The organism is Profundibacter sp. (genome assembly GCF_965277155.1).
Classification (GTDB): domain Bacteria; phylum Pseudomonadota; class Alphaproteobacteria; order Rhodobacterales; family Rhodobacteraceae; genus Profundibacter.
The window spans coordinates 1-461373 of the sequence record NZ_CBDIBV010000010.1; the positions used below are offsets into that span (position 1 = coordinate 1).

At 57.5% G+C, this 461373-nt stretch carries 423 protein-coding genes, 3 tRNA genes and 33 pseudogenes (1 of these 459 only partly in view); 222 read left to right on the plus strand and 237 right to left on the minus strand.

Annotated elements, in window-relative coordinates:
* From ACQY4M_RS07870 to ACQY4M_RS07885, 4 genes are all read right to left on the minus strand, one after another.
* On the minus strand, positions 1-912 hold a 912-nt coding region (locus tag ACQY4M_RS07870; protein ID WP_428542903.1), incomplete at its 3' end, for an IS256 family transposase.
* A 63-nt stretch (positions 913-975) separates the two neighbouring features.
* Entirely contained in the window at positions 976-1149 is a 174-nt protein-coding gene (locus ACQY4M_RS07875; protein WP_428542906.1) for a hypothetical protein, read from the minus strand.
* 71 nt (positions 1150-1220) lie between these two features.
* Complete coding sequence (locus ACQY4M_RS07880; RefSeq protein WP_428539582.1) at positions 1221-2447, minus strand: IS256 family transposase; 1227 nt, start codon at positions 2445-2447, stop codon at positions 1221-1223.
* Between the two features lie 94 nt (positions 2448-2541).
* Positions 2542-3102: a lamin tail domain-containing protein gene (locus ACQY4M_RS07885; RefSeq protein WP_428542909.1), complete on the minus strand. Its 561-nt coding sequence runs from the start codon at positions 3100-3102 to the stop codon at positions 2542-2544.
* Positions 3103-3435: 333 nt separating this feature from the next.
* Between ACQY4M_RS07885 and ACQY4M_RS07890 the strand changes: the two genes are divergently transcribed.
* From ACQY4M_RS07890 to ACQY4M_RS07925, 8 genes are all read left to right on the plus strand, one after another.
* The gene (locus ACQY4M_RS07890; protein ID WP_428542912.1) at positions 3436-3981 is read left to right on the plus strand and encodes a YeeE/YedE thiosulfate transporter family protein; all 546 of its coding nucleotides are present in this window, start codon (positions 3436-3438) and stop codon (positions 3979-3981) included.
* Positions 3982-3984: 3 nt separating this feature from the next.
* The gene (locus ACQY4M_RS07895) at positions 3985-4578 is read left to right on the plus strand and encodes a DUF6691 family protein (protein WP_428542915.1); all 594 of its coding nucleotides are present in this window, start codon (positions 3985-3987) and stop codon (positions 4576-4578) included.
* A 138-nt stretch (positions 4579-4716) separates the two neighbouring features.
* Entirely contained in the window at positions 4717-5184 is a 468-nt protein-coding gene (locus ACQY4M_RS07900; protein WP_428542918.1) for a DUF1203 domain-containing protein, read from the plus strand.
* Positions 5181-6149, plus strand: coding sequence for an XdhC family protein (locus ACQY4M_RS07905; RefSeq protein WP_428542921.1), 969 nt, complete (start codon positions 5181-5183; stop codon positions 6147-6149). Before ACQY4M_RS07900 ends, ACQY4M_RS07905 begins: the two co-directional genes overlap by 4 nt.
* Positions 6150-6236: 87 nt before the next feature.
* Entirely contained in the window at positions 6237-6722 is a 486-nt protein-coding gene (locus ACQY4M_RS07910; protein WP_428542924.1) for a (2Fe-2S)-binding protein, read from the plus strand.
* Positions 6723-6774: 52 nt separating this feature from the next.
* On the plus strand, positions 6775-9138 hold the full coding sequence (locus ACQY4M_RS07915) for a xanthine dehydrogenase family protein molybdopterin-binding subunit (RefSeq protein WP_428542927.1): 2364 nt from the start codon (positions 6775-6777) through the stop codon (positions 9136-9138).
* Between the two features lie 14 nt (positions 9139-9152).
* Positions 9153-9935 (plus strand): FAD binding domain-containing protein, encoded by a 783-nt coding sequence (locus ACQY4M_RS07920; protein WP_428542930.1) that lies wholly within the window; start codon positions 9153-9155, stop codon positions 9933-9935.
* Positions 9936-10115: 180 nt separating this feature from the next.
* Positions 10116-10436 (plus strand): hypothetical protein, encoded by a 321-nt coding sequence (locus ACQY4M_RS07925; protein ID WP_428542933.1) that lies wholly within the window; start codon positions 10116-10118, stop codon positions 10434-10436.
* A gap of 49 nt (positions 10437-10485) precedes the next feature.
* Here the strand turns inward: ACQY4M_RS07925 and infC are convergent, their stop codons facing one another.
* Positions 10486-11040, minus strand: a complete 555-nt coding sequence (gene infC / locus ACQY4M_RS07930; RefSeq protein WP_428544434.1) for a translation initiation factor IF-3 — start codon at positions 11038-11040, stop codon at positions 10486-10488.
* Positions 11041-11230: 190 nt separating this feature from the next.
* Between infC and ACQY4M_RS07935 the strand changes: the two genes are divergently transcribed.
* From ACQY4M_RS07935 to ACQY4M_RS07950, 4 genes and pseudogenes are all read left to right on the plus strand, one after another.
* Positions 11231-12055 carry a hypothetical protein gene (locus tag ACQY4M_RS07935; RefSeq protein ID WP_428542936.1) on the plus strand — a complete coding sequence of 275 codons (825 nt, stop codon included), beginning with the start codon at positions 11231-11233 and terminating at the stop codon, positions 12053-12055.
* A gap of 175 nt (positions 12056-12230) precedes the next feature.
* Positions 12231-12698: pseudogene (locus tag ACQY4M_RS07940) on the plus strand (ABC transporter substrate-binding protein); the annotation flags it as partial.
* The gene (locus tag ACQY4M_RS07945; protein ID WP_428542939.1) at positions 12699-12956 is read left to right on the plus strand and encodes a hypothetical protein; all 258 of its coding nucleotides are present in this window, start codon (positions 12699-12701) and stop codon (positions 12954-12956) included.
* Positions 12957-13019: 63 nt separating this feature from the next.
* A complete protein-coding gene (locus ACQY4M_RS07950; RefSeq protein ID WP_428539221.1) occupies positions 13020-14063 on the plus strand; it encodes an IS5 family transposase in 1044 nt (347 codons plus the stop codon).
* A 147-nt stretch (positions 14064-14210) separates the two neighbouring features.
* Here the strand turns inward: ACQY4M_RS07950 and ACQY4M_RS07955 are convergent, their stop codons facing one another.
* Positions 14211-14600 (minus strand): MAPEG family protein, encoded by a 390-nt coding sequence (locus tag ACQY4M_RS07955; RefSeq protein WP_428542942.1) that lies wholly within the window; start codon positions 14598-14600, stop codon positions 14211-14213.
* A gap of 149 nt (positions 14601-14749) precedes the next feature.
* On the opposite strand from ACQY4M_RS07955, the gene purL reads away from it, so the two are divergent.
* From purL to grxD, 4 genes are all read left to right on the plus strand, one after another.
* A complete protein-coding gene (gene purL / locus ACQY4M_RS07960; protein ID WP_428542945.1) occupies positions 14750-16909 on the plus strand; it encodes a phosphoribosylformylglycinamidine synthase subunit PurL in 2160 nt (719 codons plus the stop codon).
* 115 nt (positions 16910-17024) lie between these two features.
* Positions 17025-17261, plus strand: a complete 237-nt coding sequence (locus ACQY4M_RS07965; RefSeq protein WP_428542948.1) for a BolA/IbaG family iron-sulfur metabolism protein — start codon at positions 17025-17027, stop codon at positions 17259-17261.
* A 27-nt stretch (positions 17262-17288) separates the two neighbouring features.
* The gene (locus tag ACQY4M_RS07970; RefSeq protein ID WP_428542951.1) at positions 17289-17510 is read left to right on the plus strand and encodes a hypothetical protein; all 222 of its coding nucleotides are present in this window, start codon (positions 17289-17291) and stop codon (positions 17508-17510) included.
* 77 nt (positions 17511-17587) lie between these two features.
* A complete protein-coding gene (grxD, locus tag ACQY4M_RS07975) occupies positions 17588-17950 on the plus strand; it encodes a Grx4 family monothiol glutaredoxin (RefSeq protein WP_428542954.1) in 363 nt (120 codons plus the stop codon).
* On the opposite strand, the gene ACQY4M_RS07980 is transcribed toward grxD, so the two are convergent.
* On the minus strand, positions 17947-18654 hold the full coding sequence (locus ACQY4M_RS07980; protein ID WP_428542957.1) for a hypothetical protein: 708 nt from the start codon (positions 18652-18654) through the stop codon (positions 17947-17949). The genes grxD and ACQY4M_RS07980 overlap by 4 nt on opposite strands.
* Positions 18655-18754: 100 nt before the next feature.
* On the opposite strand from ACQY4M_RS07980, the gene ACQY4M_RS07985 reads away from it, so the two are divergent.
* Positions 18755-19798, plus strand: coding sequence for an IS5 family transposase (locus ACQY4M_RS07985; RefSeq protein WP_428539221.1), 1044 nt, complete (start codon positions 18755-18757; stop codon positions 19796-19798).
* Positions 19799-20160: 362 nt separating this feature from the next.
* Here ACQY4M_RS07985 and ACQY4M_RS07990 read toward each other — a convergent pair.
* The 3 genes and pseudogenes from ACQY4M_RS07990 to ACQY4M_RS08000 form a co-directional block, all read right to left on the minus strand.
* A pseudogene (locus ACQY4M_RS07990) lies at positions 20161-20445 on the minus strand (PAS domain-containing protein); the annotation flags it as partial.
* Between the two features lie 88 nt (positions 20446-20533).
* Positions 20534-20932, minus strand: a complete 399-nt coding sequence (locus ACQY4M_RS07995; RefSeq protein ID WP_428542960.1) for a cell division protein ZapA — start codon at positions 20930-20932, stop codon at positions 20534-20536.
* Entirely contained in the window at positions 20932-21402 is a 471-nt protein-coding gene (locus ACQY4M_RS08000; RefSeq protein ID WP_428542963.1) for a hypothetical protein, read from the minus strand. The genes ACQY4M_RS07995 and ACQY4M_RS08000 overlap by 1 nt, the downstream gene beginning before the upstream one ends.
* Before the next feature lie 234 nt (positions 21403-21636).
* Here ACQY4M_RS08000 and tkt point away from each other — a divergent pair, with 234 nt between their 5' ends.
* The 4 genes from tkt (at position 21637) to gap (ACQY4M_RS08020) (ending at position 26101) form a co-directional block, all read left to right on the plus strand.
* Positions 21637-23610 (plus strand): transketolase, encoded by a 1974-nt coding sequence (tkt, locus tag ACQY4M_RS08005; protein ID WP_428544437.1) that lies wholly within the window; start codon positions 21637-21639, stop codon positions 23608-23610.
* Between the two features lie 211 nt (positions 23611-23821).
* Positions 23822-24826, plus strand: coding sequence for a type I glyceraldehyde-3-phosphate dehydrogenase (gene gap, locus ACQY4M_RS08010; protein WP_428542966.1), 1005 nt, complete (start codon positions 23822-23824; stop codon positions 24824-24826).
* Between the two features lie 32 nt (positions 24827-24858).
* Positions 24859-25002 carry a hypothetical protein gene (locus ACQY4M_RS08015; RefSeq protein WP_428542969.1) on the plus strand — a complete coding sequence of 48 codons (144 nt, stop codon included), beginning with the start codon at positions 24859-24861 and terminating at the stop codon, positions 25000-25002.
* 97 nt (positions 25003-25099) lie between these two features.
* A complete protein-coding gene (gap, locus tag ACQY4M_RS08020) occupies positions 25100-26101 on the plus strand; it encodes a type I glyceraldehyde-3-phosphate dehydrogenase (RefSeq protein WP_428542972.1) in 1002 nt (333 codons plus the stop codon).
* A gap of 47 nt (positions 26102-26148) precedes the next feature.
* Here the strand turns inward: gap (ACQY4M_RS08020) and coaD are convergent, their stop codons facing one another.
* The 3 genes from coaD to ACQY4M_RS08035 all read right to left on the minus strand — a co-directional run bounded on the left by coaD (position 26149) and on the right by ACQY4M_RS08035 (position 28208).
* Positions 26149-26640, minus strand: a complete 492-nt coding sequence (coaD, locus tag ACQY4M_RS08025; protein WP_428542975.1) for a pantetheine-phosphate adenylyltransferase — start codon at positions 26638-26640, stop codon at positions 26149-26151.
* 166 nt (positions 26641-26806) lie between these two features.
* The gene (locus ACQY4M_RS08030) at positions 26807-27241 is read right to left on the minus strand and encodes a CBS domain-containing protein (RefSeq protein ID WP_428542978.1); all 435 of its coding nucleotides are present in this window, start codon (positions 27239-27241) and stop codon (positions 26807-26809) included.
* A 58-nt stretch (positions 27242-27299) separates the two neighbouring features.
* On the minus strand, positions 27300-28208 hold the full coding sequence (locus ACQY4M_RS08035) for a LysR family transcriptional regulator (RefSeq protein WP_428542981.1): 909 nt from the start codon (positions 28206-28208) through the stop codon (positions 27300-27302).
* Between the two features lie 114 nt (positions 28209-28322).
* Here ACQY4M_RS08035 and ACQY4M_RS08040 point away from each other — a divergent pair, with 114 nt between their 5' ends.
* The 8 genes from ACQY4M_RS08040 to ACQY4M_RS08075 all read left to right on the plus strand — a co-directional run bounded on the left by ACQY4M_RS08040 (position 28323) and on the right by ACQY4M_RS08075 (position 36640).
* A complete protein-coding gene (locus ACQY4M_RS08040; RefSeq protein WP_428542984.1) occupies positions 28323-29822 on the plus strand; it encodes a CoA-acylating methylmalonate-semialdehyde dehydrogenase in 1500 nt (499 codons plus the stop codon).
* 286 nt (positions 29823-30108) lie between these two features.
* Positions 30109-30468, plus strand: a complete 360-nt coding sequence (locus ACQY4M_RS08045; protein ID WP_428542987.1) for a hypothetical protein — start codon at positions 30109-30111, stop codon at positions 30466-30468.
* 61 nt (positions 30469-30529) lie between these two features.
* Positions 30530-31663 (plus strand): carboxylate-amine ligase, encoded by a 1134-nt coding sequence (locus tag ACQY4M_RS08050; RefSeq protein WP_428542990.1) that lies wholly within the window; start codon positions 30530-30532, stop codon positions 31661-31663.
* Positions 31664-31736: 73 nt separating this feature from the next.
* Positions 31737-32882: an acyl-CoA dehydrogenase family protein gene (locus ACQY4M_RS08055; protein ID WP_428542993.1), complete on the plus strand. Its 1146-nt coding sequence runs from the start codon at positions 31737-31739 to the stop codon at positions 32880-32882.
* On the plus strand, positions 32883-33911 hold the full coding sequence (locus tag ACQY4M_RS08060; RefSeq protein ID WP_428542996.1) for an enoyl-CoA hydratase/isomerase family protein: 1029 nt from the start codon (positions 32883-32885) through the stop codon (positions 33909-33911).
* A 12-nt stretch (positions 33912-33923) separates the two neighbouring features.
* A complete protein-coding gene (mmsB, locus tag ACQY4M_RS08065) occupies positions 33924-34796 on the plus strand; it encodes a 3-hydroxyisobutyrate dehydrogenase (RefSeq protein WP_428543000.1) in 873 nt (290 codons plus the stop codon).
* A 314-nt stretch (positions 34797-35110) separates the two neighbouring features.
* The gene (locus ACQY4M_RS08070) at positions 35111-36337 is read left to right on the plus strand and encodes an IS256 family transposase (RefSeq protein ID WP_428539582.1); all 1227 of its coding nucleotides are present in this window, start codon (positions 35111-35113) and stop codon (positions 36335-36337) included.
* Positions 36338-36430: 93 nt separating this feature from the next.
* On the plus strand, positions 36431-36640 hold the full coding sequence (locus tag ACQY4M_RS08075; RefSeq protein WP_428543003.1) for a YgaP family membrane protein: 210 nt from the start codon (positions 36431-36433) through the stop codon (positions 36638-36640).
* Positions 36641-36718: 78 nt separating this feature from the next.
* Here ACQY4M_RS08075 and uvrA read toward each other — a convergent pair whose 3' ends face one another.
* Positions 36719-39547: an excinuclease ABC subunit UvrA gene (gene uvrA, locus ACQY4M_RS08080; RefSeq protein WP_428543006.1), complete on the minus strand. Its 2829-nt coding sequence runs from the start codon at positions 39545-39547 to the stop codon at positions 36719-36721.
* Positions 39548-39718: 171 nt separating this feature from the next.
* Between uvrA and ACQY4M_RS08085 the strand changes: the two genes are divergently transcribed.
* Positions 39719-43060 carry a VWA domain-containing protein gene (locus tag ACQY4M_RS08085; protein WP_428543009.1) on the plus strand — a complete coding sequence of 1114 codons (3342 nt, stop codon included), beginning with the start codon at positions 39719-39721 and terminating at the stop codon, positions 43058-43060.
* A gap of 51 nt (positions 43061-43111) precedes the next feature.
* On the opposite strand, the gene ACQY4M_RS08090 is transcribed toward ACQY4M_RS08085, so the two are convergent.
* Positions 43112-43768: an IS1595 family transposase gene (locus tag ACQY4M_RS08090; protein ID WP_428539609.1), complete on the minus strand. Its 657-nt coding sequence runs from the start codon at positions 43766-43768 to the stop codon at positions 43112-43114.
* Between the two features lie 167 nt (positions 43769-43935).
* On the opposite strand from ACQY4M_RS08090, the gene ACQY4M_RS08095 reads away from it, so the two are divergent.
* Positions 43936-44256 (plus strand): rhodanese-like domain-containing protein, encoded by a 321-nt coding sequence (locus ACQY4M_RS08095; protein WP_428543012.1) that lies wholly within the window; start codon positions 43936-43938, stop codon positions 44254-44256.
* 50 nt (positions 44257-44306) lie between these two features.
* Here ACQY4M_RS08095 and lpdA read toward each other — a convergent pair whose 3' ends face one another.
* The 5 genes from lpdA to ACQY4M_RS08120 form a co-directional block, all read right to left on the minus strand.
* Positions 44307-45713, minus strand: a complete 1407-nt coding sequence (gene lpdA, locus ACQY4M_RS08100) for a dihydrolipoyl dehydrogenase (RefSeq protein WP_428544440.1) — start codon at positions 45711-45713, stop codon at positions 44307-44309.
* A gap of 119 nt (positions 45714-45832) precedes the next feature.
* Complete coding sequence (locus ACQY4M_RS08105; protein WP_428543015.1) at positions 45833-46405, minus strand: DUF924 family protein; 573 nt, start codon at positions 46403-46405, stop codon at positions 45833-45835.
* A 77-nt stretch (positions 46406-46482) separates the two neighbouring features.
* Complete coding sequence (locus ACQY4M_RS08110) at positions 46483-47751, minus strand: MFS transporter (RefSeq protein ID WP_428543018.1); 1269 nt, start codon at positions 47749-47751, stop codon at positions 46483-46485.
* Between the two features lie 75 nt (positions 47752-47826).
* On the minus strand, positions 47827-48894 hold the full coding sequence (gene queA, locus ACQY4M_RS08115; protein ID WP_428543021.1) for a tRNA preQ1(34) S-adenosylmethionine ribosyltransferase-isomerase QueA: 1068 nt from the start codon (positions 48892-48894) through the stop codon (positions 47827-47829).
* On the minus strand, positions 48894-52235 hold the full coding sequence (locus ACQY4M_RS08120) for a DUF3971 domain-containing protein (protein ID WP_428543024.1): 3342 nt from the start codon (positions 52233-52235) through the stop codon (positions 48894-48896). The genes queA and ACQY4M_RS08120 overlap by 1 nt, the downstream gene beginning before the upstream one ends.
* Before the next feature lie 318 nt (positions 52236-52553).
* Between ACQY4M_RS08120 and ACQY4M_RS08125 the strand changes: the two genes are divergently transcribed.
* Genes ACQY4M_RS08125 through ACQY4M_RS08135 form a run of 3 tightly spaced genes read left to right on the plus strand, consistent with a single transcriptional unit; the run spans position 52554 to position 55179 of the window.
* The gene (locus tag ACQY4M_RS08125) at positions 52554-53204 is read left to right on the plus strand and encodes a rhodanese-like domain-containing protein (protein WP_428543027.1); all 651 of its coding nucleotides are present in this window, start codon (positions 52554-52556) and stop codon (positions 53202-53204) included.
* A 47-nt stretch (positions 53205-53251) separates the two neighbouring features.
* Complete coding sequence (locus ACQY4M_RS08130) at positions 53252-53956, plus strand: IS1595 family transposase (protein WP_428544443.1); 705 nt, start codon at positions 53252-53254, stop codon at positions 53954-53956.
* A complete protein-coding gene (locus tag ACQY4M_RS08135; protein WP_428539582.1) occupies positions 53953-55179 on the plus strand; it encodes an IS256 family transposase in 1227 nt (408 codons plus the stop codon). The genes ACQY4M_RS08130 and ACQY4M_RS08135 overlap by 4 nt, the downstream gene beginning before the upstream one ends.
* Here ACQY4M_RS08135 and ACQY4M_RS08140 read toward each other — a convergent pair.
* From ACQY4M_RS08140 to istA (ACQY4M_RS08170), 7 genes are all read right to left on the minus strand, one after another.
* Positions 55140-56195, minus strand: a complete 1056-nt coding sequence (locus ACQY4M_RS08140; protein WP_428543030.1) for a malonyl-CoA decarboxylase domain-containing protein — start codon at positions 56193-56195, stop codon at positions 55140-55142. The two genes, ACQY4M_RS08135 and ACQY4M_RS08140, sit on opposite strands and share 40 nt — an antisense overlap.
* A gap of 93 nt (positions 56196-56288) precedes the next feature.
* A protein-coding gene (locus tag ACQY4M_RS08145) for an IS3 family transposase (protein WP_428544446.1) occupies positions 56289-57439 on the minus strand; the annotation gives its coding sequence in 2 pieces (ribosomal slippage) (positions 56289-57169 and positions 57169-57439; 1152 coding nt in all).
* Positions 57440-57462: 23 nt separating this feature from the next.
* A protein-coding gene (locus ACQY4M_RS08150) for an IS3 family transposase (RefSeq protein WP_428539245.1) occupies positions 57463-58595 on the minus strand; the annotation gives its coding sequence in 2 pieces (ribosomal slippage) (positions 57463-58343 and positions 58343-58595; 1134 coding nt in all).
* A gap of 249 nt (positions 58596-58844) precedes the next feature.
* Positions 58845-60071: an IS256 family transposase gene (locus ACQY4M_RS08155; RefSeq protein ID WP_428539582.1), complete on the minus strand. Its 1227-nt coding sequence runs from the start codon at positions 60069-60071 to the stop codon at positions 58845-58847.
* Positions 60072-60165: 94 nt separating this feature from the next.
* Positions 60166-60369, minus strand: a complete 204-nt coding sequence (locus ACQY4M_RS08160; RefSeq protein ID WP_428543033.1) for an IclR family transcriptional regulator domain-containing protein — start codon at positions 60367-60369, stop codon at positions 60166-60168.
* Positions 60370-60512: 143 nt separating this feature from the next.
* Positions 60513-61244 carry an IS21-like element helper ATPase IstB gene (istB, locus tag ACQY4M_RS08165; protein WP_428539322.1) on the minus strand — a complete coding sequence of 244 codons (732 nt, stop codon included), beginning with the start codon at positions 61242-61244 and terminating at the stop codon, positions 60513-60515.
* Positions 61241-62740, minus strand: coding sequence for an IS21 family transposase (gene istA, locus ACQY4M_RS08170; protein ID WP_428539289.1), 1500 nt, complete (start codon positions 62738-62740; stop codon positions 61241-61243). Before istA (ACQY4M_RS08170) ends, istB (ACQY4M_RS08165) begins: the two co-directional genes overlap by 4 nt.
* A 273-nt stretch (positions 62741-63013) precedes the next feature.
* Between istA (ACQY4M_RS08170) and ACQY4M_RS08175 the strand changes: the two genes are divergently transcribed.
* A protein-coding gene (locus ACQY4M_RS08175; RefSeq protein WP_428539245.1) for an IS3 family transposase occupies positions 63014-64146 on the plus strand; the annotation gives its coding sequence in 2 pieces (ribosomal slippage) (positions 63014-63266 and positions 63266-64146; 1134 coding nt in all).
* A gap of 60 nt (positions 64147-64206) precedes the next feature.
* Here ACQY4M_RS08175 and ACQY4M_RS08180 read toward each other — a convergent pair.
* A pseudogene (locus tag ACQY4M_RS08180) lies at positions 64207-64680 on the minus strand (transposase); the annotation flags it as partial.
* 118 nt (positions 64681-64798) lie between these two features.
* Complete coding sequence (locus ACQY4M_RS08185; protein ID WP_428543036.1) at positions 64799-65584, minus strand: alpha/beta hydrolase; 786 nt, start codon at positions 65582-65584, stop codon at positions 64799-64801.
* Positions 65585-65915: 331 nt separating this feature from the next.
* Here ACQY4M_RS08185 and ACQY4M_RS08190 point away from each other — a divergent pair, with 331 nt between their 5' ends.
* From ACQY4M_RS08190 to ACQY4M_RS08200, 3 genes are all read left to right on the plus strand, one after another.
* Positions 65916-66098 carry a hypothetical protein gene (locus ACQY4M_RS08190; RefSeq protein WP_428543039.1) on the plus strand — a complete coding sequence of 61 codons (183 nt, stop codon included), beginning with the start codon at positions 65916-65918 and terminating at the stop codon, positions 66096-66098.
* Positions 66099-66169: 71 nt separating this feature from the next.
* Positions 66170-67420: an IS256 family transposase gene (locus ACQY4M_RS08195; RefSeq protein ID WP_428539230.1), complete on the plus strand. Its 1251-nt coding sequence runs from the start codon at positions 66170-66172 to the stop codon at positions 67418-67420.
* A gap of 18 nt (positions 67421-67438) precedes the next feature.
* Complete coding sequence (locus ACQY4M_RS08200) at positions 67439-67738, plus strand: host attachment protein (RefSeq protein WP_428543042.1); 300 nt, start codon at positions 67439-67441, stop codon at positions 67736-67738.
* A gap of 59 nt (positions 67739-67797) precedes the next feature.
* Here the strand turns inward: ACQY4M_RS08200 and ACQY4M_RS08205 are convergent, their stop codons facing one another.
* The gene (locus tag ACQY4M_RS08205; protein WP_428543045.1) at positions 67798-68571 is read right to left on the minus strand and encodes an HpcH/HpaI aldolase family protein; all 774 of its coding nucleotides are present in this window, start codon (positions 68569-68571) and stop codon (positions 67798-67800) included.
* Positions 68572-68693: 122 nt separating this feature from the next.
* On the opposite strand from ACQY4M_RS08205, the gene ACQY4M_RS08210 reads away from it, so the two are divergent.
* Entirely contained in the window at positions 68694-69704 is a 1011-nt protein-coding gene (locus ACQY4M_RS08210; RefSeq protein WP_428543048.1) for a C4-dicarboxylate TRAP transporter substrate-binding protein, read from the plus strand.
* Between the two features lie 481 nt (positions 69705-70185).
* Positions 70186-70515, plus strand: a pseudogene (locus tag ACQY4M_RS08215) (transposase); the annotation flags it as partial.
* A 60-nt stretch (positions 70516-70575) separates the two neighbouring features.
* On the opposite strand, the gene ACQY4M_RS08220 reads toward ACQY4M_RS08215, so the two are convergent.
* Positions 70576-71708, minus strand: a protein-coding gene (locus tag ACQY4M_RS08220) for an IS3 family transposase (RefSeq protein ID WP_428539245.1) whose coding sequence is annotated in 2 segments (ribosomal slippage) — positions 70576-71456 and positions 71456-71708 — 1134 coding nt in all. Because the reading frame shifts where the segments join, the coding sequence is not laid out codon by codon here.
* Here ACQY4M_RS08220 and ACQY4M_RS08225 point away from each other — a divergent pair.
* Together ACQY4M_RS08225 and ACQY4M_RS08230 are read left to right on the plus strand one after the other, a co-directional pair.
* Positions 71674-72375, plus strand: a complete 702-nt coding sequence (locus ACQY4M_RS08225) for an IS110 family transposase (RefSeq protein WP_428543051.1) — start codon at positions 71674-71676, stop codon at positions 72373-72375. The two genes, ACQY4M_RS08220 and ACQY4M_RS08225, sit on opposite strands and share 35 nt — an antisense overlap.
* A gap of 445 nt (positions 72376-72820) precedes the next feature.
* Positions 72821-73864, plus strand: a complete 1044-nt coding sequence (locus tag ACQY4M_RS08230) for an IS5 family transposase (protein WP_428539227.1) — start codon at positions 72821-72823, stop codon at positions 73862-73864.
* Between the two features lie 63 nt (positions 73865-73927).
* Here the strand turns inward: ACQY4M_RS08230 and ACQY4M_RS08235 are convergent, their stop codons facing one another.
* The 6 genes from ACQY4M_RS08235 to ACQY4M_RS08260 form a co-directional block, all read right to left on the minus strand.
* Positions 73928-74446 (minus strand): 3-hydroxyacyl-CoA dehydrogenase NAD-binding domain-containing protein, encoded by a 519-nt coding sequence (locus ACQY4M_RS08235; RefSeq protein ID WP_428543054.1) that lies wholly within the window; start codon positions 74444-74446, stop codon positions 73928-73930.
* Position 74447: 1 nt separating this feature from the next.
* On the minus strand, positions 74448-74813 hold the full coding sequence (locus ACQY4M_RS08240) for a hypothetical protein (protein WP_428543057.1): 366 nt from the start codon (positions 74811-74813) through the stop codon (positions 74448-74450).
* Between the two features lie 13 nt (positions 74814-74826).
* Positions 74827-75303, minus strand: coding sequence for a lipocalin family protein (locus tag ACQY4M_RS08245; RefSeq protein WP_428543060.1), 477 nt, complete (start codon positions 75301-75303; stop codon positions 74827-74829).
* A complete protein-coding gene (locus ACQY4M_RS08250; protein ID WP_428543063.1) occupies positions 75291-75614 on the minus strand; it encodes a hypothetical protein in 324 nt (107 codons plus the stop codon). The genes ACQY4M_RS08245 and ACQY4M_RS08250 overlap by 13 nt, the downstream gene beginning before the upstream one ends.
* 62 nt (positions 75615-75676) lie before the next feature.
* On the minus strand, positions 75677-76720 hold the full coding sequence (locus ACQY4M_RS08255; RefSeq protein WP_428543066.1) for an aldo/keto reductase: 1044 nt from the start codon (positions 76718-76720) through the stop codon (positions 75677-75679).
* A gap of 74 nt (positions 76721-76794) precedes the next feature.
* Complete coding sequence (locus tag ACQY4M_RS08260) at positions 76795-77229, minus strand: hypothetical protein (protein WP_428543069.1); 435 nt, start codon at positions 77227-77229, stop codon at positions 76795-76797.
* A 118-nt stretch (positions 77230-77347) separates the two neighbouring features.
* Between ACQY4M_RS08260 and ACQY4M_RS08265 the strand changes: the two genes are divergently transcribed.
* Together ACQY4M_RS08265 and ACQY4M_RS08270 are read left to right on the plus strand one after the other, a co-directional pair.
* A complete protein-coding gene (locus ACQY4M_RS08265) occupies positions 77348-77917 on the plus strand; it encodes a YceI family protein (RefSeq protein ID WP_428543072.1) in 570 nt (189 codons plus the stop codon).
* Between the two features lie 95 nt (positions 77918-78012).
* A complete protein-coding gene (locus ACQY4M_RS08270; protein WP_428543075.1) occupies positions 78013-79236 on the plus strand; it encodes an MFS transporter in 1224 nt (407 codons plus the stop codon).
* A gap of 153 nt (positions 79237-79389) precedes the next feature.
* Here the strand turns inward: ACQY4M_RS08270 and ACQY4M_RS08275 are convergent, their stop codons facing one another.
* The 3 genes from ACQY4M_RS08275 to ACQY4M_RS08285 form a co-directional block, all read right to left on the minus strand.
* Complete coding sequence (locus ACQY4M_RS08275; RefSeq protein ID WP_428539221.1) at positions 79390-80433, minus strand: IS5 family transposase; 1044 nt, start codon at positions 80431-80433, stop codon at positions 79390-79392.
* 207 nt (positions 80434-80640) lie between these two features.
* On the minus strand, positions 80641-82749 hold the full coding sequence (locus tag ACQY4M_RS08280) for a heavy metal translocating P-type ATPase (protein WP_428543078.1): 2109 nt from the start codon (positions 82747-82749) through the stop codon (positions 80641-80643).
* A gap of 84 nt (positions 82750-82833) precedes the next feature.
* Positions 82834-83283, minus strand: a complete 450-nt coding sequence (locus ACQY4M_RS08285; protein WP_428543081.1) for a DUF1810 domain-containing protein — start codon at positions 83281-83283, stop codon at positions 82834-82836.
* Between the two features lie 114 nt (positions 83284-83397).
* Here ACQY4M_RS08285 and metG point away from each other — a divergent pair, with 114 nt between their 5' ends.
* Together metG and ACQY4M_RS08295 are read left to right on the plus strand one after the other, a co-directional pair.
* On the plus strand, positions 83398-85116 hold the full coding sequence (gene metG / locus ACQY4M_RS08290; RefSeq protein ID WP_428543084.1) for a methionine--tRNA ligase: 1719 nt from the start codon (positions 83398-83400) through the stop codon (positions 85114-85116).
* 45 nt (positions 85117-85161) lie between these two features.
* The gene (locus ACQY4M_RS08295) at positions 85162-86196 is read left to right on the plus strand and encodes a glycoside hydrolase family 26 protein (RefSeq protein ID WP_428543088.1); all 1035 of its coding nucleotides are present in this window, start codon (positions 85162-85164) and stop codon (positions 86194-86196) included.
* 85 nt (positions 86197-86281) lie between these two features.
* On the opposite strand, the gene ACQY4M_RS08300 is transcribed toward ACQY4M_RS08295, so the two are convergent.
* On the minus strand, positions 86282-87922 hold the full coding sequence (locus ACQY4M_RS08300) for a hypothetical protein (protein WP_428543090.1): 1641 nt from the start codon (positions 87920-87922) through the stop codon (positions 86282-86284).
* A 430-nt stretch (positions 87923-88352) separates the two neighbouring features.
* Between ACQY4M_RS08300 and parE the strand changes: the two genes are divergently transcribed.
* Positions 88353-90317, plus strand: a complete 1965-nt coding sequence (gene parE / locus ACQY4M_RS08305) for a DNA topoisomerase IV subunit B (protein ID WP_428543092.1) — start codon at positions 88353-88355, stop codon at positions 90315-90317.
* A gap of 319 nt (positions 90318-90636) precedes the next feature.
* On the opposite strand, the gene ACQY4M_RS08310 is transcribed toward parE, so the two are convergent.
* From ACQY4M_RS08310 to proS, 5 genes are all read right to left on the minus strand, one after another.
* Positions 90637-91425, minus strand: coding sequence for a DUF1194 domain-containing protein (locus tag ACQY4M_RS08310; protein WP_428543094.1), 789 nt, complete (start codon positions 91423-91425; stop codon positions 90637-90639).
* Complete coding sequence (locus ACQY4M_RS08315) at positions 91422-92099, minus strand: ABC transporter ATP-binding protein (RefSeq protein WP_428543096.1); 678 nt, start codon at positions 92097-92099, stop codon at positions 91422-91424. Before ACQY4M_RS08315 ends, ACQY4M_RS08310 begins: the two co-directional genes overlap by 4 nt.
* Complete coding sequence (locus ACQY4M_RS08320; RefSeq protein ID WP_428543098.1) at positions 92092-93381, minus strand: lipoprotein-releasing ABC transporter permease subunit; 1290 nt, start codon at positions 93379-93381, stop codon at positions 92092-92094. The genes ACQY4M_RS08315 and ACQY4M_RS08320 overlap by 8 nt, the downstream gene beginning before the upstream one ends.
* Before the next feature lie 89 nt (positions 93382-93470).
* Complete coding sequence (locus ACQY4M_RS08325) at positions 93471-93962, minus strand: DUF2937 family protein (protein ID WP_428543100.1); 492 nt, start codon at positions 93960-93962, stop codon at positions 93471-93473.
* 103 nt (positions 93963-94065) lie between these two features.
* Positions 94066-95403 (minus strand): proline--tRNA ligase, encoded by a 1338-nt coding sequence (proS, locus tag ACQY4M_RS08330; protein ID WP_428544449.1) that lies wholly within the window; start codon positions 95401-95403, stop codon positions 94066-94068.
* Between the two features lie 143 nt (positions 95404-95546).
* Here proS and ACQY4M_RS08335 point away from each other — a divergent pair.
* From ACQY4M_RS08335 to ACQY4M_RS08365, 7 genes and pseudogenes are all read left to right on the plus strand, one after another.
* Positions 95547-96212: pseudogene (locus ACQY4M_RS08335) on the plus strand (AI-2E family transporter); the annotation flags it as partial.
* Positions 96213-96298: 86 nt separating this feature from the next.
* Positions 96299-97342, plus strand: coding sequence for an IS5 family transposase (locus ACQY4M_RS08340; RefSeq protein ID WP_428539227.1), 1044 nt, complete (start codon positions 96299-96301; stop codon positions 97340-97342).
* 138 nt (positions 97343-97480) lie between these two features.
* Positions 97481-97939: pseudogene (locus ACQY4M_RS08345) on the plus strand (AI-2E family transporter); the annotation flags it as partial.
* Positions 97940-97942: 3 nt separating this feature from the next.
* Positions 97943-98614, plus strand: coding sequence for a chromosomal replication initiator DnaA (locus tag ACQY4M_RS08350; protein WP_428543102.1), 672 nt, complete (start codon positions 97943-97945; stop codon positions 98612-98614).
* Between the two features lie 48 nt (positions 98615-98662).
* A complete protein-coding gene (locus ACQY4M_RS08355; RefSeq protein ID WP_428543104.1) occupies positions 98663-100837 on the plus strand; it encodes an RNA degradosome polyphosphate kinase in 2175 nt (724 codons plus the stop codon).
* A gap of 52 nt (positions 100838-100889) precedes the next feature.
* A complete protein-coding gene (locus tag ACQY4M_RS08360) occupies positions 100890-102422 on the plus strand; it encodes a Ppx/GppA family phosphatase (protein WP_428543106.1) in 1533 nt (510 codons plus the stop codon).
* Complete coding sequence (locus ACQY4M_RS08365) at positions 102419-103285, plus strand: alpha/beta hydrolase family protein (RefSeq protein ID WP_428543108.1); 867 nt, start codon at positions 102419-102421, stop codon at positions 103283-103285. Before ACQY4M_RS08360 ends, ACQY4M_RS08365 begins: the two co-directional genes overlap by 4 nt.
* A 41-nt stretch (positions 103286-103326) precedes the next feature.
* Here ACQY4M_RS08365 and ACQY4M_RS08370 read toward each other — a convergent pair whose 3' ends face one another.
* The 4 genes from ACQY4M_RS08370 to ACQY4M_RS08385 form a co-directional block, all read right to left on the minus strand.
* Positions 103327-103668, minus strand: coding sequence for a hypothetical protein (locus tag ACQY4M_RS08370; protein ID WP_428543110.1), 342 nt, complete (start codon positions 103666-103668; stop codon positions 103327-103329).
* Between the two features lie 37 nt (positions 103669-103705).
* Positions 103706-104731, minus strand: a complete 1026-nt coding sequence (locus ACQY4M_RS08375) for an endonuclease/exonuclease/phosphatase family protein (protein ID WP_428543112.1) — start codon at positions 104729-104731, stop codon at positions 103706-103708.
* Complete coding sequence (locus tag ACQY4M_RS08380) at positions 104731-105411, minus strand: TerB family tellurite resistance protein (RefSeq protein WP_428543114.1); 681 nt, start codon at positions 105409-105411, stop codon at positions 104731-104733. The genes ACQY4M_RS08375 and ACQY4M_RS08380 overlap by 1 nt, the downstream gene beginning before the upstream one ends.
* Before the next feature lie 76 nt (positions 105412-105487).
* Positions 105488-106099, minus strand: coding sequence for a VOC family protein (locus tag ACQY4M_RS08385; RefSeq protein WP_428543116.1), 612 nt, complete (start codon positions 106097-106099; stop codon positions 105488-105490).
* A gap of 123 nt (positions 106100-106222) precedes the next feature.
* Between ACQY4M_RS08385 and nhaA the strand changes: the two genes are divergently transcribed.
* Positions 106223-107404, plus strand: a complete 1182-nt coding sequence (nhaA, locus tag ACQY4M_RS08390; RefSeq protein WP_428543118.1) for a Na+/H+ antiporter NhaA — start codon at positions 106223-106225, stop codon at positions 107402-107404.
* Here nhaA and scpA read toward each other — a convergent pair.
* Entirely contained in the window at positions 107401-109533 is a 2133-nt protein-coding gene (scpA, locus tag ACQY4M_RS08395; protein ID WP_428543120.1) for a methylmalonyl-CoA mutase, read from the minus strand. The two genes, nhaA and scpA, sit on opposite strands and share 4 nt — an antisense overlap.
* Complete coding sequence (locus ACQY4M_RS08400) at positions 109505-110455, minus strand: hypothetical protein (RefSeq protein ID WP_428543122.1); 951 nt, start codon at positions 110453-110455, stop codon at positions 109505-109507. The genes scpA and ACQY4M_RS08400 overlap by 29 nt, the downstream gene beginning before the upstream one ends.
* Before the next feature lie 157 nt (positions 110456-110612).
* Here ACQY4M_RS08400 and ACQY4M_RS08405 point away from each other — a divergent pair, with 157 nt between their 5' ends.
* Positions 110613-111065, plus strand: a complete 453-nt coding sequence (locus tag ACQY4M_RS08405) for a DUF4174 domain-containing protein (protein WP_428543124.1) — start codon at positions 110613-110615, stop codon at positions 111063-111065.
* A 25-nt stretch (positions 111066-111090) separates the two neighbouring features.
* On the opposite strand, the gene ACQY4M_RS08410 is transcribed toward ACQY4M_RS08405, so the two are convergent.
* The 3 genes from ACQY4M_RS08410 to katG form a co-directional block, all read right to left on the minus strand.
* The gene (locus ACQY4M_RS08410) at positions 111091-111444 is read right to left on the minus strand and encodes a hypothetical protein (protein ID WP_428543126.1); all 354 of its coding nucleotides are present in this window, start codon (positions 111442-111444) and stop codon (positions 111091-111093) included.
* 100 nt (positions 111445-111544) lie between these two features.
* A protein-coding gene (locus tag ACQY4M_RS08415; protein ID WP_428539245.1) for an IS3 family transposase occupies positions 111545-112677 on the minus strand; the annotation gives its coding sequence in 2 pieces (ribosomal slippage) (positions 111545-112425 and positions 112425-112677; 1134 coding nt in all).
* Complete coding sequence (gene katG / locus ACQY4M_RS08420; protein WP_428543128.1) at positions 112625-114811, minus strand: catalase/peroxidase HPI; 2187 nt, start codon at positions 114809-114811, stop codon at positions 112625-112627. Before katG ends, ACQY4M_RS08415 begins: the two co-directional genes overlap by 53 nt.
* Positions 114812-115021: 210 nt before the next feature.
* Here katG and ACQY4M_RS08425 point away from each other — a divergent pair, with 210 nt between their 5' ends.
* A complete protein-coding gene (locus ACQY4M_RS08425; protein WP_428543130.1) occupies positions 115022-116458 on the plus strand; it encodes a protein adenylyltransferase SelO in 1437 nt (478 codons plus the stop codon).
* 36 nt (positions 116459-116494) lie between these two features.
* Here the strand turns inward: ACQY4M_RS08425 and ACQY4M_RS08430 are convergent, their stop codons facing one another.
* Positions 116495-116950: a GNAT family N-acetyltransferase gene (locus tag ACQY4M_RS08430; RefSeq protein ID WP_428543132.1), complete on the minus strand. Its 456-nt coding sequence runs from the start codon at positions 116948-116950 to the stop codon at positions 116495-116497.
* 11 nt (positions 116951-116961) lie between these two features.
* The gene (locus ACQY4M_RS08435) at positions 116962-117600 is read right to left on the minus strand and encodes a hypothetical protein (protein WP_428543134.1); all 639 of its coding nucleotides are present in this window, start codon (positions 117598-117600) and stop codon (positions 116962-116964) included.
* 64 nt (positions 117601-117664) lie between these two features.
* Here ACQY4M_RS08435 and ACQY4M_RS08440 point away from each other — a divergent pair, with 64 nt between their 5' ends.
* Positions 117665-118351 carry an endonuclease/exonuclease/phosphatase family protein gene (locus ACQY4M_RS08440; protein ID WP_428543136.1) on the plus strand — a complete coding sequence of 229 codons (687 nt, stop codon included), beginning with the start codon at positions 117665-117667 and terminating at the stop codon, positions 118349-118351.
* 26 nt (positions 118352-118377) lie between these two features.
* Here ACQY4M_RS08440 and ACQY4M_RS08445 read toward each other — a convergent pair whose 3' ends face one another.
* Positions 118378-119262, minus strand: a complete 885-nt coding sequence (locus tag ACQY4M_RS08445; RefSeq protein ID WP_428543138.1) for a DMT family transporter — start codon at positions 119260-119262, stop codon at positions 118378-118380.
* A 110-nt stretch (positions 119263-119372) separates the two neighbouring features.
* Between ACQY4M_RS08445 and ACQY4M_RS08450 the strand changes: the two genes are divergently transcribed.
* On the plus strand, positions 119373-120623 hold the full coding sequence (locus ACQY4M_RS08450) for a cation:proton antiporter (RefSeq protein ID WP_428543140.1): 1251 nt from the start codon (positions 119373-119375) through the stop codon (positions 120621-120623).
* Positions 120624-120728: 105 nt separating this feature from the next.
* Here the strand turns inward: ACQY4M_RS08450 and ACQY4M_RS08455 are convergent, their stop codons facing one another.
* Positions 120729-121067 (minus strand): TusE/DsrC/DsvC family sulfur relay protein, encoded by a 339-nt coding sequence (locus ACQY4M_RS08455; protein WP_428543142.1) that lies wholly within the window; start codon positions 121065-121067, stop codon positions 120729-120731.
* 181 nt (positions 121068-121248) lie between these two features.
* Between ACQY4M_RS08455 and ACQY4M_RS08460 the strand changes: the two genes are divergently transcribed.
* Both ACQY4M_RS08460 and ACQY4M_RS08465 read left to right on the plus strand, forming a co-directional pair.
* A complete protein-coding gene (locus ACQY4M_RS08460) occupies positions 121249-122166 on the plus strand; it encodes a tellurite resistance TerB family protein (protein WP_428543144.1) in 918 nt (305 codons plus the stop codon).
* Positions 122167-122299: 133 nt separating this feature from the next.
* Positions 122300-122710: a Fur family transcriptional regulator gene (locus ACQY4M_RS08465; RefSeq protein WP_428543146.1), complete on the plus strand. Its 411-nt coding sequence runs from the start codon at positions 122300-122302 to the stop codon at positions 122708-122710.
* Here the strand turns inward: ACQY4M_RS08465 and ACQY4M_RS08470 are convergent.
* Together ACQY4M_RS08470 and ACQY4M_RS08475 are read right to left on the minus strand one after the other, a co-directional pair.
* Positions 122700-122996, minus strand: a complete 297-nt coding sequence (locus ACQY4M_RS08470) for a hypothetical protein (RefSeq protein ID WP_428543148.1) — start codon at positions 122994-122996, stop codon at positions 122700-122702. The genes ACQY4M_RS08465 and ACQY4M_RS08470 overlap by 11 nt on opposite strands.
* 48 nt (positions 122997-123044) lie before the next feature.
* Positions 123045-124088 (minus strand): IS5 family transposase, encoded by a 1044-nt coding sequence (locus ACQY4M_RS08475; protein ID WP_428539221.1) that lies wholly within the window; start codon positions 124086-124088, stop codon positions 123045-123047.
* 88 nt (positions 124089-124176) lie between these two features.
* On the opposite strand from ACQY4M_RS08475, the gene ACQY4M_RS08480 reads away from it, so the two are divergent.
* From ACQY4M_RS08480 to ACQY4M_RS08495, 4 genes are all read left to right on the plus strand, one after another.
* Complete coding sequence (locus ACQY4M_RS08480) at positions 124177-124815, plus strand: DMT family transporter (RefSeq protein ID WP_428544452.1); 639 nt, start codon at positions 124177-124179, stop codon at positions 124813-124815.
* A 79-nt stretch (positions 124816-124894) separates the two neighbouring features.
* Positions 124895-126169, plus strand: coding sequence for a phosphopyruvate hydratase (gene eno, locus ACQY4M_RS08485; RefSeq protein ID WP_428543150.1), 1275 nt, complete (start codon positions 124895-124897; stop codon positions 126167-126169).
* A 178-nt stretch (positions 126170-126347) separates the two neighbouring features.
* The gene (locus ACQY4M_RS08490) at positions 126348-127163 is read left to right on the plus strand and encodes a DUF1353 domain-containing protein (protein ID WP_428543152.1); all 816 of its coding nucleotides are present in this window, start codon (positions 126348-126350) and stop codon (positions 127161-127163) included.
* A 9-nt stretch (positions 127164-127172) separates the two neighbouring features.
* Positions 127173-127604, plus strand: coding sequence for a cupin domain-containing protein (locus ACQY4M_RS08495; RefSeq protein ID WP_428543154.1), 432 nt, complete (start codon positions 127173-127175; stop codon positions 127602-127604).
* A gap of 191 nt (positions 127605-127795) precedes the next feature.
* On the opposite strand, the gene ACQY4M_RS08500 is transcribed toward ACQY4M_RS08495, so the two are convergent.
* Complete coding sequence (locus ACQY4M_RS08500; protein ID WP_428539582.1) at positions 127796-129022, minus strand: IS256 family transposase; 1227 nt, start codon at positions 129020-129022, stop codon at positions 127796-127798.
* Positions 129023-129485: 463 nt separating this feature from the next.
* The gene (locus ACQY4M_RS08505; protein WP_428543156.1) at positions 129486-130580 is read right to left on the minus strand and encodes an anhydro-N-acetylmuramic acid kinase; all 1095 of its coding nucleotides are present in this window, start codon (positions 130578-130580) and stop codon (positions 129486-129488) included.
* Positions 130581-130649: 69 nt separating this feature from the next.
* Here ACQY4M_RS08505 and tyrS point away from each other — a divergent pair, with 69 nt between their 5' ends.
* The gene (gene tyrS / locus ACQY4M_RS08510; RefSeq protein ID WP_428543158.1) at positions 130650-131903 is read left to right on the plus strand and encodes a tyrosine--tRNA ligase; all 1254 of its coding nucleotides are present in this window, start codon (positions 130650-130652) and stop codon (positions 131901-131903) included.
* Between the two features lie 146 nt (positions 131904-132049).
* On the opposite strand, the gene ACQY4M_RS08515 is transcribed toward tyrS, so the two are convergent.
* From ACQY4M_RS08515 to ACQY4M_RS08525, 3 genes are all read right to left on the minus strand, one after another.
* Positions 132050-133030, minus strand: a complete 981-nt coding sequence (locus ACQY4M_RS08515; RefSeq protein ID WP_428543160.1) for a DUF3179 domain-containing protein — start codon at positions 133028-133030, stop codon at positions 132050-132052.
* Between the two features lie 111 nt (positions 133031-133141).
* Positions 133142-133765: a peptidylprolyl isomerase gene (locus tag ACQY4M_RS08520; protein ID WP_428543162.1), complete on the minus strand. Its 624-nt coding sequence runs from the start codon at positions 133763-133765 to the stop codon at positions 133142-133144.
* Entirely contained in the window at positions 133758-134264 is a 507-nt protein-coding gene (locus ACQY4M_RS08525) for a peptidylprolyl isomerase (RefSeq protein ID WP_428543164.1), read from the minus strand. Before ACQY4M_RS08525 ends, ACQY4M_RS08520 begins: the two co-directional genes overlap by 8 nt.
* 153 nt (positions 134265-134417) lie before the next feature.
* Here ACQY4M_RS08525 and ACQY4M_RS08530 point away from each other — a divergent pair, with 153 nt between their 5' ends.
* On the plus strand, positions 134418-135350 hold the full coding sequence (locus ACQY4M_RS08530; protein WP_428543166.1) for a phosphoglycerate kinase: 933 nt from the start codon (positions 134418-134420) through the stop codon (positions 135348-135350).
* Between the two features lie 137 nt (positions 135351-135487).
* Here the strand turns inward: ACQY4M_RS08530 and ACQY4M_RS08535 are convergent, their stop codons facing one another.
* Positions 135488-136531 (minus strand): IS5 family transposase, encoded by a 1044-nt coding sequence (locus tag ACQY4M_RS08535; RefSeq protein WP_428539227.1) that lies wholly within the window; start codon positions 136529-136531, stop codon positions 135488-135490.
* Between the two features lie 90 nt (positions 136532-136621).
* On the opposite strand from ACQY4M_RS08535, the pseudogene pgk reads away from it, so the two are divergent.
* The 6 genes and pseudogenes from pgk to ACQY4M_RS08565 form a co-directional block, all read left to right on the plus strand.
* Positions 136622-136897 (plus strand): annotated as a pseudogene (gene pgk / locus ACQY4M_RS08540) (phosphoglycerate kinase); the annotation flags it as partial.
* A gap of 93 nt (positions 136898-136990) precedes the next feature.
* Entirely contained in the window at positions 136991-137920 is a 930-nt protein-coding gene (locus ACQY4M_RS08545; protein ID WP_428543168.1) for a class I fructose-bisphosphate aldolase, read from the plus strand.
* 209 nt (positions 137921-138129) lie between these two features.
* A complete protein-coding gene (locus ACQY4M_RS08550; RefSeq protein WP_428543170.1) occupies positions 138130-138432 on the plus strand; it encodes an FtsB family cell division protein in 303 nt (100 codons plus the stop codon).
* 84 nt (positions 138433-138516) lie between these two features.
* Complete coding sequence (gene pdhA / locus ACQY4M_RS08555) at positions 138517-139512, plus strand: pyruvate dehydrogenase (acetyl-transferring) E1 component subunit alpha (RefSeq protein WP_428543172.1); 996 nt, start codon at positions 138517-138519, stop codon at positions 139510-139512.
* Positions 139513-139539: 27 nt separating this feature from the next.
* Positions 139540-140904, plus strand: a complete 1365-nt coding sequence (locus ACQY4M_RS08560; protein WP_428543174.1) for a pyruvate dehydrogenase complex E1 component subunit beta — start codon at positions 139540-139542, stop codon at positions 140902-140904.
* Positions 140905-140916: 12 nt separating this feature from the next.
* The gene (locus ACQY4M_RS08565; RefSeq protein ID WP_428543176.1) at positions 140917-142182 is read left to right on the plus strand and encodes a pyruvate dehydrogenase complex dihydrolipoamide acetyltransferase; all 1266 of its coding nucleotides are present in this window, start codon (positions 140917-140919) and stop codon (positions 142180-142182) included.
* A gap of 60 nt (positions 142183-142242) precedes the next feature.
* Here the strand turns inward: ACQY4M_RS08565 and cysE are convergent, their stop codons facing one another.
* Positions 142243-143052 carry a serine O-acetyltransferase gene (gene cysE / locus ACQY4M_RS08570; RefSeq protein WP_428543178.1) on the minus strand — a complete coding sequence of 270 codons (810 nt, stop codon included), beginning with the start codon at positions 143050-143052 and terminating at the stop codon, positions 142243-142245.
* An 85-nt stretch (positions 143053-143137) separates the two neighbouring features.
* Between cysE and ACQY4M_RS08575 the strand changes: the two genes are divergently transcribed.
* The gene (locus ACQY4M_RS08575) at positions 143138-143476 is read left to right on the plus strand and encodes a TraR/DksA family transcriptional regulator (RefSeq protein WP_428543180.1); all 339 of its coding nucleotides are present in this window, start codon (positions 143138-143140) and stop codon (positions 143474-143476) included.
* Here ACQY4M_RS08575 and ACQY4M_RS08580 read toward each other — a convergent pair.
* From ACQY4M_RS08580 to cysK, 21 genes and pseudogenes are all read right to left on the minus strand, one after another.
* A complete protein-coding gene (locus ACQY4M_RS08580; RefSeq protein ID WP_428543182.1) occupies positions 143418-143768 on the minus strand; it encodes a hypothetical protein in 351 nt (116 codons plus the stop codon). The two genes, ACQY4M_RS08575 and ACQY4M_RS08580, sit on opposite strands and share 59 nt — an antisense overlap.
* 2 nt (positions 143769-143770) lie before the next feature.
* Positions 143771-147682, minus strand: coding sequence for a baseplate multidomain protein megatron (locus ACQY4M_RS08585; protein WP_428543184.1), 3912 nt, complete (start codon positions 147680-147682; stop codon positions 143771-143773).
* Positions 147682-148122, minus strand: coding sequence for an NlpC/P60 family protein (locus tag ACQY4M_RS08590; protein ID WP_428543186.1), 441 nt, complete (start codon positions 148120-148122; stop codon positions 147682-147684). The genes ACQY4M_RS08585 and ACQY4M_RS08590 overlap by 1 nt, the downstream gene beginning before the upstream one ends.
* Positions 148119-149006: a DUF2163 domain-containing protein gene (locus ACQY4M_RS08595; RefSeq protein WP_428543188.1), complete on the minus strand. Its 888-nt coding sequence runs from the start codon at positions 149004-149006 to the stop codon at positions 148119-148121. The genes ACQY4M_RS08590 and ACQY4M_RS08595 overlap by 4 nt, the downstream gene beginning before the upstream one ends.
* Positions 149006-149638, minus strand: a complete 633-nt coding sequence (locus ACQY4M_RS08600; protein ID WP_428543190.1) for a phage distal tail protein, Rcc01695 family — start codon at positions 149636-149638, stop codon at positions 149006-149008. Before ACQY4M_RS08600 ends, ACQY4M_RS08595 begins: the two co-directional genes overlap by 1 nt.
* A 10-nt stretch (positions 149639-149648) precedes the next feature.
* Positions 149649-150314, minus strand: coding sequence for a phage tail tape measure protein (locus ACQY4M_RS08605; RefSeq protein WP_428543192.1), 666 nt, complete (start codon positions 150312-150314; stop codon positions 149649-149651).
* A complete protein-coding gene (locus ACQY4M_RS08610; RefSeq protein WP_428544455.1) occupies positions 150311-150508 on the minus strand; it encodes a rcc01693 family protein in 198 nt (65 codons plus the stop codon). The genes ACQY4M_RS08605 and ACQY4M_RS08610 overlap by 4 nt, the downstream gene beginning before the upstream one ends.
* Before the next feature lie 9 nt (positions 150509-150517).
* Positions 150518-150829 (minus strand): annotated as a pseudogene (locus ACQY4M_RS08615) (gene transfer agent family protein); the annotation flags it as partial.
* Positions 150829-151245, minus strand: a complete 417-nt coding sequence (locus ACQY4M_RS08620) for a phage major tail protein, TP901-1 family (protein WP_428544458.1) — start codon at positions 151243-151245, stop codon at positions 150829-150831. The pseudogene ACQY4M_RS08615 and the gene ACQY4M_RS08620, both read right to left, overlap by 1 nt.
* Positions 151246-151353: 108 nt before the next feature.
* The gene (locus ACQY4M_RS08625) at positions 151354-151764 is read right to left on the minus strand and encodes a DUF3168 domain-containing protein (RefSeq protein WP_428543194.1); all 411 of its coding nucleotides are present in this window, start codon (positions 151762-151764) and stop codon (positions 151354-151356) included.
* Positions 151761-151931: pseudogene (locus tag ACQY4M_RS08630) on the minus strand (phage head completion protein); the annotation flags it as partial. The gene ACQY4M_RS08625 and the pseudogene ACQY4M_RS08630, both read right to left, overlap by 4 nt.
* 36 nt (positions 151932-151967) lie before the next feature.
* A pseudogene (locus tag ACQY4M_RS08635) lies at positions 151968-152474 on the minus strand (head-tail connector protein); the annotation flags it as partial.
* Between the two features lie 163 nt (positions 152475-152637).
* Positions 152638-153841, minus strand: a pseudogene (locus ACQY4M_RS08640) (phage major capsid protein).
* A 38-nt stretch (positions 153842-153879) separates the two neighbouring features.
* On the minus strand, positions 153880-154434 hold the full coding sequence (locus ACQY4M_RS08645; protein WP_428544461.1) for an HK97 family phage prohead protease: 555 nt from the start codon (positions 154432-154434) through the stop codon (positions 153880-153882).
* Between the two features lie 19 nt (positions 154435-154453).
* Complete coding sequence (locus tag ACQY4M_RS08650; protein ID WP_428543196.1) at positions 154454-154702, minus strand: GTA head formation protein, RCAP_rcc01685 family; 249 nt, start codon at positions 154700-154702, stop codon at positions 154454-154456.
* Entirely contained in the window at positions 154699-155871 is a 1173-nt protein-coding gene (locus ACQY4M_RS08655) for a phage portal protein (protein WP_428543198.1), read from the minus strand. Before ACQY4M_RS08655 ends, ACQY4M_RS08650 begins: the two co-directional genes overlap by 4 nt.
* Before the next feature lie 124 nt (positions 155872-155995).
* Positions 155996-157210 carry a DNA-packaging protein gene (locus ACQY4M_RS08660; protein ID WP_428543200.1) on the minus strand — a complete coding sequence of 405 codons (1215 nt, stop codon included), beginning with the start codon at positions 157208-157210 and terminating at the stop codon, positions 155996-155998.
* The gene (locus ACQY4M_RS08665) at positions 157125-157475 is read right to left on the minus strand and encodes a hypothetical protein (protein ID WP_428543202.1); all 351 of its coding nucleotides are present in this window, start codon (positions 157473-157475) and stop codon (positions 157125-157127) included. The genes ACQY4M_RS08660 and ACQY4M_RS08665 overlap by 86 nt, the downstream gene beginning before the upstream one ends.
* Positions 157476-157750: 275 nt before the next feature.
* Complete coding sequence (mltG, locus tag ACQY4M_RS08670) at positions 157751-158905, minus strand: endolytic transglycosylase MltG (protein ID WP_428543204.1); 1155 nt, start codon at positions 158903-158905, stop codon at positions 157751-157753.
* Entirely contained in the window at positions 158905-160167 is a 1263-nt protein-coding gene (gene fabF / locus ACQY4M_RS08675; protein WP_428543206.1) for a beta-ketoacyl-ACP synthase II, read from the minus strand. Before fabF ends, mltG begins: the two co-directional genes overlap by 1 nt.
* Before the next feature lie 122 nt (positions 160168-160289).
* The gene (gene cysK / locus ACQY4M_RS08680) at positions 160290-161234 is read right to left on the minus strand and encodes a cysteine synthase A (RefSeq protein WP_428543208.1); all 945 of its coding nucleotides are present in this window, start codon (positions 161232-161234) and stop codon (positions 160290-160292) included.
* A 228-nt stretch (positions 161235-161462) separates the two neighbouring features.
* Between cysK and ACQY4M_RS08685 the strand changes: the two are divergent.
* Positions 161463-162512, plus strand: a pseudogene (locus tag ACQY4M_RS08685) (IS5 family transposase).
* 172 nt (positions 162513-162684) lie between these two features.
* On the opposite strand, the gene ACQY4M_RS08690 reads toward ACQY4M_RS08685, so the two are convergent.
* Entirely contained in the window at positions 162685-163578 is an 894-nt protein-coding gene (locus ACQY4M_RS08690) for a LysR family transcriptional regulator (RefSeq protein ID WP_428543210.1), read from the minus strand.
* Between the two features lie 192 nt (positions 163579-163770).
* Positions 163771-164903 (minus strand): IS3 family transposase gene (locus ACQY4M_RS08695; RefSeq protein ID WP_428539245.1). Its coding sequence is split into 2 segments (ribosomal slippage): positions 163771-164651 and positions 164651-164903, totalling 1134 coding nucleotides; the frame shifts between segments, so codons are not numbered across the junction.
* 77 nt (positions 164904-164980) lie between these two features.
* Between ACQY4M_RS08695 and ACQY4M_RS08700 the strand changes: the two genes are divergently transcribed.
* Entirely contained in the window at positions 164981-165922 is a 942-nt protein-coding gene (locus ACQY4M_RS08700; protein ID WP_428543212.1) for a zinc-binding dehydrogenase, read from the plus strand.
* 67 nt (positions 165923-165989) lie between these two features.
* On the opposite strand, the gene ACQY4M_RS08705 is transcribed toward ACQY4M_RS08700, so the two are convergent.
* The 4 genes from ACQY4M_RS08705 to fabD form a co-directional block, all read right to left on the minus strand.
* Entirely contained in the window at positions 165990-166223 is a 234-nt protein-coding gene (locus tag ACQY4M_RS08705) for an acyl carrier protein (protein ID WP_118942245.1), read from the minus strand.
* 250 nt (positions 166224-166473) lie between these two features.
* On the minus strand, positions 166474-166806 hold the full coding sequence (locus tag ACQY4M_RS08710) for an NIPSNAP family protein (protein WP_428543214.1): 333 nt from the start codon (positions 166804-166806) through the stop codon (positions 166474-166476).
* Between the two features lie 25 nt (positions 166807-166831).
* Positions 166832-167569 carry a 3-oxoacyl-ACP reductase FabG gene (gene fabG / locus ACQY4M_RS08715; RefSeq protein ID WP_428543216.1) on the minus strand — a complete coding sequence of 246 codons (738 nt, stop codon included), beginning with the start codon at positions 167567-167569 and terminating at the stop codon, positions 166832-166834.
* A complete protein-coding gene (gene fabD, locus ACQY4M_RS08720) occupies positions 167570-168517 on the minus strand; it encodes an ACP S-malonyltransferase (protein WP_428543218.1) in 948 nt (315 codons plus the stop codon).
* Positions 168518-168752: 235 nt separating this feature from the next.
* On the opposite strand from fabD, the gene ACQY4M_RS08725 reads away from it, so the two are divergent.
* The gene (locus tag ACQY4M_RS08725; RefSeq protein WP_428543220.1) at positions 168753-169907 is read left to right on the plus strand and encodes a cytochrome b/b6 domain-containing protein; all 1155 of its coding nucleotides are present in this window, start codon (positions 168753-168755) and stop codon (positions 169905-169907) included.
* A gap of 58 nt (positions 169908-169965) precedes the next feature.
* Here the strand turns inward: ACQY4M_RS08725 and ACQY4M_RS08730 are convergent, their stop codons facing one another.
* Together ACQY4M_RS08730 and ACQY4M_RS08735 are read right to left on the minus strand one after the other, a co-directional pair.
* On the minus strand, positions 169966-170541 hold the full coding sequence (locus tag ACQY4M_RS08730) for a YceI family protein (protein ID WP_428543222.1): 576 nt from the start codon (positions 170539-170541) through the stop codon (positions 169966-169968).
* A 111-nt stretch (positions 170542-170652) separates the two neighbouring features.
* Positions 170653-171297, minus strand: a complete 645-nt coding sequence (locus ACQY4M_RS08735) for a hypothetical protein (protein WP_428543224.1) — start codon at positions 171295-171297, stop codon at positions 170653-170655.
* A 283-nt stretch (positions 171298-171580) separates the two neighbouring features.
* On the opposite strand from ACQY4M_RS08735, the gene rpsF reads away from it, so the two are divergent.
* From rpsF to ACQY4M_RS08760, 5 genes are all read left to right on the plus strand, one after another.
* Positions 171581-171934 carry a 30S ribosomal protein S6 gene (gene rpsF / locus ACQY4M_RS08740; protein ID WP_118942238.1) on the plus strand — a complete coding sequence of 118 codons (354 nt, stop codon included), beginning with the start codon at positions 171581-171583 and terminating at the stop codon, positions 171932-171934.
* Between the two features lie 26 nt (positions 171935-171960).
* Positions 171961-172188, plus strand: coding sequence for a 30S ribosomal protein S18 (gene rpsR / locus ACQY4M_RS08745; RefSeq protein ID WP_428543226.1), 228 nt, complete (start codon positions 171961-171963; stop codon positions 172186-172188).
* Positions 172189-172200: 12 nt separating this feature from the next.
* Positions 172201-172827 carry a 50S ribosomal protein L9 gene (gene rplI / locus ACQY4M_RS08750; protein ID WP_428543228.1) on the plus strand — a complete coding sequence of 209 codons (627 nt, stop codon included), beginning with the start codon at positions 172201-172203 and terminating at the stop codon, positions 172825-172827.
* Positions 172828-173086: 259 nt separating this feature from the next.
* Positions 173087-173734, plus strand: a complete 648-nt coding sequence (locus ACQY4M_RS08755) for a hypothetical protein (protein WP_428543230.1) — start codon at positions 173087-173089, stop codon at positions 173732-173734.
* Between the two features lie 92 nt (positions 173735-173826).
* Entirely contained in the window at positions 173827-175422 is a 1596-nt protein-coding gene (locus tag ACQY4M_RS08760) for a phytoene desaturase family protein (RefSeq protein WP_428543232.1), read from the plus strand.
* Positions 175423-175494: 72 nt separating this feature from the next.
* Here ACQY4M_RS08760 and tig read toward each other — a convergent pair whose 3' ends face one another.
* On the minus strand, positions 175495-176826 hold the full coding sequence (gene tig / locus ACQY4M_RS08765) for a trigger factor (RefSeq protein ID WP_428543234.1): 1332 nt from the start codon (positions 176824-176826) through the stop codon (positions 175495-175497).
* A gap of 274 nt (positions 176827-177100) precedes the next feature.
* A tRNA-Leu gene (locus tag ACQY4M_RS08770) sits at positions 177101-177185 on the minus strand.
* A 160-nt stretch (positions 177186-177345) separates the two neighbouring features.
* Between ACQY4M_RS08770 and ACQY4M_RS08775 the strand changes: the two genes are divergently transcribed.
* Positions 177346-177825 carry a Hint domain-containing protein gene (locus ACQY4M_RS08775; protein WP_428543236.1) on the plus strand — a complete coding sequence of 160 codons (480 nt, stop codon included), beginning with the start codon at positions 177346-177348 and terminating at the stop codon, positions 177823-177825.
* Here ACQY4M_RS08775 and ACQY4M_RS08780 read toward each other — a convergent pair.
* Complete coding sequence (locus tag ACQY4M_RS08780; protein WP_428543238.1) at positions 177822-179408, minus strand: NAD(P)H-hydrate dehydratase; 1587 nt, start codon at positions 179406-179408, stop codon at positions 177822-177824. The genes ACQY4M_RS08775 and ACQY4M_RS08780 overlap by 4 nt on opposite strands.
* Before the next feature lie 173 nt (positions 179409-179581).
* Here ACQY4M_RS08780 and ACQY4M_RS08785 point away from each other — a divergent pair, with 173 nt between their 5' ends.
* From ACQY4M_RS08785 to ACQY4M_RS08800, 4 genes are all read left to right on the plus strand, one after another.
* Positions 179582-179920: a P-II family nitrogen regulator gene (locus ACQY4M_RS08785; RefSeq protein ID WP_118942231.1), complete on the plus strand. Its 339-nt coding sequence runs from the start codon at positions 179582-179584 to the stop codon at positions 179918-179920.
* Between the two features lie 54 nt (positions 179921-179974).
* A complete protein-coding gene (glnA, locus tag ACQY4M_RS08790) occupies positions 179975-181381 on the plus strand; it encodes a type I glutamate--ammonia ligase (RefSeq protein ID WP_428543240.1) in 1407 nt (468 codons plus the stop codon).
* 124 nt (positions 181382-181505) lie between these two features.
* Positions 181506-182312 (plus strand): lytic murein transglycosylase, encoded by an 807-nt coding sequence (locus ACQY4M_RS08795; RefSeq protein WP_428543242.1) that lies wholly within the window; start codon positions 181506-181508, stop codon positions 182310-182312.
* A 226-nt stretch (positions 182313-182538) separates the two neighbouring features.
* Positions 182539-183069, plus strand: a complete 531-nt coding sequence (locus tag ACQY4M_RS08800; RefSeq protein ID WP_428543244.1) for a hypothetical protein — start codon at positions 182539-182541, stop codon at positions 183067-183069.
* On the opposite strand, the gene ACQY4M_RS08805 is transcribed toward ACQY4M_RS08800, so the two are convergent.
* Positions 183066-183656, minus strand: a complete 591-nt coding sequence (locus ACQY4M_RS08805) for a TetR/AcrR family transcriptional regulator (protein WP_428543246.1) — start codon at positions 183654-183656, stop codon at positions 183066-183068. The two genes, ACQY4M_RS08800 and ACQY4M_RS08805, sit on opposite strands and share 4 nt — an antisense overlap.
* A 79-nt stretch (positions 183657-183735) precedes the next feature.
* Between ACQY4M_RS08805 and ACQY4M_RS08810 the strand changes: the two genes are divergently transcribed.
* Positions 183736-184032, plus strand: coding sequence for a flavodoxin domain-containing protein (locus tag ACQY4M_RS08810; RefSeq protein ID WP_428543248.1), 297 nt, complete (start codon positions 183736-183738; stop codon positions 184030-184032).
* A 12-nt stretch (positions 184033-184044) separates the two neighbouring features.
* Here ACQY4M_RS08810 and ACQY4M_RS08815 read toward each other — a convergent pair whose 3' ends face one another.
* Positions 184045-185271: an IS256 family transposase gene (locus ACQY4M_RS08815; protein WP_428539582.1), complete on the minus strand. Its 1227-nt coding sequence runs from the start codon at positions 185269-185271 to the stop codon at positions 184045-184047.
* A gap of 207 nt (positions 185272-185478) precedes the next feature.
* On the opposite strand from ACQY4M_RS08815, the pseudogene tnpC reads away from it, so the two are divergent.
* The 5 genes and pseudogenes from tnpC to ACQY4M_RS08840 all read left to right on the plus strand — a co-directional run bounded on the left by tnpC (position 185479) and on the right by ACQY4M_RS08840 (position 190035).
* Positions 185479-187040: pseudogene (gene tnpC / locus ACQY4M_RS08820) on the plus strand (IS66 family transposase).
* Positions 187041-187059: 19 nt separating this feature from the next.
* Positions 187060-187626: a plasmid pRiA4b ORF-3 family protein gene (locus tag ACQY4M_RS08825; protein WP_428543250.1), complete on the plus strand. Its 567-nt coding sequence runs from the start codon at positions 187060-187062 to the stop codon at positions 187624-187626.
* 211 nt (positions 187627-187837) lie between these two features.
* Positions 187838-189064: an IS256 family transposase gene (locus ACQY4M_RS08830; protein WP_428539582.1), complete on the plus strand. Its 1227-nt coding sequence runs from the start codon at positions 187838-187840 to the stop codon at positions 189062-189064.
* Positions 189065-189254: 190 nt separating this feature from the next.
* On the plus strand, positions 189255-189662 hold the full coding sequence (locus ACQY4M_RS08835; RefSeq protein WP_428543252.1) for a nuclear transport factor 2 family protein: 408 nt from the start codon (positions 189255-189257) through the stop codon (positions 189660-189662).
* Complete coding sequence (locus tag ACQY4M_RS08840; RefSeq protein WP_428543254.1) at positions 189622-190035, plus strand: nuclear transport factor 2 family protein; 414 nt, start codon at positions 189622-189624, stop codon at positions 190033-190035. The genes ACQY4M_RS08835 and ACQY4M_RS08840 overlap by 41 nt, the downstream gene beginning before the upstream one ends.
* 96 nt (positions 190036-190131) lie before the next feature.
* Here ACQY4M_RS08840 and ACQY4M_RS08845 read toward each other — a convergent pair whose 3' ends face one another.
* The 3 genes from ACQY4M_RS08845 to ACQY4M_RS08855 are packed head-to-tail and all read right to left on the minus strand — an operon-like array spanning position 190132 to position 193196.
* Positions 190132-191445 (minus strand): TRAP transporter large permease, encoded by a 1314-nt coding sequence (locus tag ACQY4M_RS08845; RefSeq protein ID WP_428543256.1) that lies wholly within the window; start codon positions 191443-191445, stop codon positions 190132-190134.
* Positions 191442-192155, minus strand: coding sequence for a TRAP transporter small permease (locus tag ACQY4M_RS08850; RefSeq protein ID WP_428543258.1), 714 nt, complete (start codon positions 192153-192155; stop codon positions 191442-191444). The genes ACQY4M_RS08845 and ACQY4M_RS08850 overlap by 4 nt, the downstream gene beginning before the upstream one ends.
* A gap of 60 nt (positions 192156-192215) precedes the next feature.
* Entirely contained in the window at positions 192216-193196 is a 981-nt protein-coding gene (locus ACQY4M_RS08855; protein WP_428543260.1) for a TRAP transporter substrate-binding protein, read from the minus strand.
* Positions 193197-193826: 630 nt separating this feature from the next.
* Between ACQY4M_RS08855 and ACQY4M_RS08860 the strand changes: the two genes are divergently transcribed.
* The 8 genes and pseudogenes from ACQY4M_RS08860 (at position 193827) to ACQY4M_RS08895 (ending at position 200454) form a co-directional block, all read left to right on the plus strand.
* Positions 193827-195053, plus strand: a complete 1227-nt coding sequence (locus tag ACQY4M_RS08860; RefSeq protein ID WP_428539582.1) for an IS256 family transposase — start codon at positions 193827-193829, stop codon at positions 195051-195053.
* Positions 195037-195561, plus strand: a complete 525-nt coding sequence (locus tag ACQY4M_RS08865; RefSeq protein WP_428543262.1) for a lysophospholipid acyltransferase family protein — start codon at positions 195037-195039, stop codon at positions 195559-195561. Before ACQY4M_RS08860 ends, ACQY4M_RS08865 begins: the two co-directional genes overlap by 17 nt.
* A complete protein-coding gene (locus tag ACQY4M_RS08870) occupies positions 195554-196501 on the plus strand; it encodes a phosphatidate cytidylyltransferase (RefSeq protein WP_428543264.1) in 948 nt (315 codons plus the stop codon). Before ACQY4M_RS08865 ends, ACQY4M_RS08870 begins: the two co-directional genes overlap by 8 nt.
* A gap of 195 nt (positions 196502-196696) precedes the next feature.
* Positions 196697-197230, plus strand: a pseudogene (locus ACQY4M_RS08875) (IS1595 family transposase); the annotation flags it as partial.
* 50 nt (positions 197231-197280) lie between these two features.
* Positions 197281-198324 (plus strand): IS5 family transposase, encoded by a 1044-nt coding sequence (locus tag ACQY4M_RS08880; protein WP_428539221.1) that lies wholly within the window; start codon positions 197281-197283, stop codon positions 198322-198324.
* Positions 198325-198427: 103 nt separating this feature from the next.
* Positions 198428-198583: pseudogene (locus ACQY4M_RS08885) on the plus strand (IS1595 family transposase); the annotation flags it as partial.
* Between the two features lie 114 nt (positions 198584-198697).
* A complete protein-coding gene (locus tag ACQY4M_RS08890) occupies positions 198698-199741 on the plus strand; it encodes an IS5 family transposase (RefSeq protein ID WP_428539227.1) in 1044 nt (347 codons plus the stop codon).
* A 65-nt stretch (positions 199742-199806) separates the two neighbouring features.
* The gene (locus tag ACQY4M_RS08895) at positions 199807-200454 is read left to right on the plus strand and encodes an autoinducer binding domain-containing protein (protein ID WP_428543266.1); all 648 of its coding nucleotides are present in this window, start codon (positions 199807-199809) and stop codon (positions 200452-200454) included.
* A 171-nt stretch (positions 200455-200625) separates the two neighbouring features.
* Here the strand turns inward: ACQY4M_RS08895 and ACQY4M_RS08900 are convergent, their stop codons facing one another.
* From ACQY4M_RS08900 to fabI, 9 genes are all read right to left on the minus strand, one after another.
* Positions 200626-204309, minus strand: a complete 3684-nt coding sequence (locus tag ACQY4M_RS08900) for a vitamin B12-dependent ribonucleotide reductase (RefSeq protein ID WP_428543268.1) — start codon at positions 204307-204309, stop codon at positions 200626-200628.
* A gap of 473 nt (positions 204310-204782) precedes the next feature.
* Positions 204783-206009: an IS256 family transposase gene (locus ACQY4M_RS08905; RefSeq protein WP_428539582.1), complete on the minus strand. Its 1227-nt coding sequence runs from the start codon at positions 206007-206009 to the stop codon at positions 204783-204785.
* A gap of 194 nt (positions 206010-206203) precedes the next feature.
* On the minus strand, positions 206204-207712 hold the full coding sequence (trpE, locus tag ACQY4M_RS08910) for an anthranilate synthase component I (protein ID WP_428543270.1): 1509 nt from the start codon (positions 207710-207712) through the stop codon (positions 206204-206206).
* 18 nt (positions 207713-207730) lie between these two features.
* Positions 207731-209584 carry a SurA N-terminal domain-containing protein gene (locus ACQY4M_RS08915; protein ID WP_428543272.1) on the minus strand — a complete coding sequence of 618 codons (1854 nt, stop codon included), beginning with the start codon at positions 209582-209584 and terminating at the stop codon, positions 207731-207733.
* 84 nt (positions 209585-209668) lie between these two features.
* Positions 209669-210853 (minus strand): aminotransferase, encoded by a 1185-nt coding sequence (locus ACQY4M_RS08920; RefSeq protein WP_428543274.1) that lies wholly within the window; start codon positions 210851-210853, stop codon positions 209669-209671.
* Positions 210854-210862: 9 nt separating this feature from the next.
* Positions 210863-211330 (minus strand): xanthine phosphoribosyltransferase, encoded by a 468-nt coding sequence (gene gpt / locus ACQY4M_RS08925; protein WP_428544464.1) that lies wholly within the window; start codon positions 211328-211330, stop codon positions 210863-210865.
* A 151-nt stretch (positions 211331-211481) separates the two neighbouring features.
* Positions 211482-212525: an IS5 family transposase gene (locus ACQY4M_RS08930; protein ID WP_428539227.1), complete on the minus strand. Its 1044-nt coding sequence runs from the start codon at positions 212523-212525 to the stop codon at positions 211482-211484.
* Positions 212526-212672: 147 nt separating this feature from the next.
* Positions 212673-213287: a LysE family translocator gene (locus ACQY4M_RS08935; RefSeq protein ID WP_428543276.1), complete on the minus strand. Its 615-nt coding sequence runs from the start codon at positions 213285-213287 to the stop codon at positions 212673-212675.
* Positions 213284-214102 carry an enoyl-ACP reductase FabI gene (gene fabI, locus ACQY4M_RS08940; protein WP_428543278.1) on the minus strand — a complete coding sequence of 273 codons (819 nt, stop codon included), beginning with the start codon at positions 214100-214102 and terminating at the stop codon, positions 213284-213286. Before fabI ends, ACQY4M_RS08935 begins: the two co-directional genes overlap by 4 nt.
* Positions 214103-214257: 155 nt before the next feature.
* Here fabI and pdxH point away from each other — a divergent pair, with 155 nt between their 5' ends.
* The 5 genes from pdxH (at position 214258) to ACQY4M_RS08965 (ending at position 217630) form a co-directional block, all read left to right on the plus strand.
* The gene (gene pdxH, locus ACQY4M_RS08945; RefSeq protein ID WP_428543280.1) at positions 214258-214863 is read left to right on the plus strand and encodes a pyridoxamine 5'-phosphate oxidase; all 606 of its coding nucleotides are present in this window, start codon (positions 214258-214260) and stop codon (positions 214861-214863) included.
* A gap of 144 nt (positions 214864-215007) precedes the next feature.
* Entirely contained in the window at positions 215008-215514 is a 507-nt protein-coding gene (locus ACQY4M_RS08950; RefSeq protein WP_428543282.1) for a cold-shock protein, read from the plus strand.
* Positions 215515-215555: 41 nt separating this feature from the next.
* Entirely contained in the window at positions 215556-216017 is a 462-nt protein-coding gene (locus ACQY4M_RS08955) for a DUF192 domain-containing protein (RefSeq protein WP_428543284.1), read from the plus strand.
* Positions 216018-216097: 80 nt separating this feature from the next.
* Positions 216098-216174 (plus strand) — tRNA-Pro (locus tag ACQY4M_RS08960).
* Positions 216175-216403: 229 nt separating this feature from the next.
* Positions 216404-217630, plus strand: a complete 1227-nt coding sequence (locus ACQY4M_RS08965; RefSeq protein WP_428539582.1) for an IS256 family transposase — start codon at positions 216404-216406, stop codon at positions 217628-217630.
* A gap of 37 nt (positions 217631-217667) precedes the next feature.
* Here ACQY4M_RS08965 and ACQY4M_RS08970 read toward each other — a convergent pair whose 3' ends face one another.
* The 4 genes from ACQY4M_RS08970 to ACQY4M_RS08985 all read right to left on the minus strand — a co-directional run bounded on the left by ACQY4M_RS08970 (position 217668) and on the right by ACQY4M_RS08985 (position 221190).
* Positions 217668-218123 (minus strand): hypothetical protein, encoded by a 456-nt coding sequence (locus ACQY4M_RS08970; protein ID WP_428543286.1) that lies wholly within the window; start codon positions 218121-218123, stop codon positions 217668-217670.
* Positions 218124-218127: 4 nt separating this feature from the next.
* Complete coding sequence (locus tag ACQY4M_RS08975; RefSeq protein ID WP_428543288.1) at positions 218128-218307, minus strand: hypothetical protein; 180 nt, start codon at positions 218305-218307, stop codon at positions 218128-218130.
* 65 nt (positions 218308-218372) lie between these two features.
* Entirely contained in the window at positions 218373-219416 is a 1044-nt protein-coding gene (locus ACQY4M_RS08980; RefSeq protein ID WP_428539227.1) for an IS5 family transposase, read from the minus strand.
* A gap of 184 nt (positions 219417-219600) precedes the next feature.
* Entirely contained in the window at positions 219601-221190 is a 1590-nt protein-coding gene (locus ACQY4M_RS08985) for a divergent polysaccharide deacetylase family protein (protein ID WP_428543290.1), read from the minus strand.
* A gap of 140 nt (positions 221191-221330) precedes the next feature.
* Between ACQY4M_RS08985 and ACQY4M_RS08990 the strand changes: the two genes are divergently transcribed.
* Together ACQY4M_RS08990 and trpD are read left to right on the plus strand one after the other, a co-directional pair.
* The gene (locus tag ACQY4M_RS08990) at positions 221331-221927 is read left to right on the plus strand and encodes an anthranilate synthase component II (RefSeq protein ID WP_428543292.1); all 597 of its coding nucleotides are present in this window, start codon (positions 221331-221333) and stop codon (positions 221925-221927) included.
* The gene (trpD, locus tag ACQY4M_RS08995; RefSeq protein ID WP_428543294.1) at positions 221924-222937 is read left to right on the plus strand and encodes an anthranilate phosphoribosyltransferase; all 1014 of its coding nucleotides are present in this window, start codon (positions 221924-221926) and stop codon (positions 222935-222937) included. Before ACQY4M_RS08990 ends, trpD begins: the two co-directional genes overlap by 4 nt.
* Positions 222938-223222: 285 nt before the next feature.
* Here the strand turns inward: trpD and ACQY4M_RS09000 are convergent, their stop codons facing one another.
* The gene (locus tag ACQY4M_RS09000) at positions 223223-224266 is read right to left on the minus strand and encodes an IS5 family transposase (protein ID WP_428539221.1); all 1044 of its coding nucleotides are present in this window, start codon (positions 224264-224266) and stop codon (positions 223223-223225) included.
* Positions 224267-224474: 208 nt separating this feature from the next.
* Between ACQY4M_RS09000 and ACQY4M_RS09005 the strand changes: the two genes are divergently transcribed.
* The 6 genes from ACQY4M_RS09005 (at position 224475) to ACQY4M_RS09030 (ending at position 231281) form a co-directional block, all read left to right on the plus strand.
* Entirely contained in the window at positions 224475-225626 is a 1152-nt protein-coding gene (locus ACQY4M_RS09005) for a CaiB/BaiF CoA transferase family protein (protein WP_428543296.1), read from the plus strand.
* 284 nt (positions 225627-225910) lie between these two features.
* A complete protein-coding gene (locus ACQY4M_RS09010) occupies positions 225911-226567 on the plus strand; it encodes an IS1595 family transposase (protein WP_428539609.1) in 657 nt (218 codons plus the stop codon).
* Between the two features lie 55 nt (positions 226568-226622).
* On the plus strand, positions 226623-227303 hold the full coding sequence (locus ACQY4M_RS09015; protein WP_428543298.1) for a hypothetical protein: 681 nt from the start codon (positions 226623-226625) through the stop codon (positions 227301-227303).
* A gap of 86 nt (positions 227304-227389) precedes the next feature.
* Positions 227390-228433: an IS5 family transposase gene (locus ACQY4M_RS09020; RefSeq protein ID WP_428539227.1), complete on the plus strand. Its 1044-nt coding sequence runs from the start codon at positions 227390-227392 to the stop codon at positions 228431-228433.
* A 671-nt stretch (positions 228434-229104) separates the two neighbouring features.
* Complete coding sequence (locus tag ACQY4M_RS09025) at positions 229105-231147, plus strand: ASKHA domain-containing protein (protein WP_428543300.1); 2043 nt, start codon at positions 229105-229107, stop codon at positions 231145-231147.
* A 60-nt stretch (positions 231148-231207) separates the two neighbouring features.
* A tRNA-Gly gene (locus ACQY4M_RS09030) sits at positions 231208-231281 on the plus strand.
* A 45-nt stretch (positions 231282-231326) separates the two neighbouring features.
* Here ACQY4M_RS09030 and ACQY4M_RS09035 read toward each other — a convergent pair.
* From ACQY4M_RS09035 to ACQY4M_RS09055, 5 genes and pseudogenes are all read right to left on the minus strand, one after another.
* Positions 231327-231941: a TIR domain-containing protein gene (locus ACQY4M_RS09035; protein WP_428543302.1), complete on the minus strand. Its 615-nt coding sequence runs from the start codon at positions 231939-231941 to the stop codon at positions 231327-231329.
* A 1-nt stretch (position 231942) separates the two neighbouring features.
* A complete protein-coding gene (locus tag ACQY4M_RS09040; protein WP_428543304.1) occupies positions 231943-232332 on the minus strand; it encodes a hypothetical protein in 390 nt (129 codons plus the stop codon).
* A gap of 294 nt (positions 232333-232626) precedes the next feature.
* A complete protein-coding gene (pgi, locus tag ACQY4M_RS09045; protein ID WP_428543306.1) occupies positions 232627-234231 on the minus strand; it encodes a glucose-6-phosphate isomerase in 1605 nt (534 codons plus the stop codon).
* Positions 234228-234908: a 6-phosphogluconolactonase gene (gene pgl / locus ACQY4M_RS09050; RefSeq protein WP_428543308.1), complete on the minus strand. Its 681-nt coding sequence runs from the start codon at positions 234906-234908 to the stop codon at positions 234228-234230. Before pgl ends, pgi begins: the two co-directional genes overlap by 4 nt.
* Positions 234905-235681 (minus strand): annotated as a pseudogene (locus ACQY4M_RS09055) (glucose-6-phosphate dehydrogenase); the annotation flags it as partial. The pseudogene ACQY4M_RS09055 and the gene pgl, both read right to left, overlap by 4 nt.
* Positions 235682-235769: 88 nt before the next feature.
* Here ACQY4M_RS09055 and ACQY4M_RS09060 point away from each other — a divergent pair.
* The 6 genes from ACQY4M_RS09060 (at position 235770) to ACQY4M_RS09085 (ending at position 241620) form a co-directional block, all read left to right on the plus strand.
* Positions 235770-236813, plus strand: a complete 1044-nt coding sequence (locus tag ACQY4M_RS09060) for an IS5 family transposase (RefSeq protein ID WP_428539227.1) — start codon at positions 235770-235772, stop codon at positions 236811-236813.
* A gap of 65 nt (positions 236814-236878) precedes the next feature.
* Complete coding sequence (locus ACQY4M_RS09065; protein WP_428543310.1) at positions 236879-237073, plus strand: hypothetical protein; 195 nt, start codon at positions 236879-236881, stop codon at positions 237071-237073.
* Positions 237070-237726 (plus strand): glutathione S-transferase family protein, encoded by a 657-nt coding sequence (locus ACQY4M_RS09070; protein ID WP_428543312.1) that lies wholly within the window; start codon positions 237070-237072, stop codon positions 237724-237726. The genes ACQY4M_RS09065 and ACQY4M_RS09070 overlap by 4 nt, the downstream gene beginning before the upstream one ends.
* Positions 237723-238934 (plus strand): acetyl-CoA C-acetyltransferase, encoded by a 1212-nt coding sequence (locus tag ACQY4M_RS09075; protein ID WP_428543314.1) that lies wholly within the window; start codon positions 237723-237725, stop codon positions 238932-238934. Before ACQY4M_RS09070 ends, ACQY4M_RS09075 begins: the two co-directional genes overlap by 4 nt.
* Positions 238934-239419 carry a cupin domain-containing protein gene (locus tag ACQY4M_RS09080; RefSeq protein WP_428543316.1) on the plus strand — a complete coding sequence of 162 codons (486 nt, stop codon included), beginning with the start codon at positions 238934-238936 and terminating at the stop codon, positions 239417-239419. The genes ACQY4M_RS09075 and ACQY4M_RS09080 overlap by 1 nt, the downstream gene beginning before the upstream one ends.
* The gene (locus ACQY4M_RS09085; RefSeq protein ID WP_428543318.1) at positions 239416-241620 is read left to right on the plus strand and encodes a 3-hydroxyacyl-CoA dehydrogenase NAD-binding domain-containing protein; all 2205 of its coding nucleotides are present in this window, start codon (positions 239416-239418) and stop codon (positions 241618-241620) included. Before ACQY4M_RS09080 ends, ACQY4M_RS09085 begins: the two co-directional genes overlap by 4 nt.
* 148 nt (positions 241621-241768) lie before the next feature.
* Here ACQY4M_RS09085 and ACQY4M_RS09090 read toward each other — a convergent pair whose 3' ends face one another.
* The 4 genes from ACQY4M_RS09090 to ACQY4M_RS09105 all read right to left on the minus strand — a co-directional run bounded on the left by ACQY4M_RS09090 (position 241769) and on the right by ACQY4M_RS09105 (position 245123).
* Complete coding sequence (locus ACQY4M_RS09090) at positions 241769-242185, minus strand: VOC family protein (protein WP_428543320.1); 417 nt, start codon at positions 242183-242185, stop codon at positions 241769-241771.
* Positions 242186-242348: 163 nt separating this feature from the next.
* Entirely contained in the window at positions 242349-244082 is a 1734-nt protein-coding gene (locus ACQY4M_RS09095; RefSeq protein ID WP_428543322.1) for a DUF4166 domain-containing protein, read from the minus strand.
* Positions 243994-244395, minus strand: coding sequence for a thiol-disulfide oxidoreductase DCC family protein (locus ACQY4M_RS09100; RefSeq protein ID WP_428543324.1), 402 nt, complete (start codon positions 244393-244395; stop codon positions 243994-243996). The genes ACQY4M_RS09095 and ACQY4M_RS09100 overlap by 89 nt, the downstream gene beginning before the upstream one ends.
* An 80-nt stretch (positions 244396-244475) precedes the next feature.
* Positions 244476-245123 (minus strand): sulfotransferase family 2 domain-containing protein, encoded by a 648-nt coding sequence (locus tag ACQY4M_RS09105; protein ID WP_428543326.1) that lies wholly within the window; start codon positions 245121-245123, stop codon positions 244476-244478.
* A 126-nt stretch (positions 245124-245249) separates the two neighbouring features.
* On the opposite strand from ACQY4M_RS09105, the gene ACQY4M_RS09110 reads away from it, so the two are divergent.
* Both ACQY4M_RS09110 and ACQY4M_RS09115 read left to right on the plus strand, forming a co-directional pair.
* Entirely contained in the window at positions 245250-246878 is a 1629-nt protein-coding gene (locus ACQY4M_RS09110; protein ID WP_428544467.1) for an AMP-binding protein, read from the plus strand.
* Between the two features lie 153 nt (positions 246879-247031).
* Positions 247032-248051 carry a hypothetical protein gene (locus ACQY4M_RS09115; RefSeq protein ID WP_428543328.1) on the plus strand — a complete coding sequence of 340 codons (1020 nt, stop codon included), beginning with the start codon at positions 247032-247034 and terminating at the stop codon, positions 248049-248051.
* A 2-nt stretch (positions 248052-248053) separates the two neighbouring features.
* Here the strand turns inward: ACQY4M_RS09115 and upp are convergent, their stop codons facing one another.
* The 6 genes from upp to ACQY4M_RS09145 form a co-directional block, all read right to left on the minus strand.
* Positions 248054-248686 (minus strand): uracil phosphoribosyltransferase, encoded by a 633-nt coding sequence (gene upp / locus ACQY4M_RS09120; protein ID WP_428543330.1) that lies wholly within the window; start codon positions 248684-248686, stop codon positions 248054-248056.
* A 3-nt stretch (positions 248687-248689) separates the two neighbouring features.
* Positions 248690-249670 (minus strand): adenosine deaminase, encoded by a 981-nt coding sequence (locus ACQY4M_RS09125; RefSeq protein ID WP_428543332.1) that lies wholly within the window; start codon positions 249668-249670, stop codon positions 248690-248692.
* Entirely contained in the window at positions 249667-250878 is a 1212-nt protein-coding gene (locus ACQY4M_RS09130) for a phosphopentomutase (RefSeq protein ID WP_428543334.1), read from the minus strand. Before ACQY4M_RS09130 ends, ACQY4M_RS09125 begins: the two co-directional genes overlap by 4 nt.
* 1 nt (position 250879) lies before the next feature.
* On the minus strand, positions 250880-252187 hold the full coding sequence (locus ACQY4M_RS09135) for a thymidine phosphorylase (protein WP_428543336.1): 1308 nt from the start codon (positions 252185-252187) through the stop codon (positions 250880-250882).
* Entirely contained in the window at positions 252187-252582 is a 396-nt protein-coding gene (locus ACQY4M_RS09140; RefSeq protein ID WP_428543338.1) for a cytidine deaminase, read from the minus strand. The genes ACQY4M_RS09135 and ACQY4M_RS09140 overlap by 1 nt, the downstream gene beginning before the upstream one ends.
* Before the next feature lie 67 nt (positions 252583-252649).
* On the minus strand, positions 252650-253357 hold the full coding sequence (locus tag ACQY4M_RS09145; protein WP_428543340.1) for a DUF4336 domain-containing protein: 708 nt from the start codon (positions 253355-253357) through the stop codon (positions 252650-252652).
* A gap of 147 nt (positions 253358-253504) precedes the next feature.
* Here ACQY4M_RS09145 and ACQY4M_RS09150 point away from each other — a divergent pair, with 147 nt between their 5' ends.
* The 5 genes from ACQY4M_RS09150 (at position 253505) to ACQY4M_RS09170 (ending at position 262524) form a co-directional block, all read left to right on the plus strand.
* Entirely contained in the window at positions 253505-255784 is a 2280-nt protein-coding gene (locus tag ACQY4M_RS09150; protein WP_428543342.1) for an NADP-dependent malic enzyme, read from the plus strand.
* Positions 255785-255901: 117 nt separating this feature from the next.
* A complete protein-coding gene (locus tag ACQY4M_RS09155; RefSeq protein ID WP_428543344.1) occupies positions 255902-257797 on the plus strand; it encodes a propionyl-CoA synthetase in 1896 nt (631 codons plus the stop codon).
* Between the two features lie 157 nt (positions 257798-257954).
* Positions 257955-259181, plus strand: coding sequence for an IS256 family transposase (locus tag ACQY4M_RS09160; RefSeq protein WP_428539582.1), 1227 nt, complete (start codon positions 257955-257957; stop codon positions 259179-259181).
* A 434-nt stretch (positions 259182-259615) separates the two neighbouring features.
* The gene (locus ACQY4M_RS09165) at positions 259616-261142 is read left to right on the plus strand and encodes an ATP-binding protein (RefSeq protein WP_428543346.1); all 1527 of its coding nucleotides are present in this window, start codon (positions 259616-259618) and stop codon (positions 261140-261142) included.
* Entirely contained in the window at positions 261139-262524 is a 1386-nt protein-coding gene (locus ACQY4M_RS09170) for a sigma-54-dependent transcriptional regulator (protein ID WP_428543348.1), read from the plus strand. Before ACQY4M_RS09165 ends, ACQY4M_RS09170 begins: the two co-directional genes overlap by 4 nt.
* A 2-nt stretch (positions 262525-262526) precedes the next feature.
* On the opposite strand, the gene ACQY4M_RS09175 is transcribed toward ACQY4M_RS09170, so the two are convergent.
* The gene (locus ACQY4M_RS09175; protein ID WP_428543350.1) at positions 262527-263294 is read right to left on the minus strand and encodes an NAD kinase; all 768 of its coding nucleotides are present in this window, start codon (positions 263292-263294) and stop codon (positions 262527-262529) included.
* 176 nt (positions 263295-263470) lie between these two features.
* On the opposite strand from ACQY4M_RS09175, the gene glyA reads away from it, so the two are divergent.
* Positions 263471-264763, plus strand: coding sequence for a serine hydroxymethyltransferase (gene glyA / locus ACQY4M_RS09180; RefSeq protein ID WP_428543352.1), 1293 nt, complete (start codon positions 263471-263473; stop codon positions 264761-264763).
* A 53-nt stretch (positions 264764-264816) separates the two neighbouring features.
* Here the strand turns inward: glyA and ACQY4M_RS09185 are convergent, their stop codons facing one another.
* The 4 genes from ACQY4M_RS09185 to ACQY4M_RS09200 all read right to left on the minus strand — a co-directional run bounded on the left by ACQY4M_RS09185 (position 264817) and on the right by ACQY4M_RS09200 (position 266932).
* A complete protein-coding gene (locus tag ACQY4M_RS09185; RefSeq protein WP_428543354.1) occupies positions 264817-265104 on the minus strand; it encodes a hypothetical protein in 288 nt (95 codons plus the stop codon).
* A gap of 28 nt (positions 265105-265132) precedes the next feature.
* On the minus strand, positions 265133-265810 hold the full coding sequence (locus ACQY4M_RS09190; protein ID WP_428543356.1) for a PspA/IM30 family protein: 678 nt from the start codon (positions 265808-265810) through the stop codon (positions 265133-265135).
* A 92-nt stretch (positions 265811-265902) separates the two neighbouring features.
* The gene (locus tag ACQY4M_RS09195) at positions 265903-266499 is read right to left on the minus strand and encodes a TetR/AcrR family transcriptional regulator (RefSeq protein ID WP_428543358.1); all 597 of its coding nucleotides are present in this window, start codon (positions 266497-266499) and stop codon (positions 265903-265905) included.
* A 64-nt stretch (positions 266500-266563) separates the two neighbouring features.
* The gene (locus tag ACQY4M_RS09200; protein ID WP_428543360.1) at positions 266564-266932 is read right to left on the minus strand and encodes a hypothetical protein; all 369 of its coding nucleotides are present in this window, start codon (positions 266930-266932) and stop codon (positions 266564-266566) included.
* Positions 266933-267029: 97 nt separating this feature from the next.
* Here ACQY4M_RS09200 and ACQY4M_RS09205 point away from each other — a divergent pair, with 97 nt between their 5' ends.
* On the plus strand, positions 267030-267788 hold the full coding sequence (locus ACQY4M_RS09205; protein ID WP_428543362.1) for an alpha/beta fold hydrolase: 759 nt from the start codon (positions 267030-267032) through the stop codon (positions 267786-267788).
* 18 nt (positions 267789-267806) lie between these two features.
* Here the strand turns inward: ACQY4M_RS09205 and ACQY4M_RS09210 are convergent, their stop codons facing one another.
* The 23 genes and pseudogenes from ACQY4M_RS09210 to ACQY4M_RS09320 all read right to left on the minus strand — a co-directional run bounded on the left by ACQY4M_RS09210 (position 267807) and on the right by ACQY4M_RS09320 (position 290233).
* Positions 267807-268298: a cytochrome b gene (locus ACQY4M_RS09210; RefSeq protein ID WP_428543364.1), complete on the minus strand. Its 492-nt coding sequence runs from the start codon at positions 268296-268298 to the stop codon at positions 267807-267809.
* 95 nt (positions 268299-268393) lie between these two features.
* Complete coding sequence (locus ACQY4M_RS09215; RefSeq protein WP_428543366.1) at positions 268394-268579, minus strand: CTP synthetase; 186 nt, start codon at positions 268577-268579, stop codon at positions 268394-268396.
* Between the two features lie 75 nt (positions 268580-268654).
* Complete coding sequence (locus ACQY4M_RS09220; protein ID WP_428543368.1) at positions 268655-269425, minus strand: SLAC1 anion channel family protein; 771 nt, start codon at positions 269423-269425, stop codon at positions 268655-268657.
* Positions 269426-270529: 1104 nt separating this feature from the next.
* A complete protein-coding gene (locus tag ACQY4M_RS09225) occupies positions 270530-270850 on the minus strand; it encodes a GIY-YIG nuclease family protein (RefSeq protein ID WP_428543370.1) in 321 nt (106 codons plus the stop codon).
* A gap of 64 nt (positions 270851-270914) precedes the next feature.
* Complete coding sequence (locus ACQY4M_RS09230) at positions 270915-271958, minus strand: IS5 family transposase (protein WP_428539221.1); 1044 nt, start codon at positions 271956-271958, stop codon at positions 270915-270917.
* Between the two features lie 281 nt (positions 271959-272239).
* Positions 272240-274039: a translation elongation factor 4 gene (gene lepA / locus ACQY4M_RS09235; protein WP_428543372.1), complete on the minus strand. Its 1800-nt coding sequence runs from the start codon at positions 274037-274039 to the stop codon at positions 272240-272242.
* Positions 274040-274129: 90 nt separating this feature from the next.
* Positions 274130-274342: a hypothetical protein gene (locus ACQY4M_RS09240; protein ID WP_428543374.1), complete on the minus strand. Its 213-nt coding sequence runs from the start codon at positions 274340-274342 to the stop codon at positions 274130-274132.
* Complete coding sequence (locus ACQY4M_RS09245; protein WP_428543376.1) at positions 274315-275181, minus strand: sigma 54-interacting transcriptional regulator; 867 nt, start codon at positions 275179-275181, stop codon at positions 274315-274317. Before ACQY4M_RS09245 ends, ACQY4M_RS09240 begins: the two co-directional genes overlap by 28 nt.
* 83 nt (positions 275182-275264) lie before the next feature.
* Positions 275265-276436 (minus strand): annotated as a pseudogene (locus tag ACQY4M_RS09250) (IS3 family transposase); the annotation flags it as partial.
* Positions 276437-276561: 125 nt separating this feature from the next.
* The gene (gene istB, locus ACQY4M_RS09255) at positions 276562-277293 is read right to left on the minus strand and encodes an IS21-like element helper ATPase IstB (RefSeq protein WP_428539322.1); all 732 of its coding nucleotides are present in this window, start codon (positions 277291-277293) and stop codon (positions 276562-276564) included.
* On the minus strand, positions 277290-278789 hold the full coding sequence (gene istA, locus ACQY4M_RS09260) for an IS21 family transposase (RefSeq protein WP_428539289.1): 1500 nt from the start codon (positions 278787-278789) through the stop codon (positions 277290-277292). The genes istB (ACQY4M_RS09255) and istA (ACQY4M_RS09260) overlap by 4 nt, the downstream gene beginning before the upstream one ends.
* A 115-nt stretch (positions 278790-278904) precedes the next feature.
* A pseudogene (locus ACQY4M_RS09265) lies at positions 278905-279096 on the minus strand (transposase); the annotation flags it as partial.
* A 92-nt stretch (positions 279097-279188) separates the two neighbouring features.
* Positions 279189-279830 (minus strand): peptide chain release factor H, encoded by a 642-nt coding sequence (prfH, locus tag ACQY4M_RS09270; RefSeq protein ID WP_428543378.1) that lies wholly within the window; start codon positions 279828-279830, stop codon positions 279189-279191.
* Positions 279827-280936 (minus strand): RNA ligase RtcB family protein, encoded by a 1110-nt coding sequence (locus ACQY4M_RS09275; RefSeq protein WP_428543380.1) that lies wholly within the window; start codon positions 280934-280936, stop codon positions 279827-279829. The genes prfH and ACQY4M_RS09275 overlap by 4 nt, the downstream gene beginning before the upstream one ends.
* Before the next feature lie 367 nt (positions 280937-281303).
* The gene (gene argE / locus ACQY4M_RS09280) at positions 281304-282479 is read right to left on the minus strand and encodes an acetylornithine deacetylase (RefSeq protein WP_428543382.1); all 1176 of its coding nucleotides are present in this window, start codon (positions 282477-282479) and stop codon (positions 281304-281306) included.
* A complete protein-coding gene (locus ACQY4M_RS09285; RefSeq protein WP_428543384.1) occupies positions 282472-283146 on the minus strand; it encodes a DUF1028 domain-containing protein in 675 nt (224 codons plus the stop codon). The genes argE and ACQY4M_RS09285 overlap by 8 nt, the downstream gene beginning before the upstream one ends.
* 1 nt (position 283147) lies before the next feature.
* Entirely contained in the window at positions 283148-283567 is a 420-nt protein-coding gene (locus ACQY4M_RS09290) for a RidA family protein (protein WP_428543386.1), read from the minus strand.
* Positions 283568-283579: 12 nt separating this feature from the next.
* The gene (locus ACQY4M_RS09295; protein WP_428543388.1) at positions 283580-284836 is read right to left on the minus strand and encodes a flavin-containing monooxygenase; all 1257 of its coding nucleotides are present in this window, start codon (positions 284834-284836) and stop codon (positions 283580-283582) included.
* Between the two features lie 57 nt (positions 284837-284893).
* Positions 284894-286314, minus strand: a pseudogene (locus ACQY4M_RS09300) (aminotransferase class III-fold pyridoxal phosphate-dependent enzyme).
* A 56-nt stretch (positions 286315-286370) separates the two neighbouring features.
* Positions 286371-287405: an extracellular solute-binding protein gene (locus tag ACQY4M_RS09305; protein WP_428543390.1), complete on the minus strand. Its 1035-nt coding sequence runs from the start codon at positions 287403-287405 to the stop codon at positions 286371-286373.
* Between the two features lie 28 nt (positions 287406-287433).
* Positions 287434-288243 carry an ABC transporter permease gene (locus ACQY4M_RS09310; RefSeq protein WP_428543392.1) on the minus strand — a complete coding sequence of 270 codons (810 nt, stop codon included), beginning with the start codon at positions 288241-288243 and terminating at the stop codon, positions 287434-287436.
* Positions 288243-289166, minus strand: coding sequence for an ABC transporter permease (locus ACQY4M_RS09315; RefSeq protein WP_428543394.1), 924 nt, complete (start codon positions 289164-289166; stop codon positions 288243-288245). Before ACQY4M_RS09315 ends, ACQY4M_RS09310 begins: the two co-directional genes overlap by 1 nt.
* Positions 289166-290233 carry an ABC transporter ATP-binding protein gene (locus ACQY4M_RS09320; RefSeq protein ID WP_428543396.1) on the minus strand — a complete coding sequence of 356 codons (1068 nt, stop codon included), beginning with the start codon at positions 290231-290233 and terminating at the stop codon, positions 289166-289168. The genes ACQY4M_RS09315 and ACQY4M_RS09320 overlap by 1 nt, the downstream gene beginning before the upstream one ends.
* 199 nt (positions 290234-290432) lie before the next feature.
* Between ACQY4M_RS09320 and ACQY4M_RS09325 the strand changes: the two genes are divergently transcribed.
* The 3 genes from ACQY4M_RS09325 to ACQY4M_RS09335 all read left to right on the plus strand — a co-directional run bounded on the left by ACQY4M_RS09325 (position 290433) and on the right by ACQY4M_RS09335 (position 293274).
* A complete protein-coding gene (locus tag ACQY4M_RS09325; RefSeq protein ID WP_428539227.1) occupies positions 290433-291476 on the plus strand; it encodes an IS5 family transposase in 1044 nt (347 codons plus the stop codon).
* Positions 291477-291800: 324 nt separating this feature from the next.
* Positions 291801-292475 (plus strand): thiamine diphosphokinase, encoded by a 675-nt coding sequence (locus tag ACQY4M_RS09330; RefSeq protein ID WP_428544470.1) that lies wholly within the window; start codon positions 291801-291803, stop codon positions 292473-292475.
* Positions 292468-293274 (plus strand): class I SAM-dependent methyltransferase, encoded by an 807-nt coding sequence (locus tag ACQY4M_RS09335; RefSeq protein WP_428543398.1) that lies wholly within the window; start codon positions 292468-292470, stop codon positions 293272-293274. Before ACQY4M_RS09330 ends, ACQY4M_RS09335 begins: the two co-directional genes overlap by 8 nt.
* On the opposite strand, the gene ACQY4M_RS09340 is transcribed toward ACQY4M_RS09335, so the two are convergent.
* Both ACQY4M_RS09340 and ACQY4M_RS09345 read right to left on the minus strand, forming a co-directional pair.
* The gene (locus ACQY4M_RS09340) at positions 293271-294173 is read right to left on the minus strand and encodes a DMT family transporter (RefSeq protein ID WP_428543400.1); all 903 of its coding nucleotides are present in this window, start codon (positions 294171-294173) and stop codon (positions 293271-293273) included. The two genes, ACQY4M_RS09335 and ACQY4M_RS09340, sit on opposite strands and share 4 nt — an antisense overlap.
* Before the next feature lie 113 nt (positions 294174-294286).
* On the minus strand, positions 294287-295450 hold the full coding sequence (locus ACQY4M_RS09345) for an NAD(P)/FAD-dependent oxidoreductase (RefSeq protein WP_428543402.1): 1164 nt from the start codon (positions 295448-295450) through the stop codon (positions 294287-294289).
* 74 nt (positions 295451-295524) lie between these two features.
* Between ACQY4M_RS09345 and ACQY4M_RS09350 the strand changes: the two genes are divergently transcribed.
* Positions 295525-296712, plus strand: a complete 1188-nt coding sequence (locus tag ACQY4M_RS09350) for a winged helix-turn-helix domain-containing protein (protein ID WP_428543404.1) — start codon at positions 295525-295527, stop codon at positions 296710-296712.
* A gap of 62 nt (positions 296713-296774) precedes the next feature.
* On the opposite strand, the gene ACQY4M_RS09355 is transcribed toward ACQY4M_RS09350, so the two are convergent.
* Positions 296775-298151: an L-serine ammonia-lyase gene (locus ACQY4M_RS09355; RefSeq protein WP_428543406.1), complete on the minus strand. Its 1377-nt coding sequence runs from the start codon at positions 298149-298151 to the stop codon at positions 296775-296777.
* Positions 298152-298388: 237 nt separating this feature from the next.
* On the opposite strand from ACQY4M_RS09355, the gene ACQY4M_RS09360 reads away from it, so the two are divergent.
* The 3 genes from ACQY4M_RS09360 (at position 298389) to ACQY4M_RS09370 (ending at position 300243) form a co-directional block, all read left to right on the plus strand.
* Complete coding sequence (locus ACQY4M_RS09360) at positions 298389-298847, plus strand: hypothetical protein (protein ID WP_428543408.1); 459 nt, start codon at positions 298389-298391, stop codon at positions 298845-298847.
* 44 nt (positions 298848-298891) lie between these two features.
* Positions 298892-299935, plus strand: a complete 1044-nt coding sequence (locus ACQY4M_RS09365; protein ID WP_428539540.1) for an IS5 family transposase — start codon at positions 298892-298894, stop codon at positions 299933-299935.
* A 65-nt stretch (positions 299936-300000) separates the two neighbouring features.
* Positions 300001-300243, plus strand: coding sequence for a hypothetical protein (locus tag ACQY4M_RS09370; RefSeq protein ID WP_428543410.1), 243 nt, complete (start codon positions 300001-300003; stop codon positions 300241-300243).
* Positions 300244-300281: 38 nt separating this feature from the next.
* Here the strand turns inward: ACQY4M_RS09370 and ACQY4M_RS09375 are convergent, their stop codons facing one another.
* Positions 300282-302546 (minus strand): adenosylcobalamin-dependent ribonucleoside-diphosphate reductase, encoded by a 2265-nt coding sequence (locus ACQY4M_RS09375; protein ID WP_428543412.1) that lies wholly within the window; start codon positions 302544-302546, stop codon positions 300282-300284.
* A gap of 127 nt (positions 302547-302673) precedes the next feature.
* Between ACQY4M_RS09375 and ACQY4M_RS09380 the strand changes: the two genes are divergently transcribed.
* The gene (locus ACQY4M_RS09380; protein WP_428543414.1) at positions 302674-303108 is read left to right on the plus strand and encodes a DUF1489 family protein; all 435 of its coding nucleotides are present in this window, start codon (positions 302674-302676) and stop codon (positions 303106-303108) included.
* A gap of 38 nt (positions 303109-303146) precedes the next feature.
* On the opposite strand, the gene ACQY4M_RS09385 is transcribed toward ACQY4M_RS09380, so the two are convergent.
* The 4 genes from ACQY4M_RS09385 to hisS are packed head-to-tail and all read right to left on the minus strand — an operon-like array spanning position 303147 to position 307614.
* Positions 303147-304349, minus strand: coding sequence for a MalY/PatB family protein (locus ACQY4M_RS09385; protein WP_428543416.1), 1203 nt, complete (start codon positions 304347-304349; stop codon positions 303147-303149).
* A 14-nt stretch (positions 304350-304363) separates the two neighbouring features.
* A complete protein-coding gene (hisG, locus tag ACQY4M_RS09390) occupies positions 304364-305053 on the minus strand; it encodes an ATP phosphoribosyltransferase (protein WP_428543418.1) in 690 nt (229 codons plus the stop codon).
* Entirely contained in the window at positions 305050-306135 is a 1086-nt protein-coding gene (locus ACQY4M_RS09395) for an ATP phosphoribosyltransferase regulatory subunit (protein ID WP_428543420.1), read from the minus strand. The genes hisG and ACQY4M_RS09395 overlap by 4 nt, the downstream gene beginning before the upstream one ends.
* Positions 306136-307614, minus strand: coding sequence for a histidine--tRNA ligase (gene hisS / locus ACQY4M_RS09400; RefSeq protein ID WP_428543422.1), 1479 nt, complete (start codon positions 307612-307614; stop codon positions 306136-306138).
* A gap of 28 nt (positions 307615-307642) precedes the next feature.
* Here hisS and ACQY4M_RS09405 point away from each other — a divergent pair, with 28 nt between their 5' ends.
* On the plus strand, positions 307643-308458 hold the full coding sequence (locus ACQY4M_RS09405; protein WP_428543424.1) for a hypothetical protein: 816 nt from the start codon (positions 307643-307645) through the stop codon (positions 308456-308458).
* A 38-nt stretch (positions 308459-308496) separates the two neighbouring features.
* On the opposite strand, the gene ACQY4M_RS09410 is transcribed toward ACQY4M_RS09405, so the two are convergent.
* A protein-coding gene (locus tag ACQY4M_RS09410; protein ID WP_428539245.1) for an IS3 family transposase occupies positions 308497-309629 on the minus strand; the annotation gives its coding sequence in 2 pieces (ribosomal slippage) (positions 308497-309377 and positions 309377-309629; 1134 coding nt in all).
* 94 nt (positions 309630-309723) lie between these two features.
* On the opposite strand from ACQY4M_RS09410, the gene ACQY4M_RS09415 reads away from it, so the two are divergent.
* The 6 genes and pseudogenes from ACQY4M_RS09415 to ACQY4M_RS09440 all read left to right on the plus strand — a co-directional run bounded on the left by ACQY4M_RS09415 (position 309724) and on the right by ACQY4M_RS09440 (position 314535).
* Positions 309724-310851, plus strand: coding sequence for a HAMP domain-containing protein (locus ACQY4M_RS09415; protein ID WP_428543426.1), 1128 nt, complete (start codon positions 309724-309726; stop codon positions 310849-310851).
* Positions 310852-310922: 71 nt separating this feature from the next.
* Positions 310923-312173 (plus strand): IS256 family transposase, encoded by a 1251-nt coding sequence (locus ACQY4M_RS09420; RefSeq protein WP_428539230.1) that lies wholly within the window; start codon positions 310923-310925, stop codon positions 312171-312173.
* A 92-nt stretch (positions 312174-312265) separates the two neighbouring features.
* Positions 312266-312559, plus strand: a pseudogene (locus tag ACQY4M_RS09425) (methyl-accepting chemotaxis protein); the annotation flags it as partial.
* Between the two features lie 153 nt (positions 312560-312712).
* Positions 312713-313939 carry an IS256 family transposase gene (locus ACQY4M_RS09430; protein ID WP_428539582.1) on the plus strand — a complete coding sequence of 409 codons (1227 nt, stop codon included), beginning with the start codon at positions 312713-312715 and terminating at the stop codon, positions 313937-313939.
* A gap of 71 nt (positions 313940-314010) precedes the next feature.
* Entirely contained in the window at positions 314011-314259 is a 249-nt protein-coding gene (locus tag ACQY4M_RS09435; RefSeq protein WP_428543428.1) for a hypothetical protein, read from the plus strand.
* 66 nt (positions 314260-314325) lie between these two features.
* Positions 314326-314535, plus strand: a complete 210-nt coding sequence (locus ACQY4M_RS09440) for a SlyX family protein (RefSeq protein WP_428543430.1) — start codon at positions 314326-314328, stop codon at positions 314533-314535.
* Positions 314536-314541: 6 nt separating this feature from the next.
* On the opposite strand, the gene ACQY4M_RS09445 is transcribed toward ACQY4M_RS09440, so the two are convergent.
* From ACQY4M_RS09445 to ACQY4M_RS09455, 3 genes are read right to left on the minus strand one after another with little or no spacing between them, the layout of a single operon-like run.
* Entirely contained in the window at positions 314542-315636 is a 1095-nt protein-coding gene (locus ACQY4M_RS09445; protein ID WP_428543432.1) for a hypothetical protein, read from the minus strand.
* 3 nt (positions 315637-315639) lie between these two features.
* Complete coding sequence (gene dnaE, locus ACQY4M_RS09450; RefSeq protein ID WP_428543434.1) at positions 315640-319086, minus strand: DNA polymerase III subunit alpha; 3447 nt, start codon at positions 319084-319086, stop codon at positions 315640-315642.
* A 39-nt stretch (positions 319087-319125) separates the two neighbouring features.
* Positions 319126-319497, minus strand: coding sequence for a VOC family protein (locus ACQY4M_RS09455; RefSeq protein ID WP_428543436.1), 372 nt, complete (start codon positions 319495-319497; stop codon positions 319126-319128).
* A gap of 205 nt (positions 319498-319702) precedes the next feature.
* Here ACQY4M_RS09455 and xdhA point away from each other — a divergent pair, with 205 nt between their 5' ends.
* The 9 genes from xdhA (at position 319703) to ACQY4M_RS09500 (ending at position 330887) form a co-directional block, all read left to right on the plus strand.
* Positions 319703-321079: a xanthine dehydrogenase small subunit gene (xdhA, locus tag ACQY4M_RS09460; protein ID WP_428543438.1), complete on the plus strand. Its 1377-nt coding sequence runs from the start codon at positions 319703-319705 to the stop codon at positions 321077-321079.
* A complete protein-coding gene (gene xdhB / locus ACQY4M_RS09465) occupies positions 321076-323382 on the plus strand; it encodes a xanthine dehydrogenase molybdopterin binding subunit (RefSeq protein WP_428543440.1) in 2307 nt (768 codons plus the stop codon). Before xdhA ends, xdhB begins: the two co-directional genes overlap by 4 nt.
* A complete protein-coding gene (gene xdhC, locus ACQY4M_RS09470; RefSeq protein ID WP_428543442.1) occupies positions 323379-324338 on the plus strand; it encodes a xanthine dehydrogenase accessory protein XdhC in 960 nt (319 codons plus the stop codon). Before xdhB ends, xdhC begins: the two co-directional genes overlap by 4 nt.
* Positions 324335-325852 (plus strand): ABC transporter ATP-binding protein, encoded by a 1518-nt coding sequence (locus ACQY4M_RS09475; protein ID WP_428543444.1) that lies wholly within the window; start codon positions 324335-324337, stop codon positions 325850-325852. Before xdhC ends, ACQY4M_RS09475 begins: the two co-directional genes overlap by 4 nt.
* On the plus strand, positions 325845-326930 hold the full coding sequence (locus tag ACQY4M_RS09480) for an ABC transporter permease (protein ID WP_428543446.1): 1086 nt from the start codon (positions 325845-325847) through the stop codon (positions 326928-326930). The genes ACQY4M_RS09475 and ACQY4M_RS09480 overlap by 8 nt, the downstream gene beginning before the upstream one ends.
* Positions 326930-327862 (plus strand): ABC transporter permease, encoded by a 933-nt coding sequence (locus tag ACQY4M_RS09485; RefSeq protein WP_428543448.1) that lies wholly within the window; start codon positions 326930-326932, stop codon positions 327860-327862. Before ACQY4M_RS09480 ends, ACQY4M_RS09485 begins: the two co-directional genes overlap by 1 nt.
* 8 nt (positions 327863-327870) lie before the next feature.
* Positions 327871-328641 (plus strand): ion transporter, encoded by a 771-nt coding sequence (locus tag ACQY4M_RS09490; RefSeq protein ID WP_428543450.1) that lies wholly within the window; start codon positions 327871-327873, stop codon positions 328639-328641.
* Between the two features lies 1 nt (position 328642).
* Positions 328643-329716 (plus strand): BMP family ABC transporter substrate-binding protein, encoded by a 1074-nt coding sequence (locus tag ACQY4M_RS09495; RefSeq protein ID WP_428543452.1) that lies wholly within the window; start codon positions 328643-328645, stop codon positions 329714-329716.
* Between the two features lie 97 nt (positions 329717-329813).
* The gene (locus ACQY4M_RS09500) at positions 329814-330887 is read left to right on the plus strand and encodes an NAD(P)/FAD-dependent oxidoreductase (RefSeq protein ID WP_428543454.1); all 1074 of its coding nucleotides are present in this window, start codon (positions 329814-329816) and stop codon (positions 330885-330887) included.
* Here ACQY4M_RS09500 and ACQY4M_RS09505 read toward each other — a convergent pair.
* From ACQY4M_RS09505 to ACQY4M_RS09520, 4 genes and pseudogenes are all read right to left on the minus strand, one after another.
* On the minus strand, positions 330884-331315 hold the full coding sequence (locus ACQY4M_RS09505; protein WP_428543456.1) for a DUF6789 family protein: 432 nt from the start codon (positions 331313-331315) through the stop codon (positions 330884-330886). The genes ACQY4M_RS09500 and ACQY4M_RS09505 overlap by 4 nt on opposite strands.
* Positions 331316-331414: 99 nt before the next feature.
* Positions 331415-331627, minus strand: coding sequence for a hypothetical protein (locus ACQY4M_RS09510; protein ID WP_428543458.1), 213 nt, complete (start codon positions 331625-331627; stop codon positions 331415-331417).
* Positions 331628-331692: 65 nt separating this feature from the next.
* Positions 331693-332736, minus strand: coding sequence for an IS5 family transposase (locus ACQY4M_RS09515; protein WP_428539227.1), 1044 nt, complete (start codon positions 332734-332736; stop codon positions 331693-331695).
* Positions 332737-332845: 109 nt separating this feature from the next.
* Positions 332846-335336: pseudogene (locus ACQY4M_RS09520) on the minus strand (GcvT family protein).
* 177 nt (positions 335337-335513) lie between these two features.
* Here ACQY4M_RS09520 and ACQY4M_RS09525 point away from each other — a divergent pair.
* Together ACQY4M_RS09525 and ACQY4M_RS09530 are read left to right on the plus strand one after the other, a co-directional pair.
* Positions 335514-336458 carry a DnaJ C-terminal domain-containing protein gene (locus tag ACQY4M_RS09525; protein WP_428543460.1) on the plus strand — a complete coding sequence of 315 codons (945 nt, stop codon included), beginning with the start codon at positions 335514-335516 and terminating at the stop codon, positions 336456-336458.
* Positions 336455-336784: a hypothetical protein gene (locus ACQY4M_RS09530; protein ID WP_428543462.1), complete on the plus strand. Its 330-nt coding sequence runs from the start codon at positions 336455-336457 to the stop codon at positions 336782-336784. The genes ACQY4M_RS09525 and ACQY4M_RS09530 overlap by 4 nt, the downstream gene beginning before the upstream one ends.
* A 193-nt stretch (positions 336785-336977) precedes the next feature.
* Here the strand turns inward: ACQY4M_RS09530 and ACQY4M_RS09535 are convergent, their stop codons facing one another.
* Together ACQY4M_RS09535 and ACQY4M_RS09540 are read right to left on the minus strand one after the other, a co-directional pair.
* Positions 336978-337493 carry a hypothetical protein gene (locus ACQY4M_RS09535; RefSeq protein ID WP_428543464.1) on the minus strand — a complete coding sequence of 172 codons (516 nt, stop codon included), beginning with the start codon at positions 337491-337493 and terminating at the stop codon, positions 336978-336980.
* An 87-nt stretch (positions 337494-337580) separates the two neighbouring features.
* Positions 337581-338713, minus strand: a protein-coding gene (locus tag ACQY4M_RS09540; protein ID WP_428539245.1) for an IS3 family transposase whose coding sequence is annotated in 2 segments (ribosomal slippage) — positions 337581-338461 and positions 338461-338713 — 1134 coding nt in all. Because the reading frame shifts where the segments join, the coding sequence is not laid out codon by codon here.
* Between the two features lie 289 nt (positions 338714-339002).
* On the opposite strand from ACQY4M_RS09540, the gene ACQY4M_RS09545 reads away from it, so the two are divergent.
* From ACQY4M_RS09545 to ACQY4M_RS09565, 5 genes are all read left to right on the plus strand, one after another.
* Positions 339003-340286 (plus strand): ABC transporter substrate-binding protein, encoded by a 1284-nt coding sequence (locus ACQY4M_RS09545; protein ID WP_428543466.1) that lies wholly within the window; start codon positions 339003-339005, stop codon positions 340284-340286.
* A gap of 72 nt (positions 340287-340358) precedes the next feature.
* Positions 340359-341285 (plus strand): branched-chain amino acid ABC transporter permease, encoded by a 927-nt coding sequence (locus ACQY4M_RS09550; RefSeq protein ID WP_428543468.1) that lies wholly within the window; start codon positions 340359-340361, stop codon positions 341283-341285.
* On the plus strand, positions 341282-342217 hold the full coding sequence (locus ACQY4M_RS09555; RefSeq protein ID WP_428543470.1) for a branched-chain amino acid ABC transporter permease: 936 nt from the start codon (positions 341282-341284) through the stop codon (positions 342215-342217). Before ACQY4M_RS09550 ends, ACQY4M_RS09555 begins: the two co-directional genes overlap by 4 nt.
* Complete coding sequence (locus tag ACQY4M_RS09560; RefSeq protein WP_428544473.1) at positions 342214-342924, plus strand: ABC transporter ATP-binding protein; 711 nt, start codon at positions 342214-342216, stop codon at positions 342922-342924. The genes ACQY4M_RS09555 and ACQY4M_RS09560 overlap by 4 nt, the downstream gene beginning before the upstream one ends.
* Complete coding sequence (locus tag ACQY4M_RS09565) at positions 342924-343619, plus strand: ABC transporter ATP-binding protein (RefSeq protein WP_428543472.1); 696 nt, start codon at positions 342924-342926, stop codon at positions 343617-343619. The genes ACQY4M_RS09560 and ACQY4M_RS09565 overlap by 1 nt, the downstream gene beginning before the upstream one ends.
* A gap of 244 nt (positions 343620-343863) precedes the next feature.
* Here ACQY4M_RS09565 and ACQY4M_RS09570 read toward each other — a convergent pair whose 3' ends face one another.
* The gene (locus tag ACQY4M_RS09570; protein ID WP_428539221.1) at positions 343864-344907 is read right to left on the minus strand and encodes an IS5 family transposase; all 1044 of its coding nucleotides are present in this window, start codon (positions 344905-344907) and stop codon (positions 343864-343866) included.
* A gap of 111 nt (positions 344908-345018) precedes the next feature.
* Between ACQY4M_RS09570 and ACQY4M_RS09575 the strand changes: the two genes are divergently transcribed.
* From ACQY4M_RS09575 to ACQY4M_RS09585, 3 genes are all read left to right on the plus strand, one after another.
* Positions 345019-345984: a Bug family tripartite tricarboxylate transporter substrate binding protein gene (locus ACQY4M_RS09575; RefSeq protein ID WP_428543474.1), complete on the plus strand. Its 966-nt coding sequence runs from the start codon at positions 345019-345021 to the stop codon at positions 345982-345984.
* A gap of 132 nt (positions 345985-346116) precedes the next feature.
* Complete coding sequence (locus tag ACQY4M_RS09580; protein WP_428543476.1) at positions 346117-346425, plus strand: transposase; 309 nt, start codon at positions 346117-346119, stop codon at positions 346423-346425.
* Positions 346419-346727: an IS3 family transposase gene (locus ACQY4M_RS09585; RefSeq protein WP_428543478.1), complete on the plus strand. Its 309-nt coding sequence runs from the start codon at positions 346419-346421 to the stop codon at positions 346725-346727. Before ACQY4M_RS09580 ends, ACQY4M_RS09585 begins: the two co-directional genes overlap by 7 nt.
* Before the next feature lie 150 nt (positions 346728-346877).
* Here the strand turns inward: ACQY4M_RS09585 and ACQY4M_RS09590 are convergent, their stop codons facing one another.
* On the minus strand, positions 346878-347921 hold the full coding sequence (locus ACQY4M_RS09590) for an IS5 family transposase (RefSeq protein WP_428539227.1): 1044 nt from the start codon (positions 347919-347921) through the stop codon (positions 346878-346880).
* A gap of 86 nt (positions 347922-348007) precedes the next feature.
* On the opposite strand from ACQY4M_RS09590, the pseudogene ACQY4M_RS09595 reads away from it, so the two are divergent.
* From ACQY4M_RS09595 to ACQY4M_RS09620, 6 genes and pseudogenes are all read left to right on the plus strand, one after another.
* A pseudogene (locus ACQY4M_RS09595) lies at positions 348008-348535 on the plus strand (IS3 family transposase); the annotation flags it as partial.
* 75 nt (positions 348536-348610) lie between these two features.
* Complete coding sequence (locus ACQY4M_RS09600; RefSeq protein ID WP_428543480.1) at positions 348611-348979, plus strand: tripartite tricarboxylate transporter TctB family protein; 369 nt, start codon at positions 348611-348613, stop codon at positions 348977-348979.
* 14 nt (positions 348980-348993) lie between these two features.
* Positions 348994-350499 carry a tripartite tricarboxylate transporter permease gene (locus ACQY4M_RS09605; RefSeq protein WP_428543482.1) on the plus strand — a complete coding sequence of 502 codons (1506 nt, stop codon included), beginning with the start codon at positions 348994-348996 and terminating at the stop codon, positions 350497-350499.
* Between the two features lie 108 nt (positions 350500-350607).
* Positions 350608-351534, plus strand: coding sequence for a PHP domain-containing protein (locus tag ACQY4M_RS09610; RefSeq protein ID WP_428543484.1), 927 nt, complete (start codon positions 350608-350610; stop codon positions 351532-351534).
* A 104-nt stretch (positions 351535-351638) separates the two neighbouring features.
* A pseudogene (locus ACQY4M_RS09615) lies at positions 351639-353285 on the plus strand (sulfatase-like hydrolase/transferase).
* 3 nt (positions 353286-353288) lie between these two features.
* Complete coding sequence (locus ACQY4M_RS09620; protein WP_428543486.1) at positions 353289-354689, plus strand: FAD-binding oxidoreductase; 1401 nt, start codon at positions 353289-353291, stop codon at positions 354687-354689.
* 170 nt (positions 354690-354859) lie between these two features.
* On the opposite strand, the gene rpmB is transcribed toward ACQY4M_RS09620, so the two are convergent.
* From rpmB to ACQY4M_RS09640, 4 genes and pseudogenes are all read right to left on the minus strand, one after another.
* Positions 354860-355147, minus strand: a complete 288-nt coding sequence (gene rpmB, locus ACQY4M_RS09625; protein WP_428543488.1) for a 50S ribosomal protein L28 — start codon at positions 355145-355147, stop codon at positions 354860-354862.
* A gap of 171 nt (positions 355148-355318) precedes the next feature.
* Positions 355319-356464: pseudogene (locus tag ACQY4M_RS09630) on the minus strand (ABC transporter ATP-binding protein); the annotation flags it as partial.
* 68 nt (positions 356465-356532) lie between these two features.
* Positions 356533-357759: an IS256 family transposase gene (locus ACQY4M_RS09635; protein ID WP_428539582.1), complete on the minus strand. Its 1227-nt coding sequence runs from the start codon at positions 357757-357759 to the stop codon at positions 356533-356535.
* A 93-nt stretch (positions 357760-357852) separates the two neighbouring features.
* A pseudogene (locus tag ACQY4M_RS09640) lies at positions 357853-358551 on the minus strand (ABC transporter transmembrane domain-containing protein); the annotation flags it as partial.
* Between the two features lie 494 nt (positions 358552-359045).
* Here ACQY4M_RS09640 and ACQY4M_RS09645 point away from each other — a divergent pair.
* On the plus strand, positions 359046-359702 hold the full coding sequence (locus ACQY4M_RS09645; RefSeq protein ID WP_428544476.1) for an IS1595 family transposase: 657 nt from the start codon (positions 359046-359048) through the stop codon (positions 359700-359702).
* Positions 359703-359727: 25 nt separating this feature from the next.
* A complete protein-coding gene (locus ACQY4M_RS09650; RefSeq protein WP_428543490.1) occupies positions 359728-360387 on the plus strand; it encodes a DUF533 domain-containing protein in 660 nt (219 codons plus the stop codon).
* A gap of 18 nt (positions 360388-360405) precedes the next feature.
* Here the strand turns inward: ACQY4M_RS09650 and meaB are convergent, their stop codons facing one another.
* Positions 360406-361374 (minus strand): methylmalonyl Co-A mutase-associated GTPase MeaB, encoded by a 969-nt coding sequence (gene meaB, locus ACQY4M_RS09655; protein WP_428543492.1) that lies wholly within the window; start codon positions 361372-361374, stop codon positions 360406-360408.
* A 260-nt stretch (positions 361375-361634) separates the two neighbouring features.
* A complete protein-coding gene (locus tag ACQY4M_RS09660; RefSeq protein ID WP_428543494.1) occupies positions 361635-362249 on the minus strand; it encodes an SH3 domain-containing protein in 615 nt (204 codons plus the stop codon).
* Between the two features lie 459 nt (positions 362250-362708).
* Here ACQY4M_RS09660 and ACQY4M_RS09665 point away from each other — a divergent pair.
* Positions 362709-363746 (plus strand): annotated as a pseudogene (locus ACQY4M_RS09665) (IS256 family transposase); the annotation flags it as partial.
* A gap of 11 nt (positions 363747-363757) precedes the next feature.
* Here the strand turns inward: ACQY4M_RS09665 and ACQY4M_RS09670 are convergent.
* On the minus strand, positions 363758-364984 hold the full coding sequence (locus ACQY4M_RS09670) for an IS256 family transposase (RefSeq protein WP_428539582.1): 1227 nt from the start codon (positions 364982-364984) through the stop codon (positions 363758-363760).
* A 98-nt stretch (positions 364985-365082) separates the two neighbouring features.
* Here ACQY4M_RS09670 and ACQY4M_RS09675 point away from each other — a divergent pair.
* The 4 genes and pseudogenes from ACQY4M_RS09675 to ACQY4M_RS09690 form a co-directional block, all read left to right on the plus strand.
* Positions 365083-365358, plus strand: a pseudogene (locus ACQY4M_RS09675) (transposase); the annotation flags it as partial.
* A 226-nt stretch (positions 365359-365584) separates the two neighbouring features.
* Positions 365585-368014, plus strand: coding sequence for an ATP-dependent helicase HrpB (hrpB, locus tag ACQY4M_RS09680; protein WP_428544479.1), 2430 nt, complete (start codon positions 365585-365587; stop codon positions 368012-368014).
* Between the two features lie 4 nt (positions 368015-368018).
* Complete coding sequence (locus ACQY4M_RS09685; protein ID WP_428543496.1) at positions 368019-368414, plus strand: hypothetical protein; 396 nt, start codon at positions 368019-368021, stop codon at positions 368412-368414.
* Positions 368415-368429: 15 nt separating this feature from the next.
* Positions 368430-369562 (plus strand): IS3 family transposase gene (locus ACQY4M_RS09690; protein WP_428539245.1). Its coding sequence is split into 2 segments (ribosomal slippage): positions 368430-368682 and positions 368682-369562, totalling 1134 coding nucleotides; the frame shifts between segments, so codons are not numbered across the junction.
* A 137-nt stretch (positions 369563-369699) separates the two neighbouring features.
* Here ACQY4M_RS09690 and ACQY4M_RS09695 read toward each other — a convergent pair.
* On the minus strand, positions 369700-370005 hold the full coding sequence (locus ACQY4M_RS09695; protein ID WP_428543498.1) for a DUF4282 domain-containing protein: 306 nt from the start codon (positions 370003-370005) through the stop codon (positions 369700-369702).
* A 145-nt stretch (positions 370006-370150) separates the two neighbouring features.
* Between ACQY4M_RS09695 and ACQY4M_RS09700 the strand changes: the two genes are divergently transcribed.
* Positions 370151-370519, plus strand: a complete 369-nt coding sequence (locus tag ACQY4M_RS09700; RefSeq protein ID WP_428543500.1) for a TusE/DsrC/DsvC family sulfur relay protein — start codon at positions 370151-370153, stop codon at positions 370517-370519.
* 100 nt (positions 370520-370619) lie between these two features.
* On the opposite strand, the gene trxC is transcribed toward ACQY4M_RS09700, so the two are convergent.
* The 5 genes from trxC to ACQY4M_RS09725 all read right to left on the minus strand — a co-directional run bounded on the left by trxC (position 370620) and on the right by ACQY4M_RS09725 (position 373863).
* Complete coding sequence (gene trxC, locus ACQY4M_RS09705; protein WP_428543502.1) at positions 370620-371066, minus strand: thioredoxin TrxC; 447 nt, start codon at positions 371064-371066, stop codon at positions 370620-370622.
* Positions 371045-371995, minus strand: coding sequence for an IS110 family transposase (locus ACQY4M_RS09710; RefSeq protein ID WP_428543504.1), 951 nt, complete (start codon positions 371993-371995; stop codon positions 371045-371047). The genes trxC and ACQY4M_RS09710 overlap by 22 nt, the downstream gene beginning before the upstream one ends.
* 341 nt (positions 371996-372336) lie before the next feature.
* Positions 372337-373218, minus strand: a complete 882-nt coding sequence (locus ACQY4M_RS09715; RefSeq protein ID WP_428543506.1) for a PhzF family phenazine biosynthesis protein — start codon at positions 373216-373218, stop codon at positions 372337-372339.
* Positions 373218-373439, minus strand: coding sequence for a DUF1150 family protein (locus tag ACQY4M_RS09720; protein WP_428543508.1), 222 nt, complete (start codon positions 373437-373439; stop codon positions 373218-373220). Before ACQY4M_RS09720 ends, ACQY4M_RS09715 begins: the two co-directional genes overlap by 1 nt.
* Before the next feature lie 10 nt (positions 373440-373449).
* Positions 373450-373863, minus strand: a complete 414-nt coding sequence (locus ACQY4M_RS09725) for an Hsp20 family protein (protein WP_428543510.1) — start codon at positions 373861-373863, stop codon at positions 373450-373452.
* 174 nt (positions 373864-374037) lie between these two features.
* Here ACQY4M_RS09725 and ACQY4M_RS09730 point away from each other — a divergent pair, with 174 nt between their 5' ends.
* From ACQY4M_RS09730 to ACQY4M_RS09740, 3 genes are read left to right on the plus strand one after another with little or no spacing between them, the layout of a single operon-like run.
* The gene (locus tag ACQY4M_RS09730) at positions 374038-374256 is read left to right on the plus strand and encodes a YdcH family protein (protein ID WP_428543512.1); all 219 of its coding nucleotides are present in this window, start codon (positions 374038-374040) and stop codon (positions 374254-374256) included.
* Positions 374257-374303: 47 nt separating this feature from the next.
* Entirely contained in the window at positions 374304-374792 is a 489-nt protein-coding gene (purE, locus tag ACQY4M_RS09735) for a 5-(carboxyamino)imidazole ribonucleotide mutase (RefSeq protein ID WP_428543514.1), read from the plus strand.
* Positions 374785-375855, plus strand: a complete 1071-nt coding sequence (locus ACQY4M_RS09740) for a 5-(carboxyamino)imidazole ribonucleotide synthase (protein ID WP_428543516.1) — start codon at positions 374785-374787, stop codon at positions 375853-375855. The genes purE and ACQY4M_RS09740 overlap by 8 nt, the downstream gene beginning before the upstream one ends.
* Before the next feature lie 173 nt (positions 375856-376028).
* Here ACQY4M_RS09740 and ACQY4M_RS09745 read toward each other — a convergent pair whose 3' ends face one another.
* Positions 376029-377279, minus strand: a complete 1251-nt coding sequence (locus tag ACQY4M_RS09745) for an IS256 family transposase (RefSeq protein ID WP_428543518.1) — start codon at positions 377277-377279, stop codon at positions 376029-376031.
* Positions 377280-377339: 60 nt separating this feature from the next.
* Between ACQY4M_RS09745 and ACQY4M_RS09750 the strand changes: the two genes are divergently transcribed.
* Together ACQY4M_RS09750 and ACQY4M_RS09755 are read left to right on the plus strand one after the other, a co-directional pair.
* A complete protein-coding gene (locus ACQY4M_RS09750; RefSeq protein WP_428539221.1) occupies positions 377340-378383 on the plus strand; it encodes an IS5 family transposase in 1044 nt (347 codons plus the stop codon).
* A 232-nt stretch (positions 378384-378615) separates the two neighbouring features.
* Positions 378616-379842, plus strand: coding sequence for an IS256 family transposase (locus ACQY4M_RS09755; RefSeq protein WP_428539582.1), 1227 nt, complete (start codon positions 378616-378618; stop codon positions 379840-379842).
* Between the two features lie 156 nt (positions 379843-379998).
* On the opposite strand, the gene ACQY4M_RS09760 is transcribed toward ACQY4M_RS09755, so the two are convergent.
* The 6 genes from ACQY4M_RS09760 to ACQY4M_RS09785 form a co-directional block, all read right to left on the minus strand.
* Positions 379999-380646: an esterase/lipase family protein gene (locus ACQY4M_RS09760; RefSeq protein WP_428543520.1), complete on the minus strand. Its 648-nt coding sequence runs from the start codon at positions 380644-380646 to the stop codon at positions 379999-380001.
* Between the two features lie 57 nt (positions 380647-380703).
* A complete protein-coding gene (locus ACQY4M_RS09765; protein WP_428543522.1) occupies positions 380704-381537 on the minus strand; it encodes a DMT family transporter in 834 nt (277 codons plus the stop codon).
* Between the two features lie 199 nt (positions 381538-381736).
* Positions 381737-383374 carry a chaperonin GroEL gene (gene groL, locus ACQY4M_RS09770; RefSeq protein WP_428543524.1) on the minus strand — a complete coding sequence of 546 codons (1638 nt, stop codon included), beginning with the start codon at positions 383372-383374 and terminating at the stop codon, positions 381737-381739.
* Between the two features lie 45 nt (positions 383375-383419).
* Entirely contained in the window at positions 383420-383707 is a 288-nt protein-coding gene (locus ACQY4M_RS09775; protein ID WP_118943446.1) for a co-chaperone GroES, read from the minus strand.
* Positions 383708-383871: 164 nt separating this feature from the next.
* A complete protein-coding gene (locus ACQY4M_RS09780; RefSeq protein ID WP_428543526.1) occupies positions 383872-384939 on the minus strand; it encodes a formylglycine-generating enzyme family protein in 1068 nt (355 codons plus the stop codon).
* On the minus strand, positions 384920-385729 hold the full coding sequence (locus ACQY4M_RS09785; protein ID WP_428543528.1) for an alpha/beta fold hydrolase: 810 nt from the start codon (positions 385727-385729) through the stop codon (positions 384920-384922). Before ACQY4M_RS09785 ends, ACQY4M_RS09780 begins: the two co-directional genes overlap by 20 nt.
* A 201-nt stretch (positions 385730-385930) precedes the next feature.
* Between ACQY4M_RS09785 and ACQY4M_RS09790 the strand changes: the two genes are divergently transcribed.
* From ACQY4M_RS09790 to ACQY4M_RS09800, 3 genes are all read left to right on the plus strand, one after another.
* A complete protein-coding gene (locus ACQY4M_RS09790) occupies positions 385931-386413 on the plus strand; it encodes a YybH family protein (protein ID WP_428543530.1) in 483 nt (160 codons plus the stop codon).
* 152 nt (positions 386414-386565) lie between these two features.
* Positions 386566-387792 carry an IS256 family transposase gene (locus ACQY4M_RS09795; RefSeq protein WP_428539582.1) on the plus strand — a complete coding sequence of 409 codons (1227 nt, stop codon included), beginning with the start codon at positions 386566-386568 and terminating at the stop codon, positions 387790-387792.
* Between the two features lie 107 nt (positions 387793-387899).
* On the plus strand, positions 387900-388889 hold the full coding sequence (locus ACQY4M_RS09800) for a TraB/GumN family protein (RefSeq protein WP_428543532.1): 990 nt from the start codon (positions 387900-387902) through the stop codon (positions 388887-388889).
* Here ACQY4M_RS09800 and ACQY4M_RS09805 read toward each other — a convergent pair.
* Positions 388886-389548 (minus strand): DUF2161 domain-containing phosphodiesterase, encoded by a 663-nt coding sequence (locus tag ACQY4M_RS09805; protein WP_428543534.1) that lies wholly within the window; start codon positions 389546-389548, stop codon positions 388886-388888. The two genes, ACQY4M_RS09800 and ACQY4M_RS09805, sit on opposite strands and share 4 nt — an antisense overlap.
* 116 nt (positions 389549-389664) lie before the next feature.
* Here ACQY4M_RS09805 and ACQY4M_RS09810 point away from each other — a divergent pair, with 116 nt between their 5' ends.
* From ACQY4M_RS09810 to ACQY4M_RS09835, 6 genes are all read left to right on the plus strand, one after another.
* Positions 389665-390585, plus strand: coding sequence for a manganese-dependent inorganic pyrophosphatase (locus ACQY4M_RS09810; RefSeq protein WP_428543536.1), 921 nt, complete (start codon positions 389665-389667; stop codon positions 390583-390585).
* Between the two features lie 62 nt (positions 390586-390647).
* Positions 390648-391532 (plus strand): TIGR01459 family HAD-type hydrolase, encoded by an 885-nt coding sequence (locus ACQY4M_RS09815; RefSeq protein ID WP_428543538.1) that lies wholly within the window; start codon positions 390648-390650, stop codon positions 391530-391532.
* A 9-nt stretch (positions 391533-391541) separates the two neighbouring features.
* Positions 391542-391982 carry a MaoC family dehydratase gene (locus tag ACQY4M_RS09820; RefSeq protein WP_428543540.1) on the plus strand — a complete coding sequence of 147 codons (441 nt, stop codon included), beginning with the start codon at positions 391542-391544 and terminating at the stop codon, positions 391980-391982.
* Between the two features lie 7 nt (positions 391983-391989).
* Positions 391990-392931: a bifunctional riboflavin kinase/FAD synthetase gene (locus ACQY4M_RS09825; protein WP_428543542.1), complete on the plus strand. Its 942-nt coding sequence runs from the start codon at positions 391990-391992 to the stop codon at positions 392929-392931.
* Positions 392924-393394 carry a YcgN family cysteine cluster protein gene (locus ACQY4M_RS09830; protein WP_428543544.1) on the plus strand — a complete coding sequence of 157 codons (471 nt, stop codon included), beginning with the start codon at positions 392924-392926 and terminating at the stop codon, positions 393392-393394. Before ACQY4M_RS09825 ends, ACQY4M_RS09830 begins: the two co-directional genes overlap by 8 nt.
* Before the next feature lies 1 nt (position 393395).
* Positions 393396-394445: a threonine aldolase family protein gene (locus ACQY4M_RS09835; RefSeq protein WP_428543546.1), complete on the plus strand. Its 1050-nt coding sequence runs from the start codon at positions 393396-393398 to the stop codon at positions 394443-394445.
* On the opposite strand, the gene ACQY4M_RS09840 is transcribed toward ACQY4M_RS09835, so the two are convergent.
* Together ACQY4M_RS09840 and ACQY4M_RS09845 are read right to left on the minus strand one after the other, a co-directional pair.
* Positions 394435-395166 carry an alpha/beta fold hydrolase gene (locus tag ACQY4M_RS09840; protein WP_428543548.1) on the minus strand — a complete coding sequence of 244 codons (732 nt, stop codon included), beginning with the start codon at positions 395164-395166 and terminating at the stop codon, positions 394435-394437. The two genes, ACQY4M_RS09835 and ACQY4M_RS09840, sit on opposite strands and share 11 nt — an antisense overlap.
* Before the next feature lie 3 nt (positions 395167-395169).
* Positions 395170-395763, minus strand: coding sequence for a 2-hydroxychromene-2-carboxylate isomerase (locus ACQY4M_RS09845; RefSeq protein ID WP_428543550.1), 594 nt, complete (start codon positions 395761-395763; stop codon positions 395170-395172).
* Between the two features lie 109 nt (positions 395764-395872).
* On the opposite strand from ACQY4M_RS09845, the gene ACQY4M_RS09850 reads away from it, so the two are divergent.
* Positions 395873-396898, plus strand: coding sequence for a ribose-phosphate pyrophosphokinase (locus ACQY4M_RS09850; protein ID WP_428543552.1), 1026 nt, complete (start codon positions 395873-395875; stop codon positions 396896-396898).
* A gap of 3 nt (positions 396899-396901) precedes the next feature.
* Here ACQY4M_RS09850 and ACQY4M_RS09855 read toward each other — a convergent pair whose 3' ends face one another.
* From ACQY4M_RS09855 to ACQY4M_RS09885, 7 genes are all read right to left on the minus strand, one after another.
* Positions 396902-397252: an H-type lectin domain-containing protein gene (locus ACQY4M_RS09855; protein WP_428543554.1), complete on the minus strand. Its 351-nt coding sequence runs from the start codon at positions 397250-397252 to the stop codon at positions 396902-396904.
* Positions 397253-397385: 133 nt separating this feature from the next.
* The gene (locus tag ACQY4M_RS09860) at positions 397386-397781 is read right to left on the minus strand and encodes a F0F1 ATP synthase subunit epsilon (protein WP_428543556.1); all 396 of its coding nucleotides are present in this window, start codon (positions 397779-397781) and stop codon (positions 397386-397388) included.
* Positions 397782-397793: 12 nt separating this feature from the next.
* Positions 397794-399224, minus strand: a complete 1431-nt coding sequence (gene atpD, locus ACQY4M_RS09865) for a F0F1 ATP synthase subunit beta (RefSeq protein WP_428543558.1) — start codon at positions 399222-399224, stop codon at positions 397794-397796.
* 18 nt (positions 399225-399242) lie between these two features.
* The gene (locus tag ACQY4M_RS09870) at positions 399243-400112 is read right to left on the minus strand and encodes a F0F1 ATP synthase subunit gamma (RefSeq protein WP_428543560.1); all 870 of its coding nucleotides are present in this window, start codon (positions 400110-400112) and stop codon (positions 399243-399245) included.
* A 30-nt stretch (positions 400113-400142) separates the two neighbouring features.
* The gene (atpA, locus tag ACQY4M_RS09875; RefSeq protein WP_428543562.1) at positions 400143-401678 is read right to left on the minus strand and encodes a F0F1 ATP synthase subunit alpha; all 1536 of its coding nucleotides are present in this window, start codon (positions 401676-401678) and stop codon (positions 400143-400145) included.
* Entirely contained in the window at positions 401678-402238 is a 561-nt protein-coding gene (locus ACQY4M_RS09880) for a F0F1 ATP synthase subunit delta (RefSeq protein ID WP_428543564.1), read from the minus strand. The genes atpA and ACQY4M_RS09880 overlap by 1 nt, the downstream gene beginning before the upstream one ends.
* Before the next feature lie 722 nt (positions 402239-402960).
* A complete protein-coding gene (locus tag ACQY4M_RS09885; RefSeq protein ID WP_428542502.1) occupies positions 402961-403977 on the minus strand; it encodes an IS110 family transposase in 1017 nt (338 codons plus the stop codon).
* 233 nt (positions 403978-404210) lie between these two features.
* Here ACQY4M_RS09885 and ACQY4M_RS09890 point away from each other — a divergent pair, with 233 nt between their 5' ends.
* Positions 404211-405461, plus strand: a complete 1251-nt coding sequence (locus tag ACQY4M_RS09890; protein ID WP_428539230.1) for an IS256 family transposase — start codon at positions 404211-404213, stop codon at positions 405459-405461.
* 241 nt (positions 405462-405702) lie between these two features.
* The gene (locus tag ACQY4M_RS09895; RefSeq protein ID WP_428543566.1) at positions 405703-406995 is read left to right on the plus strand and encodes an O-acetylhomoserine aminocarboxypropyltransferase/cysteine synthase family protein; all 1293 of its coding nucleotides are present in this window, start codon (positions 405703-405705) and stop codon (positions 406993-406995) included.
* 45 nt (positions 406996-407040) lie between these two features.
* On the opposite strand, the gene ACQY4M_RS09900 is transcribed toward ACQY4M_RS09895, so the two are convergent.
* The gene (locus tag ACQY4M_RS09900; RefSeq protein WP_428543568.1) at positions 407041-407727 is read right to left on the minus strand and encodes an SIMPL domain-containing protein; all 687 of its coding nucleotides are present in this window, start codon (positions 407725-407727) and stop codon (positions 407041-407043) included.
* Positions 407728-407889: 162 nt separating this feature from the next.
* On the opposite strand from ACQY4M_RS09900, the gene ACQY4M_RS09905 reads away from it, so the two are divergent.
* Positions 407890-410514, plus strand: a complete 2625-nt coding sequence (locus ACQY4M_RS09905; protein WP_428543570.1) for a hypothetical protein — start codon at positions 407890-407892, stop codon at positions 410512-410514.
* 3 nt (positions 410515-410517) lie between these two features.
* Here ACQY4M_RS09905 and hppD read toward each other — a convergent pair whose 3' ends face one another.
* Entirely contained in the window at positions 410518-411612 is a 1095-nt protein-coding gene (gene hppD / locus ACQY4M_RS09910; RefSeq protein ID WP_428543572.1) for a 4-hydroxyphenylpyruvate dioxygenase, read from the minus strand.
* Positions 411613-411752: 140 nt separating this feature from the next.
* Between hppD and ACQY4M_RS09915 the strand changes: the two genes are divergently transcribed.
* Entirely contained in the window at positions 411753-412211 is a 459-nt protein-coding gene (locus ACQY4M_RS09915; protein WP_428543574.1) for an Lrp/AsnC family transcriptional regulator, read from the plus strand.
* Between the two features lie 42 nt (positions 412212-412253).
* On the opposite strand, the gene cobT is transcribed toward ACQY4M_RS09915, so the two are convergent.
* Positions 412254-413264, minus strand: a complete 1011-nt coding sequence (gene cobT, locus ACQY4M_RS09920; protein WP_428543576.1) for a nicotinate-nucleotide--dimethylbenzimidazole phosphoribosyltransferase — start codon at positions 413262-413264, stop codon at positions 412254-412256.
* A gap of 79 nt (positions 413265-413343) precedes the next feature.
* Here cobT and cobS point away from each other — a divergent pair, with 79 nt between their 5' ends.
* A complete protein-coding gene (gene cobS, locus ACQY4M_RS09925; protein WP_428543578.1) occupies positions 413344-414102 on the plus strand; it encodes an adenosylcobinamide-GDP ribazoletransferase in 759 nt (252 codons plus the stop codon).
* 117 nt (positions 414103-414219) lie between these two features.
* On the opposite strand, the gene ACQY4M_RS09930 is transcribed toward cobS, so the two are convergent.
* From ACQY4M_RS09930 to ACQY4M_RS09950, 5 genes are all read right to left on the minus strand, one after another.
* Positions 414220-414738: a CarD family transcriptional regulator gene (locus ACQY4M_RS09930; RefSeq protein ID WP_428543580.1), complete on the minus strand. Its 519-nt coding sequence runs from the start codon at positions 414736-414738 to the stop codon at positions 414220-414222.
* Positions 414739-414997: 259 nt separating this feature from the next.
* Complete coding sequence (gene fdxA / locus ACQY4M_RS09935) at positions 414998-415339, minus strand: ferredoxin FdxA (protein WP_428543582.1); 342 nt, start codon at positions 415337-415339, stop codon at positions 414998-415000.
* A 53-nt stretch (positions 415340-415392) separates the two neighbouring features.
* Positions 415393-415767 (minus strand): RNA-binding S4 domain-containing protein, encoded by a 375-nt coding sequence (locus ACQY4M_RS09940; protein ID WP_428543584.1) that lies wholly within the window; start codon positions 415765-415767, stop codon positions 415393-415395.
* Between the two features lie 3 nt (positions 415768-415770).
* Positions 415771-418560, minus strand: coding sequence for a helicase-related protein (locus ACQY4M_RS09945; protein WP_428543586.1), 2790 nt, complete (start codon positions 418558-418560; stop codon positions 415771-415773).
* A 23-nt stretch (positions 418561-418583) separates the two neighbouring features.
* Positions 418584-419132 (minus strand): tetratricopeptide repeat protein, encoded by a 549-nt coding sequence (locus ACQY4M_RS09950; RefSeq protein WP_428543588.1) that lies wholly within the window; start codon positions 419130-419132, stop codon positions 418584-418586.
* Positions 419133-419205: 73 nt separating this feature from the next.
* Here ACQY4M_RS09950 and ACQY4M_RS09955 point away from each other — a divergent pair, with 73 nt between their 5' ends.
* Complete coding sequence (locus ACQY4M_RS09955) at positions 419206-419493, plus strand: SCP2 sterol-binding domain-containing protein (protein ID WP_428543590.1); 288 nt, start codon at positions 419206-419208, stop codon at positions 419491-419493.
* A 3-nt stretch (positions 419494-419496) separates the two neighbouring features.
* Positions 419497-420429: an alpha/beta fold hydrolase gene (locus ACQY4M_RS09960; protein WP_428543592.1), complete on the plus strand. Its 933-nt coding sequence runs from the start codon at positions 419497-419499 to the stop codon at positions 420427-420429.
* 60 nt (positions 420430-420489) lie between these two features.
* Here ACQY4M_RS09960 and ribD read toward each other — a convergent pair.
* Both ribD and nrdR read right to left on the minus strand, forming a co-directional pair.
* A pseudogene (gene ribD, locus ACQY4M_RS09965) lies at positions 420490-421561 on the minus strand (bifunctional diaminohydroxyphosphoribosylaminopyrimidine deaminase/5-amino-6-(5-phosphoribosylamino)uracil reductase RibD).
* A gap of 26 nt (positions 421562-421587) precedes the next feature.
* Positions 421588-422055: a transcriptional regulator NrdR gene (nrdR, locus tag ACQY4M_RS09970; RefSeq protein ID WP_428543594.1), complete on the minus strand. Its 468-nt coding sequence runs from the start codon at positions 422053-422055 to the stop codon at positions 421588-421590.
* A 314-nt stretch (positions 422056-422369) separates the two neighbouring features.
* On the opposite strand from nrdR, the pseudogene ACQY4M_RS09975 reads away from it, so the two are divergent.
* Positions 422370-423559 (plus strand): annotated as a pseudogene (locus ACQY4M_RS09975) (Nramp family divalent metal transporter).
* A gap of 108 nt (positions 423560-423667) precedes the next feature.
* Here ACQY4M_RS09975 and ACQY4M_RS09980 read toward each other — a convergent pair.
* Positions 423668-424573, minus strand: a pseudogene (locus tag ACQY4M_RS09980) (IS256 family transposase); the annotation flags it as partial.
* A 116-nt stretch (positions 424574-424689) separates the two neighbouring features.
* Between ACQY4M_RS09980 and ACQY4M_RS09985 the strand changes: the two are divergent.
* The 5 genes from ACQY4M_RS09985 to istB (ACQY4M_RS10005) all read left to right on the plus strand — a co-directional run bounded on the left by ACQY4M_RS09985 (position 424690) and on the right by istB (ACQY4M_RS10005) (position 428203).
* Positions 424690-425124, plus strand: a complete 435-nt coding sequence (locus tag ACQY4M_RS09985; RefSeq protein ID WP_428543596.1) for a hypothetical protein — start codon at positions 424690-424692, stop codon at positions 425122-425124.
* Positions 425125-425176: 52 nt separating this feature from the next.
* Positions 425177-426220, plus strand: a complete 1044-nt coding sequence (locus ACQY4M_RS09990) for an IS5 family transposase (RefSeq protein ID WP_428539227.1) — start codon at positions 425177-425179, stop codon at positions 426218-426220.
* A gap of 65 nt (positions 426221-426285) precedes the next feature.
* Positions 426286-426417 (plus strand): hypothetical protein, encoded by a 132-nt coding sequence (locus ACQY4M_RS09995; protein WP_428543598.1) that lies wholly within the window; start codon positions 426286-426288, stop codon positions 426415-426417.
* On the plus strand, positions 426414-427475 hold the full coding sequence (gene istA / locus ACQY4M_RS10000) for an IS21 family transposase (RefSeq protein WP_428543600.1): 1062 nt from the start codon (positions 426414-426416) through the stop codon (positions 427473-427475). Before ACQY4M_RS09995 ends, istA (ACQY4M_RS10000) begins: the two co-directional genes overlap by 4 nt.
* A complete protein-coding gene (gene istB, locus ACQY4M_RS10005; protein ID WP_428539322.1) occupies positions 427472-428203 on the plus strand; it encodes an IS21-like element helper ATPase IstB in 732 nt (243 codons plus the stop codon). Before istA (ACQY4M_RS10000) ends, istB (ACQY4M_RS10005) begins: the two co-directional genes overlap by 4 nt.
* 125 nt (positions 428204-428328) lie before the next feature.
* On the opposite strand, the pseudogene ACQY4M_RS10010 reads toward istB (ACQY4M_RS10005), so the two are convergent.
* Positions 428329-428682, minus strand: a pseudogene (locus ACQY4M_RS10010) (transposase); the annotation flags it as partial.
* Positions 428683-428797: 115 nt separating this feature from the next.
* Between ACQY4M_RS10010 and ACQY4M_RS10015 the strand changes: the two are divergent.
* Entirely contained in the window at positions 428798-429001 is a 204-nt protein-coding gene (locus ACQY4M_RS10015; RefSeq protein ID WP_428543602.1) for a dodecin family protein, read from the plus strand.
* Between the two features lie 46 nt (positions 429002-429047).
* On the opposite strand, the gene ACQY4M_RS10020 is transcribed toward ACQY4M_RS10015, so the two are convergent.
* The 10 genes and pseudogenes from ACQY4M_RS10020 to ACQY4M_RS10065 form a co-directional block, all read right to left on the minus strand.
* Positions 429048-429551, minus strand: coding sequence for a hypothetical protein (locus tag ACQY4M_RS10020; RefSeq protein ID WP_428543604.1), 504 nt, complete (start codon positions 429549-429551; stop codon positions 429048-429050).
* 10 nt (positions 429552-429561) lie between these two features.
* Positions 429562-429972, minus strand: coding sequence for a secondary thiamine-phosphate synthase enzyme YjbQ (locus tag ACQY4M_RS10025; RefSeq protein WP_428543606.1), 411 nt, complete (start codon positions 429970-429972; stop codon positions 429562-429564).
* A gap of 301 nt (positions 429973-430273) precedes the next feature.
* On the minus strand, positions 430274-430930 hold the full coding sequence (locus tag ACQY4M_RS10030) for an IS1595 family transposase (RefSeq protein WP_428539609.1): 657 nt from the start codon (positions 430928-430930) through the stop codon (positions 430274-430276).
* Positions 430931-431029: 99 nt separating this feature from the next.
* Complete coding sequence (rpoD, locus tag ACQY4M_RS10035) at positions 431030-433009, minus strand: RNA polymerase sigma factor RpoD (RefSeq protein ID WP_428543608.1); 1980 nt, start codon at positions 433007-433009, stop codon at positions 431030-431032.
* A gap of 122 nt (positions 433010-433131) precedes the next feature.
* Positions 433132-435066: a DNA primase gene (gene dnaG, locus ACQY4M_RS10040; RefSeq protein ID WP_428543610.1), complete on the minus strand. Its 1935-nt coding sequence runs from the start codon at positions 435064-435066 to the stop codon at positions 433132-433134.
* Positions 435067-435160: 94 nt separating this feature from the next.
* Entirely contained in the window at positions 435161-435727 is a 567-nt protein-coding gene (locus ACQY4M_RS10045) for a sarcosine oxidase subunit gamma (protein ID WP_428543612.1), read from the minus strand.
* Complete coding sequence (locus tag ACQY4M_RS10050; RefSeq protein ID WP_428543614.1) at positions 435696-438629, minus strand: sarcosine oxidase subunit alpha family protein; 2934 nt, start codon at positions 438627-438629, stop codon at positions 435696-435698. The genes ACQY4M_RS10045 and ACQY4M_RS10050 overlap by 32 nt, the downstream gene beginning before the upstream one ends.
* On the minus strand, positions 438619-438891 hold the full coding sequence (locus tag ACQY4M_RS10055; protein ID WP_428543616.1) for a sarcosine oxidase subunit delta: 273 nt from the start codon (positions 438889-438891) through the stop codon (positions 438619-438621). Before ACQY4M_RS10055 ends, ACQY4M_RS10050 begins: the two co-directional genes overlap by 11 nt.
* A 13-nt stretch (positions 438892-438904) precedes the next feature.
* Positions 438905-440154, minus strand: a pseudogene (locus tag ACQY4M_RS10060) (sarcosine oxidase subunit beta family protein).
* Positions 440155-440262: 108 nt separating this feature from the next.
* Positions 440263-441693, minus strand: coding sequence for a Glu/Leu/Phe/Val family dehydrogenase (locus ACQY4M_RS10065; RefSeq protein WP_428543618.1), 1431 nt, complete (start codon positions 441691-441693; stop codon positions 440263-440265).
* A gap of 192 nt (positions 441694-441885) precedes the next feature.
* Between ACQY4M_RS10065 and ACQY4M_RS10070 the strand changes: the two genes are divergently transcribed.
* Positions 441886-443112, plus strand: coding sequence for an IS256 family transposase (locus tag ACQY4M_RS10070; protein WP_428539582.1), 1227 nt, complete (start codon positions 441886-441888; stop codon positions 443110-443112).
* 210 nt (positions 443113-443322) lie between these two features.
* Here ACQY4M_RS10070 and ACQY4M_RS10075 read toward each other — a convergent pair whose 3' ends face one another.
* Both ACQY4M_RS10075 and ACQY4M_RS10080 read right to left on the minus strand, forming a co-directional pair.
* Positions 443323-443469 carry a hypothetical protein gene (locus ACQY4M_RS10075; protein ID WP_428542396.1) on the minus strand — a complete coding sequence of 49 codons (147 nt, stop codon included), beginning with the start codon at positions 443467-443469 and terminating at the stop codon, positions 443323-443325.
* A 12-nt stretch (positions 443470-443481) separates the two neighbouring features.
* Positions 443482-444366, minus strand: coding sequence for an IS5 family transposase (locus ACQY4M_RS10080; RefSeq protein WP_428542399.1), 885 nt, complete (start codon positions 444364-444366; stop codon positions 443482-443484).
* A 93-nt stretch (positions 444367-444459) separates the two neighbouring features.
* Here ACQY4M_RS10080 and ACQY4M_RS10085 point away from each other — a divergent pair, with 93 nt between their 5' ends.
* Entirely contained in the window at positions 444460-445362 is a 903-nt protein-coding gene (locus tag ACQY4M_RS10085) for a thermonuclease family protein (protein ID WP_428543620.1), read from the plus strand.
* 41 nt (positions 445363-445403) lie between these two features.
* Here ACQY4M_RS10085 and ACQY4M_RS10090 read toward each other — a convergent pair whose 3' ends face one another.
* Positions 445404-446453, minus strand: coding sequence for a DUF2332 domain-containing protein (locus tag ACQY4M_RS10090; RefSeq protein WP_428543622.1), 1050 nt, complete (start codon positions 446451-446453; stop codon positions 445404-445406).
* A 174-nt stretch (positions 446454-446627) separates the two neighbouring features.
* Here ACQY4M_RS10090 and trpC point away from each other — a divergent pair, with 174 nt between their 5' ends.
* From trpC to ACQY4M_RS10160, 14 genes and pseudogenes are all read left to right on the plus strand, one after another.
* Positions 446628-447434, plus strand: a complete 807-nt coding sequence (gene trpC, locus ACQY4M_RS10095; RefSeq protein ID WP_428543624.1) for an indole-3-glycerol phosphate synthase TrpC — start codon at positions 446628-446630, stop codon at positions 447432-447434.
* Positions 447435-447911: a cyclic pyranopterin monophosphate synthase MoaC gene (gene moaC, locus ACQY4M_RS10100; protein ID WP_428543626.1), complete on the plus strand. Its 477-nt coding sequence runs from the start codon at positions 447435-447437 to the stop codon at positions 447909-447911.
* 159 nt (positions 447912-448070) lie between these two features.
* A pseudogene (locus ACQY4M_RS10105) lies at positions 448071-449102 on the plus strand (IS256 family transposase); the annotation flags it as partial.
* 65 nt (positions 449103-449167) lie between these two features.
* Complete coding sequence (locus ACQY4M_RS10110) at positions 449168-449476, plus strand: transposase (RefSeq protein ID WP_428543476.1); 309 nt, start codon at positions 449168-449170, stop codon at positions 449474-449476.
* Positions 449470-449862, plus strand: a complete 393-nt coding sequence (locus tag ACQY4M_RS10115; protein WP_428543628.1) for an IS3 family transposase — start codon at positions 449470-449472, stop codon at positions 449860-449862. The genes ACQY4M_RS10110 and ACQY4M_RS10115 overlap by 7 nt, the downstream gene beginning before the upstream one ends.
* Positions 449863-449927: 65 nt before the next feature.
* Positions 449928-451427 (plus strand): IS21 family transposase, encoded by a 1500-nt coding sequence (istA, locus tag ACQY4M_RS10120; RefSeq protein WP_428539289.1) that lies wholly within the window; start codon positions 449928-449930, stop codon positions 451425-451427.
* Positions 451424-452089 (plus strand): IS21-like element helper ATPase IstB, encoded by a 666-nt coding sequence (istB, locus tag ACQY4M_RS10125; RefSeq protein ID WP_428543630.1) that lies wholly within the window; start codon positions 451424-451426, stop codon positions 452087-452089. Before istA (ACQY4M_RS10120) ends, istB (ACQY4M_RS10125) begins: the two co-directional genes overlap by 4 nt.
* Positions 452090-452121: 32 nt before the next feature.
* Positions 452122-453254, plus strand: a protein-coding gene (locus ACQY4M_RS10130) for an IS3 family transposase (protein ID WP_428539245.1) whose coding sequence is annotated in 2 segments (ribosomal slippage) — positions 452122-452374 and positions 452374-453254 — 1134 coding nt in all. Because the reading frame shifts where the segments join, the coding sequence is not laid out codon by codon here.
* Between the two features lie 23 nt (positions 453255-453277).
* Positions 453278-453793, plus strand: coding sequence for an AAA family ATPase (locus ACQY4M_RS10135; RefSeq protein WP_428544482.1), 516 nt, complete (start codon positions 453278-453280; stop codon positions 453791-453793).
* Complete coding sequence (locus ACQY4M_RS10140; protein ID WP_428543632.1) at positions 453790-455028, plus strand: exonuclease SbcCD subunit D C-terminal domain-containing protein; 1239 nt, start codon at positions 453790-453792, stop codon at positions 455026-455028. The genes ACQY4M_RS10135 and ACQY4M_RS10140 overlap by 4 nt, the downstream gene beginning before the upstream one ends.
* A complete protein-coding gene (locus ACQY4M_RS10145; protein ID WP_428543634.1) occupies positions 455018-456094 on the plus strand; it encodes a virulence RhuM family protein in 1077 nt (358 codons plus the stop codon). The genes ACQY4M_RS10140 and ACQY4M_RS10145 overlap by 11 nt, the downstream gene beginning before the upstream one ends.
* 83 nt (positions 456095-456177) lie before the next feature.
* A protein-coding gene (locus ACQY4M_RS10150; RefSeq protein ID WP_428539245.1) for an IS3 family transposase occupies positions 456178-457310 on the plus strand; the annotation gives its coding sequence in 2 pieces (ribosomal slippage) (positions 456178-456430 and positions 456430-457310; 1134 coding nt in all).
* 103 nt (positions 457311-457413) lie between these two features.
* Positions 457414-460770: an AAA family ATPase gene (locus ACQY4M_RS10155; protein ID WP_428543636.1), complete on the plus strand. Its 3357-nt coding sequence runs from the start codon at positions 457414-457416 to the stop codon at positions 460768-460770.
* Positions 460763-461373, plus strand: partial view of a tetratricopeptide repeat protein gene (locus tag ACQY4M_RS10160; protein ID WP_428543638.1) — the 5' end (the start) only. The gene runs 742 nt beyond the window's last position; 611 of the gene's 1353 nt are visible here — the first part of the coding sequence; it begins with the start codon at positions 460763-460765; the stop codon falls past the right edge of the window. The genes ACQY4M_RS10155 and ACQY4M_RS10160 overlap by 8 nt, the downstream gene beginning before the upstream one ends.

A 461373-nucleotide genomic window follows, 5' to 3' on the forward strand; every position in this document is an offset into this window, starting at 1 on the left:
GAACGCGGCCTCGGCGTCCCGTTTGTTCTCGGCCATCCAGATGTCCTGTAGATGGCCCTTGGCTTTGGCTTGCAGCGACTTCGGCATGGCATTCAGGACGTTGCCGGTTTTATGCACCCAGCAGCGCTGCTCCCGGGTCTCACCGAACACCTCCCGCAAGGCGTTCCAGAAGCCGAGCGCGCCATCACCAACGGCCAGATCAGGGGCTTTTCTGAGGCCACGACGTTGCAAGTCCAGCAGCAGTTCACGCCAGCTCTGGCTGCTTTCTCGATACCCGTCCACGAGGCCCAGAACATCCTTGTTACCCCACTCGTCCGCGCCGATGATCACCAGCATGCATTGCTTGTCAGCATCCGTGCGCGGCTTGAAATAAACCCCGTCGGCCCAGAAATACACATAGCGTTTGGCCGACAGGTCACGCCGGTTCCAACGCTCGTATTCTGCCCACCACTCCGCCTTCAGGCGCGAAATCGTGCTCGATGTCAAACCACCCGCATCAGGCCCCAGAAGGGCCGCCAGTGCTTCGCCGAAATCACCCGTGGAAATACCTTTGAGATAGAGCCAGGGCAACAACTCCTCGACCGACTTTGCCCGGCGCAGATACGGCGGCAGAAGCGTCGAGGTGAACCTGATCTTCTCCGCCCCCGTGCCACGATCACGCACCCGAGGCACATTCACCGGGACAGGGCCGATCCCCGTCATCACCTCGCGCTCCGGCAGGTATCCGTGGCGAACAAGGCGCTGGCGACCGGCCGAATCCCTCAAATGCGCGTGTTGCGCCATCAGATCACAAACCTCGGCCTCGACCGCCTGTGCCAACAGATCCCGCGCGCCTTTGCGCAAGATATCCGTCAGCGGATCAGGTGAAATTCCGGCTGGATCGGTAAACTCCAAAATAGTATCGTCTTCCATGTGGCATATCCTTTTCTCTCTGAGAATCGCGGCGCGTCAACACCGCCATGATATGCCACCCAATCACCCCATCACCAACTTTCGGGCATTACTCCTAGTATCCACTTTATAGGTCACTCCGAGAATTCGATAGTCGGGTAGTTCTGCATCATTTGGATAGCCTTCCGATTCAAAACGAACCCACTCAGCAAGTGGATCACTCCCTAAGCGCGAAGCAAGGAAGCGCAATTTCAACATTTCAAGGTTGTGTCTCGAAAGTGGTGGAAATTGATTTCAGGCACCTCCGAGCGGGTTGAGTTATGCGCCGGTCAGGCGGCTTGGTCAAGGGTTGCGTCGGCGACGGGCTGAGCGAGCGTTTCCCAGCCATCGACCTTTCGCATGACGATCTGCCCCGAGGCCATCAGAGCCCAAAGCAGCATCGGCACGGTCTCGGCGCATGGCAGCACGGTCTGGGTCTTGATGCGGCGGCGGAATTCCTCGTTCAGGCGTTCGATCGCATTTGTCGTTCTGGCCGATTTCCACTGGCCTTGTGGCAGACGCGTGAAGGTGAAAAGCTTATCTCCTGCTTCTTCCAAGCTGTCAGCGACGGCCTTGCATTTCAGCCGCCATTTTCGCAGAAATGCCTTGCGGCGGGTGGCGATTTCCTCGGGTGTTTTGGCGTAGATCATGTCGCGGTAATCTTCTGTCAACTCATCATGCATACGCTTGGGTGCCTTGGCCAGAAGGTTGCGGTGCTTGTGCACCGTGCACCTCTGGATCGGCAGATCTTCACCCCAGAGGGCAATGAGAGCGACCTCAAGTCCCGGTGCCCCGTCCACGATGACAAATTCGGGCCGTTTCAACCCGCGCGCATCCAGATCGTTGATGAACTGACGCCAGGCGGAGGTGCTTTCGCCGCCCATGTTCATCAGTGATAACAAGACCTTCTGCCCATCCCGGCGCACGCCAATCGCGGCCAGAACCGAGATATTGGTGGCCTTCCTGTCAATCCGCGTTTTGATCACGGTGCCGTCCAGGATCAGCCGCACGATGTCTTCATCCGCAAGGCTGCGGGCGCACCACGCCTGCCAGTCCACCTTCACCTTGCGCCAGGCGCGGCTCACCACATCCTTGCTGACCGCCCCCTGAAACAGGCCGAACAGGGCGCGTTTTACCCGCCGTGTGTTGGTGCCCGAAAGGTAGACAGCAGCGATCAGCGCCTCGGCCTTCTTCGTCAGCCGCTGGTAGCGGGGCAATGCCTTCGAGCGCCATTCTCTGGCCTTGCCGGCCTCGCCTGTGATCCGCGCACGCGGCACGCGCACCGTTTCGGTTCCAAATGTTCCGACCAGTTGCCGCTCGCGATGCCCGTGGCGGTATCCGGCCTTTGCCCCGCCGCTGCGGCCATACCGGCAACGGCCCAGAAACTGCTCCAGCTCCTCTTCGAAAACCGCCTCGATCGTCGCGCGGATGTTCTGGCGCAGCCGGTCTTCAATCGGGTCATAGCCTGCTTCATTGGCCAGTAGCGCGGATGTCGATGTTGCTGTATTCTTTGTCATGGCGTGATCTCCTTGGCGGTTCCAGCCGCCGGTTGGGTGGCTTCGATGCACCCGGAGATTACGCCGTCCTCGAATTTCCACCAAACTCGCGACACTACCTCGGGGTGGAACTGTTATCGAAAATATTCGAGCCATCCGGTGAACGTTGAATCGAAAATCCGTCGTTGTCGGTGCCGAAATCCTCGCCCGCACCGACGCGTGTGGCCGTGCCGGAAAAGCCGGCGTAAGTGGCCGTTGGATCATCCAGAGCATCGCCGTTGAATGTTGCCTGAATGAATTCGTCGTTGGCGGGATCATAAACGACGATATTATCACCGCCATTATTGATCAAAGCAGAACCGCGCCCGGCATCAAAAAACAAATCATCCGGCCCGCCTGTTGGCAAGCTGCCGCCGGCCTGAACACCGGAAATGACCATTGCATGACCGCCAGGCTGCAGGACGGTGCCAGGGGGGAAGGTAAACCAGTTCCCGACGCCCTGATCCCACAATTGCAAACCGGAAATATCAATCGCGGCATTCGAGGTATTGACAAGTTCGATGTATTCATCAGTCGCAGAGGCAGTTCCGTTGCCGTCGGTATCAAAATTGTTTGCACCGTTCGGGTCTACCAGGACCTCGTTTATAACAATGCCGCCTAGCAACTGATCTGCCATAGTTTCCACTCACAATAAACTGTGCATCAAGACGTCTTGATCACTATTTTATACTAAATTTACCCCGACGGGATATTTCCCTAGTCAATTTGAAGGGTTATCAGATTTGGGCAATCAGCTCAAGCTGGCTCGTTGCTTTGGAACTTCTATGTCTGTTAGGCGTGTTCTCTGCACAAATATTCCGCTTGTAAACCATGGATTGCGGTGAATTGGCGCGGTTGAGAGAATTCTTTTCCTTTTTATTGACAACCGTCAATGCAAGGCGCATATCGCCCACCGTAAGACATTCAATATCTTGAATACGTCAAACTGTGAAAAGGATAAATCATGCTTATGGACTGGAAAATAGGAGGGGTGGCGCTGGGCATTGTGTTCTTTCTGGCCGTACTCCTTGTTAAACCGATCGGGGTTTCAACGCAGTTCGTGATCCTGGACGGGATTGCCTGGAATGCTGTTGACAGCTCGGTCATCACACAGACCGAGGATGGCAAATATACCTCGACCAACCCTTATCTGGCAAAATCCCACGGTAAATATGCCAAACACGCCGCAAACCCGCTGAACTACAGCTTCGTCTTTGTAATTGCGATGGTTCTGGGGGCTGCTGCTTCGGCCCTGTCGCGCGGACGTGAAAGCGCCGAGGAACGCAGCGTGCCGCAAATCTGGCGCGCGAATTTCGGCGACAGCAAGGCCAAGCGCTATGCCGCGGCCTTTGTTGGCGGCTTTATCGTGCTTTACGGCGCGCGTCTGGCCGGTGGTTGTACATCGGGCCATATGATGAGCGGCCTGATGCAGACATCGCTATCTGGCTATCTGTTCACGCTGGGCGCATTCGGGGCCGCGATCCCGACTGCCATGATCATGTATAAAAGGAGCTAAGCCATGACTGTTTTTCTTGCACTTGTTATCGGCGGGCTGTTTGGCTTTGTTCTGGACCGGATCGGGGCGACGAACCCGAACTGGATCATCAAAATGCTGAATCTGTCCAACCTGCACCTGATGAAAACCATTCTGTTGGCCATCGGTGTTGGCTCGGTGTTGATGTTTGCCGGCCAGATGGTCGGTTTCGTTGATGTTGGCCACATGTCGGTCAAAACCGCCGAGGTAGGCGTTTTCGTTGGCGGCCTGCTGCTGGGCTTTGGCTGGGCGTTCTCGGGCTTTTGCCCCGGCACCGGCGTCGCTGCTGCTGCTTCCGGTCGTAAGGATGCGCTGTTCTTTATCGCTGGTGGCCTGTTGGGCGCTGCGGCCTATATGGCGACTTATGGTTCGATCATGAGCACCTTCCTGTTCGACAAAATCGGTGGCGGCAAGGTGACTTTGGGCACCGTTCCCGGCTCGAAATTCGAAGGGCTGACAGGCATCCCCGGCGATCTGCTTGGCATTGCGCTGGGCGTTGCGTTCATTGTTGTTGCTTTTGCCCTGCCAAACAAACTGGTTGGTGGTGACGCCCCTTCGGACGCTGTTCCGGCTGAATAAATAAGCCCAAAACCCACTCACGGGGTGAACGGCCGCAGGGGAAACCTTGTGGCCGTTTTCGTTTTTGCACAACATTCGGGTCGTCCGAACGGGCAGAAAGGGGCAGCATGGCAAGGCAACTTGTGAAAGGAACCCCCGATGCAACTGACCTATCTACCCTATGATCCCGATTGGGTGGCGCAATTGCGCGCTGGTGGCACGGATGCTTATGGCTTGCCTGCTGAACGCGTGATTTCGGATGGCGGCGGCAACCCCTGCCGCCATTGCCTGACCGACATCCCCAAGGGGGCCGAAATGCTGATTTGTGCCGCCCGCCCGTTTCCCGACCCGCAGCCCTATGCCGAAACCGGCCCGATCTTTTTATGTGCTGATTGCTTGCCCTATACGGGCGATGGTCTGCCGCCGGTCCTGGTAAGCCGCAAGGAATGTCTGCTGAAAGCCTATGGCGCGGACAACCGGATTGTCTATGGCACAGGGCAGATCACCCCGACCGCTGAAATCGAGGATTACGCAGGGGTCTTGTTATCGGACCCGAAGGTTGCCTATGTTGATGCAAGATCGGCCACCAACAACTGCTTCACCCTAAGGATCATCCGAACCCCATGAGCCAGAATTTCGACAACATCCCCGAAACCGCCCTTGACTGGCACCGCGCCGGTCGCGGGGCGGCACTGGCCACTGTGGTGGAAACATGGGGCTCGGCCCCGCGCCCCGTCGGTAGCCAACTGGCGATTGCGGGGGATACGGAAATTGCCGGCTCGGTTTCGGGGGGCTGTGTCGAGGGCGCCGTGATTATCGAGGCGATGGATGCGCTTGAGGACGGCAAACCGCGGATGATGGAATTTGGCGTGTCCGACGATCAGGCCTTTGCCGTCGGACTGGCCTGTGGCGGCAAGATCAGGGTGATGATCGAGCCGATAGGCCCGGTGTTGCCCGAAGATATGCTAACCGAACTGGTGGCCGCGCGCGCCGGTCGTGTGCCGGTGGCTTATGTTGTCAATCCTGATGCGCAAACCCGCAGGCTGGCGACAAAGGACGGTTTCCCCGACCGGTTTCGCAGTGACAAATCCGGTTTCGAGGGCGACGAATTCGTTGCCATCCACAACCCGCCGCTGAAAATGATCATGGTGGGGGCGGTGCATATCACCCAGCCTTTGCTGGTGATGGCACGGCTGGCCGGTTATGATCCGGTGCTGGTCGATCCGCGCGCGGCATTCGGGTCCAAGGCGCGGTTTCCGAACGAGGAAATCATAGACGACTGGCCGGACGAAGCATTGCAAGCGCAAGGGCTGGATGTGCGCACGGCGGTTGTCACCCTGTCGCATGATCCGAAAATCGACGATCCCGCCCTGACCGTCGCCCTGCGATCGGATGCATTTTATATCGGCAGCCTAGGATCGACTCGCACCCACGCCAAACGGGTGAACCGGTTAAAGGCGGCAGGCTTCGCGGATGATGAAATCGCCCGAATTCATGCGCCGGTGGGCCTAGATATCGGGTCTAAATCCCCCGCCGAAATTGCCCTGTCGATCATGGCACAGATCACCCAAACCCTGCGCAAATCGGGCTAACATCAACCCGCCGTGCAAGATTCATTTTGCCAAACCGTCGCCCCCGTGTTTTACTCGCCTCTAATTAGAACATAAGGGAGGACGACCATGACACAGGTCACCATGACCGTGAACGGCAAAGCTGTAAGCGGTGAAGCAGAAGGGCGCACACTGCTTTCACAATTCTTGCGCGACGGGCTGGGGCTGACGGGAACACACGTTGGCTGTGACACTTCGCAATGCGGCGCTTGCAGCGTGCATGTCAATGGAAAGCTTGTGAAATCCTGCACCATGTTCGCAATCGAGGCCGACGGGGCCGAGGTATCGACTGTTGAAGGCGAAGCGGACGAGGACGGCACATTGTCGACCATCCAGCAGGCCTTTCAGGACCACCACGGGCTGCAATGCGGTTTCTGCACACCGGGTATGGTGATGGCCACCAAATCCTTGCTGGCCGAGAACCCCAAACCGACCGAGGCCGAAATTCGCGCCTATCTGTCCGGCAATATCTGCCGCTGCACGGGGTATCACAACATTGTCAAGGCAATCATGGCCGCATCCGGTCAGGACATAAGCGCCATCGCCGCAGAATAAGCGGTAGGGCGGGGTTTACCCCGCCGTCACGGAATATCAGGGAGGAATAATCATGCCAGCAGACGGAGGCATCGGCGCCAGCACCAAACGGCGCGAGGACGTCCGGTTTTTAACCGGAAACGGAAATTATACAGACGATATTAACGCAAATGGACAGGCCTATGTCTATTTCCTGCGCTCGGAAATGGCGCATGCGAAAATCAACAGCATCGACACGTCGGACGCCGAAAAGATGGACGGTGTGATCCGCATCTTCACCGGCGAGGATTTTGTCGAAGTGGGCGGTGTGCCTTGTGGTTGGGAAGTGACTGACCGGTTTGGCAACGCCATGCAGGAACCCAAACACCCCATTCTGGCGCACGGAAAGGCGCGCCATGTAGGGGATCCAATGTGTGCGGTTGTGGCGGAAACGCTGGAGCAGGCCCGCGACGCTGCCGAGGCGATCGAGCTGGATCTGGAAGAACTGCCCGCTGTGATCGACATGAAATCCGCGCTGGCCGAAGACAGCCCCAAGGTGCACGACGAACTGGAGTCAAACCTGTGTTACGACTGGGGCTTTGTCGAGGAAAACCGCGAGGCCGTGGATGAGGCAATCAAGAACGCCCACCACGTCACCACGCTGGAACTGCGCAACAACCGGCTGATCGCCAACCCGATGGAGCCACGCGTGGCGATCGGCATGTTTGACCGCACCACGGATGAACATACGCTTTATACCACGTCGCAAAATCCGCATGTGATCCGCCTGTTGATGGGGGCGTTTGTGCTGGGAATTCCCGAACACAAACTGCGGGTGATCTCGCCCGATGTGGGCGGTGGTTTTGGCACCAAAATCTTCCACTATGCCGAAGAAGCGTTCTGCACCTTCGCCGCCAAGGCAGTGAACCGTCCGGTGAAATGGACCTGTAGCCGCTCCGAGGCTTTTGTGTCGGATGCCCATGGGCGTGACCATGTAACCAAGATCGAGCTGGCAATGGACAAGGACGGAAATTTCCTTGCCCTGCGCACAGATACCCACGCCAACATGGGCGCTTATCTGTCGACCTTTGCGCCCAGCGTGCCCACATGGCTACACGGCACATTGATGGCAGGGAACTACAAAACCCCGCTGATCTATGTGAACGTCAAGGCGGTGTTCACCAACACCGTGCCGGTTGACGCCTATCGCGGGGCCGGTCGCCCTGAAGCATCGTTCCAGTTGGAGCGGGTGATCGACAAGGCCGCTTATGAAATCGGCAAAGACCCGATTGAATTGCGCCGCCAGAACTTTATCACCGAATTCCCCTATGCCACCCCTGTAGCGGTGGAATATGACACCGGTGATTACAATGCAACGATGGACAAGATGATCGAGATTGCCGATCTGGCCGGTTTCGAGGCACGTGCCGCCGAAAGCGCCGACAACGGCAAACTACGCGGCCTTGGCGTGAATTGTTATATCGAGGCTTGCGGCATTGCGCCTTCCAACCTTGTAGGCCAATTGGGCGCCCGCGCGGGGCTATATGAAAGCGCCACGGTGCGGGTGAACGCCACGGGATCAATCAGCGTGATGACCGGTTCGCATTCACACGGGCAGGGGCATGAAACCGCCTTTCCGCAGGTGATTGCCGAGATGATCGGCATTGATGCATCGCAAGTGGACATCGTGCATGGCGATACATCCAAAGTGCCGATGGGCATGGGCACCTATGGCTCGCGTTCGTTGGCTGTTGGCGGCAGTGCGATGGTGCGCGCCACCGAAAAAATCATCAACAAGGCCAAGAAAATTGCGGCCCACCTTATGGAAGCCTCGGAAGGGGATATCGAGCTGAAAGACGGACAGTTCACCGTTGCGGGCACCGATAAATCGGTTGCCTGGGGCGATGTGACACTGGCTGCCTATGTGCCGCATAACTATCCGCTTGAAGACCTTGAACCTGGACTGGAGGAAACCGCATTCTATGATCCGGCCAACTTTACCTATCCATCAGGTGCCTATGCCTGCGAGGTCGAAGTGGACCCCGAAACCGGCAAGGTGACGATTGAACGCTTCAGCGCCGCCGATGATTTTGGCAATATCGTCAACCCGATGATCGTTGACGGTCAGGTGCATGGTGGCATCGGGCAGGGCATTGGTCAGGCGCTGCTGGAACACGCGGTCTATGACGAGGACGGGCAGCTGATTTCCGGCTCCTACATGGATTATGCCATGCCGCGTGCCGATGATGTGCCGTTCTATACGGTTGATCATTCCTGCCAGACCCCCTGCACCCACAACCCGCTGGGCGTGAAGGGCTGTGGCGAGGCCGGCGCGATCGGATCCCCCCCCGCGGTGGTCAATGCCGTTGTCGATGCCTTGCGACGGGCCGGTCAGGATATCACCCATATCGACATGCCGCTGACGCCCTCGCGCGTTTGGCAAGCAATGCAATCCTGAAGGAGGAATGAGAGATGTATGCATTTGATGTAGAGACCCCTTCAAGCGTTGCAGAGGCAGTCGCCGCGCTGAAGGACAAAGAGGCAACCGCGCTGGGCGGTGGCCAAACCCTGATCCCGACGCTGAAACAGCGCCTTGCCGCGCCGGAAAAACTGGTCAGTCTGTCGGGTATTGCCGAGATGAAGGGCATATCTGCTGATGGCGGTGTTCTGACCATCGGCGGGGCAACACCCCATGTCGAAGTGGCCGCGCAGGGGGATTACCCCGCGCTGGCGGCTCTGGCGGGCAATATCGGTGATCCGGCGGTGCGCAATCGTGGCACCATTGGCGGATCACTGGCCAACAATGACCCGTCGGCCTGTTACCCGGCGGCGGTGCTGGGCACGGGCGCAACCATTGTCACCAACACGCGCGAAATCGCGGCGGATGACTATTTTCAGGGCATGTTCACCACAGCGCTTGAGGATGGCGAGATTATCACCGCGGTGAGGTTCCCCATCCCCGAGGTTGCATCTTACCAGAAGTTCGACCAGCCCGCCTCGCGCTTTGCGCTGGTCGGGGTGTTCGTAGCCAAAACCGCCGATGGCGTGCGGGTGGCGGTGACGGGCGCATCCGAAGACGGTGTGTTCCGCTGGACCGAGGCCGAAACGGCGCTGAACAAAGAGTTCCGCAGTGATGCGCTGATGGATTTGAACATCAACGCGATGAACATGATCGGCGATTTGCACGGCACCAAGGAATACCGCGCCCATCTGGTCAAGGTGATGACACGCCGCGCGATCAACGCGATCGGGTAAATGGGCTGTGGCCCCGCATAGGATGCGGGGCCTGCCCGTGAGAACAAACAGCAAGGCCCCGGATCAGGTCCGGGGCTTGCGCATTTTTAGATAGGGTGATCCATCAGACTGATAACAGATATATGGCACAGCTTTCGATCCCTGCCAACTTGGGTGCAAATCTGGGTCGCTCTAATCCTTGTGCCTGTCAATATGATGTCTCTGCTATTTCTAAACGAGCCCAAAGGTATTCTGATTGCCGCACTGGCGGTAGGTGGCATGATGCCGAATATTGCGATCATGCTGGCCGAGCGGGGTCTGTCGAAAATGATGGCCCTGCCGCACCTGCTGATCTGGATTCCGCTGCTTTTGATTCTCTGGCCACTTCTGGGCGCCGTTACAGGTGGCTATCAGAAATATCTGTGGCTGCTGTTTGCCGTGGACGGGCTGTCGCTGGCTTTTGACATTCCGGATGCGTGGAAGTGGTGGAGAGGGGATCGTGCTGTGGCAGGGGCGCAATAAAAAGCCCCCGCAAAATGCGAGGGCTTTTCTATAAACTGTAAAGCGTTGCCTACTTTGGAAGTTGGCCGATCATCATGATCATCTGGCGACCTTCCATCCGAGGCATGCTTTCAACCTTGCCGTGGTCTTTGACATCCTCGGCCACCCGTTCCAGCAATTCGCGGCCCAGATTAAGGTGCGCCATTTCGCGGCCACGAAAACGCAGGCTGATCTTTACCTTGTCGCCGTTTTCCAGAAACTTGAACACATTGCGCATTTTCACATCGTAATCATGCGTATCGGTGTTCGGGCGGAATTTGACTTCCTTGACCTCGATGGTCTTTTGTTTCTTGCGTGCCTCGGATTCACGTTTCTGCTGTTCATACTTGAACTTGCCGAAATCCATGATTTTGCACACAGGCGGGTTGGCGTTTGGCGAAATTTCCACCAGATCCAGTCCGGCCTCGTCTGCCATATCCATGGCGCGCGCAGGGGTAACAACCCCGACGTTTTCACCGTCGGCACCAATAAGCCGGATTTCCTTGGATGTGATGCGTTCATTTACGCGGGGGCCAGTGTCGCGCTGTGGCGGGGCATTGTGTGGTCTGCGGGCTATGACTTTGATCCTTTGATTGTGAAGCCTTGTCTTATGCGGAAAATAGACGGGCGCGCGCGCGCTTACAAGGTGTTATTCGCCCTGAAATGAGCAATAATGTGCTATATTCCCCCTTGCTTGCTTTTCACATGGCTGTGCATCTGTCATAGCACACAGATGTCCGGATGCTTTTGCCGGAAAGTTAACTAGGGGTTTAAAGATGAACAAATCATTACTTATTGCTGCAGCTTTGATTGCTGCGGGGGCTGGTATCTATTTTTATTCGCAAGGGAATAACAGCACTGGCGAGGTGATGGAGCAGGCCACAGATGCGGCCACAAAAGCTGCTGACGATGCTGCCGCGTCGGCCAAAGCCGCAGAAGAAGCCGCAACCAAGGCGGCAGAAGAAGCTGCAGCGAAGTTAGCCGAAGAAGCTGCTGCTGCAGAGGAAGCCGCGAAAGCTGCCGCCGCAGAAGCCGAGGCCGCTGCTGCCAAAGCGGCAGAAGAAGCTGCCGCCGCAGAAGAAGCTGCCAAAGCTGCCGCAGCTGAGGCCGAAGCCGCCGCAGCCAAAGCCGCCGAGGAAGCCGAAGCGAAAGCAGCTGAAGAAGCTGCTGCGGCAGAAGAAGCCGCCAAAGCCGCTGCCGCCGAGGCTGAAGCTGCCGCAGCCAAAGCTGCTGAAGAGGCTGCAGCCGCAGCAGCCGAAGGAACCGAAGCCGCTACCGACGCTGCAAGCAGCACTGAAAACGCAATCACCAACGCCCTTTCCGGTGCTGTTGATGCCGCGTCAACGCCCGCCGAAGGCACAAGCAATATGGCAGCAGATTCTGCATCAGCAGATATGTCCGAAGATCCGGCGCCAACCGAGCAGGAAACATTGCTGACAGCCGATGGTTTTGATGCTGCCAAAGTTGGGGAGATGATTGACGGTTCCGATCTGGACCCAATGAAAAAGACATTGCTGAAAGCCGCTATCGACAAGGCTGGCGAAAATCCGGAAATGGTTAAAGCCGTGATTGAACAGGTGAAAACTGCCTTGGGCATGTAACCCTTTTCAAATCTGATAGATCAAACACCGCGCGAAAAAATTTCTTTTCGCGCGGTGTTTTTGTGTCTGGCAGGTGAAATGGGCCATTCCCCGCCGATACTGGGCAATAACGCGCCGCTTATCGTTACCGGGGTATTTTCTCTGGTTTGGGCAAATCTTGCGGGTCAGTATTTAGGAACGTCTGGAAATTGCACAGTCGCTGCAAAACACATTTGCGCAGGCCGGCATCACCCTGAACCTGAGCGTTGGCACAGGCAAACAGGTCCTGACAAAATATCGTGCCCGTGAACTGGACATGTATATCGGTGCATGGGGTCCGGATTATCCTGATCCGCACACCAACGCCGGCACCTTCGCCTATAACCCCGACAATTCGGACGAAGCGCAGGCAACCGGCCTTTTGGCATGGCGTAATGCGTGGGATACAGACGGGCTGACCGAAAAGGTGGCTGCGGCTGTTGTTGAAGGCGACCGCGACGTGCGCAAAGGCATGTACGAGGAAATCCAGCGTGAATTCCTGCAAAAAGCCCCGTTCGCCATTCTGTTCCAGAAGGTCGAACAGACAGGTCGCCGTGAAAACGTGCAGAACCTGAATCTGGGCGGCGCGATTACCGCTGTGTCCTACTGGCCGGTCACCAAGTAAATGGCGGTCGTTGAAAATAACGGAAACGGGCGGCGCAAGTCGCCCTTTTCCTCGTCCGTTTATGCCACAATCCTGAAAACAATTGGGTCTGTGATTATCACTATGCTGGGGCTGACATTTGTCACCTTTATCATTGGCCGCGTGATGCCAATTGACCCTGTGATTTCGATTGTGGGCGAACGGGCCTCCAAAGAAACCTATGATGCTGCCTATCATGCCATGGGTCTGGATAAACCAATCCTTAAGACCTCTGCATAACATCGGGATTCCCCCGGGTTGGCCGTTTTGGTAAGCTAGCCGGGAAATCTCTGGGGTGAATAGATGGACCTTTTCCTGCACGAAGCGGCGGCACGGATCGGCGCGGATGACGTTCTGTCGAAGATCGACGCGCTGATGGATTGGAACTCGTTTTTGCCGATCCTGCGGCGCGGTCTGGGGCGCTCGGGGATCGGGCCTCAGGGCTATGATCCGCTGGTTCTGTTCAAGTGTCTTCTGGTTGGCCAGTGGCACGGGCTGAGCGACCCGAAGCTGGAGCGGGCCTTGAAGGTGCGGCTGGATTTCATGCTGTTCTGCGGGCTCGATCTGCACGCGTCGGTGCCGGATGAGACGACCCACTGCCGGTTCCGCAATGCGCTGGTCCGGGGTGGCGTTTACGATGAGCTGCTGGCCGAGGTCTGCCGCCAGATCGAGGCGCATGGGCTGAAGCTGAAAGAGGCTGAGGCGGCGATCATTGATGCGACCCTGATCGCGGCGGCGGCGCGCCCGCGCACCCATATCGACGCCCCGCAGGACCGGGCAGAGGACGGGGCAAGGGAAGGGACGCCGGATGATCCGCCCGAGGTCTCACCCGACGGGGCACAGCTGCATTTCAGCGCCGACCCTGATGCCCGCTGGGTCAAGAAGGGCCGCAAGAGCACGCTCGGCTACAAGGGCTTTGCCCGCTGCGACGAAGAGGGCTTTATCGACAAGGTGCACACCACGCCCGCCAATGCCGCCGAAAGCCCCGAATTCGCCACCATGATCGCGGGCGCAAAGGCGCAGCGGGTGCTGGCCGACAAGGCCTATGCGAGCAAGGCCAACCGCCAGATGCTGCGCGGCAAATACCGCGACGGCATCCTGCGCAAGGCAGCGCGCGGCCGCCCCCTGCGGCAATCGGAGAAACGCTTCAACCGGCTGATTTCGAAACGCCGCTTCCGCATCGAGCAGACTTTCGGCACGATGAAACGCCTCTTCGGCCTGCAGCGGGCGAGATATTTCGGGCGCGCCAGGGTGCATGCCCAGATGGTCATGGCCGCCATCGCGCAAAACCTGCTCAAGGCCGCAAACAGGATCACCCTCAACCCGCAAACCCCCGCAATCGCATAGCCCCAAACCCCGCCACCCGTCTGTCCGCCGGACCCGCAGGGGCGCAAGGTGGGCGGCCGAAATCTTGCTTCAACCGAAAGCCATGGCCTCATGCAGAGGTCTTTTAATGGTGGGAGTGTCCCCCCGTTGAAGTCAATTTGCAATCTTTTAGGCCAGATACGAATAAACGATCCCGACCACGCAGATCACCAGCGCGAATAACGATCCGGTATTTCCCATGATGCGCAGCGGATGCTTGGGCGCATTGGCCTTCAGGCCAAAAGGGTGCAATGCCCGCGACACCACCAGCAATATACCGGCAATATGCAGCCACATGCCCCCCACCCCGCGCAGTTCCGCCAGCAGCATCATCAACAGCACAAACGGCACCCATTCGATGAAATTACCGTGCCTGCGGATTTTCTCGTGCAATGCGACATCGCCCGCATCACCGATTGATATGCCATTTGCGGCGCGGGTTTTGGTCACGTTCACCCAAAGCATCAGCATCAGAACCGCCAGCGGCACGGCGTATATCGGGGTAATCTCTAGTGTCATTTGTCTGTCCCTTTCCTTGTTGGTTACGGAATAAAGACGAACGAGGTGGCGGCATTTCGACATAGACGGCAAAATAATTTGAAAAACCGCATTCCCCTACGCCCCGCCATGCCCTAAAAGGCGCCCAACAGCTGCCTTGGGGGATTTGGATGCAAGAGCCGCAGATTACCGACGAGTTGATTTCCAGCCACGGGTTGAGCAAGGATGAATATGCCTTGGTCCTCGAAATTATCGGACGCGAACCGAGCTATACCGAACTTGGTATTTTCTCGGCCATGTGGAACGAGCATTGTTCCTACAAATCCTCGAAAAAATGGCTGCGCACCCTGCCGACCAAAGGCCCGCAGGTCATATGCGGCCCCGGTGAAAATGCCGGCATCGTCGATATTGGTGACGGGCAATGTGTGGTGTTCAAGATGGAAAGCCACAACCACCCGTCCTACATCGAACCCTATCAGGGTGCTGCCACCGGCGTTGGCGGTATCCTGCGCGACGTGTTCACCATGGGTGCCCGCCCGATTGCGGCGATGAATTCGCTGTCCTTCGGTGAACCGGCACATCCCAAAACACGCCAGCTGGTGCATGGTGTGGTCGAAGGTGTGGGCGGATATGGCAACTGTTTTGGCGTGCCCACCGTTGGCGGCGAGGTGCGCTTCCATCCGGCCTATAACGGCAACTGTCTGGTCAACGCCTTTGCCGCCGGTCTGGCCGACACCGACAAGATTTTCTATTCCGCGGCTTCCGGAGTCGGTATGCCGGTTGTCTATCTGGGGGCCAAAACCGGCCGAGATGGCGTTGGCGGCGCGACAATGGCCTCGGCCGAATTTGACGACACCATCGAGGAAAAGCGCCCCACCGTTCAGGTGGGTGATCCGTTCACTGAAAAACGCCTGATGGAGGCCACGCTGGAACTGATGGCCACCGGTGCCGTGATCTCGATTCAGGACATGGGCGCGGCGGGTCTGACCTGTTCCGCCGTTGAAATGGGCGATAAGGGTGACCTTGGCGTGCGGCTGGATCTGGACCGCGTGCCGGTGCGCGAGGAAAATATGACCGCCTATGAAATGATGCTGTCGGAAAGCCAGGAACGCATGTTGATGGTGCTGAACCCGGAACTAGAAGACGTGGCCAAGGCCGTGTTTGAAAAATGGGATCTGGATTTTGCCATCGTCGGCGAAACCATCGCCGAGGACCGCTTTGTCATCATGCATGGCAATGAGTTAAAGGCCGATCTGCCGCTGAAGGCCCTGTCTGGCAACGCGCCGGAATATGATCGCCCCTGGGTCGAAACACCCCCTGCCGAACCACTGGCCGAGGTGCCGGAAATCGACGCAATCGACGGGTTGCGCGCGCTGATCTCCTCGCCCAACTATGCTGCGAAACAGTGGGTTTACGAACAATACGACACCATGGTCATGGCCGATTCCGCCGTTCTGCCCGGCATCGGTGCAGGCGTGGTGCGGGTGCATGGCACTGACAAGGCGCTGGCGTTCACCTCGGATGTGACGCCGCGCTATGTGATGGCCAACCCGTTCGAGGGCGGCAAACAGGCGGTGGCCGAGGCCTATCGCAACCTGTGTGCCGTTGGCGCCAAACCGCTGGCGACCACCGACAATATGAACTTCGGCAATCCCGAAAAGCCCGAAATCATGGGCCAGTTCGTCGGCGCGATCAAAGGCATTTCCGAAGCGGTTTCCGCGCTGGATATGCCGATCGTGTCGGGCAACGTATCGCTATATAATGAAACCGACGGCACCGGCATCTTGCCCACCCCCACCATCGGCGCGGTCGGCCTGATTGAAAACATCGACGATCTGATTTCCGGCCTGGCCCGCGAAGGCCATGTTGCCCTGTTGGTCGGGGAAACCACCGGCCACCTTGGCCAATCCGCCCTGCTGGCCGAGGTATTCAACCGGCAAGACGGCGACGCGCCGCATGTGGACCTGGAGGCCGAACGTCGCGCCGGTGAATTCATCCGCGCCAATGGCGAATTGATCAAGGCAGTGACCGACCTGTCCGATGGCGGGCTGGCGCTGGCCGCCTTTGAAATGGCTGAAAATGCGGGCGTTGGCGTCACGCTGGACGCTGCCGACACCCCCACCCTGTTTGGCGAGGATCAGGCGCGTTACCTGATTGCCTGCAATTTCGATCAGGCCGAAGCGCTGATGATTGCCGCTTCCGAAGCCGGCGTGCCGATTGCGACGGTGGGGCGGTTTGGCGGCGATGCGGTGACATTTGGTGAAGTTTCCGCGCCTCTGTCGGAGTTGTCCGACATCTATCGCAGCAGCTTTGAAGCAACTGTAACCTGATCCGTTGTCACAAAGAAATTTGGGGAACAATGACGCAGGCACGGGTTGCCCCTCTTGCGCGGGTGCCATTCCCGACTTAAATAGTAAGCAACATAAATTCGGAAGGATATCACCCATGGCCATGCAAGCCCACGAAGTAGAAGAGCTGATCCGCGCCTCTTTTCCAAACGCCAAGATCACAATCGCAGGCGATGACGGGGTGCATTTTTCGGCCATGGTGGTGGACGAAAGTTTCCGCGATATGAACCGCGTACAACAACAACGTGCTGTTTTTGCGGCCCTGAAGGGCAAGATGGATGGCCCGAACGGCGAACTGCATGCGCTGGCGCTGACCACCAAGGCACCGGAATAGGCGATGGGGCTGTGGCAAAGCATCCTCTTGGGTATTGCCGCCCTGATTGCTATTGCGATCCTGATTGAAATGATCCTGAAGCGTAACAAGCCGCGACCACCACTGGCAAAACAGTTTCTGGAGAACGAGGTTTATAGTGACGACGAAGGCAAACCGGAACTGGGCATGGAAGCCGTCGATATGGATGTAATCCGGGCCTCGGAAGGGGCCAACCGTTCGGCGGCGGCCCTTGGGGCGCGTGATATGTAGTTCTGGACAAGACTTACAAGAAAGCGGCACCGCCGTAAAACAAACACACCGCCAACGCGGAAAAACGGAGATAAAACATGACCGACGCAACAACCCAGATCAAAGACACAGTCACCAGCAACGACGTGGTTCTGTTCATGAAAGGCACCAAAGATGCGCCACAGTGCGGGTTTTCATCCCGCGTTACCGGTGTGCTGAATTTCATGGGTGTGGAATTTGCCGATGTGAACGTGCTGGCTGACGAGGGCATCCGCCAAGGCATCAAGGACTATTCCGACTGGCCCACCATCCCGCAGCTGTATGTCAAAGGCGAATTTGTGGGCGGTTGCGACATCGTCACCGAAATGACCCTGTCGGGCGAGCTGGACCAGTTGTTCGACAAAGAAGGCGTTGCTTACAACAAAGAAGCCGCCGACAAAATTCGCGAGGCCAACGGTTAAGCCGCCGATTCACGACTTTCAGATTTGATAGGGGGACGGTGCATTGGCCCGTCCCCTTTCGACATCAGGGCATCCGCATTGCGCTGGATGGACAGGCTCAAATCCTCGATCCGTTCCAATTGATCATCAACATTGGTCTGGAACCCCGCCAGCTGGGTGATCACATAGTTCAGGCTTTCGCCGCCCTTGGACAAGCGCGCACTTTCGATATTGCACATCACACGGGTCGAACTTAGCCCAAGGGTGAAGCGCCGCATAACAGCCACCGCGCGCGAGATCCGCAAAGCGACTTCGGAAACCTCGTTCAGCCCCTCCATCGCTTTTCGGGTCGAAATAGTGGCGAGATTTACCATCTGTTGTTGCTCTGCCTTCAGATCGCAACCGCCGAGCGCACGCCGCTCCAGGGAAAAATTGGTCGACATTTCCCGCAACATCCGCGCCGTGCCCAACAGGAACCGGCATTCGGCAAGCGTGTCACACATGGTGGCGAAATCGCTATCCGAATTGGTGACATAGCGCCGGAACCATTGCGCCATTTCCTCGGACATGGACCAGTAATTTTGCGACAAGGCGCTGACCGCCCCGCCCGAAGGTTCCAGCCGCGAGGCAATGATGCGCATATTGGTCGGCACGGTGCTGACCGCGTGAAATCCGTCCGATAGCGAAATGGTTTCGGCTTTCAGGGCAGTGGCCGCTTCGGCCATTTCACTAAATTTTTCAATTTCAAAGACCTCTGCATAACATCGGGATTCCCCCGGGTTGGCCGTTTTGGTAAGCTAGCCGGGAAATCTCTGGGGTGAATAGATGGACCTTTTCCTGCACGAAGCGGCGGCACGGATCGGCGCGGATGACGTTCTGTCGAAGATCGACGCGCTGATGGATTGGAACTCGTTTTTGCCGATCCTGCGGCGCGGTCTGGGGCGCTCGGGGATCGGGCCTCAGGGCTATGATCCGCTGGTTCTGTTCAAGTGTCTTCTGGTTGGCCAGTGGCACGGGCTGAGCGACCCGAAGCTGGAGCGGGCCTTGAAGGTGCGGCTGGATTTCATGCTGTTCTGCGGGCTCGATCTGCACGCGTCGGTGCCGGATGAGACGACCCACTGCCGGTTCCGCAATGCGCTGGTCCGGGGTGGCGTTTACGATGAGCTGCTGGCCGAGGTCTGCCGCCAGATCGAGGCGCATGGGCTGAAGCTGAAAGAGGCTGAGGCGGCGATCATTGATGCGACCCTGATCGCGGCGGCGGCGCGCCCGCGCACCCATATCGACGCCCCGCAGGACCGGGCAGAGGACGGGGCAAGGGAAGGGACGCCGGATGATCCGCCCGAGGTCTCACCCGACGGGGCACAGCTGCATTTCAGCGCCGACCCTGATGCCCGCTGGGTCAAGAAGGGCCGCAAGAGCACGCTCGGCTACAAGGGCTTTGCCCGCTGCGACGAAGAGGGCTTTATCGACAAGGTGCACACCACGCCCGCCAATGCCGCCGAAAGCCCCGAATTCGCCACCATGATCGCGGGCGCAAAGGCGCAGCGGGTGCTGGCCGACAAGGCCTATGCGAGCAAGGCCAACCGCCAGATGCTGCGCGGCAAATACCGCGACGGCATCCTGCGCAAGGCAGCGCGCGGCCGCCCCCTGCGGCAATCGGAGAAACGCTTCAACCGGCTGATTTCGAAACGCCGCTTCCGCATCGAGCAGACTTTCGGCACGATGAAACGCCTCTTCGGCCTGCAGCGGGCGAGATATTTCGGGCGCGCCAGGGTGCATGCCCAGATGGTCATGGCCGCCATCGCGCAAAACCTGCTCAAGGCCGCAAACAGGATCACCCTCAACCCGCAAACCCCCGCAATCGCATAGCCCCAAACCCCGCCACCCGTCTGTCCGCCGGACCCGCAGGGGCGCAAGGTGGGCGGCCGAAATCTTGCTTCAACCGAAAGCCATGGCCTCATGCAGAGGTCTTTTTCAGGGTCAGTCTTGGTGTTGACCATGCTATCGCGCGCAGCCAATTCGCGCGTCAGGGCATCACTTTCAAAGGATCGATAGTCGGAATATCCCAGTTCGCCGATCCGTTGCACCAGTCGTGCCGCGCTTTCCTCGGGTGTCAGCCCCTGTTTTTCCTCGGCCTCGCGCAGCGTTTCATATTCCTGTCTGATCGTTTCAAACAGATCACTGGCAGGTTTGATCCGGATTGACAGGAACCCGCCCTGAAACGGCATCGCCACCGCATAGACCCAATAATGCAACCCGTCCCGCGCCCTGTTCTTGACGTAGGCACCGATCGGTTCACCTGCCTTAAGCGTTTCCCAGAACAGCCAGAACACGCCTTTGGGCATATCGGGATGGCGGATGCGTTTATGGGGGGCGCCAATCAATTCGTCCCAGCCATAATCGGAAACCCGTTTGAATACATAGTTCCCGCATTCAATCACCCCGCGATGATCTGTGCGCGAGAAGAAGATTTCATCAAACCCGAAGGGGGCTTCGCCCGTGGCGGGGCGATACACATTTCTTTTTTCAACGAATCCCAACGATCAAACCCTTTGTATTCCGCCCCAACTGTTAGGGGCAAAGGGTTGCCGTCGGGTTAATCCGTTACCCCGCCTTCAATTTCTCCTCGACCTTGTCGGCCAAAGCCTCGGTGCGGGCGGCAATTTCGGCCATGGTGTCGGTGACCATCGGCGGGATCACTGCGACCTCGACCCGTTCGGGTTCGGGGGCCGGTTTTTCGCGCATTTCTTCCAGCAGGGCCTCTTGGGCGCCCAGTTTTCCTTCGGCATCGCGCAGCTTTTCTTCCAGACCGGCGGTTTTATCGGCCAGCATCAGACCGGCCATCAGCAACATGCGGGGCTCGGGAATGCGGCCGATTTGTTCGGTCAGAACGGTGGCCTCGTTGTCCAGCAGTTTGGCGGCAGCGTGCAGGAAATGTTCCTCGCCCTCCTGACAGGCAACGGTGAATTTGCGTCCGCCAATGGTGATTGTTGTCTCGGCCATTATGCGCCCTCCCCGATCAGCGGTTTTAGTTCGGTCATAATCGTTTCCAATTCGGCCAGATCGGCCTTGCGGGCGGTTTGCAACGCCTCGAGTTCGGTTTGCAGGGTCTTGTTGACCAGTTCCGCGTCCTTGTCGCCAGACGTGGCTTGCTGGGCCTCGGTGGCCTCGCGCAGCTCATTGTTCAGGGCGATCAGGGTTTTGGCATCTTCTTCCTGACGCGCCACGGTGGCGGTCAGATCGGAAATCTGTTTTTCCAGATCCTTGATCAGGGTTTCCTGTTTATCCTTGATCGCCGCAACGCGTTCTTCCAACTGGGCGTTTGCGGCCTTTTCGGCCTCCAGCGCCTCTTGCAACGCGGCGGTATCGCCGGTGCTTTCGCCAGCCCCGCCTTGCCCCAAGGTATCCACACCGGCATCAATACGCGCCAGCGCATCCGTGATCCGGCGTTCAAGTTCTGTTATCTCGCTCACTTTGCCTGTCTCCTCACTCGCCTATTCCCACCCTGCGCGAATCGCAAATCCTCGCGCTTATGGGGTGAGTTTACCCAATCAGCAGCGGAAATGCCCGCCCTTTTCCCCGATCCACCCCCTGCCCGCTTGATCTTATCTGTGGCGCTGCTATCACCACGGGGTAAGTTTAGCCCCAGATAAGGACAAACCGCCGTGGATATTCAGACTTTGCGTAAAAACCACCCCGATCACTGGATGAAGGCCGCCGCCATCCGCACGCTGACACTGGACGCGATTGCAGCGGCAAATTCCGGCCACTCGGGGATGCCGATGGGCATGGCAGATGTCGCTACAGTGCTGTTCGAAAAGCACCTGAAGTTTGACGCAAAAGCCCCGCATTGGCCCGATCGCGACCGGTTTATCCTGTCGGCTGGTCATGGCTCGATGCTGATCTATTCGCTGCTGTATCTGACGGGGTGCGAGCAGGTCACGCTGGACGAGATCAAGAATTTCCGCCAGTGGGGCGCACGCACGGCGGGCCATCCGGAATACGGCCATGTAGAAGGGGTTGAAACCACCACCGGCCCGCTGGGTCAGGGCATCGCCAATTCGGTCGGCTTTGCCATTGCCGAGGAAATCCAGCGCGCGCGTTACGGCAAGAAAGTTGTCAATCACCACACCTATGTGATTGCCGGTGACGGTTGCCTGATGGAGGGCATTTCCCAAGAGGCCATCGGTCTGGCCGGGCGTCACGAATTGGGCAGGTTGATCGTGTTGTGGGACAACAACGATATCACCATTGATGGCAAGGTATCCCTGTCGGACCGCACGGACCAGATGATGCGGTTCCGCGCCTCGGGCTGGTCGGTGTTCGAAATTGACGGCCACGATCCGGTGGCAATTGACGAAGCCCTGACGGCCGCCAAGAAAACCAAGAAGCCGTCATTGATTGCCTGCAAGACGCATATCGCCCTTGGCTCTAGCGCGCAGGATACATCCAAAGGCCACGGTGCCCTGACCGATCCGAAACTGATCGAGGACACCAAGAAAGCATACGGCTGGACGTCGCCCGCCTTTACCATCCCCAAGGACATCAAGGCCGAGTGGGAAGCCATCGGCGCACGCGGCAAGGCCGAGCGCGTTGCATGGGAAGAACGCTTTCTGACCATCCCCGGCAACAAGCAGCGTGAATTCCAGCGCGCCTATGCGCTGGATCCGCACAAGAAACTGTCAGCTACCATCAAGGCGCTGAAAAAACAGATTTCCGAGGAAGCACCTAAGGTTGCCACCCGTAAATCCAGCGAAATGGTGCTGGAAGTGGTCAATCCGTTCATGATTGAAACTGTGGGTGGCTCGGCCGATCTGACCGGATCAAACAACACCAAATCCGGCGATATGGGCACATTCGACATTGATAACCGCGGCGGGCGCTACATCTACTACGGTATCCGCGAACATGGTATGGCGGCGGCGATGAACGGTATGGTGCTGCATGGCGGTGTCCGCCCCTATGGCGGCACCTTCATGTGTTTCACCGATTACGCCCGTGGCGCGATGCGCCTGTCCGCGCTGATGCGGGTGCCGACGGTTTATGTGATGACACACGATTCCATCGGTCTGGGCGAAGATGGCCCGACCCACCAGCCGGTTGAGCATCTGGCCATTTCCCGCGCCACGCCAAACACCTATGTGTTCCGCCCCGCCGACACCGTGGAAACCGCCGAGGCTTGGGAGATCGCACTGACCAGCAAGGAAACCCCGTCCGTTCTGGCCCTGTCCCGTCAGGGGCTGCCCACCGTGCGTCTGGAACACAAGACCAAGAACATGACCGCACAGGGCGCCTATGTGCTGCAAGATGCCGAAGGCAAACGCCAAGCCATCATCATGGCCACTGGCTCCGAAGTGGAAATTGCCCTTGCCGCGCGTGATATCCTGCAAGCGGAAGGCATCGGCACCCGCGTGGTCTCCATGCCCTGCATGGAGCTGTTTGCCGAGCAGGACGAACGCTATCGCAAACGTATCCTGCCCGGTGGTCCGGTGCGCGTGGCGGTCGAGGCTGCTGTGCAAATGGGCTGGGACCGCTGGCTGACCGGCGAACGTGGCAAATCCACCAAGGCGGGCTTTGTCGGTATGCATGGCTTTGGCGCTTCGGCCCCGGCAGATGTGCTCTATGAAAAGTTCGGTATCACCGCACAGGCCGTGGCCGACAAGGTGAAATCCCTCCTGTAAGACACAGTCGATTGAAACACCTGCGGGGGGCTTTGTGGCCCCCCGTTTTTGTTGTTCTTGAATGTTACCGATAACACCGATAAGTCGTTTGCGCTAACACCATATGTTTACGCTAACACCCTATCAATAAACGCTTTTCCAGAATCATTTACCCCCCTATACGCATCGCCAACGGCGGCTGGTCCGCGTGCGAACACAGGGAACGCAAAACATGCCAATCACACTGGGAATCAACGGCTTTGGCCGCATCGGTCGCTGCACCTTGGCCCATATCGCCGAGGCCGCCCGCAATGACGTGCGCGTGGTCAAAATCAACGCCACCGGCCCGATTGAAACCAACGCCCACTTGCTGCGGTATGACAGCGTGCATGGCCGGTTCGGCAATGATGTGGTGGTAGATGGTGATACGCTGGATCTGGGCCGTGGACCGATCAAGGTGTTCTCCACCTATGACCCGCAAGAACTGGACTGGGACGGGGTGGATGTGGTGCTGGAATGCACCGGCAAATTCAACGACGGTGTCAAATCCTCGGTCCATCTGGAACGCGGCGCGAAAAAGGTGCTGATCTCGGCCCCTGCCAGCAATGTGGACCGCACAATCGTTTACGGCGTAAACCACCGCGATCTGCTGGAAACCGACCGGTTGGTGTCAAACGGATCCTGCACCACCAATTGCCTTGCCCCGCTGGCCAAGGTGCTGAACGATGCCATCGGTATTGAGCGCGGCATCATGACCACAATCCACAGCTACACGGGCGATCAACCCACGCTGGACCGTCGCCACAAGGATCTGTACCGCGCCCGCGCTGCCGCCATGGCGATGATCCCCACCTCCACAGGTGCCGCCAAGGCGCTGGGGCTGGTGCTGCCGGAACTGGCGGGCAAACTGGATGGCACCGCCCTACGCGTGCCCACCCCCAATGTTTCCGCCGTTGACCTGACATTCGAGGCCAAACGGGATGTCACCGTGGCCGACGTGAACGAAATCATGGCCGAGGCCGCCGCCGGCCATATGGGTGCGGTTCTGGCCTATGATGCCGAACCCAAGGTCTCGATCGATTTCAACCACACGCCGCAATCCTCGATCTTTGCCCCTGACCAAACCAAAGTCGTGGGTGGACGCACGGTGCGGGTGCTGGCATGGTATGACAACGAATGGGGCTTTTCCTGTCGCATGGCCGATGTCGCGGCCACGATGGGGCGCTTTTTGCACTAACGTGGGGGAATAGACCCCTGATAAGGCGGGTCATGACCAATACGCTGGCAGTCATCTTTGCAGTTCTGATCATCGGTATTTTTACCGCCGATTATTTCTACTTTCACTGGGATCTGTGGCTGATCATCGGCCGGCGGCTGGGGCAAATGATTGAATATATCGCTTTTTGGCGGTGATCGGGCATTGTTCGGTTGACCTTGGACGCCATTAGGTCATGTTAACGGTAACCGCCCACGGGTGACGGTTTTCGTATGATCAATAAGGAGTCCTCCCATGACTGTAAAAGTAGCCATCAACGGCTTTGGCCGCATCGGCCGCAACATCCTGCGTGCTATCGTTGAATCCGGTCGCACCGATATCGAAGTCGTTGCGATCAACGATCTGGGACCGGTCGAAACCAATGCCCACCTGCTGCAATTCGATTCCGTGCATGGGCGTTTTCCGGTGGATGTGAAAACCACCAAGGACACGATTGATGCGGGCCGTGGACCGATAGCCGTAACCGCCATCCGCAACCCCGCTGACCTGCCCTGGTCGCATATTGATATCGTCATGGAATGCACAGGTATATTTACGGCCAAGGAAAAGGCAAAGGTGCATCTGGAAAACGGCGCAAGCCGCGTGCTGGTCTCCGCCCCTTCGGCAGGTGCCGATAAAACCATTGTTTACGGGGTAAACCACGACACCCTGACAGGCGATGATCTGATCGTCTCCAACGCATCCTGCACCACCAACTGCCTGTCACCTGTGGTCAAAACCCTGAATGACGCCATTGGCATCAACCACGGCTTTATGACCACGATCCACAGCTATACGGGTGACCAGCCCACACTGGACACCATGCACAAAGACCTCTACCGCGCCCGCGCGGCGGCGATGAGCATGATCCCCACCTCGACCGGTGCCGCCAAGGCCGTCGGTCTGGTGCTGCCCGAACTGGCCGGCAAGCTGGACGGCGTGGCGATCCGCGTGCCCACCCCGAATGTTTCCGTCGTTGACCTGACGTTTGAATCCAGCCGCGATACCACGGTTGAAGAAGTCAACGCCGCGATCAAAGCCGCCGCAGATGGCCCGCTAAAGGGTGTGCTGGGCTATACCGAGGTGCCGAATGTGTCGATCGACTTCAACCACAACCCGCATTCGTCGATCTTCCACATGGATCAAACCAAGGTCACCGCAGGCAATATGGTCCGCATTCTGACGTGGTATGACAATGAGTGGGGGTTCAGCAACCGCATGTCCGATACCGCCATCGAAATGGCCAAATATATCTAAGCTCCAACGACCGCCCGCGCCTAAATCCGGTGCGCGGGCGGGGTTTATCAGGCGAATTTCGCTTTCAGCGCCTTTTCCACATCCGGCGTGACAAATTTGGAAATATCCCCGCCCAATCGTGCAATTTCCTTTACCAGCTTGCTTGCAATCGCCTGATGCTTGGCATCCGCCATCAGGAACACGGTTTCAATACTATTGTCCATCGCACGATTCATCCCGACCATCTGGTATTCATATTCGAAATCCGCCACCGCCCGCAGGCCGCGAATGATGATCTGCGCGCCAACATCGCGGGCACAATCAATCAGCAGGTTTTCAAACGGATGCACCACAATCTGGCAGCCGGTTTCCTTTGACAGTCTGGTACATTCGGCTTCAACCATCGCAACGCGTTCTTCCAGTGTGAACATCGGTCCCTTGTCGCGGTTGATGGCAACGCCAATTACCAGCCGGTCCACCAATGCGGCTCCACGGCGAATAATATCAACATGGCCCATCGTGATCGGATCAAAGGTCCCCGGATAAAGTGCAATGCGCATGGTCTGCCCCCTTAGCTTTGGCCGCACGCAACAATATTGCGCGGCCGATTGCAAGCAGAATACCACCCGCCCCTTCTTCTTTTTCTAAATACCTGCGCCGCAGGCATCAGGCGAGCCCCGAAAGGGGCGAGCCTTGGGCGACGCGCATCAGCGCGGCGCAACCATCTCAATGCCCCATAATCATCCCTTCAAGCGCCTTCTTCTCCATCGAAAGCTCGCTCAAACGCGCCTTGACCACGTCGCCAATGGTAATAAGCCCCACCATTTCACCATCGCGGATCACCGGCATATGGCGGAACCGCCCTTCGGTCATCTTCTTCAAAACATCATCAGCCCGCTCGTTGCAATTACAAGTGACAAGGTTTCGGGTCATCATATCATCAACATTGTCGGACAAACAAACCGCCCCCCGTTTGCCCAACTCGCGCACAATATCACGCTCGGACAAGATCCCTTCTGCCGTTTTCCCCGTCGCCGACACCACAACCGAGCCAATCCGGTTATTCGACAATACCGAAGCCGCATCCGCCACGCTGGTGCCCGGTTTGATGGTAATAACCCCCTCGGTTGCCTTGGATTTCAGGATTTGTTGAACTAGCATCGGCGTCTCCTTCATAGGTTTCATGATGCCTGTAGGGTCCTCTGCCTGCGACAATCTGTCAAGTCGCGCGTTTTGCCTGCCCTTCCAGCAGCGCAACTTCCCGCCGAACACCTGTGATAAAACTCTCGGCAAAGCGGTTCAGGCGTTCGACCCGTTTGTCATCAAGATGCCGCACCAGATAAAAGGTTCGCGTCAGAGAAACCATGTCAGGCAACACACGCCGGATGTCGGGCAGCGTTGGCATACAAAAATCATGCACAATCGCCAGCCCCGCCCCCTGCCGCACCCAGTTCACCTGCACCGCCACCGAATTTGATGCCAGTGATACGTGGTCAACTCCGGTCTCCGCCAGATAATCCACTTCTTTGTCGAAAATCATATCGGGGATATAGCCGATGATCCGGTGCCCCTTCAGATCCTTCAGCTTACGAATGGGCGCATGACTGTCCAGATAACCCTGTGTCGCCGCCAGATGCAGTTTATAATCGGTAATTTTCTGCGCCATCAACCGCCCTGCCGTGGGGCGTGACAGGGTGATCGCCATATCGGCCTCGCGTTTGGACAGGTTGAACACGCGGGGCAAGGCGACGATCTGCACCTCCAGCCCCGGGTTTTCATCGCAAATCGCCGCGCACACTTGCGGCAGCAGATAGTTGGCCGACCCATCCGGCGCCCCGATCCGCACCACACCACTTAACTGCCCCGCTTGTCCGTGCAATTCCTCGGCCCCCTGCGCCAGCGCGGTTTCGGCGCGTGTGGCATGGACCAACAACCGCTCGCCCTCGCCATTCAGAACATAGCCCTGCACCGATTTGGCAAACAGCGCCGCGCCCAGCTTATCCTCGAGCCGGGCAATCCGCCGCCCCACGGTGGCGGGGTCCAGTTTCAGCGCCTTTCCGGCTTTGTACAGACTCTCGGCCCGCGCCACCGCCAGAAACACCCGCATATCATCCCAGTCAAACGCCATATCCATACCTGTATTGTTGCAAAGCCCCTTTGGGAAACTGCCCCTTTTCATGGCATTTTTGCAAGGCTAAACTGCCTCCAACCAAAAACCCATAATACCTCGGAGGATTCGAATATGGATATCGGACATTTTATCAACGGCAAGATGGTCAAAGGCACATCGGGCCAGCAAGGCGACATCATGAACCCCGCGACCGGCGAAGTTCAGTATAAAGTCGATCTTGCTTCGGCTGCCGAAATGAATGCCGCGATCGAAGCTGCGGCGGCGGCTCAACCGGCATGGGGTGCCAAGAACCCGCAGGTGCGCGGCCGTGTGATGATGGCTATGGTTGGTCTGCTGAACCGCGATATGGATAAATTGGCCGAGGCACTGTCCCGCGAACACGGTAAAACCATTCCAGATGCCAAAGGCGACGTTCAGCGTGGTCTGGAAGTTGTGGAATATTGCATTGGTGCCGCCGAGCTGCTGAAAGGCGAATACACCGTTGGGGCCGGCACCGGCATTGATATGTATTCCATGCGTCAGCCGCTGGGTGTTGTTGGCTCGATCATGCCGTTCAACTTTCCGGCCATGATGCCGCTTTGGCATATTGCCCCTGCTCTGGCCTGCGGTAACTCGGTTGTGCTGAAACCCTCCGAGCGTGACCCGTCGGTTCCGATGATGCTGGCCGCCCTGTTTGTAGAAGCGGGCCTTCCCGAAGGTGTTTTCCAGGTTGTGAACGGCAAAAACGAAGCCGTTGATGCGCTGCTGGACAATGACATTGTTCAAGGTATTTCCTTTGTAGGATCAACCCCTGTCGCGAAATACATCTACAGCCGCGCCACAGCCAACGGCAAACGCGCACAATGCTTTGGTGGCGCGAAAAACCACATGGTCATTATGCCGGACGCCGACATGGATCAGGCTGCCGACGCCATTGTCGGGGCTGGTTTCGGCGCCGCGGGCGAGCGCTGCATGGCGATTTCGGTTGCTGTGCCTGTGGGTGAAGGCACGGCTGACCGCCTGCTGGAAAAACTGGTGCCACGGGTGGAAAAGCTGCGCGTTGCCCCCTACACCGACGGTGATGATGTAGATTATGGCCCGGTTGTTTCGGCCGAAGCCAAAGAACGTATTCTGGGTCTGATCCAGAGCGGCGTTGATCAGGGCTCGACCCTTGTGGTGGATAACCGCGATTTCAAATTGCAGGGCTATGAAAACGGCTTTTTCGTTGGCCCGCATCTGTTTGACAATGTCACAACGGATATGGACATCTACAAGACCGAAATCTTTGGCCCTGTTGTCTGCACCGTGCGCGCCGAAACCTATGACGATGCGCTGAAAATGGTGATGGACCACGAATACGGCAACGGCACCGCTATCTTTACCCGTGACGGCGACACCGCCCGCGATTTCACATCCCGTGTGAATATCGGTATGGTTGGCGTCAATGTGCCTGTGCCGGTTCCGCTGGCCTATCACACCTTTGGCGGCTGGAAAAAATCCATGTTTGGCGATCTGAACCAGCACGGACCGGATTCGTTCAAATTCTACAGCCGGACAAAAACCGTCACATCGCGCTGGCCATCGGGCATCAAGGAAGGCGGCGAATTCCACTTCAAGGCAATCGACGATTAATCGACGGCCATCTAGAGACTGTCGCTAATGCGATTTGATGCGACATGTTCTAATGTAAAAACAATGACAGCCCTGCCGGTTTGGCGGGGCTGTTAATTAGCGGCCCTTCCCTTTCTGTTTCGCTTTCTTATTGTGCCTGGCTTTTTTGCCCGTTAGAAATATATGACCGGATCGGACCTGCTCTTGTGCGATAAAACCGATACCAAAACTATGGTGTGCACCTTTGGCTTCTTACTTTCGCATAATCCCTGAACATAACCTTGTTTATGTACGATATAGTGACACAGTGACGATCGATGACTATTTGGCGGTTGTCGAAGGTGTGCAGGATCATCCTGATTTCCAGGTTCAGTTCAAACATCTGATCGACCTGACACACCTGACAGATATCAAGCGCGAATACGTCAAGGTCATGATGGCTCAGGCGCGGATTGCGGAACTGGTGGCCAGCTCGACCTCTGACATCCTCAGCGTGGTCGTTGCGCCTACACCCATCGCGATGGAAGCCGCCTCATTGGTCATTCGGTCCTGGGACAAGCTGGACACGCCTGTTGTGCGCCGGATCGTTTCGGATATGTCCGAAGCCGAAGCCCTGCTGGGATGCAAGCAAGGCACCCTGCCTGAATTGCTAAAGCAACTCAGCTAACCCTTGCCATAATCCAAAACCCCTGCAATCCTGCCCTTACAAGAACAAAGGGGAGGATGCCATGCCGTTTCAAGAGCCGCCTTTCACCATAGGGGTCGAGGAAGAATACCTTCTGGTTGACGCCCAAACACTGGAACTGGCCCGCGCCCCGCAGGCCTTGATGGACAGTTGCATGGCCGAAATGGACGGTCAGGTCAGTCCCGAATTCCTGCAATGCCAGATCGAGGTCGGAACCAAAGTGTGCCAGACCATTGATGAGGCCCGCGAAGATCTGAAACGCCTGCGCGCCTGTATTTCCAACCACGCCGCCGATCACGGGTTGGTGCCGATCGCGGCCTCGTGCCATCCCTTTGCCGACTGGAAGGATCAACACCACACCGACAAGGATCGCTATAACGCTCTGCGTGATGATCTGGCAGGCGTGGTGCGGCGGATGCTGATTTGCGGCATGCATGTGCATGTAGGCATCGGTCAAAAAGACCTGCGCATCGACCTGATGAACCAGCTGACCTATTTCCTGCCGCACCTGCTGGCGCTGTCCACCTCGTCGCCCTTCTGGCAGGGCGATGATACCGGTCTGGCCAGTTACCGGCTGACAGTATTCGACAACCTGCCCCGCACCGGCCTGCCGCCACAACTGCGCAGCTGGGGCGAGTTTGAGCGATCGGTTCAGGCGCTGGTCGGGTTGGGCGTGATAGAGGACAGCAGCAAAATCTGGTGGGATTTGCGCCCTTCATCACGGTTTCCCACCATTGAATCAAGGATTTGCGACGTCTCCCCACGTCTGGAACATGCCCTTTCCCTTGCCGCCCTGACCCAGTGTTTAACGCGGATGCTGTGGCGGCTGGCCAAGAAAAACCAGCGCTGGCGGCTGTATGACAACTTCCTTGTGTCAGAAAACCGCTGGCGGGCGCAGCGCTATGGCACGACCGGCGGGCTGATTGATTTTGGCCGCCATGAAATTGTGCCGATGGGCGAACTGGTGCAGGAAATGGTCGATTTGCTGGCCGGAGATGCCGAGGCGTTGAACTGCACCGCCGAAATTGAAAACGCCCTTCAGATCACCAAGAACGGCAGCAGTTCCGAGCGCCAGCGCGCCACCTATCAGACGGCTATCGAGGCCGGAAAATCAACGGATGACGCCCTGCGCGATGTGGTGCGCCACCTGATCGAGGAATATCACGCCGATCTATAGGGTTCTGCTTGCAAAACTCCTGTAAGAATTGGAAATTAAACAGGCGTTCAATTCATCTGCTGCGGGGAAAACCATGGATTTTGCACTAACCGAAGAACAAACCCTGATTTTCGACATGGCCAAGGCGTTTGGCGAAGAACATATCGCCCCCTTTGCCCAGGAATGGGAAAAATCCGGCGACATCCCCAAGGACCTGTGGCCAAAACTGGCCGAACTGGGCTTTGGCGGCTTGTATGTATCCGAGGAAAACGGCGGCTCCGGCCTGACCCGTCTGGACGCAACACTGGTGTTCGAGGCGCTGTCGATGTCTTGCCCATCCGTCGCGGCCTTCCTGTCGATCCATAATATGTGTGCCGCGATGCTGGATAAATTCGCATCCCCCGAATTGCGCGAAAAATACCTGCCCCGCGCCATCGCGATGGAGTGCTTTTTCTCCTACTGCCTGACCGAACCTGCCAGCGGCTCGGACGCGGCGGCACTCAAAACCAAAGCGGTTGAAAACGACGCGGGTTATGCCCTGACCGGCACCAAGGCCTTCATTTCCGGCGGCGGTTATTCGGACGCCTATATTGTCATGGCCCGCAGCGGTGGCGACGGTCCCAAAGGCATTTCCGCCTTTGTGATTGATGATGGCACCGAGGGACTGAGTTTTGGTGGATTAGAGGAAAAGATGGGCTGGCGCAGTCAACCCACCCGTCAGGTGCAGCTGGACAATTGCCAGATACCGGCGGGCAACCTGCTGGGGGAGCTTGGCAAAGGTTTCACCTATGCAATGAAGGGTCTGGACGGGGGGCGTTTGAATATTTCCGCCTGCTCATTAGGGGGCGCACAGGCTGCGCTGACCAAAACGCTGGACTATATGGGTGAGCGCAAGGCGTTTGGTCGCCCGATTGACCAGTTTCAGGCGCTGCAATTCCGGCTGGCAGATATGGAAATCGAACTGGCCGCCGCACGGGTGTTTCTGCATCAGGCGGCATGGAAACTGGATCAGGGCGCACCGGACGCCACGAAATACTGCGCCATGGCCAAGAAATTCGTCACCGAGGCCGGCAGCCGTATCGTAAACCAGTGCCTGCAACTGCATGGCGGTTACGGCTATCTGGCGGATTACGGCATCGAAAAGCTGGTGCGTGATTTGCGGGTGCATGAAATCCTTGAGGGCACCAATGAAATAATGCGCATGATCACGGCGCGGCAAATGCTGGCAGGGCGCGGGTAGATGGCCGAAATCGACATTCGCAAAGACGGCAGGTTGGGGCGGATCACCCTGAACCGGCCCGAGGCGCTGAATGCGCTGACCTACGAAATGTGCCTTGAGATTGAAAAGGCGCTGGATGCGTGGCGCGAGGATGACGACGTTAAAATGCTGCTGATTGATGCGGCCGGTGATCGGGCGTTTTGCGCGGGCGGCGACATTGCCGAAATGTATGCCAGCGGCAAACGCGGCGATTATGAATACGGGCGCAGGTTCTGGCGCGATGAATACCGGATGAACGCCAAACTGTTCGAATTCCCCAAACCCGTGGCCAGCCTGATGCAGGGCTTTACCATGGGCGGCGGCGTCGGCGTGGGCTGTCACGGCAGCCATCGGATTGTCGGCGAAAGCAGCCAAATTGCCATGCCGGAATGTGGCATTGGTCTGGTGCCGGATGTGGGCGGCTCGCTGATACTGGCCCGCGCGCCCGGACGGCTGGGCGAATATATCGGCACCACCGGCGCACGGCTGGGGGCGGATGATGCGATTTATGCGGGCTTTGCCGATTACTATATCCCCGAATCCGACTGGCCCGCATTAACCGCGGTGCTGGTGGAAAGCGGAGATTGGACCCTGATTGATCAGGCCGCCCAAACCGCAGTCGAGGGGCGCCTGAAAGGGCAAGAGGCCGAGATCAACAAACATTTTGGCGGCGAATCGCTGGGCGACATTCTGCGCTCCCTTCAGTCCGAGGACACCGATTTCACCTCAGCCGCGCTGCGCTCATTAGGGCGCAACGCGCCTTTGTCGATGGGCTGTACGGTGGAAATGGTGCACCGTTTGCGCGGCACCGACGACATCCGCCGCGCGCTGGATCTGGAATACCGCTATACCTTCCGGTCAATGGAGCACGCCGATTTCATCGAGGGCATCCGCGCCGCGATCATTGACAAGGATCGCAAGCCGGAATGGAAACACAAATTGGGTGACCCGATTGATGCGGACGTCACGAAAATGCTACTGCCGCTAGGGGCGGATGCGCTGAAACTTTAAGGGAGAAACGAAATGAAAGTCGGATTTATTGGCCTTGGCAACATGGGCGCCCCGATGGCGGAAAACCTGGCCAAGGCAGGCCATGATGTCACGGGGTTTGATGTGCAGGCCCCCTGCCCCGATGGTGTTAGCAAAGCCGCGAGTGCCGCCGAGGCCGCCAAAGGGCAGGACGTGGTGATCACCATGTTGCCCAACGGCGCGATTCTGCGATCCGTCGCGGATGAGATCATCCCTGCAATGGACAAGGGTGCGGTGTTTCTGGACTGCTCGACCGTAGACGTGGAAAGTGCCCGCGCGGTGGCCGAACAGGCCCAAGCCGCCGGCGTTATGGCGGTGGATGCGCCGGTTTCCGGTGGTGTTGGCGGGGCGGCCGGTGGCACGCTGACCTTTATGGCCGGTGGCAGTGAAGAAGCCTTTGCCAAGGTGAACCCGCTGTTTGATGTGATGGGCCAAAAGGCTGTGCATTGCGGCGATTCCGGTGCGGGCCAATCGGCAAAAATCTGTAACAACATGATCCTTGGCGTCACCATGATCGCCACCTGCGAAGCCTTTGCACTGGCCGACAAGCTGGGGCTGGACCGTCAGAAAATGTTCGACGTGGTCAGCACCTCGTCCGGTTATAGCTGGACCATGAACGCCTATTGCCCCGCCCCCGGTGTCGGCCCCGCATCCCCAGCCGATAATGACTATCAGCCGGGTTTTGCCGCCGAACTGATGCTGAAAGATCTGCGCCTGAGCCAACAGGCTGCCGAAGCAGTGGACGCGGACACGCCGATGGGGCATTCTGCAACGGATCTGTATGAACAGTTCGTTGAACAGGAAGGCGGAAAAGGAATGGACTTTAGCGCAATGCTCCCCCGTTTTGAAAAACGCCATCGCGGGTGATGGGCTGGGTGAATGAGGCGCCGGACCTTGCCGGTCTGGACGCCCAAACCACGACCCGTCTGAATACGCTAACGCCAATGGATGTCCCCAAAGGGGCCATCCTGTTTTCGCCCGGCGAATCCGTCAAAGGCTATGTTGTGGTGCTTTCAGGCAAGGTCAATGTATCGCTGACCGGCGCGACGGGGCGCGAAATTCTGCTTTACGAAGTCGCGCCGGGTAGTGTCGCGAGTTTGGTGGAAATTCGAGGACGGCGTAATCTCCGGGTGCATCGAAGCCACCCAACCGGCGGCTGGAACCGCCAAGGAGATCACGCCATGACAAAGAATACAGCAACATCGACATCCGCGCTACTGGCCAATGAAGCAGGCTATGACCCGATTGAAGACCGGCTGCGCCAGAACATCCGCGCGACGATCGAGGCGGTTTTCGAAGAGGAGCTGGAGCAGTTTCTGGGCCGTTGCCGGTATGGCCGCAGCGGCGGGGCAAAGGCCGGATACCGCCACGGGCATCGCGAGCGGCAACTGGTCGGAACATTTGGAACCGAAACGGTGCGCGTGCCGCGTGCGCGGATCACAGGCGAGGCCGGCAAGGCCAGAGAATGGCGCTCGAAGGCATTGCCCCGCTACCAGCGGCTGACGAAGAAGGCCGAGGCGCTGATCGCTGCTGTCTACCTTTCGGGCACCAACACACGGCGGGTAAAACGCGCCCTGTTCGGCCTGTTTCAGGGGGCGGTCAGCAAGGATGTGGTGAGCCGCGCCTGGCGCAAGGTGAAGGTGGACTGGCAGGCGTGGTGCGCCCGCAGCCTTGCGGATGAAGACATCGTGCGGCTGATCCTGGACGGCACCGTGATCAAAACGCGGATTGACAGGAAGGCCACCAATATCTCGGTTCTGGCCGCGATTGGCGTGCGCCGGGATGGGCAGAAGGTCTTGTTATCACTGATGAACATGGGCGGCGAAAGCACCTCCGCCTGGCGTCAGTTCATCAACGATCTGGATGCGCGCGGGTTGAAACGGCCCGAATTTGTCATCGTGGACGGGGCACCGGGACTTGAGGTCGCTCTCATTGCCCTCTGGGGTGAAGATCTGCCGATCCAGAGGTGCACGGTGCACAAGCACCGCAACCTTCTGGCCAAGGCACCCAAGCGTATGCATGATGAGTTGACAGAAGATTACCGCGACATGATCTACGCCAAAACACCCGAGGAAATCGCCACCCGCCGCAAGGCATTTCTGCGAAAATGGCGGCTGAAATGCAAGGCCGTCGCTGACAGCTTGGAAGAAGCAGGAGATAAGCTTTTCACCTTCACGCGTCTGCCACAAGGCCAGTGGAAATCGGCCAGAACGACAAATGCGATCGAACGCCTGAACGAGGAATTCCGCCGCCGCATCAAGACCCAGACCGTGCTGCCATGCGCCGAGACCGTGCCGATGCTGCTTTGGGCTCTGATGGCCTCGGGGCAGATCGTCATGCGAAAGGTCGATGGCTGGGAAACGCTCGCTCAGCCCGTCGCCGACGCAACCCTTGACCAAGCCGCCTGACCGGCGCATAACTCAACCCGCTCGGAGGTGCCTGAAATCAATTTCCACCACTTTCGAGACACAACCAGTCGGGATCAACCAAGGAGACTTCCCATGCTTAAGAAAAACGTAGGCAATATTGACCGTATCATCCGCTTTGTCGTGGGCGCTGCCCTGATCATCGCTTATTTTGTGATGGACAACGCCAGCCCCTGGCTGCTGATCGGGATCATCCCGCTGGCCATTAGCCTGATGTCCAGCTGCCCCGCTTATACCCTGCTGGGCCTAAATACCTGTCCGCTGAAAGACAGAAGCGAAAGCTGACGAATATGCTGCCCCGGACCTGATCCGGGGCCTCATGCGTTTAACAGAAGGCCCCGGATCAGGTCCGGGGCAGCGCCTTTACAGCATCTTTTTCAGATACTGGCCGGTGTAGCTGCGTTCAACCATTGCCACGTCCTCGGGTGTGCCAACGGCAATGATCTCACCGCCCCCGTCCCCGCCTTCGGGGCCAATGTCGATGATCCAGTCGGCGGTTTTCACCACGTCCAGATTGTGTTCGATCACCACCACCGTATTGCCCTGATCCACCAGTTCGTGCAGCACTTCCAGCAATTTGCGTACATCTTCGAAATGCAGCCCCGTGGTAGGTTCGTCCAGAATATAGAGCGTACGACCAGTCGAGCGTTTGGCCAACTCTTTGGACAGTTTCACCCGCTGGGCCTCGCCACCTGACAGCGTGGTCGCCTGCTGTCCGACCTTAATATATCCCAGCCCCACCCGCATCAGCGCATCCATCTTTTCGCGAATGCTGGGCACGGCTTTGAAAAAATCCTGTGCCTCTTCGACCGTCATATCCAGCACATCGGCAATGCTTTTGCCCTTGAAACGGATTTCCAGCGTTTCGCGGTTATACCGTTTGCCCTGACAGGTTTCGCATTGCACATAAACATCGGGCAAAAAGTGCATCTCGATCTTGATCAGCCCGTCACCCTTGCAGGCCTCGCAGCGCCCGCCCTTGACGTTGAAGGAAAACCGCCCGGGTTTATAGCCGCGGGTTTTGGATTCCGGCAGGCCGGCAAACCAGTCGCGGATCGGGGTGAAGGCGCCGGTATAGGTGGCGGGGTTGCTGCGCGGGGTGCGGCCGATGGGACGCTGGTCGATGTCGATCACCTTGTCCAGATGCTCCAGCCCTTTGATGGTTTCACAGGGCGCAGGCGTTTGCCGTGCCCCGTTCAGGCGCATGGAGGCGGTTTTGAACAGGGTTTCGATGGTCAGGGTGGATTTACCCCCACCTGAAACGCCCGTCACACAGGTGAATTTCGCCAGCGGAAATTCGGCGGTGACGGCTTTCAGGTTGTTGCCGGTTGCCTTGACCACCTTGATTTTCTTCTTGTTCCCTTTGCGCCGCAGCTTTGGCACCGCAATTTCACGCGCGCCGGTCAGGTATTGGCCGGTCAGCGAGGCCGGATCATTCGCCACCTGATCAGGCGTGCCTTGCGATACGATCTGGCCGCCATGCACACCGGCACCGGGGCCGATATCAAACACATAATCGGCAGAGCGGATCGCCTCTTCGTCGTGTTCCACCACGATCACCGTATTGCCCTGATCGCGCAGGTTTTTCAGGGTCTGGAGCAAGCGGCCATTGTCGCGCTGGTGCAAGCCGATGGATGGTTCATCCAGCACATATAAAACACCGGTCAAGCCCGAGCCAATCTGGCTGGCCAGCCGAATCCGCTGACTTTCCCCGCCCGACAGGGTGCCGGAATTGCGGCTGAGGGTCAGGTAATCCAGCCCGACATTGTTCAGAAACCCCAACCGCTCGATAATCTCTTTCAGAATGGCGCGGGCGATTTCGTTCTTTTGTGCCGACAGGTGATTGGGCACGTCCGAAAACCAGTCCAGCGCCTCTTTGATTGACATCTGCACCACCTGCCCCGCGTGCAAGCCGTTTATTTTAACGGCCAATGCCTCGGGTCGCAACCGGTACCCCTCGCAGGTCGCACAAGGGCGGTTGTTCTGGTAACGCTCGAATTCCTCGCGAATCCAGTTGGAATCGGTTTCGCGATAGCGGCGTTCCATGTTCGGGATCACGCCTTCGAACGCGCGGTTGACCTCGTAAATGCGCCCGCCTTCGTCGTAGCGGAATTTGATCTGCTCATCGCCCGAGCCATAGAGGAATACCTGCTGGATGTGTTTCGGCAGATCCTTCCAGGGGGTGTTTTTGTCAAATTCGTAGTGCCGCGCGATGGATTCGATGGTTTGCAGGAAATAAGGCGATTTTCCCTTGCGCCACGGGGCCAGCGCGCCGTTATAGAGCGTCAGGGTTTTGTCCGGCACCACAAGCTGTTCGTCGAAAAACAGCTCCACCCCCAGCCCGTCGCAATCGGGACAGGCACCAAAGGGGGCGTTGAAGGAAAACAGGCGCGGCTCGATTTCGGGGATGGTGAAACCTGATACAGGGCAGGCGAATTTTTCGCTAAAAACGTGGCGCTCGGGTTCATCGCTGGCGGTTTCCAGAATGGCGATGCCATCGGCCAGATCAAGGGCGGTGCGTAAGGAATCGGCCAGCCGCGTTTCCATGCCCTCGCGGATCACGATACGGTCGACCACCACGTCGATGTCATGGCGAAATTTCTTGTCCAGCGTGGGTGGTTCGTCCAGCTCGTAGAACGTGCCGTCCACCTTGACACGCTGAAAGCCGGCTTTGCGCAACTCGATGAATTCCTTGCGGTATTCGCCTTTGCGGTCGCGCACGATCGGGGCCAGAAGATAGGCGCGCGTGCCCTCCTCCATCGCCATGATGCGGTCGACCATATCCTGCACCTGCTGGGCCTCGATCGGCTTGCCGGTGGCGGGGCTGTAGGGGGTGCCAACGCGGGCGAACAGCAGGCGCAGATAGTCGTAAATCTCGGTCACGGTGCCGACGGTGGAACGGGGGTTTTTGCTGGTGGTTTTCTGTTCAATCGAAATCGCGGGCGACAGGCCGGAAATATGGTCCACATCCGGTTTTTCCATCATATCCAGAAACTGGCGCGCATAGGCCGACAGCGATTCAACATAGCGGCGCTGGCCCTCGGCATAAATCGTATCAAAGGCCAGGGACGATTTGCCAGACCCCGACAGGCCGGTGATCACCACCAGTTCATAGCGCGGAATATCCACGTCAATGTTCTTCAGATTATGCTCGCGCGCTCCGCGCACTTCGATGTTTTTCTGCTCGGCCATGACTCACCCGTTCACCAATTGTTAAGGGTTAGAGCAAAATGCACAGAAGGCCAATGAAAAAGCAAGAACAAAGACGGAACAACGCCGAAGGAATGGAATTCCATACTACCTTTACCTTGGGTAATCTGATTACCATCGGGTCAAAGATCAAATTCACAGTGGAATCACACCATGCTCAAGCATATTTTTGCCGCCCTTCTTTGCCTTCTTCCCTTTTTCGCCCAAGCACAGGAAAATCCCCGTGCCATTCTGGTGCTGGATGCGTCCGGTTCAATGTGGGGACAAATTGACGGTAAGGCAAAGATTACCATTGCGCAGGATGTGATCGGCAAATTGCTGGCCACCCTGCCCGAGGATCAGGAACTTGGCCTGACGGTATACGGCCACCGCCGCAAGGGTGATTGCAGCGATATCGAAACCGTGATCCAGCCCGGAACCGGCACCCGCGATGCGATCGCCGCTGCTGTGAACGCGATCAAGCCCAAGGGCAAAACGCCGCTGTCCGCCGCTGTGATTCAGGCCGCCGAGGCGCTGAAATACACCGAGGAAAAAGCCACCGTCATTCTGATATCGGATGGCCGCGAGACCTGCGAATTGAACCCCTGCGAAGTGGGCCGCAAGCTGGAAGAAGCGGGCATTGATTTCACCGCGCATGTGATCGGGTTTGATGTTTCCAACCCGCAAGACAAGGCCGAATTACAGTGCCTTGCCGAAGAAACCGGCGGCACATTCCGCACCGCCAGCAACGCGGCTGAACTGGCCGATGCGTTGCAGGTCGTGGCCGAACCCAAACCCGTTGGCATCGGTTTTGGTGTTGTGGAAAAGGGCACTGACAAGATTATTCAGGACCAGTTGATCTGGACCCTGACCTATGAGGGCCAGACCCTTATCGACACACAGCCGCATGAAAATTCATTCGGGATGGAATTTCTGCCCGGCAAGGGCCACGTCGAGGTCTTGCGCCCCGAGGACGAAGCCTATGCAGAACTGGATTTCACCGTCGCGGACAAGGCACAGAAAGTCTATCTGGAATTGCCCAAACTGCTGCCGCAAGCCTCGATTGACGCGCCGGACAAGGCCACCGCCGGTAGCGAGATCACCGTGAACTGGAGCGGCCCCAACAAATCCGGCGATGTGATTGCGCTTGCCAATCCACAGGATGGCACAGCCGAAGGCGTCGCGAACGTAAACATCTATTTCTATGTTGACCAGAATGCCAACAACACCGCGCAGATGCGGCTTCCGACCACCCCCGGTATTTACGAGCTACGCTATCAGACCTCGACAGGGAACGGCGATATCCTGGCGCGCAAGACGATCAAGGTCACCGAATTTACCTTTGACATAACTGCCCCTGACAAAGTGTCGGTCGGGACCGCTTTCGATGTGGAATGGAAATCGCCCACCAACAAGGGCTATATCATTACGATGGCCAAACCCGGCGACAGTTCGAACGATCACGTCGCCTATCTTTACGCCGACCAATACCCCGACACCAAGGCAACAATGACCGCCTCCACCAAACCCGGCACCTATGAGGTACGGCTTCAGGACGCCCTTGTGCACGCCAATATTCTGGCCCGTCACAGCATTGAGGTTAGCGAAGTCGAAGCCAGCCTGATTGCCAAAGACCAAGTCGAAGTGGGTGAAACCTTCAAGGTTGTCTGGAAAGGCCCGAACAAACAGATCAGCGGCGGCGGTGATTATATCGCGATTTCCGAAGTCGGCAGCAAGGCCAGTTCGGAAATCACATATGCCTACACCAAGGACAGCGAAAACATGACGGTTGAACTGGTTGCACCGGTCCACCCCGGCACCTACGAGGTGCGTTATGTGCTGAACGGCGATAACAACCGCGTGCTTGCTAAACAGGAACTGGTGGTGACACCGGTGACGGCCACAGTCAATTTCCAAGGCCCCGCCACGGCTGGCGGCACGCTGGATGTTTCCTGGACAGGACCGGACAGACAGATCAGCGGCGGCGGTGATTACATCGCGCTCTCTAAACCGGGTAGCAAGGGGAACGAGGAAATCACCTATACCTATACCAAGAACAGCGAAGGCAATGTTGCCACAATCGAGGTTCCCACCACACCGGGAACCTATGAAATCCGTTACATCCTGAATGGCAGCGACAACATTATTCTGGCCACGAAAGAGGTGCAGGTTGTGCCGGTCATGGCCACGCTGACCTTTGCCAGCCCTGCCCCTGCCGGTGGCACGCTGACTGTGAAATGGGACGGGCCCGGCGGTGACGACTACCTTGCAATCGCCCAACCCGGTATGAAGGTAAGCGAGGAAGTCACCTATGCCTATCTTAGCAACAGCGATGGGGACGCCTTGGACATCAAAATCCCCACCACCCCCGGCACCTATGAAGTGCGCTACATCCAGAAGGGCAACGAGAAGAAAATCCTTGCCGCCGAACAGTTGGTGGTCGAACCGGTTAGCGCGACACTGGAATTCACCAGCCCTGCTCCTGCCGGTGGCAAGCTGGCTGTCACATGGGATGGGCCCGGTGGTGACGATTACCTTGCCATCGCCCAACCCGGTATGAAGGTGGGCGAGGAAGTGACCTATGCCTATGTCAACAACAGCGATGGCAATGTGCTAGAGGTGGACATCCCCACAACGCCAGGCACCTACGAATTGCGCTATATCCAGAAAGGCAACGAGAAGAAAATCCTTGCCGCCGAACAGTTGGTGGTCGAACCGGTCAAGGCCACGCTGGAATTCGCCAGCCCTGCCCCTGCCGGCAGCAAGCTGGTGGTCACATGGGATGGGCCCGGTGATGACGATTACCTTGCCATCGCCCAACCCGGTATGAAGGTGGGCGAAGAAGTCACATACGCTTATCTGAGCAATGGTGATGGGAACACTCTGGAAATCGACACCCCCACCACACCCGGCACTTACGAGTTGCGCTATATCCAGAAGGGTAATGAGCGTAAAATCCTTGCGGTTCAGGAACTGGTGGTCGAACCGGTCAAGGCCACGCTGGAATTCGCCAGCCCAGCCCCTGCCGGTGGCAAATTGTTGGTGACATGGGATGGTCCCGGTGGCGATGATTATATCGCGATTGCGCTTGCGGCCATGGGCGTGAACGAAGAAGAAACCTATGCCTATCTTAGCAATAGTGACGCCAACACCATCGAGATCGACATCCCGGCAGCCCCCGGCCCTTACGAGTTGCGTTATATCCAAAAGGACAATGAGCGTAAAATCCTTGCGGCCGCGCCCTTGGATGTGGTGCCTATGACCGCCAGCCTTCAGGCTGCCGATACAGCCGCCCGCGGTGATACGGTTCAGGTCACATGGGAGGGGCCGGCCCATCGCCGTGATACTATCATCATTGCCAAACCGGGGTCCGACAGCGCCGAGGCCTTTGCCAGTGTCGCCGGTGGCTCGCCTGCCACGTTATATGCGCCGATGGTCGCAGGGGATTACGAGATCCGCTATATCTATGGCCCGCTGAACAAGGTGCTGGCCACCATCCCGCTGAAGGTGGAGTAGAGAAATAAAACAAGGGGTGATGTAATAAATTGCCGGGGCTGACCCAGATAACTACTTCAAGTAACGCTTAACCCATTGTCTTAGCTGCAATAACTGAGCTGAAGGGTCACTGTTGTTGAAACGCCACTCGCATTCCTTCAAATATAGCCCAAATTGGGCCTTGGGGACACCGTTAAATCGGCGCATGTGGCGCTTGGCTTGGTTCCAGAAATTCTCGATGCCATTGATGTGGTTGTGACGGTCTGCAAAGAGCTTGGAATGGTTGATGCGAAAGTGGTGGAAGTCTGACACATCCAGCACATTATAACCGCGCCAACAATCGGAATAGACGATGGAATCCGGCACGACTTTGCGCTCTATGATCGGGATCAGAGTGGCGGATTTGGCGTCCGGGATGATCTTGGTGTAAACCTTCCCACCCCTTTTTAATATACCAAAAACGGGAATTTTACCTGCCGCACCACGCCCGCGTTTACCTTTGCGTTTGCCGCCAAAGTAGCTTTCGTCCACTTCTATTTCTCCGCCGAACATAGCTTGGCTTTCCGCCTCCAGCTCATAGGCGATTATCTCGCGCAGGCGTAGAAAATAAAACGCTGCGGTCTTGCGGTTTACACCACACAAACTGGCTGCTGTTCGTGCTGTCGATCCCGAAACAAAATGCTCCGTAAGACGGTCTTGCTTGTAGTGGCTCAGGCGACTCTTTCTCATGCTTCCCATCATAACCTCTTTTTAGGTTATCTGGGTCAGCCCCTAATTGCCCCTTGTTATATTCCGTTTGCTGAATATATATAGCGGCCAACAGTAATTCCATTCCAAACGGGACAGGACAAACCATGTTTAACCTTTTCAACCACGCCGCCGGGCCGCAGCTTTCGATGACCGATGCGATTCAGCAGGTGGCTGACGGGGAAATGATACTGTTTGATGTGCGTGACGCAAACGAGTTGGCCCAGACCGGCAAGGCCGAAGGGGCGATCCACCTGCCGCTGGTTTCGTTCCAGATGAAAACCGATCCGCGCAGCCCCGAAGTGCTGCCGGAACTGGATGTAAACAAGCCAGTCGGCATCTATTGCGCCACCGGCGCACGCTCGGGCATGGCTGTGCGTGCAATGCAGCAAATGGGCTATCAGACCGTGCATAATCTGGGTGGCCTGGGCAATTGGGCCAACGCAGGCGGCAAAATCGTTCGCGCCTGATTTCGCCCTGAATATACCGTGAAATAGGCGGCCCTTTGGGGCTGCCTTTGTTACATGTGGATCACACGCCCGTAGGCATCCAGCACGCTTTCGTGCATCATTTCGCTTAGGGTCGGGTGCGGAAATACGGTGCGGATCAAGTCTTCTTCGGTGGTTTCCAGCTGCCGTCCGATTACATACCCTTGGATAAGTTCCGTCACCTCGGCCCCGACCATATGCGCCCCCAGCAATTCGCCGGTTTTGGCATCAAAGACGGTTTTAACCATCCCCTCGGCCTCGCCCAGGGCAATCGCCTTGCCGTTGCCGATATAGGGAAAACGCCCGACCTTGATGTCATACCCCAGCTCTTTGGCCTTGGCCTCGGTATAGCCCACAGATGCCACTTGCGGCGTGCAATATGTGCAACCGGCAATGCTTTCGGGACGCACCGCATGCGGTTTTTGACCCGCAATCAGTTCCGCCACCATCACCCCTTCATGGCTGGCCTTATGCGCCAACCAGGGCGGGGCAGCGATGTCGCCAATCGCGAACAGACCATCCACACCGGTGCGGCAATATTCATCCACCACCACATGGCTGCGGTCCAGTTTCACACCCAGCGCTTCCAGCCCCAGATTTTCGACATTGCCGACAATCCCGACCGCGGAAATCACCGTGTCAAAGTCATGCTTTTCAATCTTGCCGCCGACCTCGATATGCGCGGTCACCTTGCCCTTGGCACGATCCAGCTTCTTGACCATGGCTTTTTCCATGATCTTCATGCCCTGTTTCACAAACTGCTTTTTCGCAAATTTGGAAATCTCGGCATCCTCGACCGGCAACACGCGGTCCATCACCTCGACCACGGTGGTTTCCGCGCCCAGAGTGTTATAGAAACTGGCAAATTCGATGCCAATCGCACCCGATCCGATCACCAGCAGCTTTTTGGGCATATGCGGCGGGTTCAGCGCGTGTTTATAGGTCCAGACCTGCTTGCCATCCGCCTCAAGCCCCGGCAATTCCCGCGCCCGCGCACCGGTGGCCAGAATGATGTTTTTCGCTGCCAGTTCCTGCACACCCTTGTCGGTTTTCACCGAAACGCGGCCCTTGGCCGGCAGGGTGGCGGTGCCCATCACCACGGTGATCTTGTTCTTTTTCATCAGATGACCAATGCCCGAGGACAACTGCCCCGCCACATCGCGCGAGCGTTTCACCACCGCCTTCAGGTCAAAGCCGGTCTTTTGCGCCGACAGCCCGAATTCTCCGGCCCGCTGCATCAGGTGATAAACCTCGCTGGAGCGCAACAGCGCCTTGGTGGGGATACAGCCCCAGTTCAGGCAGATACCGCCCAGATGCTCGCGTTCGACAATGGCCACCTTTTGCCCCAACTGCGCTGCCCTAATGGCGGCGACATAGCCCCCCGGCCCTGCGCCAACAACAATCACATCATAGGTTTCCGATTTCGCATTTGCGGGCATCTGCATCTCTCCGGCTGATAAACTAGTTTGATATTAAACTATCCAGAACACAGCATCAATGCGCAGCTTTTGAAACCCCCTGAAAAGGGTCCAAGTAATTGCAATTAATGGAAATTATATCAGGTTTGAATAGCCTGGATCACTGTACCATAGCCGCCCTGATCCAGAAATGCCACCTCGGGTGCGGTATCACGGCGGTCCAGAACTTCGTTACGGTAAGGGAATCGCCCGAACCGGCGGATCACTTCGCGATGTGCTTTGGCATGCCGCAAGTTGGATTCCCCGCTATCCGGCATCCGCGTTTTCATCAGGCGCACACAGCGTTCCTGATCGGCCAGACATTCGGAATGCATCAAGGGCAGATAAAAGAACTGCCGTTCAGGCTCGTTCACCTTCATATCCCATTTGCTATCAATCGCCTTTTTCGCTGCACAGCGTGCCATTTTATCGATGGCAAACGCCTGCCCCGAACCACGAAACATATTGCGCGGGAACTGGTCCAGCAGGATCAGATAAGACAATAATGTTGCGGGGCGCAGTTTCCAGTCGGCATAAGCACCATCGCGGGCAGCTTCCCATGCCCCCTGAAAACGACTGCGGATTTTGGTATCCAGCGCCTCGTCCATCATATACCAACCTTTTGGCCCAACCTCGTTAAGCCAGAAATCAGTCACTTCATTGGGGCTAAGCATAGGGACACTCCTATAACACATGCTTACCGGATGAATCGGACCGTTACAAAAGTTTCGCAGTTTGGCAACATTCTTTTTCATTCTTGCGCCGAATTGTTGCTCTCTTCCTCCAGTGCCGTGTCGATAAACACCTCTTGCGCCAATTCGACAGCCACGGGCGAGGCCGACGGCAGGATTGGTGAATAGCTGCCCGTGTCTTCGACCGAGGGGGCCGCGCGCTGGGTCGTCCGGTAAGCCCCGTATAACGCCAGCGAAATCAGCAAACAGGCCAGAAATACAAAAAACCCACCCGGCCCGATCATCCCCATCAACCAACCGGTGATCAGCGGGCCGGTGATCGCCCCCAGCCCGTTGATAAACACCAGCCCGCCAGCAGCGGCAGCCATGTCGTCGTGTTCCAGAAAATCATTGGTATAGGCAATCAGCAGCGCATAGAGCGGGTTGGCCATACCGCCGACGATAAAGGACGTGACCAGCAGCAAGGCAAACTGGCTTTGAAACAGATACGCCAACACCGCCGCCACACCGCCAACAACGGAAATCCCTATGATCAGAACGCGGCGATCCATCCGGTCCGAGACCCAACCTATCGGGAACTGCCACAGCAACGCGCCAATTGTCATTGCAGAAATGAACATCGAAATCTGCCCCAGCGTAAACCCCGCCAAGGATCCGTAAACTGATGCCATGCCGAATTGCGCCGAAAATACCCCGCCCAGCATGAACATGCCCACACAGCTAAGGGGCGACAGGTGGTATAATTCCCGCAGGCTCATTGGTTTGGTGGTGTCAAAGGCCGGTGTCGGGCTGATCGACAGCAGGATCGGCGCGAATGAAACCGACACCAGAACCGAGGAAATAATGAACAGTATATAGCCTGACGGATCGCCCAGCACGAACAACCCCTGCGCCGTCACCACCCCCGCCATCTGCACGATCATATAAAGCGACAGCGCCTGCCCGCGGGTTTCGTTGCTGGCCGAATGGTTCAGCCAGCTTTCAGCCGTCACATACACGCCGGAAAAGCAAAACCCGATCACCACCCGTCCCAGCGCCCAGGCCACCGGATGGGCAATGGCCGGGTACAGGATCAGCACCGCCGATATAAACGACGCAAGCGCCGCAAACACCCGCACATGCCCGACCCGCCGGATCATCATCGGTGTCATGCGCGAGCCGCCCAGAAAGCCAAGGAAATAGGCCGACATCACAATCGACATGGTGACAGTCGAAAACCCCTCGAGGTTTCCGCGCACCCCCAGCAATGTGCCTTGCAACCCGTTGCCGATCATCAGCAACAGAATACCCAGCAGCAACGCCCACGAGCTTTTCAGCACCTGTAACATAAGACTTCTCCGCGTGTTTCTTAATGTCCGAGCGTGGCGGTTCTGAAATGGATTCGCTGTGCCCGTGGCGACCCTTTAACGTCGGGTTTTACCTTTGGGAAACAAAATCGACGAATCCCCATAAGAAAAGAAGCGATAGCCGCTTTGGATTGCGTGCTGATAGATGTCCTTGATCCGCTGAGTGCCCATCAATGCCGAAACCAGCATCATCAGGGTGGATTTGGGCAAATGGAAATTGGTCATCAAGGCATCGGCCACCCGAAACCTGTAACCGGGCCGGATGAAAATATCGGTGCTGCCGCGCCATGCATTCAACTGACCACTTTCATCCGCCGCACTTTCGATCAGCCGCAGCGCCGTGGTGCCCACAGGGATCACCCGCCCGCCGCTGGCATGTGTCGCGTTCACCTCGTCCGCCGCTTGCTGGCTGACGTGCCCCCATTCCGAATGCATCTTGTGCTGGCTGACATCATCCACCTTGACTGGCAGAAAGGTGCCCGCACCAACATGAAGCGTGACATGAGTGAAATCCACCCCCTTGGCGGCAATCCGCGCCAGCAGATCATCGTCGAAATGCAAGGACGCGGTGGGGGCCGCCACAGCACCCTTGTGGCGGGCAAACACCGTCTGGTAATCCTGTTTGTCCTGGGCATCAGCCGGACGTTTGGCGGCAATGTAGGGGGGCAGTGGCATCGCCCCCGCTTCGGCCAAGGCCGCGTCAAAATCATCACCCGTCAGGTTGAAGCCTAAAATCGCCGTGCCTTCGGGCTTGTCGAACAAAGTGGCGGACAGGGCATCCGAAAACACCACAACCTCGCCAACCTTCAGCTTTTTCAACGGCTTGACCAGTGCCATCCAGTCGCCACCGGCCTGTGGCTCCAGCAAAGTCACCTCGATTTTCGCAGAAACCTTCCCTTGTGCGGACTCGCGATGCCGCAATCCGAACAGGCGCGCCGGAATGACCTTGGTATCGTTCAGAACCAGCCGGTCCCCCGCGCGCAACAGATCCGGCAGATCGGCCACCGTCCTGTCCTGCATCTCATCGCCATGCACAACCAGCATCCGCGCGGATGTGCGCGGACGGGCCGGACGGGTGGCAATCAGATTGTCAGGCAGATCAAAATCGAAATCGGACAGCTTCATTATTGGGCAACTTTCGGGGGCCGGCGTTTGAACAATTCGCGGAACATGCCGGGCGTCAGGATCGACAGCGGGTTCACCTTGATTTTAGGATCAGACGCCTTGCCAACCATGCGGTAGTTAAAGCCGAACAACCCTTCGCCCTTGCGGGTGAAAATCCGGCCAATGCCATTGACAAAATAGATCGGCGAAATCACCCCCTGCATGTCCAGCGTGTCAGGCCCAAGGTTGTAATACCCGTCCATCGACACCCCCATCGAGGCCCCGACCGCGCTGCTGGAAATGATGATCACCTGCGTTGGTGTCAACCGGAACCGCGCCTGATAGTCGGTGAAAAAGATGCCGTTGCCATTCAACTGCTCAAGTAACCCAACCCCGCTGATTGCCCCCAGCAAATCGGCCATCGCCGGTGCGCCGCGTATCTTGATGGATTTGCCTTCCAGACGACCGTTATATTGCCCTTCATATCCTTTGCGCGGCACCAGCGTCAGATCCATCGTGCCCTCGCGCACAGTTTCCAACACCCCCGCCGCCTTGAACACCGCGCCTGCATTTTTGGATTTGATCCGGAACGCGCTACCGCCTTTGGACGGCGCCACAATTCCCGAGATCGGCGCCTTACCGTTGACCCGCGCGGTAAAGTCGCCGCTAAAGCCGTTGCGGCGGGTGAATGTGCCGCGAAATCCGGTCAGGGTGATGCCTTCGGACACGATCAACCGGTCCAGTGCCACAGTCAATGATCCCCCCGCCCCTGTCGGGGCCGATCCACCACCGCTGCCAAAGGCCGCCTTACGCGTATCCACCACCCCGCCAGTCAAGCGCACCGATGGCGTTGCCCCCCGCCCGCGTCCGATCAATTCCACCGGCGCATCCAGCCATCCGGCCAGCTTTACCCGCGAGAATTTGGCAATTTCCAGATCCCCGGCCGCGGTCAGTTTCACGCTGCCTTCGGCCCGCAAGCCCGCACCTTCGATCAACAGTTTGCTGATGCGCGGTGGTGTGCCCAGAGTGCCGACGACCTCAAGCTTGCCTGTACGGTTTTTCGACAGCACCCAGCCCAGATCTCTGATCCGCATACCGACATTTTTCAAATCCGACACCAGCCGGAATTTCGAGGCTTCGCCCCGCCGAAGATCAATCGTTATCTGCCCACGACCAGCCCCTGTCACGCTGCCTTTGGGCAGGCCAATACCGAATTCGTCAATGAAACGCTGCGACAATTCAACTGTGCCTTCCAACCGCGATTGGCCGGCAAATTCCTTACCCAGTTTCTGATGCCAGGCGCCCTGCACCGGTAATTTCCCCAACAGGCCAGCACCGGAAATCTCAACATCATCAGGGTTGGCGACCAAGGATAATTCCTTGGCCGTCAGTACCCGCCCCGAAACCAGCTTGTCGCTGCGCACATTGGTCAGGGTGGCAGTGACATCATAATCCACATCCTCGACCTCGATCTTTTTGACCAGCCGCAAATGGATTTCCGCCTCCAGCGCAATCCGGCCTGTGGCCAGATCAACCGGCTGATTTGCCTTGGACATGATGTTGAACGGTTTTTGATCCAGCAGCGACATTGCGGCATGGATCGGCCCCTTTGCCTTTAGATAAATCACGGCGGGGGGGCCTTTGATGTCAATGTCGGGGATCTGGAAAACCGTGCCCGTGGCATCCATCACTCCGCCCTCGGGCGCGGTCACATCGCCACGGTCCACCACAACCGTCAGCACATTGTCGGCAATGGTTCCGTGGCCTGCACCGTTTTCCACCACCGGCAGATGGTCCATGTAACGCACATTTGCATTTTGAAATTCGAACCCCATGCCGAACACCGGTTTTTCGCCCGAGTTCACCCGTACAGCCCCGTTAACATTGAAGATTTCGGCGGAATTCACGTTCTCGTCGATCCATTCGCGCGTATTTGGCACCACCTTAAGCGGCCACAATCCCACCAGCCGTTTTGGTTCAATCGCATCCACACTGGCATCCATCGCCAGATGCCAGCCCGCGTTGTCCGCTGTCACCAGCCCATTAACCAGATAGCTGTTGTCCCCATCCCGCAGCACCGCCTGACCAATGTCCAGTTTGAATGGATCAATCCGCAAACGCATGTCCAGCGCCCCGCCGGCAAAGGCCACAGGGGCAGCAAAAACACCTTCGGGATTGACCGACAATTCCTGAATTTGAAACTGCCCCAGCATCACAGCAGGCACACCGTTCACCATATCGCGCAGATACCCCTGCCCCTCGACAACCAGTTTGCCTGCCCCGGTCTGCACAGACAATTCGTCAAACCGGATACGCTGTGTCTTTGGGTCATAGCCGAAATAGGCACGCCCGGATTCAAAGGCGATGGCGCGGGCCTCTTCAATAGGTTGCAGGGATCCCTGGCCGATTTCCAGCGTGCCATCCATTTGCCCCAGCAAGCCATCTTCGCCAATCTTGGCCCGCATGGCCCCGGAAATGGGGGCATCCAACACCCCCAGCCAGGCCAGCGCAGGCAGCTGGCTGGCCAGATCACGGGCGGCGACCTGATCAACCTTGATACCGAAACCGGCCACCGCCGATCCTTTTTGGGTGTCGAAATTCAGGGCGATAGTCGCCGGTTGCGCCGCCCCGTAATTCAGCGAAAATCCAACGCTGATCGCAACCTTTTCGGCGTCCTGCTGCATCTGCATACGCCCCTCGGTCAGCAACCAGCCACGACGCGCCCGCGCATCCGAAAAATTCAGGATAAGATGGGTCAGTTCAACCGTTTCGATTGTTCCCAGAACTGGCGTTTCAAAAACCTTGTCCACCCCGTCCAGCAATTGCCCCAGTGTTTTGGTTTCCGTGGTATTCGCATCCGGACTTCCCCCCGTTACGTCAACGCCAAACCCCAGATCGAATTGCCCGTTCCTTGCCCGCTGCAATGTCACCGAAGCCTGATCCAATCGCAAATCCGTTGGCCTGATTTCACCCTGGATCAGCGCCTTGGGGGACAACGAAGCGCTGGCCATTGCAACCCGCGCGATCACCGCATCCTTGGCATTACGCAGAACAAGGCCCTTTACGGTGATAGTGGGCTTTAGTCCTTTTTCAAAATGCAAACCGATGGCTTCAAACGCTACGTCCCCGTCCGAGACAACCGCATTCAGCTGGTTCAGAATTCGCACTTGCATCCACTCCGGGGCACGAATGGATTTCCCCGACATTGCAAAAATGATCAAACCCACAGCAACCAGCAAGATCAGTAGCTTGGCCGATCCCCACAGCCAATACCCAACCCGCCGCCTGCGACGTTTGCGGCGCTCTGCTTTGCCAGCCTTTACATCCAAGGCCTGCGTATCTGTGGCTTGCTCTTCGCTCATCTAACCGTTTCGTGCCCTCTTGGTGGCAGGTATTATCCCCCACCGTCCCCCGTCCCCTTTCTAAGCCGTTAACCGGGTAAAACTGAACCACAAATATGCAATGCAAATTATCAGGCTGCTAATAACCGCCGATGACGCCCCTGATAATGCCAGGATCGCCCCAAAATTATAGCTGAAAACGTCCTACAACCAGCCATTACCCAATATGCCCAAATATTATCACAATTCTTTCGCAATCATGACAGCATTTGTCGATCTTAGGGCGACTGCGAAATACATTCACAGTATTGAATGTGTAGTGAGTAAGGAAACTCAATTATGAATAAACTACTGGCGGGTCATCTTATGGCAGCAATTGTGACGACCTTATTTGGTGGGGCGCTACAGGCATCAGCACAAGATGTGCGCATTACAAACGAAATCATGAAAGTGGAGTACGGCTTTAACGGAAACACATATGCTATCAGCCGGGACCAGGATCCGAATGCAAGAATACCGGATGCCTACGCATTAACATCCCGTCCCTGCCCCGAGTTTTGCGTTCAGCCCATAACCATCCATGAGGGCGTCAATACATACGGCGAGCTGGAATTGTTGTCCTTTCTGCAGGAAAAGGTCAACCAGGGACATGGTTTTCTGATCGATTCCCGCACAAGCGACTGGTATGCCAAAGGCACTATTCCCGGTGCCGTAAACCTACCATTCAATGCTTTTGTGCCCGGCCCGGACAATGCATTTTTCGACTCCCTGATGGTTATGCTTAGCGGAAAACAGTCTGCGGATGGCAATTGGGAATTCTCTGATCCCAAAGATTTGCTGTTGTTTTGTAATGGTCCCTGGTGTGGTCAATCGCCAACTGCCATTCGCAATTTGCTCGCCATCAACTACCCAGCGGAAAAGCTCCACTATTACCGTGGTGGCATGCAAAGCTGGGTAAGCATGGGCTTTACTGTCGAAGTTCCTAATTAAGATTGGGGCTGACCCAGATAACCTAAAAAGAGGTTATGATGGGAAGCATGAGAAAGAGTCGCCTGAGCCACTACAAGCAAGACCGTCTTACGGAGCATTTTGTTTCGGGATCGACAGCACGAACAGCAGCCAGTTTGTGTGGTGTAAACCGCAAGACCGCAGCGTTTTATTTTCTACGCCTGCGCGAGATAATCGCCTATGAGCTGGAGGCGGAAAGCCAAGCTATGTTCGGCGGAGAAATAGAAGTGGACGAAAGCTACTTTGGCGGCAAACGCAAAGGTAAACGCGGGCGTGGTGCGGCAGGTAAAATTCCCGTTTTTGGTATATTAAAAAGGGGTGGGAAGGTTTACACCAAGATCATCCCGGACGCCAAATCCGCCACTCTGATCCCGATCATAGAGCGCAAAGTCGTGCCGGATTCCATCGTCTATTCCGATTGTTGGCGCGGTTATAATGTGCTGGATGTGTCAGACTTCCACCACTTTCGCATCAACCATTCCAAGCTCTTTGCAGACCGTCACAACCACATCAATGGCATCGAGAATTTCTGGAACCAAGCCAAGCGCTACATGCGCCGATTTAACGGTGTCCCCAAGGCCCAATTTGGGCTATATTTGAAGGAATGCGAGTGGCGTTTCAACAACAGTGAGGTAGTGTCGCGAGTTTGGTGGAAATTCGAGGACGGCGTAATCTCCGGGTGCATCGAAGCCACCCAACCGGCGGCTGGAACCGCCAAGGAGATCACGCCATGACAAAGAATACAGCAACATCGACATCCGCGCTACTGGCCAATGAAGCAGGCTATGACCCGATTGAAGACCGGCTGCGCCAGAACATCCGCGCGACGATCGAGGCGGTTTTCGAAGAGGAGCTGGAGCAGTTTCTGGGCCGTTGCCGGTATGGCCGCAGCGGCGGGGCAAAGGCCGGATACCGCCACGGGCATCGCGAGCGGCAACTGGTCGGAACATTTGGAACCGAAACGGTGCGCGTGCCGCGTGCGCGGATCACAGGCGAGGCCGGCAAGGCCAGAGAATGGCGCTCGAAGGCATTGCCCCGCTACCAGCGGCTGACGAAGAAGGCCGAGGCGCTGATCGCTGCTGTCTACCTTTCGGGCACCAACACACGGCGGGTAAAACGCGCCCTGTTCGGCCTGTTTCAGGGGGCGGTCAGCAAGGATGTGGTGAGCCGCGCCTGGCGCAAGGTGAAGGTGGACTGGCAGGCGTGGTGCGCCCGCAGCCTTGCGGATGAAGACATCGTGCGGCTGATCCTGGACGGCACCGTGATCAAAACGCGGATTGACAGGAAGGCCACCAATATCTCGGTTCTGGCCGCGATTGGCGTGCGCCGGGATGGGCAGAAGGTCTTGTTATCACTGATGAACATGGGCGGCGAAAGCACCTCCGCCTGGCGTCAGTTCATCAACGATCTGGATGCGCGCGGGTTGAAACGGCCCGAATTTGTCATCGTGGACGGGGCACCGGGACTTGAGGTCGCTCTCATTGCCCTCTGGGGTGAAGATCTGCCGATCCAGAGGTGCACGGTGCACAAGCACCGCAACCTTCTGGCCAAGGCACCCAAGCGTATGCATGATGAGTTGACAGAAGATTACCGCGACATGATCTACGCCAAAACACCCGAGGAAATCGCCACCCGCCGCAAGGCATTTCTGCGAAAATGGCGGCTGAAATGCAAGGCCGTCGCTGACAGCTTGGAAGAAGCAGGAGATAAGCTTTTCACCTTCACGCGTCTGCCACAAGGCCAGTGGAAATCGGCCAGAACGACAAATGCGATCGAACGCCTGAACGAGGAATTCCGCCGCCGCATCAAGACCCAGACCGTGCTGCCATGCGCCGAGACCGTGCCGATGCTGCTTTGGGCTCTGATGGCCTCGGGGCAGATCGTCATGCGAAAGGTCGATGGCTGGGAAACGCTCGCTCAGCCCGTCGCCGACGCAACCCTTGACCAAGCCGCCTGACCGGCGCATAACTCAACCCGCTCGGAGGTGCCTGAAATCAATTTCCACCACTTTCGAGACACAACCACTGGTTTAATCTGCGCAATGCTTTGCTCGTCACTTCTCCACTCTCCCCCATCGACCTCTGACAAAAAGGCTTTGCCCGCAGCATCAAGGAGGGTACTTGCGTCATCAACCATTTCCCTTGAAAGCCACTCTCGGAAACCGGGGATGGGAGAGAGTGTCGAGAACGTGTTGATGTTTGGTAATTCTTTTTGGATTTCCGCCACGACTTGCTTGATAAGGAAGTCGCCAAACGAAATCCCTCTAAGACCAATCTGGCAATCATTAATCGAATAAAAGATGGCCGTGTCTTGTTGTTCACCTGGATTGATTGCCGCTTCTTTATCCAGAATACCAGCAACCGAACCTGCCAAACCCTGAACCAGGGCAACTTCGACGAAAATCAGCGGCTCATCCGGCAAAGCGGGGTGAAAGAAAGCATAGCACCGCCTGTCATCGGCCAACCGACGGCGTAGATCATTCCACCCATACATTTTGTGCACAGCTTCATACCGCATGATCTTTTCAAGAATGGTTGCAGGCGAATGCCAGTCAATACGGGAAACACGCAGAAAGCCACGATTGAACCATGAGGACAACAAATGTCTCAGGTCCAGATCAATGCGTTTCCAGTCCGAATTGTCCTGCAACCGGGCAAGCAACCGCCCCCTGAAATCGACCAGCATTGCTGTGCCATTTCTGGCTTGGTTTATGCGCCTAAACAAATCCTGACGCCGCGCCTCTGACGCCAACATCAGCGCTCTCAGGTTTTCCGGAGTTCGGGAGTCTCTATAAGCTTTGGTGGCCTTGATCAGCAGGTCCGGGTCAAGATCGAACTCGGATAAAAGAAAATCGAAAAACGGGCCTAAATCCTTGGTGTTTTCACTTTCATAAATCTGGACAATATCATGGGCAAGCGCAGCGCTACTTGCTTCGCCTTTGACGTTTAGCAGGTTTAAACACAATGCATTCAAGTCTTTGTCGTTGCCTGCAATGTCAACTTTATCAGAGGTGGTCCCACTTTTTTGACCAGTCAGCAGCCAGTTTAAGATGGATCAGGGTTTCATTTAGGCTGCCAAACTCATTGGTTTTGTTTTTCTGTCATAGGCTTCATCCGGGGTCAATATTCCGTGGGTGGAATGCGGGCGCTCGGTGTTGTAGTAAGCCAACCATTTCCCGATCCCGGCGCGGGTCTGCGAACCCGTTTCAAATGCGTTGAGGTAAATGCATTCGTATTTCAAGGATCGCCAAAGCCGCTCGATCATCCGGTTATCGACCCAGCGACCTTTGCCATCCATCGAGATTTTCACGTCGGCTTCTTTCAGCGCCTGCGTCCATTCAAACCCGGTGAACTGGCTGCCCTGGTCGCTGTTCATGATATCGGGCTTGCCGTATTTGGCCATAGCCTCTTTCAGGGCTTCAACGCAAAAATCTGCCTCCATGCTGTTTGACAATCTCCAGCTCAAAACCTTGCGGCTGTGCCAGTCCATGATCGCGACCAAATAGAGGAACCCGCGCTGCATCGGAATGTAGGTGATATCTACGCACCACACATGGTTTGGACGATCAATCGTCAGGTCTCGCAGCAGATACGGGTAGATCTTATGCTGCGGATGTTTCTTGCTCGTGTTGGGCGTCTGGTAGATCGGAACCAACCGCATCAGCCGCATCAAACGGCGGACCCTGTGGCGACCACACTTGTAACCTTGGCGCTGCATGTGCCGGGCCATTTGCCGTGATCCATACCACGGCGTCTGCAAGAATTGCTTGTCGATTATTGTCATGAACCGCAAATTTTCAGCACTTTCGCCTTTTGGCTGGTAATACAGGTTCGAGCGCGCCAGAGAAAGTAGCCCGCATTGTCGTCGCACACTCAGATCATGCTCACGGCTCACCATTTTTTGCCTCGCTTCCCGAGCAACTGTTGCGAGGCGTTGGCTAAAAAATCCCGTTCCACGACCAGCTGACCAATCTTGGAGTGCAGCTTCTCAATCTGGGCTTCATCAACCCGATCAGGATCACGGCCCCGTCTGGAAAATGCCGTGGCCATGTTTTCAATCGCTGCTCGTTTCCATGTGCCAATCTGGGTTGGATGCACACCATACTTCTTCGACAGCTCCGCCATCGTCATTTCCTCGCGGATTGCTTCAAGCGCAACGCGGGCTTTGAATTCGGGAGAATAGAGGTGGTCCCACTTTTTTGACCAGTCAGCAGCCAGTTTAAGATGGATCAGGGTTTCATTTAGGCTGCCAAACTCATTGGTTTTGTTTTTCTGTCATAGGCTTCATCCGGGGTCAATATTCCGTGGGTGGAATGCGGGCGCTCGGTGTTGTAGTAAGCCAACCATTTCCCGATCCCGGCGCGGGTCTGCGAACCCGTTTCAAATGCGTTGAGGTAAATGCATTCGTATTTCAAGGATCGCCAAAGCCGCTCGATCATCCGGTTATCGACCCAGCGACCTTTGCCATCCATCGAGATTTTCACGTCGGCTTCTTTCAGCGCCTGCGTCCATTCAAACCCGGTGAACTGGCTGCCCTGGTCGCTGTTCATGATATCGGGCTTGCCGTATTTGGCCATAGCCTCTTTCAGGGCTTCAACGCAAAAATCTGCCTCCATGCTGTTTGACAATCTCCAGCTCAAAACCTTGCGGCTGTGCCAGTCCATGATCGCGACCAAATAGAGGAACCCGCGCTGCATCGGAATGTAGGTGATATCTACGCACCACACATGGTTTGGACGATCAATCGTCAGGTCTCGCAGCAGATACGGGTAGATCTTATGCTGCGGATGTTTCTTGCTCGTGTTGGGCGTCTGGTAGATCGGAACCAACCGCATCAGCCGCATCAAACGGCGGACCCTGTGGCGACCACACTTGTAACCTTGGCGCTGCATGTGCCGGGCCATTTGCCGTGATCCATACCACGGCGTCTGCAAGAATTGCTTGTCGATTATTGTCATGAACCGCAAATTTTCAGCACTTTCGCCTTTTGGCTGGTAATACAGGTTCGAGCGCGCCAGAGAAAGTAGCCCGCATTGTCGTCGCACACTCAGATCATGCTCACGGCTCACCATTTTTTGCCTCGCTTCCCGAGCAACTGTTGCGAGGCGTTGGCTAAAAAATCCCGTTCCACGACCAGCTGACCAATCTTGGAGTGCAGCTTCTCAATCTGGGCTTCATCAACCCGATCAGGATCACGGCCCCGTCTGGAAAATGCCGTGGCCATGTTTTCAATCGCTGCTCGTTTCCATGTGCCAATCTGGGTTGGATGCACACCATACTTCTTCGACAGCTCCGCCATCGTCATTTCCTCGCGGATTGCTTCAAGCGCAACGCGGGCTTTGAATTCGGGAGAATGGTTCTTTCGTTTCGTCATTTTGAATCGTCTTTCTCATAAGTCGATCCACCTTAACAACTGGTCCGAATTTCCGCGACCACCTCTATTGTCTGTCCGTTTGAATCATATATCGGTGCGGCAATGTTGATATCAGCAGTAATAAGTTCTTGATCGGTAATGCAAAACCCCTTTTCTATGACAGTTGATATCTCGTGCATGATCGGTTGTGTCTCGAAAGTGGTGGAAATTGATTTCAGGCACCTCCGAGCGGGTTGAGTTATGCGCCGGTCAGGCGGCTTGGTCAAGGGTTGCGTCGGCGACGGGCTGAGCGAGCGTTTCCCAGCCATCGACCTTTCGCATGACGATCTGCCCCGAGGCCATCAGAGCCCAAAGCAGCATCGGCACGGTCTCGGCGCATGGCAGCACGGTCTGGGTCTTGATGCGGCGGCGGAATTCCTCGTTCAGGCGTTCGATCGCATTTGTCGTTCTGGCCGATTTCCACTGGCCTTGTGGCAGACGCGTGAAGGTGAAAAGCTTATCTCCTGCTTCTTCCAAGCTGTCAGCGACGGCCTTGCATTTCAGCCGCCATTTTCGCAGGAATGCCTTGCGGCGGGTGGCGATTTCCTCGGGTGTTTTGGCGTAGATCATGTCGCGGTAATCTTCTGTCAACTCATCATGCATACGCTTGGGTGCCTTGGCCAGAAGGTTGCGGTGCTTGTGCACCGTGCACCTCTGGATCGGCAGATCTTCACCCCAGAGGGCAATGAGAGCGACCTCAAGTCCCGGTGCCCCGTCCACGATGACAAATTCGGGCCGTTTCAACCCGCGCGCATCCAGATCGTTGATGAACTGACGCCAGGCGGAGGTGCTTTCGCCGCCCATGTTCATCAGTGATAACAAGACCTTCTGCCCATCCCGGCGCACGCCAATCGCGGCCAGAACCGAGATATTGGTGGCCTTCCTGTCAATCCGCGTTTTGATCACGGTGCCGTCCAGGATCAGCCGCACGATGTCTTCATCCGCAAGGCTGCGGGCGCACCACGCCTGCCAGTCCACCTTCACCTTGCGCCAGGCGCGGCTCACCACATCCTTGCTGACCGCCCCCTGAAACAGGCCGAACAGGGCGCGTTTTACCCGCCGTGTGTTGGTGCCCGAAAGGTAGACAGCAGCGATCAGCGCCTCGGCCTTCTTCGTCAGCCGCTGGTAGCGGGGCAATGCCTTCGAGCGCCATTCTCTGGCCTTGCCGGCCTCGCCTGTGATCCGCGCACGCGGCACGCGCACCGTTTCGGTTCCAAATGTTCCGACCAGTTGCCGCTCGCGATGCCCGTGGCGGTATCCGGCCTTTGCCCCGCCGCTGCGGCCATACCGGCAACGGCCCAGAAACTGCTCCAGCTCCTCTTCGAAAACCGCCTCGATCGTCGCGCGGATGTTCTGGCGCAGCCGGTCTTCAATCGGGTCATAGCCTGCTTCATTGGCCAGTAGCGCGGATGTCGATGTTGCTGTATTCTTTGTCATGGCGTGATCTCCTTGGCGGTTCCAGCCGCCGGTTGGGTGGCTTCGATGCACCCGGAGATTACGCCGTCCTCGAATTTCCACCAAACTCGCGACACTACCGCATGATCAAATCTACATCAGTAATTGTAAACGGTGTATGCTTTTGGCGATCGCTATTTTCAATGATGTCTTTTGCCTCTTCCTTAGGACAAAACGCCAGTAAGACACGCCCGGTGGACGTACAATAGAGCGGCACTGTGAAACCCGGATGGGCCGTTCGGAAGGCAGTTTTATTGCTTTGTAATGGAATAAGGTACATCGCGTTTTGCCCATACTGTCAATGAGCATTTAAAACTGACCCGGTTTCGGCATTTAAATTTGCCCCCCCCTTTGTGGCGCAAAGCCCCCAGTCGGGCCGCCTTCATGTAGCGAGTCCGTCTGGGGGCTTTGCTTGCGGAACGGCTAGTTTTTTCTACGGCGTTTACTCTGGGCGAACCGGTATGAGGTATTGCCGGTTTCGATGATGTTGCAGTGATGAGTGACGCGATCCAGAAGGGCGGTTGTCATCTTGGCATCCCCGAAGACCGAGACCCATTCACCGAACTCAAGGTTGGTTGTGATGATGATGCTGGTCTTCTCGTAGAGCTTGCTGATCAGATGGAAGAGCAACGCGCCACCGGATTTGGGAAACGGGATGTAGCCCAGCTCGTCGATGATGACGCAGTCCAAAGCCGAGAGCTGCCGGATGATCTTCCCTGCATTGCCGTCGGCCTGTTCCTTGATCAGGGCGTTGATCAGATCGACGGCGTTGAAGAAGCGCGCCTTCTTGCCGTTGTTGATCAGCGTCGTTCCCAGCGCGATGGCGATGTGGGTTTTGCCCGTGCCGGTTCCGCCCACCAGGATGAGGTTATGGGCCTCCTCTGTGAACTGGCCGGTGCAGAATGGTTCGATCTGGGCCTGGGTGAGGGCGGCGGCGCTGTAATCGAAGGTGGCGAAGTCCTTGTGATGGGGGAACTTCGCAACCCTCATTTGATACTGGATGGAGCGCACCCGGCGCTCTACAGTCTCGGCGTCGATCAGTTGCCTTATCGCTGTGGTCAGACTTGGCGGCTTGCGCGCGGACAGCAGATCATGGGCGCAAGCTGCCATTCCATGCAACCTGAGGGCTGTCAGTTGGTCGATCAAGGCATTCATACGGCAACCTCCTCAGCCGAGCACAGGGTCTCATAGCGTTTGCAATCGGCTTCGGGCCGCAAGGTCAGCTGCGGATAAGCGCAGGCATCGCTGAGCGGTGTGATGACCGGTTCCACCAACTGGTTGATCAGATTGATGATGGCGGGCAGCCGCAGGGTGTTTTGTGCCACCGCCAGATTGCAGGCCGTCTCGACCACCTCGATCCCGTGATCCTGTGCCAGCAGGAGCAGGTCGACGAACTCCCGATCCCCGCCTTTACCAGCCATGTAATGTTCCCTGATCCGATGCATGGCCTCGGGCAGTTCCCAGCCCACAAAGGGGGCGCCATTGCGCAGGGCACCAGGCTTGCGGTCCAGCAGGGGAACGTAATGCCAGGGCTCGAAATAGCTGATATTGCGGGTAAAATGACGCCTGTGCTCGGCAATCACATCCTGACCGGAGACCACCACGATCCGGCCGGCATAGGCGCGTAGCGACACATGATGCCCGGCAAAGCGGGAGGGCACGCTGTAGCGATTGCTGGCATATTGAACCAGGCAGGTGGAGCGGACACGGACGGTCTTTTCCACGTAGCCGTCGAAGGCCCGACCCAGGGGGCGCAGTTCGGCGCGCTCGTCTTCGAACACTTCGGTAATCGTGCGATCCTGCTGCTCGGGATGGGGACGCTCTGCCAGATCTTCGCAACGCAGACGCAGCCACGCGTTCAGCGCCTCGAGATCATCAAAGGCCGGTTCGGGAACGAACAACCGGCCCCGCAAGAACTGGACCTGGTTCTCGACCTGTCCCTTCTCCCAGCCCGCAGCGGGCGTGCAGGCCACCGGCTCCATCACATAGTGGTTCATCAAGGCCAGGAACCGGGGATGGAATATCCGCTCCTTCGAGCGCGAAACGTAGGTCACCATGGTCTTGGGGTTGTCGATGATCACCCTGCGCGGAACGCCTCCGTAAAAGGACAGCGCCTGCACGAAAGCATCCAGCACCATCTCCTGGGCTTCACCGGGATAGGCAATCACGAAAGGCTTGCGGCTGTGACACAGGCGGAAATGAGCGACCTTCACCTTCTGCTCGACACCACCCAGTACGACCCGTTCTTCGCTCCAGTCAAATTGCAGCGCGTCACCCGCCGCAAAATGCAGCGGGATAAACGCATCTCCCGAACAGGCCCCGGCGCGCTTCAACTCACGAACAAAACGCTGAACCGGCGAATAGGACCCGGTATAGCCCTCTGCCACAAGCTGCTCGTATAGCTTCTGGGCCGTCCGCCGCTCCCGGCGTGGTCGCCTCGAGTCCTGATCAAACAGTTCCTGCAGCCGAAGATCAAACCCATTGCACAGTTTGTGCCGAACTGGCGGCGCATGGCGCTGGTAGCTCGGCGGATTCTCGTCCTTCAAATACTTCTTGATCGTGTTCCGCGACAGTCCCGTCGCCCGCGCCACAGACCGGATGCTGCGCCCTTCAACCAGCACCCAGCGCCGGATCTTCGATACGCTTTCCATCAATATCACCTGCTCTTTCCTCCGCACAATTTTGCGCGGATGTTAACGAAACAGGTGGGTCAATTTTACTCGCTCATAACCCACCCAAGTGGGTCAGTTTTGCACGCCGATTCACACCCATACAGACAGCCCATCCCCACACGCATGTTTAACTGGCGGCGTAGATCAATGATGTGCGGTGTTGCCTTGTTGACCAACGGGTCCAAAAGAGGTGGTCGCGGAAATTCGGACCAGTTGTTAAGGTGGATCGACTTATGAGAAAGACGATTCAAAATGACGAAACGAAAGAACCATTCTCCCGAATTCAAAGCCCGCGTTGCGCTTGAAGCAATCCGCGAGGAAATGACGATGGCGGAGCTGTCGAAGAAGTATGGTGTGCATCCAACCCAGATTGGCACATGGAAACGAGCAGCGATTGAAAACATGGCCACGGCATTTTCCAGACGGGGCCGTGATCCTGATCGGGTTGATGAAGCCCAGATTGAGAAGCTGCACTCCAAGATTGGTCAGCTGGTCGTGGAACGGGATTTTTTAGCCAACGCCTCGCAACAGTTGCTCGGGAAGCGAGGCAAAAAATGGTGAGCCGTGAGCATGATCTGAGTGTGCGACGACAATGCGGGCTACTTTCTCTGGCGCGCTCGAACCTGTATTACCAGCCAAAAGGCGAAAGTGCTGAAAATTTGCGGTTCATGACAATAATCGACAAGCAATTCTTGCAGACGCCGTGGTATGGATCACGGCAAATGGCCCGGCACATGCAGCGCCAAGGTTACAAGTGTGGTCGCCACAGGGTCCGCCGTTTGATGCGGCTGATGCGGTTGGTTCCGATCTACCAGACGCCCAACACGAGCAAGAAACATCCGCAGCATAAGATCTACCCGTATCTGCTGCGAGACCTGACGATTGATCGTCCAAACCATGTGTGGTGCGTAGATATCACCTACATTCCGATGCAGCGCGGGTTCCTCTATTTGGTCGCGATCATGGACTGGCACAGCCGCAAGGTTTTGAGCTGGAGATTGTCAAACAGCATGGAGGCAGATTTTTGCGTTGAAGCCCTGAAAGAGGCTATGGCCAAATACGGCAAGCCCGATATCATGAACAGCGACCAGGGCAGCCAGTTCACCGGGTTTGAATGGACGCAGGCGCTGAAAGAAGCCGACGTGAAAATCTCGATGGATGGCAAAGGTCGCTGGGTCGATAACCGGATGATCGAGCGGCTTTGGCGATCCTTGAAATACGAATGCATTTACCTCAACGCATTTGAAACGGGTTCGCAGACCCGCGCCGGGATCGGGAAATGGTTGGCTTACTACAACACCGAGCGCCCGCATTCCACCCACGGAATATTGACCCCGGATGAAGCCTATGACAGAAAAACAAAACCAATGAGTTTGGCAGCCTAAATGAAACCCTGATCCATCTTAAACTGGCTGCTGACTGGTCAAAAAAGTGGGACCACCTCTGTTGTGCTGGCGCGGCGCCGGAACGATGCTCGCATCAACAATCTGCCCGCCCATCGCCAGATAGCCCTTTTCGCGCAGAAAGGCATCGAACTTGTCAAACAGCTCCTTCATCTTCCCGGCCCCGGCCAGCCTTTCACGGTAGGCCCAGATGGTCTTGGCGTCAGGTACGCTGTCTTCAATGCCAAGGCCGAGAAACCGCATGAACGACAGGCGGTCGCGGATCTGATACTCGATCTGATCGTCAGAGAGGTTGTAGAGCTGCTGCAAAACCATCGTCTTGAATATCAGCACCTCATCCCAAGGCGGGCGGCCAGCGTTGGATTTGCGCTGTTCGGGCGGCGTGCGCCATATGGCCTTCAGCTCGTCCCGGTAATCCTCGAACGGCACCATGTCGTTGAGCAACACCAGCGGATCACCAGATTTGTCCAGTCCCGCGTATCGGCTGGAAAGATCAAAAAATCCCATCTGACCCATGACAAAACCCCGTCGGTCGAATCATTTTCATCCTGATGACGATTCTACCCCGTCAGGCCGGATTTTGGGGGATTTTTAGAGGTTCCCTCTATATATCCCCCAATCGCGCAGGCATATCCTAAAACCCGTTCTCCCTCAGCCACTTCAACACATGCGCTGCGTATTTCTCCCGGTTCTTGTCCAGCATCACGCAATGGCCCGCATCCGGATATATCACGGCCTTAACCCCGTGCTTTTTCGCCGTGGCCCGCACCATATTTGCAGACACCGCCGGATCGCCCTGCGCGCCCATCACCAGCACCGGTTTGCCGTGTTTACCGATGCCAGAGCGCGGAAACAGCATGTCGATGAATGACCGGAACGATTCATCGCACAGCATATCGTAAAATCGCATCTTCTCGGCCTTGGGCATCCCGCCTGCGAAAAACATATCGGGCGTCACATCGGGGTTCTTCAGGAACGGCCGCAGGTTGGCTGTCAGATTGCATTTCAGCATCAACAAAGGGTGTTTCATCGCCAAACGCAGAATTGTCGGAAGAAAACCGGCAGGCGGCACCGAGGCCAGAGTGACCAGCGCCGCCACCTCCTGATCCCGCGCCACGATTTGGGACAGCAACCCACCCATGGAGTGGCCAATCAGGATCGGGGGCTGCCCAATCTGATCAATCGCTTGCTTGATATCCTTCACATAGGCAGAAATCGGCACCCAGCGCACCTTGGAATTGTCCCCACTGCCACCGTGATACCGCAGTGACACGGAATGGGTTTCAAAGCCCTGTGCATTGAAATAGGGGGCGAAATATTCCTCGAACCCCCATGCCGCAAATGACATACCGTGGACAAACAGGATCGGAGTTGATCTGGCTTTGCCTTGCGGTTTTCGGGTGATGATTTCAAGGTCCATCGATTTTCCTTTAAAGATTTAAGAAATTGCTGTCACAGTCTGTCGCAATGTGTCGGGTTGGTCAAATCTTGGCCGGAATGAAATCTTGCCAATGCATGTTGATATGCAACCTAACGGTCGGCATCTCATCGCACCTAATGCGATCTAATATGCGGCAGATCAATGCATGTGGGTGTAGAGCCTGTTAGACCATCAAACAATAAAGCTGCTGAATATCTGCATTTCATTGGGTGGGGTTGGCGATATATGTGATAGTTTACAGTGGGCACTCGCAGCACTTGGCTTGGTTCGACAGGACCGGGGCTGTAACTTTTCAATAAGGAAATCTGTAATGAAAACCAGAAGAACATGGATTCTAATTGCCGACGGCGCATCTGCACGCATTCTAGAAAATACTGGCCCGGGAACTGGTCTGAATGAGCTGGCTGGCAAGGTCTGGCATGCGCAACAAAAAGACGCTTATGAAAGCCCGCAGGGTATGACCAACAACAGAGTAATGCCCGAAAGTTGGTGATGGGGTGATTGGGTGGCATATCATGGCGGTGTTGACGCGCCGCGATTCTCAGAGAGAAAAGGATATGCCACATGGAAGACGATACTATTTTGGAGTTTACCGATCCAGCCGGAATTTCACCTGATCCGCTGACGGATATCTTGCGCAAAGGCGCGCGGGATCTGTTGGCACAGGCGGTCGAGGCCGAGGTTTGTGATCTGATGGCGCAACACGCGCATTTGAGGGATTCGGCCGGTCGCCAGCGCCTTGTTCGCCACGGATACCTGCCGGAGCGCGAGGTGATGACGGGGATCGGCCCTGTCCCGGTGAATGTGCCTCGGGTGCGTGATCGTGGCACGGGGGCGGAGAAGATCAGGTTCACCTCGACGCTTCTGCCGCCGTATCTGCGCCGGGCAAAGTCGGTCGAGGAGTTGTTGCCCTGGCTCTATCTCAAAGGTATTTCCACGGGTGATTTCGGCGAAGCACTGGCGGCCCTTCTGGGGCCTGATGCGGGTGGTTTGACATCGAGCACGATTTCGCGCCTGAAGGCGGAGTGGTGGGCAGAATACGAGCGTTGGAACCGGCGTGACCTGTCGGCCAAACGCTATGTGTATTTCTGGGCCGACGGGGTTTATTTCAAGCCGCGCACGGATGCTGACAAGCAATGCATGCTGGTGATCATCGGCGCGGACGAGTGGGGTAACAAGGATGTTCTGGGCCTCGTGGACGGGTATCGAGAAAGCAGCCAGAGCTGGCGTGAACTGCTGCTGGACTTGCAACGTCGTGGCCTCAGAAAAGCCCCTGATCTGGCCGTTGGTGATGGCGCGCTCGGCTTCTGGAACGCCTTGCGGGAGGTGTTCGGTGAGACCCGGGAGCAGCGCTGCTGGGTGCATAAAACCGGCAACGTCCTGAATGCCATGCCGAAGTCGCTGCAAGCCAAAGCCAAGGGCCATCTACAGGACATCTGGATGGCCGAGAACAAACGGGACGCCGAGGCCGCGTTCAATTTCTTCATCGAAGCCTATGGCGTGAAATACGAGCGTGCCGTGGGGAAGCTGACCAAGGACCGGGACGTGCTGCTGACCTTCTACGACTTCCCTGCCGAGCACTGGAAACACATCCGCACATCCAACCCCATCGAAAGCATATTTGCCACCGTGCGGCACCGAACGAAGAAGACCAAAGGCTGCCTCGGGCGCAAGACCGCCTTGGCAATGACCTTCCGCCTGATGATGTCGGCAAAGAAGAAATGGCGTAAACTCGACGGCGCATTCCGATTGCCGGAAATCATCGAAGGGGTTGAATTTAAGGACGGGATCAAGCAGGAAAAACATGCCGCCTGATTACTGCGTCACCAACTTTTGGGCATAGCTCCCAACAACAGCATCGGGCGCTCTATGCATCGGATGGCCCCGCATAGTGCATCTAACAAAGAAGAAACCGCCTTTGCCGAGGACATAGCGAAGCGGCTATCAAAGGCGCATGCGGCTGGAGAATTTGACGATCTGGTCTTGGCGGCGGCCCCCGGAATGCTGGGCCTTTTGCGTCCTCATCTGGATGAAAAATTGCAGGCGTCGGTGATTGCAGAGCTGCCAAAGGATTTGGTGAAAACCCCTGAAATTGACCTGAAAAAGCATTTTACGGATGTGTTGACACTCTAGGTGGGACCAAGCAATCCATGGGGTATGTGATATCGCGCATCATTTCTCGGACGCGCCCGTCACATTCCCAACCTCTCCCGCGTCTCCTTCGCCAGCCCCCGAACCGCTTGCGCATACAGCGATACATCCGCCGCTAGTCCCAGAAACGTCACTCCAAAGTCCCGCATTTCAACAAAATCCCCGCCACCGATAATCCCGACCGCTTTTCCCGCTGCCCGTATCCGTTCCACCGCGTGTTTGACAGCGGCCTTCACTTCCGGCGCGCCAGCATTGCCGATGAACCCCATATCCGCTGACAGGTCCGAGGGGCCGATGAATACCACATCTACCCCCTCGACCGCCGCGATGGTGTCAATGTTCTCTATCGCCCGCGCACTTTCGACCTGCACGATCAGGCAGATTTCATCATTCGCCGTAGTGGCATAATCAGGGATCGCGTTATAGTCCGAGGCCCGCACCATCGAGGCCGCCAGCCCGCGTGCACCGTCAGGCGGATAGCGCACGGCGCGTACACAAGCCTCAGCATCCTCGGCCGTTTCCACCATCGGCACCATCACTGTCTGCGCGCCGATATCCAGCACCTGTTTCAGCACCCAGTCCTGACCAATCGGCACCCGCACCACGGGCGATGCTCCTGCCCCGTTCATCGCCTGCAATTGCGCAAGGATCGTCGGGATGTCGTTGGGCGCATGTTCGCCATCTATCAAACACCAGTCATAACCCGCTGTGGCCCCGATTTCGGCCATCAAGGGTTGCCCCGTGGCCAGCCACAGGCCGATTTGCATTTCCCCCTTGGCAAGGGCGGCTTTCAGTTTGTTTTTGGGTGCTGGCATGTCCGGTCTCCTATTTCAGGGCCACCTTCACCTGTCCTTACTGTCCGGTCAACAATTTTGCTGGACAACGCAGGTGGGCAGGCTACCTTACCCCGAGATAAAAACATCTGGGAGAGAAACTTATGAAACATATATTAGGCCGAGTGGCCGTTGCCGCCATCGCCGTTGCCTTTGCATCCGAGGCCATGGCGACCGAATGGAACGTATCCCTTTGGGGCAAACGCCGCGCCTTTACCGAGCACGTCGAAAAGCTGGCCGAGCTGGTTAGCGAAAAAACCAACGGCGAATTCACCCTGAACATTTCCTATGGCGGTCTGTCCAAGAACAAGGAAAACCTGGACGGGATTTCGATTGGCGCCTTTGAAATGGCCCAGTTCTGTGCCGGCTACCACCGCGACAAAAACCCTACCATCACGGTTCTGGAACTGCCCTTCCTGGGGGTTGCCAACCTGCAGGAAGAAGTCGCTGTGTCTAACGCGGTTTACGCCCACCCTGCAGTGCAGGCCGATCTGGCGCGCTGGAACGCCAAACTGCTGATGACTTCGCCGATGCCGCAATACAACATCGTCGGCACAGGCGAGCCGCGCAGCACATTGGACAGCATGAAGGGCATGCGCGTTCGGGCCACAGGCGGCGTGGGCAAGGCCTTTGCCGCGATTGGTGCCGTTCCAACATCGGTGACCGCCACCGAAGCCTATAATGCGATGGAAAGCGGCGTGGTCGACACCGTGGCCTTTGCTCCGCACGCCCATCTGGCATTCCGCACCATCGACATCGCCGACTGGTGGACCGAGAACCTGAACCCCGGCACAGTGAACTGCCCTGTTGTGGTGAACACCGACGCCTATAACGCGCTGACAGATGCCGAACGCGAAGCGCTGGATTCATCGGTTGACGAAGCGATTGCGCATTACATCGACAACTACGAACAACTGCTGGTCAAATGGGACGGTATTCTGGAAGAAAAGGGCGTGAAACGCGTTCACATTTCAGACGACGATCTGGCCGCCTTCCGCGCCGCTGCGGCTGATCCGATCCGCGAGCAGTGGATCAAGGACATGGAAGCCCAGGGCCTGCCCGGTCAGGAGTTGTATGACCTGGTGATGGAAACGCTGAAGAAAGAACGCATGTAAGCGACAGCTTGCGACGTTAGAAGAATTGGGCCTGCCGCGGATGATCTGGGGCGGGCATTGCAACACTTAGACATAAACGTGCCTGAATGCCTTTCTTGAAAGTCTAAACTGGGCGCAAGGATAAAGGCATATTTTTGTTCTATCTTCATATTGGTGTTGAATATGAATGACCCATTTCTCGCTTGCATTATGTGTCCTCATGCCCTCTCTGATGTTCAATCGGTGAAGTTTATATGTCGAACACAAGATGGATGGACCGCTGCCTGTACTGAACAATGTTTAGATGAAAACACGGCAGAAACACTTGGTATGGCTCATCTTGGCCATCTAGAGAACATCTCAGAAATTCCAAAGGACTATTATTCGCTTCCCATTAATTTTTGGTAGTGTCGCGAGTTTGGTGGAAATTCGAGGACGGCGTAATCTCCGGGTGCATCGAAGCCACCCAACCGGCGGCTGGAACCGCCAAGGAGATCACGCCATGACAAAGAATACAGCAACATCGACATCCGCGCTACTGGCCAATGAAGCAGGCTATGACCCGATTGAAGACCGGCTGCGCCAGAACATCCGCGCGACGATCGAGGCGGTTTTCGAAGAGGAGCTGGAGCAGTTTCTGGGCCGTTGCCGGTATGGCCGCAGCGGCGGGGCAAAGGCCGGATACCGCCACGGGCATCGCGAGCGGCAACTGGTCGGAACATTTGGAACCGAAACGGTGCGCGTGCCGCGTGCGCGGATCACAGGCGAGGCCGGCAAGGCCAGAGAATGGCGCTCGAAGGCATTGCCCCGCTACCAGCGGCTGACGAAGAAGAGAGGTGGTCCCACTTTTTTGACCAGTCAGCAGCCAGTTTAAGATGGATCAGGGTTTCATTTAGGCTGCCAAACTCATTGGTTTTGTTTTTCTGTCATAGGCTTCATCCGGGGTCAATATTCCGTGGGTGGAATGCGGGCGCTCGGTGTTGTAGTAAGCCAACCATTTCCCGATCCCGGCGCGGGTCTGCGAACCCGTTTCAAATGCGTTGAGGTAAATGCATTCGTATTTCAAGGATCGCCAAAGCCGCTCGATCATCCGGTTATCGACCCAGCGACCTTTGCCATCCATCGAGATTTTCACGTCGGCTTCTTTCAGCGCCTGCGTCCATTCAAACCCGGTGAACTGGCTGCCCTGGTCGCTGTTCATGATATCGGGCTTGCCGTATTTGGCCATAGCCTCTTTCAGGGCTTCAACGCAAAAATCTGCCTCCATGCTGTTTGACAATCTCCAGCTCAAAACCTTGCGGCTGTGCCAGTCCATGATCGCGACCAAATAGAGGAACCCGCGCTGCATCGGAATGTAGGTGATATCTACGCACCACACATGGTTTGGACGATCAATCGTCAGGTCTCGCAGCAGATACGGGTAGATCTTATGCTGCGGATGTTTCTTGCTCGTGTTGGGCGTCTGGTAGATCGGAACCAACCGCATCAGCCGCATCAAACGGCGGACCCTGTGGCGACCACACTTGTAACCTTGGCGCTGCATGTGCCGGGCCATTTGCCGTGATCCATACCACGGCGTCTGCAAGAATTGCTTGTCGATTATTGTCATGAACCGCAAATTTTCAGCACTTTCGCCTTTTGGCTGGTAATACAGGTTCGAGCGCGCCAGAGAAAGTAGCCCGCATTGTCGTCGCACACTCAGATCATGCTCACGGCTCACCATTTTTTGCCTCGCTTCCCGAGCAACTGTTGCGAGGCGTTGGCTAAAAAATCCCGTTCCACGACCAGCTGACCAATCTTGGAGTGCAGCTTCTCAATCTGGGCTTCATCAACCCGATCAGGATCACGGCCCCGTCTGGAAAATGCCGTGGCCATGTTTTCAATCGCTGCTCGTTTCCATGTGCCAATCTGGGTTGGATGCACACCATACTTCTTCGACAGCTCCGCCATCGTCATTTCCTCGCGGATTGCTTCAAGCGCAACGCGGGCTTTGAATTCGGGAGAATGGTTCTTTCGTTTCGTCATTTTGAATCGTCTTTCTCATAAGTCGATCCACCTTAACAACTGGTCCGAATTTCCGCGACCACCTCTCACGCAGATCGTCAATGCCATCCGCTCGCATCTGGCTGAATTCGGAATTGTTGCGCCTGTTGGCGTACAAAATGTCGACCGTCTGCTTGAGGCAGCCGCAGAGCTTCCAGAACAAGCTGGCGTTGCATTCGATCTCCTTTCCCGGCAGTTCCATGAGACCCGTGATCGGGTTGCCGAAATCACCCGCCAAATTGAGATTTCCCAACGGCAAGACCCAACTGCACGTCGCCTGACCACGATCCCCGGTGTCGGGGTGCTGACTTCCAGCGCGATTACCGCGACAACGCCGGATGTGTCGCAGTTCCGCTCAGCACGCGACTATGCGGCATGGATCGGCCTTACCCCCAAACAGAATTCAAGCGGCGGTCGGGAACGGATGGGTGGCATATCGAAAATGGGTGACCGGTATATTCGACGGTTACTTTATCTTGGCGCTCTGGCGCGTATCCGCACACGACGCCGGCGTGGGGAAGGCGATGATTGGATCTGGCAATTGCTGAAGAGAAAGCCGGTGAAGGTGGTGGCGATTGCCATTGCGAACAAAATGGCCCGAACGATCTGGGCGTTGTTGAAATCCGGCCAAAGCTACCGGCCCGCATAAATTGACCAAAACACAATAGCCGGGCCCGCCCGGCTTCCGAGACGGCAAGGCGCAAAGTGAGGTGATGGCAAAAGGCAATAAACGTATCAGGACACCCCGTGTGGCCCCAAGCGATACGATCGCGTTCCACTGATTGGACCTGATACATGCGGACTTCATCAAGGCGCGCAGAAATACATCTGCAAACAGACGCCGAATACATGGCCGCGAAACGCCAGTTGCAGTACCAATTTTGTACTTGCCCAGCAGGGGCCATCCATACAAGGGGCCATGCCGATGCCCTGCAACACCTCTTTGGCGCGTGTCTTTACCTCTGGCGGGGTGGTATCATTCACGGCCAATTCCACCAATGGCAACAGGGAACCTCTAAAAATCCCCCAAAATCCGGCCTGACAGGGTAGAATCGTCATCAGGATGAAAATGATTCGACCGACGGGGTTTTGTCATGGGTCAGATGGGATTTTTTGATCTTTCCAGCCGATACGCGGGACTGGACAAATCTGGTGATCCGCTGGTGTTGCTCAACGACATGGTGCCGTTCGAGGATTACCGGGACGAGCTGAAGGCCATATGGCGCACGCCGCCCGAACAGCGCAAATCCAACGCTGGCCGCCCGCCTTGGGATGAGGTGCTGATATTCAAGACGATGGTTTTGCAGCAGCTCTACAACCTCTCTGACGATCAGATCGAGTATCAGATCCGCGACCGCCTGTCGTTCATGCGGTTTCTCGGCCTTGGCATTGAAGACAGCGTACCTGACGCCAAGACCATCTGGGCCTACCGTGAAAGGCTGGCCGGGGCCGGGAAGATGAAGGAGCTGTTTGACAAGTTCGATGCCTTTCTGCGCGAAAAGGGCTATCTGGCGATGGGCGGGCAGATTGTTGATGCGAGCATCGTTCCGGCGCCGCGCCAGCACAACAAAAGGGACGAGAACGAGAAAATCAAGGCGGGCGAAACGCCTGAAGAGTGGGAGGAAAAACCCCACAAGAAGCGCCAGAAGGACGTGGATGCGCGCTGGACGAAGAAGCACGGCAAGAGCTATTACGGCTACAAGAACCACATCAATGTCGACCGGCGGCACAAATTCATCCGCGCTTATGATGTCACCGATGCCGCCGTGCATGACAGCCAGGCGCTTGCCGGTCTGATTGATGCGAGCAACACCTCATCGGACCTGTGGGCCGACAGCGCCTATCGCTCGCAAAAGATCGAAAGCGAGCTGGAAGAGCGGGGGCTTCACAGCCATATCCATCACAAGGGCAGGCGCGGCAAGCCGCTTGGCGAGCGCCAGCAAAAGGCCAACCGGAGGCGCTCGAAAGTGCGGGTCCGGGTCGAGCATGTATTCGCTTTTCAGGAGCGCTCCATGGGCGGCAAGCTGATCCGCTCCATCGGCCTGAAGCGGGCGCGATTTCGCATCGGGATGATGAACCTGGTCTACAACATGAAGCGCTTCGTCCAGTTCGAATGCGGCCTGGCGGCGCCGGGATAAGGGTTCATGGGGTGAGGTGTGCCTGAAATACCCAAAACCGGCTTGAAACCGGTGAAAATGGGTTTATGATCCGAAGCAATCAGGCGGGACAGGCGAAAAACCGTCCACCCCGCCGCGAAGAAGGCGAAAACGGGAATTTACAGAGGTTCCCAACAGATAGACAGGGGCAAGCGCATGGGTGCCGATGATCTGCTCGGGCCGCGTGGCGCATCCTTGCAACTCGGCCAGCGTAAAGGTGCCCGAGGACGAGGCAATCACCGCCGCCTTATTGCAATGCTCCTGTATCTTCTGGAAAACCTTGCGCTTTAGCTCCAGCCGTTCGGGCAGACATTCCTGAATCCAGTCCACGCCTTTCACCGCCTCGGAAATAGTCTGGCAAAACACCATATCGCCCATTTCGGGCAGGTCTACATCCGAGAGCCCGGGCAATCCCCGCCGCGCCTGTTGCAGCACCGCCCCGATCAACCCCCGCGCCATATCGTCGGGATCAAACAGACGCACGTTCCAGCCCATCACCCTGAACCGCGCGGCCCAGCCCGCGCCGGTTTCACCTGCGCCGATGATGGCCACGGTCTGTTTCATATCAATCCCCGCAGCGGATGAATTTTACCGGCTCGCCCGCCCCGAACCAGATATACAAAACATCCGCGCCGTCCATCATCAGCACTTTGTGGTCGGTATAGGTTTCACCCTCGGCGGAACATTGCATGATCAGCCGGTAATAGGCGAATTCGTCATTACCCTTGACGGATTTGATTTCACATGAATTTTCGTACCCCTCCATTTCCGTCGCGGTCAGCCGGATCGGGGCGGGTGTGATGCTGCCGATGCGGTCGGCGTTCTTGCACCATTCATAATCGCCGGTCCAGACACCCACCCAGTTCGGCTCGCCTGCAATAACGGGGCTGGCCATCAATACACCGGCACAAATCGCTATCAAATCCTTCATTTTCAAATCTCCTTTACGGTTTCAAAATAAGGCGGGTCAAATCATACCCGTTCCAGTCCAGAATTTCGCGCGCCGCCTGCATCCGGTCCGGCGGAATATGCCGATCCCGGTTCAATACCATAGCAAAACTGCCATCCACCGAACCAATCACCGCGGTGCGATAGGTCTGGTCCACCCACATCACCCAATGTTCGCGCCCTTTGTGCGCCCCGCCATCGGGCGTAAACCGTCCCGGTCCGGTGACGGGGGCAAGGCTGTGGCTTTCATCCCCGTTGCAGTTGCGCTCAACCCAGTCAAACCCTATCGGTGTTATGTCGGCCCGCACCCCGCACAGCGCCGGATCATAGGTGGCGACCACCACCCAGTCCCCCGCAAACAGGGCCGGATCAAACAATGCAACAGAAGTGATCCGCGCCGAAGCATCGCGATACCCGATAACAGGTGCACAGGCCGAGACGATAAAAAAGAGGGCAATTATCAGTCGATACAAATCTCGACCACCTTGCCATCATCCTCGACCATGCTGAAACAGCCGAACATCGGAGTCACGGCCGAACAGGTGTGGGTATCGCCAAAGCATATCCCCTCGCAATCCTTGCCCGTTTTGCAGGATTTCCCCGCATCTTGGGTTTTCATGATACAGGATTTGCCAAACATCCCCGCCCGCTGGTAACTCCCGCCCTTGGCGTCGCATTCCTTTTGCTCGGCACGTATTCCGGCGCGGGTTTTGCCCATCATTTCGGGGTCTTCCTGACAGGCAGACAGGGCCAGCAGGCCAACGAATAAAATCAGACTTTTCATAATAACCTCATTCCTTATGGAATGTCCGCGCGGGGTCAGTGAACACCTATTTACGCCGCCAATCAATAGGGCATTGGGTGCGCCTTGTGGGCTGCGTTGATTTCCGCCAATACCTCGTCACTTAGCGTTACATCCGACGCCCCCAGCGCCACTTGCAACTGTTCCAGCGAGGTCGCACCAAAGATCACCGAAGTCATAAAGGGCCGCGTTGCACACCATGCCAGCGCCATCTGCGCAATGTTCAGCCCGTGGCGCTTGGCAATATCCTCGTAGGCGTCAATCGCCCCCCAGACACGGTCTGTGATGCGCCCGCTAAGGGTTGTGTTGATGGTGCGGCGCGATCCTTTCGGGGTGACATCGGCTTTGTATTTTCCCGTCAGCAAACCGGTTGCCAGCGGCGAAAAGGCCAGCAGGCCGACATCTTCGTTCAAACTGGCCTCGGCCAGATCGGTATCAAACAGGCGGCACAGCAGGGAATATTCGTTCTGGATCGACACCATGCGCGGCCCCGCACCGGCATCACTGGCACAAATCCATTGCGCCAACCCCCATGCGCTTTCGTTCGACAGACCGACATGGCGGATTTTGCCAGCGTCCACCTGCCGCTGTAATTCCCCCAAAACATCGTGGATATGGGCAATGGTTTCCTCGCGGTTCTGGCCCGAGGGATCATACTCCCAATGCTTGCGGAACTGGTAGGATCCGCGATTTGGCCAATGCAACTGGTACAGGTCGATGTAATCCGTCTGCAACCGCTTCAGCGATCCGTCCAGCGCCCGCACAATCGCGCCCGAGGAAATATCCTCGCCATCGCGCACAATACCGCCGTTGCTGCCGGTGATTTTACTGGCCAGCACCACGTCGCCACGCCGCCCTGTGCGGGCGAACCATTCGCCAATGATGCTTTCGGTTTTTCCAACGTGATCAGCGCTGACCGGATTGACCGGATACATTTCCGCCGTATCGACAAAATTGATGCCGTGATCCAGCGCCATGTCGATCTGGGCATGACCCTCGTCCATGGTGTTCTGTGTGCCCCATGTCATCGAGCCAAGGCAATATTCACTAACCTTCAGGCCGATGCGACCTAGTTCATTCATGCGCATGTTCTGTTCCCCGTTATGTCAGGGAACAGAACCTAGTCTGTGGGGTCAGAATGGCAACCCCCTATGGGCGCACATCAGGGCCGCACATAGGCATAACCCTGTTCCTGCAACTCGATCAGCCGCACAACGCCCGATGGCACGACCGTCGCCTCGCTCATCAACGGCACAGGCCCGCCGGTTTTCTCGATCATTTTGCGATGGGTGTTGCCGCAGGCGGAAAACGACAGGTTTTCCAGTTGCAGGGACAAAACCGAAATCCGATCCGCCACGGGGCTTTTGCCCTGAACAAACATGTTCAGGCCCGGACCATAGGCCACCAGTTCAATTTCGACAGTATCGCCTTTGGACTCGTAATACTTGGTAACATTCACGGCGTTGTTCAGCGCCATATTCATCACTTTGGGATCATTCTGATCCACATGAATGGCGACGAAATGCTTGACCCCTTCGGCAATTGCTGCGCCATTTATGGTCAAGATTAGTAATATTGCTGTGAGTATTGTCTTCATAGTCTTCCTCCTGTTTGCCCAAACAGCTTAACATGAGAAACACATTTGGCGAGGGGACACGCCGAATATATCACCAAATCTTCATCCCCGTGCTTTGGCACGCCGGAAAGGAAACGCCATGTCCCGATTAATTCTCAGCCTTGTTTTTCTGATTTCAACCATGCTTGCCGCACATGCAAAACCGGTTCGCTACATGCTGGAATCCACCAAATCCTCGGTCGGATTTGTCTATCATTTCAACGGCAATCCGACAAAAGGCACCATGCCGGTGGCCAAAGCCGATCTGACGATTGATTTTGCGGCCCTGCATAAATCAACTGTGCAAATCTCGCTTAATGTCAGAAAAGCGCGGGCCGGTTTTATTTTCGCCACCGAAGCCCTGCGCGAAAAATCCGTGCTGGATGTCGCCAATCATCCGCATATCCTGTTTTCCAGTACCAAAGTATCGCGAACAAACACCGGAGCACGGGTTGTAGGCATGGTCACCATCCGAGGGGTGACAAAACCCCTGACCCTGAACGCTGTGTTTTACCGTCAAAAAGGCAGCGCACCCAAGGATCTGTCAAAACTGTCGATCCTGCTGACCGGATCGATCTCGCGGGCGGCATTCGGGGCAACGGGGTATCCCAAACTGGTTGGCGACCGGATTAACCTGCGGATACTGGCGCGGATACGTCAGGTGGAATAGGCCCAAAAACGACCCCATCACGTCGATTTCGGGCATGACCTGCCTTGGCGGCTTTGCCATCTTCAGCAGATCGAACAACGCGAACACCCATTCCCATGCGCCTGCTGATTTCATTTGCCGCCCTGTTTCTGTCTGTCATCCTGTTGCAGCTGTCCTCGGGCGGTGTGGGGCCGCTGGATGCCATTTCGGGGCTAAAGCTTGGATTTACCACCGCTCAGGTCGGCTTCCTTGGCTCGGCGCATTTCTTTGGCTTTTTCATCGGGTGTTGGTGGGCGCCACGATTGATGGGCAACATCGGCCATTCCCGCGCCTTTGCCGCCTTTACAGCGACGGGTGCAATCGGGTTGCTTGCGCATATGCTGATCATCGACCCGATGGCATGGGCCATCATGCGGATCGCCACCGGTCTGTGCGTGGCCGGTAGCTATACGGTGATCGAAAGCTGGATGCAGGCCAAGGTGACAAATGAAATCCGCGGTCAGACGATGGGCGGCTACCGGATGGTCGACATGGGCGGATCATTGGCCGCGCAGTTGATGATCGGGGTGCTGGAGCCTGCCAGCTATGTATCCTACAACCTGCTGGCATTGCTGTGTTGCGCCGCAATCCTGCCATTGACCCTGACCAAAGCCAGCCCGCCGCAAACCCCCGCGGCCCCGCGCCTGCGCCCCAAACTGGCCTTTGCCAAATCACCGCTGGCCGCCGCCGGTGTTGTGGTCGCCGGCCTGACCAGCGCGGCCTTTCGCATGGTCGGCCCGATTTACGGCCAAGAGGTTGGCTTGCAATTGAACCAGATCGGCCTGTTTCTGGCGGCTTTCGTTTTGGGCGGGGCGCTGGCACAATACCCGATTGGCTGGCTTGCCGATAAATTCGACCGCCGCTGGATCCTGATCTGGCTGTCCGTTGCCGCCATCGGCAGTTGCGCCGTGACAGTCAGCGTATCCGGATCCGGCACCGGCATGGTGATGGCCACCGCCGTGTTATTCGGCTTTACCACCTTCCCGATTTTTTCGGTCGCCGCCGCCCATGCCCATGATTTTGCCAGCACCGAGGAACGGTTCGAACTATCCGCTGCATTGATGTTTTTCTATGCCATCGGAGCCATCGCCAGCCCGCTGATTGCCTCCACCCTGATCTACGCCTATGGCCCCGCATCGCTGTTCATCTTTCTGGCCGCTGGCCACGGGGTGCTGATCATATTCGGCCTAAGCCGGATGAGCGTGCGGCGGACCCGCAAACGGCGCACCCCTTACGTTTACGCCCCGCGCACATCCTTCCTGATTGGCCGCCTGCTGCGCAAACAGCGGGATAAACGCTAGAGGTTACCTTGGACGGCGAAGCCGGACAGCGCCCGACCCTCCCCACGGGAAAGACCTCTGCATGAGGCCATGGCTTTCGGTTGAAGCAAGATTTCGGCCGCCCACCTTGCGCCCCTGCGGGTCCGGCGGACAGACGGGTGGCGGGGTTTGGGGCTATGCGATTGCGGGGGTTTGCGGGTTGAGGGTGATCCTGTTTGCGGCCTTGAGCAGGTTTTGCGCGATGGCGGCCATGACCATCTGGGCATGCACCCTGGCGCGCCCGAAATATCTCGCCCGCTGCAGGCCGAAGAGGCGTTTCATCGTGCCGAAAGTCTGCTCGATGCGGAAGCGGCGTTTCGAAATCAGCCGGTTGAAGCGTTTCTCCGATTGCCGCAGGGGGCGGCCGCGCGCTGCCTTGCGCAGGATGCCGTCGCGGTATTTGCCGCGCAGCATCTGGCGGTTGGCCTTGCTCGCATAGGCCTTGTCGGCCAGCACCCGCTGCGCCTTTGCGCCCGCGATCATGGTGGCGAATTCGGGGCTTTCGGCGGCATTGGCGGGCGTGGTGTGCACCTTGTCGATAAAGCCCTCTTCGTCGCAGCGGGCAAAGCCCTTGTAGCCGAGCGTGCTCTTGCGGCCCTTCTTGACCCAGCGGGCATCAGGGTCGGCGCTGAAATGCAGCTGTGCCCCGTCGGGTGAGACCTCGGGCGGATCATCCGGCGTCCCTTCCCTTGCCCCGTCCTCTGCCCGGTCCTGCGGGGCGTCGATATGGGTGCGCGGGCGCGCCGCCGCCGCGATCAGGGTCGCATCAATGATCGCCGCCTCAGCCTCTTTCAGCTTCAGCCCATGCGCCTCGATCTGGCGGCAGACCTCGGCCAGCAGCTCATCGTAAACGCCACCCCGGACCAGCGCATTGCGGAACCGGCAGTGGGTCGTCTCATCCGGCACCGACGCGTGCAGATCGAGCCCGCAGAACAGCATGAAATCCAGCCGCACCTTCAAGGCCCGCTCCAGCTTCGGGTCGCTCAGCCCGTGCCACTGGCCAACCAGAAGACACTTGAACAGAACCAGCGGATCATAGCCCTGAGGCCCGATCCCCGAGCGCCCCAGACCGCGCCGCAGGATCGGCAAAAACGAGTTCCAATCCATCAGCGCGTCGATCTTCGACAGAACGTCATCCGCGCCGATCCGTGCCGCCGCTTCGTGCAGGAAAAGGTCCATCTATTCACCCCAGAGATTTCCCGGCTAGCTTACCAAAACGGCCAACCCGGGGGAATCCCGATGTTATGCAGAGGTCTTCGGGAGGGCGCTTTTGCAACGGAGCACATTGAGAATAGGCTAATGTGTTTCCAAAACATTCGCCATATCCAACCCGTTGAATGCGCCCACCCAGGGTCGGGCGCTGTCCTCATTTCTTTGCCACAGCCCCTACTTAACGAACTTGTATCGCAGCAGCCGCAAGGCATTGATCGTCACCAGAACCGTCGCGCCGGTATCGGCCAGAATGGCCATCCACAGTGATGTAACCCCCAGCAATGTCGTCACCAAAAACACCGCCTTCAGGCCCAGCGCGATGCTGATATTCTGGTGGATATTGGCCATTGTCGCCCGCGACAGGGCAATCAGCGCCGGCACATCACGCACACGTTCGTGCAACAGCGCCGCATCGGCTGTTTCCAGCGCCACATCGGTGCCGCCACCCATCGCAATGCCCACGTCCGAGCGCGCCAAGGCGGGCGCATCGTTGATCCCGTCCCCGACCATGGCAATATTGCCTTGCGCCTTAAGCGCCTCGATCTGGTCCAGCTTGTCTTGCGGCAGCAGTTCGGATTTCACCTCGATCCCCAGCTGTTTGGCCAGCGCGGCCCCCGTGCGGGCGTTATCGCCGGTTAGCATCACTGTGCGCACATCCATCACCGCCAGTTCCTGCATCGCTTTACGCGCATCCTGGCGCAACTCATCCCGCAGGGCGAACAGGCCCAGCAAGCTGTTATCGACAATCACCACAGCAACGGTTTTGCCATCCCCTTCCAGCGCGGCGATCTCGTCCTCTTGCTCTTTGGTAAATTCGGCAATGTCCTGCCCGTAGCGCGGCGAGGCAATCGTCACCAGTTTACCCCCCACTTTGGCCTGCACCCCACGCCCGCTTAAGGCCTCGGATGCCGTGGCTTTCTTCAATGTCACCCCACGCGCCGCAACCTCGTCAACGATGGCCACCGCCAGCGGATGGCTTGACCCTGCCTCGACCGATCCTGCCAAACCCAGCATCTGGTCCTCGTCCCCTGAAAACACGCGGATATCCGTCACCGCCGGTTTGCCGCGCGTCAGCGTGCCGGTTTTGTCAAACGCCACCTGCGCAACCTTGCCGATGGCCTCAAGCACCGCACCGCCCTTGACCAGAAGGCCCTGTCTGGCCCCCGATGAAATACCCGAAGTAATCGCCGCAGGCGTGGAAAGCACCAGCGCACAGGGGCAACCGATCAGCAAAATCGCCAACCCTTTATATATCCAGGCATCCCAATCCGCGCCAAAAGCAAGCGGCGGGATGATGGCAATCAATGCCGCCACCACGATCACCCCGGGGGTGTAATAGCGGCTGAAATCGTCGATGAACCGCGCCGTTGGGGCTTTGCTGGCCTCGGCATCCTCGACCATCTGCAAAATCCGCGCGATCATGTTGTTTTCCGCGCCCTTTTCCACCGTGACACGGATCACCCCGTCGGCATTGATCGATCCGGCGTAAACCCCGTCGCCAACGCCCTTGCGCTTGGGCATGGATTCGCCCGTCACAGCTGCCTCGTCGATCGAGGTCTGACCCTCGGCAATCACCCCGTCCGCAGGCACCCGCCCGCCGGGGCGTACCTCGATCACATCACCAACTTTCAGACTGTCTGCCGCCACCTCTCGTGTACCATCGCCAACCACCAGAAAGGCGTATTTGGGCACCAGATCGGCCAGCCCCTGAACCGAGCTGCGCGCCTTGGCCGCTGCCATCATCTCCAGCAATTCACCGATCAGGAACAGGAACACCACCACGGCCGCTTCGGGGGCCTCGTTAATCGCAATCGCCCCGATCACCGCGATGGTCACCAGTGTTTCAATGGTAAAGGGTTGCCCTGCAACCGCACCCATCACCGCCTTTTTCGCCAATGGTGCCAGCGCCACCAGCGCGGCAAAGGCGTAAACGTAATCGGCATAATCCGGCAGAACCAGCGACAACACCACCGCCAACGCCAGCATCGCGCCCGAGAAGATCACCAACCGCCCCTTGCCGGTCTGCCACCAGCGCGTCACAGTCTGCGGCGCATCGGCTTGCGGCTGCACCACCTTATAGCCCAGCTTTTCAATCGCTGTGACCACATGGTCCGCCCCGTCAGCACCGTCGCCTAAATCAAACTTCAGTTTCTGGTTGGTGTAATTCAGGGAAACATTCTCGACCCCCGGCAGCTTGCACACCACGCCTTCGATCTTGTTCACGCAGCTTGCGCAATCCATGCCGTCAATCACCAGTTCGGTCTTTTTCGCCTCGGTCGCCATATCCTGTCCTTGCAAAATGGAATCACGTTCCAGTCTTACATACGACCTCTAGCGACTAGAGGTTCAAGCCCTTACTGCCAATAATTACCCCTCCAGCGATTCAATATAGGCAATGCGCAAAATCCGCAGGGTCTGCTGATCACCAATCCCGCCGAAAAACCCGAACAATGCGGATTCAAAAACCGGACTGGCACCCTTAACCCGCGAAAACAGCGTGATCGAGGAATGGAACTTCAACGCATCCACCCCGCCGAACACCGCTTCAGCCCCGTCGGCGCGATGTTTGATCGCCAGTTTGGTGCACTGGATCAGCCGCTTGCCCAGAACGGGGTGCGCCAGATAGGCCGTGGCCTCGTCCCGATCCGCGATCCCGTAAAATTGCGAGGTCTGGCTGTGCCCCAGCCCTTCCAGTTGCGGGAAAATATACCACATCCAGTGGCTTGCCTTGCGGCCCTTTTCCAACTCGGCCAGCACGTTTTCGTAAACAGCGTCCTGCGCCGAAACAAATCGGTCAAAATCATAATGCGTTTCCATAGGGTCGGGGCTAGCACAAAACCGCCCCTATGGAAACGCGCCGATGCGCGCACCCCTAGCCTTGCCCGCCACCTTGCGCTAAAGAACTGCCAACACAAACAAAGGCATCCTGAAATGGCACGTATCCTCATCACCTCCGCTCTGCCCTATATCAACGGCATCAAGCATCTGGGCAATCTGGTCGGCAGCCAGCTGCCCGCCGATCTGTTCGCCCGTTACAATCGCGGACGCGGCAACGAAGTGATGTTCATCTGTGCCACGGACGAACACGGCACACCGGCCGAACTGGCCGCCGCCAAGGCCGGTCAGCCGGTGGCGGAATACTGCGCCGAACTGCATGACGTGCAGGCCGATATTGCCAAACGGTTCGGGTTGTCATTCGATTATTTCGGCCGCTCCTCCAGCCCGCAAAACCACCGGCTGACCCAGCATTTCGCCGGCAAACTGGCCGATAACGATCTGATCGAGGAAGTCAGCGAAAAGCAGGTCTATTCGATCGACGATGGCCGCTTTCTGCCGGATCGCTATATCGAGGGCACCTGCCCCAACTGCGGCCATGAAGGCGCGCGGGGCGATCAGTGTGACGAATGCACCAAACAGCTGTCTCCGACCGATCTGATTGATCCATATTCGACCATTTCCGGCTCGAAAAACCTTGAAGTGCGCGAGACAAAGCACCTGTTCCTGCGCCAATCCAAACTGCGCGACACGCTGGATGAATGGATTTCCAGCAAAACCGACTGGCCCGTCCTGACCACCTCGATTGCCAAGAAATGGCTGCATGACGGTGACGGATTGCGTGACCGCGGCATCACCCGCGATCTGGACTGGGGCGTGCCGGTGAAACGTGGCGACAAACCGTGGCCGGGGATGGAGGGCAAAGTGTTCTATGTCTGGTTTGACGCCCCGATCGAATACATCGGCGCCACGGCAGAATGGGCCGAAGCAAATGGTCTGGACAATAGCGCGTGGGAGCGCTGGTGGCGCACCGACAAAGGCGCCGACGATGTGCGCTATGTGCAGTTCATGGGCAAGGACAACGTGCCGTTCCACACACTTAGCTTCCCCGCCACGATCATCGGCTCGGGCGAGCCGTGGAAGCTGGTCGATTACATCAAATCGTTTAACTATCTGAACTATGACGGCGGCCAGTTTTCCACCAGCAAGGGGCGCGGCGTGTTCATGGATCAGGCGCTGTCGATCCTGCCATCCGACTACTGGCGCTGGTGGCTTTTGTCCCACGCACCGGAAAATTCCGATGCCGAATTCACATGGGAAAACTTCCAGGCCAGCGTCAACAAGGACCTGGCCGATGTGCTGGGCAACTTCGCCTCGCGCGTCACCAAATTCTGCCGCTCCAAGTTCGGTGAAGTGGTGCCCGAAGGCAGCACATACGGCCCCGAGGAACAGGCGCTGATCAACACGCTGGACAAACGCATCAAAGCCTACAACACCCATATGGACGATATGGAAGTGCGCAAGGCCGCGTCAGAACTGCGCGCCATCTGGGTGGCGGGCAACGAATACCTGCAAACCGCCGCCCCCTGGGCCAAATTCAAGGAAGACCCGGACGCCGCCGCCGCCGTGATCCGCCTGTCGCTGAACCTGATCCGGCTTTATGCGGTGCTGTCGGCCCCCTTCATCCCCGATGCTTCCGCCACGCTGCTAAAGGCGATGAACACCGATGATGACAGCTGGCCCGATGACGTGGCGCAGGCGCTGCAAACCCTGCCCGCCGGTCACGCATTCACTGTACCCGAGGTGACATTCGCCAAAATTACCGACGCCCAGCGTGAAGAATGGCAAGAAAAATTCGCAGGCAAACGGGAATAAACAGACCATTAGTAACTCTTGACCAGAAACAACAAAGGATTTCCATTGCGCCGCCTTCTTCCGTTGATCCTTGTGCTCCTGCTACCCCTTTCCGCCTTCGCTGAAGCAACATCGCACAAGACCGCCCTGCGCGTCCTGACCCCACCACAGGGTAAACTGCTGGCCGGCACCTATACCGGCGGGCGCACAGGCGAGGAAGACGACATCCGCCCCTCCGACCTTAAGGCCTATATCCGCACCACCCACCATAGGCCCGCATGGGTCTATTTCTCGAACAACTGGTACCGCTCGCGCGCCTTTCCCACCGCCACCGCCAAATGGATCCGCGCCAGCGGCGCCACCCCTTTTGTGCGCCTGATGCTGCGCAGCGACCCCGAACAAGACCACCGCGATCCGCTGTTCACCACCCGCGCTATCACCAGCGGCAAATTCGACGCCAACCTTGCCAAATGGGCACGCGGGGCCGCCGCCTTCAAAACCCCGATCCTTGCCGAATGGGGCACCGAAATGAACGGCGAATGGTTCCAGTGGAATGCCAAATGGAATGGCCGCAGCAAAGGCGCCCAACGATTTTCCGCCGCCTATCGCCATATCATCGACATTGCCCGCGCCAATGGTGCCACAAACATCGTCTGGGTGTTCCACGTCAACTGGGCCGACGGCCCGCCGCGCCCATGGAACCGGATGGAAAAATACTACCCCGGTGACGATTACATCGACTGGCTGGGCATCTCGCTCTATTCCATGCAGGCCCCTGATGAAACCGAGCCGACCGCCTTTGCCGAAATCGGCGAAACCATGCGCCGCCTGCACAAAATGGCCCCGTCAAAACCGGTGATCATCGCCGAATTCGGCACCGATGTGCACAACCCGCGTGAACCAGCCGCCGCATGGGCCACCGCCGCCCTGAAACAAATTCTGTCAAACCGCTGGCCACAACTGATCGGCTTTAGCTGGTGGAACGAAACATGGCCCAACGGCGATGATCCGAAAAACGCCCCCGATACCCGTATCCAATCCGACCCGGCCCTGATCCGGGTCTTCCGCAGCGCCCTGAAACACCCGCGCATTGCCCGCTGATCTTCTTCTTGCCGAAAATACCTGCGCCGCAGGCATCCCGAGGGCCATTTGGCCCGAGACATAAAGCGTTGCGCAGCAACTCCGCTTAGCAACAGGACGTATGGGTCAACCGGCAGGCACAAGACGCCTTGATCGGTGCATCCGCCCGCGCATTGGCCAGATCCAGCCTCGGCTTGATCAGCGCCGCCTCTTCCACCTTGCCCAGCCTCTCCAGACATTCATGAAACCCGTGCAGGGACCACACGTTTTCCGGATGCCGCGCCGCCCGGCTCAGGGTATCGTCAAACCCCAGATCGGCCCGATACACCGCCTCGGCTTCTTCAACCCGCCCCTGTTCCAGCAACAGTGCCCCCAGCGCATGCCGCGTGGGCTGCATCCAGCCCCAAGGCTCCTCGTAAGGCAGCGCATCATCGCGGGCCACGGATTCGCGCAGATGGGCAAAAGCCACGTCATAATCGCCCTTGCGATAGGCCAACTCGCCCTCCAGCATCTCTTCGGCCACCGCCAGAATGCTTTCGCAGGTGTTGTTGAACAACAACCGTGTTTCCGGCACCCGCGCCTTGGCGGCATAAAACAGCCTGCGCTCGGCCTCGGCCTTCTTCACCTCGCCGGTTGCCGCAAAGGCCACGGTGCGCGAATAATGCACCAGTGCCGTGGTGAAACAGTATAACTCCTGATCCTCGGGCGGCTTGGTGGTCTTTAAAACCTCCCACTGGCCAAAACGTATCAACACATGCGCCCGCATGCCGTAATAACTCTCCAGCCAATCCGCTGACGGCTCCACCACCTCGGGCGTCAGGATCGCCTCCAACGCCTCGACCGCCGCCAGCGCTGGCCCCATCTGGCCCAGAAACATCGCCCCATACAGCCGGAAATGCAGATCGTGGCAAATATAGGTGGTGTAGAAATTCATCACCCCTTCACGCGCCATAAACACCTTGTCCGCAACATAAGCCTTCTCGTTACGCCGCACCACGTTTTCATAGCCACCGCACAGCACATCCACATGGGTCGGCATATGCTGCAAATGCCCCGCATCCGGCACCAGATCGACCAAAGCATCCCCCATCCGCAACGCCTTTTCCGGTGTGGGCGACATCTCCATGATGTGGATATACAGATGCAAAATGCCGGGGTGTTGCCACGCGCCCTCGACCTGCGCAAACGCCCGTTCCAGCGCCGCTTGCGCCTCAAGCACATCCGATCCCTCCGCAGGCACGCCCGCCTTCAGATCCCACAACTGCCACGGGGTTCGGCACATCATCGCCTCGACCGCCAGCGTGATCACTTTCAGATCATCTGGGTGACGCGCCAAAATCTTTCGCATTGCATCGGTATAGGCGTCATGGGTCGGCGCAATATCCTCGACCCCGGCATTGGCCGGAAAGCGCAGCTTTAGCGCCGCCACCAGTTCCGCCGCCAACCCGTCCGCGCATTTTTCCGCCGCCGCCAGACTGGCCGCAACCACTTCCAGACACTCTTCTTTCACTTCGGGTGTGAAATGATCCCAGCGGTAATTATAATTCGGGCCCTTGGCATAAGCGATCCCCCAATGGGCCATCGCACAATCAGGATCAGCCGCAATTGCCCTTTCAAAACAGACGATTGCCTCGTTATGGTTATAACCAAAAACCCAGTTCAACCCGCGATCAAACCACGTTTGCGCCACATCATTTGCAGACACACCAGCGCGGGAATATGTGCCAAGATCGTAATAATCATCCATTATCAAACGGGCCTTTTCGCTAAATCCACCAATTCCGCACCAGCCTAACAGCCCGCCCCGACAGGTCAAAGAAAACCTGTGCTAGATTGAGCCAAGCTGCCAATCCGGCACAATCCCCGAGGCTGTGATAAACGGGGCCACATCCTGCCCCGCAAACAACCCGTGATCCGTCACCAGAACCGTTTTCCATCTTTGTGCCGCCTCGCCCAGAATGTCTGTTGTGCAATGTGTCCCCCACCATCACAACCCGCTCTGATACCTCAACCGGCACCCGCTCAAACGCGCCTTTTGCGTCCATATCTGGTGGCCCTTCCCGTAATAACCCGTGTATATACCCAACCACGCCGCAATCCCTTGCACAATCCCCATTGCCCCGACTTGCCCACCTGCATTAGAATGACCGGTAACAAAACCAATAAAGAGCAGCCAAATGCCCGCAGACGACCTCCTTTCCGGCAACGAGCCGGAGAAAAATTACGACGCCTCCTCGATCGAAGTGCTCGAGGGGCTGGAACCCGTGCGCAAACGGCCCGGCATGTATATCGGCGGCACCGACAGCCGCGCGCTGCACCACCTGGTGGCCGAGGTTCTGGACAATTCGATGGACGAAGCCGTCGCCGGACACGCGAACCGCATCGAGGTCGAGCTGCACGAGGATTACTCCGTCACCATCCGCGACAACGGCCGTGGCATCCCCGTTGATCCACACCCCAAATTCCCCGACAAATCCGCGCTCGAGGTGATCCTCTGCACCCTGCACGCAGGCGGCAAATTCTCGGGCGAAAACTATGCAACATCCGGCGGTCTGAACGGTGTTGGCTCCTCGGTTGTGAATGCCCTGTCCGACTCCATGGTGGTCGAGGTTGCCCGAAACCGCACCCTGTATCGTCAGGAATTTTCACGCGGACTTCCCTTAGCCCCCTTGGCCGAAATCGGCGCAGCCCCCAACCGGCGCGGCACCACAGTCACCTTCCACCCCGACCCCGAAATTTTCGGAAAACTCCACTTCAAACCCGCCCGCCTGCATGAATTGGTGCAATCCAAGGCCTTCCTGTTTTCCGGCGTCGAAATCCGCTGGAAATCGGCCATTGCCGATGGCGACATGCCGCAAGAAGCAACATTCCACTACCCCGGCGGGCTGGCGGAATATCTGGGCGAAGTTCTGGGCAGCGCTGCCACCTATGCCGACGCCCCCTTTGCCGGCAAAGTCGATTTTCGCGAAAAATTCGGTGAACCCGGCTCGGTCGAATGGGCCATCAACTGGACCCCGTCACGCGACGGTTTCATCAACAGCTATTGCAACACGGTCCCCACCCGCGAGGGCGGCACCCACGAGGGCGGTTTCTGGTCCGCCCTGTTGAAAGGCATCCGCGCCTATGGCGAACTGGTGGGCAACAAAAAGGCCAGCAACATCAACCGCGATGACCTGACCACAGGCGGCTGTGCGCTGGTGTCGATATTCATTGCCGAACCCTCCTTTGTGGGCCAGACCAAAGACCGGCTGTCTAACGAAACCGCGCAGAAAATGGTTGAAAACGCGGTGCGCGACCATTTCGACCACTGGCTGGCCTCCGACACCAAATCCGCCGGTGCGATCCTCGACTACCTTGTGCTGCGGGCCGAAGAACGGCTGAAACGCCGCGCCGAAAAGGAAACGCAGCGTAAATCGGCCACCAAAAAGCTGCGCCTGCCCGGCAAGCTGACCGATTGTTCCAACAACTCGCGCGAAGGCACCGAACTGTTCATCGTGGAAGGGGATTCTGCGGGTGGTTCCGCCAAAATGGCCCGCAATCGTAAAACCCAAGCCCTGCTGCCCCTGCGTGGTAAAATCCTGAACGTGCTGGGTGCTGCGTCCAGCAAAATAGGCACCAACGCCGAAATCAACGATCTGGCACAGGCGCTTGGGGTTGGCCTTGGCAGCCGGTTCAACCTTGACGATCTGCGTTATGAAAAAGTGATCATCATGACCGATGCGGACGTGGACGGCGCCCATATCGCCGCCCTGTTGATGACGTTCTTTTTCACCCAGATGCGCCCGATGATTGACGCGGGCCACCTGTATCTGGCCTGCCCGCCGCTGTACCGGCTGACCCAGGGGGCCAAGCGCATCTATGTGGCCGATGACACCGAAAAGGACCGGATGCTGGAACAAGGTCTGGGCGGCAAAGGCAAAATCGATTTGCAACGCTTCAAGGGCTTGGGCGAAATGGATGCCAAAGACCTGAAAGACACCACCATGAACCCCGAAAGCCGCAAACTGATCCTTGTGACAGTGGAAGAAGACCTGCCCGGCCAAACCGCAGATCTGGTGGAACGCCTGATGGGCAAAAAGCCCGAGATGCGGTTCCAGTATATTCAGGAGAACGCGCAGTTTGTGGAGGAGTTGGATGTTTGAGGCATTTTGCAAAAATGGCAGCGCCCGACCTGGTGGGCGCAGGATGCCCTGAGTTTTGCATTCTGCTCCCTATCATCCGCCTAATCCTACCCTCTAGACGCAACATAGCAAAAGCGCCCTCCATGGGGAGGTCGGGCGCTGTCATTTTTGCAAAATGACAGGTTCTATGTGATAGAGCTTTGGATTCTAATTTCCATCAGAAAGCCCCCCAATGTTCCTAACCGGTATCCCAATCGCAGCCCTGATCGCCCTTCTCACCGGCCTGATCTGCCGCGCAATCGGTATGGACGCCCGCGCCGCCAAACCGGTGATCCTGTTGTCAGCCCTTGGCGGATTCCTGATGGGCGCGACCATCCCCTATGTGCTGCCCCATCTGCTGACCCCGTAACGGCCCGTTGCGCGTAAACGGTTGGCCCGACAATTCACGCAGCAGCTTTTTGATAATCGCCTGTTGGTAGTCCTGAAAATCCGCCGCTTTTTCCACAAAACTGCCCGCCCCAGTGATCAAATTTGCCTCGTACCACAGATGCAACCCGGCGATGTCGGTTTCAATCGCCAACCCGTTGACCGTGATCCCCTTGGCCGTCGCCAGCGCCCGCGCCTGTGGCAATTCCACCGCCCCTTTGACCCAGGGTTTGGATTCCGGCCCGTCCCCCGAAACGTCAATCACCAAACGGCTGGCAGGCACGGGATTATCGCCTAACATATTGATTGCATAGAGTAATCCATCGCCAATGTTGGTTCCGCCGCCACCAATCGCGGGCACACCGGGGGCCGATATTGTGAATTTCTCGATCTCGGTTGCGAAGGCTTCGAACGATCCCTCCGGCCACAGCTCGAACCACGCGGTCGGGTATTTCGGATAGGCCGCATCCGACCAGATCAGCACCGCCGCCAGCACCCTGCCCTTCGGCCCTGCCCGCACGGCCCTTTGCACGTTTTGGTCACGCATCGCATTCACAATTCCGCCGATTTGCAGGCGAAATTCGGTTGGATCAACCGACCCCGACGCATCCACAGAAATCACGATTTTTACATCGACTTCGACGGGTTGGGCAGCGGTGATTTGGCCAAAAAACAGGCAAATCAGGGCAAGGGCAGCCCTCACACCAGCACCCCGTTCTCCATCCGCACGACCCGATCCATCCGCGCTGCCAGCTCCATATTATGTGTGGCGATCAGCGCCGACAGGCCGGTGTCCCGCGCCAATCCCATCAGGGCGGCGAACACCTGATCCGAGGTCGCGGGGTCAAGGTTCCCCGTTGGCTCGTCCGCCAGCAGAACCAGCGGTTCGTTGGCCAGCGCACGGCAAAACGCCACCCGCTGTTGCTCGCCGCCCGACATTGCCGCCGGCCGGTGATCCGCCCGTTCCGCCACACCGACATTTCCCAGCAACTCCAACGCCCTACCTTCGGCCTGCTTTTGCGAAACGCCGTTGGCCAGTTGCGGCAAAACGATGTTTTCCAGCGCCGAGAATTCCGGCAGCAGGTGGTGGAATTGATAGATAAAGCCAACCTCGTCACGGCGCACGGCGGTGCGTTTGCGATCCGATTTGCCGCTCATGTCCTGCCCGTTGATCAGCACCTGCCCCTGATCGGGCGTATCCAGCAGACCGGCGATGTGCAGCAGGGTGGATTTACCAGCGCCCGAAGGGGCCACCAGCGCCACCACTTCGCCCTGATCCACCGTTAGATCAGCACCCCGCAGAACGTTGATTTCATTTGGTTTACCGTGATTATAGGTTTTCACAATCCCGCGCAGGTCCAGCATTGGCTTACTCATAACGTAAGGCCTCCACCGGGTTCATCCGTGCGGCGCGCCGCGCCGGGAAAATGGTGACGATAAACGACAGGCCCAATGATAGCGCGATGGCCGACATCACATCCTTGAACTGTAACAACGCGGGCAGCTTATAGATGCCCCGCACCGAAGCATCCCAGACCTGCCCGCCCGAGGCCCCGCTGACAAAGGCCAGTATTGGGTCGAAATACAGCGCGAACAGGCAGCCCAGGATCACACCGAACAGCGTGCCCAGCAATCCGGTCAGCGCACCGCAGATGAAAAACACCCGCAGAACCGAGCCTTCGGTCAGGCCCATGGTGCGCAAAATTCCGATATCGCGGCCCTTGTTTTTCACCAGCATCACAAGGCCGGAAATGATGTTCATCGCGGCGATCAGCACCAGCACCGACATCAGCACGAACATCACGTTATCCTCGACCGTCAGTGCCCGCAGGAAGGCGCCGGATGCGTCGCGCCATGTCCATAGTACCGTGCGGTCTCCGCCAGCGCGCAACAGGTCCAGCGCCATGTCGTCCACTTTTTCAGGCTCCTTAACCATCACTTCCAATTCATCCGCCACGCCTTCGCGATTAAAGAAACTCTGTGCCTCGGAAAACGGCATGTAGATGCGGATGCCATCGATGTCGTAACGACCAACCGAGAATATATAGACGACCCTGTAAACCTTTACACGGGGGCTGACCCCGAACGCGGTTTTGGTGCCGTTGGGGGAAATCAGTTTGATCTTATCGCCGACCCCAAGGCCCAGCGTGTTGGCGATCCCCTTGCCGATGGCGACAGTTTCGCCTTTGAATTGTTCAATGTCACCAATCTGGTCTTTGCCCGAGGCAATCCGCGGAATTCCCTTTAAGTCCTCAAGGCTGATGCCGAACACTTGCGCACCGGTGTTATATTGCCGGTTGTTCGCCATCACCTGCCCCTTGATCAGCGGGGCAACGCGGGTGACGCCGGGGATCTGGCGGATGCGTTCAGCCTTTTCCTTGTAATCCGCCATCACGCGGCTGGTGTGGCCGGTGTCATCCACTGCGATCGAATTGAACACCGTCACATGGGCGTTGGCACCCAGAATAGTATCGACAAATTCGGCCCGAAAACCGGCCCGCACGGCCAATGTGATAATCTGCGCGGCCACGGCCAGCGTGATGCCGATCAGGGAAATCCATGTCATTATGCTCACGCCGCCTTCGGCGCGTTTGGCGCGCAGGTAGCGCCAGGCGATCATCCATTCGAATTTTGAAAACGGGGCGGTTTTTCCGGCCAAGGTCTCTGCTCGCTTCTTATGTTGCTTTGGCGCGGAGTCTGGGGGGATGCGCGCGGATGGTCAAGCGGGGAATGGGCAAATGGGCGTGATTATGCGGGGATAAGGCGGCGCGTGAACCGCCGCAAGCCACCGAACAGCAGACCAAGCCCCAGCCAACCGGCCAGAAAGCCGATGCCGGCGGCGATAAACCCGTCAGTGGTGACCGGCACGGCGGGCTTGAAATCGTCCCAGGTGCGTTGTGCCAGATCGGTATCGGAAAAGCGATAGAACTGCCCCAGCCGTTCCAGTGGGGTTGCATTACGCAGGGCGGTCAGGTTGCTTGACAGACGCTCGTAACGCCTGATCGAGGTTTCAATCGTATCGCGCAGCCCCTCCTGAAAATCGTCGCCCTGCATCCGGTTCAGCGCCTCTTGACGGGTCAGCCCGCTGGCGGTGGCGGTCAGATCGAATGCCACCACCACCCCGCGCAATTCGTCCACCGCGCCGGACATGCGCTGCATGTATTGCTGCGAGAATTCGGGAAATTGCGACAGCGCCACCGCGCCTGCGATGCCGCCCACCATGGTCAGCGTTCGTATCATTTTGCCTGCCTACTGCTTTTTGTTTTGCGGGCAGTATAGCAGGAAATGGCAGGGGCGAAAAGCATCTGCCATTTTCCGCAGCGGTGGCGGGGTGAACCCCGCCCTACAGGGTGGCGTAAATCTCGACCACTTTGGCAACCGCCTGTTCCGGCGGCATTTCCACGCTTTCGCCGGTTTTGCGGCTGGTCAGTTCCACCACACCGTTTTTCAACCCGCGCGGGCCAACAGTGATGCGCCATGGCAGGCCGATCAGGTCCATGGTGGCAAATTTGCCGCCTGCCCGTTCATTCCGATCGTCATATAGCGGCTCAAGCCCGGCAGTGGTCAGCGCGGAATAGAGGCTTTCACAAGCCGCATCCGCGGCCACGTCCCCTTGGCGCAGGTTGACGATACCACAATGGAACGGCGTCACCCCTTCGGGCCAGATGATACCCTTGTCGTCGTGCGATGCCTCGATAATCGCGCCCAGCAGGCGGGACACGCCAATGCCGTGGCTGCCCATATGCACCGGCACATGGTCGCCCTGATCATTTACCACGGTCGCGCCCATTTTGTCGGAATAGGTGGTGCCGAAATAGAAGATTTGCCCAACCTCGATGCCACGGGCCACGCGGCGGCGATCCTCGGGCACCTCGTTGAACTCGGCTTCGACATGGGTTTCGTCGGTGCGGGCGTAAAGGGATGTGAATTCATCCATCACCGCCTGACATTGCGCCACATTATCAAAATCAATGTCGCGTTTGCCCAGCGAAATATCGGTGACTTTGCTGTCATAAAACACCTCGCTTTCGCCGGTTTCGGCCAGCACCAGGAATTCATGGGTGTAATCGCCACCAATCGGGCCGGAATCCGCCCGCATCGGAATGGCTTGCAGGCCCATCCGCTCGTAAGTGCGCAGATAGCTGACCAGATGGCGGTTATAGGCGTGCAACGCGTCCTCTTTGGTCAGATCGAAATTGTAGCCGTCCTTCATGAAAAATTCGCGGCCCCGCATCACCCCGAAACGGGGGCGGATTTCATCGCGGAATTTCCACTGGATCTGGTAAAGGGTCAGCGGCAGGTCCTTGTAGCTTTTCACATAGGAGCGGAACACATCGGTGAACATTTCCTCGGCTGTAGGGCTATAGAGCATATCGCGCCCGTGCCGGTCCTTCATACGCAGCATTTCTTCGCCATAGCCATCATAGCGCCCGCTTTCGCGCCACAGGTCGGCCGATTGCAGGGTGGGCATCAGCATCGGGATGTGACCCGCGCGCTGCTGTTCCTCGTGCACGATGTTCTCGATCTTTTTCAGCACCTTGAACCCCATCGGCAGCCAGGAATAGATCCCGGCGCTGGCCTGTTTGATCATACCGGCGCGCAGCATATAGCGGTGCGAGACGATCTGCGCCTCGGCAGGGGTTTCTTTCAGAACGGATAGAAAATAGCGCGACAATCGCATTTGGTCACCTTTGGGCATAGGAATTCGGGTTGCCAAGGGGTTTAGGATAGCAGCGCGCAACAGACAAGAGCCGTTTCAACGCCCCTTGAAACCTGCGCCCGCATGGGCGATGTGTTAGGGAACCGTATTGTTAGGGACATTTCATGGCGCTACCCGCACAGCAACAAACAAAATACTGGAGCATCGCCGCAGCGGTGTTTCTGGTCGTGCTGTGGTATCTGGGCGATGTGATCCTGCCCTTCGTGCTGGGCGGGGCGATTGCCTATTTCCTTGATCCGGTTGCTGACCGGCTGGAAAAGATGGGCCTTTCACGGGTTCTGGCCACTGTCGTCATTACTTTTTTCGGGGTGATCATATTCACCCTGCTTGCGCTGTTGATCATACCGCTGCTGGTGGAACAAACCATCGCGCTGATCAATTCCGCCCCCGAGATTTTCTCGAAACTAAAGAATTTCCTGACCGAACGCTTTCCGTCCCTAATGGATGCCGATTCCACCCTGCGCCATTCGCTTGAAGGGCTGGGCGAGACTATACAGGCCAAGGGGGGGCAATTGGTGAACGGAATTCTGTCTTCGGCAATGAGCCTGATCAATATCATCGTCTTGATGGTGATCGTGCCTGTCGTGGCGTTTTACATGCTGATGGACTGGGACAGAATGGTTGCCAAGATCGACGCCCTGCTGCCACGGGACCATGCGCCGGTAATCCGCAAACTGGCCCGCGAGATTGACCAGACGCTGGCCTCTTTCATTCGCGGCCAAGGCACGGTTTGCCTGACGATGGGAACATTTTATGCCATCGGTCTAATGGGAACCTCTAAAAATCCCCCAAAATCCGGCCTGACGGGGTAGAATCGTCATCAGGATGAAAATGATTCGACCGACGGGGTTTTGTCATGGGTCAGATGGGATTTTTTGATCTTTCCAGCCGATACGCGGGACTGGACAAATCTGGTGATCCGCTGGTGTTGCTCAACGACATGGTGCCGTTCGAGGATTACCGGGACGAGCTGAAGGCCATATGGCGCACGCCGCCCGAACAGCGCAAATCCAACGCTGGCCGCCCGCCTTGGGATGAGGTGCTGATATTCAAGACGATGGTTTTGCAGCAGCTCTACAACCTCTCTGACGATCAGATCGAGTATCAGATCCGCGACCGCCTGTCGTTCATGCGGTTTCTCGGCCTTGGCATTGAAGACAGCGTACCTGACGCCAAGACCATCTGGGCCTACCGTGAAAGGCTGGCCGGGGCCGGGAAGATGAAGGAGCTGTTTGACAAGTTCGATGCCTTTCTGCGCGAAAAGGGCTATCTGGCGATGGGCGGGCAGATTGTTGATGCGAGCATCGTTCCGGCGCCGCGCCAGCACAACAAAAGGGACGAGAACGAGAAAATCAAGGCGGGCGAAACGCCTGAAGAGTGGGAGGAAAAACCCCACAAGAAGCGCCAGAAGGACGTGGATGCGCGCTGGACGAAGAAGCACGGCAAGAGCTATTACGGCTACAAGAACCACATCAATGTCGACCGGCGGCACAAATTCATCCGCGCTTATGATGTCACCGATGCCGCCGTGCATGACAGCCAGGCGCTTGCCGGTCTGATTGATGCGAGCAACACCTCATCGGACCTGTGGGCCGACAGCGCCTATCGCTCGCAAAAGATCGAAAGCGAGCTGGAAGAGCGGGGGCTTCACAGCCATATCCATCACAAGGGCAGGCGCGGCAAGCCGCTTGGCGAGCGCCAGCAAAAGGCCAACCGGAGGCGCTCGAAAGTGCGGGTCCGGGTCGAGCATGTATTCGCTTTTCAGGAGCGCTCCATGGGCGGCAAGCTGATCCGCTCCATCGGCCTGAAGCGGGCGCGATTTCGCATCGGGATGATGAACCTGGTCTACAACATGAAGCGCTTCGTCCAGTTCGAATGCGGCCTGGCGGCGCCGGGATAAGGGTTCATGGGGTGAGGTGTGCCTGAAATACCCAAAACCGGCTTGAAACCGGTGAAAATGGGTTTATGATCCGAAGCAATCAGGCGGGACAGGCGAAAAACCGTCCACCCCGCCGCGAAGAAGGCGAAAACGGGAATTTACAGAGGTTCCCTAATGTTAGTAGGATTGCAGTTCGGCCTGTTGGTGGGGGCCTTTGCCGGCTTGATCACCTTTATCCCCTATGTCGGGGCGCTGATCGGCGGGGCGCTGGCGATCGGGCTGGGTCTGTTCCAGTTCTGGGGCGACTGGGTTTCGCTGGGGCTGGTGGCGGGCGTGTTCATGCTGGGTCAGGCACTGGAAGGCAACGTGATCACCCCGAAACTGGTGGGCAACAGTGTAGGCCTGCATCCCGTCTGGCTGATGTTCGCATTGTCTGTCTTCGGCTCCCTGTTCGGCTTTGTCGGGATGCTGGTGGCCGTGCCGGTGGCGGCCAGCATCGGCGTGATCGTCCGCTTTGCAATCGAGCAGTACAAACAGGGGCGGCTGTATCAGGGAATTGCAGGTCAGGCCGAGGGCGAACCTGCTATCGGCGAGTTGCCAAAGACCGAAGAAACCTGACCCATGGCCGAACAGATGACATTCGACCTGCCCGCCAAAACGGCGCTGGGGCGTGACGATTTCTTTGTCTCGCCCGTCAATGCGCTGGCGGTGCAGATGCTGGAAAACTGGCCCGCGTGGCCCAACCACAAACTGGCGCTGATCGGCCCCAAGGGGGCGGGTAAAACCCATCTGGTGCAGGTCTGGGCCACGGATACCCGCGCAACGGTTCTGCCCGCGCGGGCGCTGCCCGATGCCGACATCCCCGCGCTGGTTGACGCCCCGATTGCCATTGAGGACATCCGCGAAATTGCCACCGACATGCCCGCCCAGGAGGCGCTGTTCCATCTACACAATCTGGCGCAGACCCACGGCACCCCGCTGTTGCTGACCGCCGATACTGCCCCGAACCACTGGGGTCTGACCCTGCCCGATCTGCAAAGCCGGATGAGCGCAACCACCATCACCACCCTGCCCGCACCGGATGATGCACTGTTGTCTGCGGTGCTGGTGAAACTGTTTTCGGATCGCCAGATTGCGGTGCAACCGGACCTGATCGCCTATCTGATCAAACGCATGGACCGCTCGTTCGATGCCGCTGGACAGCTGGTTGCCGCATTGGATAAATCCGCCTTAAGCAAAGGCAAGCCCATCACCCGCAAACTGGCGGCAACGGTGCTGGACAATTCCCCCTGAAATACGCCATACTGGGGCCAGTATACTCCCTTACATTCTGGCCCAGATATGACCCATGCTGATTTCCTGAAAGCACCCTTTGACGCCGCCAAAACCCTGCCCGCCGATGACTGGGCCGGACCCAAACGGTTCTTTAACCGCGAATTGTCATGGCTGGCGTTCAACTGGCGTGTGCTGGAAGAGGCCGAGAACCCCCGCGTGCCATTGCTGGAACGGCTGCGGTTCCTGTCAATCTCGGCCACCAATCTGGACGAATTTTTTACCGTCCGCGTGGCGGGCCTGCAGGAACTGGCCGACGCGGGCAATACCACGCCTGCCGCCGACGGGTTAAGCCCTGCCCAGCAACTGGTGTTGATCAATGCCGATGCCCGTGAATTGCTGCAGGAACAACAGCGCGTCTGGAACGAATTGCGCATCCTGATGGAACGCGAAGATATCCTGCTGCTGGACGCCGAAACCTTGAGCGAAGCAGACAAGAAATTCGCCGGGGATTTCTTTCTGACACAGGTGTTCCCCGTCCTGTCGCCGCTGGCGATTGACCCTGCACACCCCTTCCCCTTCATTCCGAACGAAGGTTTCGCGCTGGCCCTGAAACTGGAGAGCCTGACCAGCAAACGCCCCCTTCAGGCGCTTTTGCCGATCCCGCACCAGATTGATCGTTTCATTGCCCTGCCATCCGATGGCACCACACTGCGTTATCTGCCACTGGAAGAACTGCTATTGCTGCACCTTGGCGCGCTGTTCCCCGGGTATCAAACCAAAGGCCACTGTGCCTTCCGTGTGCTGCGCAACAGCGACCTGGAAGTCGAGGACGAGGCCGAAGATCTGGTGCGCGAATTCGAGGTGGCGTTAAAACGCCGCCGCCGTGGCGATGTGGTGCGCATGAAACTGTCCACCAATGCCCCGCCGGGCCTGCGGCGCCTGATCACCCGCGAATTGCACGTCGAGGATGACGAGGTGGTCGAGATCGACGGCATGCTGGGCCTGACCGATCTGTCCGAACTTGTCACCGATGCCCGCCCCGACCTGCTGTGGCCCAACTTCACCCCGCGGGTCCCCGAACGGGTGCTGGATTTTGACGGTGATATGTTTGCCGCGATCCGGCAAAAGGATATGCTGCTGCACCACCCTTATGAAACCTTCGACATGGTGGTGCGGTTCCTTGAACAGGCCGCGCGTGATCCCGATGTAGTGGCGATCAAACAGACGTTTTACCGCACCTCGCGCGACTCTCCCATCGTCGCCGCCCTGTGCGAAGCCGCCGAAGCTGGCAAATCCGTGACCGCACTGGTCGAGCTGAAGGCCCGCTTTGACGAAGCCGCCAACATCCGCCAGTCGCGCCGTCTGGAACGCGCCGGTGCGCATGTGGTTTACGGGTTTATCAACTACAAAACCCACGCCAAAATCAGCGTCGTTGTGCGCCGCGAGGGGGATAAACTGGTCACCTACAGCCACTTTGGCACCGGCAATTACCACCCGATCACCGCGCGGATCTACACCGACCTGTCGCTGTTCACCTGCAACGCCGCCCTTGGGCGGGACGCAACCAAAGTGTTCAACTATCTGTCCGGTTACGCCCAGCCCGACGGGCTGGAAAACCTTGCCATTTCCCCGCTGAACCTGAAGGAAACCCTGATCGACAGCATCAATCGCGAAGCGGAATTCGCCGCCGAAGGCAAGCCTGCCGAAATCTGGGCCAAGATGAATTCTCTGGTTGATCCCGACGTGATCGACGCGCTTTATGCCGCCTCGCAGGCCGGTGTAAAAATCAGCCTTGTTATTCGTGGCATCTGTTGCCTGCGCCCCGGCATCAAAGGGCTGTCCGACAATATCCGCGTCAAATCCATCGTTGGCCGTTTTCTGGAACATTCGCGCATTGTCTGCTTTGGCAACGGCCATGGCCTGCCCGCCAAAAAGGCCCGTGTTTATATTTCTTCAGCCGACTGGATGGGCCGCAACCTGAAACGCCGCGTTGAAACGCTGGTCGAGGCCACGAACGCCACGGTCAAGGCCCAGATCATGAGCCAGATCATGGCCGCCAATCTGGCAGACGAGGCCCAGAGCTGGGTTCTGGGGCCCGATGGCCGCTACCTGCGCCCAAAAACCGCACCCAACGCGCATCCGTTCAATTGCCACCGTTTCTTTATGGAAAACCCGTCTTTGTCTGGGCGTGGCAAGGCCGGTGCAGCCGATGTGCCGGAACTGACCCACACCAAAGATTGACGCCCCCTCCTGCCCGCTGCAAACTGCGGATGAACAACGGGGGGATGAATCAGTGGACTACGCAACCGAAGACTGGGGCCCCTTTGGTCGTCCGCTGTTTGACGACCCGTCCACCCGCGCCCTATCGCGGGTCGGGGTGGTTGATGTGGGGTCAAACTCGGTCCGGTTGGTGGTATTTGACGGTGCCGCCCGAAGCCCCGCCTATTTTTACAACGAAAAGATCATGTGTGCCCTTGGCGCAGGCCTGCCCGAAGCCGGCCACCTGAACCCCAAGGGGCGCGAACGGGCGCTGGCCGCGATCCGGCGCTTTCAATTGCTGGCCGTGGGTATGAACATCCCGCCACTAACCGCTGTCGCCACCGCTGCGGTGCGCGAGGCCAGTGATGGCGCGGATTTCTGCGAAGAAGTGCTGCGTGAAACGGGCCTGAACATCTATGTGATTGATGGCGAGGAAGAAGCACGCCTGTCGGCCCAGGGTGTGCTGTTGGGCTGGCCCACGGCGCATGGGCTGGTTTGCGACATTGGGGGTTCGTCCATGGAACTGGCCGAAGTCGCCGAGGGGCGCGTGGGGCGGCGGCTAACCTCGCCACTAGGTCCGCTGAAACTGTCCAATGTCAAGGGCGGCAAGAAGGGGCTGAAAAATCATATCAGCGGTATTCTGGACGATCTGCACAGCCAGATACCGGTCGAGGGCAAGCGGCTGTTTCTGGTTGGCGGCTCATGGCGGGCGATTGCGCGGATCGACATGTTGCGCCGTGGATACCCGCTGACCGTGCTGCACGAATACCGGATGACACCAAAATCGGTGATGGAAACGGTAAAATGGATCAATGACCACGATCTGGACGAATTGCGCGCCCTGACCGGCACGTCACAGGCGCGGATGGTTCTGGTGCCGGTTGCTTGCGAAGTGCTCAAACGTGTGGTGCGCAAATTCAAGCCCAAGGAAATCGCCATCTCCAGCTACGGCATCCGCGAAGGCATGTTGTATGAGCAAATGCCGCAAAAACTGCGCGACCGCGACCCGCTGATCGAGGCCTGCCGCTTTGCCGAAAGCAAAGACGCCCGCTGGCCCGGTTTTGGCAAACAGTTGTATGATTTCATCCTGCCACTGTTCAAATCCGCACCCGGTGAGCGCAAACGCCTGATCCTTGCCGCCTGCCTGCTGCATGATGTGACATGGCGCGCCCACCCCGATTACCGCGCCGAGGTCTGTTTTGACAACGCCACCCGCGCCAATCTGGGCGGTCTGCGCCACCGCGAACGGGTGTTTCTGGGGCTGGCCCTGCTGCACCGTTACAAAAACAGCCGTGAAGGCACGCGGTTTGAACCGATGGTGGAATTGCTGACGCAAAAGGACGCGGTGGATGCCGAGGTGGTGGGCAAAGCCATGCGGTTCGGGGCGATGCTGACAGTGGACAATCTGGATGAAATGGCAAACCTGCGCTATTTCCCCAAGAAAAAGCTGCTGGAATTGCGCCTTGATGAAACCGGTCGCGGGCTGTTTGGCGAAGTGGCCGAGGCGCGTTTCATGTCACTGGCCGCAGCCCTTGGGGCCAAGGTCGAGATCAAGAAACTGCGGTGAATACAACCCTCATAATCCTTGCCATTATCGCAATCACTGTTCTGCTGTTCGGCTTTGCCGTGCGTTATGGATTCCGTGCGCCCCGCATCAAAGAAACCGGTGACCCCGCCGATTACGGACTGAATTTCCGGACTGTCAATATCCCCGGCAAGAACGGTGCGAACCTGTTTGGCTGGCATATTCTGGCCTCTGACAAACCGGCCACCCCCACCATCCTGATCATGCACGGCTGGGGTGTGAATGCCGAGGTGATCCTGCCCGTCGCCGTGCCCCTGTGCAGGGCCGGTTACAACGCCTTGCTGCTGGATGCCCGCAATCACGGCTCCAGCGACAGCGGTGGGCCATCCTCCATGCCCACCTTTGCCGAGGACATCGAAAGCGGGTTGGACTGGCTGAAACAGCAACCCGAAACTGGCAAAATTGCACTGCTGGGGCATTCCGTTGGGGCGGCGGCCACATTGCTGGTGGCGTCAAGGCGGCACGATATGGACGCGGTGATCTCGATTGCCAGCTTTGCCCATCCCGAATGGCTGATGCAGCGCTATTTGCAAAGCCTGCACCTGCCCAAATGGCTGATCGCATTGGTTTTACGTTATGTGGAGCGGATCATTGGGCACCGCTTTGACGACATCGCCCCGATCAACACCCGATGCAAAATAACCTGCCCGGTGCTGTTGGTGCACGGGGAGGCGGATAGAACCATTCCGGTAAAGGATTTGCAGGCAATTGCCGACAACTGCAAGGACCACAAGGCCGAAATCCTGCTGATCCCTGATGGCGATCATGATTCAGTGGAGAAGATCGAGCAACACAGCGCTGAATTACTGTCCTTTCTGGATCACGCAATGCCCCGAAATCTTTGAAAGATTTCATCCTGTTTTCTTTAAAAAGAAAACAGCCGCCCCTACAGTTCGATCTCGCCTTCTTCCAGCGGTTTCTCGATCTCTAGCGGAGTCTTGCGGCGGATGATGATATCGCCATTGGGCAGCACCTCGGGCGCGTGGTAATTGGTGAAATCCCCGATCAGCCCCTGAAGCTCGGCCAAACCCGGCCCCATTTCCTCGGCCAACCCTTTCAGGTCTTTCAATGCCGGTTCCATCTCGGTTGCCAGGCCGCGCAAAAGCATCCTGGCGCCCTGTTCCATCAGGCTCAGGCCTTCATCCATCCCGCCCTCGTCAGAGTTTTCCGCATAAGCGGGCGACAGGGCCAGACAGGCAGCGATTGTTATGGCAGCTATCTGTTTCATACCTCATATATAAGGCATCCGGCGCATTTTTGTAAGGTCACAGGTCAATATCAATCGTCACCGGAAAATGGTCCGAGGCCGTCAACAGGGCCTCGCGCAATTCCGGCATGTGGTAACATTCGGGATCCTCGAACGGATGCCATATGCGCCAACGGGGCTGTTTGGCGTTCAGATCAGCCGATACCATGATGTAATCCAGCAGCACTGACAGATAGCGATTTTCATGTTTGATATAAAACCGCGATGTCGCCGGTTTCGCCCCCAGTTTGCGCGACAGGATCATTTCAGCATGCGGATCGAACAGCGATTCATGCCCGTCCTCGCCCAGCACGATTTCCACGCTGGATCGGCCAAACAGCTTTTCATATTCATCCAGACCGGGGCCATCGTTGAAATCGCCCAGCACCATCACGGATTCACCGGCGTCCAGATGTTCCTCGACCCGCTGGCGTAACCAGATACATTGCGCCATCTGCTTGCGACGGTTTTCAATCGCCTTGCGCATCACCTCGACAGCCCCGCGTGCGCCATGGGGGGCTTTGGATTTGATATGCACGCCGATCATGCGAAACCGGTTGCCCGATTTTGTTTTCGCGGCCACCTCTAGTGGCGGTTTGGAAAAAGTGATCAGTTCCGGCGTGGCATCCACATCCAGATCGCGGCGAAACACACTGTCAAAACGCGGTGAATTGAACGAGCCTTTCTTGCCCGTCTGTTCGCCCTTCGGGTCATGCCGTGCAGACATCACGTCAGGATCATAGAGCAGTGCTATTTCCTGCTGGGTATCATTCTGGAACCCGATCAGCGCCTTGCGGGTGCGCAGCCCGAAATGCTTGGCGAAATTCTCCAACGCCCGCACGCCATCGCGCCGATGGCTGCCGTCAGGGGCTTCGATCACCATCACCGCATCCGCATCCATCGCGGTAAACACCTTGGCTACGGCTTCCAGTTGCTGCACCCTTGTCACATCATGCCTGCGTGACCATTCCCCGTCCAGCAAGGGCTGGCCATCCTTGCCAAACAGCGAATCAAACCATTCCACATTATAGGTGGCAATACGCATCACACCGGTGCTTTCTGGATTTCTTCCCATGCATTGTTGATCTGACGTAATCGGGCCTCGGCCAGTTTCACAGCCTCGCAGGGCACACCGCGGGCCTTCATGCGGTCAGGGTGGGTTTCGCGCACCAGCCGCTTATAGGCGGCGTGGATTTCCTCAAAAGAGGCCTCGGGCGAGACATCTAAGACCGCATAAGGGTCGGGCAAGGCATCAGCAACAAACATCGCCCGCATGGTGCGGAATTCGCGTTCCTCGATGCCAAAAATCCGGCGCACGCGGTCCAGAAAATCATCCTCTTTCGGGTGATATTCACCATCAGCCATCGCAATGAAAAACAGCCCCTCCATCAGATCGCGCAGCGGCTCGCACCGATCTCCGAACATGCGCTTGATCCGGCGGGCGTATTCCTCGAACCCCGCCACATCCTGCCGTGCCAGATTGAAAATCCGTGCGGCGTTCTTTTCCTCTTGCGGCGGAATGGTGAAAACCTTGCGAAAGGCCGTGACCTCGTCGCGCGTCACCTGCCCGTCGGCCTTGGCCATCTTCGCGCCCAGCGCGATTACGGCGATGGTGAAACCCACGGTTTGCTCAGGCGGGGTGCGCAGGCGCTCGAATACCTCGGACAGCCCTTCGCCACTGGCGAGGGCGGACAGGGCATCGGCTATGCGGGTCCATAATGACATATTGGCAGGATAGCGGGTATTTTCGGGACTGTCAGGTCATGTATTTCATAGTTTGGTGTAAAAGAATGACGCGGGACTATTCCAAAACCCGAATTCCGTGCGGTGTTTCGATTTCTGCGCGGTATGCCACGCACGCCCCTTCTGTAATCGCCACCCTTGTGTCGGCAAGCCCGCCCAACGCCTGCTGCAATACATCGGCCTTAGGATGCGCCACCTCGAGCTTGCGCAACCGACACCCGGCATCAGGCAGCAAATCCGCCGGATGCAGCGCCCCTTGCCACTGAATCAACGCCGGATAGGCATTGTCAAACGGCAGCTTCCCGTCCGCCGGAACCGCCATCCGCCAGCGCAGATCCCCGCGCGACAGGGCCACCGGCACCCCCACCCCGTCGGGGCTGGCGGCAATCGCCGCTTCCAGATTATCACAGCGGCAAATCCAGTTGGTCAGATGCGGTGCGCCGGTGAAATGGTCCAGATCAAACCAGCGCGGATGATCCGGCGCAGGCGCGTCAGGATTGATCGAGATCACCTCGAGATACACATCCCCCAGTCCCAACAGCCGGTTATGCGTGCCCATCAACGGGTGTTCCCCGCCGCCCGACAGGGACACGCCCAAGGCCTGTTCGACCGCCGCAACACCCTCGTCCAGCGTATCGGCCGCAACCGCGATATGGTCCAGTTCAAACATTTCCGCCCTTTCTTTGAAATCCACCGGAACACCATCATAAATTCGCAATTGCGTCTATTGAAAAGCGGGTAGCAACGCCTATCTATTTTCAAACCTGACTATTTTTCTTATATAAGGACCACCATGCCCCTTCTTCGTGCTTTCGACCGCTTCTTCAAACATGACGCAGCGGGGGGCATATTACTGATGCTGTCGGCTGTAATGGCGATGGTCGTCGCCAATTCCGCTTTCGGGCCGTATTACGAGGCCGCGCTGGGATCTTACCTGAAAATCACCCTGAATGATGTCGGGCTATCCAAGCCGTTGATCCTGTGGATCAATGACGGGTTGATGGCGGTGTTTTTCTTTCTGATCGGGCTGGAACTGAAACGCGAGCTGCTGGAAGGCAAGCTGAAAAACCCGCGCGATGTGCTGTTGCCGGGGGTTGCCGCACTGGGGGGCATTGCTATTCCGGCGCTGATTTACGCCGGACTGAACTGGGGTCAACCCGATACCATCGGTGGCTGGGCCATTCCGGCAGCCACAGATATTGCCTTTGCACTGGGAATTCTGGCGATGGTCGGTAAACGCGCGCCTGCGTCGCTGAAGATTTTCCTGCTGACGCTGGCCATTCTGGACGATCTGGCCGCGATCCTGATCATCGCGCTGTTCTACACCGCAGAGCTGAAGATCGACTATCTACTGATGGCACTGATCCCACTGGCCGCAATGTTCTGGCTGAACCGGCAGGGCACCCACCGCGTAGCACCGATGCTGTTGCTGGGCGTGATCCTGTGGGTTCTGGTGCTGAAATCCGGCGTTCATGCGACTGTGGCGGGGGTTCTGACCGCCTTTTTCATCCCGATGAAAGACAAATTTGGCAAATCCCCCCTGCACGCGCTGGAACACGGGCTGGCCCCCTATGTGCTGTATCTGATCGTGCCGATCTTTGCCTTTGCCAATGCGGGTGTTGTGTTGCAAGGGCTGACACCTGCCGACTTGTTGGCACCGTTGCCGCTGGGCATCTCGCTGGGGCTGTTTCTGGGCAAACAGGCGGGTGTTCTGGGCGCAGTGTATCTGATGGTGAAGTTCGGCTTTGCCCGACTGCCCAGCGGGGCAAACTGGGGCCATATCTACGGCGTGGCCTGTCTGGCAGGGATCGGGTTCACCATGTCGCTGTTTATCGGCTCGCTCAGTTTTAGCGATCCGGCGCTGATGAACCAGGTGCGCCTTGGGGTGCTGGCCGGATCATTGGTATCGGCTGTGCTGGGCTATAGCGTGCTGCGGTTTATGCGGGCACCGAAAGAGGCACCCGCACAAAGCTAACCCTTTGCTTCACGCAAAATCTGCAGGATGTCCTGCGCGGCCTCGGGGATGTTTGTCCCGGGGCCAAAGATCGCCTTGACGCCGGCGTCATACAGGAACTGGTAATCCTGCTGCGGAATAACCCCGCCACAGATGACGATGATGTCGTCGGCACCGGCATCTTTGAGCGCCTGCACCAGCTTGGGCGCCAGCGTTTTATGCCCCGCCGCCTGTGACGAAATCCCGACCACATGCACGTCATTATCGACCGCATCCTGCGCCGCCTCTTCCGGGGTCTGGAACAGCGGGCCAACATCCACGTCAAAGCCGATGTCGGCGAATGCCGTGGCAATCACCTTGGCCCCGCGGTCGTGTCCGTCCTGCCCCATCTTGACCACCAGCATACGCGGGCGGCGACCCTCAGCCTCGGCAAATTCCTCGACCGATTTCTGGATCAACGCAAAGCCTTCGTCACCCTCGTAAGCCGCGCCATAGACACCGGCCAGTGTTTTCACCTCGGCGCGGTGCCGTCCGAATGTTTTTTCCATCGCCATGCTGATTTCCCCCACTGTTGCCCGCGCCCGTGCCGCGTCAATCGCAATTTCCAGCAGGTTGCCCTGCCCCGATGCTGCGGCCTGCTCCAGCGCCAAAAGCGCGGCATCACAGGCCGCCTGATCGCGCGTGCTGCGGATTTGTTTCAGGCGTTCCACCTGGCTTTCGCGCACCGCCACGTTGTCGACATCCAGAATGTCGATCGGATCTTCTTTGTCCAGACGGAATTTGTTCACACCGACAATCACCTCGTCACCACGATCCACCGCCGCTTGCCTGCGCGCCGCCGCTTCCTCGATCCGCAATTTGGGCATGCCCGAGGCCACCGCCTTGGTCATGCCGCCCATCGCATCGACCTCTTCAATGATTTTCCAGGCTTCATCCGCCAGATCGGCGGTCAGTTTTTCAACGTAGTAAGACCCTGCCAACGGGTCGACCACCTTGGTCACGCCGGTTTCGTTTTGCAGGATCAACTGGGTATTGCGGGCAATGCGGGATGAAAAATCCGTTGGCAAAGCAATGGCTTCATCAAAGGAGTTCGTATGCAGTGACTGAGTGCCGCCCAGCACCGCGCTCATCGCCTCGTAAGCGGTGCGCACGATATTGTTGTAGGGGTCCTGTTCCTGCAACGAAACGCCAGATGTCTGGCAATGGGTGCGCAACATCAGGGATTTTTCGCTCTTCGGATTGAATTCCGACATGATCTTGTGCCACAGGAAGCGCGCGGCGCGCAGCTTGGCGGCTTCCATGAAAAAGTTCATACCGATGGCGAAAAAGAACGACAAGCGCCCCGCGAAGGCATCCACATCCATGCCACGATCCAGTGCCGCGCGGACATATTCGCGCCCGTCGGCCAGTGTAAACGCCAGCTCCTGCACAAGGTTCGCGCCTGCCTCTTGCATGTGGTAGCCGGAAATCGAGATCGAATTGAAACGCGGCATGTTGTTCGAGGTGTATTCAATAATGTCAGAAACGATCCGCATGCTGGGTTCGGGCGGATAGATATAGGTGTTGCGCACCATGAATTCTTTTAGAACATCGTTCTGGATGGTGCCCGACAAGGCCGCGCGGTCCACGCCCTGTTCTTCGCCCGCCACAATGAAAGACGCCAGCACAGGGATCACCGCGCCGTTCATGGTCATCGAAACCGAAACCTTGTCCAGCGGGATGCCGTCAAACAGGATTTTCATATCCTCGACACTATCAATTGCCACACCGGCCTTGCCCACATCCCCCACCACGCGCGGGTGATCGGAATCATATCCGCGGTGCGTGGCCAGATCAAAGGCAACCGAAACCCCCTGTTGCCCCGCATCCAACGCCTTGCGGTAAAACGCATTGCTTTCCTCGGCGGTGGAAAATCCGGCGTATTGCCGGATGGTCCAGGGGCGCCCGGTATACATGGTGGAGCGTGGCCCACGGGTGAACGGCACCTCGCCGGGCATGCTGCCCATATGGTCCAGCCCGGCTGTGTCGTCCTCGGTATAGACCGGCTCCACATCAATGCCTTCGGGCGTGTGCCACGTCAGATCCTCCAGCGGCCGCCCGCGCAGCTCTTTTTGGGCGCGCTTAGCCCATGCTTCTTTCTTGTTGGTCATTGGAATGTCCTCTTTCCATTTCCCACGGCCGCAGATGTATCCCTGCTGGTCCGCTGTCTGTATTTTCCACATATGTCGCCAGCCCGTCCGCGCCCCCGCGCAGCCAGGCAATATCTTCGTCATACTGGGCCTGAAACGCCGCGATATGGTCCGCGTTAAACGGCTGCCAGCGTGAATAGTCATCCGGCAATTGATCCGCCGCCGTGCTGTTCCCACGATCCAGAAACACCTTGCGGATTTTGGCACAGCTAGGCGAAGCGTTATGCCAGTCCCGCCGCCCGCGCATCATCACCGGCACGCGTCCATTGTTGATCATCGCCAATTGCTGATCGGACTGACCCACAAACCCCTCGAACGGCCAGACCACCAGTTCCGCCGCCGGAAACACCGCCGCCACATCGCGGATCACATTCTGCCAGCGGCGCGACTGAGTGACCAGCCGGTCCAACAGCCCGTCATCCGGCACCTTCCAGCCCCTTTGTACCATAAATGCCAGCACCGAGGCCCAGTATTTATCATAAGAACGGATCGAGATCGCCACCCGTTTGCAGTGAAACCCGAAACCCGAGGCAAACCGGTCCAGCCGCGCCTGCGCATCCCCGTATAGCCGTGCAACCGACAGGTTATCCCACATCGAGCCGATCATATTTTCCTCGCTCACCACCAGCGAGGTCAATCCGACTTGATCCAGCCGGTCCAGCTCCATCCGGATCAACCCGTTCGCGCGCGCACCCCGCCGCCGCGCATCGCGGTTTACTTTGTCCGGATGTTTCACCAGCCCGGAAAACAGGCCCGCGCGCGTGCGGTTCGGCCCCCAGAATTCGGTGCCGATGTCGTTCAGATGATCCCGATTTTCCTCAAGATAGGTCTGAAACGTGGTGGTGCCGGTGCGGTGGGCACCGATATGCAGGATAACATCCATAAGCCGCGAAACTCCGCCAATAAAGTGCAGTCTGTTTCCCGACCATAGGCCCAAAGGCATGATTATTGCCTTAACAGAGGCCAATTTAGCCTTTTGCGCGCATTGCCCCTTCGCATTTGCCCCCGCCCCCCCTATATCGGATAGGACAGGAGGGTCCATGAAACAGCTTTTTGCCTTTGTTATTATGGCACTATTACCATTTGCCGGTTTTGCACAAACAGCCACCGAAGACCCCGAGCCACTGATCATCACGGCAACGGACGAGGTGACGCTGGACGATTTCATGTGGGTTGCCCGCCCGTTGGTCATCTTTGCCGATTCCCCGAAAGACCCGCGTTTCAAACAGCAAATGGCCTTTATCGAGGACCGTCTGGACGATCTGCGCATCCGTGATGTGGTGGTGATCACCGATACCAATCCAGCCGGTAAAAGCCCGATCCGCGAACGGTTGCGTCCGCGGGGCTTCGGGCTGGTTCTGGTGGCCAAGGATGGCACGATCCTGTTGCGCAAGCCCAAGCCCTGGACGGTGCGCGAAATCAGCCGCTCGATCGACAAACTGCCCGCCCGACAGGAAGAGGTCCGCGAGCGGCGCGATACCGAGGCACAGTAAGCCGTTTGTTTTATCGGGCCGTAACTCATTCGAACCCCTCGTCATATTCAAAATGTGTTCCAGCCGGCAGGGTTGGCACCCATTGATGCAGCGCCTCGACAAGTCGCGGAATATATTCGGGTGATGTGGCAAAAAAGGCCACTTCCGTCCCCGAGACAAAGCCCCAGTCCTCGTCGGTTACAAAGGCTCCAACACGTATCCAGTTCTTGCCAATGGCCTCTTGCATCCATTTCTGGTAAACCATTGCAAACTGGACATCATGCCGTTCTGCCATCGGCCCGCCCCACCCCGGTTCCGATAATGTGGTGCGGAATTTCAGGGCCTCGGTTGAACCAAGCCCGTACAGGTCCAGAACATAATTCGGATTCCCCCAGGCCACCCATCCTAAATCATTCACAGCTACCGGTGTTTTCATATAGAGAGGTGGTCCCACTTTTTTGACCAGTCAGCAGCCAGTTTAAGATGGATCAGGGTTTCATTTAGGCTGCCAAACTCATTGGTTTTGTTTTTCTGTCATAGGCTTCATCCGGGGTCAATATTCCGTGGGTGGAATGCGGGCGCTCGGTGTTGTAGTAAGCCAACCATTTCCCGATCCCGGCGCGGGTCTGCGAACCCGTTTCAAATGCGTTGAGGTAAATGCATTCGTATTTCAAGGATCGCCAAAGCCGCTCGATCATCCGGTTATCGACCCAGCGACCTTTGCCATCCATCGAGATTTTCACGTCGGCTTCTTTCAGCGCCTGCGTCCATTCAAACCCGGTGAACTGGCTGCCCTGGTCGCTGTTCATGATATCGGGCTTGCCGTATTTGGCCATAGCCTCTTTCAGGGCTTCAACGCAAAAATCTGCCTCCATGCTGTTTGACAATCTCCAGCTCAAAACCTTGCGGCTGTGCCAGTCCATGATCGCGACCAAATAGAGGAACCCGCGCTGCATCGGAATGTAGGTGATATCTACGCACCACACATGGTTTGGACGATCAATCGTCAGGTCTCGCAGCAGATACGGGTAGATCTTATGCTGCGGATGTTTCTTGCTCGTGTTGGGCGTCTGGTAGATCGGAACCAACCGCATCAGCCGCATCAAACGGCGGACCCTGTGGCGACCACACTTGTAACCTTGGCGCTGCATGTGCCGGGCCATTTGCCGTGATCCATACCACGGCGTCTGCAAGAATTGCTTGTCGATTATTGTCATGAACCGCAAATTTTCAGCACTTTCGCCTTTTGGCTGGTAATACAGGTTCGAGCGCGCCAGAGAAAGTAGCCCGCATTGTCGTCGCACACTCAGATCATGCTCACGGCTCACCATTTTTTGCCTCGCTTCCCGAGCAACTGTTGCGAGGCGTTGGCTAAAAAATCCCGTTCCACGACCAGCTGACCAATCTTGGAGTGCAGCTTCTCAATCTGGGCTTCATCAACCCGATCAGGATCACGGCCCCGTCTGGAAAATGCCGTGGCCATGTTTTCAATCGCTGCTCGTTTCCATGTGCCAATCTGGGTTGGATGCACACCATACTTCTTCGACAGCTCCGCCATCGTCATTTCCTCGCGGATTGCTTCAAGCGCAACGCGGGCTTTGAATTCGGGAGAATGGTTCTTTCGTTTCGTCATTTTGAATCGTCTTTCTCATAAGTCGATCCACCTTAACAACTGGTCCGAATTTCCGCGACCACCTCTCCAGATCAACCCGGGTGGCCGTCCATTTTACCTTGCCGCTGCTGCGGTCGCGGCCCTCGAACAGGTCGGTCGAGCCTTCGGACGGCACCCATTCGGTGCCCATATCCAGCAGATTGACAAAGAAATCATTACCCAGCCTGCCCGGTTTGCCGGTGAATACCCCATGCTGCGAGCCATCGTAATTTGCCCCCAGCATCCGCATTCCGCCGAAAAGCACCGTCATTTCCGGCGCGCTCAGTTTCAGCAACTGAGCCTTGTCCAGCAACAGTTCCTCGGCCGAAATCGCGCAGGTTTTTTTCAGGTAATTCCGGAACCCGTCGGCAAAGGGTTCCAGCACGGCAATCGAGTCAACATCGGTCTGCGCCTGCGTGGCATCCGTGCGCCCCGGGGCAAAGGGCACCTCAATATCATGTCCGCCCGCCTTTGCCGCCTGTTCAATAGCCGCATTGCCCGCCAGCACGATCAGATCGGCCAGCGAAACCCTTTTGCCGCCCTTTTGGGAGGCATTGAAATCGGCCTGAATGCCCTCAAGCACGTTCAGCACCCTTGCCAGTTGTTCGGGGTTGTTCACCTCCCAGCCCTTTTGCGGCTCAAGCCGGATGCGCGCGCCATTCGCGCCACCCCGCATGTCGGACCCACGAAAAGTCGAGGCCGAAGCCCAGGCGGTGCCAACCAGTTCCGCCGTAGTCAGACCCGAGGCCAGAATTTTACCTTTCAGATCGGCGGCATCGGCAGCATCAATCAAGTCATGATCAACCGCAGGCACCGGATCCTGCCAGATCAGCTCCTCGTCCGGCACCTCGTCCCCCAGATAGCGGGCACGCGGGCCCATGTCGCGGTGGGTCAGCTTGAACCAGGCGCGGGCAAAGGCATCGGCAAATTCCTCGGGGTTTTCATGGAACCGTCTGGAAATCGGCCCATAGATCGGGTCCATCCGCATCGCCATATCCGCAGTCGTCATGATGGTGGTCACCTTGGGCCCCTTGCCATCCACGGTCGGGGCCTTGTCATCCTCGGTCACGCCGACCGGCACCCATTGCCAGGCTCCCGCCGGGCTTTTCACCAGATCCCAGTCATAGCCGAACAGCAGATCGAAATAGCCGTTGTCCCATGTGGTCGGTCTGGCCGTCCAGGCGCCTTCGATACCGCTGGAAATCGTATCCGGCCCATGCCCCGTGCCATAGCTGCTTTTCCAGCCCAGACCCTGTTGTTCGATCGGGGCGGCTTCGGGTTCGGGGCCGACCAGCGCCGCGTCCCCTGCCCCGTGGCATTTGCCAAAGGTGTGCCCACCGGCCACCAGCGCCACGGTTTCCTCGTCATCCATTGCCATGCGGGCGAATGTTTCGCGGATGTCCAGCCCCGAGGCCAGCACGCTGGGCTGCCCGTTCGGCCCCTCAGGGTTTACATAGATCAGCCCCATCTGCACCGCGGCCAGCGGGTTGTCCAACTCGCGTTCACCGGTATAGCGGTTGTCGGCCAGCCATTCGTTTTCATCACCCCAATAGATATCCTCTTCGGGTTCCCAGATGTCCTCGCGTCCACCGGCAAAGCCGAAGGTCTTGAACCCCATCGATTCCAGCGCGCAATTGCCCGCCAGGATGATCAGATCAGCCCAGGAAATGCTGTTGCCGTATTTCTGTTTGACCGGCCACAGCAGGCGGCGCGCCTTGTCCAGACTTACATTGTCAGGCCAACTGTTGATTGGTGCAAACCGCTGGTTGCCGGTACCGGCTCCGCCGCGCCCGTCGCCAGTGCGATAGGTGCCCGCACTGTGCCAGGCCATGCGGTTAAAGAACGGGCCGTAATGGCCGTAATCGGCGGGCCACCAGTCCTGGCTGTCCTCCATCAATGCGAAAATATCTTTTTTGACAGCCTTCAGATCCAGTTTCCTGAACGCGTCGGCGTAATCGAAATTCTTACCCAAGGGGTTTCCCGCATCGGGGTTCTGGTGCAGGATTTTCAGGTTCAACTGGTTCGGCCACCAGTCCTTGTTCGATCTGTCCCCCAGTTTCGTCGCCCCGTGTGCTACCGGGCAGCGGCCCATTTGACCCATATTATTTCCGTCCATGTGATCCTCCTTGGTGATGGCAGTTTCGCGATCTGCCAGTCCAAAGACAGGCCGCGTAAAGACGGGGTCAGGATAACAGAGCGTAGTAATTATTTGAATTTATATATTTATATTATTGTTATAGCTTTTTCTTATCACTCTTAGCCTCAAACCGGCAGTTGCCCCCAAGCGGGCAGGCAAACTATAATGGCAGGCCCGAAAGGAAAGCCGATGCCCCTGACCATCCCCTTTGACAATTCCTATGCCCGCCTGCCGGATCAATTCTATGCCCGCATCGGCCCTGCCCCCGTGGCCCGCCCGAAACTGGTGGCCCTAAATGAATCGCTGGCGCAGGAGCTGGGAATAGATGCAGATGAATTGCGCTCGCCTGCCGGTGTGGCCGTGCTGTCGGGCAGCGCTATCCCTGACGGAGCCGATCCGCTGGCGCAGGCCTATGCCGGCCACCAGTTCGGTGGCTGGTCCCCGCAACTGGGCGACGGGCGCGCGATGCTGCTGGGCGAGGTGCAGGACGTAAACGGCGCCCGTCAGGACATCCAGCTGAAGGGATCGGGCCGCACCCCCTTTTCGCGCGGCGGTGACGGGCGGGCATGGCTTGGCCCCGTGCTGCGCGAATATGTGGTGAGCGAGGCGATGGCGGCGCTGAACATCCCCACCACCCGCGCGCTGGCGGCTGTCACCACCGGCGAAGACGTGATGCGCGAAACCGCCCTGCCCGGCGCAGTGCTGACCCGTGTTGCCAGCAGCCACATCCGCGTTGGCACCTTCCAGTATTTCGCCGCGCGGCAAGATACCGAGGCGTTGCAGGCCCTGACCGATTACACGCTGAAACGCCACTACCCCGATGCCGAAACCCCGCTGGAGCTGCTGCAATCGGTGATCACTGCACAGGCCCGCCTGATTGCCCGCTGGATGGGCATCGGCTTTATCCACGGGGTGATGAACACCGACAACACCCATATCGGCGGCATTACCATTGATTACGGGCCATGTGCGTTCATGGATACCTACCACCCCGCCCGTGTCTATTCCTCGATTGACCACGCGGGGCGCTATGCGTTCAATCAACAGCCGGAAATCATCGTCTGGAACCTGGCGCAACTGGCCACCAGCCTGCTGCCCCTGATGGGGGATAAGGACACCGCGGTGAAACAAGCCACCGAGGCCCTGCACGGATTCCGCGACCAGTTCCTTGCGTTCTGGATCACCGAACACCGCGCCAAACTGGGGCTAAAGCGCCCCATGGCAGGGGATGATGCGCTGGTGATTGACCTGATGGACCGGATGGCACAGGGACAGGCCGATTTCACCAACACCTTCTGCGCGCTGGCCGATGGCATTGCCCGCGACCAGTTCCTTGATCCGGCGCTCTATGACGGTTGGCACAGCCGCTGGCAGGCCCGTCTGACGCAGGAGGGAACGGATTGGAACCAGCAACAAACCCTGATCCGCGCCACCTCCCCCGCTTTGATCCCGCGCAACCACCGGATAGAACAGATGATCGAAGCCGCCGTGGCAGGGGATTACACCCCGTTTGAACGACTGATGTCAGCGATGGCGCAGCCCTTTGAGGATGTGGCGGAGTATTCGGATTTGCGGCGGCCACCGACTGAGGACGAAGAGGTAAAGCAGACGTTTTGCGGGACGTGATACCAGAAGCATCAAATTCTGCACCAGCGGCATATCTCAACCCTCCCCTTTCTCCATCTTTGCCCGCTTGAACACTTCGCCTCTGATCTGCACCTCTTCATGCTGCACCACCTTGAAACCCACCGCGGCAAAGGCAGGTTGGGCCATTAGGCTGGCGTGGGTGGTAAGATGTGTGATGCCACATTCCTGCGCATGGGTCTCGATTCCGGTATATAGATTGCGAAACAGGCCCATGCCCTGAGCGGCAGGGCGAACATAGGCAAAATCAATATATCCAAGTGGTGTCAGACTGATAAACCCTGTGATCTGCCTGCCGTCTTCGTACACAAGGATATCTTGCCCAGCCAACCGCGTGTGCCAGTCGGCCCCGTCACGCGGGAGCGGCACCCATGCCTGCCGCTGAGCCTCGGAGTAAGCGCTGGAACCGTGGCGCACTGCATCATACATCACCTTGCCCAATTCGGCGTAATCCGCTGGTGTTGCCCATCGCATCGCCATACCCCCTACCTCTTCCTGCGCCGAAACAACCGCCGATTCTTGGATACAAACTCGCGGATCATCCCCGCCAGCCCGCTTTTGTCGTGCCCCTGCAAAAACCCGTATCCGGCCCAGGCCCCGATAAAAGCGCCGATCACATCGACGATCAGGTCCCACATGGTATCGACCAGGCCAGATTTCTGCATGCTCAAGCCAAATATCTGGTCCATGGCGAACTCAAAAACCTCCCACATCACCCCGATGCTGACGGCAATCGCGAATGCCATAAAGGACAGCGCCCAGGGCGGGGCGGCGTAGCGGTCGCCCTCGAACAGGATGAACACAAAGATAAACCCGATCAGCCCGAACCCCAGTGCCGAGCCGCCGTGCAACAGCACATCCCACCACCAGTATTTTTCATAGAAATCAAAGGCCTCGCCCAGATAAACTGTACCGAAAATGAACAGCACAATTCCGGCGAAAAAGCGCACCGGCAGGCGGATGTGGAAGCGGTCGGCAAAGATCATCGGGGCCAGTGACAGCGATAGGGTGGCCAAGGCTATGAACGCCAGCGAATAGCGCCCTTCGAACATTGATACCACAAATTCCAGCGCCAGAACGGCCCAGATCAGGTAGACGACATAGCTTTGGTTGCCCAGTTTCATATCTTGATGATATGTCGCGCAGCCCTTGGCTTCAATGATTGTGAAAACGGGTTATATAACGGGTATGACACAAGAGTTCCGCATTGCTTCCTATAATCTGCGCAAATGCGTTGGCCTTGACCGCCGGCGCACCCCGTCGCGCAGTCTGGAGGTGATCAACAGCATCGGCGCCGATATCATCGCCCTGCAAGAGGCCGACCGCCGTCTGGGCAAACGCCCTGCCGCCCTGCCCGCCGATATGGTGCGGGCCTATAGCGATTTTGTACCGCTATCGCTGGATGATACCGGTGTGTCGCTGGGCTGGCATGGCAATGCGGTGCTGGTGCGTGAAGGGTTTGAGGTTGGCGCGATCCATCGGTTGTCCCTGCCCGGGCTTGAGCCACGCGGCGCGGTTGTGGCCGATATTGGCCCGCTGCGCCTGGTGGCGGTGCATCTGGGGCTGATCCGGCGTTACCGGCTGGATCAGATGACGGCGATACTGGCGGCGTTGGCGCCCCTGCCCCCACGGCCCACAGTGATCACCGGTGATTTCAACGAATGGTCGCCGGCCAAAGGGATGGAGCCGCTGAAGGGTCAATTCACCGTCCATGCCCCCGGCTTGTCGTTCCACGCTGCCCGCCCCGTGGCCGCGCTTGACAGGTTTGCGATTGATAGCGGCGTGCATCTGAAAACCGCAGGCGTGGTGCAAACGCCGCTGTCACGGCGGGCGTCGGACCATCTGCCCGTTTGGGCGGATGTGGTGGTTGATTAGGATACGGCTTGTGCTGCCCGCACCCATCACCGCACCGGCCTGTTCACCAGCAATATCCCCCCGGCCACCAGAACCAGCGACAGGATCAGCGAGGGGCTGAGTGTTTCGCCCAGCAGCAGCCAACCCATGAACACCCCGAAAATCGGCGTTAGAAAGCTGAACGAAGCGACCGAGGACGCCGGATAGATCGACAAAAGCCACAGCCAGAAAATAAACCCAGCCGACACCACCACCACGATCTGGAACCCCAACCCCCACAGGTGAATTGGCTCAAGATCCCGCACCAGCGGCCCGAACAGCGGCGCCACCGCCAACAGGATCGGGGCCGAGACCAGAACCTGCCAGAACACCTGCATTTCCGCCCGCACCTCGGACAGGCGGGTTGCGCGGGCAACCAGTGTGATCCCCGCCCAGCCAAACGCGGCACCCAAGGCGAACAGATCACCCGTCAGGCTACCTTCGCCCCCTGATCCGCGCGAAATGATGGCCCAGGATACGCCCGCAAACGCCATCAGCAGGCCCGCCGCCTTAACCGGTGTGATCCGTTCCCCCGGCAACAGGAAATGTGCTGCAATCGCCAGCCAGACGGGCATGGAGTAAAAAATCACTGTGGTGCGGGTAACGCTGGTCAGGTCCAGCGCCATGAACAGGCAGATAAATTCAAACGCAAACACCACGCCCATCAGGATGCCCGCGCGGATGGTTCCGGGTTTGAAATCCAGCTTGCCCCCCCGCAGGCGGATCCACAGCCAGACGCAAAAAATCACCCCGAGCGAGCGTAACCCGGCAAAGAAAACTGGCTGCAAGCCGCCATTCACCACCTTGATCACAACCTGATTGAACCCCAGCAGCACCGAAAACCCGATCAGGGAAATCGCGCCGAACATGTCAATATTTGGCTTGCGTTGCATCAACCCTCCGGCTTTTTCGTCAACAGCGCACGGTTGGGCCGATCTTGCAAGTTCCATTTTGCTGGGCGGGTGTGATAGGAAGCAGGGGAACAGGACTAGGGACAGGCCAAATGACACTTCTGCAAATTGCTTCACTACTGATCGTGCTGGCCGGAGCATTCGGGGCGTTCAACTATCTGTTCCTGAAACTGCCCCCTTCCATCGGCATCCTGATTGTGGCCTTTCAGGCGTCTTTGGCCGTGATGGGGGTGGATTACGCCCTGCCCGAATGGGGCATGGCCGACAAGGTGCGCGGCATTGTCGAGGAAATCGAGTTTTCCTCATCCCTGCTGGAAGGCATGTTGGGCTTGTTGCTGTTCGCAGGTGCACTGCATGTCAAGATGAGCGATTTTAGGCGGGAATGGGCATTGGTGGCCCTGATGGCAACTGTGGGCGTGGGCCTGTCCACCGCCGTCATTGGTGTTGGCTTTAGCTGGCTGACAGGGATGCCTTTGATCGTGGCGCTGGTGTTTGGCGCGCTTGCCTCGCCCACCGATCCGGTGGCGGTGCTGGGGGTGCTGCGCTCGGCCAACCTGAAGAAATCCATGGAAACCAAGATTGCTGGCGAAAGCCTGTTTAACGATGGTGTGGCCTATGTGGTATTTTTGGTGCTGGTGGGCATGGCGTTCCCATCCGGCGGCGAGGCCCATGCATCAGGTTTGGTAAGCGCATTGAAACTGTTTGGCCAAGAGGCCATCGGCGGCGCGGTGCTGGGCGGAGTTCTGGGCTGGCTAACCTTCCGCGTAATGCGGTTGATCGACGATTATTCGCTAGAGGTGCTGATCACGCTGGGGCTGGCGTTCGGCGGCTATGAACTGGCAGTTTACCTGCATATGTCCGCCCCGATCATGGCTGTTGTGGCGGGGCTGTTCATTGGCGATGTCGGCATGAAACACGGCATGTCCAAGGAAACCCGCAAATACGTCAACGCCTTTTGGAAACTGATCGACGAAATCCTGAACGCGGTGCTGTTTTTGATGATCGGATTCGAGGTGTTCGCGGTGGCCTTTAACGCCGATGCGATCACCGCAGGGGTTGGGGCAATCGGCCTGTCGCTGGTGGGTCGTCTGGTGGCCGTGGTGGTGCCGATCCTGATGCTCAAACCATTTCGCGGGTTTTCCAGAGGGGTGATCCCGATCATGACCTGGGGCGGGCTGAAGGGCGGTATTTCGGTTGCGCTGGCCCTGTCCCTGCCCGCCAGCGAATGGAAACCGCTGATTCTGGCGGCAACCTATATTCTGGTGATGTTCTCGATCATCGTGCAGGGGCTGACGGTGGGACCACTGGCAACACGGGTCGGTCGGGAACCGGAACTGGTGTAACGCCTGATAACAAAAAGCCCCAGAGATGATCCGGGGCCTGTTTGTATCTGTAGAAGGTCCCGCATCAAGTGCGGGACAGGCATCAGGTGCGGGACAGCGGGGCGATCAATACCCGCCCTTGCGGCGGCTTTCCGGCAGACCGGCAATGCGCCCGCCCTGTTTGGAGGGGTCCAGCGGGAACAGTTTATACAAATCCCCCTGTTTGATCTTTTCACCCCAGGCCGCCGACATCGCCTTGATGATCGTGCGGGTGTTGGGCTGCACCTGACCGTTGTCAAAATATTCCTCGCGCAGGTAATTCATCACATCCCAATGGCGGTCGGTCAGTTCAATATTTTCCATCTCGGCCATGTGTTTGGCCATGTCTTCGGACCAGTCTTCCTGATTGGTCAGATAACCGTTGTCGTCGGTTTCGATTGTTTTGCCGTCAAATTCAAATGACATTGTGCACTCCCTGTTTCGTCGCGCTGGTTGGTTTTGATTACATTCAATTATCATAATGTGTGACATCCATCAAGCGTTTGACGCCCCCAAGCTGACCTTTGGTCAGGAAATTTCCCCTAAAGGGTTTGATAATTTTGTGTCATAAAGGGTGCGAAACGTATCAGTAACCTGGGAGAATACCATGAGTCTTATGAAAACACTGGCCAAAGTCGCCATCGGTGTCGCTGTCGCCAAAGGCGTTGGCGCAATGGCAAGCAAAGGGCGCACCAGCCAAGCAAGCAGCGGCGGCGGTGGTCTGCTGGATGCATTGACCGGTGGCGGTGGAGCCTCTCAGGCACAAGCAGGTGGCGGGTTGCAGGATATGCTTGGATCACTTCTGGGTGGCGGGCAACAACAGGCGGGGCCGTCGGCTGGTGGTCTGGGCGGCCTGTTGGAAGGGCTGAGCGATGCCAGCCAGCCCCATGGTGGTGTAAAATCCAGCCGGGGGGCTGCCAGCGGCGGGTTGAATGATCTGCTTGCCGGAATGGGCGGAGAAAGCGGTGGCCTTGGCGGGCTGCTGGGCGGTCTGACCAAAGGCGGCGGTGGCGATCTGGGTGGATTAATGGGCGGCGCAGCGGCGACGGCAGCCCCCAAAGCAAAATCAACCGGCAAAGACAAATCCGCCAACAAGCAAAGAAGCTTTGGTGACAAGTTGAACCAGTCCCTTCTGGTTGGCGACGAACCGGACGAAGCCCCGACCGCGGAAGAAGAATTCGCCGCAGGTCTGATGCTGAAAGCGATGATCCAGGCTGCCAAATCGGACGGCAAGATCGACGATTCCGAGCGTGAGAAACTGCTGGGCCAGTTGGGTGATATTTCCCCGCAGGAACGTGATTTCGTCAACGCCGAACTGGCCGCACCGATTGACGTGAACGGGCTGGCCGATCAGGTGCCAAATGGCATGGAAGCGCAGGTTTATGCGATGTCTGTCATGGGCATTGACTTGGACAACCGCAACGAGGCGCAATATCTACACGATTTTGCCACCGCGCTGGGTCTGGACAAACGCGGTGTGAACAACATCCACGCGCAATTGGGTGTGCCGTCGATCTACGGCTAAACTGTAAAATCCAAGGAACCGCCCTGCGTAAACCTTGCGCGGGGCGGTTTTCTTATGCGTGCACTTAAATATCGGGCTAGAGCCTTGCGGATTTTTCCCTTATCCTGCCAGAAAACCGATCAGGACAACCGCAATGCCAGAAACCATCATCGCCAAATGCGAACGCAGCGGGCTGCGTATGACCGAACAGCGCCGCGTGATTGCCAATGTTTTGGAAGACGCCCGCGACCACCCCGATGTCGAGGCATTATATACCCGCGCCAGCGCGATTGACCCGCGCATTTCCATCGCCACTGTCTATCGCACCGTCAAACTGTTCGAGGAAGCGGGCATTCTGGACAAACACGAATTCGGCGATGGCCGTGCCCGTTATGAATCGGCGGATCGTGATCACCATGATCATCTGATCGACATGAACTCGGGTCAGGTGATCGAATTTTGCGACCCCGAAATCGAAGCCCTGCAGGAAAAGATCGCCCAAAAGCTGGGATACAGGCTGAAAGGTCACCGTCTGGAACTCTACGGCGTGCCGATCAAAAAGTGACCCACGCCAAAGCCAACCTGCGCGGCATTGCCCTGATGATTGCGGCAATGGCGGGTTTCACCCTGACCGACAGTTTTATCAAAGCCGCCTCGCAGGATTTGCCGGTCGGGCAACTGCTGGCGCTGGCCGGTCTGTTGGGCGGCAGCGTCTTTGCCCTGATGACCCGCGCACAAGGGCATGCGGTGATCACGCGTGAATTTCTGCTGTGGCCGGTGATGCTGCGCAATTTTAAAGACCTCTGCATGAGGCCATGGCTTTCGGTTGAAGCAAGATTTCGGCCGCCCACCTTGCGCCCCTGCGGGTCCGGCGGACAGACGGGTGGCGGGGTTTGGGGCTATGCGATTGCGGGGGTTTGCGGGTTGAGGGTGATCCTGTTTGCGGCCTTGAGCAGGTTTTGCGCGATGGCGGCCATGACCATCTGGGCATGCACCCTGGCGCGCCCGAAATATCTCGCCCGCTGCAGGCCGAAGAGGCGTTTCATCGTGCCGAAAGTCTGCTCGATGCGGAAGCGGCGTTTCGAAATCAGCCGGTTGAAGCGTTTCTCCGATTGCCGCAGGGGGCGGCCGCGCGCTGCCTTGCGCAGGATGCCGTCGCGGTATTTGCCGCGCAGCATCTGGCGGTTGGCCTTGCTCGCATAGGCCTTGTCGGCCAGCACCCGCTGCGCCTTTGCGCCCGCGATCATGGTGGCGAATTCGGGGCTTTCGGCGGCATTGGCGGGCGTGGTGTGCACCTTGTCGATAAAGCCCTCTTCGTCGCAGCGGGCAAAGCCCTTGTAGCCGAGCGTGCTCTTGCGGCCCTTCTTGACCCAGCGGGCATCAGGGTCGGCGCTGAAATGCAGCTGTGCCCCGTCGGGTGAGACCTCGGGCGGATCATCCGGCGTCCCTTCCCTTGCCCCGTCCTCTGCCCGGTCCTGCGGGGCGTCGATATGGGTGCGCGGGCGCGCCGCCGCCGCGATCAGGGTCGCATCAATGATCGCCGCCTCAGCCTCTTTCAGCTTCAGCCCATGCGCCTCGATCTGGCGGCAGACCTCGGCCAGCAGCTCATCGTAAACGCCACCCCGGACCAGCGCATTGCGGAACCGGCAGTGGGTCGTCTCATCCGGCACCGACGCGTGCAGATCGAGCCCGCAGAACAGCATGAAATCCAGCCGCACCTTCAAGGCCCGCTCCAGCTTCGGGTCGCTCAGCCCGTGCCACTGGCCAACCAGAAGACACTTGAACAGAACCAGCGGATCATAGCCCTGAGGCCCGATCCCCGAGCGCCCCAGACCGCGCCGCAGGATCGGCAAAAACGAGTTCCAATCCATCAGCGCGTCGATCTTCGACAGAACGTCATCCGCGCCGATCCGTGCCGCCGCTTCGTGCAGGAAAAGGTCCATCTATTCACCCCAGAGATTTCCCGGCTAGCTTACCAAAACGGCCAACCCGGGGGAATCCCGATGTTATGCAGAGGTCTTTTTTAGCGAAATCATCGGCACCATCTGTTATGTCACAGCCTTGTCGAAAATTGATCTGTCCGTGGCCTCGGCGATCATTCAGGCCACCCCGCTGGCCGTGACCCTTATGGCGGTGGTGTTGCTGGGCGAAACCGTCCATTGGCGGCGCTGGACAGCGATTATTATCGGGTTTTCCGGTGTGCTGATCATCCTGCGACCCGGCGGGATTACCTTTGATTACAACATGCTCTGGGCTGTAGCAGGATTGTTTGCACTGGCAATGCGCGATGTCGCGACACGGATGGTGCCAAAAGACATGCCCACCCTGCGGGTTTCGACCTATGGCATGTCGATGCTGCTGCCCGCCGGGTTGTTTCTGATGATGCTTGGCCAAACCCCGCTGCCGATGAGCCTGCTAAACTGGGGGCAAGTGGCCGGTTTTGTGCTTGTCGGCGTCGCGGGCTATTGGGCGATCACGGCGGCGATGCGGCTGGGGGATGTTTCCGTCGTGGCCCCTTTCCGCTATTCACGCATCATTTTCGCCCTGATCATCGGTGCCATCGTGTTTGGGGAGCGGCCCGATTTCTGGACCCTGTTTGGCGCAGCCGTCACCATCGCTGCCGGTATTTACGCCTTTATGCGGGAACGGCGCCTAAACCGTAGCCGTTAGCGCTATCAGCCCCTGTTTACTTTTGTCCGTTTACTGTTATAGCTACCGCGAAACCGACAGCAGCAAGGACACCCCCGAAATGAACACCATCATCGACATTTTCGCCCGCGAAATTCTGGACAGCCGGGGCAACCCGACCGTCGAAGTGGATGTTATTCTGGAAGACGGCACAATCGGCCGCGCGGCGGTGCCTTCGGGCGCGTCTACCGGTGCCTATGAAGCGGTGGAAAAACGCGATGGCGATGCCAGTCGTTATGGCGGCAAGGGCGTACTGGGGGCTGTTGCCTCGGTCAACGGTGAAATCGCCGAGGAGCTGGTCGGCATGGATGCCAGCGAACAGGAAAACATCGATGCGATGATGATTGAACTGGACGGCACCCCGAACAAATCCCGTCTGGGGGCAAATGCCATTCTGGGCGTGTCGCTGGCCGTGGCCAAAGCCGCCGCCGATGATGCAGCCCAACCGCTGTTTCGCTATGTCGGCGGCACCGCCGCACGTGTTCTACCGGTGCCGATGATGAACATCATCAACGGTGGCGAACATGCGGACAATCCGATCGACATTCAGGAATTCATGATCATGCCGGTCGCCGCCGAAAACATCCGCGATGCCATCCGCATGGGCGCCGAAGTGTTTCACACCCTGAAAAAGGAACTGTCAGCGGCCGGTTTCAACACGGGCATTGGCGATGAGGGCGGTTTTGCCCCTGCCCTGTCATCCACCCGTGACGCGCTGGATTTCATCCTGAAAGCGATTGAAAAGGCAGGATACAAGCCGGGTCAGGATATATATCTGGCACTTGATTGCGCCGCATCCGAATATTACGTCGATGGCAAATACGAAATGAAGGGCGAAGGCAAATCCCTGACCGCCGCCGAAAACGTCGCCTATCTGGAAGCGCTGGTGGCGGATTACCCGATTGTCAGCATCGAGGACGGCATGTCCGAGGACGACTGGGACGGCTGGGTCGCCCTGAACGCCGCCCTTGGTGACAAAATCCAGTTGGTCGGCGATGACCTGTTCGTCACCAACCCCGAGCGCATCGCCACAGGAATCAAGAAGAAAGCCGCCAATTCCCTACTGGTAAAAGTCAATCAGATCGGCACCTTGTCGGAAACTCTTCAAGCTGTGGAAATGGCCCACCGCGCCGGTATGACCTGCGTCATGAGCCACCGTTCCGGCGAAACCGAGGACGCCACCATCGCCGATCTGGCGGTGGCCACCAACTGCGGCCAGATCAAAACTGGCTCGCTGTCACGCTCGGACCGGCTGGCGAAATACAACCAGTTGATCCGGATCGAGGAAATGCTGGGCGAAAGCGCCGAATATGCAGGGCGTTCGGTTTTGAAGTAGAAACATGATGGTGTAAACGGACAAGCACGGTTTGCACCATCATTTGCGCCTTGGATAAGTGGATTACGATGGCGTTATCTTGCCGACCTATCTTATTGCGCAGCTTGTAACACACCTTTAAATGCGGCAGTATCCCGTTTTGATCATTCAGCTTCCTGACATTTTAAGGAGCCTTCAGTTGCACAAATCCCTGCTTGTCCTTGCCTTGCTCACCTCGGCTTGTGTTGTCCCGATCTCGGAAACACAGGAAATGAAAGACGCCCGTGTTCCGGTGGTTCCGGCAAACCCCTGCGAAAGCAAAAGCACCGGCAAGTGCAACTACATCAATGCACCTGTAGTCCTGCAGTCCAAACCGATCCGGCTTAAGGACCGACCCTTGCCGTTCTTTAGGACTGCCCGTGAAATCGAATTTGTCGATGCCCGCCCGAACAAATGGATCGCCCCACGCAATACGCTGACGGACGGGGCTTCGATTCCGAAAATGTTTTTCAAAATGATCGGGGCACCGCGCAGCAAGGAATTTATCAACGCCGCCACCCTGCATGATGCCTATTGCGGGGTCGGCAATGAAAATCTGCCACAATATCATTCAGACATCTGGCAAAACGTCCACCGCATGTTCTATGACGCCCTGCGGGTTGACGGCACACCGGCGACCAAAGCCAAAATCATGTATGCGGCCGTCTATCTGGCCGGTCCCCGCTGGAACATGCCTGGCACAGCGCCAAAAGTCCGGGCCGTTCCGGGGCTTATGGTCGTTACAGCCCCGCTCACCAAAGGCCCGCCCAACACTCCGCTGCCAAATCTTATCCCGGAAGATATGCTGATCAAAGCGATGCAGGAAGCAATCCTGTTCATTAACAAAACCAATCCGTCGCTGAGACGGCTGGAAGCCTATCTTCGCAAAAGCGAACAGGGCATGCTGGCACAGGTCAGCAAGGGAGCTGCGGACGGCAACCAGACCAGCGGCCCATCGGAATCCGCGGCCTATTAGGATCACCCCATGCCAAAGACCGCCGATCGTATCATCCAACAGCAAAACCTGTCCCCCCATCCCGAGGGCGGGTATTACCGGCAAACATGGATTGCCGATGCCAAAGAGGGCACCCGCCCCGCCGGCACCGCGATCCTGTTTCTGCTGAAAGCAGGCGAGGTCAGCCGTTGGCACCGGATCGATGCGGTTGAAATCTGGCACTTTTACGCAGGCGCACCACTGATCCTCAGCATGGCCGCTACCGAAGCCGGCCCTGCCCGCGATTACACCCTCGGGCCGGATGTCCTGAACGGCGAAACTCCGCAACTGATCGTCCCCACCCACCACTGGCAGGCCGCCCGCAGCACAGGCGACTATACTTTGGTCGGCTGCACCGTTTCGCCCGCATTCCGGTTTGAAGGTTTCGAGATGGCGGAAGAGGGTTTCGAAATTTCGAAATAGGTCAGTAAAACAGACTGTTTCCCGTGTAACCCCTTAAAATTGCACCTTTTCACCCCCATATACCGGGTATGAACAGTCAATTTGGCATATGGATCAAAGTACATATCCTTGGAAACCTCCCCTCTGGTTGTGTCTCGAAAGTGGTGGAAATTGATTTCAGGCACCTCCGAGCGGGTTGAGTTATGCGCCGGTCAGGCGGCTTGGTCAAGGGTTGCGTCGGCGACGGGCTGAGCGAGCGTTTCCCAGCCATCGACCTTTCGCATGACGATCTGCCCCGAGGCCATCAGAGCCCAAAGCAGCATCGGCACGGTCTCGGCGCATGGCAGCACGGTCTGGGTCTTGATGCGGCGGCGGAATTCCTCGTTCAGGCGTTCGATCGCATTTGTCGTTCTGGCCGATTTCCACTGGCCTTGTGGCAGACGCGTGAAGGTGAAAAGCTTATCTCCTGCTTCTTCCAAGCTGTCAGCGACGGCCTTGCATTTCAGCCGCCATTTTCGCAGAAATGCCTTGCGGCGGGTGGCGATTTCCTCGGGTGTTTTGGCGTAGATCATGTCGCGGTAATCTTCTGTCAACTCATCATGCATACGCTTGGGTGCCTTGGCCAGAAGGTTGCGGTGCTTGTGCACCGTGCACCTCTGGATCGGCAGATCTTCACCCCAGAGGGCAATGAGAGCGACCTCAAGTCCCGGTGCCCCGTCCACGATGACAAATTCGGGCCGTTTCAACCCGCGCGCATCCAGATCGTTGATGAACTGACGCCAGGCGGAGGTGCTTTCGCCGCCCATGTTCATCAGTGATAACAAGACCTTCTGCCCATCCCGGCGCACGCCAATCGCGGCCAGAACCGAGATATTGGTGGCCTTCCTGTCAATCCGCGTTTTGATCACGGTGCCGTCCAGGATCAGCCGCACGATGTCTTCATCCGCAAGGCTGCGGGCGCACCACGCCTGCCAGTCCACCTTCACCTTGCGCCAGGCGCGGCTCACCACATCCTTGCTGACCGCCCCCTGAAACAGGCCGAACAGGGCGCGTTTTACCCGCCGTGTGTTGGTGCCCGAAAGGTAGACAGCAGCGATCAGCGCCTCGGCCTTCTTCGTCAGCCGCTGGTAGCGGGGCAATGCCTTCGAGCGCCATTCTCTGGCCTTGCCGGCCTCGCCTGTGATCCGCGCACGCGGCACGCGCACCGTTTCGGTTCCAAATGTTCCGACCAGTTGCCGCTCGCGATGCCCGTGGCGGTATCCGGCCTTTGCCCCGCCGCTGCGGCCATACCGGCAACGGCCCAGAAACTGCTCCAGCTCCTCTTCGAAAACCGCCTCGATCGTCGCGCGGATGTTCTGGCGCAGCCGGTCTTCAATCGGGTCATAGCCTGCTTCATTGGCCAGTAGCGCGGATGTCGATGTTGCTGTATTCTTTGTCATGGCGTGATCTCCTTGGCGGTTCCAGCCGCCGGTTGGGTGGCTTCGATGCACCCGGAGATTACGCCGTCCTCGAATTTCCACCAAACTCGCGACACTACCCCCCTCTTCCAAGGATATTCTGATGTTGTTTGCCGTGTTGGGTTTTGTTGCATTCAAAGGTCTGAAATACCTGCAAGCACCTGAAAATCTGGGATAACTGGATGCTGAAATAGCAGCCGTTGAAATTGAAAAAGGGATCGGGATGCGCGGGTATGATTATACCGTCAACCTATCGGATGGCATGCAGGTGCATATAAGAAATTCCGATTGGCGACCTGACCGCGAAGTTGGTGGCAAAGTATGCTTGCGCCACATCCGTGACCCGATCCATAACAGGGAATGGTATGAATTCGGGATGTATTATCACTGTTCGCCAAACAAGGGTTGGCTGTGGTCGGGCTGGGTCTAAGACAAACCCGCCAAATCACGGATAACTGATCCTGCCGCCGCCAACCGCCGCCACCACACCGGTTGTCATCGGCGCCGAGGTCGGCAAACCCCGCAGCACACGCACCGCCAGATAGGCGAACGCCTGTGCCTCCAGCATATCACCGTCCAGCCCCACGTCCTCGACCGGCAGGACCGGACATTTCAATACCCCTGCCAGCAGCGCCATCAGCACCGGATTGCGCCGCCCGCCACCACAGACCAGCACCCGTTTAGGCGGCACGGGGCAATGTTCCATCCCCTTGCCCACTGACGCCACAGCAATCGCTGTCAGCATGGCCACCGCATCGGCATCCGAATGGCCGGACACCTGTTGCAGCAGATCGTCAAATTCGTTCCGGTCCAGCGATTTTGGCGGAACCCGATGAAAATATCCCCCCTTCAAAAACGCCCGCACCAGCGCCATATCCACCCTGCCCTTTGCCGCCAGTTCCCCGTCACGATCACAGTCCTGCCCCAACCGCTGCGCCACCAGATCATTGATCGGCGCATTTGCGGGGCCGGTATCAAACGCCAGCAGGGCACCGTCCTCCTCTGGTGCAGTTTTGGCAGGGTCTACCCATGTCACATTGCCCACACCGCCAAGGTTCAAAAACACCAGCGGCGCATCGGCCTTGATCCATTTGGCGCAGGCAAAATGGAAAAACGGCGCCAGCGGTGCGCCCTGCCCGCCCATTTCCACATCGCTGCTGCGAAAATCCCAGACCACCGGCTTGTTCAGCAATTCCGCCAGCCGCTGGCCATCCCCCGCCTGATGCGTGCCCCGCCCGCCTGGATCATGCGCCAAAGTCTGGCCATGGAACCCTACCAGTTCGGCCTTTTTGAAACCGGACAGAACCTCGGCGTGGCTGGCCTCGACCAATTCGGCTGCCGCATCGACACCCGTTTCACCGGGCCATTTGCCAAAAGCTGCCGATATCACCTGCCGGTCTTTGCCCGAATAGGGTTGATAGGCATTCTCGCCAAACTCGAAAATTACCTCGCCATCGGTTCGCAGCATCGCCGCATCCACCCCGTCAAGCGAGGTGCCCGACATCGCGCCAAGCGCCCAGACCGGTCCTGTTTTCAACATCCTCTTTCCCTTCGCCGCTGTCCCCGATATATCAGGGCGCAACGCACATGAGAACGGATATTTGATACCATGACCTACCACGCCAAATCAGAGTTTATGCGGGTGATGCTGGAACGCGGCTTTGTTGCCGATTGCACCGATTACCAGGCATTGGATGACGCCCTGATAAACGGGGTGGTTCCGGCCTATATCGGCTTTGACGCCACAGCCAAATCGCTGCATGTGGGCAGCCTGATCCAGATCATGATGCTGCGCTGGTTGCAGAAAACCGGCCACAAACCGATCGTTCTGATGGGCGGCGGCACCACCAAGGTGGGCGACCCAAGTTTCCGTGCCGATGAGCGCCCGCTGCTGACCGAGGATCAGATCAACGCCAATATCGCCGGCATCAAACAGGTGTTTTCCGGCTATGTCAGCTTTGGCGATGGCGAGACGGACGCGAAAATGGTCAATAACGCCGAATGGCTGGATGATCTGAATTACCTGTCGTTCCTGCGTGACATCGGGCGGCATTTTTCGGTCAACCGGATGCTGGCGTTTGAATCGGTCAAATCGCGACTGGACCGCGAACAGTCGCTGTCGTTCCTTGAATTCAACTATATGATCCTGCAAGCCTATGATTTTCTTGAACTTAACCGCCGCTATGGCTGTTTGCTGCAAATGGGTGGCTCGGACCAATGGGGCAATATTGTCAACGGGATCGATTTGACCCGCCGCGTGCTGGACAACCAGATTTTCGGCCTGACCACCCCGCTGCTGGAAACCTCGGACGGCAAAAAGATGGGCAAATCGCAGGACGGCGCGGTTTGGCTGAATGCCGATATGCGTTCCCCTTACGAATTCTGGCAATTCTGGCGCAACACCACGGATGCGGATGTTGGCCGCTTCCTGAAGCTATACACAGAACTGCCGGTCGAGGAATGTGAACGCCTTGGCGCATTGGAAGGGGCCGAGATCAACGCGGCCAAAATCCGCCTTGCCAACGAGGTCACCACATTGGCCCACGGCGCCGAGGCCGCTAAAACAGCCGAAGCCACCGCGCGCGAAGTGTTTGAAAAGGGCGGCGTGGGCGATGACCTGCCCACCTTGTCGCTAACAGCGGATGATATTGGCGATGGCATTTCCATCGTGCAACTGTTCGTAAAATCCGGTCTGGCCAAATCCGGCAAGGACGCCAAACGCCTGATCGCCGAGAACGGCGCCAAGATGAATGACGAACCTGTCACCAGCGCCGGACAGATGATCACCCCTGCCGATCTGGACACAGCGATCAAACTGTCAGCGGGCAAAAAGCGTCATGCACTGATCACCCTCGCTTCATAGTTTCTCTTTTGCGAAAATATCCCCGCCGGAGGCTCCTCACCCCAACACCATACAACCGCCTTCGGTGACAAACAAACATTCCCCCCATCGCCTCCCCCTTCAGGGGGACCGAGGGGGTCTTGCCAAGCATAGAGCGGGCGAAGCCCTCATTTTGGCAACATCCACTTCCCGCGCGGGAAAAACGCATGAAACGCAAAGGCGAACATCACGTCATGCGGTACATTGCGCCCCTTGGTGTCGCGTACCCGTACCGTGCCAACATCCTTGCCCTTGCCGATCTGTCGCGTGTCCAGCGCCGAAGCCTGCCCCGACGCCCAGCTGATCACCAACCCCGCCTCGCGCACTTCACCCTCGGAACTTAAACGGCTCATCGGCCAGGCCCGCTTGCCGACCCTCACCACCCGCATCAGCGGCGGGATGCCATGCGGCGGCATTTCGCCGTTGAACAGGAACGGACGCGCAGAGCTGTCATAGCTGACGTACGGGTTCTGCCCATAGCTGCGGCTCCAGTCGGGTTCATCCATTACCAGAGCATCGGGATTGCGGGTTTTGAATTCACCCCAGCTTTCCATCCAGCTGGGCAGTTGTTTCAGAACCTTGCCTTTGTTCGCACCGACAATGCCGGTGCCGATCGCCTGTTGCCACCAGCTTTCGGTTTGTTTGTCATACATCACCATATCCGAATTGCGCAACTTGCCGGACACGCCAAACTCCAGCACCTTGCCCCCGACGCGCCGGTCAAACACCATGCCCGAATTGCACAGCGGGCAGAAGGTGACCGCCACGGGCACCCCGCCCACCACATCGTTTACAATTTCATGCCAAAGCAGATAGCGGATCGGATAGGCCCGCGGTGTCTGCCCTTTGATTTCAACGGTGATCACTGGCTCGCGTGCGCCAATCCGTTTTTCGCTCGCGACCTTGCGAAACTTCGGACTGCTGATTGCCGGTATCCCGTCCTTGGGCGGGCCGCCGGACAGGATTTCGCTCCAGTCACGCACGCTGCTGCGGGAAAAATCGGTGTTGGGCCATTCTGATTTCCACAGGTCCGGATTGGCACTGGCCGTGGTGGCAAGGGCTGTTACAACGGCGGCAATCAACGGGAATATGCGTAAATGGCGGCGCATGGGGCATCCTCCTGGTTAGGTTGGATTCAGGATGCCAGAGCGGCAGGCGCAAGGATAGGCCTGCTCACGGTGGTTTGAAGGGGCGTGCGTCAGGCCCGCCCCCCCGGGTATTTATTCGTCAACCACGGTGACTTTGGCCATATAGTCGGGGTCCGTGACCAGACCGTTCATCGCCTTGTCGCCCAACTTGATATCATTAAGCGTTTCCAATCCGTCTATCAGACGGCCAACAACTGTATATTGACCGTTCAGATTTTTGGCCGGGCCAAACATGATAAAGAACTGGCTGTTGGCCGAATCCGGATTGTTGGACCGGGCCATCCCGACAGTGCCCAGTTTGAACGGGATGTTGGAAAACTCGGCCTTCAGGTCCGGCATATCCGAAGCACCTCGCCCTGCTTCAGCAATATCCCCGCCATGCTTGCCGTATTGCACATCCCCCGTCTGGGCCATGAATTCGTCAATCACACGGTGGAACACAACACCGTCATAGGCACCGGATTTAGCCAGTGCAATGATACGTTCAACATGGGCTGGTGCAACATGGGGCAGCAGGTCAATCACCAGCGTGCCTTTGGGGGTGCCATCACTGGCCGCAACCTCGATCACCAGATTGGGGCCGGGGGTGTCCTCGGCCAATGCTTTGCCGTTGGCACCATCATAGAGGAAAAACGCCCCCCAGATAGCCGCCCCAAGCGCCAGCATGGCAATCGGAAATCCAAAGCCCTTAAACATCGGCGGCCACCTTCATGCTGATGATGCGATCGGGGTTCATCGGCGGCTCGCCCCGGGCGATTTTATCGACAAGGTCCATGCCATCGGTTACCTGACCGTAAACGGTGTATTGACCGTTCAGGAAATCATTGGCCCCAAAGTTGATGAAAAACTGGCTGTTGGCGGAATCTGGATTTTGCGAACGCGCAGCCCCGATGCTGCCACGCGCGTGGGGCACTTTGGAAAACTCGGCCGGCACATTCGGCATGTCCGAGCCACCGGTGCCAGCGGCGCGCAGGTTGAAATCCTTTTCCATGTTGCCGTTGGCCACATCGCCCGTCTGGGCCATAAAACCGTCAATCACACGGTGGAAACAGACGTTGTCATAGGCACCGGAGCGGGCCAGCGTTTTCATCCGCTCAACGTGTTTGGGGGCAACATCGGGCAGCAGTTCAATGGTGACTGTGCCATCTTTGAGTTCCATCAGAATGGTGTTTTCGGGGTCTTTGATCTCGGCCATATCGGGCGCTCCTTTGATAGGGTGTTCATTCGCAGGGAACCTATGCGGGATGACGCGGTTTTTAAAGGGGCAATACACTGTGCCACATTGACCCTGCATCTGTGATAGGGTTCTGTGGGCACGAAACGGCGCAAATCCCAATGGAGGTCTGGCATGGGCTGGAAAACACTCGACGATATCAATCTGGATGGAAAAACGGTTCTGGTGCGGGTGGATATCAACGTGCCCGTCAAGGATGGCGTGGTCACCGATGCAACGCGGATCAAGCGCATCGTGCCCACGATCAAGGATATCCAGGCCGCCGGTGGCAAGCCGGTTCTGATGGCCCATTTCGGCCGCCCCAAGGGTAAGGTCGTGCCGGAACTGTCGCTGAAAGTCACCCTGCCCGCATTGGAAGAGGCCTTTGACCAGCCGGTGATTTTCGCTGACGAAAGCGAGGGCAAGCGCGCTGGATCATGGATCAACGAAATGAACCCCGGCGATATTGTGCTGTTGGAAAACCTGCGGTTCCATCCCGGAGAAGAGGCCAATGACCCCGGCTTTGCCGCCGAACTGGCCAGCCTTGGCGATGTATATTGCAACGATGCCTTTTCCGTTTCCCACCGCGCCCATGCCTCGACCGAAGCTATTGCCCATCTTCTGCCTGCTTGTGCCGGTCGTTTGATGCAAGCCGAACTAAGTGCACTTGAAGCTGCTCTGGGCAACCCCGAACATCCCGTTTGCGCCGTGGTGGGTGGGGCCAAGGTTTCGACCAAACTGGATTTGCTGGGCAATCTGGTGTCAAAGGTCGATTACCTGATTATCGGTGGTGGCATGGCCAACACATTTCTGGCCGCGCAAGGCGTGGGCGTTGGCAAATCACTGGCCGAACACGAAATGAAGGATACCGCGCTGGATATTCTGACAAAGGCCAAGGATGAAGGATGCGAAGTTATCTTGCCGACCGACATCGTTGTCGCGCGCGAATTCAAGGAAAACGCCGAATACGAGGTTCTGCCTTTTGACGCCTGCCCGCCGGATGCGATGATTTTGGATGCCGGGCCCAAAACGGTCGAGCGGATTACAACCGTAAGGGAACCTCTGTAAATTCCCGTTTTCGCCTTCTTCGCGGCGGGGTGGACGGTTTTTCGCCTGTCCCGCCTGATTGCTTCGGATCATAAACCCATTTTCACCGGTTTCAAGCCGGTTTTGGGTATTTCAGGCACACCTCACCCCATGAACCCTTATCCCGGCGCCGCCAGGCCGCATTCGAACTGGACGAAGCGCTTCATGTTGTAGACCAGGTTCATCATCCCGATGCGAAATCGCGCCCGCTTCAGGCCGATGGAGCGGATCAGCTTGCCGCCCATGGAGCGCTCCTGAAAAGCGAATACATGCTCGACCCGGACCCGCACTTTCGAGCGCCTCCGGTTGGCCTTTTGCTGGCGCTCGCCAAGCGGCTTGCCGCGCCTGCCCTTGTGATGGATATGGCTGTGAAGCCCCCGCTCTTCCAGCTCGCTTTCGATCTTTTGCGAGCGATAGGCGCTGTCGGCCCACAGGTCCGATGAGGTGTTGCTCGCATCAATCAGACCGGCAAGCGCCTGGCTGTCATGCACGGCGGCATCGGTGACATCATAAGCGCGGATGAATTTGTGCCGCCGGTCGACATTGATGTGGTTCTTGTAGCCGTAATAGCTCTTGCCGTGCTTCTTCGTCCAGCGCGCATCCACGTCCTTCTGGCGCTTCTTGTGGGGTTTTTCCTCCCACTCTTCAGGCGTTTCGCCCGCCTTGATTTTCTCGTTCTCGTCCCTTTTGTTGTGCTGGCGCGGCGCCGGAACGATGCTCGCATCAACAATCTGCCCGCCCATCGCCAGATAGCCCTTTTCGCGCAGAAAGGCATCGAACTTGTCAAACAGCTCCTTCATCTTCCCGGCCCCGGCCAGCCTTTCACGGTAGGCCCAGATGGTCTTGGCGTCAGGTACGCTGTCTTCAATGCCAAGGCCGAGAAACCGCATGAACGACAGGCGGTCGCGGATCTGATACTCGATCTGATCGTCAGAGAGGTTGTAGAGCTGCTGCAAAACCATCGTCTTGAATATCAGCACCTCATCCCAAGGCGGGCGGCCAGCGTTGGATTTGCGCTGTTCGGGCGGCGTGCGCCATATGGCCTTCAGCTCGTCCCGGTAATCCTCGAACGGCACCATGTCGTTGAGCAACACCAGCGGATCACCAGATTTGTCCAGTCCCGCGTATCGGCTGGAAAGATCAAAAAATCCCATCTGACCCATGACAAAACCCCGTCGGTCGAATCATTTTCATCCTGATGACGATTCTACCCCGTCAGGCCGGATTTTGGGGGATTTTTAGAGGTTCCCGTAATCGAATCCAGCAAAACCCTGATCATGAACGGCCCGCTTGGCGTGTTCGAAATGCCGCCGTTTCACGCTGCGACATTTGCCATGCTGTTCGATATTTCCAAACAGACCAAAGCAGGTGCGCTGGTTTCAATTGCAGGGGGCGGCGATACCGTGGCAGCGATCAACGCGGCAGGGTATGCGAATGATTTCACCTATATCTCGACCGCAGGCGGCGCGTTTCTGGAATGGATGGAAGGCAAAACATTGCCCGGGGTTGCCGCACTGGAAGGGGCATAAGTTTTTAGCGACTGATAGCGCCAACAGCATTGCACACCACCGTATACCTTTATAGAGCAGTAGAAAATCTGCTGCTCTTGAAAGGAATTTGCGATGAAAGCGACACGGATTGTCCAGAAAATTCTATCGAATTACGAGGCCGACTGCCCGGGTGTAAAAGCCAACCTCTGCCGTATCCTGATGAACGGCAAACTGGGCGGCACCGGCAAGATGATCATCCTTCCTGTTGATCAGGGGTTCGAACATGGCGCCGCACGTTCCTTTGCACCCAACCCGGCTGCCTATGATCCGCATTACCACTACCAGCTGGCAATTGACGCTGGTCTGAACGCCTATGCCGCGCCTTTGGGGATGCTGGAAGCGGGCGCCGACACCTTCGCAGGCCAAATTCCGACCATTCTGAAAGCCAACTCGGCCAACTCGCTGATACCTTCTGAATCGGCCAAAGATCAAGCCATCACAGCTTGTGTGGACGACGCCTTGCGCATCGGGGCCTCGGCCATCGGCTTTACCATTTACCCCGGATCTTCCCAAGGGCTGGAAATGTTCGAGGAAATCTCGGCCATGCGCGAAGAGGCCGCAGCCAAGGGCATTGCCACCGTGATCTGGTCCTACCCGCGCGGCGAGGCACTGGACAAAGATGGTGAAACCGCGATTGATGTGGCCGCCTATGCCGCACAAATTGCAGCCCTGCTGGGCGCACATATCATCAAAATTAAACTCTCCACCGATCATTTGTTCCTGCCCGAAGCCAAAAAGGTCTATGAGGATGAAAAGATCGACATCGCAACCCAAGCCGCCCGTGTGAAACATTGTATGGATGCCAGCTTTGCAGGTCGTCGCATCGTGGTGTTTTCCGGTGGCTCGAAAAAAGGGGCCGACAGCGTTTATGACGATGCCCGCGCCATTCGGGACGGTGGCGGCAATGGCTCGATCATCGGGCGCAACACCTTCCAGCGCAGCCGCGAAGATGCGCTGTCGATGCTGGCCAAACTGGTCGATATCTACAAAGGCAAGGCCTGACCGGCAGTGGGCTCGCCTGTGCCACACAGACCAAGAAAACAGCAACCCTCTGGCCCCGCCAGAGGGTTTCCTTTTATCAACAGAGTCCAATAAGTCACAGGTATCGCGGAAAAATGCCTATTCCCCCCATGACAGGGGATTCACAAATCTGTTGGCATGTGCCATTGTAGCCAAAGCCGCATCAAGACGGCATTTCGAGGCAAGGCATAATGACTATTCAACGCAAACGTCCGGCAATCGGTGGAGTCCTTTATTTCGGCTTTGCCTTTGCGCTCGGCCTCTATTTCGCCTTTGCCGCCATTCAAGGCGACTACGGGTTGTTTCGCCGAATCCAGATCGACGCCGAAGCCGATGCCCTGAGCAGCGAATTGGCGAACCTTAGCGAGCATGTGCAGCGGATGGAAAACAAAACCCACCGCCTGTCTGACGACTATCTGGACCTTGATCTGCTGGACGAACAGGCCCGCAGCGTATTGGGCATGCTGCGCGCCGACGAAATCGTCATCCGCTAAAATCTTTTCTCGCACTTTCTGCCGGTTTGCTATAGAATATAGTTTAACACTAAACTACTTAGCAAAACGCGAGGGCCTCCCCCTATGGCAGCCAAGAAACCTTCAAAGAAATCAAATGTTTCCAAGGATGAACTGTTAAAGTTCTATCGCGAGATGCTGTTGATCCGTCGATTCGAGGAAAAGGCGGGCCAGCTGTACGGCATGGGATTGATCGGCGGGTTCTGCCATCTATACATCGGCCAGGAGGCCGTTGTTGTCGGACTTGAGGCCACCACCAAAGAGGGCGACAATCGCCTGACATCCTACCGCGACCACGGCCATATGCTGGCTTGCGGCATGGACCCCAAAGGCGTGATGGCCGAACTGACCGGCCGCGAGGGTGGCTATTCCAAAGGCAAGGGCGGCTCGATGCATATGTTCTCGAAAGAGGCGCATTTTTATGGTGGTCACGGCATTGTCGGCGCGCAGGTTCCAATCGGCGCGGGACTGGCCTTTGCCGATAAATACAAGGGCAATGACAACGTCACCTTCACTTATTTCGGTGATGGTGCCTCGAATCAGGGGCAGGTTTACGAAACCTTCAATATGGCGTCACTATGGAAACTGCCGGTGATTTTCGTGATTGAAAACAACCACTACGCGATGGGCACCTCGCTTGAGCGCGGCTCCTCCACCCCGCAGCTTTACACCCGCGGTCAGGCCTTTGGCATTCCCGGTGAATCAGTTGACGGTATGGATGTGCTGGCTGTGAAGGCAGCGGGCGAAAAGGCGGTTGCGCATTGTCGCGCCGGCAATGGCCCCTACATTCTGGAAATGGTCACCTACCGATATCGCGGCCATTCCATGTCGGATCCCGCCAAATACCGGTCCCGCGAAGAAGTGCAGAAAATGCGCGAGGAACATGATGCAATCGATCATATCCGCCAGATGCTGTTGCAGGGCAAACATGCCTCCGAAGACGATCTGAAAGCGATTGATAAAGAGATCAAGGCGGTGGTGAATGACTCTGCCGATTTTGCCCGCGAAAGCCCCGAACCGGCGCTAAGCGAACTATGGACAGACATTTACGCTGACGCGTAACCATCGGATAAGACGGAAAAATAATACATGGCAACCGAAATTCTAATGCCCGCGCTTTCCCCGACGATGGAAGAAGGCACATTGGCGAAATGGCTGGTGAAAGAAGGTGATGCGGTCGAGGCCGGCATGGTGATTGCCGAAATCGAGACCGACAAGGCAACGATGGAATTCGAGGCCGTGGACGAAGGCATCATGGGAAAAATCCTGATCCCCGAAGGCACCGAAGGCGTCGCGGTCAACACACCGATTGCCGTTTTGATCGAAGAGGGCGAGGATGCAGATGCCATCCCCGAGCCCGCCGCCGCACCGACTGCAACCCCTGCCCCCACACCCGAGGCTGCCCCCGCACAAGCCGCCGCTCCTGTAGAAGTAATCGCGCCGCTTGACCCCGAAATCCCCGCCGGAACGGAAATGAAACCAACCACCGTGCGTGAAGCCCTGCGCGATGCGATGGCCGAGGAAATGCGCCGTGACGAAACGGTTTACCTGATGGGCGAGGAAGTCGCACAATATCAGGGGGCCTATAAGGTATCGCAAGGATTGCTGGACGAATTCGGCGAAAAGCGGGTGATCGACACCCCTATTACCGAACACGGCTTTACCGGCATCGCCGTTGGCGCCTCTTTCGGCGGGTTGAAACCGATTGTCGAATATATGACCTTCAACTTTGCCATGCAGGCGATGGACCAGATCGTCAATTCCGCCGCCAAGACCCTATATATGTCCGGCGGCCAGATGGGCGCGCATATCGTGTTTCGCGGGGCCAATGGCGCCGCATCCCGCGTTGGCGCACAACACAGTCAGGATTACGCCGCGTGGTATGCGCAAATTCCGGGGCTGAAGGTGGTGATGCCCTATTCCGCCGCCGACGCCAAAGGCCTGCTGAAAACCGCGATCCGCGATCCCAATCCGGTGATTTTTCTGGAAAACGAAATCCTGTACGGCCAGACCTTCGATGTGCCGGTGATGGATGATTTCACCGTGCCCTTCGGTGTTGCCAAAATCTGGCGTGAAGGCACGGATGTGACCATCGTCAGTTTCGGCATCGGGATGAAATACGCACTGGAAGCAGCCGACAGGCTTGCCGAAGAAGGCATCTCGGCCGAGGTAATCGACCTGCGCACCCTGCGCCCGATGGACACCGCAACGGTGATAAAATCTGTCATGAAAACAAACCGTTGCGTGACTGTCGAAGAGGGCTGGCCCGTAGGGTCGATCGGCAATCACATCTCTGCCGTGCTGATGCAAGAGGCGTTCGATTATCTCGATGCCCCCGTGATCAACTGCACCGGCAAGGACGTCCCGATGCCCTATGCCGCCAATCTTGAAAAACTGGCACTGGTCACAACCGACGAGGTTGTTGAAGCCGTCCACCAAGTCACCTATCGTTAAGGGAGCCGCCAAATGCCGACAGAAATCCTGATGCCCGCACTCTCCCCCACGATGGAGGAAGGCGCGCTTGCAAAATGGCTGGTGAAAGAGGGCGATACGGTCCAGTCCGGCGACCTGATCGCCGAAATCGAAACCGACAAGGCGACGATGGAATTCGAAGCCGTGGACGAAGGTGTGATTGGCAAACTGCTGGTGCCCGAGGGCACTGAAGGGGTCAAGGTCAACACCCCGATTGCCGTGCTGCTGGAAGATGGCGAAACAGCGGATGACATCGCCGCAACAGCGACAAAACCCGCCACTGCCCCGGCCCCCGCGCCGGGGCCTGCTGCGGTAAAATCCGAAAAAACAGCGCCCGTCCCTGCTCCGAAAACAGACGGCAAACGCATCTTCGCCTCGCCTCTGGCCCGTAGGATTGCAGCGGAAAAGGGCATTGATCTGACCCAAATCACCGGCTCCGGCCCGCACGGACGCATCGTCAAAGCCGATGTTCTGGGGCAACCAACTGCACTTGCAGTTACATCCCCCGCATCCGCAGCGAAGCCCGCCGGTCCTGCCACCGATGTCCTAAGCAAAATCTATGCCGATCGGGACTATCAGGAAATCCCCCTGAACGGCATGCGCAAAACCATCGCCGCCCGCCTGACCGAAGCCAAACAGTCGATCCCGCATTTCTACCTGCGCCGCGACATCCGCATCGACGCATTGCTTCAGGGCCGCGCCCTGATCAACAAGCAACTGGAAGCCAGGGGGCTGAAAATCTCGGTTAACGATTTCATCATCAAGGCTTGCGCCATGGCCCTGCAATCGGTGCCAAAGGCCAATGCGATATGGGCCAATGACCGGCTATTCCAACTGAAACCCTCGGACGTGGCTGTGGCCGTGGCCGTGGATGACGGGCTGTTCACGCCTGTGATCAAGGACGCCGAAACCAAGACCCTGTCCCAGCTTTCGGTCGAGATGAAGGATCTGGCCACCCGCGCCCGCGAAGGCAAACTGGCCCCGAGCGAATACCTTGGCGGCAGCTTTGCGATTTCCAATCTGGGCATGTTTGGAATTGATAATTTCGACGCTGTAATCAACCCGCCGCACGGCGCCATTCTGGCGGTTGGCGCCGGCGTGAAGAAACCCGTGGTTGGCAAGGATGGCGACTTGTCCGTGGCCACCGTGATGTCGGTCACCCTGTCGGTTGATCACCGCGTGATTGACGGGGCATTGGGGGCAACCCTGCTGAATGCCATCGTCGACAATCTTGAAAATCCGGTCTCGATGCTGGCCTAGAAACAAACCTGATAATGGCGCGATAAAATCACCTTTATCTCGCCATTTTCATATTTAATATCAGTCGGTTCCACCCAAAAGCTGATCCATCGTCACCGAGGGCTGCTCACAACCGGAATCGCCGATAATCTTGGCCGGAACCCCCGCCACCGTTTTGCGGGCGGGCACGTCATGCAGCACCACCGAGCCGGCAGCAATGCGCGAACAGTCCCCCACCTCGATATTGCCCAGCACCTTGGCACCAGCACCGATCAGCACGCCGTTGCCGATCTTCGGGTGCCGGTCGCCGTCCTCTTTGCCGGTGCCGCCCAGTGTTACGGAATGCAGCATCGATACGTTGTTCCCGACCACCGCTGTTTCACCAATCACAATCGAATGGGCATGGTCAATCATCAGCCCCTGCCCGATCCGGGCAGCGGGATGAATATCGATCCCGAACATTTCCGACACCCGCATCTGAAAGAAAAACGCCATGTCATGCCGCCCGTTCTGCCACAGCCAGTGCCCGATACGATAGGCCTGCACCGCCTGAAATCCCTTGAAGAACAGCAGCGGCTGCAACAGCCGGTGACATGCCGGATCGCGTTCATTGATCGCAACCAGATCGGCCCGCGCGGCCTGCCCCAGCTCGGGCGAAGCGGCATAGGCCTCGTCCGAAATCTCGCGCAAAATCTGCTCTGACATCTCGCCCGAGGCCAGTTTCAGCGATACCCGATAAGCCAGTGCGCGCTCCAGAGTCGGGTGGTGCAGCACCGACGAATGCGCCAGCCCCCCCAACAACGGCTCGTTTGCAACAACGCCGGTTGCCTCTTTGCAGATTTGTTCCCAGACCGGATCCACCTCGGCCAGTTTTGTGCGCGCGTTTGTCATCATGGTTTCCTTGCTGCCTGTGCTGCACTATAGCAGATAGGCCGCGCAGGCAAAATTGAAAACCCTGATCACAGGTATTTGCATCATGAATGACACCGATCTGGCGCATTTCCGCACCCTGTTGCTGACGCTTCAGGACGAATTGACAAATCAGGGCGACACCACCAAAGACGCCCGCAAAACCGTGGTGCTGGACCAGCAATCGGTTGGCCGCCTGTCGCGCATGGACGCCATGCAGCAACAGGCAATGGCCAAGGCCACCCAGACCCGCCGCGATCAACAGGCCCTACGTATCAAAACCGCGCTGGGGCGGATGGATCAGGGTGAATACGGCTATTGCGTTGAATGCGGCGAGGAAATTCCTCTCAAACGGCTACAGCTTGATCCGACCGTGCCGACCTGCATTTCCTGCGCCTCCGGCTGAACACGGCCCGCTCGGCCCGCCACTCCAGCAGCGTGGAAAATGCCGCGATCAAACAGCGGCAATAATCGGGATCATCCAGAAACGGCTCCCCCGCCCGTTCCCGCCGCATCGCCACCGCCATCAGGCTGCCGTTGCCCCATTCGGGGTGCCCCTTGCCCAAACGCTTGCGATACAGGTCCGCAGCCGCCGCCTGTTCCAGCATGTCACGCATAACTTCAGGACACGCCGAAACCGGCACCCGCAGCAGCACCAGCGCCGCGGCCACCACATCCCCATGCAGAACCGGCCGCATTCCTAGGCCGTGATCTCGACAGATTCAAACGGCCCGGGGCCGAAACTGTCGGAAATCTGCGCCACCTCGATGGTAAAGGGCAAACTTACCCCGTCTGCCGCCTGATCCGCTGCAAAATAGGTCCAGTCCGGCACGCTGCGGAAAACCTCGCGCAGGATCGTGCTGCCGGTTTTGACCCGCAGCAAATACCGCTCGACTGTTTCGCCCAAAGGCACCTCGACCCCTTCCCAACTGTCGCCATCCACCCGCGTGCGCCGGATCCAGCGGACAGCGATATCGCTGCCCGCCGCCCCTCTGCTGCGCAAATGGCAGGGCGCATAAGGACGCAACCCGACGCCCTGAAATGCCGCCTGCATATGCAGATAGGACGGATCATCGTAATTGCGCGCCGCCGGACCGATCCGGTAATGGCGCGACAATCCCCGTTCGCTTAAGGCCAGGTCGATCTGCTCCGGCATCCCGTTCAGCAACACGAACTGGCTGCCCACGGGCCATTCCGCCGGCATGATCCCGTCCGATCCCGCCTGCCCCCGCAGCCGCAGCGACAGATCATAGGTATCCTCGGCCACCAGCACGGCCTCGGCGAACTGTAACACCTCCCAGTTATCGCCCGAACCATCCCCGATCGCCGCCAGATTGCCCCCGTTCAGCACATCCCCCCAGGGGGCCGAGGCCAGATCGCCACCGTATACCTTCACCCGCAAAGGCGCACCATGGTCTTTCAACCCGCTACGCGCTGCCGGCAATGCCGTTTCCGTTACCCCGATCACACTTGACCCCTCGATCAGCTTGTTCAGCCCATAGCCCGCATCCGTAGATGAACTGTATACCGCCACCGATCCGGGCCAAGGCGTGGCCGTCACCGCCACATGCGGCGCATGTGCCACCTCGTCACCACGCAGCAACGGCAGGTCCAGAAACAGCGGATAGACCGGCACCGCAGGGGTGAAGGGGCGCAGGTTCGGCACCTCGTCGGTCGCTTCCGAAGGCTGGTAAACGCCCCCTTCCACCCGCACCGCCTCGATCATCTGCGCCCCGGCCTGTTCCACATTGTCCAGCCGGTAGAGCGCCTCGCCATCCCCATCGGGCAGGCGCACTACATCGCCCGCGCCCAGCGCCAGTTCGCTCATCGGCAAGGCAAAGCGCGCGCCATCCCGCGCCACCCGCGATTCCGCCAGCCAGCGTTCCACCACGGCGCGCCCCTCCGCGCCTGTCAGCGCCAGCGGCAATTCGGACTGCGACACACTGAAGGTGGCTTCGTCCGGGAACACCGCCTCGACCGCCCGCACCTCGTAATCGCCAGTGGCTTCGACGAAATTCAGCCGGATGCGCCCCGCCACCTCGGCCACCGGTGCGCGCGTGGTTTCAATCAGCCCGTCCGCCTCGGCCGCCACGGCCAGTTTCTCGGCCGGCACAACACCGGTTTCCCGCCCGTCGCGGTTGCGAAAAACCAGCACCCCGTCCCGTTCGACCGCATTAAACCCGTAAGCCAGCATCAGGGGCTGCAACGCCGCCCGCGCCCCGTCAATCGCGGGCACGGAATAGCCCCGCACATAGCCGAACAACCGGCTGACATCATATTGCGTCACACCGGAACGTTCGCAGATTTCCGCCACAACCGAAGCAAGCGAGCGCGCCGCCGTGCGCCCGTTCAGCCAATGCCCGCGCGCATAGTTCTCCCCGTCGGCCCACAAATCCCGATGGTTCGGGAAATAGGGAAAGGGGCGCGCATCCCAGGCCCAGACATGCGCATGGCCCATATCAACCATCTGCACGCCGGTTTCATCATGCACGGGGTTGTTTACCGGATCGTTCCAGAACTGGTGCATCGCCCGCAGATACTGCATCTGGATCAATTCATCCCGCGTGCCATCGGAATAGCGCGGCAGGCTGGATTCAGATGATTTGGGATCAACAAACTTGTTCGGCTCGTTCGTTGCCTTGTCCACCGCCGCACAGCCCAGTTCGGTAAACCACACCGGCTTGCTGCCCGCCTCCCAGGCCGTCGGTGTGCTCTGCCGCACCCCCCCGATGCGCTCGTGATGGGTGCTTAACCACCAGCTTTTGATATCCTTGAAACGGTATATCCACGGCTCGCCATGTTCCGCATCCGTGATTGGAGTCCTGATCTGTGCTTCACGGGATTCCGGTGAATGGTAATACCAGTCATAACCCTCGCCGCCCATGATATTGGATTTCAGATAATCGAGGTTGTATATCGACCCCGCGCCCGCATCCAGATGATCATACCCATCGCGCCAGTCCGACAGCGGCATATAGTTGTCGATGCCGACGAAATCTATATTCGCATCCGCCCACAGCGCATCCAGATGGAACAGACGGTCCCCGCTGCCATCCTGCGGCTGATAACCGAAATATTCAGACCAGTCCGCTGCATAGGATATCTTGGTGCCCGTTCCCAGAACGGCGCGCACATCCGCTGCCAGATCACGCAGCGCCTGCACCACGGGGAAACTTCCGCCCACCCCCCTGATCTGCGTCAACCCGCGCAGTTCCGATCCAATCAGGAAGGCCTCAACCCCCCCCGCCGCTGCGCACAGGTGCGCGTAATGCAGCACAAACCGGCGATAGGACCATTCCGCAGGGCCGCTATAGGACACCCCGCCTGCGGTCGCGGTGAAATCCGAAGCCGCTGCCGCACCGAAAAACGCCGCCACCTCGGCATCCACCGCCGCCGTGCCATCCGGCGATCCCGCCTGCCCCGACGCAACCGACAACGTAATACGACCGCGCCATGGCAGGGCCGGTTGATCCGCCGCACCCGTGTAGGGGTCGGTCAACCCGTTGCCCGCCAGTTGATCCATCAGCACAAAGGGGTAAAACACCACTCCCTTGCCCTGCGCCGACAGATGCTGGATCGCCTCTTTCACCGACTGGTCCGTCGGCGTGCCCCCATAAACCGAACGCCCGTCCAGTTCCGGCACCATAGCCGCCGCCCCGCGCGACACGCCGGACACCGACCAGGGCATCCCCGTGCCATCATCGCCCGCCTGCTCGACCTTGGGCTGCACATCACAACTGCCACAGCGTAGATCATTGCCGAACCACGACACCACCAGCGAAACCGAGCCGACATTGGGCATCTCTTCGCCCAGCGCCTCGACCGAGGTCACAAAATCCGTCTTGCCCGAAGGCGTGTTCATATTCGCCGTGCGGTTCACCCCGAAACCGGCACTGTAATGCACCGGAGTCGTCGCCAGCCCGTATTCCCCCGTGCCGGGGATCAAAGCCACCGCTTGCACAGCCTGCGCAATATCTACCTCGACCACGTCCTGCGCCGGGCGCAGCACCTCGAATGTAAACTGCGGGATCCGGTTGCCGAACTGCCCCAGCGGCAGGTCTTCCAGCACCACATAAGCAATGCCGCGATAGGCCGGTGCATTGCCCGCCCCCTCGACCGCCTCGATCTTGGGGTCCGGCATCTGGTCCTCGGACCCCGTGTAAACCCGCAGGTTCAGATCATCACGCGCAATCTCGATCCCGTCGGCCCAGACACGCCCCACCCGCGTGATCACCCCTTCACAAAGGGCAATCGCCAGATTGGCGGTGTAGCTATAACTGGTGGTCTTGGGGCCACTCGGCGCGCCCTTGCCGCCGCCACTTGTCGTGCTGGCCTCTTGAAAGCGCGAAGCCCAGATCACCTGACCCCCGATCCGCATAGCCCCATATACCTGCCCCACCGGCGCACCCTCGGACGCCCCCGTCAGGCGGAACCGGTCAACCTTGCCGGTTTCCACCACCTGCGAGCCAGCCCCCATAATCCGCTGGTCGATCACCCGCCCCAGCGTGGCCCCGATTGCCCGCCCGATCACCGCACTGGACAGGCCAAAAACCGCCCCGCCTACGGAAGCACCGGCGGCAAAGCCGATCGAAGATAAAACTATAGTCGCCATCAGGACCCCTCCTCGGGAAACGCAAATCGCGCCACAATGCGGCGCTGCCACGGGCGGCTAAGGGGACTCTCAACCACCCCGTGGCCCGTATAGGCATGAATAAAAGTCGGTTCAGGGCCAATGCGCCCCGCAATCCCCAGATGCTTGGCCACACCACCCGCCCGCATCCTAAACAACAGCAGATCGCCTACGGCCCGCCCCTTTTGCCCCTGCAAGTGCCGCAAGGCGGCACGCCACAGCCGTTCCTCTCCCTGTGGCTCGGACCAGTCCGGCGTATAGGCGGGCACATCCTCTGGCTCCGCACCATACAGCTCGCGCCACACACCGCGCAGCAGGCCCAGACAATCGGTGCCCGCCCCCTTGGTGGAGGCCTGATGCCGGTAAGGCGTGCCGATCCAGCCGCGCGCGGCCTGAACCACCTGTTCGCCAATCACGGTCATCCCCCCAGACTCCCGCCATCATTGACACCACCGCGTGTCGGATATCTCATCAACCAGTCCTCGCCGGGGATGTCAGGGAAGCCGCGAAAATTCAGGAAATTATCAAACTTCAGACGGCAGGTTTCAGGGCGCTTGTCACAGCCCGCCTCGATCTTCACCAGATCGCCCGTAACAATCGGCGCGCGAATGCTCTCCCACAGTTCAATCTCGCGGCCCGCTTCAGTGATCCGGTCGTTCTTGACCAGCCCGACCAGCCCCTGCGCCTCGCCAGTCATCACCGTAAAGCGCCCATATTCAAACCAGCGCACATCAAAACCGGCCAGATCGACAAACCGGAAAATCCGCGCCTCCTCGACAACCTCGACCGCCAGTTCCGCCACATACCCGGGCAGATCAAACCCGAACCGGCAGTCCTTGTCGCCCAGAACCGCCGTGCAAGCCTTTTGATACACCCGCCCTTGTGGTTGGTTCAGCGCTTCGGTCAGACCGCGCAATTCCGCTTGAAACGCCCCGCCACTGCGCTGCATCTCGCCAATCGTGCCGCGAAACTGCAACAAGCGCTGGTCCGGATCGGCCCAGTTTACCAACCACGCCCGCACCTCGGCCCCGTCAAACCGGCCCGCGGTTATATCAGCCTCGGTGATCGCCGCATCCGACAGCGCACCCAAGGCCTCGGTATTGTCCACCGACAGGCCCGAGGTCTGTTGCAAAGCTTTGGCCGTCAGGCCGGTATCGGCCTTGAACACAATGCCCTCGAACTCCAACTCGCGGTCATGGTCGGTAAAGCCGAACACCCGCCCGTCCCGACGCACCACTGCCCAGCAGCGGCACACCGTGGTCAGACCACCGCGCAGATGTGCTTCAAATTCTGTTGAAAGGCCCATCAGATACGCACCTCCACCACCGGCACATTCGGCACTTCACCGGCTTGAAAGCTGGCCACCGAAGTCTGGATCCGGTCCGTGTCAAACCGCACCGGCACATCAAATTCAAACCCCGCTGTCACCTCGACCCCGATGTCAGGCGGATGGTTAAACGTGATCACACCGGTTGCGGTATCCACATCGAAATGGATCGCTTCCTGCTGCTGATCCCCCTGAATACCGACAACCACAGTGCCCGCCACCGGCTTGGTGATCGGGCGTACATATTTTGCCTCGCCGGACGCATAGGTCTTGGTCAGCGGGAACATTGCCGTCACCCCGTCGCCAATCGCGATCACCTGATCCTCGAAATACGGCGCGGCCGAAGCGACGCCGGATTTGTAATCGGCCCAGTCTTTCCAGCGAAACCCGTATAGCTGCCCCTGCCGCGCCTCGTAGAATGCAATCAGCAGCTCCACATCATCCAGCGACCGCATCCCCAAACCGGCATCATAGCGCCGCTTTGAATGGGCCCAGGGCGTGTTGCGCTCCTCGAACCCGTTGGCCAGCGTCACAACCTCGGTGCGCCGTTCGGGGCCACCCACCGCGCCAAAACTCAGACTGGCCGGAAATCTTACCTCGTGAAAACCCATCGTTCCCCTCCTAGAAATTACGCTGCCCGCGCCCCAAAGCACGGCTCAGCTGTGCCGCGATCTGCCATTGTGAACGGTTGAACCCTTCGACATCCGGCGTGCTGATGTTCATGGTGATATTCACAGGCCGCCCACCACCGCTGGCCTCGACCCCCAACCGTCCGTTGGCCCCGCGTGTCAGCGGCATGATCGCCTCGGTGCCCGCCTCGCCCATCAATCCGGTGCCGCCCCGCATCGGAAATGTTGTCGATCCGCTGACAATGCCGCCATTGGCAAATGGCATCACGCGGCCCTGACTAAACCCTGCCCCGTCGGCAAACAGATTCCCCGCGCCGAAAAAATTGCTGATACCATTGGCAATCAACCCGCCGAAATGCTTGGTGACCGGCGCAATTGCCGCGTTATAGGTGGCGTTGATCATCGATTCCGCCAGTTTGCCCAACGCATCCGACAGCTTCATCCCGTCAAACACCAACCCGTCAAAGGCCGACTTCAACCCGCGACTGATCCCCTTTGACAACACCTCGACCTCGCGGTTCGTGGTGGTCAGGCTGTCGCGCATCTTTGACAGCTCGCCATCAAAGGCCGCCGTCATCGCCGTTGCCCCACCCATCGTTGCCTCAAGGGCTGCCACCTGATCGTCAAACGCGCTCAGCCCATCCACTTGTTGTGTCATGCTTTTCTCTCCAAATTGTCAGGATAGGCCTGCGCCAACTCCTCCAGCCGCGCCCGCCCCATCGGGGCATCTGCCGCCCCCTCGCCCAGCATCATCAACAGTTCCGCCGGCGTCAGCTGCCAGAAATCGCGCGGATGCAACCGCAGGCCGCGCAGCGCGACCCGCATCAGACCGGGCCAGTCAAACCCGCTCATCCCGCGCGCGTCCGGCACCGCAAAGGCTCGCGCCAGCAGTTCTGCCGCCACCCGCGCCGCTTCAACCGGCCCGCCGCCGACCTCGACCGCCATCAGATCCGCCGCGCTGCCCTTCCAGCCCCCGCCGCGCAGGCCCGCCACGATCAGCGCCAGCACATCGCGCGTGCTGAACTGCCCGCTTTCAAACCGTTCGACCAGCGATACCAGCGTCCCCGTTTCTAGGGACGCCTCCAGTTCCGCCAAAGCGCCCAACGTCAGCTTGCAGGCGTGTTCCACACCATCCAGCACCAACGCCACTTCACCAGCCCAGGGGTTCGCCATTACGGTGCCGCCGTGAATGTCAGCGCCCCGGCCGAGGCCATGCTCAGCTCATAGGTCGCCTCGCCATTATAGCTGCCCGCATATTCAACCGAGGTGATCTGGAAAGCCCCCTCGATGATGCCAAAATCGGGAATGATCACCTGAAAATCCGGCGTTTCCCCGTCAAAGAAAATCTGCCGCGCACGTTCGTCCGTGGTGGCATCCTTGAACACACCGGACCCCGAAATCGTTGCCGATTTCACTCCGGCCCCGCCCAGCAATTCACGCCAGCCGCCTGCACTTTCCAGACTGGTCACATCCACCGCTTCCGCGTTGAAACTGATCCGCGTCGCCCGCAGGCCGACAACGGTTTCGAACAGACCGCCGCCGGTCATGTCCATCTTGATCAAAAGGTCCTTGCCGTTCTGGGCACCCATAGCTGTCACTCCAATGATTGTTGAATTGTCATTTGTACCAGCCGCTCCTCGGCCCTGACGGACCTCCTCGCGAAGAAAGCCGCAAGGCTTGATGAGCAGCCGCCTGCCTTAATTGTCCTCGACCCGCGCATGAAACCGCAGATCAATCCGCCGGGTTTCCCCCGTGCCAACCCGCCGCGCCGTGGCACGATCAAAGTTGATGTAACACAACGCCCCGCGGCTCAGTGTCAGCGTGGCCCCCTGCAACGCATCACTCACCGCCGCGCCCACTTCCTTGGCCGTCTGGAAACCGGCGGCATCCGAAATCACGCTGATCGTCACCATATGCAGCGCGCCATAGCCGGTCTTGTCCGACCGGTCGCGCACGTCTTCCGGCCCCAGACTGACATAGGTGCCGGTGATCGGCCCCGCCGGTGCGTTGTCGTAAATTGCACTGCCCACCAGCCCCATCAACACGGGGTCTGAAACCAGTTGCTGGTAAATCGCCGCCTGAAGCGCAGCCGAAACGCCGTAACTCATGACGATACCTCCTCATAGGCAAAACAGGTCAGGAAATGCGCCTGCGGATCACGCTCGGTCACCGCCTTGATGCGAAACAGCCGCGTGCCTTCGCGAAACCGCTGTTCCGGCTTGGGTCGCGACGGTGCGCCGTAAGGGGCCGCCCGCACCGTGATGCGGTAAGGCACCTTGGAAACGGTGATAAACTCGCCCGCAGCCCCGCCCAGATTGCGATGTTCATAATAATGCGCCGCCAGCAGCATCACCGCATGGTTCACATCCGCCGGCAGGTCACCCCAGGCCGCACCGAAACCGGCGTCAAAGATCACCTCGGCACTGCCGCCAATCGGAATGGTGGGCAAACAGCCCCCCGCCGCCAGCAGCTTTGGCCGGTGGTCATCCTTTTGTAGCGAATACCGGCCCGCATCAATCACAGTCACCGCCCCCAGACGGTCCAGCAGGCGCAATTCGGTGATCGCGCTGACAGGGGCCACCGGAAACGCCTGCTCCCCCAGCGCCCGCCACGCGGTCAACGACCACATGAAACTTCGCGCGATCAATATCTTGCCCGTGCGCGCCTCGATCGCCGCAACCGCGCTGCGCAGATAGCTTTCCAGCACCGCATCCTGCACCGCGTCATCGGCAAACCCCGTGCCCATCCGCAAGTGGTCCTTGAATTGTGCAATCGGCAGCGCCGCTGCCGGCACTGTGGTTTGCTCGACTAACATCATGGAAAATCTCCGAAAAATCTGAATTCCTCCGCCATAAAGGCGGGCGCGCGCCCATCGTATTGCTTGGACGGAGGGGAGCAGCTAGACAACACGAAACCCCGGACGCACGCCCATTTCAGCCCCCCTGCCAATGCTGCGGCAGAGGGACCAATCCCGATCCGCTTTACGCGACCGAGAATTTCAGCAGCTTGATCGCGGCAAAGTCGCTCACGTCCCCGCCCACACGTTTTGTGGCATAGAACAGAACATGCGGCTTGGCGCTGAACGGATCACGCAGCACGCGCAGATCGGGGCGTTCGGCCACAGTATAACCGGCGCCAAAATCGCCAAAGGCAATCGCGGTGGCATCCGATCCGATGTCCGGCATATCCTCGGCAATCAGCACCGGATAACCCATCAGGCGCGCAGGTTCACCCGCCGCCAGACCATCGGACCACATAAAGCGGCCATCGGCATCCTTCATCTTGCGCACGGCACCGGCAGTTTTCGAATTCATCACGAATGTCGCACCGGCGCGGTATTCTGCCCCCAGCGCATAAACCAGATCAATGATCGCATCGACCGGATTGGTGCTGCTGAAATCACCGTCAACACCGGTGGCGATATACCCCAGATTGCCCCAGGTCCATGTCGCATCATCCACAGCCGTATGGGTCAGGAAACCCGTGGGCTTGTCCACCCCGTCACCGCTGACAAAAGCAGCGGCCTCGGCGCGGGAAAACTTGTCGGCAATACGACCGGCCAGCCAGCCTTCGATGTCGAACGCGCTGTCATCCAGCAGACGCTGGCTTGCCTTGGGCAGGGCCGACAATTCATGCAGCGGAATGGTGATGCGATCAATCGAAGGCGTGCCTGTTTCCGCCGCCGGACCGGCTTCGGTCGCCCAGCCAGCGCCCACATCGGTATGGTCAATCAGCACATCGAACGATGTCGCCTCGACTATTCACCACGGACGCGATAGAACGCAGCGATGCGGTGGAATTCAGCACGCTCTTGATGGTTTCCGCGGTTTGCGGGTCCACCAGATAGCCGCCATCGGCTGACACAGCCGTGGACATGGCCTTGCCTTCCAGAACAATGCCGCGCAGCGCGTCATCATCGCCTGAACGTAGGTAAGCATTGAACGCCTTTTGGTGCGGGGCATCGGTTTGGGCCGCCACGGAAAGGGCGGGGCGTTGATAAGTTGTTGTCTTGCGGTCCAGCATGGTCAGTCGCTCTTCTTGTTGTTGCAGTTTGGAATTAAGTTTGTCCTGAAAGTCATTCAGATCATTTACGAAACCGGCCATCGCGGTCTTCACCTCGGCAGCCGGAGACAGGTCCGTTGGCACAACACCAACGTCCCGAGCCTTGCGGTCGGTTTTGCTCATTTTGTTTTCCTGTGAAAAGTTGAGGTTAGATCGCTGGCTCAGTCGCGGGCCAGCATGTGGCGGGCGTCATTGATGACCCCTGCCAGATCACGCAGAATTTCGGTCTCCGGGCTGTCGCCCTTCGCCCCCACTCGCGCTTCCGGAAGCATGGGGAACGTCACCAGTGACACCTCCCACAATTCCAGTTCAGCCAAGAGCCGCTGGCCCTTGCCATTCTTATGTGCCTTTTTGGTGCGGTATCCGATCGACAGACCGTCAATCGCGCCCGCCTCGATCAGTGCCGCCGCCTCGCGCCCCTTGGCCACGTCCAGCAGCAGACGGCCCTTGACATACAGCCCCTTGCCATCCTCGCGCACCTCGTCCCAAATGCCAATCGGCTGGGTCGGATCATGCTGCCACAGCATCTTGACCCTGCGCCCCTTGCTGGCCAGATTGGCCAAAGACGCGGCATAGGCGCCAGCCTCGACCACATCGCCACCCTGATCGCATTTACCGAAATAGCTGGCATAGCCTTCGATACAGGTGCCATCCGTAACACTCACGCCGCTTTCCATCCGGCAGAACTTGCGCTCTAACTCGGCCTCGTAATCCATTGATGTCATGTTGTTTTCCTTACTTGGGCGCCACATCCAGCAGCGTAACAATTCCCTGCGCCAGCACCACGCCAACCACGCCGTAAACCGCCAGCCACAGCCGCCGCTCCAGCCGCTCGATCATCGCCTCGATCCGCACCAGCCGATCCGCAAGCGCTTCAAACTGCAACTTGCTGACCCGCTCATTGGCCTCAATCCGCGCAGTGGCGGCATCGAAACTGTCATACAAAAACCGCGATCCACCGGCCTGCGCTCTTTCCTCGTTCATTCATCCTCCGCCAGTTTTGTCAACCCCAACAGGCTGCGCTTCTCGGCATCCGTCAGGAAGGCGGCCCCGCTCACCCGCCGCCACTGGTTATCCCGTTCAACCGACAACGCCGGCACCTGATCCAGATCGGGCCGCAGTTCCACATCCTCGCCACTGAACCGCGTCAGCCATTCGGATACAGAAGCCGCCACACGGGTCGCCAGCGGCAACACCGTCAACCGATAAAACGCGCGGTTGGCCTCCTGATAATTGGCATAGGCCGCATCCCCGGGGATCCCCAGCAACATCGGCGGCACACCAAAGGCAATGGCAATCTCCCGCGCCGCCGCTTCCTTGGTTTTCTGGAACTCCATGTCGGACGGTGAAAACCCCATAGGTTTCCAGTCCAATCCGCCCTCCAGCAACATCGGGCGCCCCGCATTCGCGGCGCCTTGATGCTGGCTGGCCATTTCATCCACCAAACGGTCATACTGGTCCGCCGTCAGGCTCGCTTGCCCGTCCGACCCGCGATAGACAATCGCCCCGGATGGCCGCGCGGCATTGTCCAGCAATCCCTTGCTCCAGCGCGACGCCGCATTATGCACATCCACCGCACTGGCCGCCGCCTGCATCGGTGAAAACCCGTAATGGTCATCCTGCGGCGAAAAGGTGCGGATATGGCAGATCGGCTGCACCTCGCAGGTCATGTCAAACCGGTGCTTGCGCCCGCCCACCGCATATTCATAGGCCACGGGCCAGCCATCGGAACCGGGCACCACGCTCATCCGGTCGCTGCGCAGCACATGCAGCTCCACCGGCGCGCCCGCCTCGTCCGGCACCGCCTCAAGATAGCCATTGCCGGTCAGTAGCAATTGCCCATACAGCGCCTCGAACAGCTCCGCCCGCCCCTGCGCCCCATTCGGATGCCGGATCAATGACAGCAACGGATGCGCCTCGTAACGCCGCTCGCGGTCCTGCAACACCAACGGCAGTGCCGCCGCCGCTTCAGCCACCAGTTTCACACAGCGAAACCCGACCGGATTCCCCAAAAAACCGGTCCGCGTCAGCGACCCCACATCACGCGGAGACCACGCCACCCGTCCGGCCCCGTGGTAGGCAATCACCGGCCCCGTGGCCGAGACCTTCTGCTCGGGCACCTGCGCACCCCGTCGAAAGAAATTAAACGCCATAGAAGAAGCTCCTCGTCTCTTCGCCAGTTTCTCTTGTTTGTTCCTGCTTCTTTTTCGTGAAAATATCCCCGCCGGAGGCATAAAACTTCTTGCCTACGGCGCGGATATTTATGCGAAAAAGAAACTACAATCCGCGAACCCTTGGCCGCCGCCATTTCGCAGCCGGTTCGATCATCAACTCGTGCAAGGCCCAGACCAGCGCATCCACCCGATCCGGACTGCCCTTGCCCTCATAGCCGCGCGTGGTCATGCGACACATCTGGTCCTCCAGCCCGCCAAGCCCGCGCAGATGCCGCACGCGGCCCTGTTCATATAACGCAGCCACAGGCTCGGCCCGCGCGATCTTGCCTTTGGCGGCCCGCACCGACCGGTAAGGCACCAGCGGATCAATCTGCCGGATCACGCTTTCCACCATATCCCCGCCCTGATTGACCTCGGCCACCAGCCGGTCCGCGCCGTATTCCTCGACCATCGCAATCGCCACCCGCGCCCAGGCCGCAGGCGTGGCGGCGGACACGGTTGCATCCTTCAACACCACCGCCCGCCAATCCGCCGGATTGCCCTGACAATTCGCCCCGACAACCACGATGCCGCATTCATCCGATCCCTTGTGCCCCGTCACCGGCGGGTCCACAGCCACCACGATCCGGTCCAGTTCTCCGGCCTCCTCCAGCCGCAGATCCTCCAGCATCGCGGAGGTCCACAACGCCCCTTCCGCATCCTCCAGCAATACCCCGTCCAGTTCCTGCCGTCCCAGCCGCGTGCCGGCATAACGCGCCCGCACCTCCTCCAGAAACGACGCTGCCAGATAGGCGCGGTTCGCCTCGGTCGGCGCGCGGGTCACCACTGTGGTGGAATTTCCCAGTATCGCCTTCAGCACCGGCACATTCTTGGGCGTGGTTGTCACACACTGGCGCGGACAATCCCCCAGCCGCAACCCGAACTGCAGCATGTCCCACGCCTCCTCGGCCTTTTTCCACTTGGCCAGCTCGTCCACCCAGTCCGCATCAAACTGCGGCCCGCGCAAACTCTCGGGGTCATGCGCCGAAAACACCTGCGCCACCCGCCGTGCCCGCCCCATATCCATCGGGCGTGACCCTTCGACCATGCTGCGCACCCATTCGGCACCGGCGCGGGTTTTCCCTGCCCCGCGCCCGCCCATAATCACCCATGTGCGCCAGTCCCCTTCCGGCGGCAACTGGTGTTCAAACGCCCAGAACTCGAACAGATAAGGCAGCGCCAGCAAACTCTCCTCACTCAGGCTGTCTAGAAATTCCGTCTGTTCCTGTGGCGTCGCGCAAGCGAGCAATTCTGCGCCCGATCTCAAGTCGGGCCGCATCAAAGTCGAGCGCATAGTCATGCACGATTCCGGCTGTGTTTTTTCGGAGCTTTTCAATTTTTGCCCTTTCATCAAACGCCGTCTGTGCGGCCTTGCTCAACTCGCGGATCCGCGCCACCGCTTCTTTGGAAAGCGTGGTTTCTTCCGCTTCAAACGCTGCAATCAATTCCTCGACGCGGTATAGCATCCGGCCAAGGTGCTTCTCGGCGATGCAAAGGATTTCCTCGGCTTCACCGTTGCCCCCTACGGGTGTAATCATTGTCATGTGGTCTGAATCTGCCTCTCATGCCGCTCCGCACAAGAGAAATGAAAAAGCAGCCGCAGGATTAACTCCCCGACTGCTTGCCCACTTCTTCTAGCTTGCCACAATGTATACTTTGGAGCGTTCGCAAAGTCAAGGTAAATCGCTACCACCACCGAACGGTCAGGTTAACAAAACCTTTAAATATCAAGGGACAAGCCCGCATCCATCGCCTCCCCTTCAGGGGGACCAGAGGGGGTTTTACCAAGCATGGAGAGCGGGCAAATTGCCCGCCCCGCCTAGTTATTTCCGCGCTCTGCTTCGATCTTGCGCCAACGGGCCACATTCTCGTTATGCTCTTTCAGCGTCTTGGCAAAGGCATGGCCACCGGTGCCATCCGCAACAAAGAAGATGTAATCGGTTTCGTCCGGATGCACCGCCGCCTCGATCGCCGCGCGTCCCGGGTTGGCAATCGGTCCCGGCGGCAAACCCTCGATCACATAGGTATTATAGGGTGTCTTGCGGCGCAGTTCGCTTTGACGCAAACCACGGCCCAGAACACCCTGCCCCTTGGTGATACCGTATATCACCGCAGGGTCCGTTTGCAGCTTGATCCCCTTGCGCAGCCGGTTGACGAATACGCTCGCCACCTGCGGGCGCTCCTCGGCCACGCCGGTTTCCTTTTCGATCAGAGACGCCAGCGTCAGTGCCTCTTCCTTGGTCGTGATCGGCAGATCATCATCCCGACCGGCCCAGGCCTCGTCCAGAATGGCCTGTTGTGCCGTCTGCATCCGTTCCAGCACCGATACGCGGGTATCACCAGCGCTTACCTCGTAACTGTCCGGGGCCAACATCCCTTCGAGCGGCATCTCGGCGATCTTGCCATCAAGGAAATCCGCCGCCTTCAATGCCTCGACAATCTGCCATGTCGTCACCCCTTCGGCCAGCGCGATACGAATGCGCGCATCCGCCTGCTCCCGGGCCTGTGTGTAATCGGCTGGTGTTTCCTCATCAGCGGGGACAAAGGCGACTTTGTCGAAATACTTGTTCGTCGCTGGGTCCAACTCGCGCACTTTGATCTGGGTGCGGGTCACACCGATCCGGTACACAATCTCGGTGCCACAAGTGCTGGCACCACCACGGGTCACGATATCCACAATATCGGCCATCGAGGCCCCTTCGGGCACCAGAAAACTGCCGGCCTTCAACTTGTGCGACTTGTCGGAATAATCCGCCCCCATGCGAAACAATGTGCCACTGCTGACCGCCCCGCGCTTGGCCAACTCATCCGAGACCTTGCGCATGTTGGTGCCGCTTTCCACCCGCAAACACATTGCCTGCGTCAGTGGCCCCGGTGCCTTATACCGGTTCTGCGCCAACAGGATCACCCCGCTGGCCACCACCAGAATAACCACCATCAGCGACAGAAAAGTCGAGGTAATATGCTTCCACATCAATCTGTTACCTTGCCCATAACCAGACTGGCGTTGGTGCCGCCAAAGCCGAATGAATTCGACATCACGACGTTGATTTCACGTTTGACGGCCGTCTTGGCCGCCAGATCCAGCTTTACCCCCTCGGGCGGGTTGTCCAGATTCAGCGTCGGTGGCGCAATCTGGTCCCGTAGCGCCAGAATACAGAATATCCCCTCGACCGCGCCAGCCGCACCCAGCAAATGGCCAATCGCTGATTTGGTGGACGACATGGTCGCCCCCGCTGCCGCATCACCCATCAGACGTTCAACCGCAGCCAGCTCGATCGTGTCGGCCATCGTCGATGTGCCATGCGCGTTGATGTAGTCAATATCCTCGGGCGACATACCGGCCCGCTTCAGCGCCGCTGCCATCGCCCGGTAACCGCCGTCCCCGTCCGAGGCAGGCGCGGTGATGTGATAGGCATCGCCAGACATCCCGTATCCCAGAATCTCGGCGTAAATCTTGGCGCCTCGTGCCTTGGCGTGCTCGTATTCCTCCAGCACAACCACACCGGCACCTTCGCCCATGACAAACCCGTCGCGGTCCTCGTCATAGGGGCGGCTGGCGGCCTTGGGGTCATTGCCCCGCCGTGTGGACAGTGCCTTGCAGGCATTGAAACCGGCAATGCCGATCTCGCAGATCGGGCTTTCAGTGCCGCCTGCAATCATCACATCCGCATCGTCCAGCATGATCAGCCGCGCCGCATCGCCAATCGCGTGCGCACCGGTGGAACAGGCCGTCACAACCGCATGGTTCGGCCCCTTGAACCCGTAGCGGATCGAAACCTGGCCCGAGGCCAGATTGATCAGCGCGCCGGGGATGAAAAACGGCGAAACCCTGCGTGGCCCGCGTTCCTTCAACACAATCGAGGTCTCGGCAATCGACTGCAAACCGCCAATGCCCGAGCCGATCATCACGCCGGTGCGCAGGCGGCTTTCCTCGTCCTCGGGGGTCCAGTTCGCATCCTTCACCGCCTGATCAGCCGCCGCCATGGCATAAAGGATGAAATCATCCACCTTGCGCCGGTCCTTGGCGGGCATCGTGTCATCGGGGTTGAACGTGCCGTCCGTGCCATCCCCGAAAGGGATTTCACAGGCATAATCGGTCAGCAGATGGCTGGCATCAAACCGCGTGATCGTGCCTGCACCGGACTCACCGGCCAACAGACGTTTCCAGGTTTCTTCTACCCCGCAAGCCAGCGGTGTCACCATGCCCAGACCTGTAACAACGACTCGACGCATTTATGCCCCCTCGAATTTTTTGTTCCTATTCCAAAGGTGTTTACCTTGCCTGCCCCGTATACGGCAAGCCAAACCGCACCGATGTGCGGCATTACGCCAAATTTTTCAACTCTTCCCTCTGCCTACTCCAGATCGAATAGCGGCGTCGACAGATACCGTTCTGCAAAACTGGGCAGAATAACTACGATGTTTTTGCCCATCATCTCGGGCCGCGCGGCAATTTCCAGCGCCGCCGCCAATGCCGCACCGGACGAAATACCAACCGGCACCCCTTCCTCTGCCGCCACCTTACGGGCCGTTTCAAAGGCTGCGTCGTTGCTAATCTGCAAAACCTCGTCAATCACGCCGGTATCCAGAATCCCCGGCACAAACCCCGCACCGATCCCCTGAATCTTGTGCGGTCCCGGCTCACCGCCCGACAAAACCGGACTCTCCACCGGCTCGACCGCGACAATGCGCACCTCAGGATTGCGTTCCTTCAACACACGGCCCACGCCAGTGATCGTGCCCCCTGTGCCCACGCCCGAGACAAAAACATCCACCTTGCCGCCGGTATCCTGCCAGATTTCCTCGGCTGTGGTTTTCACATGGATTGCCGGATTGGCGGGGTTTTCAAACTGCTGCGGAATGATCGCGCCGTCAATTTCGGCCGCCAGTTCCTCGGCCCGCGCAATCGCGCCCTTCATGCCCTTGGCGCCCTCGGTCAGCTCCAGCCGCGCCCCCAGCAGGGCCAGCATCTTGCGCCGCTCGACCGACATGGTTTCCGGCATGGTCAGGATCAGGTTATACCCCCGCGCCGCACAGACAAAGGCCAGCGCAATGCCGGTGTTGCCGCTTGTCGGCTCAATCAGCGTGCCGCCCGGCTTCAGCGCGCCAGACGCTTCCAGCGCATCCACCATCCCCACCCCGATCCGGTCCTTGACCGAACCAAGCGGGTTGAAGAATTCCAGCTTGGCCAGAATATCCGCCCCCACATCCGCCCCGAATTTCGAGAGCCGCACCAAAGGCGTGCCGCCCATCGTCTGGGTGATATCGTCATAAATCAAACCGCGCGGAGGTGTCGGCATGGGATGTCCTTTCAGATTCAAATTCGGGACAATCATAGGACGTTCTTCCCGAATTACACCATGGTTCCGAAACAATTAAGAACAGTTTCCCATAATTGCTGCCGAATTCGGACGATCTGCCATGTTATCGTTGCGGAACAAGAATAGGGAACCTCTAAAAATCCCCCAAAATCCGGCCTGACGGGGTAGAATCGTCATCAGGATGAAAATGATTCGACCGACGGGGTTTTGTCATGGGTCAGATGGGATTTTTTTGATCTTTCCAGCCGATACGCGGGACTGGACAAATCTGGTGATCCGCTGGTGTTGCTCAACGACATGGTGCCGTTCGAGGATTACCGGGACGAGCTGAAGGCCATATGGCGCACGCCGCCCGAACAGCGCAAATCCAACGCTGGCCGCCCGCCTTGGGATGAGGTGCTGATATTCAAGACGATGGTTTTGCAGCAGCTCTACAACCTCTCTGACGATCAGATCGAGTATCAGATCCGCGACCGCCTGTCGTTCATGCGGTTTCTCGGCCTTGGCATTGAAGACAGCGTACCTGACGCCAAGACCATCTGGGCCTACCGTGAAAGGCTGGCCGGGGCCGGGAAGATGAAGGAGCTGTTTGACAAGTTCGATGCCTTTCTGCGCGAAAAGGGCTATCTGGCGATGGGCGGGCAGATTGTTGATGCGAGCATCGTTCCGGCGCCGCGCCAGCACAACAAAAGGGACGAGAACGAGAAAATCAAGGCGGGCGAAACGCCTGAAGAGTGGGAGGAAAAACCCCACAAGAAGCGCCAGAAGGACGTGGATGCGCGCTGGACGAAGAAGCACGGCAAGAGCTATTACGGCTACAAGAACCACATCAATGTCGACCGGCGGCACAAATTCATCCGCGCTTATGATGTCACCGATGCCGCCGTGCATGACAGCTAGGCGCTTGCCGGTCTGATTGATGCGAGCAACACCTCATCGGACCTGTGGGCCGACAGCGCCTATCGCTCGCAAAAGATCGAAAGCGAGCTGGAAGAGCGGGGGCTTCACAGCCATATCCATCACAAGGGCAGGCGCGGCAAGCCGCTTGGCGAGCGCCAGCAAAAGGCCAACCGGAGGCGCTCGAAAGTGCGGGTCCGGGTCGAGCATGTATTCGCTTTTCAGGAGCGCTCCATGGGCGGCAAGCTGATCCGCTCCATCGGCCTGAAGCGGGCGCGATTTCGCATCGGGATGATGAACCTGGTCTACAACATGAAGCGCTTCGTCCAGTTCGAATGCGGCCTGGCGGCGCCGGGATAAGGGTTCATGGGGTGAGGTGTGCCTGAAATACCCAAAACCGGCTTGAAACCGGTGAAAATGGGTTTATGATCCGAAGCAATCAGGCGGGACAGGCGAAAAACCGTCCACCCCGCCGCGAAGAAGGCGAAAACGGGAATTTACAGAGGTTCCCAATAATCCCACAGGCCCGAAATCAACCTTGCAAAGCGTTCCCCTGTAAAACCTGCCACAAACGGGTCGCCACCGGCCCCACCGGTGCATCACGACGTCGCAAGGCGCATATCTCGACCTTGGCCCCCGGAAAATGCCGACCCGAGATCGGCAGCAATTCCCCGTTTGCCAATTCTTCACCAATCATGAAATCCGGCATATGTCCCCACCCCATCCCCTGCAGGATGATTTCCTTTTTGGTGTGCTGATCCCCCACTACCCATTGCCGCGCCCCTTCGATCAGAAAATGATCCTGCTTCGGGCTGTGCTGTGCAGTATCCCGGATCACACATTGCGGATAGGCTGCCATCTGTTCGGGCGAAATATCACCCGCGACAGGGAAATCCAGAAAACCCGGTGCCACCACAGGCACGATTGATACATCAAACAACGCCGCCCGCTCCAGCCCGCGTCCATTCGGCGGGGCGTAGTGGATGATGATGTCGGCCTCCCCATCCAGCAACCGTTCAATCGGCCCCGAGAGGGCCTCGAAATGCAGGTTCAGCCGGGTTTGGGGCGTTTCGCGGAAAAACCGGTTCAGCCGCTCCAGCACCGGCGCAACCGGCGCAATATCCCCGATCACCAGTGACAGCTCGCTTTCCTCGCCTTCCCGCAATTGCGAAGCCCGCTGGCTCAACCGTTCGGATTGCGCCAGTATCTCCTGCACGTCACGGTGAAAAACCTGTCCTTCCGGTGTCAGCTTTACCCGATAGCCGCTGCGGTCAAACAAAATGACCCCGACCCGCGCCTCAAGCATCTTTACCGCCGTATGAACGGTGGGGTGGGTTTTGTTCAGGGCCACCGCCGCGGCCTGAAAACTGTCATGCCGCACAACCGCATCAAAACAGCGCAACTGATGGATCGGGAAATCATACATAGTAGTTATTTCCTACACTCTTATTCTATTATTTGTAATATTTATCAACTGTCCGGGCCGCTATGTCCAGTGGGCAACTTAATTTTGAAAGGAATATGCAAATGCATGCAGTTGTCATCACCGAATTCGGCGAGAGGTGGTCCCACTTTTTTGACCAGTCAGCAGCCAGTTTAAGATGGATCAGGGTTTCATTTAGGCTGCCAAACTCATTGGTTTTGTTTTTCTGTCATAGGCTTCATCCGGGGTCAATATTCCGTGGGTGGAATGCGGGCGCTCGGTGTTGTAGTAAGCCAACCATTTCCCGATCCCGGCGCGGGTCTGCGAACCCGTTTCAAATGCGTTGAGGTAAATGCATTCGTATTTCAAGGATCGCCAAAGCCGCTCGATCATCCGGTTATCGACCCAGCGACCTTTGCCATCCATCGAGATTTTCACGTCGGCTTCTTTCAGCGCCTGCGTCCATTCAAACCCGGTGAACTGGCTGCCCTGGTCGCTGTTCATGATATCGGGCTTGCCGTATTTGGCCATAGCCTCTTTCAGGGCTTCAACGCAAAAATCTGCCTCCATGCTGTTTGACAATCTCCAGCTCAAAACCTTGCGGCTGTGCCAGTCCATGATCGCGACCAAATAGAGGAACCCGCGCTGCATCGGAATGTAGGTGATATCTACGCACCACACATGGTTTGGACGATCAATCGTCAGGTCTCGCAGCAGATACGGGTAGATCTTATGCTGCGGATGTTTCTTGCTCGTGTTGGGCGTCTGGTAGATCGGAACCAACCGCATCAGCCGCATCAAACGGCGGACCCTGTGGCGACCACACTTGTAACCTTGGCGCTGCATGTGCCGGGCCATTTGCCGTGATCCATACCACGGCGTCTGCAAGAATTGCTTGTCGATTATTGTCATGAACCGCAAATTTTCAGCACTTTCGCCTTTTGGCTGGTAATACAGGTTCGAGCGCGCCAGAGAAAGTAGCCCGCATTGTCGTCGCACACTCAGATCATGCTCACGGCTCACCATTTTTTGCCTCGCTTCCCGAGCAACTGTTGCGAGGCGTTGGCTAAAAAATCCCGTTCCACGACCAGCTGACCAATCTTGGAGTGCAGCTTCTCAATCTGGGCTTCATCAACCCGATCAGGATCACGGCCCCGTCTGGAAAATGCCGTGGCCATGTTTTCAATCGCTGCTCGTTTCCATGTGCCAATCTGGGTTGGATGCACACCATACTTCTTCGACAGCTCCGCCATCGTCATTTCCTCGCGGATTGCTTCAAGCGCAACGCGGGCTTTGAATTCGGGAGAATGGTTCTTTCGTTTCGTCATTTTGAATCGTCTTTCTCATAAGTCGATCCACCTTAACAACTGGTCCGAATTTCCGCGACCACCTCTGCGGCCCCGAAGTGCTGAAATACAAAACCGTACCCGACCCCACCCCGGAGGAAGGCCAAGTGTTGATCAATATCAAAGCCATTGGCCTGAACCGCGCCGAAACCTATTTCCGCGAAGGCGCCTGGGGCGAGGATGTGGCCCGGATCAGCGGTATAGAATGCGTCGGCACGGTCAAATCCGATCCCTCTGGGCGGTTTGCCCCCGGCACCAAAGTTATCGCCATGATGGGCGGCATGGGGCGCAACATCAACGGCAGCTATGCGGAAATGGTCAGCGTGCCCACGGAAAGTGTCGTCGTGGTGCAATCCGAGCTGTCATGGGAAGATCTGGCCGCCATTCCCGAAACCTATGCAACCGCCTGGGCCTGCCTGACCCGAAATCTGGATCTGCAGGCCGGCCAGACCCTGCTGGTCCGCGGTGCCACATCTGCATTGGGCCGGGCGGCAATGAATCTGGCCGTCGATATGGGCGCCAACGTGATCGGCACCACTCGCAACCCCGACAATTTCGGCGTCATCTCGGATCATGGCGCAACACCGATGCAGGATAGCCCGAACTTGTCGGAACAGATCCTGAAGGATCACGGCCCAATGGACGGAGTGCTGGAAATTACCGGCAATTCAACCCTTGTCGATTCCCTGGCGATGATCCGCAATGACGGCCACCTGTGCCTTGCCGGTTTTCTGGGGGGCACGGCGCCGCTGAAGGACTTCGACCCGCTGATGCATATGCCCAGCGGCGTACAGTTCAGCTTTTTCGGCAGCGCCTTTGTCTTTGGCACACCGGCCTTCCCGCTGGATCAGATCCCGTTCCAGTCTTTCATTCAGGCTGTTGAACAGGGCAAATACAACGCCCGCCCGTCACAGGTGTTTGCCCTGAAAGACATGGCCAGCGCCCATGCGCTGATGGACGCAAACGGCGCAGACGGAAAGCTGGTTGTCACCCCGTCCTGATACGCAAAGAAAAACGGCGCCCCTAAGAAGGAGCGCCGTTTCGATCATTTCCTGATACGCCGAAAGCTTAGGAAGCTTTGGTGATGAACGACACAGCGTCGCCGAATGTCTGAATGGTTTCCGCAGCGTCATCCGGAATTTCAATGCCGAATTCTTCTTCAAAAGCCATAACCAGTTCAACCGTGTCCAGGCTGTCAGCGCCCAGATCATCGATGAACGATGCTTTTTCTGCTACTTTGTCTTCTTCCACACCCAAGTGCTCGACAACAATCTTTTTAACGCGATCTGCGATGTCGCTCATGGTATTTCCTCTTACGTTTAGGGGTCGTCGCCCGTTTTGTTTGTCCAAGGTGCCGTGTGGCCCCCCAAACCCCGCGAATGCGGGTATTCCGGACAGCGCAACATGCGCCCCCGATGAATTCTGCGCCGCCTATAGCACATCACGCCCCTAAGGCAAATGATTTGTGCATTCCGGTCACCACCGCTACATGGGCAGCCACTACGATATTACAACCCTTATGCAAACGATACGGTCCCGTATAAAATCGTTTTCAAGGTGCTTCGGCAATCGCCGCTGAATAGGTTGTCGGCCTCAGAACCTTGTCATCAATATTCCCGACAATCGGCATTTCTTTCGTATTCCGTTTGATTTCGACCCATTCCTCATCTGCCATAAAAGCCGCCCAGCCCGCTTTCATCTCGACTTCATCCCGCCATGCCAGAAGATACACAAAAGCAAGGTTATCCTCTTCTCCGGTTTCCCACATCGCCTGTATGCGAAACCCGTGACGGCGCATGATCCTAGCTGCGTGATCCCGGAAACGGGCGTGAAAAGCCGCCCGCGTTTTCGGGTAAATCTGATAGGTTCGCAACTGGTTGATCATGGAATCCCTCACGGTAAATCAGGGATTATACCATAGTCATCCCGCCATTCACATGCAGCGTGGCTCCGGTGACGTAACCGGCCTCCTCGCTTGCCAGATACAGCACCGCCGCCGCAATCTCATCGGGCGTGCCCATCCGGCCCGCCGGTATCTGCTTGTTGATAACGTCTTTTTGGTCGTCATTCAGCGCATCCGTCATCGGCGTAGCTATGAACCCCGGCGCAACCGCGTTTACAGTGATGCCACGGCTGGCAACCTCTTGGGCAATGCTTTTGCCCATCGCGATCATACCGGCCTTGGCGGCTGTGTAATTGGCCTGCCCCGGATTGCCCGTGGTGGCGACGATGCTGGATATATTGATGATCCGCCCCCAGCGCGCCTTCATCATCGGGCGCATCACTCCGCGGCACAGACGCATGGTGCTGGTCAGGTTGATATTGATCACCGCATCCCAGTCCTCGTCCTTCATCCGCATGAACAGATTATCGCGGGTGATCCCGGCGTTGTTGACCAGTATATCCAAGCCCCCCATCGCCTCGATCGCCTGCTTGGGCAGCGCCTCGACCGCCTCGGCATCCGACAGGTTGCACGGCAGCACATGCGCCCGTTCGCCCAGTTCAGCCGCCAGTGTTTCAAGCGGCTCTACCCGCGTGCCCGACAGCGCCACCGTTGCACCGGCCCCGTGCAGCGCCTTGGCAATCGCGCCACCGATACCGCCAGATGCGCCGGTTACCAGCGCCGTTTTACCTTCAAGATTAAACATTTAAACCTCACTCTTCATCTGTTGAGCAGCCTTCGCCACATCCTCGGGCGCGCCCACAGCAGCCGTCGCTACCGATTTATCAATCCGCCGGATCATGCCGCACAGGGCCTTGCCTGCGCCAATTTCCCAAATTTCGCTGACACCTTTGCCGGCCATATAGGCCACCGATTCACGCCAGCGCACCGATCCGGTTACCTGCTCAACCAGCAGCGCGCGGATCACATCAGGGTCTGTCACCGCCTCGGCCCGCACATTGGCGACCAGCGGCACCGCAGGCGCGTTGATCGTCACATCGGCCAGCGCCTGCGCCATCACATCCGCCGCAGGCTGCATCAAGGCGCAATGGAAGGGTGCCGATACCGGCAACATCACCGCCCGCCGCGCGCCGCGTGCCTTGGCGATCTCGCAGGCACGTTCCACCGCCGCCTTGTGGCCCGAAACCACAACCTGCCCCGGATCATTGTCATTGGCCGCCTGACAGATCTCGCCTTGCGCCGCCTCGGCCGCTACCTCTTGCACCGCGGCAAAATCCAGCCCCAGCAGCGCCGCCATCGCGCCTATGCCCACCGGTACCGCCTCTTGCATCGCCTTGCCGCGAATACGCAGCAGCCGCGCTGTATCGGCAACCGAAATCGCCGCCGCCGCCGCCAATGCTGAATATTCGCCCAGACTATGCCCCGCCACAAAGGCTGCATCACTCACCGTAACCCCCTCGGCCTCAAGGGCGCGCAACGCCGCCAGCGATGTCGCCATCAAGGCCGGTTGCGCATTCGCCGTCAGGGTCAGTTCATCCTGCTCGCCTTCCCAGACCAGCGCCGACAGCTTTTCCCCCAAAGCCTCGTCCACCTCGTCAAACACGGCCTGCGCCGCCGGATAGGCCTCGGCCAGTGCGCGCGCCATACCAATGGTCTGCGCCCCCTGCCCCGGAAATACAAATGCTCGGCTCATCGGCCACTCCCTATATTGTCGTTCATCCCGCGTTTCCCAGCAAATACCCTGCCCGAAACAAATTCGCAATCACTCCCCATTATCGTTCCATAAATATCCCCGCCGGAGGCATGAAATCTCTTCTTTGCGCGCCTTCCAGTCGCAGGAACGCACAGAATTTGTGCCCTCACGCCGAATTTATCCCGCATCCGTCGCCTGATATGCCACCCTGACCGACAACACAGGAGAGCAAACATTGACCCAAAGCTACAGCCCCGTCACCAAAACCCTGCACTGGCTCACCGCCCTGCTGATCCTCTCGGCCTTCCCGCTGGGGCTGCTTGCCAACAACGCCCCCTTTGCAACCAGTGACGAAATCGCCACCAAAGCGCTGCTGTTCTCGCTGCACAAAACCATCGGGGTTACCGCTTTCTTCACGGCCCTGATCCGCATCCTCTGGGCCCTGACCCAAACACCGCCCGCCGACCTGTATCCCGACCGCAGGCTGGAAACATTCGCCGCGCATCTGGTCCACTGGCTGCTTTATATCTCGATGTTGCTGGTGCCGCTAACCGGCTGGATCAACCACGCCGCCAGCACCGGTTTTGCGCCGATCTGGGGACCATTCGGTCAATCCCTGCCGCTGGTGCCCAAATCCGAAACCGTTTCGGCGCTGTTTTCCGCCGGCCACTGGGTTTTCACCAAAATCCTGCTGGTGACTGTCGCCTTGCATATCGCCGGTGCCCTGAAACACGTCTTTATTGATCGCGACGACACCCTGCGCCGGATGCTACCGGGGAAAATCGCCGCCACACCGGCCACCAACCGCAGCCGCGCGCCGATGCTGGCCGCCGCTGCTATCTACAGCGCCGCCATCGCCCTTGGCATCTGGCTTGGTCAGCCAACCGCCCAAGCCGACACAAAGCAGCTGGCAAGTGTAAACAGCGACTGGAGCGTCACCGATGGCACCCTTGGCCTGACAGTCACACAATTCGGCAGCGATGTTTCGGGCAATTTCACCGACTGGACCGCGCAAATCAGTTTTGATCCCGCCACCGGCATCGGCAACACAGACGTTACCGTCAACATCGCCAGCCTGTCGCTTGGCTCGGTCAGCGCGCAGGCGCTTGGCCCTGACTTTTTTGACGCCGCCAACCACCCAACGGCCCATTTCTCTGCCACCATTGCCCCGCAAGGCGATCATTTCACCGCCACCGGCACACTGACCGTCAAAGGCAAGGAACAGCCCCTGACACTGCCCTTCACACTGGACATCACGGATGGCACAGCCACAATGCAGGGCGAAGCCACTCTGAACCGGCTGGATTTTGGCATCGGGGAAGCCCTGCCTGATGAAACCACCCTGAAATTTCCCGTTGCAATAGAGATTTCCCTGACAGCCACCCGATAACCCATAGCAAAAGGCCGCCCCGTTCCAGGAGCGGCCTTTGCAATTCTGGTTGTCAGGCTTATTCGGCTTTCATCGCCTCAATCGAAATCATCACATTCAATTCGTCCCCTACATAAGGCGCAAATTTTCCGACCCCGAAATCGCTGCGTAACAGTTTGGTGGTGGCGTTAAACCCCAACCACGGCTTGCCCACCATCGGATGTTCGCCTGCCTGATTCAGCACAGCATCCAGCACCACGGACTTGCTTACCCCGTTGATCACCAGATCGCCGGTGATCAGTGCCGTTTTTTCACCCGTGATTTCAATACCCGTAGAAGTAAAGCTGATCGTGCTGTCATCTTTTGCATCAAAGAAATCCGGCGACATGAAATGCTTGAACCGCTTTTCCCACCCCGTATACATGGATTTCAACGGCATAGAGACCGATACCGAGGAGGACGCAGGCGCATCCGCATCAAACATGATTTCACCACCAAAGCCCGAAAACATGGACCAGGTCGTCGAAAATCCGAGATGGTTATAAGAAAAGACAACCTGGCTGTGGCTATTGTCCAGAATGTATTTTTCCGGCGCGGCAGCGGCCGATGTGGCAACCAAAGACGCCAGTGCTACAGCAATTAAGGGAAGTTTCATTTCACGTTCCTATCTGTTGTTAAGATGGGAACCAGTGTCGGCGCTGCCCCTGTTCAGGGCAATACGCCATGGGTCAACAGTTTGTGTTCGTAGATGAACAACTGTTTTGTGTTATGCCACCGCCTTTGGTTTGATCACGCCCTCGGCCCCTTCCAGGATATAACCGCGGTTGGCCTTGGTCCGCATTGGTGCATTGCGCCCCAGCAAATCGCGACCCATTTTATCACGCAACCCTGTCAGGTTTTCTTCCTTGTCCCGCGCGACCTCGATCACTTGCGCGGAATTGCCCAATCGCATCACCAAACGTACCTTGCCGTTTTCTTTTTGTGTCCGGTCAATAAACACCGATCCGATTTTTTCAAACGGGATACGGCCCTGAATGCGTGCAACACCTTTGGTATTTCGCAGCACTTCGCGGATTTCCAGTTTTGCCAGATCGACCTGAATTTCATATTTGGTCCCGTGTGAAGCATACCAGATCAATGTCACCCCGAACACACCGAACAAGGAAACCAACGCCATCTTGAAACTGATTAACTCGGGGGTAAATACCGACCCGGGCAAAGCCCAGAATCCCAAAGACGCCAGAACCAGCAAACCGCCAACAATCGCTGCCCCCCATTGAAAAACCACTGCCAGAGTGCGATCGCAAGTGTTACAACGCACAATATATCCCCAGTAGGTTTCGTTAACCTGTGTGGTCGATTTGTTATTCTTGCGGGTTTCCTTTCTGGAAACAGAAGCAATGGCATTCATGGACTTTCCCCGGTTTTATCTTCTTTGAGTTGTTTCTGACAAAGGATCATGACCGAAATGCGGCAGTTCCGGTTCATTTTGTTGTCGCTACAGGTTGTCTTTGCGTCAGCTTTAACAACCGCGCCGGTGGTAACGGATATGCCTTGCATCACAAGCCCAGCGTTGTATAAGGCCACTTCCTTTCCGCTGTAATTGATGAATCAGCGTAGCCTCTCGTGGGTGGGTCGTGGAAAGGTTGACCCCCGCCCTTTGAAATGCGCTTTAGAAATGAATAGGAGCGAACATGCCACTATACGAGCATGTGATGATTGCGCGTCAGGACCTGTCCAACACGCAAGCCGAAGGTCTGATCGAACATTTTGGTGCTGTGCTGGCCGATAACGGCGGCAAACTCGTTGATAGCGAGTATTGGGGCATCAAGACCATGGCCTACAAAATCAACAAAAACCGCAAAGGGCATTATGCTTTTCTGCGCTCGGATGCCCCGGCACCGGCCGTTCAGGAAATGGAACGCCTGATGCGTCTGCACGATGATGTTATGCGTGTTCTAACCATCAAGGTTGACGAGCACAAAGAACTGCCCAGCGTGCAAATGCAAAAACGCGAAGAGCGCGGCGACCGTCGCCCGCGTCGTTGATTTTAGCCCAGGAAAGGATCTAACCCATGGCATCTAAACCATTTTTCCGCCGTCGCAAAGTCTGCCCCTTCTCGGGTGATAATGCCCCTGCGATCGACTACAAAGACGTTCGTCTACTGCAGCGCTATATTTCCGAGCGCGGCAAGATTGTTCCGTCCCGCATCACCGCCGTTTCGGCCAAGAAGCAACGGGAACTGGCCCGCGCAATCAAACGCGCCCGCTTTCTTGCCCTGCTTCCCTACGCCGTGAAATAAGGAGCAAAGCACATGCAAGTTATCCTCATGGAACGCGTGGCCAAACTGGGTCAGATGGGCGAAGTAGTGTCCGTCAAAGACGGTTACGCCCGCAACTTCCTGCTGCCCCAAGGCAAAGCCCTGCGCGCATCGGAAGCCAACATCAAGCATTTTGAAGCGCAAAAAGCACAGCTGGAAGCGCGCAATCTGGAAACCAAAGCCGAAGCCGAAAAAATGGCCGGTCAGCAATTTGTTGTGATTCGGACAGCCTCGGACGCAGGTTCGCTTTACGGGTCCGTTTCTGTACGTGACGCCGCCGAAGCCGCCACAGCCGAGGGCTTTACGATTGACCGCAAACAGGTTGCCCTGGCTGCACCAATCAAGGAACTGGGCCTGCATACGGTTCACGTCGTTCTGCACCCCGAAGTCGAGGTCACAATCGAATTGAACGTGGCCCGTTCGGTCGAGGAAGCCGAACTGCAAGCCGCCGGTAAATCAATTGCCGAACTGGCCGCCGAAGCCGAGGCCGAAGCCGAATTCGAGATTGCGGAACTGTTCGACGATATCGGCGCTGCCGCCGAAGAAGACGAAGAGCTGGCCCCTGCTGCCGAAGAAGAGGCCCCAGCCGCCGAGGAAGAAGAGAACGCTGAAAAAGCATAAGCTTCTTTTTCAATATTAATCATGAAAAGCCGCATCAGACCCTGTCTGGTGCGGCTTTTTATTAACCATAGATTCAGTTTTTCGGAACTGGCCGGCTCTTCTACTCCGGCCTTTCAGTTTAAATAATCCTTTATTTATATATAATTACACGAAAATCTACCACAAAACCGATCTTAACCATTTATTCATTGTTAAATAGAAGTAAACGCCAGCACCGGTTAGGCCATTTACGGGGGCCATAATCGAAACAGGTGTAATCATGCGCTTAATTTATTCAGTATTTGCGGCATTGCTGCTGTCCGTCGTATCTGCCACAGCCGGTTCCAGTTATCTGGCGTTCTCCTTGGGCGCCAGTTTCGAGCATCACAAGTTTGATGTCTGGAATGGCCCCGCAACCCCCGGGCGCCGCGCGCTGACGGCTTCGGCCCGATCCAGCGATTTCGCGGTTGCCTTGGGAAGGCGCGATGCCTTTCATATAGGCAAACGCCCCTATGATCTGGAATTCGAACTATTCGAGCGCCAAAACAGCCATTTCACGGCCATAGGCCCTGCCGGAAACCACCCGACGGCCATCCGCACCACCAGCGTCCTGTTGTCGGCATGGACCCCAATTGCGCACGGGGACAAATGGACCTTAAAGGCGGGCGCTGGTGTTGGCGCACGCCACAGCATTTTCCGGATGCGGGGCCCGGGTATTGCTTTTACCACAGACGACCGCGCACCCTATGCAATGCTTGGACTGCGATACATCAAAAACGTCGGGCAACGCACACGGGTTTTCACGGAAATCCGGGCACATACGCGCCCGCCAATCTATTCCGCAGGCGGACCGATGCAAGGGCCGCTTGAACATAATTCGGCCGGCATCACCCTGCGCATGGGGCTGCAGATAACTCTTGGAAAATAATCCTCTCCAGCACGCTTGGCCTTGCTCTTTGCTTCCATCTATGTAAAAGACCATTACATAGTATGTAAAACAGAGTAACATTGCGAGGCATTGTGCAACAAGATATTGAAACCTATGATATAATTGCAATTGGTGCAGGATTGGGCGCATTAACGGCAGCGGCGATTCAGGCCCGACGTGGCAAACGGGTTCTGGTGATCGAAAAGCACAAGGTTCTGGGCGGATACGCCAGCGTCTTTGCCCGCAAGGGCACCCGTTTCGATGTTTCCCTGCACCAGATCAGCGGCGTTGAAAAAACAAGGGTCAGGGGTATTCTGGAACAGGCCGGTGTCTATGACAGGCTGGACTTCGTCAAACTGCCGGTTCTGTCGCATCTGGAACTGGCCCCTGATACCCCGCCCCTTGCCGTTCCTGCTGGTGACATGGAGGGGTTTCGCAACCAGCTGCTGAAGATGTTTCCAACCGAAAAGCGGGCGATCCGCCTATGGTTCTGGACCATGCGCCGTTTTGGTCGACAAATCGCCTATTTTGATAAATTGCGCGTCACTGGTCCCCTGCGACAAGGGGCTGGCCTGTTCCTTTTCCCGCTAACGGCACCAGTGTTGATGCTTGCCAGCATCTGGCCCCTGCCCCTTTCAATGGCCCTGCGCAGCCGCAACCCCGAGCTTCGGAAAATCCTGCTGCATTTCAGCGGATATTATGGCCTGCCTGCTGAACGGATCAACATGCTGTTCCCCATGGCCGCCAACTATTCCTACTATGCCGATGGCGGCTATTACCCCAAAGGCGGCGGCTATGCGATCAGCCGCAACCTGTCGATGGTGATCCGCAAAAACGGTGGAAAAATCATAACGGGTCAAGGGGATAGCCGGATCCTGACCCGTGGCGATCAGATTATTGGTGTGCAACTGGGCGATCAAAAATTCCTGTGCGATGAAATCATTTGCGGTGCCAACCCGTTTACGGTCTACCGCGACATGCTGCCCGACCACCCACGCGCCAAATCCGAACTGGAGCGCATCGGCAAACTGGAAACCGGCATGACGGCCTGTTCGCTCTATATCCGGCTAGATACGCCGATTGAAAACTTGAATCCTGATCTGAAAGACCATTATGAATACGTCCGCCCCCCCGAGGGCCGCGAGGCACAGCATTACGAAAGGTTCCAGTCCCGCAGCGGATTTGACGAGGATTATTCCAAAGACGGGCTAACCCTGACGGTCCACTCCAGCGTTGATCCACAAGAGGGCACTGGCAGCATCCTGAACCTGTTTTATGCCGATAATTATGCCCGCTGGGCAAGTCTGGGCGACAATGCCTACCAGGCGCAAAAGCAGATCGAGATCGACAAGATGTTGAAAGAGCTGGAAAAACTGCTGCCGGATGTGCGCAACCATATCGAAACCATCGAACTGGGGACCCCTTTGACGATGCAGAAATTCACCGGTAACGAAGGCGGCGCGATCTATGGCTTTGCCCAGACGCTGGCCCAGTCAGGTAGAAAACGGTTCAAAATTAACAGTCCCCTGCGCGGGTTGAAATTCGTCTCGGCCTGGAGCAATCCAGGCGGCGGTTACGAGGGCGTGTTACGTGTTGCCGACAGTTACGCCAACCCGATCGGCAGGAAGGCCTATGTGGTGCTGGCGCTGTTGATTGCTGGGTCCACCCAGATCGGAAAACTGTTTTAGGGCACCCCCCGACATGCAAAAAGCCGCCCCATTACAGGGCGGCTTTTCAAATTTCCAAGGTCTGGCCCCTGATTATTCTTTGTCGAGCGACTCAAGTGCCTTTTCAAGCTCTTCCTTGCTGATTTCTTTTTCAGAAACATCAGCCAGCTCAAACGCATAGTCCACAACCTTGTCTTCAAACAAAGGCGCGCGCAGCTGTTGCTGCATCTGCGGGTTTTGCTGAACGAATTCAAAGAATTCACGTTCCTGACCGGGGTATTGACGCGCCTGGTTCATGATCGCTTGCGACATTTCAGCGTCGGTCACTTCGACTTCGGCTTTTTGACCCATCTCAGCCAGCAACAGACCCAGTTTCACGCGACGCGCGGCCAGTTTTTTGTGCTCGTCCGTGGTTTCGATTTCGGGATGCTCGTGGCCCTGAACATCAGGGTTATCCTCGTGCCACAGCTGATGGGCAATCTGACCCGCTTCGGCATCCAGCAACGACGGGGGCAGTTCGAAATCCGACTCCTTGTCCAGCGCATCCAGCAGCGCCCGCTTCATCACCGCACGCGAGGCACCGGCGTATTCGGCTTCCAGACGCTCACCAATCTGTTTCTTCAGATCGGCCAGATCTTCGGCGCCATACTGTTTGGCCAGATCATCGTTGATTTCAGCCGCAGCCGGCGCTTTCACCGCTTTCACCTTACAGGCAAAAACCGCATCCTTGCCGGCCAAATTTTCGGCACCGTATTCCTTGGGGAAGGTTACTTTCACGTCCAACTCGTCACCGGCTTTGGCGCCGACTAGCTGTTCTTCGAAACCGGGGATGAAAGAATTGGAGCCCAAAACCAGCGGGTAATCCTCGGCGGTGCCGCCCTCGAACAATTCGCCATCAACCGAACCGGCAAAATCGAATACGATCTGGTCGCCGTCTTTGGCCTTGGAGCCTTTCTTGCGGTCTTCAAAGTTCTGCGCGGTTTCCGCCAGGCTTTTCAGCGCTTCTTCGACTTCTTCGTCGGCAGGCTTGACCACCAGTTTCTCCAGCTTGATCTTCTTCAGATCGGGCTGTTTGATTTCGGGCAGGGCTTCATAGGACATTTCGACTTCTATGTCGTCGCCCTCTTTCCACTCGTCATTGACCATCTTCACATCGGGCTGCATCGAGGGGCGGTCGCCGCTTTCCTCGAAATGCTTGGCCATGGCGCCGTCAACGGCTTCCTGCATGGCTTCGCCCATAACCTTGGGGCCAAACTGCTTTTTCATCAGCGCCATCGGCACCTTGCCTTTGCGAAACCCCTTCATTTCGACTTCGGGCTGGGCTTCTTTCAGCTTTTCATCGACTTTGGCGTCCAGCTCGGCGGCGGGGATGGTGATGGAATAGGCGCGCTTCAGGCCTTCGTTCAGGGTCTCTTTGACCTGCATGGCAGTGGTCCTTCATAACTAAATGGGCCGCGCGAATTACGCGGCGTGATAGATCAGGGTTCTTCTAGTGGCGGGTTTGGGGCTGTGCAAGGGAAAATGCCTGAAATATACGGTTTTGCCGCGCGATCCGCCATATATGGACAGGGATTTGGAAATGTGGTGCACCCGGCAAGATATACTTCGACCTTCGGAGGCTCTCATCGTTTCTGCAAAACGACTGCCGTCCAGTGTATTGTACGAAAAGCTGTTGGTCCTTCTGTTCCAGAAGAACCTGTGGTGCGGGTGAAGGGACTTGAACCCCCACGCCTCGCGGCGCCAGAACCTAAATCTGGTGCGTCTACCAATTCCGCCACACCCGCACTTTTCTTTCGGCCAGCAGCCCAAAGTCCGCGCCTTCTAGCAAAGCATTCGCGCCGTGGCCAGCAGAAAATTATTCATAAAACAACCAAGAGGAGAACACATTTTCGCCCCATTGTGAAACGACAATTTCAGGCAGACCACCAAGGGGACAATGTAATCATGACGGACAGTCCAGAATCACAATTGCAGACCAGCGCCGCCGTTCAAACGACCGGTATTGCCTTGGGAACCATTGTCCTGACCCTTGATGGCGAAATTCCGGTCGAGCATCTGAGTGCCGGTGACCGCATTATCACCCGCGACAGCGGCACCGCAGTTCTAAAGGCCATCCACACCCAGGAAATCACCATCCGCCCCTATCGTATCTCGGCGGATCGTCTGGGGCCGGGTCGTCCGGATGTTGACACGCTTGTCACCGCAGACCAGCCCATTCTGGTGCGTGGCCTGCTGGCCAAGGCCCTATTTGCGTCTGACAGCGCCATGGTGCCGGTGTCGCGGCTGGCCGATGGCGAATATATCGCCAAATGCGAAGAACAGACCCTGCGCGTATATGAACTGGAATTCGACACGCCGCATGTGATCTATGCAAACGGGCTGGAACTTGCCAGCACCTGCCACGCCATCTCCGTCGCGGCCTAAACGTCCAATTTGCGAAACACCTCGGGTAACTGCTCGGGCAGGTCTTCGGCGATCAATCCGGGGCCGAATTGCAATGCGCATTCCACATGCAGCCACGCGGCGGTTTCGGCCGCCTGCATCGGGTTGAACCTGCGTGCCAGCAACCCCGCGATAAACCCTGCCAGCACATCTCCCGACCCTGCGGTCGCGAGCCAAGGGGCGGCACGTTCGTAATGGGCAGAGTTGATTGATGCGCGCCCATCCCTATCGGCAATCACCGTATCGGCCCCCTTGAACAACACCACACAGCCTGCCCGTTTGGCCGCTTCGCGCGTCGCGTCCACCTTGGAATAGGCGGGGCCTTTGGTGGCCGGCGTGTTCAGCTTTTCGGCAATGTCGGGGAACAGACGGGCAAATTCGCCCGCATGCGGGGTTAAAACACATTTGCGATGCAACATGTCGAACAACGCAGGGTCTTTGGCCATCGCGGTCAGCGCATCCGCATCCAGCACCGTAGGGCGGGGTTTTACCCCGCCGCTGCCCAAAGCCACAGGCACCAGTTCCGCCGCCCGCTTCAGGCCCAAACCCGGCCCCAGACACAAAGCATTGATCCGCTCATCCTGTAAAACCCGCGCCAGCGCATCCCCGTCATGCACCGCAGACAACATTATCGCATTCAACTGCGCCGCGTTCTCGGCCACGGCATCGGGCGGACAGCCCACCGACACCACCCCCGCCCCGATCCGCAACGCCCCGCGTGCTGCAAGACGGGCCGCACCGCCTTTACCGCTAGCGCCGGACAGGATGAGAGAGTGGCCGTGGGTGTATTTGTGGTGATACGGCTCCTTAATAAATGAATCTGGGTATTTGTGCTCCAAAAGCCGCACGGCCTGTTTTCTCCGACCAATCGACTTTAGACCAATTGGCTTGATTACAAGCTTGCCTGTCAATTCCGGACCATCCTCCAGAAAATGTCCAACTTTAGCGCTATGAAAAGTTACGGTTAGGTCTGCCCGAAAATGTGCAAGCCCACCATTGGGCCCTTCCAACACCTTACCGCTGTCCGAACCCAGTGACGTTGGAACATCAATCGCGACAAGTCGCTCTTCCTGCCGTAATGATCGCTCATACGGCCATATAGCCAATCGAATTTTCTTAAGTACTTTCGCAACCTCGCCTTCGACAGGGCGAGCCAAGCCAGTACCAAACAAGGCATCACAAAATAAATCTGTATGAACGATTTCAAGGCGAGGAAAGGTATCTAGTTCCAACCTTGCAACTTCCCCGAACTCACACCACCTGATGTAATTCACCCTCGCATCGGGCGGCAGCTTCTCGGCATCCCCATACAAAAACACCTCCACCTCCCAGCCCCATTCCTTCAACAAGCGCGCCACCACGAACCCGTCACCGCCATTGTTGCCCGGCCCGCACAGAACCACCGCGCGGTGCGGGGCTTTGGCCAGTTCCGGCCACTCCTCAAACACCGCCTCGACCACCCCGCGACCGGCGCGTTCCATCAATTCCAGCCCCGTGACCTCCCCCGACTCAATCGCCGCCCGTTCAATTGCCCTCATCTGTGCCGCTGTCAGAAGTTCGGTCATTGTAAAAACCCTTTGTTCGCAAATCGCACAAAATCTATACGTTCTGCCTAATTTTTAATCACAAGCCGCAGAATCCGCCGCCACGCCCTGCCCCGTCCACCATAGCGAATTGTGAGGGGCATTTGAAAGTGGTCTGTCATTGTTGAAATCACCTGTCAGGGGAGTCGCAGGCTATGAAAAAGATTGAAGCGATTATCAAACCGTTCAAGCTGGACGAAGTAAAGGAAGCGTTGCAAGACGTGGGCGTTCAGGGGCTAAGCGTGATCGAGGTCAAGGGTTTTGGCCGCCAAAAGGGCCACACCGAACTGTATCGCGGTGCAGAATATGTGGTCGATTTCCTGCCCAAGGTGAAAATCGAGGTGGTTCTGACCGAAGATATGGTCGATGCCGCCATCGAGGCGATTGTGGAAGCCGCCAAGACCGACAAGATTGGCGATGGCAAGATTTTCGTGACACCGGTCGAGCAAGTCGTGCGTATTCGCACCGGCGAAAGCGGACCCGAAGCCATTTAGGATAAACCGGCGGAATTTCCGCCCCCAGTAATTTACCATAGAAAAGGAAGCAAAATGGACAACAAAGGCGTTCTGAAGCTGATCAAGGATGAGGATATCGAATATGTCGACATCCGCTTCACCGATCCGCGCGGCAAACTGCAACATGTAACGGTCGTGGCCGATCTGGTGGACGAGGATTTCCTTGAAGAAGGCTTTATGTTTGATGGCTCGTCCATCGCGGGCTGGAAATCGATTGATAATTCCGACATGAAACTGATGCTGGATCCTGCGTCGGCCTATATCGATCCGTTCTATGCCGAAAAGACGCTGGCGGTGCATTGCTCCATCGTCGAGCCGGACACCGGCGAAGCCTATAACCGCGACCCACGCGGCACCGCCCAAAAGGCCGAAGCCTATCTGAAGGCGTCGGGCATTGGTGATGTGTCCTATTTCGGCCCCGAGGCTGAATTCTTCCTGTTCGACGATGTGCGTTTCAGCGTTGAAATGAACAAGGTATCGTTTGAAGTGGACGCAGGCGATGCATCCTGGAACACCGACACCACCTATGAAATGGGCAACATGGGCCATCGTCCGGGCGTCAAGGGTGGCTATTTCCCTGTGAACCCGATTGATGACGCACAGGACATCCGGTCCGAAATGCTGTCGACCATGAAGCGTCTGGGCATGAAAGTGGACAAGCACCACCACGAGGTTGCCTCCTGTCAGCACGAATTGGGCCTGATTTTCGGATCCCTGACCCATCAGGCGGACGAATTGCAGAAATACAAATATGTGATCCACAACGTCGCGCACGCTTATGGCAAAACCGCAACCTTCATGCCGAAACCGATTTCCGGTGACAACGGCACAGGCATGCACGTGAACATGTCGATCTGGAAAGACGGCAAGCCGCTGTTTGCAGGTGATAAATACGCCGATCTGTCGGACGAGGCCCTGTGGTTCATCGGCGGCATCCTGAAACACGCCAAATCGCTGAACGCCTTTACCAACCCGTCGACCAACAGCTACAAGCGTCTGATCCCGGGCTTTGAAGCCCCCGTTCTGCGCGCCTATTCCGCGCGTAACCGCTCGGGCTGTGTGCGTATCCCGTGGACTGAATCGCCAAAGGCCAAGCGCGTCGAGGCACGCTTCCCCGATCCGGCGGCCAACCCCTATCTGTGTTTCTCGGCCCTGCTGATGGCCGGCCTTGACGGCATCAAGAACAAGATCGATCCGGGTGCCGCATCGGACAAGGATTTGTATGATCTGCCACCAGAAGAGCTGGCCGGTATTCCGACCGTTTGTGCATCGCTTCGCGAGGCGCTGGACGAGTTGGAAGCGGATCACGATTACCTGCTGGCCGGTGACGTGTTCACCAAGGATCAGATCGAAGGCTATATGGATCTGAAGTGGGAAGAGGTTTACGCCTATGAACACACCCCGCATCCGATGGAATACAAGCTGTATTACAGCTGCTAAGCGTGGCGGCGGGGTGAACCCCGCCCTACGGGAAATGATCAAAGGGCGTCCTTTTGGGGCGCCCTTTTTGCTATTTTGAAGATGGCACGATAAGGTCGGGGCGTATTGATTGAAGGAGGGATAAATGCCCCGCACATTAACCACCACATTCGCGGCCTTGTTGGCCGCATCCGTTTTCACCACCCCCGCAATCGCTGCCCAATGCGGCAACACATCCGCTGGCTATAACGCCTGGAAAGCCGCCTTTGCCAAAGAGGCCAAACGCGCCGGTGTTGGCAAACGTGGCTTGGCGGCATTGGCCGGAACATCCTATGCCAAACGCACGATTGCGGCCGACCGGAACCAGAAAAGCTTTCATTATTCGCTGGCGAAATTCATGAAAATCCGTGGCTCGGACACCATCGTTGCCCAGGGGCGCCGCCGCATTGCCAAGAACCCCGCCTTCTATGCCAGTCTGGAAAAGAAATACGGTGTTCCGGCTGCTGTTCTAGTGGCGATCCACGGGATGGAAACCGGCTTTGGGCATTTCATGGGGGATAGCAATGTGGTGTCCTCGATCAGCACGCTGGCTTATGACTGCCGACGCACCGATTTCTTTGTGCCCCACGCCATCGCCGCCTTGAAACTGGTGGATCGCGGCACGCTGTCAGCCAATTCTATCGGTGCACGTCACGGTGAAATGGGCCACACCCAGTTCCTGCCCGGCAATGCGCTGAAATACGGGGTGGATGGCAATGGTGACGGGCGTATCGACCTGAACAACATGGTCGACGCACTGGCCACCACCGCGAATTACCTGCGCGGCAAGGGCTGGAAACCGGGCAAAGGGTATCAGGAAGGCCAGCCGAATTTCCGCGTGATCGGGGAATGGAACGCGGCCACGGTTTACCAGAAAGCCATCGCAATCATGGCTGGCCGGATCGAAGGCTAAGACACATTAGGGCATGTCGCACCAAATCGAATTCACCGCCCCGACCGAACGCATTCGCTTGCGCGAACGCTGTCTCGGTCGGGGTGGCGAATGCTCAAATCTGATCAAGTGCGACACGCTCTAATCACCGCGATCAACAAAGGGGGTATCATGCCCCCTTTTTCGTTTGGTGATCGCCGTTAATATGTGCATATTCAGCGCAATTCATTTTAACGGAGAGTGTTTCATGACCAATCTAACGTCCGAGCAGGAAGTCCTGCGCGCATCCATCAAAAAATCCGCCATCATCTGGGGCGTGGTGCTGGGCCTGATCGTAGCCGGCCTTGCCTATTGGTTGCTGGGCAGTCAGGGCACAGGCATCCGCAGTGGTGGCGCTGCACTGGCGGGTTTGTTATCGGCGGGCCTGATCACCCGCAAAAACCTGTCCTCGGGCGCGGCGGGGGCGAAATGCGCCAACTGTGGTGCGGCCTTCAGTGTGTCGCGTGTAGACCGGCAAGAGGTTCTGGCCAAATCCACCCCCAAAGAAGAACGCAAAACTCTGGACAACGGCGACACCGAAGTCACCACATGGGTTGAAGAACTCTATGACGTTGACGACACATACAAGTGTTCCAGCTGCGGCGATACCACCCACAAGACCTATCAATCCACCCGCCGCAAGGACGAGAAAACCGTGGTGAAATCGGCCGGGAAAAAGGGGGCTGATGCGGGTAAAGGCAACAGCCACGGCAAGGGAAAATCGGCAGGCAAGAACTAGGCAGGCTTTACCAAGCTCCGGTGCAATGTGGTTTTCATTGCCTCGATATACCGAGAGGTGGGCCAGCCACATTCGCTGGTCAACTGCTCCCATGTTTGGAACGACAGGATAGTCGACAGCAGATCGGCCGCCGCAGAATCAGTCCAGCCATCGGCCAGTTTCCCTTCGGATTTCAGCGCTGAAATGATGTCGGCACAGCCAGCGCGGTGGCAGGACATGCATTCGTCCCACGCCATTTCTGCGGCGTCATCCGTCTCGCGCACCGAAAACAGCGCCCCAGCCAACCCGTGGATTTCCGGCAGGTAATTGCCCCAGACATCAATATAGGAATTCAGCATCTCAACAGCAGATTTTGCATTGTTGACTGCTTTAAGGCGATCATCCAGTCCATTGATTTCATCCACATATCTGGTTGTAGCACTTAACAGGTCAATCCGGCTGTCAAAATGCAGATATACCGCCTGACGCGACACGCCAGCCGCTTTGGCGATGTCGCTCATCCGCACGCCTAGGCCACGGCGTTCTTCCATCAATTGCCGTGTGGCTTGCAGGATTTTGGTGCGGGTATCGGGGGTATGACTTGACATAGTGTAAAGATTTACCTAGCCATAGGCCATCCGTCAATTGACACAGTGTAAAGTCATTGCACAGGAAAACCGACAGCCCATGCCCCGCCGCCGCAACATCCTGATTGCCTATGCCAGTCGACTGGGCAGCACCGCCGAAGTGGCCAAAACCATTGCCGATGAAATCGGGGCGCAAACCCGTTGCATTGATGATATCGAAAGCCTGGCAGGATACGACGCCGTGATCATCGGCAGTGCCATCCGTTACGACAAATGGCTGCCCGAAGCGACCGATTTCGTCAAAACCCACCAAAGCACCCTACAATCCATGCCGGTTGCGATGGGTTGTGTCTCGAAAGTGGTGGAAATTGATTTCAGGCACCTCCGAGCGGGTTGAGTTATGCGCCGGTCAGGCGGCTTGGTCAAGGGTTGCGTCGGCGACGGGCTGAGCGAGCGTTTCCCAGCCATCGACCTTTCGCATGACGATCTGCCCCGAGGCCATCAGAGCCCAAAGCAGCATCGGCACGGTCTCGGCGCATGGCAGCACGGTCTGGGTCTTGATGCGGCGGCGGAATTCCTCGTTCAGGCGTTCGATCGCATTTGTCGTTCTGGCCGATTTCCACTGGCCTTGTGGCAGACGCGTGAAGGTGAAAAGCTTATCTCCTGCTTCTTCCAAGCTGTCAGCGACGGCCTTGCATTTCAGCCGCCATTTTCGCAGAAATGCCTTGCGGCGGGTGGCGATTTCCTCGGGTGTTTTGGCGTAGATCATGTCGCGGTAATCTTCTGTCAACTCATCATGCATACGCTTGGGTGCCTTGGCCAGAAGGTTGCGGTGCTTGTGCACCGTGCACCTCTGGATCGGCAGATCTTCACCCCAGAGGGCAATGAGAGCGACCTCAAGTCCCGGTGCCCCGTCCACGATGACAAATTCGGGCCGTTTCAACCCGCGCGCATCCAGATCGTTGATGAACTGACGCCAGGCGGAGGTGCTTTCGCCGCCCATGTTCATCAGTGATAACAAGACCTTCTGCCCATCCCGGCGCACGCCAATCGCGGCCAGAACCGAGATATTGGTGGCCTTCCTGTCAATCCGCGTTTTGATCACGGTGCCGTCCAGGATCAGCCGCACGATGTCTTCATCCGCAAGGCTGCGGGCGCACCACGCCTGCCAGTCCACCTTCACCTTGCGCCAGGCGCGGCTCACCACATCCTTGCTGACCGCCCCCTGAAACAGGCCGAACAGGGCGCGTTTTACCCGCCGTGTGTTGGTGCCCGAAAGGTAGACAGCAGCGATCAGCGCCTCGGCCTTCTTCGTCAGCCGCTGGTAGCGGGGCAATGCCTTCGAGCGCCATTCTCTGGCCTTGCCGGCCTCGCCTGTGATCCGCGCACGCGGCACGCGCACCGTTTCGGTTCCAAATGTTCCGACCAGTTGCCGCTCGCGATGCCCGTGGCGGTATCCGGCCTTTGCCCCGCCGCTGCGGCCATACCGGCAACGGCCCAGAAACTGCTCCAGCTCCTCTTCGAAAACCGCCTCGATCGTCGCGCGGATGTTCTGGCGCAGCCGGTCTTCAATCGGGTCATAGCCTGCTTCATTGGCCAGTAGCGCGGATGTCGATGTTGCTGTATTCTTTGTCATGGCGTGATCTCCTTGGCGGTTCCAGCCGCCGGTTGGGTGGCTTCGATGCACCCGGAGATTACGCCGTCCTCGAATTTCCACCAAACTCGCGACACTACCGATTGGCGCAAGGTTCATGCACTAGAGGCTCGTCCACCAGCTGCGGCAGAGTGAATCACGCGGGCATTTGAACGAGTATTTGCGGGCCGGTTTTGCTATAAATCGGTCATGACAAATGCCGATGATCTTCCCGATGATATTAACGCCTTGAAGGCTCTGCTACTCGCGTCCGAAGGGCGTAATCAGCGCAAGCAGGAACGAATTGATCGTCTGGAAAAGCTGTTAGCCGACTTCAAACGGGCCTTGTTCGGGGTCAGGTCCGAGAAGGTCGATCCCGGGCAGTATGAACTGGCACTGGAAGATATCGAAACGGCGATGGCGGCCATTCATGCCGAAGATGAAGCGGTTGATCCGCCCAAGCCAAAGCAAGCACGGCGCAAAACCAACCGTGGCCATTTGCCCAAACATTTGCCGCGTGTTGAAGAAATAATCGAGCCTGAAGATACAGCCTGCAGCTGCGGGGCGGAACGTCATATCATTCCCTGCCCGGCAGGTGATTGCAAGCAATCACCGATAGGGGCGAGGACACCTCCGAGCGGCTCGATATTATCCCCGCTCAGTTCCGTGTGATTGTCACCCGCCGCCCGAAATATGCTTGCCGTTCTTGTGAGGCGGGCATTGTGCAGGCCCCCGCCAAACCCCGTCTGATCGAGGGTGGTATGCCGACCGAAGCAACAGTGGCCAGCGTGATTGTTTCCAAATACGCTGACCACCTGCCGCTGTATCGGCAGGCTCAAATCTATGCGCGACAGGGCGTCGAGCTGGATCGCTCAACGCTGGCATCCTGGGTCGGTAAGGCTGCATACGAACTGCGACCCGTCTATGATTGCCTGCTGGCCAATCTCAAACAATCGTCCAAGTTGTTCATGGATGAGACCCGCGCACCAGTGCTGGACCCGGGACAAAAGAAGGTCAAAACCGGCTACTTCTGGGCGCTGGCCCGTGATGATCGCCCTTGGTGCGGCGACGCCCCTTCCGGGGTGGCCTTCACCAATGCGCCGGGGCGTGGCGGAAAATATGCCGATGGTATTTTGCAGGACTTTAGCGGTATCCTGCAAGTGGACGGCTATGCCGGTTACAACCGCTTGCTCAAGTGTACCCGTCAGGATGTGCAACTGGCCTATTGCTGGGCCCATGCACGGCGAAAACTTTATGACGTGGCCAAGGCCAGTGCCGCTCCGATTGCACAGGAGGGTTTGAAGCAGATTGCCGCCCTCTACCGGATCGAGGCCGAGATCAAAGGCCAGTCCGCCGGTGCGCGCCTTGCGGCACGCATCGAACGCATGAAGCCAAAGTTGGAATTATTTGAAAAATGGCTGACCCACAGCCGCGCGAAGGTATCGGCCAAATCCCCGACCGGCGAGGCCCTGAAATACATCGCCAAATACTGGTCTGGCTTAAACCTGTTCCTGACCGACGGCCGCATCGAGATCGACAACAATCCGGTCGAGCGCACGATCCGCCCCATCGCCCTGAACCGCAAAAATGCCCTGTTTGCAGGCCACGAAGCAGGTGCCCAAAACTGGGCCATGCTCGCCTCCCTGATCGAAACCTGCAAATTGAACGCCATCGAGCCGCACAGCTATATCTCCGGCATCCTCACCGCCATCGTCTGCGGCCACAAACAAAGCAGGATAGATGAGCTTCTGCCTTGGAATTACACTGGTTGAAACGGCCAGAGGATATCCTATGCGTATTATCGAAATAAAAGTCACCCTGAACGACATCGAACCCAAGGTTATCCGCGTTTTGCAGGTGCCCGCCGACATTCGGCTGGACAGGTTGCACCTGACTTTGCAGGCCGCTTTGGGATGGACAAACTCGCACCTTTACATGTTTGAAGCGGCCCGTACGATATGGGGTGTGCCTGACCCCGACTTTGGTGGCGATGAACTGCCCGCCAACAAACCCACCTTGTCTGAGGCGATCGAGGACACCGGTCAAAAAACCATCAACTACATTTACGATTTTGGTGATAACTGGGAGCACAGGATCAAAATCGGCAAAATCACCGACCCAGTGCCCGGTGATCTCTACCCCAGACTGATCGAAGTTGCCGGCAAATGCCCGCCCGAAGACGTCGGCGGCTTTCCCGGCTATTGCGAGTTCCTTGACGCCATCGCCAACCCAAAACACCCAGAGCATAAAAACTTAAAAGAATGGTTCGGCGATACATTCGATCCCAACCAACCTGAAACCGACGAACTCAAAATGGAGCTTCTAAAATTGGCAAAACGTTGGAAAACTCGGAAATAGTGCGCGCGGATCAAGCGCAACGTGGGAACAGAGCACCGCTTACGTTGATGCCATCTTTCCCAAGGTAAAAAGGAGTAGGTAGGTCGATGAAATACGAAGCTATAGAGCCTTAGGTAGTGTCGCGAGTTTGGTGGAAATTCGAGGACGGCGTAATCTCCGGGTGCATCGAAGCCACCCAACCGGCGGCTGGAACCGCCAAGGAGATCACGCCATGACAAAGAATACAGCAACATCGACATCCGCGCTACTGGCCAATGAAGCAGGCTATGACCCGATTGAAGACCGGCTGCGCCAGAACATCCGCGCGACGATCGAGGCGGTTTTCGAAGAGGAGCTGGAGCAGTTTCTGGGCCGTTGCCGGTATGGCCGCAGCGGCGGGGCAAAGGCCGGATACCGCCACGGGCATCGCGAGCGGCAACTGGTCGGAACATTTGGAACCGAAACGGTGCGCGTGCCGCGTGCGCGGATCACAGGCGAGGCCGGCAAGGCCAGAGAATGGCGCTCGAAGGCATTGCCCCGCTACCAGCGGCTGACGAAGAAGGCCGAGGCGCTGATCGCTGCTGTCTACCTTTCGGGCACCAACACACGGCGGGTAAAACGCGCCCTGTTCGGCCTGTTTCAGGGGGCGGTCAGCAAGGATGTGGTGAGCCGCGCCTGGCGCAAGGTGAAGGTGGACTGGCAGGCGTGGTGCGCCCGCAGCCTTGCGGATGAAGACATCGTGCGGCTGATCCTGGACGGCACCGTGATCAAAACGCGGATTGACAGGAAGGCCACCAATATCTCGGTTCTGGCCGCGATTGGCGTGCGCCGGGATGGGCAGAAGGTCTTGTTATCACTGATGAACATGGGCGGCGAAAGCACCTCCGCCTGGCGTCAGTTCATCAACGATCTGGATGCGCGCGGGTTGAAACGGCCCGAATTTGTCATCGTGGACGGGGCACCGGGACTTGAGGTCGCTCTCATTGCCCTCTGGGGTGAAGATCTGCCGATCCAGAGGTGCACGGTGCACAAGCACCGCAACCTTCTGGCCAAGGCACCCAAGCGTATGCATGATGAGTTGACAGAAGATTACCGCGACATGATCTACGCCAAAACACCCGAGGAAATCGCCACCCGCCGCAAGGCATTTCTGCGAAAATGGCGGCTGAAATGCAAGGCCGTCGCTGACAGCTTGGAAGAAGCAGGAGATAAGCTTTTCACCTTCACGCGTCTGCCACAAGGCCAGTGGAAATCGGCCAGAACGACAAATGCGATCGAACGCCTGAACGAGGAATTCCGCCGCCGCATCAAGACCCAGACCGTGCTGCCATGCGCCGAGACCGTGCCGATGCTGCTTTGGGCTCTGATGGCCTCGGGGCAGATCGTCATGCGAAAGGTCGATGGCTGGGAAACGCTCGCTCAGCCCGTCGCCGACGCAACCCTTGACCAAGCCGCCTGACCGGCGCATAACTCAACCCGCTCGGAGGTGCCTGAAATCAATTTCCACCACTTTCGAGACACAACCTATATGCATAATAACTATCTCTATCTGTTGCTCAACACAACAAAGTCATGTGGGTGACAATGGTTTGCAATGACACATCAATTTCAATCAATACCATTTTTACCCCCGAAAAGGAGCACAACCAATGACCCCTACAGAACTAGTACTAAACGCCGTAACAGCGATCTTTATCAACTTCGATGCGGATTCTGCACAGCAATTGCTGGCAGACGGCTACATCCAGCACAATCCCGGTGTGCCAACCGGTGCGGCCCCTATTCTGGGCTTCATTCCCGGCCTTAAAGAAAGCGGGATCAAGCTGGACATTCACCGGACCATTACCGATGGCAACCTGGTTGCAATGCATACAACATACCAAAATGCGCAGGCCTTTGGCGCCCCGACACTGGTTGGTTTTGATGTTTACCGCGTCGAGAATGGCAAGGTTGTGGAACATTGGGACAATCTACAAGTACCCAGCGCACCAAACCCATCGGGTCATTCTATGGTCGATGGTGCAACTGAAGTCACCGATCTGGATACCTCTGGATAAAACCGAGGCCAACAGGGCGCTGGTCGTTCGTTTTGTTAAGACAGTCCTTAAAGGGGGCGATGCGTCCAACATCACTGACTTCATTTCAACCGAGACCTATATCCAGCACAACCCCGGTATTGCCGATGGCCTTGACGGTTTGGGGGCGGCACTGGCAGGAATGGCTGAAAGCGGGGTTACGATGGTCTATACCGATACCCCTGTTGTTGTTGCCGAAGGGAATTTTGTCCTGACAGGATCCGAAGGCATACTGGGCGGCAAGCCAACAGCATTTTACGATCTGTTCCGCGTTGAAGGCGGCAAGATTGTCGAGCATTGGGATGTGATATCGAAAATCCCTTCCGAGATGGCACACACCAACGGTAAGTTCTGAGCGGCATGTTCAAACAATTCTCTCGGCGTCCCCGCCGAGAGAGCAGCACGGGCCTGTGATGATCGCATATGCTGACCAGCGTGCCTGTAATTGGCGTTACCCGCTTGGTGCTTGCCGGATGTTGTCAGGTAACCATGTTGCGATCTCGGGCCAGATCACAAGGATCACCACCATCAGCAACATCAACCCGACCATCGGCACGGCGGTTTTGGCAATGTAGGAAATCTCGTGCCGCGTCATCCCCTGCAACACAAATAGGTTGAACCCGATCGGCGGTGTGACCTGTGCCATTTCAACCACCACCACAATGAAGATGCCAAACCAGATCACGTCGATCCCCGCCTGCCGGATCATCGGCTCGACGATCGCCATGGTCAGCACCACCGATGAAATTCCGTCCAGAAACATGCCCAGAAACACATAGAAAATCGTTTGCACAACAATCAGCATTGTTGGCGACATGTTCAGGCTGTCGATCCAGGCTGCCAGATGCCGTGGCAATCCGGTGAACCCCATGGACAGCGACAGGAAAAACGCCCCCATCAGGATCAGCGATATCATCGCCGAGGTCCGCGTGGCCCCCATCAACGAGGCGGTGAAGGTGCCCCAGTTCAGCGACCCTTGCATTGCCGCAAGAGCGAGGGATCCCAGTACACCGACCGCTGCGGCCTCGGTTGCAGTCGCGTATCCCAGATACATTGACCCGATCACCACAGAAACCAGCAACAAAACCGGCACCAGAAAGCGGCTTTCGGACAACATTTGCGGCAGGCTCATGGATGGTTCAGGTTCGGGTCGCTGATCCTTGAACATGAAATGCCAGCCCATGATATAAAGCGCGAAAAGGCTTGCCAGAATAAGACCCGGAATAATGCCGGCCATGAACAGTTTGGTAATGCTTTCGTTGATGGTTACGCCGTAAACAATCAGCGTCAGCGATGGCGGGATCATCAGACCCAGCGTGGCGGCGCCAGCCAAGGTGCCGATGATCATATGTTCGGGATAACCACGTTTGCGCAACTCGGGGATCGACATTTTGCCAACCGTGGTCAGGGTGGCAGCGGATGATCCGGAAACGGCGGCAAAGATGGTGCAGCCCGCAATATTAGTGTGCAGCAACCCGCCCGGCAGCCAGCGCAACCACGGCGCCAACCCGCGAAACATGTCTTGTGATAATCGCGTTCGATACAGGATTTCACCCATCCAGATAAACAGTGGCAGGGCGGTCAATGTCCAGCTACTTGCCCCTGTCCAGATGGTGGTGATCATCGCATCCCCGGCGGGCCGTGTGGTGAACAGTTCCATCCCCACCCAGGCAACCCCCATCAGGGCCAGCCCGACCCAGACCGAGCCACCCAACAGGGCAAACAACACAAACAGGAATGTAAGGGTCGCGTATAATTCGTTCATTCGATTGCCTCGCCCACAATGCTGGTTTCACCGTTCACCAGCAGCCGCGTTAACGCATCCCACAGCGCCACGGCCAACAGGATGGTGCCGGCCGACATCGGCAATTGTGGCAACCAGATCGGCGTATAAACCCAGCCGGATCCGGTTTCAGCCCAGATTTGCCCCCATTTTGATGGCGCATTGGCAAACATCGAAAAGAAGGAAATCAGCCATTCTGGTGTATAGTCCTGCCCCTGTGTGCGGTCATTCAACACCACCGACATGATGTTTGTCTTGATCGCGTAACGGGCGAAATAGGTGGCAGTGATGGCGGCAATCAGCGTTGCCAGCGCGTCCAGCCAGAAACGGGTATGTTCGTTCATATTCAGGAAAATCGACACCCTGATATGACTGCCATTCACCAGTGCATAGGCCAGTGCGAAAAACGAAGTTGCGGCCATCGCATAGCCCGCATATTCGGTCGATCCGGGGAACGTCAGGCCCGACCAGCGCGATATCATCTGCGCCACGATCAGCAACAGGATCAACAGCATGAAAAAGGCGGCGATCATCCCGGCAAAGACATAAACCTTGTCCAGAAACCGCCAGACCGGAGCCAATATCCGTTTCGCTGCCCTGCCCTGTATCAGGCAGTAACCAGCCAGCAGCGCCGGAAATACGAACAGCCACACCCACAAGGGCAGCCCCAGAAATGGTTGCCAGTCTCTCACCGTGTTATCCCCTGAAATCCAGAATGTGGCCCCCGCAAATGTTGCGGGGGCCACCGGCTTTTACATTTTGTGGTAAGCGTCCAGAATGGCCTGGCCGGCATCACCGGTTGTTGCCAACCAATCGGCGGTCATTTTTTCGCCAATGGCTTTAAGCTCGGCCAGAAACTCGGGACTGGCATCGGTAACGGTCATGCCATTTGCCTCAAGCTGCTCGAAATACCAGTTCGCCAGTTCTTCGGATTTTGCGGCACAGGCGGCACCGGTTTCATCCGCGGCTTTCTGGATGCCGGCTTTGGTCGCATCATCCAGCCCGTCCCAAACGCCCTTATTCACCATCACATAGTTGCGCGGCAGCCATGCGTTGACCTTGTAGTAATAGCTCAGCTGTTCCCACACTTTGCGGTCATATCCGGTTGAACCGGATGAAATGAACGCCTCGGCCACACCTGTTGCAAGGGCCTGGCTTAACTCGGCTGCTTCGACCTGAACCGGCACCATGCCAAGTGCTTCGGCAAAAGTGGCCGTCGCGGTGTTGTAAGAGCGGAATTTCACGCCTTGGGTATCAGCAGAAGAATTCACCTCTTTCTTGAAATAGAACCCCTGTCCCGGCCACGGGCATGTATAAAGCGCGACCAGATTCAGGTCGGACAGCTGCGCATTCACGCTTTCCTTGGCGGCCTGCCACAGCTTTTCGTTGTCCTCGTATGTGGTGGCAACAAACGGCAGATTGTCCCAGCCCAGCAACGGGGCTTCATTTGCATGGGCCGACATGAAACGTTCGCCAATCGGCACCTGACCGGTCTGGATCGCGCGCTTGATCTCGCCCCCTTTGAACAGTGATCCACCGGGATGCACGGTGATATTGATACCGCCATCAGTGTATTCGCGCACCTTGTCGGCAAACACCACGCCCATTTCCGAATGGAAATTGGTGGCGGAATAGGCCATCGGCATATCCCAGTCTTCGGCCATCACAGCAGAAGCACCCAATGTAAGGGCAACGGTGACAGCCGCCGCCAGATTGGTTTTGAATGTGATCATATTTATTCTCCCTATTATTGATCTACAGTCTTGTTTGTCTTTTTGATCCTGCAAAGCAGTATCGGTGAATTCCATATCCCCCCAAACACCCCAAGACCGGCCGCCGCCACGCTCTTTTTCCCATCAAGGACAGGCGTGAAATGGCAGCAACACCCGCACACCTTAGCCCCTGATCTATTTGTGTTGCAACGAATTTTCCGCGGCTCTGCCCTTTGGGGCCACACTTGGACTAACAGGAGTCCTGAAAAGCAATTCAAATGTCGCGTCTTGGAAACACGGTTGCCAAAGCCTGTTCAATCTTATCTAAAGTCCTCCATGAATAGTATATTAGCAATTGCGGCCAAGATTACCGGCTTCTCGATCATTTCCTTTTCGCGCTTTATCACAGCGGTATTTGCCAATTGGGACGGTGTGCGTCCCAGCCGGCGGCGGCGCGTATATTTTGCCAACCATGTCAGCAACGGTGATTTTATTCTGCTGTGGACGGTCCTGCCCCCGCCCATCCGCAAACTGACGCGCCCCGTGGCGGCGGGTAGTGTCGCGAGTTTGGTGGAAATTCGAGGACGGCGTAATCTCCGGGTGCATCGAAGCCACCCAACCGGCGGCTGGAACCGCCAAGGAGATCACGCCATGACAAAGAATACAGCAACATCGACATCCGCGCTACTGGCCAATGAAGCAGGCTATGACCCGATTGAAGACCGGCTGCGCCAGAACATCCGCGCGACGATCGAGGCGGTTTTCGAAGAGGAGCTGGAGCAGTTTCTGGGCCGTTGCCGGTATGGCCGCAGCGGCGGGGCAAAGGCCGGATACCGCCACGGGCATCGCGAGCGGCAACTGGTCGGAACATTTGGAACCGAAACGGTGCGCGTGCCGCGTGCGCGGATCACAGGCGAGGCCGGCAAGGCCAGAGAATGGCGCTCGAAGGCATTGCCCCGCTACCAGCGGCTGACGAAGAAGGCCGAGGCGCTGATCGCTGCTGTCTACCTTTCGGGCACCAACACACGGCGGGTAAAACGCGCCCTGTTCGGCCTGTTTCAGGGGGCGGTCAGCAAGGATGTGGTGAGCCGCGCCTGGCGCAAGGTGAAGGTGGACTGGCAGGCGTGGTGCGCCCGCAGCCTTGCGGATGAAGACATCGTGCGGCTGATCCTGGACGGCACCGTGATCAAAACGCGGATTGACAGGAAGGCCACCAATATCTCGGTTCTGGCCGCGATTGGCGTGCGCCGGGATGGGCAGAAGGTCTTGTTATCACTGATGAACATGGGCGGCGAAAGCACCTCCGCCTGGCGTCAGTTCATCAACGATCTGGATGCGCGCGGGTTGAAACGGCCCGAATTTGTCATCGTGGACGGGGCACCGGGACTTGAGGTCGCTCTCATTGCCCTCTGGGGTGAAGATCTGCCGATCCAGAGGTGCACGGTGCACAAGCACCGCAACCTTCTGGCCAAGGCACCCAAGCGTATGCATGATGAGTTGACAGAAGATTACCGCGACATGATCTACGCCAAAACACCCGAGGAAATCGCCACCCGCCGCAAGGCATTTCTGCGAAAATGGCGGCTGAAATGCAAGGCCGTCGCTGACAGCTTGGAAGAAGCAGGAGATAAGCTTTTCACCTTCACGCGTCTGCCACAAGGCCAGTGGAAATCGGCCAGAACGACAAATGCGATCGAACGCCTGAACGAGGAATTCCGCCGCCGCATCAAGACCCAGACCGTGCTGCCATGCGCCGAGACCGTGCCGATGCTGCTTTGGGCTCTGATGGCCTCGGGGCAGATCGTCATGCGAAAGGTCGATGGCTGGGAAACGCTCGCTCAGCCCGTCGCCGACGCAACCCTTGACCAAGCCGCCTGACCGGCGCATAACTCAACCCGCTCGGAGGTGCCTGAAATCAATTTCCACCACTTTCGAGACACAACCGGCGGCGGCCGATTACTGGCTGACCTCGAAACTGAAAACCTTTATCGGGCGCACTGTGTTCAACGCGGTGCTGATCGACAGAAACCGTGAAACCCGTGTGCTGGACCCGATTGAACAAATGCTGGAAGCACTGGATGAAGGCAGTTCGCTGATTATTTTTCCCGAGGGTCAGCGCAACACCACAGACCAGATGCTGCCCTTCAAACCCGGCATCTTTCATCTGGCCGAAAAACGCCCCGATGTCGAACTGGTGCCGGTCTGGATCGAAAACCTGAACCGTGTGTTGCCCAAAGGCGAGGTGATCCCCATTCCCTTTGCCTGTAGCGTCACCTTTGGCGCGCCGATCCATCTGCAAGATGGCGAAGACAAGCAGACCTTCCTGAAACGCGCCGAGAAATGCGTCTTGAACCTTTCCCCTAATGCGGACAATCACCATGACTGAGTATCAAACAAATCTGGTGACCCTGTTTGGCGGGCTGGCCATCGTACTGATCATTGCCTCGACCATCGGCTATTTGCTGGCGCGCAAACAAACCGGATCCGAACCTAATCCGGTGATCGAAAACCTGAACGCGCGGATCAATGCGTGGTGGGTGATGATCGGGGTGATCGGGCTGGCCTTTGTGTGGGGGCGCGCCGGTGTGGTGATCCTGTTCGGCCTGCTGTCCTTTGCTGCCCTGCGCGAATTCGTATCCCTGACCAACACACGCCGCGCCGACCATCTGGTTTTGGCAATGGTGTTCTATGTCGTGCTTCCGCTTCAGTTCTATTTCATCTGGATCGACTGGTATGGCATGTTTTCAATCTTCATCCCCGTTTATGCCTATTTGTTCATGCCGATCCTTGCGGTGCTGCGGGGCGAGACCAAGAATTTCCTGATCCGCATCGCCGAGGTCCAATGGGCGTTGATGATTACCGTCTATTGTGTATCACACGTCCCTGCCCTGCTCAGCTTGCAAATTCCGGGGTACGAGGGGCAGAATATCCTGCTGATCGCCTTTTTGATACTGGTGGTGCAGTCCAGCGATGTCTTGCAATACATCTGGGGAAAACTGGCCGGCAAACGTAAAATCGCACCGAAATTGTCGCCCTCGAAAACTGTCGAGGGCTTTGTTGGCGGCGTTCTTAGCGCCACTTTGGTCGGGACCAGCCTGTGGTGGATGACACCGTTCAACTTCTGGCAAGCGGGCCTGCTTGCCTTTATCATTGCGCTGCTGGGGTTCTTTGGCGGATTGGTGATGTCGGCCATAAAACGCGATCGTGGGGTCAAGGACTGGGGCCAGATGATCGCGGGGCATGGCGGGTTTATTGACCGGCTGGATTCGGTGATCTTCTCAGCACCAATTTTCTTTCACATCGTGCGTTATTTCTGGACCGTGTGATGGGTAAAATCCTGCAAAGCAGCATCACCCATGTTCTGTTTGCCTTTTGCGCAATGGGGTCTTGGGCGTTGTTTGCCAACTGGGGCCATCCGATGCCCAAACCGGTTTACGCAGGCATTGTTCAGGGGCTGATGTCAGCCACAATTACCTATGGGGCTGACCCAGATAACCTAAAAAGAGGTTATGATGGGAAGCATGAGAAAGAGTCGCCTGAGCCACTACAAGCAAGACCGTCTTACGGAGCATTTTGTTTCGGGATCGACAGCACGAACAGCAGCCAGTTTGTGTGGTGTAAACCGCAAGACCGCAGCGTTTTATTTTCTACGCCTGCGCGAGATAATCGCCTATGAGCTGGAGGCGGAAAGCCAAGCTATGTTCGGCGGAGAAATAGAAGTGGACGAAAGCTACTTTGGCGGCAAACGCAAAGGTAAACGCGGGCGTGGTGCGGCAGGTAAAATTCCCGTTTTTGGTATATTAAAAAGGGGTGGGAAGGTTTACACCAAGATCATCCCGGACGCCAAATCCGCCACTCTGATCCCGATCATAGAGCGCAAAGTCGTGCCGGATTCCATCGTCTATTCCGATTGTTGGCGCGGTTATAATGTGCTGGATGTGTCAGACTTCCACCACTTTCGCATCAACCATTCCAAGCTCTTTGCAGACCGTCACAACCACATCAATGGCATCGAGAATTTCTGGAAAAGACCTCTGCATAACATCGGGATTCCCCCGGGTTGGCCGTTTTGGTAAGCTAGCCGGGAAATCTCTGGGGTGAATAGATGGACCTTTTCCTGCACGAAGCGGCGGCACGGATCGGCGCGGATGACGTTCTGTCGAAGATCGACGCGCTGATGGATTGGAACTCGTTTTTGCCGATCCTGCGGCGCGGTCTGGGGCGCTCGGGGATCGGGCCTCAGGGCTATGATCCGCTGGTTCTGTTCAAGTGTCTTCTGGTTGGCCAGTGGCACGGGCTGAGCGACCCGAAGCTGGAGCGGGCCTTGAAGGTGCGGCTGGATTTCATGCTGTTCTGCGGGCTCGATCTGCACGCGTCGGTGCCGGATGAGACGACCCACTGCCGGTTCCGCAATGCGCTGGTCCGGGGTGGCGTTTACGATGAGCTGCTGGCCGAGGTCTGCCGCCAGATCGAGGCGCATGGGCTGAAGCTGAAAGAGGCTGAGGCGGCGATCATTGATGCGACCCTGATCGCGGCGGCGGCGCGCCCGCGCACCCATATCGACGCCCCGCAGGACCGGGCAGAGGACGGGGCAAGGGAAGGGACGCCGGATGATCCGCCCGAGGTCTCACCCGACGGGGCACAGCTGCATTTCAGCGCCGACCCTGATGCCCGCTGGGTCAAGAAGGGCCGCAAGAGCACGCTCGGCTACAAGGGCTTTGCCCGCTGCGACGAAGAGGGCTTTATCGACAAGGTGCACACCACGCCCGCCAATGCCGCCGAAAGCCCCGAATTCGCCACCATGATCGCGGGCGCAAAGGCGCAGCGGGTGCTGGCCGACAAGGCCTATGCGAGCAAGGCCAACCGCCAGATGCTGCGCGGCAAATACCGCGACGGCATCCTGCGCAAGGCAGCGCGCGGCCGCCCCCTGCGGCAATCGGAGAAACGCTTCAACCGGCTGATTTCGAAACGCCGCTTCCGCATCGAGCAGACTTTCGGCACGATGAAACGCCTCTTCGGCCTGCAGCGGGCGAGATATTTCGGGCGCGCCAGGGTGCATGCCCAGATGGTCATGGCCGCCATCGCGCAAAACCTGCTCAAGGCCGCAAACAGGATCACCCTCAACCCGCAAACCCCCGCAATCGCATAGCCCCAAACCCCGCCACCCGTCTGTCCGCCGGACCCGCAGGGGCGCAAGGTGGGCGGCCGAAATCTTGCTTCAACCGAAAGCCATGGCCTCATGCAGAGGTCTTTGGAACCAAGCCAAGCGCCACATGCGCCGATTTAACGGTGTCCCCAAGGCCCAATTTGGGCTATATTTGAAGGAATGCGAGTGGCGTTTCAACAACAGTGACCCTTCAGCTCAGTTATTGCAGCTAAGACAATGGGTTAAGCGTTACTTGAAGTAGTTATCTGGGTCAGCCCCTAAAAATATAGGGAACCTCTAAAAATCCCCCAAAATCCGGCCTGACGGGGTAGAATCGTCATCAGGATGAAAATGATTCGACCGACGGGGTTTTGTCATGGGTCAGATGGGATTTTTTGATCTTTCCAGCCGATACGCGGGACTGGACAAATCTGGTGATCCGCTGGTGTTGCTCAACGACATGGTGCCGTTCGAGGATTACCGGGACGAGCTGAAGGCCATATGGCGCACGCCGCCCGAACAGCGCAAATCCAACGCTGGCCGCCCGCCTTGGGATGAGGTGCTGATATTCAAGACGATGGTTTTGCAGCAGCTCTACAACCTCTCTGACGATCAGATCGAGTATCAGATCCGCGACCGCCTGTCGTTCATGCGGTTTCTCGGCCTTGGCATTGAAGACAGCGTACCTGACGCCAAGACCATCTGGGCCTACCGTGAAAGGCTGGCCGGGGCCGGGAAGATGAAGGAGCTGTTTGACAAGTTCGATGCCTTTCTGCGCGAAAAGGGCTATCTGGCGATGGGCGGGCAGATTGTTGATGCGAGCATCGTTCCGGCGCCGCGCCAGCACAACAAAAGGGACGAGAACGAGAAAATCAAGGCGGGCGAAACGCCTGAAGAGTGGGAGGAAAAACCCCACAAGAAGCGCCAGAAGGACGTGGATGCGCGCTGGACGAAGAAGCACGGCAAGAGCTATTACGGCTACAAGAACCACATCAATGTCGACCGGCGGCACAAATTCATCCGCGCTTATGATGTCACCGATGCCGCCGTGCATGACAGCCAGGCGCTTGCCGGTCTGATTGATGCGAGCAACACCTCATCGGACCTGTGGGCCGACAGCGCCTATCGCTCGCAAAAGATCGAAAGCGAGCTGGAAGAGCGGGGGCTTCACAGCCATATCCATCACAAGGGCAGGCGCGGCAAGCCGCTTGGCGAGCGCCAGCAAAAGGCCAACCGGAGGCGCTCGAAAGTGCGGGTCCGGGTCGAGCATGTATTCGCTTTTCAGGAGCGCTCCATGGGCGGCAAGCTGATCCGCTCCATCGGCCTGAAGCGGGCGCGATTTCGCATCGGGATGATGAACCTGGTCTACAACATGAAGCGCTTCGTCCAGTTCGAATGCGGCCTGGCGGCGCCGGGATAAGGGTTCATGGGGTGAGGTGTGCCTGAAATACCCAAAACCGGCTTGAAACCGGTGAAAATGGGTTTATGATCCGAAGCAATCAGGCGGGACAGGCGAAAAACCGTCCACCCCGCCGCGAAGAAGGCGAAAACGGGAATTTACAGAGGTTCCCTATATGGATATCTAAAACAGATTTGTCTAGGTTATACTCAGTCAATGCATCAACCACAATGCGAGTAAGCAAAATCATGACATCCGAGGCAGAAATCGGCACAATTCTTACAAAGCTCGATACGCTTTGTCCTGAAGGCTATGCAATCGCGCTCCATATTAAATTTACAACTCCAACGTATCTTTTTCAAACTTATAAAACAGAGTGGATTGAATATTATTCGCAGATGGGCTGGGTTTTGCAGGACCCCACCGTTCATTGGGGTTTCCAAAACACTGGCACAATTCATTGGTATGAACTGGAAGAAAATGACTCTCAGGGAATTTTCAAAAAATCAGCCGAATATGGCCTGAAATACGGTTTCGTTCTGTCAATTGAAACTGAGGGCTCTCGATCGGTAAGCAGTTTTGCTCGTGGAGATAGAAACTTCACAGACGATGAAATCTCCGAAATCAGCGACCTGCTGGAAATTTTACATGACAAAACCAGCACCCCAGAGCTGCTTAACGATAAAGAACGTGATGCCCTGACCCGTCTTTCCGTTCTGCAAACCCACGGCTAGCCCGATTCCCCAAAAATAAGGGGAGCCCGAAGGCTCCCCAGTTTCGCTGATCAGGCTCATCATTGTACCGCCCGGTTTGTTTTTGCCTGCGGCCTGATCCGCGTCGGGGGCGAGCGCACCCGCCCCGGAACTCGCTATCCCTACAAGCGCATACTCGGAAGGAAGCGCCTCTTAGCTACACCCGCTGGTCGCCCCGCAGGTGTTGCATTTCATACAGGTGCCGTTACGCACCAGTGTGTAGTTTCCGCAGTCGCTACAGGCTTCGCCCTCATAGCCCTGCATTTTTGCCTTGGCGACGGGGTCCATCCCCATTGCCGGTGCTGTCGTTGTTGCGCTTTCGCCAACTTCGGGTACCAGTGTTTGCAATACGGCTGCCGGATCGGTGCCGCCTTCCAGTGCCACCGCGCCAGCCTGCATCCCTGCCCCGCCTTGCAGCACCACCAGTTGCTGTGGCACGCGTTTACGCAGATATCCGGTCGAGGAAATCTGTTTCAGCACCTCAAGCGACCTGCTGGCCGCACTTTTGCTGACTTCCTGCACGTTGGAAACGCCTTCTTCCTGACCACGGCCCAGATCGTCGAATGACGCGCCTTCGGGTTTGACATGTGCCAAATCGGTGCGGTCCAGATAAGACACGGCCAACTCGCGGAAGATATAGTCCAGAATGGATGTGGCGTTCTTGATGCTGTCATTGCCCTGCACCATGCCCGCAGGCTCAAATTTAGTGAAAGTAAAGGCATCGACGAATTCCTCAAGCGGCACGCCGTATTGCAGGCCCACCGAAACCGCGATGGCAAAGTTGTTCATCATAGCGCGGAAACCCGCACCTTCCTTGTGCATATCGATAAAGATTTCGCCAAGGTTGCCGTCTTCATATTCGCCGGTGCGCAGGTAAACCTTGTGCCCGCCGACAACCGCCTTTTGGGTATAACCCTTGCGGCGGGACGGCAGTTTCTCGCGGTGGCTTTTGAAGACCTCCTTGATCACAACCTTTTCAATCAGTTTTTCCGCCAGTACAGCCGCTTTTTCCTGCTGGCTGCCGGTGGCCATGATTTCCTCGGCCTCTTCGTCATCCTCGACCAGCGCCGACGCCAAAGGTTGCGACAGTTTCGAGCCGTCACGATAGAGCGCATTGGCCTTGATGCCCAAGGACCAGCTAAGTTCATACGCCTTCTGGCAATCCTCGATTGTGGCGTCATTGGCCATGTTGATCGTCTTGGAAATCGCGCCCGAGATAAACGACTGTGCGGCGGCCATCATATAGATATGGCTGTTAACCGACAGATAACGCTTGCCTTTTTTGCCGCAAGCATTGGCGCAATCAAAGATACCGTAGTGTTCTTCCTTCAGATGCGGCGCACCTTCCAGCGTCATGGTGCCGCAAACGTGGTCATTGGCGGCATCAATTTCTGCGCGGGAATAGCCAAGGTGGCGCAACAGATCGAATGATGGATCGTTCAGTTTATCTGCCGGAATACCCAGTGTTTTGGCGCAGAAATCCTCGCCCAATGTCCACTGGTTGAATACGAACCGGATGTCAAAGGCCGAGGGCAGTGCCTCTTCGATCTTGTCCAGCTCGCGTTGACCAAACCCGTGCCCGATCAGTGACGTGTGATTGATCACCGGCGCATTGCCGATGGTGCCGTGACCGACAGCGTAGGAAACGATTTCCTCGATCTGCGCCGATCCATAGCCCTGCTTTTCCAGAGCGGCCGGAACCGAGCGGTTAATGATCTTGAAATAACCGCCACCGGCCAGTTTCTTGAACTTCACCAGCGCGAAATCGGGCTCGATCCCGGTGGTGTCACAATCCATCACCAGACCGATTGTGCCGGTCGGGGCAATCACCGAAACCTGTGCGTTGCGGTAGCCGAATTTCTCACCCAGTGCCAAGGCTTCGTCCCAGGCGGTTTTGGACAGTTCCACCAGCCGTTTGTCAGGACAATTGGCATGATCCAGCGGCACCGGTTTGATTTCCAGCCCCTCGTAGCCGTTTTCGTTGCCATAGGCAGCGTTGCGGTGGTTGCGGATCACCCGCAGCATGTGGTCGGCGTTACGGGCGTAGCCGTCAAACGCCCCCAGTTCCGAGGCGATTTCCGCCGATGTGGCATAGGAAACACCGGTCAGGATGGCGGTCAGGGCACCACACAGGGCGCGCCCCTCGTCGCTATCGTAAGAAAAGCCCATATTCATCAGCAAGCCGCCGATATTGGCATAGCCAAGGCCCAAGGTGCGGAAATCATAGGACAATTGCGCGATTTCCTTACTTGGGAATTGCGCCATCGTCACCGAAATTTCCAGTGTCAGCGTCCACAGGCGTGTGGCGTGCATGTAATCTTCGGCCTGAAATTCACCATCCTTTAGGAAGGTCAGCAGGTTCATGCTGGCAAGGTTACAGGCGGTATCGTCCAGGAACATATATTCCGAACAAGGGTTCGAGCCACGTATTTCGCCATCTGCGGGGCATGTGTGCCAGGCGTTGACCGTATCGTGATACTGGATGCCCGGATCGGCACAGGACCACGCGGCGTGACCCACATCTTCCCACAGATCGCGGGCGCGGATGGTTTTGGCCACCTTGCCGTCGGTGCGGTTGATCAGGTCCCAGTCGGCATCATCCTTGACCGCCTTAAGAAAAGCATCGGTCACGCGAATTGAATTGTTCGAGTTCTGGCCGGAAACCGAATTATAGGCCTCGCTATCCCAGTCCGTATCGTAGGTGGGGAATTCAATTGCGGTATACCCCTGCTTGGCATAATCCAGCACCCGTTTGATATAAGTCTCGGGAATTGCGTATTTTTTCGCGCTACGGATGGCCAGTTTCAGCGTCTCGTTCACCTTGGGGTCAACCGCATCTTCTTCTTTGCCATCCCACGATTTGATCGCGGCAAAGATTTCGTTCAGGCCCTTTTCGTGGATCTTGGAACCGGCCACGATCGAGGCAACTTTTTGTTCCTCAAGAACCTTCCAGTTGATGAATTCCTGAATATCGGGGTGGTCCGCATCACAGATCACCATCTTGGCGGCGCGGCGTGTGGTGCCACCGGATTTGATCGCGCCAGCAGCACGGTCACCGATTTTAAGAAAGCCCATCAGACCCGACGACGACCCGCCGCCCGACAGCGATTCACCGGCTGCGCGCAAGGATGAGAAGTTGGTGCCGGTGCCCGAGCCGTATTTGAACAGCCGCGCTTCACGCACCCACAGGTCCATGATGCCGCCCTCGCCCACCAGATCGTCTTTGATCGACTGGATAAAGCAGGCGTGCGGCTGCGGGTGTTCATAGGAGGATTTTGATTTGGTCAGCTTGCCGGTTTTGTAATCGACATAATAGTGGCCCTGTGCGGGTCCGTCGATGCCATAGGCCCAGTGAATACCTGTGTTGAACCACTGCGGGCTGTTTGGTGCCGCGCGCTGGCTGGCCAGCATGTGGCGCATTTCGTCATAATAGGCGCGGGCATCGGATTCCTTGCTGAAATAGCCACCCTTCCAACCCCAGTAAGTCCAGGTGCCTGCCAGCCGGTTGAACACCTGCTTGGCCGATATCTCGCCGCCAAAGCGTTCTTCTTCGGGCAGTTTGGCCAACGCGGCCTCGTCAGCAACAGATCGCCACAGGAATTCGGGCACGCCCTTTTCCTTGACCTTCTTCAGGCGCGCCGGAACGCCGGCTTTGCGGAAATATTTTTGTGCAATCACGTCCGAGGCCACCTGACTCCAGGCCGCCGGGACTTCGCAATCATCCAGACGAAACACAATGGTGCCATCAGGGTTGCGGATTTCAGATGATGTTGTGGTAAATTCAAGGTCAGAATATGCGTCCTGACCGGATTTTGTGAACTTGCGCTCTATTTTCATTTTGTTGTCTGCCCCATCGTGCGTCACTATTTATTGGCGCGCCCCCTTATCCGGAAACCTTCACCAAACTCGCGCCAACCCCATGTGGTAAAGGAAGCCATTGCCATCCGGTACATTCAAGCAAACCGGTCGGTATCACCCTAGGGGTGCATCAAATATGGTATTCCGTCCCTCATTGACCATTACTACTAAATCTAGTGTTGCCTTGGTCAGCCACCACAATGTGAAGTAGGAACCCCTATCACGTCAACTTTTATATTTTACTTTTCCACAGCATATTTCTGTTGACCGGCTGTTTTAGACATTGGCGAATCTGGTGTTCGAAATTTGCACCCGCCAAAATGGAACCTACCCACTATTCGTTATACAATTCACGACCGTTTGAATTTTCTTTTAGTTCGGCTGACGGTTGTGTCTCGAAAGTGGTGGAAATTGATTTCAGGCACCTCCGAGCGGGTTGAGTTATGCGCCGGTCAGGCGGCTTGGTCAAGGGTTGCGTCGGCGACGGGCTGAGCGAGCGTTTCCCAGCCATCGACCTTTCGCATGACGATCTGCCCCGAGGCCATCAGAGCCCAAAGCAGCATCGGCACGGTCTCGGCGCATGGCAGCACGGTCTGGGTCTTGATGCGGCGGCGGAATTCCTCGTTCAGGCGTTCGATCGCATTTGTCGTTCTGGCCGATTTCCACTGGCCTTGTGGCAGACGCGTGAAGGTGAAAAGCTTATCTCCTGCTTCTTCCAAGCTGTCAGCGACGGCCTTGCATTTCAGCCGCCATTTTCGCAGAAATGCCTTGCGGCGGGTGGCGATTTCCTCGGGTGTTTTGGCGTAGATCATGTCGCGGTAATCTTCTGTCAACTCATCATGCATACGCTTGGGTGCCTTGGCCAGAAGGTTGCGGTGCTTGTGCACCGTGCACCTCTGGATCGGCAGATCTTCACCCCAGAGGGCAATGAGAGCGACCTCAAGTCCCGGTGCCCCGTCCACGATGACAAATTCGGGCCGTTTCAACCCGCGCGCATCCAGATCGTTGATGAACTGACGCCAGGCGGAGGTGCTTTCGCCGCCCATGTTCATCAGTGATAACAAGACCTTCTGCCCATCCCGGCGCACGCCAATCGCGGCCAGAACCGAGATATTGGTGGCCTTCCTGTCAATCCGCGTTTTGATCACGGTGCCGTCCAGGATCAGCCGCACGATGTCTTCATCCGCAAGGCTGCGGGCGCACCACGCCTGCCAGTCCACCTTCACCTTGCGCCAGGCGCGGCTCACCACATCCTTGCTGACCGCCCCCTGAAACAGGCCGAACAGGGCGCGTTTTACCCGCCGTGTGTTGGTGCCCGAAAGGTAGACAGCAGCGATCAGCGCCTCGGCCTTCTTCGTCAGCCGCTGGTAGCGGGGCAATGCCTTCGAGCGCCATTCTCTGGCCTTGCCGGCCTCGCCTGTGATCCGCGCACGCGGCACGCGCACCGTTTCGGTTCCAAATGTTCCGACCAGTTGCCGCTCGCGATGCCCGTGGCGGTATCCGGCCTTTGCCCCGCCGCTGCGGCCATACCGGCAACGGCCCAGAAACTGCTCCAGCTCCTCTTCGAAAACCGCCTCGATCGTCGCGCGGATGTTCTGGCGCAGCCGGTCTTCAATCGGGTCATAGCCTGCTTCATTGGCCAGTAGCGCGGATGTCGATGTTGCTGTATTCTTTGTCATGGCGTGATCTCCTTGGCGGTTCTAGCCGCCGGTTGGGTGGCTTCGATGCACCCGGAGATTACGCCGTCCTCGAATTTCCACCAAACTCGCGACACTACCTCGACTATTCCGAACTTGTTATCGAGATAAACGAAATCGGCTTTCCTTACGTCCTAGAGAAATAAAAACCTGCGGATATGTGATAGGCTCGCATCCTAATTGCGCCCCCGCACAAATAGCCCGGCATCCTCGGCAGCCTTGCGGATGGCTTTGGCCTTGTTGACGGTTTCCTGATACTCGGCTTCAGGGTCGCTGTCATAGACCACGCCGCCACCGGCCTGAATATACAGGGTCTCGTCCTTGACCACCGCCGTGCGCAGGGCGATACACATGTCCATGTCGCCATTGGCAGCGAAATAGCCCACACCGCCGCCGTATACACCGCGCTTTTCCGGCTCCAGCTCGTCTATGATTTCCATCGCGCGCACTTTGGGTGCACCGGACACCGTGCCGGCGGGCATGCCAGCAAAAAAGGCGGATAGTGCGTCTTGGTCATCAGCCAGTTCGCCAACGACATTGGATACGATGTGCATCACATGGCTGTATAGTTCGACATTGAATTCCTCGGTCGGGTGCACCGTGCCAATTTTGGCCACACGGCCCACATCGTTGCGGCCCAGATCCAGCAGCATCAGGTGTTCGGCCAGCTCTTTCTTGTCGGCCAGCAGGTCCGCTTCCAGCACGCGATCCTCGTCCGGTGTGGCGCCGCGATGGCGGGTGCCGGCGATCGGGCGGATGGTGATTTCGCGGCCAAACACCCGCACCAGAATTTCGGGGCTGGCGCCGATCACCTGAAAACCGCCAAAGTTGAAATAGAACATGAACGGCGACGGATTGGTGCGGCGCAAACTGCGATAGAGCGAGAATGGCGGCAGGGTGAAATCTTGTGCCCAGCGTTGGCTTGGCACCACCTGAAAGATGTCACCGGCGCGGATGTAATCCTTGGCCTTTTCCACGGCTGCTTTGTAACCTTCGTGGGTAAAGTTGCAGCGGATGTAGCCAATGGGGGCGGCATCGCCCAGATCGCGGGCGGCATCGGGTGTCTGGCGTTCCAGATCGCGCACTGCATCCATCACCCGTTCGGCGGCCTGCGCATAGGCGGCTTTGGCGGAAAGACCGCTGTCGGCCCATGCGGGGGCGACGACGATCACTTCGCCCTTCACCCCGTCCAGCACTACCACGACCGAGGGGCGCATCATCACCGCGTCGGGCAGGCCCAAAGGGTCGGGGTTTACATCGGGCAGGTGTTCGACCAGCCGGATGGTGTCATAGCCAAGGTATCCGAACAGACCGGCCGAGGCGGGCGGCAGGTCATCGGGCATGTCGATACGGCTTTCGGCCAGCAGGGCGCGCAGGTTGTCCAGCGGATTGCCGGATTGTTCCTCAAACGCATCGCGATCAATGCGGGCCATGCGGTTTATCCGGCTGACTTCGCCATGGCACTGCCAGATCAGATCAGGTTTGGCGCCGATGATCGAATAACGCCCGCGCACTTCGCCGCCGGTGACGGATTCCAGCATGAAGCTATCTGTGCGGGCCTCGGACAGTTTCAGCATCAGCGATACCGGCGTGTCCAGATCGGCGGCCAGACGGGTATAGACCAGCTGGTTCTTGCCACTGTTGAAACCGGCCTCGAAGGCCTCGAACGTCGGGGTTAATGCCACGGGATCAGCCTTTGGATGTCATTGCGGGAACTGGGCGTGAACTGCGTTTATTGCCGCCGTGTTGACGGATACGCCCGCCTGACTTTGAAGTGACGTCACATAGGCAGTGAAAATATCATCTGACAGGGCCTGCGCAATGGCAGTGTCCAGACCGCTGCGGGTGGCGGCCAGATCGGGATCATTTTCATCGGGCGGCAGGATGTCGTCCAGCCGCACCAGATAAACCACACCGTTGCCGTCAATGGTTTTGGCCTGTCCCTTGTCCATCTCGAACACGGTCTGGACCATGCCAAAAGGCATGCCTTCGATGTTGGCATTGCGCAGGATTTCTTCCTCGGTCGTGACGGGATAGCTCAGGGCCTCCATTGTCTGGCCTTCGTTCAGGCGGGCCAGCAGACCGTCGGCCAGTTCGGTCAGACGTTTTTCGGTTTCTTCATTTTCCCAACCGGCGGTCACATCGGAAATGACCGTATCCATCGGTTTCAGGGCCGGGGGAATGGTTTCGATGAATTCCATCGCAAAAATACCGCCATCATCCAGTTCTTTGGCTTCGGCATAATCGCCGCTCTGAACAGCCGCTGCGGCCTCGCGAAAGGCGTTGTAACCGGCGATGCCGTCACTGTCGCCTTCGGCCCAGTCGATTTGCCCCAGTTCCAGATCGGTTTCGCCAGCAACTTCTTTCAGGCTGGCACCACCGGCCAGAAGATCGTCGATCTCGGTGATGCTGGCGGAAATCTGGCGTCGGGCGCGGTCCATGGCCAGTTCGCTTTGTAACTGCACATACACATCTTCCAGCGTGGTTGTCTGGGCGGGCAGGATGCCATTCATGCGAAACAGGGCAGGGCCAAGGTTAGTGTTGATCGGGCCGATGACGCCGGGGGTTTCCATGGCAAACACGGCTTCGCCCGCATCACCCAGCGTATCAATCGTGGTGTCGCCCAGATCGATATCCAGCAGGGCCAGACCGCGTTCCTTGACCAGATCCTCGAATGTGGCTTCGCCTGCATCCAGACGGGCCTTGGCCGCTTTGGCGGTGTCCTCATCCGGGAAGATCAGCCGTTCGACCAGACGTCGTTCGGGTTTCTGGTATTCATCGGCGCGGCTGTCGTATTCCTTTTGCAGATCTTCCTCGCTGACTTCGATCTTGTTCACGATCATATCGGGGGTGACCCAGATATAGGCCAGACGTTTCTTTTCCGGCACGGTAAAGGCTGCGGCGTTGGCGTCGTAATAGGCCTTCAGCTGCTCGTCCGTGGGTTCTGGCACTTGTTCGGGCAGAGCAGTGGAATCCAGTTTGATCCAGCTGAAATTGCGCCGCTGACGGGTATATTCGATAAAGGCATCGGTCATGGCAGCTGGGGCGGCGGTGCCGTTCATAATAGCGCCTTGCAGCAGGGTACGAGCGGTTTCGGCACGGATTTTATCCTCGTATTCCGCTTCGCTCATGCCGATGCGTTTCAATGCTGCGCGATAATTTTCACGGCTGAATTTGCCGTCCAGCCCCTGAAAGGCGGGGGTGGCCAGAATTTCGGTGCGCACGCGGTCGTCACCAACGGAAAGGCCGATGCGTTTGTTTTCGTTATCAAGGGTCGCGGCCGTTGTCAGGCGGGCAAGGACATTGCGGTCAATCCCAAGCGCGATGGCTTGTGATAGCGGCACGGGTTTGCCGGTTTGTGCCTGATAGCTGCGCAATTCCTGTTGCAGACTGTTGTAGTATTCGTTGATGTCTACTTTGGTGTCACCGACGGTGGCCACAGCAGCCGTGCGACCGCCGAAATTTGTCACACCGAACCCGCCCAATCCAAGGACAAGTAGTAGCAGGATCATCCAGACAACAATATTGGCTGATTTTTTCTTAACGCTGCTTGCCATGGGGCCCTCGCTGAATAGTGTTTAGCGATGTTTAGGCGGTTGTGGGGCGGGGGGCAAGAGTGGCAGCGCAGGTTTTAGCGGCCCTTAGCCGGTGATCGTTTTTAGCCGGTCAAAAAGCAGGGAAACACCGCTGGAATCGATATTGGCAAAGGCAATGCGCAACTGGTGCTGCCCGCTGATATCGCTTTCGGGCATAAACATGGTTCCGGGCAGCAGTAACACAGCGGCATCGCGCACCAGTTTTTGCGCCAGCCTGTCCGACGGGATCGGGAAAGGGTGTTCGACATAGGCGAAATAGGCACCACAGCCTAGTAGGGTCCAGCCCTGTTTTTCCAATGTGCCGAAACCGGCCAGAATAGCCCCGCGCCGCGACAGGATTTCAGCGCGTTCCCCCGCAAGCCATTGTGACAGATTTTGCATTCCCCAAAGGGCGGCGTGCTGGCCCAGCTGGTTGGGGCAGATTGCGACGGTATCAAGGAATTTCTCGACCTCGGCCAAGCGGCTTTCGCTGGCGATGACTGCACCGACACGATGACCGGTCAGCCGGTATGCCTTGGAAAAGGAATAGAGCTGGATCAGCGTGTCGTCCCAGTCGGGATCCTGGAACAGGTCATGCGGAGCGCCCTCGCGGCTGTCAAAATCGCGGTAGGTTTCATCGACGATTAGGGCGACGCCGTGGCGTTTTGCCAGATCATAAAAGGCCCGCAGCAATCCGGCGGGGTATTCGGCACCCGTGGGGTTGTTCGGAGTGACTAGCACAATTGCGCGGGTGTGGTCGGTGATCAGGCTGGCGGCGAATTCGGGATCGGGCAACATGCCGGTGCCTGTGGGCAGGGGGATGGTGTTGATTCCCTGCATATCCAGCCACATTTTATGATTGAAATACCATGGGGTTGGGATGATAACTTCATCCCCCGCGCCGGCCAGCGTGGCGATGCTGGCCGCAAAAGCCTGATTGCAACCGGCAGTGATGGCGACCTGTTTGTCGGTGATATCGCCACCATAGGCCGCTGACCATTGTTGCGCCACCTCGGATCGCAAGGCGGGAAGGCCCAGAACAGGGCCATACAGGTGTGCTTCGGGGGTGTTGAGGACGGTTTGCGCCAGTGCCTTAAGCAACGGGTCGGGTGGGGGCTCGACGGGCGCGGCTTGGGATACGTTGATCAGCGGTTTGTTTCGGGTGAATTCCACCCCCTCCAGCCAGCGCCGCGCTTCCATCACAGGGGGTGGAAAGGTGGCGTGCATGGCTGGATTGACGGGGTGGGTCATAACAGTGGCCTAATCCTTGCCGCGATATGGCTCGACATATTGCAGTGCCATATCCCACGGGAAGAAAATCCAGGTGTCTTGGGATACCTCGGTGATGAAGCTGTCCACCATGGGACGGCCCATCGGTTTGGCGTAAACCGTTGCGATATGTGCCTTTGGGAACAGGTTTTTCACAACTTCCAGCGTTTTGCCGGTATCCACCAGATCGTCGATGATCAGAATGCCTTCGCCATCACCCATCATGGCGGCGTCAGGGGATTTCAGAACCTTGGCTTCTGACTGCTGCTGGTGATCATAGGATTTGATGCTGATGGTATCGACCGTGCGCACGTCCAGTTCCCGCGCGATGATCATCGCCGGGGCCATGCCGCCACGCGTAATCGCAACAATCGCTTTCCATGTGCCGTCATCCGGCCCTTTGCCATCCAGCCGCCATGCCAATGCGCGGCTGTCGCGGTGGATCTGGTCCCAACTGATGGGAACCTCTGTAAATTCCCGTTTTCGCCTTCTTCGCGGCGGGGTGGACGGTTTTTCGCCTGTCCCGCCTGATTGCTTCGGATCATAAACCCATTTTCACCGGTTTCAAGCCGGTTTTGGGTATTTCAGGCACACCTCACCCCATGAACCCTTATCCCGGCGCCGCCAGGCCGCATTCGAACTGGACGAAGCGCTTCATGTTGTAGACCAGGTTCATCATCCCGATGCGAAATCGCGCCCGCTTCAGGCCGATGGAGCGGATCAGCTTGCCGCCCATGGAGCGCTCCTGAAAAGCGAATACATGCTCGACCCGGACCCGCACTTTCGAGCGCCTCCGGTTGGCCTTTTGCTGGCGCTCGCCAAGCGGCTTGCCGCGCCTGCCCTTGTGATGGATATGGCTGTGAAGCCCCCGCTCTTCCAGCTCGCTTTCGATCTTTTGCGAGCGATAGGCGCTGTCGGCCCACAGGTCCGATGAGGTGTTGCTCGCATCAATCAGACCGGCAAGCGCCTGGCTGTCATGCACGGCGGCATCGGTGACATCATAAGCGCGGATGAATTTGTGCCGCCGGTCGACATTGATGTGGTTCTTGTAGCCGTAATAGCTCTTGCCGTGCTTCTTCGTCCAGCGCGCATCCACGTCCTTCTGGCGCTTCTTGTGGGGTTTTTCCTCCCACTCTTCAGGCGTTTCGCCCGCCTTGATTTTCTCGTTCTCGTCCCTTTTGTTGTGCTGGCGCGGCGCCGGAACGATGCTCGCATCAACAATCTGCCCGCCCATCGCCAGATAGCCCTTTTCGCGCAGAAAGGCATCGAACTTGTCAAACAGCTCCTTCATCTTCCCGGCCCCGGCCAGCCTTTCACGGTAGGCCCAGATGGTCTTGGCGTCAGGTACGCTGTCTTCAATGCCAAGGCCGAGAAACCGCATGAACGACAGGCGGTCGCGGATCTGATACTCGATCTGATCGTCAGAGAGGTTGTAGAGCTGCTGCAAAACCATCGTCTTGAATATCAGCACCTCATCCCAAGGCGGGCGGCCAGCGTTGGATTTGCGCTGTTCGGGCGGCGTGCGCCATATGGCCTTCAGCTCGTCCCGGTAATCCTCGAACGGCACCATGTCGTTGAGCAACACCAGCGGATCACCAGATTTGTCCAGTCCCGCGTATCGGCTGGAAAGATCAAAAAATCCCATCTGACCCATGACAAAACCCCGTCGGTCGAATCATTTTCATCCTGATGACGATTCTACCCCGTCAGGCCGGATTTTGGGGGATTTTTAGAGGTTCCCTGATGTGAAATCCTTTTTCATGAGGCAGGCGTTCGCTCATTTTGGCAGTCCTTTTTTGGTTCAGGTGGCAGCGATTTTGACGCCAAGCAAGGCCAGTAGCCCGCCAAACGCCCGATCAATCCAGCCTTTCAGGTTCAGGTAACCCGCGCGGGTCTTTTCCAGCGAAAAGATGCGCGAAACTAGGGTGTTCCACATGGTTTCGTTAAAGAAGACCGCCGCCAGCAGGGCCACATAGGTGCCCCAGCCTGCGGTTGCGGGAACTGTGCCGACAAAAATGGCGGCAAACAGGATGGCGGGTTTGGGGTTAGAAATTTGTGTCACCAGCCCCAATAAAAAAGCCGAACGCAGGCTGCGGGGTGGTGTATCGGGACCGGTTTGCACCAGTGGCTGATCTGCCGATTTCCACAGCTTATAGGCCATATAGATCAGGAACATGCCGCCAATCAGTTTGAAACCGGTCAGCAGCATTGGCGCATATTCAAACAACAACGCCAGTCCGAACAGCGCCGCCATGGCCCAGATCACACCACCAACGCCGATGCCCACGGCCAATGCGGCACCGGCGGCAAACCCCTGGGTCACACCAGTGCGCGCGGCCATCAACACCGCCGGCCCCGGACTGATGGCGGCCATCAGATGCAGTAGGACAACGGCGATAAAGGCGCTTATGGTCATTTGCGCCCCGTGACCACGTCAATATCGGGGGCATCAACGGCCTTCATACCGACAACGTGATAACCGGCATCCACATGCAGGTTTTCACCCGTAACACCCGAAGCAAGGTCGCTGAGCAGGTAAAGTGCCGATTTCCCGACCTCGTCCTGTGTTACATTGCGTCGCAGAGGCGAGTTCAATTCGTTCCATTTCAGGATATAGCGAAAATCGCCAATGCCCGAGGCGGCCAGCGTTTTGATCGGCCCGGCCGAGATGGCATTGACGCGAATGTTATCCTTGCCCAGATCCTCGGCCAGATATTTGACCGATGCTTCCAATGCGGCCTTGGCGACGCCCATGACGTTGTAATGCGGCATCACCTGTTCGGCGCCGTAATAGGTCAGCGTCAGGATGGATCCCCCATCAGGCATCATCTTGATTGCCCGCTGGGTGACGGCGGTAAAGGTGTAAACCGAAACATCCATCGTCATACGGAAATTTTCCGGCGAGGTATCGACGTAACGGCCGCGCAATTCGGATTTGTCAGAAAAACCAATGGCATGCACGACAAAATCCAGTGTGCCCCATTCCTTTTCCAGCGCCGCAAACATCGCGTCCAGCGACTCTGCATTTGAGGCATCGCAATCAAACAGCAATTCTGTGCCCAATGATGCGGCCAATGGGGCAACCCGTTTCTTGAACGCATCCCCCATATAAGAGAACGCCAGTTCAGCGCCCGCATCGGCACAGGCCTTGGCGATGCCCCATGCGATGGATTTATCGTTGGCAAGCCCCATGATAAGCCCGCGTTTTCCCTGTAGTAATCCTGTTGACATTTTGCGCCCTTCAGTCACCTTTAAATAAGAACCCAATCTTTAGGCGATTGCGCGCATGGCATCAAGGGTGGTGCGCGGACCAATACTTAACGGAAAGGATAGGTTGCCTTGGCATTGGTACCATCGTAATCCGCAGATGATGTTAGGGAATCAATATGACAAAGCGATCCGGTATCTTTTTAGGGGATGATCCCTTCAGAATTGCCCGCCAATGGCTGGGCGAGGCTGAAGCCGTGGAGCCCAATGATCCGAACGCGATAGCACTTGCGACAGTTGACCCGGATGGTATGCCCAATGTACGCATGGTATTATTGAAAGAAATCGAACCGGAAGGTTTCGTTTTCTATACAAATTATGAAAGTGCGAAGGGGCAGGAAATAGAAGGAAATGGCAAGGCTGCCTTTGTTATGCACTGGAAGTCCTTGCGTCGACAAATCAGGGTGCGCGGTTTGGTGGAAAAGGTTGAAGAGGCCCAGTCGGATGCCTATTTCAATAGTCGATCATTACAAAGCCGTCTCGGGGCATGGGCCTCGCATCAATCGCAACCATTAACAACACGCGCAGCTTTGATGGCAGAAGTTGCAAAAGTAACAGCAAAACACGGGCCAAATCCAAAGCGCCCCCCGTATTGGGGCGGATACCGGATTGCCCCCACGGAGATAGAGTTTTGGGCCGATGGGGCATTCCGATTACATGACCGGTTCCGGTGGTCCCGTGATAATATACATGACAGTTGGAGTATCCAGCGTCTAAACCCGTAATTTAGTACTGTACTGTTTAACGAGTGCTCCCTTATAAGTTGATATTTTCCGCTTGCAAAAAAATGGTGGTTTGCAAGAACGTAGTTGACCTTTTGGTAAAGCTAAGAGAGTGAAGCAGCGCAGGGCATAAATGAGCACGATGAGATGAGCGAAGAAGAAAACAATATGCGCCAACCGGTGACGGGCCATGTGAAATGGTTCGATCCAGGTAAGGGATTTGGTTTCGTGGTGGCTGATGATGGCGGCCCCGATATCCTGTTGCATGCAAATGTATTACGGAATTTTGGCCAAAGTTCTGTTGCCGATCAGGCCAGAATCGAGATTCTGGTTCAGGAAACCGACCGTGGCATGCAGACGGTCGAAATACTGAAAATCACACCCCCGGTCGGCACAACCGAAGGCGGGATGAGTGATTTTTCTGACCCGGAATCAGACGAGGAATTGGGTGAACTTGAGCCGGCAAGGGTGAAATGGTTCGACAAAGCCAAGGGTTTTGGATTTGCCAATGTGTTCGGAAGTTCGGCAGACGTTTTTATTCACGTCGAAATTCTGCATCGCTCTGGTTTGGCCGATTTGCAACCGGGAGAGGCGATCAGTATTCGCGTCACGGATGGGGAACGTGGCCGCATGGCAACTCAGGTCTTGTCCTAGGATGCATCGTTCAGGACCATGTCATGATAAAGCGCGGGGTCTTGATTGCTTTCTTGACCCTCGGGGCGGGTTTTGCACAAGCAAGCGAAACCTGCTCGACCAACTCTGTTGATATTCGCGGGGACTGGGGGCAGGCGCATTTCAGTGTTGAAGTGGCGGATGATGCCGAAGAACAACAAAAGGGGCTGATGTTTCGCGAGAAAATGTCGGCCAGTGCTGGGATGCTGTTTGTTTATAAGCGCCCGCATAACGCGCGGTTCTGGATGAAGAATACGCTGATCCCGCTGGATATGCTTTTGCTGGACCAGACAGGTCGCGTCACCAGAATTGCCGAAAATGCCAAACCACTGGATGAAACCCCGATTGATGGCGGTGATAATGTGCTGATGATTCTGGAAATCAACGGCGGCATGGCGCGCGGGTTGGGAATCACCGTGGGAAGCGAGCTGCGCCATCCGGCATTTGATTCGGCGATCGCGGCGTGGCCTTGTCCGGCAGAATGACAATTATTCGCAGGTATCTGAAAAAGAAGCGCATTCTAGGGGTTTCCAATCTCTTTCACACTCTGTAGAGAAGCCTTGTTCGGGGCGTAGCGCAGCCTGGTAGCGCGACGGTTTTGGGTACCGTAGGTCGCAAGTTCGAATCTTGCCGTCCCGACCATTCACTTTTTTCAAGATTGTTTCCGACACCGGCCCAAGAATCAGTTTCAGGTCTTCCCCTGCGTAAAGCCCGGGGCATTAGGAAAAGTGAATCTTCATGTGATTTCTCAGTTTAATTTGGCAAGTCAGCCGGTAGTGTCGCGAGTTTGGTGGAAATTCGAGGACGGCGTAATCTCCGGGTGCATCGAAGCCACCCAACCGGCGGCTGGAACCGCCAAGGAGATCACGCCATGACAAAGAATACAGCAACATCGACATCCGCGCTACTGGCCAATGAAGCAGGCTATGACCCGATTGAAGACCGGCTGCGCCAGAACATCCGCGCGACGATCGAGGCGGTTTTCGAAGAGGAGCTGGAGCAGTTTCTGGGCCGTTGCCGGTATGGCCGCAGCGGCGGGGCAAAGGCCGGATACCGCCACGGGCATCGCGAGCGGCAACTGGTCGGAACATTTGGAACCGAAACGGTGCGCGTGCCGCGTGCGCGGATCACAGGCGAGGCCGGCAAGGCCAGAGAATGGCGCTCGAAGGCATTGCCCCGCTACCAGCGGCTGACGAAGAAGGCCGAGGCGCTGATCGCTGCTGTCTACCTTTCGGGCACCAACACACGGCGGGTAAAACGCGCCCTGTTCGGCCTGTTTCAGGGGGCGGTCAGCAAGGATGTGGTGAGCCGCGCCTGGCGCAAGGTGAAGGTGGACTGGCAGGCGTGGTGCGCCCGCAGCCTTGCGGATGAAGACATCGTGCGGCTGATCCTGGACGGCACCGTGATCAAAACGCGGATTGACAGGAAGGCCACCAATATCTCGGTTCTGGCCGCGATTGGCGTGCGCCGGGATGGGCAGAAGGTCTTGTTATCACTGATGAACATGGGCGGCGAAAGCACCTCCGCCTGGCGTCAGTTCATCAACGATCTGGATGCGCGCGGGTTGAAACGGCCCGAATTTGTCATCGTGGACGGGGCACCGGGACTTGAGGTCGCTCTCATTGCCCTCTGGGGTGAAGATCTGCCGATCCAGAGGTGCACGGTGCACAAGCACCGCAACCTTCTGGCCAAGGCACCCAAGCGTATGCATGATGAGTTGACAGAAGATTACCGCGACATGATCTACGCCAAAACACCCGAGGAAATCGCCACCCGCCGCAAGGCATTTCTGCGAAAATGGCGGCTGAAATGCAAGGCCGTCGCTGACAGCTTGGAAGAAGCAGGAGATAAGCTTTTCACCTTCACGCGTCTGCCACAAGGCCAGTGGAAATCGGCCAGAACGACAAATGCGATCGAACGCCTGAACGAGGAATTCCGCCGCCGCATCAAGACCCAGACCGTGCTGCCATGCGCCGAGACCGTGCCGATGCTGCTTTGGGCTCTGATGGCCTCGGGGCAGATCGTCATGCGAAAGGTCGATGGCTGGGAAACGCTCGCTCAGCCCGTCGCCGACGCAACCCTTGACCAAGCCGCCTGACCGGCGCATAACTCAACCCGCTCGGAGGTGCCTGAAATCAATTTCCACCACTTTCGAGACACAACCAGTCGATTTCAGGATTAAGTGCGATTGCTAGCGCTTTAGTAACCGGATGTTGGTTAAACACCGAGGCGACTGGATCAGAATCCAGTTTAACCACGTAATAATCGGCTGCGAATTTCAGGTAAGTTACCGGGTTCCCCACCAGATCTTCCAGCAAGAAATACACGTCCGTATCTATTTCGTCCCACGCAATGCTGCTTTCCCATCCCCGCCCATCGTTCATCCGCCAAAAACAATACGAGACATATTCCGGTGAAAATGCGGGTTCTTGCGCAGCCTGATTAAACGCTACGGGAACATCACGGAAAAACATTTCGGGCGAGGGTGCTCCATCCTGATATTCATGCGCGAACCCCTTAATGTAACAACCGTCGCCGTTAAAAAGGCAAAATACATCATCACCCGAACCGTTGTCGATCTTTCCCAACATCTCGTCAGGTCCCCAGCGCGAATTGAAAGAGTAATAACGAAAATGCACCTCTGGGCATAAAATTGCATCCAAGACAGCTAACGATTGCATTAACTCCAGGGAACCTCTGTAAATTCCCGTTTTCGCCTTCTTCGCGGCGGGGTGGACGGTTTTTCGCCTGTCCCGCCTGATTGCTTCGGATCATAAACCCATTTTCACCGGTTTCAAGCCGGTTTTGGGTATTTCAGGCACACCTCACCCCATGAACCCTTATCCCGGCGCCGCCAGGCCGCATTCGAACTGGACGAAGCGCTTCATGTTGTAGACCAGGTTCATCATCCCGATGCGAAATCGCGCCCGCTTCAGGCCGATGGAGCGGATCAGCTTGCCGCCCATGGAGCGCTCCTGAAAAGCGAATACATGCTCGACCCGGACCCGCACTTTCGAGCGCCTCCGGTTGGCCTTTTGCTGGCGCTCGCCAAGCGGCTTGCCGCGCCTGCCCTTGTGATGGATATGGCTGTGAAGCCCCCGCTCTTCCAGCTCGCTTTCGATCTTTTGCGAGCGATAGGCGCTGTCGGCCCACAGGTCCGATGAGGTGTTGCTCGCATCAATCAGACCGGCAAGCGCCTGGCTGTCATGCACGGCGGCATCGGTGACATCATAAGCGCGGATGAATTTGTGCCGCCGGTCGACATTGATGTGGTTCTTGTAGCCGTAATAGCTCTTGCCGTGCTTCTTCGTCCAGCGCGCATCCACGTCCTTCTGGCGCTTCTTGTGGGGTTTTTCCTCCCACTCTTCAGGCGTTTCGCCCGCCTTGATTTTCTCGTTCTCGTCCCTTTTGTTGTGCTGGCGCGGCGCCGGAACGATGCTCGCATCAACAATCTGCCCGCCCATCGCCAGATAGCCCTTTTCGCGCAGAAAGGCATCGAACTTGTCAAACAGCTCCTTCATCTTCCCGGCCCCGGCCAGCCTTTCACGGTAGGCCCAGATGGTCTTGGCGTCAGGTACGCTGTCTTCAATGCCAAGGCCGAGAAACCGCATGAACGACAGGCGGTCGCGGATCTGATACTCGATCTGATCGTCAGAGAGGTTGTAGAGCTGCTGCAAAACCATCGTCTTGAATATCAGCACCTCATCCCAAGGCGGGCGGCCAGCGTTGGATTTGCGCTGTTCGGGCGGCGTGCGCCATATGGCCTTCAGCTCGTCCCGGTAATCCTCGAACGGCACCATGTCGTTGAGCAACACCAGCGGATCACCAGATTTGTCCAGTCCCGCGTATCGGCTGGAAAGATCAAAAAATCCCATCTGACCCATGACAAAACCCCGTCGGTCGAATCATTTTCATCCTGATGACGATTCTACCCCGTCAGGCCGGATTTTGGGGGATTTTTAGAGGTTCCCTCCATAAGGGAAGAAGGTGTCAGGGCTGCAATAAATGGTGGGTTAAGCATTGTCCGCGCCTCCTGATAACAAATATGTCAAGAGCACAAACAGGCCACTACCCCCCCTTCAACACCGCCGACACCGGTGCAATCGCCACACTGGCGGCGCGGCCTTCCAGTGCCCATAGCACCAGCGCCTCGATGGTTTCGGGACGGGTGTGACCCAGCATGATCACACTACCCTCTTGCGCGGCACGAAACGCCGCGCGGTCCAGATATTGGCGGATTGCCGGTACTTCTTCGTTTCCGGCATCCAGTTCCCGAAAGATCAGTGCCGCAGGCACACCTTCGCGTTGTGCCGCTTTCTGGGCCGAGTTCAGGCCCTTGCTGGGCGTCACCAATCCAAATCCGCGATCGGCCAGGATACCCGCGATCTGTTGGGCCTCGGCCGAAGTTGCATCACGATCCAGAACAGCTACGGCTTCGGGGACCGCATTCATATAAGCCTCGAAAGCAACGGCGACATCGCTGGCACTTGCCCCCTTTGGCAGGTTCGTTACCAACAATACCTCGAAACCAGCAGCCCGATAGCGCGCCGCAGCTTCGCTTGCGTCATCACGCGTGGCATCAATAGCAAAACTAAGCGGAAACGGCAGTTGCGCAAGCGCTTCATCCGATATCGGCGCATCTGGAGTATCGATCAGAACCACTGACAGCATCGGCTTGGCATCTGGGTTTTCAAACGACATTGCAAAGCGGGTCAACGCCCCTTCTGTAGTTTGATCTACATCCGCCTGATCACTTGTTGCAGGTGCGTCTGTCTCGGGTTCGACCGGACCACCGATGGTGGGCAAACGCCGGATATTCGCGCCTGTTGTGTCAGCTTCCGGAGCTGCATCAGCCTCGGGGGTTTCAGCTTGCGGTTCAGTTGCGACTTCGTCAGATGGCTCTGGCGCCGTGATTTGCGGCAATGCAGCTATTCTGGGTTCAGCGGTATCTGTTTCCGGTGCGGCTGGCTCAACCGCGTCCTCTTCAACAACCTCGGGCACAGGATCCTCTTGCGGTGTGACCTCGGCTGCTGAATCCTCGGCCATGGCTTCGGACGTTTCCGGCGCAGGTGCCGGTTCTTCGTTCGCAGGCGTTTCCACAGGCTGCGCCATTTCCGGCTGTTCTGGTTCAACCACTTCCGACTCAGCCGGGATTGTTACCTCGGATGTAACCGGTTCGGTGACTTCCTCGGCCTCGATGGTCATCGTTTCCGGTGCGGCAGCTTCGACCTGATCTTCAACCGGCGCGACGGGTTCCACCTCTTCGACCGGATCGGCAGCAGGCGTTTGTTGCTCATCACTCACGACCGCCTCTGACGCGCCATCCGTTGCATCATCTTGCGTTGTATCATCGGGCGCGGTTTGCGGCTCCTCAACCGGCGTTTCCGGTTCCGCGGCTTTCACGGGATCAGAGGGTGCTGCTTCGGGTTCGGGTTCCGGTTCGGCCACAGCATCCGGTGTGTCCATTGCTGGCTCGGCAGCCTTTGGCTCCGCCACTTCGGGCGCAACAGCCGGCGCTTCAACAGCCGGTTTTTCCGGCTGGGCCATTGGCGCAAGCACCACACGGCTTTCATTCCCCGCCAATAACGAGGCACCGGCCACACCAACCCCCGAAACCACAAATCCCCAGACTACACCTGAAACAAATCCGCGTGCCATAATCGCTCTGCCTTATGCTACCTGTATCTGCGCCTATTGTTGTCGGGCCTTGACCCTATGGCGCCTCTGGGGGATGTATAACCCGACACAGGCGCATATTCACCCATTTTATGCGCCAACAGGTAAATGAAAGCGAAACTATGCTGCTTCTGATAGATAATTACGACAGTTTCACCTACAATCTGGTGCATTATCTGGGCGAGCTGGGGGCCGATGTTGTGGTCAAACGCAACGATGCCCTTGGCGTGAACGAGGCCATGGCGATGGCCCCCGAGGCGATCCTGTTGTCCCCCGGCCCCTGTGATCCGGCGCAGGCGGGCATTTGTCTGGAGCTGACCCGCGCCGCCGCGGCCGCACAGGTGCCTTTGATGGGCGTTTGTCTGGGCCATCAGGCGATTGGTGAAATGTTCGGCGGCAAGGTGGTGCGCTGCCATGAAATCGTGCATGGCAAGATGGGCAAAATGCAGCATGACGGCACCGGCGTCTTTGCCGGTCTGCCCTCGCCCTTTGACGCCACCCGCTATCATTCGCTGATTGTCGAGCGCGAGAGCCTGCCTGATTGTCTGGTTGTGAATGCCGAACTTGAGGACGGCACCATCATGGGTCTACGCCACAAAGAATTGCCGATCCACGGAGTGCAGTTCCATCCGGAATCGATTGCCTCGGAACACGGGCACAAATTGCTACAGAATTTTCTGGATATTGCAGGTATCAAGACCAAAGAGGTGGCCGCATGATTGATGCGCTTAAACCCCTGATCCACGCCGCCGCCGAAGGCCCCCTGACCCGCGAGCAGGCCGAACAGGCCTTCGGCATCCTGTTTGATGGCGACGCCACCCCCAGCCAAATCGGCGGATTGCTGATGGCGCTGCGCACCCGTGGCGAAACGGTGCAGGAATACGCCGCCGCCGCCAAGGTGATGCGCGACAAATGCAATGCGGTAAAGGCACCGGCGGATGCGATGGACATCGTTGGAACCGGCGGCGATGGCAAAGGCACGCTGAACATTTCGACCGCCACCGCCTTTGTGGTGGCCGGGGCGGGTGTGACCGTTGCCAAACACGGCAACCGCAACCTGTCGTCAAAATCCGGTGCGGCGGATGCGCTGGGGCAGATGGGCATTAACGTGATGGTCGGGCCGGAAGTGGTTGAAAAAGCCATAGAAACTGTCGGCATTGCCTTCATGATGGCCCCCATGCATCATCCCGCCATTGCCCATGTCATGCCAACCCGCGCCGAACTGGGCACGCGCACGATTTTCAACATCCTTGGTCCGTTAACCAATCCGGCCGGTGTAAAACGCCAACTGACCGGCGCCTTTTCCCGCGACCTGATCCGCCCTATGGCCGAAACGCTGGGTGAGTTGGGGGCGGAAAAGGCATGGCTGGTGCATGGCTCGGACGGCACGGATGAATTGTCGATTGCCGGTGTAAGCTGGGTTGCCGCCCTTGAGGACGGCAAGGTGACAGAATTCGAGGTCAATCCCGAAGACGCCGGCCTGCCCGTGCATCCGTTCGAAGACATCCTTGGCGGCACCCCCGAAGAAAATGGCGCGGCCTTTCGCGCCCTGCTGGACGGCGAAAAATCCGCCTATCGTGATGCAGTGCTGCTGAACGCCGCCGCGGCCCTGCTGGTGGCGGGCAAGGTGGACAACCTTATGGACGGTGCCAAACTGGCGGCCCAAAGCATTGATAGCGGCGCGGCCAAAGAGAAGATCGAGGCACTGGCACGGCTGACGTCCGCCTAGAGCGCTTCGCGTTTCACTGCAAAAGCACCGTATTTCCAGCAAAGGCTGCGGGCATCAAATGCATGCGTTCAGCTGGATATACGGTTCCTTGTGCGCGAATTGCTGCTGGTAAGGTATTCCCGCCTGCCAGAACATCCCTATTCATGGTAGTATCCCCTATTGATTTAACTAATTTCATTAGGAAGACCTCTGCATGAGGCCATGGCTTTCGGTTGAAGCAAGATATCGGCCGCCCACCTTGCGCCCCTGCGGGTCCGGCGGACAGACGGGTGGCGGGGTTTGGGGCTATGCGATTGCGGGGGTTTGCGGGTTGAGGGTGATCCTGTTTGCGGCCTTGAGCAGGTTTTGCGCGATGGCGGCCATGACCATCTGGGCATGCACCCTGGCGCGCCCGAAATATCTCGCCCGCTGCAGGCCGAAGAGGCGTTTCATCGTGCCGAAAGTCTGCTCGATGCGGAAGCGGCGTTTCGAAATCAGCCGGTTGAAGCGTTTCTCCGATTGCCGCAGGGGGCGGCCGCGCGCTGCCTTGCGCAGGATGCCGTCGCGGTATTTGCCGCGCAGCATCTGGCGGTTGGCCTTGCTCGCATAGGCCTTGTCGGCCAGCACCCGCTGCGCCTTTGCGCCCGCGATCATGGTGGCGAATTCGGGGCTTTCGGCGGCATTGGCGGGCGTGGTGTGCACCTTGTCGATAAAGCCCTCTTCGTCGCAGCGGGCAAAGCCCTTGTAGCCGAGCGTGCTCTTGCGGCCCTTCTTGACCCAGCGGGCATCAGGGTCGGCGCTGAAATGCAGCTGTGCCCCGTCGGGTGAGACCTCGGGCGGATCATCCGGCGTCCCTTCCCTTGCCCCGTCCTCTGCCCGGTCCTGCGGGGCGTCGATATGGGTGCGCGGGCGCGCCGCCGCCGCGATCAGGGTCGCATCAATGATCGCCGCCTCAGCCTCTTTCAGCTTCAGCCCATGCGCCTCGATCTGGCGGCAGACCTCGGCCAGCAGCTCATCGTAAACGCCACCCCGGACCAGCGCATTGCGGAACCGGCAGTGGGTCGTCTCATCCGGCACCGACGCGTGCAGATCGAGCCCGCAGAACAGCATGAAATCCAGCCGCACCTTCAAGGCCCGCTCCAGCTTCGGGTCGCTCAGCCCGTGCCACTGGCCAACCAGAAGACACTTGAACAGAACCAGCGGATCATAGCCCTGAGGCCCGATCCCCGAGCGCCCCAGACCGCGCCGCAGGATCGGCAAAAACGAGTTCCAATCCATCAGCGCGTCGATCTTCGACAGAACGTCATCCGCGCCGATCCGTGCCGCCGCTTCGTGCAGGAAAAGGTCCATCTATTCACCCCAGAGATTTCCCGGCTAGCTTACCAAAACGGCCAACCCGGGGGAATCCCGATGTTATGCAGAGGTCTTTCATAAGCATTGGGTTCTTGATCTGCCCCTCTCAAGTTCTTCAAGCAGTTGCCTGGGTATGCTGATCCATATCATTGATATTCCTACCGGAACTGGGCACCCTAAATCCAAACATATCAGGAGTCTTCCCATGTCTACCCCCCTATCCGACATTACAGTCATTGACCTGTCACATGTGCTTGCCGGTCCCTATTGCACTATGGTTCTGTCCGATCTGGGCGCCCGTGTGATCAAGATCGAGCGCCCGGGCCTGGGCGATGACACCCGCGCCTTTCCGCCATTTCGCGGCAGTGAAAGCGCCTATTTTGCCACCATCAACCGTGGCAAGGAATCCATCGCGCTGGATTTGAAAAACACGAGTGACCGCGCCTTGTTTGAACAGATGCTGCCAAAGGCCGATGTTCTGGTCGAAAACTTCCGCCCCGGCGTGATGGAGCGGCTGGGCTATGGTTGGGACGAATTGCACACAAAATACCCCCGCCTGATCTATGCCGCCGTGTCCGGGTTCGGCCATACCGGTCCTGACGCCCAGAAACCCGCCTATGACATGGTGGTGCAGGCCCGTGGCGGGGTGATGTCGATCACCGGCGAAAAAGACCGCGAGCCGGTGCGTGTCGGGGCCTCGGTGGGGGACATCATTGCCGGATCATTCCTGAGCACCGGTGTGATTGCCGCGCTGTATGAACGCACACAAACCGGACAGGGGCACAAGATCGACGTCGCCATGCTGGACAGCCAGATCGCCATTCTGGAACATGCGGTGGCCATCACCGGCGAAACCGGCATCCCCCCTGCCCCGTCCGGCGCGCGGCACCCGTCGATCACCCCGTTTGAAACCTTCCACGCCAAGAACGGGCTGTTCGTGATCGCGGCGGGCAATGACGTTCTGTTTGCCAAAATGTGCGACGTGCTGGGCCTTGGCCCGCTGCTTGAGGACCCCCGTTTCGCCAGCAACGCGGCGCGCTGCAAACACGTCAAGATCCTGAAACGCCTGATCGAAACAGTGACGCTGGCGCGCAAGAAAAAGCACTGGCTAAAACTGCTGGACGCCGCCGGCGTGCCTTGTGCGGCCATACAGAACGTTGCCGAAGCCATGTCTGACCCGCAGATACTTGCGCGCAACATGGTGGTGGAACTGGCTGCGCCGGATGGCGGTAAACCGTTCATAGCGGCCGGCAATCCGATCAAGATTTCGGGGATGGACGGTACCTTGAAAGGCGCCCGCGCACCGGTACTGGACGGGGACAGGCAGGTGATACTGGACTGGTTGAACAAGGGGTAATGGTTCCCGCCCTACGCAATGGCTGCATTTCCCTACCCAGTATATTTGGCCATTACCCAAGTATCTCCGGTAAATAGCAGAAGCAATGCGGGTTCATACCTGGCGCTAATGGCCGAACCTTCGCTTTGCAAACATGGCCGCAAATATTTATGCAACACAGGTTATAAGGGCTGGTATTCCTTACTTTTGTAAAAGGCCTCATTCTGCTAATATCCAACTCATATATTCAATAAATATTCAAGGGGCTGACCCAGATAACCTAAAAAGAGGTTATGATGGGAAGCATGAGAAAGAGTCGCCTGAGCCACTACAAGCAAGACCGTCTTACGGAGCATTTTGTTTCGGGATCGACAGCACGAACAGCAGCCAGTTTGTGTGGTGTAAACCGCAAGACCGCAGCGTTTTATTTTCTACGCCTGCGCGAGATAATCGCCTATGAGCTGGAGGCGGAAAGCCAAGCTATGTTCGGCGGAGAAATAGAAGTGGACGAAAGCTACTTTGGCGGCAAACGCAAAGGTAAACGCGGGCGTGGTGCGGCAGGTAAAATTCCCGTTTTTGGTATATTAAAAAGGGGTGGGAAGGTTTACACCAAGATCATCCCGGACGCCAAATCCGCCACTCTGATCCCGATCATAGAGCGCAAAGTCGTGCCGGATTCCATCGTCTATTCCGATTGTTGGCGCGGTTATAATGTGCTGGATGTGTCAGACTTCCACCACTTTCGCATCAACCATTCCAAGCTCTTTGCAGACCGTCACAACCACATCAATGGCATCGAGAATTTCTGGAACCAAGCCAAGCGCCACATGCGCCGATTTAACGGTGTCCCCAAGGCCCAATTTGGGCTATATTTGAAGGAATGCGAGTGGCGTTTCAACAACAGTGACCCTTCAGCTCAGTTATTGCAGCTAAGACAATGGGTTAAGCGTTACTTGAAGTAGTTATCTGGGTCAGCCCCATATTCAAATTTTCTTCGCAATAATAAGGAATAAATCCATGAAACTTATCGCACTATCCATAGTCACGGCCAGCACATTATCGGCCACCCATGTAACCGCACAGTCCTTGCCCGATAATATGTATATTGACGGGTATATTGAAATATCCAGCTCGGACATTATAGGAACCAGTGAAACATTGGGGCGGGCTAACCTCAATTTCGGACTGGAACCTAACCGGGGTGGCGGCCTTGGTGTTGGATTTTCAATTGGAATCGATGCCGTAGACTTTGGTGGAACCCCAATTAGCGAAGCAGTTGTATATCCGTCAATTACATTCGCCCTTGGAAATACCGGCCTGTTGTCCGTCGGGGTGCCGCGGCCTGTTTTGGATTATGGTTATATCCCACAGGATACGATGGCTCACTCGACGGCCGTAAAAACTTTCTTGGAATTCTCGGGGATAAACGATTCACTTGCCTCGATGCTTTATCTATACGGCCCCTTCATTGTTGGTGAACGCCCGAATTTCTACGGGTTGCGCTACGATGGTGAGTTCGGAAAGACCAAAATCGGCGCGGCTTATCACAGGATGAGCGCCTCTGGTGCGCCCAATGATTTGAACATCTATTCTGTAGCATTTCAACACCGTCTTGGAACATTGGGTCGCCTGGGGGAAACAAAACTGTTTGGTGGTGTTGAAGTGATTGATGACGGCGGAGTCAGTCTTAATATTTAGGGAACCTCTAAAAATCCCCCAAAATCCGGCCTGACGGGGTAGAATCGTCATCAGGATGAAAATGATTCGACCGACGGGGTTTTGTCATGGGTCAGATGGGATTTTTTGATCTTTCCAGCCGATACGCGGGACTGGACAAATCTGGTGATCCGCTGGTGTTGCTCAACGACATGGTGCCGTTCGAGGATTACCGGGACGAGCTGAAGGCCATATGGCGCACGCCGCCCGAACAGCGCAAATCCAACGCTGGCCGCCCGCCTTGGGATGAGGTGCTGATATTCAAGACGATGGTTTTGCAGCAGCTCTACAACCTCTCTGACGATCAGATCGAGTATCAGATCCGCGACCGCCTGTCGTTCATGCGGTTTCTCGGCCTTGGCATTGAAGACAGCGTACCTGACGCCAAGACCATCTGGGCCTACCGTGAAAGGCTGGCCGGGGCCGGGAAGATGAAGGAGCTGTTTGACAAGTTCGATGCCTTTCTGCGCGAAAAGGGCTATCTGGCGATGGGCGGGCAGATTGTTGATGCGAGCATCGTTCCGGCGCCGCGCCAGCACAACAAAAGGGACGAGAACGAGAAAATCAAGGCGGGCGAAACGCCTGAAGAGTGGGAGGAAAAACCCCACAAGAAGCGCCAGAAGGACGTGGATGCGCGCTGGACGAAGAAGCACGGCAAGAGCTATTACGGCTACAAGAACCACATCAATGTCGACCGGCGGCACAAATTCATCCGCGCTTATGATGTCACCGATGCCGCCGTGCATGACAGCCAGGCGCTTGCCGGTCTGATTGATGCGAGCAACACCTCATCGGACCTGTGGGCCGACAGCGCCTATCGCTCGCAAAAGATCGAAAGCGAGCTGGAAGAGCGGGGGCTTCACAGCCATATCCATCACAAGGGCAGGCGCGGCAAGCCGCTTGGCGAGCGCCAGCAAAAGGCCAACCGGAGGCGCTCGAAAGTGCGGGTCCGGGTCGAGCATGTATTCGCTTTTCAGGAGCGCTCCATGGGCGGCAAGCTGATCCGCTCCATCGGCCTGAAGCGGGCGCGATTTCGCATCGGGATGATGAACCTGGTCTACAACATGAAGCGCTTCGTCCAGTTCGAATGCGGCCTGGCGGCGCCGGGATAAGGGTTCATGGGGTGAGGTGTGCCTGAAATACCCAAAACCGGCTTGAAACCGGTGAAAATGGGTTTATGATCCGAAGCAATCAGGCGGGACAGGCGAAAAACCGTCCACCCCGCCGCGAAGAAGGCGAAAACGGGAATTTACAGAGGTTCCCTTTATACCTTCGGGGGTGAGGCCAATTCCGACAGGCTTCGCACCGGCCTGATCCTCTCCAAGAAAGAGGGGTTCATTGGCGCCACAACTGCAAACCTCTATGCAGACTATAAATTCACCGACAGTTTTTCGCTTGCGGGCAGCATTTTGCACATTGATCCGGATGGTGGCGGGACAAATATTGATGTTTACGGGTTGGGGGTGGAATACCAATTCCTGAACGGGGGCTATCTGAATGCAAATTACTCGACCAGTGATATTCTTCCCAATGATACATTCGAAGTGTCACTTGGCTGGCGGTTCTAGCAGCGGTATCTTCGTCAACAGGATATCCAGACCCTGAATATAGACAAATGGCAGGAACAGTTTGTAATAAACAGGCTGGCCCTGCCATTCATTACCAGCAGAGAAGTTATACGTCGCTCTATTGCGTTTTACTGTGCTCACATGTCGCCCACAGCCATTGCACCTTTTCGCCGACCCATTAAAAGGGAAGGCGAAACAGGCAAACAGGCGCGACTATGGCAAAATCCGATCCTCTGGTAATTTTCACCCCTTCCGGCAAACGCGGGCATTTTGCCAAGGGCACGCCGGTTCTGACCGCTGCCCGCCAGTTGGGTGTCGATCTGGATTCGGTTTGCGGCGGGCGCGGGATTTGTTCGCGCTGCCAGATCACCCCCTCATATGGTGAATTCTCAAAACACGGGGTCACTGTGGCCGATGATGCCCTAAGCGAATGGAACTCTGTCGAGGAGCGTTACAAATCCATTCGCGGGCTGATTGACGGGCGGCGGCTGGGCTGTCAGGCGAAAATCGAGGGCGACGTGGTGATCGACGTGCCCCCCGAAAGCCAGGTTCACAAACAGGTGGTGCGCAAACGGGCCGAGGCGCGCGATATCACCCTGAACCCCACCGTACGTCTGTATTACGTCGAGGTGGCACAGCCCGATATGCACGACCCCTCGGGTGATCTGGAACGGCTGGTTGCCGCCTTGCAGGACCAGTGGGATCTGGGCAAGATCAGCGCCGATCTGTCGGTTCTCTCGACCCTGCAAACACGCTTGCGCAAGGGCGAATGGAAAGTCACCGTTGCCCTGCATCAGGCGGATGATAACGCCCCACATACCATCCTGCGTGTCTGGTCCGGCTTTCATGATGCGCCTGCCTACGGGCTGGCGGTGGATGTCGGATCGGCCACCATTGCCGCCCATCTGTGTGACTTGCAGACCGGCAAAGTGGTGGCCTCTTCCGGCATCATGAACCCGCAAATCCGCTTTGGCGAAGACCTGATGAGCCGCGTTTCCTATGGCATGATGAACGAGGGCGGTGCGGACGAGATGACTGCCGCCGTGCGCAACGGGCTGAATGCGCTGTTTGATCAGATCACCACGGATGCGGACATCGACAAGACGCTGATCCTTGATACCGTGTTCGTCTGCAATCCGGTGATGCACCACCTGCTGCTGGGCATTGATCCATACGAGTTGGGACAGGCCCCGTTTGCGCTGGCCACCTCGGACGCGATCCGCCTGAAAGCGCGTGATCTGGACCTTGACCTACACCCCGAAACCCGCGCCTATATCCTGCCCTGTATCGCGGGGCATGTGGGCGCCGATGCCGCCGCCGTAGCCCTGTCCGAAGCCCCTGACAAATCCGACGATCTGGTGTTGGTGGTAGATGTGGGCACCAATGCCGAATTGCTGCTGGGCAACCGCGAACGGGTGTTGGCCTGTTCGTCCCCCACCGGCCCCGCGTTCGAGGGCGCACAGATCAGTTCCGGCCAGCGGGCCGCACCCGGCGCGATTGAGCATGTGGCGATTGATCCCGTGACCAAGGAGCCCCGCTTTCAGGTGATCGGATCGGACTTGTGGTCGGACGAAGAGGGCTTTGAAACCGCCATCGCCACCACCGGCGTAACCGGCATTTGCGGATCTGGCATCATCGAACTGGTGGCCGAGATGCGCATGGCCGGTATTGTCGACGGCCCCGGATTGATTGGCACCGCCGAGCAGGCCGGCACAAAGCGCTGCTTCACCGACGGGCGCACCAATTCCTATCTGGTCTGGGATGGCTCGGCCGAGGGCGGCCCCGTGATTACCGTTACCAATCGCGATATCCGCGAAATCCAGATGGCCAAGGCGGCGCTCTATTCCGGTGCGCGGCTGTTGATGGATAAATTCGGCGTGGATACAGTTGACCGCATCGTGCTGGCGGGCGCCTTTGGCGCGCATATCTCGCCCAAACACGCAATGGTGCTGGGGATGATCCCCGATTGCGAGCTGGACAAAGTAACCTCGGCGGGCAACGCCGCTGGCACCGGTGCGCGCATTGCCCTGCTGAACCGGTCGGCCCGCGCCGAGATCGAAAATACCGTGCGCGCCATCCACAAGGTCGAAACCGCAATCGAGCCGCGCTTTCAGGAGCATTTTGTCAATGCCTCCAACATCCCGAACGCGGTTGACCCGTTCCCGATCCTGTCCAGTATTGTCACCCTGCCCGATGTGACCTTTAACACCGGTGGTGGTGGTGATGGTGGCGGACGCAGACGGCGGCGGCGCGGGTAAGGGATTTTCGCATAACCCGCTTGACGAACCGCGCCGCGCCAATTACCTGAAACGCTGTAAGCGGGTGTAGCTCAATGGTAGAGCAGCAGCTTCCCAAGCTGAATACGAGGGTTCGATTCCCTTCACCCGCTCCAACCTGCAATCACCTTCTGTCAAACAGGTTAACGCTGATGCCACAACTACGGATTGTGGTCGCGCATTCTCATAGGCAGAGACATGTCGTATTGATTGCTGTGCGCGACCCGCGCAGTTGCGTCGACAAGAAATTTCAGGTTCGCGGGTTGGTTCTCGATCCGAGACCATGGAACAACTGACAAAGCAACATCTGGTTTCACCAAGTTATCAATAATTCGTTCTGGTAAATCGGGATATCGGGTTTGAAAATCGGCCTTCGTTTCAACGGTAAACCACCCAGTTGTGAAGTCCGGGTAGATGGCTTCCTTTTCGCCCGGCAAGCTCGTCTGCCAAGAGTTGCAAGATGTAGTTGGAAGGTCGATCACCAAAATACCAGAACGTTTGTTCACCGTACCATCAATCATGCTGGATTTCAGTTCCCAATCAATGTGTTTCCGAAACCGTGTCTCGGTTCCACACAACAAAATTGTCACTTGCGTATCTCGAAGGTAGTCGTCGCGGATTATCCTGCGAATGGTCTGAGGTGCGAGGTCGTCGTCAATATCATCCAATTCAACAGAACAATCGTCAAACGCTCCATGGACATTCGCCAGCCACGAAACATGGCTACGGTAATCTTGGTCGTTACGATGATGGTAGCTGATGAATGCCTTGGTCAAATCAACCTCCTGAAAATACACCAGCCATAAGTATGGCTGTCCCGATGAGAAAAGCGCCTAACCCCAATACAAAAACGGCGATCCAGTGCGCAATGGATTTCCATTCATTTGAAACATCCGGCATCCCGTTATCGCCGATGGCTTCCGCCGCTACCTTAAGCGCTTTCGCGTTGTTTCGGATGCCGCTACCGATCCTGAGCATAACGAACGCGAGCGTCACAAGTGCGATCCCGAGCAATAGGTAGAACCACCACTCTATCTCGCCCGAAGTTGAGCGAAGGACCAAGGCAGTTGCAGTCGCGATTGCGACCAACAACTGCAGCATCTGCCAACGCAGCTTATCTAGGTGTCTGAATGTCTCGTACCGCTGGTTGTATATCTCGACGCTCACTTTGATCCGCACCCTCGCTTTAGCTCTAGTTCTCCATCACATAGGGCTGAGCTATTGTTATTTCAAGATATTGTGGATAAACGAGCGCCAATGCACAATAGGCGGTGCTCAGCGTGCTACCGCGCGCTTCATTTCCTACACTCGCTGCGTCCTTGCGGTTTTGCCTACAGACTGCCTACAAATCGTATGTTGAATACCGACCAACCGTTTGAAAATTTGGCGTAATTGGAAAGTTCGCTGTAAGTTTCCCAAGCTGACGACGAGGGTTCGATTCCCTTCACCCGCTCCAATCCCTCAGTTGGAATTCAGGATATAATCCACCAGCATACGGGTTGAGCCATCTTTGCCTTCAGTGCTCTCCTCGCCCTTTACCAAAGGCGTCAGAGCAACGGCCAGTTCCTTGCCCAGTTCGACACCCCATTGATCGAACGAATTGATCCCCAGAATAACCCCTTCGACAAACACACGGTGTTCATAAAGGGCGATGATGCGGCCCAGCATGTTCGGAGTCAGTTTGGGGTAGATCAGCGTGGTGGTCGGCCGATTGCCGGGGAAAACATGGTGGCGGGCCTGGCGTTCCAGTTCGGCCCCTGTGAACCCTTTGGCCGCCATCAGATCACGGGCGACGTCCAGCGGGCGGCCCTTCATCAATGCTTCGGACTGGGCCAGACAATTGGCCAGCAGCAATTCATGCTGATGCTCCAGATCGGGTTCGTGCCCTTTCGCCGCGATCAGGAATTCGCACGGCACCACATCGGTGCCCTGATGGATCAGCTGATAAAATGCATGTTGCCCGTTGGTGCCGGGCTTGCCCCAGACCACCGGCCCGCTGGGGCGTGTCAGGGGCTGGCCGTCCATTGTCACGCTTTTGCCGTTGCTCTCCATTTCCAACTGCTGGAAATAGGCCGGCATATGCGTAAGACGCTGATCATAAGGCAGCACAGCGCGGGTTTTATAGCCGCAAATCTGGTGGTGCCAGATACCGACAAGCGCCAGCAGCAGCGGCATGTTTTGCGCTGCATCGCTGTTGCAAAAATGCGCGTCCATCTCGGCCCCGCCGTGCAGGAAGTCGCGGAAATTATCAGGACCGATCGCCAACATCAGCGACAGGCCAATCGGCCCCCAGACGGAATAGCGCCCGCCGACATAATCGCCAAAGCCGAACACCCGGTCGGCAGGGATGCCAAAAGCAGCCGCCTTGTCACCAGCCGAGGACACCGCCACAAATTGCGCAGCGGGGTCCGTCACCGATTGCGCCATCCAATCCCGCGCAGTTTTGGCGTTGGTCATGGTTTCAATAGTGGTGAAGGTCTTGGAGGCCACAATCACCAGCGTGGTTGCGGGGTTCAGCCCCTTTAGCGTATCGGCAATATGCGCCCCGTCGATGTTCGACACAAAATGGGTGCGCGGGCCGTCATGATACGGGGCCAGCGCCAGAGTGGTCATTTGCGGGCCAAGGTCCGAGCCGCCAATGCCGATATTCACCACATCACTGATCGCCCCGCCCTGCCCCTGAAACACACCGCTGCGCACCTGCGTACAGAATTCCTGCATCCTTTCAAGCGTGGCCAGAATATCGGGCATCACATCGATACCATCCACCAGCACCGGCGCGCCCTTCAGATTGCGCAAGGCCGTGTGCAGCACCGCGCGGCCCTCGGTTTCATTGATCTTTTCACCGGCAAACATGGCGTCACGGCGCCCGAACACATCCGCATCAGCAGCCAGTTCCAAAAGCAGCGCCATGGTTTCCCCGTCAATATTCGTCTTGGAATAGTCGAACAGCAAATCCCCCATTCGGGCCGAAAATACCCCTGCACGTCCGCCATTGAACAATGATAGGATTGCCCGATCAGCAACCTGTGCCTGTTTTGCTGCCAACCTGTCCCAAAGCGTCATTTATGTGATGTCCAGTGCGCTGTTGCCCCTTTCAGAAAGGCCGAAATGGGCGCCTGTAACGGGTCGTTGATTTTCAGCGCCTTCTTCAGCGCCTTGTTCTTGGCTTTGCCGGTGAAAACCACATGGGTCGACATCGCGCCCTTTAGCACAGGGGCGGTCAGCGTCACCCGCGGCTCGCCAGCCCCTTTGGCGCGCATCGGCATCAGGATCGGCGCATCATCGGCCATTGCCGCTTCCAGATTATCCGCACCAGTAAACAAAGAGGCCGTGTGCATATCCAACCCCATACCCAGAACCAGCACGTCTACCGGCAACAGTGGACCGATGGCTTTGGACAACTCCGGCAAGGCCTCTTCCGGTGTGTCGGTCGGGGCGTAAAGCGGGATGAAAGTGGCCTCGGCGGCGCGGTCCACCAACAGGTGTTCCCTGACCAGTCGGGTGTTGGAACGCGGGTCATCCTCGGGCACCCAGCGCTCGTCGGTCAGCAGGATGTTAACCCGTGACCATTCCAAACGCACCCCGCTAAGGATGTCGAAAATCGGCCCCGGGGTGGTGCCGCCGGGAACCACCAGCGTGACACGTTCCTTGGTGTTCAGGATACCGTTTAATTCGGCGGCCAATACATCGGCCAAATCCATCGCCAACATTTCACTGTCTGGATATTTGATCTTTTTCATTCTGTTATCTCCCGCCAACGACGCCCCTCGCGGTGCATCAGCATTAATGCGTCTTCCGGTCCTGAACTCCCTGCGTCATAAGGTTTAGGACGATCCCCGCGTTCAATCCAGCCCTGAATGATGGGATCAACCCAGGCCCAGGCCGCCTCGACCTCGTCCCCGCGCATGAACAGGGTCTGGTTTCCCCGGATCACATCCATGATCAACCGCTCGTAGGCATCTGTAATATCTTCGGCATCCTCGCCCAGTGCCTCGGCAAAACTCATGTCCAGCGCCACATCCATCAAACGCATCCCGCCGGGACCGGGTTCCTTGATGGTGACATGCAAATCCATACCCTCGTTCGGTTGCAGATGGATGATCAACTCGTTACAGCGCCGCCCCTCTTGCGGCTCGAAAATCATGTGTGGCGGCTCTTTGAATACCACCGCGATTTCGCTTTTGCGGGCGCGCAGACGTTTTCCTGTGCGCAGGTAGAACGGCGTGCCGTTCCAGCGCCAGTTGGCGATATGCACCTTCATCGCCAGAAAACTCTCGGTGTGGCTGTCGGGGTTTTCGGCATCCTCGACATAGGAGGGCTGATCACCTTCGGCCCGATACTGCCCGCGCACGATGTCATCTGCCGGCACCGGATCCAGCGCACGGATCACTTTGAGTTTTTCATCCCGCACAGAATCCGGATCAAAATGCGCCGGTGGTTCCATCGCGATCAGGCACAACAGTTGCATCAGGTGGTTCTGCACCATATCGCGCATCGCACCGGATTTGTCATAAGGGAACCTCTAAAAATCCCCCAAAATCCGGCCTGACGGGGTAGAATCGTCATCAGGATGAAAATGATTCGACCGACGGGGTTTTGTCATGGGTCAGATGGGATTTTTTGATCTTTCCAGCCGATACGCGGGACTGGACAAATCTGGTGATCCGCTGGTGTTGCTCAACGACATGGTGCCGTTCGAGGATTACCGGGACGAGCTGAAGGCCATATGGCGCACGCCGCCCGAACAGCGCAAATCCAACGCTGGCCGCCCGCCTTGGGATGAGGTGCTGATATTCAAGACGATGGTTTTGCAGCAGCTCTACAACCTCTCTGACGATCAGATCGAGTATCAGATCCGCGACCGCCTGTCGTTCATGCGGTTTCTCGGCCTTGGCATTGAAGACAGCGTACCTGACGCCAAGACCATCTGGGCCTACCGTGAAAGGCTGGCCGGGGCCGGGAAGATGAAGGAGCTGTTTGACAAGTTCGATGCCTTTCTGCGCGAAAAGGGCTATCTGGCGATGGGCGGGCAGATTGTTGATGCGAGCATCGTTCCGGCGCCGCGCCAGCACAACAAAAGGGACGAGAACGAGAAAATCAAGGCGGGCGAAACGCCTGAAGAGTGGGAGGAAAAACCCCACAAGAAGCGCCAGAAGGACGTGGATGCGCGCTGGACGAAGAAGCACGGCAAGAGCTATTACGGCTACAAGAACCACATCAATGTCGACCGGCGGCACAAATTCATCCGCGCTTATGATGTCACCGATGCCGCCGTGCATGACAGCCAGGCGCTTGCCGGTCTGATTGATGCGAGCAACACCTCATCGGACCTGTGGGCCGACAGCGCCTATCGCTCGCAAAAGATCGAAAGCGAGCTGGAAGAGCGGGGGCTTCACAGCCATATCCATCACAAGGGCAGGCGCGGCAAGCCGCTTGGCGAGCGCCAGCAAAAGGCCAACCGGAGGCGCTCGAAAGTGCGGGTCCGGGTCGAGCATGTATTCGCTTTTCAGGAGCGCTCCATGGGCGGCAAGCTGATCCGCTCCATCGGCCTGAAGCGGGCGCGATTTCGCATCGGGATGATGAACCTGGTCTACAACATGAAGCGCTTCGTCCAGTTCGAATGCGGCCTGGCGGCGCCGGGATAAGGGTTCATGGGGTGAGGTGTGCCTGAAATACCCAAAACCGGCTTGAAACCGGTGAAAATGGGTTTATGATCCGAAGCAATCAGGCGGGACAGGCGAAAAACCGTCCACCCCGCCGCGAAGAAGGCGAAAACGGGAATTTACAGAGGTTCCCCTTAATATATTCTTACCGACCCCCTTCTTCTTGCTGCAAATACCTTGGGGGTGCGGGGGTGAAACCCCCGCTTGGGCCGGTAGGGCAAACAACGGGGTATCAAGCATGACGATCCAGCTTTACTGTTTTGGCGAAAGCGGCAATTCCTACAAGGCGGCGCTGGCATTGGAATTGTCCGGTCTGGACTGGGAACCAGTCTATGTCGACTTTTTCAACGGCGAAACCCGCAGCCCCGAGTTCCGCGCCCTGAATGAAATGAGCGAGGCCCCGGTGATGGTCGATGGCGATCTGACACTGGCCCAGTCCGGTGTCATTCAGGATTATGTAGTAGAAAAATCCGGCAAGCTGGGCGGCACCACCCCCGAGGAGCGCCGCGAGATTCTGCGCTGGACATTGTGGGACAATCACAAGCTGTCCTCACCCGTCGGCATGACGCGGTTTTTGATCCATTTCCTGCCCAAAGACAAACAACCCCAAGGCGTGATCCCCTTCACGCAGGCCCGCCTAAAGGCCGCCTACAAAACCCTGAACCAGCATCTGCAAAACCGCGACTGGATCGCCGCCGATCATCTGACAATCGCCGATCTGTCCTGTTGCAGCTACCTTTATTACCCCGAACCTTTCGGGTTCGAGCGCAAGGAATGGCCCCATATCGACGCCTGGCTAAGCCGCATCAGCGACACGCCGAGCTGGAAACACCCTTATGATCTGATGCCCGGCAGCCCCGCTGACCGCGCAAGCCAAGAAGGAAAAACCACATGACCGAAGCCTATATCTATGATGCTGTCCGATCCCCCCGCGGCAAGGGCCGCAAGGATGGCGCGCTGCACGAAGTCACCGCCGTGCGCCTGTCCGCGCAAATCCTGAACGCGATCAAGCACCGCAACAATCTGGACGGTCACTCGGTCGAGGATGTGATCTGGGGCAACGTCACGCAGGTCATGGAACAGGGCGGCTGTCTGGCACGCACTGCCGTTCTGGCCTCGGAGCTGGACCAGTCGATCCCCGGCCTTGCCATCAACCGTTTCTGTGCATCCGGCATGGAGGCTGTGAACCTTGCCGCCAACCAGATCAAAGGTGGCGCCGGCGAGGCCTATATCGCCGGTGGTGTCGAAATGATGGGCCGCGTGCCAATGGGCAGCGACGGCGCCGCGATTGCCGTTGACCCCAGCGTTGCGATGGGCACCTATTTCGTGCCTCAGGGCATTTCCGCCGATCTGATCGCCACCGAATACGGCTTTACCCGCGATCAGGCCGATGCGCTGGCCGTGGAAAGCCAGAACCGCGCCAAGGCCGCCTGGGATGACAAGCGCTTTGCCAAATCCATCGTGCCGATTGTCGATCAGAACGGATTGCCCATTCTGGACACTGACGAATACATGCGCCCCGGCACCGATATGCAGACCCTTGGCGCGCTAAAAGCCAGCTTCAAAGACATGGGCGAGGTCATGCCCGGTTTCGACAAGGTGGCGATCATGAAATACCCGCATCTGGAGCGTCTGAACCACATCCACCACGCGGGCAATTCATCGGGCATCGTTGATGGCTCGGCCGCGATCCTGATCGGCAACAAGGAATTCGGCGAAAAGCACGGGTTGAAACCCCGCGCCCGCATCCGCGCCAACGCCAAAATCGGCACCGAACCCACCATCATGCTGACCGGCCCCGTGCCGGTGACCGAAAAGATCCTGCATGATAACGGCATGAAAATCAGCGACATTGATCTGTTCGAGGTGAACGAAGCCTTCGCCGCCGTCGTTTTGCGCTTCATGCAGGCCTTTGATGTGGACCCCGCAATCGTCAACGTCAACGGCGGCGCCATCGCAATGGGCCACCCGCTGGGCGCGACCGGCGCGATGATCATTGGCACCGTGCTGGACGAACTTGAGCGTCAGGACAAAGAAGTCGGCATGGCCACGCTTTGTATTGCCTCGGGCATGGGCGTTGCAACAATCATCGAGCGCGTCTGATGCCGGTGATCAAGATCAACGAACTGCCCTTGGTCAAGGGCAGTGAAAACATCGGCTATCCGCCGCCGCACGACAAGGGCTGCGACCTGTACGAGGCCGCGGCATTGGGCGAGGCCGCAGGGTTGACCCAGTTCGGTGTGAACATCGAAAAGCTGTTGCCCGGCGGCATGTCATCGCAACGCCACTGGCATGAAAACGAGGACGAGTTCCTGTATATGCTAAGCGGCGAAGTGGTTCTGGTCGAGGACGACGGTGAACACACAATGACCGAAGGCATGGCGGCTGGCTGGAAGGCGGGTGACAGTAACGCCCACCACCTGATCAATCGCAGCACAGAGCCAGCCTATTATCTGATCATCGGCACACGGGCCGACAGTGACACCTGCCATTACCCCGATATTGATCTTCACTACACACGTCAAAACGGTGAGCGCCAGTTCAGCCACAAAGACGGCACACCTTATCAAGAGGACGAAACCAAATGAGCGATTTTTCCTATTCCGTAGACGCAGACGGCGTCGCCACCATCACATGGGACACCAAAGGCAAATCCATGAACGTGATGAGCATCAAAGCCTTTCACGATCTGGACGGCATGATTGATGACGCACTGGCAGATGATGCGGTCAAAGGTGTTGTCATCACATCCGGCAAGGAAGGCTCTTTTGCCGGTGGCATGGACCTGAACATCATCGCCAAGATGAAAGAAGACGCAGGCGACAACCCGGCACAGGGGCTGTTTGACGGTCTGATGCAAATGCACGGCATTTTACGCAAGATCGAGCGTGCGGGCATGGATGCGAAAACCAACAAGGGCGGCAAACCGATTGCCGCCGCCCTGCCCGGCACAGCCCTTGGCATCGGCCTTGAACTGCCGCTGTCGTGCCACCGCATCTTTGCCGCCGACAACCCCAAGGCCAAAATCGGCCTGCCGGAAATTCAGGTCGGGATTTTCCCCGGCATGGGCGGCACCACACGCCTTGTGCGCAAAATGGGCGCGATGGCAGCATCCCCGCTGCTGTTGCAAGGCAAGCTGAACAACCCCAAAGCCGCCAAAATGGCAGGTGTGGTGGACGAGGTTGTTCCGGCGGATGAACTGCTGGCCAAAGCCAAGGAATGGGTTCTGAACGCCAAGGACGCCGATATCCTGAAACCCTGGGATGCCAAAGGGTATAAAATGCCCGGCGGTGCACCCTATCACCCCGCCGGTTTCATGACCTTTGTTGGTGCCTCCGCGATGGTGAACGGCAACACATGGGGTGTTTATCCAGCCGCCAAGGCGCTGCTGTCGGCTGTTTACGAAGGGGCGCTGGTGCCCTTTGATACGGCGATCAAGATCGAGGCCCGCTGGTTCACCAATGTGATGATGAACCCGTCCTCATCCGCCATGATCCGCAGCCTGTTCATCAACAAGGAAGCATTGGAAAAAGGCGCCAACCGCCCCGATGTGCCACCGCAACAGGTGAAAAAGCTGGGCGTGCTGGGCGCGGGCATGATGGGCGCGGGGATCACGCTGGTTTCGGCCATGGCCGGAATCGAAGTGGTGCTGATCGATCAGGATCAGGCCGCCGCCGACCGTGGCAAGGATTATACCGCCACCTATATGGACAAGGGCATCGCCCGCAAAAAAGCCACGCCCGAGAAGAAAGAGGCCACGCTGAACCTGATCACCGCCACCACCGATTATGCCGCACTGAAGGGCTGTGACCTGATCGTCGAAGCGGTGTTCGAGGACCCGAAGATCAAGGCCGAAGTCACCAAAAAGGTCGAAGTGGTGGTGGGCGAGGATTGCATCTTTGCCACCAACACCTCGACCCTGCCGATCACGGAACTGGCCAAGGCCAGCAAACGACCCGAGCAATACATCGGCATCCACTTCTTTTCACCGGTTGAAAAGATGCTGCTGGTCGAGATCATCAAGGGCAAGGAAACCGGCGATGTGGCCGTGGCCAAGGCGCTGGATTTCGTGCGCCAGATCCGCAAAACTCCGATCGTGGTCAATGACAAGCGCTTCTTTTACGCCAACCGCTGCATCATCCCCTACATCAACGAAGGGATCCGCATGGTCAAAGAGGGCGTCGCGCCCGCGCTGGTGGAAAATGCCGCCAAACTGGTCGGTATGCCGCTGGGGCCACTGCAACTGGTCGATGAAACCTCGATTGATCTGGGCGTGAAAATCGCCAAGGCCACGCGGGCGGCGATGGGCGATGCCTATCCTGACGGCGCGGTGGACGAGGTGCTGTTCTGGATGGCCGACGAGGGCCGCCTGGGCCGCAAATCCAAGGCCGGTTTCTATGCCTATGACGAAAAGGGTAAGCGGTTGGGGCTGTGGGACGGTCTGGCGGCAAAATACCCGCTGGCCGACGTTCAGCCGGACGTGCACGAGGTGCAGCACCGCCTGCTGATGGCGCAAGTGCTGGAGGCCGTACGCGCGCTGGAGGAAGGTGTGCTTGAGGACATCCGCGAAGGCGACGTCGGCGCGATCCTCGGCTGGGGCTTTGCACCGTGGTCGGGTGGGCCGTTCAGTTGGCTGGATATGATCGGCGAAGGTAAGGCCGTCGAGATATGCGACCACCTGACCGAAACCTATGGCGATCGGTTCAGCACCCCCGACCTGCTGCGCGAGATGGCGGACAAGGGCGAGAGCTTTTACGGGCGGTTTGGCAAGGATGCCAAGGCGGCTTAGACCGATTGAATGCAATAGCCCCCTTTCCGTGGGGGCTATTGGCTGAATATTTTGGTAATCGGGTTTAGCTTCGAGGTGGCTGGTTGGAGCCTACTTCGCAGATCTTCCGCAATTCGGCGAATGGCTTTTGCCGTCCGTGCAATCCGCGCTATCCGTCTCGTCCTGGTTCGTTCGGATTGCTGGAGAAAAGTGCGATTTTGTTGCCTTGTGGATCGCGAAGGTAGCCAACATAGAATTGAGGTCCATACGAGTCGCGAAAACCCGGTTGGCCCTCGTCAAAACCACCTGCGGCAAGCGCGGCGGCGTGAAGGTCACGAACCTGCTTTTGATTGCGCGCTTCGAATGCGACCATAGAACCGTTGCCAGCCGAGGCAGGACGTCCATCGAAGGTTGGTTTAACGTAGAAGTCAGGCAGAACGGGAGACTGTCCTGGCTGTATGGGCAGTGCGTAGCTTAGTCCCGCAGACCCCTCCTCAAGTTCATACCCAAGGGCTGGCAGGAACGCGGAATAAAACCGTTTTGCGCGCACGATGTTATCCGCACCGACTGTGATGTAGGCAATCATGCTTCGTTTTCCTTTCCGGAAGTTTGGTCATTCAAACGAGATTACTGCATTGTTGTAAGTCAAACCAGAATTCGGCTTAATATACGACCCCGTATCGATTCCCAAAGCCGACATTGCAACACTTGCAGCTAAAGCTGACTCTGCCCAGCATAGCCGTCATTTATTAGCCTACATCCCCCAACCACCCCTGATACCGCACCAGCACCCCGACAAAAGGCAGGCTGACCGTCACGTCAAACGTCGCACGCCCGTCCGCATCCACCCCTTCGAACGCATCGCTTTTCGGGGTCAGGACCTTTGGCCAAGGCACCCCGAACAGCCGGGCGCGGCGCACCGGATAGCCGAGCCTTTGGTCCTGCACCGTGAACGGGATTTCAAACCGGAACGGGCCGAAACGCTCCCACATCGCCCCTTCCCCTGCCCGCGTCATAACCGAGCGAAACCGCTTGCCGCCAAAATCCCGCAGCCAGTGTTCCGCATCCCCCTTGCGGTGCATGGTTACCGTCACCGGCACCCCGTCGCCCGCCGGCGGGAACCCGACAATCCGGCAGATCAGGCGCGACAGCATCCCGCGCCCGCGCGTGATCCGCGCCTGCCCCTGCCAGCGCCGGATATGCAGCACTTCATGCAATGCCTGAACCTTGGGCGGCAAGGCATTGAACTGTTTGCCCAGCACTTGCGAAAACAGCGGCACCACCGGTGTTTCTGCCCGCCCGAACGCCACCTGCAAATCTGCCATTTCGGATTCCACTTCACCCAGCGAGAATTCCGCCAGACAGGCCCGCGCGCCCGCTTTGGCCTTGCCCGCCAGCAGCCGTTTGCACATCACCCGCGCCGCCACTGCAGGGATGTGCGGGCCGTCGCCCGCCTCGGCTATCAGTGTCCAGTCGCGCCGCACCGCGCGCCCGTCACTCAGGCGCCCGACAACCCGCACCCGCATCCCGCCGCGGTCCGATCCGAACGGCTCTAACCGATCCGCCACCCATTTCAGCACGCCCGCCAAAGGTTCGGCGGACCGCATCAGCCGCAACCGCGCCAGCCAGCCGACCGCCGCTAGACCCCAATGCATCACCCACAGATCCAGCCCCGCCCGAAACTCGACCGAACGGGCGTTGAAAAATTCGGGAAACAGCGCCAGATCAGGCGCCCCGATCAGGCTGGAGCGGCGGTGGCGCACCGGTGCAATGCCGTCAATTTCCAACACCTCGCCCCGCCCTTCGGACCAACCAAGCGGTGTTTCATAGGCCCCGCCGCGCCAGACGCGCATCGGTCTGCCAACCTGCGCCAGAATTGCCCGCATCACCGACAGGCCGCGCGGGGCGCGGTTGCCGGGCAGGATTACACTTTCGATCAGGTGGATATCGTCCATCCCGTCCGTCAATGCCACCACTGCCGCTGACGAAATCGCCGGAACGCTGGACACGCCTGACAGCGCCGTCACGCCCGCCGCCTGTGCCGTGCCTTCCAGCGCGGCAATCCCTGCTGTGAAATCCGCATCATCCGACAGGTCCAGATAATGTGCACCACAGGAAATCGCCGCCCGGGCCACGCGATACGGATCACCCCCGTATCCCTGAAACGGCCCTGCCGCATCGACAACCAGAAAAGGGGCCTGGGCGGCGATATCCACCGCCAGATTGGGCGATCCCGTATCCAGCACCAATGCCCGCCCGCCGTGATGGTCGCAAAACGCCTGTGCCCGTTGCAAATCCCGCCCCGCAACCACCACATCCAGCCGCGTATCCCACGCCAAAGCCTGCGCCAGCTTGCCGCCAAACACGCCATATCCGCCGATGATCAGAATGGTTTCAGTCGACAATCCGGCCCCGCAGTTCATCGCTTGGCAAAACACATTTGCGCCGCCCGAACAGATAACGGTTGCGCGCAATCCGGTCATAGAGCCAATCCGAAAGCGGTTGCGGAATATAACCAAGCACAGCAAACAACCGCCACGGCCAACCGATGGCCCGAACGGCGGCCGCAAAAGCCGCCATTTTCACATGCGCCACCCCGTCGACAATCACGATATTGGTTTCCATCAAGTCAGGATCCAGCCCGTAACGGTGATAAAGCACCCGCCCCTTTTCCGATTGCGCCGTGACAAACCGAAATCGCGCCTTGCGATCATTACGCGCCATAAACCGCGCAAAACCGGAACAGAAAATACAGGTTCCGTCAAAAACAATCAGATCGATATCTAGGTCGGTCATCATTACCTCGCACACACAACAGGCGTTAAACCTTTATCCCATTTTCGACCATGAAGAAAGTGGACCAATAAACATGCTGTTCAAAACACATACCCGAACCGCGCAATATCCCCCGCGCAGATCTCGGCCAGCACCTCGGCATCGGCATCGCTGTAATAACGGCGATAATCGGCATGACGACTGGACCTGTTCACAACCGGTATCTGCCCCAGCGAAAACCCCAGATGCTCTTCTAGCGGGGTCAGATCCTGCTGCAGATGCTCCAGCCGGATAAACAGATCGCAGTGTTCCATCCCCGCCCGATCGTACATAAACTGACGATAGGACCCTGTGCGCACCGTCATTTTCGTATGCTCGTCATTCAGAAATCCGCTGAAATCCAGACCGCGCGCCAGCCCCACCGACGGGTGGGCAAACGTCTGTTCCCGTAGCCAATGGTACAAGCTGACCATCCTGTCCCACGGGTTGCGCACCAGTGTGAAAGTATAATATTCCTCGATCTGATCCTGTGTCACCAGCCCGTATATATCCACCAGCCGTGAATGTTTCCACACTAGCCCGCTGCTTTGCACCCCCTTCAAACGGTGGCGGCGCTGCATGGCCTTGGGGGTGTCGCCAATCAGGATGTCGTCCTTCTTTGCCCGCCCTTCCAGCGCCAGCGACAAAGCTGTGCCGCCGGTTTTCGGGATATGGACAAAGATGTATTTACGCCCGTGCGAAATGATCATGCGATATGGTTACCCGATCAGGCTATTTTGCATAGCGGAAAAATGAACTGCGCAGGCGGAAATCCTTTGCAATTTGCGCCCGCAACCGCATTATTCACGGATCAGATCGTAACGGGAGGGAAAATGATGGGCTGGCTTGCTGACGAAACCGGACTGGACAAATGCGCGGCGAATTTCGTGCCGTTGACCCCGCTATCCCACCTGCGCCGCGCGGCACGCGTTTACCCCAATCACGAAGCCCTGGTTTACAGCGATATCCGCCTGACCTACCGGCAGTATCATGACCGGATCAGCCGCGCGGCCTCGGCCCTGACCGACATGGGTCTGCAATCGGGCGATGTGGTCGCCACCCTGCTGCCCAACATCCCCGCACAGGCCGAAGCGCATTTCGCCATTCCCGCCACTGGCGCCATTCTGAACACCATCAACATCCGGCTGGATGTGGATACGGTGGCCTATATTTTCAGCCACGGTGGCGCGAAATTCGTGCTGGTCGACACCGCCTTCCTGCCACTGGCCGAAGCGGCGGTCGAGGCGATGGAAGGGGCCGGCCCCACCATAATCGAGGTGGCCGACCCGCAGGCAGGCCACCCCGCCAGTGGCCGCCATCCGGAATACGAGGACATGCTGGCCAAGGGCGACCCCGCGTTTGACTGGGTGATGCCGCAGGACGAATGGGAAAGCATCGCGCTGAACTACACTTCCGGCACCACCGGACGGCCCAAGGGCGTGGTCTACCACCACCGCGGTGCCTATCTGCAGACGATGGGCATGGTGATCAGCTGGCAGATGGTGCTGCACCCGCGCTACCTTGCCATTGTGCCGCTGTTCCATTGCAACGGCTGGTGCCACACCTGGATGATGCCTGTGATCGGCGGCACGGTGGTCTGCCTGCGCGATGTCACGGCGCAGGCGATTTACCATGCGGTCAGTGTTGAGAAGGTCACCCATTTCGGCGGCGCGCCGATTGTGCTGAACATGATCGTCAATGCACCGGACAACGAACGCCTGCCGTTTGATCACCGCGTCAGCGTGCTGACCGCCGGCGCACCGCCCGCCCCCGCCATCCTGAAGAAAATCGAGGCCTGCGGCTTTGACGTGATGCATGTGTACGGGCTGCCCGAAACCTATGGCCACGTCACCGAATGCTACTGGAACGAAGCCGAATGGGGTGCCCTGCCCGAGGACGACAAGATCGCCATCAAGGCCCGTCAGGGCGTGGCCAGCCCGATGATGGATGACGTCACGGTGATGGATGAAAACATGGGTCAAATCCCGATGGACGGGGTAACGCAGGGCGAAATCATGCTGCGCGGCAATGCGGTGATGAAGGGGTATCTGAAGAACCCGCAAGCCACGACCGAAGCCTTTGCCGGTGGCTATTTCCATTCAGGCGACATCGCGGTGCAGCACCCCGACACCTATTTCCAGATTTCCGACCGCGCCAAGGACATCATCATATCCGGTGGCGAGAATATCTCCTCGGTCGAGGTCGAGGGCACCATCATGCATCACGACGCGGTCAGCCTGTGCGCCGTGGTCGCCAAACCCGACAACAAATGGGGCGAGGTGCCTTGTGCCTTTGTCGAGTTGAAAGAGGGCGCATCGGCCAGTGAGGAAGAAATCATCAAATTCGTGCGCAGCCATCTGGCCGGTTTCAAAACCCCCAAACAGGTGGTGTTCATGGACCTGCCCAAAACCGCCACGGGCAAGATCCAGAAATTCGAATTACGCGAAATGGCAAAGCAACTGTAGGGCGGGGTTCACCCCGCCACCGTCTTTCAACGCAAACGATGGGGGTAAAACCCCACCCTGCCTATATCCACACCCTGCATTGGCAAACCGCCTCTCTTTGCGCTATCATACCCGCAATTCAAAACGAGGCACCCGAGCAGGCCCACACATAGTATGACCGCATTGTCCAAATACGAGCGGCTGGAAACAACCGGCCTGTGGCGTGAAACCCCCGATGCCCAACGGCGCGAGGTGGTGGTTTCCTTTGGCAACGCCACCATCGTTCTGTCCGATATGAACAACACCGCATTGGCGCATTGGTCCCTGCACGCAATCCACCGGCTGAACCCCAAACAGCGCCCCGCGATCTATAGTCCGGACGAGGACGACATCACCGAAACGCTGGAAATCGAAGACGACACCATGATCGGTGCGATCGAGGAAATCTGCGCCGAAATCGAACGCCACCGCCCCCACCCCAAACGTCTGCGCTGGTGGCTGTTGGCGGGGTCTTTTGCTATGGTTGCCGCGCTGGTTATATTCTGGCTGCCCGGTGCCCTGCTGCGCCAGACCCTTTCGGTTGTACCCGAGGTGAAGCGCTATGAAATCGGCCAAACCCTGGCCACTAAGATCAAACGCATCGCGGGCCAGCCCTGTAGCAGCCCCAACGGCAACCGCGCGCTGGCGGCGCTCGAGGAACGGTTGTCAAATGATCGGGCGATCAAACTGATTGTCCTGCCGGCCGGCGTGGCCAAGGCAACCCATCTGCCGGGCGGGTTCATCCTGTTGAACCGCGCACTGGTCGAGGATTACGAGGAACCCGATGTGCCCGCCGGCTATATTCTGGCCGAACAATTGCGCGCCGGTGTGACCGACCCGATGGAACCCCTACTGCGCAGCGCCGGTGTGCGGGCCACGTTCGGGCTGCTGACAACGGGTGAAATATCGGACACTGTGATGGGCAGCTATGCGGAAAAATTGCTGACAACACCGCAAACCCCGCTGGACACACAGGCATTGCTGGCCGAATTCCAGTCTGCCAGCTTGCGATCGTCACCCTATGCCTATGCCGAAGATCCCACGGGGGAAACTACGATAGAATTGATCGAAGCCGACCCCTTTATCACCACAGCGCCCACCCCCGTCCTGTCGGACGGTGAATGGGTTGCCTTGCAGAATATCTGTAGCGAATAGGCCTATTTGGTGCCGAACATCCGGTCGCCAGCATCGCCCAGGCCAGGCACGATATAGCCCTGCTCGTTCAACTTTTCGTCCACAGCAGCTGTGACAATCGGCACATCGGGGTGCGCCTCTTTCATCCGCGCAATGCCTTCGGGGGCGGCCAGCAGGCACAGGAAGCGGATGTTGGTGGCGCCCGCCTCTTTCAGCAGATCAATCGCCGCGACCGAGGAATTGCCAGTGGCCAGCATCGGGTCCACCGCGATCACCAGACGTTCATCCAGCTCGGTCGGCACCTTGAAATAATACTGCACCGGTTGCAGGGTTTCTTCGTCACGATAGAGGCCGACAAAACCAACGCGAGCAGATGGGATCAGGTCGTGCACCCCATCCAGCAGCCCGTTGCCAGCGCGCAGGATCGAAATCAGCGCCAGTTTCTTGCCCGCCAGAACCGGCGCGTCCATTTCCTGAATCGGGGTTTCGATCCGCTTGGTGGTCATTTCCAGATTGCGTGTCACCTCATAGGCCAACAGCACGCTGATTTCCCGCAAAAGCTGGCGAAACACCGCAGTCGAGGTGGTTTTTTCCCGCATTAACGACAGTTTATGCAGAACGAGGGGGTGGGAAACGACGGTCAGATGTTCACTCATGGCTTACTCCAATTTTTCCAGCAGCGTCTTGCGTGTGGCTTCATCGCAAAAGGCGGCGTTGGCGGCAGTTATGGTGATCTCTTTGAACACATCTTCGCCCCAAGCGAAAGCCCGCGCAAGGTTGTTATATTCGTCATTCATCGTTGTGTGGAAAAAGGGCGGATCGTCGGTGGATACCGTCACCTTTACGCCAGCATCACGCAGACGGGCAATCGGGTGTTCCTGCCAACTGGGAAATAACCCCAGCGCAATGTTGGAGCCGGGGCAAACCTCGAGCACCACGTCGCGTTTTACCAGTTCTTCGACCACCGACATATCTTCGATCGCGCGCACCCCGTGGCCGATGCGGGAAACCCCCAGATCACGGATCGCGCTGCGCACGGATTGGGCACCGCCAAATTCGCCGGCATGGGCGGTCAGGTGCATTCCGGCCTCGCGGGCCATGTCATAAGCATAGGCAAAATCGGAAAACTTGCCCGCGCCCTCATCCCCTGCAATACCGAAACCCACCACCCAATCGCCAAAAGTTTCCACCGCACAACGTGCGACTTTTTTGGCTTTGGACACCTCGAAATGCCGGATCGGCGTGACGATGCCCTTAAGCACAATCCCGTGGGCATTTTCCGCGATGTTACTGGCATCCTGCATCGCATGGACATATTCCTTCCACGCACCTAGGTCGCCGCCACCGCAAAAATCCGGCGAGACAAAGGTTTCGGTATAAATCACCCCGTTTGCGGCGGATTTTTCCAGCACGGCCAGCGTCAAGCGGTGATAATCCTCGGGCGTTTGCAACACGGCGGTTGCGGCCTCGTAAACCTTCAGGAAATGCAGGAAGTTATCAAAGGCATAGTTGCCCTCGTCATCGAAAACCCCGCTCAGGTCGATATGCTTTTCCTGCGCCAACCGCCGGATAAATTCCGGCGGGGCTGCGCCCTCAAGGTGAGTGTGCAGTTCGATTTTCGGCAATGTATTCAAATTCATAGAAAGCTTTTTCCTGTTCCTTGTGTCGGCACGCCCAGATGATCGGCAACACTGGCCCCCACATCGACAAACCCGCGCAACCCGATTTCCTTGTTTCCCAATCCATAGCCAATCACCGGCACCCGTTCGCGGGTATGATCGCCGCCAACCCATGTGGGATCATTGCCGTGATCTGCGGTGAAAATCACCAAATCATCCTTGCCCAGTCTGGCAAAGAATTCCGGCAGGCAGGAATCAAACCATTCCAGCGCACTTGCATAGCCGGACACATTGCGCCGGTGGCCAAACAGGCTGTCAAACTCCACAAAATTGGCAAATGTGAACGAGCCGTCTACGGCCTCATCCGCCAGATCCAGCAGATGCCCCATCAGATCCTTGTCCGCCCCTTTACGCACCTCGTCAATGCCGCGCCGCGAGAAGATGTCGCCGATTTTGCCGATGGCATAAACATGCCGCCCCGCATCCTGCACCCAGTCGCACAGGGTGGGCGATGGCGGCTCCATCGCGTAATCGTGGCGGTTGGTGGTGCGGGTAAATCCCTGTTCCTTACTGCCGACAAAGGGGCGCGCAATCACCCGCCCGACATTCATGTCGTGCAGCACGGGGGCCAGTTCCTCGCACATGTCATAGAGGTGTTGCAGCCCGAAGGTTTCCTCGTGCGCCGCAATCTGGAACACGCTGTCGGCCGAGGTATAGCAGATCGGCCAGCCGGTGCGCATGTGTTCCTCGCCCAACTCGTCAATGATCGCGGTGCCCGAGGCATGACAATTGCCCAATATTCCGTCCGTCCCCGCCGCCTTGGCCGCGGCTTGGGTCAGATCGTCAGGAAAGGCGGGTTTTGTGTCGGGGAAATAGGTCCAGTCCCACGGCACCGGCACGCCCGCCAGTTCCCAATGGCCCGAGGGCGTGTCCTTGCCCATCGAGACCTCGCTGGCCGCGCCCCACAAGCCGGTCGGCTTGGCCATCAACCCCGGCGCCTCGTCACCCGAGGCCAGCTTGACCGCCGCCCCCAACCCCAGCGCCGCCAGATTGGGCATATGCAGCGGCCCGCTGCGCCCCTCTTCGGCCTTGCCGTCCGCACAGGCCTGCGCGATGTGGGCCAGCGTGTTGGCGCCGGTATCCGGCACATCGCCGTTGAAAAACTTGTCCGCGTCCTGTGCGCCGCCACAGCCGACGCTGTCCATTACCACCAGAAATGCCCGTGCCATACTACGCGATCCTTTCATGTATCAGGGGGTTCGGCGTGACTTCGCCCTCGCCCACGGTAATTGCCGCCCGCACGGTCTGTGCAGCCCGTTCGGCGGCATCCGGATTGGCCGCATGGATGATGGCCAGCGGGGTGTATTCATCCACCACCTCGCCCAGACGCACCACGCGGGACAGGCCGACCGAGGGGTCAATTTTGGCCCCGTCCACCAGTCGCCCGCCGCCCAGATGCACCACGGCCAGCCCCAAAGCCTCGCCATCAATCTCCAAAACACGGCCCTTTTGCACCGCGAACACATCGCGCACCACGGGGGCCGATGGCAGACGGTCACGCCAGTTGTCGATGAAATCACTTGGCCCGCCCTGCGCGGCAATCATCGCGCCGAATATTTCCGCCGCGCGGCCATTCACCAGAACCTCGCGGATCATCGCATCCCCCGCTTCACGGTCCGTTGCCAGCCCGGCCAGCATCAGAACCTCGCCGCCCAGCGCCACCGTGACCTGTGCCATCGGCGTTTCCGCGTGACCCACGGTTAGCAGGTCCATTGCCTCCATCACTTCCAGCGCATTGCCCAAAGACGCCGCCAGCGGCTGGTTCATGTCGGTGATCAGGGCGCTGGTATTGCACCCTGCCCCGTTCGCGGTTTTCACCAGCGACTGCGCCAAGGCCCGCGCGTCATCGGCTGTTTTCATAAATGCCCCGCTGCCGACCTTCACATCCAGCACCAGATTTTCCAGCCCCGCCGCCAGCTTTTTCGACAGGATCGAGGCAGTGATCAGATCAATGCTCTCGACCGTTCCGGTCACATCGCGCACCGCATACAGCCGCTTGTCCGCCGGTGCAATCCGACCCGAAGCACTGACAATCGCACAGCCCACATCGCCAACGATCTTGCGCATTTCAGCAACCGAGATATCGGTTTGATACCCCGGTATCGCCTCGAGTTTATCCAGCGTGCCGCCGGTGTGGCCCAGACCCCGCCCCGAGATCATCGGCACATAGGCCCCGCAAGCCGCCAGTGCAGGCGCCAGCGGCAAGGACACCGTATCGCCCACCCCGCCGGTCGAATGTTTATCCACCACGGGGCCGGGCATGTCCCATTGCAACACATCACCACTATCGCGCATCGCCAGGGTCAGTATCACCTTTTCCGGCTCGCTCAACCCGTTCAGCAAAGCGCCCATCGCAAAGGCCCCTGCCTGTGCATCCGTCACATCGCCATTGGCCAAGCCATTGGCAAACCATGTGATTTCCTCGTCGCTCAGGTGCTTCTTGTCACGCAGATGCGTTAGAACCGTGCGGGCATCCATCAGCTTTCCCCTTCCATATGTTCCTGCGTAAAGGCACCGGGCAGCAATTCAGCCAACGTCATTTCAGACGTGTTTCCGGCAAGCGTGGTCATGGTCACCTTCACATCAGGCGCCCCGAATTCCGCCAGCTTCTGACGGCAACCGCCACAGGGCGACACCGGCAAGGGGCTGTCGGCGATCACCAATGCTTCAACTAGCCCGGTTTCCCCCGCCGCCACCATCGCGGCAATCGCACCTGCCTCGGCGCAGGTGCCTTCGGGGTAGGCCACGTTTTCGACGTTACAGCCGACATAGATCTTGCCCGAAGCCGCACGGATTGCCGCCCCCACCTTGAAATTGGAATAGGGGGCATGGGCGTTTTTGCGCACGGCAATGGCCGCTGTTAGCAATGACATGGGATATCCTTCACGTTTCGCCGGATTTTGCGCCCGACAGCGACGGGATGCAAGGGCCCTCGATGCACTATTTACCCAACACGCTGGCCCATGCATTTTCGGCCACTTGTCGCGCATCCCTTTCAACCAGATCGCCATGCGCCAGAATGATCCGTTTGAAATCCCAGGCCAATATTCGCCTTAGCGATGCTTTGGCGGCGGCTTTGTCCTTCCAGCCCATCCGGTATTCCGGCGCGGGCAAGGCTTTGTTCCACATGCGAAACAGCCCCTTCCACCACAGTTTCAAAACCCAGTTTACCCGTGGCGTGGCGTCGGTAATGTTCTCAATCAGGTCCACAAGGATCAGGGTTTGGCTGGCCCGATGGAAAAACGCCACCTCCCACATCCAGCGGCTGCCCCGCACCGGCACCTGATCCAGTTCATCCGCCCAGTCCTGCGGGGCCTCGTCCCCCAACAACGCATCATAACGCAGATCAGGGCGCTTTTTCTCTATCCCGGGGCAGATATAGGTCTTGGCATCAGGAAAGGTCTCCTGCGCCGAGGGCACATGCAAATAGTGGAAATTGCTTGGGCCAATGATAAAAGCCACCTCGCCCAGTGCTTTGATCTCTTGCGCCATTTCGGGTGTGATTTCGCAAGGCGAATGCAACAACAGCCGCCCGTCCCTTAACCGGATCACCGTCATGCGGGCATCCAGTTTGGCGGCGAAATACTTTACACCATAGCTGCACAACCAGATCATACCCGGGACATATTCCTCTAAAACCGGCGCCATTGCCTTTCTCCTGTTGTTATCTCCACTGTGGGCATCGACAGAAAAATTTGCAAGCGCACGGCTGGATGGCTATTCAGGGCTGGTAATTTGCACAGAATAAAACTAGTTTAACGTTAAACTTGTTTTCTCGACAAAAGGATCCTCACCGTGACAGACACCCAGAAAACCCGCTTGCGTCAGGATGCACTGGACTATCACGAGCACCCCAAACCCGGCAAACTGGAAATCCGCGCAACCAAGCCGATGGCCAATGGGCAGGATCTGGCGCTGGCCTATTCCCCTGGCGTGGCCGAGGCCTGTCTGGACATCAAGGCCGATCCCGCCACCGCCAACCGCTTTACCGCCAAGGGAAATCTGGTGGCCGTGGTCACCAATGGCACCGCCGTTCTGGGGCTGGGCAACATCGGGGCGCTGGCCAGCAAGCCGGTGATGGAAGGCAAGGCGGTTCTGTTCAAGAAATTTGCAAATATCGACTGTTTCGACATCGAGGTGAATGAATCTGATCCCGAACGACTGGCCGATATTGTTTGCGCATTGGAACCCACGTTCGGTGCGATCAACCTTGAGGACATCAAGGCGCCGGACTGTTTCATCGTCGAGAAAATCTGCCGCGAGCGGATGAATATTCCGGTGTTCCACGATGACCAGCACGGCACCGCGATTGTGGTCGGGGCTGCGGCCACAAATGCGCTGCATGTCACCGGCAAGAAATTCGAGGATATCAAGGTTGTCTCGACCGGCGGTGGCGCGGCGGGGATTGCCTGCCTGAACATGCTGCTGAAACTTGGCGTAAAACGCGAAAACGTCTGGCTGTGCGATATTGCCGGGCTGGTCTACAAGGGCCGGACCAAGGAAATGACGCCGCAAAAAGAAAGCTATGCACAGGATAGCGATCTGCGCACGCTGGATCAGGTGATCGACGGCGCTGATCTGTTCCTTGGCCTGTCCGGCGGGGGTGTTTTGAAACCGGAAATGGTGGCAAAAATGGCCGACAAGCCGATTGTTTTTGCCTTGGCCAACCCGACGCCCGAGATCATGCCAAACGAGGTGCGCAGTGTTGCACCGGATGCGATCATCGCCACCGGCCGGTCGGATTTCCCCAATCAGGTCAACAATGTGCTGTGTTTCCCGTTCATCTTTCGCGGTGCACTGGACGCGGGCGCAACCGAAATCAACGACGAAATGCAACTGGCCTGCATCAAAGGCATCGCTGCCCTTGCCCGTGCCACCACCTCTGCCGAGGCCGCCGAGGCCTATAAGGGCGAGCAGATGACATTCGGCCCCGACTACCTGATCCCCAAACCGTTCGATCCACGCCTGATGGGGGTGGTGGCCAGCGCTGTGGTGCAGGCGGCCACCGAAACCGGCGTGGCGACCAAACCTGTCACCGATCTTGAGGCCTATAAGGAAAAACTCGACAGTTCGGTCTTCAAATCAGCGCTGATCATGCGCCCCGTGTTCGAGGCCGCCCGCACCGCCACCCGCCGCATCGTTTTTGCCGAAGGCGAAGACGAACGCGTGCTGCGCGCCGCCCGCGCCATGCTGGATGAAACCACCGACAAGCCGATCCTGATCGGTCGCCCCGAAGTGATCGAATACCGCTGCAAAGAAGCCGGATTGCAGATGGAGGCGGGCAAAGATTTCGAACTGGTCAACCCGCAGGACGACCCCCGCTATCGCGATTACTGGGGCAGCTACCATCAACTGATGGCACGGCGCGGAATAACACCCGATCTGGCCAAGGCGATTATGCGCACCAACACAACCGCGATTGGCGCCATCATGGTGCATCGTGGAGATGCCGAAAGCCTGATTTGCGGCACCTTCGGGCAATACCTGTGGCACCTGAAATATGTGAACGAAATTCTGGGCACGGACGGGCTGCACCCGATTGGCGCACTGTCGCTGATGATCCTCGAGGATGGGCCACTGTTCATTGCCGACACCCATGTAAACCCCGAACCCACGCCACAGCAGATAGCAGAAACGGTCATTGCTGCCGCCCGCCATGTGCGCCGCTTCGGGATAGCGCCGAAAATCGCGCTGTGTTCCTATTCGCAATTCGGAAACCTGAACTGCGATACCGGTATGCGGATGCGCGGGGCGCTGGATATTCTGGGGTGCGAGCCACGTGATTTCGAATACGAGGGCGAGATGCACATCGATGCCGCCCTTGACCCCGAATTGCGCGCCCGCATATTCCCCGATGCGCGGTTCGAGGGTGCTGCGAATGTGCTGATCTTTGCCAATACCGATGCGGCCTCGGGTGTGCGCAATATCCTGAAGGTGCGCGGCATGGGGCTTGAGGTCGGACCGACGTTGATGGGCATGGGCAACCGCGCCCATATTGTCACCCCGTCGATCACCGCGCGCGGCTTGCTGAACATGTCGGCGCTGGCGGGGACGCCGGTGGCGCAATACGGATAATTTGCTAATTTGCAATTCGCTGGTCAGCATTTCCCATAGCTTTGCTAATTTACCAAAAGATGCTTTGCGCAAGCGCTGCCAGCCTCTATCATACCGCCCATCAATGGGAGGAATGACATGACATACGCCGAGGTTTACAACAGCTGGAAATCCGACCCCGAGGCTTTCTGGATGAAGGCCGCGGAAAACATCAGCTGGTATAAACCGCCCTCCAAGGCACTGTTCGATGAAAAGGCGCCGGTTTACGAATGGTTCGCCGATGCGCAGGTCAATACCTGCTACAACGCCGTTGACCGTCACGTCGAAGCCGGCCACGGAAATCGCACCGCCATCATCTATGACAGCCCCGTCACCGACACCAAACACAAGATTTCCTACGCCGAATTGCAAACCCGCGTGGCCAGCCTTGCCGGTGCGCTGCGGGCCAAAGGCGTGGAAAAAGGCGACCGCGTGATCATTTATATGCCGATGGTCCCCGAAGCGATCGAGGCGATGTTGGCCTGCGGGCGGCTGGGCGCAATCCATTCGGTGGTGTTCGGCGGGTTTGCGGCCAACGAACTGGCCGTGCGGATTGACGATGCCAAACCCAAGGCAATTATTGCAGCATCCTGCGGGATCGAGCCGAACCGCGTGATCCACTATAAACCCCTGTTGGACGAAGCAATTGAACTGGCCACCCACAAACCCGATTTCTGCGTCATCTTCCAGCGCGAACAAGAGGTCGCAGAGCTGATCGAGGGCCGCGACTATAGCTGGCATGGTTTCCAGTACGGGGTCGAGCCTGCCGAATGTGTGCCGGTCGCGGGTAACCATCCCAGCTATATCCTATATACCTCCGGCACCACGGGCCAGCCCAAAGGCGTGATCCGCCACACCGCCGGTCAACTGGTGGCGCTGGACTGGACCATGAAGGCGATTTACAACATCGATGCGGGTGATGTGTTCTGGGCGGCGTCTGATGTCGGCTGGGTAGTCGGGCACAGCTATATCGCCTATGGCCAGTTGATCCACGGGGCCACCACGATTGTATTCGAGGGCAAACCGGTGGGCACGCCCGATGCTGGCACCTTCTGGCGGATCATTTCGGAATATGGCGTCAAAGCGCTGTTCACCGCCCCCACCGCATTCCGCGCCATCAAACGCGAGGATCCCGATGGCGAATTGTTAAAAAAATATGACCTGTCGAAATTTGAAACGCTGTTTCTGGCAGGTGAACGCGCCGATCCCGACACCATCACATGGGCGCAAGACCAGTTGGGCAAGCCGGTGATCGACCATTGGTGGCAAACCGAAACCGGCTGGGCGATTGCCGCCAACCCGATGGGGATCGAACCCTTGCCGGTGAAACTGGGCAGCCCTTCGGTGGCGATGCCCGGTTATGATGTGCAAATTCTGGACGAGGCAGGTAACGAAATGCCCGCAGGCGAAATGGGCGCAATTGCAATCAAACTGCCGCTGCCGCCGGGCACATTGCCAACCCTTTGGAACGCCGAAGAGCGGTTCATCTCGGCCTATCTGGAAACCTTCCCCGGTTATTACGAAACCGGCGATGCGGGATATAAGGACGGGGATGGTTATCTTTACATCATGGCCCGCACCGATGACGTGATCAACGTCGCGGGGCACCGCCTGTCAACCGGCGCGATGGAGGAAGTACTGGCCAGCCACCCCGATGTGGCCGAATGTGCGGTGATCGGGGTAACGGACAAGCTGAAGGGGCAACTGCCGCTTGGGTTCTTGTGTCTGAACGCAGGGTGCGAGCGGGGGCACGCGGACATCGCAAAGGATGTGGTTAAACTTGTGCGAGAAAAGATCGGCCCCGTTGCGGCTTTCAAACTGGCCGTTGTGGTAGACCGTCTGCCCAAGACCCGTTCTGGCAAAATCCTGCGGGCAACCATGGTGAAAATCGCCGACGGGCAGGATTTCAAAGTGCCCGCCACCATTGACGATCCCGCCATACTGGATGAAATCAGGGATGCACTGGGCACTTTGGGCTATCCTGGACAAAGCTGACACCGGCATTAGGGCCAGTTGACGTTCCCCACACCACACTGGCGCGAGTCCAAAATTGGGTAGTGTCGCGAGTTTGGTGGAAATTCGAGGACGGCGTAATCTCCGGGTGCATCGAAGCCACCCAACCGGCGGCTGGAACCGCCAAGGAGATCACGCCATGACAAAGAATACAGCAACATCGACATCCGCGCTACTGGCCAATGAAGCAGGCTATGACCCGATTGAAGACCGGCTGCGCCAGAACATCCGCGCGACGATCGAGGCGGTTTTCGAAGAGGAGCTGGAGCAGTTTCTGGGCCGTTGCCGGTATGGCCGCAGCGGCGGGGCAAAGGCCGGATACCGCCACGGGCATCGCGAGCGGCAACTGGTCGGAACATTTGGAACCGAAACGGTGCGCGTGCCGCGTGCGCGGATCACAGGCGAGGCCGGCAAGGCCAGAGAATGGCGCTCGAAGGCATTGCCCCGCTACCAGCGGCTGACGAAGAAGGCCGAGGCGCTGATCGCTGCTGTCTACCTTTCGGGCACCAACACACGGCGGGTAAAACGCGCCCTGTTCGGCCTGTTTCAGGGGGCGGTCAGCAAGGATGTGGTGAGCCGCGCCTGGCGCAAGGTGAAGGTGGACTGGCAGGCGTGGTGCGCCCGCAGCCTTGCGGATGAAGACATCGTGCGGCTGATCCTGGACGGCACCGTGATCAAAACGCGGATTGACAGGAAGGCCACCAATATCTCGGTTCTGGCCGCGATTGGCGTGCGCCGGGATGGGCAGAAGGTCTTGTTATCACTGATGAACATGGGCGGCGAAAGCACCTCCGCCTGGCGTCAGTTCATCAACGATCTGGATGCGCGCGGGTTGAAACGGCCCGAATTTGTCATCGTGGACGGGGCACCGGGACTTGAGGTCGCTCTCATTGCCCTCTGGGGTGAAGATCTGCCGATCCAGAGGTGCACGGTGCACAAGCACCGCAACCTTCTGGCCAAGGCACCCAAGCGTATGCATGATGAGTTGACAGAAGATTACCGCGACATGATCTACGCCAAAACACCCGAGGAAATCGCCACCCGCCGCAAGGCATTTCTGCGAAAATGGCGGCTGAAATGCAAGGCCGTCGCTGACAGCTTGGAAGAAGCAGGAGATAAGCTTTTCACCTTCACGCGTCTGCCACAAGGCCAGTGGAAATCGGCCAGAACGACAAATGCGATCGAACGCCTGAACGAGGAATTCCGCCGCCGCATCAAGACCCAGACCGTGCTGCCATGCGCCGAGACCGTGCCGATGCTGCTTTGGGCTCTGATGGCCTCGGGGCAGATCGTCATGCGAAAGGTCGATGGCTGGGAAACGCTCGCTCAGCCCGTCGCCGACGCAACCCTTGACCAAGCCGCCTGACCGGCGCATAACTCAACCCGCTCGGAGGTGCCTGAAATCAATTTCCACCACTTTCGAGACACAACCCAAAATTGCAGCCAGCGCGTTGATTTTCCCGCAGCGATGCCGGTATCGGCAAGGGGAAATCCGCGCGTTGGAAGCAATTTTGGGTTGTGTCTCGCAGGGATTTCACCAAAATCCGCCATTGCGACACCAATTTCGCTTGCAAGGGGGCCACCCTTGCGGCACTCAATTGGTTTGCACTGGCGAATTTTGGGTCGAAACCAGTGCGGTGTGGGGAACGTCAACAGGCCCTAATCTGGCCAAAATAACCTGACATTAAGTCAGTTGCTTTAATTCCTTGTGTTTCTGTCCTAAACACAAGGAATGGTATTGTATTATGTTTCAACACACTGCCCCGCCAGGACATGGTTCCCTGAAGGGAGAGCGCCACAATGACCGCGCCCGGCTCTCCGGTTTCACAGGTTTCCGAGAACGAGGATCAGGCACAACTGACCTTGCTGTCGCATGATATCCGTTCAGCTATTTCCGATGTGATTGGGGGGCTAAGGCTGGTTGATCTGGACGCATTGGACCCCACCACCCGCCTGCAACTGGAACGCGTCCGCACATCAAGCGAGGTTCTGGCACGGCTGACCGAAGAAGCCCTATCACGCACAGCCGAAAGCACAGGTGCGACCGAAGCGATTTCCAGCAACCTGCAACTGTTGCGCCTGCTTCAGAATATCCGGCTGCGGTGGGCAGGTCGAGCACAGGAAAAGAATATTTCTTTTGAAATCACAGTGCAATCCAGTGTTCCCAACCTTGTGGCACTGGACAGGATGGCGATGGAGCGCATCCTTTCCAACCTTCTGAGCAATGCGATCAAATATACCGATAACGGCAAAGTCGCCCTGAAGGTCAAGATGTGTAGCCCGGACGAGTTATGCTTCATCGTTACGGATGAAGGCCCCGGTTTTTCCGATCAGGCGCTGGAAAAACTGTTCCAGTATAATGGCCGCCCGGACAGTTCGAAAAAACCCGGCACAGGTCTTGGCCTACATATCGCCAAGGAAATTGCGGATCAACTGGGCGGGGACTTGCGCGTCGAAAACCGTGGAAAAGGCGGTAGCCGTATAACGCTAAGTCTGCCTTATGAGGCGTGGCATGACGAAACGGCAATGCACATAGGTGCGGCCCTGCCCGATCTGACAGACATCAAGGTTCTTTTGGCCGAAGACAATGAAACCAATCAGCTGATCCTTGCACAGATGCTGGATGCAATGGGCGCGGAATATGAAATCGCCCGCGATGGCGTCGAGGCGCTGAACTGGCTGGAACGGGAAACCTTTGATCTGGCCCTGATCGACATAGATATGCCGCGCCTGTCCGGAATTGACGTGATGAACACGCTGCGGTCGGGCAACACCCCGCACAGGGACATGCCGATTCTGGCTATCACAGCCTTTGTTCTGCGATCAAACCGCGAGGCAATTTATCGTGCGGGTGCCAACCGGATACTCGCCAAACCGATCATGAGCATTGAAGCATTCGGGCAATCGATTACCACCTTGCTGTTTCCGGATGAGCAGCCAGCCCACACCCGAACCGATGACCAAACCACGGTCGAGATGGATACCACCCGCCTGCACCGGCTGCTGACCATTGCCGGACCTGCTGGCGCACAGGAATTGCTAACGCGGCTGGCCAGTGATCTGGGCAATGTGCAGCAAAAAATGGGGCAGGCCTTGCAGAAAATGGATCAGGCACAATTGCGCGCCCAGACCCATGTGCTGATCTCGCTTGCCGGGGCTGTCGGGGCCGAACATCTGCAAAATCTTGCGCAGGTGCTCAACTCGGCCGCGCACAAGCTTGATCAGGATGCCATTTCTGAATTAAGTGCAGAGGCAGATCGCGGGATTTCCCGGCTGTTGCTAATAATCGAGCAGGAACAAAACGCGCGGGCAGAGGTGACAGAATGACGAAATCATTACTTCTGATCGAAGACACGCCTTCGCTGCAAATGATCTATAAATCCGTGCTGGAAAGCGGGGGGCACAATGTCAAAACATCAGCCACAGCCGAGGATGGCCTGGTATTATTCCGCAAGGAAAAGCCACAAGTCGTCTTGCTGGACCTGATGCTGCCGGATCGGGACGGGCTGGACCTGATGAAAGACTGTCTGGCCCTGAAACCGGATGCAAAATTCATCGTCATCACGGCCAATGGCTCGATCAACCGTGCTGTCGACGCCATGCGGGCCGGTGCTTATGAATTTCTGGTCAAACCGTTCAATGAACAACGCTTCCTGCATGCAGTAGAAACCGCCCTGACCGATACCGCATTGCCGACAGTTAAAAACGGTGGTTCGGTTGAACCGGTTGGCAGTTTCATTGGCTCCTCTGCGGCTATGCAGCAGGTCTACAGGAAAATCCGCTCTGTCAGCCGATCCATGGCAACGGTTTTTATCACTGGTGAAAGCGGAACCGGCAAGGAAATCTGCGCACAAGCACTGCACGATCATTCCAATCGCGCCTCGGGGCCTTTTGTGCCGCTGAACTGCGGTGCAATCCCGTCCGACCTGCTGGAATCCGAGGTTTTCGGCCACCTGAAAGGGTCTTTCACCGGCGCGATTTCCGACAAACCGGGGGCCGCAGCCGTGGCCGATGGGGGCACGCTTTTTCTGGATGAAATCTGTGAATTGGACATGAATTTGCAGGCCAAACTGCTTCGGTTCCTGCAAACATCCTCGATTCAGCCTGTTGGGGCCTCGCATCCGCAAAAGATAAACGTGCGCATCATCTGCGCCTCGAACCGCGATCCGATGGAAGAGGTCCGGCAGGGCCGGTTCCGCGAGGATCTGTATTACCGGCTGTATGTGGTACCGATCCATTTGCCCCCGCTGCGTGATCGCGACAATGACGTGGTGGAAGTGGCCGAAACCGAATTGCGCAACTATGCCGAGATCGAAGGCAAACAGTTCCAGCGCCTGTCCCCCGAGGTTCAGTCGCTGTTTCGCGAATTGCCCTGGCCCGGCAATATCCGCCAGATGAAAAATGTCCTGCGCACGATTGTGGTGATGAATGATGGCCCGCAAGTAACCATGGATATGCTGCCCGACAATCTGCAGGATGAACTGATTTACAGCACCACAATCCCGATTCAGACATCCATACCGGAAGAAACTCCTACTGCGGGACTGGACGGGCTTATCGGCAAAACACTGGCCGAGATCGAACGGCAGGTGATCGAGGAAACCATCGCCTATTTCGACGGCTCGATTCCCAAGGCATCAAAGGTTTTGGATGTATCCCCGTCGACGATTTATCGCAAAGTCGATGCCTGGAAAGCTGCGGGCGACTAGGATCAAGTGAATTGTTCGCGGATCAGCCGTTCTTCCAGCCCGTGGCCGGGATCGAACAAAATACGGTGCTTGATCGCCGGCTCGCTGCGCACCTCGACCGACACCACATCACGCACCGGCTGACTGTCTGCGCCTGCCATCACAGGGCGTTTGTCGGCCTCAAGCACATCAAAGCGCACGGTCGAGGATTTGGGCAACAACGCGCCACGCCAGCGCCGCGGCCTAAACGGCGCCACCGCCGTCAAGGCAAGCACATCCGAACCAATCGGCAGGATCGGCCCATGTGCCGAATAGTTATAAGCAGTCGATCCGGCAGGGGTAGACACCAGCGCCCCGTCACAAACCAGTTCATCCAGACGCGGCTTGCCATCAACAGAAATGCGCAATTTTGCTGCCTGCTGACCGGCCCGTAACAAGGATACCTCGTTGATCGCAAGTGCTTCGTGAATGGATCCATCGCGGCACACAGCCCGCATCGCCAGCGGGTTGATCACCGCCTCTTCGGCCTGTTTCAGCCGTTCCTCCAACCCGTCCGCAGAATAGGCGTTCATCAGAAACCCGACGGTGCCGCGATTCATCCCGTAAATCGGCCGCGCATAGGGCTGCATTTTGTGCAGCGTCTGCAACATAAACCCGTCCCCGCCCAGCGCCACGATCACATCCGCCTCTTCAGGTTTATGCACACCGTATTTCGCCGTTAGGTCGCTCAACGCCTCTTGGGCGCTGTCCACATCGCTGGCGACAAATGCAATTTTCATTCGCTGGCTCATCGGGTTTTTCCTTTGTCTTGCGCCCACTTTGACCGCGATTGCGCAAAACACAAGCCCCCCCGCCGCCTTGTATGACGGCAATTCATAATCATGCGTCGTTTTATTGGCTTATCACGGCGCGTATTCTCGGATAAGAGGTCGATGAACCCTGATTTTCGCGCCAAGGAGTCCCCAGAATGACCAACACCAAAGACGCCGGTTTCTTTACCGAAGCCCTAGCCACCCGTGACCCTGAAATCTTCAAATCCATCACCGACGAGTTAGGCCGCCAACGCGCCGAGATTGAGCTGATTGCCAGCGAGAACATCGTTTCCGCCGCCGTGATGGAGGCCCAGGGATCGGTCATGACCAACAAATACGCCGAGGGGTATCCGGGCCGCCGGTACTATGGCGGTTGCCAATATGTCGACGTGGCCGAAACGCTGGCGATCGATCGCGCCAAACAACTGTTCGGCTGTGAATTTGCCAATGTGCAGCCCAACTCTGGTTCGCAGGCCAACCAAGGCGTGTTCAACGCTCTGATCAAACCGGGTGACACCATTCTGGGCATGAACCTTGCTTCGGGCGGACACCTGACACACGGGGCGGCCCCGAACCAGTCGGGCAAATGGTTCAACGCAGTGCAGTATGGCGTAAAACGCGACGACAACCGTATTGATTACGATCAAGTCGAGGCCTTGGCCAAAGAACACCAGCCCAAACTGATCATCGCCGGTGGCTCGGCCATCCCGCGCCAGATCGATTTCGCCCGTTTCCGCGAAATCGCCGATATGGTCGGCGCCTATCTGATGGTCGACATGGCGCATTTCGCGGGGCTGGTTGCGGCGGATGAACACCCCTCGCCCTTCCCGCATGCGCATGTGGCCACCACCACCACCCACAAAACCCTGCGCGGGCCACGCGGCGGCATGATCCTGACCAACGACGAGGACATCGCCAAAAAGGTCAACTCCGCCATCTTCCCCGGCATTCAGGGCGGCCCCCTGATGCATGTGATCGCCGCCAAGGCTGTGGCCTTTGGCGAAGCGCTGCGCCCCGAGTTCAAGGACTACCAAAAGGCCGTGCGCGCCAATGCGGTTGCGCTGGCGGACCAGTTGATGAAGGGTGGGTTGGACATCGTCACCGGCGGCACCGACACCCATGTTATGCTGGTTGACCTGCGCCCCAAAGGCGTAAAGGGCAACGCCACCGAAAAGGCCCTTGGCCGCGCCCATATCACCTGTAACAAAAACGGTATCCCGTTTGACCCTGAAAAGCCGTTCGTCACATCCGGCATCCGTCTGGGCACCCCTGCGGGCACAACCCGTGGCTTTGACGAGGCCGAGTTCCGCCAGATCGCAGACTGGATTGTCGAGGTTGTCGACGGGCTGGCCGCAAATGGTGAAGAGGGCAACGGGGCGGTGGAAGCCGCAGTAAAGGCCAAGGTCGAGGCCCTTTGCGAAGGTTTTCCGATGTATCCGAACCTGTAAAACAAAAAAGGCCCCGGAATAAATCCGGGGCCTTTCAACTGTCTGGAAGGGCACTATTCCTCTTTCACATCACTCACGAATTCTTCCAGCAGTTTTTCGTTTTTCGCATCTTCAAGCTGTCTGATGCGGTCATTATTCATCCGCGCGTCAAACAGGTACTTCACGAAATTCACCAGGCTGATCGTCAGCATCAGCACCCCGATCCCCCAAAACCCTTTGGTCGCCAACGGCACCTCGGTGGATTTATAGAGCGAGATAATCAGCAGCACATAGGCGGCAATCACGCCTGCGGCATTCAGCAGAATGATCAGTTTGTTGTCGGTGTTTGTGTTGTTCAGCATTGTCTTATCCCTTTGAAAATACGTTGGTTTACTTGCCTTTAGACAGACGTTTCAAAACATCTTCGGCGGTGACTTTGGTGGCAGGACCAAATCCGGCGCTGGCCAGACGGTCGCCAATATCTTCGTTGCTTAGACCCTGATCGATTTCCTTCAGGATCTCGCTTTGCTCGAACGGATCATCCCGTGACAGCACCCGCTCAATCAGTTCCTCGGCTTCGCCAATCGGGCTTTGTCCGGCCAGTGTTGTGTTCAGGCGTTTCTGGATATGCTGTTCCTGGCGCACGGCCTTGGCGGCAATCGCCCCCTGTTTCAGGTCAATGATCCGGCGGTTCGTGGCCTCGACCGATTGGCGCAGGCGCAGGATGCGCGTGTCCAGCCGGCTGGCGGTTTCACGCCGCAGGATCAGTTCGTTTTCCATGCCCGCGATCGCCTGTGCGGCCTCAGCAGCCATATCGTCACGACCCGCTTTCAGCGCTTCTTTGGCGCGTGTTGTCATATCTTTGACGCGGGTTTCCAGCACTTCGATCTGGCGCCCCTCGGCGCGGCTGCGCTGGATCAGGCTGGCCAATGTGGCCTTGGCGGCCTGCAATCCGGCCTGTGCCTCGCGGATTTTCTGCTCAATCAATTCGATGGAATAAATATCGCGAACCCGTTCTTCTGCCCGGGCATTTGCGCCAGTGATCAGGGTCTTCAGAGTTCCAAACATCTTAATCTCCTTTTCGTGAACAATGTTCATGAAATGAGATATAGGAATTCATGAACGCCGTTCAAGAGATAAATTGAACACTGTTCAGATTTTTATTTATTCCCGATCTGGCACAAAAGCTGTTTCAACATTTCCTCGACCCGTTCCAGCGGCACGCCCGAGATGCGTTTTTCCAATCCTAACAATACGATACCGTGCACTGCCGAAAACATCGTGCGGGTCATCAGATCCAGTTCGTCTTCGTCTTTTTCGGGAAATAATTCTGCCAGCGGGGCGGCGATATAGGCAAAAAGGCGGCCCAGTTCCTGTAAATACCAATCCGGAACACGGCCATCGACCGACATTTCCAGATCAAACAATGCCCGCCACAGATTCGTATTTTCAGCGGCAAAATGCAAATAAGCCATCGCCATGCGGATCATCCGCTGGTTCGGGTCCAGCCCCTCGGCCCCTTCCTGAGATGCCGCCACCGCAACCCCCATCCGCCGAAAGGTGCGCATATTGATCGCCATCAGCAGCGCCTGCATATCGTCAAATACGTTATAGATCGCGCCCAACGCACACCCTGCCTCGCGCGCCAGGTCACGCGCTTTCATCGAGGATGCGCCACCGGCAATCACCTGTGCCTCGCCCGCGTCAATCAGACGTTCGCGCAGCTTTGCCTGTCGTTCCTGAACTTTGCTGGCCACGGGGTATTCCTTTCCTGAACTTCGTTCATGGAACTACCCCACCCGTGCCGTTTTGAAAAGCCGCTTATATATAGCCGCGCCAAACCAGCACTGTGATGACCAGTGTCGACACCACAAGAAACGTCATCGCAAGGCTGGCCAGAATGCCCAGCACAACCCCTTTGCGCCGGTCCGCCGCATCCACTTTATGCAAGAAATCCAGACAATCGCGATGCGCCGCCTCGGCACGCGCCATATCAATCATCTTTAACAGACGTGGGTTTTCAGACAGTTGCACCGCCTCGGCCAGATAGGCGGCCTCGCGTTTCAACCGTTTGGGCATCATCCGTCCGGTATGGCGCAGTTTCGCCGCCAGATCGCGGCCACGAATGCTCAGCCGCTCTTTCATCAGCGCAGACACCTCTTCTGCCATATCGTGAATCGTCTCGGTCAAAATATATCCCACCCGTTAATCCGTGCTTGATAACAATGGTGACACGGACACTCAACACCTCTGGCGAAATTGGCTGCACTTGGCTATGACGAGTCCCATGATAAACACGGTTTTAACAGGCACCCCGACAGACAAACCCCCGCTGCTGATTGTGCACGGACTCTATGGGTCTGCCCGAAACTGGGGCGCGATTGCACGGCGGCTATCCGATGATCGCCAAGTGATCAGCGTCGACATGCGCAACCATGGCGAAAGCGACTGGTTTGACAGCCACAGCTATCCCGTCATGGCCGAAGATCTGGCAGAGGTGATCAAAGCCAATGGCGGTCAAGTGGATGTGATCGGCCATTCGATGGGCGGCAAGGCGGCGATGGTGCTGGCACTGACCCACCCTGCCCTTGTGCGCCGCCTTTTGGTCGCCGACATTGCGCCGGTCGTCTATGATCGCACACAAGTGCCCTATATCCACGCGATGCGCGGGCTGGATTTGTCACAGGTTGAAAAACGATCCGATGCGGACCAGATGCTGACCAAAGCCATCCCCGAGGACGGCGTTCGTGCCTTCCTGCTGCAATCGTTGGATATCAAAGGTAAGCGCTGGCGCCTGAATCTGGATGTGCTGGAACGGGATATGCCGCTGATTATGGGGTTTCCCGATGTAAAAGGACCGTTTAACGGCCCCACCCTGTTTCTGTCTGGCGGGGATTCTGATTACGTCCTGCCCGAATACCGCACCCGCATCAAAACCCTGTTCCCCAAGGCTCGCTTTGCCCGTATCGCGGACGTGGGCCATTGGCTCCATGCGGAAAAGCCGCGCGAATTCACCGAAACCGCGCGGGCCTTTTTCAACGCTTAAAGCTAGGGTCAGGACCCATTAATCTTGCGCCGTGCGCATCCGGTCAATCAGATTGTCTTTGACGACAAACTGGTGATACAGCGCCGCCGCAACATGCAGCCCGATCAGCACAATCAGTGCCACCTTCAGGATCAGATGGTTTTCTGCTGCCTGCTTGATCCCGCCAAACCATGCCAGACTACCGGACAACGGCATCAGGATCATCAGCAAATACAGCCCCCAGTGCATCAGATGCGCCATCTTGGTTTGCGCTGGGTTCTCGCCTACAGGAGCCGCTGGTGCACCACGTTTAAACCGCAATACCAGACGCCAAAGGACCAGCAACATCACCGCAACGCCGCCGAATACATGTGCAGCAATCAGGGGTGAAAATTCAACTGTGCCGCCTTTGGCAAATACCTGCCAAGCCTCTTCAATACTATCCGCAAGGATATACTGCAAAGCAATCAGCCCAAAGATGATCCAGTGCAGCCGGATCTGAAGGCGGGAATAGCCGGTAGGTTTTGACATGGGAACTCCTGTAAACAAAATTAGGCCTGTGTCTCTCTGATCAGTCAGAGAAATACAAGCCTATTTGATAAGGTGTTGGCAGGGTGCGTATTGCTTTAGCGCATTGCCGAAATCTTCTTGGCAACGACCCAGGAAACAGGGAGTGCCGCAACAAAGCCGACAATTGCGGCATAGATAATTGGCATCAATGTCCCATAACCGGCGGCCAAAACGGCAATAATCAAAATGCCGGCCAGCGTTGCCGAGATGAACGAGTAAAGCAGCAATGTTAGTCTAACCATGCGAAAATCCTCCAAGGAGTATTGTTGCGCGGATGATATTCCATTTTTGCAATACGAGTCTTTGATCTAGGTCATCTATTCCGGTTGGCAAATCTGCCCGCGCGCGATAGCAAGCAAGGTGCGATAGACCAGAGTGATAATAACAACAAGCAGCACAATCAGCAGAATTTCCCCTATTATTTCATGAGATTGCGACTTTTCCAGACCGGCATATTTAAAGGATGCGATGGTCAGGGATGCTATCGGGAATGACAGCGCCCAGAAGGACATGGCAAAAGGCAGCTTCATGATTTTCGGAAGTTGCGTCAGGACAATCAGCGCAAAAACATATCCCAAATTTAGCAATATATGGGCAAAGGCATCCACCTGCCCGCCGTTCAGGTTCATGTAGGAAATGAAGGAGACAGCCGGTGGCGCAATCATGATGACCAACGTCGGAAGCAGCTTTCCGGGCAGCGGGGTGTGAAAAATCAAGCGATTCATCACAAGGGTTAACAGTATGATCCAAAACAATAATCCGCCCGAGAAGAACAACCATGACAGGTTATGGTATCCCAGTGGGGCACCGGCAGCGGGGACGACGACGTTGCCAACAGCGGGGATGAACCAGGCGGGGTTGATGTGGCTGTATTCAAACGGTTTATGACCGATCCAGCGGGCAAGGATTGCCAGCGTTAACCCGCCTTGCAATATGGCACCCAGTATCCACAGGATGTTGGCGATGCCTTCTTGCTCGGGCAGGAAACAGACCGCCATCAACAGCAGTGAAATCGAGGCCGCGGGGTAAAAAGCAACGCGGATCGGATGGTGCCACTCGCCAATGAAAGCGGGTGTGCGCAGCGCCATTTTTTGCCAGGTAGCCAATTGTAATTACAAGGAAAACTGCAATAGACACCCAAACCATCACATGACTGGCAAAGGTCAGCCACGGCATCACACGACTGGCTGCATGTAACGCAAGTGTCATGCCGAACAGGCCCATCGTGACCGCATAGAATGTGATCGGGTAATGGGCCAGGCTGGAGCCGGTTTGGTCCGGGGCTTCGGGTGTGTCAGTCATGGTTTTCTTCCCGTGTTCTGGAATCATTCGAAACTGTTAACATGTTGTCAGAGTTTGCGCGAACGGACGGATTGCCGCGCGGGTATATCGCAGCATACGAGGAACCGGCACAGAACTGCGTGCCTCCACCACCTGTTGTTGCCTGGCATGATTATAGCGGAAAAATTGCACATAGCCATAAGATATAGTTGATCTTGGCCCACGCACAGTGTATCGGCTAACGCACAGGTGCATAGACGCGGCACTGCATTAACTGACGGCGAGGTCCGGGTGCATATGGCGCGCGGGCCTCGTTTTCGTTTGGGGATATGCGTGATTTACGGTGTCCAGACACAGGAAAAGACGCTAGGTGCTCAGACGCGGTCTTTGCATTGTGCCTTGCGACACGTCCTGACGTCTTCCTGAATTGGTTCACCCCGAAGGGTTATCCTCCTCATGTGCGCGGGTCCCCGAAGGAACCTTTGCTGCCATGTCTGATCCGAAGACCATCCATGACCCGCTGTACCCGTGATCAACTGCCTGTTCGCATTTGTTTCGAAAAACCCATACGGACTTGCTGTTGCCCACAAACTTTCGCGTTTCGGTTTTCCGTCCGAAGACTTCCTTCCAATTCGCTCCGGTCCCTGGGGGCCTTTGCGTATCGCTGGGGGTTCTAAGAACCCTTCGCGGTAAGGAAAGGTTTGCAAATGAAAGTGAGTCGTTCAAGGGAAATCGACGGGGGCAGTGAAATTTCTTGGGGATAAGTCTTTGATTTTATTGTGGATAATCGGTGGATAAGTCGGAAAGATGCGTGGAGTCAGGGGGTTGGGAGGGGATGTTGATGTTACCAGCCTTCAAGGGTTCGCGGTATTATTGAGGTCCCCGCTTGCGCGGGGATGACAGGGTTTGTGTTACATTGCAACTGTTGCATTTAGATCCTGCCAACAAGGGTTCATTCCTTCGATCAGCTCAACCTTCCAGGCGCGGCGCCATTTCTTTAAACGCTTTTCGCGCAGGATGGCCTCGGTTACATCTGTGTGCGTTTCATACCAAACAAGGTGGGTGCAATTGTATCGCCGCGTAAAACGGCTGGCTGTGCCTTGGCAATGCTCGAACAAACGGCGCGTTAGATTGTTGGTGATGCCGATGTACAGGGTGCCGTTTGGGCGATTGGTGAGGATGTAGACATAATAAAGACCTCTGCATGAGGCCATGGCTTTCGGTTGAAGCAAGATATCGGCCGCCCACCTTGCGCCCCTGCGGGTCCGGCGGACAGACGGGTGGCGGGGTTTGGGGCTATGCGATTGCGGGGGTTTGCGGGTTGAGGGTGATCCTGTTTGCGGCCTTGAGCAGGTTTTGCGCGATGGCGGCCATGACCATCTGGGCATGCACCCTGGCGCGCCCGAAATATCTCGCCCGCTGCAGGCCGAAGAGGCGTTTCATCGTGCCGAAAGTCTGCTCGATGCGGAAGCGGCGTTTCGAAATCAGCCGGTTGAAGCGTTTCTCCGATTGCCGCAGGGGGCGGCCGCGCGCTGCCTTGCGCAGGATGCCGTCGCGGTATTTGCCGCGCAGCATCTGGCGGTTGGCCTTGCTCGCATAGGCCTTGTCGGCCAGCACCCGCTGCGCCTTTGCGCCCGCGATCATGGTGGCGAATTCGGGGCTTTCGGCGGCATTGGCGGGCGTGGTGTGCACCTTGTCGATAAAGCCCTCTTCGTCGCAGCGGGCAAAGCCCTTGTAGCCGAGCGTGCTCTTGCGGCCCTTCTTGACCCAGCGGGCATCAGGGTCGGCGCTGAAATGCAGCTGTGCCCCGTCGGGTGAGACCTCGGGCGGATCATCCGGCGTCCCTTCCCTTGCCCCGTCCTCTGCCCGGTCCTGCGGGGCGTCGATATGGGTGCGCGGGCGCGCCGCCGCCGCGATCAGGGTCGCATCAATGATCGCCGCCTCAGCCTCTTTCAGCTTCAGCCCATGCGCCTCGATCTGGCGGCAGACCTCGGCCAGCAGCTCATCGTAAACGCCACCCCGGACCAGCGCATTGCGGAACCGGCAGTGGGTCGTCTCATCCGGCACCGACGCGTGCAGATCGAGCCCGCAGAACAGCATGAAATCCAGCCGCACCTTCAAGGCCCGCTCCAGCTTCGGGTCGCTCAGCCCGTGCCACTGGCCAACCAGAAGACACTTGAACAGAACCAGCGGATCATAGCCCTGAGGCCCGATCCCCGAGCGCCCCAGACCGCGCCGCAGGATCGGCAAAAACGAGTTCCAATCCATCAGCGCGTCGATCTTCGACAGAACGTCATCCGCGCCGATCCGTGCCGCCGCTTCGTGCAGGAAAAGGTCCATCTATTCACCCCAGAGATTTCCCGGCTAGCTTACCAAAACGGCCAACCCGGGGGAATCCCGATGTTATGAAGAGGTCTTTAATAGGTGTGGCTGTGCATGAAGGAAAGATGCGCACAGGGTGGTTAACATAGGGTTATTTTGAGGGTTGGAATTGTGGCGGGCGGTCCCCGCGTGCGCGGGGATGACAGGGTGTTGCCGACCAGAAAATGGTAAAACCCCGCAGGAATACGCTGTTGTCATCCCCGCGCACGCGGGGACCTCACCCAACAAACACCGCCCCATCAATCATCCATCTTCAACGCCGAAATAAACGCGCTTTGCGGTATCTCCACCTTGCCGAACTGGCGCATCTTCTTCTTGCCCTTCTTCTGCTTTTCCAGCAGCTTCTTCTTGCGCGTCGCATCCCCGCCGTAACATTTCGCCGTTACGTCCTTGCGCATGGCTGACAGGGTTTCACGCGCGATCACGCGGCCGCCAATCGCTGCCTGGATCGGGATTTTGAACATGTGGCGGGGGATCAGATCCTTGAGCTTTTCGACCATCGCGCGGCCACGGGCTTCGGCGCGGTCCTGATGGACCATGGTGGACAGGGCGTCCACCGGCTCCTCGTTCACAAGGATCGACATTTTCACCAGCCGGTCCTCGCGGTAATCCTCGATTGTGTAATCGAACGACGCATAACCCTTGGTGACCGATTTCAGGCGGTCGTAGAAATCGAACACCACTTCGTTCAGCGGCAGATCATAGACCACCATCGCGCGGCTGCCCGCATAGGTCAGGTCGATCTGGATGCCGCGGCGGTCCTGACACAGTTTCAGCACATCGCCAAGGTATTCGTCGGGCACCAGAATGGTCGCCTTGATGCGCGGCTCCTCGATGTGGTCAACCAGCGACATATCGGGCATGTCAGCGGGGTTGTGCAGTTCCATCATACTGCCATCGCGCAGGTAGATGTGGTAGATCACGCTGGGCGCAGTGGTGATCAGGTCGATGTCATATTCGCGCTCCAGCCGGTCGCGGATCACCTCAAGGTGCAGCAGGCCAAGGAAGCCACAGCGAAAGCCAAAACCAAGTGCTGCCGAGGTTTCCATTTCCGAGGTGAAAGACGCATCATTCAGTGACAGCTTGCTGATCGCCTCGCGCAGGTCTTCGAATTCGGCATTATCCACGGGGAACAGCCCGCAGAACACCACGGGCTGGGCGGGTTTGAAGCCATCCAGCGCCTCGGCACAGCCCTTTTTCTCGTGCGTAATCGTATCGCCCACCCGCGTGTCGCGCACCTGTTTGATGCTGGCGGTCAGAAAGCCGATTTCGCCTGGACCCAATTCGTCGATCGGTTCCATCTGCGGGCGGAACAGGCCGATGCGGTCCACCGGATAGACGGCATTGGTGTGCATCATACGGATGCGGTCGCCCTTTTTCAGCACGCCATCAATAATGCGCACCAGCACGATCACGCCAAGGTAGGCGTCATACCAGCTGTCGACCAGCATCGCCTTTAGGGGCGCATCGCGGTTGCCCTTGGGGGCGGGGAGTTCGTTGACGATGGCCTCAAGCGTTTCGTGGATGCCTTCGCCGGTTTTGGCCGAGACCAGAATGGCGCCCGAGGCGTCAATGCCGATCACATCCTCGATCTGTTCGGCCACGCGGTCGGGTTCGGACGCGGGCAGGTCGATCTTGTTCAGCACGGGGACAATTTCGTGATCCGCCTCGATCGCATGGTAAACATTGGCAAGCGTCTGCGCCTCGACCCCTTGGGATGAATCCACCACCAGAAGCGAGCCTTCGACCGCGCGCATGCTGCGCGACACCTCGTAGGCGAAATCGACGTGGCCGGGGGTGTCAATCAGGTTCAGGATGTAGGTTTCGCCATCATCCGCGGTGTAATCAATGCGCACCGTATTGGCCTTGATGGTGATGCCGCGTTCGCGTTCGATATCCATCGTGTCCAGCAGTTGCGCCTGCATATCACGGGCCGAAACCGTGCCGGTTTCCTGAATCAGCCGGTCGGCAAGGGTGGATTTCCCGTGATCGATATGCGCCACGATCGAGAAATTGCGGATTTTACTAAGGTCAGTCATAAGAAAGGGATATGATAGAGCCGAAGGGATTGGTCAAGCGGGGTTCGGCATATCCGGCCGCAACATAGGCTTTCAGGCCAGCAGCGGGCATCATTGCACCAGCTGCGTCCAGTCCAGCCCGAACTTTTCCAGATATTTGCGCAACCGGTCCGCGTCATTGCGGCTTTTCTTTTCCAGTCGCGACACCGCAAACAGCCGCCGCCCCGCCGCACTCAGGCTTTTGCTTTCGCGGCAGATGCGGATCACTGACGCCAGTTGCGCCTGATCAAACAGGTCTATCTGCGCGGACCCCTCCCCCAGCACCTCGGCAATAACAGTGCATCAACATCGGCATGAGCATTTTTCCAGATACGTTGCAGGGTGGCAATTTCATCCTGAACCATCGGCAGGGTCACCCGCCCGCGTGGGGCCAATGTGCACATCCGCTGAACCGACGCCCCCAAGTCACGGAAATTCCCCGGCCATGCCGTAGATGGATCAGTGGCAAACCGCAGATAGGCGGGCAAAGCATCAGCATTGAAAGCAACCTGATTGCCCAGCATCTTGCCGACCTTCTCGAATTCGTATTCCAGATTGGGCGCGATGTCCTCGGGTCGTTCGCGCAGGGCCGGCAAGCGGAAGGTCCACAGGTTCAGCCGCGCAAACAAGTCGGCGCGAAATTTCCCCTGTGCCACCAATCCGGCCAGATCACGGCTGGCCCCTGCAATCAGGTGAAACCGGCTTGTGACCTCGTAATCCGACCCCAACGGGAAATATTTACCGCTTTCCACCGCGTGCAGGATCATTGCCTGCTCATCCAGCCCCAACTCGTCAATCTCGTCCAGAAACAGAACTCCGCCATCGGCCTCTTTCAGCAGCCCGCCGCGTTCCGACTGCGCCCCCGCCATTGCCCCGCGCCTATGGCCAAACAGGGTCGACATGGCGCGTTCGCCTTGCAGGGTGGAACAATTCACATGCACCAGCCGCCCCTTGATCCGGCGGCGTTGCAGTTTCAATTCATAGAGCCGCGCCGCAAGATCCGATTTACCCGTGCCTGTCGGCCCCACTAGCAACAGTGGCGCGTCCGAGTTGGACACCACCACCTCCATCCGTTCAATCAGCGCGTTGAACACCGGATTGCGGGTTTCTATGCCGCCTTTCAAAAGGGTGTTGTGTCCGTCGTCATATAAAATGGGACATCAGAGCGGTTTGAGATTTGGAGGCTCTGGTTCGTTTGTGTGATTGATTATGCAGCTTGTTTTTGATGTTGCAAGCGGCGTTGTTGGATTGTCTGTTTCTTGATCTTTTCCCTTTCTCTGATGATGGTTTTGTCACGCCCAAAATAGACGTCGGCGGGCGTGACGTTGTTTAGGCTCTCGTGGTACCGTTCGTTATTGTAGAATTCGACGAAGGCCTCAATCTGGCGTTCCAGATCGCCGGGCAGGTAGTAGTTTTCCAGTAAGACCCGGTTCTTCATGGTCTGGTGCCAGCGCTCGATTTTGCCTTGAGTTTGTGGATGGAACGGGGCTCCGCGAACGTGACCCATTTTATGATCATCCAGCCAGTCGGCCAGATCACCCGAGATGTAACAGGACCCATTGTCACTGAGCAGGCGTGGCATGTGCCGCACAACCGCCTGGTCGCATCCTGACGCTGCCAGAGCCAGCTCAATCGTATCAGTCACATCCTCGGCCCGCATGTTGGTGCAGAGCTTCCACGAGATGATATAGCGGCTGTAATCATCCAGGATCGTGCTGAGATAATACCAGCCCCAACCGATGATCTTGAAGTAGGTGAAGTCGGTCTGCCACATCTCATTGATGGCGGTGGTTTTGTCCGTGAACTCGTCAGCGGCCTTGATTACCACATAGTCTGGTGCAGTGATCAGATCAGCAGCCTTCAGAATGCGGTAAGCCGATGATTCAGAGATAAAATATCGCTTCTCATCGGTGTATTTGACAGCCAATTCCCGTGTCGTAAGCGCCTCATGTTCCAGTGCGAACTCGATCAGGTCATCACGCCTGTCTTGAGGGATGCGGTTCCAGACAGACTTGGGCCGGGGTGAGCGATCCGCCAACGCATCAAGACCACCTTCGACATAAGCATCATACCAACGGTAAAATGTGGTGCGCGCAATACCCAGCATGTCGAGGGTTTGCTTCACAGGCAGATGTGATTTTTCAACGGTGTCGATAATCGACAATTTCTCAGATGCAGGATATCTCATTCCTCGTACCCCCCAGCCCCTGTCATGCTTTTTTTGAGCAGGCGGTTTTCAATGGTCAGATCGGCTACGCATTCTTTCAGGGCCATAGATTCCGAACGCAACTCTTTGACTTCTGGTGATGTCGCCTGACGAGCAGTGTCGCCAGAAAGTCGCCGCTTGCCTGCTTCGAGGAATTCTTTGGACCAGCTATGTCAATGAGCATTTAAAACTGACCCGGTTTCGGCATTTAAATTTGCCCCCCCCTTTGTGGCGCAAAGCCCCCAGTCGGGCCGCCTTCATGTAGCGAGTCCGTCTGGGGGCTTTGCTTGCGGAACGGCTAGTTTTTTCTACGGCGTTTACTCTGGGCGAACCGGTATGAGGTATTGCCGGTTTCGATGATGTTGCAGTGATGAGTGACGCGATCCAGAAGGGCGGTTGTCATCTTGGCATCCCCGAAGACCGAGACCCATTCACCGAACTCAAGGTTGGTTGTGATGATGATGCTGGTCTTCTCGTAGAGCTTGCTGATCAGATGGAAGAGCAACGCGCCACCGGATTTGGGAAACGGGATGTAGCCCAGCTCGTCGATGATGACGCAGTCCAAAGCCGAGAGCTGCCGGATGATCTTCCCTGCATTGCCGTCGGCCTGTTCCTTGATCAGGGCGTTGATCAGATCGACGGCGTTGAAGAAGCGCGCCTTCTTGCCGTTGTTGATCAGCGTCGTTCCCAGCGCGATGGCGATGTGGGTTTTGCCCGTGCCGGTTCCGCCCACCAGGATGAGGTTATGGGCCTCCTCTGTGAACTGGCCGGTGCAGAATGGTTCGATCTGGGCCTGGGTGAGGGCGGCGGCGCTGTAATCGAAGGTGGCGAAGTCCTTGTGATGGGGGAACTTCGCAACCCTCATTTGATACTGGATGGAGCGCACTCGGCGCTCTACAGTCTCGGCGTCGATCAGTTGCCTTATCGCTGTGGTCAGACTTGGCGGCTTGCGCGCGGACAGCAGATCATGGGCGCAAGCTGCCATTCCATGCAACCTGAGGGCTGTCAGTTGGTCGATCAAGGCATTCATACGGCAACCTCCTCAGCCGAGCACAGGGTCTCATAGCGTTTGCAATCGGCTTCGGGCCGCAAGGTCAGCTGCGGATAAGCGCAGGCATCGCTGAGCGGTGTGATGACCGGTTCCACCAACTGGTTGATCAGATTGATGATGGCGGGCAGCCGCAGGGTGTTTTGTGCCACCGCCAGATTGCAGGCCGTCTCGACCACCTCGATCCCGTGATCCTGTGCCAGCAGGAGCAGGTCGACGAACTCCCGATCCCCGCCTTTACCAGCCATGTAATGTTCCCTGATCCGATGCATGGCCTCGGGCAGTTCCCAGCCCACAAAGGGGGCGCCATTGCGCAGGGCACCAGGCTTGCGGTCCAGCAGGGGAACGTAATGCCAGGGCTCGAAATAGCTGATATTGCGGGTAAAATGACGCCTGTGCTCGGCAATCACATCCTGACCGGAGACCACCACGATCCGGCCGGCATAGGCGCGTAGCGACACATGATGCCCGGCAAAGCGGGAGGGCACGCTGTAGCGATTGCTGGCATATTGAACCAGGCAGGTGGAGCGGACACGGACGGTCTTTTCCACGTAGCCGTCGAAGGCCCGACCCAGGGGGCGCAGTTCGGCGCGCTCGTCTTCGAACACTTCGGTAATCGTGCGATCCTGCTGCTCGGGATGGGGACGCTCTGCCAGATCTTCGCAACGCAGACGCAGCCACGCGTTCAGCGCCTCGAGATCATCAAAGGCCGGTTCGGGAACGAACAACCGGCCCCGCAAGAACTGGACCTGGTTCTCGACCTGTCCCTTCTCCCAGCCCGCAGCGGGCGTGCAGGCCACCGGCTCCATCACATAGTGGTTCATCAAGGCCAGGAACCGGGGATGGAATATCCGCTCCTTCGAGCGCGAAACGTAGGTCACCATGGTCTTGGGGTTGTCGATGATCACCCTGCGCGGAACGCCTCCGTAAAAGGACAGCGCCTGCACGAAAGCATCCAGCACCATCTCCTGGGCTTCACCGGGATAGGCAATCACGAAAGGCTTGCGGCTGTGACACAGGCGGAAATGAGCGACCTTCACCTTCTGCTCGACACCACCCAGTACGACCCGTTCTTCGCTCCAGTCAAATTGCAGCGCGTCACCCGCCGCAAAATGCAGCGGGATAAACGCATCTCCCGAACAGGCCCCGGCGCGCTTCAACTCACGAACAAAACGCTGAACCGGCGAATAGGACCCGGTATAGCCCTCTGCCACAAGCTGCTCGTATAGCTTCTGGGCCGTCCGCCGCTCCCGGCGTGGTCGCCTCGAGTCCTGATCAAACAGTTCCTGCAGCCGAAGATCAAACCCATTGCACAGTTTGTGCCGAACTGGCGGCGCATGGCGCTGGTAGCTCGGCGGATTCTCGTCCTTCAAATACTTCTTGATCGTGTTCCGCGACAGTCCCGTCGCCCGCGCCACAGACCGGATGCTGCGCCCTTCAACCAGCACCCAGCGCCGGATCTTCGATACGCTTTCCATCAATATCACCTGCTCTTTCCTCCGCACAATTTTGCGCGGATGTTAACGAAACAGGTGGGTCAATTTTACTCGCTCATAACCCACCCAAGTGGGTCAGTTTTGCACGCCGATTCACAGACCAGCTATAATACAGGCTTTCCGCAATGCCCTCACGACGGCACAGCGCGGATATGCTTTCCTCTCCTCGAAGGCCCGCTAAGACAATGCGGATCTTCTCCTCGGCAGAATAGGTTTGTCTGGTTTTGCGGCGGATATTCTTTACCAGCTTATCTGCCGCTGCTTTACTCGTTCCGGATTTCTTGTTCATCTTCACTCCTTGACGGTTACGATGAACCAGAAATCCTCCGTTAGCTAAACCTTAAATCTGTCCCACGAGTGCTGACGTCAGACACTCTTCCATCATCCGCCTCCTTTCTGCAGAAACGTCGCACCTTGGAAAATGCGTATCGGGTTGCCCCGTTCCAGCGCATTATGCAGCCGGTTTTCATTACTTTTACGTTCTTCTGCCGCCGCCAGATCGCGGGCATTGGCCAGCCCTTGCAGCCGTTCCAGCGCCAGCGACTTGTTGCGATGTTGCGAACGCATTTCACGCGCAACCACCGTCAGGCCGCTGGGCCGGTGTGTGGCCCGAACCGCGCTGTCGGTGGTGTTCTGATGCTGCCCGCCGGGTCCACCGGCGCGAAAGCTTTCGAATGCCACATCCTGCGCGGCAATGCGGGTTTTCCCGATTGCCACCACTGGCAACAGAAACACCCCGACAAACCAGTTCGCCCGCTTGTGATGTGGCCGCAACGGACTACGCGCCCGCCACTGGATCGTGCCGCACCAGCCGCGTGCAAACGCATCTGCCGCAGCGCCATGCGCTACTACGACAGCCGACTTTGGCCCGTGCTTTGCATCCACCGCGTCCACATCCAGTGTGACATCCAGATGCGCGGCCTCGGCCTGCATCCGGTGCAGCACATGCCCCACCGCCAGACGGCATTCGGCAGGGCCGTTGCCGCTGGTCACCAGCAGGGAAGTTGTATCAATCTGTCTCATCTCTCCCCTCCTTTCTGGCGGGTTTTCTTGAATGTCAGCAGCGGATGCAACGTGGCAATTTTCTGCGCCACGCCGGTCTCCACCAGATCGGCCACCACGGCCTTGGCGGATTTGTAGGCGTGCGGGGCCTCCTCGATCAGCAGGTCCCGATCCTCGCAAATAATCCGCCCGCCATAGGCATTTTGTTGCATCGCGGTCAGGTCCGAGCGTTTGGCCCGAACCCGCCCACGCATGGAAGAACGATCATATCGCCGCCCGGCCCCGTGCGCGGTTGATTGCAACGCCCCGTCCACCCCAAGCGGGCGCAACAGATAGCTGGGCGTGGCCCGCGACCCGGCCAAAGGCACCAGCCCCACGCCGGCCTGCGCTGCCCCCTTGCGATGCAGCCAACCACCATCATGCTGCGTCAACAGGTTGTGCGGCACATCTACCACCACCTGTAGATCACAGCGCAATGCCGCAGCCGCCCGTTCGGCGATGATCCGGCGGTTCAGACTGGCCCATTTCACCGCCTGATCATGGTCGCGCAAATAGTCCTGCCCAACCTTTCCAGCCGGATCCAACCCGTCAAACGCCCCTTGTGGCAGCGCGTTCAGAACCGCATTCCCCAGCCCGCGAGAGCCGGAATGAACCAGCAAATACAAGCTGTTAACCTCCAATCCATATCCCGATTTGCACTCGGCAACCTGCTGCACTTCACAGAAATGGTTGCCGCCACCGATCGTGCCCAGTGCCTCGGCAAACAGCCCGCGCGGCAGGCCCGCCTGTTCCAAACGGTCGTTATAATCAACACTTGCCGCATCCCCCAGAACCCGCATCCGGCGCGCGGATTTTTCCGGTTTGAACCGGCGCGCGGGCAGGTCCAGTTGAAACAACGACATGCCACAACCGATGTCACCCCCCACCAGTTGCGGGTATATGCGATCAGCCAGCACGGCACAGCCCACAGGGCCGTATTTGCCCGGGTGCAGATCGGGAAAGGCCGCGATTTCGCGCACCCCCGGCCAGCCTGCAACCTGTGCCAACTGGTCTTCGGCGCGGCCCTCGATCCAGGCCGCAGATGTATAGAATTTAGTGACAGCCACGCTGCGCACAGGCGCAGACAAGCGACCATCCAAGACAAAATTGCCCATTGGATAAAACCTGATTTTCGTATGTATGATGATCCCGACCTACAGGTCGAAACGTAACCTCAAGCCAAAGCTGCCGCTGGCAGATTTAAGCGTTGATTTGCCCGGAAAGGGCGTTGCAATAAACTAACATATCTGTGCCCTTTCTTTGTTTGGCGTTACGAAAATGGCCGTGACTGACCGCTTGGCGCCCTGTTACGGCAAGGTGCATGATTCAGGCAATTACCGATTTTGGCAATCACCAGGCATGTTGCATTTTAGCCGCAGGCAGGTGATCCCGATATTTGCCACCCGTTATCGCCAAACGGCGTGATGTGGAAATCTGCATTGCTGTGGGTTTTCCTTAACTCGACATATCAATCAACAATCGATCAAACATCGCATCACAGGCCGCCAGTTGCGATAGCTCGATATATTCATCCGGCTTGTGGCCCTGTCCATCCATCGACCCAGGGCCGCATATGATTGTCGGAATATTCAGGTGGGTTGCGAAAAATCCGGCCTCGGTGCCAAAGGCGACTTTTGTTGTGCCGGTAACGCAGGCCAGTTTCTGTGCTTGGCTCACCACATTGCTTTCAGGGTCCGTATCAAGTCCGGGATAGGAAAGCCGTGTCTGGACATCAATTTGCGCAACCGGAAACTGCGCCTGATGAGCTGCACTGACCTTTTGCGCGGCCGCCTGAATACGGGCTAAAATATCGCCTGGATTATCCGCAGCCAGATGGCGAAATTCAAAATCGATCACGGCTTTTTCGGGCACAATGTTAAGCGCCAGCCCACCCGATACCTTGGCAACATGAATTGTGGAATAAGGTATCCCATAGTCGGTATCCTGCGCACCGCTATCAGCAAAATCGTTTTGCAGTTCACGTAATTCCGTTACGAAATCGGTGGCCAGATGCAGCGCGTTCAGAAAATTCGGCGCCATAGCCGAATGACCGTCCATACCATGACAGGTTGCCCGCAATGCCCCCTTGCCCTTATGTCCCACGGCAACCTGCATCATGGTCGGCTCGCCCACAAAACACATACGAGGCAGACCGACAAGCGGATCAAGATGGTCGATCATCGACCGGATACCAACACAGCCGATTTCTTCATCATAGGAAAAGGCAAACTTTAGAGGTTCTTTCAGATCAACCCCTGAAACCCGATCGGCAAGCGTCAACATGCAGGCCAAATAGCCTTTCATATCCGTGGTGCCACGCCCGAATACCTTACCGTCCGCCACAGTCATTTTGAAAGGATCGGTTGTCCAGTTCTGACCGATAACCGGAACCACATCTGTGTGGCCGGACAACAGGATACCGGCCTTGTGCTTTGGTCCAATGCGCGCGAACAATCCGGCCTTTTGCCCAGTTTCATCCGTAACCCGATGCACCTCGAACCCTCGGGCCGTTAAAAAATTCTGGATATAATCGATAATCGGCAGGTTGCTGCCGGCGCCAACCGTTGGAAACGCGACAAGCTGATCCAGAATATCGAGCGTATTCATTGCCACGCCCCCGCCCCTATTCATCCCCCGGAACGCCGTATGACGGCGCCTTGCGCGGATCGATTGTGCGCTGTACATAGGCGTCCAGTTGCGGGTTATAGATCTCCCAGGCGGTTACGATATTCTCGATTGGGCAATCTTCGCACCAGTCGCAGCGCAGATCGGCCACCGGCCACGCCACGGTGTCGCAAATCTGCATACCCGCCGAATGAATTGGCCCTGCCTCGCCCCCCCGTGCCAACCCTGCGCGCATTGCGGCAATCATACGATCCCCGATATGGCCGCTGGCGGACTGGAACCCGTCAACAATGGCCTGCGGCACCCCGTCGTTGGACAGCAGATTACCGGCAGATAAAACATAATCCCCCATTGCATGGGTCCAAATACCCAGCGAATTGGGGCCGGAGTGTATCGCTGTGCCACCCGAGGTATCAATCGCCAAAACCTGCCGGTATTCCATGAATTGACCACGTTTGGTGATGTCCGCTATCGCTTCCTTCGCATTTAGCCCGCTGCCCATCAGGTCAAGCACACGCGGGCCTAATATAGGGTCGGTGATATTCTGCGAAGCCACCGCCCCGACCTGCGAGCGCGTAAAGGAACAGCGCGCCGCCACGGCAGGCGAGGACGAGGCAATCGCCACCCCGAACATGCCTGTTTTGTCGCAACGGGCCACAAGGGAAAATGTCATCTTATTCCTCCGGTATGACGGCGGTGGCGTCTATTTCAACCAGCCAATCCGGCCGCGCCAGCGCCTGTACCACCAATCCGGTGGAAACAGGATACACGCCTTTTATATATTTGCCCATGGTGCGGTAAACATCCTCGCGGTGACGCACGTCGGTGATGTAAACCACTACCTTGACCAGATGCTCCATCCCGCCGCCGGCTTCTTCGATCAGCTGTTTGATGTTCTGCATCACCTTGTGGGTTTGCTCGACCGGATCATGGCTGTTGATATTGACCGCATCCTCCAGATTCTGCGGGCACTGGCCCCGCAGGTAAACGGTTTTGCCCCCTTGCGTGATCACCGCCTGACACAGGTCGTTGTCCAGATTTTGTTCTGGATAGGTGTCTTTGGTGTTGAACTTGCGAATGCGGGTGTGGGCCATAATGTGCTCCGTTCAGGTGTTGTGCGGGCCGGAGTATTGCGCATACATCCGTTGGATGGAAATCTGGTCTGCCAGATATTTGGCATCATGCCAGACCCCCCAGATAAAGGTCGAGCCCCGCCGAGACTGCCACGGCAGGCCAAGAAAATATATACCCGGTTCTGTCGAAACACCGCGTTGGTGGTCGGGCTTTCCATCGGCATCAAAAGCATCTACTTTCAGCCAACTGAAATCCTGCGAAAAACCGGTTGCCCAGATGATGGATGTCACCCCGGCATCGGCCAGATCAAGCTGGCGCAGCGGGTTGATCATACATTCGGGGTCAGGCAATCGGGTGCGGGCCTCGGGTTCTTCGAGAAAATCCAGACCATTTCGGGCGATATAGGCATCGGCAGCATCCAGCATCGCCAGATGGCTGGCATCCCCGTTGGCAATATTGTCATTCAGATCATAGGCAAACTTTAGCACGCCACCGGTGTAGGTTTCCGTTCGTCCAACCAGTGTCATCCCCGCCGCTGCCAATTCGCGAAAGTCGATCGTCTCGCCGCCCCGCGCGCCACTGACGGCAATGGTAACATGTTCGGCCCCCGGAACAGGTGCGGCCAGATCCCACATGCCCAGCACCCCCAGCCACCAGACAAAATCGCAGCCGCGATAGCTGCGCGGGGGGCGGTCATGGGGACCAACAGACAGGAAAACCTGCCTGCCCGCGCGCATCAATTCATCCGCGATCTGCACACCGGATGATCCGGCGCCAACAACCATAACAGCCCCATCCGGCAACTGATCCGGATTGCGATAATCAAAGGAATGTATCTGCATGATATCTGCGTCTTCTGGCACAACGGGGGGCACCACCGGACATTGGAACGCGCCGGTTGCCACGACCACATTGCGGGCCTCGATCACACCTTTGGATGTCTCGACATGAAACCCCGCACGGCCGACTTTGCGGCGCACTTCGGTTACATCGACGCCGGTGCGGATCGGGGCATCGACCTGTTTTGCATAGGCCACGAAATATTCGGCAACATCATCCTTGGCCACAAATTCCTCGGGATCACCCGGAAATTCCATCCCCGGAAACCGATCGTGCCAAGCCGGGCCATTGGCCACCAGACTGTCCCACCGCCCGGTGCGCCAACGTTCAGCGATCCGGTCCCGCTCCAGCACCAGATGCGGAATACCGGCATTGCCCAGATGTTCGCTCATCGCGACGCCGGCCTGACCCGCGCCAACGACAAGTGTGTCTATTTTTTCAATCGGCATATTCCGGGTCCTTTCAAACAGAAATTGCGTTCGCGCGCCTTATTGGTTTTGTTCGGTCTAATCTGGAAGCCCGGCCATAACGGCAAGGATGCTATCACGCAAAATACCCTCAATTTCGCCAATCATGCCAGTGTCCATAATCAGTGTTGGCGACAAGATCAGGATATTGCCAAGCGGACGTGCGATCAGGCCGCGTTTCTGGGTTTCCTGCGCAATCCGCAGACCCAGCTTTACCTCGTCCGCGTAGGTTTCTTTGGTGCCTTTGTTTTTGACAAACTCGATCCCCATCATGAAATGGCTGCCCCGTACATCCCCCACAATGTCCAAATCGCTTAACCCGCGCAGGGCATTCTCAAAGACTTTGCCGGTGATTTGTGCCTTTTGCGGGATTTCCTCGCGCTCAAGGATGTCGATATTCGCCAATGCAGCCGCGGCGGCGGCGGGTGGCCTGAATATGTCATGCCGTGCAGGAACATCGCACCGGGTTCTGAGATGACATCGTAAATTTCGTCGGAAATGATGGTCGCCGAAAGGGGTTGGTAACCCGAGGTCAGCCCTTTGGCGGTGTTGATAATATCAGGCACCATGCCAAAAACATCTTCAGAGGCAAACATATGCCCCAACCGGCCAAAGGCGGTGACCACCTCGTCGGCGATGTATTTGATATCATGGTCCGCCGTGATCTGGCGCATCCGTGCGTGATAGCCATCCGGCGCCACCAGAATACCGCCTGCTCCCATGATCGGCTCGGCAATAAAGGCCGCAATGTTTTCAGCGCCGATATCACGGATTGCACCCAGCATATCGTCCGCCAAAACATCCAGAAACTCGGCATCTGTCATCTCGCCCGCCTCGCGATAGCCGTAGGGCGCGCGCAAGTGGTGGACCAACCCATCGGCTGCGGTATCCCACCCTTCGCTATAGACCGGTGTGGTCATTGCCATCGCCAGATGGGTCGAGCCATGATACGCACCGATCCGCGATAGGATTTTCTTTTTGTTCGGGCGCCCCAGCCGGTTGTTGTAGTGGTGCAATATCCGTATGGCGGTATCGTTGGCGACAGACCCCGAATTGCCAAAATACACACGGTTCAGATCGCCCGGTGCAAGGCTTGCCAGCTTATCCGCCAATGCCGCTGCTGATGGGTGGGTGAAATTATAAAAGGTCGAATAATAATCCAGCGTTTCCAGCTGTCTGGTAATCGCGTCAATGATTTCACGCCGCCCGTGCCCCACATTCACGCACCACAAACCACCAATACCATCAATCAGATCGTTTCCTTCGCTGTCGGTTACATAGGCCCCCTTGGCGGCGACAATTGCGGTGCGGGCACCCTGTTGTTTCAACCCATCCAGATCAGCAAATGATTGGATCAGATGGGCGTCTTGGGCCAGAATATCGTCAGTGCTTTGCTTGTTCATGAGTTGATCCTTCAGGTTCGATTGTCTGCGGCTGCAATCCTCTGGTCTGCCACCCATAACAGGTGACAGCCAGAAGACGGCGTACAGCCCCGCAGCAAACGGGGCTGCTGACTTTACTTTTTCAGATCGGTCCAGATCTTGTCGTAGACGGCTTGCACGTCTTGCGAACAGGCCATGATGAACTGACCTTTGCCACCAGCAGGCGGGTTCAGCTCGGGTGCGCTTTTCACAGATGCGTCCAGGAACCCTTCCACACCCTCTACGCCAGCGGTATATTGTGCATAATTGGTGATCGCTGCCGCATTTTCTGGCTCAAGCAGGAAATTCATGAACTTCAACGCGTTGTCCCGATTTGGCGCGTCTTTCAACAGCACCACATTATCCATCCAGACAACATATCCTTCCTTGGGGAACGCATATTCGATTTTCGCCCCTTCTTCGCGGGCCTTGGCCGAGAACCCGTTCCAGATCATGCCCACCGCAGCATCGCCCGATACCAGCACATCCTTTGCCGTATCAGACCCGAAAGATGCCCAATGCGGCTTGGCTGATTGCAGCAGATCATTCAGGGCGCGCAGTTGGTCACGGTCACTCGTGCATTGCGGAATGCCCAGATATATGGACGCAAGCGCTATGACCTCGCCCTGACTGTCGAGCACGTTGATCTTGCCCTGCAACTCGGCTGGCGGATCAAACACGATGGCAAGTGTTTGAATATCGCCGCTGTAAACGTCACGGTTCACGGCAAAACTGGTGGTCCCCCACTGATAAGGGATAGAGCTGTGGCGGCCCGGATCAAAACTGACATCGACCCACTGGGGCGAGATATTGCCAAAATTGCTAAGTTCGGATGGCTCGAAAGTGTCCAGCAAACCTTCGCCGGCCATGATTTCGACCATGTAGTCACCGGGAACAGTCACATCGTAACTGCCCATTTTTCCAGCTTTCAGCGCTGCCAGCATGGCTTCGTTTGAATCGAATGTATCCATGGTGACTTCGACATCATATTCGGCAGCGAATTTATCCAGGAGCTCTTGTGGCATGTATTCAAACCAGTGGTATATCGACAATTTTCCCTCGGCATGCACCGCACCGGCGGCAATCGTCAGCGCCAATGCCGACGCGCCCAGTTTCAACAGTTTTTTCATTTCTTTCTCCTCTGTTATCATTCGGTCGTTATTGTTTGTTTTGCCCCATCCGTCCGACCAGATACGACAGGGTGACAAAGACCACTGACACCAGCAAAAGCAGGGTGGAAATGGCCATGATGTTCGGTTTGATGCCTTGTTTGACCGAACCGAAGATCGCCGTCGGCAGGGTTTCGATACCGGCCCCTTTGACGAAATTGGTGATAATGAAGTCATCAAGCGAAATGATGAATGCCAGCAGGAACCCCGAAATGATACCCGGCGTCATCAACGGCAACAGGATCAGGCGAAACGTTTGGAAACGGGTTGCATACAGGTCCATTGCCGCCTGTTCATAAACATCTTCGATACCCTGCATTCTGGCCGCAATCGGCAGATAGGCAAAAGGTATGCAAAACACGATATGGGCCACAAGGATGGTCAGATAACCGGTGGTGAATCCGATTGCCGAAAAGAAAATCAACGTCGCAACCGCCGTGACAATTTCCGGCACCATAAGGGGTAGGTTGATCAGCGCAAAACCAACAGATTTACCGCGAAAATTGCCGGCCTTCAGCATGGCCGTCGCTGCAAGCGTGGCAATCGACGTCGAGATGATCGCCGCAATAATCGCAATACTGATCGAGTTGATTGCGGCGGATTTGAATTTTTCAGACTCAACACCGGTGAAAACCTCGACATACCAACGCAACGACAACCCACCCCAGTTGGTAATCGAATTGCTGTCATTAAACGAATAGACCATCACGATGATCAGCGGCGCATAAAGCAAAAACAGGCACAGAAATGTCAAAGGCAGGAAACCGGGAAACCGTCGCAGATCAAGCTTCTTGGCCATCAGCGCACCCCGCCTTTGGACTGTTGACGGGCATAGTAGGTCAGAACCACCAGCACCATCGACAACAGGATCATCGATACCGCCGCCCCGAATGGCCAGTTCCCTGCATTACCCTTGAACTGTTCCTCGATCAGGCTGCCAATCATGAAATTCTTGGCACCGCCCAACAAATCCGGTGCCAGAAATGCACCCAGAGACGGCACAAAAACCAGAATACAACCGGCAATGATGCCGGGTTTGACAAAGGGCAAAATGATATGCCGCAACGTGGTCAGGCGGCTGGCATACAAATCCGCTGCTGCCTCGGAGAATGCGAAATTATAACGCTCCACACTGGCATAGATCGGCAGCACCATGAACGGCAGGTAAGAATAGAATAGTCCCAGTTGCACTGCGAAATTGGTGTTAATCATGTGGATCGGTTCCGAAATGGCACCAAGTGACAACAGCCATTCATTCAACGGACCATTATCGCGGATCAGGAATTTCATGGAAATGGTGCGGATCAACAAATTGACCCAATAGGGAATGGTGATCAGAAACAACCAGATTGATTTGTTCGCTCCGGTGCGTGTGGCGATGAACCACGCTGTCGGGAAACCGATGATCAGGCAGAAAAATGTTGCCAGCCCCGCCTGCCAGATCGAGCGCCAGAAGATCTTGATGTAGGTCCATTCAATCACCGGAGGATCATCCCCGAACAGGCCCCTATCAAAGAAAAACTGATCATAAGCTGCCAGTGAAAATTCCCAGATAACACCGCCGCGAAATTCCTTGGTCAGAAAGGAATACACCAACATCAGACCAACGGGCAGCACCAGAAAGAAACCGATCATCACCCAAGACGGCAGCATCAAAAAAGCCCCAAGCCCCGCATATGTGCTGGTGTTTGACTCGCTGCTTTTTGGCAATCCGCCTGACATTAGTCCACCAGCAGGCGCGCCGCACCTGTCTCGAAATTCAGGCCGACCAGCGCACCTTGCTCGGGGATATCTGTGCCTTCAGAGTTTTGCAGACGCACGGTAAGTACATCGCCGTCTTTCAGCCTGACATCCACATGCATGTCGGTGCCCAGATAGGTTTGCCGAACTGTAGAACCTTGCAGCAACCCGTCTTCTGGTTTTACCAGTGACACCCTTTCCGGTCGCACTGAAAGGTGCCCGTTCCCCGCCACCGCCCCGATCGCGGCAGGGCAGGTGAATTGCGCGCCGCCGGGCAATGTACACGTCGCATTGCCGCCCATCACGTCAGAAACCGCAACGTCAATCAGGTTCGTTTCGCCAATAAAATTCGCAACAAATTTGTTGACCGGCGCCTCGTAAATCTCGCGCGCAGGACCAACCTGTTGCACCTCACCATCGGCGATCACTGCGATCCTGTCTGACATGGTCAGGGCCTCTTCCTGATCATGGGTAACGAAAATAAACGTAATACCGGTCTCCTGCTGAATCTGCTGTAATTCCTGACGCACCGCTTGACGCAATTTCAAATCCAGCGCCGAGAGCGGCTCATCCAGCAGCAGCACCTTGGGTTTGGGGGCCAAGGCCCGCGCAAGTGCCACCCTTTGCTGCTGGCCGCCGGACAATTGCGACGGCAAACGATCTGCAAAATCAGTCAGTTGCACCATATCCAGAACATCAGCGGCCCGTGCGGACGCAGTTGTCTTATTCTGCCCCAATTGCAGCAGCCCGAACATAACATTGGCAGCCACATCCATGTGCGGAAACAGGGCATATTGTTGGAATACGGTGTTCACAGGGCGTTTGTTAGGGGGCAAATCGGCGATGTCTTCGCCGTATAGTTTGATCGCCCCATCCGAGATGTCCTCGAACCCAGCAATCGCGCGCAAAAGCGTGGTCTTGCCACATCCGGACGGCCCCAAAAGGGTAAAAAATTCGTTATCCAGAATGCTTAGGGATACGTTGCTTAACGCAACAAAATTGCCGTAGCGCTTGGTCATGTTCACTACATCTACAGCAATTTCAGTCATGTACAGTTGCCCCCTTCGCCCCGCGCAAATACCCCTTTAATTCATCGGACAAGATGTATAACCGCCCCCAAAAGGGGCATATACCCCCAAAAAGGTATTCATGCAGGTATCGGGGAACCTCTAAAAATCCCCCAAAATCCGGCCTGACGGGGTAGAATCGTCATCAGGATGAAAATGATTCGACCGACGGGGTTTTGTCATGGGTCAGATGGGATTTTTTGATCTTTCCAGCCGATACGCGGGACTGGACAAATCTGGTGATCCGCTGGTGTTGCTCAACGACATGGTGCCGTTCGAGGATTACCGGGACGAGCTGAAGGCCATATGGCGCACGCCGCCCGAACAGCGCAAATCCAACGCTGGCCGCCCGCCTTGGGATGAGGTGCTGATATTCAAGACGATGGTTTTGCAGCAGCTCTACAACCTCTCTGACGATCAGATCGAGTATCAGATCCGCGACCGCCTGTCGTTCATGCGGTTTCTCGGCCTTGGCATTGAAGACAGCGTACCTGACGCCAAGACCATCTGGGCCTACCGTGAAAGGCTGGCCGGGGCCGGGAAGATGAAGGAGCTGTTTGACAAGTTCGATGCCTTTCTGCGCGAAAAGGGCTATCTGGCGATGGGCGGGCAGATTGTTGATGCGAGCATCGTTCCGGCGCCGCGCCAGCACAACAAAAGGGACGAGAACGAGAAAATCAAGGCGGGCGAAACGCCTGAAGAGTGGGAGGAAAAACCCCACAAGAAGCGCCAGAAGGACGTGGATGCGCGCTGGACGAAGAAGCACGGCAAGAGCTATTACGGCTACAAGAACCACATCAATGTCGACCGGCGGCACAAATTCATCCGCGCTTATGATGTCACCGATGCCGCCGTGCATGACAGCCAGGCGCTTGCCGGTCTGATTGATGCGAGCAACACCTCATCGGACCTGTGGGCCGACAGCGCCTATCGCTCGCAAAAGATCGAAAGCGAGCTGGAAGAGCGGGGGCTTCACAGCCATATCCATCACAAGGGCAGGCGCGGCAAGCCGCTTGGCGAGCGCCAGCAAAAGGCCAACCGGAGGCGCTCGAAAGTGCGGGTCCGGGTCGAGCATGTATTCGCTTTTCAGGAGCGCTCCATGGGCGGCAAGCTGATCCGCTCCATCGGCCTGAAGCGGGCGCGATTTCGCATCGGGATGATGAACCTAGTCTACAACATGAAGCGCTTCGTCCAGTTCGAATGCGGCCTGGCGGCGCCGGGATAAGGGTTCATGGGGTGAGGTGTGCCTGAAATACCCAAAACCGGCTTGAAACCGGTGAAAATGGGTTTATGATCCGAAGCAATCAGGCGGGACAGGCGAAAAACCGTCCACCCCGCCGCGAAGAAGGCGAAAACGGGAATTTACAGAGGTTCCCTTAATATTTTACTCGCACGATTCATGACCTGCTCACTTCCGTATCGTCTTTTATATAATAGTCGCTGGATTTTCACTAGCGAATGGTTCTATTTGATGAACAAAACTAGGATTTTTTGGGTATTAATTCATGGCGGAAATGTGGTTTCTTCAACAAAATAGTGTTTATTAATGATGAATCCCCCAAATGTAGTGGTTAACCATGCTGTCACCTTGCTTGGTGCGGGGCGATCCATCCCTAAAGTTGTGAAACAGGCACTGTCATTTGCACCGATTCTTTTTGCGGCGGACGGGGGCGGCAAAGTGGCATTGGACATGGGATTAATGCCCGAAGGAGTGATCGGTGATCTGGATTCCCTGACGCCGGAAATTCAGCAGCAGTTACCGGCGGATAGGGTATATCGGTTCCCGGATCAGGATAGCACGGATTTTGACAAGTGTCTGCGCACTATTCACGCGCCGTTGATACTGGCAACCGGATTTACCGGACTGCGGCTGGACCATGAATTGGCCGCTTATAGTTCCCTGCTGCGTCATCCGGATCAGCGCTGCATTTTGCTGGGCGAGGTGGATTTGTGTTTTCTGGCACCTGAAAGGATGCGAATAGATTTGCCCGCCGGAACCCGTTTTTCGCTGTTCCCGATGGCATCCTGTGTGGCAAATGCCACGGGATTGCGCTGGCCGGTTGACGGGTTGATAATGGCGCCTGACGGGGTAATTGGCACTTCGAACGAGGTTACAACAGGGCAGGTCACATTACAGGTGTCAGAGCGCAAATTGCTGGTGATCCTGCCGCGCGTACATCTGGAGGCCGTGATCAAAGCATTGAAAGGGGTGATGAATGGATAATGATCGTGCGGTGGCGGTCGCGGCAAACCGGCGGGCGTGGAATGAATCCGCCGCGCGGCACAAGGCAGGAGAGCGTTGGGCGCAATTGGTTCAAGATGTGTCCAGGCCGGATTTTTCCAGCTTTGATAACACAATGACGGATGCGTTGCGCCGGATTGATCTGCGCGGAAAATCCGTGGTGCAGGTCGGATGCAACAACGGGCGCGAGGTGCTGTCGCTGGCATCCTTCGGGGCCAAACATTGTTTAGGGATTGATCAGGCAGAAGAGTTTATTGCCCAAGCCAATGAACTGAACCGCATTGCGGGGCAAGATTGCCGGTTCTTGCGGGCGGACATCTATGATCTGCCCGCAGATGTGCCGCAAGATTTCGATCTGGTTCTGGTCACCATCGGGGTGCTGAACTGGATGCCCGATCTGGCTGGATTCTTTCAGGCCGTCGCCGGATTGTTGCGCCAAGGCGGGCAGGTGTTGATCTATGAAACCCATCCGTTTCTGGAAATGTTCGAACCTATTGCAGATAACCCGTATCAGCTGGCCAATTCCTATTTTCGGGAACACCCTTTTATAGACACTGACCCGATTGTTTATGATGGCGTGAAAGATGGCAAAGTGACGCCGTCTTACTGGTATATTCACAAGATCAGCGATGTTCTGAACGGGTGTATTGCGGCGGGATTGCAAATTGTGCGGTTTGATGAATTTCCCCACTCCAACCGCGAGGTGGAATATGACTGTTACGAAGGGCAAGCCGCACAACTTCCGATGTGTTATCTGCTTGAAGCCCGCAAACCTGGCTAGGCGATCGAGTCAATCGCCAGCCGCCGTTCCCGCATCACGATATACAGGCCTGCGGCAACCGTGATTAGGATGCCGATGGCGGCCAAACCGTTCGGAAAATCCTTGAAGATCAACCAGCCGATCAGCGTGGCAAAGGGAATTTCAAGATATTGCACCGGCGCAAGGGTGGCCGTGGGGGCGAATTTCAGTGACCACGTCATGACCAGATGGGCCAATGTGCCCAGAATGCCGAGGATTGCGAGCAAAACCAGATCAGGATCGCTGGGGGTGATCAGGGTCAGGGCCGAGATATTGTAACCGGAAGTGGCCCACAGCACCAAGGCCAGCACCAGCAAGGCCATGCCGCCGCTGATAGCCTGCAATGTAACCGGATCCGATTTTGCGGTTAACTGGCGGGTGACGATCATAAATGCGGCAAAGGCCACAGCCACGATCAACGGAAGCAGCGCGGCATACCCGACATTGGCGAAACTGGGCTGGATCACCAGCAATGTGCCGACAAACCCGATGGCGCAGGCAATCAGGCGGTGCGGGCCGATGTGCTCTTTCAGGATCAGCCACGCCAGCAACAGCAACAGAAAAGGTTCGACAAAGGCAATAGCGACGGCTTCGGCCAGCGGTAGATAGATAAGCGACAGGAACATCGCGCCAATACCTATGATATGTAGGATAGAGCGCAGGAACAGCAGGCCAAGGGTTCGCGGGTCCATCCTGAGGTCGCGTTTTGTCAGCAGGACAATGGGCAGCAGGATCAGCACCTGGAAGGTAAAGCGGAAAGTGACGATCTGGACTACCGGCACGGTGCCGCCCAGCACTTTGGCCATAGCATCCGCAAAGGGGGCCATGACGCAGAAGGTGGCCATCAACAGGATGCCAAGAAGGGGGCGATCATTGTGCATTTGCCCACGCTAGAGAACATGGAGTGGGCGTGCAATTCCTGTTTTGGGGTTGCGCTGCCTTTGGCCGCGCCGCGGGTCCCTGCGGCGCAGATACTTGGAAAAAGAAGAAGGGGTCAGAAGAAGCCGCTAAACCGGGTCAGGGCAAACGGGGCGAGGGTTTCGGGGTATGTGCCGGTTGTGATCGCTTCGGCCATCAATTGGCCCAGCACAGGCGCAAGGGTGATGCCGCTGTGGGTGGCGATGATATGCAGGCCCTTGGCATCTGGCATGGGGCCGATGATGGTTTTGCCGTCGGTCGGGTAGGGGCGCACGCCGATGCCCAGTTTGCAGTCGTCTATGTCAATGGTGCCGGTTAGCTGCGGCAACACGGTATAAGCGCGGTCCAGCAGCAATTGCCCCATCTTGCGCAGGTGGTCCGGTGTCTGGTTGTCAATGATCATTCCGTCAATATCGTCCGAGGCGATTTTCAGCCCGCCATTGAATTCCGGCAGTATGTGCAATTCGTTTTTCGGCGCGGAATAATACATGTGGCGCAGCGGCGGGGCGGTTGGCAGGGGCGGGGTGGTCAGGATCAGTCCTGGCACCTTGTTCAGCGGGAACCGCGTGGCAAACCCGTCGTATCCGGTCAGGGTGCTAAGGGTGGTTGCCGTATCCTGACCGGTGGCCAGAATGATGTTGGCGGCGTGGAATGTGCCTTGGGTGGTGATCAGGCCGGTGACATCCCCCTCATCGGTTGCCAGCAGTTCGGTGGCAGCACAGTTTTCCAGCAATGTGCTGCCTTTCGCTGTCATTTGCTCCACCATGAAGCGGGTGAAATGCGGGGCATTGATGAGCAGGTCATCGGGGCTTAGCAGGGCCTCGGCGTCATCGGGGAATGTCATTTCCGGTTCAAGCTGGCGCAATTCGGTGTTGGAAATCCAGCGGTTGGCATAACCGAACGCCGTCAGGGCGCGGGCTTGTGTCTGCATCGCCTTATATCCGTCAGTATCGGATTTTGACACGACTTCCAGCGCACCGGTGGGGTTGATGCCCAGTGTTTCATTGCCGAATTCGTCTTGCAGGGCGTTATACCCTTTCACGCCGGCCGCGTTCAGATTGTGATAAGTCTTGTCCGTGGTTTTGACGCTGGCATTGGCCCAGGCAAAACTGTTGGCTGTGGTGCCGGTGGCGATTTTATCCCGCTCCAGAACAAGAACCTTTTGACCCTTGCGGGACAGGTGAAATGCGGTGGTGCAACCGATAATGCCACCGCCGATGATGATTGTGTCATATGTCATACGGCAGATAAAAACAGTTTGCTGTTTGGCGCAAGGGGCTATCGGAATTCTGTTTGGCAGGTCATATTGGCGTGATGGTATTTCAGATTAATAATCGCGATGCCCGCCGGTTGTGGCTGCAATCACTTGGGCTGGCAAAGGCACCGGTGGGGCAATCCGATGTGGTTGGGATCATCCGGCGGCTTGGATTTGTGCAGTTGGATACCATCCGCAATGTGGCCCGGGCGCATGACCATATTCTGTGGAGCCGTGACCAGACGTATCGCGAAGGCGGGCTGGAGGGGGTTTTGGCGGATGGCGAAGTATTCGAGCATTTCACCCATGATGCGTCGTGTCTGCCAATTGAAACCTATCCCTATTGGCAGCGGCAGTTCCGGCGCTATGCCCACAAGATGGCGAACCAGTCCTATTACAAAACGGCGATGAGATCGGCGGATATTGCGGCCATTCTGGAACGGGTCAGGCGGGAGGGGCCGCTTTCGACCCATGCGTTTGATACCAAGGCCAAGCCGAAAAAGGGGGTATGGTCACGCCCGCCGCATAAGGTCGAGCTGGATAAAATGTGGTATTCTGGGGTGCTTGCGACCTCGCACCGCAAGGATTTTACCAAGTTTTACGATTTGGCCGAGCGGGTTATTCCGGCAGATTTGCGCGAAGTGGTGCACTCGGACGAGGTGCAGGTAGACTGGTTGTGCCGTGCGGCTTTGACGCGGTTGGGGTTTGGCACGGTCGGGGATATTCAACGGTTTTGGGGCGCGATGAGCGCGGCGGAGGCGAAGGCTTGGGTGTCGGATGCAAAGCTGGCGCCGGTTCAGGTGCAGGCGCGGGACGGAAGCTGGCGCGAGGGTTTTGCGCTTGAGGATATCGAGGCGCGGATTAAAGCGGTTGAAACGCCGACATCAAGGTTGCGGATCATTAATCCGTTTGATCCGGTGGCGCGGGATCGGGATCGGCTGGCCGCATTGTTCGGGTTTGACTACAAGATCGAGATATTCGTGCCCGCGGCCAGGCGCAAATGGGGCTATTATGTTTACCCGCTGCTGGAAGGGGACCGGTTCGTCGGGCGGATTGATATGAAAGCAGATCGGGCCAAGGGGGTGCTGGTGGTGAAACAGGTCTGGTGGGAGGCCGGTGTTAGGGCAACGGATGCGCGTATTGCCAAGCTGGAGGCCGAGGTCGGGCGGATGGCGCGGTTTGTCGGGATGGATGATATCCAGTGGAATTGCGCCGCCTGCGGCGTCGCCCCAGGCGCGCGCCCCTGACGGGGCACGCTCTAGCCTGCGGCGCAGGTATTTGGGGCAAGAAGAAGAGGGGAGATTACCCGCTAACAATTCGGGATATTCACCGCCAGCCCGCCAAGGGATGTTTCTTTGTAGCGTTCACTCATATCCACGCCGGTCTGGCGCATGGTTTCGATGCAGGAATCCAGTGGCACCAGATGACGGCCATTGCCACGCATCGAAAGCGAGGCGGCAGAGACGGCTTTGATGGCACCCAGCCCGTTTCGTTCAATGCAAGGCACTTGCACCAGACCTTTGACGGGATCGCAGGTCATGCCCAGATGGTGTTCCAGCGCGATTTCGGCAGCGTTTTCCACCTGTAGCGGGGTGCCGCCCAATACGGCGCACAGCCCCGCTGCCGCCATCGCCGAGGCCGAGCCGATTTCGGCCTGGCAGCCACATTCCGCACCGGAGATCGAGGCGTTGTGTTTGATCAGACCACCAATGGCACTGGCGGTTAGCAGGTATTCGGGGATGCGGGACACCGATGCACCCGGCACATGATCCAGCCAATAGCGGGCCACCGCAGGCACGACACCCGCCGCGCCGTTGGTGGGGGCGGTGACGACTTGGCCACCGGCCGCGTTTTCCTCGTTCACCGCCATAGCATAGACGCACATCCAGTCGTTGATAGTGTGGGGTGCTGTCAGGTTCAGGCCCGCTTCGGCCTGCAAGGATTGGTGAATGTCATGGGCGCGGCGTTTAACGTTCAGCCCGCCGGGCAGGATACCCGCAGTGGACAGGCCGCGATCAATACAGGCGTTCATGGCCTCCCAGATGCGGGCCAGCCCTATATCGAATTCGCCAACACCCATATGGCTCAATTCATTGGCGCGTTTCATATCGGCAATGGTTTTGCCGCTTTTGGCAGCCATATCCAGCATCATTTGCGCGGTTTCGAACGGATAGGGGCGGGTGGCATCGCGGGCGTCCAGCACCGGCTCAAGCGCCTGTTCCGCTTCGGTCACCACAAAACCGCCGCCGATGGAATAATAGGTTTCCTGCAACACCACATCTCCCTGTGCATCGGTCGCCATCAGGATCATGCCGTTCGCGTGGCCGGTCAAGGGGTGGTCGTAGTCGAAAACCAGATCGCGTGCGGGGTCGAATTTCAGCGGGGGTAAGCCTTGGGGCCGGACCTGTTTTTGTGCTTTGATGCCTGTCAACGCCGCTTCGGCTTGAACTGCATCGTATGTTTCTGGCACAAACCCCGCCAACCCCAGAATAGTGGCGCGGTCGGTGGCGTGGCCAACGCCGGTAAAGGCCAATGATCCATGCAAGGAGGCCCGCAAGCCCTGCGCCTGAAACGGCGAGGCGCGCAGCAGGTCCAGAAACCGGCCAGCCGCCACCATCGGCCCCATCGTATGGGAGGACGAGGGGCCGACCCCCACCTTGAACATGTCAAATACGCTTAGAAACATCCGCGCCGCTTCCTTTGTTTGTCTTCGCAAAGGTCATGAACGCATAAGGCGGCGGCAAAGCAAGTCCAAAAACGACGAGGCGGCGGGGGGAAGCGGTGTTTGCTGTTCTGGGACCGTGCCGGATTGGCAAATATGTTTACACCGTTGCCGTCCGCTATTGAAAAAACTGCATAAAAGCGCAAATGTTATGAGGCTTGCTGTCAGTTCAGTATTTCACCCAGAAAGGGTACTGTATCTATGAAACCTTCTTTCCTGCGGATAGCCGCCCCTGTTTTCGTTGCATCCATGGCGTTTAGCGCCCTGCAAGGGGCCGCGCAAACGGCGATAGATTCGGTTGTTTACAAGATTCCGGAAAATGTAATCAAGGAAATACGAAGGGATCCGGAACGGGCGATACAAACGCTGATGACATTTGCGTTTTCGTGCAATGATGACGGTATTGTCACCGAAAAATGTTATACGACCGTCCGTTCGATAGAAAAGGCGCAGAGGCGGGTAAGGCAGGCAGAATTTCTTTTGTTCATGGACCTGAACGCGGACGGGTCGGTTACACTGGCCGAGCTTAAGGCCTACAATCGCACCCAGGAACCAAGACGGCAATCCCAGAATACGTTGGCCTTTTTGGAGGCTGATACAAACGAGGATAATATATTGGGAACCTCTAAAAATCCCCCAAAATCCGGCCTGACGGGGTAGAATCGTCATCAGGATGAAAATGATTCGACCGACGGGGTTTTGTCATGGGTCAGATGGGATTTTTTGATCTTTCCAGCCGATACGCGGGACTGGACAAATCTGGTGATCCGCTGGTGTTGCTCAACGACATGGTGCCGTTCGAGGATTACTGGGACGAGCTGAAGGCCATATGGCGCACGCCGCCCGAACAGCGCAAATCCAACGCTGGCCGCCCGCCTTGGGATGAGGTGCTGATATTCAAGACGATGGTTTTGCAGCAGCTCTACAACCTCTCTGACGATCAGATCGAGTATCAGATCCGCGACCGCCTGTCGTTCATGCGGTTTCTCGGCCTTGGCATTGAAGACAGCGTACCTGACGCCAAGACCATCTGGGCCTACCGTGAAAGGCTGGCCGGGGCCGGGAAGATGAAGGAGCTGTTTGACAAGTTCGATGCCTTTCTGCGCGAAAAGGGCTATCTGGCGATGGGCGGGCAGATTGTTGATGCGAGCATCGTTCCGGCGCCGCGCCAGCACAACAAAAGGGACGAGAACGAGAAAATCAAGGCGGGCGAAACGCCTGAAGAGTGGGAGGAAAAACCCCACAAGAAGCGCCAGAAGGACGTGGATGCGCGCTGGACGAAGAAGCACGGCAAGAGCTATTACGGCTACAAGAACCACATCAATGTCGACCGGCGGCACAAATTCATCCGCGCTTATGATGTCACCGATGCCGCCGTGCATGACAGCCAGGCGCTTGCCGGTCTGATTGATGCGAGCAACACCTCATCGGACCTGTGGGCCGACAGCGCCTATCGCTCGCAAAAGATCGAAAGCGAGCTGGAAGAGCGGGGGCTTCACAGCCATATCCATCACAAGGGCAGGCGCGGCAAGCCGCTTGGCGAGCGCCAGCAAAAGGCCAACCGGAGGCGCTCGAAAGTGCGGGTCCGGGTCGAGCATGTATTCGCTTTTCAGGAGCGCTCCATGGGCGGCAAGCTGATCCGCTCCATCGGCCTGAAGCGGGCGCGATTTCGCATCGGGATGATGAACCTGGTCTACAACATGAAGCGCTTCGTCCAGTTCGAATGCGGCCTGGCGGCGCCGGGATAAGGGTTCATGGGGTGAGGTGTGCCTGAAATACCCAAAACCGGCTTGAAACCGGTGAAAATGGGTTTATGATCCGAAGCAATCAGGCGGGACAGGCGAAAAACCGTCCACCCCGCCGCGAAGAAGGCGAAAACGGGAATTTACAGAGGTTCCCATCGGTATATTCAGAAGAAACCCTGCTCGCAATGTCAATCAACAATCTGAATTCAAACCTCTTTCCGGAAGCTCTGAATGCTTGGTTAAAAATTTGCCCGCCCTATGACAACATTACGAGACTGGCCTATTTCCCAACCAAACACAAATTTCGATGATATTTAAAAGCTACCAAATCGATTGGTGGGCTTTGATCCTAGCCACACTTGCTGTGCCCACAACTGCCGCAAGTCATGCAGCCCTCGACCATTCGCAAATCATACTGCCCGCATTTCGGACAGGCCTGCCCGCGCGGGGTGTCCAGATTAACCACCTGTTGGGCGTGCGGATCTGATTTCAGACCCATGCCTTCGCCCTCGATAAATCCGGTGTGGATCATGTGCCTTTCGATCACCCCGCCAATCGCGGCCAGAATGGATGGCACATATTTGCCCTCCATCCACGCCCCGCCGCGCGGATCGAACACCGCCTTTAGCTCTTCAACCACAAAGGACACATCCCCGCCGCGCCTAAACACCGCCGAGATCATCCGCGTCAAGGCCACTGTCCAGGCGAAATGCTCCATGTTTTTCGAGTTGATGAACACCTCAAACGGGCGCCGATGGCCGTTCACCACCAGATCGTTCACGGTGATATAGATCGCGTGTTCGCTCTCGGGCCATTTCAGCTTGTAGGTGTTGCCTTCCAGCGCCTTGGGCCGATCCAGCGGTTCTGACAGGTAGACCACATCCGCGCCTGTGTCGGCCTCGGGGGTTTTGTCGGACGTTTCGCTGACCGTCAGAACCGAGCCGGTCACGTCATTGGGCCGGTAGGTGGTACACCCCTTACAGCCACTGTCCCACGCCTGCATATAGACGTCCTGAAAGTCGCTAAAACTGATATCCTCGGGGCAGTTGATGGTTTTCGAGATCGAGCTGTCCACCCATTTCTGCGCCGCCGCCTGCATTTTAACGTGGTCCAGCGGGGCCAGCGTCTGGGCGTTAACGAAATAATCCGGCAGGTCCTTGTCGCCGAATTTCTCACGCCACAACTGCACGGCATAATCGACCACTTCTTCCTCGGTGCGGGTGCCGTCGTTTTGCAGCACCTTGCGGGTATAGGCATAAGCAAACACCGGCTCGATGCCGGAACTGACATTGCCGGCATAAAGGCTGATCGTGCCGGTGGGGGCAATCGAGGTCAGCAGGGCATTACGAATGCCGTGCTTGCGGATTGCGTCGCGCACGTCATCGTCCATCAAGCGCATGGTGCCGCTGGCCAGATATTTATCGGCATCAAACAGCGGAAAGGCACCCTTTTCCTTGGCCAGATCGACCGAGGCCAGATAAGCAGCCCGCGCGATCTGTTTCATCCAGTCTTCGGTCTGGGCCGCAGCTCTGTCCGAGCCATAACGCAAACCCACCATCAACAGCGCATCTGCAAGACCGGTCACACCCAGCCCGATCCGGCGTTTGGCCTGCGCCTCTTGCGCCTGCGCCTCCAACGGGAAGCGACTGGTATCAATCACATTATCCATCATCCGAACAGCCGTGCGCACCAGATCGCCCAGCGCCACCTCGTCCAGCTTTGCCCCGTCTTCAAAGGGGTTGGTAACCAGCCGCGCAAGGTTTACCGACCCCAGCAGGCACGCGCCATAAGGCGGCAATGGTTGTTCCCCGCAAGGGTTGGTCGCGGCGATGGTTTCGCAATAGGACAGGTTGTTCATTGCGTTGATCCGGTCGATGAAAATCACACCGGGTTCGGCGAAATCATAGGTCGACTGGATGATCTGGTTCCACAAATCCCGTGCCTTCAGGGTGTGATACACCGTATCGTTGAATTTCAAATCCCACGGACCATCGTCCTTGACCGCCTGCATGAAATCATCCGTTACCAGCACCGACAGGTTGAACATGCGCAGGCGCGCGGGGTCGCGTTTGGCGGTGATGAAATCCTGAATATCGGGGTGATCACAACGCATGACCGCCATCATCGCCCCGCGGCGTGACCCTGCGGACATGATGGTGCGGCACATCGCATCCCACACGTCCATAAACGAAATCGGGCCCGAAGCATCGGCCCCCACCCCTTTTACATCCGCACCCTTGGGCCGGATGGTGGAAAAATCATAGCCGATGCCGCCGCCCTGCTGCATGGTCAGCGCGGCCTCTTTCAGCATGTCGAAAATGCCGCCCATATCGTCGGGGATCGTGCCCATGACAAAGCAGTTAAACATTGTCACCGCGCGGCCCGTACCCGCCCCCGCCGTGATCCGGCCGGCAGGCAGGAATTTGAAATCCTGCAGGGCGTTGTAAAATTCGCCTTCACGCGCTTTGGGGTCATCATCGCCTTTGGCCAAAGCGCGGGCAATCCGGCGCCATGTATCCTCGACCGATTCGTCCATTACTTTGCCATCGCGCCCCTTCAGGCGATACTTCATATCCCAGATTTGTTCGGCAATTGGCGCAGAAAAACGGCTCATGTTCGGGTGTCCTGTTGGTGGCAGCAAGGGAGGTGACAATAGGCGCAAGATGCGCGTGGGTCAATTGTAATTGGCGCGTTTTGCCCTATGATTACCCGAGTCGCAACATAGCACATCTTGGGGGTAAATGGTGGGTAAAACCATAAATCTGGTAAAACTCAGCGTCGGGATTGATTCCGTCGAACACCTGCAAACCTATCGCGAACGTATACGCAGCGAGGGCGGGCCACAGCATCCCCGCCACATCACCCGCATGTGGCCACGCCGCGAAAAGGAACTGCTGAATGGCGGTTCGATTTACTGGGTGATCAAGGGGGTAATCCAGTGCCGCCAAACGGTTATCCGGCTGGACGAGGTGATCGGCGAAGACGGCATTCGCCGTTGCGCCATCGTGATGGATCCGGAAATCATCCGCACCCAGGCCGCCGTACGCCGCCCGTTTCAGGGCTGGCGTTATCTGGAACCGGCCGATAGCCCCGCCGATCTAAGTAAAGGGACGGTTGCGGGGGATGATCTGCCGGTGGACCTGATGTCGGCGCTGGCGGATATCGGGGTGCGCTGACCGCGGGCTCATCAAGCCTGGCGGCTTTCTTCGCCAAATCAGCGAGAAGCACCCGCAAGGGAGCGCCGAGCAGTTGCCAGTTGATCAAGCGCCTTTTCCAGTCGCTCCCGCGTGCAGGCAATGTTCACCCGCGCAAACCCTTCACCCTGTTTGCCAAACGCCTGCCCGCGCGTCACTGCCCAGCCCGCTTTTTGCCGCAGGAACGTGGTTAACTCATCCGGCGACAATCCCAGCCCGCGGAAATCCAGCCACGCCAGAAAGGTGCCCTCCGGTTCGATCAATTCCACACCGTCAATGCCCGCCAACCGGCCCCGCAACAGCGCCAGATTGCCTGCGATGTATTCCATCACATCTTCCAACCACGGCCCACCGTCACGGTAAGCTGCCAGCATCGCAACCGAGGCAAAGCTGTTGTTCTTATTTACCGTCAGACGGCTGTTTTCCACCTGAAACGCTTTGCGCTTGCCCTCATCCGCAATCACCGTAAAGGCTGAACAACAAGCAGCGATATTGAAGCTTTTGGCGGGTGACAAAGCGATGATCGCATTCTGTGCATAATCCGCACCCAGACTGGCAAATGGGGTATAATCATGCCCCGCAAAAGTCACGTCCCCGTGGATTTCATCCGAAACCACCAGCACCCCGTGCCGCGCACAAATATCCCCCAGTTTCCGCAGCTCATCCCGCGTCCAGACCCGTCCGACGGGGTTATGAGGATTGCACAAATACAACATTTTATTGTGCGGATCAGCAGCCAGAGCATCCATTATTTCAAAATCCATGCAATATCGGCCATCCAGCAGGATCAGCGGGTTTTCTACAACAATCCGCCGGTTTTCCTGCACCACATCGTAGAAATCAAAGAAAACCGGCGGCTGAACAATGATCCCGTCACCCGCATCCGTGAACAGAGACGCCGCAATCGCAAGGATGTTCAGCACATTGGGCGCGCGCAGGATATGGGCCTGATCCAGCGCCCAACCATGCCGGTTTTTCTGCCAGTCACACAGTGCCGGGTACAGCCCATCCGGCACGGCCTCGTATCCGAAAACCCCGTGATCCAGCCGCGCCTGCATCGCATCGCGCACCACTTGCGGGGCTTTGAAATCCATATCAGCCACACCGGCGGCAAACAGGGTTTCGCCACCTTCCCCCAAGACCATCGGGTGAATCTTCAACGCCGGAACCTCGCGCCGGTCGATTTCCTCGTCAAAATCCGTCCGCACGCTGTTCTCCGTCATGGCTCATTCCTCTCTCAAGTCAGTTTTCCCAGCAATTCCGTTAACGCCACACGGTCCGCATCCGACAACGCCGCCTTACGCGACCGGAATAATGTCGCCTGCGATTTGTGCACCAGACCATCGGTCAGGATTTTCAGATGATTGGCCCGCAGGGTTTCGCCGGACGAGGTGATATCCGCCACCGCCTCGGCGGTTTCGTTTTTCACTGTGCCTTCGGTTGCGCCCTGGCTGTCAACCAGTTGGTAATCGGCCACGCCCTGATCGCGCAGGAATTCCCGCACCAGCCGGTGGTATTTCGTGGCAATCCGCATCCTGAACCCCTGCGCAGCCCGAAACGCTGCGGCGGCGGCATCCAGATCGTCCAGCGTATCCACATCGACCCAGCATTTGGGCACCGCAATGATCAGATCGGCATGGCCAAACCCCATCAGTTGCACTTCTTCAACCTGCGTATCCCAGGCCGCCAGTTTCTCGCGCACCAGATCCGAGCCGGTGACGCCCAGATGAATCCGCCCTGCCGCCAGTTCGCGCGGGATTTCACCAGCAGACAACAGCACCAGTTCCACACCCGTCACCCCGTCAACAGCGGCGGCATATTCGCGATCCGATCCGGTGCGGCGCAGGCCAATGCCACGTTTGCCGAACCAGTCAAAGGTCTTTTCCATCAAGCGCCCTTTTGAGGGCACGCCCAGTTTCACAGTCATGCCGCGCCCCCCAGTTCCAGCACCAGTTCAGGGCGGATCACCCCGCCCACCGCCGGAATGCTGCGCCCCTGCCCCAGCACGCTGGTCAGCGCATCATAGCGCCCGCCGTTGGCCACAGCCGGCAGATCGGGGCGCGTTTCGGCGTAGAATCCGAAGACAAAGCCGTCGTAATATTCCAGCGTGGTGCGCCCGTATGATCCTTCAAAATCAAGGGCTTGCACATCGACGCCGCGTACCGATAGCGCGGTCAGGCGAGCGTCCATCATATCCACCGCGCCGGAAATGGCAGGCAGGTCAACCGATATGTCGCGCAGCCGTTCCAGCACGTTGTGGGATTTTTCCCGCAGGTTCAGGATGTCGTCCAGTATGCCTGCCTCGGCCTCGGAAATCGGCGGGGTGGCGGCGTCTTCGCGCAGCGCATCAATCCGCGCCGTGATCTCGGATTTTGAACGCAAGCCGATGAACGGCCCCGCCCCTTCCAGCGCATCTGCCGCCTGCAACAGGGCAACCCGCGTTTCGGGTGGGTTTGCCTTGCCGGTATAGCGATCCAGCAGTGCGCGGAACCGTTTGGGTCGCCAGATATGGCGCAGCAAGGCAGCCTTGCGCCGGTCCGTTGTCGATAACCCGCGCACAGCGGCCATCAGGATACCCATATCACCGGTTGCCGCCCGCAGGCCAAGCGGGGCAAGCACCTGACGGATAAGGGCGAATACCTCGGCATCCGCTGCGGCCGGATTTTCGCGATCAAACACCTCGTAGCCCACCTGCATAAATTCGCTGGGGCGGGAAATATCCTCTTCCTGCCGCCGGAATACCTCGCCTGCATAGGTATAGCGGGCCGGTTCGGCGCCATGTTCCATATGCATCTGCACCACTGGTACGGTGAAATCGGGGCGCATCATCTGTTCACCACGCAGGGCATCGGATGTCACATAGGCACGGGCACGGATATCCTCGCCATAAAGGTCCAGCAGAACCTTTGCCGGTTGCAGGATGTCGGTCTCCACCCGCCGCGCGCCCTGTCCTTCGAAAAAGTCCAGAAACCGCGCCGCTGCGCTGCGTGTTTTTGCCTTGGGCGTCATTTATCCGGCCTCGTGCAAGGCAATGATTTCGCGCACCTTGGCCACCAGATCGCCGCGCGGCACCTCGTATTGCGAGGGCAGCGATTTCCATTCCTCAAGCGTGGCGTTTTCGGCGATTTTTGCGCCTAAAATCAAGTCCTTGATCTGCACCATACCGCGCGCATATTCATCCCCGCCCTCAATCACGGCGACGGGCGAATTGCGCTTGTCAGCATATTTCAACTGGTTGCCAAAATTCTTGGGGTTGCCCAGATAAACCTCGGCACGGATACCGGCATTGCGCAAATCCGCTACCATCGTCTGATAATCCGCCATCCGGTCACGATCCATCACCGTCACCACCACGGGACCAGGCGATTTCCCCCCGACCCGCCCCTTGGCACGCAGCGCGGCCAGCAGGCGGTCAACGCCGATGGAAACGCCGGTTGCGGGCACAGCCTGACCGGTGAACCGTTTGACCAGATCGTCATAGCGTCCCCCACCGGCGACCGAGCCAAACTGCTGCTTGCGCCCCTTTTCATCGGTGATTTCAAAGGTCAGTTCGGCCTCGTAAACCGGCCCAGTGTAATAGCCAAGGCCGCGTACCACAGAGGGGTCGATTTCGATCCGGTCCGGGCCATAACCCAGTGCGGCCAGCAGATCGGCGATTTGTTCCAGTTCGGCAATACCTTCATTGCCAATCGCACTATCCCCCACGGCAGCGCACAGATTGGCCAGCGTTCCGGCGGTATCACCCGCTTTTGACGTCAGAAACGCAATCACCGGCTCGGCCTGATCCGCCGACAGGCCCACCCCGTCGATATAAGCGCCCGAGGCATCCAGCCGCCCCTTGCCCAGCAATTCGCGCACACCGGCTTCGCCCACCTTGTCAAACTTGTCGATGGTGCGCAGAACGTCGTCGCGCGCGGGTCCATCTTCCAGTCCCATCACTTCCAGAACCCCGTTCAAAACTTTGCGGTTGTTCACCCGGATAATGTAGTCGCCACGCGGGATTCCGACGGTTTCCAGCGTATCGGCCAGCATTGCACAAATCTCGGCATCTGCAGCCATGCTCGCCGATCCCACCGTATCCGCATCGCATTGATAAAATTGGCGAAAACGGCCCGGCCCCGGCTTTTCATTGCGCCAGACAGGCCCCATGGCAAAGCGGCGATAGGGCGTCGGTAAATCATTGCGATACTGCGCATAAACCCGCGCCAGCGGGGCGGTCAGATCGTAACGCAGCGCCAGCCAGTCTTTTTCGTCCTCCTGCCAGGCAAACACACCTTCATTTGGGCGGTCCACATCGGGCAGGAACTTGCCCAGTGCCTCGACGGTTTCCACCGCCGAACTCTCCAGCGCCTCGAACCCGTAACGATGGTAAACAGCCGCGATCCGGTCGAGCATCTCTTTGCGCTCGGCCACGTCAACGCCGAAATAATCGCGAAAGCCTTTGGGCGGGAGCGCCTTTGGGCGGGGCTGTTTTTTCACTTTGGCCATGGGGTGTCCCTTTGGTTTGTCTTGCCCGATGGCTTTATCCAAAGGGGCGCGCAAGGGCAAGGCGCGCGAAAAATTGATCCAATTCTATGTAACAGCCAAATTACCAGAGTTTGTTAAGGGTTTGGGCCTATTGCGAAGGGAACATGATCACAACCGGGCCAATAATATGATGTCTCTATCCCTTAATAATTACTCTATCCGCACATTGACCAGAGCCATTGTCGGCCTGATGATTGTCGCGACAATCGGTTTCGCGATCATCGGGGTGATATCGATGCGGTTTGTCGGGGACACGGAAACCTCGTGGCAGGAATACAAACAATCCAACGCACCACGCGCCACGGCCCTGACTTCTGTTGTCGGGGCGATCGGATATGGCGGCATGATCCACCAGTTCAAGAATATGGTCATCCGGCAGGATCTGGCCCGCGCTGAAAAGGTAAAACTGCACGCCGCAGTGGCCATGTACGGATTGCAACGTCTTGATTTGCTATTGGATACCACGGAATCCCGTATTGCGATTGAACAAATCAAATCCGTTATCAAGGAATATGTCGCAAATACAGACAGGCTCGCGGGTCTTATAAAACAGGGGCATACCGCCGAAGAAATTGATGCGGCCCTGAAGATAAATGACAAGCTGGCTGTTGAGGGGCTGGAATATCTGTTTTCTTATTTGAGAAGCCCGGATCAAAGCGCGCAGCTTAGCAAAAGCTATTATCTTGGGGAATTACGGCGGGCGCTTGGGTTTAATGGCATGATCCATCAGTTCAAAAACTATGTTCTGCGCCATGATGCCCCCCGGATTGAACAGGTTAAAACAGAGGTGGTCCCACTTTTTTGACCAGTCAGCAGCCAGTTTAAGATGGATCAGGGTTTCATTTAGGCTGCCAAACTCATTGGTTTTGTTTTTCTGTCATAGGCTTCATCCGGGGTCAATATTCCGTGGGTGGAATGCGGGCGCTCGGTGTTGTAGTAAGCCAACCATTTCCCGATCCCGGCGCGGGTCTGCGAACCCGTTTCAAATGCGTTGAGGTAAATGCATTCGTATTTCAAGGATCGCCAAAGCCGCTCGATCATCCGGTTATCGACCCAGCGACCTTTGCCATCCATCGAGATTTTCACGTCGGCTTCTTTCAGCGCCTGCGTCCATTCAAACCCGGTGAACTGGCTGCCCTGGTCGCTGTTCATGATATCGGGCTTGCCGTATTTGGCCATAGCCTCTTTCAGGGCTTCAACGCAAAAATCTGCCTCCATGCTGTTTGACAATCTCCAGCTCAAAACCTTGCGGCTGTGCCAGTCCATGATCGCGACCAAATAGAGGAACCCGCGCTGCATCGGAATGTAGGTGATATCTACGCACCACACATGGTTTGGACGATCAATCGTCAGGTCTCGCAGCAGATACGGGTAGATCTTATGCTGCGGATGTTTCTTGCTCGTGTTGGGCGTCTGGTAGATCGGAACCAACCGCATCAGCCGCATCAAACGGCGGACCCTGTGGCGACCACACTTGTAACCTTGGCGCTGCATGTGCCGGGCCATTTGCCGTGATCCATACCACGGCGTCTGCAAGAATTGCTTGTCGATTATTGTCATGAACCGCAAATTTTCAGCACTTTCGCCTTTTGGCTGGTAATACAGGTTCGAGCGCGCCAGAGAAAGTAGCCCGCATTGTCGTCGCACACTCAGATCATGCTCACGGCTCACCATTTTTTGCCTCGCTTCCCGAGCAACTGTTGCGAGGCGTTGGCTAAAAAATCCCGTTCCACGACCAGCTGACCAATCTTGGAGTGCAGCTTCTCAATCTGGGCTTCATCAACCCGATCAGGATCACGGCCCCGTCTGGAAAATGCCGTGGCCATGTTTTCAATCGCTGCTCGTTTCCATGTGCCAATCTGGGTTGGATGCACACCATACTTCTTCGACAGCTCCGCCATCGTCATTTCCTCGCGGATTGCTTCAAGCGCAACGCGGGCTTTGAATTCGGGAGAATGGTTCTTTCGTTTCGTCATTTTGAATCGTCTTTCTCATAAGTCGATCCACCTTAACAACTGGTCCGAATTTCCGCGACCACCTCTAACAGCAATCAACGATGCCAGATCAGCCTTGGCTGCCTATCGCGAGTTAGGAATAAACACTGCGGAAGAAACCGCAATTATAGACATCGAAGCTGTAATCTCGAAATACGAGAACGGACTGAAGGTTGCCCGGAACCTGCTGGGGCAAGGGGCAAGCATTGCTGATCTGGATAGCCGTATCAAGGTCGATGACAGTCCCGCATTGAATGGCATGAACCAGCTGGTCAAAGCCATTGCCGAAGAAACTGCGCAAGCCAGCCGGATTGTATCAAAAGACCTTGGCTGGGTAAAAAAAGTGAATATCTTCATAAGCGTGCTTATTGGATTTTGTGCAATCATACTTTCGCTTGGTCTGTATTTCGCTTTGACCAAGGGGATTGTCGAGCCAGCCGAAAGGATTTCCAATGCTTTGGAAGAACTGTCCAAGGGCAATACCCACGTAGATTTTGAAGATCTGGAAGCAGATACCGAAATCGGGAAAATAGCACGGGTTGCAACAGTTTTTCGGGACAATCTGATCCGCAACCAGCAAATGGCAGATGAGCAGGCGCAGCTGCTGGAACAACAACAAAACATGGCCGAGGAACAAAGCCATCTGCTGGAAGAACAGAAAGAAATGGCAGAAAAACAGCGGCTTTCGGCCATCGCAGCCGAGGAACACCGCGCCCAGGCCGACGATTTTCAGGCGGAAATGCGCACGGTTGTCGAAGCGGCGGCCATGGGGGATTTCACGAAAAGAATTGAAACCAAATATATGGATGCCGATCTGGTAAATATTGCCGGATCCGTCAATACACTGATTGGCACAATCGATAACGGGATTGGCGAGGTAAACCGCGTGATCGGGTGTCTGGCCGAAAGCAATCTGACCGAACGGATGTCAGGCGATTTTGAAGGGGCTTTCTCACAGTTACAGACCAGTATGAATGACGCCTTGACCATATTGTCGGGTGCCATTGACAATGTCGCCGAAAGTGCGGGTCGCATCACCAGTGAAACCTCGCAAATTTCCCAGGCCTCACAGCAATTGTCGAACCGGACGGAAACGCAGGCGATTACACTGGGGCAAACATCGACGTCTCTAAACCAGTTGACCGCATCTGTGAAAACAGTGGCAAAAGGGGCGCAACAAGGAGTAATGCCCGAAAGTTGGTGATGGGGTGATTGGGTGGCATATCATGGCGGTGTTGACGCGCCGCGATTCTCAGAGAGAAAAGGATATGCCACATGGAAGACGATACTATTTTGGAGTTTACCGATCCAGCCGGAATTTCACCTGATCCGCTGACGGATATCTTGCGCAAAGGCGCGCGGGATCTGTTGGCACAGGCGGTCGAGGCCGAGGTTTGTGATCTGATGGCGCAACACGCGCATTTGAGGGATTCGGCCGGTCGCCAGCGCCTTGTTCGCCACGGATACCTGCCGGAGCGCGAGGTGATGACGGGGATCGGCCCTGTCCCGGTGAATGTGCCTCGGGTGCGTGATCGTGGCACGGGGGCGGAGAAGATCAGGTTCACCTCGACGCTTCTGCCGCCGTATCTGCGCCGGGCAAAGTCGGTCGAGGAGTTGTTGCCCTGGCTCTATCTCAAAGGTATTTCCACGGGTGATTTCGGCGAAGCACTGGCGGCCCTTCTGGGGCCTGATGCGGGTGGTTTGACATCGAGCACGATTTCGCGCCTGAAGGCGGAGTGGTGGGCAGAATACGAGCGTTGGAACCGGCGTGACCTGTCGGCCAAACGCTATGTGTATTTCTGGGCCGACGGGGTTTATTTCAAGCCGCGCACGGATGCTGACAAGCAATGCATGCTGGTGATCATCGGCGCGGACGAGTGGGGTAACAAGGATGTTCTGGGCCTCGTGGACGGGTATCGAGAAAGCAGCCAGAGCTGGCGTGAACTGCTGCTGGACTTGCAACGTCGTGGCCTCAGAAAAGCCCCTGATCTGGCCGTTGGTGATGGCGCGCTCGGCTTCTGGAACGCCTTGCGGGAGGTGTTCGGTGAGACCCGGGAGCAGCGCTGCTGGGTGCATAAAACCGGCAACGTCCTGAATGCCATGCCGAAGTCGCTGCAAGCCAAAGCCAAGGGCCATCTACAGGACATCTGGATGGCCGAGAACAAACGGGACGCCGAGGCCGCGTTCAATTTCTTCATCGAAGCCTATGGCGTGAAATACGAGCGTGCCGTGGGGAAGCTGACCAAGGACCGGGACGTGCTGCTGACCTTCTACGACTTCCCTGCCGAGCACTGGAAACACATCCGCACATCCAACCCCATCGAAAGCATATTTGCCACCGTGCGGCACCGAACGAAGAAGACCAAAGGCTGCCTCGGGCGCAAGACCGCCTTGGCAATGACCTTCCGCCTGATGATGTCGGCAAAGAAGAAATGGCGTAAACTCGACGGCGCATTCCGATTGCCGGAAATCATCGAAGGGGTTGAATTTAAGGACGGGATCAAGCAGGAAAAACATGCCGCCTGATTACTGCGTCACCAACTTTTGGGCATAGCTCGCAACAAGCCAACGAAGTGGTCTCCGAGGCCAAAAGACAGGCGGACGAAAGCGGTGATGTGGTGACCGAAGCGATCAATGCGATGGGCGCGATCGAGGATTCGTCTTCAAGAATATCCAAAATCATCGGCGTCATTGATGATATCGCCTTCCAGACCAACCTGTTGGCCCTGAACGCGGGCGTCGAAGCCGCCCGCGCCGGAGAAGCAGGCCGCGGGTTTGCCGTTGTTGCCTCGGAAGTACGTGGTCTTGCGCAGAGGTCATCGGAAGCAGCGCGTGAAATTAGCGATTTGATCTCGAACAGTGCAAACGAGGTAAATCGCGGTGTTGCACTTGTTAATCAGGCCGGCGATTCACTCAAAACGATTGCCCAATCTGTAGAAAGCATCGCCAGCCATGTTGAAAACGTGGGTAGTGTCGCGAGTTTGGTGGAAATTCGAGGACGGCGTAATCTCCGGGTGCATCGAAGCCACCCAACCGGCGGCTGGAACCGCCAAGGAGATCACGCCATGACAAAGAATACAGCAACATCGACATCCGCGCTACTGGCCAATGAAGCAGGCTATGACCCGATTGAAGACCGGCTGCGCCAGAACATCCGCGCGACGATCGAGGCGGTTTTCGAAGAGGAGCTGGAGCAGTTTCTGGGCCGTTGCCGGTATGGCCGCAGCGGCGGGGCAAAGGCCGGATACCGCCACGGGCATCGCGAGCGGCAACTGGTCGGAACATTTGGAACCGAAACGGTGCGCGTGCCGCGTGCGCGGATCACAGGCGAGGCCGGCAAGGCCAGAGAATGGCGCTCGAAGGCATTGCCCCGCTACCAGCGGCTGACGAAGAAGGCCGAGGCGCTGATCGCTGCTGTCTACCTTTCGGGCACCAACACACGGCGGGTAAAACGCGCCCTGTTCGGCCTGTTTCAGGGGGCGGTCAGCAAGGATGTGGTGAGCCGCGCCTGGCGCAAGGTGAAGGTGGACTGGCAGGCGTGGTGCGCCCGCAGCCTTGCGGATGAAGACATCGTGCGGCTGATCCTGGACGGCACCGTGATCAAAACGCGGATTGACAGGAAGGCCACCAATATCTCGGTTCTGGCCGCGATTGGCGTGCGCCGGGATGGGCAGAAGGTCTTGTTATCACTGATGAACATGGGCGGCGAAAGCACCTCCGCCTGGCGTCAGTTCATCAACGATCTGGATGCGCGCGGGTTGAAACGGCCCGAATTTGTCATCGTGGACGGGGCACCGGGACTTGAGGTCGCTCTCATTGCCCTCTGGGGTGAAGATCTGCCGATCCAGAGGTGCACGGTGCACAAGCACCGCAACCTTCTGGCCAAGGCACCCAAGCGTATGCATGATGAGTTGACAGAAGATTACCGCGACATGATCTACGCCAAAACACCCGAGGAAATCGCCACCCGCCGCAAGGCATTTCTGCGAAAATGGCGGCTGAAATGCAAGGCCGTCGCTGACAGCTTGGAAGAAGCAGGAGATAAGCTTTTCACCTTCACGCGTCTGCCACAAGGCCAGTGGAAATCGGCCAGAACGACAAATGCGATCGAACGCCTGAACGAGGAATTCCGCCGCCGCATCAAGACCCAGACCGTGCTGCCATGCGCCGAGACCGTGCCGATGCTGCTTTGGGCTCTGATGGCCTCGGGGCAGATCGTCATGCGAAAGGTCGATGGCTGGGAAACGCTCGCTCAGCCCGTCGCCGACGCAACCCTTGACCAAGCCGCCTGACCGGCGCATAACTCAACCCGCTCGGAGGTGCCTGAAATCAATTTCCACCACTTTCGAGACACAACCCAAACGTGTCCACATCTGCCAGTGAACAGGCGGCGGAATTATCTGAAATCAATACCGCCATCATCCAGTTGGATGAAGTCACGCAACAGAATGTTGCCATGTTCGAGGAAACCACAGCCTCGACAGTTAGCCTGAGTCAGGAAGCTGACGGATTGTTTGATACGGTTTCTTGTTTTATTACCGACAATTCAAACACTGTTCCCTCCAAGCCCAACGACGGACCTTACGAGGAGGATATTGTATTGGCCTCATGATCGCAGCTAGGTTCACAGGGTTAAAACAGTGCTTGTTCCCTGTCATTCCCAGCTGTAACAAACAGCATGCAAAATGATCAGATCAACACCCTGGAAGAGAAAATTGCCCATTTGACCCGGGCAGTAGATGACCTGTCGGATATTGTTGCCCGACAGGAAGGTGAAATAGCAATCCTGTCTCGCCGCATGACTATGTTGATGGAGCGCGAGGCCGGACGCGATGCCGACAATGGCGGATCTGTGGTTCTATCAGACCAGAAACCACCACACTGGTAGGCGCCCCTAACGTCTGCGTAATGATGTGCCTGCAATCTGCCCGTTGTGCAATAACACCTCTTCCCAGGATGCATTGCTTCCAAACCGCTCGTAAAGCGTTACAAAAGCCATGCCTTTTTCCAAAGCGGCAACATGTTTTTCCGGGCAAGGCTCGCCTTTGGAAACCTTGCAGATACGCCGCTTGATCCGCTCATAGGCCTTGTCGGCCTCGGTCACCGGAATATCCTTGTTGCTGGGATCATAGCGCATCTGTTCATGCAGCACCGGCGAGCCGATCAACACAAGGGACGCTGTGAACTGGCGCGCGCAGCCGTCTTTGAAGCCGGTCAGATAATGGGTGCGCGGCAGGGTGCTGGACGGATTGCTGTCATACAAACGATAGCCTTTGCCCTTTGCCGGAAACCGGTCCACCTCTTTGCCCAGCGCCCGCCCCCGCACCCCGCAAACCACCCCGATTTCACCAAAAGGCAGCACCGTTCCAGGTTCGATCACCGATTGCGGCCGATCACTGCGACGCGGACCGAACAAACCCCGACGGGGTTTACGCGGTGTGTCGGCTTCAACCATGGCAACATCTGCCTGCGTCTCATCGGCTTGCGGTTTAATGTCGTCGACTTCGACAGGCTCGACATCCACCGGTTCTATCGAATTTGCGTGTGCCCGCTTGCCACCGAATATCCCGAACAACCCGCGGCGCGGCGCAGGCGTTTCGGATGCCTCTGTATCAAGTTCGGCCTCGACCGCATCCCCGGACGGTGGAGCATCTTTTGGAACAGGCGCTTTCGCAGGCTCCTCCTCTGTCGCCCCGTCTTGTGCAATCTCTGCAACGGTTTCCTTGGTGTCATCCGGTTTGTTACGCCCAAACAATCCAAACAGCCCATGACGCGGTTTTTGTGGCGCGGCCTGTTCTACCGCTTCGACCGGGCTTTCATCATTTTCAGCGATCTCCTTAGCGGCTTCAGAATCTGGCGCCTGATCAACAGGCGTTCCACTGGCTGCAATATCTGTGGCCACATCCGCATTTTCGATCGCAGGTGTTTGCGGCTCGCCCAGACAACCCGCCAGCATCAACAACGCAACCGAAAACCCGACAACCCGCATATCTTAACATTCCTCTACCGTGATAACCCCGCCAAGGCTTTTGATCGCGCCTTTGATCTGCGGGTTCACCGGATAGTCCTTTGGCAGGGAAAGCTCAACCTCTCCCGGTAGGGATGCGTCAATCAGGCAGAATACCACCGGACCACCGCTGCGCGATGTGCCGTCTTTGGCTGCGCGCTCCAACACCGAGGATACCGATTTCACGGCCTCGGCGCGGTCAATAAACACCCGCAATCCCATTGATCCGGCTTCGGCGGCTACGCCGTCCACCGCCTGCACCCCGCGCGCCAGCAGTTTCAACTGATCGGATTCCATCGTCGCCTCGATGCTTAGAACCACATTGCTGCCCGCGTTCAGCAAATCGCCTGCCGCCTCCAGGGTGTCCGAGAAAACCGTGACCTCGTACAGCCCCGTCGGATCGGACAAGGACACAAAGGCATAACGGTTGCCCCGCGCCGATTTGCGTTCTTGTTTGCTGGCCACCGCGCCGCACATTTTGACCACGCAAGCGCCGCGTTCGGCTTTGCGCTCGACTTCGGTCAGGGTCATTACGTTTTTGCGTTTCAATGGCACCATGTAATCGTCCAGCGGGTGACCGGACAGATAGAAACCGACGGCCTTGTGTTCCTCGGCCAGCCGCTCGTTTGGCAACCAGTCCTCGACATTGGCAAGGCGCGGTTCGGGCAGATCATCGCCGGCTTCGCCAAACAGGGACACCTGATTTGAATTGCGCTGCTCATGGATCGCGGCGGAATAGGACACCAGCGCTTCAAGGCTGGCAAACACCCGTGCGCGGTTGCGATCCAGCACGTCAAAGGCACCGGCACGGACCAGCATTTCCAGTGGCCGTTTACCGACCCGCTTCATGTCAACGCGGCGGGCAAAATCGTATAGTGTGGTGAATGGTGTATCGCCACGGGCCTCGACGATCAGGCGCATCGCCTCGACCCCGACGTTTTTCAACCCGCCAAGGCCATAGACCACCTTGCCATCGGCCACACTAAAGGTGGCGTCCGAAGCATTCACGCAGGGCAACACAATTTCCAGCCCCAGCCCTTTGGTGATTTCCTCTTTGTAGATGCCCAGCTTGTCGGTCAGGTGGATGTCGCAATTCATCACACCGGCCATAAATTCGACCGGATAATTCGCCTTTAACCAGCCGGTTTGATAGGACACCACCGCATAGGCCGCCGCGTGGGATTTGTTGAAACCGTAGTTGGCAAATTTTTCCAGCAGGTCGAATACCTCGCTGGCTTTCTTCTGATCCACCCCGTTTTCCATCGCGCCTTTTTCGAACTTGGGGCGTTCCTTGGCCATCTCCTCGGCGATCTTTTTACCCATCGCGCGACGCAGCAAATCCGCACCGCCAAGGCTGTAACCGGCCATCACCTGCGCGATCTGCATCACCTGTTCCTGATAAACAATGATGCCTTGGGTTTCTTCCAGCAAATGGTCAATCAATGGGTGAACGGATTCGCGTTCTTTCAGCCCGTTCTTGACCTCACAATAGGTCGGGATGTTTTCCATCGGACCCGGGCGATAAAGCGCCACCAGCGCCACGATGTCCTCGATGCAGGTGGGTTTCATGCGCTTTAGCGCGTCCATCATACCGCTGGATTCCACCTGAAACACAGCAACCGTTTTGGCGTTGGCATAGAGTTTATAAGTCTTTTCATCATCCAGCGGGATTTGCCCGATGTCGATATCCACACCGCGCAATTTCAGCAGATCCAGCGCGTTTTGAATGACGGTCAGGGTTTTCAGGCCCAGAAAGTCGAATTTCACCAGACCGGCCTGTTCTACCCACTTCATGTTGAACTGGGTCGCGGGCATGTCTGAACGCGGGTCCTGATACAGCGGCACCAGTTCGTCAATCGGGCGATCGCCGATCACGACACCGGCAGCGTGGGTTGAGGCATTGCGAAGCAACCCTTCTACCTGCTGGCCGTAATTCAGCAGGCGTTCGACCACCTCTTCGGACTTGGCCTCTTCGCGCAGGCGGGGTTCTTCGGCCAATGCCTTTTCGATCGACATCGGCTTGACGCCTTCAACCGGAATCAGTTTTGACAGCCGGTCCACCTGCCCGTAAGGCATCTGCAATACGCGACCGATATCGCGAATGGCAGCCTTGGACAGCAACGCGCCGAAGGTAATGATCTGGCCCACGCAGTCGCGGCCGTATTTTTCCTGAACATAACGGATCACCTCTTCGCGGCGATCCATGCAAAAGTCGATGTCAAAGTCGGGCATCGACACACGTTCGGGGTTCAGGAACCGCTCAAACAGCAGGTTATAGCGCAGCGGATCAAGGTCGGTGATGGTCAGTGCATAGGCCACAAGGCTACCCGCACCCGAGCCACGGCCCGGTCCGACCGGAATATTATTGTCCTTGGCCCATTTGATAAAATCGGCCACGATCAGGAAATACCCGGGAAACCCCATGCCCTCGATGATATCCAGTTCAAAGGCCAGCCGCTTTTCGTAGTCCTCGACCGGGGCCGCATGCGGGATCACGGCAAGCCGCGCCTTCAGTCCTTCGGCGGCCTGACGGCGTAATTCGGCGACCTCGTCATCGGCGAATTTCGGCAGAATGGGCGCACGTCGGTAGGTGGCAAAAGCACAGCGTTTGGCGATTTCAACGGTGTTGGCAACGGCTTCGGGCAGGTCGGCAAAAAGGGTGATCATTTCCTCTTGCGACTTGAAATAATGCTGCGGCGTCAAGCGGCGGCGCGGTTCCTGCTGATCCACATAGGCACCATCCGCGATACACAACAGGGCGTCATGGGCTTCAAACATATCGGGTTTGGGGAAATGCACATCGTTGGTGGCGACCAGCGGCAGGTCCATTGCATAGGCCATTTCGACAAAGCCGCGCTCGGTCGCGCGTTCGGCTTCGGTGCATTGGCCACCCTCGCCGGGGTGGCGTTGCAGTTCAACATACAACCGGTCGGGATAGAGGCCGGCCAGCCGCTGCATCAGCGCCTGCGCTTTTGGCGTGTGCCCCGATTGCAGCAGTTTGCCGACAGGCCCTTCAGCCCCGCCAGTCAGGCAAATCAAGCCATCCGAATATTGCGCCAATTCATACACCGTGACCTGCGGAAGTGCCCCGTGTTTATCCAGATAGAGGCAGGAGTTCAGCTTCATCAGGTTTTCATAACCGCGCTCGTTCTGCGCCAGCAGCACCACGGCGGCCGGATCACGGGGCTTTTCGCCGGGCTGGGCGGGGTCATAGGCCACGTCGATCTGACAGCCAACGATCGGCTGCACGCCGGCGTCTTTGGCGGTGACCGAGAATTCCAGCGCCGCGAACATGTTGTTTGTGTCGGTCAGGGCCACGGCGGGCATATTCGCCGTCTCGCACATCGCGGGCAGTTTTTTGACAGGCACGGCCCCTTCCAGCAGGGAATACTGGCTGTGCAAACGCAAATGGATGAATCGGGGGTTAGACATTGGGCGAACCTAACCCGAGACGGGATGGTTTGAAAACCGTTAACCGGCGGGGGCAGGTTCCAAAAGTTCAATCCGGTTGCCGAACGGGTCCTTCACATAGCCACGGATGAACCCCGGAAGGTTATCATCACGGGTGACAGCCACCCCTTTGGCTGCAAGATGCGCCAGCAGATCAGCCACACCTTGCACCTGAAATGCGGGATGGGCCTTGCGGGCGGGGCGAAAATCCTGCTCGACCCCCAAATGCACCCGCACCTCGCCCCTTTCAAACCAGACACCGCCACGGGCGGCCAGAATCGGTGGCTTGGAAGCTTCGGATAGGCCCAACAGGCCGCCATAGAACGCCCGCGCGGCATCTTCACCGCCTTTGGGCATGGCAAGTTGAACGTGATGTAGAGTGGATATTTTCATAGGTTTCACTAATTTTTCAAAAGGTTGCATATATTGTATGCATTGGTATACAATTTTTCGACTTTAATTGATAACAAAAATATTGCTTTGCAGCGGTGCATCGGGTTTGCTGATTCCGGTCAAACGGTCGCACCCATCTGCTTTACGTCGCATCGGGCGGGGGGTGCACAGGGCCTGACGGTAAAGAACGCGGCACGGAAATTTTATGACTGACATCGTGTTTCTTCTGAACGGAGAAGCCCAACGCCTGACCGATGTGCCGCCAACGCGCACGTTGCTGGACTGGCTACGCGAATCCAAACATTTGACCGGAACCAAAGAAGGCTGCAACGAGGGCGATTGCGGCGCCTGCACCGTGATGGTGACGGATACTGATGGCGCGAAATCACTGAATGCCTGTATCCTGCTAATGGGGCAGTTGCACGGCAAGGCGGTGCGCACGGTCGAGGGGATCAGCGCGCCGGACGGCACAGCACATCCGGTGCAGGAGGCGATGGTGAAACATCACGGTTCGCAATGCGGGTTCTGCACGCCGGGGATCGTGGTATCGCTGGCGGTCGGGCATATGAACGGCGCGAAAAACCATGACGATGTGCTGGCGGGCAACCTGTGCCGCTGCACCGGATATGCCCCAATCATCCGCGCGGCCGAGGCTGTGGAAGGTATGGATGTGCCCGAGTGGATGGCCGGGGATTTGGCCGCGCTGGAAGGGGTGGCGGGGTTAACCCCGCCCTACGCGCCGGTCACGGTGGACGCGCTGGCAGACTGGTATCTGGATAACCCCGACGCCACGCTGGTGGGCGGGGCGACAGATGTGGGGCTGTGGCTGACAAAACGCTTAATGGATCTGCCCAAAGTGGCCTTTCTGGGCGGTATTGACGAAATGAAACAGATCGAGGCGGGCAAGGATATGATCCGTATCGGGGCGGGTGTGACCATCACCGCGCTGGAACAGGTGATGGCGGATTATCATCCCTCGTTTGCTGCGATGTTGCGCCGCTATGCCTCGACCCAAATCCGCAATGCCGCGACGATTGGCGGGAACATTGCCAATGGCTCGCCCATCGGCGATGGCCCGCCCGCGTTGATCGCCCTGGGGGCCACGTTACATCTGCGGCGCGGGGACAAGCGGCGCGAGATGCCGCTTGAGGATTTCTTTGTTGCCTATGGTAAACAGGACCGCAAAGCGGGCGAATTTGTCGAGGCGATCAGCGTGCCACGACAAGCGGACCGGCTGAAATGCTACAAGCTGTCCAAACGCTTTGATCAGGATATTTCCGCCGTTTGCGGCTGTTTCAATATTGCGGTTAAGGGCGGTAAGGTCACAGCGGCCCGCATCGCCTTTGGCGGCATGGCCGGCACACCGAAAAGGGCCACGCATGTGGAGCAGGCGCTGATCGGGCAGGACTGGACCAAAGAAACCGTTACCGCCGCCCGTGACGGGTTTGCACAGGATTTCACCCCGCTAAGCGACATGCGCGCCAGTGCCGGTTACCGGCTGGAAACGGCACAAAATATGCTGCTGCGCTGTTATTTCGAGGATCAGGGTACGCCCGTCAATGTTCTGGAGGTGCAGCCATGAGCGTTGGAAAACCCCTGCCCCATGATTCCGCCCCGCTGCATGTGACGGGGGAGGCGCGTTATATCGACGACATTCCGGTTACGGCCGATTGCCTGCATCTGGCCTTCGGCCTGTCCAATGTGGCGCATGGCGACATCACCGCGATGGATCTGGGCGCAGTGCGTGCGGCCGATGGCGTGATTGCGGTGCTGACGGCGGATGATCTGCCACCCGATTGCGATGTATCGCCTGCCGCCCATGACGAACCCTTGCTGGCGGATGGCACGGTTCATTATGTCGGCCAGCCGGTGTTTATCGTGGTCGCGACCAGCCATCTGGCGGCGCGCAAGGCCGCAAGGCTGGGTAAAATCGAATATGCCGAAAAACCTGCCATCCTGACCATCGAGGATGCGCTGTTTGCCGACAGCCGGTTCGAAGGTGGCCCTGTGATCTGGACCAAGGGCGATGCGGACGGGGCGTTGAAGGAAGCCAAACACACCCTTCAGGGCAACATCACCATGGGCGGGCAGGAGCATTTCTATCTGGAAGGTCAGGCCGCATTGGTGATCCCGCAGGAAGGTGGAGATATGCTGGTGCATTCCAGCACCCAGCACCCGACCGAAATTCAGCACAAGGTATCGCACGCTTTGGGGCTGTCGATGAATGCGGTGCGGGTGGAAACCCGGCGCATGGGTGGCGGGTTTGGCGGCAAGGAAAGTCAGGGCAATGCGCTGGCTGTGGCCTGTGCCGTGGTGGCGCGGCAGCTCAAACGCCCCTGCAAGATACGTTATGATCGCGATGACGATATGGTCATTACAGGCAAACGCCATGATTTCCGCGTGGATTATCAGGTGGGGTTTGATGACGAGGGCCGGATCAGCGGCATCGAGTTCACCCAATACGCCCGCTGTGGCTGGTCTCAGGACCTAAGCCTGCCGGTGGCGGACCGTGCCATGCTGCATGCCGACAATGCCTATCATTTGCCCGATATCCGCATCACCAGTCACCGGCTGCGTACCAACACCCAATCGGCCACCGCCTATCGCGGCTTTGGCGGGCCGCAGGGGATTGTCGGGGTGGAAAGGGTGATGGACCATGTTGCGGCGACGCTGGGGCTTGATCCTCTGGCGGTGCGCCAGAAAAACTTTTATGCCTCCGGCGGGGATATTTCCGCGAAAAAGAAACAGATGCAGGAAACGCCTTATGGTCAGCAGGTCGAGGATTTTATTCTGAACGAGCTGGTGGCTGAACTGGCGGAAAGGTCCGGTTACCATGCACGCCGCGCGGCGATTGCCAAGTGGAACGCAGCCAATCCGGTGTTGAAGAAGGGAATAGCCCTGACGCCGGTGAAGTTCGGGATCAGTTTTACCCTGACCCATCTGAACCAGGCCGGCGCGCTGGTGCATGTCTATCAGGATGGCTCGATCCATCTGAACCACGGTGGCACCGAGATGGGGCAAGGGTTGTTCCAGAAGGTGGCGCAGGTGGCGGCAGAGGTGTTCGGTGTCGGGCTCGAGGCCGTCAAGATCACCGCGACCGATACCGCCAAAGTGCCCAATACATCGGCCACCGCGGCATCCAGCGGATCGGACCTGAACGGCATGGCCGTAAAAGCCGCCTGCGAGGAATTGCGCGGGCGGATTGCCGCATTTCTGGCAGATCAGCAGGGCAAGAAGCCATCAGATGTGGTGTTCGCCGATGGCATGGTGAATGTTGGGCGGCGGCAGTTCACTTTTGCCCGCGCCGCGCAGCTGGCCTATGAGGGGCGGATCAGCCTGTCGGCCACCGGATTTTACAAGACGCCAAAAATCCGTTGGGACCGGACCAAGGGGCGCGGGCGACCGTTTTTGTATTTCGCTTACGGTGCTGCGGTAACGGAAGTGGTGATTGACACGCTGACCGGTGAAAACCGCATTTTGCGCGCCGATATTCTGCATGACGCGGGCGCGTCACTGAACCCTGATCTGGACATCGGACAGGTGGAAGGGGCCTATGTGCAGGGCGCCGGATGGCTGACGATGGAGGAACTGGTCTGGGACGACAAGGGGCATTTGAAGACACACGCACCTTCGACCTATAAAATTCCCGCCTGTTCGGACCGGCCAGATGTATTCAATGTGGCCCTGTGGAATGGTCGCAATCAGGAAGATACGATCTATCGCTCAAAAGCGGTGGGAGAGCCGCCGTTTGTGAACGGGATCTCGGCGTTTTTGGCGATTTCGGATGCGGTGGCGGCCTGTGGTGACATCTATCCCGCGCTTGACGCGCCCGCTACGCCTGAACGTATTTTGATGGCGGTGAAACGGCAGAAAGGATCGGCATGAGCTTTCGCAGGGGGGAATTGGCGAATGCGGTGCAGGCGCATGGAACGGTGGTGCGGGTGATCGTCACCGGCACCAAAGGATCAGCCCCGCGCGGGGCGGGCACGGCGATGCTGGTTTGGGACGGTGGGCAGTCGGGCACCATCGGTGGTGGCGCGCTGGAGTTCGAGGCCACGAAACGGGCGCGGGCAATGCTGGATGGCGGGGTGCCCTCGATGCAGATGACCGAACCTTTGGGGCCTGCGCTGGGGCAATGCTGCGGCGGCACGGTGGCGCTGGTGTTCGAGCGGTTCATGGCTGACAATCTGCCGGATGAGGGCGCGCATGTTTTTGCCCGTCCGATTGGCGGGGAAACAGGCGATATGCCCCCTGCCCTGCAACGCAAAATCGATGCCGCCGGAAATACGCAGATACCACCGACACTGATCAATGGCTGGCTGGCGGAATCCCTGTGGCAGGCAGCCACGCCGGTTTGGATATTCGGCGCAGGCCATGTGGGTCGGGCACTGGCAGATGTGCTGGCTCCGCTACCGGAATTTGCCGTCACGCTGATTGACACCGAAGCGGCGCGGATGCCGGTGGAACTGCCCCTTGGCGTCACCCCTTTGATGGCCAAGGACATGGCGGCGCTGGTGAAACATGCCCCTAAAGACGCACATCATTTCATCATGACGATGAGCCACGGCATTGATCTGGAAATCTGCCATGCATTGCTGAACCACAGCTTTGCCTATGCCGGTTTAATCGGCTCGAAAACAAAATGGGTGCGGTTCCATTCACGGCTGGAGAAACTGGGCCATACAGCCGATGAAATCACCCGCATCACCTGCCCGATTGGCGATCCGTCATTGGGCAAGGAACCACAGGCTATTGCAGTCAGCATAGCACACAAGTTATTGCAGGACCGCGCACAAAGAGAATCCCGAACGGGCATGATGTGCGCAACGGGGGAAGAATGACCGACAGATTGCTGATGATTGACGGGCTGACCAAGGCCTATCCGGGCGTGGTTGCCAATGATCATGTGTCCTTTGGCATTGACGCAGGCGAGGTACATGCGCTGCTGGGGGAAAACGGGGCGGGCAAATCCACGCTGGTGAAAATGATCTACGGGCTGGTGCGGCCGGATGCAGGCGCAATGACCCTGATGGGCGACAGTTTTGCCCCGCCCGAACCACGCGCGGCCCGTGCCGCCGGTGTGGCGATGGTGTTCCAGCATTTTTCCCTGTTCGAGGCGCTGTCTGTGGCTGAAAACATTTCGCTGGGCATGGAAAACCCACCCAAACACGGGGAACTGTCGGCACGGATCACCAAGGTCAGCCATGATTATGGTCTGCCGCTGGACCCCGAACGGCTGATCGGGGAATTGTCGGCGGGCGAACGCCAGCGGGTCGAGATTATCCGCTGCCTGCTGCAAGACCCCAAGCTGTTGATCATGGACGAACCCACCAGCGTGCTGACCCCGCAAGAGGTGGAAGTGCTGTTCCAGACCCTGCGCAAACTGTCCTCCGAGGGCACGGCGATCCTGTATATTTCCCACAAACTGGAAGAAATCCGCGACATTTGCGACAGCGCCACGATTTTGCGGCACGGGGTGGTGGTCGATACCTGCAACCCGCGCGAAAAATCGGCGCGCGAGTTGGCGGAAATGATGGTGGGCAGTGCGCTGCACCAACCGCTGCGGGATGCGGGTGAATTTGGCGAGGTGGTGCTGGAGGTGAAAGACCTTTACGTCCCCGCCACCACGCAATTCGGCACATCTTTGAAATCGGTAAATATGACCGTGCGTGCTGGCGAAATACTGGGGATCGGCGGGGTAGCGGGCAACGGGCAGGATGAATTGCTGGCCGCCTTGTCCGGCGAAACGCCCAGTGCCGAGCAGACCGTGACATTTGAAGGCAGGCTGATTGGCCATCTGGGTCCGAACGAACGCCGCGCGTTGGGAATACTGGCCGCGCCCGAGGAACGGCTGGGCCATGCTGCCGCCCCAGACATGAGCCTGACGGAAAACGCCCTGTTGACCGCCGCGATCCGCGAAAATCTGGTCAGCAACGGGTTTGTGAACTGGGCCAAGACCCGCGCATTTGCCAAAAAGGTGATTGCCGATTTTGACGTGCGCACACCGGGGGCACGCACGGCAGCGCGGGCATTATCCGGCGGCAATCTGCAGAAATTCGTGATCGGGCGCGAGGTGTTGCAGAACCCGCGTGTGCTGGTGGTGAACCAGCCGACATGGGGGGTGGATGCCTCGGCCGCTGCCGCCATCCGGCAGGCACTGATGGACCTTGCGGGCAAGGGTGCGGCGGTTGTGGTGATCAGTCAAGACCTGGACGAGTTGATGGAAGTTTCCGACAATTTCTGCGCCCTGAACGAAGGCCACCTGACCCGCCCGCGCCCCACCAAGGGGCTGACGGTCGAGGAAATTGGCCTGATGCTGGGCGGAATGGAAGAACAGGAGGTGGCGCATGCTTAGGCTGGAAAAACGGCCCACGCCGTCAAAGGCATGGACAATTGCAACACCCGTTCTGGCGGTAATCGCCACGATGGTAGCCGGTGGCATTCTGTTTGCCATTCTGGGCAAAGACCCTGTCGAGGCGATCAGGATCATCTTTTGGGATCCGCTATTTTCCGAACAATTCGCGTCATATTCTCGCCCGCAACTGCTGGTCAAAGCGGGGCCGCTGATCCTGATTGCGATCGGGCTTAGTTTCGGCTTTCGTGCCGGTATCTGGAATATCGGCGCCGAGGGGCAGTATATCATCGGCGCGATCACCGGTGCCACCGTGGGGCTGGCGTTTTACCCTGCAGGCGGTTGGTATATCTTTCCGCTGATGGTGATTGCCAGCGCGTTTGGCGGCTGGTTGTGGGCAATGATCCCCGCCATTTTGCGCACCAAATTCAACACCAATGAAATTCTGGTGTCGCTGCTGCTGGTCTATGTGGCCGAACATATCATGTCGGCAATGTCATTCGGCCTGTTGCGCAATCCAGAGGGCCATGGCTTTCCGGGGTCGCGCAATTTCAGGGATTACGATGTGGTGACCAATTCGGAACTGATCACCGGCACCGGTATGCACTGGGGCGTTGTCATGGCCTTTATCGCGGTGATTTTCGCCTATGTGATGATGACGCGTCACATCATGGGCTATCAAATCACCCTTGCGGGCCAGTCGCCACGCGCCGCTCGTTTTCGCGGGGTTAACCCGAACCGGCTGGTGGTCTTGTGTTTTGGCATTTCCGGTGTGCTGGCAGGCCTTGCCGGTCTGTTCGAGGTCACCGGCCCCGCAGGTCAGATCACCACGGATTTCAATCAGGGATACGGCTTTACCGCGATCATCGTGGCCTTTCTTGGCCGCTTGCATCCGGTTGGTATCCTGCTGGCCGGTCTGTTGATGGCGCTGACCTATATCGGCGGTGATCTGGCACAGCTGATGCTAAGTCTGCCCAAACCGGCCATTCAGGCGTTTCAGGGGATGTTGCTGTTCTTCCTGCTGGCCTTTGACATGCTGGTGAATTTCCGCATCCGCTTTAGCAGAACGGAGACCGCGTAATGGACCTGTCAACAATCAACCCCGTGCTGCTGATTGCATCGCTTATGGTGGCGGCAACGCCGATCATGCTGGCCGCAATTGGCGAACTGGTGGTGGAAAAATCGGGTGTGCTGAATTTGGGCGTCGAGGGCATGATGATCATCGGCGCAATCTGCGGCTTTGCCGTAGCAGTGGAAACCGGCAGCCCGCTGCTGGGCTTTGTTGCGGCTGCGGCGGCGGGGGCGATCCTGTCGCTGCTGTTTGCGTTCCTTACGCAAATTTTGCTGGCCAATCAGGTGGCTTCGGGGCTGGCGTTAACCTTGTTCGGTCTTGGCCTGTCGGCGCTGATCGGCCAAAGCTATGCGGGCATCAAACCCCCTTCCACCCCGAAACTGCACATCCCGCTACTCTCGGATATCCCCGTGTTGGGGCAAACCCTGTTTCGCCATGACCTGATGGTCTATTTCGCCATCCTTTTGATCGCCATCGTCTGGGCCGTGTTGAAATATACCCGTCTTGGCCTGATCTTGCGGGCGGTGGGTGAAAACCACGATGCTGCTCACGCACTGGGCTACAAGGTGGTGCGCATCCGTGTCCTTGCCATTATGTTTGGCGGCGCCTGTGCGGGCCTTGGCGGCGCGTATCTATCGCTGATCCGCGTGCCGCAATGGACCGAGGGCATGACGGCCGGTGCCGGCTGGATCGCGCTGGCGATCGTGGTGTTTGCCAGTTGGAAACCGTGGCGCGTATTGCTGGGGGCCTATCTGTTTGGCGGCGTCACCGTGCTGCAGTTCAACCTGCAAGCGGCAGGCGTCAATATTCCGGTGCAATATCTGTCAATGTCGCCTTACCTGATCACCATCCTTGTGCTGGTTATCATGTCCTCCTCCAAAGCGCGCAGCGCCATGAACGCCCCTGCTGCCCTTGGCCGCATTTTCCACGCAACCCATTAAGGATTTCCATGACCCGTCGCGATGTGATCGAGATACTGGACGGCCACCACGGGCAAGTGGGGCGAACCGTCGCGTTCATCTTGCATGCGCTGATCCTGCTGTCGGCACTGGCGATTTCACTGGAAACCGTCGACAGCTTTCCGCCTGCAATCCATAACGCGCTCTATTATTTCGAAATCTTCATCCTGACAGTTTTCGTTGGCGAATATGTGCTGCGCCTGACCTGCTCGGAACGTCCTTTGCGCTATGTCTTCAGCTTTTGGGGCATCATTGACCTGCTGGCCTGTCTTCCGGCCCTGTTGTTTATACAGGAAGAATGGCAGGCGATCCGCACCCTGCGCCTGATCCGGCTGGTGCGTTTGTTCAAACTGTTCCGCACATCGCTGGCCTTTGATCGCCTGACCCGCGCCTTTTCCCAAGTCAAGGGCGAACTGCTGATTTTTGTCATCATCGCAGCGCTGGTATTATATGTCAGCGCCGTTGGTATTTACCTGTTCGAACACGAAGCCCAGCCAGAAAACTTTTCCTCGATCCCGATCAGCCTGTGGTGGGCTGTCGCCTCGCTGACCACGGTTGGCTATGGTGATCTGGTGCCAATCACCACCGGCGGGCGGATATTTACAACGTTTGTGCTGTTTATCGGCCTTGGCGTTGTCGCCGTGCCTGCCGCGATTGTCACAGCTGCACTTTTAGAGACACAAACCGACCCAAAACGGGTAAAGAAGAAAAAGAAGAAGAAACACACTGATTCTGCTCAGGATACACAACAGGGAGACTAACATGGTATCATTCAAATCCATTCTGGCGGGGGCTGTACTGGCTCTTGGCCTATCGACTGCGGCTTTTGCCGAAGAGAAACTGAAAGTCGGCTTTATCTACGTCGGACCAACTGGCGATTTCGGCTGGACCTACCAGCACGATCAGGGCCGCAAAACGATCGAAGAAGCACTGGGCGACAAGGTTGAGACCACCTTTGTCGAAAGTGTTCCCGAAGGGGCCGATGCCGAACGCGTTCTGACGCAAATGGCGCTGTCAGGCACCAAGCTGATCTATGCCACATCCTTTGGCTATATGGACGCGGTGCAGAATGTTGCCGCCAAATTCCCCGATGTGCGGTTTGAGCACGCCACCGGCTACAAACAGGCCGACAACGTCGCCACATACTCGGCCCGTTTTTATGAAGGCCGTGCCGTGATCGGTACCATCGCCGGTCGCATGACCAAAACCAACAAGATCGGCTATATCGCCTCGTTCCCAATCCCCGAAGTTATCCGTGGCATCAACTCGGCCTATATCCACGCCAAAAAGGTGAACCCGGATGTCGAATTCAAAGTGGTTTGGGTCTATACTTGGTTTGATCCCGCAAAAGAGGCCGATGCGGCCACCGCGATGATCGAACAGGGCGTTGACGTGATCATGCAGCACACCGATTCCCCTGCTGCCATGACCATTGCCGAAGAAAAAGGCATCTATGCCTTTGGTCAGGCATCCGACATGTCAAAATTCGGACCGCACGCCCAGTTAACAGCGATCATCGACAACTGGGGACCATATTATGTCGAGCGCACCAAGGCGGCGATGGATGGCACATGGACATCCGGCAACACTTGGAACGGTATGAAAGAAGGCATGGTTGTGCTGGCGCCGTTCTCGGATGCGCTTCCGGATGATGTAAAGGCCGAGGCACAGGCACTGGCCGACAGCATCGCCGCCGGCACCTACCATCCGTTCACCGGCCCGCTGAACAAGCAGGACGGCAGCGCATGGCTGGCAGAGGGCGAAGTCGCCGATGACGGCACCTTGGCCGGTATGGGTTTCTACGTTGAAGGCATTGAAGGCGAAATTCCCAACTAAGCGCCAATCGCCCTGCCCCTGTGGCAGGGAAAATAATGCAAAGGTCCAGCCCCGGCTGGGCCTTTTCCTTTTGGTCAGACCATGCCACTAATCGCACATGAAAACCGATATACTGATCATAGGCGGCGGTATCGCCGGCCTCTCGGCTGCGGCAGCTTTGGCCCCGCACGCCTCTGTCACTTTGCTGGAAGCCGAAGACGCACTCGGCTATCACGCCTCGGGCCGCTCGGCCGCGATGTTCCTGAAGGACTACGGCAACGACGTTGTGCGTGCCCTTAATTACGCCAGTGCAGACCATCACGAATCCGCCGGCATCCTGACCCCGCGCGGCATGATGATGTTCGCCCGCCCCCATGAACGCGATGATTTCGTGGCCGAGGCCGCCCATTTCAACATGCAGGAAATCAGCATGGATCAGGCACGTACCCATGTGCCGATCCTGAAACCCGATACTTGCGCCTATGCCGCCTACCGCGCCGATGCCCATGATCTGGACGCCGACCGCCTATTGCAAAGCTATACCGCGCAGGCACGGCGTGATGGCGTCAACATCGTGCAAAAATCCCGCGTCAGCGCCATTGCCAAAACCGCCGACCGTTGGCAGGTGCAAGCCGGCGAGGAAACTTACCACGCCAACATCCTGATCAACGCCGCCGGTGCATGGGTTGACGAAATCGCCCGCCTTGCCGGTATCGCCCCGCTGGGGTTTCAACCCTACCGCCGTTCAATGGCCCGCATCCCGGCCCCCGGCGGGCATGACGTTTCAACATGGCCGTTTCTGGACGGTGTGAATGAACGCTGGTACGCCAAACCGGATGCGGGCAAGTGGATCGTTTCACCATCAGACGAAGACCCGGTCGAGCCGCATGACGCCTGGGCCGACGATATGGTTCTGGCCGAAGGGCTGGCCCGTTACGAGGAAATGGTCACCGAAGCCGTCACACGTCTGGAAACCTCGTGGGCAGGCTTGCGTACGTTTTCGCCTGACCGCGCGCTGGTCATCGGCGCGGATGTGTCTGATCCGACATTCTACTGGCTGGGTGGTCAGGGCGGCTATGGCTTTCAAACCGCGCCAGCCGCCAGCCGTTTGATTGCCGATCTGGTCACAGGGCAGTCGCCGGAAATTGGCGCCGACATCGCCACCGCCCTGTCCCCGTCACGGTTTTCCTAGGTCTTGCGCATCGGGCCGTGACCCGCGACCGCCCCCAATATTCCGCCATAAACCAAATGCCCAATCAAGGCGGCAATCACCGCCATCATGCCGCCAACGTTGCTCATCAACACGCCCGCACCGGCAATCGGCATGACAACCACAACTGCAACCAACCACAACAAAACCCCGTAAACCAACCCGCGAAAAAACGGGGTGCCACCAATCAAGTGATAGAAGAACAGCACATAAACCAGTGGGAAAACAATTATTCCCATTACCAGATGCACCACCATTCCGACGGTCCAGCCACCCAGCATCCCGCCCAGCATCGCAGCAATATCCATCGGGGCGCCTGTCATCACCGGGGCCATATACATCATCATCAAAGTCATCACGATCGTGCCGATCAATCCGCCTAAAAAGGCCATAGTGTTCGTCGGTTTCATATCCATATTCCCTGTTTTATTCCTGTCCCTCTAGTGTGCACACCCATAGGCTGCAAAACAACACATTCTTTTTGTGACAGGAATTTGTGTGGCCTAATGTTAAGAAATAGACTGTAAGTCTATGTTTTCACATAAAAATGTAAAACCATTATAGCGGCCTAATAGCCTTGGAAATATGGAGCCGTGTGGTCTTGGCCCAAAGAACATCGCAACCAAACACCCTAATGGGAACCTCTGTAAATTCCCGTTTTCGCCTTCTTCGCGGCGGGGTGGACGGTTTTTCGCCTGTCCCGCCTGATTGCTTCGGATCATAAACCCATTTTCACCGGTTTCAAGCCGGTTTTGGGTATTTCAGGCACACCTCACCCCATGAACCCTTATCCCGGCGCCGCCAGGCCGCATTCGAACTGGACGAAGCGCTTCATGTTGTAGACCAGGTTCATCATCCCGATGCGAAATCGCGCCCGCTTCAGGCCGATGGAGCGGATCAGCTTGCCGCCCATGGAGCGCTCCTGAAAAGCGAATACATGCTCGACCCGGACCCGCACTTTCGAGCGCCTCCGGTTGGCCTTTTGCTGGCGCTCGCCAAGCGGCTTGCCGCGCCTGCCCTTGTGATGGATATGGCTGTGAAGCCCCCGCTCTTCCAGCTCGCTTTCGATCTTTTGCGAGCGATAGGCGCTGTCGGCCCACAGGTCCGATGAGGTGTTGCTCGCATCAATCAGACCGGCAAGCGCCTGGCTGTCATGCACGGCGGCATCGGTGACATCATAAGCGCGGATGAATTTGTGCCGCCGGTCGACATTGATGTGGTTCTTGTAGCCGTAATAGCTCTTGCCGTGCTTCTTCGTCCAGCGCGCATCCACGTCCTTCTGGCGCTTCTTGTGGGGTTTTTCCTCCCACTCTTCAGGCGTTTCGCCCGCCTTGATTTTCTCGTTCTCGTCCCTTTTGTTGTGCTGGCGCGGCGCCGGAACGATGCTCGCATCAACAATCTGCCCGCCCATCGCCAGATAGCCCTTTTCGCGCAGAAAGGCATCGAACTTGTCAAACAGCTCCTTCATCTTCCCGGCCCCGGCCAGCCTTTCACGGTAGGCCCAGATGGTCTTGGCGTCAGGTACGCTGTCTTCAATGCCAAGGCCGAGAAACCGCATGAACGACAGGCGGTCGCGGATCTGATACTCGATCTGATCGTCAGAGAGGTTGTAGAGCTGCTGCAAAACCATCGTCTTGAATATCAGCACCTCATCCCAAGGCGGGCGGCCAGCGTTGGATTTGCGCTGTTCGGGCGGCGTGCGCCATATGGCCTTCAGCTCGTCCCGGTAATCCTCGAACGGCACCATGTCGTTGAGCAACACCAGCGGATCACCAGATTTGTCCAGTCCCGCGTATCGGCTGGAAAGATCAAAAAATCCCATCTGACCCATGACAAAACCCCGTCGGTCGAATCATTTTCATCCTGATGACGATTCTACCCCGTCAGGCCGGATTTTGGGGGATTTTTAGAGGTTCCCTAATGTTTGGTCGCAACCATACTTACCCGTCCACGCGAATTGACGTATTTTTTGGGATCATACGGGCTGTCCTCGACCACCACGGCATCCCACAAATCGCGGAACATGCGCACCTTCAGCTTTGTGCCGACCTCGGCCAGTTCCGGCGGCACATAACCCATGCCGATGGATTTCCCAAAGGCCACGGAATAGCCCCCCGATGTCAGGCGCCCGACACGTTTTCCGTCATGGATCAATGCCTCGCGGCCCCACGGGTCGGCGTCCTCCGGCCCGTCTATCAGCAGGGTGACGCATTTGCTGCGAATACCTTTGGCCAGCATCGCATCCTTGCCCTGATACTCTTTGTCCATATTCACAAAGCGGGGCAAATCTGCCTCGAGCGGGGTTGCATCACGGCCCAGTTCGGTGCCGAACGCACGATAGGATTTTTCCTGCCGCAACCAGTTCTGCGCCCGCGCGCCAACCAGTTTCAGCCCGTATTCCTTGCCTGCTTTCATGATCAGATCGAACAGATAATTCTGCATCTCGATCGGGTGGTGCAGCTCCCAGCCCAGCTCACCCGTATAGGCCACACGGATCGCGTTGACCGGACACATGCCCAGTTCGATCTGTTTGGCCGACAGCCACGGAAAGCGTTTGTTGGACAACGCCGTTTCCGGCTCGGCATCGCTGATGATTTTCTTCAGCACATCGCGCGATTTGGGACCGGCAATGGCGAAGACACCATATTGCGTGGTGACGTTCTGGATTTCGATATAGCCGAATTCATCTGCCTTATCGGCGGCGCATTTGCGCAGGTAATCGGCGTCATATTCGGTCCATGCACCGGCCGAGACCAGATAATACTCATCCTCGCCCTGGCGCACGATGGTGTATTCGGTGCGGGTGGTGCCTGCCGGTGTCAGCGCATAGGTCAGGTTGATGCGGCCAATGCTGGGCAGTTTGTTACAGGTGAACCAGTCCAGAAACGCCGTCGCGCCCGGCCCTTTGACACGGTGTTTGGTAAAGGCGGTGGCGTCAATCAGGCCGACGTTTTCGCGGATCGCCTTGGCCTCGTCCACCGCGTATTGCCACCAGCCGCCGCGCCTAAACGACCGCGCATCATGGTCATTGAACCCTTCTGGGGCAAAATAGTTCGGGCGCTCCCAACCATTCACACAACCAAATTGCGCGCCGGCATCTTTCATCCGGTCATAGCAGGGCGCGGTACGCAAGGGGCGGCATGCGGGGCGTTCTTCGTCGGGGTGGTGCAGGATGTAAACGTGCTCGTAGCACTCTTCATTCTTGCGGGCACCGTATTCGGTGGTCATCCAGTCGCCGTACCGTTTGGGGTCCAATGACGCCATGTCGATCTCGGCTTCGCCATCGACCATCATCTGCGCCAGATAATAGCCGGTGCCACCGGCGGCGGTGATGCCGAATGAAAACCCTTCGGCCAGCCACATGTTACGCAGTCCCGGCGCGGGGCCAACCAGCGGGTTGCCGTCAGGGGTATAGCAGATCGGGCCGTTGAAATCGTCCTTCAGGCCGGATTCCTCGCAGGACGGGATGCGGTGGATCATCGCCAGATACTGCTCCTCGATCCGGTCCAGATCCAGCGGGAACAGATCGGCGCGGAAACTGTCGGGTACACCATGCTCAAACCGCGCGGGCGCGCCTTTTTCATACACGCCCAAAATCCAGCCGCCGCGTTCCTCGCGAACGTAACTTTGCGCATCGGCGTCCCGGATTACGGGGTGTTCGGGATGGTCCTTGCGAAACTCGACCAATGCGGGGTCCTGTTCCATCACAATAAACTGGTGTTCCACCGGAATAGCCGGAATTTTGATGCCCAGCAGTTTCGCCGTGCGTTGCGCGTGGTTGCCCGTCGCCGTCACCACATGTTCCGCCGTGATCACCACCTGTTCGTCAGAGGGCACCAGATTGCCGCCCTTTTCCACCATCTTGGTGCAGGTCACTTCCCAGGCTTCGCCGTTCCAGTGATAGGCGTCCACCTGCATCTTGCGGATAATCTCGACACCCCGCTGGCGCGCACCCTTGGCCATCGCCATCGTTACATCGGCGGGGTTAATATAGCCGTCGGTGTTGTGGTAAAGTGCGCCCTTCAGATCCTCGGTGCGGATCAGCGGCCAGCGTTCCTTGATTTGCTCGGGCGACAGCCATTCAAACGGCACATCGCAGGTTTCGGCGGTCGAGGCATAAAGCATGTATTCATTCATGCGCTCCTGCGTCTGCGCCATCCGCAGGTTGCCCACCACGGCAAAACCGGCGTTCAGGCCGGTTTCTTCCTCAAGCGATTTATAGAACTCGACCGAGTATTTGTGGATATGTGTGGTGGCATAGGACATGTTGAACAGCGGCAGCAGGCCAGCAGCGTGCCATGTAGAGCCCGACGTAAGCTCGTCGCGCTCAAGCAGGACCACATCATCCCAACCGGCCTTGGCCAGATGATAGGCAATCGCGGTGCCAACAGCCCCGCCCCCGACAACCAATGCTTTGACTTGCGTTTTCATAGCCGACTCTCCACCGAATTCATGTTGCAATGAACATGCCGCATCCCGCAACCACAGGTCAAACAGCACCCGACCCTTGCCAGCCAAAAACGACATCCAAAAACGTCATTTCCACCTTTATTCCTGCCGCAACGTGCCTATATTCAATGCAACACCAGAATTTTGGAGCACACGCCGATGAGCAACGACCCATATAGCGCACTCGGCCTCAAGAAATCCGCGACAGACGCAGAGATCAAAAAGGCTTATCGCAAGATTGCGCGCACACACCACCCGGACCTGAATCCGGGCGACAGCACCGCCGAAGCCAAATTCAAGGCAGCCTCGGCAGCCTATGACCTGTTGAAAGACAAGGAACAGCGCCGCCGTTTTGATGCGGGTGAAATTGATGCGACAGGGGCCGAAAAACAGCCTGAACGCAAATTCTATCGTGAATACGCCGAACAGCCGGGGCATGGCTATGGCAACACCCACGGCTACGAGGATTTCGGCGATATGTCCGACATCTTTGCCGACATCCTGCGCCAGCGTCAGGCCCAAGGTGCGGCTGGCGGGGCCGGTGGCGGCTTTGGCGGTGGCGGGTTTGATGCCCGCGGTGCCGATGCTCGCTACATGCTCGAGGTCGATTTTATGGATGCCGTAAAGGGCGGCAAGAAACGCATCACCCTGCCATCCGGTGATAACCTCGAGGTGAAAATCCCCGAAGGCACTCGCGACGGGCAAACCATCCGCCTGCGCGGCAAGGGGGGCGAAGGATACGGCAAGGGGCCGCGTGGTGACGCCTATGTCACCATCAACGTGCGCCCGCACAAGGTATTCAAACGCGAGGGTGACGATATTCACGTCATCCTGCCGATCACCATCGACGAGGCCGTTCTGGGCGGCAAAGTGCCCACCCCGACAATCCACGGCACCGTGAACCTGACCATCCCCAAAGGGGCCAGTTCCGGCCAAACCCTGCGCCTGCGCGGCAAAGGGGTGAAACGGGGGAGCAAGAAAGGCGATCAGAAGGTCGAGCTGCAAATCAAAATGCCGCCCGAAATCGATGCCGATCTTGAGAAATTCATGCAGGACTGGCGCAAGGACCACGCCTATGATCCGCGGAAAGGAATGACATCATGACCCGTTATTATTCCGAAGAACAGGTGATCACCACCATCACCCGCCTGACCCCGTCGCGCCTGACCACCTATGTGCAGCATGAATTTCTGTGCCCGGCACAATCGGAAAGCGGGCCAGTTTACACGGCTGCCGATCTGGCACGAATCGAACTGATCTGCGATCTGGATGAACAGTTTGATCTGCAGGGGGACGCGCTTGGCGTGGTTCTATCATTGATTGACCAGCTGCACGGGGTGCGTTCCGAATTGCGGCGCGTAATGTCCGCAATCGAGGCCCAGCCAGATGATTTGCGTGGCCGGATCATTGCCGCACTGAAGGAAATGTAGCCCTGAAAATGCGCGCCTGCATCTCCGTTTTACAGCGGGGATGCATTCATAACCCTGAATGCGTGAACTCGTTAACGGCTCTTTCTATTTCAGGTTTCTTGGTTTGGCAGCATTCCGCGCAAAGGAAAAGTTAAAAAAACCTGCCCAAACACTCGCCTCGTGATTGTTTGCTCTCTGGAATTCCCTAGGCGGATCAGGTGTTGGTTTCGCCCAAGTCAGCTGCCGAAATGTTCATAACCAGTTCATCTGGCATAGACCTTGCCACAGACGGATCAAGACTGGGAATATCAATATTATGGGTCCGATCCACCAGCGCCGCCAGCGCAAAACTGCCATCGGGGAAAAGGCATCCCATCAATAGACGCTGGAAACTGGCAGGAATTAGTTTCTCACCTGTTTCGTCAGCCAAAACGGAATGTATATGATCCAGACGAACACAACCACGTGCCTGCACATCCCGAAAAGGTTGCGTCATCAGGTTTGCGTATCCAGCCCCCCCTGGCAAATCCGCAATTCCGCGACCGACGCTGCTTCGCTCCCAACTCCAGCCATACCATGTGGCATACGACGACTTGCTTCCGATTTCGACACAAATCCAGTCATCTTCATGTTTTCGGAAAACCATTAAATATGGCCGGATCGGCTCAAACTCGGGGCTTTCTATGTCCCCTTTTGCTCTGGCCCAGCATTGAAATCCGCTTTGTAGCAATGGCGAACCATCTTGCCATAGCTTATCAGAGGTGGTCCCACTTTTTTGACCAGTCAGCAGCCAGTTTAAGATGGATCAGGGTTTCATTTAGGCTGCCAAACTCATTGGTTTTGTTTTTCTGTCATAGGCTTCATCCGGGGTCAATATTCCGTGGGTGGAATGCGGGCGCTCGGTGTTGTAGTAAGCCAACCATTTCCCGATCCCGGCGCGGGTCTGCGAACCCGTTTCAAATGCGTTGAGGTAAATGCATTCGTATTTCAAGGATCGCCAAAGCCGCTCGATCATCCGGTTATCGACCCAGCGACCTTTGCCATCCATCGAGATTTTCACGTCGGCTTCTTTCAGCGCCTGCGTCCATTCAAACCCGGTGAACTGGCTGCCCTGGTCGCTGTTCATGATATCGGGCTTGCCGTATTTGGCCATAGCCTCTTTCAGGGCTTCAACGCAAAAATCTGCCTCCATGCTGTTTGACAATCTCCAGCTCAAAACCTTGCGGCTGTGCCAGTCCATGATCGCGACCAAATAGAGGAACCCGCGCTGCATCGGAATGTAGGTGATATCTACGCACCACACATGGTTTGGACGATCAATCGTCAGGTCTCGCAGCAGATACGGGTAGATCTTATGCTGCGGATGTTTCTTGCTCGTGTTGGGCGTCTGGTAGATCGGAACCAACCGCATCAGCCGCATCAAACGGCGGACCCTGTGGCGACCACACTTGTAACCTTGGCGCTGCATGTGCCGGGCCATTTGCCGTGATCCATACCACGGCGTCTGCAAGAATTGCTTGTCGATTATTGTCATGAACCGCAAATTTTCAGCACTTTCGCCTTTTGGCTGGTAATACAGGTTCGAGCGCGCCAGAGAAAGTAGCCCGCATTGTCGTCGCACACTCAGATCATGCTCACGGCTCACCATTTTTTGCCTCGCTTCCCGAGCAACTGTTGCGAGGCGTTGGCTAAAAAATCCCGTTCCACGACCAGCTGACCAATCTTGGAGTGCAGCTTCTCAATCTGGGCTTCATCAACCCGATCAGGATCACGGCCCCGTCTGGAAAATGCCGTGGCCATGTTTTCAATCGCTGCTCGTTTCCATGTGCCAATCTGGGTTGGATGCACACCATACTTCTTCGACAGCTCCGCCATCGTCATTTCCTCGCGGATTGCTTCAAGCGCAACGCGGGCTTTGAATTCGGGAGAATGGTTCTTTCGTTTCGTCATTTTGAATCGTCTTTCTCATAAGTCGATCCACCTTAACAACTGGTCCGAATTTCCGCGACCACCTCTGACACAGCACCCAAAACTAAATTATTGCTGCAAACGGCAGTGTTTCTATTAATTGATCCTCGTCATAATTCTTGACAGGCACCAATAAACTTATTTGTATACGAATTAATTTCTACGGCACCCGCGCCAGAATTCACCGGCGAAAATCCGTGTGCTTGTGATACAATTAACGACAGAAGGCTGATAAACGGCCCGTCGAACCAACACTTAGGGAGAATAATAAATGGCGAAGAAAACATTTCCAACCCGCCGCAAGATCCTGACGGGCATGGCGGCTGTAGGGGCTGCCTCGGCGCTGCCCGACGTTACCAGATTTGCCCATGCAGGCACCAGTGCCGCCCCGATCAAAATCGGCTTTCAGGTGCACCGCACCGGCATCGGGGCCGCCTATGGCCGCTGGTATGAACGCACCACAATGGCCGCAACCAAAGTGATCAATGACGCTGGCGGCATCAACGGCCGCCCCGTTGAAATCGTGGCCGAGGATGACGGCACCGATCCCAAACGCGGCGCCGAAGTATTGGAAAAATTCGCCAACCAGCATGGGTGTGACATTGCCTATGGCACGTTGTTTTCCCATGTGGTGATTGGGTCTGCCCCCCGTGCGGCTGAACTGAAGATGCCTTATTTCGTGGTCTCAGAAGGGCACCATGTGGCATCCGGCATGTTGAACCGCTACACCCTGCAACCGGGCATCACCGATGTGAAAAGCCAGGTTCAGGCGATGGCACCGTTTGTTGCCAGCAATCTGGGGAAAAAGGTCACGATGATTTTCCCCGATTTTGCATTTGGTCATAACCATCGTGATTTCTTTAGCGCGGCGATCGAAAAACAGGGTGGCGAAGTGGTCGCCAAACTGGCGATCCCGCCAACCGAAACCTCGTTCACCAAATATTTCCCGCAGATTCCACGCGAAACCGAGGTGATCTATCACGTCATGGTCGGCCCGTCTGTTCTGACATTTGTCAAGGAAATGGGCGAGTTTTTCGGCCCTTCTGCACCGCAAATCTTTGGCTTTATCGATTCGCTTGAAGCGGTGGATTTCGCCACGCCGGGGCTGGAATTCCTGGAAGGCACGCATTTCTGGGAAGGCATGCCGCGGTATGCGCAGGCTGACCAGACAGACTATGACAAATTCTATCGCGCCGCTGTGGGTGTGGATGAGAATGGTGCAGCCGTAGAGGACCCGACGAATGTCTCGACCTACGCCCATATGTTCGGCTGTTGGGAAACCCTGTATGTGATCAAACAGGGCATGGAAGCCGCCGGTTATGCCGGCCCACAAGACCGCACAAAACTGATCGAGGCGGTCGAGGCAATCACCGATATGCCCGAAAGCAACGAACACCCCCAAGGGGCCAAGCTGTTTAACGGCAAAACCCATCAGGTGTTCGGCCCGCAGTATATTTCCAAGGTCGAAGGCGGCAAGTTGGTGGTGCAGCACACCACATCGCTTGAGGACGGCTTTTATCCGGACGAAGTGGATTACACCACGCAGTCGTTTTAGCACCACACCCCTCCCCTGATAAAACGGGGGAGGGAACACCGTTCCACAAAACCAAAGAGCAGTTCACCACAGATGGAATTCGGCCCCCACCTTATGCTTGCCATGCTCGAAGGTCTGGTGCAGGCATCAGTCCTGACCCTGACCGCTTTGGGCCTGTCACTGGTGTTTGGCGTGATGCGCGTGGTCAACGTGGCACATGGCGAATTCTTCATGCTGGGCGCAGTGCTGGCGTGGTGGGTGACCACGATGCTGGGTGGCAATCCGGCCCTCGGGTTTGTGGTCGCGCTTGTGGTTGCGCCGTTGCTGGTGGGTTTGATGGCCGCCGCCGCCGACTGGCTGGTGTTGCGGCGGGTAGAATATGACCCCGAGCGCACCATCGTTGCCACCATCGGCCTGCTTTACATCATCCAGCAAGTCACCCTGATGACCTATGGTCCCGACGCCCATCCGGTCACGCCCCCGTTCAACACCCGCCTTGCCCTGCCGTGGTATGAATTCACCGATGCGGGGTTCCAGATTTACTGGCCCTGGGGGTTAAGTATCACCAGCTACAAACTGTTCGTGATCGCGGCGGCGATTGTCACCTGTCTGGGCCTGTGGCTGTTGATGGCCCGCAGCAAAATCGGCCTGATCCTGCGGGCAACCCAGCTGGACAGCGAAACCGCGCAGGCGTTCGGCATTCCGGTTGAGCGCGTCTTTGCGCTGGTGTTCGGCATGGGCGCGGCACTGGCCGCCCTTGGTGCGGTGCTGGTCGTGCCGATCCAGCAGGCGCATTATCTGATGGGGGGTGACCCGCTGTTGCTGTCGTTCATCGTGGTGATCATCGGCGGGCTGGGATCCTTGCGCGGCACCGTGGTTGCCGCCGTGCTGATCGGCATGAGTGATGGCATCATCTCGGTCTTTTTCACCCCGACACTGGCGAAAATGCTGGCGACATTGCTGGTGGCAATGGTGCTGGTTTACCGCCCGCAAGGCCTGTTCGGAGCCAAACCCGCATGAGCCGCGCCCTGCCCCTGCACCTTGGCCTGATTGCCCTGCTGTTCGCGCTGCAATTCGCCCTGCCTGCCTATCACCACGGCAATCTGGCGCGGATCATGGTGATGGCCACCTTCGCGATGGGCTATAACATCATGTTCGGCTACACGGGGTTGCTTAGCCTTGGCCACGCGATGTTCTTTGCCGCCGGCATGTATGGCATGGGGTTGGCGGTAACGCAGTTGGGACTGCCGGTCGGGCCTGCGTTTTTGATGGGCGTTGCCGCTGCTTTCGCCCTGTCGCTGGTTGTCGGCCTGCTGGCGCTGCGCACCATTGGTGTGGCGTTTATGATCGTCACGCTGATGTTCTCGCAAACCATATTCCTGACCATCCTCTATTTCGGATCGGTCACCCGCGGGGACGAAGGTTTTGGCATCAAACAGGCCAGTCGCCAGATCATGGGGCTGGATCTAAGCGATCCGACAATCCGCTATTTCGCCGCGTGGCTGCTGTTTTCAATCGTTCTTCTCGGCACGCTCTGGCTGGTGCGCAGCCCCTTGGGCCGCGTGCTGATCGCCATTCGCGAAAACGAGGAGCGGGCAAGGATGTTGGGCTATGACACATGGCGCGCCAAACTGTCCGCTGTGTTGATGTCGGGCACGGTATCGGGGGCGGCGGGGGCGGCTTATGGCGTGCTGTTCGGCTATGTCGGGGCCAGTTTCGCGCAGGTGCCCTATTCGATCTTTCCGCTGCTCTGGGTGTTGCTGGGTGGGGCAGGCACCGTGATCGGCCCGTTCATCGGCGCCTTGTTCATGTTCTATCTGATCGACCTGTCCAGCGGAGTGACCGACGCCTATATGCTGGTGGTGGGCGTAGCGCTGGTGTTGCTGACCCTGTTCGCGCCCAAGGGAATAATGGGGATGGTCAGGGAAAGGTGGTTGAAATGGCTGCCGTGACCCTGCTGTCCACCCGCGATCTGTGTCGCCATTTCGGCGGCCTGCGCGCCGTGTGTGATGTGGATTTTGACCTGCCACAGGGTGAAATCCGCGCACTGATCGGGCCGAACGGGGCGGGGAAAACCACATTTGTGTCGATGCTCTGTGGTCGTATTCCCGCCAGCAGCGGCACAATCACGTTTCAGGGGCAGGATGTCACCCACCTGCCCGCGCATAAACGCATCTCGATGGGCATGGCCTATACGTTCCAGATCACCTCAATATTCGGCAACCTGACGGTTTATGAAAACGTGGCCCTTGCCGTGCAACACCGGTTGGGCCGCGACCACGCGGCGCTGAAACGCGAAACCATGGGGGCGCTGGCCCGCGTCGGGCTGGACGGGCACGCCGATCAGGTGGCGGGTGATCTGGCCTATGGCCACCAGCGTCTGCTGGAAATTGCGATGGGGCTGGGGCAGGAACCGAAATTGCTGATCCTTGACGAGCCGACACAAGGGCTGTCGGATGGCGAGATCGAGGAGTTCATTGCCTTGATCCGCGAGGTATCGGCCAACACCACCGTGCTGTTGATCGAACACAACATTCCCGTGGTGATGGCGCTGGCCGACACAATCACCGTGCTGAATTTCGGCGAGATCATCGCCGAAGGCACACCGGCCGAAATCCGCGCCAACGCGCATGTGCAAGAGGCGTATCTGGGCGGATGATGCTGGAACTACACGACATAAACGCCGCTTACGGCAAGGTGCAGGTGCTGCACGGGCTGTCGCTGAATGTGGCTGCCGGGGAAATCCTGTGCCTGCTGGGGCGCAATGGTGCGGGCAAGTCCACCACCATGAAAGCAATCATGGGGCTGGTGCCAATCAGTGCTGGGTCGATGCAGCTTGAGGGGCACGAGATCACCGGCCTGTCTGCCTACCGCGTGCCCAAACTGGGGATCGGATACATCCCGCAGGGGCGACGGCTGTTTGCGGAAATGACGGTGGCCGAGAACCTGCAAATCGGCCTGATGACCCGCGGCAAAGGGGCCGAAGTGCGCGAACGGGTGCTGGACATGTTCCCGCGTCTGCGGGAACGGTTGCACCAGCGGGCCGAAACCCTGTCAGGCGGCGAACAACAGATGCTGGCCACCGCGCGGGCCCTGTGTCTGGAACCCAAAGTGCTGTTGCTGGACGAGCCGACCGAGGGGTTGCAACCCTCGATGATTACGCTGATCCGCGATGTTGTGGTGACGCTGAAAAAACAGGGTGTGGCGATTATATTGGTGGAGCAGCGGGTGGATGCGGTGCTGGAAGTGGCCGACCGGATTGTATTCGTTGAAAACGGACGCGATGCAATGACGGTGACGCCAGATGATGTGCGCACCGACAAAGGGCTGTTGCAACGGTTTGTAGGGGTTTAGGGCAAAAGCCAAATCAGCACCTGATTTTACCGCGTGGTAAAATTGATATTTGACTCTTGGCTTCCACTGACGCTTACTTAGCGTCACCAATCCGGGGACATGTGCCATATCAGAACAAACGGCCAGCCCCATGGTTTGTAAAAGACCTCTGCATGAGGCCATGGCTTTCGGTTGAAGCAAGATATCGGCCGCCCACCTTGCGCCCCTGCGGGTCCGGCGGACAGACGGGTGGCGGGGTTTGGGGCTATGCGATTGCGGGGGTTTGCGGGTTGAGGGTGATCCTGTTTGCGGCCTTGAGCAGGTTTTGCGCGATGGCGGCCATGACCATCTGGGCATGCACCCTGGCGCGCCCGAAATATCTCGCCCGCTGCAGGCCGAAGAGGCGTTTCATCGTGCCGAAAGTCTGCTCGATGCGGAAGCGGCGTTTCGAAATCAGCCGGTTGAAGCGTTTCTCCGATTGCCGCAGGGGGCGGCCGCGCGCTGCCTTGCGCAGGATGCCGTCGCGGTATTTGCCGCGCAGCATCTGGCGGTTGGCCTTGCTCGCATAGGCCTTGTCGGCCAGCACCCGCTGCGCCTTTGCGCCCGCGATCATGGTGGCGAATTCGGGGCTTTCGGCGGCATTGGCGGGCGTGGTGTGCACCTTGTCGATAAAGCCCTCTTCGTCGCAGCGGGCAAAGCCCTTGTAGCCGAGCGTGCTCTTGCGGCCCTTCTTGACCCAGCGGGCATCAGGGTCGGCGCTGAAATGCAGCTGTGCCCCGTCGGGTGAGACCTCGGGCGGATCATCCGGCGTCCCTTCCCTTGCCCCGTCCTCTGCCCGGTCCTGCGGGGCGTCGATATGGGTGCGCGGGCGCGCCGCCGCCGCGATCAGGGTCGCATCAATGATCGCCGCCTCAGCCTCTTTCAGCTTCAGCCCATGCGCCTCGATCTGGCGGCAGACCTCGGCCAGCAGCTCATCGTAAACGCCACCCCGGACCAGCGCATTGCGGAACCGGCAGTGGGTCGTCTCATCCGGCACCGACGCGTGCAGATCGAGCCCGCAGAACAGCATGAAATCCAGCCGCACCTTCAAGGCCCGCTCCAGCTTCGGGTCGCTCAGCCCGTGCCACTGGCCAACCAGAAGACACTTGAACAGAACCAGCGGATCATAGCCCTGAGGCCCGATCCCCGAGCGCCCCAGACCGCGCCGCAGGATCGGCAAAAACGAGTTCCAATCCATCAGCGCGTCGATCTTCGACAGAACGTCATCCGCGCCGATCCGTGCCGCCGCTTCGTGCAGGAAAAGGTCCATCTATTCACCCCAGAGATTTCCCGGCTAGCTTACCAAAACGGCCAACCCGGGGGAATCCCGATGTTATGCAGAGGTCTTTGTAATATAGTATATCCTTGGGAGGAGACCAAAATGAATGCAATATTCAAACGCTTTGCAGCCGGCCTGATCGTCAGCGCAAGCCTGACAACATCCGCGATGGCAGCCGAATGCATTGCCCCGGCGAACCCCGGTGGCGGTTGGGATTTCACCTGCCGTACCATTGGTAAAATCATGTATGATATCGGCGCTGTAGACGCCCCAATTCAGGTTACCAACATGGCGGGTGGTGGTGGCGGACTTGCCTATAGCACCGTTGTAAACGAACGCAATGACGACGAAGACCTGATCGTCGCCGCCTCAAGCGCCACAGCCACACGGTTGGCACAAAATGCTTACGGCGGAATGACGGCCGATCAGGTGCGTTTTCTGGGAGCCATCGGTGCCGATCCTGGCGTGATTGCCGTTGCTGCGGACAGTCCTTACAAAACGCTGACCGATCTGCTGGACGCGGTTAAGGCCGACCCGAAATCCGTTACATTTGCCGGTGGATCAGCTGTCGGCGGGTTTGACCACATCAAGGTTCTGATGGCACTGGGACGGGCCGGTTTCAACGATATCCGCGCGGTGAAATACATCGGGCTTGATGGTGGCGGCGACGCAATCACACAGGCCATCGGCGGCCATGTTCAGGCCGTAACAGGCGATATGTCCGAGGTCGTGGGCTTCCTTAAATCCGGCGATATCCGGGTTTTGGCCGCCTTTACCGACGAACGTATCCCCGGTTTTGAAGATATCCCCACCGCCAAGGAACAGGGCATTGATGTGGTCGCGGTTAACTGGCGCGGGTTGTATGTGCCCAAGGGCATTTCCGACGAAGCATACCAGAAATGGTCGGATGCTTTGGCCAAGGTAGCGGCATCGGATGAATGGCACGAAGCCATGGTGTCGCACGGCTTGGCCCCGTTCACCAAGGTTGGGCCGGATTTCCAGAATTACGTTAATGGCGTAATCGGCGAAATTGCCCAGCTGTCGCGTGATATTGGCGTGATCAAGTAAGCGGACCGCACCATGAGCGACCGTATCTTCGGTCTGGTGATCCTGATCGTGGCGCTGGGGTATATCAGAGGTGGTCGCGGAAATTCGGACCAGTTGTTAAGGTGGATCGACTTATGAGAAAGACGATTCAAAATGACGAAACGAAAGAACCATTCTCCCGAATTCAAAGCCCGCGTTGCGCTTGAAGCAATCCGCGAGGAAATGACGATGGCGGAGCTGTCGAAGAAGTATGGTGTGCATCCAACCCAGATTGGCACATGGAAACGAGCAGCGATTGAAAACATGGCCACGGCATTTTCCAGACGGGGCCGTGATCCTGATCGGGTTGATGAAGCCCAGATTGAGAAGCTGCACTCCAAGATTGGTCAGCTGGTCGTGGAACGGGATTTTTTAGCCAACGCCTCGCAACAGTTGCTCGGGAAGCGAGGCAAAAAATGGTGAGCCGTGAGCATGATCTGAGTGTGCGACGACAATGCGGGCTACTTTCTCTGGCGCGCTCGAACCTGTATTACCAGCCAAAAGGCGAAAGTGCTGAAAATTTGCGGTTCATGACAATAATCGACAAGCAATTCTTGCAGACGCCGTGGTATGGATCACGGCAAATGGCCCGGCACATGCAGCGCCAAGGTTACAAGTGTGGTCGCCACAGGGTCCGCCGTTTGATGCGGCTGATGCGGTTGGTTCCGATCTACCAGACGCCCAACACGAGCAAGAAACATCCGCAGCATAAGATCTACCCGTAGGGAACCTCTGTAAATTCCCGTTTTCGCCTTCTTCGCGGCGGGGTGGACGGTTTTTCGCCTGTCCCGCCTGATTGCTTCGGATCATAAACCCATTTTCACCGGTTTCAAGCCGGTTTTGGGTATTTCAGGCACACCTCACCCCATGAACCCTTATCCCGGCGCCGCCAGGCCGCATTCGAACTGGACGAAGCGCTTCATGTTGTAGACCAGGTTCATCATCCCGATGCGAAATCGCGCCCGCTTCAGGCCGATGGAGCGGATCAGCTTGCCGCCCATGGAGCGCTCCTGAAAAGCGAATACATGCTCGACCCGGACCCGCACTTTCGAGCGCCTCCGGTTGGCCTTTTGCTGGCGCTCGCCAAGCGGCTTGCCGCGCCTGCCCTTGTGATGGATATGGCTGTGAAGCCCCCGCTCTTCCAGCTCGCTTTCGATCTTTTGCGAGCGATAGGCGCTGTCGGCCCACAGGTCCGATGAGGTGTTGCTCGCATCAATCAGACCGGCAAGCGCCTGGCTGTCATGCACGGCGGCATCGGTGACATCATAAGCGCGGATGAATTTGTGCCGCCGGTCGACATTGATGTGGTTCTTGTAGCCGTAATAGCTCTTGCCGTGCTTCTTCGTCCAGCGCGCATCCACGTCCTTCTGGCGCTTCTTGTGGGGTTTTTCCTCCCACTCTTCAGGCGTTTCGCCCGCCTTGATTTTCTCGTTCTCGTCCCTTTTGTTGTGCTGGCGCGGCGCCGGAACGATGCTCGCATCAACAATCTGCCCGCCCATCGCCAGATAGCCCTTTTCGCGCAGAAAGGCATCGAACTTGTCAAACAGCTCCTTCATCTTCCCGGCCCCGGCCAGCCTTTCACGGTAGGCCCAGATGGTCTTGGCGTCAGGTACGCTGTCTTCAATGCCAAGGCCGAGAAACCGCATGAACGACAGGCGGTCGCGGATCTGATACTCGATCTGATCGTCAGAGAGGTTGTAGAGCTGCTGCAAAACCATCGTCTTGAATATCAGCACCTCATCCCAAGGCGGGCGGCCAGCGTTGGATTTGCGCTGTTCGGGCGGCGTGCGCCATATGGCCTTCAGCTCGTCCCGGTAATCCTCGAACGGCACCATGTCGTTGAGCAACACCAGCGGATCACCAGATTTGTCCAGTCCCGCGTATCGGCTGGAAAGATCAAAAAATCCCATCTGACCCATGACAAAACCCCGTCGGTCGAATCATTTTCATCCTGATGACGATTCTACCCCGTCAGGCCGGATTTTGGGGGATTTTTAGAGGTTCCCCGTATCTGCTGCGAGACCTGACGATTGATCGTCCAAACCATGTGTGGTGCGTAGATATCACCTACATTCCGATGCAGCGCGGGTTCCTCTATTTGGTCGCGATCATGGACTGGCACAGCCGCAAGGTTTTGAGCTGGAGATTGTCAAACAGCATGGAGGCAGATTTTTGCGTTGAAGCCCTGAAAGAGGCTATGGCCAAATACGGCAAGCCCGATATCATGAACAGCGACCAGGGCAGCCAGTTCACCGGGTTTGAATGGACGCAGGCGCTGAAAGAAGCCGACGTGAAAATCTCGATGGATGGCAAAGGTCGCTGGGTCGATAACCGGATGATCGAGCGGCTTTGGCGATCCTTGAAATACGAATGCATTTACCTCAACGCATTTGAAACGGGTTCGCAGACCCGCGCCGGGATCGGGAAATGGTTGGCTTACTACAACACCGAGCGCCCGCATTCCACCCACGGAATATTGACCCCGGATGAAGCCTATGACAGAAAAACAAAACCAATGAGTTTGGCAGCCTAAATGAAACCCTGATCCATCTTAAACTGGCTGCTGACTGGTCAAAAAAGTGGGACCACCTCTATCTTCAGCGCCACCTTGATCCAGACCAGCTTCTTGTCTGATCCGGTGGGATCGAAAACCTTTCCCTATATTATCGGTGGCTGCGCAATCGCGGCCGCATTGGTGGTGATATGGAAACCCGAGGCAGATCCGTTTTGGCCGCCTGCAATCACCTTTTTGCGGCTTGGATTGGCGGTTATTGTGCTGGTTGGATATGCTTACACATTGAAACCTTTAGGCTTTGTCATCCCGACAACACTGGCTGCGGGGTTGCTTAGCTATCAAATCAACCCCCGCCGGCTCTCCTCCGCTTTAACCGGAGTTGGTTTGTCTGTCGGGCTGTTTGTAATCTTTAGATATGCGTTGGGGCTTGGGCTGTATGCCTTTCCCAAGGCGTGGTTCTAGGTGCGGAGATAGATATGGAAACCCTGTCTCTGCTGATGGACGGCTTTGCCGTTGCACTAACCCCGACCACTCTGTTTTTGGCCGTGATCGGATGTATTCTTGGCACGATCATTGGTGCCTTGCCGGGCCTTGGGCCAAGTAACGGAGTGGCCATCCTGATCCCGCTGGCGTTCTCGCTGGGGCTGGATGCGACGGCCTCGCTGGTGCTGATGACATCGGTCTATTACGGGGCGATGTATGGCGGGCGGATATCGTCTATCCTGCTGAATATTCCCGGGGACGAACCGGCGCTGATGACCACGCTTGACGGCTACCCGATGGCCAAAGCGGGGCGCGCGGGGGATGCCTTGGTATTGTCCGGCGTTGCGACCTTTGTTGGCGCATTGCTGGCCACCTTCGGCCTGATCCTGCTGGCCCCTGTGCTGGCGCGCCTTGCTTATAAATTCGGACCTGCCGAATACTTTGCCCTGTATATTCTGGCCTTTTCCACCCTTGGCGGGATTGCCTCGAAAAATCAGGCCAAGGCGGCGATTGCGGCCTGTATCGGGCTTGGAATTTCCATGATCGGCATTGATAACAACACCAGTATCGTGCGCTTTACCTATGGCAACCTGCACCTGTATGACGGGGTCGATTTTCTGGTGGCCATTGTCGGCCTGTTCGCGGTGACCGAAGTCTTTGTATTTATCGAAAGCCACGGCAGGGATTCCGCCATCGGGGTGAAACTGGGTAAAATTACCATCCCGGTGAAAGATATCATGCTGTGTAAATGGACGATGCTGCGCTCGACCCTGATCGGGTTTGTTGCTGGTATCCTGCCCGGCGCCGGCGCGTCACTAGGCAGTTTTCTGTCCTATTCCGCCGAAAAGGCCATCGTCAAAGACAATTCCATGTTCGGCCACGGTGACCCGCGCGGTGTTGCCGCCCCCGAGGCCGGAAACAACGCCGCCGCCGGTGGCGCACTGATCCCGATGTTGACGCTGGGCGTGCCGGGGTCAGGCACCACAGCCGTGTTGTTGGCACTGTTGATGACGCTGAATATCACGCCTGGCCCCACATTATTCACTGATCGCCCCGATGTGGTCTGGGGGCTGATTGCATCCCTGCTGATCGCCAATGTCGTGTTGCTGATCCTGAATGTACCGATGGTCAAATTCTTTGTCCGCATTCTGACGGTGCCTCCATGGGTTTTATTGCCCGGCGTCACGATGGTTTCTTTTGTCGGTATTTATTCGCTGTCCGGTTCCACCTTTGATTTGCTAATGATGATCGGGTTTGGCGCCATGGGGTTTTTCCTGCGCAAACTGGATGTGCCTACAGTTCCAATCATTCTGGGCATCCTGCTGGGCAACCGGATGGAGGATAACCTGCGGCGGGCGATGGTCATTTCCGACGGGGAATGGACCTTTTTGTTTTCCTCGTGGATCGCAATCGGCTTCTGGGCGGCGGCCATATTGGGATTTGTCGGGCCGATGTTTCTGCGGGGAGTTCTGAAAAAGCCTGTCCCGCCTACGGATTAATACCCTGTGCCGTTTTCAGGAAAAGAATGTCGCAGACGGGAAAGATGCAGAATATAACTGTCATCACTCTGGATTAAATCAACGCGAATTCGGACAAAGGCCATAACCATGACCACCAGCTTCTTCACCGCCCCCGGCCAGTTTTACCGTGGCAATCTGCACACCCATTCCACCCGATCTGACGGGGCGCTGGAACCGCAAGAGGTTTGCCACCGCTATCAGGACGCAGGTTACGACTTCATCAGCCTGACGGATCATTTCCTCGGCCAATATGGTTATCCGGTCACCGACACTACAGGTTTTCACAATGACGGGTTCACCACCCTGCATGGCGCGGAACTGCATTGCAGCGCGATGGACAATGGCGATATGTGGCATGTGGTGGCCGTTGGCCTGCCCGACGATTTCACCCCGCCGGATGTGCCGCATTTTCGCCATTTCGACAGCAGCGAAACCATCACCAGCCTGACCAACCGCGCGGCAGATGCCGGTGCCTTTATTGCCATCGCCCACCCGCATTGGTCCGGCTTGACCGAATCCGACGCCCGCCGTATCCCTGCCGCCCATGCGGTTGAAATCTATAACCACGGCTGCGCCATCGAAAATGATCGTGGCGATGGATTACTTTCTTATGACCATATGCTGAACGAGGGGCGGAAACTGACCTGCATTGCCACCGACGACGCCCATTTCCACGCACCGGATTACTTTGGCGGCTGGGTGATGGTGAAGGCAACTGAAAACAGCCCCGAGGCCCTGTTGGCTGCGCTAAAAGCCGGGGAATTCTATTCCTCGACCGGTCCCGAAATCCATGACATCCGGCTGACACGGCTGACGGTCGAGGTGGACTGTTCGAAAGTGCAGACCATCACCGTGGCGGGCAAGGGCATCGCCTCCTCGAAAATTCGCGGCACGGACCTGACCACAGGATCCATCGCACTGGACCGGTTCGCCGTCAGCCCGTGGATACGGATCACAGTGATTGATCACGCAGGCAAACGGGCCTGGAGCAATCCGATCTGGCTTGATCACTAGGTCCCCGAAATCTTTGAAAGGTTCCGAACTGTTTTCTTTCAAAGAAAACAACCCCCCGTGAATTTTCGCTTGCCTGCGAACATATTTTACGGCCCCATGGCGACATGACAAAAAACATTCTTTTCATCATGTTCGACCAGCTGCGGTTCGATTACCTGTCCTGCGCAGGGCACCCGCATCTGCACACCCCGAACATCGACCGCATCGCGGCGCGTGGCGTGCGATTCACCCGCGCCTATGTGCAATCCCCCGTTTGTGGTGCCTCAAGGATGAGCACCTATACCGGCCGCTATGCCTCGTCCCACGGGGCGCAGTATAACGGCTTCCCTCTGCGGGTCGGGGAAATGACGCTGGGTGATCATCTGCGGCCGCTTGGCATGGATTGCTGGCTGATCGGCAAAACCCATATGCGGGTGGATGCGGCAGGGATGGAACGCCTTGGCCTGTCCCCTGACAGCGTGATCGGGGCGCGGCAGGCGGAATGCGGGTTCGATGTCTGGTGCCGTGATGACGGGCTGTGGGCCGAGGGGCCGGACGGGTTTTACGATGAAAACCGCTCGCCCTATAACGAATACCTGAAATCACGCGGCTACCCCTGCGAAAACCCCTAGGCCGATTTTGCCAATGCGGCGGCAGAGGACGACGACATTGCCTCAGGCTGGTTCATGACCAACGCCAACAAACCCGCCAACATTACCGAGGAAGACAGCGAAACCCCTTGGCTGACGGGCGAAGCGATCAAATTCATCCAACAGGCCAAGGGGCCGTGGTGCGCGCACCTGTCCTATATCAAACCGCACTGGCCCTATATCGCCCCCGCCCCCTATCACGACATGTTCGGCGCCAACCATGTGCCCGCCGCCGTGCGTCGCGATAGCGAACGCGACAATCCACACCCTGTTTTCAAGGCTTTCATGAACAACCGCATCGGCCGCGCCTTTTCTCGCGAGGAGGTGCGCCAAAAGGTGATCCCTGCCTATATGGGCCTGATCAAGCAATGCGACGACCAGATGGGCCACCTGTTCGACTATCTGGAACGCACGGGCCGGATGCAGGACACGATGATCGTCATCACCTCGGATCATGGCGATTATCTGGGCGATCACTGGCTGGGGGAAAAGGATCTGTTTCACGAGCCATCGGTCAAGGTGCCGCTGATCATCTATAACCCCTCGCCGGATGCCGACTCTACCCGTGGCACCACCTGTGACGCGCTGGTGGAATCCATCGACCTGCCCGCAACCTTTATCGAGGTGGCCGGTGGCAAGGTGCCGGACCACATTGTCGAGGGGCGATCCTTGCTGCCGTTCCTGCATGGCAAAACGCCCGAAAACTGGCGCGAATACGCGATCAGCGAATATGATTACTCGACCAGTCCGATGTCGACCGAACTGGGCGTCACCCCCCGCGATGCCCGCCTGTTCATGGTCACCGATCAACGCTGGAAATTCATCCATGCCGAGGGCGGCTTTCGCCCGATGCTGTTTGATCTGCAAAACGATCCGGATGAATTTGACGATCTGGGCGACAGCGCTGATCACGCCGATATTATCGCCCTGATGTACGAGCGGTTGGGCAAATGGGGCCGCCGCATGTCGCAAAGGGTGACGGTTTCGGACGCGCAGATCGAAGCGGGCAAAACCGGCGGCAAACAGGTCGGCATATTGATCGGCGTTTATGAACCGGACGAGGTGCCACCCGCTGCTTCAAGCAAATACCGCGGCCTCGTGCCGACCAAGGAAAGGGATTAACCCATGCTGACCCGACTGACCGAAATCGTCGGCACCGCCAATGTGCTGCATGGCAATGATATGCAGGGCTATGCCACCGACTGGATGGGCAAATACACCGGCCACCCTCTGGCCGTGGTGCGCCCGGCAGATACCGATCAGGTCAGCGAAGTGATGCGGCTGGCCAGCGAAACCAAAACCCCCGTGGTGCCGATTTCCGGCAACACCGGCCTTGTCGGTGGCACCCATACCGAGGGCGGCATCCTGCTGTCACTGGAACGCCTGAACGCCATCCGCGAGATCCGCCCAGAGGCCCGCATCGCCATTGTCGAGGCCGGCGTGATCATCGCCAGCCTGCATGACGCGGCAGAGGAACAGGGGCTGATCTTTCCCTTGCTGTTTGGCGCGCGTGGCTCAGCCATGATCGGCGGGGCGCTGTCGACCAACGCGGGCGGCTCGAACGTGCTGCGCTATGGCAATACACGCGCCCTTTGTCTGGGGCTTGAGGTGGTTTTGCCCAGCGGTGAAGTGATGAACCTGATGAGCGAATTGCACAAGGACAATGCAGGCTATGATTTGCGCGATCTGTTCATCGGGGCCGAGGGCACCTTGGGCGTGATCACCGCCGCCGTCCTCAAACTGTTCCCCAAACCCGCCGCCTATGCCACCGCGATGGCCGCAGTGCCCAGTCTTACCGATGCTTTGACCCTGTTGAACCGGCTGCAAACAGCATCTGGCGGCGCGGTCGAGGCGTTTGAATATATGCCCGGCAATTACGTTGAAATGTATCAGGCGCGTCATCCCGAAACCCGCCCGCCGTTTGACGCCCCGCATCAGGTGAACATCCTCATCGAATTGGGCGCCACCGCCCCGCGCGATGTGACACCCGACGTTAACGGGGAAATCCCGCTGACTGCCCTGCTGGAACTGGGGCTGGTCGAAATGATGGAACAGGGGTTGGTGCTGGACGCGGTGGTGGCCCAGAACGAAACCCAACGCGCCGACATGTGGGCCCGCCGCGAGGCCGCCGCCGAAGTGGTGCTATCGCAAAGCCCGCGCATCGACAGCGACATCTGCGTGGCGCTGGACAAATTACCCGCCTTCCTTGAGCAGATGGACGCACATCTGCAACGGCTGGACAAAGACGCCCACAGCATCAGCGTGGCGCATCTGGGGGATGGCAATATCCATTATTCGGTGCTGCCATCCTCGGATTCGCTGGAACTGGCCGACTGGATCACCGAAACGATCGAGGACGTGGTACAGGGCCTTGGCGGCAGTTTTTCGGCAGAACACGGGGTGGGCCTGTCCAAGAAACCGTCCATGGCACGGCGCAAGGACAAGGCGGCGCTGGGGGTGATGCGGCAGATCAAAATCGCGCTGGACCCGCTGGGGATCATGAACCCGGGGAAGGTGTTGCCGTGAGGCAGCAGCAACAACGTCACCACGGACGGCGAAGCCGGACAGCGCCCACCCAGGGCCGGGCGCTGTCCTCGTTCTCAAATTCACATGTGAACTAGCCGAGGCACCAACCCAAAACAAAAAGCCCTGCCAAACGGCAGGGCCTTTTCAATTCATCAAAACCCGAAAGCGGTTTAGGCAGTGGCCTGTGCTTCGGAAATGTCTTTCTTGATCTTCAGCGCCTTGTCCGACAGCTCGGCGTCTTTGGCTTTGGCCATGAAGGCGTCCAGACCGCCGCGGTGGTCAACAGTGCGCAGGGCAGCGGCCGAAATCCGCAGTTTGAAAGAGCGACCCAGAACGTCGGACATCAGTGTCACGTCGTTCAGGTTGGGCAGAAACCGGCGACGGGTTCTGTTTTTCGCGTGGCTGACATTGTTGCCAGACATTGGGCCTTTTCCGGTCAGTTCGCAACGACGTGCCATTGTTTTCTTCCTTGTCTCAGCGCCAGCCCGAACAATCATTTGCGGTGGGCGGCTCGATAATACAATAGGGCACCGTCATGAGTGAATCATAGCAGTGCCCTGAATTCCGTTTGCGCGGTTTAGGCGCAATCTGGGGGAGCGTCAAGTGATTCACGCGCGCGGATCGGGGAATTATGTATCCAACCCCAGAAATCCACCCGATTGACGGTGCCACAGGCCGGCATAGATGCCGTTTTTCGCCAATAGGGCTTCGTGCGGGCCATCCTCGACCACGCGGCCCTGATCCAGCACGATGATCCGGTCCATCTGTGCAATGGTCGACAAACGGTGGGCGATGGCGATTACGGTTTTGCCTTCCATCACACCGTAAAGGGTTTGCTGGATTGCCGCTTCGACCTCGCTGTCCAGTGCCGATGTGGCCTCGTCCAGCACCAGAATGGGTGCATCTTTCAGGATCACCCGCGCGATGGCGATGCGTTGGCGCTGACCACCTGACAGTTTCACGCCACGTTCGCCCACTTGGGCATCATAACCGGTGCGCCCGTGCGGGTCAGACAGATCAAGGATGAAGTCATGCGCCTCGGCCCGTTTGGCGGCGGCGATCATCTGATCCTCACTCGCATCAGGGCGGCCATACAGGATGTTGTCGCGCACGGAGCGGTGCAACAGGGATGAATCCTGCGTCACCATGCCAATCGCCCCGCGCAGGCTGTCTTGCGTCACATGGGCCACGTTTTGCCCGTCGATCAGGATTTCCCCCTGTTCGACATCGCGAAACCGCAACAGCAGGTTCACAAGGCTGGATTTCCCCGCACCCGAACGCCCGATCAGGCCCACCTTTTGCGCGGGCGGGATGGTCAGCGACACATTATCCAGCCCGCCACTGTCGCGTCCGTAATGATGCGACACATCGCAAAACTCGATTTCACCCTTGCCGATGGCCAATGCGGGCGCTGCGGGGCTGTCGGTCACATCATGCGCCACCGCGACCGAGCGCAGACCCTCGCGGATCACACCGACCTGCTCGAATATGCGGATTGCCAGCCACATGATCCAGCCGCTCATCCCGTTCAGGCGGATGGTCAGAGCCGAAGCTGCCGCCACTTCGCCGACCGAAATTTCACCGATCGACCACAGCCAGACTGCCATGCCCAGCACGCCGACAATCAACAACCCGTTCAGAAAGTTCAGCCCGAAGGACATTTTCGTCATCAGGCGCACGAACTGGAAAAACCGCAGCCGGAACCGGCGCATCGCGCGGCGGGCATAGTTTTCCTCGCCGCCGCCATGGGCAAACAGTTTTACACTTTCGATGTTGGGGTTGTGTCTCGAAAGTGGTGGAAATTGATTTCAGGCACCTCCGAGCGGGTTGAGTTATGCGCCGGTCAGGCGGCTTGGTCAAGGGTTGCGTCGGCGACGGGCTGAGCGAGCGTTTCCCAGCCATCGACCTTTCGCATGACGATCTGCCCCGAGGCCATCAGAGCCCAAAGCAGCATCGGCACGGTCTCGGCGCATGGCAGCACGGTCTGGGTCTTGATGCGGCGGCGGAATTCCTCGTTCAGGCGTTCGATCGCATTTGTCGTTCTGGCCGATTTCCACTGGCCTTGTGGCAGACGCGTGAAGGTGAAAAGCTTATCTCCTGCTTCTTCCAAGCTGTCAGCGACGGCCTTGCATTTCAGCCGCCATTTTCGCAGAAATGCCTTGCGGCGGGTGGCGATTTCCTCGGGTGTTTTGGCGTAGATCATGTCGCGGTAATCTTCTGTCAACTCATCATGCATACGCTTGGGTGCCTTGGCCAGAAGGTTGCGGTGCTTGTGCACCGTGCACCTCTGGATCGGCAGATCTTCACCCCAGAGGGCAATGAGAGCGACCTCAAGTCCCGGTGCCCCGTCCACGATGACAAATTCGGGCCGTTTCAACCCGCGCGCATCCAGATCGTTGATGAACTGACGCCAGGCGGAGGTGCTTTCGCCGCCCATGTTCATCAGTGATAACAAGACCTTCTGCCCATCCCGGCGCACGCCAATCGCGGCCAGAACCGAGATATTGGTGGCCTTCCTGTCAATCCGCGTTTTGATCACGGTGCCGTCCAGGATCAGCCGCACGATGTCTTCATCCGCAAGGCTGCGGGCGCACCACGCCTGCCAGTCCACCTTCACCTTGCGCCAGGCGCGGCTCACCACATCCTTGCTGACCGCCCCCTGAAACAGGCCGAACAGGGCGCGTTTTACCCGCCGTGTGTTGGTGCCCGAAAGGTAGACAGCAGCGATCAGCGCCTCGGCCTTCTTCGTCAGCCGCTGGTAGCGGGGCAATGCCTTCGAGCGCCATTCTCTGGCCTTGCCGGCCTCGCCTGTGATCCGCGCACGCGGCACGCGCACCGTTTCGGTTCCAAATGTTCCGACCAGTTGCCGCTCGCGATGCCCGTGGCGGTATCCGGCCTTTGCCCCGCCGCTGCGGCCATACCGGCAACGGCCCAGAAACTGCTCCAGCTCCTCTTCGAAAACCGCCTCGATCGTCGCGCGGATGTTCTGGCGCAGCCGGTCTTCAATCGGGTCATAGCCTGCTTCATTGGCCAGTAGCGCGGATGTCGATGTTGCTGTATTCTTTGTCATGGCGTGATCTCCTTGGCGGTTCCAGCCGCCGGTTGGGTGGCTTCGATGCACCCGGAGATTACGCCGTCCTCGAATTTCCACCAAACTCGCGACACTACCGATGTTGGAATAGCTGTCAACAATCCGTCCCGTCACCAGTGACCGGCTGTCAGACAGCTTTTCCCCCGCCACGGCCACCTGCCGCGAAATCACACGCACATAGGCAACATAAACCACCACCCACAGCGCCAGCGGCAGGCCCAGCCGCGCATCCATTTGCGACAGGATCAGGATGGCGCTGATCACATAAGTCAGCGCATACCAGATGCCCTCGAAAAACATATAGGTCACATCCTCGACCGCGACGCGCAATTGCATGACGCGGTTGGCCAGCCGGCCGGCAAAATCGTTCTGGAAAAAACTCGAGGATTGCCCCAGCAGATGTTTATGCGCCCGCCACATCACCTGAGTTTGCATGTTGCCAGCGAAGGCTTGCTCCAAAAACAGCTTGTTCAGGGCAATCGCAATGGGACGTAGGAACAGGATGAACATTGCGGCAAGCAGCAGTTCAACCCCGTGCGCAGACCAGAATTCGCCGGTGGTGCTGGCGTTCATAAGGTCGATCACTCGGCCGGAATAAAAGATCAGGCCGGTTTCCACCATCGCCACCAGAACACCGGTCAGCGCCATCCAGATCATCAGCTTTTTGAACGGGCCGTATTGGCTGCGCAAATAGGCCCACAGGGATTTGGGCGGTGTTTGTTCATCAAATGGCGCAAAAGGGTCGACAAGGTTTTCAAAGAAACGGAACATGACAGAGGCTCTTAAAATGTAGGAAATTTGACTTGGATGATCGGGCGGCGAAGGCCAGCCCAACAGGACCGGCGGTTTACGCTCGCGGTAGGGTCCTGAAATAGATCATCGGCATATCCTCGTCATTGTTGTTCGGTCACGCTATCCGATTTGGGCGACTTTGGGAAGGGGTGTGGTTTTTTGCCTGCAAATAACACCCACAGTTGACCCGCGCACGCCTGCAACTTAGGGTTTGGCAAACGCGTATTTGATCAGAGAGTTTCCCATGCGAATTATTGCAATAGCCCTATTCACCGCAGCCCTTCAGTTCTGGTTCCCCACATCTGCGCATGCGCGGGGGTTGCCGATCATCTATGGCACACAGGATTCGCTTGATCTGGTTGAAACCACAGACATCGAAGGGCCAAATGGCAAACCGCTGGCCTTGTGCCATTACACCAGTAAATACCATGGGGCTGACCCAGATAACCTAAAAAGAGGTTATGATGGGAAGCATGAGAAAGAGTCGCCTGAGCCACTACAAGCAAGACCGTCTTACGGAGCATTTTGTTTCGGGATCGACAGCACGAACAGCAGCCAGTTTGTGTGGTGTAAACCGCAAGACCGCAGCGTTTTATTTTCTACGCCTGCGCGAGATAATCGCCTATGAGCTGGAGGCGGAAAGCCAAGCTATGTTCGGCGGAGAAATAGAAGTGGACGAAAGCTACTTTGGCGGCAAACGCAAAGGTAAACGCGGGCGTGGTGCGGCAGGTAAAATTCCCGTTTTTGGTATATTAAAAAGGGGTGGGAAGGTTTACACCAAGATCATCCCGGACGCCAAATCCGCCACTCTGATCCCGATCATAGAGCGCAAAGTCGTGCCGGATTCCATCGTCTATTCCGATTGTTGGCGCGGTTATAATGTGCTGGATGTGTCAGACTTCCACCACTTTCGCATCAACCATTCCAAGCTCTTTGCAGACCGTCACAACCACATCAATGGCATCGAGAATTTCTGGAACCAAGCCAAGCGCTACATGCGCCGATTTAACGGTGTCCCCAAGGCCCAATTTGGGCTATATTTGAAGGAATGCGAGTGGCGTTTCAACAACAGTGACCCTTCAGCTCAGTTATTGCAGCTAAGACAATGGGTTAAGCGTTACTTGAAGTAGTTATCTGGGTCAGCCCCAATACCATTTGTTTTATCTGGGCTTCTGGCGCGTATCGCATGGCTATGCGCTGGCCGCGAACGGGTGTGATAGTGACACCTATTACGACATTTCAGAAGCCGACTTCAAAGAGGCCCAAAGCAACGGGCAGATCAGTGCGAATTTGCCTGAAAAACCCAAAATGACCCTGAACCAGATCGCCAGCGGGTTTGGCGGGTTGGCATTGGTTGCCCTTTTGGTTCTGTTCTTGTTGTTGAAATCCGTAGGCGGTGCGCAGCGCAAATCCGCCCGCAAGGCCCAAATGGGCCAGATGCCGGTGGTAGCAACACAAATCGTAGACGCAATGTGCCACGCCGCCATTTCGGATGGCGAACTGGATGACAGCGAAGTGGCAACAATCGCCGAAATCGCGAAACAGATGACCGGCGAAGAACTGGCCGAAGATCGCATTCGTCTGATCATCTCGAAAGCCTCGGCTAAACCAACGGACAGTGAATTCAAGGCCTTCGGGGCCGGACTGGGACCGGTTGAAAAGGAACTGGTGCTAAAGGCCGTGTTCGCCGTGATCGCAGCGGACGGGCAGATTGTAGATTCCGAGCACGAGTTCTTTATCAAAACCGCACAGGCGCTGGGGGTGGATGCCGATACGGTCCGCCGTATCGTCGAAGATGTGCGCGACGATCGCTAGGGCGTAGACCCCTAATCTTTACAGCCCCTGCAACAATTCCCGTGCGGCATTGGTGGCAGTGATTTCGCCTTTGGCCACGGCCTGCCCCAGTTGCTCCAGCCGCTCGCGCACAGCCCCGTTGTCCAGTTGCGCAAGCAACCCCAGCCGCACCTCTTCCTCGAACCAGTGGCGGGCCTGACGGGCGCGCATCGCGTCCCAGTGGCCGTTTTCCTTGCGCCATTGTGTCAGGGTCTGCATTTCGTCCCATGCAGTTTCAAGCCCGTCACCTGACAGGGCAGACACCAGCATCGCCTTGGGAAAGCCGTCAGGATCCTGCGACCGTTTGCGAAGCAGTCGCAGGGCACCGGCATAATCGGCACAGGTGCGGGTGGCGGCGGGCAGCAGATCACCGTCGGCTTTGTTGATCAGGATCAGGTCGGCGATTTCCATGATACCGCGTTTCACACCCTGTAATTCATCCCCGCCCGCAGGGGCCAGCAGCAGAACAAACAGGTCCGACATATCGGCCACCATGGTTTCCGATTGCCCCACGCCGACGGTTTCGATCAGCACAATGTCAAAGCCCGCCGCCTCGCACAGCATCACCGCCTCGCGGGTGCGCCGCGCCACACCGCCCAGCGCGGTCTGGCTGGGCGAAGGGCGGATAAAGGCGTTGGGGTCGCGTGACAGCCGTTCCATGCGGGTTTTATCGCCCAAAATGGACCCGCCCGAACGGGTCGAGGACGGATCCACCGCCAGCACCGCCACGCGTTTGCCCTGTCCTGTCAGCATCACGCCAAAGGCTTCGATAAAGGTGGATTTGCCAACGCCAGGCGTGCCGGACAGCCCGATGCGCAACGCCTGACGTCCCGCACCTTTTACGGCCTCAAGCAGGGCGGTCGCCTGTTCGCGGTGATCATCGCGTGCACTTTCGATCAGGGTGATCGCGCGAGCCAAGGCGCGGCGCTCACCATTGATCACGCGGCTTGCAAGGTCTGAAATATCCATAGGCGGCTGCCCTTTTCCTGCCCGTTATCCGATAACAGCGGGCCGATATTGGTTAGCCCGCCCGCTTGGTCGCATCATAAGCCCAAGGCACATGGCAAAGAAAGAAGGAACATCAAAATTGCACGTTTGAATATGATGAAAATGATCGGGTTGATGGTTTTACTGGCAATTGCACTGGCGCTGCCAGAGGTCTTGCCGCAGACGGATCGTTCGGTTGAGGGTGAGGTGCAGATGCAGCGGGCGGTGGGGTGAACCCCACCCTACATTTCGCCGAGCGTGCAACAACCAGACAAGAGCACCGGTGCGCCCTTGCCCCTGCGCAACAGATCAAAGCGAAAGCCGAACACGCCTTCCAGCGGGCGGCATTGCTGCGGCATCAGAAAGCCGGTGATTTCCACGTTATCCGCCCCCGCAACTATCACTTGCCGTTCAAACCCGCGATTTTGGGCAAGAAGCGGCGCAAAGCTGCGTTTATATTCAACGGTTTCACCTTCGTAGGACAGGGTAATTCCCCCTTTGTCCGTAGAAACCAGCGTCCAGAATGGCTCGTCCCCGAAACAGGTCAAATTACGTTCGAAATCGGTTGCGACAGGATCGGGGGCCACCTGTTCCAATGCCTGCAATGGCACCCACCCAATCGACATATCATCGCTATTGACCAGCCCCCATTCCCGATCCTTGCTTAGTGCCACCACCTCGACCGTTTTTCTGTCATGGGCAAGGGTGCCGACGATTTCAGACGTTACATCGGGGGATTTGCGCACGTTTTGCGCCTTGCCATCGGTCACCTTTAACAAACCGGGGATATAGGGGCGCGCCCAGACCGAGTATGGAACGAACCCAGTCAGGATCACAAGCAACATCAGCAACCGCATCATCATATCCCTTATGTAAACCCGATAAACCTGCAAATAGTATCCGGTAAAAATGACCATTGCATCGGTTAGAAATCATACCGTGCGTTGTTATGGCTTCGGTGGAGCAGTGTTTAATTACTTCCCCAGAAAGCTGACAATAGCGACACCGACAAGCAGAATTGACCAATATTCCATAGGAATGAAGAACAATGTAGAGCGGCTTTTCAATGCAATCCGCTCGCCGGTTTGTTCATCGACTACGATCTTGTCTTTGGACGGATCATTCAATTTGCGGCCAACTATAAAATTCACCGCGGCCGCCAACAAAAAACCAATCCCGATCCCGTAACGGTCCCCCAGAACAATTTGCCCAATAACGGCCCGAGTAATGCCCGAAAGTTGGTGATGGGGTGATTGGGTGGCATATCATGGCGGTGTTGACGCGCCGCGATTCTCAGAGAGAAAAGGATATGCCACATGGAAGACGATACTATTTTGGAGTTTACCGATCCAGCCGGAATTTCACCTGATCCGCTGACGGATATCTTGCGCAAAGGCGCGCGGGATCTGTTGGCACAGGCGGTCGAGGCCGAGGTTTGTGATCTGATGGCGCAACACGCGCATTTGAGGGATTCGGCCGGTCGCCAGCGCCTTGTTCGCCACGGATACCTGCCGGAGCGCGAGGTGATGACGGGGATCGGCCCTGTCCCGGTGAATGTGCCTCGGGTGCGTGATCGTGGCACGGGGGCGGAGAAGATCAGGTTCACCTCGACGCTTCTGCCGCCGTATCTGCGCCGGGCAAAGTCGGTCGAGGAGTTGTTGCCCTGGCTCTATCTCAAAGGTATTTCCACGGGTGATTTCGGCGAAGCACTGGCGGCCCTTCTGGGGCCTGATGCGGGTGGTTTGACATCGAGCACGATTTCGCGCCTGAAGGCGGAGTGGTGGGCAGAATACGAGCGTTGGAACCGGCGTGACCTGTCGGCCAAACGCTATGTGTATTTCTGGGCCGACGGGGTTTATTTCAAGCCGCGCACGGATGCTGACAAGCAATGCATGCTGGTGATCATCGGCGCGGACGAGTGGGGTAACAAGGATGTTCTGGGCCTCGTGGACGGGTATCGAGAAAGCAGCCAGAGCTGGCGTGAACTGCTGCTGGACTTGCAACGTCGTGGCCTCAGAAAAGCCCCTGATCTGGCCGTTGGTGATGGCGCGCTCGGCTTCTGGAACGCCTTGCGGGAGGTGTTCGGTGAGACCCGGGAGCAGCGCTGCTGGGTGCATAAAACCGGCAACGTCCTGAATGCCATGCCGAAGTCGCTGCAAGCCAAAGCCAAGGGCCATCTACAGGACATCTGGATGGCCGAGAACAAACGGGACGCCGAGGCCGCGTTCAATTTCTTCATCGAAGCCTATGGCGTGAAATACGAGCGTGCCGTGGGGAAGCTGACCAAGGACCGGGACGTGGTTGTGTCTCGAAAGTGGTGGAAATTGATTTCAGGCACCTCCGAGCGGGTTGAGTTATGCGCCGGTCAGGCGGCTTGGTCAAGGGTTGCGTCGGCGACGGGCTGAGCGAGCGTTTCCCAGCCATCGACCTTTCGCATGACGATCTGCCCCGAGGCCATCAGAGCCCAAAGCAGCATCGGCACGGTCTCGGCGCATGGCAGCACGGTCTGGGTCTTGATGCGGCGGCGGAATTCCTCGTTCAGGCGTTCGATCGCATTTGTCGTTCTGGCCGATTTCCACTGGCCTTGTGGCAGACGCGTGAAGGTGAAAAGCTTATCTCCTGCTTCTTCCAAGCTGTCAGCGACGGCCTTGCATTTCAGCCGCCATTTTCGCAGAAATGCCTTGCGGCGGGTGGCGATTTCCTCGGGTGTTTTGGCGTAGATCATGTCGCGGTAATCTTCTGTCAACTCATCATGCATACGCTTGGGTGCCTTGGCCAGAAGGTTGCGGTGCTTGTGCACCGTGCACCTCTGGATCGGCAGATCTTCACCCCAGAGGGCAATGAGAGCGACCTCAAGTCCCGGTGCCCCGTCCACGATGACAAATTCGGGCCGTTTCAACCCGCGCGCATCCAGATCGTTGATGAACTGACGCCAGGCGGAGGTGCTTTCGCCGCCCATGTTCATCAGTGATAACAAGACCTTCTGCCCATCCCGGCGCACGCCAATCGCGGCCAGAACCGAGATATTGGTGGCCTTCCTGTCAATCCGCGTTTTGATCACGGTGCCGTCCAGGATCAGCCGCACGATGTCTTCATCCGCAAGGCTGCGGGCGCACCACGCCTGCCAGTCCACCTTCACCTTGCGCCAGGCGCGGCTCACCACATCCTTGCTGACCGCCCCCTGAAACAGGCCGAACAGGGCGCGTTTTACCCGCCGTGTGTTGGTGCCCGAAAGGTAGACAGCAGCGATCAGCGCCTCGGCCTTCTTCGTCAGCCGCTGGTAGCGGGGCAATGCCTTCGAGCGCCATTCTCTGGCCTTGCCGGCCTCGCCTGTGATCCGCGCACGCGGCACGCGCACCGTTTCGGTTCCAAATGTTCCGACCAGTTGCCGCTCGCGATGCCCGTGGCGGTATCCGGCCTTTGCCCCGCCGCTGCGGCCATACCGGCAACGGCCCAGAAACTGCTCCAGCTCCTCTTCGAAAACCGCCTCGATCGTCGCGCGGATGTTCTGGCGCAGCCGGTCTTCAATCGGGTCATAGCCTGCTTCATTGGCCAGTAGCGCGGATGTCGATGTTGCTGTATTCTTTGTCATGGCGTGATCTCCTTGGCGGTTCCAGCCGCCGGTTGGGTGGCTTCGATGCACCCGGAGATTACGCCGTCCTCGAATTTCCACCAAACTCGCGACACTACCGGGACGTGCTGCTGACCTTCTACGACTTCCCTGCCGAGCACTGGAAACACATCCGCACATCCAACCCCATCGAAAGCATATTTGCCACCGTGCGGCACCGAACGAAGAAGACCAAAGGCTGCCTCGGGCGCAAGACCGCCTTGGCAATGACCTTCCGCCTGATGATGTCGGCAAAGAAGAAATGGCGTAAACTCGACGGCGCATTCCGATTGCCGGAAATCATCGAAGGGGTTGAATTTAAGGACGGGATCAAGCAGGAAAAACATGCCGCCTGATTACTGCGTCACCAACTTTTGGGCATAGCTCTAACGGCCCCGCCAATTGCTATTACGACGACCAGAAAGCCCCACCCACTCCATACAATCATGTCACTCGTTCCTTTACTATTTTATTTCTGCGCGGATTTTAGCCTTTCTGTTTGTTTTACTCAACCAGAACAAACCGCCAAGGTTTATCAGCTATTAAGTGGCATTCCTTGCGCCCATCCCCGATAACACCCTTATGACAACCCGCTTGCCCATTGATGATGCCCTGCCCGCCCTGATCCCCGCCCTACGCGATCATGGCCGCGCGGTGCTGCAAGCGCCGCCGGGGGCCGGTAAAACCACGCGGGTGCCTTTGGCGATGCTAAAGGCCGATCTGTGCAAGGGCCGCATCCTGATGCTGGAACCCCGCCGTCTGGCCGCCCGCGCGGCGGCGGAACGGATGGCGCAGACCTTGGGCGAAAAGGTGGGCGCGACTGTTGGCTACCGCATACGGGGCGAGGCCAAGGTCTCCAAGGCGACCCGCATCGAAGTCGTCACCGAAGGCATCCTGACCCGCATGATCCAGTCCGACCCGTCGCTTGACGGCATCGATGCGGTGATCTTTGACGAATTCCACGAACGGTCCCTGAACGCCGATCTGGGGCTGGCCCTGACGTGGGAGGTGCGCGGCGCCTTGCGCGAGGATCTGCTGCTGCTGGTGATGTCCGCCACGCTGGACGCCGAACCCGTCGCCGCCCTGCTGGATGATGCGCCGGTGATCACATCCCAAGTGCGCTCTTACCCCGTTGAAACCCGCTGGCTGGACCGGCCCCTGCCCAAGGGCAAGCGCCTGCCCGATGCCGCCGCAGCGCTGGTGAAACAGGCCGTGGCCGAAACAAGTGGCGGCGTGCTGGTGTTCCTTCCGGGCGAAGGTGAAATCCGGCGCCTGGAGGGGATGTTGTCGGACCTGCCCGCAGATTGCCACGTCCACCCCCTGTTCGGCGCAATGGATTTCAAGGCCCAGCGCGCCGCCATCGCCCCCGCCCAATCGGGTCGCAAGATCGTGCTGGCCACTGCGATTGCCGAAACCTCGCTGACCATTGCCGATATCCGCGTGGTGGTCGATTGCGGGCAGGCGCGGCGCGCGCGGTTCGATCCTGCCTCGGGCATGTCGCGGCTGGTGACCGAACGGGTGACCAAAGCCGAAGCCACCCAGCGCCGTGGCCGCGCGGGGCGTGTGGCCGAGGGCACCTGTTACCGGCTGTGGACCAAGGGCGAAGAGGGCGGCATGGCCCCCTTTCCCCCCGCCGAAATCGAGGCTGCTGATCTGACCGGACTGGTGCTGGAACTGGCGCTGTGGGGGGCGGGTAGCACCGATGATCTGGCCCTGCTGACCCCGCCCAACCCCGGCGCCTATGCCGAGGCCAAAGCGTTGCTAACACAACTGGGCGCGCTGGATGATAGCGGGCGGATCACCGATCATGGCCGCGCCTTGGCCGCGCTGCCCCTGCACCCGCGTTTGGCGCATATGGTGGCTGTGGCGGGGGATCAGGCAGCGCTGCTGGCGGCGTTGCTGGCCGAACGCGACCCGTTGCGCGGGGCACCGGTTGATCTGGCCCTGCGGATAGAAGCGCTGACCGATCTGAAGCGTTTTAGCGCAGAACGGCCATATCAGGCCAACGCCGGACCAATCCACCGCATCCGCGCTGAAGCCAAGCGCCTGCGCCGTGGCAAAACTGCTGAGCGCCTGTCACTGGGCGAAATGGCGGCGCTGGCCTATCCCGACCGCATCGGTCTGCGCCGCAAGGGGGACACGCCGCGCTGGGTTTTGTCCGGTGGCAAAGGGGCGATGATGCGCGAGGACGACCCGATGGCGGGGGGCCGCTTGCTGGTCGCCACCGATCTGGATGGCGATGCGCGCGAGGCCCGCATCCGGCAGGCGGTGGAAATTTCCGAAGCCGGTTTGCGCTCCCTTTACGGCAACCGGATCACTTGGCGCGACCATTGCGAATGGAGCAAACGGATGCGACGCGTGGTTGCACGACAGCAAGAAGTGTTCGGCGCGCTGGTGCTGTCGGACCGCATCTGGCGCGATGCACCGGACGAGGCGCTGGCGCGTGCCATGCTGGACGGGGTGCGCGATCTGGGCCTGCCGTGGCGTGATGCCGCCCGCCGGTTTCAGGCGCGGGTGCTGCTGGTGGACGGGATGCCGGAATTTACCGATGATGCGCTGATGGATACGATTGACGACTGGCTGCTGCCTTACCTGACCGGCATCAAAACCGCTGCTGATTTGAAAGGGCTGAACCTGCTGGAACCCTTGCGCAGCATCCTGACGTGGGACCAGATGCAGCGTCTGGATCGTGAAGCGCCGGCGCATTTCACCACCCCTCTAGGCAACAAAACTCCGATTGATTACTCCGGCGAAGCCCCCGAGATTTCCTTGCGCCTGCAGGAAATGTTCGGCGTCACCAGTCATCCCAAAGTCGGCCACACCCCCCTGCGCGTCACCCTGCTGTCCCCCGCCCGCAGGCCAGTGCAGACCACAATGGACATTCCGGGATTCTGGGCCAGTTCATATGCCGACGTGCGCAAAGACATGCGCGCGCGTTACCCGAAACACCCATGGCCCGAGGACCCGACCAAGGCCGATCCGACATTGCGGGCAAAACCGAGAGGGAAATGAAACCATGGCCTATCTTCTATACAGCTATTTGATAAGGAAAACTGTGCCGTTACTTGATGAAGATGAATGGCAGGAAGTCGAAGAACTGATAAAATCAAGAAGCAGTTTCATCATGGCTTATATAAAAGAAACCGGATGCAGTTTGGAAGATGCCCGAAAATACGAACCGCGCGGCCAAGAAGCCCTTGAGCGGTATTTTCAAATATGTGGACAAAGGCTGGATCACCCCGAGGAACTCTATGGTGTGCGTTTATCAAGGCTCGGCGCGGTTTGTCCATCTTGCGACAAGCCCTTGCGTACACCAAAGGCAAAGATGTGCGTCGAATGTGGATATGAATTGCCAGAAGGAAGAGGTGGTCGCGGAAATTCGGACCAGTTGTTAAGGTGGATCGACTTATGAGAAAGACGATTCAAAATGACGAAACGAAAGAACCATTCTCCCGAATTCAAAGCCCGCGTTGCGCTTGAAGCAATCCGCGAGGAAATGACGATGGCGGAGCTGTCGAAGAAGTATGGTGTGCATCCAACCCAGATTGGCACATGGAAACGAGCAGCGATTGAAAACATGGCCACGGCATTTTCCAGACGGGGCCGTGATCCTGATCGGGTTGATGAAGCCCAGATTGAGAAGCTGCACTCCAAGATTGGTCAGCTGGTCGTGGAACGGGATTTTTTAGCCAACGCCTCGCAACAGTTGCTCGGGAAGCGAGGCAAAAAATGGTGAGCCGTGAGCATGATCTGAGTGTGCGACGACAATGCGGGCTACTTTCTCTGGCGCGCTCGAACCTGTATTACCAGCCAAAAGGCGAAAGTGCTGAAAATTTGCGGTTCATGACAATAATCGACAAGCAATTCTTGCAGACGCCGTGGTATGGATCACGGCAAATGGCCCGGCACATGCAGCGCCAAGGTTACAAGTGTGGTCGCCACAGGGTCCGCCGTTTGATGCGGCTGATGCGGTTGGTTCCGATCTACCAGACGCCCAACACGAGCAAGAAACATCCGCAGCATAAGATCTACCCGTATCTGCTGCGAGACCTGACGATTGATCGTCCAAACCATGTGTGGTGCGTAGATATCACCTACATTCCGATGCAGCGCGGGTTCCTCTATTTGGTCGCGATCATGGACTGGCACAGCCGCAAGGTTTTGAGCTGGAGATTGTCAAACAGCATGGAGGCAGATTTTTGCGTTGAAGCCCTGAAAGAGGCTATGGCCAAATACGGCAAGCCCGATATCATGAACAGCGACCAGGGCAGCCAGTTCACCGGGTTTGAATGGACGCAGGCGCTGAAAGAAGCCGACGTGAAAATCTCGATGGATGGCAAAGGTCGCTGGGTCGATAACCGGATGATCGAGCGGCTTTGGCGATCCTTGAAATACGAATGCATTTACCTCAACGCATTTGAAACGGGTTCGCAGACCCGCGCCGGGATCGGGAAATGGTTGGCTTACTACAACACCGAGCGCCCGCATTCCACCCACGGAATATTGACCCCGGATGAAGCCTATGACAGAAAAACAAAACCAATGAGTTTGGCAGCCTAAATGAAACCCTGATCCATCTTAAACTGGCTGCTGACTGGTCAAAAAAGTGGGACCACCTCTGGAGAAGTCGCCGGTCCCCTTAAACCAAAATACATTGCACATCTAAGAGTGAAGAAAGGTAACGAAAAAAGATAATCCTACCCCGCCATCCCCACCAGCGCATCGCGCATCTGGAAATAGCCGATCATCGCCTCGAACATCATCCGCCAGACGATTTCCATGCACAGGAACATCACCGCCATCGCCAGATAAATCCGCAGCCGGTACTTGCGCGGGATGGCCGCTTTGGCCTGATCCGCAGCCCCGCCAAGGGCCGGAAACAATTGTGCCAGTTTGCGCACCAGCAGCACCGCAGCCAGCGGGATACCCACCGCACCAAGGTAATAACAGACCAACAGCACGGCGGGCGCGATAAAACTTTCAAAGCTCAGGAAATCATACATGTGCCCATTAAACCCGCCGTGATGCCAAATTCAAGCAATCAGCAGGCCTTCGCCCCCTTTGGTCGCAACTTGATCTATCTCAAAGACACCCCCTTGATGCCCCTTATCCTGACCCGCACCCAACAGACACGAGCAAGGAAACAAGATGCGGACCCTACCGGACAAGATTACCGAACTCACCCTGCCTTCGGGCAAAAAGGTCAAGGTGGATGGCAATGGCTATCTGACCGATCAGCATGACTGGACGCCGGAATTCACCGAATACCGCGCCGAGCAAGAGGGCATCACCCTGACCCCGCTGCATCACGAGATCATCAAATTCATCCGCGATTCCGAAGAAGAACACGGCATCATGCCGGATGTGCGTTTCGTGTTCAAATACATCGCCAAACGCAACGGAGTTAACAAGACCGGTGCCAAGGCAGTTCTGTATGAACTGTTCCCCTATGGCTATACCGGCCAAGCCATCAAGATGGCCGGTATGAAGCAGCCACGGGCGTGGTCAACGGGTTAAGGCATTGTCATCCCCGCGCATTGTCATCCCCGCGCAAGCGGGGACCTCTCTAAACTTGGCATGTGCTTTTGGCGGTCCCAGCTTGCGCGGGAATGACATTTTAGGCTTTGCTGCTCACCCAAGCCTGAATCTGCGGCGACTGCATTGCGCCGGACTGCCGCGCCACTTCGCGCCCGCCCTTGAACAACGCCATCGTCGGAATCCCGCGAATGTTATAGCGTTGCGAGGCATTGGGGTGTTCTTCGGTGTTGTTCTTGGCAAAGCGCACATGCGGCTGCATCTTTTCCGCCGCCATTTTGAACTGCGGTGCCATCATCCGGCACGGGCCACACCACGGCGCCCAAAAATCCACCACCAGCGGCACATCGTCATTCTTGGCCGCCTTGTTCAGTGTCGCCAGATCAATCTCGGCCACCTTGCCGGTGATCAGCCATGCGCCGCATTTGCCGCATTTCGGTCTGTCGCCAATCTTGTCTGCCGGAAAACGGCTGACTGCGCCGCACTCCAGCACCTGTGTTCCAGATGTCAACTGACTTTGGTACGCCACGGTCGGTTCTCCCTGACTAGGGCGTTCAGGATTGTGACGAGCTTGCGTAGAACGGCGACAAGCGCGACTTTGGCAGGTTTTCCGTTTTCGACCAATCGTTGGTAAAACGATTTTAGCGGGCCATTGACCCTGATCGCTGACAGTGCAGACATGTAGAGAATTTTGCGTAATGCCGTACGCCCCCCTCTAATTGCCGGGTTTCCACGCAGAGTGCCGCTTTCACGATTGAATGGCGCAACCCCGATCAGACTGGCTGCCTGCTTCGGAGAGCACATTCCCAGCTCGGGCATGCTGGCGATGAGGGAAATAGCCGTCAGATCCCCTACACCCGGCACGGACTTGAGGATCGTGAAGCGGGCAGCCAAGGCGGGATCTGCTTCGATGATACCCCGCATGGCTGTATCAATCTCTTCATTTTGTCGTTTCAGCAGAGCAAGTTTCTCTAAACCCTGACGACGCAAATCCTTTTCGACCTGGACGGAGTTCTGGTTAGAGATCATGGTTTGAAGGCGGGTATTCTGATTGCGAGCGACCATCAGATCCTCAAGTCTTTGAAGATGCTCGGGTTTTGGCTGCGTTGTCAGCGCGTGGCCTTCGGAACCAAAGAACGCGAGTGTGCGGGCATCAATGCTGTCTGTCTTGGCCAGCTGGCCTTTGAACGCCGCGAATTGATGGGCACGGAAAGGGTTCACAACAGCGACGGGAAGGCCCCGGGCATGGAGCGCGCGCGCACAGGCGCGGTGATACCGGCCCGTGGCTTCCAGGATGATCTGACGCGGATCAAGAGAAACCAGCTTTCGTGCGAGTTTCTTATGGCCGCTCTTGTCATTGCGAACTTGAAGGCTTGTTCCGGTCGGATGGACGTAAACATCCAAACGATTCTTGCTAACATCTATGCCCACATAGATTGCCTTGTCGGGGTTTGTCATTGGTCTTCTCCTACTCTTATGGATTCGGGATTGAGTCCCGGTCACCTGTTCAGGACGGCAGACCAAAACGGCGGGCGATCATGCTGGGACCCGGCTCTCAAAACCAAGACAGGATGTCGATCCGCCCGCCGCTGCCGACGCATGTGGGTTAATGGACAAGGCTACACCTTTGCCCATAATCCCACATGTACATCAGCAACCTCAATTCTCCGAATTCTTGTCAATGACAAACATATAAGACAGGTGCATTTCAGTAGTTTGCTCATTTCTCTATCTCCTGATCCGTATCTTGGTTGCCCTGCACATAATCGCACGGCGTAAAATTTCCACCCGCTTGCCCGTTACAGCGCCAATTCGCCGCGCATCAGGACCACGCCCTGACCGCCAACCATAACGCCGCTCGGGGCCTCGCGCGGGCCCATCACTTCAACCTGCGCCGATCCGGGGCGACCCATCCAGTGGCCCTGCTCGGCCACAAAACGCGGGGTTTCGATCAATCCGTGGTGCCACAGATAAGCGGCCATGCACCCCGTCGCCGATCCGGTAAACGGATCCTCGGGCGGCATCGGTAGTGGTAACAACAGGCGTGAAAACGTATCCCCTGCCTCTGTCTCGCCCTCGCGCACCACCAAAAACGGCTCCATCGCCTTGTCAGCCCCCAATCCGCGCGCTGAATGATAGGCTGCCAAACGGTTCAAATCCAATTTGGCGCGGCGCAACGCACCCTTGCTGCGCAGCACGGCAATGCAAAACGGCGTGCCGGTGGATACCGTCTGTGGCACACCGATGATGTCATCCGCCGATAATCCGTAAAGTGCTGCAATTTCCGCCGGATCATGGGTTTGGCCAAACACCGGCGCAGGCTGGGTCATTGTGATCACCTCGTCCGCAACCGTGATCGGCAACACCCCCGCCCCGACCTCGAGCGTGAATTGCGCCCGTCCGTCCAGCAGCGACACCAGACCGCGATCCAGCAGCGATGTAACAGTGGCAATCGTCGGATGCCCGGCCATCAGAATTTCCTGATGCGCCACATAATAACGCGCCCCGAAATCGGCCATATCCGAGCCAACCAGATAGGCACATTCCGATAACGAGGTTTCCTTCACCAGCGCCAAACGCTGCTCAAGGCTCAACCCCTCGGCCCCATGCACCACCACACAGGCATTGCCGCCAAAGGGGCGCGTGGTAAAGGCATCCACCCAGTCAAACGTGTATGTCATTAGTGAACCGTCACCGGTGCCAAGTCATTCTGCCGCGCCAGAAAAAACGCCATATTACGGTCGCGCACCAGCGCCAGCTGCTCGCCTTCTGCAGAGAAAACTGCATACATCTGCTTAAGGTCGCCAACTTCGTCGCGCACCTCTTTGGGCAGGTCGGCCACATCGACCGGCTTGATATAGACAATGTTGCCTTTGATTCCGAAATCAAACGGGGTGTCCATCACGCGCTCCTTATGTCCTGTTAATCGGAATGGTCTGCACAATCTTTTCCGGCTCGGCCCGCTCCAGATCAATATGCAGCAATCCGTTTTCAACCACAGCCGCGCCCACCTCTACCCCTTCGGCCAAAACAAAGCTTTTCTGGAATTGCCGTGCCGCGATGCCGCGATGCAGGAACACGCGGTCCTCGTCCGTGTCCGATTGACGCCCACGCACCACCAACTGCCGGTCCTCAACCGTGATCGACAGATCATCTTCACCAAAGCCTGCAACGGCCAGCGTAATCCGGTAACTGTTTTCCGAAGTTTGTTCGATGTTATACGGCGGATAGCCGTCATTGCCCGCTTTCGCGGTGCGTTCCACCAGTCGTTCCAATTGGTCAAACCCCAACAGGAAAGGGTGCGTCGTCAGTGTCAGTTTCGTCATCGATTTGTCCTTTATCAAGCGACCATTCCATTCAGGTCCCGCCATGCAGCAACCCGTATGGGTATAATATGGGCAGTCATGCCGCCCCCTGCAAGGGATCAAACCCTTCCCGCACTGCAAAAAAGCGGCTATTCATAACGCTAAAGTAACCGACTCACAGGTAAATCCACCCGCATGACCACCCCCGTTGAAATGTCCCACGAAGAGGTGCTGCGCGTCGAACTTGAAGTTTTACGTCAGGAACACCGCGATCTGGACGAGGCGATTCAGGCCCTTGTCGAATTGCGTCGCGCCGATCAACTGACCATCCGCCGCCTGAAGGCGCAAAAATTGCGACTGAAAGACCAGATCGCAAGGATCGAGGACGAGCTGACACCGGACATCATTGCGTAATATTCGCGGGCAGGTATAGTGCGCGCTCATTCAGCAGGGGATGCACAATGACACAGGCAAAAATCGGCATCATTATGGGCAGTCAGTCGGACTGGGGCACAATGAAAAACGCCGCTGATATTCTGGACGAACTGGGGCTGGATTACGAGACAAAGATCGTATCCGCCCATCGCACTCCCGACCGGCTCTGGGATTATGGCAAAACCGCCGCGGATCGTGGCCTGCAGGTGATCATTGCAGGCGCTGGCGGGGCCGCCCATCTGCCCGGTATGATGGCCAGTAAAACCCGAATTCCGGTGATCGGCGTGCCGGTGCAAACCCGCGCCTTGTCGGGCGTCGACAGCCTCTATTCCATCGTGCAGATGCCCAAAGGGTTCCCCGTCGCCACCATGGCCATTGGTGTCGCCGGTGCCGCCAACGCAGGACTTATGGCCGCCGGTATCCTTGCCCTGAACGATGCAGATCTTGCCGCCCGCCTTGACACATGGCGCGCCGCCCTTTCGGCCTCGATTGCGGATGAGCCATCAGATGACTAACCCCCTTTCCACCGGCGCTACCATCGGCATCCTTGGCGGCGGGCAACTGGGCCGGATGCTTTCGGTCGCGGCCACGCGGCTTGGCTTCATCACCCATATCTTTGAACCCGGCGCCAACCCGCCCGCAGGCCATGTCGCCGACCGCATCACCACCGCCGCCTATGACGATCTGGCGGCACTGACCGCCTTTGCCAAATCGGTCGATGTCATCACCTATGAATTCGAAAACATCCCGACAGCGGCACTGGACACGCTCGAGGCTCTGCGCCCGATCCACCCGAACCGCCGCGCGCTGGCCACATCACAAGACCGTCTAACGGAAAAGGAATTCCTGCAAACCCTTGGCCTGAACACGGCCCCCTTTGCTGCCGTTGATACAGCGGATGAGCTGCAAACAGCGCTTGCCACCGTGGGCACCCCCGCCATCCTGAAAACCCGTCGCTTTGGCTATGACGGCAAAGGACAGGCACGGATCATGACACCTGCGGACGCAGGACAGGCCATCACCGATATGGCCGGCGCCCCCGCCCTGCTGGAAGGGTTCATAGATTTCAGCCACGAGGTTTCCGTCATCGCCGCCCGTGGTCAGCACGGCGACATCGCCTGCTTTGACCCCGGCGAAAACGTCCACAAAGACGGCATTCTGCACACCACCACCGTCCCCGCCCGCCTGACCACAGCCCAGGCCACCGACGCGGTGCTGCTGGCAGCGCGCATCCTGAATGAGCTGGATTACGTCGGCATTATGGGGGTAGAGCTGTTCGTCACGCCACAAGGGCTGATCGTCAATGAAATCGCTCCGCGGGTGCATAATTCCGGCCACTGGACACAACAGGGCTGCGCGATTGACCAGTTTGAGCAACACATCCGCGCCATTGCGGGCTGGCCGCTGGGCGATGGCAAACGCCACTGCGATGTGACCATGGAAAATCTGATCGGCAACGACATGGACCGCCTGCCCGAGATCGCCAGGGAAGGCAACGCCGCCATCCACCTCTACGGCAAATCCGAAACCAGACCAGGCCGCAAAATGGGCCACGTCAACCGGATCACCACGTCCTGACTTCTTCTTGCCTTAAATACCTGCCGCGCGCAGCGCATAGAATCTTATGCAGCTACGGAAAACTCAGCCGCACCGCATCCGCGTAACTCAGGTTGCGATCAAATGCGCCGTTTTGCAGAAACAGTTTCACCTGCGCAATCACGAGCTATGCCCAAAAGTTGGTGACGCAGTAATCAGGCGGCATGTTTTTCCTGCTTGATCCCGTCCTTAAATTCAACCCCTTCGATGATTTCCGGCAATCGGAATGCGCCGTCGAGTTTACGCCATTTCTTCTTTGCCGACATCATCAGGCGGAAGGTCATTGCCAAGGCGGTCTTGCGCCCGAGGCAGCCTTTGGTCTTCTTCGTTCGGTGCCGCACGGTGGCAAATATGCTTTCGATGGGGTTGGATGTGCGGATGTGTTTCCAGTGCTCGGCAGGGAAGTCGTAGAAGGTCAGCAGCACGTCCCGGTCCTTGGTCAGCTTCCCCACGGCACGCTCGTATTTCACGCCATAGGCTTCGATGAAGAAATTGAACGCGGCCTCGGCGTCCCGTTTGTTCTCGGCCATCCAGATGTCCTGTAGATGGCCCTTGGCTTTGGCTTGCAGCGACTTCGGCATGGCATTCAGGACGTTGCCGGTTTTATGCACCCAGCAGCGCTGCTCCCGGGTCTCACCGAACACCTCCCGCAAGGCGTTCCAGAAGCCGAGCGCGCCATCACCAACGGCCAGATCAGGGGCTTTTCTGAGGCCACGACGTTGCAAGTCCAGCAGCAGTTCACGCCAGCTCTGGCTGCTTTCTCGATACCCGTCCACGAGGCCCAGAACATCCTTGTTACCCCACTCGTCCGCGCCGATGATCACCAGCATGCATTGCTTGTCAGCATCCGTGCGCGGCTTGAAATAAACCCCGTCGGCCCAGAAATACACATAGCGTTTGGCCGACAGGTCACGCCGGTTCCAACGCTCGTATTCTGCCCACCACTCCGCCTTCAGGCGCGAAATCGTGCTCGATGTCAAACCACCCGCATCAGGCCCCAGAAGGGCCGCCAGTGCTTCGCCGAAATCACCCGTGGAAATACCTTTGAGATAGAGCCAGGGCAACAACTCCTCGACCGACTTTGCCCGGCGCAGATACGGCGGCAGAAGCGTCGAGGTGAACCTGATCTTCTCCGCCCCCGTGCCACGATCACGCACCCGAGGCACATTCACCGGGACAGGGCCGATCCCCGTCATCACCTCGCGCTCCGGCAGGTATCCGTGGCGAACAAGGCGCTGGCGACCGGCCGAATCCCTCAAATGCGCGTGTTGCGCCATCAGATCACAAACCTCGGCCTCGACCGCCTGTGCCAACAGATCCCGCGCGCCTTTGCGCAAGATATCCGTCAGCGGATCAGGTGAAATTCCGGCTGGATCGGTAAACTCCAAAAGACCTCTGCATAACATCGGGATTCCCCCGGGTTGGCCGTTTTGGTAAGCTAGCCGGGAAATCTCTGGGGTGAATAGATGGACCTTTTCCTGCACGAAGCGGCGGCACGGATCGGCGCGGATGACGTTCTGTCGAAGATCGACGCGCTGATGGATTGGAACTCGTTTTTGCCGATCCTGCGGCGCGGTCTGGGGCGCTCGGGGATCGGGCCTCAGGGCTATGATCCGCTGGTTCTGTTCAAGTGTCTTCTGGTTGGCCAGTGGCACGGGCTGAGCGACCCGAAGCTGGAGCGGGCCTTGAAGGTGCGGCTGGATTTCATGCTGTTCTGCGGGCTCGATCTGCACGCGTCGGTGCCGGATGAGACGACCCACTGCCGGTTCCGCAATGCGCTGGTCCGGGGTGGCGTTTACGATGAGCTGCTGGCCGAGGTCTGCCGCCAGATCGAGGCGCATGGGCTGAAGCTGAAAGAGGCTGAGGCGGCGATCATTGATGCGACCCTGATCGCGGCGGCGGCGCGCCCGCGCACCCATATCGACGCCCCGCAGGACCGGGCAGAGGACGGGGCAAGGGAAGGGACGCCGGATGATCCGCCCGAGGTCTCACCCGACGGGGCACAGCTGCATTTCAGCGCCGACCCTGATGCCCGCTGGGTCAAGAAGGGCCGCAAGAGCACGCTCGGCTACAAGGGCTTTGCCCGCTGCGACGAAGAGGGCTTTATCGACAAGGTGCACACCACGCCCGCCAATGCCGCCGAAAGCCCCGAATTCGCCACCATGATCGCGGGCGCAAAGGCGCAGCGGGTGCTGGCCGACAAGGCCTATGCGAGCAAGGCCAACCGCCAGATGCTGCGCGGCAAATACCGCGACGGCATCCTGCGCAAGGCAGCGCGCGGCCGCCCCCTGCGGCAATCGGAGAAACGCTTCAACCGGCTGATTTCGAAACGCCGCTTCCGCATCGAGCAGACTTTCGGCACGATGAAACGCCTCTTCGGCCTGCAGCGGGCGAGATATTTCGGGCGCGCCAGGGTGCATGCCCAGATGGTCATGGCCGCCATCGCGCAAAACCTGCTCAAGGCCGCAAACAGGATCACCCTCAACCCGCAAACCCCCGCAATCGCATAGCCCCAAACCCCGCCACCCGTCTGTCCGCCGGACCCGCAGGGGCGCAAGGTGGGCGGCCGATATCTTGCTTCAACCGAAAGCCATGGCCTCATGCAGAGGTCTTTCCAAAATAGTATCGTCTTCCATGTGGCATGGTAGTGTCGCGAGTTTGGTGGAAATTCGAGGACGGCGTAATCTCCGGGTGCATCGAAGCCACCCAACCGGCGGCTGGAACCGCCAAGGAGATCACGCCATGACAAAGAATACAGCAACATCGACATCCGCGCTACTGGCCAATGAAGCAGGCTATGACCCGATTGAAGACCGGCTGCGCCAGAACATCCGCGCGACGATCGAGGCGGTTTTCGAAGAGGAGCTGGAGCAGTTTCTGGGCCGTTGCCGGTATGGCCGCAGCGGCGGGGCAAAGGCCGGATACCGCCACGGGCATCGCGAGCGGCAACTGGTCGGAACATTTGGAACCGAAACGGTGCGCGTGCCGCGTGCGCGGATCACAGGCGAGGCCGGCAAGGCCAGAGAATGGCGCTCGAAGGCATTGCCCCGCTACCAGCGGCTGACGAAGAAGGCCGAGGCGCTGATCGCTGCTGTCTACCTTTCGGGCACCAACACACGGCGGGTAAAACGCGCCCTGTTCGGCCTGTTTCAGGGGGCGGTCAGCAAGGATGTGGTGAGCCGCGCCTGGCGCAAGGTGAAGGTGGACTGGCAGGCGTGGTGCGCCCGCAGCCTTGCGGATGAAGACATCGTGCGGCTGATCCTGGACGGCACCGTGATCAAAACGCGGATTGACAGGAAGGCCACCAATATCTCGGTTCTGGCCGCGATTGGCGTGCGCCGGGATGGGCAGAAGGTCTTGTTATCACTGATGAACATGGGCGGCGAAAGCACCTCCGCCTGGCGTCAGTTCATCAACGATCTGGATGCGCGCGGGTTGAAACGGCCCGAATTTGTCATCGTGGACGGGGCACCGGGACTTGAGGTCGCTCTCATTGCCCTCTGGGGTGAAGATCTGCCGATCCAGAGGTGCACGGTGCACAAGCACCGCAACCTTCTGGCCAAGGCACCCAAGCGTATGCATGATGAGTTGACAGAAGATTACCGCGACATGATCTACGCCAAAACACCCGAGGAAATCGCCACCCGCCGCAAGGCATTTCTGCGAAAATGGCGGCTGAAATGCAAGGCCGTCGCTGACAGCTTGGAAGAAGCAGGAGATAAGCTTTTCACCTTCACGCGTCTGCCACAAGGCCAGTGGAAATCGGCCAGAACGACAAATGCGATCGAACGCCTGAACGAGGAATTCCGCCGCCGCATCAAGACCCAGACCGTGCTGCCATGCGCCGAGACCGTGCCGATGCTGCTTTGGGCTCTGATGGCCTCGGGGCAGATCGTCATGCGAAAGGTCGATGGCTGGGAAACGCTCGCTCAGCCCGTCGCCGACGCAACCCTTGACCAAGCCGCCTGACCGGCGCATAACTCAACCCGCTCGGAGGTGCCTGAAATCAATTTCCACCACTTTCGAGACACAACCCTGTGGCATATCCTTTTCTCTCTGAGAATCGCGGCGCGTCAACACCGCCATGATATGCCACCCAATCACCCCATCACCAACTTTCGGGCATTACTCCGCAATCACCAGCGGGCTGTTCATCATAAAGGTATGTGTCACCGGCAAAACGATATGGTCCCGCATGCCCGAAAGACGGGTCGCCGCCACCGAAACCTTGCCATCATCCGCCCCCGGGATCATCGCCGAATACATCGGGTTCAGCGATCTGTTCCCGGCAATAATCCCCAGTTCCACCCCCGCCGCCCCCAACCGGTTCGGCACCGCGTCCTTATCCGTTCCCAATTCCATTCCCGCAGGGCCGTTGATCATCCGGAACAGCTCCCAATCGCCCAGAATGTCCACCAGTTCAGATCCCTGATTGGGCGGGGCCAGCATCACCACGCGACCAATCTGGTCGGTCCGATTGTTCAGCAGATACATCCGCACCAGAATACCGCCCATCGAATGGGTGACAAAATGCACCTTTTGGGCGCCACAACTAGTCACCGCTTCAGGCAAGCCGTGCAGCACCAGCTTCTCCAGCGGCTCGCGGGTGGAAGGATAGGAAACGCTTACCACCTGATAACCGGAATAGGCCAGCGCCTCTTCCATCACCAACAGGGACGCATCCGAACGCGCCAGCCCATGCACCAGAACTACGCAATCGGCGCGGACAAGTGATGGAAATATCACGAATAACAACAATAAAATCTGTTTCATATCAGCCCATATAGGCACTGCGACAAGACAAGAAAAGGCCGGAACACCCTTCCCTTCTTAACGGCGCAGGGAAACAGCAACACCGCTCAATACCAGTAGGCTTGCAATGACAAACCGCAGGCTTGCCGACTCGTTCAAAAACGCCATGCCGCCGCCCATCGCGATCACCGGCACACTCAATTGTGCCACCGCCGCCCGCGTTGCCCCCAGTTGCGGTAAAATCCGGTACCATAACGCGTAACCCAGTCCCGATGTCAGGCCACCCGACAAGATCGCCAACATAACGCCCTGCCCGGTGATATGATCTGGATGAATGATAAAGATCATCAGGCTCAGTGGCACTGCCAATACAAAATTTGTCGCCGTCGCACCCAAAGCATCCTGTGCACCACGCCCCAGCAAGGAATAAATCCCCCACCCCATCGCCGCAAGGGCCATCAGCATCCAGCCCGCGACCGGCAGAACCACCGCGTCACTGGGCCATAACAGCCAGACCAGCCCGCCAAAGGCCATTCCAGCGCCCAGCCACCTTGTGAAAGGCACCTCTTCACGCGTCACCACCGCCCCGGCAAACATGGTCACCTGTACACCGCCAAACAGCAACAATGCCCCAACACCCGCTGGCAGGCTGACATAGGCAAAAGAAAACCCCAGCACATAGATTGCCAGTGACAGCGGGCCGATAATCAGGTTCAATCCGGTTGGGAAGTTTAGCTTTTTCCGCTGTCCCCTTGCCCAGACCAGCATACCCAAAACGACTGCCCCCGATGCCAGACGAATAACCGCAAATGCTGCGGGACCGGTTTCAGGATCCACCAATGCCAAGCGGTTCAACACCGAATTCGCAGCAAAAGCGATCATCGTTAGAAGGGTCAGTAAGATCAGGCGCATGGCCATAGCCTAGGCAATTACAAAAGCCGGGCCAATGGCACATCATTCAGGATAACAACACTGTGACGCCAAATGAAAAAGGGCTGCCCGTTTAGGCAGCCCTTTTCAATGTTTTTGACGTCGGCGTAGTGGCTCTCGGCATTTGGCCCATGGGCCAAACACCTGTCGCATGACGGTCAAATCCTTACAGGATTTAACCTTACATCATGCCGCCCATGCCGCCCATGTCTGGCATGCCGCCACCTGCCGCGCCTTTTGGCTCGGGCTTGTCGGCGATCATGGCTTCGGTGGTGATCAGCAGACCGGCAATCGAGGCCGCGTCTTCCAGAGCGGTGCGAACCACTTTGGCCGGATCAATCACGCCAAACTTGAACATGTCGCCATATTCTTCGGTCTGGGCATTGAAGCCGAAGGTCACGTCATCGCTTTCACGAACCTTGCCGGCCACAACAGCGCCATCAACACCGGCGTTTTCAGCGATCTGGCGCAGAGGTGCCTCGATCGCTTTACGCACGATAGTGATGCCGGCTGTCTGGTCGGAATTGTCACCTTCCATGCCAACCAGCCCTTTGGCTGCCTGAACAAGTGCAACACCACCACCAACGATAACACCTTCCTGTACGGCCGCACGGGTTGCGTTCAGGGCATCGTCAACGCGGTCTTTGCGCTCTTTCACTTCGATTTCGGTCATGCCGCCAACGCGGATAACAGCAACACCGCCAGCCAGTTTGGCCACACGTTCCTGCAGTTTTTCACGGTCGTAATCCGATGTGGTTTCTTCGATCTGGGTGCGGATCTGTGCAACGCGTGCTTCGATCTCGGCCTTGTCGCCATTGCCATCAACGATAGTTGTTTCGTCTTTGGTGATCTGGATTTTCTTGGCGGAACCCAGCATGTCGATGGTGACATTTTCCAGCTTCATGCCCAGATCTTCGGAAATGACCTGACCGCCGGTCAGAATACCGATATCCTGCAGCATCGCCTTGCGACGATCGCCAAAACCGGGGGCTTTGACAGCAGCGATTTTCAGACCGCCACGCAGTTTGTTCACAACCAGAGTTGCCAGCGCTTCGCCTTCAACATCTTCGGCGATGATCAGCAGGGGCTTGCCGGACTGGATAACAGTTTCTAGCAGCGGAACCATGGGCTGAAGCGACGAAAGTTTCTTTTCGTGCAGCAGAACCAGACAGTCCTCAAGCTCGGCAATCATTTTGTCAGGGTTGGTGACGAAATAGGGCGACAGGTAACCGCGATCGAACTGCATGCCTTCGACAACTTCGGTTTCTGTTTCCAGACCCTTGTTTTCTTCAACAGTGATCACGCCTTCATTGCCGACACGCTGCATAGCGTCTGCAATTTGCTGGCCGATATCGGATTCTCCGTTGGCGGAAATGGTGCCGACCTGTGCAACTTCTGCACTGTCTTTCACTTCGCGCGATGCGGCTTTGATGGCTTCAACCACTTTGGCTGTTGCCATATCAATGCCACGCTTCAGGTCCATCGGGTTCATGCCAGCAGCAACCGATTTCATGCCTTCGCGCACGATGGCCTGGGCCAGAATGGTTGCTGTTGTGGTGCCGTCGCCGGCTTCGTCATTGGTGCGGCTGGCGACTTCTTTCACCATCTGCGCGCCCATGTTTTCGAACTTGTCTTCCAGTTCGATTTCCTTGGCAACGGTCACACCGTCTTTGGTGATGCGCGGTGCGCCAAAGGATTTGTCGATTACAACATTACGGCCTTTGGGGCCCAGTGTAACCTTGACCGCGTCGGCCAGGATGTTCACGCCAACCAGCATACGGTTGCGGGCATCGGTATCGAATTTGACTTCTTTAGCCATTTTCTAGCTCCTTAAAATTCTGTTATCGGAAATGTGCGGTATCGTTTAGGACAAAAGGCCCATGATATCGCTTTCCTTCATGATCAGCAGCTCTTCGCCGTCGATCAGGACTTCGGTGCCGGACCATTTGCCGAACAGAACCTTGTCGCCAGCCTTTACAGCCATCGGGATCAGTTCGCCGCTGTCTTTGCGGGCGCCTTCGCCACAGGCGATCACTTCGCCCTCGGCAGGTTTTTCTTTTGCGCTGTCAGGGATAATCAGGCCGCCAGCAGTTTTTTCGTCGCCTTCAATGCGACGAACCAATACGCGGTCGTGAAGTGGTGTAAATGCCATCTCGGAACGCTCCTTGTTCGAGTTTCAGTTCAAGTGTTATCACTCTACGTGATCGAGTGCTAACAGAGGATTTAGGAGCGCAGGCCAAAGGAGTCAACAGGGGGATTGGGAAAATCGTTCATTTGGTGCAACCAGTGCTAAACACTACAGGCCCATTTGCACGATCACCTGTCAGATCCAACACCTAATTCCCGAATAACGCGAAAGCCTAGATCGTTGAAACGCCATGTCTCCAAGGGACGCATACGCCTCGCTGGTCGCAGATTATCCATCCCGCTATGGAATCCTCCGCCTTTACTGACGCGACGATCCCATTTGCATGAACCCTGTGACGGCGGCGAATTTGCAAGATAGGCACTGTCCGTTGCCAGACCCAAATGCAGATCCGTCCAGCAGGACCGTGTTACTTCCCCCACGTTGCCAGACATATGGCGCACACCCCAGCCGTTTGCTGCGTTCAATTCATCGACCGGTACTGGCAGGTATCGGTCGATAAGGTTTGGCATCGACAAGCCGCGACGTAACTGCTCGGTCCCTGCGCGCGAAAAGTTCGCCTGATCTGCGGTCAGATCATCCCCTTGTGCAAATCGCGTCTGCGTTCCGGCCCGTGCCGCGTATTCCCATTCGGCTTCTGTCGGCAGACAATAAACCTCGACCCCGACCTGTGCATTGAGCCAGGCCACATATTCCTGAATGTCCAGATAGGAGACGTTGATCACAGGATGGTTTGGCCCAAGTGGTGCGTGTTCCCCGCTTGGCTGCAAGACCCAATGATCAGGTACATAGGTACAACCACCGTCCTTAACGCAAGCCATCCACTCGGCACGGGTGGTCTCGTTACGGCTGATCGCATAAGGAATATCCATTTTGACAGGGTGTCGCGGATGCTCGTTCGGTATGATGTTTATCTCGTCAGGGCCACGCACACGAGGTACAAGGGTTGTGTCGTCAATCGGGCCATACATGTTGAATGGGTTGCGCGACTCGCCCGGTATCGCGCCCATCTTGAAGGAGCCTTGCGGCATGACGATCATTTCGGGGCAATGTTCACATTCGCGAAATCGCTCCAGCGGCGCAACCGTGCGACCATCTGTTAACTGGTAGGAGGTTGTTTCGTCGGCAGCCACGCCAACGGAAATGAAAAGGCTGACCAATAAAAGCATTGCCCGAAACAAATCCGGAATGAACCGCTCCCGGCCCGCCCGTTCATTACTACTTGTCGATTTTTGCAAGAAAACTCTCCAGCGTCGCATTAATCGCGTCCGGCGCGTCAATTGTGGACACATGCCCGCCCTTCGGCACCATCACGAATTCCGACCCCTTGATCGCCGCGTGCATCCGTTCGGATTTGGCGGGAACAGTGGCTGTGTCCTCGTCCCCCACCACAATCAGTGTTGGCGTGGTGATCTCGTCCAGACGCTCATAAACGCCTTTGCGTTCGATCACACCGCTGACCGCCTTGGCCATGCCTTTGCGGTTTGGCACCTTGCCCAGAAACGTCGCCCAACGGTCGCGCAGCGCCTTGCGCGCGGGGTCATTCAGAAATGTCTGGCTGAACATGATCGGCATCACCGATTTCACCACCGGTTTACTGCCGAACCAGCGCAGGATGAAATTCAGGAATTTGTATTTGCCACGGTTTTCGTGTGGTTCAGGGTCGGCGCTGCTGTCCAGAATACCGATCGAGCGCACCAGATCGGGATAGTTCAGCGCCATCCGCAACGCCACAAACCCGCCCATCGACAGACCAACGAAATGGCACCCCTCGACCCCCAGCGATTTGATCAGGGCGGCGGCGTCATCTGTCAGGGTGTCCATGTCATAGCCATCCGGCGGGCAATCGCTCTGGCCCTGCCCGCGATGGTCATAGGCGATGCAACGGTATTTATCCTTGAAATGGGCGATCTGATCTTCGAACATTTCGGTGGAAAACAGCAACCCGTGTGAAAATACAATCGCCACATCACCACTGCCGGTATCGGTATAGTGCAGCCTTGTTCCGTTTACATCTGCATAAGCCATATCAATCCCCCCTGTAGGTTTTCACAATGTGTAACACGGCATACCTACAGTGATAAGGAAACAATTTGAAACGGCTTCGCGGCATAGATTCTGAAGCGCGTGCACGTTTGGCGGCCCTAACTTGACACAGCGTAAAGTTATTGCTTTACACTGTGTCAAGCGAATCGATTCCCGAAACGCTGTTTAGAAAAGGACAAACCAATGAAGCAGATTATATTTACCGCGATACTTGGGTTTTGTGGCCTGACGGCCACCATCTCGGACGCCGGCAACTTCAAGATAACCGATCCTAATCAGGGGCATCAGATTTTCACCGATGCCTTAAATGCAAAAGACCTTGATATTCTGGTTGATATCTATGCCGATGATGCGGTGATGGTTGCCCCCGGCAACAATGTTATCCGAGGCAAGGAAAACATCCGCGCCTTTTTTGTGGAAACCCTGAAGGTTGTTGAAAGCATCACGCTCGATACAGTTTTCCGCGTCAACTACAAAGACACCGTTGTGTTCCGTTCCAATTACACCGTCGTATACAAAACCGAGGACGGACAAACGGTGACCCAAGCCGCCAGCGGTATCGAGGTCGAGCGCCTTCAACCAGACGGCACCTGGCTGTTTATTGTTGATCACCACTACGGCGGAACAGATCTGGTGAAATTCATGCAAATGAACCAGCCGCAATAATTGAACTGCCCTTGATCAGGATCAACCTCTTTGCCTTTGGTGCATATATTCCGGGTAGTGTCGCGAGTTTGGTGGAAATTCGAGGACGGCGTAATCTCCGGGTGCATCGAAGCCACCCAACCGGCGGCTGGAACCGCCAAGGAGATCACGCCATGACAAAGAATACAGCAACATCGACATCCGCGCTACTGGCCAATGAAGCAGGCTATGACCCGATTGAAGACCGGCTGCGCCAGAACATCCGCGCGACGATCGAGGCGGTTTTCGAAGAGGAGCTGGAGCAGTTTCTGGGCCGTTGCCGGTATGGCCGCAGCGGCGGGGCAAAGGCCGGATACCGCCACGGGCATCGCGAGCGGCAACTGGTCGGAACATTTGGAACCGAAACGGTGCGCGTGCCGCGTGCGCGGATCACAGGCGAGGCCGGCAAGGCCAGAGAATGGCGCTCGAAGGCATTGCCCCGCTACCAGCGGCTGACGAAGAAGGCCGAGGCGCTGATCGCTGCTGTCTACCTTTCGGGCACCAACACACGGCGGGTAAAACGCGCCCTGTTCGGCCTGTTTCAGGGGGCGGTCAGCAAGGATGTGGTGAGCCGCGCCTGGCGCAAGGTGAAGGTGGACTGGCAGGCGTGGTGCGCCCGCAGCCTTGCGGATGAAGACATCGTGCGGCTGATCCTGGACGGCACCGTGATCAAAACGCGGATTGACAGGAAGGCCACCAATATCTCGGTTCTGGCCGCGATTGGCGTGCGCCGGGATGGGCAGAAGGTCTTGTTATCACTGATGAACATGGGCGGCGAAAGCACCTCCGCCTGGCGTCAGTTCATCAACGATCTGGATGCGCGCGGGTTGAAACGGCCCGAATTTGTCATCGTGGACGGGGCACCGGGACTTGAGGTCGCTCTCATTGCCCTCTGGGGTGAAGATCTGCCGATCCAGAGGTGCACGGTGCACAAGCACCGCAACCTTCTGGCCAAGGCACCCAAGCGTATGCATGATGAGTTGACAGAAGATTACCGCGACATGATCTACGCCAAAACACCCGAGGAAATCGCCACCCGCCGCAAGGCATTTCTGCGAAAATGGCGGCTGAAATGCAAGGCCGTCGCTGACAGCTTGGAAGAAGCAGGAGATAAGCTTTTCACCTTCACGCGTCTGCCACAAGGCCAGTGGAAATCGGCCAGAACGACAAATGCGATCGAACGCCTGAACGAGGAATTCCGCCGCCGCATCAAGACCCAGACCGTGCTGCCATGCGCCGAGACCGTGCCGATGCTGCTTTGGGCTCTGATGGCCTCGGGGCAGATCGTCATGCGAAAGGTCGATGGCTGGGAAACGCTCGCTCAGCCCGTCGCCGACGCAACCCTTGACCAAGCCGCCTGACCGGCGCATAACTCAACCCGCTCGGAGGTGCCTGAAATCAATTTCCACCACTTTCGAGACACAACCATTCCGTTACCAACAACGCAGTTTTTATTGCGGAGTTTAAGATGCGCTTGATCCTGATCGTTCTGTTATCTGTTTTGTCGTTCCCTGCCAGCGCCCAATGTGTGGGTGAAAACCTGCTGGAAACCATGAGCGCCAAAGACCGCGCCACCCTTGATGCCGCTGTCGCCTCGAATCCCTATCCCGAAGGCAACCTTTGGCTGGCAACGAAAGGCAACAGCACGATCCACATACTGGGCACCATGCACCTGAATGACCCGCGGCTTGACCCCTATCTTGAACCGTTCTGGGAAATCGCCGACAATACCGACCTGATCCTGCTGGAAGGTACCCGCGAAACGCTGGAGAAACTGAAACAGCGTATGATCAAAGACCCCGCAGTGATGTTTATCAATGACGGCCCCACCCTGCCTGAACGCCTGCCCGAGGACGAATGGCAAGCCCTGACAAAAGAACTGTCCACACGTGGCATTCCCGCCTTTATGGCCTCCAAAATGCAGCCGTGGTATGTGTCGATGATGCTGTCCATCCCGCCTTGTGCAATGGCAGGCATGGCCGAGCAAAACGGTGTTGACCACCGGATCTTGGATTACGCCGGCAGCCACAATATCCCCACCCGCGCACTTGAACCATACGACACGGTGTTTTCGTTGTTCGGGGACGACACGCCGGAACAGGAACTGGACGGAATACGCATCGCATTGGCCGGAGCAAAAACCGGGGATGTGATGATCTCGACCCTGATCGAAACCTACCTTTCCGGCCAGCACCGCGCCATCTGGGAGTTGAACCGATACCAGATGCGGCATGACTCCGGCCTGCCCGAAGCCGAGGCTGATAAACTGGTCGCCGAAATGGAAGGGCCGATGCTGAATGATCGCAACGCCAACTGGATCAAGGTAATTCTGCCTGCCGCTGCCGAAACGGACAACATCGTCGTTGCCGTTGGTGCCGCGCATTTGTCCGGCAAAAAAGGCGTGCTCTATCTGCTTGAGCAGAACGGCTATACCCTAACCCGCGTTGACGGGTTTTAGGGCGGCGCAACCCGCCCGTAATCCGCCAGTGCCTGCACCCCCTTGGGCGTCTGCATGTAGATGCCTTTTTCCACCCGCTCGAACCAGCCATAGTGATCATCGGCCATGATCCGCGTGGCCTTGAGCACCCCGGTTCCCTTGGCCACCACAGCCCCCTTGCTGGCGCCCTCGTCTTCCAAAAACGTGGCACAGCGCAGCGCGTCCTGCCGGTAAGATGTGACAATCCCCACCCGCGTCGCCCCGCCTGCATTGGGGTCGCCCACACGCCGCGCAAATTCGCGCAGCAATCGGGTTTTGCGCGCCGCCACCTTGCGCGGACGATACGGCGCAGGATCGGCCTGCACCTCGACGTATCCATCCCGCAGGCGCACCGTCATCAGGCCCAGCCCCAAACGGCGGCACAGCGACAGGTTTTCCTTCATCCCCTTTAGGCCATGCGGCACCGCCAGATACACCGCATCACTCACCGCCTGCCGTGCGATCCCCTGATGCAACAGGGCCAGCGAAAACCCCAGTTTCAGCTCTACCAGCACAGGTTCCTCGTCGCCCCGCACCGCCATCACGTCGACTGCGCCGACTTCGCCCTTCACCTCGTATCCCTGCCCTTGCAGATAGGCTTTTACGGGGGGATAAAGATCGGTCTCGCGGGGTTTGGTCATTGTCGTCCTGCTCTTGTTGTTGTCCACAGGTTACCGGCCCACCCAATGGGTGACAACCACCCGCATCCCCCCTATAAGAACGCCAAACCGACTCCCCTGTTATATGGATGCAATACATGATCAAAATCTTCGGCCACACCGCCCCCGACACCGACGCCACCTGTTCTGCCCTGATCTGGGCCTGGTATCTGAACGATATCGCCAAGAAACCCGCCAAGGCCTGTGTGCTGGGCGAACCCAATACCGAAGCGGCCTTTGTGCTGAAACGCTGGGGCTTTGAAACGCCTGAAATCCTGACCGATCTGGCCGATGGCGAAAAGGTGGTGATCGTTGACACCAACAACCCCGCCGAACTGCCGGCCAACATCGGCAATGCCGATATCCGCCAGATCATCGACCACCACCTGCTGTGTGGCGGGCTGACCACCAAGGGGCCGATCAACGTTACAATCCGCCCCGTCGCGACCACCGCCACCGTGATGTATGGCATCATGCGCGAACCGGCGCTGGACCAGATGCCCGACAATATCAAGGGGCTGGTGCTGTCCTGCATCCTGTCCGACACGCTGGAATTCCGCTCGCCCACCACCACCCCGCGCGATGTGTCACTGGCGCATCGTCTGGCCAAGGATCTGGATCTGGACACCAAAGAATACGCTGCCGAAATGTTCGCCGCCAAATCCGACATCTCGCATTTCTCGGATGCCGAACTGTTGCGGCTGGACTCCAAGGTGTTCGAAGTGGACAACACCAAATTCCGCGTATCTGTGCTGGAAACCACATCGCCCGAAACCGTGATGTCGCGCAAGGCCAGCCTGATGGACAGCATGGCCGGTGTTGCCAAGGAAGATGGCGTCGATCAGGTGCTGCTGTTTATCGTCGATATCCTGAACGAAGCCTCGACCCTGTTGATCCCCAATGACGCTGTGAAATCGGTTGCCGAAAAATCATTCGGTGTGACGGTTGACAGCGACACCGTTCTGCTGCCCGGCGTTGTCAGCCGCAAAATGCAGATCATCCCGAACCTCAAGGCCTAAGACCAGGAACAAAGCAAAGGGCGCGACCAGCGCCCTTTTCCGTTTACCTATAAGGACGCCACATGACCCGGATCATCACAGCACTTGGCGAAATATCCAGCCAGTATGACGCTCTGTTTGTTGACCTTTGGGGGTGCTTGCATGATGGCGTGCACGCCTTCCCCGATGCCGTCGCCGCCCTTCAGTCCTACCGCAAAACCGGCGGCAAGGTAGTGCTGCTGACCAACGCGCCGCGTTCACGCACCTCGGTGCAACAACAGATCGAGGGCATGGGCGTGCCGGACGATTGCTGGGATACCATCGCCAGTTCCGGCGACAGCGCCCGCGCGGCGATGTTTCGTGGCGTGGTGGGGGAAAAGGTCTGGTATATTGGCCCCGAGTCCGACCTGTCATTTTTCGAGCCGATCCACATCGTCGAAAACCCCGTCAACATCCAGCGCGTGCCGCTGGAACAGGCCGAAGGCATCGTCTGTGTTGGCCCGTTTGATCCGCATGCCGAGCCCGAAGTAATGCGCCCCGAATTCCTGCTGGCCAAACAAAAGGGGCTGAAACTGCTTTGCGCCAACCCCGATATCGTGGTTGACCGTGGCGGCGTGCGCGAATATTGCGCCGGTGCTTTAGCCGCGCTTTACACCGAAATGGGCGGGCAAAGCATTTACACCGGCAAACCGCATCCGCCGATATTCGATCTGGCCCGCAACCGTCTGAATGAATTGGGAAGTGCCATCCCGGACAGTAAAATCCTGTGCATCGGCGACGGTATCGGCACCGACATAAAGGGTGCGATGGGCGAAGACCTTGATGCGCTGTTCATCACCGGCGGGCTGGCGGCCAGCGAAACCAAAACCGGCCCCGCGCCCGATGGTCAACCCGACCCCGACGCCCTGACCGCGTTTCTGGACAAGGCGATGACAACCACCCGCTATGCAATGGGCTATTTGCGTTAGGACCACACCATGACCAGCAGTGAAATCGGCACCATCTATCTGGAAGACCTTGAAACGGGGATGTCCCGTTCAATCACCAAGGTGATTGACGAACACGCCATCAACCTGTTTGCCGAGGTCAGCGAAGACCGCAACCCGCTGCATCTGGACGAGGAGGCAGGTGCTAACTCGATCTTCAAAACCCGCATCGCCCACGGGATGCTGTCGGCGGGCCTGTTTTCCGCCCTGATTGGCGAACGCCTGCCCGGCCACGGGTCAATCTATATGTCGCAAAACCTGCGTTTTACCGCCCCCGTGCGCATTGGTGAAACCGTCACGGCCACCGTCACAGTCACAAATATCATCCCCGAAAAACGCCGCGTCGCGCTGGATTGTGTGGCCAAAGTGGGCGATACCGTGGTGATCACCGGCGATGCGCTTGTGCTTGCCCCCAGCCGTGCCAAAGGTTAGCCGACCCATGCAAATCATCCGCGATTACCAGTTTGTCGATCCGCACGACCGAGGCGCCAGCGCCGCGATCGGCAATTTTGACGGGGTTCATCTGGGCCATCAGGCCGTGATCAACATCGCCCGCAAAAAGGCCGTGGAACTGGACGCGCCACTGGGTGTGCTGACGTTCGAGCCACACCCGCGCCAGTATTTCGCCCCCGACGCCCCCGCCTTTCGCCTTATGAGCGCTGAAACCCGCGCCAACCGGCTGCAAAAACTGGGGGTTGAAAAACTGTATGAGCTCAGCTTCAACGACACCCTGTCGCAACTGACCGCCGAAGAATTCGCCCGGGATGTGATCAAGGACGGGCTTGGCCTGAAACACGTTGTAATCGGGGCCGATTTTCACTTTGGCAAAGGGCGCAGCGGCAATGCCGAAATTCTGGCAGAGTTCGGCAAGGAAATGGGATTTGGCGTGACCATCGCCAATCTGGTCAAGGTGGCCGACGGGCAGGAAATATCCTCGACCGCGATCCGCAACGCCCTATCCGAAGGCCGCCCCGCCGATGCCGCCAAAATGCTGGGTCACTGGCACCGGATTGACGGCGAGGTGATCCGCGGCGACCAGCGCGGTCGCCTGCTGGGTTTTCCCACCGCCAACATGTCGATCACCGGCCTGCACCCGCCAAAATTCGGCGTTTATGTTGTGAAAATTGACGTTCTGACAGGCCCCTTTGCCGGCAGCTATAATGGCGCCGCCAGCATGGGAACCCGCCCGATGTTTGGCGAAAACCTGCCCAATCTGGAAACCTATATCTTTGATTTCAAAGGGGATATTTACGGCGCCCATGTTTCGGTTGCCCTGATCGAATATCTGCGCCCCGAGGCAAAATTCGACTCTGTCGATGCGCTGATCACCCAGATGAACGCTGATTGTGATCAGGCACGCGAAATCCTTGCCAATGTCTGACGATCCAATCAAACGCGATGGCTTGCGCGACCTTTTCTGGGAAAAAGTGCCGCTGAAAAACCTTGCGCCCAAGGAATGGGAAGCGCTGTGCGACGGCTGCGGCAAGTGCTGTCTGAACAAACTGGAAGACCCGGACACTGGCGAGGTCGCCTTTACCCGCGTGGCCTGCCGTCTGCTAGATAATGAAACCTGCCGCTGCGGCCAATACGACATCCGGCTGCAATTTTTGCCCGAATGTGTGCATCTAAACCCGCAGAATATCAGCAAGGTGGCCTACTGGATGCCCTCCACCTGCGCCTACCGGCTGGTTTACGAGGGCAAACCGCTTTACGACTGGCACCCGCTGATATCGGGCACCGCAGAAACGGTGCATGACGCCGGCCAATCCGTGCGTGGCTGGACCGTTCCGGAATTCGAAGTGCCCGAAGAAGAATGGGAAGACCATATAATCGAGGATCTGTAAGATGTTTTTTGCTTCTGACAACACCGGCCCCGTCCACCCTGCAATCATGGACGCGCTGACCCTTGCCAACGCGGGCTATGCCATGCCTTACGGCGCGGATGCGATGATGGACAAGGTGCGAGAACAGATCCGCGAAGTGTTCGAAGCCCCCGAGGCCGCCGTCTATCTGGTTTCCACCGGCACCGCTGCCAATTCGCTGATCCTTGCAACGCTGGCTCAGCCTTGGGAAACCATTTTTTGCTCGCCCGTGGCCCATATACACGAGGATGAATGCAACGCGCCCGAGTTTTTCACCGGCGGGGCAAAACTGACGCTGGTCAATTCCCCCAACGCCAAAATCAACCCCGACAAATTACGCCGTAAAATCGAGGCCGAGGAAACCCGCGGCGTCCACGGCCCGCAACGCGGGCCCCTGTCGATCACACAGGTGACCGAACGCGGCACGGTTTACACGGTGGATGAAATCACCACCCTGTGCGAGATCGCCAAATCCTACGGTATGCCGACCCATCTGGATGGCGCCCGCTTTGCCAATGCGCTGGTGACACTGGGCTGCACCCCGGCGGAAATGACGTGGAAAGCGGGCATTGACGCGGTCAGCTTTGGCGGCACCAAAAATGGCTGCATGGGGGTCGAGGCGGTGATCTTCTTTGATCCCAAACACGCATGGGAGTTTGAACTGCGCCGCAAGCGGGGCGCGCATCTGCCCTCGAAAAACCGCTATCTGGCGGCACAGATGTCGGCCTATCTGACAAGCAACCTCTGGCTGGAAACCGCCCGCGCCGCCAATGCCGCTACCGCGCGACTGACCGAAGGGGTGAAGCAAACCGAGGGTGCCGCGTTCCTGTATGAGCCCGAAGCCAACATCATCTTTGCCGGATGGCCCCGCGCCGCGCACCAGCGTTTGCACGATGCAGGTGCACAATATCACATCATGGAAGGGCAGTTGGAGGGGGACAACCCTGACGAAATCTTGACCGCCCGTCTGGTCTGTGACTGGTCGGCCAGTGATGAAAATATTGACCAGTTTCTGGCGCTGCTTAAAGGCTAAGAAACCCGCCAATCGCTTGCGCCACCTCTTTGGCATGGGTGATCGGCACCATATGCGCAGCAGCTTTGATGCTGAACTGCGTTACATCCGGCAACCGTTCGGCCAATGCTCCGTTGATCGCTGCAATGATCGCTGGCGACTGATCCCCTTCGATCAACAGCACCGGACAGGTGATCCCTTCGATCTTACTTTGCGCAACCACATCCGCATTGTCGTGATACAAGGCCCCTTCGGTCGCCGGTATCAACCCGATACGGTCCACAAAGGACTGCCGCAAGGCAGCAGGCAAATCCTGCCACGCCGCCCCCGTGCCCCACAGGTCGGTGAACATCCTTGCCGCATCCTCGTTTTGCCCCGCGCCTATCGCCTCGGCAAAGGGTGCAACCTCCTCCTCGAATACCGCATAGGCATCCAACCCCTTGGCCGCCGCAAAGAATACCGGTTCGATCAGCACCAGCGAGCGCACCATATCCGGTCGTTCAACAGCAAGCCGCAGCGCGCCCGCCGCCGCAGCCGTGCAAACCGCGTGGTAATCCCCCTGCCCGTCCCAATCAGAACTGCGCCCGTGCCCCGGAAAATCAATCCCCGTCATCGACAAAGTATCAGCCAGATGCCCCGCCAATCCGCGCCATGCGTCCGAAATGGCAAGCGAGCAGTGCAGCATCAGCGCCCGCTGATCCCCCTTGCCCCAATGCTGTGTGTAATGCTGTGTGTAAATCATGCGTTACCCTGCCAGATACCGGTCCAGATCCTCCAGCCTGTCCTGCCCCCAGAACCGCTGATCCGTATCGGTGATGTAAAACGGCGCGCCAAAGGCTCCAGCCGAAACTGCATCTTCCAGATTGCGGGCATAGGTTTCGGCCCCTTCCAGCATGCCGGAATTCACCAGCTCGGGGTCGAACCCTGCTGCCGACAGGCACCCGCGGATCACGTCATCGTCCGCGATGTTCTTTTCCTCGGCCCAACAGGCCGCCGTGATGCTATGCACCAATTTTCCCAAATCACCGCCGCCCGCATTCTGTGCAGCGATAATGGCATAGGAACTGGGCGCGGTGTTGGCCGGCCAAAACGCGGGCTTCAGGTTCAACGGCAATCCGGCCTTGGCGGCGCGCCGCTGTAAATCCTGCAACCTGTATTCCTGCCGCGAAACATGCCGGTCCTTGGGGTGGATCCCGCCGGTTCGAGCAAACAGCGCAACAATATCCAGCGGCTTATATTTGATTGTTGCCCCGTGTCTGGCGGCAATTTCTTCCAGCTCTGTGCCCGCCAGATATGTGTAAGGCGACACACTCGCAAAATAATAGTCGATATTGGCCATTTCCGGCATCCTTCCTTCGCGTTTTCCTTCCCCGAATCCTAGTCAGGTGTTAAGCGGTGTCAACGATACGATTCTGTTACATACCGCTGCATACGGGAGGCCCACTGTTATGCCGATCACATCCAAACCCATGCTGATTTCCGGCAATGCCAACAGGCCCCTCGCAGAAGAGATCGCCAGATACGCCGCGATGAACAGCGGAATGGATATCGGACTGCTGGATGCGCGGGTCGAAAAATTCAACGACAAGGAAATATTCGTCGAGGTATACGAAAATGTGCGCGGCGAGGATATGTTCATCATCCAGCCCACATCGAACCCCGCCAACGACAACCTGATGGAACTGCTGATCATCGCCGACGCCCTGCGCCGTTCATCCGCCGCTCGGATCACCGCCGTGATGCCCTACTTTGGCTATGCACGTCAGGACCGCCGCACCAAGGCCCGCACACCGATTTCCGCCAAACTGGTAGCCAACCTGATTGTCGAGGCCGGGATTCACCGCGTTTTGACGATGGATCTGCACGCCACCCAGATTCAGGGCTTTTTCGATATTCCCGTGGATAACCTTTATGCTTCGCCGGTGTTTGCGTTGGATATCATGCACCACTTTGGCGACCGGATGGACAAGGTGACGATCATTTCACCTGACGTTGGCGGCGTGGCCCGTGCGCGTGATCTGGCACAGCGGATCGGCAGCGGCTTGTCAATTGTTGACAAACGCCGCTCAAAACCCGGCGAAATTGCCGAAATGAAAGTGATCGGTGATGTCGAGGGTAAGATCTGTATCATCGTTGATGACATATGCGACACGGCCGGCACCCTGTGCAAAGCCGCAGAGGTACTGATTGAACATGGTGCCGCCGAAGTGCATTCCTATATTACCCACGGCGTGCTGTCCGGCCCAGCGGTCGAGCGGATTGAAAATTCTGTCATGAAGCACCTTGTGGTTACCGATTCAATCGAAGCCACCCAGCCTGTCAAAGACGCCAAGAAAATCCGCATTGTGCCCTCGGCTCCGCTGTTTTCGCAGGCCATCCTGAACACATGGAAAGGAACTTCGGTGTCCTCGCTGTTCGATGTGAATACGCTAAAGCCGCTGTATAAAGGCAGCAAATGGGGTCAGAAAACCTAACGGTTATTCCAGCACCCAGTCATCGTCATCCTTGACCTCGCCAAAGGCAATCCAGTCCGCCCGCGCCCGCGCGATCCGTGTGTCGCCCCATGTGCGAAAAACCAGCGCAAAGCCTTCGGGGTTGACCATCTCGGCAAAAATATCTGCGCGCTGGTTGGTGCCTTTGTCAAAATCCCACAAGGATAGACCAACCTGCACCATCGGAATGCTGGAAAACGGCTCGTCAAACTCGATCACTTTGCGAAATTCACGCGGACCTTCCCCCGTCCACATCACGCCGTCATGCTGATAATCCGAAAACAGCATAACCGAACCATTCTCGACCCCCAGCAACCGGCTGCGCAATTTTCTCATCAGACCCTCATAAAATGTATTTCAGCAAGAATACTTAAAAACAAATTAGACTTAACATTTTATTAACCAAAAGAAAAAGGCCTTGAAAAACCAAGGCCTTTTGTCCGTTACTTTATACAGCAAGAACAGATATTTACTCCATATCCTCAAGCAGTTGTGCAAAATCGGCAACCAGTTTCTCGGCAGCGCTTTTGTCCTCGTCACTGGCTTTTTCGGCCTGCTCGCGGGCAAATGTGTATGCGCTTTCCAGATCGGCCTTTTTGACCTCGTTACCGGCATGCGCCTGTTCGGCCAAAACCGATACACCCTCGGATGTGATTTCAACAAAACCGCCGGTTACGACGAAATCCGCTTCACCTTCGGGGCCGTTCACCTTGACCACGCCAAGGCGCAGGGTGGTGATGACGGGGGCGTGGTCGGGCAACACTGTCATGTCACCTTCGGCCGCCGGAAGCATAACCTCGGCCGCCTGAAGCGACGCAAGACTGCGTTCAGGCGAAACCAGATCGAATTGCATAGTGTCAGCCATTGGCCAAACTCCTTAAGCTGCGTCCGCCGCCATTTTCTCGGCTTTGGCAACCACATCCTCGATGCCGCCAACCATATAGAAGGCGCCTTCGGGCAGGTGGTCATATTCGCCAGCCACAACAGCCTTGAACGAAGCAATCGTATCTTCCAGCGGAACCTGAATACCGTCAGAACCGGTGAATACTTTGGCAACGTCGAACGGTTGGCTTAGGAAGCGCTGGATTTTACGCGCACGGGCCACGGCCAGTTTGTCTTCTTCCGACAATTCGTCCATGCCCAGAATGGCGATGATATCCTGTAGCGATTTATAGCGTTGCAGAACCTGCTGAACGTCTGTGGCCACTTTGTAGTGCTCTTCACCAACCAGAGCCGGATCAAGCAAACGCGAAGTAGAGCCCAACGGATCCACAGCAGGGTAGATGCCCAGCTCGGAAATCGCACGGTCCAGAACAGTTGTCGCGTCAAGGTGGGCGAACGATGTGGCCGGTGCAGGATCGGTAAGGTCATCCGCAGGCACATAGATCGCCTGAACAGATGTGATTGAGCCGGATTTGGTCGATGTAATCCGTTCCTGCAACGCACCCATGTCGGTGGCCAGTGTCGGCTGATAACCCACAGCGGACGGGATACGACCCAGCAGCGCCGAAACCTCGGACCCGGCTTGGGTAAAGCGGAAGATGTTATCAACGAAGAACAGCACGTCGGCGCCGGTTTCATCGCGGAACTGCTCGGCCAGTGTCAGACCGGACAGGGCAACCCGCATACGCGCACCGGGAGGCTCGTTCATCTGGCCGTAAACCAGCGCAATTTTGCTTTCTTCCAGATTGTCGGGAACGATAACGCCCGATTCAATCATCTCGTGGTAAAGGTCGTTACCTTCGCGGGTCCGTTCGCCAACACCGGCAAACACGGACACACCGGAATGCACCTTGGCGATGTTGTTGATCAGTTCCATGATCAAAACTGTCTTACCCACGCCGGCCCCGCCGAATAGACCAATTTTACCACCCTTGGTGTAGGGGGCCAGCAGATCGATCACTTTGATGCCCGTCACCAGAATTTCGGCCTCAGTGGACTGATCCGCAAAATCCGGGGCTTCCTGATGGATTGCACGGGTCGTTTTGGTTTTGACCGGCCCTTTTTCGTCAACCGGCTCACCGATTACATTCAGGATACGGCCAAGGGTTGCATTTCCAACCGGCATGGAAATCGGGGCGCCAGTATCCGTTACCGGCTCGCCACGAACCAGACCTTCGGTCCCTTCCATCGCAATACAGCGGACTGTGTTTTCACCCAGATGCTGTGCGACTTCGAGAACTAGTTTTTTCCCGTTGTTTGTAGTCAGGATAGCGTTCAGAATTTTGGGTAGATCACCCGTAAAATGAACGTCGACGACGGCGCCAATCACCTGCGTGACCTTACCTGTTGCTTTCGCTTTTGCCATAATCAATTCTCCGCGTTTCTAGAGTGCTTCGGCACCCGAAATAATTTCAATCAGCTCGTTGGTGATTTTTGCCTGCCGCGAGCGGTTGTATTTGATGGTCAGCTTGTCAATCATATCGCCTGCATTGCGTGTTGCGTTATCCATTGCCGACATCCGGGCCCCTTGCTCGGACGCACCATTTTCCAGCAGGGCAGAAAAAATCTGTGTCGCCACACCACGCGGCAGCAAATCCTTCAGGATTTCATCCTCGCCGGGCTCGTAATCATAAACCGTACCGGCTTCGTCTGATACTTCGAACTTGGCCGGGATGATTTGCTGTTCGGTAGGATCCTGAACAGCGACATTTACGAATGTGTTGTAGAAAATTGTTGCTACATCAAATTCGCCATCACTGAACCGGCCCAAAACATCGCGAGCGATTTCATGCGCATTGGCATATCCAACCCGTTTGACCCCCGACAGATCAACGTGATTAACCATCACGTCACCGTATTCACGTTTCAACTGGTCACGGCCTTTTTTGCCAACCGTGATCATTTTCACTGTTTTGCCTGAAACCATCAGCTCTTGAGCCTTGGCGCGGGCCATCCGGACGATGGACGAGTTGAACCCGCCACAAAGCCCGCGTTCACCGGTCATCACGATCAATAGATGCACCTGATCCGACCCGCTGCCAGCTAGCAGTTTGGGGGCAGAGTCAGAACCACCAACAGAGGCCGCCAAACCACCCAGAACAGCATTCATGCGTGCTGTATAGGGGCGGCCCTCTTCGGCAGCTTCCTGCGCGCGGCGAAGTTTCGCCGCGGCAACCATTTGCATGGCTTTGGTGATCTTGCGCGTGTTCTTGACGCTGTCGATCCGGTTTTTTAGGTCCTTAAGATTTGGCATGTACCAATTCCTATCCCTTAAGCCACTAGGTTATGCGAAATCCGCTGCGAAGGCATCAAGTGCCGCTTTGATCTTGTCTTCGATCTCACCTTTGATCTTGGGATCTTTATCGGTGATTTCAGCCAGCAGATCGGCGTTTTTCTGACGCAGGTGGGCCAGCAGACCTTCTTCAAAGCGACCGACCTGTTTCACATCGATGCCATCCAGATAGCCTTTGGTGCCTGCATAGATGACGCAAACGATTTCGGCGTTGGTCAGCGGCGAATACTGCGGCTGTTTCATCAGCTCGGTCAGACGCGCACCACGGTTAAGCATGGCTTGCGTAGCCGCATCCAGATCGGAACCGAACTGGGCAAAGGCCGCCATTTCGCGATACTGGGCCAATTCCAGTTTCACCGGACCGGCGACAGATTTCATCGCGTTTGTTTGTGCGGATGATCCCACACGCGAAACCGACAGACCTGTGTTCACAGCAGGGCGAATGCCTTGGTAAAACAGTTCGGTTTCAAGGAAGATCTGGCCATCGGTGATCGAGATCACGTTGGTCGGAATAAACGCCGAAACGTCACCGCCCTGTGTTTCGATGATCGGCAGTGCTGTCAGCGAACCCGAACCGTAATCTTCGTTCAGCTTCGAGGAGCGTTCCAGCAGGCGAGAGTGCAGATAGAAAACGTCACCGGGATAGGCTTCACGTCCAGGCGGACGACGCAGCAACAGCGACATCTGACGATAGGACACGGCCTGTTTGGACAAATCATCATAGATGATCAGTGCGTGCCGGCCGTTATCACGGAAATGCTCGGCCATCGCGGTGGCGGCATAAGGCGCAAGGAACTGTAACGGTGCGGGATCGGACGCGGTTGCAGCAACCACAGTGGTATAGTCAATCGCGCCGGATTCTTCCAGCTTCTTTACCAACTGTGCAACGGTCGAACGTTTCTGGCCGATCGCAACATAGATACAATACAGTTTGTCGTATTCGTTTTCAGCAGCATCGTTATACGATTTCTGGTTCAGGATCGTATCCAGTGCCACAGCCGTTTTACCTGTCTGGCGGTCACCAATGATCAGCTCGCGCTGGCCACGGCCAATCGGGATCATCGCATCCACAGACTTCAGGCCGGTTGCCATTGGCTCATGAACCGATTTCCGCGGGATAATACCGGGTGCTTTCGCATCCGCAATCGCGCGTTTCTTGGTTTTGACGGGGCCCTTGCCATCAATCGGATTGCCCAGACCATCTACAACGCGGCCCAGCAGTTCGTCCCCGACAGGAACGTCCACAATCGCCTTGGTCCGTTTGACGGTGTCACCTTCGACGATGTCACGGTCCGACCCGAAGATAACAACACCCACGTTGTCGGCTTCAAGGTTCAGCGCCATCCCGCGGATACCACCAGGGAATTCAACCATTTCACCCGCCTGGATGTTGTCCAGACCGTAAACCCGCGCAATACCGTCACCGACGGACAGCACACGGCCGACTTCGGCCACATCGGCCTCTTTCCCAAAGTTTTTGATCTGGTCCTTTAGGATCGCAGAAATTTCGGCTGCTTGGATGCCCATTATCCGACCTCTTTCATTGCATTCTGGAGGTTACCGAGCTTGGATTTGATCGACGTGTCGATCATCTTCGAGCCCACTTTAACGATTAAACCGCCGATGAGTGTTTCATCGACGGAAGGATTGATAATAACGTCCTTGCCCACGCTGGCTTTCAGCGTTTTGGCAAGCTTGTCACTCTGTGCTTTGGTCAGTTTCTTGGCCGAAACGACCTCGGCTGTAATTTCGCCCTTTTCGTCGGCAATCAGCTTGCGCAAACTTTCCACCAGTTGTGGCAGAACGAAAAGGCGGCGATTGCCGGCCATCAGGCCCAGTGTGTTCTTCACAATGGGCGAGAGTTTCATTTTGGTTGCGATTGCCATGATGGCATTACCCTGTTCTTCACGGGTATAGATCGGGGAATTGATCAACGCCTTCAGGTCGTCGCTTTCGGCAAGGGCGGCATCAAGGGAATTCACATCCCCTTCAATCGCTTTCAGTTTCTTGCCGTCTTTGGCCAGATCAAAAAGTGCCGTCGCATAACGCGCGGCAATGCCGGATGAGATAGAAGCTGGTTCAGACACGTCCGCCCTTCCACTGTCAAACGTCCCGTTATTATTTTGTGATGATTCTTCACAAGGGACAACCAAGGCACATACGAATGCATGCACCGAATTTCGTGCAGGGTGTAGCAGAGGAGTTTTGTTGTCGCAACAGGCGATGCGCGTAAAAGGCAAACTCAATCCCCAGTAAAATTAGGGATTTAGCCGGTATGCGTCACATTGTGGCGAAAAAATATGTTTGAAATGTTCGGATTCAAGGGGGCAGAGGGCGAATCTGCTTTGATTTCGCTTGCGGGAAGCAGTCAAAACCTATGCGATTGCGCGCAACCCATTTTTTAATAATGTCAGTGCCCGACCTAGGTGGGCGCAAAGTGCTGTGATCGCAACTTGCTACTTGGTATTAGTTTCCTCAAACCCCACCAATAAACACCACGTTGCAATAGCGCCCTCCGTGGGGAGTGAAGAAGGACCGTGGCCCCATGTATGGATGGCCCCTGCTGGGCAAGTACAAAATTGGTACTGCAACTGGCGTTTCGCGGCCATGTATTCGGCGTCTGTTTGCAGATGTATTTCTGCGCGCCTTGATGAAGTCCGCATGTATCAGGTCCAATCAGTGGAACGCGATCGTATCGCTTGGGGCCACACGGGGTGTCCTGATACGTTTATTGCCTTTTGCCATCACCTCACTTTGCGCCTTGCCGTCTCGGAAGCCGGGCGGGCCCGGCTATTGTGTTTTGGTCAATTTATGCGGGCCGGTAGCTTTGGCCGGATTTCAACAACGCCCAGATCGTTCGGGCCATTTTGTTCGCAATGGCAATCGCCACCACCTTCACCGGCTTTCTCTTCAGCAATTGCCAGATCCAATCATCGCCTTCCCCACGCCGGCGTCGTGTGCGGATACGCGCCAGAGCGCCAAGATAAAGTAACCGTCGAATATACCGGTCACCCATTTTCGATATGCCACCCATCCGTTCCCGACCGCCGCTTGAATTCTGTTTGGGGGTAAGGCCGATCCATGCCGCATAGTCGCGTGCTGAGCGGAACTGCGACACATCCGGCGTTGTCGCGGTAATCGCGCTGGAAGTCAGCACCCCGACACCGGGGATCGTGGTCAGGCGACGTGCAGTTGGGTCTTGCCGTTGGGAAATCTCAATTTGGCGGGTGATTTCGGCAACCCGATCACGGGTCTCATGGAACTGCCGGGAAAGGAGATCGAATGCAACGCCAGCTTGTTCTGGAAGCTCTGCGGCTGCCTCAAGCAGACGGTCGACATTTTGTACGCCAACAGGCGCAACAATTCCGAATTCAGCCAGATGCGAGCGGATGGCATTGACGATCTGCGTGACCTGCCGGACCAGAATATCGCGGGTGCGGTGTTGCATCAAGATGGCTTGGTGTTCTTCGGTCTTGGCTGGCACAAAGCGCATGGTCGGCCGGGTTACAGCCTCGCATATTGCTTCCGCATCTGCGGCATCCGTCTTTTGACGCTTGATGTAGGGCTTGACATAAGAAGGTGGCATCAGACGCACATTATGGCCCAGACGTGTCAGCTCACGCGCCCAGAAGTGGGCTCCGGCGCAGGCCTCAATGCCAATCAGACAGGAATTCAGCAGCCTAAAGAATGAAAGAACCTGGCTGCGGCGCAACTGGCGTCGGACAATCACTTGCCCTTGTATATCAATGCCGTGCACCTGAAAAACATTCTTGGCAATGTCGAGGCCGACGGTGACGATAGCCTCTGCTTGTAGTTTCTTGTTCATGATCCTCTCCTTGTGAAGCACTTCTACGGCCCTCACTTTGCCATAGTGAGTTGACGGAAGCAGGGGCCATCCACGCCATCAGTGGGGCCGCGAAAGCCTGATGAAGGCGCTGTCATTTTTACAAAATGACGGGTGCAGGGAGTAATGCCCGAAAGTTGGTGATGGGGTGATTGGGTGGCATATCATGGCGGTGTTGACGCGCCGCGATTCTCAGAGAGAAAAGGATATGCCACATGGAAGACGATACTATTTTGGAGTTTACCGATCCAGCCGGAATTTCACCTGATCCGCTGACGGATATCTTGCGCAAAGGCGCGCGGGATCTGTTGGCACAGGCGGTCGAGGCCGAGGTTTGTGATCTGATGGCGCAACACGCGCATTTGAGGGATTCGGCCGGTCGCCAGCGCCTTGTTCGCCACGGATACCTGCCGGAGCGCGAGGTGATGACGGGGATCGGCCCTGTCCCGGTGAATGTGCCTCGGGTGCGTGATCGTGGCACGGGGGCGGAGAAGATCAGGTTCACCTCGACGCTTCTGCCGCCGTATCTGCGCCGGGCAAAGTCGGTCGAGGAGTTGTTGCCCTGGCTCTATCTCAAAGGTATTTCCACGGGTGATTTCGGCGAAGCACTGGCGGCCCTTCTGGGGCCTGATGCGGGTGGTTTGACATCGAGCACGATTTCGCGCCTGAAGGCGGAGTGGTGGGCAGAATACGAGCGTTGGAACCGGCGTGACCTGTCGGCCAAACGCTATGTGTATTTCTGGGCCGACGGGGTTTATTTCAAGCCGCGCACGGATGCTGACAAGCAATGCATGCTGGTGATCATCGGCGCGGACGAGTGGGGTAACAAGGATGTTCTGGGCCTCGTGGACGGGTATCGAGAAAGCAGCCAGAGCTGGCGTGAACTGCTGCTGGACTTGCAACGTCGTGGCCTCAGAAAAGCCCCTGATCTGGCCGTTGGTGATGGCGCGCTCGGCTTCTGGAACGCCTTGCGGGAGGTGTTCGGTGAGACCCGGGAGCAGCGCTGCTGGGTGCATAAAACCGGCAACGTCCTGAATGCCATGCCGAAGTCGCTGCAAGCCAAAGCCAAGGGCCATCTACAGGACATCTGGATGGCCGAGAACAAACGGGACGCCGAGGCCGCGTTCAATTTCTTCATCGAAGCCTATGGCGTGAAATACGAGCGTGCCGTGGGGAAGCTGACCAAGGACCGGGACGTGCTGCTGACCTTCTACGACTTCCCTGCCGAGCACTGGAAACACATCCGCACATCCAACCCCATCGAAAGCATATTTGCCACCGTGCGGCACCGAACGAAGAAGACCAAAGGCTGCCTCGGGCGCAAGACCGCCTTGGCAATGACCTTCCGCCTGATGATGTCGGCAAAGAAGAAATGGCGTAAACTCGACGGCGCATTCCGATTGCCGGAAATCATCGAAGGGGTTGAATTTAAGGACGGGATCAAGCAGGAAAAACATGCCGCCTGATTACTGCGTCACCAACTTTTGGGCATAGCTCCAGTAATCAGACCTTATGACCTAACCAAAACGAAAGAAAAGTCCCCAATCGGAACGGGTCGAAGGGAAATTTGGGGCGTTCACATGGGTGAACTGGACACACGCTCTTTCTTATTGTGTTTTCACAGAATTACATCCCTTTTCCCAATGGCCGGTTGTCGCAAGTTTTTCCTTGCCCTAGGATACCCGAAAATTAAGTTAGGACAGCGACATGACCGACACCCCCACATATGGCTTTGACACCCTGCAAATCCACGCCGGCGCGCGGCCTGACCCAGCCACTGGCGCACGGCAAACACCGATTTACCAGACCACCGCCTATGTGTTTCGCGATGCCGATCATGCGGCGGCTTTGTTCAACCTGCAAGAGGTCGGCTACATCTATTCGCGCCTGACCAATCCCACGGTTGCGGTGTTGCAGGAACGCATTGCCACGCTTGAGGGTGGCGCAGGGGCGGTTTGCTGTTCCTCGGGTCACGCCGCACAGATCATGGCGCTGTTTCCGTTGATGGGGCCGAGCCTGAATCTGGTCGCTTCGACCCGTGCCTATGGCGGCACGATCACCCAGTTCAGCCAGACCATCAAACGCTTCGGCTGGTCCGCGAAATTCGTCGATTTCGATGATGAATCCGCCGTGGCCGCTGCAATCGACGAAAATACCCGCGCGATTTTCTGCGAAAGTATTGCCAATCCGGGCGGCTATGTCACCGATCTGGACGCCATCGCCAAAATTGCCGATGCCGCGCAATTGCCACTGATTGTCGACAACACCGCGGCCACGCCATACCTGTGCCAGCCGTTCCAGCATGGCGCGGCACTGGTCGTGCATTCCACCACCAAATACCTGACCGGCAACGGCACCGTCACCGGCGGGGCTGTTGTGGACAGCGGCACGTTTGACTGGTCGGCAACTGATAAATTCCCGTCCCTGTCACAACCCGAACCGGCCTATCACGGGCTGAAATTCCACGAAACATTCGGCCCGCTGGCCTATACCTTCCACGGTATTGCTATCGGCTTGCGCGATCTGGGCATGACGATGAACCCGCAGGCCGCGCATTACACATTGATGGGGATCGAAACCCTGTCACTGCGCATGGAGCGCCATGTGGCCAACGCCAAAAAGATTGCAAACTGGCTGGAAACCGATCCGCGGATTGACAAGGTCACCTATGCCGGTCTGCCCTCTAGCCCCTATGCCAAACGCGCGATGCGCATCTGCCCCAAAGGGGCGGGCGCGCTGTTCACCGTGGCGGTCAAAGGTGGATATGATGCCTGCGTGAAACTGGTGGAAAATCTGAATATATTCAGCCATGTGGCCAACCTTGGTGATGCGCGCTCGCTGATCCTGCATCCGGCCTCGACCACCCACCGGCAGTTGACGCCAGAGCAACTGGAAGCAGCAGGCGCCGGCCCCGGCGTGGTGCGCATTTCCATCGGCATCGAGGATGCGGACGACCTGATCGCCGATCTGGATCAGGCGCTGACAGCCGCCACAGCCTGATAATCAGGGCCAATCCCCTACCTTGCGGGATTGGCCCGTCGCTGCTTACTCGGCAACCCCGAACACAACGGTCACATCGGCCGTCACCGACAATTCCCCCTGCGCCACCGGCACTGCGGCCGATCGCATCATGTCGGCCTGCATCATTACCGGCCCGACACTGCGCACGGCCCCGTCGCTGATCGACACCACATCGCCCAGTTCCACACCGGCCGCTGTGGCATATAGCTGTGCCTTGGCCATCGCGTCTTTGATCGCAGCCACCCGTGCCTCGTTTCGCGCAGGCTCCATATCCTGCAAACCAAAGCTTAGCCCATTGAAACTGTTGGCACCATTTTGCACCACCGCGTCCAGAACCTTGCCCAGTTGCGCCAGATCACGCACCCGCACGCTGACCGTATTGGTGGCAATGAAACCGTTGATTTGCGGCTGCCCCGAAACACTCGATGACCGGTTGTCCCAGCGCGGTGACAGGGACAGATTGTTCGTCTGGATATCGCGCGATTCGATCCCGGCCTCGGCAAGCTGTAACAATACCCCTTCCAGCGCATCGGTGTTCTTTGCCATCGCCGCGCCCGCGGTTTTCGCCTCGCTGACTACCCCCATCGAAATGGTCGCCATATCCGGCACCGTTTCAATCACCCCGTGACCATTCACCACAATCCGGCGTGACTCTTGTGCCATCACAGGCACTGCCATCAATAAAACCAGTGCAACTATCACATTCCGCATAACAAAATCCTTTCGTGTTATTCCTTATGCTCACCATATAAGACGCACCCCGCAAGGCAATCCTTGGGGCTTTTCCTTTCCATAGGCGAAAACCTGCTGTAGTGTGATGAAAGTCAATATAACGCCTGCAGTCCGATATTCTTTATGTGCTAGATCAATAACATGAAGCCAAATTTTGCCCTGAACCTATGCCATGACGGTATCGCCCTTCTCCACCGCGAGAAGGACGGCTGGCGCACTGTGGGCGAAGTCTCACCCCAAGATAAAAACCTGCCCCGCGAGCTGGATTATCTGCGCCAGACCGCCGCCTCGCTGGACAATGGCGGGGTGACCACCAAACTGGTGATCCCCAATTCGCAAATCCTGTACAAGGCGGTGCCCAACGCCGCCCCGACGCAGGCCCAACGCGATCTACAGGCCCGCGCGGCATTGGACGGGGCGACGCCCTATCATATCTTCGAACTGGCCTTTGATTTCTGCGTCATCGGGGATGATCTGCATATCGCTGCCGTGGCCCGCGAAACACTGACCGAAGCCGAGGATTTCGCCTTTGAACACGGGTTCAACCCGCTGTGTTTTGTCGCCATTCCCGAGGCGGGCCAGTTTGACGGCGAGCCCTATTTCGGACAGACCACAACCGCTGGTGCCTTGCTGGAAGAAGGCGAAGGCATAGAGCGCGATACGGTTGCCATCAGCATCATCGCCCCGCTCGTGGCAAAGGCCGTGGCGGAAGAGGTCGCTGAAAAATCACCCGAGACCGAAGCGGGCACGGACGCTGATATTGAGCAAGAGGGAAAACCGGAAACGCCGGAAAAATCCGAAGCCGATCAGGATAGCACTGAAACAGATGTAGAGCCTGAGCCTGAGCCTGAGCCTGAGCCTGAGCCTGAGCCTGAGCCTGAGCCTGAGCCTGAGCCTGAGCCTGAGCCTGAGCCTGAGCCTGAGCCTGAGCCTGAGCCTGAGCCTGAGCCTGAGCCTGAGCCTGAGCCTGAGCCTGAGCCTGAGAAAAAATCCGCAAAAGCGAAAAAGAAGCAAGCGAAAACCGCCAAACCGGCCGGTGTTCTTTCGGCCGATGTTCCCGATACGGATACGCCTGTTCCTGACGGGGCCCTGCCCACGTTCACAACCCGACGTGACGCGGAAGATGCCGATCTGCCCGATACCGCAATTGAGCGTATCGAAAAAACCGAAACCCGGCTGGCGATCCTGCCGGAAGGCAAAACATCGAAATCCCCGCTTCTGGGCGGTGTGAAACGCAAGGAAACCAAAGCGGCAACAACCAGCGCGCCTGCAACACCTTTAAGACTGGAAAACGCCATAAGCCCGCTTTTGGATAGCGGAAACACCGACGAAGAACAGGCCATGACGGTGTTTGGCGCCCGCAAGAAGGTGGCGTCAGACAAAGGCAAGCCGCGCTATCTGGGATTGGCATTGATGTTGCTGCTGGTTGTCGGGCTGGCCGCTGTGGCTTTGTGGGCCAGTTTCCTTCCCGGCAAGGACACCACGGCAGACGGTGACGTCCCCGTTATCGCCGATGCACCTGTTCAAGAAACCCCTGTTGTTGCCGAGGCTGCTCCAGAACCATCCACCCCCGAACAGGATCCCGTGGGCGATGCGCTGGCCATGCTGACCGAACCCAGCATCCGGCGCGATCCGGTTGTCGAAGCAGAGCCGGAACTGACCACTGAACTGCCTCCCATGACAGGCGCAGACACAGCCCCCCTACCAGCAGCCGACACCCCGACCGAACCGGAGCAAGCGGCAGCAAATGAGCCGGTACCGGAACAACCTGTCACAACCCAGCCCGAACCGGCTCCTGAGCCCGAGCAAGTCGCCGAACCGGAACCGATACCGACGGTCACTGCGGAAAACGCGCAAGAGGCTTATGAAGAAAGCGGGTTCTGGCAACTGTCCCCACCTTCAGGAACCCCACCGGCTGAACAAACCGGTGATACATTCTATATTGCTTCGGTGGACCCGCAGATCACACCGCACGACGCGGTGGCCCTGCCTGCAATATCACTGTCGCCGGACACACGGGTTACCCCGCCGCAGAACCCGCCGATCACCAATAGCGAAAGTTTTCATCTGGATGATCGTGGTTTGGTCATTCCCAGCGCCGAAGGCACCCTGACCCCGGATGGTATCCTCGTTTTCAAAGGCCCGCCCCCCGTCAAACCCGCTGTGCGCGGCAACCGGGCGCCGGATGTCACCCCTGTGTCCGATGATCGTCTGGCAGGGTTCAAACCGGCCCCGCGCCCCGCAAATCTGGTGCAGGCAAACGAAACCGCACAGCTTGGCGGACGCAGCCGCTCGGAACTGGCCGGATTTCGCCCCAAACCGCGCCCGGTCACCGCCAAGGTCGAAGAAGAACTTGACGAAACCCCGACGGAAAACGCTGTGGTCCTGTCGCGTCTGCCAAACCACCGCCCGCGCAATTTTGCCCGACTGGTCGCCCGTGCCCGCGCATCGGCCCCCTCGGAACAGGCCACCGCCGCCGCAGCCGTGCCGCGCAACCAGACCGTAACCCCGCCCGGACCGACCCGTGGATCGGTCGCACGGCTGGCCACCACCAAGAACGCCATCAACCTGCATCGCACCTCGCTGATCGGGGTATACGGCAGCCCGGGCAACCGCCGCGCCCTGGTGCGGTTGTCAAATGGGCGCTACGTCAAGGTCAAGGTTGGCCAGCGGGTTGACGGTGGCAAGGTGGCCGCGATTGGCGAAGACGAATTGCGATACGTCAAAGGCGGGCGCACTGTGATTTTGCGGATGCCGAAACTGTAGGTGCTATTCGGCGGCAAATTCCCCGTTCTCGATCTGCTCGCGCTCGATCGATTCAAACAGCGCCTTGAAGTTGCCTTCGCCAAAACCGTCATCGCCTTTGCGCTGGATAAATTCGAAAAAGATCGGCCCGACCACGGTTTTGCTGAAAATCTGCAATAGAATACGGGTTTCACCCCCGCCCAGCACCCCTTCGCCATCAATCAGGATGCCGTGTTTCATCATCTGCTCCAGCGGCTCGTTATGGTCTTTCACCCGCGCGCGGCTCATCTCGTAATAGGTTTTCGGCGGCCCCGGCATGAATTCCAGCCCCTTGGCGGCAATCGCATCCGTCGAGCCGTAAATATCATCCGTCCCCACCGCGATATGCTGGATCCCTTCGCCGTTATAGCGCTTGAGATAGGCTACGATCTGCCCCTTCTCGCCGCGATCCTCGTTGATCGGGATGCGGATGCGGCCACAGGGCGAGGTCAGCGCACGGCTGAACAGCCCGGTAAATTTCCCCTGAATGTCAAAGAACCGGATTTCGCGGAAATTGAACAGATCCGCATAGAATTTGAACCACTTGTCCATATTGCCCTTGTGCACATTATGGGTCAGATGATCGAGGTAATAAAACCCGTCCCCCGCCGGGTGGGCATTGTCGATCCAGTCGATTTCGGCGTTGTAAGGGCTGGTGTCAAAATACTGGTCGATGAAATACAACAGTGACCCACCAATCCCCATGATCGCCGGCACATCCATGGTTTTACCATCACCCGTATAGGGCTCGGCCCCTTTGGACACCGCATGGTCAAACGCTTTCTGCGCATCCACCACCCGCCAGGCCATCGACGGCGCACAGGGGCCGTGCTGATCAACAAAGCACATCCCGAAGCTGTCCGGCTGGTAATTCAGCAAATAGCTGATGTCGCCCTGTTTCCACAGTTCAACCGATTTGGCTTTGTGGTTGGCAACATGTTTGAACCCCAATTTGGCGAATAAATCCCGCAGCGCCTGCGGGTCTTCATGTGCGAATTCGACAAACTCGAATCCGTCGGTTCCGGCAGGGTTATCGGCGGAAATTGTGGCACGGGGGGCGTCATGGGGGAATGGTCCCATCGGTTTTCTCCTGTTTGCGTTTTTGCGTTCAGGGCAAGGATAACAATAATGGGATGTGTTTCGTGCGCGTTTCTGCTGGACTCTTTATAGTATTACGCGCCAATATATCGACTATTATGAATTAAACGCGAGATTACCGCATGTCCTTGGATAAAACCGATTCCCGCCTTCTGGCCGAGTTGCAAAAGAATGCCCAGATCACCGCTGCCGAGTTGGGCGAAATGCTGAACCTGTCGCCCTCGCAGGCCGCGCGGCGCCGCCAAAGGCTGGAATCTGCCGACTACATCCGCACCTACAGCGCCAAACTGGATGCAAAACGGCTGGGCCTGACGGTGCAGGCGTTCATTCAGGTGCAAATGGCCGCCCATGACGCACAGGCCGCCGCCTCATTCGTGCGCCACGTCAAATCCCGCCCCGAAGTGATCAGCGCCTGGACCCTGACCGGCGAGGCCGATTATATGCTACACGTCTATTGCGCCGATCTGGCTGGGCTGAACACGCTGATACAGGACGCCCTGCTGCCCCACAGCGCCGTTGCCCGCGTGCAAAGCCAGATCGTGATGAACGAACTGAAGGCCGACGCGCCACTGCCGGTCTAGCTTCTTCTTTTCCCAAATACCTGCGCCGCAAGCATAGAATCTCTACCCGTCCGAAACTCCGGCCTCGGCAAAGGTGGACATGCCGGAATGACAGGCAATCGCCCCCTTCAGCACCCCGATCGCCAGCGCCGCGCCCGAACCTTCGCCCAGCCGCATATCCAGCGCCAGCAACGGCTCTTTGCATAGGTTCTTCAATACCTTGCCATGCGCAGCTTCAGCAGAAACATGCCCCGCAACACAATGATCCAGCGCGCCCGTAACAGCCGCTTCCAGCGTGGCCGCCGCCGCCGAACAGATAAACCCGTCCAATATAACCGGTATCCGCAGATGACGCGCCCGCGCAATCGCCCCGGCCATCGCCGCCAGTTCCCGCCCGCCAAGGCAGCGCAGAACCTGCAACGGATCCTTCAGCACATCTGAATGCCGCGCCAGCCCCTCGGCAACCACGCGGGTTTTCACCGCCAGCCCGTCATCATCCACACCGGTACCGCGCCCGGTCCAATCTGCCGCCTCCCCACCAAACAACGCCGCCGCAATCGCCGCCGCCGATGTAGTGTTGCCGATGCCCATCTCGCCGGTCACCAACAGGTCCGCCTTGGGATCAACCGCGTTCCAGCCCGCCAACAGCGCAGCAACCATATCCTCTTCGCTCATCGCGGCGTCCACGGTGAAATCTGCCGTCGGGGTATCCAGCAACAGCGCATGCACGTCCATCTTGGCCCCGAATGTCTTGGCCAACTGGTTGATCGCCGCCCCGCCATGCTGGAAATTCAGCACCATCTGTTCCGTTACCTCGGGCGGAAAGGCCGAAACCCCCTGCGCACAAACCCCGTGGTTACCGGCAAAGATGATGATCTGCGGCGCCTCCAGAGACGGTTTCGCATCCCCGCGCCAGCCCGCATACCAGATCGCCAGATCCTCGAGCCGCCCCAGCGCCGCCGGTGGCTTGGTCAACTGGCTGTTACGCTCCTCGGCCCCCTGCCGCGCGGCCGCATCGGCTGCAGGTAAATTTTCCAGAATGGCGCGAAATTCGGCGAGCGTGGTAAATGTCATGTCGGTCCCTCGTTGATATCTTATGCCTTTTAGGTTTAACGCTATGGGGTGCGCAAGATGCAATGAAAAGGCCCTGTTGATGATCAAACCCGACACCCCGCTGATCCGGCTGGCGGATATCCCCGCCGCAATCGGATTGCTGACCCGCCTGCCGGTGAAAACCGATGGTGCGCGCGGGGCGGCTGCGGCATGGGCCTTTCCGCTGGTCGGGCTGATCGTCGGGGCGCTGGCCGCTTCTATTGGCTGGCTTGCACTGGAACTGGGGCTGTCTGCCCAGATCACCGCCGCGCTGGTGATCACGGCGCAGGTGGTGATGACCGGCGCGATGCACGAAGACGGGCTGGCCGACACATTCGACGGGTTGTGGGGCGGCTGGGACATGGACCGCCGGCTTGAAATCATGAAAGACAGCCAGATCGGCACCTACGGGGTGATTGCGCTGGTGATGTCGCTGCTGCTGCGCTGGAGTGCAATCACCGTCCTGATCCACATCGGGGCGCTGTTCATGGCCCTGATCGCCACCGCCACCCTGTCGCGCATGCCAATGGTGCTTATCATGGCCACCTTGCCCCACGCCCGCGACGGGGGCCTGTCCGCCAGTGTCGGGCGCGTCGGGAAAGATACCGCAGGCGTGGCACTGGGGCTTGCTCTGTTGGCTTGTTTCATTGCACCCGTCACCGCCAGCATCATCGCCCTAATCGCAGCAAGCATTGCCGCCAGCATCATCGCCCTGATTGCTCTGCGCAAAATCGGCGGCCAGACCGGAGATATCCTTGGGGCCAGCCAGCAACTCGCCGAAATCGCCGTGCTGCTCACCTTCACCACACTTCTAACCTGATCCCTGCTTCTTCTTTTCCCAAATACCTCCGCCGGAGGCAAAAAAGGCGCTGTCCCCGTTAGGGGGCAGCGCCTTGGGCGACGCGCATTAGCGCGGCGCAATTCCTGAAACAAAAGCTTATGCCGCAGCAACAACCCGCGACATCAGAATATCGATAATCCCCTGACGGGCCGCATCCTCGCCATCACCGGCCACAGCGGCAAATTCACGGGTCAGCCGCTCCAGCGCGGCTTCATACAGCTGACGCTCGGAATAGCTCTGCTCGCGCTGCTCGTCCGTGCGGTGCAGATCGCGCACCACCTCGGCAATCGCAATCAGATCGCCCGAGTTGATCTTCTGCTCGTATTCCTGCGCCCGGCGCGACCACATCGCGCGTTTCACCTTTGCCTTGCCTTTCAGCGTTTTCTGCGCATGGGCAATAACATCGGGGGTGGAAAGCGCCCGCATCCCGACCTCGATCGCCTTGTTGGTCGGCACCCGCAGGGTCATCTTGTCTTTTTCAAAGGCAATCACAAACAGTTCCAGCTCAAATCCGGCAACCTCTTGCTTTTCAACCGAGACAACCTTGCCCACACCATGGGACGGATACACAACAAACTCGTTAGGGCGGAAATCCAGTTTCTTCGACTTGCTCATTCAGTTCACTTCCTCGGTTCAGCGTCGCCACAACAGACAATATTTAGGCGACAATAAACCACCCATCAGGCATTCAGCACCGAGGGTGGCTACAGGTTTCGATATGTGTTTCACCCGTGAATATAGCAGAAATTATGCCCTATTTAAAGCGCAGCAGTGCCAAACCCACGATTCCACGTTGTTTTACAGGCAATAACAGCCGGTATTTCAGGTAAAAACCACGCCAAAAACCCCGTCTGGAGCAAGTGTGAACGAATCGTTATTCGCTGCCTTCGCCCGGCTTCTCAGAGAAATATTTCTCAAGCTTGCCATCTTCGCCATCGCGTTCTTCGGCTTCGGGCAGCGGATCTTTTTTCTCGATGATCACCGGCCAGATTTCCGAATATTTGCGGTTGAATTCGACCCATTTGTCCGTGTCCGGTTCGGTGTCGGGACGGATCGCGTCAGCCGGGCATTCCGGTTCGCACACACCGCAGTCGATGCATTCATCCGGATGGATGACCAGCATGTTTTCACCCTCGTAAAAACAGTCTACGGGGCAAACCTCGACACAGTCGGTGTATTTGCAGGCGATACATTTGTCATTGACGATATAGGTCATGGGAAGCCTCTGAAATCTCAACCTTCCGCGCCTGACTATTCGCTTGCGTGCAATCAATCAAGGTAAGAACCGCGTAAAATGCGCGCTGTGCGACGATCTTTCTTGGTTGGGCGGCCCTTCCTTTCGATTTGGGCTGTCGGTTCGGGCTTTTCCTCGGGCGGGGTCAGGTCAAGGTAAAGCGCCTGTGCCTCGGGGGCGGGGCCGCGGCGGGTGCCGATTGCCGCGATCTGGATCACCCGAATGCGGCGGGCCTGCGCAAAAGTCAGCGTATCCCCTGCCGTCACCGTGACCGAGGCCTTGGAAATCCGCGACCCGTTCAGGCGCACATGGCCCCCCGTCACCTGTTTGGTGGCAAGCGAGCGGGTTTTGAAAAATCGCGCGTGCCACAACCATTTGTCGACGCGGCCCTTATCCGGCGCGTCAGCCACGGATCAGCCCTTGTCCTTTAGCCCCATAAGCGCAGCGGCAAAGGGGTTGTCGGGATCGATTTTCTTTTCCTTCTTGGGCGGACGGGCCTGATAGGTTTTCGCCCCGTCGCGTGGCGGGCGTTTGCCCTGCGGTTTACCGCGCGGCTTGCCCTTGCCTTGCGGCTTGCGACGTTCGCCGCCGCCCTGACGTTTGGGCGCCCACGTAAAGGTATAGAAAACCTCCATTTCGGGGGCTTCTTCGCTTGGTTCCGCAGTCTCGGCAGGTGTTTCGGCTTCAGGAGAAGCTTCCTTGGCCGCTTCGGCTTCAGGCGCCGTCACGGCAGGTGCTTCGCTGGCCTCGGCCTCGCCTTCCGGCTTGGCCTCCTCTGCGGGCTTCTCGCCCTCGACGGCCTTGGCATCCGCGACCGGTGCGGACTTGACCTTCACCCGTTCGCCTTTTTCGGCCTTATAGCCCAGCCCCTGCATCAGGTCTGCGAATTGTTCCAGCGTCATGCCGGTGATCGACAGCATATCGGGGTTGGCCTCGAATCCGCTGCGGCTGTTTTCGGCGCGCAACATATCGGCCAGACGTTCCAGCATATCGATGCGGATCGCACGGCTGCTCGCCGCGCGATAGCCCGACATGGTATCCCAACCCCCGGGCGCGTCTTTTTCGGTCGGGATGGTGACCAGGCCGGGGGGTGGGCTTTCGGGGAATTCGTCCAGTTTGTTCGCCAGCGACCACAGCACCAGACGCAAGCGCGTCGGGGCGGGTTTCAGCAGCAGTGGCATGAAAATGGTGAACTGGCCAAAGCGGATGCCGTGTTTGCGCAGGGTGGCGCGGGCGTCCTGATCCAGATCCTTGACCTCGGCCGCAACCTCGGCCCGTGGCACGATGCCGAAATTTTCGATCATCCGGAAGGCAAAGCCACGGGCGATCGGCGGCAGAGTGTCGTCCTTGGACAGGTTCAGCAGTGGTTCGAACAATGTCGCGACCTTGCGGTCGATGAAATGCTGCAAACGGCGCTGCACCTTGGTGGCGACATCGACACCCGCCTCGTCATCGACAAACGCCACGGCCTGCGGTTTCAACGCGTCATCGCCCGCCACCAGCTTGCCCACGGCATGTTCGCCCCACATCAACCCGCCCTGTTCGGTAAAGTCGATTTCCGTATCAGGCGCGTTATAGAACCGGTCGGCCAGCAAATGAAACTGCGGCGCAAGGGCTGCCACACTGGCAGCGCGCAGGGTCTTGGCCTCGTCGGCATTGGCGGTTTTGTCCTGCGTAAAGCGGAACCCCTCAAGACGGCCAATCAGTTGCCCTTCGACCGTCACTTCACCTTTGTCGTTTACTTCGGCCACGAGGCCCTCCTTCTGCTTCAACCGGCGCAGCAAAACGGATGTGCGCCGGTCAACAAATCGTTGTGTCAGCCGCGCATGCAGCGCGTCCGATAGGCGGTCTTCTACAGCGCGAGTCGCCTCGCGCCAATGGGTTTCGTCATCAACCCAGCCTTTTCGTTGCGCGACATAGGTCCATGTGCGGATAAACGCCAATCGTTTCGACAACGCGTCGATGTCGCCTTCCGTGCGGTCCAGCCGTTTGACCTGTCGCGCCAGCCAGTCGTCGGGAATACGGTTATACTGTTGTAAATACGCGAAAATCTGCTCCAGAATGGCCGCGTGTTCGGCGTGGCTGATACCGCGAAAGTCAGGAATGCGGCAGACATCCCACAGGCGTTTGACGTCTTGCGGCCCGCCAATCCGTACCGCAACATCATCGCGCGCGGACAGTGTTTTTAGCGCCTGAAGGTCGTCTGCTTCGCGCGCGCGGGTCAGCCAATGGTCATCCGTGGGGGATTCGAGCGAGGCAATCAGGCGCGCCGCATTGCCAAATTCCAGCCCCGTATTGCGCCATTGCAGCTTCTTTACCGGCGCAAAACGGTGGTTGGTAATGGCATCGACCACGCCATCCTCGATCAGCGGCGCTTCGCCCGTCACCCCGAAACTGCCGTGGCGCATATAGCGCCCTGCGCGGCCAGCGATCTGGGCCAGCTCATTGGGTTGCAGCGCACGCATCCGGCGGCCGTCGAATTTGGTCAGCGAGGAAAAGGCAACGTGGTTGATATCAAGGTTCAGCCCCATGCCGATCGCGTCGGTCGCCACCAGATAATCGACATCGCCATTCTGATACATTTCCACCTGCGCGTTGCGGGTGCGCGGGGAAAGTGCGCCCATCACGACCGCCGCCCCGCCCTTTTGGCGGCGCAAAAGTTCGGCGATAGCATAGACGTTATCCACCGAAAACCCGACAATGGCACTGCGCCCGGGCATGCGGCTGATTTTCTTGGACCCAGCATAGACCAGTTCGCTCAGGCGGTCACGGCGCAGAAACTGGGCCTTTGGCACCAGTTCGGCAATGGCGCTGCGCATCGAATCCGAACCTAAAAACAGGGTTTCCTGTGTGCCACGGGCGCGCAGCAGGCGGTCGGTGAAAACATGGCCGCGTTCGGGGTCGGCGCACAACTGGATTTCGTCGATTGCCAGAAAATCCGTGCCCATACCATCCGGCATCGCTTCGACCGTGCAAACCCAGTATTGGGTGCGTGGTGGCACGATGCGTTCCTCGCCAGTAACCAGTGCCACAACAGACGGGCCGCGCAGGGCAACAATGCGGTCATACACCTCGCGCGCCAGCAGGCGCAGCGGCAGGCCGATGATGCCGGTGCGGTGCCCCAGCATCCGTTCAATGGCGTAATGGGTTTTGCCGGTGTTGGTCGGCCCCAGAACGGCCGTGATCCGGTTATCGCTTAGCATAATCTATCCAACCCGTTCAGCGCCTAAAGCGCCACACCTTCAAGCCGGGATACGGCCTCTTGCACGGTTTCGTCATGCGGCACAAGGTCAAGCACCTTGCGATAGGCCGCCAGCGCCTTTTCGGGTTTTTTCATTTCCTCGAGGATATAGGCCAGCCCCGTCAGCGCCCCGAAATGGCGCGGGTTCAGGGCAAGGGTGGTTTGCAGATCGGCCAACGCGGGGCCGAACAGGCCGGATTCAAAATAGGCGGTGGCGCGGGTGTAATACCCCTCGGCGAAATCCGGCGCATGATCGACCAGCGCGGTTAGGTGTTCGATGGCGGCCTGTGTTTCGCCAGCCTCCAACGCATCACGTCCGCGTTTCAGCAGCAAATCCATCGAGGCCGAGCCGCTTTGCGACCAAAGGGTTTCGATCTGTTTGGTGATTCTGTCGGTTTGTTCCACCGTGGCCAACTGCAATTCGTCGAACAATTCGTCCACAGTCACCTCTTGCGCGCCCAAAGGTAGGGAAAACATGACTGTAAAAGCGAATGCCGTAACGATACGTTTGTGAATAGGGTTGATTATGCTCATAACAATACCGAGTTTAAACCATACATCGGCAAGTTGCGAGACCCCGATGATCACGAATTGAAAAGGATGCCCCATGAGCGAAGTAATCGACACAGCAGTTACCGCCCTGAATGAAAAGATTTCCGGTGGATTTGACGGGATTGCCAAATTTGTGATTGGCGATGAAGGGGCTGTGATCATCGACTCCGATGGCGCGCGCGCCGGTGATGACGACGCAGATGTGACCATGACAGCCGATGCCGACGTATTCCAGTCGATCCTGGAAGGCGAAACCAACCCGACCGCCGCCTTTATGACCGGCAAACTGACGATTGACGGTGACATGGGCATGGCAATGAAGCTGGCCTCGTTTCTGGCTTAAATGATGGAAACCGCCCCCCTTTATACCGATGTCGCCCGCGCGCCCGATGGCGGCGCTGCTTATTGGCTGGATACGGATGACGGGGTGCGCATCCGCGTTGGCGTCTGGAATGAAGGCACCAAGGGCACCGTTTTGCTGATGCCCGGGCGCACCGAATATATTGAAAAATATGGCCTGGTGGTCGGAGATTTGCGGGATCGCGGCTATGCCAGCATTGTGGTAGATTGGCGCGGTCAGGGGCTGGCCGACCGGATGCTGGATGATCCCGACACCGGCCATGTGCTGAAATTTGCCGATTACCAGCGCGATGTGGCGGCGATGGTGCAAGCCGCGCAGGATCTGGAGATGCCGCAGCCCTACTACATGCTGTCCCATTCGATGGGCGGCTGCATTGCGCTGCGATCCTTGGTGGACGGGCTGGATGTGAAGGCATCGGTCTTCAGTGCGCCGATGTGGGGCATTCTGATTGGCCCCGTAATGCGCCCGCTGGCGCGCGGGATTGCCTGGGCCACAAGCACAGCCGGCATGGGCCATAAATACGCACCGGGGACCAGTGCGGAAAGTTATGTGTCGGTCGCCCCGTTCGAGGACAATCTGCTGACCACCGATCCGGATATGTATGCCTTGCTAAAGGAACAGGTCGCGGCGCATCCCCGGTTTGCACTGGGCGGGCCAAGCATGAACTGGCTGTTCGAGGCGCTGACCGAGTGTCGCAATCTGATGGCGATGGAGGCTCCGAAGGTGCCTGCATTGACGTTTCTGGGCACGAACGAGCGGATTGTGGATACGGCAGCGGTGATCAAGCGGATGCAGGACTGGCCGGACGGCAGATTACAGAGGGTCGAAGGCGCCGAACACGAGGTGCTGATGGAAGGGCCGGAAACGCGCATGCGTCTGATAGATCAATCTGTGGATTTGTTCGGGCAGTATGCCTGAGCAGGCGTTGTGCTTTTTTGCCTCCGGCGGATGTATTTCGAAAAAAGAAGAAGGGGTGCGCTAGGTCTTTCGCCAATGGTGCATGATATCGGCGCCCAGTTGACGTTGCTCAACCAGTTCAAAGCGCGGGGCCTGGGCGAGGCGTTGCAGGCCAAGCGGACCGAGCGATGGCAGCCCTTCGGCCCCCAGCGCGATACCTGCGGTAAAGCCGATCAATTCGTCCACCAGACCGGCGCGCAAAAGCGAGGCGGCAAAGGCACCGCCCCCCTCGACAAACACCCGTGTCAAGCCCGCCTTTCCCAGTGCATTCAGGATCGAGGCCGGATCAAGCGTGCCTTGACGTATGGCACAAGGGATCAGCGTGGCGCCCATACCGGACCATGCGCTGATCAGGGCAGGATCGGCGCCCTCGCCGTGGCAGAGCCACAGCGGCACATCACCCGCGGTGCGGGCCAGATTACCTGTGAGCGGCAGGTCCAGAGTGCGGCTGGCAATGATGCGCACCGGCTGGCGGGTGATGCCCAGATCACGCACAGTCAGGGTTGGATCGTCCGCCCGCGCAGTGCCGCCGCCAACCATCACGGCATCATGGCGGGCGCGTTGCAGATGCACCATGCGCCGTGCCTCGGGGCCGGTGATCCATTGGCTTTCACCGCTGGCCGTGGCGATACGCCCGTCAAAACTGCTGGCCAGTTTCAGGGTGACCATCGGACGGCCATCCTGCACCCGTTTCAGAAAACCTGTGTGGGCACACATCGCTTCGACCTGCATCACCCCCGTTGTCACCATGATACCGGCATCACGCAAAATGGCGTGCCCCCTGCCCGCCACACGCGGATCGGGATCCTCAAGCGCCGTCACCTACCCGCGCCACGCCAGCAGTAACCAGCGTTTCGGCGCAAGGCGGGGTTTTGCCATGATGGGCGCAAGGTTCTAACGTGACATAGGCCGTGGCGCCGTGGGCGGCCTTGCCTGCCTGTTTCAGGGCCATCGTTTCGGCGTGGGGCCGTCCGCCATCCGCCGTCCAGCCGCGCCCGATGATCCGGCCATCGGCAACAATCACACAGCCAACCGCCGGATTGGGCCACACGCGCCCCAACCCGCGCGCGCCCAGAGTAAGGGCAAGCGCCATAAAGCGGGCGTCATGCGCTGCTTGGGTCACTCTTCCGTTGAGTCGTCAGGCCGCAATTCGCTTACGAATTTGTCGAAATCATCCGCCGCCTGGAAATTCTTGTAAACACTGGCAAAACGGACGTAGGCCACGGTGTCGATCCGGGCCAGAGATTCCATCACGATTTCGCCAATCGTATCGGATTTGATGTCGGTTTCGCCCATGCTTTCGAGCCGCCGCACGATGCCGGAGATCATCTGATCAATGCGTTCCGGATCAATCGGGCGTTTTTGCAATGCTATGCGGATTGACCGCTCCAGCTTGTCGCGGCCGAATTCCTCGCGGCGGCCATTGGATTTGATCACCACAAGATCGCGCAACTGCACCCGTTCATAGGTGGTAAAGCGACCGGCACAGGCCGGACAGAACCGGCGGCGACGGATCGCGGCGTGATCTTCGGCAGGGCGGGAATCTTTGACTTGGGTATCGACGTTTCCACAAAAAGGGCAGCGCATGGCCTCTCCATTGGGTTTGTTTATGACTTATCCACAGGCACTATAGGGCAGCCGCAACCCTTTGGGTAGGGGGGAAATGCAACCGCAACATACAGCCCCCCTTGACCCTTTGGTAAGAAACGCGTAGCTGCTAGTTAAGAATGGTTCTTAATTGCAATATCAGGACATAAATTGACACAGACAAACGGCTGGCGCCGCGCACAATCACAAAAATCGCTGGCGGAATCCCATGCCAGTGTGCGCGTGTCAAAAGGCCATTTCCTGCGCCGTTTTTAACGTTTTTCGGCCCCGGGTATCTGGTGGCTGTCGGCTATATGGACCCGGGCAACTGGGCCACATCGCTGGCCGGTGGATCGGCGTTCGGCTATACCCTGCTGTCGGTGATCCTGATTTCCAATGTCATGGCGATTTTGCTGCAGGCTTTGGCGCTGCGGCTGGGGATTGCCTCGGGACGGGATCTGGCGCAGGCCAGCGGGGATGCGTTTTCACGCCCGATCGGGATTATGCTGTGGTTGCTGGCCGAAGGGGCGATCATCGCCACCGATCTGGCCGAAGTGATCGGCACCGCCATCGGGCTGAACCTGTTGTTCGGCATTCCGCTGGAAATCGGCGTGGTGCTGACCGCACTGGATGTGTTCCTGATCCTGTGGCTGCAGGGCAAAGGGTTTCGCAAACTGGAAGCGGTCGTGATTGCGCTGACCGCCCTCATTTTCGCCTGTTTTGCTGTGCAAATGGTCTATGCCGCGCCGGTCTGGGGCGATGTGCTGCGCGGTTTCATCCCCCAGCGTGACATCCTGCAAACACCGGAAATGCTGTATCTGGCGCTGGGGATCATCGGCGCAACGGTGATGCCGCATAACCTGTATTTACATTCCTCGATCATCCAGACCCGTGCCATCGGCCCGACCCGCGCCGATAAACTGGATGCGATCCGCATGGGCACGATCGATTCCACCGTGGCGCTGATGTTCGCGCTGTTCATCAATGCCTCGATCCTGATTTGGCCGCCGCCACCTTTCATGTGGCCGGACAATACGAGGTGGCCGAGATACAAGATGCGCACCGGCTGATCGGTCCCCTGCTGGGCGCGCCGCTGGCTGCGAGCCTGTTCGCGGTGGCGCTTCTGGCATCGGGGCTGAACTCGACCGTGACGGCCACACTGGCAGGGCAAATCATCATGGAGGGGTTCATTCACCTTAAAATCACCGCCTGGAAACGCCGGTTGATCACCCGCGGCATCGCCATTGTGCCCGCCCTTATCGCAACAGTGATCTATGGCGAAAGCGGCACGGCGCGCCTGCTGGTGCTAAGCCAGGTGGTGTTAAGCCTGCAACTGCCCTTTGCGATGGTGCCGCTGGTGCTGTTCACGGCGAACAGCCAAAAGATGAACGGCCTGCCCGCCCCGCGCTGGCTGACCCATGCGGCATGGGTGATCACGGTGATCATCGTTGCGCTGAATTTAAAGCTGATCTGGGATGTTGTCACCGGCGCGGTTTCGATCTGACAATTACACATCTGCGCGATCAGGGGTATTTTTCCTTTGCGGATACAGGAAACCATCGCACCATTCCCCTTTAACCCGAGCTATGCCCAAAAGTTGGTGACGCAGTAATCAGGCGGCATGTTTTTCCTGCTTGATCCCGTCCTTAAATTCAACCCCTTCGATGATTTCCGGCAATCGGAATGCGCCGTCGAGTTTACGCCATTTCTTCTTTGCCGACATCATCAGGCGGAAGGTCATTGCCAAGGCGGTCTTGCGCCCGAGGCAGCCTTTGGTCTTCTTCGTTCGGTGCCGCACGGTGGCAAATATGCTTTCGATGGGGTTGGATGTGCGGATGTGTTTCCAGTGCTCGGCAGGGAAGTCGTAGAAGGTCAGCAGCACGTCCCGGTCCTTGGTCAGCTTCCCCACGGCACGCTCGTATTTCACGCCATAGGCTTCGATGAAGAAATTGAACGCGGCCTCGGCGTCCCGTTTGTTCTCGGCCATCCAGATGTCCTGTAGATGGCCCTTGGCTTTGGCTTGCAGCGACTTCGGCATGGCATTCAGGACGTTGCCGGTTTTATGCACCCAGCAGCGCTGCTCCCGGGTCTCACCGAACACCTCCCGCAAGGCGTTCCAGAAGCCGAGCGCGCCATCACCAACGGCCAGATCAGGGGCTTTTCTGAGGCCACGACGTTGCAAGTCCAGCAGCAGTTCACGCCAGCTCTGGCTGCTTTCTCGATACCCGTCCACGAGGCCCAGAACATCCTTGTTACCCCACTCGTCCGCGCCGATGATCACCAGCATGCATTGCTTGTCAGCATCCGTGCGCGGCTTGAAATAAACCCCGTCGGCCCAGAAATACACATAGCGTTTGGCCGACAGGTCACGCCGGTTCCAACGCTCGTATTCTGCCCACCACTCCGCCTTCAGGCGCGAAATCGTGCTCGATGTCAAACCACCCGCATCAGGCCCCAGAAGGGCCGCCAGTGCTTCGCCGAAATCACCCGTGGAAATACCTTTGAGATAGAGCCAGGGTGTGAATCGGCGTGCAAAACTGACCCACTTGGGTGGGTTATGAGCGAGTAAAATTGACCCACCTGTTTCGTTAACATCCGCGCAAAATTGTGCGGAGGAAAGAGCAGGTGATATTGATGGAAAGCGTATCGAAGATCCGGCGCTGGGTGCTGGTTGAAGGGCGCAGCATCCGGTCTGTGGCGCGGGCGACGGGACTGTCGCGGAACACGATCAAGAAGTATTTGAAGGACGAGAATCCGCCGAGCTACCAGCGCCATGCGCCGCCAGTTCGGCACAAACTGTGCAATGGGTTTGATCTTCGGCTGCAGGAACTGTTTGATCAGGACTCGAGGCGACCACGCTGGGAGCGGCGGACGGCCCAGAAGCTATACGAGCAGCTTGTGGCAGAGGGCTATACCGGGTCCTATTCGCCGGTTCAGCGTTTTGTTCGTGAGTTGAAGCGCGCCGGGGCCTGTTCGGGAGATGCGTTTATCCCGCTGCATTTTGCGGCGGGTGACGCGCTGCAATTTGACTGGAGGGAACCTCTAAAAATCCCCCAAAATCCGGCCTGACGGGGTAGAATCGTCATCAGGATGAAAATGATTCGACCGACGGGGTTTTGTCATGGGTCAGATGGGATTTTTTGATCTTTCCAGCCGATACGCGGGACTGGACAAATCTGGTGATCCGCTGGTGTTGCTCAACGACATGGTGCCGTTCGAGGATTACCGGGACGAGCTGAAGGCCATATGGCGCACGCCGCCCGAACAGCGCAAATCCAACGCTGGCCGCCCGCCTTGGGATGAGGTGCTGATATTCAAGACGATGGTTTTGCAGCAGCTCTACAACCTCTCTGACGATCAGATCGAGTATCAGATCCGCGACCGCCTGTCGTTCATGCGGTTTCTCGGCCTTGGCATTGAAGACAGCGTACCTGACGCCAAGACCATCTGGGCCTACCGTGAAAGGCTGGCCGGGGCCGGGAAGATGAAGGAGCTGTTTGACAAGTTCGATGCCTTTCTGCGCGAAAAGGGCTATCTGGCGATGGGCGGGCAGATTGTTGATGCGAGCATCGTTCCGGCGCCGCGCCAGCACAACAAAAGGGACGAGAACGAGAAAATCAAGGCGGGCGAAACGCCTGAAGAGTGGGAGGAAAAACCCCACAAGAAGCGCCAGAAGGACGTGGATGCGCGCTGGACGAAGAAGCACGGCAAGAGCTATTACGGCTACAAGAACCACATCAATGTCGACCGGCGGCACAAATTCATCCGCGCTTATGATGTCACCGATGCCGCCGTGCATGACAGCCAGGCGCTTGCCGGTCTGATTGATGCGAGCAACACCTCATCGGACCTGTGGGCCGACAGCGCCTATCGCTCGCAAAAGATCGAAAGCGAGCTGGAAGAGCGGGGGCTTCACAGCCATATCCATCACAAGGGCAGGCGCGGCAAGCCGCTTGGCGAGCGCCAGCAAAAGGCCAACCGGAGGCGCTCGAAAGTGCGGGTCCGGGTCGAGCATGTATTCGCTTTTCAGGAGCGCTCCATGGGCGGCAAGCTGATCCGCTCCATCGGCCTGAAGCGGGCGCGATTTCGCATCGGGATGATGAACCTGGTCTACAACATGAAGCGCTTCGTCCAGTTCGAATGCGGCCTGGCGGCGCCGGGATAAGGGTTCATGGGGTGAGGTGTGCCTGAAATACCCAAAACCGGCTTGAAACCGGTGAAAATGGGTTTATGATCCGAAGCAATCAGGCGGGACAGGCGAAAAACCGTCCACCCCGCCGCGAAGAAGGCGAAAACGGGAATTTACAGAGGTTCCCTGGAGCGAAGAACGGGTCGTACTGGGTGGTGTCGAGCAGAAGGTGAAGGTCGCTCATTTCCGCCTGTGTCACAGCCGCAAGCCTTTCGTGATTGCCTATCCCGGTGAAGCCCAGGAGATGGTGCTGGATGCTTTCGTGCAGGCGCTGTCCTTTTACGGAGGCGTTCCGCGCAGGGTGATCATCGACAACCCCAAGACCATGGTGACCTACGTTTCGCGCTCGAAGGAGCGGATATTCCATCCCCGGTTCCTGGCCTTGATGAACCACTATGTGATGGAGCCGGTGGCCTGCACGCCCGCTGCGGGCTGGGAGAAGGGACAGGTCGAGAACCAGGTCCAGTTCTTGCGGGGCCGGTTGTTCGTTCCCGAACCGGCCTTTGATGATCTCGAGGCGCTGAACGCGTGGCTGCGTCTGCGTTGCGAAGATCTGGCAGAGCGTCCCCATCCCGAGCAGCAGGATCGCACGATTACCGAAGTGTTCGAAGACGAGCGCGCCGAACTGCGCCCCCTGGGTCGGGCCTTCGACGGCTACGTGGAAAAGACCGTCCGTGTCCGCTCCACCTGCCTGGTTCAATATGCCAGCAATCGCTACAGCGTGCCCTCCCGCTTTGCCGGGCATCATGTGTCGCTACGCGCCTATGCCGGCCGGATCGTGGTGGTCTCCGGTCAGGATGTGATTGCCGAGCACAGGCGTCATTTTACCCGCAATATCAGCTATTTCGAGCCCTGGCATTACGTTCCCCTGCTGGACCGCAAGCCTGGTGCCCTGCGCAATGGCGCCCCCTTTGTGGGCTGGGAACTGCCCGAGGCCATGCATCGGATCAGGGAACATTACATGGCTGGTAAAGGCGGGGATCGGGAGTTCGTCGACCTGCTCCTGCTGGCACAGGATCACGGGATCGAGGTGGTCGAGACGGCCTGCAATCTGGCGGTGGCACAAAACACCCTGCGGCTGCCCGCCATCATCAATCTGATCAACCAGTTGGTGGAACCGGTCATCACACCGCTCAGCGATGCCTGCGCTTATCCGCAGCTGACCTTGCGGCCCGAAGCCGATTGCAAACGCTATGAGACCCTGTGCTCGGCTGAGGAGGTTGCCGTATGAATGCCTTGATCGACCAACTGACAGCCCTCAGGTTGCATGGAATGGCAGCTTGCGCCCATGATCTGCTGTCCGCGCGCAAGCCGCCAAGTCTGACCACAGCGATAAGGCAACTGATCGACGCCGAGACTGTAGAGCGCCGGGTGCGCTCCATCCAGTATCAAATGAGGGTTGCGAAGTTCCCCCATCACAAGGACTTCGCCACCTTCGATTACAGCGCCGCCGCCCTCACCCAGGCCCAGATCGAACCATTCTGCACCGGCCAGTTCACAGAGGAGGCCCATAACCTCATCCTGGTGGGCGGAACCGGCACGGGCAAAACCCACATCGCCATCGCGCTGGGAACGACGCTGATCAACAACGGCAAGAAGGCGCGCTTCTTCAACGCCGTCGATCTGATCAACGCCCTGATCAAGGAACAGGCCGACGGCAATGCAGGGAAGATCATCCGGCAGCTCTCGGCTTTGGACTGCGTCATCATCGACGAGCTGGGCTACATCCCGTTTCCCAAATCCGGTGGCGCGTTGCTCTTCCATCTGATCAGCAAGCTCTACGAGAAGACCAGCATCATCATCACAACCAACCTTGAGTTCGGTGAATGGGTCTCGGTCTTCGGGGATGCCAAGATGACAACCGCCCTTCTGGATCGCGTCACTCATCACTGCAACATCATCGAAACCGGCAATACCTCATACCGGTTCGCCCAGAGTAAACGCCGTAGAAAAAACTAGCCGTTCCGCAAGCAAAGCCCCCAGACGGACTCGCTACATGAAGGCGGCCCGACTGGGGGCTTTGCGCCACAAAGGGGGGGGCAAATTTAAATGCCGAAACCGGGTCAGTTTTAAATGCTCATTGACAGCCAGGGCAACAACTCCTCGACCGACTTTGCCCGGCGCAGATACGGCGGCAGAAGCGTCGAGGTGAACCTGATCTTCTCCGCCCCCGTGCCACGATCACGCACCCGAGGCACATTCACCGGGACAGGGCCGATCCCCGTCATCACCTCGCGCTCCGGCAGGTATCCGTGGCGAACAAGGCGCTGGCGACCGGCCGAATCCCTCAAATGCGCGTGTTGCGCCATCAGATCACAAACCTCGGCCTCGACCGCCTGTGCCAACAGATCCCGCGCGCCTTTGCGCAAGATATCCGTCAGCGGATCAGGTGAAATTCCGGCTGGATCGGTAAACTCCAAAATAGTATCGTCTTCCATGTGGCATATCCTTTTCTCTCTGAGAATCGCGGCGCGTCAACACCGCCATGATATGCCACCCAATCACCCCATCACCAACTTTCGGGCATTACTCCTTTAACCCAAGGAGAATATTATGAGTGTAGCACGTGTAACCGAAATTTCCTCGACCTCTAAGAAAAGCTTTGACGACGCCGTCGAAGAAGGCGTCAAACGCGCCTCCAAAACCCTGCGCGGGATCACCAGCGCCTGGGTGAAAGAGCAAAAAGTGACCGTGAAAGACGGAGAAGTCAGCGAATTCCGCGTCAATATGATGGTGACATTCGTTCTGGATGACTGATATTACACCACGGACGCGCGCCAGAATATGTGGCGCGCGTTTCGCCCTACTGACAGTTTTCCCAGCGCTGTTCCTCAAGGTTATAGCATTGGCCCGCAGCGGTTTTCGCATCATAGATGCTACCGCCATAAGCAAAGTCGACCGACCCGGGATCGCAGTCAAATGTGGCCAGCGTTTCCTCGCCTTCAACAACATTGATCAGACCTGAAATATCGGCGGTTTCCTCTTCGGAAAACTTCCGGTCGATCACGCCGGCGACGACATAGCTTGTCTTGCCGTTGTGAAATGTCACCGTTTCCCATATCGCGCGGCCAATGCCGGGCCAGGGGGTGTAATCTGCGTCAACGACAGGGACCAAGAGGGCCAGATCAGGGGCCTTGCCAGTGCGGCCAAAACTGTAGGTCAACATGTCCCCTTCTACGCAAACATCCACTGCCTTGCGCCCGTTTGAAAACGTGCAGCTCAGGAATGTGTCTTGCGGTGTGGCGCATTCGGCAAAAGCCATGGGGGCTGTGGCAATAATGGTCAGAAGGGCAATCGGCAGGCGCATGGGTTTTCCTTTATGTTTTGCTTAAATGTGCCGCGACTTGGCGCGTATGCGGTGAATTTCGGTGTTCAAACAGATATATCCCCTGCCATGTGCCCAGCCGCATTTTGCCGCTTTGCACCGGAATCGACAGGCTGGCGGGCAGCATCGCGGATTTGATATGCGCGGGCATATCGTCGGGGCCTTCATAGGTGTGGGTAAGGTAGGCCATGCCGGGGTCTGTGGTGGGTGGCACCAGCCGGTGGAAAAAGTTTTGCAGATCGGTTCGCACTTCGGGGTCGGCGTTTTCCTGTATCAAAAGCGAGGCAGAGGTATGTTGCACGAGAAGAGTCAGCAGGCCATCACCCGTGACCCAACCGGCCACTTGGCGGGTGAATTCATAAAGGCCGGGGCCGGATGTTTGGATGGTGAAGGTGGTTTGCATGACCGCGATGATACCGGCATTGGGGCGCGAGTAAAGGCCAACCGTAGGGCGGGGTTCACCCCGCCGATTGCGGGTGAAATTAGGCGGGGTGGTTGTGGAGGGGGCAGCAGTGGCGGGGTGAACCCCGCCCTACGGTTTTCTCACGCACAATAAATCGGATAATCTCGGGGAACCCCGTGCTACGGTTGTTGAAAGTTAGTTTTATTTATCTGATCGCGGCACTATCAGAATCCATTCATCTTCACATGTCGTTACTGCGTTCCATTCTAAAGTATTTTTTTCAAGGGGCTGACCCAGATAACTACTTCAAGTAACGCTTAACCCATTGTCTTAGCTGCAATAACTGAGCTGAAGGGTCACTGTTGTTGAAACGCCACTCGCATTCCTTCAAATATAGCCCAAATTGGGCCTTGGGGACACCGTTAAATCGGCGCATGTGGCGCTTGGCTTGGTTCCAGAAATTCTCGATGCCATTGATGTGGTTGTGACGGTCTGCAAAGAGCTTGGAATGGTTGATGCGAAAGTGGTGGAAGTCTGACACATCCAGCACATTATAACCGCGCCAACAATCGGAATAGACGATGGAATCCGGCACGACTTTGCGCTCTATGATCGGGATCAGAGTGGCGGATTTGGCGTCCGGGATGATCTTGGTGTAAACCTTCCCACCCCTTTTTAATATACCAAAAACGGGAATTTTACCTGCCGCACCACGCCCGCGTTTACCTTTGCGTTTGCCGCCAAAGTAGCTTTCGTCCACTTCTATTTCTCCGCCGAACATAGCTTGGCTTTCCGCCTCCAGCTCATAGGCGATTATCTCGCGCAGGCGTAGAAAATAAAACGCTGCGGTCTTGCGGTTTACACCACACAAACTGGCTGCTGTTCGTGCTGTCGATCCCGAAACAAAATGCTCCGTAAGACGGTCTTGCTTGTAGTGGCTCAGGCGACTCTTTCTCATGCTTCCCATCATAACCTCTTTTTAGGTTATCTGGGTCAGCCCTTTTTTAATACATCGCTCCTTTTTAACAAAAAACGCCCCCTCGCGGGGGCGCTCTAACTACTGATCCAGGAAACTCCGCAACTTCCGCGACCGGCTCGGATGCTTCAGCTTCCTTAGCGCCTTGGCCTCGATCTGCCGGATCCGTTCCCGTGTCACCGAAAACTGCTGGCCGACCTCTTCCAGCGTGTGGTCCGTGTTCATGCCGATGCCAAACCGCATCCGCAACACCCGTTCCTCGCGTGGCGTCAAAGATGACAGCACCCGCGTGGTGGTTTCTTTCAGGTTTTCCTGAATGGCGGAATCCAGCGGCAACACCGCGTTTTTATCCTCGATGAAATCACCCAGTTGCGAATCTTCCTCGTCGCCAATCGGGGTTTCCAGCGAAATCGGCTCTTTGGCGATCTTCATCACCTTGCGCACTTTCTCAAGCGGCATTTGCAGCTTCTCGGCCAATTCCTCGGGCGTTGGCTCGCGGCCGATTTCGTGCAGCATCTGACGGCCGGTGCGCACCAGTTTGTTGATCGTTTCGATCATATGCACCGGAATACGGATGGTGCGGGCCTGATCGGCGATGGACCGGGTGATCGCCTGACGGATCCACCATGTTGCATAGGTGGAAAACTTGTAGCCGCGACGGTATTCGAATTTATCCACCGCCTTCATCAACCCGATGTTGCCTTCCTGAATAAGATCAAGGAATTGCAAGCCGCGGTTGGTGTATTTCTTGGCAATCGAGATCACCAGACGCAGGTTTGCCTCGACCATTTCCTTCTTGGCTTGCCGGGCCTCTTTTTCACCCTTTTGAACCTGCTGCACGATGCGGCGGAATTCGGGGATATCAAGGCCCACATACTGCCCCACCTGCGCCATCTCGGCGCGCAGTTCTTCGATTTTCGGGGTCGAGCGTTCCAGCAGGGCCTGCCAGCCCCGACCGGTCTTTTCGCCCATCTGCTCCAGCCACATCGGGTCCAACTCGTGATCGCGGTAGGCTTCGATGAATTCGCGCCGGTTGATCCGCGCCTGATCGGCCAGTTTCACCATATTGCTGTCGATCGACATGATCTTGCGATTAACACCATACAGCTGGTCTATCAGCGCCTCGATCCGGTTGTTGTGCAGGTGCAACTCGTTCACCAAGACCACAATTTCCGAGCGCAGTTTTTGATAGGTGTTCTCGGCCTTTTTCGAGAAACTCTCGTCCTCGTTTAAAGTCGCGGAAATTCGTGTGTCTTGCATGTCCGACAGTTTGGCGTAATCACGCGCGATCAGGTCCAGCGTTTCCAGAACCCGCGGCTTTAGTGCGGCTTCCATCGCAGCCAGCGACATATTGGCCTGTTCGTCTTCGTCATCATCATCATCGTCATCGGTGGTAATGGGGTTGCCATCGGCATCCAGTTCCTGCGCGGCCTCTTTCTTATCGGCGGGCGCAGCACCGGCCACAGGGGCGACGACAGGTTCTTCTTCCCCTTCCTCGCCCATATGGTTGCCAAAGGTAGTTTCCAGATCGATCACATCGCGCAGCAGAATTTCTTCGGCCAGCAATTCGTCGCGCCAGATGGTGATCGCGTTAAAGGTCAGCGGGCTTTCGCACAGCCCCAGGATCATTGTGTTGCGCCCGGCCTCGATCCTCTTGGCAATCGCGATTTCGCCCTCGCGGCTCAGCAACTCAACGCTGCCCATTTCGCGCAGATACATGCGCACGGGGTCATCGGTGCGGTCCAGCTTCTCGCCACCAGTCACGGTCAGGGCAATATCTTTGGTCCCCGAAGTGGTGGCCACCTCGGTCGACCCCTTATCCTCTTCCTCGTCGTCCTCGATGATATTGATGCCCATTTCCGACAGCATCGACATCACATCTTCGATCTGCTCGCTTGATACCTGTTCGGGCGGCATAACCTTGTTCAACTGATCATAAGTAACGTAACCCCGTTCACGCCCGTCGGCGATCATCTTCTTGACGGCGGCCATGCCGGTATCGGCAATCTCGTCGTTGTCCTGATCGTTGGCTTTACGGGCTGTTGCTTCTTTCGCGGCCATCTACAAGGTCCTTTCAGGGACTAGGTGATTCGGTTTTTCAGTGCTGAAACGAATCAACACACCGAATCACTGATTCGCAACACGTTTACCCTGTTTTCTTTACCTGTTCCTTAGCAAAGCGTTCACTTTTTGGCTTTTGCACCACTGTTTTGTTCAATTTCCCCCAGAAGGCGGGCAAAAGCGTCGCGTTCTTCGCGGTCCATCTGGGCGCCGCTGGGGGCGGTATCGAACATCGCCTTGTCCTCGTTTTCGCTGCGTACGGCCTTGTCGCGAGCCTCGGCGGCCTGTTTCAAACGCCAAGTCAGGCCTTCGTCCACCACCCCGCCGATGTCCTCCATCGCCTCTTCGATCTCGCGCAACACACCGCGCTTGGCCGCCAGTTTGGCCAGTTCCTCGGCCACGCACATGGCAGCAACTTCCGCATCCCCGGGCGCACGCACCGCCGGTGAAATCTGCACATGGCGCGGGGCCAGAACCGATGCCAGCGCGGCACCGGCCTCGGTCTCGATCCGGTCGCGCAAATCTGCCGCGCCACTGAACCGAAGCAGGCAATCGCGCAAATGGCGATGCTCGGGCGATGTGAAATCCAGCCGCTCCAACTCGCCCTCGAAATCCGGCAAAACCTCTGGGTTCAGCACCAGCGTGGCCAGAATAACCGCCTCGCGCAAATGTTCCTCGGCCCCCTGCCCCGCACTGACCAGCAAGGACGATTTCGTGCTGGGCTGCACCGGCGCCGGTTTGCCCTTCCACGGCCCCTTTTTGGCGCTGCGTTTTGGAGCAAACAGCTCCCAACGCATCTGCTTGATCGCCTCGCCATAATGGCCGCGAATGGACGGATCCTTGATCTTGGCAATCGCCGCGCGCAACTTCTTGTCCAGCGCGGCCTTGCGTTCGGGGCTGTCAAACACGCCGCCCTCGACCTCGCGCCGCCACAACAGCTGCACCATCGGCAATGCGCCCTCCAGCAGTCGCTGCATGGCGTTCTTGCCCTGCTTTTTCAACACATCGTCAGGGTCCATCCCCTCGGGCATCAGGGCAAAGCGCAGCGACTGCCCCGCCTCCAGCAACGGCAGCGCCAGATCAATCAGCCGCAACGCCGCCTGCAAACCTGCGCGGTCCCCGTCCAGCGCAATCACCGGCTCGGGCGACACCCGCCACATCATTTGTAACTGGCTCTCGGTGATTGCGGTGCCCAGCGGGGCAACACAGGCGGTAAACCCCGCCTCGACCAGCGCGATCACGTCCATGTACCCCTCGGCCACGATCAGCGGCGCGCCTTTGCCTGCCGCCTCGCGCGCAGGGCCGTGGTTATACAGGCTGCGCCCCTTATCAAACAATTCTGTTTCTGGCGAATTCAGGTATTTCGCCCGCGCATTCGGGTCCATCGCCCGACCGCCCAAGGCAATCGCCCGCCCGCGCGCATCCCGAATTGGAAAAATGATCCGGCCCCTGAACCGGTCATAAGGCTCGCGCCCATCATCCGGACGCGCCGCCAGTCCGGCATCAATCACCAGATCCGCCGCCACACCTTTACCAGTCAGATGGGCAAACACCCCTTGGCGCGTATCGGGGGCAAAGCCGATCTCCCAACGATCCTGCGCCGCCTCGCTCAAGCCCCGCCCCGCCAGATAATCCCGCGCAGCCCCCGCTGCGGCTGTCTTTAACTGAAGGCGGTAATATTGCACCCCCTGTTCCATCACCTCGGCCAGTTGTGTGCGTTTGTCCGCCTTGGCCTGCGCCGCCGGATCGCGTTTGGGCACCGGCATTCCGGCCTCGCGTGCGATAATCTCGACCGCTTCCATAAAGCCGACATTCTCGGTTTCCCGCACAAAGGAAATCGCATCCCCCTTGGCGTGACAGCCAAAGCAGTAATAGAACCCTTTGCGGTCATCCACATGAAAACTGGCGGTTTTTTCCTGATGGAAGGGGCACGGCGCCCACATATCGCCCTTGGCCTGATTGGATTTGCGACTGTCCCACATCACCTTGCGCCCGACAACATCAGACAGGCTGATGCGGGTGCGCAATTCATCAAGGAAACCGGGTGGCAGACTCATAGGCGTATTTATCCACCATCCAAAACCCCGCCGCAAGGCGCTTGGTCTGTTTCATTACCGTTCTTCAAATATCCGCGCCGCAGGCAAGAAACTCTTATCGCGCCGCAACCAGCCGCATCGCCCCTTCCAGATCATCCACCAGCGTTTTCGCCATCGAGCGCATCACCATGATCTGAAACACCATCGCCCCGATCCGCGTGATCGACACCTGCAAATGCCGCAACTGCGTGCGCGCGGTCTGCCCGCGTTTGAAATGAGCGGCGCGCATGTCCACCGGCACCAGCCGCGCCAGCACCTCTTCGGCCTTCGGCCCCTGCAGGCGCAGCACCGCCCAGCCGTCAGACTGATCCACCACCGCAGCAAAATCCGACAGCCGTGCATCCGGCGCAGGCCCGATCAACATCGCCTGATCCAGCCCGAACCAGACACACCGCGCGCCCTCTTTGCCCGTGGCCCGTTCCGCCGCCGGAAACGCCATCCCGTGCGCCTTTTTCATCGCTTCGGACAAGGCTTTCTCCTGCCCCTTATAGGGGGAAACCAGATGCATGGTTTCGGGCGGCGCGGCAAATATCCGGCACGACCCGACTTTGATCGGCACCAGCCCAACAAATGCAGATTTTTCCACCAGTTCAACCACGGCACAGCCCCCCGTCAGGATCATAAAACACCGGATCGCAGACCTTACAAGCCGTGCGCACGCCGCGTAAATGATCAACCAGATCAATCACTTCGCCATGCCGGGCGCGCCCGTTCTGCAACAGGGCCAGCGCAATCGGGTGGCCCAGCGTGGGCGAATAGGCAACGCTGCTCACAAACCCCTGATCATTGTCCGAAACCGCCTTGGCCCCCTGCATAAACAGATGCGCCCCCGGCGTCATCAGCTTGGCCGCGCCCGCCGGTTTCAGCCTGACCAACTGTTCACGCAAAGGCCCGTGCAGCCCGGGCCGCTCCGCCATCACCTTGCCGATGCAGTCCTTGGCCTGCGAAATCATCCCCTGCATCCCCAGATCAAACGCCGTGGCCCGCCCGTGGATTTCCGCGTGGGTCAAAAACCCCTTTTCAATCCGCAATACATTCAGCGCCTCGATCCCGTAGGCCCCGCCGCCCAGCGCCTGCGCCCGTTCCAGCAGCAGATCAAACAGTGCCGCACCGAACCGCGCAGGCACCGCGATTTCATAGGCATGTTCGCCGGAATAGGAGATGCGGAACAGACGCGCAGGGATGCTGCCTATCCGCACCTCGCCGCAGGCCATAAAGGGGAAGCTGTCGTTATCAATCCGCGCGTCAAGCAGCCCGTTCAGCAACTCGCGCGAACGCGGCCCCGCCACGGCAAATTGTGCCCAATGATCAGTGACCGAGGCAATCCGCACATCCCACTCCGGCCGCACCCCCTGCAACACAAACTCCATGTGCCGCATCACCTGAGCGGCTGCCGCCGTGGTGGTCGTCACCACGAAATGCCGTTCCCTCAGCCGCGCGCAGGTGCCGTCATCCATCACTATCCCGTCCTCGCGCAGCATCAGGCCATAGCGCACGCGCCCGACTTTCAGCGACGACATCCGGTTGGTGTAAATGAAATCCAGAAACGCCGGCGCATCCGGCCCCTGCACGTCGATCTTGCCAAGGGTCGAGACATCGCACACTCCGACCGCGGAACGCACCATCGCCACCTCGCGATCACAGGCCTGTCGCCAGTTCTTTTCGCCTTTTCGCGGGAAATAGGAGGGGCGATACCACAGCCCCGCCTCGATCATCGGCGCGCCCATTTCCAGTGTTTTGTCGTGGCTGGTCATAAAGCGTTCCGGCGCAAAACCCTTGCCCGCGCCCGCACTGCCCATTGCGGCAATCGGCACCGGAACATAGGGCGGGCGAAAGGTCGTGGTGCCGGTTGCGGCAATGCTGCGCCCTGTGGCATCGGCCAGCACGGCCAGCGCCCCGACGTTGGAATTCTTGCCCTGATCCGGTGCCATGCCTTGTGTGGTAAACCGCTTCATATGCTCGCTTGATGCCAGATTTTCCCGCGCCGAGAGTTCCACATCCTTAACTGTCACATCATTGGCAAAGTCCAGCCACGCCCGTTTGCGCCCCTGCACCTGCCACAGCGGCGTGATGGCGTATTCCGCATCCCCCGCCACCGGCAGCGGCATTGAGGGCGCCTTGATCCCCAACGCCTTTAGCGCCTCTCTGGCGCGGAACACACCGGATTTCAGCGCGCCTTTGGTGCTGAACACCCCGCCCGCAGCGCCTGCCACATGCAGACCGGCGCAGTTCTTTGGATCGGGCACAAAGGCATGGATGCTGTCATTCCACACGGGCCGCCCGCCCAGATGGCAACTAAGGTGTAGCGTCGGGTTCCAACCGCCTGACATTGCGAGGCAATCCGCCTCGATCACCTCGATGCCGCTTGCGGTTTGCACATGCACCTCGCCCAGGGATTTGCGGCCACGGGTGTTGATCACCTGCGCGCCGGTGAACAGCGGGAAATCGCCGGAAACTGCGGCATCGGCACGGCTGTCGATCAGGGCCACCACCTCGACACCCGCCTCGTGCAGATCATGGGCGGTGCGATGGGCATCATCATTGTTGCCAAACACCGCCACCTTCTGCCCTGCCGCCACGCCCCAGCGGTTCAGATAGGACCGCACCGCGCCTGCCATCATCACGCCCGGTCGGTCGTTCATCGGGAAGACCACGGGGCGTTCCAGCGCCCCCGTTGCCAACACCGCCTGTTTCGCCGTGATCCGCCAGAAAGCCTCTAGCGGGGCATCGGGTGCAGGGTTGGCCAGATGGGTTGTGACCCGTTCCAGCGCACCATAGGTGCCGCCGTCATAAACCCCCGTCACCGTGGTGCGCGGCATCAGGCGCACGTTGTCCATCGTGGCCAACTCGTCCAGCACGCGGGCAACCCAGATGTGTGCGGGTTCGCCGTCCAGCGGATCGGTCTCGGCCAGCAGGCGACCGCCCATGCGGCTGTCCTCGTCTGCCAGGATCACATCCGCGCCGGCCCGCGCCGCCGTAAGCGCCGCCATCAAACCCGCCGGTCCCGCACCGATCACCAGCAGATCGCAGAACGCATAGGCCTGCTCATAACGCGCTGTATCGGGTTCGCCCGACAGCGCCCCAAGGCCCGCCGAACGCCGGATGACCGGTTCGTAAACCCGCTCCCAGAAGGATTTCGGCCACATAAAGGTTTTGTAATAGAACCCCGCTGACAGGAAGGGCGAGAACAGATTGTTCACCGCCATCACGTCAAAATCCAGCGAGGGCCAGCGGTTCTGGCTGACCGCTGTCAGCCCTTCGTAAATTTCTAGCGTTGTGGCGCGCAGATTGGGCGTGGCCCCTGCCCCCTGTCCGATTGTCACCAGCGCATTGGGTTCCTCGGACCCGGCCGTCAGCACCCCGCGCGGGCGGTGGTATTTGAAAGACCGGCCAACCATTCGCACCCCGTTGGCCAGCAGGGCCGAGGCCAATGTGTCGCCCGCAAACCCGTGGTAGCGCTGCCCGTCAAAGGCAAATGGCACGGTCACGCTGCGGTCAATCAGACCTTTACCATCAATCCGCATGATCGCCCCCGTCTTTGGCCAAAGTGACGTTCAGGATTTCATGGGTCACCGTGTTGCGCTGAACCAGCAGCCACGCGCCGCAGCCTGCCTTGTGCTGCCATAAATCGCGGGTTGGGCCGGCAGGGTTATCGCGGGTATAAAGGTAATCGTCCCACGCAGCAGGCCCCGCGTCCGCAGCGGGGCGGTGAAGGGCCACATCGGCACCCTGATAACAGAATTCCCGCAAGTCCCGTTCACCGCATAAGGGGCATTTGATCCGCATTTCCATCCCCTCCCTAATGCAAATTATGCTGACTGCCGGTGCCTTCTTCATCAATCAGATGGCCGGTTCTGAACCTTTCCAACATATATTTCTCCGCTGTTTGATGTGGGCTGCCGGTGGCCATCAGATGGGCAAAGGCCCAACCCGATCCCGGCACCGCCTTGAACCCGCCGTAACACCAGCCCGCGTTCAGGAACAACCCGTCGATATGGGTTTTGTCGATGATGGGCGAGCCATCGGGTGACATATCCATGATCCCGCCCCAGGAACGCAGCACACGCGCCTTGCCGATCATCGGCATCAGCGTCATCGCCGCCTGTGTCACCTGCTCGGCGCGGGGCAGATTGCCGCGTTGGGCGTATGAGGCGTAGAAATCCAGATCGCCACCAAACACCAAGCCGCCCTTGTCTGACTGGCTGATGTAATAGTGGCCCATTCCAAAACTGATCACCGTGTCGATCACCGGCTTTAACCCCTCGGTGACAAAAGCCTGCAACAGATGGCTTTCGATCGGCAGGCGCATCCCGGCCATGGCCGCCACCTAGCTGGATCGACCCGCCACCACAATACCAACCTTTTTCGCCCGAATGGCCCCGCGTGTGGTCTGCACACCGCGCACACGACCCTGCTCAACATCAATCCCCGTGACCTCGCAATTCTGGATCAGGTCAACACCGCGCCGGTCCGCGCCGCGCGCATAACCCCACGCCACCGCATCATGGCGCGCGGTGCCGCCGCGGGCGTGATACAAAGCACCGTGAACGGGAAAGCGGGCGTTGTCATAATCCAGATAAGGCAGCCGTTTGCGCAAGGCGTTCTGGTCCAGCAACACCGCATCGTCGCCCTGATTGACAATCGCATTGCCCGCCCGGGCGAAATGGTCACGTTGCCCGTCGGAATGGAACAGCCGGTAAACCCCGCGCTGGGACAGCATCACATTATAGTTCAGATCTGCCGACAGCCCTTCCCACAGTTTCAGCGAATGGGAATAGAATTCGGAATTACCCGGCAGCGAATAATCGGCCCGCACAATGGTGGTATTTCGCCCCACATTGCCGCCACCAAGGTATCCCTTTTCCAGCACCGCAATATTGGTCAGCCCGTGATTTTTCGCCAGATAATAGGCGGTGGACAACCCGTGCCCGCCGCCACCAATCAGGATGATGTCATATTCGGATTTCGGTGCGGGATTGCGCCACTGGGTTTCCAGCCCTTGTTGCCGGTCAAACCCTGCCGCAACACTTGCCAACCCGAAAACCGCATGACCACTCCCGAAATATATTCATGGGTACTCAAACAACTTCAAGGCCGGTTTTCAATAGCAAGCGGCAGAAAAACCGCCGCTTGCCGGTATTATTCGGGCCAGACGCCTTACAGCCCCTTGGCCTCGTAGGATTTTGCCACGCGGGTGATCGCCACGATAAAGGCCGCTGTGCGCAGATCCTCGACATCGTCGCGTCCGTGCCAGACCGCACGCATCGATTGGTAGGCGGCGCGCATCGTGTCATCCAGACCCGAGCGCACCAGTTCCAGTTCGTCCGCACCTTTCAGGTATTTCTTCTTGAAATTCGGCGTCATCGACCACGCGTCCCCCAGATAACGATCCAGCCGCTCCAACTCGTCAATGATCAACTGGTGACGCGCCTCTTCCTGACGGCGGCCAAGACGGCCGAAACGGATATGGCTAAGGTTCTTGACCCATTCGAAATAGGAAACCGTCACACCACCGGCGTTGGCATACATATCAGGAATGATCACAGTGCCCTTTTCACGCAGAACCTCGTCAGCCCCCGCCGTGATCGGACCATTCGCAGCCTCGATGATCAGCGGCGCTTTAACCTTGGCGGCATTTGACAAGTTGATTACCGCCTCAAGCGCAGCAGGGATCAGAATATCGCAATCATGTTCCAGCAGCTTGGCCCCGTCCGCATCGAAATGCGTATCCATAAAGCCCTTTAGCCCACCATGCTTGCCCAGCCAGCCATGGATTGCTTCGACATCCAGCCCGTCCGGATCATATAGCGAGCCATCACGTTCGATAATACCGACAATTTTGGCCCCGTCTTCTTCGGACAGGAATTTCGCAGCGTGGTAACCCACGTTCCCCAGCCCCTGCACAATGATATTCTTGCCTTCCAGCGTGCCGGAAAGGCCGGCTTTGGCAATATCTTCGGGATAACGGAAAAATTCGCGCAGGGCATATTGCACACCACGCCCCGTTGCCTCGACCCGGCCAGCGATCCCGCCTGCATGGGTTGGTTTGCCGGTCACACAGGCGCGTGCGTTGATATCAGTGGTGTTCATCCGCGCGTATTGGTCCGCAATCCACGCCATTTCCCGTTCGCCGGTGCCCATGTCGGGGGCCGGCACGTTCTGACTGGGATTGATTAGATCGCGCTTGGCCAGTTCATAGGCAAAACGGCGGGTGATGATTTCCAGTTCATGTTCATCGTATTCGCGCGGGTCGATCCGCAGGCCACCTTTCGACCCCCCAAACGGGGCTTCGACCAGTGCACATTTATAGGTCATCAACGCGCCCAGCGCCTCGACCTCATCCTGATTAACACCCAGCGCATAGCGGATCCCGCCTTTGACGGGTTCCATATGTTCGGAATGGACCGAACGATAACCTGTGAACGTCTTGATTTCGCCGCGTAATCTCACGCCGAAACGCACCGTATAGGTGGCGTTCACCACACGGATTTTCTCTTCCAATCCCGGGGCCAAATCCATAAGCGCAACGGCACGATTGAACATCATATCGACGGATTCACGGAAACTGGGCTCTTTTATTGCGGACATTTTGCTCTCCATAAATGTGGGGTGCGGCAGAATCGCGCACCCTTTGCAATATTTTGACCCTAATCCTGTTTACAGGAACATAACACCGGATTTGGTAGTGTCGCGAGTTTGGTGGAAATTCGAGGACGGCGTAATCTCCGGGTGCATCGAAGCCACCCAACCGGCGGCTGGAACCGCCAAGGAGATCACGCCATGACAAAGAATACAGCAACATCGACATCCGCGCTACTGGCCAATGAAGCAGGCTATGACCCGATTGAAGACCGGCTGCGCCAGAACATCCGCGCGACGATCGAGGCGGTTTTCGAAGAGGAGCTGGAGCAGTTTCTGGGCCGTTGCCGGTATGGCCGCAGCGGCGGGGCAAAGGCCGGATACCGCCACGGGCATCGCGAGCGGCAACTGGTCGGAACATTTGGAACCGAAACGGTGCGCGTGCCGCGTGCGCGGATCACAGGCGAGGCCGGCAAGGCCAGAGAATGGCGCTCGAAGGCATTGCCCCGCTACCAGCGGCTGACGAAGAAGGCCGAGGCGCTGATCGCTGCTGTCTACCTTTCGGGCACCAACACACGGCGGGTAAAACGCGCCCTGTTCGGCCTGTTTCAGGGGGCGGTCAGCAAGGATGTGGTGAGCCGCGCCTGGCGCAAGGTGAAGGTGGACTGGCAGGCGTGGTGCGCCCGCAGCCTTGCGGATGAAGACATCGTGCGGCTGATCCTGGACGGCACCGTGATCAAAACGCGGATTGACAGGAAGGCCACCAATATCTCGGTTCTGGCCGCGATTGGCGTGCGCCGGGATGGGCAGAAGGTCTTGTTATCACTGATGAACATGGGCGGCGAAAGCACCTCCGCCTGGCGTCAGTTCATCAACGATCTGGATGCGCGCGGGTTGAAACGGCCCGAATTTGTCATCGTGGACGGGGCACCGGGACTTGAGGTCGCTCTCATTGCCCTCTGGGGTGAAGATCTGCCGATCCAGAGGTGCACGGTGCACAAGCACCGCAACCTTCTGGCCAAGGCACCCAAGCGTATGCATGATGAGTTGACAGAAGATTACCGCGACATGATCTACGCCAAAACACCCGAGGAAATCGCCACCCGCCGCAAGGCATTTCTGCGAAAATGGCGGCTGAAATGCAAGGCCGTCGCTGACAGCTTGGAAGAAGCAGGAGATAAGCTTTTCACCTTCACGCGTCTGCCACAAGGCCAGTGGAAATCGGCCAGAACGACAAATGCGATCGAACGCCTGAACGAGGAATTCCGCCGCCGCATCAAGACCCAGACCGTGCTGCCATGCGCCGAGACCGTGCCGATGCTGCTTTGGGCTCTGATGGCCTCGGGGCAGATCGTCATGCGAAAGGTCGATGGCTGGGAAACGCTCGCTCAGCCCGTCGCCGACGCAACCCTTGACCAAGCCGCCTGACCGGCGCATAACTCAACCCGCTCGGAGGTGCCTGAAATCAATTTCCACCACTTTCGAGACACAACCCGTTAATCCTGCAAATCTCTATCACCAAACAGCTTATCATAAAGACCTCTGCATGAGGCCATGGCTTTCGGTTGAAGCAAGATTTCGGCCGCCCACCTTGCGCCCCTGCGGGTCCGGCGGACAGACGGGTGGCGGGGTTTGGGGCTATGCGATTGCGGGGGTTTGCGGGTTGAGGGTGATCCTGTTTGCGGCCTTGAGCAGGTTTTGCGCGATGGCGGCCATGACCATCTGGGCATGCACCCTGGCGCGCCCGAAATATCTCGCCCGCTGCAGGCCGAAGAGGCGTTTCATCGTGCCGAAAGTCTACTCGATGCGGAAGCGGCGTTTCGAAATCAGCCGGTTGAAGCGTTTCTCCGATTGCCGCAGGGGGCGGCCGCGCGCTGCCTTGCGCAGGATGCCGTCGCGGTATTTGCCGCGCAGCATCTGGCGGTTGGCCTTGCTCGCATAGGCCTTGTCGGCCAGCACCCGCTGCGCCTTTGCGCCCGCGATCATGGTGGCGAATTCGGGGCTTTCGGCGGCATTGGCGGGCGTGGTGTGCACCTTGTCGATAAAGCCCTCTTCGTCGCAGCGGGCAAAGCCCTTGTAGCCGAGCGTGCTCTTGCGGCCCTTCTTGACCCAGCGGGCATCAGGGTCGGCGCTGAAATGCAGCTGTGCCCCGTCGGGTGAGACCTCGGGCGGATCATCCGGCGTCCCTTCCCTTGCCCCGTCCTCTGCCCGGTCCTGCGGGGCGTCGATATGGGTGCGCGGGCGCGCCGCCGCCGCGATCAGGGTCGCATCAATGATCGCCGCCTCAGCCTCTTTCAGCTTCAGCCCATGCGCCTCGATCTGGCGGCAGACCTCGGCCAGCAGCTCATCGTAAACGCCACCCCGGACCAGCGCATTGCGGAACCGGCAGTGGGTCGTCTCATCCGGCACCGACGCGTGCAGATCGAGCCCGCAGAACAGCATGAAATCCAGCCGCACCTTCAAGGCCCGCTCCAGCTTCGGGTCGCTCAGCCCGTGCCACTGGCCAACCAGAAGACACTTGAACAGAACCAGCGGATCATAGCCCTGAGGCCCGATCCCCGAGCGCCCCAGACCGCGCCGCAGGATCGGCAAAAACGAGTTCCAATCCATCAGCGCGTCGATCTTCGACAGAACGTCATCCGCGCCGATCCGTGCCGCCGCTTCGTGCAGGAAAAGGTCCATCTATTCACCCCAGAGATTTCCCGGCTAGCTTACCAAAACGGCCAACCCGGGGGAATCCCGATGTTATGCAGAGGTCTTTTAGGGAGACACCCAATGCCCCTCAAGATATTCTGGACTCCGGACGGCATCACGCTTGACAGTATCCGCGACAAACGCCTTGTCGACATTTCCGACGGCGACACCCCGAACATCCGCATGAATGTGCGCATGTTGTCGATTGATACGCCCGAAAAACGCCCCACCGGCAAGATCCGCAACAAGGACGAATTGCAGGCAATGTTTCAGGAGGTCGCCACATGGATCGAAACCGGCGATTCCCCGGTAAACGCCAACCTCGCCGCCCATCTTGTCCCCCGCCTGAAACGTGGTGATGCCGTGGCCAACCATCTGGCCCAGGGCGCCCAAGCCACCGCGGCCCACGAAGCGCTGGTTGATACCAAACTGCGTCGCCCCACCGGCTCCGTGCGCCCGCTGTTCGTACGTGTGGCAGATCAGCGGTTCGACCAATACGGCCGCTTGCTGGCCTATGTCGCCCCCAGCTATTCCGCCAAGGAACGCCGCACCATGACCCGCCGCCAGCGTGCCACCTTCAACTTTCTGATGATCGAAAACGGCTGGGCCGCGCCCTTTATCCTGTTCCCCTCGATCCCCGGCGAAAAGGATTTGCCAATGGTGCAAGAGGCCGGACATGATGCCGTCACCCAAAGCAAAGGCGCATGGGCCGACGACAGGTTGCTGACCGGATACGAATTTCGCAGTTGCGAACGCCTTGCAGCGCTGAAAAAGAAACTGAACGGGCGCAGCAAGCTAAATCGCGGCGAATGGTTCGGCTGGATCCACCGCTATTGTGCCGATATGTCAACCGGCACGCTCTATGCGCCACAAGACTACTGCCTTGTCGCGCCGGAAAACCGGATATTCATCTGGCAAGACGACGTGCGCCGCGCGGTGGCCGAGTTGAACCTGACACCTTCGGATGCACTGATTGGCGCCTGATATCATTGTTCCCGAAATATCCCTGCCGAAAGGCATAAAAGTTATGCCATCCACGTGACCTGATGCACATGCGCACCCGCCGTGGCTAGCACCCGCTCCTCGCCGCCCGGCCACAGGCGCAAGGTCAATCGTGGCCCCGCATCGCTGTCCTGCTCGAACGCCAGCCACGCCAGCGGTGCGTCCTTGGTCGCCAACCGCCCTGCCGCTTCCATCCGCGCCCTGATCCGCGCTTTTACCTCGTCCGGAAAATACTGATAGGCGATGGAATGGAACAGCACCCGCACCACACCCGTTTGCGGTGCCTCGTCTATTTCCGCCTCGACCCAATCCGCCGCATCCATTGCGGCCATCTCGGGCGGATCACTTTTTGCTATCTCCAGCGCCGCATTGATCCGCTCGACCCTGAGCGGCTGATCCGGCCAGATATAGGCCCGCAACCGTTCGCGATGCGCGGGGTTTGACACATCCAGCGGGCTGCGATCACAGCCCTTGCGCCGCACAATCACCGGCTCGACCACCGGCGCTGGCGCCCCGCTCCATTCGGGCGACAATATCACGCCTGATTGCGCATCCCCCAGCTGCGCCGCGCCCAACTGATAGGCAAAATGATCGGCAAACAGATTCAACCCGCCACTGGCCCCCACCTCGTACAGCGCCAAAGGCAACCCTGTTTCCTGTGCAATAAAACACATCCCCGGATATAAAACGCCCGAGCGCGCTACCTCGTTGGTTTGCGGCGGGAAATCCAGCCAGCTGCAAATCTCCTCGTCCACCTCCCGAATAGCCGCCAGCGCCGCCGCCACCAACACATCCCCCTCAGGCAAAGGGTTCGGCGGATAACAGGCCGCCAGTTCCGGCACCCTGCCCCGCATAACAAACGCATTCAGCGCCCCGGCCAGCCGCAACGCCACCGCATCCTTCAGCGCATCCGCCTGCCCGTCCCAGCGCAGCACCCGCCGTCCTGTGGCCGTGCTGTGGTCCAGCCGTTCCGCCAATCCCGCCACCAGTCGCGCGGTCAAGGGCGAGCCCAAAACCTCGCACCACTCGGCCTGCTTTACAAATGTCGCCCTGATCTCGTCTTCGCTTTGCATCACGCACCTCCTTTCTCCGACCATACCCCATCCCGCCTTCTTCTTGCAGCAAATACCTTCGCCGAAGGCCGGCGAGCCCCGTCAGGGGCGAGCCCTGGTCGGCAAAGGGCGCAGCCCTGCCGAAATCACTAAATCGCAATTGTCCCCGCATCCAAGGCAGGCTATTGTCCCGACATGAACATTCTGGACAAAATCAAAGCCTACAAGCTGGAAGAAATCGCCAGCCGCCAACAGGCCACCCCGCTCGCCGATCTCGAATTCCGCGCCAAAGCGGCCGAAGACCCGCGCGGCTTTGCCAAGGCGCTGATGCACGCCGCCCATGACGGTTACGGATTGATCGCCGAAATCAAAAAGGCCAGCCCGTCCAAGGGTCTGATCCGCGAGGATTTCGATGTGCCCGCACTGGCCCAGGCCTACAAGGATGGCGGTGCAACCTGCCTGTCCGTCCTGACCGACACCCCCAGCTTTCAGGGCACCGACGAATACCTGACGGCTGCGCATGACGCCGTGGACCTGCCGTGTCTTCGCAAGGATTTCATCTATGACCCCTATCAGGTGGTCGAATCCCGCGCGCTGGGGGCCGATTGCATCCTGCTGATCATGGCCACACTGGAAGATGCGCAGGCCGCCGAGCTGGAACAGGCCGCGTTTGAGTGGGATATGGATGTGCTGATCGAGGTCCATAACGAGGACGAGCTGATGCGCGCCTCCAACCTGAAATCCCCGCTGATCGGCATCAACAACCGCAATCTGAAAACCTTCGAAACCACGCTGGACACCACCAAAACACTGGCCAAACTGGTGCCGGCAGACCGCACCATCATTTCGGAATCCGGCCTGAACACGCCCGAAGACCTTGCGGAACTGGCCCAATACGGCGCGCGCTGTTTCCTGATTGGCGAAAGCCTGATGCGGCAGGATGATGTCGCCAAGGCCACCCGCACCCTGCTTGCCAACCCCTTAATGCCCGAAGGCATGTAAATGTCCGACCTGACCCACTTTGACGCCCGCGGCGACGCCCATATGGTCGATGTCTCGGAAAAACCCGTCACATCGCGCACCGCCATCGCCCGCGGCCACGTCAGAATGACGCCTGAAACCTATGCCATCATGACCGATGGGTCCGCCAAAAAGGGCGACGTGCTGGGCGTTGCCCGACTGGCCGGCATCATGGGAGCCAAGCAAACCAGCAACCTGATCCCGCTGTGCCACCCCCTGCCGATCACCAAAGTCGCGCTGGACCTGACACCGGACCCCGACCTGCCCGGCGTGGTGATTAAGGCGACAGTGAAAACCACCGGCCAGACCGGCATCGAAATGGAAGCCCTGACAGCGGTTTCCGTCGCGGGGCTGACCGTTTACGACATGCTGAAAGCCGTTGAAAAAACAATGGAAATCAGCGGGATACGCCTGACTATGAAAGAAGGCGGCAAATCGGGGCGGTTCGAGGCGGAATAATAATTAGGAGAATACTAATGTTGGTCGTCTTTGGGTTTGTAACATTTATAGTTTACAAGAGGTAGTGTCGCGAGTTTGGTGGAAATTCGAGGACGGCGTAATCTCCGGGTGCATCGAAGCCACCCAACCGGCGGCTGGAACCGCCAAGGAGATCACGCCATGACAAAGAATACAGCAACATCGACATCCGCGCTACTGGCCAATGAAGCAGGCTATGACCCGATTGAAGACCGGCTGCGCCAGAACATCCGCGCGACGATCGAGGCGGTTTTCGAAGAGGAGCTGGAGCAGTTTCTGGGCCGTTGCCGGTATGGCCGCAGCGGCGGGGCAAAGGCCGGATACCGCCACGGGCATCGCGAGCGGCAACTGGTCGGAACATTTGGAACCGAAACGGTGCGCGTGCCGCGTGCGCGGATCACAGGCGAGGCCGGCAAGGCCAGAGAATGGCGCTCGAAGGCATTGCCCCGCTACCAGCGGCTGACGAAGAAGGCCGAGGCGCTGATCGCTGCTGTCTACCTTTCGGGCACCAACACACGGCGGGTAAAACGCGCCCTGTTCGGCCTGTTTCAGGGGGCGGTCAGCAAGGATGTGGTGAGCCGCGCCTGGCGCAAGGTGAAGGTGGACTGGCAGGCGTGGTGCGCCCGCAGCCTTGCGGATGAAGACATCGTGCGGCTGATCCTGGACGGCACCGTGATCAAAACGCGGATTGACAGGAAGGCCACCAATATCTCGGTTCTGGCCGCGATTGGCGTGCGCCGGGATGGGCAGAAGGTCTTGTTATCACTGATGAACATGGGCGGCGAAAGCACCTCCGCCTGGCGTCAGTTCATCAACGATCTGGATGCGCGCGGGTTGAAACGGCCCGAATTTGTCATCGTGGACGGGGCACCGGGACTTGAGGTCGCTCTCATTGCCCTCTGGGGTGAAGATCTGCCGATCCAGAGGTGCACGGTGCACAAGCACCGCAACCTTCTGGCCAAGGCACCCAAGCGTATGCATGATGAGTTGACAGAAGATTACCGCGACATGATCTACGCCAAAACACCCGAGGAAATCGCCACCCGCCGCAAGGCATTTCTGCGAAAATGGCGGCTGAAATGCAAGGCCGTCGCTGACAGCTTGGAAGAAGCAGGAGATAAGCTTTTCACCTTCACGCGTCTGCCACAAGGCCAGTGGAAATCGGCCAGAACAGAGGTGGTCGCGGAAATTCGGACCAGTTGTTAAGGTGGATCGACTTATGAGAAAGACGATTCAAAATGACGAAACGAAAGAACCATTCTCCCGAATTCAAAGCCCGCGTTGCGCTTGAAGCAATCCGCGAGGAAATGACGATGGCGGAGCTGTCGAAGAAGTATGGTGTGCATCCAACCCAGATTGGCACATGGAAACGAGCAGCGATTGAAAACATGGCCACGGCATTTTCCAGACGGGGCCGTGATCCTGATCGGGTTGATGAAGCCCAGATTGAGAAGCTGCACTCCAAGATTGGTCAGCTGGTCGTGGAACGGGATTTTTTAGCCAACGCCTCGCAACAGTTGCTCGGGAAGCGAGGCAAAAAATGGTGAGCCGTGAGCATGATCTGAGTGTGCGACGACAATGCGGGCTACTTTCTCTGGCGCGCTCGAACCTGTATTACCAGCCAAAAGGCGAAAGTGCTGAAAATTTGCGGTTCATGACAATAATCGACAAGCAATTCTTGCAGACGCCGTGGTATGGATCACGGCAAATGGCCCGGCACATGCAGCGCCAAGGTTACAAGTGTGGTCGCCACAGGGTCCGCCGTTTGATGCGGCTGATGCGGTTGGTTCCGATCTACCAGACGCCCAACACGAGCAAGAAACATCCGCAGCATAAGATCTACCCGTATCTGCTGCGAGACCTGACGATTGATCGTCCAAACTGTGAATCGGCGTGCAAAACTGACCCACTTGGGTGGGTTATGAGCGAGTAAAATTGACCCACCTGTTTCGTTAACATCCGCGCAAAATTGTGCGGAGGAAAGAGCAGGTGATATTGATGGAAAGCGTATCGAAGATCCGGCGCTGGGTGCTGGTTGAAGGGCGCAGCATCCGGTCTGTGGCGCGGGCGACGGGACTGTCGCGGAACACGATCAAGAAGTATTTGAAGGACGAGAATCCGCCGAGCTACCAGCGCCATGCGCCGCCAGTTCGGCACAAACTGTGCAATGGGTTTGATCTTCGGCTGCAGGAACTGTTTGATCAGGACTCGAGGCGACCACGCCGGGAGCGGCGGACGGCCCAGAAGCTATACGAGCAGCTTGTGGCAGAGGGCTATACCGGGTCCTATTCGCCGGTTCAGCGTTTTGTTCGTGAGTTGAAGCGCGCCGGGGCCTGTTCGGGAGATGCGTTTATCCCGCTGCATTTTGCGGCGGGTGACGCGCTGCAATTTGACTGGAGCGAAGAACGGGTCGTACTGGGTGGTGTCGAGCAGAAGGTGAAGGTCGCTCATTTCCGCCTGTGTCACAGCCGCAAGCCTTTCGTGATTGCCTATCCCGGTGAAGCCCAGGAGATGGTGCTGGATGCTTTCGTGCAGGCGCTGTCCTTTTACGGAGGCGTTCCGCGCAGGGTGATCATCGACAACCCCAAGACCATGGTGACCTACGTTTCGCGCTCGAAGGAGCGGATATTCCATCCCCGGTTCCTGGCCTTGATGAACCACTATGTGATGGAGCCGGTGGCCTGCACGCCCGCTGCGGGCTGGGAGAAGGGACAGGTCGAGAACCAGGTCCAGTTCTTGCGGGGCCGGTTGTTCGTTCCCGAACCGGCCTTTGATGATCTCGAGGCGCTGAACGCGTGGCTGCGTCTGCGTTGCGAAGATCTGGCAGAGCGTCCCCATCCCGAGCAGCAGGATCGCACGATTACCGAAGTGTTCGAAGACGAGCGCGCCGAACTGCGCCCCCTGGGTCGGGCCTTCGACGGCTACGTGGAAAAGACCGTCCGTGTCCGCTCCACCTGCCTGGTTCAATATGCCAGCAATCGCTACAGCGTGCCCTCCCGCTTTGCCGGGCATCATGTGTCGCTACGCGCCTATGCCGGCCGGATCGTGGTGGTCTCCGGTCAGGATGTGATTGCCGAGCACAGGCGTCATTTTACCCGCAATATCAGCTATTTCGAGCCCTGGCATTACGTTCCCCTGCTGGACCGCAAGCCTGGTGCCCTGCGCAATGGCGCCCCCTTTGTGGGCTGGGAACTGCCCGAGGCCATGCATCGGATCAGGGAACATTACATGGCTGGTAAAGGCGGGGATCGGGAGTTCGTCGACCTGCTCCTGCTGGCACAGGATCACGGGATCGAGGTGGTCGAGACGGCCTGCAATCTGGCGGTGGCACAAAACACCCTGCGGCTGCCCGCCATCATCAATCTGATCAACCAGTTGGTGGAACCGGTCATCACACCGCTCAGCGATGCCTGCGCTTATCCGCAGCTGACCTTGCGGCCCGAAGCCGATTGCAAACGCTATGAGACCCTGTGCTCGGCTGAGGAGGTTGCCGTATGAATGCCTTGATCGACCAACTGACAGCCCTCAGGTTGCATGGAATGGCAGCTTGCGCCCATGATCTGCTGTCCGCGCGCAAGCCGCCAAGTCTGACCACAGCGATAAGGCAACTGATCGACGCCGAGACTGTAGAGCGCCGGGTGCGCTCCATCCAGTATCAAATGAGGGTTGCGAAGTTCCCCCATCACAAGGACTTCGCCACCTTCGATTACAGCGCCGCCGCCCTCACCCAGGCCCAGATCGAACCATTCTGCACCGGCCAGTTCACAGAGGAGGCCCATAACCTCATCCTGGTGGGCGGAACCGGCACGGGCAAAACCCACATCGCCATCGCGCTGGGAACGACGCTGATCAACAACGGCAAGAAGGCGCGCTTCTTCAACGCCGTCGATCTGATCAACGCCCTGATCAAGGAACAGGCCGACGGCAATGCAGGGAAGATCATCCGGCAGCTCTCGGCTTTGGACTGCGTCATCATCGACGAGCTGGGCTACATCCCGTTTCCCAAATCCGGTGGCGCGTTGCTCTTCAATCTGATCAGCAAGCTCTACGAGAAGACCAGCATCATCATCACAACCAACCTTGAGTTCGGTGAATGGGTCTCGGTCTTCGGGGATGCCAAGATGACAGAGGTGGTCGCGGAAATTCGGACCAGTTGTTAAGGTGGATCGACTTATGAGAAAGACGATTCAAAATGACGAAACGAAAGAACCATTCTCCCGAATTCAAAGCCCGCGTTGCGCTTGAAGCAATCCGCGAGGAAATGACGATGGCGGAGCTGTCGAAGAAGTATGGTGTGCATCCAACCCAGATTGGCACATGGAAACGAGCAGCGATTGAAAACATGGCCACGGCATTTTCCAGACGGGGCCGTGATCCTGATCGGGTTGATGAAGCCCAGATTGAGAAGCTGCACTCCAAGATTGGTCAGCTGGTCGTGGAACGGGATTTTTTAGCCAACGCCTCGCAACAGTTGCTCGGGAAGCGAGGCAAAAAATGGTGAGCCGTGAGCATGATCTGAGTGTGCGACGACAATGCGGGCTACTTTCTCTGGCGCGCTCGAACCTGTATTACCAGCCAAAAGGCGAAAGTGCTGAAAATTTGCGGTTCATGACAATAATCGACAAGCAATTCTTGCAGACGCCGTGGTATGGATCACGGCAAATGGCCCGGCACATGCAGCGCCAAGGTTACAAGTGTGGTCGCCACAGGGTCCGCCGTTTGATGCGGCTGATGCGGTTGGTTCCGATCTACCAGACGCCCAACACGAGCAAGAAACATCCGCAGCATAAGATCTACCCGTATCTGCTGCGAGACCTGACGATTGATCGTCCAAACCATGTGTGGTGCGTAGATATCACCTACATTCCGATGCAGCGCGGGTTCCTCTATTTGGTCGCGATCATGGACTGGCACAGCCGCAAGGTTTTGAGCTGGAGATTGTCAAACAGCATGGAGGCAGATTTTTGCGTTGAAGCCCTGAAAGAGGCTATGGCCAAATACGGCAAGCCCGATATCATGAACAGCGACCAGGGCAGCCAGTTCACCGGGTTTGAATGGACGCAGGCGCTGAAAGAAGCCGACGTGAAAATCTCGATGGATGGCAAAGGTCGCTGGGTCGATAACCGGATGATCGAGCGGCTTTGGCGATCCTTGAAATACGAATGCATTTACCTCAACGCATTTGAAACGGGTTCGCAGACCCGCGCCGGGATCGGGAAATGGTTGGCTTACTACAACACCGAGCGCCCGCATTCCACCCACGGAATATTGACCCCGGATGAAGCCTATGACAGAAAAACAAAACCAATGAGTTTGGCAGCCTAAATGAAACCCTGATCCATCTTAAACTGGCTGCTGACTGGTCAAAAAAGTGGGACCACCTCTCCCGAACGGATCAAGTCAGTGACATTACATTGATGCCTCGATACCTGAAAGACTACGTCACGGAGTTCAACTTTCTGTTTCATCAAATTTATAAATGCGCTCACGCCCAGATCGAGTGTGATGAAAATCATGATTGCTACTACAACTTTGGGAACAATGCCCGCAAGTTTCTTGAAGCATTCTTGTACTACAAATACCCCAATGCCGTAGAAAAAGATGACAAGTTAGCGCGTTTTTTCGGAGAAGATGCATTGGCTGCGTCACTAACTGATCGCATCAACAATGAGTTTTCCCATTTAGCGGGTGTATTTGAGAGAAGTGTTTTACCTATTGATGTTCCAGAGATGAAGACCACAGCAAACTTCATTCTGCAGAAAATCAAGGAAAAGGACCCAGATCAGTTTTCGGCCCTACTTCAAAGTATCGGCGTGACTGAAGAACCTGCTGAAGAACCCCAAGCAGCAGTGGAGGCTCAATGAAAATCCTCCACACATCAGACTGGCATTTAGGCCGCTCCCTTTACGGCCGGAAACGCTATGAGGAATTCACTGCGTTTCTGGATTGGTTGGCTCAGACCATTGAAGAGGAAAAGGTTGATGCCCTGCTTGTTGCCGGTGATGTGTTTGATACAAGCACGCCCAGCAACAGGGCGCAGGAGCTCTACTATCGTTTCCTCTGCCGCGTTGCCGCATCCTGCTGCCGTCATGTTGTGGTAGTTGCTGGAAACCATGATTCACCGTCATTTCTGAATGCCCCGAAAGAGCTGCTAAGAGCGCTGAATGTGTATGTGGTCGGCTCGATGACCGAAGCCTTGGAGGATGAAGTCTTTATTCTTCACACAGACGATAAGCCGGAGGCTATTGTCTGCGCTGTGCCGTATTTGCGGGACAAGGATATCCGCACAGTCGAACCGGGAGAAACGATCGACGATAAAAACGCCAAGCTCGTTGAAGGACTGAAAAACCATTACGCGGATGTTTGTGCTATTGCGGAGCAGAAACGAGCCGAATTCAAAAGCGCTGGGCATGATGGAATCCCCATCGTTGCCATGGGCCACCTGTTCACGGCAGGCGGTAAGACCGTTGATGGTGATGGTGTCCGGGAGCTTTATGTGGGATCGCTGGCACATGTCGGTGAGGAGGTTTTTCCCTCGTCAATTGATTATCTGGCTCTTGGCCATCTGCATGTTCCTCAGGCTGTCGGTAGCGCGGAGCACATCCGCTATTGTGGTTCGCCCATTCCGATGGGCTATGGCGAGGCGACTCAGGAAAAGAAGGTTGTGCTCATAGAGTTCAACAGCACCACGCCAGATATCCAAGAGCTCCCCGTTCCCTGTTTTCAGGAGCTGGTCCGCATTGTCGGTTCGCTGGATGATATCCATGCGAAGTTGGAGGAGCTCAAAAAGGAAGATAGCGCTGCATGGCTTGAGATTGAATACACCGGCAGCGACATCATCGGCAACTTGCGCGAGATGCTCGACGAAGCTATGGCCGACTCAGCCATGGAAATCAGGCGGATCAAAAACCGGCGTGTCATGGATCGGGTAATCAATGCGATCAACGAAGATGAAACCCTTGATGATCTGGATGCCGGGGATGTTTTTACCCGCTGTCTGGATGCCTTTGAAGTGCCGGATGAAGACCGGGAGGAAATGACTGTCTCCTATAACGAAATAATCAAGGATTTGATGGAGGAAGATATAAATGCCGAATAAACCAAAGAAAGAACCACCTTCAAATCCTGAAGACCACGGATTGGAACCCGCCAAAGGACAGTTTCTGATTTATCAGGCTGAAGATGGCAAACTAAAGCTGGATGTACGGTTTGAGAATGAATCGGTATGGCTTTCACAAAGGTTGATGGCCGAGCTCTTTCAGAAAGATGTCAGGACCATAAATCACCATATACAAAGCATTTACGAGGAAGGGGAGCTTGATCCAACCCCAACTATCCGAAAATTTCGGATAGTTCAAATGGAAGGCAAGCGACAGGTTGCCCGTATGGTGGATTTTTACAATCTGGATATGATTATTTCGGTGGGTTACCGAGTGAAAAGTCATGTGGCTACCCGTTTCCGTATCTGGGCAACACAGAAACTGACAGAATTCATCAGAAAGGGATTTCTGCTGGACGATGAGCGCCTGAAAAATCCAGACCAACCCTTTGACTACTTTGAGGAGTTGGAACGACGGATTCAGGATATTCGTACTTCGGAGCGTCGTTTTTATCAGAAAATCACAGACATCTATGCCACCAGTATCGACTATGATCCGACGCTGGATATCAGCATTGGATTCTTCAAGACCGTCCAGAATAAAATGCACTGGGCCATAACGGGTCAGACGGCAGCAGAAATCATCCACTCCCGGGTAGATGCAGAAAAGCCCAATATGGGGCTTACTAATTACCGTGGAGCCAAAGTCCGCAAACAGGATGTGATAATTGCTAAAAACTACCTGAGCGAAGAGGAACTGGCTGCGCTCAACAATCTTGTGGAGCAATATCTGATTTTTGCCCAGGGACAGGCCATGCGTCGGATTCCTATGTATATGTCGGATTGGATCAAAAAGCTGGATAGTTTTATGACCCTTAATGATCGGGATATCTTAACCCATGCCGGTAGAATCTCCCATGAAATGGCTAAGCAGCTTGCAGAAGGTGAATACGAAAAGTTTCATGCCAATCGTTTGAATGAATCCACTAAAAGACTCAGCGACTTTGATAAAGCCGTGAAACAAATCGAATCCTCCAGAAAGAAGGGAGGAAAGGATGGGCAATAACCTTTTGTACATTTCGGAGAGGTGGTCGCGGAAATTCGGACCAGTTGTTAAGGTGGATCGACTTATGAGAAAGACGATTCAAAATGACGAAACGAAAGAACCATTCTCCCGAATTCAAAGCCCGCGTTGCGCTTGAAGCAATCCGCGAGGAAATGACGATGGCGGAGCTGTCGAAGAAGTATGGTGTGCATCCAACCCAGATTGGCACATGGAAACGAGCAGCGATTGAAAACATGGCCACGGCATTTTCCAGACGGGGCCGTGATCCTGATCGGGTTGATGAAGCCCAGATTGAGAAGCTGCACTCCAAGATTGGTCAGCTGGTCGTGGAACGGGATTTTTTAGCCAACGCCTCGCAACAGTTGCTCGGGAAGCGAGGCAAAAAATGGTGAGCCGTGAGCATGATCTGAGTGTGCGACGACAATGCGGGCTACTTTCTCTGGCGCGCTCGAACCTGTATTACCAGCCAAAAGGCGAAAGTGCTGAAAATTTGCGGTTCATGACAATAATCGACAAGCAATTCTTGCAGACGCCGTGGTATGGATCACGGCAAATGGCCCGGCACATGCAGCGCCAAGGTTACAAGTGTGGTCGCCACAGGGTCCGCCGTTTGATGCGGCTGATGCGGTTGGTTCCGATCTACCAGACGCCCAACACGAGCAAGAAACATCCGCAGCATAAGATCTACCCGTATCTGCTGCGAGACCTGACGATTGATCGTCCAAACCATGTGTGGTGCGTAGATATCACCTACATTCCGATGCAGCGCGGGTTCCTCTATTTGGTCGCGATCATGGACTGGCACAGCCGCAAGGTTTTGAGCTGGAGATTGTCAAACAGCATGGAGGCAGATTTTTGCGTTGAAGCCCTGAAAGAGGCTATGGCCAAATACGGCAAGCCCGATATCATGAACAGCGACCAGGGCAGCCAGTTCACCGGGTTTGAATGGACGCAGGCGCTGAAAGAAGCCGACGTGAAAATCTCGATGGATGGCAAAGGTCGCTGGGTCGATAACCGGATGATCGAGCGGCTTTGGCGATCCTTGAAATACGAATGCATTTACCTCAACGCATTTGAAACGGGTTCGCAGACCCGCGCCGGGATCGGGAAATGGTTGGCTTACTACAACACCGAGCGCCCGCATTCCACCCACGGAATATTGACCCCGGATGAAGCCTATGACAGAAAAACAAAACCAATGAGTTTGGCAGCCTAAATGAAACCCTGATCCATCTTAAACTGGCTGCTGACTGGTCAAAAAAGTGGGACCACCTCTCGGGTCTTTCGTGGTTCAAAAAACAGTTTGAGGTTTTGGCCTTATGAAGATACTTGAACTCAGATTTAAGAACCTCAACTCCCTCTATGGTGAATGGGTCATAGACTTCACCGGTCCCGAATATGTTTCCAACGGCATCTTTGCTCTGACTGGTCCGACCGGTGCGGGAAAGTCGACAATTCTTGATGCTATCTGTCTGGCCCTGTATGGAGCTACGCCTCGCCTTGGAAAAATCACCAAGAGCGGCAACGAGATAATGTCTCGCCAGACCGGTGAATGCTATGCCGAGGTTCTGTTTGAATCCCAGGCTGGCCGATTCCGCTGTCACTGGGAACAGCGCCGGGCGCGGAAAAAGGCTGAAGGCAATCTGCAGGATCAGGAGCACCAAATTGCGGACGATACTACGGGCAAGCCAATCGAAACCAAGAAAAGCCTTGTCGGTGGAGTCATTGAGGAAAAAACCGGGATGGACTTCGACCGTTTCACCCGCTCAATTCTACTGGCACAGGGAGGCTTCGATACCTTCCTCAAGGCTGACGTTGAGCAGAAGTCCAAGATACTCGAGCAGATCACCGGCACCGAAATTTATTCAGAAATCTCACGCCGGGTTCATGAACGCCAGCGTGATGAGCGGGAAAAACTGAATATCCTGAACGCTAAAACATCAGGTATCGTGATTCTGGAGCCGGAGCAAGAAAAGGAAATTCAAGACGAGCTTACGTCCAAGCAGAAGCAGGAGACGGAGCTTACTGGTAAATCAACCGAAACAGGCAAAGCCATCACATGGCTGACCACTATTGAGGGCCTGCAAAAGGAGATCCTTAGTCTTACGGATGAAGCCGCCAAACTAAAGACCGATACCGAGGCATTCAAACCGGAACGGAGCAAACTTGAACAGGCTATCAAGGCCGCCTCACTTGACGGAACATACGTGAGCGTAACATCCCTCCGTAAACAACAGGCTGACGATCAGACCTCCCTGAAAACGGATGAAGCCACACTTCTGGAGCTGGAAACATCAGCAAACACACAAGCTGAGTCTCTCAAAGCTTCTGAACAGCTCACCCAAAAAACCAAAGAGGAACTGAAAACAGCAACCCCGTTGATCCAGAAAATCCGGTCGATTGATCAAAAAATTGCCGAACAGACAAAGGCTGTTTCAGAAGGCGCTGATGTCTGTACCAAGGAATCCGGAAAGATTGAGACCGACAAGCAGGCTCGGGTGAAGGAACAGGAAAAACGGACTGCCGCAGAGAAAACGCTGGAGGCGGTTGAGCTATACCTTAAAGAAAATGCACAAGATGAATGGCTGATCAGTGGGCTCGCCGGAGTTGAAGAACAGTTCAGCAACCTACTCACCAAGCAACAGGAGCTCACGCAGAAAGAAACCGCTTTAATAAAAGCCGATACGGCCGTAACAGATGCCGCAAAGAAACTGGAGGCAGCCTCCAAGCAATGTGGGCTCAAAAAACAGGAACTGGAGTCAGCTGCTAAAGATCTTCAGCAAGGTAAGGATGCTCTAAGCGAATTACTGGGCGACAAACTGCTCCGGGAATATCGCACCGAGAAGGAAACCCTTCTTCGTGAGATGGCTTTCATCAGGAAAATCGTGGAGCTTGAAGACCACCGGGCCAAACTGGAAGACGGCAAGCCCTGTCCACTCTGCGGATCAAACGATCATCCCTTTGCCGAGGGTAATGTTCCGGCTCCAGATGAAATCGAACAAAAGATAGAATCGCTGACCAAGTTGATCGACAAGGCCGATGAACAGGAAGCCGCCATCAAAAAACTGGAAAAGGCGGAAACGGCTGCCCGCCAGAATCTGAATGACAGCGAAAAGCTGGAAACCGAAGCGACCAATGACAAGAAGGCCGCAGAAAAAACGCTCGCTGAATTGAAGGATGCCCTCACAAAACTTCGGACCGGCTTTGATGAGATCAAGCTGGCGGTTTCCGGGAAACTTCAGCCACTTGGCATTACTGACATACCGGAGACAGAGGTCGAGTCACTGCTCGAATCCCTCAGGTCACGACTGAAGTCATGGCAGGAGCAGGTAAAACAAAAGACCGACATCGAAAAACAGATTGCCGACATCGACAGCGAGGTGAAGCGTCTTGATGCCGTGATTGATACGCAGGTCAAAGCTCTGTCTGAAAAACAGGAAACTCTTGAACGGCTCAAAAAGCAACTGGCCGACGGAACAGAAGAGCGGAAGCAATTGTATGGCGATAGAAAGCCTGATGATGAAGAAGGCCGACTGAACAAAGCCATTGCCGATGCCGAAAAGGCCGAGAAGAAAGCCAGAGACCTGAACACCGAGCTGCAGCAGAAACTGACAACGGCCAAGACCCATGTTGAATCCCTCAAGAAGCGCATCGAGCAAAGAACACCTGAACTGAAAAAAGCAGAAACTGACTTTTCAACTGCTCTGACTCCGGCAGGCTTTGCAGATGAGAAATCATTCCTCGAAGCCAGACTCTCACAGGAAGATCGGGAATCTTTATCTTCCCGGGCCAAGGAGCTCGATGATGCGGGAACTGAGCTCAAAGCTAAACAGAAAGACCGGGAGACGCGTCTGGCCACGGAGATCGCCAAGGGTCTTCGACCCGTGTATATTGAGCTTAATGCTTTGAAAATAAACGATGTTACTTTGGTTAATCAGGAAGCGGATAAAAAGAAAGACGGGCTTCCATCCACGGACAAGACACTTGAGGAACTGGAACCGCAGCTCAAAGAATTTGAAGAGTCCTTGAAAACACTGCGCGATGCCATTGCCGGAATTAAGCACAAGCTAAATGAAAATACGGCAGCCAAAGAGCGGATAAAGGAAAAGCAGTCCGCCATCGAAGCTCAGAAGAAGGAGTGCCATCGTTGGGAAAAGCTGCATGGCCTCATCGGTTCGGCGGATGGTAAAAAGTACCGTAACTTTGCTCAGGGATTGACCTTTGAGTTGATGGTTTCCCACGCCAACCAACAGCTGGAAAAAATGACCGACCGCTACCTGCTGATCCGCGATGAACATCAGCCTTTGGAGCTGAATGTCGTTGATAATTATCAGGCCGGTGAAATCAGATCGACCAAGAACCTGTCCGGTGGTGAAAGCTTTATCGTCAGCCTGACGCTGGCATTGGGGTTGTCGAAAATGGCCAGCCGGAAAGTCCGCGTGGACTCCCTGTTCCTTGATGAGGGCTTTGGTACCTTGGATGAAGAAGCACTGGAGACTTCTCTGGATACATTGTCCGGGCTTCAGCAGGACGGCAAGCTGATCGGAATCATTTCCCACGTATCTGCAATGAAGGAAAGAATCAGCACCCAGATAAACATCACACCTGTATCCGGCGGCCGCAGTTCACTGTCCGGCCCGGGTTGCACAAAGCTGGGAGGTCAGGAAAATGGCTGATTCCCGCAAACAAAAGCTGATCGACCTTGGTGCAGAAACTCTCACTGATGCGCTCCTGAATCTTGCAGTACACTCCGACGAGGCCGATGATCTCATTGAACAGCTGATTGCCACGCCCAAAGAGAACGTTCAGCGGTTCAAGCAGAAGCTCTCCAGCCTGAAAAATTCACGGCGGTTTGTTGACTGGCGGGGCGCTGCCAGCTTTTCCCGGGAGCTTGAAATGCTGCTACAGGACTTAAAATCCGGCGTGGATGATCCGCTTTCCGGTGTTGAACTGGTGGCGGCGTTTTATGAAGCCGACAATACCATTTTTGAGATGTGTGACGACTCCAGCGGGAATATTGGCGATGTCTTCCGCTATGATGCCAAAGAGCTGTTTGTGGACTATGCCTCCCGTTGTGGCAACAAAGAGAAAATTGCGGACATCATTCTCAAGGTAAATAAAAAGGATAACTACGGCATCCGGGATACCTTGATCGATTGCGCTGGAGAGTGCCTGCCTGAAGAGGTTATTCGTACAATGATTGCCGAACTTCAGAAGTGGGTCGATAAAGAAAAGGATGAATACGGCAAACGTCATCATTTGATTCTTATTGAATCATT

What these genes read in the sequence shown, in the direction of transcription:
- ACQY4M_RS08690 (WP_428543210.1), bottom strand. Translation starts at nt 163,578, where the DNA reads ATGTATGATTTCCCGATCCATCAGTTGCGCTGTTTTGATGCGGTTGTG.
- ACQY4M_RS08385 (WP_428543116.1), bottom strand. Translation starts at nt 106,099, where the DNA reads ATGTTTGAACTGGACCATATCGCGGTTGCGGCCGATACGCTGGACGAG.
- ACQY4M_RS07910 (WP_428542924.1), top strand. Translation starts at nt 6,237, where the DNA reads ATGACACAGGTCACCATGACCGTGAACGGCAAAGCTGTAAGCGGTGAA.
- pgi (WP_428543306.1), bottom strand. Translation starts at nt 234,231, where the DNA reads ATGACGCTTTGGGACAGGTTGGCAGCAAAACAGGCACAGGTTGCTGAT.
- ACQY4M_RS09725 (WP_428543510.1), bottom strand. Translation starts at nt 373,863, where the DNA reads ATGACGAAACTGACACTGACGACGCACCCTTTCCTGTTGGGGTTTGAC.
- ACQY4M_RS09755 (WP_428539582.1), top strand. Translation starts at nt 378,616, where the DNA reads ATGACAAAGAATACAGCAACATCGACATCCGCGCTACTGGCCAATGAA.
- istB (WP_428539322.1), bottom strand. Translation starts at nt 61,244, where the DNA reads ATGAATGCCTTGATCGACCAACTGACAGCCCTCAGGTTGCATGGAATG.
- queA (WP_428543021.1), bottom strand. Translation starts at nt 48,894, where the DNA reads ATGAAGCTGTCCGATTTCGATTTTGATCTGCCTGACAATCTGATTGCC.
- katG (WP_428543128.1), bottom strand. Translation starts at nt 114,811, where the DNA reads ATGGACGGAAATAATATGGGTCAAATGGGCCGCTGCCCGGTAGCACAC.
- ACQY4M_RS08525 (WP_428543164.1), bottom strand. Translation starts at nt 134,264, where the DNA reads ATGGCCGAGATCAAAGACCCCGAAAACACCATTCTGATGGAACTCAAA.
- ACQY4M_RS10140 (WP_428543632.1), top strand. Translation starts at nt 453,790, where the DNA reads ATGAAAATCCTCCACACATCAGACTGGCATTTAGGCCGCTCCCTTTAC.
- ACQY4M_RS09290 (WP_428543386.1), bottom strand. Translation starts at nt 283,567, where the DNA reads ATGGCCCACACCCGCATTCGCAAGTTCAACACCAAAGACACCTATCCA.
- fabG (WP_428543216.1), bottom strand. Translation starts at nt 167,569, where the DNA reads ATGTTTAATCTTGAAGGTAAAACGGCGCTGGTAACCGGCGCATCTGGC.
- hrpB (WP_428544479.1), top strand. Translation starts at nt 365,585, where the DNA reads ATGACAACCCGCTTGCCCATTGATGATGCCCTGCCCGCCCTGATCCCC.
- ACQY4M_RS08650 (WP_428543196.1), bottom strand. Translation starts at nt 154,702, where the DNA reads ATGAACGAGGAAAGAGCGCAGGCCGGTGGATCGCGGTTTTTGTATGAC.
- prfH (WP_428543378.1), bottom strand. Translation starts at nt 279,830, where the DNA reads ATGAGACAGATTGATACAACTTCCCTGCTGGTGACCAGCGGCAACGGC.
- hisS (WP_428543422.1), bottom strand. Translation starts at nt 307,614, where the DNA reads ATGGCCAAAGTGAAAAAACAGCCCCGCCCAAAGGCGCTCCCGCCCAAA.
- ACQY4M_RS08405 (WP_428543124.1), top strand. Translation starts at nt 110,613, where the DNA reads ATGAAACAGCTTTTTGCCTTTGTTATTATGGCACTATTACCATTTGCC.
- ACQY4M_RS09335 (WP_428543398.1), top strand. Translation starts at nt 292,468, where the DNA reads ATGGATAATGATCGTGCGGTGGCGGTCGCGGCAAACCGGCGGGCGTGG.
- dnaE (WP_428543434.1), bottom strand. Translation starts at nt 319,086, where the DNA reads ATGTCTAACCCCCGATTCATCCATTTGCGTTTGCACAGCCAGTATTCC.
- ACQY4M_RS09785 (WP_428543528.1), bottom strand. Translation starts at nt 385,729, where the DNA reads ATGGCTTATGCAGATGTAAACGGAACAAGGCTGCACTATACCGATACC.
- ACQY4M_RS09530 (WP_428543462.1), top strand. Translation starts at nt 336,455, where the DNA reads ATGACCCGTTATTATTCCGAAGAACAGGTGATCACCACCATCACCCGC.
- ACQY4M_RS09115 (WP_428543328.1), top strand. Translation starts at nt 247,032, where the DNA reads ATGACCGCATTGTCCAAATACGAGCGGCTGGAAACAACCGGCCTGTGG.
- ACQY4M_RS08545 (WP_428543168.1), top strand. Translation starts at nt 136,991, where the DNA reads ATGAAAGCGACACGGATTGTCCAGAAAATTCTATCGAATTACGAGGCC.
- ACQY4M_RS09445 (WP_428543432.1), bottom strand. Translation starts at nt 315,636, where the DNA reads ATGCGGGTTGTCGGGTTTTCGGTTGCGTTGTTGATGCTGGCGGGTTGT.
- ACQY4M_RS10090 (WP_428543622.1), bottom strand. Translation starts at nt 446,453, where the DNA reads ATGCAAAGCGAAGACGAGATCAGGGCGACATTTGTAAAGCAGGCCGAG.
- ACQY4M_RS09580 (WP_428543476.1), top strand. Translation starts at nt 346,117, where the DNA reads ATGACGAAACGAAAGAACCATTCTCCCGAATTCAAAGCCCGCGTTGCG.
- ACQY4M_RS08905 (WP_428539582.1), bottom strand. Translation starts at nt 206,009, where the DNA reads ATGACAAAGAATACAGCAACATCGACATCCGCGCTACTGGCCAATGAA.
- ACQY4M_RS09070 (WP_428543312.1), top strand. Translation starts at nt 237,070, where the DNA reads ATGACGATCCAGCTTTACTGTTTTGGCGAAAGCGGCAATTCCTACAAG.
- ACQY4M_RS08040 (WP_428542984.1), top strand. Translation starts at nt 28,323, where the DNA reads ATGGATATCGGACATTTTATCAACGGCAAGATGGTCAAAGGCACATCG.
- ACQY4M_RS09170 (WP_428543348.1), top strand. Translation starts at nt 261,139, where the DNA reads ATGACGAAATCATTACTTCTGATCGAAGACACGCCTTCGCTGCAAATG.
- pgl (WP_428543308.1), bottom strand. Translation starts at nt 234,908, where the DNA reads ATGAAAAAGATCAAATATCCAGACAGTGAAATGTTGGCGATGGATTTG.
- ACQY4M_RS08900 (WP_428543268.1), bottom strand. Translation starts at nt 204,309, where the DNA reads ATGAAAATAGAGCGCAAGTTCACAAAATCCGGTCAGGACGCATATTCT.
- ACQY4M_RS08030 (WP_428542978.1), bottom strand. Translation starts at nt 27,241, where the DNA reads ATGCTAGTTCAACAAATCCTGAAATCCAAGGCAACCGAGGGGGTTATT.
- ACQY4M_RS10110 (WP_428543476.1), top strand. Translation starts at nt 449,168, where the DNA reads ATGACGAAACGAAAGAACCATTCTCCCGAATTCAAAGCCCGCGTTGCG.
- ACQY4M_RS08605 (WP_428543192.1), bottom strand. Translation starts at nt 150,314, where the DNA reads ATGACACAACAAGTGGATGGGCTGAGCGCGTTTGACGATCAGGTGGCA.
- ACQY4M_RS09095 (WP_428543322.1), bottom strand. Translation starts at nt 244,082, where the DNA reads ATGACCGGATTGCGCGCAACCGTTATCTGTTCGGGCGGCGCAAATGTG.
- ACQY4M_RS09220 (WP_428543368.1), bottom strand. Translation starts at nt 269,425, where the DNA reads ATGGCGCTGCGCACACCCGCTTTCATTGGCGAGTGGCACCATCCGATC.
- ACQY4M_RS08990 (WP_428543292.1), top strand. Translation starts at nt 221,331, where the DNA reads ATGCTGCTTCTGATAGATAATTACGACAGTTTCACCTACAATCTGGTG.
- xdhC (WP_428543442.1), top strand. Translation starts at nt 323,379, where the DNA reads ATGAGCTTTCGCAGGGGGGAATTGGCGAATGCGGTGCAGGCGCATGGA.
- ACQY4M_RS09350 (WP_428543404.1), top strand. Translation starts at nt 295,525, where the DNA reads ATGGTATTTCAGATTAATAATCGCGATGCCCGCCGGTTGTGGCTGCAA.
- pdhA (WP_428543172.1), top strand. Translation starts at nt 138,517, where the DNA reads ATGGCAGCCAAGAAACCTTCAAAGAAATCAAATGTTTCCAAGGATGAA.
- ACQY4M_RS08795 (WP_428543242.1), top strand. Translation starts at nt 181,506, where the DNA reads ATGCCCCGCACATTAACCACCACATTCGCGGCCTTGTTGGCCGCATCC.
- ACQY4M_RS09855 (WP_428543554.1), bottom strand. Translation starts at nt 397,252, where the DNA reads ATGAGAAAATTGCGCAGCCGGTTGCTGGGGGTCGAGAATGGTTCGGTT.
- ACQY4M_RS09890 (WP_428539230.1), top strand. Translation starts at nt 404,211, where the DNA reads ATGGAAGACGATACTATTTTGGAGTTTACCGATCCAGCCGGAATTTCA.
- ACQY4M_RS08645 (WP_428544461.1), bottom strand. Translation starts at nt 154,434, where the DNA reads ATGGATTACGAGGCCGAGTTAGAGCGCAAGTTCTGCCGGATGGAAAGC.
- ACQY4M_RS08050 (WP_428542990.1), top strand. Translation starts at nt 30,530, where the DNA reads ATGCCGTTTCAAGAGCCGCCTTTCACCATAGGGGTCGAGGAAGAATAC.
- ACQY4M_RS09360 (WP_428543408.1), top strand. Translation starts at nt 298,389, where the DNA reads ATGAAACCTTCTTTCCTGCGGATAGCCGCCCCTGTTTTCGTTGCATCC.
- ACQY4M_RS08255 (WP_428543066.1), bottom strand. Translation starts at nt 76,720, where the DNA reads ATGCGCATGAATGAACTAGGTCGCATCGGCCTGAAGGTTAGTGAATAT.
- ACQY4M_RS08985 (WP_428543290.1), bottom strand. Translation starts at nt 221,190, where the DNA reads ATGGCACGCGGATTTGTTTCAGGTGTAGTCTGGGGATTTGTGGTTTCG.
- ACQY4M_RS09305 (WP_428543390.1), bottom strand. Translation starts at nt 287,405, where the DNA reads ATGAAAAAACTGTTGAAACTGGGCGCGTCGGCATTGGCGCTGACGATT.
- ACQY4M_RS09295 (WP_428543388.1), bottom strand. Translation starts at nt 284,836, where the DNA reads ATGCCGATTGAAAAAATAGACACACTTGTCGTTGGCGCGGGTCAGGCC.
- ACQY4M_RS09845 (WP_428543550.1), bottom strand. Translation starts at nt 395,763, where the DNA reads ATGGCCAATATCGACTATTATTTTGCGAGTGTGTCGCCTTACACATAT.
- ACQY4M_RS07955 (WP_428542942.1), bottom strand. Translation starts at nt 14,600, where the DNA reads ATGACACTAGAGATTACCCCGATATACGCCGTGCCGCTGGCGGTTCTG.
- ACQY4M_RS07965 (WP_428542948.1), top strand. Translation starts at nt 17,025, where the DNA reads ATGGCCATGCAAGCCCACGAAGTAGAAGAGCTGATCCGCGCCTCTTTT.
- ACQY4M_RS09230 (WP_428539221.1), bottom strand. Translation starts at nt 271,958, where the DNA reads ATGGACCTTTTCCTGCACGAAGCGGCGGCACGGATCGGCGCGGATGAC.
- ACQY4M_RS09700 (WP_428543500.1), top strand. Translation starts at nt 370,151, where the DNA reads ATGCGGACCCTACCGGACAAGATTACCGAACTCACCCTGCCTTCGGGC.
- ACQY4M_RS10115 (WP_428543628.1), top strand. Translation starts at nt 449,470, where the DNA reads ATGGTGAGCCGTGAGCATGATCTGAGTGTGCGACGACAATGCGGGCTA.
- ACQY4M_RS09820 (WP_428543540.1), top strand. Translation starts at nt 391,542, where the DNA reads ATGACCAGCAGTGAAATCGGCACCATCTATCTGGAAGACCTTGAAACG.
- ACQY4M_RS10080 (WP_428542399.1), bottom strand. Translation starts at nt 444,366, where the DNA reads ATGGACCTTTTCCTGCACGAAGCGGCGGCACGGATCGGCGCGGATGAC.
- ACQY4M_RS07985 (WP_428539221.1), top strand. Translation starts at nt 18,755, where the DNA reads ATGGACCTTTTCCTGCACGAAGCGGCGGCACGGATCGGCGCGGATGAC.
- ACQY4M_RS09100 (WP_428543324.1), bottom strand. Translation starts at nt 244,395, where the DNA reads ATGACCGACCTAGATATCGATCTGATTGTTTTTGACGGAACCTGTATT.
- ACQY4M_RS09210 (WP_428543364.1), bottom strand. Translation starts at nt 268,298, where the DNA reads ATGTCAAAACCTACCGGCTATTCCCGCCTTCAGATCCGGCTGCACTGG.
- ACQY4M_RS08135 (WP_428539582.1), top strand. Translation starts at nt 53,953, where the DNA reads ATGACAAAGAATACAGCAACATCGACATCCGCGCTACTGGCCAATGAA.
- ACQY4M_RS09815 (WP_428543538.1), top strand. Translation starts at nt 390,648, where the DNA reads ATGACCCGGATCATCACAGCACTTGGCGAAATATCCAGCCAGTATGAC.
- ACQY4M_RS08595 (WP_428543188.1), bottom strand. Translation starts at nt 149,006, where the DNA reads ATGGGCCTTTCAACAGAATTTGAAGCACATCTGCGCGGTGGTCTGACC.
- ACQY4M_RS09505 (WP_428543456.1), bottom strand. Translation starts at nt 331,315, where the DNA reads ATGAAACCGACGAACACTATGGCCTTTTTAGGCGGATTGATCGGCACG.
- ACQY4M_RS09395 (WP_428543420.1), bottom strand. Translation starts at nt 306,135, where the DNA reads ATGACGCCCAAGGCAAAAACACGCAGCGCAGCGGCGCGGTTTCTGGAC.
- ACQY4M_RS08465 (WP_428543146.1), top strand. Translation starts at nt 122,300, where the DNA reads ATGCCAGAAACCATCATCGCCAAATGCGAACGCAGCGGGCTGCGTATG.
- ACQY4M_RS07875 (WP_428542906.1), bottom strand. Translation starts at nt 1,149, where the DNA reads ATGTTGAAATTGCGCTTCCTTGCTTCGCGCTTAGGGAGTGATCCACTT.
- coaD (WP_428542975.1), bottom strand. Translation starts at nt 26,640, where the DNA reads ATGCGCATTGCACTTTATCCGGGGACCTTTGATCCGATCACGATGGGC.
- ACQY4M_RS10050 (WP_428543614.1), bottom strand. Translation starts at nt 438,629, where the DNA reads ATGCGGATTGATGGTAAAGGTCTGATTGACCGCAGCGTGACCGTGCCA.
- upp (WP_428543330.1), bottom strand. Translation starts at nt 248,686, where the DNA reads ATGAGTGAACATCTGACCGTCGTTTCCCACCCCCTCGTTCTGCATAAA.
- ACQY4M_RS08460 (WP_428543144.1), top strand. Translation starts at nt 121,249, where the DNA reads ATGAGTCTTATGAAAACACTGGCCAAAGTCGCCATCGGTGTCGCTGTC.
- tig (WP_428543234.1), bottom strand. Translation starts at nt 176,826, where the DNA reads ATGCAGGTCAAAGAGACCCTGAACGAAGGCCTGAAGCGCGCCTATTCC.
- glyA (WP_428543352.1), top strand. Translation starts at nt 263,471, where the DNA reads ATGACCAACACCAAAGACGCCGGTTTCTTTACCGAAGCCCTAGCCACC.
- scpA (WP_428543120.1), bottom strand. Translation starts at nt 109,533, where the DNA reads ATGACCAACAAGAAAGAAGCATGGGCTAAGCGCGCCCAAAAAGAGCTG.
- ACQY4M_RS09440 (WP_428543430.1), top strand. Translation starts at nt 314,326, where the DNA reads ATGCAAAATGATCAGATCAACACCCTGGAAGAGAAAATTGCCCATTTG.
- ACQY4M_RS08980 (WP_428539227.1), bottom strand. Translation starts at nt 219,416, where the DNA reads ATGGGTCAGATGGGATTTTTTGATCTTTCCAGCCGATACGCGGGACTG.
- ACQY4M_RS09800 (WP_428543532.1), top strand. Translation starts at nt 387,900, where the DNA reads ATGCGCTTGATCCTGATCGTTCTGTTATCTGTTTTGTCGTTCCCTGCC.
- purL (WP_428542945.1), top strand. Translation starts at nt 14,750, where the DNA reads ATGCAAGAGCCGCAGATTACCGACGAGTTGATTTCCAGCCACGGGTTG.
- ACQY4M_RS09685 (WP_428543496.1), top strand. Translation starts at nt 368,019, where the DNA reads ATGGCCTATCTTCTATACAGCTATTTGATAAGGAAAACTGTGCCGTTA.
- hppD (WP_428543572.1), bottom strand. Translation starts at nt 411,612, where the DNA reads ATGGGACCATTCCCCCATGACGCCCCCCGTGCCACAATTTCCGCCGAT.
- ACQY4M_RS08815 (WP_428539582.1), bottom strand. Translation starts at nt 185,271, where the DNA reads ATGACAAAGAATACAGCAACATCGACATCCGCGCTACTGGCCAATGAA.
- ACQY4M_RS09110 (WP_428544467.1), top strand. Translation starts at nt 245,250, where the DNA reads ATGGGCTGGCTTGCTGACGAAACCGGACTGGACAAATGCGCGGCGAAT.
- ACQY4M_RS08845 (WP_428543256.1), bottom strand. Translation starts at nt 191,445, where the DNA reads ATGAACGAATTATACGCGACCCTTACATTCCTGTTTGTGTTGTTTGCC.
- atpA (WP_428543562.1), bottom strand. Translation starts at nt 401,678, where the DNA reads ATGGGCATCCAAGCAGCCGAAATTTCTGCGATCCTAAAGGACCAGATC.
- ACQY4M_RS08250 (WP_428543063.1), bottom strand. Translation starts at nt 75,614, where the DNA reads ATGAAAAGTCTGATTTTATTCGTTGGCCTGCTGGCCCTGTCTGCCTGT.
- ACQY4M_RS09075 (WP_428543314.1), top strand. Translation starts at nt 237,723, where the DNA reads ATGACCGAAGCCTATATCTATGATGCTGTCCGATCCCCCCGCGGCAAG.
- ACQY4M_RS09960 (WP_428543592.1), top strand. Translation starts at nt 419,497, where the DNA reads ATGGAAACCGCCCCCCTTTATACCGATGTCGCCCGCGCGCCCGATGGC.
- lepA (WP_428543372.1), bottom strand. Translation starts at nt 274,039, where the DNA reads ATGACTGACCTTAGTAAAATCCGCAATTTCTCGATCGTGGCGCATATC.
- ACQY4M_RS08015 (WP_428542969.1), top strand. Translation starts at nt 24,859, where the DNA reads ATGACCAATACGCTGGCAGTCATCTTTGCAGTTCTGATCATCGGTATT.
- ACQY4M_RS08785 (WP_118942231.1), top strand. Translation starts at nt 179,582, where the DNA reads ATGAAAAAGATTGAAGCGATTATCAAACCGTTCAAGCTGGACGAAGTA.
- ACQY4M_RS08240 (WP_428543057.1), bottom strand. Translation starts at nt 74,813, where the DNA reads ATGAAGGATTTGATAGCGATTTGTGCCGGTGTATTGATGGCCAGCCCC.
- ACQY4M_RS09205 (WP_428543362.1), top strand. Translation starts at nt 267,030, where the DNA reads ATGATAAACACGGTTTTAACAGGCACCCCGACAGACAAACCCCCGCTG.
- ACQY4M_RS09945 (WP_428543586.1), bottom strand. Translation starts at nt 418,560, where the DNA reads ATGCTAAGCGATAACCGGATCACGGCCGTTCTGGGGCCGACCAACACC.
- ACQY4M_RS09375 (WP_428543412.1), bottom strand. Translation starts at nt 302,546, where the DNA reads ATGAGCCGTTTTTCTGCGCCAATTGCCGAACAAATCTGGGATATGAAG.
- ACQY4M_RS09660 (WP_428543494.1), bottom strand. Translation starts at nt 362,249, where the DNA reads ATGCGGTTGCTGATGTTGCTTGTGATCCTGACTGGGTTCGTTCCATAC.
- ACQY4M_RS09145 (WP_428543340.1), bottom strand. Translation starts at nt 253,357, where the DNA reads ATGGCGCCGGTTTTAGAGGAATATGTCCCGGGTATGATCTGGTTGTGC.
- ACQY4M_RS09645 (WP_428544476.1), top strand. Translation starts at nt 359,046, where the DNA reads ATGAGAAAGAGTCGCCTGAGCCACTACAAGCAAGACCGTCTTACGGAG.
- moaC (WP_428543626.1), top strand. Translation starts at nt 447,435, where the DNA reads ATGTCCGACCTGACCCACTTTGACGCCCGCGGCGACGCCCATATGGTC.
- ACQY4M_RS09955 (WP_428543590.1), top strand. Translation starts at nt 419,206, where the DNA reads ATGAGCGAAGTAATCGACACAGCAGTTACCGCCCTGAATGAAAAGATT.
- ACQY4M_RS08775 (WP_428543236.1), top strand. Translation starts at nt 177,346, where the DNA reads ATGACGGACAGTCCAGAATCACAATTGCAGACCAGCGCCGCCGTTCAA.
- ACQY4M_RS08155 (WP_428539582.1), bottom strand. Translation starts at nt 60,071, where the DNA reads ATGACAAAGAATACAGCAACATCGACATCCGCGCTACTGGCCAATGAA.
- ACQY4M_RS10145 (WP_428543634.1), top strand. Translation starts at nt 455,018, where the DNA reads ATGCCGAATAAACCAAAGAAAGAACCACCTTCAAATCCTGAAGACCAC.
- ACQY4M_RS08435 (WP_428543134.1), bottom strand. Translation starts at nt 117,600, where the DNA reads ATGAAACTGGGCAACCAAAGCTATGTCGTCTACCTGATCTGGGCCGTT.
- ACQY4M_RS09380 (WP_428543414.1), top strand. Translation starts at nt 302,674, where the DNA reads ATGGTGGGTAAAACCATAAATCTGGTAAAACTCAGCGTCGGGATTGAT.
- ACQY4M_RS09605 (WP_428543482.1), top strand. Translation starts at nt 348,994, where the DNA reads ATGGAAACCCTGTCTCTGCTGATGGACGGCTTTGCCGTTGCACTAACC.
- ACQY4M_RS08515 (WP_428543160.1), bottom strand. Translation starts at nt 133,030, where the DNA reads ATGCGCCGCCATTTACGCATATTCCCGTTGATTGCCGCCGTTGTAACA.
- ACQY4M_RS07945 (WP_428542939.1), top strand. Translation starts at nt 12,699, where the DNA reads ATGGCGGTCGTTGAAAATAACGGAAACGGGCGGCGCAAGTCGCCCTTT.
- ACQY4M_RS08300 (WP_428543090.1), bottom strand. Translation starts at nt 87,922, where the DNA reads ATGGATGATTATTACGATCTTGGCACATATTCCCGCGCTGGTGTGTCT.
- cysE (WP_428543178.1), bottom strand. Translation starts at nt 143,052, where the DNA reads ATGACAAACGCGCGCACAAAACTGGCCGAGGTGGATCCGGTCTGGGAA.
- ACQY4M_RS08655 (WP_428543198.1), bottom strand. Translation starts at nt 155,871, where the DNA reads ATGGCGTTTAATTTCTTTCGACGGGGTGCGCAGGTGCCCGAGCAGAAG.
- ACQY4M_RS09885 (WP_428542502.1), bottom strand. Translation starts at nt 403,977, where the DNA reads ATGAACAAGAAACTACAAGCAGAGGCTATCGTCACCGTCGGCCTCGAC.
- ACQY4M_RS08535 (WP_428539227.1), bottom strand. Translation starts at nt 136,531, where the DNA reads ATGGGTCAGATGGGATTTTTTGATCTTTCCAGCCGATACGCGGGACTG.
- tyrS (WP_428543158.1), top strand. Translation starts at nt 130,650, where the DNA reads ATGACCTACCACGCCAAATCAGAGTTTATGCGGGTGATGCTGGAACGC.
- ACQY4M_RS08915 (WP_428543272.1), bottom strand. Translation starts at nt 209,584, where the DNA reads ATGGCAAGCAGCGTTAAGAAAAAATCAGCCAATATTGTTGTCTGGATG.
- ACQY4M_RS08830 (WP_428539582.1), top strand. Translation starts at nt 187,838, where the DNA reads ATGACAAAGAATACAGCAACATCGACATCCGCGCTACTGGCCAATGAA.
- ACQY4M_RS09825 (WP_428543542.1), top strand. Translation starts at nt 391,990, where the DNA reads ATGCAAATCATCCGCGATTACCAGTTTGTCGATCCGCACGACCGAGGC.
- ACQY4M_RS07885 (WP_428542909.1), bottom strand. Translation starts at nt 3,102, where the DNA reads ATGGCAGATCAGTTGCTAGGCGGCATTGTTATAAACGAGGTCCTGGTA.
- mltG (WP_428543204.1), bottom strand. Translation starts at nt 158,905, where the DNA reads ATGTGGAAGCATATTACCTCGACTTTTCTGTCGCTGATGGTGGTTATT.
- ACQY4M_RS08575 (WP_428543180.1), top strand. Translation starts at nt 143,138, where the DNA reads ATGAATGACACCGATCTGGCGCATTTCCGCACCCTGTTGCTGACGCTT.
- ACQY4M_RS08195 (WP_428539230.1), top strand. Translation starts at nt 66,170, where the DNA reads ATGGAAGACGATACTATTTTGGAGTTTACCGATCCAGCCGGAATTTCA.
- ACQY4M_RS09010 (WP_428539609.1), top strand. Translation starts at nt 225,911, where the DNA reads ATGAGAAAGAGTCGCCTGAGCCACTACAAGCAAGACCGTCTTACGGAG.
- ACQY4M_RS09635 (WP_428539582.1), bottom strand. Translation starts at nt 357,759, where the DNA reads ATGACAAAGAATACAGCAACATCGACATCCGCGCTACTGGCCAATGAA.
- fabD (WP_428543218.1), bottom strand. Translation starts at nt 168,517, where the DNA reads ATGAGCCGAGCATTTGTATTTCCGGGGCAGGGGGCGCAGACCATTGGT.
- ACQY4M_RS09500 (WP_428543454.1), top strand. Translation starts at nt 329,814, where the DNA reads ATGAAAACCGATATACTGATCATAGGCGGCGGTATCGCCGGCCTCTCG.
- ACQY4M_RS08445 (WP_428543138.1), bottom strand. Translation starts at nt 119,262, where the DNA reads ATGCAACGCAAGCCAAATATTGACATGTTCGGCGCGATTTCCCTGATC.
- ACQY4M_RS09325 (WP_428539227.1), top strand. Translation starts at nt 290,433, where the DNA reads ATGGGTCAGATGGGATTTTTTGATCTTTCCAGCCGATACGCGGGACTG.
- ACQY4M_RS09355 (WP_428543406.1), bottom strand. Translation starts at nt 298,151, where the DNA reads ATGTTTCTAAGCGTATTTGACATGTTCAAGGTGGGGGTCGGCCCCTCG.
- ACQY4M_RS08130 (WP_428544443.1), top strand. Translation starts at nt 53,252, where the DNA reads ATGAGAAAGAGTCGCCTGAGCCACTACAAGCAAGACCGTCTTACGGAG.
- ACQY4M_RS08355 (WP_428543104.1), top strand. Translation starts at nt 98,663, where the DNA reads ATGACCCATGCTGATTTCCTGAAAGCACCCTTTGACGCCGCCAAAACC.
- ACQY4M_RS10155 (WP_428543636.1), top strand. Translation starts at nt 457,414, where the DNA reads ATGAAGATACTTGAACTCAGATTTAAGAACCTCAACTCCCTCTATGGT.
- ACQY4M_RS09000 (WP_428539221.1), bottom strand. Translation starts at nt 224,266, where the DNA reads ATGGACCTTTTCCTGCACGAAGCGGCGGCACGGATCGGCGCGGATGAC.
- ACQY4M_RS08730 (WP_428543222.1), bottom strand. Translation starts at nt 170,541, where the DNA reads ATGAAACTTCCCTTAATTGCTGTAGCACTGGCGTCTTTGGTTGCCACA.
- ACQY4M_RS09005 (WP_428543296.1), top strand. Translation starts at nt 224,475, where the DNA reads ATGTCTACCCCCCTATCCGACATTACAGTCATTGACCTGTCACATGTG.
- ACQY4M_RS09310 (WP_428543392.1), bottom strand. Translation starts at nt 288,243, where the DNA reads ATGGCCAAGAAGCTTGATCTGCGACGGTTTCCCGGTTTCCTGCCTTTG.
- rpoD (WP_428543608.1), bottom strand. Translation starts at nt 433,009, where the DNA reads ATGGCCGCGAAAGAAGCAACAGCCCGTAAAGCCAACGATCAGGACAAC.
- ACQY4M_RS08895 (WP_428543266.1), top strand. Translation starts at nt 199,807, where the DNA reads ATGATCCGAAGCAATCAGGCGGGACAGGCGAAAAACCGTCCACCCCGC.
- ACQY4M_RS08160 (WP_428543033.1), bottom strand. Translation starts at nt 60,369, where the DNA reads ATGTACCTTATTCCATTACAAAGCAATAAAACTGCCTTCCGAACGGCC.
- istB (WP_428539322.1), top strand. Translation starts at nt 427,472, where the DNA reads ATGAATGCCTTGATCGACCAACTGACAGCCCTCAGGTTGCATGGAATG.
- ACQY4M_RS10015 (WP_428543602.1), top strand. Translation starts at nt 428,798, where the DNA reads ATGAGTGTAGCACGTGTAACCGAAATTTCCTCGACCTCTAAGAAAAGC.
- ACQY4M_RS09130 (WP_428543334.1), bottom strand. Translation starts at nt 250,878, where the DNA reads ATGGCACGGGCATTTCTGGTGGTAATGGACAGCGTCGGCTGTGGCGGC.
- ACQY4M_RS07915 (WP_428542927.1), top strand. Translation starts at nt 6,775, where the DNA reads ATGCCAGCAGACGGAGGCATCGGCGCCAGCACCAAACGGCGCGAGGAC.
- ACQY4M_RS08260 (WP_428543069.1), bottom strand. Translation starts at nt 77,229, where the DNA reads ATGAAGACAATACTCACAGCAATATTACTAATCTTGACCATAAATGGC.
- ACQY4M_RS09985 (WP_428543596.1), top strand. Translation starts at nt 424,690, where the DNA reads ATGGAAAGCGTATCGAAGATCCGGCGCTGGGTGCTGGTTGAAGGGCGC.
- ACQY4M_RS08855 (WP_428543260.1), bottom strand. Translation starts at nt 193,196, where the DNA reads ATGATCACATTCAAAACCAATCTGGCGGCGGCTGTCACCGTTGCCCTT.
- ACQY4M_RS09365 (WP_428539540.1), top strand. Translation starts at nt 298,892, where the DNA reads ATGGGTCAGATGGGATTTTTTGATCTTTCCAGCCGATACGCGGGACTG.
- rpsF (WP_118942238.1), top strand. Translation starts at nt 171,581, where the DNA reads ATGCCACTATACGAGCATGTGATGATTGCGCGTCAGGACCTGTCCAAC.
- ACQY4M_RS10045 (WP_428543612.1), bottom strand. Translation starts at nt 435,727, where the DNA reads ATGATCCTGACGGGGGGCTGTGCCGTGGTTGAACTGGTGGAAAAATCT.
- ACQY4M_RS08230 (WP_428539227.1), top strand. Translation starts at nt 72,821, where the DNA reads ATGGGTCAGATGGGATTTTTTGATCTTTCCAGCCGATACGCGGGACTG.
- ACQY4M_RS08590 (WP_428543186.1), bottom strand. Translation starts at nt 148,122, where the DNA reads ATGACCGTGATTGGCGAACAGGTGGTTCAGGCCGCGCGCGGCTGGATC.
- ACQY4M_RS09155 (WP_428543344.1), top strand. Translation starts at nt 255,902, where the DNA reads ATGACATACGCCGAGGTTTACAACAGCTGGAAATCCGACCCCGAGGCT.
- ACQY4M_RS08565 (WP_428543176.1), top strand. Translation starts at nt 140,917, where the DNA reads ATGCCGACAGAAATCCTGATGCCCGCACTCTCCCCCACGATGGAGGAA.
- ACQY4M_RS08560 (WP_428543174.1), top strand. Translation starts at nt 139,540, where the DNA reads ATGGCAACCGAAATTCTAATGCCCGCGCTTTCCCCGACGATGGAAGAA.
- ACQY4M_RS10065 (WP_428543618.1), bottom strand. Translation starts at nt 441,693, where the DNA reads ATGTCCGCAATAAAAGAGCCCAGTTTCCGTGAATCCGTCGATATGATG.
- ACQY4M_RS10025 (WP_428543606.1), bottom strand. Translation starts at nt 429,972, where the DNA reads ATGCAAACCACCTTCACCATCCAAACATCCGGCCCCGGCCTTTATGAA.
- ACQY4M_RS09805 (WP_428543534.1), bottom strand. Translation starts at nt 389,548, where the DNA reads ATGACCAAACCCCGCGAGACCGATCTTTATCCCCCCGTAAAAGCCTAT.
- ACQY4M_RS09830 (WP_428543544.1), top strand. Translation starts at nt 392,924, where the DNA reads ATGTCTGACGATCCAATCAAACGCGATGGCTTGCGCGACCTTTTCTGG.
- ACQY4M_RS08935 (WP_428543276.1), bottom strand. Translation starts at nt 213,287, where the DNA reads ATGACCATAAGCGCCTTTATCGCCGTTGTCCTACTGCATCTGATGGCC.
- atpD (WP_428543558.1), bottom strand. Translation starts at nt 399,224, where the DNA reads ATGGCAAAAGCGAAAGCAACAGGTAAGGTCACGCAGGTGATTGGCGCC.
- ACQY4M_RS08400 (WP_428543122.1), bottom strand. Translation starts at nt 110,455, where the DNA reads ATGGATGTTATCCTGCATATCGGTGCCCACCGCACCGGCACCACCACG.
- ACQY4M_RS08120 (WP_428543024.1), bottom strand. Translation starts at nt 52,235, where the DNA reads ATGAGCGAAGAGCAAGCCACAGATACGCAGGCCTTGGATGTAAAGGCT.
- cobS (WP_428543578.1), top strand. Translation starts at nt 413,344, where the DNA reads ATGATCAAACCCGACACCCCGCTGATCCGGCTGGCGGATATCCCCGCC.
- ACQY4M_RS09060 (WP_428539227.1), top strand. Translation starts at nt 235,770, where the DNA reads ATGGGTCAGATGGGATTTTTTGATCTTTCCAGCCGATACGCGGGACTG.
- ACQY4M_RS09475 (WP_428543444.1), top strand. Translation starts at nt 324,335, where the DNA reads ATGACCGACAGATTGCTGATGATTGACGGGCTGACCAAGGCCTATCCG.
- ACQY4M_RS08425 (WP_428543130.1), top strand. Translation starts at nt 115,022, where the DNA reads ATGCCCCTGACCATCCCCTTTGACAATTCCTATGCCCGCCTGCCGGAT.
- ACQY4M_RS08035 (WP_428542981.1), bottom strand. Translation starts at nt 28,208, where the DNA reads ATGGCGTTTGACTGGGATGATATGCGGGTGTTTCTGGCGGTGGCGCGG.
- istA (WP_428539289.1), bottom strand. Translation starts at nt 62,740, where the DNA reads ATGGAAAGCGTATCGAAGATCCGGCGCTGGGTGCTGGTTGAAGGGCGC.
- ACQY4M_RS08070 (WP_428539582.1), top strand. Translation starts at nt 35,111, where the DNA reads ATGACAAAGAATACAGCAACATCGACATCCGCGCTACTGGCCAATGAA.
- xdhA (WP_428543438.1), top strand. Translation starts at nt 319,703, where the DNA reads ATGACTGACATCGTGTTTCTTCTGAACGGAGAAGCCCAACGCCTGACC.
- fabI (WP_428543278.1), bottom strand. Translation starts at nt 214,102, where the DNA reads ATGTCAACAGGATTACTACAGGGAAAACGCGGGCTTATCATGGGGCTT.
- ACQY4M_RS09810 (WP_428543536.1), top strand. Translation starts at nt 389,665, where the DNA reads ATGATCAAAATCTTCGGCCACACCGCCCCCGACACCGACGCCACCTGT.
- ACQY4M_RS08495 (WP_428543154.1), top strand. Translation starts at nt 127,173, where the DNA reads ATGCCAAAGACCGCCGATCGTATCATCCAACAGCAAAACCTGTCCCCC.
- ACQY4M_RS08825 (WP_428543250.1), top strand. Translation starts at nt 187,060, where the DNA reads ATGCGTATTATCGAAATAAAAGTCACCCTGAACGACATCGAACCCAAG.
- ACQY4M_RS07895 (WP_428542915.1), top strand. Translation starts at nt 3,985, where the DNA reads ATGACTGTTTTTCTTGCACTTGTTATCGGCGGGCTGTTTGGCTTTGTT.
- ACQY4M_RS09670 (WP_428539582.1), bottom strand. Translation starts at nt 364,984, where the DNA reads ATGACAAAGAATACAGCAACATCGACATCCGCGCTACTGGCCAATGAA.
- ACQY4M_RS08315 (WP_428543096.1), bottom strand. Translation starts at nt 92,099, where the DNA reads ATGAGTAAGCCAATGCTGGACCTGCGCGGGATTGTGAAAACCTATAAT.
- ACQY4M_RS09545 (WP_428543466.1), top strand. Translation starts at nt 339,003, where the DNA reads ATGGCGAAGAAAACATTTCCAACCCGCCGCAAGATCCTGACGGGCATG.
- ACQY4M_RS07900 (WP_428542918.1), top strand. Translation starts at nt 4,717, where the DNA reads ATGCAACTGACCTATCTACCCTATGATCCCGATTGGGTGGCGCAATTG.
- ACQY4M_RS09185 (WP_428543354.1), bottom strand. Translation starts at nt 265,104, where the DNA reads ATGCTGAACAACACAAACACCGACAACAAACTGATCATTCTGCTGAAT.
- ACQY4M_RS08920 (WP_428543274.1), bottom strand. Translation starts at nt 210,853, where the DNA reads ATGACCCACCCCGTCAATCCAGCCATGCACGCCACCTTTCCACCCCCT.
- ACQY4M_RS09550 (WP_428543468.1), top strand. Translation starts at nt 340,359, where the DNA reads ATGGAATTCGGCCCCCACCTTATGCTTGCCATGCTCGAAGGTCTGGTG.
- ACQY4M_RS09525 (WP_428543460.1), top strand. Translation starts at nt 335,514, where the DNA reads ATGAGCAACGACCCATATAGCGCACTCGGCCTCAAGAAATCCGCGACA.
- ACQY4M_RS08340 (WP_428539227.1), top strand. Translation starts at nt 96,299, where the DNA reads ATGGGTCAGATGGGATTTTTTGATCTTTCCAGCCGATACGCGGGACTG.
- purE (WP_428543514.1), top strand. Translation starts at nt 374,304, where the DNA reads ATGACACAGGCAAAAATCGGCATCATTATGGGCAGTCAGTCGGACTGG.
- dnaG (WP_428543610.1), bottom strand. Translation starts at nt 435,066, where the DNA reads ATGAGTCTGCCACCCGGTTTCCTTGATGAATTGCGCACCCGCATCAGC.
- ACQY4M_RS07950 (WP_428539221.1), top strand. Translation starts at nt 13,020, where the DNA reads ATGGACCTTTTCCTGCACGAAGCGGCGGCACGGATCGGCGCGGATGAC.
- ACQY4M_RS08530 (WP_428543166.1), top strand. Translation starts at nt 134,418, where the DNA reads ATGGGCTGGAAAACACTCGACGATATCAATCTGGATGGAAAAACGGTT.
- ACQY4M_RS08090 (WP_428539609.1), bottom strand. Translation starts at nt 43,768, where the DNA reads ATGAGAAAGAGTCGCCTGAGCCACTACAAGCAAGACCGTCTTACGGAG.
- ACQY4M_RS08840 (WP_428543254.1), top strand. Translation starts at nt 189,622, where the DNA reads ATGGTGCAACTGAAGTCACCGATCTGGATACCTCTGGATAAAACCGAG.
- ACQY4M_RS08665 (WP_428543202.1), bottom strand. Translation starts at nt 157,475, where the DNA reads ATGACAATGATTACACCCGTAGGGGGCAACGGTGAAGCCGAGGAAATC.
- nrdR (WP_428543594.1), bottom strand. Translation starts at nt 422,055, where the DNA reads ATGCGCTGCCCTTTTTGTGGAAACGTCGATACCCAAGTCAAAGATTCC.
- ACQY4M_RS08380 (WP_428543114.1), bottom strand. Translation starts at nt 105,411, where the DNA reads ATGTCATTATGGACCCGCATAGCCGATGCCCTGTCCGCCCTCGCCAGT.
- proS (WP_428544449.1), bottom strand. Translation starts at nt 95,403, where the DNA reads ATGCGATTGTCGCGCTATTTTCTATCCGTTCTGAAAGAAACCCCTGCC.
- ACQY4M_RS09015 (WP_428543298.1), top strand. Translation starts at nt 226,623, where the DNA reads ATGAAACTTATCGCACTATCCATAGTCACGGCCAGCACATTATCGGCC.
- ACQY4M_RS09320 (WP_428543396.1), bottom strand. Translation starts at nt 290,233, where the DNA reads ATGACTGAAATTGCTGTAGATGTAGTGAACATGACCAAGCGCTACGGC.
- ACQY4M_RS09720 (WP_428543508.1), bottom strand. Translation starts at nt 373,439, where the DNA reads ATGGACACCCCGTTTGATTTCGGAATCAAAGGCAACATTGTCTATATC.
- ACQY4M_RS09190 (WP_428543356.1), bottom strand. Translation starts at nt 265,810, where the DNA reads ATGTTTGGAACTCTGAAGACCCTGATCACTGGCGCAAATGCCCGGGCA.
- gap (WP_428542972.1), top strand. Translation starts at nt 25,100, where the DNA reads ATGACTGTAAAAGTAGCCATCAACGGCTTTGGCCGCATCGGCCGCAAC.
- ACQY4M_RS09610 (WP_428543484.1), top strand. Translation starts at nt 350,608, where the DNA reads ATGACCACCAGCTTCTTCACCGCCCCCGGCCAGTTTTACCGTGGCAAT.
- ACQY4M_RS10020 (WP_428543604.1), bottom strand. Translation starts at nt 429,551, where the DNA reads ATGCGCCTGCCGATTGCCCTTCTGACCATTATTGCCACAGCCCCCATG.
- ACQY4M_RS09585 (WP_428543478.1), top strand. Translation starts at nt 346,419, where the DNA reads ATGGTGAGCCGTGAGCATGATCTGAGTGTGCGACGACAATGCGGGCTA.
- groL (WP_428543524.1), bottom strand. Translation starts at nt 383,374, where the DNA reads ATGGCTAAAGAAGTCAAATTCGATACCGATGCCCGCAACCGTATGCTG.
- ACQY4M_RS09515 (WP_428539227.1), bottom strand. Translation starts at nt 332,736, where the DNA reads ATGGGTCAGATGGGATTTTTTGATCTTTCCAGCCGATACGCGGGACTG.
- hisG (WP_428543418.1), bottom strand. Translation starts at nt 305,053, where the DNA reads ATGACTGTGAAACTGGGCGTGCCCTCAAAAGGGCGCTTGATGGAAAAG.
- ACQY4M_RS09495 (WP_428543452.1), top strand. Translation starts at nt 328,643, where the DNA reads ATGGTATCATTCAAATCCATTCTGGCGGGGGCTGTACTGGCTCTTGGC.
- ACQY4M_RS08580 (WP_428543182.1), bottom strand. Translation starts at nt 143,768, where the DNA reads ATGCGGCCGGTTCTGCATGGGGATGTGGTGGCCGCGGCGCTGGTGCTG.
- ACQY4M_RS08835 (WP_428543252.1), top strand. Translation starts at nt 189,255, where the DNA reads ATGACCCCTACAGAACTAGTACTAAACGCCGTAACAGCGATCTTTATC.
- ACQY4M_RS08870 (WP_428543264.1), top strand. Translation starts at nt 195,554, where the DNA reads ATGACTGAGTATCAAACAAATCTGGTGACCCTGTTTGGCGGGCTGGCC.
- trpC (WP_428543624.1), top strand. Translation starts at nt 446,628, where the DNA reads ATGAACATTCTGGACAAAATCAAAGCCTACAAGCTGGAAGAAATCGCC.
- ACQY4M_RS08075 (WP_428543003.1), top strand. Translation starts at nt 36,431, where the DNA reads ATGCTTAAGAAAAACGTAGGCAATATTGACCGTATCATCCGCTTTGTC.
- ACQY4M_RS09760 (WP_428543520.1), bottom strand. Translation starts at nt 380,646, where the DNA reads ATGAAACAGATTTTATTGTTGTTATTCGTGATATTTCCATCACTTGTC.
- ACQY4M_RS08500 (WP_428539582.1), bottom strand. Translation starts at nt 129,022, where the DNA reads ATGACAAAGAATACAGCAACATCGACATCCGCGCTACTGGCCAATGAA.
- ACQY4M_RS09765 (WP_428543522.1), bottom strand. Translation starts at nt 381,537, where the DNA reads ATGCGCCTGATCTTACTGACCCTTCTAACGATGATCGCTTTTGCTGCG.
- ACQY4M_RS07935 (WP_428542936.1), top strand. Translation starts at nt 11,231, where the DNA reads ATGAACAAATCATTACTTATTGCTGCAGCTTTGATTGCTGCGGGGGCT.
- ACQY4M_RS08600 (WP_428543190.1), bottom strand. Translation starts at nt 149,638, where the DNA reads ATGGGTTTTCACGAGGTAAGATTTCCGGCCAGTCTGAGTTTTGGCGCG.
- ACQY4M_RS08085 (WP_428543009.1), top strand. Translation starts at nt 39,719, where the DNA reads ATGCTCAAGCATATTTTTGCCGCCCTTCTTTGCCTTCTTCCCTTTTTC.
- ACQY4M_RS08505 (WP_428543156.1), bottom strand. Translation starts at nt 130,580, where the DNA reads ATGTTGAAAACAGGACCGGTCTGGGCGCTTGGCGCGATGTCGGGCACC.
- ACQY4M_RS09995 (WP_428543598.1), top strand. Translation starts at nt 426,286, where the DNA reads ATGATCCGAAGCAATCAGGCGGGACAGGCGAAAAACCGTCCACCCCGC.
- ACQY4M_RS08550 (WP_428543170.1), top strand. Translation starts at nt 138,130, where the DNA reads ATGACTATTCAACGCAAACGTCCGGCAATCGGTGGAGTCCTTTATTTC.
- ACQY4M_RS08185 (WP_428543036.1), bottom strand. Translation starts at nt 65,584, where the DNA reads ATGGACCTTGAAATCATCACCCGAAAACCGCAAGGCAAAGCCAGATCA.
- lpdA (WP_428544440.1), bottom strand. Translation starts at nt 45,713, where the DNA reads ATGCCCGCAAATGCGAAATCGGAAACCTATGATGTGATTGTTGTTGGC.
- ACQY4M_RS09620 (WP_428543486.1), top strand. Translation starts at nt 353,289, where the DNA reads ATGCTGACCCGACTGACCGAAATCGTCGGCACCGCCAATGTGCTGCAT.
- ACQY4M_RS10075 (WP_428542396.1), bottom strand. Translation starts at nt 443,469, where the DNA reads ATGAAACGCCTCTTCGGCCTGCAGCGGGCGAGATATTTCGGGCGCGCC.
- ACQY4M_RS09480 (WP_428543446.1), top strand. Translation starts at nt 325,845, where the DNA reads ATGCTTAGGCTGGAAAAACGGCCCACGCCGTCAAAGGCATGGACAATT.
- ACQY4M_RS09795 (WP_428539582.1), top strand. Translation starts at nt 386,566, where the DNA reads ATGACAAAGAATACAGCAACATCGACATCCGCGCTACTGGCCAATGAA.
- ACQY4M_RS09570 (WP_428539221.1), bottom strand. Translation starts at nt 344,907, where the DNA reads ATGGACCTTTTCCTGCACGAAGCGGCGGCACGGATCGGCGCGGATGAC.
- ACQY4M_RS09135 (WP_428543336.1), bottom strand. Translation starts at nt 252,187, where the DNA reads ATGGATGCCCGCACGGTTCTAACGCATCTGCGTGACAAGAAGCACCTG.
- ACQY4M_RS09165 (WP_428543346.1), top strand. Translation starts at nt 259,616, where the DNA reads ATGACCGCGCCCGGCTCTCCGGTTTCACAGGTTTCCGAGAACGAGGAT.
- ACQY4M_RS10055 (WP_428543616.1), bottom strand. Translation starts at nt 438,891, where the DNA reads ATGCGGATCAAATGCCCCTTATGCGGTGAACGGGACTTGCGGGAATTC.
- ACQY4M_RS09730 (WP_428543512.1), top strand. Translation starts at nt 374,038, where the DNA reads ATGACCACCCCCGTTGAAATGTCCCACGAAGAGGTGCTGCGCGTCGAA.
- ACQY4M_RS09385 (WP_428543416.1), bottom strand. Translation starts at nt 304,349, where the DNA reads ATGACGGAGAACAGCGTGCGGACGGATTTTGACGAGGAAATCGACCGG.
- ACQY4M_RS08450 (WP_428543140.1), top strand. Translation starts at nt 119,373, where the DNA reads ATGACACTTCTGCAAATTGCTTCACTACTGATCGTGCTGGCCGGAGCA.
- meaB (WP_428543492.1), bottom strand. Translation starts at nt 361,374, where the DNA reads ATGGATATTTCAGACCTTGCAAGCCGCGTGATCAATGGTGAGCGCCGC.
- ACQY4M_RS08970 (WP_428543286.1), bottom strand. Translation starts at nt 218,123, where the DNA reads ATGTTGGGAAAGATCGACAACGGTTCGGGTGATGATGTATTTTGCCTT.
- ACQY4M_RS08950 (WP_428543282.1), top strand. Translation starts at nt 215,008, where the DNA reads ATGAGCGAAGAAGAAAACAATATGCGCCAACCGGTGACGGGCCATGTG.
- trpD (WP_428543294.1), top strand. Translation starts at nt 221,924, where the DNA reads ATGATTGATGCGCTTAAACCCCTGATCCACGCCGCCGCCGAAGGCCCC.
- gap (WP_428542966.1), top strand. Translation starts at nt 23,822, where the DNA reads ATGCCAATCACACTGGGAATCAACGGCTTTGGCCGCATCGGTCGCTGC.
- ACQY4M_RS09485 (WP_428543448.1), top strand. Translation starts at nt 326,930, where the DNA reads ATGGACCTGTCAACAATCAACCCCGTGCTGCTGATTGCATCGCTTATG.
- ACQY4M_RS09405 (WP_428543424.1), top strand. Translation starts at nt 307,643, where the DNA reads ATGGCTTTATCCAAAGGGGCGCGCAAGGGCAAGGCGCGCGAAAAATTG.
- ACQY4M_RS08625 (WP_428543194.1), bottom strand. Translation starts at nt 151,764, where the DNA reads ATGAGTTACGGCGTTTCGGCTGCGCTTCAGGCGGCGATTTACCAGCAA.
- ACQY4M_RS09715 (WP_428543506.1), bottom strand. Translation starts at nt 373,218, where the DNA reads ATGACATACACGTTTGACTGGGTGGATGCCTTTACCACGCGCCCCTTT.
- ACQY4M_RS09175 (WP_428543350.1), bottom strand. Translation starts at nt 263,294, where the DNA reads ATGAGCCAGCGAATGAAAATTGCATTTGTCGCCAGCGATGTGGACAGC.
- ACQY4M_RS09430 (WP_428539582.1), top strand. Translation starts at nt 312,713, where the DNA reads ATGACAAAGAATACAGCAACATCGACATCCGCGCTACTGGCCAATGAA.
- ACQY4M_RS08285 (WP_428543081.1), bottom strand. Translation starts at nt 83,283, where the DNA reads ATGGAAACGCATTATGATTTTGACCGATTTGTTTCGGCGCAGGACGCT.
- ACQY4M_RS08430 (WP_428543132.1), bottom strand. Translation starts at nt 116,950, where the DNA reads ATGCGATGGGCAACACCAGCGGATTACGCCGAATTGGGCAAGGTGATG.
- ACQY4M_RS09455 (WP_428543436.1), bottom strand. Translation starts at nt 319,497, where the DNA reads ATGAAAATATCCACTCTACATCACGTTCAACTTGCCATGCCCAAAGGC.
- ACQY4M_RS09080 (WP_428543316.1), top strand. Translation starts at nt 238,934, where the DNA reads ATGCCGGTGATCAAGATCAACGAACTGCCCTTGGTCAAGGGCAGTGAA.
- ACQY4M_RS07880 (WP_428539582.1), bottom strand. Translation starts at nt 2,447, where the DNA reads ATGACAAAGAATACAGCAACATCGACATCCGCGCTACTGGCCAATGAA.
- ACQY4M_RS08375 (WP_428543112.1), bottom strand. Translation starts at nt 104,731, where the DNA reads ATGCGTATTGCCACCTATAATGTGGAATGGTTTGATTCGCTGTTTGGC.
- ACQY4M_RS09315 (WP_428543394.1), bottom strand. Translation starts at nt 289,166, where the DNA reads ATGTCAGGCGGATTGCCAAAAAGCAGCGAGTCAAACACCAGCACATAT.
- ACQY4M_RS08055 (WP_428542993.1), top strand. Translation starts at nt 31,737, where the DNA reads ATGGATTTTGCACTAACCGAAGAACAAACCCTGATTTTCGACATGGCC.
- ACQY4M_RS07995 (WP_428542960.1), bottom strand. Translation starts at nt 20,932, where the DNA reads ATGGCCGAGACAACAATCACCATTGGCGGACGCAAATTCACCGTTGCC.
- ACQY4M_RS08755 (WP_428543230.1), top strand. Translation starts at nt 173,087, where the DNA reads ATGCGCTTAATTTATTCAGTATTTGCGGCATTGCTGCTGTCCGTCGTA.
- cysK (WP_428543208.1), bottom strand. Translation starts at nt 161,234, where the DNA reads ATGCCGACACCTCCGCGCGGTTTGATTTATGACGATATCACCCAGACG.
- ACQY4M_RS09895 (WP_428543566.1), top strand. Translation starts at nt 405,703, where the DNA reads ATGACCGACACCCCCACATATGGCTTTGACACCCTGCAAATCCACGCC.
- nhaA (WP_428543118.1), top strand. Translation starts at nt 106,223, where the DNA reads ATGCCCCTTCTTCGTGCTTTCGACCGCTTCTTCAAACATGACGCAGCG.
- ACQY4M_RS09065 (WP_428543310.1), top strand. Translation starts at nt 236,879, where the DNA reads ATGATCCGAAGCAATCAGGCGGGACAGGCGAAAAACCGTCCACCCCGC.
- ACQY4M_RS08205 (WP_428543045.1), bottom strand. Translation starts at nt 68,571, where the DNA reads ATGCCAGCACCCAAAAACAAACTGAAAGCCGCCCTTGCCAAGGGGGAA.
- uvrA (WP_428543006.1), bottom strand. Translation starts at nt 39,547, where the DNA reads ATGGCCGAGCAGAAAAACATCGAAGTGCGCGGAGCGCGCGAGCATAAT.
- istA (WP_428539289.1), bottom strand. Translation starts at nt 278,789, where the DNA reads ATGGAAAGCGTATCGAAGATCCGGCGCTGGGTGCTGGTTGAAGGGCGC.
- ACQY4M_RS08610 (WP_428544455.1), bottom strand. Translation starts at nt 150,508, where the DNA reads ATGAGCGGGTTTGACTGGCCCGGTCTGATGCGGGTCGCGCTGCGCGGC.
- ACQY4M_RS09835 (WP_428543546.1), top strand. Translation starts at nt 393,396, where the DNA reads ATGTTTTTTGCTTCTGACAACACCGGCCCCGTCCACCCTGCAATCATG.
- ACQY4M_RS09345 (WP_428543402.1), bottom strand. Translation starts at nt 295,450, where the DNA reads ATGACATATGACACAATCATCATCGGCGGTGGCATTATCGGTTGCACC.
- tkt (WP_428544437.1), top strand. Translation starts at nt 21,637, where the DNA reads ATGAAGGCCGCCGCCATCCGCACGCTGACACTGGACGCGATTGCAGCG.
- ACQY4M_RS08965 (WP_428539582.1), top strand. Translation starts at nt 216,404, where the DNA reads ATGACAAAGAATACAGCAACATCGACATCCGCGCTACTGGCCAATGAA.
- ACQY4M_RS09285 (WP_428543384.1), bottom strand. Translation starts at nt 283,146, where the DNA reads ATGACATTTTCCCTTGTGGCCCGTTGCGACAAAACAGGCATGTTCGGG.
- parE (WP_428543092.1), top strand. Translation starts at nt 88,353, where the DNA reads ATGCCCGCAGACGACCTCCTTTCCGGCAACGAGCCGGAGAAAAATTAC.
- ACQY4M_RS09790 (WP_428543530.1), top strand. Translation starts at nt 385,931, where the DNA reads ATGAAGCAGATTATATTTACCGCGATACTTGGGTTTTGTGGCCTGACG.
- ACQY4M_RS07980 (WP_428542957.1), bottom strand. Translation starts at nt 18,654, where the DNA reads ATGGCCGAAGCGGCCACTGCCCTGAAAGCCGAAACCATTTCGCTATCG.
- ACQY4M_RS09850 (WP_428543552.1), top strand. Translation starts at nt 395,873, where the DNA reads ATGCCGATCACATCCAAACCCATGCTGATTTCCGGCAATGCCAACAGG.
- ACQY4M_RS08235 (WP_428543054.1), bottom strand. Translation starts at nt 74,446, where the DNA reads ATGAAACAGACCGTGGCCATCATCGGCGCAGGTGAAACCGGCGCGGGC.
- ACQY4M_RS08475 (WP_428539221.1), bottom strand. Translation starts at nt 124,088, where the DNA reads ATGGACCTTTTCCTGCACGAAGCGGCGGCACGGATCGGCGCGGATGAC.
- ACQY4M_RS09160 (WP_428539582.1), top strand. Translation starts at nt 257,955, where the DNA reads ATGACAAAGAATACAGCAACATCGACATCCGCGCTACTGGCCAATGAA.
- ACQY4M_RS08805 (WP_428543246.1), bottom strand. Translation starts at nt 183,656, where the DNA reads ATGTCAAGTCATACCCCCGATACCCGCACCAAAATCCTGCAAGCCACA.
- ACQY4M_RS09215 (WP_428543366.1), bottom strand. Translation starts at nt 268,579, where the DNA reads ATGGTTAGACTAACATTGCTGCTTTACTCGTTCATCTCGGCAACGCTG.
- ACQY4M_RS09085 (WP_428543318.1), top strand. Translation starts at nt 239,416, where the DNA reads ATGAGCGATTTTTCCTATTCCGTAGACGCAGACGGCGTCGCCACCATC.
- ACQY4M_RS09750 (WP_428539221.1), top strand. Translation starts at nt 377,340, where the DNA reads ATGGACCTTTTCCTGCACGAAGCGGCGGCACGGATCGGCGCGGATGAC.
- ACQY4M_RS08275 (WP_428539221.1), bottom strand. Translation starts at nt 80,433, where the DNA reads ATGGACCTTTTCCTGCACGAAGCGGCGGCACGGATCGGCGCGGATGAC.
- ACQY4M_RS08060 (WP_428542996.1), top strand. Translation starts at nt 32,883, where the DNA reads ATGGCCGAAATCGACATTCGCAAAGACGGCAGGTTGGGGCGGATCACC.
- istB (WP_428543630.1), top strand. Translation starts at nt 451,424, where the DNA reads ATGAATGCCTTGATCGACCAACTGACAGCCCTCAGGTTGCATGGAATG.
- ACQY4M_RS08585 (WP_428543184.1), bottom strand. Translation starts at nt 147,682, where the DNA reads ATGGCGACTATAGTTTTATCTTCGATCGGCTTTGCCGCCGGTGCTTCC.
- ACQY4M_RS09775 (WP_118943446.1), bottom strand. Translation starts at nt 383,707, where the DNA reads ATGGCATTTACACCACTTCACGACCGCGTATTGGTTCGTCGCATTGAA.
- ACQY4M_RS08780 (WP_428543238.1), bottom strand. Translation starts at nt 179,408, where the DNA reads ATGACCGAACTTCTGACAGCGGCACAGATGAGGGCAATTGAACGGGCG.
- ACQY4M_RS08620 (WP_428544458.1), bottom strand. Translation starts at nt 151,245, where the DNA reads ATGGGTGCCCAGAACGGCAAGGACCTTTTGATCAAGATGGACATGACC.
- ACQY4M_RS08520 (WP_428543162.1), bottom strand. Translation starts at nt 133,765, where the DNA reads ATGTTTAAGGGCTTTGGATTTCCGATTGCCATGCTGGCGCTTGGGGCG.
- ACQY4M_RS08810 (WP_428543248.1), top strand. Translation starts at nt 183,736, where the DNA reads ATGCCCCGCCGCCGCAACATCCTGATTGCCTATGCCAGTCGACTGGGC.
- ACQY4M_RS09420 (WP_428539230.1), top strand. Translation starts at nt 310,923, where the DNA reads ATGGAAGACGATACTATTTTGGAGTTTACCGATCCAGCCGGAATTTCA.
- ACQY4M_RS08710 (WP_428543214.1), bottom strand. Translation starts at nt 166,806, where the DNA reads ATGATCAACCAGTTGCGAACCTATCAGATTTACCCGAAAACGCGGGCG.
- ACQY4M_RS09105 (WP_428543326.1), bottom strand. Translation starts at nt 245,123, where the DNA reads ATGATCATTTCGCACGGGCGTAAATACATCTTTGTCCATATCCCGAAA.
- ACQY4M_RS09870 (WP_428543560.1), bottom strand. Translation starts at nt 400,112, where the DNA reads ATGCCAAATCTTAAGGACCTAAAAAACCGGATCGACAGCGTCAAGAAC.
- fdxA (WP_428543582.1), bottom strand. Translation starts at nt 415,339, where the DNA reads ATGACCTATATCGTCAATGACAAATGTATCGCCTGCAAATACACCGAC.
- ACQY4M_RS09025 (WP_428543300.1), top strand. Translation starts at nt 229,105, where the DNA reads ATGGCAAAATCCGATCCTCTGGTAATTTTCACCCCTTCCGGCAAACGC.
- mmsB (WP_428543000.1), top strand. Translation starts at nt 33,924, where the DNA reads ATGAAAGTCGGATTTATTGGCCTTGGCAACATGGGCGCCCCGATGGCG.
- ACQY4M_RS08105 (WP_428543015.1), bottom strand. Translation starts at nt 46,405, where the DNA reads ATGCTTAGCCCCAATGAAGTGACTGATTTCTGGCTTAACGAGGTTGGG.
- xdhB (WP_428543440.1), top strand. Translation starts at nt 321,076, where the DNA reads ATGAGCGTTGGAAAACCCCTGCCCCATGATTCCGCCCCGCTGCATGTG.
- ACQY4M_RS08125 (WP_428543027.1), top strand. Translation starts at nt 52,554, where the DNA reads ATGAATAAACTACTGGCGGGTCATCTTATGGCAGCAATTGTGACGACC.
- ACQY4M_RS08190 (WP_428543039.1), top strand. Translation starts at nt 65,916, where the DNA reads ATGAAAACCAGAAGAACATGGATTCTAATTGCCGACGGCGCATCTGCA.
- ACQY4M_RS08440 (WP_428543136.1), top strand. Translation starts at nt 117,665, where the DNA reads ATGACACAAGAGTTCCGCATTGCTTCCTATAATCTGCGCAAATGCGTT.
- ACQY4M_RS08880 (WP_428539221.1), top strand. Translation starts at nt 197,281, where the DNA reads ATGGACCTTTTCCTGCACGAAGCGGCGGCACGGATCGGCGCGGATGAC.
- ACQY4M_RS08095 (WP_428543012.1), top strand. Translation starts at nt 43,936, where the DNA reads ATGACCGATGCGATTCAGCAGGTGGCTGACGGGGAAATGATACTGTTT.
- rplI (WP_428543228.1), top strand. Translation starts at nt 172,201, where the DNA reads ATGCAAGTTATCCTCATGGAACGCGTGGCCAAACTGGGTCAGATGGGC.
- istB (WP_428539322.1), bottom strand. Translation starts at nt 277,293, where the DNA reads ATGAATGCCTTGATCGACCAACTGACAGCCCTCAGGTTGCATGGAATG.
- ACQY4M_RS07890 (WP_428542912.1), top strand. Translation starts at nt 3,436, where the DNA reads ATGGACTGGAAAATAGGAGGGGTGGCGCTGGGCATTGTGTTCTTTCTG.
- ACQY4M_RS08350 (WP_428543102.1), top strand. Translation starts at nt 97,943, where the DNA reads ATGGCCGAACAGATGACATTCGACCTGCCCGCCAAAACGGCGCTGGGG.
- argE (WP_428543382.1), bottom strand. Translation starts at nt 282,479, where the DNA reads ATGAATAGGGGCGGGGGCGTGGCAATGAATACGCTCGATATTCTGGAT.
- ACQY4M_RS09905 (WP_428543570.1), top strand. Translation starts at nt 407,890, where the DNA reads ATGAAGCCAAATTTTGCCCTGAACCTATGCCATGACGGTATCGCCCTT.
- ACQY4M_RS08975 (WP_428543288.1), bottom strand. Translation starts at nt 218,307, where the DNA reads ATGATCCGAAGCAATCAGGCGGGACAGGCGAAAAACCGTCCACCCCGC.
- ACQY4M_RS09555 (WP_428543470.1), top strand. Translation starts at nt 341,282, where the DNA reads ATGAGCCGCGCCCTGCCCCTGCACCTTGGCCTGATTGCCCTGCTGTTC.
- ACQY4M_RS09370 (WP_428543410.1), top strand. Translation starts at nt 300,001, where the DNA reads ATGATCCGAAGCAATCAGGCGGGACAGGCGAAAAACCGTCCACCCCGC.
- ACQY4M_RS09020 (WP_428539227.1), top strand. Translation starts at nt 227,390, where the DNA reads ATGGGTCAGATGGGATTTTTTGATCTTTCCAGCCGATACGCGGGACTG.
- ACQY4M_RS10085 (WP_428543620.1), top strand. Translation starts at nt 444,460, where the DNA reads ATGCCCCTCAAGATATTCTGGACTCCGGACGGCATCACGCTTGACAGT.
- ACQY4M_RS09950 (WP_428543588.1), bottom strand. Translation starts at nt 419,132, where the DNA reads ATGAGCATAATCAACCCTATTCACAAACGTATCGTTACGGCATTCGCT.
- ACQY4M_RS09695 (WP_428543498.1), bottom strand. Translation starts at nt 370,005, where the DNA reads ATGTATGATTTCCTGAGCTTTGAAAGTTTTATCGCGCCCGCCGTGCTG.
- ACQY4M_RS09930 (WP_428543580.1), bottom strand. Translation starts at nt 414,738, where the DNA reads ATGAGCAAGTCGAAGAAACTGGATTTCCGCCCTAACGAGTTTGTTGTG.
- ACQY4M_RS08735 (WP_428543224.1), bottom strand. Translation starts at nt 171,297, where the DNA reads ATGAATGCCATTGCTTCTGTTTCCAGAAAGGAAACCCGCAAGAATAAC.
- ACQY4M_RS08210 (WP_428543048.1), top strand. Translation starts at nt 68,694, where the DNA reads ATGAAACATATATTAGGCCGAGTGGCCGTTGCCGCCATCGCCGTTGCC.
- ACQY4M_RS09840 (WP_428543548.1), bottom strand. Translation starts at nt 395,166, where the DNA reads ATGATTTACACACAGCATTACACACAGCATTGGGGCAAGGGGGATCAG.
- ACQY4M_RS07920 (WP_428542930.1), top strand. Translation starts at nt 9,153, where the DNA reads ATGTATGCATTTGATGTAGAGACCCCTTCAAGCGTTGCAGAGGCAGTC.
- ACQY4M_RS09860 (WP_428543556.1), bottom strand. Translation starts at nt 397,781, where the DNA reads ATGGCTGACACTATGCAATTCGATCTGGTTTCGCCTGAACGCAGTCTT.
- ACQY4M_RS09140 (WP_428543338.1), bottom strand. Translation starts at nt 252,582, where the DNA reads ATGTCATTGCTAACAGCGGCCATTGCCGTGCGCAAAAACGCCCATGCC.
- ACQY4M_RS08270 (WP_428543075.1), top strand. Translation starts at nt 78,013, where the DNA reads ATGCGCCTGCTGATTTCATTTGCCGCCCTGTTTCTGTCTGTCATCCTG.
- ACQY4M_RS09590 (WP_428539227.1), bottom strand. Translation starts at nt 347,921, where the DNA reads ATGGGTCAGATGGGATTTTTTGATCTTTCCAGCCGATACGCGGGACTG.
- ACQY4M_RS08110 (WP_428543018.1), bottom strand. Translation starts at nt 47,751, where the DNA reads ATGTTACAGGTGCTGAAAAGCTCGTGGGCGTTGCTGCTGGGTATTCTG.
- ACQY4M_RS09745 (WP_428543518.1), bottom strand. Translation starts at nt 377,279, where the DNA reads ATGTTATGCAGAGGTCTTTTGGAGTTTACCGATCCAGCCGGAATTTCA.
- istA (WP_428539289.1), top strand. Translation starts at nt 449,928, where the DNA reads ATGGAAAGCGTATCGAAGATCCGGCGCTGGGTGCTGGTTGAAGGGCGC.
- ACQY4M_RS09710 (WP_428543504.1), bottom strand. Translation starts at nt 371,995, where the DNA reads ATGACAAACCCCGACAAGGCAATCTATGTGGGCATAGATGTTAGCAAG.
- grxD (WP_428542954.1), top strand. Translation starts at nt 17,588, where the DNA reads ATGACCGACGCAACAACCCAGATCAAAGACACAGTCACCAGCAACGAC.
- ACQY4M_RS09565 (WP_428543472.1), top strand. Translation starts at nt 342,924, where the DNA reads ATGCTGGAACTACACGACATAAACGCCGCTTACGGCAAGGTGCAGGTG.
- ACQY4M_RS09090 (WP_428543320.1), bottom strand. Translation starts at nt 242,185, where the DNA reads ATGATTGCCTACATCACAGTCGGTGCGGATAACATCGTGCGCGCAAAA.
- ACQY4M_RS09575 (WP_428543474.1), top strand. Translation starts at nt 345,019, where the DNA reads ATGAATGCAATATTCAAACGCTTTGCAGCCGGCCTGATCGTCAGCGCA.
- ACQY4M_RS07905 (WP_428542921.1), top strand. Translation starts at nt 5,181, where the DNA reads ATGAGCCAGAATTTCGACAACATCCCCGAAACCGCCCTTGACTGGCAC.
- ACQY4M_RS09900 (WP_428543568.1), bottom strand. Translation starts at nt 407,727, where the DNA reads ATGCGGAATGTGATAGTTGCACTGGTTTTATTGATGGCAGTGCCTGTG.
- ACQY4M_RS08705 (WP_118942245.1), bottom strand. Translation starts at nt 166,223, where the DNA reads ATGAGCGACATCGCAGATCGCGTTAAAAAGATTGTTGTCGAGCACTTG.
- ACQY4M_RS09740 (WP_428543516.1), top strand. Translation starts at nt 374,785, where the DNA reads ATGACTAACCCCCTTTCCACCGGCGCTACCATCGGCATCCTTGGCGGC.
- ACQY4M_RS10070 (WP_428539582.1), top strand. Translation starts at nt 441,886, where the DNA reads ATGACAAAGAATACAGCAACATCGACATCCGCGCTACTGGCCAATGAA.
- ACQY4M_RS09915 (WP_428543574.1), top strand. Translation starts at nt 411,753, where the DNA reads ATGTCCTTGGATAAAACCGATTCCCGCCTTCTGGCCGAGTTGCAAAAG.
- ACQY4M_RS08280 (WP_428543078.1), bottom strand. Translation starts at nt 82,749, where the DNA reads ATGGCGACCGAGGCGAAAAAGACCGAACTGGTGATTGACGGCATGGAT.
- rpsR (WP_428543226.1), top strand. Translation starts at nt 171,961, where the DNA reads ATGGCATCTAAACCATTTTTCCGCCGTCGCAAAGTCTGCCCCTTCTCG.
- ACQY4M_RS08930 (WP_428539227.1), bottom strand. Translation starts at nt 212,525, where the DNA reads ATGGGTCAGATGGGATTTTTTGATCTTTCCAGCCGATACGCGGGACTG.
- ACQY4M_RS09340 (WP_428543400.1), bottom strand. Translation starts at nt 294,173, where the DNA reads ATGCACAATGATCGCCCCCTTCTTGGCATCCTGTTGATGGCCACCTTC.
- ACQY4M_RS08455 (WP_428543142.1), bottom strand. Translation starts at nt 121,067, where the DNA reads ATGTCATTTGAATTTGACGGCAAAACAATCGAAACCGACGACAACGGT.
- glnA (WP_428543240.1), top strand. Translation starts at nt 179,975, where the DNA reads ATGGACAACAAAGGCGTTCTGAAGCTGATCAAGGATGAGGATATCGAA.
- eno (WP_428543150.1), top strand. Translation starts at nt 124,895, where the DNA reads ATGAACACCATCATCGACATTTTCGCCCGCGAAATTCTGGACAGCCGG.
- ACQY4M_RS08860 (WP_428539582.1), top strand. Translation starts at nt 193,827, where the DNA reads ATGACAAAGAATACAGCAACATCGACATCCGCGCTACTGGCCAATGAA.
- rpmB (WP_428543488.1), bottom strand. Translation starts at nt 355,147, where the DNA reads ATGGCACGTCGTTGCGAACTGACCGGAAAAGGCCCAATGTCTGGCAAC.
- ACQY4M_RS08890 (WP_428539227.1), top strand. Translation starts at nt 198,698, where the DNA reads ATGGGTCAGATGGGATTTTTTGATCTTTCCAGCCGATACGCGGGACTG.
- ACQY4M_RS08265 (WP_428543072.1), top strand. Translation starts at nt 77,348, where the DNA reads ATGTCCCGATTAATTCTCAGCCTTGTTTTTCTGATTTCAACCATGCTT.
- cobT (WP_428543576.1), bottom strand. Translation starts at nt 413,264, where the DNA reads ATGACATTTACCACGCTCGCCGAATTTCGCGCCATTCTGGAAAATTTA.
- ACQY4M_RS08660 (WP_428543200.1), bottom strand. Translation starts at nt 157,210, where the DNA reads ATGCGGCCCGACTTGAGATCGGGCGCAGAATTGCTCGCTTGCGCGACG.
- pdxH (WP_428543280.1), top strand. Translation starts at nt 214,258, where the DNA reads ATGACAAAGCGATCCGGTATCTTTTTAGGGGATGATCCCTTCAGAATT.
- ACQY4M_RS09990 (WP_428539227.1), top strand. Translation starts at nt 425,177, where the DNA reads ATGGGTCAGATGGGATTTTTTGATCTTTCCAGCCGATACGCGGGACTG.
- ACQY4M_RS08325 (WP_428543100.1), bottom strand. Translation starts at nt 93,962, where the DNA reads ATGATACGAACGCTGACCATGGTGGGCGGCATCGCAGGCGCGGTGGCG.
- ACQY4M_RS08800 (WP_428543244.1), top strand. Translation starts at nt 182,539, where the DNA reads ATGACCAATCTAACGTCCGAGCAGGAAGTCCTGCGCGCATCCATCAAA.
- metG (WP_428543084.1), top strand. Translation starts at nt 83,398, where the DNA reads ATGGCACGTATCCTCATCACCTCCGCTCTGCCCTATATCAACGGCATC.
- fabF (WP_428543206.1), bottom strand. Translation starts at nt 160,167, where the DNA reads ATGCGTCGAGTCGTTGTTACAGGTCTGGGCATGGTGACACCGCTGGCT.
- ACQY4M_RS08370 (WP_428543110.1), bottom strand. Translation starts at nt 103,668, where the DNA reads ATGAAACAGATAGCTGCCATAACAATCGCTGCCTGTCTGGCCCTGTCG.
- ACQY4M_RS09125 (WP_428543332.1), bottom strand. Translation starts at nt 249,670, where the DNA reads ATGAATTTGAATACATTGCCGAAAATCGAACTGCACACTCACCTTGAG.
- ACQY4M_RS10030 (WP_428539609.1), bottom strand. Translation starts at nt 430,930, where the DNA reads ATGAGAAAGAGTCGCCTGAGCCACTACAAGCAAGACCGTCTTACGGAG.
- ACQY4M_RS09490 (WP_428543450.1), top strand. Translation starts at nt 327,871, where the DNA reads ATGACCCGTCGCGATGTGATCGAGATACTGGACGGCCACCACGGGCAA.
- ACQY4M_RS09510 (WP_428543458.1), bottom strand. Translation starts at nt 331,627, where the DNA reads ATGATCCGAAGCAATCAGGCGGGACAGGCGAAAAACCGTCCACCCCGC.
- ACQY4M_RS09330 (WP_428544470.1), top strand. Translation starts at nt 291,801, where the DNA reads ATGAATCCCCCAAATGTAGTGGTTAACCATGCTGTCACCTTGCTTGGT.